The sequence below is a fragment of the Streptomyces sp. NPDC086147 genome (genome assembly GCF_040702165.1).
Lineage (GTDB): Bacteria > Actinomycetota > Actinomycetes > Streptomycetales > Streptomycetaceae > Streptomyces.
Genome location: NZ_JBFBJO010000001.1, coordinates 55,874 through 504,544, shown reverse-complemented (window position 1 = coordinate 504,544; position 448,671 = coordinate 55,874). Strand labels below are relative to the sequence as shown.

Below are 448,671 nucleotides of genomic sequence, written 5' to 3'. Positions count from 1 at the left end.
GGCCGACGTGCCCGAGCGGGTCTCCGGCGACGAGCCGCTGCTCGCGGCCCGTGTCCACCGGCCCTCCGACCTGATGCGGCTGCTCGGCGGCCTGCTCGCGATCGCGCTCGTCCTCGCCGTGGCGGCGTTCGCCCACGCCACCACCTCGGGCCTGGAGAAGGACATCAACGAGGGTGCCGTCGGCGCCCCGGACGTCTTCGTCAAGATCGCCGGTCTCGTCTCCTCCATCGCCGTCCTCCTCGTGCCCGTCGCCTTCGCCATCGAGCGGCTGATCAAACGCGACGGCCTGCGGATCGCGGACGGCGTCCTCGCCGCCGTCCTCGCGCACGGCGTCACGCTCGCCACCGACCTCTGGGTCGCCGAGGCCGCGCCCGGCACGATCCGGGACGCCCTGACCCAGCCGCAGTCCGGGGGCGGTCTGACCGACCCGGTGCACAACTACCTCGCCCCCGTGATCGCGTACATGACCGCCGTCGGGATGGCCCGCAGACCCCGCTGGCGGGTGGCGCTGTGGGCGGTGCTGCTGCTCGACGCGTTCACGATGCTGGTGGCCGGGTACACCACGGCGCTCTCGATCGTCCTGACCGTCCTCATCGGCTGGACGGTGGCGTACGGCACGCTGTACGCGGTGGGCTCCCCGAACGTGCGGCCCACCGGGCAGACCCTGCTCGCCGGACTGCGCCGGGTCGGCTTCCGGCCGGTGACGGCGCTGCGCGCGGAGGGCGTGCCCGACTCCGTCGACAGCGGGGACCGGGGCCGCCGGTACATCGTGACCCTGGAGGACGGGCCGCCGCTCGACGTCACCGTGGTCGACCGGGAGCAGCAGGCGCACGGCTTCTTCTACCGCGCGTGGCGGCGGATCAGCCTGCGGACGATCACCACCCGTCGCTCCATCGTCTCGCTGCGCCAGGCCCTGGAGCAGGAGGCGCTCCTCGCGTACGCGGCGATCGCGGCCGGGGCGAACGCGCCGAAGCTGATCGCCACCTCGGAGCTCGGCCCGGACGCCGTGATGCTCGTGTACGAGCACATCGGCGGCCGCAGTCTGGACGCGCTGGACGACCACGAGATCACCGACGAGCTGGTCCGCAGCGCCTGGCGGCAGGTGAAGGCGCTCCAGTCGCGGCGGATCGCGCACCGCAGGCTCACCGGGGACGCCATTCTGGTGGATCGTTCCGGCAGGGTGGTCCTCACCGATCTGCGGGGCGGCGAGATCGCGGCCGGCGACCTGGTCCTGCGGATGGACGTCGCGCAGCTCCTCACCACCCTCGGCCTGCGGGTCGGGGCCGAGCGGGCGGTCGCCGCGGCCGTCGAGGTGCTCGGCCCGGACACCGTCGCGAACTGTCTGCCGCTGCTCCAGCCGATCGCGCTGAGCCGCTCCACGCGCGCGACGCTGCGGAAGCTGGCGCGGGAGCGGTCGGCACGGGAGCGGGAGGCCGTCCTCGAAGCCTCCCAGGCGGCCAAGCGCGAGCGGGAGCTCGCCAAGGCGGAAGCCGCCGGCACCGCCGCGGACCACGCGGCCGTACCGGCCGGGGCCGGCAGTACCAGAGCCGGGACGAAGGCCGTCGCCAAGGCCGGGAACAAGGCGGAGAAGGCCGAGAAGAAGGCGGACAAGAAGGCCGAGAAGCGGGCCCTGGACACGGCGCTCGACGAGGCCCGCGAGGAGGACCTGCTCGCCCAGATCCGGCAGCAGGTGCTGCTGATCCGCCCGCAGGCCCCGGTGGAGCCGGTGCGCCTGGAGCGGATCAAGCCCCGGACCCTGGTCAGTCTGATCGCGGGCGCGGTCGCCGCGTACTTCCTGCTCTCGCAGATCGCCAGCACCCCGCTGTCGACGATCAGCGAGGCGGACTGGCGGTGGGTGGCGGCGGCGGTGCTGTTCTCGGCGCTGAGCTACGTCGCGGCGGCGATGAGCCTGCTGGGCTTCGTGCCCGAACGGGTCGGGTTCTGGCGGACGGTGGTGGCCCAGGTCGCCGGCTCGTTCGTGAAGATCGTCGCCCCGGCGGCGGTCGGCGGCGTCGCCCTGAACACCCGCTTCCTCCAGCGGTCGGGGGTCCGGCCGGGGCTCGCGGTGGCCAGCGTCGGCGCCTCGCAGCTCTTCGGGCTCGGGGCGCACATCCTGCTGCTGCTCTCCTTCGGCTATCTGACGGGGACGGAGAAGTCGCAGTCCTTCACCCCGTCGAGGACGGTGATCGCCGGGCTGCTCACGGTCGCGGTGCTCGTCCTGGTGGTGACGGCGATCCCCTTCATGCGCAAGTTCGTGTCGACCCGGCTGCGCTCGCTCTTCGCGGGTGTGGTGCCGCGCATGCTGGACGTGCTCCAGCGGCCGGTGAAGCTGCTGACCGGCATCGGCGGGATGCTGCTGCTCACGGGCGCGTTCGTGCTCTGCCTGGACGCCTCGATCCGGGCCTTCGGCCACGACAGCCAGTCGATCAGCTACGCGAGCGTGGCCGTCGTCTTCCTCGCGGGCAACGCGCTCGGCTCGGCGGCGCCGACGCCGGGCGGTGTCGGCGCGGTCGAGGGCGCGCTCACCTTCGGCCTGGTGGCGGTGGGCCTCCCGCTGGAGGTCGCGACCCCTGCGGTGCTCCTCTACCGCCTCCTCACCCTGTGGCTGCCGGTCCTGCCGGGCTGGCTCTGCTTCAACTGGCTGACGAAGCGCGAGGCGCTGTGAGCGTCGGAGGGAAGCACCGGACACCGTGACGTGAGGGTCCGCCCAGGCCACCCGACACGCCCGGGCCACCCGCTTGGCCCGCTTCCCGCGCGAACGCGCGGGCGACGGCCCACCATGGATCCATGCCGACCTCCGCAGCCCGCCGCGCCGCCCTGCTCGCCGTCACCGCCGTGCTGCTCGCCGCCGGGTGCTCGGACGGCGGGGACGACGCCACGGAGCCGCCGAAGGAGTCGGGCCCCAGCGGCCGCCCGGCGCTGACCGCGCAGAAGCTGTCCTGGGCGCCCTGTCCTCCGCCGTCCGCGGCCGAGGGCGGCGGGCCCGCGCCGTCCGCGCTCCCCGGCGGCGGCTCCTGGGAGTGCTCCTTCCTCCAGGCCCCGCTCGACTGGTCGAAGCCGGAAGGCGAGACCATCGAGCTGGCCCTCATCCGGGCCCGCGCCCGGGACGCCTCCCGCCGGATCGGCTCGCTCGTCTTCAACTTCGGCGGCCCCGGCGGCTCCGGCGTCACCGGCCTGCCCAGCTTCGCCGAGGACTACGAGACCCTGCGCGGCCGCTACGACCTGGTCTCCTTCGACCCGCGCGGGGTGGGCCGCAGCGACCCCGTCGAGTGCCTCGGTGACAAGGAGCTCGACGCGTACTACGCCCTCGACTTCACGCCCGACGACGCGGCCGAGGAGCGGACGCTGTCCGACGCGCAGAAGAGGTACGCGGCCGGCTGCGAGAAGGACTCCGGGCCCTCGCTGCCGCACGTCGGCACCGAGAACGCCGCCCGGGACATGGACCTGATGCGCCAGGTACTCGGCGACGAGAAGCTGCACTACTTCGGCATCTCGTACGGCACGGAACTCGGCGGCGTCTACGCCCACCTCTTCCCGAAGAACGTCGGCCGGGCCGTCTTCGACGCCGTCGTCGACCCGGAGGCGGGCGTCGAGGACGGCGCCCTCGGCCAGGCGAAGGGCTTCCAGCTCGCCCTGGACAACTTCGCCCAGGACTGCGTGGACCGGGGCGACGAGTGCACGCTGCCCGGCTCCGGCGTCGCCGAGATCGAGACCTTCATCACCGACCTCCTGGCCTCCCTCGACAAGAAGCCGATCGCCGGCATCGGGGACCGCGAGCTGACCCAGACGCAGGCCACCAACGGCATCGCGCAGGCCCTGTACTCGAAGGAGTTCTGGACCTATCTGGAGCAGGGACTCGACGCGGCCGACGGCGGCGACGGGGCGCTGCTGCTCTCGCTCTCCGACTCGATGAACGGGCGCAGCCAGAACGGCTCGTACAGCAACATCCAGGCCGCCAACGCCGCCATCAACTGCGTGGACTTCAAGGAGCGCTACACCCTCGGCCAGGCGAAGGAGCGGCTCGGCGAGTTCCGCGAGGCCTCCCCGGTCTTCGGCGACTTCATGGGCTGGTCGCTCGCGGGCTGCTCGCAGTGGCCGGTGCCGGGGACCTGGGAGCACCCGGACGTCTCGGCACCCGGCTCGGCGCCGATCCTGGTGGTCGGCAACACCGGCGACCCGGCCACGCCGTACGAGGGCGCCCGGGCCATGGTGAACGCGCTCGGCAAGGGCGTCGGCGTGGAGCTGACGTACGAGGGCGAGGGGCACGGCGCCTACAACGGCGGCAGCGCGTGCGTGAAGAAGGCGGTGGACGCGTACCTGCTCGACGGGAAGGTGCCGAAGTCCGGGACCGTCTGCAAGTAGGGCGGGCGCGGAGAAGCCCACCGGCCGATCCCCCGAACGCTTCGGAAAAGATCACGAAAAGCGAAAAGAAAAAACGAAATGCCAGCCGGTCGGAAACCATCAAGGTTTCCGACCGGCCGGCATTCCGGGGAAATGCGGGCCTCTGCCCTCGGGTCAGATCCGCGGACCGTGGCCGTGGTAGTAACCGCCGACCTCGTCGTGGTAGTCCCGGTTGCCGAGGTGCTTCTCCTTGTCGAACTCGGGGGAGCTCTTGATCTCGTCCTTGGTGCGGGCGATGTGCACGGTCTCGTTGGCCGTGTCGACGTGCTTCACGGTGCCCGCCGGCAGCAGGACCTCCTTGCCGAAGATCCAGACGCCGGTGTCGACCACGATGTACTGCGAGTCGACGTCGTTGGAGTGCTTGTCGACCTTCCCGATGTGGCCGTCGGTCGCCTCGACGCGGTAGCCCGTGATGTCCGTCCCGGCGTCGTAACCGGAGGCGGATCCGTAGTTCCACACGTTGTTTTCGGGGGTGGTCACGAGAATCCTCCTGGAGCGAATACGATTTCCGGTGGTCATCGGGTGCGGTTGTCCGACCGGCCCTGCACTCCGTCTCTCTCGGATCCTCCGCTTCAAACCCGCGAATTTCCGCGACGCCGGAAAAACGAAGGCCGGGGGCCGTCGACCACAGGGTTTTCTGTGGTCGACGGCCCCCGGCCTCTGCCGCCTCCGGGCGTGCGCGTCTCCTAGTAGACCGGCTTCTCGGGCTCGATCTGGTGGACCCAGCCGATCACGCCACCGCCGACGTGCACCGCGTCCGCGAAGCCCGCGGACTTGAGCACGGCGAGGACCTCCGCACTGCGGACACCCGTCTTGCAGTGCAGGACGATCCGCTTGTCCTGCGGGAGGTCCTGGAGGGCGGTGCCCATCAGGAACTCGTTCTTGGGGATCAGACGGGCGCCGGGGATCGAGACGATCTCGTACTCGTTCGGCTCGCGGACGTCGATGATGTCGATGTTCTCGCCGTCGTCGATCCACTCCTTGAGCTGCTTGGGAGTGATCGTCGCGCCGGCCGCCGCCTCCTGGGCCTCCTCGGACACGACGCCGCAGAAGGCCTCGTAGTCGATGAGCTCGGTGACGGTCGGGTTCTCGCCGCAGACCGCGCAGTTCGGGTCCTTGCGGACCTTGACCTGGCGGTACTGCATCTCCAGGGCGTCGTAGATCATCAGGCGGCCGACCAGCGGGTCGCCCACGCCGGCCAGGACCTTGATGGCCTCGGTGACCTGGATGGAGCCGATGGACGCGCAGAGCACGCCCAGGACGCCGCCCTCGGCGCAGGACGGGACCATGCCCGGCGGCGGGGGCTCCGGGTAGAGGCAGCGGTAGCAGGGGCCGTACTCGGACCAGAAGACCGAGGCCTGGCCGTCGAAGCGGTAGATCGAGCCCCACACGTACGGCTTGTTCAGCAGCACGCAGGCGTCGTTCACCAGGTAGCGGGTGGCGAAGTTGTCCGTGCCGTCGACGATCAGGTCGTACTGGCCGAAGATCTCCAGGACGTTGTCGGCCTCAAGCCGCTCCTCGTGGAGGACCACGTTCACGTACGGGTTGATGCCGAGCACACTGTCCCGCGCCGACGCGGCCTTGGAGCGGCCGATGTCGGCCTGGCTGTGGATGATCTGGCGCTGGAGGTTCGACTCGTCGACCTCGTCGAACTCCACGATGCCGAGCGTGCCCACGCCGGCGGCGGCCAGGTACATCAGCGCCGGCGAGCCGAGGCCGCCGGCGCCGACGCACAGCACCTTGGCGTTCTTCAGCCGCTTCTGCCCGTCCATCCCGACGTCCGGGATGATCAGGTGGCGGGAGTACCTGCGGACCTCGTCTACGGTGAGCTCGGCGGCCGGCTCGACCAGGGGTGGCAGCGACACGGGGACTCCGGTGGTCGGTATGTCAGTACGGTTGTTCTCCCCGTAACACTGCCACGCCCCTTCTCATTCCGAGACACCCGGTCCGATCCGCGAGACGATTTCGTCCCAGTAGCCGGGCAGCGAGTGGAATGGATCGATTTGTCCCGAGCGGCCCGGACGGTCGGTGAAGAAGATCGTCCCGGCGCCCTGCCAGCAGGCGATCCGCAGGGCCTCGTCGAGGTGGGTGCGGGGGACGCCGTGCACCAGGTGGACGAACTTCGTCTCCGTGTACTCGGCGGTCCACTCGGCCACCTGCGACCAGCGGTAGTCCGTCCAGGCGCCGGAGAAGGTCACCAACTGGTCGGCGGCCTCGGCGTACCCGGGGTGGGGATGGGTGCCGTGGCCGAGGACCAGGTGGGCCTCGCCGCCGAGGACGGTCTCCAGGGTGGCGCAGACCCGCCGCACCCCGGCCAGGTCGGCCCGGTCGGCGGGGCAGCGGTCCAGGTAGTAGCCGTCCACCTTGTACCAGTCGAGGAAGCGGTGGGCGTCCGAGACGAGCTCCCCGAAGGGCCGGGAGCCGTAAGCGGCGTCCAGGTGCCCGAGGACCCTGACCCCGGCGTTCCGGAGCCTCCCGGCCGCCTCCAGGCAGTGCGGGTCGGGGCGGCTGCCCGGCCCGTCCGCGACGTTGAGCACGGCCCAGTGCAGGGGCGTGCCGGGACGGGTCAGCTCGGCCCACTCGACGGGGGCGAGCAGCGGGTGGGCGTAGCCGGGGACGCCCACCCCCAGGGCCTGGACCGCTCCGGTGGCCGTGGTCGTCAGATGCGACACGCCGCCTCCATCCAGATGTCGGCGAGCGACTCCTCCAGGTTGATCCGGGGCCGCCAGCCGAGCCGGTCGCGGGCGGTGCGCACGTCGGCCTGCTGCCAGGGCCCGCAGCCGTCGGGGTACGGGTAGGGGGCGGAGGCCAGTTGGTCGGCGATGGTCCCCTCGCTGCGGGGGGCGCCGATCATCGGGCGCTGCGGGATGCCGTGCGGGACGTCCAGCTCGTTGAGGTTGCCGGAGTAGCCGGCGACCCGGGCCAGGACGGCGGCGGCGTCGCGGAGCCGGACCGCGCGGCCGGTGCCGATGTTGACGACGCCCTGGGCGGCGGAGAGCGAGGCCGCGTGGACGGCCCGGGCCACGTCCCGCACGTCCACGAAGTCCCGCTGCACGCCGAGGCCGCTGAGCTTGAGTTCGCCGTCCCCGGCCTGCATCGCCCGGCGCATCGCCTCGGCGAGGCGGCCGAGCGGGGAGCCGGCGGGGGTGCCGGGGCCCACGGGCGAGAAGACCCGCAGGACGACGGCGTCGAGGCCCGAGCCGAGGACGAGTTCGGTCGCGGCCAGCTTGGACACGCCGTACGGGCCGCCGGGGCGGGGCACGGCGTCCTCGGCGGTGGAGGAGCCGGGCTGGCTCGGCCCGTACTCCGAGGCGCAGCCGACCTGGACGAGCCGGGCGCCGCAGCCGCTGCGGCGCAGGGCCTCGCAGACGGTGGCGACGGCGACGGTGTTGTGCCGGGTCAGGTCGCGGGCGCCGCCGCGGGTGGCGCCGGCGCAGTTGACGACGACTCCGGGATGGACGGCGTCGAGGAAGCGGGTGAGCGCGCCGGGGCTGCCGGACGCGAGGTCGAACCGTACGTCGGCGTCGTCGCCCCGGCCCAGGGCGGTGAGGTGGACGGCCGGGTCGGCGAGCAGCCGGTCGGCGACGAAGCGGCCGATGAAGCCGTTGGCTCCGAGCAGTAGCACCCTCATCGCGCGGCCCCTTCGTGCCGACCGGCCGTTCCTCGGGATTGCGGGGTCATGTTCTTCGTTCTCCTTGCGGGGTGGTGTGGGAGGGGGGCGGAGCACGCCCGCGGCGTCGGCTCCGCGGGTGTGCGGGGGTTCACGGGGCGGCGTGGGCCGAGGCCCGGGCGAGGGAGCCGGTCGCGTGGGCCAGGAGGCCGAGCGCGGCGGCGCCGCAGACGAGGGTGGGGACGGCCCCGGGACCCCAGGCGTCGGTGAGGGCGCGCACCGGGACGGCGAGCGCGTCGAAGCCGGGGACGGGGAGGCGGGAGGAGAGGACGCTCGCGAGGGCGAGCGCCTCGGCGGCGCAGGCCGCGGCGAGGGCGGCCGAGGCCGTCCCGGGGTGGCCGTGCGCGGTGAGGAGCCGGGCGAGCAGCAGGAGCGCGCCGAGGGCGAGGGCTCCCGGGCCGGCCCCGGTGGGGACGAGGAGGGCGGCGAGGGCGAGGAGTTGGAGGGTCACGGTGCCGAGGAACAGCGGCCGGACGGCGGCGGCGAAGTCGGCGAGGCCCCGGCTGTCGGCGATCCGGCGGCGGGCCCGGACGGCGAAGAGGTGGGCGCACCAGGCGGCGGGGGCGACGGCGAGGGCGAGGCCGAGGAGGGGGCCGGGGGTGAGGTCCCAGGTCCCGTCGGGGCCGCCGGTGAGCACCTCCGCGAGGAGTCCGTCGCCGCCGGCCGCGTACGCCAGGAGCCAGAGGGTCCAGAGGCGGGCGGCGGGCGCGGTCCGGCCGCCGGGCGCGCGGAAGGGGCCGCGCCGGACGGCGAGGAACAGCGCCCCGGCGAGCCCGAGGGCCCCGGCGGCGCCGACGGCGGTGCGCACGGGCCCGTGGGCGAGGGCGAGTCCGAGCCCGGCGAGCGCGGCGACGGCGCCGGGCGCGAGCACGGCGAGCGCCCAGGGGGCGACGGGTTCGGGCCGGACCTCGGCGGCCCTCGCCTCCTCCCGTCGGCGCGGCACGCGCGCGTACAGCTCCTCGGCGAGCGAGAACACGTCCCGGTGCCGGTACCGCGCGGCGGTCCGGTCGGTGAACCCCCGCGCTTCGAGCCCGGCGGCCACCTCAAGGGCGTCGACGGCCCGCTCGCACAGCTCCCGGTGCCGGTGCAGAAGCACTTTGACGGGGTCCGCGGTGCCGTGGCGGGGCCGGGGGGCGGGAATCGCCGTGACCGTGGAGGGCGGGGCGGACGGGGCCCGGGCCGGTTCGGGTTCGGCGGTGGGCTGCGGGGCGGGGGTGACCTGGACGGGTGCGGACGGGTCCTGGACGGGTTCGGGTTCGGGTTCGGCGGTGGGCTGCGGGGCCGCAGGTCTGTACGCGGTCGGATCCTGGGCGGACTCGGCTTCGGCGGTCGGCCGCGGGGCCGCAGGTCCGGACGCGGACAGGTCCTGGACGGACTCGGGTTCGGCGGTCGGCCGCGCGGCCGTACGGCCCTCCGAAGGCGAAGGCGCCGTGTCGGGTGCGTGCCGGTGCGGCGACGGCTCGGCCTCCGCCTCGTGCTCCGGTCCGTTCCCGGTCCCGGTCCCGGGCTCGTCCTCCCGGGCCGGCGGCGGTTCGGTGGAGTGCCCCTCCTGGGATGCGGGGGCGGTCGGGTGGGGCCGCGGGGACGTCGCCGTGGCCGCCCCCGGGGCCTGGACTATCGCGGACGGGGAGTCCTCGACGGTGCCCGCCGTGAGGGCGGGGGTGCCGAGGAGGGCCTCGGAGCGGGCGTCCCAGGCTCCGGGGCTCGTCGGGGCGGCGGCGCCGCGCATGGGGTCGTCTCCTTCAGGCATCGGTGGCTCCGGAGCCCGCGGTCACGGCGCCGGGGTTCCAGCTCCCCGGCACGTGCGCCTCGGCGGGGTGGGCGAAGAGGGCTCCGTCCCCGGGCCGGTGGCGCACCGGCGCGTGGGAGAGGAGTTCGAGGTAGATGCCGCGGAACGCGGCCAGGTTCTGTTCGACGGTGAAGAGTTCGAGCGCGCGGGCGCGGGCGGCGGCGCCGAGCCGGTGCCGCCGTCCGGGGTCGCGCAGCAGCGCGAGGCACGCGTCGGCGAGCGCCCGGGGGTTGCGCGGGGGCACGACGAGCCCGGTGCCGCCGATGATCTCGACAACCGCGCCGACGTCGGTCGAGACGGTGGCCCGCGCGCAGAACATCGCCTCGACGAGCCCGGCCGGGAAGCCCTCGACGACGCTGGAGAGGACGACGACCGCGCCGGAGGCGTACGTGTCCTCCAGGCCGGGCGCCTCCGGGCCGCCGAGCTCCTCGAAGGAGACGGGGTTCTCGCCGACGGCGTGCGCCCCGGCGGCCTCGTCGGGGAAGAGCTGCGCCGCGAGGGCCCGGCACTGGGCGAGGTACAGATCGGCGCCCGGGTCCCGCACGGGGACGGTGACGATCCGCAGCCGGGCGTCGGTCTGCCGGGCCCTGACCTCGGCGAAGGCGTGCAGCAGGGCGACGAGGTCCTTGGCGGGTTCGGCGCGGCCGACCCAGACCAGGGTGGCGGGGTCGCCGCTCTCCTCGTCCTCGCCGACCCCGTCGAAGCGGTCGGCGGCCATGCCGGGGTGGACGGTGCGGATGCGGTCCCGGTCGGCGCCGCACTTCTCCTGCCAGCGGCGGGTGTGGGCGTTGCCGGGGGTGAGCAGGGCGGCCTGCCGGTAGACCTCGGCGGCGAGCCGTCCGTGGAGGGCGGCGAGCAGGGTGCGCAGGGGCGCGGAGCGGTCGGCGCCGGCGGCCGAGAGGTAGTGGGCGCGGAGCGGGACGCCGTACTCGGTGACGAGCAGCGGGGTCCCGAAGAAGCGCTTGGCCAGGAGTCCCGGGAGGGCGGTGGTGCCTCCGGCGGCGGCGTGGCAGAGGTCGGCCGCGCCGAGGGCGTCCTCCTCGTACCAGTCGAGGGAGAGGGGGCGCAGGGCCTCCTCCAGGTGCTCGGCGAAGGCGAGGTGGTCGGGGAGTCCGGCGGCGGCCGCGCCCCGGCGTGCGCCGGGCGCGCGGCAGGCGGCTTCGAGGGCGCGGACGGCGTCGTCGGAGCGGAGCGCGCCGGGCAGTCCGCCGCGCTCGCGGGCGAGTTCGGCGAGCGCGTAGAGCCCTTCGGCGAAGGGGGACGCGCCGTCGGCGGTGTCCTCCTCCGCGCAGAGGCCGGTGGCGAAGCGCTCGTACGCCTCGGTGAAGCGGCGGCGGTCGCGGCGGCCGTGGGCGCGGCGGGCGGCGCGTTCGAGGAGGTTCCCGGGGTCGGCCGCGCGGACGGTCCGGGCGTTGGGGGGGAGCGGCAGGGAGGCGCCGGTGGCGGGCGGGCGGGCGACGGCGTACAGGTCGAAGCGGTGCTGCCCGAGACCGCGCACGAGCCGCTCGCACCAGACTCCGGATTCACCGACGGCGTACGGGTAGCCACCCTCCGTGAGCAGTCCGATCCGCACGAGCGCACCCCCGATCTCCCTTGACGGCGGCCACCGTTGGTCCGGTGACTCGCAGCGGGAAGAACGTAAACAAAGAAGTCGGTGGTGCGACGGACGGTTGTCCGTCGCACCACCGGAAGGGGTGAATGCTCGTAACTTTCCCACCCCGGTCGCGTTCCGTCGCGGTAAGCGGCGGGACCGTCACGGAGGGTCAGGCGACGGCCAGCTCCTCGTCCCGCTCCGCGCGCTGTTCCCGGCGCCGCTCCCGGCGGGCCGCCGCGAGGGCCGGGTCCGGCGAGGGGACGGCGGCGAGCAGTTGCCGGGTGTACGGGTCGCGGGGCGTCCCGTACACCTCCTCGACCGTGCCCTGCTCGACGATCCGGCCGCCGCGCATGACGGCGACCCGGTCGCTGACGCGGCGGACGACCGCGAGGTCGTGGGCGATGAAGACGAGGCCGAGGCCCAGTTCGGCCTGGAGCGCGGCGAGCAGCTCGACGACCTGGGTCTGGGTGGTGACGTCGAGCGCGGAGACGGGTTCGTCGCAGACGATCAGACGGGGCTCGGCGGCGAGCGCGCGGGCGATGCCGACGCGCTGGCGCTGGCCGCCGCTGAACTCGTGCGGATAGGCCCCGTGGCGGTCGGGGTCGAGCCCCACCCGGTCGAGCAGCTCCCGCACCCGGTCCCGGATCCGCTTCTCGTCGCGCTCCCCCGCCACCCGCAGCGGGTCGGCGATCGACTCGCCCACGGAGCGGCGCGGGTTGAGGGAGGCGACGGGGTCCTGGAAGACCATCTGGAGCTCGCGCCGGTACGGGCGCAGGTCCCGCTCGGACAGGGCGCCGATCTCCGCGTCCCGGTAGCGGAGCCGGCCGCCGGTCGGGTCGAGGAGCCGCACCAGCATGCGGCCGAGGGTGGTCTTGCCGCTGCCGGACTCCCCGACGACGCCGAGGGTCTCGCCGGCGCGGACGGTGAGGGAGACGTCGTCGACGGCGGTCACGGCCCGCTTGCCGCGCCCGAACTCCCTCCGCAGCCCGACCGCTTCGAGCAGCACGTCCCCTTCCTCCGAAGGGGCCCGGACCGGCCCGTCGAGCCGGGGCACGGCGGAGAGCAGCGCGCGCGTGTACGGCTCCGAGGGCGCGCCCAGGACGCCGGCGACGGGGCCGCGCTCGACCTCGCGCCCGTCGCGCATGACGAGCACCTCGTCGACGCTCTCGGCGGCCACGCCCACGTCGTGGGTGACGAGGAGCAGCGCGGTGCCGGTCTCGCGGCGCAGCTCGTGCAGCAGGTCGAGGATCTGGGCCTGCACGGTGACGTCGAGGGCGGTGGTCGGCTCGTCGGCGACGAGGAGCCGGGGCTCGCAGGCGAGGGCCATCGCGATGAGGGCGCGCTGCCGCATGCCGCCGCTGAACTCGTGCGGGCGGGAGCGGGAGCGGCGGGCCGCGTCGGGGATGCCGACCCGGTCGAGGACGTCGACGGCCCGGGCGCGGGCGGCCTTCCGCGAGCCCCCGGCGTGGATCCGGTACACCTCGGCGATCTGGTCGCCGACGGCGTAGTAGGGGTCGAGGGAGGACAGCGGGTCCTGGAAGACCATGGCGGCGACGCCGCCGCGCAGCCGCCGCAGGTCGGCGGGGCCGGCGGTGGCGACGTCGATGCCGCCGACGCGCACGGAGCCGGTGACCTTCGCGCCGGTCCCCCGGTGGAGGCCGAGGAGGGCGCCGGCGACGGTGGACTTGCCGCTGCCGGACTCCCCGACGAGGGCGAGCGCGCGGCCCTCGGCGAGGGTGAGGGAGAGCCCGTCGACGGCCCGTACGGAGCCGTCCGCGCGGTCGAACGAGACGGACAGGTCCCGCACGTCGACCAGGGGGGCCGGGGTCTCGGACGCGGTCACGTCAGGACCACCCTTCGGTCGGCGGCCGCGTACAGCAGGTCCGCGAGGACGTTGGCGAGGACGACGGCCGTGCCCATCACCATGACCACGCCGACCACCACGGGCAGGTCGATCTGGCGGACCCCGTCGATGAGGGTCTTGCCGAGGCCGGGGATGCCGAAGAGGGACTCGGTGAGCACGGCCCCGCCGAACATCGAGCCGAGGTCGACGGCGCTGATCGCGATCACCGGCGGGACGGCGCCGCGCAGGGCGTGCCGGGTGACGACGGACCGCTCCCCCACCCCGTACGCGCGGAAGGTCCGGATGTGGTCCTCGGCGAGCGTCTCCAGGGTGGAACTGCGGGTGAGGCGGGCGTACTTGGCGGATTCGAAGAAGCCGAGGGTGATCCAGGGCAGCAGCATGTTCCAGGCCCACTGCTCGGGGTCCTCGCCCAGCGGCACGTAGCTGGGGAAGGGCAGCCACTGGAGGTAGGCGCAGACGGCCATGAGGAGGAGCAGGCCCAGGATGAAGACGGGGGTGCCGGTGCCGGCGAGGGTGACCACGGTGAGGACGCGCTCGGTGATCCCGCCCCGGCGCAGCGCCGAGAGCAGTCCGGTGCCGACGCCGACGAGGAGCCAGACGACCATGGCGCCGAGGGCCAGGGAGGCGGTGGCGGGCAGGCGCTCCAGGACGAGCTGGGTGACCTGCTGGTCGCTCTGGTACGACAGGCCGAGGCAGGGCGCGTCGCAGTGCACGACGGAGGTTCCCGTGGAGTAGTCGCGGCCGGTGAACACGCCCTGGAGGAAGTGCAGGTACTGCGCGAACACGCTCTGGTTCAGGCCGAGTTGCTCGCGGACCTGGGCGATCTGCTGGGGGTTGCAGCGCTCGCCGCAGGCCAGCCGGGCGGGGTCGCCGGGGGCCAGGTAGAAGAGGCCGTACACGAGGACCGAGAGCGCCAGGAGGACGAGCGCGGCACCCGCGAGCCGCTTGAGGACGAAGCGGGTCATCGGGAGGACTCCTTACGGGTGCCCACGCGCAGCCGGCTCGTCTCGCGCGGGTCGAGGGCCGTGCGGACCGCGTCGCCGAGGACGGTGAAGGCGAGCACGGTGGCGAAGAGCAGTCCGGCGGGGAGCAGGACGTACGCCGGGTCGGCGCGGAACCAGGTCTGCGCGCTCGACAGCATCTGCCCCCAGGACGGGGTGGGCGGGGTGACGCCGACGCCGAGGAAGGAGAGGGACGCCTCGACGACGATGTTGGTGGGGACGAGGATCGCCGCGTAGGTGATGACGGGGGCGGCGAGGGCGGGCAGCAGCTCGCGGCGGGCGGTCCGCCACCGTCCGGAGCCGGCGAGGCGGGAGGCGGCGACGAAGTCGAGGCTCTTGAGGGTGAGCGTCTGGGCGCGCACGATCCGGGAGGTGCCGGCCCAGCCGAGGAACCCGATGACGAGGATCAGGAGCAGCGGCCGGGGGAAGTCGCGGGGGACGACGGCGGTCAGCGCGATGGCGAGCACCAGCATCGGCAGGGCGACGAGGACGTCGGTGGCACGGCCGAGGACGGTGTCGACCCAGCGGTTGCCCAGTCCGGCGGCGAGGCCGACGAGGACGCCGAGGAGGATCTGGACGGCGGTGGCGCCGATGCCGACGAGCAGCGAGATCCGGGCGCCGTACAGGAGCCGGACGAACAGGTCGCGGCCGGTGCCCGGTTCGACCCCGAGCCAGTGGTCGGCGCTCGCACCGCCGAAGGAGCCGTACGGGACGCCGCCGCGCGCCGAGTCGACGAGGTCGTCGTGGTACGCGTACGCGTCCTGGCCCTCCAGGGCGGCGAGCAGCGGCGCGGCGAGGGCGAGGAGGACGAGCAGGAGCAGGACGGCGAGGGAGGCGAGGGCGGCCGGGCGGGTGCGCAGCCGTCGCCACACCTGCCGGGCGGCGCCCGTGGCGGGGATCCCCGCCACGGGCGCCGGCGTGTCGGTCAGGATGGTCACTTGACCGCGACCTGCGAGACGTCGAGGACGCCGGTCCAGTCGCTGATGACGACGTTCTTGACGTCCTTGCCGACGAGCCGCTTGTAGACCGGGTGGAAGAGCGGCACGTCGAGCGCCTGCTCGCCGATCTTCTTGTCGAGGGCGCCCCAGCGCGCGGCGGCGGCCTTGAGGTCGGTCAGCTTGTTGATCTCGTCGATCTCCTTGTTGACCGCCGGGTCGTTCAGCTGCGCGTGGTTGTAGTTGGAGCCGTTGGTGACGATCTGGCGTCCGTCGAAGATCGGCGCGAGGAACGGGCCGCCGGCCGGCCAGTCGGCGCCCCAGCGGGAGAGGAAGAAGCCGGGGGCGTCCTTGACGCTCCAGCGCTTCTCGTTGAAGGAGTTGGGCTCCTGGCCGTCGAGCTTGACGGTGATGCCCGCCTTGCCGAGGGCCTCCTGGACGGCGGTGGCGATCTCGGGGCTGGTGGCCCGGTTCTGGGCGGTGGAGTGCAGCAGGGTGACGGTCAGCCCGTTCGGGAAGCCGGCCTCCTTCAGGAGCTCCTTGGCCTTCTCCGGGTCGCCGGTCTTGCCGGCCGGGAAGTGGTCGTACGGCGTGAAGCCGAAGGCCTTCTGCTCGGGCAGGAAGGTGGTGGCGGGCTCGGCGAGCGAGGAGCCGCCGGCGGCGTTGACGACGCTGGTGCGGTTGACCGCGTACGAGACGGCCTGGCGGACCTTGGGGTTGTCGAAGGGCTTCACCTTCGGGTTGAAGGCGATGTAGTTGGTGAAGCCGAAGTGGCCGGTGCCGACGCGGGCGGCGAGCGCCTTGTCGGAGCCGACCTGGGCGAGTTCGGCGGGGCCCAGGTTGGTGTCGGTGGTGACGGCGGCGGCGTCGGCGCCGGAGGAGGTGGCGAGGCGCTGGTTGATGACGGCCTCGTCGAGCCCGGACCGGACGTCGATCTTGTCGGGGTAGGCCTTGCGCTCCTCGTCCGTCTTGGGGTCCCAGTGCTCGTTGCGCTCCAGGACGAGGCGCTCGCCGTCGTTCTCGTTGCTGACGACCTTGTACGGGCCGGAGGAGACGGGGTGCTCCTCGTACTTGGCGCCCTTGTCCTTGGCCTTGGGCACGGGGGCGAACTGCGTCTGGGTGGCGACGAAGGGGAACTCGCCCTCGGGCTTCTTCAGCTTGAAGACGATGGTCTTCGGGTCGGGGGTGACGATGGAGGCGAGGCCCTTGGTGTCCTTGTAGGGGCCCTGGTAGGTGTCGCCGCCGACCAGCCAGTCGCGCAGGTAGGGAGCGCCGCCGGAGAGCTCGGCGGCGAAGGAGCGCTCGATGCCGTACTTGACGTCGGCGCTGGTGATGGGCGTGCCGTCCTCGAACTTCAGCCCGTCCTTGAGGGTGTACGTCCACTCGGTGGCGTCCTTGTTGGGGCGCCCGATGTCGGTGGCGAGGTCGGGGACGACCTGGGTGCCGGCGGCGCCGGCCTCGCGGTTGCGGGTGGTGAGCGTGCGGAAGACGAGCGAGGGGACGTTGCCGCCGCCGGAGGTGTAGAGGCGGGCGGGGTCGAAGTCGGTCTGGGCCTCGGCGTTCAGGACGGTGAGGGTGCCGCCCTTCCGCGGGGCGGCCGAGCCCTTGCCGGAGGTGCCGCTCTTGGCGCCGGCGTCCTCGGGTCCCGCGCAGGCGGTGGCGCCCGAGGCCAGGACGACACTGACGGCGGCCGCTGCCACGCGGCGGGAAATGACGGACGGTTGACGCATCGGAGAAGGCCTCTCGGAGAACTGCGGCGGAAGGTGCGGAAGTTCCACGCGGGCAGCGGCGAGCGGCGGTGTTGCCAGGGAGTCGCCGGGCGTTCCCTACGCACGAGGGAGACACACGGAGGAGCCGCGCCCACGGGGAGAAGGACCCGGGCGCGGAAGGGCGTCGGCAGGTGCGGGAAACGCGAAGGGCCGACGTGCGCTCGGGCAGTGGTCAGCGACAGAGGACGTCGGACACGGCATGCCCGGACACGCCGATGAGCGCCAGCTCTATGGCGGCGCGCTCGGTGACGGCGTGACGGTGCGACATGCCGAGAAATATGGACGAACGCGCGAACGATGTCAACGCGCTACGAGTGATTTTTGAGACAAGCGTCTCGGCATGCGATCGACCACGGGGCGGCCTCCGGCCGGGCGCGAAGTGGCCGCCGACCGGAGTGTGACCTCAACTTCCCGGATGCACCCAGGGGTTGGGGCGGCACCGGACGCCGTCGAGGTCCAGGGACTTCGTCTGCTGCTGCATCACGGGGGCGAGCGCACCGGGGGTCCGGCAGTTCACGTGGTTGTGCCCGAGCCGGTGGCCCACCTCGTGGTTGATGAGCATCTGGCGGTAGGCGTACATGGCCTTGGGGCCGAAGGTGTCGGCGCCCCGGGCCCAGCGGAACGCGTTGATCATCACGCGTTCCGTGGAGGCGGAGTCGCAGGAGACGTTGTCGACCGTCGTGTCGAGCCCGGACTTCCGGCACCAGACGCCGGTGGTGCCGGGGCTGGCGAGCGTGATGACGAACTGCGCCTCCCCTTCGGAGATCCGCTCGAAGGTCATCGCGCCGTCGCCCGCCCAGCTGCGCGGGTCGTTGAGGGTCTTCTGCACGGCGTCGGCGAAGAGCTTCGGGTCGAGCCCGAGCCCCTTCTCGACGTCGACGCGGTAGCGGATGAGCCTGCCCTTGCCCGGCGCCTTCTGGAAGCCCTGGACGGCCTCGAAGGCGCCGGACCCCTTCAGCCCGGGGTCGATCGGGAACTGATGGGTCATCAACTGCTCGTACGTGGGCGCCGGGGGCTTCAGGAGTGCCGGCGGCGCCGGGTGCGTCGGGGTGATCCGGTCGTCGGAGCGGGAGGCGGAGGAGTCGTCCGCGGCCCGCTCGGCCGGTTCCCCGGCGGCGCGGGGGGCCGCCTCGGACGCCTCCTTGTCGGCGACCTGTCCGGCGACGACGACGGCGAGGACGGTGGCGACGGCCGCCGCCCCGACCCCGGCGAAGGTGCGGCCGAGCCCGCCCCGCGCGGCCGGCGCCTCGGCGTCGGACTCGTCCTCCTGGCGGGGCGCGGGGACGAACGGCCCCTGCTCCTCGGCCTGTTCGGGCTCGGCGACCGGGGGCCGGCCGCGCCGCCCACCGTAGGGCGCGGGGCGCGCGCCGCCCTCGTCGTGCTGCGGGTGCCCGCCCCGCGCGGCGGCCGCCCGGTGGACGGGAACGCCGTGCGCGGGGGTGCCGGGGACGCCGTACGCCGGGACGCCGTGCGCCGGAGTGCCGTACACCGGGGTGCCGTGGGCGGGCGTCCCGTGCCCCTGTCCGTCACGCGCCGGAGCGCCGTGGACCGGGACGCCGTGCGCCGGAGTGCCGTACATCGGGGTGCCGTACATCGGGGTGCCGTACATCGGGGTGCCGTGCGCGGGCGTCCCGTACGCCGGGGCGCCCTGCGCGGGCGATCCGTACGGCGGCCGGCCGTACGCCTGCGTCCCGCCGGGCCGTGTGCCCGCCGGGTCCTGGCCGCCGTCGGCCGTGGTCGTGGCCGCGGCCCTGCGGCGGCGGCCCGTGCCGGGGGCCGGGCCCGCGGCCGCGGCCGGTTCCGGTCCGGTCCGTTGCTGCCCGGCGGCGGGCGCCGGTGCGGGCGCGGCGCCCTTGCGACTGTGTCGTCCCACGCCCCGTATCAGCTCCCGCCGTGATCGGCGATCAGTTCCCGGGCGGCCTGGGCGACCGTCTCGGGGTACTCCATCATCGCCACGTGCCCCGCGTCGGGCAGGGTCAGCAGGCGCGAGCCGCGGAAGGCGGTGGCCGCCCTCCGGGCCATCCGGAACGAGACGAGCCGGTCGCGCCCGCCGTAGACGAGCAGCGTCGGGGCGAGGACCCGTTCGGCCTGCCGCCACAGACCGTGCTGCCCGCCGAGGGTGTACGCGTCGACGATGCCGCGCGAGGAGCGGGCCATCGCGTCCCAGAAGTACGGGAGCTCCAGGCGCCGCTCCATCTCCTCGACCGCGTGCAGGAAGCCCTCGTCGGTCACCTGGCCCGGATCGCCGTAACAGAGCGCCATGACCCCGCGGACCCGCTGCTCGGCCGTCCAGTCCCTGGTGAGCCGGGCGAAGAAGGAGGAGACGCCGGGCAGCGCGAGCAGCGCGGTGGGCCAGGCGGTGCGCTGCGCGCGCAGCTCGGGCAGGGCCGGCGAGACCAGGGTGAGGGTACGGACCAGGTCGGGCCGGACGGCGGCGACGCGGGTGGCGACGGCGCCGCCCAGCGAGTTGCCGAAGAGGTGGACCGGTCCGCGTCCCTCGGAGTCGAGGAACCTGATGACGGCGCGGGCGTGCCCGGTGACCGAGTAGTCGCCGTCCTCGGGCGGCGGGGAGACGCCGAAGCCGGGCAGGTCGACCGCCTCGCCGTCGACGACGTCCGCGAGCAGCGGCATCAGGGCGGACCAGTTCTGCGAGGAGCCGCCGAGGCCGTGGACGTACAGCGCGGGCGGCAGTCCGGGCCGGGTGCCCGGCCGGGAGCGCACGGTCAGGCTGAGGCCGGGCAGGGTGACGGTGCGGAGCTCCTCGCCGTCGGCGACCCGTACGGCGCGGGTCCGCGACGCGGGTGGTGCGGCGGCGGTCCGGGTTTCCGGCAGCTCGGTCGAGGACATGGCCGCAATATTACGAGACGATCACGCGCGCCCGTGTGTGGGTGCGGTCACAAGTCCGTGTGCGGCGCGACACGTGTGCTCCTAGGCTCGAAGGGAAGGCGCCGGGGAAAGGACCGCGACCCGCGCACCGGAGGGAGCCGCATGACTGTCGATCCGACCGAGCCGGACACGTTCGCCGAGGAGGAGGTCGTCGAGCTGGACGAGGAGACGCCCGAGGCGGACGCCGCCGAGCAGCACACCGAGCTCCGGCCGCGCCGGGACGAACCGCTGACCCGCGTCGAGCGCGAGTCGGCGAACGAGGCCGACGCGTCCGAGCAGGCCCGCGTCGTCGAACTGGACGAGGACGACTACCGCTGAACGCCCGGAGGAGGGCGGGGAAAGCCCGGGGGAACGGGGGCGAACGCCCGGGAGGACGGGGGAGCGGCCGCCGCCGGGCCGCGCCCGCCGCCGATTCGTCCGGTTCAATATTGAACCGGCTGTCGACCCCGGTGTCCGGTCCGTGAAATTCTGCGTCCGCACCGCGCACAGCCGGGTTACCCAAAAGTACGATGGCGGCGCGTCGCTACAGCGCGCATGGATCGAATCTTGGGAGGCCGCGTGAGCGCCATCGAGCAGACAGAGGCAGCACGCCCTCGGGGCACGCGCCTGCCGCGACGTGCCCGACGGAACCAGCTGCTCGGCGCGGCCCAGGAGGTCTTCGTCGCCCAGGGGTACCACTCCGCCGCCATGGACGACATCGCCGAGCGGGCGGGCGTCAGCAAGCCGGTGCTCTACCAGCACTTCCCGGGGAAGCTGGAGCTCTACCTGGCCCTCCTGGACCAGCACTGCGAGGCCCTCCTGCTGGCGGTCCGCACCGCCCTGGCCTCCACCTCGGACAACAAGCTCCGGGTCGCCGCGACCATGGACGCGTACTTCGCCTACGTCGAGGACGAGGGCGGCGCGTTCCGGCTGGTCTTCGAGTCCGACCTGACCAACGAGCCGGCCGTGCGCGAGCGCGTGGACCGGGTCAGCCTCCAGTGCGCCGAGGCGATCTCGCAGGTGATCGCCGAGGACACCGGCCTGTCCAAGGACGAGTCGATGCTCCTCGCCGTGGGCCTCGGCGGCGTCTCCCAGGTGGTCGCCCGCTACTGGCTGTCGAGCGAGTCCCCCATCCCGCGCGACAAGGCGGTGGAACTGCTCACCTCGCTCGCCTGGCGGGGCATCGCGGGCTTCCCGCTGCACCCGGTCGACGGCCAGCTGAGCGCCGAGGGCCACTGACCCGCGCCTCCCCCGCGCGTGTTCGCTCCTGGCGTGCGGCGAGCGCACCGTGCGCGTCCCCTCACCGGGCTAATGTGTGCAGCGTACGGCGCGGATGAATCGCGCAACGCTGACCGTTCGGAGGGACATAGCCGTGGAGGTCAAGATCGGCGTGCAGCACGCGCCCCGGGAGATCGTTCTGGAGAGCGGGCAGTCCGCCGAGGAGGTCGAGCGCGCGGTTGCCGACGCGCTGGCCGGCAAGGCGCAGCTGCTCAGCCTCTCGGACGAGAAGGGCCGCAAGGTCCTCATTCCGGCCGACAGGATCGCGTACGTGGAGCTCGGCGAGCCCGCCGTCCGCCGCGTGGGTTTCGGCACGCTCTGAGCCCGGGATCCACGGGAAGGGCCCGGCAGACCGTCTTCGGTCTGCCGGGCCCTTCCCGTGTCCGCGAGTCGTCCGTACGTCATCCGTACGCCGTCCGTACGTCCACGTCGGGCGGTACGGAGGGTTGCGCGCCGGACGCCACGGGTAGGTAGGACCTCGACCGCACCACCCGCCCCGCACCCCTCGCGAGGTGATCCCCCGATGTTCCTGGAAGCCCTCGGCTCCGCCCTGCTCGGCCTCGTTCTGGCCTGGGCCGCCGCGCACCGGCTGCCCGACCGTCTGCCCGGCCGGGGGCCCGTCCTCGTCACCGGCGCGCTCGGCGGGGTGTTCGGCGCGCTCGTCACCCACGGGGCACTCGGCCCCGGCCATCCCTTCGCCACCCTGGCGGGCGCCGTGGCGGTGGCGGCGGTCCTGCTCTCGCTCCTGGTCCGCCCGGCCTCGCGCCGCCGGCTGCGCCGGTCGGCGACCGTCTGACGGCCGCCGTCCCGCTTCCCCGTGCGTCCTAGGCGGCGAGGCCGAGGGCGGCCATGCGCTTGGTGTGCGCCTCGGTGATCCGGGAGAACATCCGGCCGACCTCCGCGAGGTCGAAGCCGTCCGCGACGCCGCCGACCAGCATGGTGGAGAGCGCGTCCCGCTCGGCGACCACGCGCTGGGCCTGGGAGAGCGCCTCGCCCATCAGGCGGCGCGCCCAGAGCGCGAGCCGGCCGCCGACGCGCGGGTCGGCGTCGATCGCGGCGCGGACCTTCTCCACGGCGAAGTTGCCGTGGCCGGTGTCGTCGAGCACGGAGAGCACCAGGGCACGGGTGTCGGAGTCGAGCCGGGCCGCGACCTCCCGGTAGAAGTCGCTGGCGATCGAGTCGCCCACGTACGCCTTGACCAGGCCCTCCAGCCAGTCCGACGGCGCGGTCTGGCGGTGGAAGTCGTCGAGCGCCTTCGCGAAGGGCTCCATGGCCTCTGTCGGCTCCGCGTCGACGGCCGCGAGGCGGCCCCGGAGCTGCTCGAAGTGGTGGAACTCGGCCGAGGCCATCTTCGCCAGCTCCGCCTTGTCCGCGAGGGTCGGCGCCAGCTTGGCGTCCTCGGCGAGCCGCTCGAAGGCCGCCAGCTCTCCGTAGGCGAGGGCGCCGAGGAGGTCGATCACGGCGGCGCGGTACTGCGGCTCGGCGGATGCCGTCGCCCAGTCCTTGGCGGCGATCCCGGTGGGTGTGGCGTTGTCAGGCGTCTCCATGCAGCGCACAATAGCCCGCCCGCGCGGCCCGGGAAGGCCCTGGTCAGTCAGTGTGACCGTGCCCTCATCACGTTTTCCCCCGACACACATGCGCGATTCCGGGGTACAGTGGTAAGGCGCCTGCTGAGTATGCGGACATGCTTTCGCACGTTCGGACGTATCCGGTGGGCCGACGCATGAATGAGGATGCCCGGTCGGTGGCCCGATCGGCTCCGGCCCGACAGCCCTTCCGGCGGACCCGCGGAAGGGTCACCCTCAGCGGTACGACGCTCGAGCGACGGCAGTGGTCCCGTGCCACCCGGCAGCGGTCTTCACGATCGCGCCGACAGTGATCCGGCACGGTACGACCCCCTTCGTTCGCCTCGCGCCGCGTCTCACAGAAGAGGCAGCACCCTGACTACGACTTTCCGAGACCTCGGAATCCTTCCCGAGACGGCCGAAGCCCTTGAGGCGGTCGGCATCGTCAACCCCTTCCCCATCCAGGAGATGACCCTTCCGGTCGCCCTCACCGGCACTGACGTCATCGGCCAGGCCAAGACCGGCACGGGCAAGACCCTCGGCTTCGGCCTGCCGATCCTGGAGCGCGTGACCGTCCCCATGGACGTCGAGGCCGGCCGGGCGAAGCCCGAGCAGCTGACCGACGCCCCGCAGGCGCTCGTCGTCGTGCCCACCCGCGAGCTGTGCCAGCAGGTCACCAACGACCTGCTGACCGCCGGCAAGGTGCGCAACGTGCGCGTGCTCGCCATCTACGGCGGCCGGGCGTACGAGCCGCAGGTCGAGGCGCTGCAGAAGGGCGTCGATGTGGTCGTCGGCACCCCCGGCCGCCTGCTCGACCTGGCCGGCCAGCGCAAGCTCGACCTCTCCCACGTCAAGGTCCTCGTCCTGGACGAGGCCGACGAGATGCTCGACCTGGGCTTCCTGCCCGACGTCGAGAAGATCATGAACATGCTTCCGGCGAAGCGCCAGACCATGCTGTTCTCGGCCACCATGCCGGGCGCGGTCATCGGTCTCGCCCGCCGCTACATGTCGCAGCCGACGCACATCCGCGCCACCTCGCCCGACGGCGAGGGCGTGACCGTCGCCAACATCAAGCAGCACGTCTTCCGCGCGCACTCGATGGACAAGCCGGAGATGGTCTCCCGCATCCTGCAGGCCAACGGCCGCGGGCTCGCGATGATCTTCTGCCGCACCAAGCGCACGGCGGCCGACATCGCCGAGCAGCTGGAGCGCCGCGGCTTCGCCTCGGGCGCCGTCCACGGCGACCTCGGCCAGGGCGCCCGCGAGCAGGCGCTGCGCGCCTTCCGCAACGGCAAGGTCGACGTGCTCGTCTGCACCGACGTCGCCGCGCGCGGCATCGACGTCGAGGGCGTCACCCACGTCATCAACTACCAGTCGCCGGAGGACGAGAAGACGTTCCTCCACCGCGTGGGCCGCACCGGCCGCGCGGGCGCCAAGGGCACGGCGGTGACCCTGGTCGACTGGGACGACATCCCTCGCTGGCAGCTGATCAACAAGGCGCTCGGCCTGGACTTCCACGAGCCGGTCGAGACCTACTCCAGCTCCCCGCACCTGTACGAGGAGCTGGACATCCCGGCGGGCACCAAGGGCATCCTGCCCCGCGCCGAGCGGACCCGCGCGGGTCTGGGCGCGGAGGAGCTGGAGGACCTGGGCGAGCCCGGCGGACGCCGCGGCCGCGGCCCGAAGGCGGCGGAGAGGACCGAGGAGCGCCCGGAGCGCACCCGGACCCCGCGCCAGCGCCGGCGCACCCGCGGCGGCGGCGACGCCGTCGACGCCCCGGCGCAGGACCGCGCCGTCCAGGCCGACCGGACCGCTCCGGCCGCCGCGCCGGCGGGCGACGAGGCGGGGACCGAGTCCGGTCCGCGCACCCCGCGCCGCCGCCGTCGCACCCGGGTCGGCGTCCAGGGCGCCGCGCCGGTCGCGCAGGCGGCCCCGGCGGCCCAGGCCGCTCCGGTCGCCGTCGCCGAGGCGCCGAAGACCGAGGCCCCGGCCCCGGTGGTCACCGAGGCTCCGAAGACCGTCGAGGCCCCGAAGGCCGAGGCCGTGAAGGTCGAGGAGCGGAAGGCCGAGGAGCCGAAGGCCCCCCGTCGCCGCGCCCGTGCCGCCCGCCCGGAGACCGCCCAGGCCTCCCAGGCCGCTCCGGCGGTCCGTACCCCCGCGGCCCCCGCCGTCCAGGAGTCCGCTCCGGCCCCGCGCCGCCGCCGGGCCCGGGTGCGCCCGGTCGAGGAGACCGTCTTCTTCCAGACGCCCGAGACCGCCGCCGCCGCCCTGCGGGCGCAGTCGGCCGTCGAGGCCCCGAGGGCCGTCGAGGCCCCGAGGGCCGTCGAGGCCCCGGCCGCCGTCGAGGTGCTGAAGGCCGAGGAGCCGAAGAAGGCCCCGCGCCGCCGTACGGCCGCCAGGACGGTCGAGGCCGTCGAGACGCCCGTCAAGGACGTCGAGGCACCCGCCAAGACCGTCGAGCCCGTCGCCGCTCCGGTGGCCGGGCCCGTCGCCGCCGAGGCCCCGGCCGAGGTTCCGGCCCCGCGCCGTCGCCGTACGGCCCGCAGGCCCGCCGGTTCGCCGGTGACCGCCGAGGTCCCGGCCGCCGAGCCGGTGGCCGAGCCGGTCGTGACTCCGGTCGTCGAGGAGGCGCCCGCGCCGCGCCGTCGTCGTGCCGCCACCCGGGCCGCCGGTTCTCCGGTGTCCGCCGAAGCCGCCGCGATCATCGTCGTACCGGCCGCGGCGCCGGCGCCGGTGGTCGAGGAGGCTCCCGCGAAGGCCGCCCCGCGCCGCCGCACCACCAAGAAGGCGGTGGCGGCCGAGGCCCCCGCGGCCGAGCAGGTCGCCGAGCAGGCCGCCGCTCCGGTGGTCGAGGAGGCCCCCAAGAAGGCCGCCCCGCGCCGCCGCACCACCAAGAAGGCGGTGGCCGAGGCCGCCGTCGCCGAGGCCGCTCCGGCGGTCGAGGCCCCGGCCGCCGAGGAGGCCCCGAAGGCTCCCCGTCGCCGCGCGGCCAAGAAGGCGGTCGCCGCCGAGGCGCCCGACGCCTCCGAGCCGCAGGCGCCGAAGGCTCCGGCCCGTCGCCGTACGGTGAAGAAGGCCGTCGCGGAGCCGGCCGCCGAGGCCGCCGCCGAGGCCGAGGAGCCGAAGAAGGCGGCCCCGCGCCGCCGCACCACCAAGAAGACGGCGGCCCCGGCCGAGAGCTGAGGCCCGGGTCCGTCCCGTACCACCGCCGCGGCCCGTCCCCTTCCCGGGGGCGGGCCGCGGCGGCGTTCCCGGGCCGCGCCGTCCCGCCGACCGGGGATTACAGTCCGGGTATGAGTAAGCCCAGGTCCCTGGTACTGCCGCCGCGCGCCCGCGTCCGCCGTCTCGACACCGCGCGCGGGCCGTTCGCCGTGCTCGACGCGGAGCCCGGCGGGGAGCGGCGGGGAACGGTGCTGCTGCTGCCCGGGTACACCGGCAGCAAGGAGGACTTCCTGGCCCTCCTCGGACCGCTGACCGACGCCGGCTACCGGGCCGTGGCCGTGGACGGGCGCGGGCAGAACGACAGCCCGGGCCCGCGGGGCCGGGCCGCCTACCGCCGCCGGGCGCTCGCGCTCGACGCGGTGGCGCAGGCCGCGGCGCTCGGGGACGGCCCCGTGCACCTGGTGGGGCACTCGTTCGGCGGTCTGGTGGCCCGCGCGGCGGTGGCGGTCGCGCCGGGCGCCTTCCGCTCGCTCACCCTGCTCTCCTCGGGTGTCGGCCGGGTCTCCCGGCCGCAGCGGATCCGGGTGCGGGCGCTGCGGGCCGGACTCGCGCTGCTGTCGAAGGAGCGGGTGTGGCGGACGATGTGCTGGCTGGACAGCCGGGGCGAGGAGCCGGACACGTCCGACGTGCCGGGGCTCGCGGACTTCCTGCTCCGCCGCTGGTCGCGCACCCGGATCGCCCAGCTCAGGGGCGCCGGGCGGCTGCTGCTCGACCGCCGGGACGGTACGGAGGAGCTGCTCGTGCTGCGGACGCCGCTGCACTTCGCGTACGGGACGGACGAGATGGTCTGGTCGACGGCCGACCTCGCGGCGGCGGCGGCCCGGACCGGCGCGCACCACACGGTCCTCGCGGGCGCGGGCCACTCCCCCAACGTGTCGCACCCCGAGGAGCTGACCGCCCGCCTCCTCGGCTTCTGGGAGCGGGCGGCGGCGCCCGCGAGGCTCAGTACTGCGCCTTGAGGTGCTGCCAGAAGCCGTCCCGCAGGGAGCGCCGGAGCGCGGCGTGGCCGCGCAGGGAGCGGCTCAGCAGGCGTTCCGCCTCGACGAGGAGGTCCTGGTCGACCGGTCCGGGCAGGTAGGGCGCGCCCGGCAGGAGCTCGGCGAGCCGGTCCCGGCCGCGCTCGGCGATCCAGGTGGCCGCGATCCGCGCGCCGACGAGGCGCACCTCCTCGCGGGAGGGCGGCGGCTCGCCCTCGCTCTCGTACGTGGTGACGGGGCGGCGGGTGACGTACGGGCGGCAGAAGTCCAGGTCGAAGGTGCGCTGGCTGTCGACCTCCCAGAGGAGGGCCTCGGCCTGGTTGCGGCCCTCGGCGGCCTCGATGCCCCAGAGGTGCACGCGGGCGCCGTAGCCCTGGGCGGCCTCGACGGCCGAGACGAGGTCCTCGTCGCCGCCGACGAGGGCGGCGTCGCTGATGGCGCGGTGGCGGGCGAGGGACTCCAGGTCCGTGCGGATGAGGGAGTCGACGCCCTTCTGCTGGTTGTTGGCGTTGAGGTTGCCGAGGCGGACCTTGACGTCGGGCAGCTCGGCGATGGCCTGCTGCTCGGGGGTGTGGATGCGGCGGCGGGCGCCGTCGTACCAGTAGACGCGCAGGAGCCGGCTGTCCGCGAAGATCGTGCGGGCCTTGTCGATGAAGGCGTCGATGAGCCCTTCCGCGTCGAGGTCGAAGGAGCGCCGGTCCTCGGTGCCGACGACCAGCAACCCGGCCGCAGCATGGACGTAACCCGCGTCGACGAAGATGGCGTGGGTGGAAGGGGTCTTGGCGACCTCGGCCAGCATTCGCCGGAGGAGCTCGTTGGTGCGCTCCAGGCGTGCGTCGAGCGCGCGGAGGCGGATGTCGGTCTCGGTGGCCCGTGGGGTGTCTGCGTCGTTCATACGCGGCTCATTGTCCGCCGACGTCCGGCCGGCCGCCACACCCCCTTACTCGTCAGTATTTAGTCATCCGAAAATTTTCCTTAGCGTAAGGAATGTTTGCAGGATGCACGTCGTTGTACAGGGACGTAACGCAGTTCTCCACCAGGAGGATCAACTCAGACGAAGGGAGAAGCCCGTGCGCTTCGAAATCCTGCGACTCGACGACGTCGACGGCACGCCCGTCGACCGGACGGTCGTGGACGCCGCCTCCGTCAACCGGATCGTGCAGCAGGCCGCCTCGATCGGCCAGCGCATCTGGATCCGCCCCGCCGAGACCTCGGCCTCGTAACAGGCCCGGTCCACACCACGCACCGCGCCCCCGCACGGACTTCGCAGAAGCGGAATCCGTACGGGGGCGCAGTGGTGTCCGGGGCCGCCCCGGGAGGGGTCAGGAGCCCCGGATCACCTGGGTGACGCCGTTGATGATCTGCTGCACCGCGATGGCGGAGAGCATCATGCCGGCGAGCCGGGTCACCAGGACCACGCCGCCGTCCTTGATGATCCGGATGATCACCAGCGAGTACCGCATGGTCAGCCAGAGGACGACGTGCATGGCGGCGATGGCGGCCCAGACGGAGACCTGCGCGGCCGCGCTGTCGGCGTGCTGCACGGCGAGGATGACCGAGACGATCGCGCCGGGCCCGGCGAGCAGCGGCATGCCGAGCGGGACCAGGGCGACGTTGACGTCCTTGGTCTGCTTGGGCTCGTCGGTCTTGCCGGTGAGCAGGTCGAGCGCGATGAGCAGCAGGAGCAGTCCGCCCGCGATCATCAGGGCGGGGACGGAGACGTGCAGGTACGCCAGGATCTGCTGGCCCAGGATGCCGAAGACGGTGATGACGCCGAAGGCGACGGCGACGGCCTGCCAGGCCATGCGGCGCTGCACCTTGGCGGCGCGGCCGGAGGTGAGGGCGAGGAAGATCGGCGTGATCCCGGGGGGATCCATGATCACGAAGAGGGTCAGGAACAGCGAGCCGAAGACGGCGACGTCGAACACGGTGGGGTGCCTTGCGGGAGAGGTGGAACGGCGGGGTGTGGCCCGCGGGCTGCGGAATGCGGGATTCCGCCGCCGGGGCAGGGGGTGTGCCGCCCCGCGCGCGGCGCGCGGCCGTGCGGGGGTGGACCGGGAAGGGGGAGGCCCGGGGACGGATCCGCGCGGGCGCGCGTCGGCGCGCGGGGCGGGCCGACGGGGCGGGCGGGTTCCGTGGAAGGTACGGCCCGGAGGGGCCGGGGGCCTAGGCGGTGACGGGTCCGCCGGCACCGGGGACCGGGAAGGCCCCCGCCGCGCGGCGGGTGATCTCGCCGTAGATCTCGGGGTCGGTGGTGTACTCGCCGAGCCGGCAGGTCTTGCGGCTGCCGTGGTAGTCGCTGGAGCCCGTGGTCAGCAGACCCAGCTCCTTCGCGAGCCCGCGCAGCCGCGCCCGCGTCGCCTCGTCGTGGTCCATGTGGTCGACCTCGACGCCGTCGAGACCGGCCTCGGCGAGCCGGGCGATCGAGGCCTCCGGGAGCACCCGGCCGCGCTTGACGGCGAGGGGGTGCGCGAAGACGGTGACGCCGCCGGCCGCCTTGACGAGGCGGATCGCCTCGACCGGGTCCAGCTCGTGCTTGCCGACGTACGCCCGGCCGCCGTCGGCGAGCCACTCGGGCGTGAAGGCGGCGGACACGTCCGGTACGACCCCGAGCTCGACGAGCGCCTCGGCGACGTGCGGGCGGCCCACGGAGCCGTCGCCGGCGATCCGGGCGACCCGCTCCCAGGTGACGGGGACGCCGAGGTCCCGGAGCTTGCCGACCATCGCGCGGGCGCGGGGCACGCGGTCGTCGCGGACGAGTTCACGCTGGGCGAGGAGCGCTGGCTCCTCGGGGTCGAAGAGGTACGCGAGCAGGTGCAGGCCGATCCCGTCGACCCGGCAGGACAGCTCGGCCCCGGTGACCAGGGTCAGCCCCTCGGGCAGCGCGGCGATCGCCTCGGCGTGGCCGCGGGTGGTGTCGTGGTCCGTGAGGGCGACGACGTCGAGCCCGGCGGCGGCCGCGTTCCGGACGAGTTCGGCCGGGGAGTCCGTGCCGTCGGAGGCCGTGGAGTGGGTGTGCAGGTCGATGCGCACGACGCGGTACTCCGGGGGCTCGGGACGGACGAGGGACGCTCCAGCATAACGGGCGAATCGAACACGCCCGTACGGAAGGAACGCCGGGCCCCGGGGCGGGGCGGGGTCGGAGGCGGGCGCGGCCCGGACGGCGATCCGCCGGAGAGGCACGGGCCCGGCGGGACGTCGGCGCGACGACCTCGCCCCGGCGGCACCTCGGCCCGGTAGCGCCTCGGCGCAGTAAAGCCCCGGCCCGGCGGGCCTCAAGCCCGGGATCCTCAAGTCCGGGGCCTCCAGTCCGGCGGCGGTCTCAGCCCAGCAGTCTCGGCGTGAGCGCCCCGCACGGCAGCAGTTCGACCTCGGCACCGGCGTCGCGCAGGTCCGTGAGGACCAGCTCGTCGTACATCAGGAGGCCGGACTGCTCGGGCCAGACGATCGCCCACAGCCACAGGCCGCGCGCCTCGCCCGCGAAGACCGCGCGGTCGTGCGGGGTGCCGTTGACGTGCCAGAGCGGGGTGGGACGCCCGGCGGCGAGCACCTTCGTCTGGGGCGGCTTCTCGATGGCCATGCCGGCACCGGGGTCGAGCCCGTCGATGCCGGCGTACCGGGCACCGAGGCCGACGCCGAGCTCCTCGGCGATCAGGAGCAGCTCCCCGATCCCGCCGAGCGGGCCGGGGCCCGAGCAGGCGACGGCGGTCGCGCGTCCGCCGCTGCGGTCGTCGCCCGCGTACGCGACTCCCGTGAAGAGCCAGCCGACGGGCAGGGGCCACGGCATCCACACGGGCACCTGGGAGCGGTGCACCACGACGCCGAGGGCCTCGACGCTGGGCGGGACGACGGGCTGGAGCGGGTGCACCGAGCCGTGCACGTCACACTGCCAGGAGTCGGCGAAGAGGCCGGGCGCTCTGACCCGGCCACCGCACTTCGGGCAACTGGGTTCGCCCCTCATAGGGCTCAACGGTCCTACCCCTTCCGTCCCGCGTCAAGGACGACCCCGAACGATCACCCGTCCGACACGGGCCGCCCACTCGCACATCCCTTCCGCTATACCCGCACATCACCCCCTCGTATAGATGCCATCTACACCTATACGGCCGTACGGCCCGGCGGACACCCCCGGCTCCCCCGTCGACCGCCAACCGGCGGACGAGGACCCGGGGTTGCCGCGCGCGGGGCTTCCTCAGTCCAGCTCCACGGACCTGCGCAGGGGGTCGCGGAGGTCCGTCCCCCGCGCCAGCCAGCGCTCCTCCAGGGCCTGCGCCCCGTGCACCCGCTTCCACGCCGCTTCGTTCGAGGTCATCGGCAGCAGCGGCAGGAACCGCACCGGCTCCATCGGCTCATTCAGCTCCAGGTCCTCCACCAGCCCGCCCGACTCCGCGACCAGCACCGAGCTGAAGGGGGCGCCCGGCCAGAGCGGGTCGCCCACGTCGAGCGAGGCGCCCGGGGCCACGATCACGCCCTCGACCTGCGGGGTGGCGGCGAGCACGGCGAGCGGGCGCAGCACCTTGTCGGTGTCGGCGAGGCCGGCCCGCACGGTGAGGACGAGCTCCGCGCGCGGCCCCCGCACCGGATCGGCGAGCGCGGCGGTCGGATCGGCCATCGGCTGCGCGGACATCCCGAGGGTCGCGTACCGCACGAGATCGCCGTCGACGAAACGGAGCACCTCGATCCGGTCCGTGCCGAGAAACGTCACCGCGGCGCGCGCGTCCGGTTCCCCGAGGGCCGTTCGCAACCGGGCCTCGACCAGAGCAAGAACTTCTCCCATGGCTTGAGCATAAAGCGCGTATGGAACGGGCAAAGTAAGGGATTGACCCTCTGCCGGCTGATAGTCTTGGCCGCTGGCCGGGAGCATTCGATCCCCGACCACTCGTCACACGTCATCCCTCACGGGGGACCGGCCGGAGGAGGTGGGGCTGCGATGGACCGAAGTCGGTCGGGCAGTACCAGCGGCTCTTCCGCCCCGCACCCGAGCCCGGTGCGCTTTTTCTCCCGTTGATTCCGGGTACGCGATCCCCGGTCCGTGCGACTCCCCCGATCCGCACGGACCGCGCGACCCGTTCTCCGGCATCCCGCACGACGGAAGAGCACTTCGCCCTCGCCTGTCTGTAGCGAATGTCTGTAGCGAACGCCGTCACCGCGATCCCCCGGTGCCGCCCGCTTTGTGGACGACGTAGCTCCACGTCCCCATTCCGGGCTGTGCCACGCTCGCCGACGGCCTCTCCGTGAAGGAGCATGCCCATGTCGATGATCCGTGACCTGCGCGCCGCCGTCCGTCCGAGCCTGCGGCACCCCCTGCGCAAGACCCCCACCACGTACACCGCGTACGACCCCACCCGCGACCACTCGGCGTCCACCGCCGTCGTCGACTGCGCCGTCTACCGCGACGGGCGCCGGGTCGAGGACGACGAGTGCCTCACCCCGCGCGGCGCGATGCGGCGCGTGCGGGACAAGGGCGGCTTCGCCTGGATCGGTCTGCACGAGCCGACCGAGGCCGAATTCGCCGGTATCGCCGCCGAGTTCGGGCTGCACCCGCTCGCCGTCGAGGACGCCGTCCACGCCCACCAGCGGCCCAAGCTGGAGCGGTACGACGACACCCTCTTCACCGTCTTCAAGACGATCCACTACGTCGAGCACACCGAGCTCACCGCGACCAGCGAGGTCGTCGAGACCGGCGAGGTCATGTGCTTCACCGGCCCCGACTTCGTCATCACCGTCCGGCACGGCGGCCAGGGCTCCCTGCGCAACCTCCGCCACCGCCTCCAGGGCGAGCCCGAGCTCCTCTCCAAGGGCCCCTCGGCCGTCCTGCACGCCATCGCGGACCACGTCGTCGACGGCTACATCGCGGTCGCCGACGCCGTCGAGCTGGACATCGACCAGCTGGAGATCGACGTCTTCTCGCCGGCCGCGAAGGGCTCCACGCGCGGTACGGACACGGGCCGGATCTACCAGCTCAAGCGCGAGGTCCTGGAGTTCAAGCGGGCCGTCTCGCCGCTGCTCCGCCCGATGCAGCTGCTCAGCGAGCGGCCGATGCGGCTGGTGGACCCGGACATCCAGAAGTACTTCCGGGACGTCGCGGACCACCTCGCCCGCGTCCAGGAGCAGGTCGTCGGCTTCGACGAGCTGCTCAACTCGATCCTCCAGGCCAACCTGGCGCAGGCGACCGTCGCGCAGAACGAGGACATGCGCAAGATCACCTCGTGGGCGGCGATCGTCGCCGTCCCCACGGCGGTCTGCGGGGTGTACGGCATGAACTTCGACCACATGCCGGAGCTGCACTGGAGGTACGGCTATCCGATGGTGCTCACCGGCATCGTCGTGGTCTGCCTCACCATCCACCGCACCCTCAAGCGCAACGGCTGGCTGTAGGGCCCGTCCGGATCGATAGGCTGCGGCCATGACCGATCAGTCGCTCGGGCCCGCCCTCGTCGAGGAGGCCACCAAGAAGTCCGGCCTGGTGTGGGTGCGCGGCACCGGGCCCGCCCGCGCGCTCTGGCACGTCTGGCACGACGGCGCCGCGTTCGTCGTCGGCGACGGCCCCGGCGAGCAGCCGCTGCCGGGCCTGGTGGACGGCGGGACGGCCGAGGTGACCGTGCGCAGCAAGGACAAGGGCGGCCGGATCGTCGCCTGGACGGCCGCCGTGCGCGAACTCGCCGCCGGTACGGAGGAGTGGGACGCGGCCGTCGCGGAGCTGAAGGGCAAGCGGCTCAACGCGCCCGACGGCGAGGCGATGCCGGACCGCTGGGCGCGCGAGTGCCGGGTGGTGCGGCTCGACCCGCGCGAGGTCGCCGCCCGACTGCCGGACGGCTCCCTGGCGGCCGTACCGCTGCCCACGGCGGCCACGACCCGCCGTCCCGCGCCGGCCGCGCTCCCGCGCCTGCTCCTGAAGCGCCGCAAGCGCCGCTGAGGGGCCGGCCGCCCCTCAGGTGCGGGGCAGCTGCTTCCCGTAGTCCACGATCTCGTCCTTCGTGGGCTCGGCGAGCGGGAAGTCCTTGTTCCAGTCGGAGAGCATCACGACGCCCCCGCCGCCGCCGCGCGCGAACTGCACGGGGTACGGGGAGCCGTCCAGGGACACGTCGAGGACGCCGCCCTCGCCGTCCGCGCCGCCCTTGACCTTGATCGTGCGGACCGCGCCGATCCGCGTGCGGTCGCCCTTGACCTTCTCGCCGTGCAGCCCGATGAGGCCGTCGAGCAGCGGCTTCATGTCGGTGAAGCCGCGGAGCTGCCTGTACGAGGGGTCGTCCTGCGGCACCTTCACGTACTTGCCGTCGAGCTTCTCGGCGGCCTCGACGTCCTCCTTCGTCGGCTCGGCCCCGTCCTTGTCGTGGGACCAGAAGCCGACGTCGGCCTTCAGGTAGAGCGCGTCCCCGACCCGCATCAGCTCGAAGGTGCTGTTCTTCGTCGTCACCGAGCCGGTGGCGCCGTCCTGCTTGAGGCGCATGTTCAGCTTGACCGCGCCGCCCTTGCTGACCAGGGTGCCGGCCAGGCGCACCGCCTTCGCCCCGTCCGCCACCGTCCGCGCCTCGCGCTCGATCTCGGGGGCGGCGAGCCTCCCGACCCCGTTGGTCCCCTCGTCCGGGTCGGCGGCGCAGGCCGTGAGCCCCACCGTCAGTCCGGCGCAGAGCGCCAGGGGCACGACGGCCCCGCGGATACGCGATGCCGGGGTGCGGACGGTCATCTGCGCTGCCTCTCGTGATCGTGCGGGCGTACGGGCGCCGGGCCCCGGCCGGGCGGAGGGGCAGGGTCCGGTGTCCGTACCGGTACCGGGGGTTCCGGCTCCGGTACCGGGGTAACAGCAGACCGCAGCGTACCCGGGCCGGCCGGCGGCCCCCGCAGGCAGCCGTACGGAGGCACTGCCGGGGCGGCGCGTACCGGCACGGGCTAGCCTGAACCGGTAGCGCTCCGCGATCACCGGCGGGGCGCCGCGAGGACTCGAATCGTGCGACACCCAGGAGGCGCGTGGCATGGCGGCAGGCGCCCCCCGGATCTTCGTCTCCCACCTGGCGGGGGTCCCCGTCTTCGACCCCGTCGGCGACCAGGTCGGCCGGGTCAGCGACCTGGTGGCCATGCTCCGGGTCGGCCGCCGCCCGCCGCGTCTGCTCGGCATGGTCGTGGAGGTGCTCAGCCGCCGCCGGGTCTTCGTGCCCATGACCCGGATCACCGGCGTCGAGTCCGGGCAGGTCATCACCACCGGCGTGGTCAACATGCGCCGCTTCGAGCAGCGCCCCACCGAGCGGCTCGTCCTCGGCGAGCTCCTCGACCGGCGGGTGCGGCTCGTGGAGGGCGACGGGCGGGAGGGCGAGGAGGTCACCGTCCTCGACATCGCCATCCAGCAGCTGCCCGCCCGCCGCGAATGGGAGATCGACAAGGTCTTCGTCCGCAAGGGCAAGGGCGGGGCGCTGCGCCGCAAGGGCGAGACGCTGACCGTCGAGTGGTCGGCCGTCACCGGCTTCTCCCTGGAGGAGCACGGCCAGGGCGCCGAGAGCCTGCTCGCCACCTTCGAGAAGCTGCGCCCGGCCGATCTGGCCAACGCCCTGCACCACCTCTCCCCCAAGCGGCGCGCCGAGGTGGCCGCGGCCCTCGACGACGACCGGCTCGCGGACGTCCTCGAAGAGCTCCCCGAGGACGACCAGATCGAGATCCTCGGCAAGCTGAAGGAGGAGCGCGCGGCCGACGTCCTGGAGGCGATGGACCCGGACGACGCGGCCGACCTGCTGTCCGAGCTGCCCGAGGAGGACCAGGAGCGGCTGCTGACCCTGATGCAGCCGGACGACGCGGCGGACGTGCGCCGCCTCCTGGCGTACGAGGAGCGCACGGCGGGCGGTCTGATGACGACGGAGCCGATCGTGCTGCGGCCGGACGCGACCGTCGCGGACGCGCTCGCCCGGGTCCGCCAGCAGGACCTGTCCCCGGCGCTGGCCGCGCAGGTGTACGTCTGCCGGCCGCCGGACGAGACGCCGACCGGGAAGTACCTGGGCACGGTGCACTTCCAGCGGCTCCTGCGGGACCCGCCGTTCACGCTGGTCAGCTCGATCGTGGACAGCGACCTGCCGCCGCTCGGCCCGGACACCCCGCTGCCGGCCGTCACCAGCTACCTCGCCGCGTACAACATGGTGGCCGCGCCCGTCGTGGACGAGAGCGGCTCCCTGCTCGGCGCGGTGACCGTCGACGACGTGCTGGACCACCTGCTGCCGGACGACTGGCGCGAGACCGAGTTCCACGAGGAGGAGGGGGCGGGGCATGGCCGCTGAACGCACGCAGGACCGGGAGCGCGAGCGGGAGCGGGCCGTGCCCCGGATCCGGCTCGACCTGCCGAGGGAGCGGCGGGCCAGACTGCTGCCGGAGTACGACCCCGAGGCCTTCGGGCGGATGTCGGAGCGGATCGCCCGCTTCCTGGGGACCGGGAGGTTCCTGGTCTGGATGACGCTGACGATCGTCGTCTGGGTGCTGTGGAACATCTTCGCGCCGGGACCGCTGAAGTTCGACGAGTACCCGTTCATCTTCCTGACGCTCGCCCTGTCCCTCCAGGCCTCGTACGCGGCGCCGCTGATCCTGCTCGCCCAGAACCGGCAGGACGACCGGGACCGGGTCAACCTCGAACAGGACCGGAAGCAGAACGAGCGGTCGATCGCGGACACCGAGTACCTGACGCGGGAGATCGCGGCGCTGCGGATGGGTCTGGGCGAGGTCGCCACGCGCGACTGGATCCGCTCCGAGCTCCAGGACCTCCTCAAGGAGATGGAGGAGCGCCGGGATCTATTCCCGTCCGGCGACACCCGGGGAAGTGACGTACCCGACCGTTGACAGCCTTTCATGGGCCGGTGCTCCGCGCCGTACCATCGTCGGTATGGCTACGGAAGACGCGGTGCTCGCGGCACTGGCGACGGTGAACGACCCTGAGATCAACAAGCCGATCACTGAGCTCGGCATGGTCAAGTCGGTGGAGATCGAACCGGACGGCAGGGTCGCCGTCACGGTCTACCTGACGGTCTCCGGCTGCCCGATGCGCGACACCATCACCCAGCGGGTGACCGAGGCCGTCTCCCGGGTCGAGGGCGTCACCGCCGTCGACGTCTCGCTGGACGTGATGAGCGACGAGCAGCGCAAGGAGCTGGCGGCCGCGCTGCGCGGCACGACCGCCGAGCGCGAGGTGCCGTTCGCCAAGCCCGGCTCGCTGACCCGGGTCTACGCGGTCGCCTCCGGCAAGGGTGGCGTCGGCAAGTCCTCCGTCACCGTGAACCTGGCCGCGGCGATGGCCGCGGACGGCCTCAAGGTCGGCGTCGTCGACGCCGACATCTACGGCCACAGCGTGCCCCGGATGCTGGGCGCGGACGGCCTTCCGACCCAGGTCGAGAACATGATCATGCCGCCGTCGGCGAACGGCGTGAAGGTCATCTCCATCGGCATGTTCACCCCGGGCAACGCGCCGGTCGTGTGGCGCGGCCCGATGCTGCACCGTGCGCTCCAGCAGTTCCTCGCGGACGTGTACTGGGGCGACCTGGACGTCCTCCTCCTCGACCTGCCCCCGGGCACCGGCGACATCGCGATCTCGATCGCGCAGCTCGTGCCGAACGCGGAGATCCTGGTCGTCACGACCCCGCAGCAGGCGGCGGCCGAGGTCGCCGAGCGGGCCGGCTCGATCGCCGTCCAGACCCACCAGAAGATCGTCGGCGTCGTGGAGAACATGGCGGGCCTGCCGTGTCCGCACTGCGACGAGATGGTGGACGTGTTCGGCACCGGCGGCGGCCAGAAGGTCGCGGACGGCCTGACGCAGACCACCGGCGCGACGGTCCCGGTCCTCGGCTCGATTCCGATCGACCTGCGGCTGCGCGAGGGCGGCGACGACGGCAGGCCGGTCGTCCTGTCCGACCCGGACTCCCCCGCCGGCGCGGCGCTCCGCGCCATCGCGGGCAAGCTGGGCGGCCGTCAGCGCGGCCTGTCGGGCATGAGCCTGGGCATCACGCCGCGGAACAAGTTCTGAGTCACGGCGCACGCCGAAGGGGCGCCCCCGTGCGGGGGCGCCCCTTCGGCGTTCTCGCTCCTACGCGTACGCGTCGAAGTCCTTGATCTGCGAGAACCCGAGCCCGTACGCGCTCATCCCCCGCCCGTACGCCCCCAGGTGCACGCCCGCCGCCGAACCGGCCAGGACCCAGCCGAACTCGGTCTCGCGGTAGTGGAACGGCACCGGCACCCCGTCCACCGGCAGCGAGAGCGTCGTCCAGGCGGGCCCGTCGAGGTCGTCGGCGAGCTCGAAGGCCGTCTCGGTCTGCTGGTCCAGCCAGTTGTCGCGCGTCATGTGGTCGAGCGAGGCAGGCCAGGTGTGGACGAGCAGTCCTGAGCCGGCCAGCCAGGCGGCGGAGGAGACGGTGGTGGCGTCGAGGACGCCCGTCCCGTCGCCGGTCCGCCGTACGGGGCTCGCCGCGACCGTCACGACGACGGTGAAACGCTCCTTCTCCGCACCGCTCGCGTCGGACTTTATCGACGGCGCGTCACCGTGCCCGATCGATCCGTGCTGCACGCTGCCGTCCGCCGCCGTGCCGACCTGCATCAGCCGACGCGGCCCGGTGAAGGCCTCGTCGAGGCCGTACCAGGCGAAGGGCGCCCGCAGGAAGCCCTCGTCGGTCCGCCGGGCCACGGGTGTGCCCTCCACCCGGCTCGTGGTCTCCATCTCGGCCGCCTCCTCGTTCCGTCAACAGAGCGAGGATAGCCACCGGGACGCGCCGGATCGGTGACAGCCCGTCGTCAGGTCGCGTCGGAGTCGTACGGGGGGCGCCCGCCGGCGTCCGGCTCGTCCCGCTTCTTGAGGAGGTCAGAGGTGCCCGTCGGGGAGCCGTCGGCCGAGGCCCCGGTGGTCGCCGAGCCGTTGACGGCGGGCAGGGTCTCGCGGCCGTGCACCGCGTCGGCGACCTCGTTCATCTCCCTCTTGAGGTCGAAGGTGCTGCGCAACTCGTCGAGCTCCCGGAGGTCCTCGTTGCCCTCCAGCTGCTTGCGGAGGAACGTCTTGGGGTTGAGGTCCTCGAACTCGAAGTCCTTGAACTCCGGGCCCAGCTCGCTGCGGATGTCGTTCTTCGCGCTGTCGGAGAACTCGCGGATCTTCCGGACGAAGCGCGAGACGTCCTGGATCACCTTCGGGAGCTTGTCCGGCCCGAAGACGAGCACGGCGAGGACCACGAGCGTCACCAGCTCGAGAGCGCCTATGTCGCTGAACACCTTGTAGCTCCTTCACGCCGGTCCAGGGCCCGGTCCACGGTACCCGCCGAAACAGCCGGGCGGGTACCTCGCGATGTCCGCCGCATGGCGCTCAGGTGCCCTGCGAGGAGCCGAGCGTCAACGTCTTTGTCAGCTCTTTGCCGTCGCGGTTCAGGGTGAGCTCCAGACGGTCGCCGGGGCGGTGGGCGCGGATCTTCACGATGAGCTCCTCGCCGTTGTGCACCCGCTGGCCGTCGACCTTGGTGATGACGTCGCCGGGCCGGAGCCCCGCCTCGGCGGCCGGGCCGCCGGGCGTGACGGAGGCGGTGCCGTCCTTGCCCTTCTCGCCGACGCGGGCGCCGTCGCCGTCGTACTGCATGTCGAGGCTCACCCCGATGACCGGGTGGGCGGCCTTGCCGGTCTTGATGAGCTCCTCGGCGACCCGCTTGCCCTGGTTGATCGGTATGGCGAAGCCGAGGCCGATGGAGCCGGGCTGGCTCGTACCGCCGCCCTCGCCGTCGCCGCCGGAGCCGCCGGCCGCGCGGATCGCGCTGTTGATGCCGATGACCCGGGCCTTGGAGTCGAGGAGGGGGCCGCCGGAGTTGCCGGGGTTGATGGGGGCGTCGGTCTGGAGCGCGTCGACGTAGCTGATGTCGCTGCCGTCGCCCTTCTCGCCGCCGGCGGTGATCGGGCGCTCCTTGGCGCTGATGATGCCGGAGGTGACGGTGTTGGAGAGGTCGAAGGGGGCGCCGATGGCGACGACCGGGTCGCCGACGCGGACGCTGTCGGAGTTGCCGAGCGGCAGGGGCTTGAGGCCCGAGACGCCGGTGACCTGGACGACGGCCAGGTCGTAGCCGGTGTCCTTGCCGACGAGCTTGGCGCGGGCGGTCTCTCCGGTGGAGAAGGTCACCGAGATGTCGGCGGAGGACCGGGCCCCGTCCACGACGTGGTTGTTGGTGAGGATGTGGCCCCTGGTGTCCAGCACGAAGCCGGTGCCGGTACCGGACGAACCGCCGCCCTTGACGTGCAGGGTGACCACGCCGGGCAGGGCGCTGGCGGCGATCCCCGCCACGCTGTCGGGGGCGCGGCCGGTGTCCTCGGCGGCGGCCTGGGGCAGCTCGACGGTGCTGATCCCGCCGTTCCGCTCGACGTACGCGCCGATCCCGCCGCCGATGACGCCGGTGATCAGCGCGAAGACCAGCGCCCCCGCGACGGCGAGCCCCTTCCGGGACCTCTTCGCGGGCGCGGCCGGCAGCGCGGGACCGCCGACGCCCCAGGGGTCGTACTGGCCCCAGGGCGCGGGCCCCTGCGGGTGCGGCTGCGGCGGTACGGGGGGCACGGGGCCGCCCTGCGGGTGGGGCGGCGCGGGGGTCGGGGGCCGCTGCACGGGCGGCGCGGGCGCCCACGGCCCGGGCTCGCCGTAGGGCGGCGTCCGGTACTCGTCGGGAGTGTGCAGGGGCTGCGCCTGCGTCTGCGGCGCGGAGGCGGGTGCGGGCGCCGGGTCCTGCGCGGGGACCGATTCCCGGTCCCCGGGCTCGCCCTTGGTCAGGACGACGGAGGGCGCGGGCTCCGGGGTGCCGGTCCCGGCGGGCGCGGAGTCCTGGGGAGCGGGCCCGGTGGGCCCGGAACCGTCGGCAGCGGGACCGGAAGCGCCGGAGACGGGCTCGGCGGCCCGGGGGCCGGTCCCTGCGGGCTCGGAACCGTCGACGGCGGTTCCGGCGGGCTCGACGCCCGGGGAGTCGGTCCCGGCGGGCTCGGCGGCCCGTGCGGGGGCCTGCGGCTCCGCCGCCGGTGCCTGGTCCAGCGGCTCCGCGGCCGGGGCCTCGTCCCGTCGGGCGGCGGCGTCGGCCGGGGCCGTCGTCGGCGGTTCCGGGGCCGTGGACGGGCGCGGCGCGGGCAGGGGGAAGTCGCCGTCGCCGTCACCGGACGGAGGCTGCGCGGGTATCCGCGCAGCCTCCGGCGTGCTCGAAGGACGGCTCCACCAGTTCGGCTTCCCGTTGTTCATGCTCTCCCCGCAACCGCTGACCCGTCCGTGCCCCTGGGGCGGACGCCACTGTCCCTGGATTCAACCAGGTCGCGGGTCAACGGGGGGAGCCGAGCGACGTGGTCGTCGGGCTCGGCCCCGGACCGGGCCCGGGACCGAAGGCCGGCGGGAGGGCCGGACCCGCCGCCCGGACGAACGGCGAGAGGGGGAGTAGGGACCGGGAGGGCGGGTACGAGAGGCCCACGGCGACCCGGGGCGAGACGAAGGAGTGCCCCGCCATCAGCGGGACCACGGCCACGACCGGCCCCCGGGGAACCGCCGCCGGGGTGACCGCGGAGAGCGGTTCGGCGGCGACGGCCTGCGCGCCCGTGCGCTCGCCGGAGCGCGTGCCGCGCCCCGGCGACGTACCGGTGCCGGTGCCGCCGCCCGCGGCGGTGGTGCGGAGCGGGGTGACGGCGCTGCCCGTGCCCTGGCCGCGCCCGCCGGCGTTGACCGAGGCGTCCAGCGGCAGGGAGCCGCCGAGGGCGATGGCCGCGAACGAGACGGCGCTGGCCGCCGCGAAGGCGAAGCGCCGGCCGCGTCCGCCGGAGCCCGCCGGACGGTCACCGACCTCGTGTATGCGGAAGCCCGTGGCGGGCCGTCCCGGGTGCGGGGTGACGACCGCCGCCGTGGCGAAGCCGTCCGACTTCACCCCGCGGGTGCCCAGGAGTTCTTCGAGAGGGCTCTTCGGCCCTCCCCGGCTCCCGAGGCCTCCGGACCCTTCCGGGCCCCCGGGATCTCCCGACGGGTCGCCCGGTCCTCCGGGAAGGCCCTGGAGCCGTGCGAGGAAGCCCTCGGAGGGCGGTGGGGGCGCGGCGGAGGCGAAGACGCTCTTGAGGGTGCGCTGCGCGTCGGCCTCGGCCTTGCAGCGGGCGCAGGTCGCGAGGTGGGCGAGGACCCGCTCGCGGGCGTCGTGGCCCAGCTCGCCGTCGACGAGCGCGGCGAGCCGGTCCCCGAGGTGGTGCTCCGCGGGGGTCGGTGACGTGGGGAGTGTGCCGCTCACGCTGTGCCCGCCTCCCATCCGACGGAGGCGAGCGCACGCTCCGCCCGGGCCTCGGGCGAGCGGTGCTTGAGCGCCTTGCGGAGGTGGGAGCGTCCGCGGTGGATCCGGCTGCGGACGGTGCCGAGCTTCACGCCGAGGGTCGCGGCGATCTCCTCGTACGACAGCCCCTCGATGTCGCAGAGGACGACGGCCGCGCGGAACTCGGGCGCGAGGGTGTCGAGGGCCTGCTGCACGTCGGCGTCGAAGTGGGTGTCGTTGAAGGCCTGCTGCGGCGAGGGCTCGCGGCTGGGCAGCCGCTCGGCGGCGTCGTCGGCGAGCGCGTCGAAGCGGATGCGCTGCTTGCGGCGGACCATGTCGAGGAAGAGGTTGGTGGTGATGCGGTGGAGCCAGCCCTCGAAGGTGCCCGGGGTGTACGTCGACAGCGAGCGGAAGACGCGGACGAAGACCTCCTGGGTCAGGTCCTCGGCGTCGTGCTGGTTGCCCGTGAGGCGGTAGGCGAGGCGGTAGACCCGGCCACTGTGCGTGCTGACGATCTCCTCCCACGTGGGAGGCGTCCACGCCTGCGATTCCGCGTCCGATGCGAAGGTCGCGGTGGTGGGTGCGGAGTCGGCGGTGCGGGAACGGTCAGCGGTGTCGGTCACGGATTTCGGCTCACCCGCCGACCCGAGAAGGCGCCGGATCACGCCCCTCCGGTCCACAGGCGCAGCCGCACCTCCCCTGTCGGCTCTGGTGGTGTCCAGTGGAGCCCCTACCATAGCCACCTCGCCCGTTAGTTCCGGATAAGAATCTTTACGCGAATTTGGAACCGGCTCGCCCGGCTGCCTCCGTCGCGTCCCTCCCCTGGTGAACGCCCGGTCCCATCTGCGGGTTCCCGTCGGCAGCGGATACAGTCACCGTTGCGTCAACTACGGGGACAGGAGAGGGCCATTACCGCCAACCGGCAGACGAGCTGGGCGTTCGCCGACGCCTTTGTCGCCGAGGACGAAGCACTGCGCTGGGCCCGTGAGCGGGCCCACGAGGCAGGGCTCCCCCCGGTGTCGCCGGGCACCGGCGGGGCGCTGCGCCTGCTCGCCGCGACGGCGGACGCCAAGGCGGTGGCGGAAATCGGCACCGGTACGGGCGTGTCGGGCATCTACCTGCTGCTCGGGATGCGGCCGGACGGGGTCCTGACGACGGTGGACCTCCAGCCGGAGCGGCAGCAGCTCGCCAAGACGGCCTTCCGGGCGGCGGGCTTCGCGGGCAACCGGGCCCGGTTCATCCCCGGCCGCGCCCTGGACGTGCTGCCCCGGCTCGCGGACGGCGGGTACGACCTCGTGTTCTGCGACGGCGACCGCCTTGAGTACCTCGACTACCTCGCTGAATCGTTGCGCCTGCTGCGACCTGGAGGTCTGGTCTGCTTCGAGGGCGTCTTCGCGGACGGGCGGACGATCGACTCGTCGGCGCAGCCGGCGGAGGTCCAGCGGGTCCGCGAGCTGCTGCGGGCGGTGCGGGAGAGCCAGGACCTGGTGCCCTCGCTGCTGCCGGTGGGCGACGGCCTGCTGTGCGCGGTGCGCCGCGGCTGACCGGCGCCCCTGAGAGCCCCGTACGCGTCCACCGGCCGGCACCTCTCGGAGCCGTACGCGTCCGCCGACCGGGCGCGCTCCGGAGCCGTACGCGTCCGCCGACCGGGCGCGCTCCGGAGCCGTACGCCCTCCGGAGACACCGCTGCCCCGGTACGGCGGGCCGTACCGGGGCAGCGGTGGAAATCGGGGAGAGAGGGTCAGCCCACGACCTTCTTGAGGGCGTCGCCCAGCGCCTCGGCCTCGTCGGGGGTCAGCTCGACGACGAGCCGACCGCCGCCTTCGAGCGGAACGCGCATGACGATGCCCCGCCCCTCCTTGGTCACCTCGAGCGGGCCGTCACCCGTCCGCGGCTTCATGGCCGCCATGCTTGTTCCCCTTCCTGAAACCAGCCCATCGACAACCGGGCAGCTCCTTGGTGTGGAGCACGCGTGACCGGCTTCGAACACATTGCTTCCAGGTCATTATCCCGCATGGCAGGACCCGATGACCAACATCGAATGGCATCGCTTGCGCAACGCGCTCTCTCATAACCCCACATTTCGGCGCTCGGCCTGCGATACTTCGCCGCCCGGCGTCCGCCCGGCCGCCCCGGTTCTTTGACGCAGCTCACATGTGCGGCGGTGTCGATCTCCGCCATGCTGTGCTGGTCAACCACGCGACGAGGCGGAGGAAACCCATGGCGGACACGGTGCTGTACGAGGTGAGCGACGGGCTCGCGACCATCACGCTCAACCGGCCCGAGGCCATGAACGCGATGAACGTCGCGACGAAGGTCGCCCTCCGGGACGCGGCGGAGACGGCCGCGTCGGACCCCGCCGTACGGGCGGTGCTGCTCACGGCGGCCGGGGACCGGGCGTTCTGTGTCGGGCAGGACCTGAAGGAGCACGTCGGACTGCTCCTGGCGGACCAGGAGTCCGGCACGCGCGAGACCATGAACACGGTCCGCGACCACTACAACCCGATCGTCCGGGCGATCGCCGGCATGCGGAAGCCGGTGGTGGCGGGCGTGAACGGCGTCGCGGCGGGGGCCGGCTTCGGCTTCGCGCTCGCGGCGGACTACCGGGTGGTCGCGGAGACGGCCTCCTTCAACACCTCCTTCGCGGGCGTGGCGCTCACCGCCGACTCGGGCGTGTCCTGGACGCTGCCGCGCCTGATCGGCGCGAGCCGCGCCTCCGACCTGCTGCTCTTCCCGCGCTCGATCGGCGCCCAGGAGGCGTACGAGCTCGGCATCGCGAACCGGCTGGTCCCGGCCGCCGACCTCGCCGCCGAGGCCGCGAAGGTGGCCCGCGCCCTCGCGGACGGCCCGACGGTGGCGTACGCGGCCCTGAAGGAGTCCCTGGCGTACGGCGCCGACCACTCGCTCTCCGAGGCCCTGGACAAGGAGGAGGAGCTCCAGACCCTGGCGGGCGCGTCGGAGGACCACACCATCGCGGTCCGCGCCTTCATCGCCAAGGAGAAGCCGCGGTACCTGGGGCGCTAGGAAGCGTCCTCCGGGGCGGCGGCGAGGGCGCCGCCCCGGGCCGCGCAGTCCGCGAGGTGGTCGTCGACCAGGCCGCAGGCCTGCATCAGGGCGTAGGCCGTGGTGGGGCCGACGAAGCGGACGCCGCGCTTCTTGAGGGCCTTGGAGAGGGCCGTGGACTCGTCGGTGACCGCCGGGACGTCGGCGAGCGTGCGCGGGGCCGGGCGGTTCTCCGGGTCGGGTGCGTGGGACCAGATCAGGGCGTCGAGCTCGCCCGGCTCCCAGCCGGCGAGCAGCTTCGCGTTGGCGAGGGTGGCGTCGATCTTGGCCCGGTTGCGGATGATGCCCGCGTCCAGGAGGAGCCGCTCGCGGTCCGCTTCGCCGAAGGCGGCGACGGCGGCGATGCCGAAGTCCGCGAAGGCACGCCGGAAGCCCTCGCGGCGGCGCAGGATCGTGATCCAGGACAGGCCCGACTGGAAGGCCTCCAGGGAGAGCCGCTCGAAGAGGGCGTCGTCGCCGCGGACCGGGCGGCCCCACTCCTCGTCGTGGTACGCCACGTAGTCCTCGGCCGACAGGCCCCACGGGCAGCGCGCGAGGCCGTCCGGTCCGGTGAGCGCGCCGGCGGCCGTCACGGGCGCTCGCCCTCCGCGCCGCCGGAACCGGTGCCGGTGCCGAAGTCGGAGCCGGGGCCACCGCCGGAGCCGCCGTCCGGGCCCGCCAGCGCCTCCTCCAGTTCCGCGATCCGGGCGTCCCGCTCGGCGAGTTCGGCGCCGAGGCGGACCAGGACGTCGTCCACGTCCGCCATCCGGTAGCCCCGGGCGGCGACGGGGAGGCGGAGCGCCTCGACGTCGGCGCGGTCGACCGGCCGGGCGAGCGGCAGGGGGTCGACGAGCTGCTCGGGCGCCACCTCGGGCAGCACCTCGCTGTCGCCGCCGCCGACCACGGCCAGGGTCACCGCGGCCACGACCACGACCATCGTGATGAGCAGAAACCAGAACACTGCGCGCCTCTCCCCGGAGTGGAAACCGTCCGGTGCCGATCGTGCCATGCGTCACCGACGGTTAGGGTCGCAGGCGAACGGACGCGAGGGAGGACAAAAGGGATGCTGCGCTTGGGACGGCGTGAATTCGGGCCGCACGAACCGGTGGTCATGGCCATCGTGAACCGGACCCCGGACTCCTTCTACGACCGGGGCGCGACCTTCCTGGACGAGCCGGCGCTCGCCCGGGTCGAGCGGGCCGTGGCCGAGGGGGCGGCGATCGTCGACATCGGCGGGGTGAAGGCGGGCCCCGGCGAGGAGGTGACGGCCGAGGAGGAGGCGCGGCGCACGGTCGGCTTCGTCGCCGAGGTCCGCAGGCGCCACCCGGACGTGGTGATCAGCGTGGACACCTGGCGGGCGGACGTCGGCGAGGCGGTCTGCGAGGCCGGCGCGGACGTGCTGAACGACGCGTGGGGCGGGGTCGATCCCCGGCTCGCGGAGGTGGCGGCGAAGTACGGGGCGGGGCTCGTCTGCACGCACGCGGGCGGCGCGGAGCCGCGGACCCGGCCGCACCGGGTCGCGTACGAGGACGTGATGGCCGACGTCCTGCGGGTGACCGTGGGCCTCGCGGAGCGGGCGGCGGCGCTGGGGGTGCGCCGGGACGGGATCATGATCGACCCCGGGCACGACTTCGGGAAGAACACCCGGCACAGCCTGGAGGCGACCCGGCGGCTCGGTGAGATGGCGGAGACGGGCTGGCCGGTGCTGGTGTCCCTGTCGAACAAGGACTTCGTGGGCGAGACCCTCGACCGCCCGGTGCAGGAGCGGCTGCTCGGCACCCTGGCGACGACGGCGGTGTCCGCGTGGCTGGGGGCGCGGGTGTACCGGGTGCACGAGGTCGCGGAGACGAAGCAGGTCCTGGACATGGTGGCGTCCATCGCGGGCCACCGGCCGCCGGCCGTGGCGCGGCGCGGACTGGCGTAGGACGGCGAAGGGGGGCGCCGCGGTGCGGCGCCCCCCGGAAGCGGACCGGTCCTACTTGCCGGTCTCCTTGCTCACCAGCGCCACCGCCTCCTCCACGTCGTCCGTGACGTGGAAGAGCAGCAGGTCCTGCTCCGCGGCCTTGCCGCCCGCGACGACCGAGTCGCGCAGCCAGTCGACGAGGCCCTTCCAGTACTCCGTCCCGAAGAGGACGATCGGGAAGCGGGTGACCTTGCGGGTCTGCACCAGGGTGAGCGCCTCGAAGAGCTCGTCCAGGGTGCCGAGGCCGCCGGGCAGGACGACGAAGCCCTGCGCGTACTTCACGAACATCGTCTTGCGGACGAAGAAGTACCGGAAGTTCACGCCGATGTCGACGTGCGGGTTGAGCCCCTGCTCGAAGGGAAGCTCGATGCCGAGGCCGACCGAGACGCCGTCGGCCTCCCTGGCCCCCTTGTTGGCCGCCTCCATGGCGCCGGGGCCGCCGCCCGTGATGACCGCGAAGCCGGCCTCGACGAGCGCCCGGCCGATCCGTACGCCCGCCTCGTACTCGGGCGAGTCCGGCTTCGTGCGGGCCGAGCCGAAGACGCTGATCGCGCTCGGCAGTTCGGCGAGGGCCCCGAAGCCCTCGACGAACTCGGACTGGATGCGCATGACCCGCCAGGGGTCGGTGTGCACCCACTCCGAGTCGCCCTCGGTGTCGAGCAGCCGCTGGTCCGTCGTGCCCGGCTGGACCTGGTCCCTGCGCCTGAGCACCGGCCCCAGCCGCTGCTCCTCGGGCTTCGCCACTCCCTCGGGAATGCCCATGGCCTGCTCCCTCCGCCGATCGGCGGTCCGCCGTGGACCGCCAACTGATCTTCTGGTCCGGTCAGGGTAGGACGACACAGGTGACGAAACGCGAAATTACGGAAGTCAGGCAGTCAGCCAGTCGCGGAGCCGTGCCTCGCAGTGGTGGATCCGCTCGACGACGACGTGCTCGTCGCGCTTGTGCGCGTACATCGGATCGCCCGGTCCGTAGTTGACGGCGGGGACGCCCAGGGCGCTGAAGCGGGAGACGTCGGTCCAGCCGAACTTGGGGTGCGCGCTGCCGCCGACGGCCTTCATGAAGGCCTCCGCGGCGGGGTGGGAGAGGCCGGGCAGGGCGCCGGGGCTCTCGTCGTCGACGACGAGGTCGGCGATGTCGCAGTCGGCGAAGACCTCGCGGACGTGGGCCAGGGCCTCGGCCGGGGAGCGGTCGGGGGCGTACCGGTAGTTCACGGTGACGGTGCAGGCGTCGGGGATGACGTTGGTGGCGACGCCGCCCTCGATCGCGACGGCGTTGAGGCCCTCGTGGTACTCCAGGCCGTCGATGACCGGCTTGCGCGGCTCGTACGCGGCGAGGCGGGCGAGGATCGGGGCGGCGGCGTGGACGGCGTTGGAGCCCATCCAGGAGCGGGCGGAGTGGGCGCGCTCGCCGGCGGTGTGCAGGACGACGCGCAGGGTGCCCTGGCAGCCGCCCTCGACCTGGCCGTCGGAGGGTTCGAGGAGGACCGCGAAGTCGCCCTCCAGCCACTCGGGGTGCGCGGCGGCGATCTTCCCGAGGCCGTTGAGGTCGGCGGCGACCTCCTCGTTGTCGTAGAAGACGAAGGTGAGGTCGCGGTTGGGCTCGGGGACGGTGGCGGCGATCCGGAGCTGGACGGCGACGCCGGACTTCATGTCGGAGGTGCCGCAGCCCCACAGGACGCCGTCCTCGTCGAGCCGGGAGGGCACGTTGTCCGCGATCGGCACGGTGTCGACGTGGCCGGCGAGGACGACCCGCTCGCCGCGGCCGAGCGTCGTGCGGGCGACGACGTTGTTGCCGTACCGGTCGACGGTGAGGTGCGGCAGGGCGCGCAGGGCCCGCTCGATCGCGTCCACGAGGGGCCGCTCGGTCCCGCTGACGGACGGGCGGTCGACGAGGGCGGCGGTGAGGGCGGCCCCGTCCAGCGACAGGTCGAGGGGGGCGTCGGGCGGGGTGATGTCAGCCATATGCCGACCCTAACCCGGCCTCCAGTACGGTGGGCCCCGTGTCCGAGCCCATCCGCCCCGCCCGCCGCGGCCGCCTCGCCCGTTCCGCGGCCGCCCTCGCCGCGCTCCTCGGCCTTGCGTCGTACGTCGGCCTCCACCAGATGACGGGCAGCAAGGGCACCCCGCGGTGCAGCGTGGGCAGCGGCGACCACCGCTACGAGTTCACTCCGGAGCAGGCGTCCAACGCGGCGACGGTCTCGGCCGTGGGCACCACCCGGGGGCTGCCGGAGCGGGCGGTGACGATCGCGCTCGCGACGGCGCTCCAGGAGTCGGCGCTGCGGAACATCGACCACGGCGACCGGGACTCGCTCGGCCTCTTCCAGCAGCGTCCGTCGATGGGCTGGGGGACGCCGGAGCAGATCATGGACCCGGTCTACTCGGCGGGGAAGTTCTACGCGGGCCTGGAGAAGGTCCCGGGGTACTCGCGGCTGCCGCTGACGGTGGCGGCGCAGAAGGTGCAGAAGAGCGGCTTCCCGCAGGCGTACGCGAAGCACGAGCCGGACGCCGCGCTGCTCGCCGCCGCCCTGACGGGCCGGACGCCGGCCGGGCTCTCCTGCACGGCGAACCCGGAGGAGGGCCGGCCGGGCGATCCGCAGCGGGTGCGCACGGAGCTGATACGGGCCTTCGGCCAGAAGGCGGCCCCGACGGCGGTGACCGGCGGCCCGAGCGCGGGCCGGTCGGCGGCGGAGCCGCCGGTCCTCGTGGTGCCGGTGCGGCCGGTGGCGGGCGCCGGGGCCGGCGCGGACGAGCGGCGCGGCTGGGAGCTGGCGCAGTGGGCGGTGGCCCGGGCGGGGTCGCTGCGGATCACGGAGGTCTCCTACCGGGACCGCGTCTGGCGCGCGGGCGAGGCCCTGGGGGGCTGGTCGAAGCCCTCGGACGGTCCGGCGGCGGGCGGCGGATCCGTCCGCATCCGGCTGGCGCGGTAGCCGGAACGCCCCGCACGCCCGTTCCCTCCCTCACCCGCCGGTGGCACGGCGCGGGTTCGGGACGCGGTGAATTCGAGGTGCCTCGGGAGCGGTTTTCCCGGGTGGTGCGACCGACCCCCAATTCGCTTGCGAGGCAAGGGAAGTGACGGTTCGGCAGGCACCCGCGCAATGACGCGTTCGTCCATTTTCCTCCCCGCCCGACAATACGACGCATTGCCAATTCTTTACCTTCGACCGCCGCAACCTCTCCCGCCCCGGAGCCGGTTGTCACTGCGTCAGAACGCACACGTCGCACCTCGCCGAAGGAGCACCATGTCCCTCCCCCTGACCCGCCGGATCGCCCGCGCCGCCCTCATCGTCGCGGCCGGAGCAGCCCCCGTGGTCGGTGCGGCCGGCTCCGCGAGCGCCCTCGACCACGGCCTCACGCCGACCGGCGCCCTGGGCGGCCTGTCCGCCCTGGACGTCTCCGACACGGGCGACACCGTCGACGGCGCCTCGCGGTCCACCGCCGGCGTCGTCGGCCAGGCCGGCGAGGCCGCCGCCCCGGTCGCCCAGAAGGTCGCCGGCGACGCCGCCGGCACCACCGCAGGCCAGGTCGTCGGCAAGACCGCCGGCGCGGCCGCCGAGAGCGCCGAGGGCCCGACCGGCGGCGCCCTGGGCGGCGGCCTCGGCGGCCTGCCGACCGGCCAGATGCTGGGCGGCCTGCCCCTGGGCGGCTGACCTCCGCGCGGAACGCCGGAAGGGCCCGGGGAGCATCGCGCTCCCCGGGCCCTTCCGTGTGCGCCGGGCCTTCCCCGTCGGTCGGGTCCCCGCCTGCGCCCGGGGGTCAGCCCAGACGCTTGACGGCCGCCTCGACCCGCTCGTCCGTCGCCGTGAACGCCACCCGCACGAACCGCTCCCCGGCCTCGCCGTAGAAGTCGCCGGGCGCCACCAGGACGCCCCTCTCCGCCAGGTACGCCACGGTCTCCCAGCACGGCTCGTCCCGGGTCGCCCACAGGTACAGGCTCGCCTCGCTGTGCTCGATCCGGAAGCCGTGCGCCTCCAGGGCCGCCCGCAGCGCCGCCCGCCGGGCCGCGTACCGCCCGCGCTGCTCGGCCACGTGCGCGTCGTCGCCGAGCGCCGCGACCGTCGCCGCCTGCACCGGGGCCGCGGTCATCATGCCGCCGTGCTTGCGGATCAGGAGCAGCTCGCCGAGCACGGCCGGGTCGCCCGCGACGAACGCCGCCCGGTAACCGGCCAGGTTGGAGCGCTTGGAGAGCGAGTGGACGGCGACGATCCCCTCGTACGAACCGCCGTTGACGTCCGGGTGCAGCACGGAGACCGGGTCGGCCTCCCAGCCCAGCTCCAGGTAGCACTCGTCCGAGAAGACCAGCACGCCGTGCTCGCGCGCCCAGGCCACGATCCGGGTCAGCTCCTCCTTCGGGAGGACCTTCCCGGTCGGGTTGGACGGGGAGTTGAGCCAGAGCAGCCGGACCGCGGCCGGGTCGAGGTCGGCGACCGGGTCGTCGTACACCACGGGCGTCGCGCCGCAGAGCCGCGCGCCGACCTCGTACGTCGGGTACGCGAGCCGCGGGTAGGCGACCGCGTCCCCGGGGCCGAGCCCGAGCTGCGTCGGCAGCCAGGCCACCAGCTCCTTGGAGCCGACCACCGGGAGCACGTTCTCGTGGGCGAAGCCGACCGCGCCGAGGCGCCGCTCGCACCAGCCGGTGAGCGCGTCCCGCAGCGCCGGCGTCCCCCACACCGTCGGATAGCCCGGCGAGTCCGCCGCCGCCACCAGGGCCTCCTGGATCAGCGCGGGAACCGGGTCGACGGGCGTGCCGACGGACAGGTCCACGATCCCGTCCGGGTGCGCCAGGGCCGTCTTCTTGTACGGCTCCAGCTTGTCCCACGGGAAGACGGGGAGGCGCGAGGAGACTGCGCTCACGGGGTGGCTCACTTCCTCGTACGGACCCGTGCGGACCCGTACGGTCTGGCGGTCTGGCGGTCTCGGGAAACGCGTCGGCCCCGCACGGCGTTCGACGCCGTACGGGACCGGATGCGGTGGATCAGCCGTTCTGCGGCGGCAGGGCGGCGACGAAGGGGTGGTCGCGCTCGATCTCGCCGAGCTTGGAGGCACCACCGGGCGAACCGAGCTCGTCGAAGAACTCGACGTTCGCCTTGTAGTAGTCCTTCCACTCCTCCGGGGTGTCGTCCTCGTAGAAGATCGCCTCGACCGGGCAGACCGGCTCACAGGCCCCGCAGTCGACGCATTCGTCCGGGTGGATGTACAAGGACCGCTTGCCCTCGTAGATGCAGTCGACGGGGCACTCCTCGATGCACGCCTTGTCCTTGACGTCGACACAAGGCTGCGCGATGACGTAGGTCACGCTGTCGTTCCTCCTCGATAGGGCTGGTCTGCGCGGGAGCGCGGCGTCGTCGATGCCCGCACCTAGTATCTCCGTTCTCGGGGGCGATCCGAACAGGAGGGGTGGAGAAGCAGTGGAATTCACCGGCGGTGGACGCCTTGAGATCCGTGTCACCAGCGCTGACGTGGGAAAACGTGTCTCCGTTCGGTGCGTGACCGACTCGGGCGAGGCGGGCGGCATGTTCACCGACACGGTCGGAGTTCTCACATCATGGGACGAGGGCGTGCTGCTGATCACACGAAGGAGCGGCGAGGCCGTCCGGATCGCGGAATCCTCCCTGGTCGCGGGGAAGGTCGTGCCCGCCGCCCCGGCCCGCCGGCGGGGTCCGTCGGCCACCTTCGCGGAGCTGGCGCGGGCCACCGCGCGCGCGTGGGAGCCGGTCGAGAGCGAGGCGCTGGGGGGCTGGACGCTGCGGGCCTCGTTCCAGGAGGTGCCGCCCGAAGGGCGTCCTGGAGGGGCGGTGGTCGGGCGACGGGTGGGATTCACCCGGCGGGCCAACTCCGTGCTCCCCCTGGGTGATCCGGGCCTCCCGGTCGCCGAGGCGCTGACGTACGTACGGGAGTGGTACGCGGACCGGAAGCTGCCCCCGTACGTCCAGGCCGCGACCGGCGCCGAGGGCACCCAGGAGCTGCTCTGCGCCGAGCTCGAACGGCTCGGCTGGCGGCGCGAGGTGTCCGCCGAGGTGCGGATCGGGGCGCTCGCCCCGATCGGGGACCTGGACGCCGACGTCTCCGCCGTCCGCCTCTCCCGCTCCGTCGAGGAGGCGTGGCTGCGCCGCTACCAGCGCTCGGGAGAACCGGGTCCGGCGGTGCGGACGGTCCTCGCCTCCGGCCCGAGCGTGTGGTTCGCGACCGTGGCGGGCAGGGACGGGGTACCGGCGGCCATCGGCCGCTGCGTCGTCGACGGGCGCTGGGCCGGCTTCATGGCCGTCGAGGTCGACCCGGAGCTGCGGCGCCGGGGCCTGGCCACGTCCGTGATGACCGCGCTCGCCCGCCGGGCCCTCGACGAGGGCGCGTCGGCGGCCTGGCTCCAGGTGGAGGCGGACAACGACGGCGCGCGGGCGCTGTACGACGGGATGGGCTTCGCGCCCCACCACCACTACCACCACTACCGATGGGCGGAGGCGTGACGGAGGAAGACCCCCACGGCGATCCGGCCGGCGATCCGGAGGGCGAGCCCCCCGGACCGCCCGACTGGCGGCGGGAGTTCGCGGAGGAGGCGCGGGCCGAGCGGCCCGACCTCGCGCGGCTCTGTCTGCTCATCGGGGCGGTGGCCGACCCCTCCGTCACCCGGCACGACCTCGACGGGGCCGAGATCGAGCTCGACCGGCTCGCCGGGCTCGTCCCGTACGCGACCCGCGTCACCGGCGACTGGGCCGCCGCGCTCGCCGCGCTCCTCGGGCGCCGCGAGGGGTTCGAGGGCGTGCCCGCCGACTACCAGCGCCTGGAGTCCTCGCTGCTCCACGAGGTGCTCCGGCGCCGCCGGGGGCTGCCGATCCTGCTCTCGGTCGTCTGGATGGAGGTCGCCCGCCGGGCCGGGGCGCCCGTGTACGGGCTGGGACTGCCCGGCCACTTCGTCGTCGGCTTCGGCGACCCGGCCGACCTGTGCCTCGCGGACCCGTTCGCGGGCGGGCGCGCCATGACGGGCACGGACGCCGAGCTCCTGGTGACGAGCGCGACCGGCGAGGCGCTCGACCGCTCGATGCTCCGGCCGGCCGAACCCGGCGCGATCGTGCTGCGCGTCCTCAACAACATCCGCGCCTGGGCGGCCCCCCGCCCCGAGCGGTCCGGCGTCGCCCTGTGGGCGGTGGAGCTGGCCCTGCTCCTCCCCTCGCACCCGGCGAGGCTGCGCTACGAGCGCGCCGAGCTGCTCGTGCGGCGCGGGGACTTCCTGACGGGCGCGGTGGAGATGGAGGCGTACGCGCGGGTGATGGACGCGGTGGACCCGGAGGCGGCCACCACGATCCGGCGCCGGGCCCTGGCGGCGCGGGCCCGCCTGAACTAGGGCGGATCGGAGCCCAGATCCGCCGGACGCCCCCTGGGACCTGTGCGTCCGTAGAACAGCGGTGGCGGCGGTGCCGCGCCCGAGCGCCGCACCGCCGCCACCGTCCTCGCGTTCGGACGTCCGGGCCGTCAGCCCTCGCCGGACAGGTCGATCGTCTTCGTGCGCTCCGCGGGCGTCTTGCCCATCAGCGCGTCGCGCATCGCGAACGCCACGTCGTCGACGGAGAGCTCGTGCTTGGCGCCGTCGCCCTTGGTGATCATGACGCCCTTGAAGGCACCGTCCAGGAGCCGCTCGATCGCCTTCTTGTCGTAGACCTCGACCAGGCGGCCGTTCACGGGCTTCATGGAGAGGATCTGCGGCAGCGACCGCGCCGGGCCGAACTGGATCTCCTTGCCGCCCGCCCTGATCGTGATCCGGTCGGACATCGCGGGCTCCGCGAACTCCTTCATCGCCCGGTCCAGCTCGGCCTTGGTGACCGTCGGCTGGCGGGACGTGACGGGCAGCTCGACCACCTTGGCCTGCCCCGTCTCGACCTGGGCGCGGAAGGCGTCGCGGACCGAGTAGATCGAGCGCCGGACGTCCAGGCCCTTGCCGGGCTTGCCCTCGACCGCGGTCACCTTGTTCGGCGCGAAGAGGATCGTGCCCTCGGTGGCGGAGCCGGAGGCGCCCGCGAGGTCGGTCAGGGCGACGGCGAGCTTCTCCTCGTCGACCGGGAAGACCGGCTTGGCGACCCGCTCGCCGCCGAAGAGGGAGCCGATGACCGACACCGGGTTGTAGTCGCTGCCGGCGGCGGCGCGGACGGTCTCCTGGCTGTCGAGGGACAGGCCCGCCTTCTCCGGGGGCAGCGGGACCTTCTTGCCGCCGACGGAGAGCTGGAGCGGGGCGTGGGCGCGCTTGCCGAGCTTCGCCTCCAGCTTGTCGACGGCCTCCTCCTTCGTGCCGCCGCCGATGTCCACGCCGAGCACCGTGGTGCCCTTGGGGACGTCGGAGTGGTTGAGGAGCAGTCCCGCGCCGTAGGCGACGCCGAGGAGGCCGACGACTCCGGCGCCGAGGAGGACCAGCTTGGAGCGGCCCTTCTTCGCGGGGGCCTGGCGCGCGGCCGGGGCGGGGGCCGGCCGCTCCTCGGTGCGCGGGCCGGGGTTCGGGCGGGCCGTCGCCGGCGGGACCACGGGGATGCCGCTGGTGAGCGTGTCGCCGGAGACGTGGTGGCCGCCCTCGGCCGCCGGGCCGCCCTGGCGGGGGCCGCGGCCGGGGGCCGGTGCGGGCTGCTGGGCCCTCAGGACCGTGGTGTCGTCGGACATGCGCGGGGCGCCGCCGGGGAACGGGGAGCCCGCGCCCGGACCGCCTGCGGGCGGACGACCCTGGCCCTGACCGCCCTGGCCCTGGCCCTGCCCGGCCATCGGACCCTGGCCGCCCTGGCCGTTCTGTGCCCGGAAGGGGCCCCCGCCGCCGGGGCCGGCGAACGAGGCGGTGCCGGTGACCGGGCCGGTGGTCGGACCGGACGGGGCCGCCGGACCGCCGTGGACGGGCGTGCCGCCCGCCGGGGTGCCGTCGTACGGGGGCGTGCCGCCGGCGGAGGCCCCGTCGTACGCCGGGGTGCCGCCGGCCGGAGTGCCGTCGTACGTCGGCGTGCCGCCCGCGGGCGTCCCCTCGTACATCGGCGTGCCGCCCGCCGGGGTGCCGGTCTCGTACAGCGGGTTGCCCGGGGCGGCGCCGGCCGGGGCGACCGGGCGGCTCGACGGGGTGCCGCCGACCGCCGGGACGCCCGAGGTCGCGGAGCCCGCGAAGCCCGTGCCCGGGGCGTCCGGGCCGGGTGCCGTGCGCTTCGGGCCCGGAGCGGGCGCGGGGGACGGCGCCGGGGCCGGGGCGGGCGCCGCGGACTTGCGCGGCGCGAACCAGTCGCTCGTCTCCTCGGCCTTCGGCGGCTCCGGGGCCGCCACCGGCTCGGGCGCGGGCTCCGCGGCGGGCGCGGGCTCCGGCTCGGCCTCCGGGGCGGACGGCTCGTTGACCGTCTTGCGGACCACGACCGGCGGGATCGGACGCGAACCCGGGATGTTGATCCGGATCCGGGTCGTCAGCGTCGTCTCGGTCTTGGGCTCCTCCGGCGGTGCGGACGCGGCCGCGGTCTCCTCGGACGCGTCCTGCGAGGGGTGGAGCGACGGATACTGGCGGGAACCGTACGGCGGGGTGCCCGAGGGGTATGCGGCTCCACCGCGCCCCTGGGCGCCGGAGGACGAACTGTCAGTCTCTCGACCAGTTTCACGACTCAAAGCAGGATCTCCCGGTTGGCTCCACCGCCCGCTCTTGCTGATGCTCGTGTGACCCGGGCGGTTCGGCGGCGCGCACCACCATACTGGCCGCCGCCGCCCCGCACCCGACCCCCGGACCCCCGACGAAGAGCAATCCGGACGAAGTCGGGACGTCTCCGACCTCAAGTCCCCCTGTTCACCGGGCCGGTCGCGGCAGCCGGGACAGCGTGGCGCACATCACAGCGACACCCATGCCCCCGAAGAGGAACAGCAGCTCGCCGACGCCCCCGCCGAACACCCCGTCGCCCTCGGGGCGTCCGAAGCTGAGCAGGACGACGGAGAGGAGCCAGCCGACGCCCGGCGCGACCACGCCGACCTGGGTGCCGGTGGCGCGCAGCCCGCCGTAGAAGAGGCCCGCCGTGGCGAGGAGCGCGAGGAGCAGGCCGGCGGGGAGCCAGGCGGCCTGGACGAGGGTCCCGGCGGTCCCGACGAGGGCGCCGAGGACGAACAGGAGGGCGTACCAGGCGTACCGGGCGCCGCGCGGGACGGGGCGGCCGTCGGACCCGGGGCCGGACCGCGCCGGGCCGGACGGCGGGGGACCGCCCGGGGAGGCCGCCCGCCCGCGCGGCGGGTTCGGGGAGTTCGGGGAGGAGGCGGCGGGGGTCACGCGGTCACCCCCGCGAAGAGGTCCGTCTCGCGCTCGCCCCCGGGGGCGCCGTGGACGCCCCGGACCAGCTCGTAGTACTCGGTGGTGAGGATCGGCTGCCCGAGGTCGTTGGAGAGGGCGAAGAAGGGCCCGTCGACGGCGACCTGGGTGGCGTGCGCGGCCATCGCGGCGCTCTTGCGGGCCGCCTGCTCCGGGGTCGCGGCGATCTCGGCGGTGATCCGGTCCTCGTCGACGACGCCGGGGACGTCGTCGACCTCCGCGACCGCCGGGAAGGCGGAGCCCTCGGCGCGCAGCCGGGCGAAGCCGGCCTCGGCGGCGGGGCGCGGGACGCGGTTCCAGTAGACCTTGGCGATCGCGTGGGCCGGGCCGAGGTCGGGGCGGAAGGCCGGGTCGGCGGCCAGTTCGGCGGCGCGGGTGGCGACCCGGTGGGCCTGGATGTGGTCGGGGTGGCCGTAGCCGCCGTCGGGGTCGTAGGTGACGAGGACCTGCGGGCGGGTCTCGCGGATCACCTCGACGAGGTGCGGGGCGGCGTCGTCGACGGGCGTGCTCCAGAAGGCGCCGTCCCGCCCGTTCTGCTCGGCGCCCATCATCCCCGAGTCGCGGAAGCGCCCCGGGCCGCCGAGGAAGCGGTGGTCGGTGACGCCCAGTTCGGCCATCGCGGCGGCGAGTTCGCCGACGCGGTGCGGGCCGAGCAGGTCCTCCCGGTCCGGCGCCAGGTGGGCGAGGCCGGGCGGGATGACCTCGCCCTCCTCGCCGAGCGTGCAGGTGACGAGGGTGACGAGGGCGCCCTCGGCCGCGTACCTGGCCATGGTGACGCCGTTGTTGATCGACTCGTCGTCCGGGTGCGCGTGCACCAGCAGCAGACGGCGGGCGGGGAGATCGGACATGCCCCCACCCTACGAGACCCCGCACGGCCGGACCGGGAGGAGACCCCGGGTGCGGGGGCTCAGAACTTGAGACCGCCGATCATGCCCGCCACGTTGGTCGTGAGGGTGCTGATGGAAGGGGCGATGGACGAGCTCGCCAGGTAGAAGCCCAGGAGCGCACAGATCGCCGCATGTCCGGCCTTCAACCCGGATTTCCGGATCAGAAGGAAGACGACGATCGCCAGCAGCACCACCACGGAGATCGAGAGTGCCACGGCGGTTCACCTCCACACTTCTCGGTAGGACTTCTTCGGTCGGTTTGCTCTGAGCGGTTCCGGCAAGGAGCAGAACGCATGTGCCAGACGGATGCATACCCACCCAGCGCTACGGATCATAACTATCCGTGCCATCGCATCGATCGGCGGACGGAGGCACGAGGGGGGCGCACAGCGCTAGTTTCGGCCTCATGACCTTGTCTCGACAGCAGCCCGCCACACCCCCGGCCGGGCTCTCCTTCCCCCGTCAGCACGCCCGGACCCAGCGGTTCGCCCTGGGGGTCCCGCGCGGTTTCTCGGTCTCCCCGGACGGGGAGCGGGTGGTGTTCGTCAGATCCGTCTCCGGCACGGACCGTTCGCACCGGCTCTGGGTGCTGGACCTGCCGCCGGGCGGCGGTCCGGCGGAGCGGGTGGCGGCCGATCCGGAGGTGCTGCTCGCGGGCGCGGAGGAGGAGTTGTCCCCGCAGGAGCGGGCGCGCCGGGAGCGGAGCCGGGAGGGCTCGGCCGGGATCGTGGCGTACGCGGTGGACGGAGCCGTGGAGTTGGCGGCGTTCGCGCTGTCCGGGCGGCTGTTCGCGGCGGAGCTGCGGACGGGCACGGCGCGGGAGCTGCCGGTGCCGGGACCGGTGATCGACCCGCGTCCCTCGCCGGACGGGCGGTTCGTGGCGTACGTGGCGGAGGGCGCGCTGCGGGTGGTGGGCGCGGACGGCTCGGGCGACCGGGCGCTGGCCGTTCCGGAGGACCCGGACGTCTCCTACGGATTGGCCGAATTCATCGCCTCGGAGGAGATGGGGCGGTATCGCGGCCACTGGTGGTCCCCGGACTCGGACCGGCTGCTCGTGGCGCGGGTGGACGACCGGGCGGTGCGGACCTGGTGGATCGCGGACCCGGCGCACCCGGAACGGGAGCCGCAGCGGGTGGGGTACCCGGCGGCGGGCACGGACAACGCGGAGGTGCGGCTGTTCGTCCTGGGCCTCGACGGGTCGCGCACGGAGGTGGAGTGGGACCGGGAGCGGTACCCGTACCTGGCGCGGGTGCACTGGTCGGCGGCCGGGGCGCCGCTGCTGCTCGTCCAGACCCGGGAGCAGCGGGAGCAGGCGCACCTGGCGGTGGATCCGGCGACCGGGGCGGTCTCGACCGTGCTCGTGGAGGAGGACCCGGCGTGGCTGGAGCTCCTTCCGGGGGTGCCGGCGTGGAGCGCGGACGGACGGCTCGTGCGGATCGCTGACGTCGCGGACGGGGGCGCGGACGTGGACACGGGCGACGGCGGGGCGCGGGTCCTGGCCGTCGGGGACCGGGCCCTGACCGACGGGCGGCTGCACGTCCGGGCGGTGCTCGACGTCGGTCCGGACGACGTCCTCGTGGCGGCGTCGGCGGGCGCGGGCGCCGCGGCGCCGGAGACCGGTGAGGTCCACGTCTACCGGGTGACGGAGGAGGGCGCCGAGCGGGTCTCCGAGGGCGCCGGCGCGCACGGAGCGGTGCGTACGGGGGCGGTGACCGTCCTGGTGTCGGCGCGGCCCGGGGAGCCGGGGAGCACGGCGCTGGTGCTGCGGGACGGCGAGCGGGTCGCGACGGTCGCCTCGCACGCGCAGCGTCCGGTGATCTCCGCCCGGGTGCGGCTCACGGAGGCCGGGGCGCGGCGGATCCCGTGCGCGGTGCTGCTGCCCTCGGGGTACGAGGAGGGCGACGGGCCGCTGCCGGTCCTGATGGATCCGTACGGCGGCCCGCACGGGCAGCGGGTGGTGGCCGCGCACAACCCGCACCTGACGTCCCAGTGGTTCGCCGACCAGGGCTTCGCCGTGGTCGTGGCGGACGGGCGCGGCACGCCGGGCCGCTCCCCCGCCTGGGAGAAGGCGATCCTGCGCGATCTGACGCCGACGCTCGACGACCAGGTGGAGGCGCTGCACGCGCTCGCCGGGCGCTTCCCGCTGGACCTGGGGCGGGTGGCGGTCCGGGGCTGGTCGTACGGCGGCTATCTGGCGGCGCGGGCGGTGCTCCGGCGGCCGGACGTCTTCCACGCGGCCGTCGTCGGGGCGCCGGTGACGGACTGGCGGCTCTACGACACCCACTACACGGAGCGGTACCTCGGGACCCCGCAGGACGACCCGGAGGTGTACGCGGCGCAGTCGCTGCTCACCGACGACGGGCTGTCGTCGCCGGAGGTGCCGGTGCGGCCGATGCTGGTCGTGCACGGGCTCGCGGACGACAACGTGGTGGTGGGGCACGCGCTGCGGCTCTCCTCCGCGCTGCTCGCGGCGGGCCGGCCGCACGAGGTGCTGCCGCTGTCGGGCGTCACGCACATGACGCCGCAGGAGCAGGTGGCGGAGAACCTGCTCCTGCTCCAGGTGGACTTCCTGAAGCGGTCCCTCGGCCTCGACCGGGGCTGAGCCCGGATCACCAGCCGGGCGGCCGGGGGTGCGGCGGGGGCGGCGGCAGCGCCCCCGCCGGCGGGTACGGGCCGGGTGCGGGGGCGGGGGCGCCGCGCCCGGCCAGGAGGGCGAGGACGGCGGCGCCCACGAGGAGCCCGAGGACGGAGGTGAGGACGGCCGCCCGGTGCGCGGCGGGCAGGTCCGCGAGGTGGGCGAGCATCCCGTACCGGACGGTCACGGCGGTCCCGGCGAGGCCGTCGGCGGCAAGCAGCGCCCCGGCGAGCAGCCCGAAGGCGCGGCTGTGGCGGGCCCGCGCGAGGGCGGAGACGGCGGCCGTGGCGCACAGCGCGACGAGGACCGCCGACAGCCAGCCGGGCGGGGGCGCGAGGGCCGCCTTGACGACGGACCGGCCGCCGGTGAACCGGTCGACGGTGACCTCCAGGGGCAGTTCGGCGAACCGGTACAGCTCCCAGCCGGCCGTGGTGACGGCGGCGACGGCGAGGAGGATCCCGGCGGCGACGGCGGGGCCGGTGCGGGGGCGGCCGGGGAGCGGCTCGTACGGGACGTCCGCCGGGCGGCGGCCGACGGCGGCGACGAGGACGAGGCCGGCGGCGAGGGCCAGTTCGAGGAGGGCGGTGACGAGGGCCCCGCCGCCGGGCGCCCAGAGGCCGGGCAGGCGCAGGGCGCCGGTGACGGCGCCGGTCGCGGCGAGCGCGGAGGCGGCGTGCCGCGAGCGGAGGGCGGCGACGGCGGCGGCCGCGGAGGCGACGAGGAGCACCGGGTCGAGCAGCGAGGTGGCGGCCCGCCCCCGGGCGAGGAAGAACAGGTCCCCGGCCCAGTACCAGGCGAGGTCGGCGGGCGAGCCGAGTGCGGCGAGGTCCTTGAGGACCCACACGGTGGTGACGAGGACGAGCGCGCCGCAGAGCGCGGCGCCGGTGAGTCGTGCCGGTCGTGTCACAGTCACGGCATCGATACTCACGGTCGCGAACGGCCGAAACAAGCGGTTCCGGATATCCGGAGCGGCGGGGGCGGCCGGCCGGAGCGCCTGGTGCGCTCCGGCCGGCCCACGGCACCCGCACGGCCGTACGGTGTGCAGCCTGGCGTGTCCGTATATCGGAGCCGAGTCGGGCGGGTTGCCCCGGTGTTAAGGAGTGTCGGGGGGCGGGTCCGTCCCCGGCGCCCCGTCCTCCGTACCGAAGAGGTGGCTGCCGCCCGGGGGCGGGGTGCCGGGCCTCTTCTCCAGGTCAGGGGCGCCGCCCTCCGGCTTCTCCGGGTCCGGAACACCGCCCTTCTCCAGGACCGCCCTGTGCTCCTCCGCGACCACGTGCTTCTCCTCCGCGAAGTGGCAGGCGGAGTCGTGGCGGGCCGGGCTGTCGGTGAGCCGGAAGACGGCCGGGACCGCCAGGAGGGGGACCTCCTCGGCGCAGCGCTCCCGCGCCTTCCAGCAGCGGGTGCGGAAGCGGCAGCCGGAGGGGATGTTGGCCGGGGAGGGCACGTCCCCGGTGAGGATGATCCGCTCGCGGTGGGCGCGCGCCTCGGGGTCGGGGACGGGGACGGCGGAGAGCAGCGCCTGCGTGTAGGGGTGGGTGGGGTGGTCGTAGATCTGCGCGTCGGTGCCGATCTCGACGATCCGGCCGAGGTACATGACGCCGACCCGGTCGGAGATGTGCCGCACGATCGACAGGTCGTGGGCGATGAAGACGTACGACAGGGAGAACTCGGACTGGAGCTGTTCCAGGAGGTTGACGACCTGGGCCTGGACGGAGACGTCGAGGGCCGAGACCGGTTCGTCGGCGACGATGACCTCGGGCTGGAGGGCGAGGCCGCGGGCGATGCCGATGCGCTGGCGCTGGCCGCCGGAGAACTGGTGCGGGTAGCGGTTGATGTACTCGGGGTTGAGGCCGACGACGTCCAGGAGGTCCTGGACCTTGCGGCGCCGGTCGCCCTTGGGCGCGACCTCGGGGTGGATCTCGTACGGCTCGCCGATGATGTCGCCGACGGTCATGCGCGGGTTGAGCGAGGTGTACGGGTCCTGGAAGACCATCTGGATGTTGCGCCGGACCGCCTTCAGGGCGCGGGCGGAGAGCTTGGTGATGTCCTCGCCCTTGTAGCGGATGGTGCCGGAGGTGGGCCGTTCCAGGTTGACCAGCATCTTCGCGACGGTCGACTTGCCGCAGCCGGACTCGCCGACGATGCCGAGGGTCTCGCCGGCGACGAGGTCGAAGTCGACGCCGTCGACGGCCCTGACGGCGCCGACCTGCTTCTTGAAGAGGATGCCCTGCGTCAGCGGGTAGTGCTTGTGGAGGTCCCGGACTTCGAGAATCGCCTCGGCCGTCTCAGCCATGGAGGCACTCCTTCCAGAAGTGGCAGGCGCTGGCGCGCGGCACCGGGGAGTCGGTCACCTCGTACAGCGGGGGCTCGTCGGTCCGGCAGACGTCCTGGGCCATCGGGCAGCGCGGGTTGAAGGCGCAGCCGGGCGGGATGTGCAGCAGGTTGGGCGGCAGGCCCTTGATCGCGTAGAGGTCCTGGCCCTTCTGGTCCAGGCGCGGGATCGATTCGAGGAGGCCCTTGGTGTAGGGGTGGGCGGGGGCCTTGTAGATCTCGTGGACGGGGGCCCGCTCGACGATCCGGCCGGCGTACATCACGGCGATCTTGTCGGCCACGTCGGCGACGACGCCGAGGTCGTGGGTGATGAGGATGAGGCCCATGTTGAGCTCGCGCTGGAGCTCGGCGAGGAGGTCCATGACCTGGGCCTGGACGGTGACGTCGAGGGCGGTGGTGGGCTCGTCGGCGATGATCAGCTCGGGTTCGAGGGCGAGCGCCATGGCGATCATGATGCGCTGGCGCATGCCGCCGGAGAACTGGTGCGGGTACTGGCCGACGCGTTCCTTGGCGGCGGGGATGCGGACCCGGTCCATCAGCTCGACGGCCTTGGCCCTGGAGTCCTTCCGCGACATGCCCTTGTGGACCTGGAACATCTCGCCGAGCTGGTCGCCGACGCTGAGGACGGGGTTGAGGGAGGACAGCGCGTCCTGGAAGACCATGGCCATCTTGGCGCCCCGAATCTTGCGCCGCTCGTCCTCCTTGAGCTTCAGGAGGTCCTGGCCCTGGAAGAGGATCTCGCCCCGGGTGATCCTCCCCGGGGGGATGTCGAGGATGCCCATGACGGCCTGGGCGGTGACGGACTTGCCGGAGCCGGACTCGCCGAGGACGGCGAGGGTCTCTCCCGCGTCGACGGAGTAGTCGACGCCGTTGACCGCCTTGGCCACCCCGTCCCGGGTGTGGAACTCCACGTGCAGGTCGCGCACTTCGAGCAGCATGGATCCCTACCTCAGCTTGGGGTCGAGGGCGTCGCGGACGGCGTCGCCGAGCATGATGAAGGCGAGCACCGTGACGGCCAGCGCGCCGGCCGGCCAGAGCAGCATGTGCGGGGCGTTGCGGATGTACGGCGAGGCCGCGGAGATGTCGATGCCCCAGGAGACGGTCGGGGGCTTGAGGCCGACGCCGAGGAAGGAGAGCGTGGCCTCCAGGGAGATGTACGTGCCGAGGGCGATGGTGGCGACGACGATCACGGGGGCGACGGCGTTGGGCGTGATGTGCCGCAGCAGCATCCGGGAGTTGGAGGCGCCGAGCGCGCGGGCCGCCTGGACGTAGTCGTTCTGCTTGGCGGTGATGACGGAGCCGCGGGCGATGCGGGAGATCTGCGGCCAGCCGAGCAGCACCATGAAGCCGATGACGGGCCAGACGGTGTTGTTGCTGACGACGGAGAGCAGGACCAGACCGCCGAGGACGACGGGGATGGCGAAGAAGATGTCGGTGATCCGGGAGAGGAAGCCGTCCCAGGCGCCGCCGTAGAAGCCGGCGAGGCCGCCGAGGACCGAGCCGAGGAGGGTCACGCCGAGGGTGGAGAGGACGCCGACCTCGATGGAGGCCCTGGCTCCGTAGACCGTGCGGGTGTAGACGTCGCAGCCCTGGCCGTTGAAGCCGAAGGGGTGGCCGGGCTGGGAGCCCTCCTGGGCCTTGGAGAGGTCGCAGTCCAGCGGGTTGCCACTGGCGATGAGCTGCGGCCAGATCGCGATGACCACCAGGAAGAGGATGACCAGGCCGGAGATGATGAAGACCGGGTTCCGGCGCAGGTCGTGCCAGGCGTCGGACCAGAGGGAGCGGGCCTTCTTCTCGGGCCCGGTGCCGTCGGGGCCGCCGGGGACCTTTTCCAGGGTCTCGGCCTCGGACATCGCGAGGTCGGTGGCGCCCCCGGCCCCGGTCGAGGCGATGGCCGACCCTTCGTCGTGGTGCTCGGGCATCTCAGGCATAGCGGATCCTCGGGTCAAGGACGGCGTACAGGAGGTCGACGAGCAGGTTGGCCACCAGGAAGACCAGGACGAGGACGGTGACGAAGCCGACCACGGTCTGGGTGTTCTGGCGGAGGATGCCCTGGTAGAGCTGGTAGCCGACTCCGTGGATGTTGAAGATCCGCTCGGTGACGATGGCGCCGCCCATGAGCGCGCCGATGTCGGTGCCGATGAAGGTGACCACGGGGATGAGGCTGTTGCGCAGCAGGTGCCGGGTGATGACCCTGCGGCGGGGCAGTCCCTTGGCGACGGCGGTGCGGACGTAGTCGGCGCGCTTGTTCTCGGCGATCGAGGTCCGGGTGAGCCGGGTGACATAGGCGAGCGACACGGAGGCGAGGACCAGGCCGGGGACGATCAGTTCGTCGAAGGTGGCGGCGGAGGAGACCGAGGGGTCGATCCACTTCCACTTGACGCCGAGGAGGAGCTGGACGAGCAGGCCGGTGACGAAGGTCGGGACGGAGATGACGACCAGGGTGAGCAGCAGCACGGTGGTGTCGACGGGGTGGCCGCGCTTGAGACCGGTGAGGACGCCGAGGCTGATGCCGATGACGATCTCGAAGAGGATCGCGACGATGGTGAGCCGGATGGTGACCGGGAAGGCGTTGGCCATCAGCTCGGTGACCTCCTGGCCGTTGAAGGCCGTGCCGAAGTCGCCGGTGAAGACGTTGCCCATGTAGGTCAGGTATTGCTGCCAGACCGGCTTGTCGAGGCCGAACTCCTTCTTGAGCTGGGCGGCGGTCGCCGGGTCGCACTGGCGGTCGCCGCACAGTCCGGCGACGGGGTCGCCCATCACGTTCACCATCAGGAAGATCAGCAGCGTGGCGCCGAAGAAGACCGGGATCATCTGCAGCAGTCGCCGGATCACGTATCGACCCATGAGGGACTCCGGGGGTTGGCTCCGGGAAGGGGGTTCGGCTCCGGGAAGGGGGTTCGGCTCCGGGAAGGGTCCGAGGACGGCGTACGGCCCGGCGCGGGGGTCCGCGGGCCGGGCCGTGCGCCGTCGGCCTGCTACGGCGTCAGTTCACCTTGATCTGGTCGTAGACCGGGACGCTGAAGGGGTTCAGGGTCACGTTGCTCACGCGCTCCGAGTAGCCGGCGCTGCCGTTCTGGTACCAGAGCGGGATGGCGCCCATGTCGTCGCGGAGGACCTCCTCGGCCTGCTGGAAGATCCCGACGGCCTTGGCGGTGTCGGCCTCGGCGTTGGCCTGGTTCACCAGCTTGTCGAACTCGGGGTTCGTCCACTTGCCGTCGTTGGACGAGGCGTTGGTGTAGTACAGCGGCTGGAGGAAGTTCTGGATGAGCGGGTAGTCCATCTGCCAGCCGGCGCGGAACGGGCCGGTGAGCTTCTGCGTGGTGACCTGGTTGCGGTAGTCGGCGAAGGTGCCGACGGGGTTGCCGACGCAGGCGCGGTCGTTGCCGAGGGCACGGTTGATGGAGTTGCAGACCGCGTCCACCCACTCCTTGTGGCTGCCGGTGTCGGCGTTGTACGAGATCTTCATGGTGCCGCCGGGGATGCCGCCGCCCTCGGCGACCAGCTTCTTCGCCTCGGCGGCGTCGTACTTGCAGAGGTCGCCGCAGACGTCCTTGAAGCCGCCGTCCTCGCCGAGGACGGGCGAGGTCCAGTCGACGGCGGGGGTGCGGGTCTTCTGGAAGATCGTCTCGGTGATCTGGTTCCGGTCGATCGCCCGTGACAGGCCCTGGCGCAGCTTCGCCTGGTTCGGCTTGTTCCAGTTCGGGTCGTAGAACGGGAAGGAGAGGGTCTGGATGATGCCGGCGGGCACGTTGAGGTACCGGTCGCCGAGGTCGGCCTCGACGTTCTTGAGCTGGGCGGCGGGGACGTCGTCGACGAGGTCGAGGTTGCCGGCGATCAGGTCGGTGTAGGCGGTGTTGTTGTCGGTGTAGACCTTGAGGGTCACGCCGCCGTTCTGCGCCTTGTCGGTGCCGGGGTAGGCGTCCCACTTCTTCAGGACCATCTGGGACCCCTTGGAGTAGGAGTCGATGGTGTACGGGCCGTTGCCGACGGGCTTCGAGAGCCAGCCGGCGCGGTCGCTGAAGAAGGACTGGGGCAGCGGGGCGAAGGCCGCGTAGCCGAGGGTGACCGGCCAGGTGGAGAACTTCTGGGTGAGCTTGACCGTGAAGGTGCGGTCGCCGGTGACCTTGAGGCCGGACATGGTCTGGGCGGTGGGCTGGCCCTTCTCGGGGTGGACCTGGTCGTAGCCCTCGATCTGGCCGAAGAAGTAGGCGTTCTTCTGGTTGTTCTTCAGGTTGGCGCCGTAGTTCCAGGCGTCGACGAAGGACTTGGCGGTGACCTTCTCGCCGTTGGAGAAGGTCCAGCCGTCCTTGACGGTGATGGTGAAGTTGGTGGAGTCGGTGGTGTCGATCTTCTCGGCGAGCATGTCCTTGGCCTCGCCGGTCTTGGGGTCGTACTGCTTGAGCCCCCGGAAGATCATCGACAGGACCTTGCCGCCTTGGACCTCGTTGGTGTTGGCCGGCTCCAGCGGGTTCTGCGGGTCGCCCCACGAGGAGGACACGACGCCGTCCGCTCCTCCGCCGCTGTCCCCGCCGCCGCAGGCGGTCGCCGCGAGGGCGACGGCGGTGGCCAGAGCGGCCCACTTGGCGTGCGTGGCTCCGCGCATGGAGTGCCTCCCGTATGTGCCGATTCACACTGAGAGCCCCAATATCACCCCGTATCAGTGCCCATGCATGTTGTCGGCGCCCATCAGTGCGACGGCGGGGGCGCACGGAAAACGGCTGGCTCCTGGCGCCGTGGGGCGCCGGGAGCCGGCCGTGCGGAACCGCGCGGGGTGTCAGTGCACCGGGACGACCTGCTTCTCCTCGGCGAAGTGGCACGCCGAGAAGTGGGCGGCCGGGGTGTCCTGGCCCTTGAAGACGGAGGGCACCGCGAGGAGCGGGACCTCCTGGGCGCAGCGCTCCTGCGCCTTCCAGCAGCGGGTGCGGAAGCTGCAGCCCGACGGCGGGTTCGCCGGCGACGGGACGTCACCGGTGAGGATGATCCGCTCGCGGTGCGCGCGGGCCTCCGGGTCCGGCACCGGTACCGCGGAGAGCAGCGCCTGCGTGTACGGGTGCGTCGGGTGCTCGTAGATCTCGGTGTCCGTACCGATCTCGGCCATCTTGCCGAGGTACATGACGCCGACGCGGTCCGAGATGTGCCGGACGATCGACAGGTCGTGCGCGATGAAGAGGTAGGAGAGGTTGAACTCGTCCTGGAGCTTCTCCATCAGGTTGATGACCTGGGCCTGGACGGAGACGTCCAGGGCCGAGACCGGCTCGTCGCAGATGATGATCTCGGGGTTGAGCGCGAGACCGCGGGCGATGCCGATGCGCTGGCGCTGACCGCCGGAGAACTGGTGCGGGTACCGGTTGATGTACTCCGGGTTCAGGCCGACGACGTCCAGGAGCTCCTGCACCTTGCGGCGCCGGTCGCCCTTCGGGGCCACCTCGGGGTGGATGTCGAAGGGCTCGCCGATGATGTCGCCGACCGTCATGCGCGGGTTGAGCGAGGTGTACGGGTCCTGGAACACCATCTGGATGTTGCGCCGGACCGCCTTCAGGGCGCGCCCGGACAGCTTGGTGATGTCCTGGCCCTTGTAGAAGACCTCGCCCGCAGTGGCCCGCTCCAGGTTCATCAGGAGCTTGGCGACCGTGGACTTGCCACAGCCGGACTCGCCCACGATGCCGAGGGTCTCGCCCTGGTAGAGGTCGAAGGAGACCCCGTCCACGGCCTTGACCGCGCCGACCTGCTTCTTGAAGAGGATGCCCTGCGTCAGCGGGAAGTGCTTCTTCAGTCCGCGCACCTGGAGGATCGGCTCGCCACGGACCAGGGGGGCCTCGATGGCGGCGACCAGGGCCTCTTCGTTGGCGGCGGCCACGGCCTCGTCGTTCTTGCCGATGTCAGCCATGGATCGTCTCCTTCCAGAAGTGGCAGGCGCTCTTGCGGCCCGGAAGGTCCGTGCCGTCCTGCTCGGTGACCGGCACCAGGGCCGGGATCTCCGTGCGGCAGATGTCCTCGGCCTTGGGGCAGCGCGGGTTGAAGGCGCAGCCGGTGGGCACGCGGAGCAGGTTGGGCGGCAGGCCCTTGATCGCGTAGAGCTCCTGGCCCTTCTGGTCCAGGCGCGGGATCGAGTCCAGCAGACCGCGGGTGTACGGGTGGGCCGGGCGCTTGTACAGCTCGTGCACGGGCGCCTGCTCGACGATCCGGCCGGCGTACATCACGGCGATCTTGTCCGCGACGTCGGCGACGACGCCGAGGTCGTGGGTGATCAGGATCAGGCCCATGTTGTATTCCTGCTGGAGCTCCGCGAGGAGGTCCATGACCTGGGCCTGGACGGTCACGTCGAGAGCCGTGGTGGGCTCGTCGGCGATGATCAGGTCCGGCTCCAGGGCCAGCGCCATGGCGATCATGATGCGCTGGCGCATGCCGCCGGAGAACTGGTGGGGGTAGTCGGTGACCCGGGCCTTGGCGGCCGGGATCTTGACCTTGTCCATCAGCTCGATGGCCTTGGTCCTGGCGTCCTTCTTGGACAGGCCCTGGTGGACCCGGAACATCTCGCCGAGCTGGTAGCCGACGTTGAGGACCGGGTTCAGGGAGGACAGCGCGTCCTGGAAGATCATCGCGATCTTGCGGCCGCGGATCTTCCGGCGCTCCTCCTCGGACATCTTCAGCATGTCCTGGCCGCGGAACAGGATCTCGCCCTGCGGGATCTTGCCGGGCGGCATGTCGAGGATGCCCATGATGGCCTGGGCGGTGACGGACTTGCCGGAGCCGGACTCGCCGAGGACGGCGAGGGTCTCGCCGGCGTTCACCGAGTAGTTGACGCCGTTGACCGCCTTGGCCACACCGTCACGGGTGTGGAACTCCACGTGCAGGTCGCGGACTTCGAGCAGCGGGCCGGTGCCGGACCCGTCGCGCGGCGCGGGGAAGGCCGCGGTCTTGTCGATGATGCTCATCTTTTACGCCCTCCTCAGCGCAGCTTGGGGTCGAGGGCGTTGCGGACGGCTTCGCCGAGCATGATGAACGCCAGAACGGTGAGGCTCAGCATGATCGACGGGTACAGCAGGATGTGCTGCGACGTACGGATCGCCTGAACACCCGCGGAGATGTCGACACCCCACGAGACGGTCGGGGCGGCGAGGCCGAGCCCCAGGTAGGACAGGGTCGCCTCGGCGGAGATGTAGCCGCCGAGGGCGATGGTGGCGACGACGATCACCGGGGCCATGGCGTTCGGCAGGATGTGCCGGAAGAGGATCCGGTTGGTGCCGGCGCCCAGCGCCTTGGCGGCGTGGACGTAGTCGGCCTGCTTGACCGTGATCACGGCGCCGCGCATGACGCGGGCCATCTGCGTCCAGCCGAGGAAGGCGAGGGCGAAGACGACGACCCAGACGGTGCGCTCGACGAAGGCCTGGAGGACGACCATCGCGCCGAGCAGGAAGGGGATGCCGAAGAAGACGTCGGTGAGGCGGGAGAGGACCGCGTCCACCCAGCCGCCGAAGTAACCGGCGATCATGCCCATGGCGCCGCCGACCACGGTGACGATCAGGGTGACGCAGACGCCGACGATGATCGAGGCGCGGGTGCCGTAGATCAGGCGGGCGTAGACCGAGCGGCCCTGGATGTCGTAGCCGAGCCAGCCGGGCGAGCCGATGTCGCCGAGCTCGGGCTTGCCGACGTAGTGCTTGACGAGGTCACCGGCCGTGGGCGAGGCACTGGTGAACAGCCCCGGGAACACCGCGATGAGCAGCAGGAAGAAGATCAGCACCGACGACACGATGAAGTACGGGTTGCGGCGCAGGTCGCGCCACGCGTCGCCCCAGAGCGAGCGGGGCTTCTCCGCCTTGGGCGGCTGGGGGGCGGACGCCTCCACCGGAGGGGTGGTGACGGCGTCCACCGACGCGGCGGCCGCGGTCTTGGTCACGTCAGGCATACCGGATCCTCGGGTCCAGGACCGCGTACAGCAGGTCGATGAGCAGGCTGGTGATGAGGTAGACGACCACCAGGACGGTGACGAGACCGACGAGGGTGCTGCCCTCGCGGCGGCTGATCGACTCGTAGATCAGACCACCGACACCCTTGACGTTGAAGATGCCTTCGGTGACGACCGCGCCGCCCATCAGGGCGCCGATGTCGGTGCCGAGGAAGGTGACGACGGGGATCATCGAGTTGCGCATGAGGTGGACGCCGATGATGCGGCGCTTCGGCAGGCCCTTGGCGACGGCCGTGCGCATGTAGTCGGCGCGCAGGTTCTCCGCCATGGAGGTGCGGGTGAGCCGCGCCACATAGGCGAGGGAGAGACCACCGAGGACGATGGCGGGGGCGATCATCTCGGACAGCAGCTGGTCGTTGCTGACGTTCGGCTCGATCCAGCCGAGCTGGAACGCGAAGACCATCTTGATGATGAAGCCGAGCACGAAGACCGGGATCGAGATGATCAGCAGGGTGAAGATCAGGATCGCGTTGTCGGCCATGCGACCGGCGCGGAGGCCGGCGATGATGCCGAGGCCGAGGCCGAACACGAGCTCGAAGGCGAAGGCGAGGGCCGCCAGCTGGATCGTGACGGGGAACGCGTCGCCCAGCACTTCGGTCACAGGCCGGTCGTTGCGGATCTGCGTACCGAAGTCGAAGTGGAAGAGGATTCCACTGATGTAGTCCCAGTACTGCTTCAGGATGTGCTGGTCGAGACCGAGCTTGTGTCTGATCTCCGCGATGGTCGCGGGGGACGCCCCCTTGTCTCCGAACAGACCGGCCACGGGGTCACCGGGCAGGCTGTAGACCATGAGGAAGATCAGCAGGGTTGTCCCGAAGAAAACCGGGATCATCTGGAGCAGTCGTCGTGCGACATAGCGCCCCATCATGCCTCCGTTGAGATGTGACGGCCGCAGCCGAGGGCCCCTCCACGACGGCGCACTGCCCGGATTCGGGCAGCACGGTGCCGTGGAAGGGCCCCCCAGCCGCTGCGTAAGGCGCCGAGACGGGACTGACGATCCGTCAGTCCCGTGACGGCTTGCGGACTACGCTTTCAGGTTTACTTGTGGACCTCGACGCCGGTCAGGATCGGGTCGCCGTCCTGACCGTAAGCCACGCCCGAAACCTTCTCGGAGTAGCCCGCGTTGACCTTGTAGTACCAGAGCGGGATGGACGGCATGTAGTTGACCAGGTCCTTCTCGATGGCCTGGAACTCCTTGACCGACTCGTCCAGCGTGGGAGCGGAGTCCGCCTTCGCGATCTTGGCGTCCAGCTCCTTGTTGGAGAAGCCACCCTGGTTGCCCGCCGCACCCGTACGGAACAGGTCCGAGATGAAGTTGGCGTTCACCGGGTAGTCGAGCACCCAACCGGAGCGGTAGAACGACTTGACCTGCTTGTTCTTCCGGGCCTGGAGGTCGGCCTGGAAGTCCGGCTTGCCGTCACCGGTGCACGCGACGCCCGTGGACTGGGTGATGGAGTTGCAGACCGCGTCCACCCACTCCTTGTGCCCGCCGTCGGCGTTGAACTGGATGGAGATCTTGTTGCCGGGGACGCCGCCGCCGGCCTTGATGAGCTCCTTGGCCTTGGCCGGGTCGAACTTGGTGACGTCGACCGCGTTCGGCTGGTACCCGAGCACACCCTTGGCGACCCAGCCGGAGGCGGGCTCGCGGGTGCCCTGGAGCACCGTCTTGGTGATGGTGGCGCGGTCGATGGCCATCGAGATGCCCTGGATGACCTTGGGGTCGACCTGCTTGGGCTTGCTCCACTGGTCGGCGTAGAAGGCCACGGCGACGGTCTGGATCGCGGAGTACGCCTGGTCGACGGCGCGGTCGCCGAGGTCCTGGCGGTAGACCGGGAGGTCCTTCGGGGCGAGCTGACGCAGGACGTCGACGTTGCCCGACTTCAGGTCCTCGTAGGCGGCCTCGAGGGTGGTGTAGTTCTTGAAGACCACACCGCCGTTCTTCGCCTTGTTCGGGCCCTTGTAGTCGTCGTAACGGACGATCTCGATCTGCTTCTTGTGGTCCCAGCTCTTGAACTTGTAGGGACCGTTGCCGATCGGCTTCTGGCCGGCGGCCTTGGTGTCCTTGTAGAACGCCTCGGGCAGCGGGGCGAAGACGATGTAGGCGAGCTTGTGGCCGAAGTACGGGACGGCCTTCGACAGCTCGATGGTGAAGCTGTTCTCGTCGACGACCTTCAGACCGTCCAGCTTGTCGGCGGTGGGCTGCGCGCCCTCCTCGGACGGGCTGAGCTTCTCGAAGCCCTTGATGTCGGCGAACCACGAGTTGAGACCCATGGCGTTCTTGACGTTGGCGTTCCAGTTCCACGCGTCCACGTAGGACTTGGCGGTGACCGGGGTGCCGTCGTGGAAGGTCCAGCCCGGCTTGAGCTTGACGGTCCACGTCTTCGAGTCCGTCGTGGTGACCGACTCGGCGTTGATCATCTCCAGCGAACCGTCGGCCTTGTAGTCGACCAGGGTCGAGAACAGGCCGGCCATGACGGCGGAGCCGTTGGACTCCATCGTGTCGCCGGTGTACAGGGGCTTCTCGGGCTCACCGAGCTCGATGGAGAAGATTCCGTTCGGGTCAACAGCGCCCTTGGCGTCGCTGCCGCCGTCGCTCTTCCCCCCGCCACAGGCGGTCGCAGCAAGGGCGACGATGATCGCGCCCGTTACCCACTTGGCGCTCTTGGCACCGCGCATGGGTTCCTCCTCATGAGTCCACTTTGTCACTACAAGAGGGGCACTCCGAGTTTCGCCGACACCCCTGACGGCTATGCACTCAAGTGCCCCGAGTGTGCTCGTGAGTCGGCACTCCCCACAGTGCGTGACCCATTGACCCGAGCTCAATGGAGCCAACTATTAAGTACGTCCGGGCCGTAAACCACACTTAAGTGGTCTCGTTTTGACAACATCACCACCCCCCGAGGTACCGAAATCCGGACAAAGTGAGTCCAGACAGACACCCCCGAAACGGACTGTTAATACACGTTCCGGAGAGCGATGACCGGTATCCGGACACCGGATCTCTGAATTCGACTTGACGGCGGGTGCGGGATCGATCCCCTTCCCCGGCCTCGCGAAGGCCCCCGGGACGACCCTCGCGACGACCTCCGCGACGACCTCCGCGACGACCTCCGTGACGGATCCTCGCAGGTGGCCCCGGTGACGCCGCCGGGGCGCCTCCGCCCGGCACGGGGGCACGACTGAGCCCCGCCGGAACCGGCGGGGCTCAGGTCACGCGGTCGGGACCGGTCGAACCGGTTCCGGATCAGCCGTTCTTGGCGCGGGAGGACGCGCGGCCGCGCGCGTTCTGGTCCAGGATCACCTTGCGGATGCGCACGGCCTCCGGGGTGACCTCGACGCACTCGTCGTCGCGGCAGAACTCCAGGGACTGCTCCAGGGAGAGCTTGCGCGGCGGGACGATCGCCTCGAAGGAGTCGGCCGAGGAGGAGCGCATGTTGGTGAGCTTCTTCTCCTTGGTGATGTTCACGTCCATGTCGTCGGAGCGCGAGTTCTCGCCGACGATCATGCCCTCGTACACCTCGGTGCCGGGGTCGGTGAACAGGACGCCGCGCTCCTGGAGGTTGGTCATCGCGAAGGCGGTGACGGCACCGGCGCGGTCGGCGACGAGCGAACCGTTGTTACGGGTCGTCAGGGTGCCGAACCACGGCTCGTGGCCCTCGTGGATCGAGTGGGCGATGCCCGTGCCGCGGGTGTTGGTGAGGAACTCCGTACGGAAGCCGATGAGGCCGCGAGACGGGACGACGAACTCCATGCGGACCCAGCCCGAGCCGTGGTTCGACATGTTGTCCATGCGGCCCTTGCGGACGCCCATGAGCTGCGTGACCGCGCCCATGTGCTCCTCGGGGACGTCGACCGTGAGGCGCTCGACGGGCTCGTGGACCTTGCCGTCGACGAGCTTGGTGACGACCTGCGGCTTGCCGATGGTCAGCTCGAAGCCCTCGCGACGCATCTGCTCGACCAGGATGGCGAGCGCGAGCTCACCGCGGCCCTGGACCTCCCAGGCGTCCGGGCGCTCGGTGTCGAGGACGCGGAGCGAGACGTTGCCGATGAGCTCGCGGTCCAGACGGTCCTTGACCTGGCGGGCGGTGACCTTGCGCTGCTTGACCGCGGACTTGGCGTCCGCGCCCTTGCCCGTGCCGCCGCGGCCGACGAGCGGCGAGGTGTTGGTGCCGATGGTCATGGAGATGGCCGGCTGGTCGACCGTGATCAGCGGCAGCGCGATCGGGTTCTCCGGGTCGGCCAGGGTCTCGCCGATCATGATGTCGGGGATGCCGGCGACGGCGCAGATGTCACCGGGGCCGGCGACCTCGGCCGGCTTGCGGGTGAGCGCCTCGGTCATCATCAGCTCGGTGATGCGGACGTTGGAGATCGTGCCGTCCCGCTTGATCCACGCGACCGTCTGGCCCTTGCGCAGCTCGCCCTGCTCGACGCGGAGCAGCGCGATGCGGCCGAGGAAGTTGTCGGCGTCCAGGTTGGTGACGTGGGCCTGGAGCGGGGCCTCCTCGTCGTACACCGGGGCCGGGACGTGCTCCAGGATGGCGGAGAAGAACGGCTCCAGGTTGTCGCTGTCCGCGGGGACCGTGCCGTTCTCCGGCTTGGTCAGCGAGGCGACGCCGTCACGGCCGCAGGCGTAGACGATCGGGAACTCGATCTGGTCCTCGTCCGCGTCCAGGTCCAGGAACAGGTCGTAGGTCTCGTTGACGACCTCGTCGATCCGGGAGTCCGGGCGGTCCGTCTTGTTGATGCAGAGGATGACGGGCTTGCGCTGCTGGAGCGCCTTGCGCAGCACGAAGCGGGTCTGCGGGAGCGGACCCTCGGAGGCGTCCACGAGGAGGACGACCGCGTCCACCATCGACAGACCGCGCTCGACCTCGCCGCCGAAGTCGGCGTGGCCGGGGGTGTCGATGATGTTGATCGTGATCGGGGCCCCGCCGTCCTTGGGGTGGTACTTCACCGCCGTGTTCTTGGCGAGGATCGTGATGCCCTTCTCACGTTCCAGGTCGTTCGAGTCCATCATGCGGTCGTCGAGCTGCTGGTGGGCGGCGAAGGCACCGGCCTGCTTGAGCATGGCGTCGACGATGGTCGTCTTGCCGTGGTCGACGTGGGCGACGATGGCGACGTTGCGGATGTCGTGGCGCGTGGGCATGGGTGGCTTGCGCTTCTCTCGGATCGTGGGAATCGGCGTCAGTTCCTCTTACGCCCGCCGGGCGGACGCGCCACGGCTATGTCCCATGGTACGGGGCCGCCGTGCAAGAGGCTTCCCCGCCCGGGTTCCGAGAGGGTCTACTGGGAGGTTTCAAGGGTGTGGGGGAGGTCGTGCGGCCGGGTCAAGGGGCCGTCGCGATCCTGCCCGCCGGAGAGGCCGGCGGGCAAGGAAGTTGAGCTGGTTCTGAGGTTGTGACCTGCGGTTTCAGTGCTTTCAGTGCTTTCAGTGGGTTCGTGCCTCGGTTTTACCGGTTCCGCTCGGGTCCCTTGGGGGTCTCGCCCTTCCTGAAACCGATGTCCTGGTAGCGGGGGGCGGCGAAGCCCCAGGCCCCCGCGTTCACCAGGTCGGCCCTGGCGGCGACGAGCTGCGGGCGCTGGTAGAGGGGGATGGAGCCGGCCGCGGCCCAGATCCGGGCGTCGGCCTGGCGGACGAGTTCGAGGGCCTCCTCCTCGTCGAGCGTGCCCGCCGCCTGGTCGAAGAGCTGGTCGATGCGGTCGGTGCCGACCCGGGAGTAGTTCTGCTCGACCATGAGCGAGCCGTCCGAGGCGGGCTCGGGCTTGGCGAAGATCGGCCGGGCGTCGGTCGCGGGGAAGGCGGAGGCGGGCCAGGAGTAGAGGGCCAGGTCGTAGTCGCCCGAGGCGATGTGGTCCTTGAAGAAGCTCTCGTCGGAGACCTTGGTGACCTCGGTGCGGATCCCGACCGCGTCGAGCATCCGGACGATCCGGTCCCCCACCGTCCGCAGCGGCTCGGAGCCCGGTCCGGACGGCAGGACGAAGCGGAGGCTGAGCGCCTTGCCGTCCTTGCCGAGGGCCTGCTTGGCCGGGGGGACGGCGGCGGGCGCGGCGGTGCCGCGCGGGGCGTAGGCCCCGGGCATCCCCCGGTCGGGCTTGGCGGCCTGCGGGGCGTCGGCCCGGGCGGCGGCGCCCGTACCGGCGTCGAGGGCCCCGGGCCGGGCTTCGAGCGCCTCGGGCCGGGTGTCGAGGGCTTCGGCCCGGGCCCGGAGCGCGGCGCCCTGCCGGGCGGCGGCGGGGGCCGGGGCGAGGACGCGGGCGGCGCTCTCGGGGCCGGCGACGGGGGCGGGGACGGCCCGGCGCTCGCCCGGCTTGTCGTCGCCGACGATGTAGAGGCCCTCGTCCGAGGGGGCGTCCCCGGAGGCGTCGTCGCTCTTCTTCTTGGCGTCGGCGGTGGCGGTGGCGGTGCTCTTCGCGGGCTTCCCGGACTCGACGGCGGCCTTCTCGGCCTCTCCCGCCTTCTTCTCCGCCTTCTCGGCCTCTTCGGCCTTCGTCCCCGCCGTCCCCGCCTCGCTGCCCGCCTTCGTGCCGGCGGGCCGCTCGGCGCCGCCGGGGACCCAGCCGGCGTCGGCGAGGAGCGCCCGCGCCTCCTGGGTGTCCTGGCCGCCGAGGGCGTCGCTGCCGTCCTTGTACGCCGCCTGGCCGGCGAGGGCCAGGTGGCTGCCGGGGGGCTTCGCCGGGAGGCCGAGGGGCTTGAGCACGGATTCGGCCAGCTCCTGGCGGTCGATGGCGCGGGCCACCGCGCGCCGCACCCGCTCGTCGGAGAGCGGCCCGGACTCGCCGTTCAGCGCGAGCTGGGTGTAGGCGGGCTCCAGGGACTTGCGGACGGCGTACTTGGCCAGGGTGTCCTGCGCGCTCGCGTACCGGGCGACCGCCTGCCGGTTCTCCTCGCGGGCGGCCCGGACCTCCTCGGCCTTCTCCTCGTCGGAGCCGTGGGCGAGGGCCCAGGACTTCAGGGCCTTGGAGGGGGTGATGCCGGAGCCGGGGCCGTGGGCGAGGGCGGCCTGCGCGCCGTTCCGTCCGGCGCGGGCGTCCTTGAGCGCCAGGGAGATCCGCTCGGCCGTGGAGCGGTCGATCTCGGCCAGGTCGAGGGTGCCGGCGGCGAGGGCGTCCGTCCGGTCGGCGCGGGGGACGGGCTTGAGGACGACGGTGTCGAGCTTGGCGGCCTGCCCCCACCAGCGGGGGTTGCGGGTGAGGGTGACGTCGCCGCTCTCGCCGTCGACCGACTTCAGCAGGAACGGTCCGGCGGTGGCCTTGAGGGCGGTGCGGGCGCCGTCGTTGAAGGAGTCCGGGGACCCCATCACCTGCTTCGGGTAGAGGGGGGTGAAGAGGGCCTGCCAGTCGGCGTAGGGCTTGGCGAAGGTGACCCGCACCTCCAGGTCGTTCTTGCCTCGCTCGATCTTCTCGATCCGCTCGTAGCCGGAGTTCCGGGCGGTCCAGTACGCGGTGTCGCGGCCGCTCAGGGCGCGCCACTGGGCGACGAAGTCGGGGGCGCCGATCTCGCGTCCGTCGCTCCACACGGCCTGCTGGTTGAGCTTGTAGAGGACGACCTGCTTGGGCTCGGTCTCGACGACCTGCGCGGACTCCAGGTAGTCGGGGTTCCGCTGCGGCCGGCCCCGCCGGTCGAGGGTGTAGAGGGCGGGGAGCACGGCTCCGGCGATGCGGGAGGTGGTGGCGTCGGCGTCGGCCTGGAAGGCGTTGAGGGTGGTGGGCGCCGCGTCGACGGCCCAGCGCAGGGTGCCGCCGTCGGCGACCCGGTCGCGCGGGGCGGGCGCGTTGTCCTGGGCCGCGAGCGGGGCGGCGTCGGTCTCGTCGTCGTCCGCGATGCATCCGGCGAGGACGGTGACGGCGAGGACGGCACTGGTGAGGGTGGCGACGGTGCGGAGCGTCCGGGAGCGGGGGCTGGGGCATGTCCGTGTCCCGCCGTGAGGGGTGCCGATCTGGGACATGTCTTGTACCCCTTCGTCCAGATTCATTCCATTTGGAGATGATCACATCTCCCGCTCATCCACTGAAAAGGAGGAAGAAGATCCGGCCATGACGACACGGCGACATGGCCGGAAAATGCCACTCGGGCGGCCCAACCCACGGCCCGGGAGCGCACGGGACCGGTCGCGGGCGGACATACCCGGACATAGCCTCGCGTGTGTGACGCGAACAGCCACCCGAGCCCTTCTCGCGGTACTGGTGGCGGCGTGGTGGCTCGTCGTCCCCGCCGTGCACGGTGCCCGCGCCGACGACCCCGTCGTCCTGTCCCGGGACGGACAGATCACCGACCGGGTGGGCGCGCTGCGCGACCGCCGCGCCTCCGTGGAACAGGCCCTGGACCGGCTCTACGAGCAGGAGCGCGTCCAGCTCTTCGTCGTCTACGTACGGGACTTCTCCGGGCGTCCGGGCCAGGACTGGGCCGACGCCACCGCCGAGCGCAACGGGCTCGGCGCCGACGACCTGCTGCTCGCCGTCGCCACCCACGACCGGCGGTACGGCTACTCGGCCGACCCCGGCTCCGGCCTCACCCGGGCGCGGCTCGACGAGGTCGCGCGGACCGCGATCGAACCGGCGCTGCGGCAGAACGACTGGGCGGGCGCCGCCATCGGCGCGGCGGACGGCTACGGCGCCGTCCTCGCGGGCCGGCCCGTCACCGCTCCCCCGATCACCCCCGGGCCCGCCGACCCGGGCCACGCGGCCGACGACGGCCCCTCCGCCGCCGACCTGGTCCTGCCCCTGGTGCTCGTCGGCGGCGCCGGGGCGGTGGCGGTGGCGGCCTACGCGTACGCCAAGCGGCGCCGGCGGACCGGGACCCGCACCACGCCCGCGAACGGGCAGGGCTGGGGGCCGCCGGAGGAGCCCGCGCCGCCGACCCCGGAGGAGCTGGACGGGGAGGCCCGCCGGACCCTGGTCGCCACCGACGACGCCGTCCGCACCAGCCAGGAGGAGCTGGGCTTCGCGTCGGCCCAGTTCGGCGAGGAGGCGGTGCGGCCCTTCACCGAGTCCGTCGCCTTCGCCCAGGAGCAGCTGACGGCGTCGTTCCGGCTGCGGCAGAAGCTCGACGACGCCTTCCCCGAGGACGACGCGACCCGCCGGAGCATGCTGGAGGAGATCCTGCGCCGCTGCGCGGAGGCGAACGCCCGGCTGGACGCCGAGGCCGAGTCCTTCGACCGGCTCCGCGCCCTGGAGCGGACCGCCCCCGAGGCACTGGACTCCGTCGAGGCCGCGCTCCGGGAGCAGACGGCCCGGATGGGCACGGCCGAGGCGGCGCTGACCGCCATGCGCGAGCGGTACGCGGAGACGGCGGCCTCGCCGGTCGCCGGTGACGTCGAGCAGGCCAGGGACCGGCTGGTCTTCGCGACGACGCACGTCGACGGGGCCCGGGAGCGGATCGGCGCCGGTGACAACGGCGGGGCCGCCGTGCACGTCCGGGCCGCCGAGGGGGCCGTGGACCAGGCGGCGCGGCTGATCGAGGCGGTGGACCGGCGGGCGCAGGAGCTGGCCGAGGCCGTGGGCCGGCTGCCGGGGGTGCTCGCGGAGACGGACGCGGACCTCGCGGACGCCCGCGGCCTGCTGAAGGGGACCGCCGCCGGGGTGTCCACGGCCGACCTCCAGGGCCGGATCGCCCGCGCCGAGGCGGTGGTGGCCGAGGTGCGGCGGAACGCGGAGGCCGGGCGGTACGACCCGATCGGCGCCCTGCGCCGGGTCGAGGAGGCCGACGCGGCCCTCGACGAGGCCCTGGAGGGGGCCAGGGAGCGCGAATCGGGCGCCCGGCGCGCCCGCGCGCTGCTCGACCAGGCGATGCTGACGGCCCGTTCGGCGATCGGGGCGGCCTCCGACTACGTCGCCACCCACCGGGGCGCGGTGGGCAGCGAGGCCCGTACGCGCCTGGCGGAGGCCGGGCGCCGCTGGGAGGAGGCGCAGGCGCTCGCGGCGGACGACGACCCGCAGGCCGCCCTCGCGGAGGCCCGGCAGGCGGACGCGCTCGCCCGGCGGGCGCAGGACCTCGCCGAGCGGGACGTCCGCGCCTACGGCGACCCGAACGGCCCGGGCGGGGTGCCGGGGGTGGCGGGGAACACCGGCGGCGGGCTCGGCGGCGCGGTGCTCGGCGGCATCATCCTCGGCGGCCTGTTCGGCGGGGGACGCGGGGGCGGGGGCTTCGGCGCGGGTGGCGGCGGTTTCGGGGGCGGAGGCTTCGGCGGCGGGCCCGGCAGCTTCGGCGGCAGCGGCACGCGCGGCCGGCTGGGCGGCGGCGGGCGCTTCTGACCCCGGGCCTCCCCCGACCCCCCTCTTCCCCACACCCCTCTCAAGGAGAAGCCCCATGAGCAAGCAGACCGTCCTCGGCCGGGTCACCCAGCTGGCGAAGGCCAACATCAACGCCCTGCTGGACCAGGCGGAGGACCCGCGGAAGATGCTGGACCAGCTGATCCGCGACTACGCGAACAACATCGCGGACGCGGAGGAGGCGGTGGCCGCGACCATCGGCAACCTCCGGCTGATGGAGCAGGACCACCAGGAGGACGTGGACGCGGCGAAGGAGTGGGGCGGCAAGGCGCTCGCCGCCAGCCGGAAGGCCGACGAGCTGCGGAGCGGCGGGCAGACGGCGGAGGCGGACCGCTTCGACAACCTGGCGAAGGTGGCGCTCGGCCGCCAGCTCCAGTCGGAGAAGGAGGCGCGGACGGCGGAGCCGACGATCGCCGCGCAGACCGAGGTGGTCGCGAAGCTCAGGACCGGTCTCGACCGGATGCGGGCCAAGCTCGCCGAGCTCCGGGCCAAGCGGGACGAGCTGGTGGCCCGCGCGAAGTCGGCGCAGGCGCAGAACACGATGGTGGACGCCGTGAAGAACGTCGACGTGCTCGACCCGACCAGCGAGCTGAGCCGCTTCGAGGACAAGGTGCGCCGGGAGGAGGCGCGGGCCCTCGGCAAGCAGGAGCTGGCGGCCTCCTCCCTGGACGCGCAGTTCGAGCAGCTGGACGCGCTCGGGGACGACGCCGAGATCGAGGCCCGGCTGGCCGCGCTCAAGGACTGACCCGGCGGCCCCGCGCACCCGCACGACTCACGCCCGCACGACTCGTACCCGTACGCCTCACACGCGTACGGCTCACCCCCGTACCCCTCAGAACATGCTGAGCAGCTGCTCCACCGTGGGTTCCGCCGCCTCCCCGCCCTCCGGCAGGGCCAGTTCGAACCAGACGGTCTTGCCGCGCGGGGTGCGGCGCGAGCCCCAGGAGGAGCTGAGCAGCCCGACGAGCTGGAGGCCCCGGCCGCCCTCGTCGGTGTCCTTGGCCCGGCGGCGGCGCGGCTGGACCAGGCCCGCGTCCCAGACCTCGCAGACGAGGGTGCGGTCGCGCAGCAGGCGCAGCCGGATCTCCCCCTCGCCGTAGCGCAGGGCGTTGGTGACGAGTTCGCTGACGAGGAGTTCGACGGTGTCGACGAGCGGTTCGAGGTCCCAGGCGGCGAGCTGGGCACGGGCGAGCTCGCGGGCCCGGCCGACCGAGCGGGGCTCCCTGGGCAGCCGCCAGTCGCCGACGGCCTCGGCGGGCAGTCCCTGGATCCTGGCCATGAGGAGGGCGATGTCGTCCTCGCCGTGCCCGGTGTTCAGGCTGGTGAGGACCCGGTCGCAGACGTCCTCCAGGGGACGGGACGGATCGGTGAGGGCGCGCCGGAAGGCGCTGAGGCCCTCATCCAGCGGATGGTCGCGGGACTCGACGAGGCCGTCGGTGTAGAGGGCCAGGAGGGCGCCCTCGGGGATCTCGACCTCGACCTCCTCGAAGGGCTCGCCGCCGACCCCGAGCGGCATCCCGGGGGGCACGTCGAGCAGCCGGGCCTCCTCGCCGGGTTCGACGAGCACCGGCGGGAGGTGGCCGGCGTTGGCGAAGGTGCAGCGGCGGGTGACCGGGTCGTAGACGGCGTAGACGCAGGTGGCGAGGTAGACCTCGGCGAGCTCGGGGCCGCGGTTCTTGTGCGCGCGGGACTGCTGGGTGCCGATGGGGGCGCCGAGGCCGCGGGCGATCTCGTCGAGGTGGGAGAGGACCTCGGCCGGTTCCAGGTCGAGCTGGGCGAGGGTGCGCACGGCGGTGCGCAGTTCGCCCATGGCGACGGCGGCGCGCAGGCCGCGGCCCATGACGTCCCCGATGACGAGGGCGGTGCGGTGGCCGGGGAGTTCGATGACGTCGAACCAGTCGCCGCCGACCTCGGTGGCGTCGGTGCCGGGGAGGTAGCGGCAGGCGATGTCGAGGCCCGCGGCCTCGGGGTCGCCGGGCGGGAGCAGGCTGCGCTGGAGGATCAGGGCCCGCTCGTGCTCGCGGCGGTAGAGGCGGGCGTTGTCGATGCAGACGGCGGCCCGGGCGGCGAGTTCGACGGCGAGGGCCCGGTCGCGCTCCCCGAAGGGTTCGCTGCCCTTGGCGCGGGAGAACTGGACGAGGCCGACGACGGTGTCGTGGGCGGTCATGGGGACGACCAGGGTGGACCGGGCGAGGTCGCCGTCCTCGCCCTGCACGGTGCGGATCCGGCCGGTGCGGAGGGCTCCGGCGTACGGGGAGTTGAAGGGGTAGCGGTGGACGGCGCCGACCTCGACGGGCGCGGTGCCCGGACAGTCGGCGTCCGGGGCGTGTTCCCCGCCGGTTCTGCGGGGGGTGTCGGAGACGGCGCTGGCGAAGGCGACCCGGCGCAGTTCGGCGCTGCCGGCCCCGTAGCCGACGTCGTGGGAGCTGCCCCAGCGGCCCGGCGGCGCCTCGTCGCCGGTCAGCAGGCCCTGGTAGAGGTCGACGGAGGCGAGGTCGCAGAAGCCGGGGACGGCGACGTCGAGGAGCTCGCGGGCGGTGGCCTCCAGGTCGAGGGAGTTGCCGATGCGGGCGCCGGCCTGGTTGAGGAGGGCGAGGTTGCGGCGGGCGCTGGCGGCCTCCCTGGCCGCGTTGTGGCGGCGGGTGACGTCGATGCCGAGGCCCGCGACGCCGATCGGGCGGCCGGAGCCGCTGTGCACGCGGTAGAGGTTGATGGACCAGTGACGGCGGTCCCTGGCGCCGGGGGCGGCACCGACGATCCTCAGGTCGGTGACGGACTCGCCGGTCTCCAGGACCTTCCGGAGGGCGGTGGTCATCCGCTCGGCCTCGGGCCGGCCCAGGTAGTCGTGGACGGTGCGGCCGCGGTGGTCGTCGGCGTCGCCGCCGAAGACGGTGGCGAAGCGCCGGTTGGCCCGCCGCACGGTGAGGTCGGTGTCGAAGAGGAGGAAGCCGAAGGGGGATTGGCCGAATATCGCCTGGGAGGCGGCGAGGTCGGTCTCGATGCGGCGGAGGGCGCGCACGTCGACGACGATGCACAGCGCGGCGCGTTCCCCGGTCTCGGTCTCGGTCGGCATGACGTACATCTCGGCCACGCCGTGCGGCTGTTCCTCGCCGGGCATGCGGAACGGGACGAGGCCCGTCCACTCCTTGCCGTCGAGGATCTCCTTGACCCTCCGGTGGCCGCGCTCGCGCAGGTCGGCGGGGACGAAGACCTCTACGGGGTCCTTGCCCCTGGCCTCCTCCGCGCTGACTCCGAAGAGGTCCACGGCCCTTCGGCTCCACTGCTCGACCAGGCCGTCGGGCCCGATCGAGAAGGAGGCCACCCGGATGTAGTCGTAGAGGGAGCCGGGCGGGCTGCTCTGCCACACGACGCCGCCGCTCGCCGTCCCAGGTATCTCGCTCACGCGACCGTCCCCTCCAGCTCACCGCACCGGACCGGCCATGCCCGCAGTATTCATTACGGCAGGCCCGGACGGCACGACGTTCACGATCACAGGGTGGTCTCGTTCGTTCCGTGCCGAGTACCGGTGATCGTCGTCCCACCCTCTTTACTCACCAGGGAGAGCCAGCTCGAACCATACGGTTTTGCCGACGCCCCCCATGCGGATCCCCCAGCGGCGGGCGGTGCAGGCCACGAGACCGAGGCCGCGGCCCCCCTCGTCGTCGGGTCCGGGGGCCTTCGCGGTCGGCGGATCCGGAAGCGGATCGGAGACCTCCACGAGCAGGGCCGTCGTGTGCGCCGGGTCGGCGGTGTCGGAGCGGACGCGGACCAGGCGGACCCCGATGGGGCCCGAGGCGTACCGCAGGGAGTTGGTCACCAGCTCGCTGACCAGCAGGACGGTCACGTCGCCGAGGGGGCCGTCGAGCTCCCAGGAGCGCAGGGTCTCGCGCACCGCGTGGCGGGCCGTGCGCACGGCGTTCGCCTCGGCCGGGAAGTTCCACTCGGCGCGGTCGCCGTCGGTGTAGATCACACCCGATCACTTCCCCAGCCGTGCGTCAGCAGGAAGGCCCACGTCCCCTTGCGAGGTACCAATGAGGACATACCCACCATTCGGGGCAAGTTATCCCACTGGGGGCGGTCACCGGCGCACGGTGGCACGAACGGCGTAGGGAGCCGGCCGCGCGCCCCGCCGGAGGGCGCACCGGGAGCCCCGTCGCTTCACGGGCCCCAGCGCTCCGGGAGCCTCAGCGCCGCCTCCGCCACGGCGGGCCGGTCCTGGTCGAGCCAGTCGACCGAGTCGACCTCCGGCCGGGCCAGCCAGCGCAGTTCGTCGTGGTCCTCCAGGGGGCGCGGTTCGCCGGAGAGCAGCCGGGCGGTCCACACCCGCAGGACGTAACCGGGCTTCAGCGGCCATTCGCCGGGGATGCGCTCCCCCGGTTCGACCTCCACGCCGAGCTCCTCCCGGAGCTCCCTGACCAGGGCCTCCTCCGGACTCTCGCCCGGTTCGAGCTTGCCGCCGGGCAGTTCCCAGCGGCCGGCGAGGTCGGCGGGGGCGCTGCGCCGCGCGGCGAGCAGGCGCCCCCGGTCGTACAGGGCGCCCGCGACGACGACCACGGGGCCTGCGTCGCGGTGGGTCTCGGTGGTGCGTTCCGTCATGGGCGCGAGCGTATCCGGGACCCGGGGACGGGGGTCCGCAGCCGGCTCAGAGGGCGGGACTGCCGATGCGCTCGACCCAGTAGAGCTGCTTGTGGCCCCGGGCGTCGAGGCCGTCCGCGACCTTCTGCGCCTCGGCCTCGGTCGCGTACCGCCCCACCCGGTAGCGGTTGCCGTTGTCGTCCTGCCGAATGACGAGCCAGGGGAGGACAGGGCCGCTGTCGGTCATCGGGCTCCTCCTGCCGCCGGTCCGGTTGTCGTCGTGGATCTCCGGGAAACCGCAATCCGCATATGCCGGAGCTTACGCCTGACCTTCACACAGCGGATACGGGTTTACACAAAGAGGCACGGTTCGGCCGGTTACCGATGGAAGGCGGCCGAAGTCAGGCCCCGGGAAACGGGGGCCGCGCGACCCGACGCCTCGTCACACCACGCCACACCACACCCGCACCGACCGGCCACGGGTGACGCACATGGGTGGCCGACATGCGCGACGGGCACGGACGGCGAGAGGCCCGCCGTCCGGTCCCACCCCGCGTCACCTCACCGGCAGGTGGTACGCGATCCGGTAGCGGTCGGCCGGGACCACCACGTCGGCGGTCTCGACGGCCCGGCCCGAGGCGTAGTAGGTCCGCTCCACCACCATCACCACGTGGCCGGGGACCCCGCCGAGCGTCAGGAGCTCCTCGGCGAGGCCGGGGCGGGCACCGACCTGCTCCACCACGTTGTCCACGACGACGTCGATGGCGGCCATCCGCTCGACGACCCCGCAGCCGCCCAGAGGGCCCTCCTCAGGCAGCATGACCGGGGTCCGGCCGGTGACGGCGAGGGGCTCCCAGGAGGTGGAGACCATCATGGGCTCGCCGCCGTCCCGGTACACGTACCGCGTGCGCATCACCCGCTCCCCCGGCTCGATGCCGAGCCGCCCGGCCACCTCCGGGCTCGCGGGCTCCTGCCCGCTGCTCGACTCCCAGGTGCCGCGGGCCCCTTCGGCCGCCTGCTCCTGCCGGAAGGGGCTGGCCCCGGCGGACGGGCGGTAGCCGGAGCGGGCGATCCGGCGCGGCACCGGGCGCTCCCGGACGTACGTCCCGGAGCCCGAGCGGCCCTCCACGAGCCCCTCGGCCATCAGTACCTTGCGGGCCTCCAGTGCGACGGTGTCCGACACCCCGTACTCCTCGCGGATGCGTGCCTGCGAGGGGAGACGGGTATGGGGCGGAAGCGAGCCGTTGGCGATCTTCTCCCGCAGATCGCTAGCCACGCGCAGGTAGGCGGGCTGCTCACCGAACGTCACTGGACACTCCCCTCAGGTTGACTTTCAGCTACAGCGTGACAACCGTGGGTCGCGGGCCGCAAGCATGGGCCAGAGTTTCACTCGAAGTGATGAAGCCCCGGCCGTACACCTTGATTACCCGAGGTCACCACTCGACGGATGCGTGCGCATCTCTTGACCCGTATTGGTACAGACCAATAACTTCCTCCCTGCGCCCCTCGCGCATCAGCCCTCCGCACGCCCGTCCCCGCACCCTCCACCCGCACGCGCTCCACCCGCACGCTCCATCCCGCCTCGCACAGGAACGAGCCCATGCGTCCCAGAGCCATGTCCAAGCTGACCTTCGGTGCGGCCACCGCCGTCACCCTCGGCCTCCTCGCCACCCTGGCCCCCGCCGCCGACGCGCACCAGGCCCCGCACGGGTCCGCCCACGAGCCCGCCCACGGGCAGGCCCTGAAGCGGATCGGCTACTTCACCCAATGGGGCATCTACGGAAGGAACTTCCAGGTCAAGGACCTGGAGACGAGCGGCACGGCCGCCAAGCTCAGCCACATCAACTACGCCTTCGGCGTGATCGGCCCGGACGGGAAGTGCCTCATGGGCAACGCCCCCGGCTCCGACCCGTGGGCCGACTACGTGCGCCCCGTCGACGCCGCGAACTCCGTGGACGGCGTCGGCGACACCGCCGACCAGCGCCTGGCCGGGAACTTCAACGAGCTGCGCGAGCTGAAGGCGAAGCACCCCGGGCTCAAGGTCATGATCTCGCTGGGCGGCTGGAGCGGCTCCGCGCACTTCTCCGACGCGGTGCGCACGGACGCCGGCCGCAAGGCCCTCGTGGCCTCCTGCATCGACACGTACGTCAAGGGGAACCTGCCCGTCGACGGCGCCCGCGGCGGCGCCGGGGCGGCCGCCGGGATCTTCGACGGCATCGACCTCGACTGGGAGTGGCCGGGCTCGGACGGCGCCCCGGGGAACGTGATCCGCCCCGAGGACAAGCCCAACTTCACCAAGCTCGTACGGGAGTTCCGCGTCCAGCTCGACGCCTACGGGCGCTCCCTGAAGAAGCGGAAGCACTACGAGCTGAGCGCGTACGTGCCCACCGCCCCCGCCAAGATCGACGCGGGCTTCGAGGTCGCGAAGATCATGCGGGACTTCGACTTCGTGAACCTCCAGGGCTACGACTTCCACGTCTCCGGCGAGCCGAAGACCGGCCAGCAGTCCGCGCTGTACGCGAAGGACGACTTCAGCGTCGACCAGACGGTCAAGGCCTGGCTGCGGCGCGGCGCCCCCGCCCGCAAGCTCGTGGTCGGCATGCCCTTCTACGGGCAGGGCTGGACCGGGGTCACCGGCGGCGGCAACGGCCTCGGCAAGCCCGCGGCCGGCCCCGCCCCCGCCACCTGGACGGCGGGCTCCGAGGACTACAAGTTCCTGAAGCGGCTGGCGGAGTCGGGGACGTACAAGCTCCACCGGGGCGAGCGGAACGGGCACGCCTGGCTCTTCGACGGCACCACCCTGTGGACCTACGACGACCCCACCGTGCTGCGCACCAAGGCCGCCTACGTCCGGCAGAACGGGCTCGCCGGCGCGATGGTCTGGTCCCTCGACGGGGACACCCCGGACGGCGAGCTGATCACCGCCATCGACCGGGGCCTGAACCGGCGCTGACCCCCGCTCCCGTGTCCGGCCGCCGGGCGGCGGCCGGACACGGGAGGGCGGGCGGCGCCTCAGGCCGAGGTGCCCACGCCCTCCGGCGGGGCGTCCGTCAGCCCGAGCGCGCCCCGCGCCTTCGCCCCGTCGGGCAGGACCTCGTAGGCCGTCTCGTACACCTCCCAGTACGCGTCGGAGTCGGCCGCCGTCGCCAGCGCGCGCCACTGCTTCGAGGCCGCGGCGAGGTCCTTCCGGAGCGCGGCGACCGGCTCCGTGGAGGCGCCGGGCCAGTAGTGTTTCCCGAGGCTCCCGTGCGCGCCGTCGATCGCCGCCAGGACCTCGCCGGCCCAGGCCTTGTTGGCCGCGAGGGCCTCTTCGGGGTCCTCCTCCGGCTCCCGGTAGAGGGCCGCCTCGATCGGGTTCACGGACTTCAGGAAGTGCGTCTGGTCGCCGCTCAGGGTGGTGGCGTCGGAGCGCACCGAGCCGCTGAACCGCTTCTTCTCGGCGGCGAGCGCGCAGATCACGGTCCGGTCGCCGAGCTTCCAGCTCTGGCTGCTGGGCAGGTAGTAGAAGAGCCAGACGTCCTCGGGGACCGCCCAGGTGTCCATCGCGTACGCGAGGTTGACCGTCTCGCAGCGCTTCTCCGCGATCGCGTCGATCGCGTCCTCGCCGGGCCACGTGGTGAAGCCCGTGACCTTGAAGCCGCCGGTGACCTCGCCGTCGTGCGGGCTCGCGCAGTCGACGACGGTGACCTCCGTCGCGTACTCCGCCGACTTGCTGCGGTCGTCGAAGCACTGGCCGGTGCGCAGCGAGAACGGGGACTTCGAGCGGGAGGCCTCGTCGACGCCCTCCTTGAAGCCGTTCCACGCCGAGGAGAAGCCGCCGGTCACAAGTCCGATCACGAGGAGCAGGCAGCTGACGGCGGAGAACACCATGCCCGTGATCGCGAGCGGCCTGCCCGCCTGGTCCTTCTTCCTGATCTGCGGGAGGGCGACGAGGCCCAGGATCAGGCCGAGGGGCGGGAGGCAGCAGACGATGCCGGAGACGAGGGAGGCGACGGCGAGTCCGTTGGTGGACCGCGCGGGCCGCCCGTAGGGACCGGGGCCGCCGGGCGGGCCGTAGGGGCCGGCCGCGTAGGGCATTCCCGGGGAGGTGTACGGCCCCGGGGCGGTCCACCCCTGCGGCTGCGGGCCCCCGGGGGGCGGCGTGGGCGGCGGGGCCGGCTGGGTCGGGTCCACGGGTGGGTGCTCCTGCGGGGCGGTGGTGCGAACAGGCGAACGAGCGCGCATCGTACGCGGTCGGACGGCGCGCCGTCGCGCGCGTTCTCGTCGCGGAGCCGCACGCGCGCGGGGCGGAGTCGTGTGTGTGCGTACGCCGGAGAGGAGGGCCGCCGCACGGCCGGAGGGGCGGCCGCCCGCAGGCGACCGCCCCTCGTCGTTCAGGGCTCGCGGAGCCCGGGTGCCCGGGTCAGAACTGCAGGCCCCAGGAGTCGATCTTGCCGGTGTCGTAGGTCGCGTTGTCCGTGACCCGCAGCTTCCAGGTGCCGTTGGCGACCTCCGAGGAGGCGTTCACGGTGTACGTGGTGTTGATGTTGTCCGTGCTGCCGCCGGTGCCGAAGGCCTTCAGCGTGTACGCCGAGCCGTCGGGGGCGATCAGCTGGACCTGGAGGTCGCCGATGTAGGTGTGGACGATGTTCACCGGCACCTTGAGGGCGGCGGGGGCGTTGCCGGTGACGCCGGTGACGGCGATCGGGGACTCGACGGTCGCGTTGTCGGCGACGGCGTAGTCCGTAGCGTTCTCGAAGTTCTTGCCGGGCGGCGGGGTGGTGCCGCCGTCACCGACGTACAGGAGCCGGTTCGGGGAGCCGGAGCCCGGGTTGGTGACGACGTTCGGGGTGGCGGCGGTCGTCAGGGCCGTGGAGACCTGGGCCGGGGTGGCCGTCGGGTTGGCGGCGAGGTAGAGCGCGGCGGCGCCGGCGACGTGCGGGGTCGCCATCGACGTGCCGGAGATGGTGTTGGTGGCCGAGTCGCTGGTGTTCCAGGACGAGGTGATGGAGGAGCCCGGCGCGAAGATGTCCAGGATCGAGCCGTAGTTGGAGTAGCTGGCGCGGGCGTCGGTGTTCGTCGTGGCGCCGACCGTGATGGCCTCCGCGACGCGCGCCGGCGAGTAGTTGGAGGCGTTGGCGCCGTCGTTGCCCGCCGCGACCGCGTAGGTGACGCCGGAGGCGATCGACCTGCGGACGGCCTCGTCGAGGACGCTGTCGACGCCGCCGCCGAGGCTCATGTTGGCGACGGCCGGCTTGACGGCGTTCTGCGTCACCCAGTCGATGCCGGCGACGACCTGGGCGGTGGTGCCGGAGCCCTGGTTGTTGAGGACGCGGACGCCGACGATCTTCGCCTTCTTGGCGACGCCGTACGAGGTGCCCGCGACGGTGCCGGCCACGTGGGTGCCGTGGCCGTGGCCGTCCTGGGACACGTTGTCGTTGTCGACGGCGTCGAAGCCGTTGAAGGCGCGGCCGCCGAAGTCGCCGTGGCTGATGCGGACACCGGTGTCGATGACGTACGCCGTGACGCCCTGGCCCGCCGCGTCCGGGTAGGTGTAGCTCTGGTTCAGCGGGAGGGCCTTCTGGTCGATCCGGTCGAGGCCCCAGGACGGCGGGGAGGGCTGCGTCGCGTCGATGGTGAAGACGCGGTCCTGGACGACCGACTTGACGGCCGGGTCCGCCGCGAGCTTCTTCGCCTGCGCCTCGGAGAGCTCGATCGCGTAGCCGTTGACCGCCGAGGTGTACGTGCGCTTGATCTTCGCGCCGAACCTGGCGGGGATCGCGCGGCCCTTCGCGGTCTCCGCCGGGGCGGACTCGTCGAGGGTGACGATGTAGCTGCCCGGGACGGTGTCCGCGGCTCCGGCGTTCTCGATGACGCCTTCCGGGGCGGCCGGGGCGGCGGTGGCCGGGAGGGCGGAGAGCGAGCCGAGGCCCAGTGCGGCGGCCACGACGGCGGCGGCGGCGATTCTGCGACGCGAGTCACGCATCACTGACATGTGAGGGGTCCTCCTCATTGGTGGTGCGCTGCTGTGGGGGTACGACAGGGACATGACAAGAAGACATGAGGTGTCCGCGCCGTTTCGCATGTCCGGCTGTCGAGCGAAAGGTTGGCGGATCCATAGGAATCGCACAAGGGTGCTCGGCGCCCCGTAACGTCCGCGCCACACGGCTGCCATCCTGGGTCCCATGACCGCCTACACGTGCCCCCGGTGCCTCGTTTCCTCGCCCGTGTCCGCGCTCACCTGGCGTTGTCCGAAGTGCCGCGGCCCGTGGGACCTCGACTTCGCGAGCACACCGGTCTCCCTCCCGTCACTCGCGTCACGTGTGAATTCATTGTGGCGTTACGCGGAGGCGCTGCCTCCGATGCCGTGCGCGCCCGAGGTGACCCTCGGGGAGGGCCGGACGCCCCTCGTCCCGCTCAAGGAGTCGGCCTCGGGATCGGTTTCGGCCAAGCTCGACTTCCTCATGCCGACCCTGTCGTTCAAGGACCGGGGCGCGGTGGTGCTCGCCGCGCACGCCCTGCGCCTGGCGCGCGCCGGCGGCCTCGACCGGGTCGTGGCCGACAGCAGCGGGAACGCGGGCACGGCCGCCGCCGCGTACTGCGCGCGGGCCGGACTCGACTGCCGCGTGTACGTCCCCGGGGGCACCTCCCCGAAGAAGCTGGAGCAGATCCGGGCGCACGGCGCCGAGGTGGTCGAGGTGCCCGGCGACCGCGAGGCCACGGCCCGCGCGGCCCGGGAGGCCGCCGACGAGCCCGGCACCTTCTACGCCTCCCACGTGTACAACCCGTACTTCACCCAGGGCACCAAGACCTATGTGTACGAGCTGTGGGAGGAGCTCGGCGGGCGGCTGCCCGACACGATCGTCGTCCCCGTCGGCAACGGCACCCTGCTCCTCGGCGCCGCCCTCGCCCTCGACGAGCTGCACCGCCACGGGCTCGTGGACACCCGGCCCGCGCTCGTCGCCGTGCAGGCGGAGGCCGTGTCCCCGCTGGCCGAGGCGTTCCACGCGGGCGCGGACGACATCGCCGGGCCCGCCGCGGTCCGTCCCACCCTCGCCGAGGGCATCGCGATCCCGGCGCCGCCCCGGGCCCGGCAGATCCTGCGGGCGGTACGGGCGACGGGCGGCACGTTCCTGACGGTGCCGGAGGAACGGATCCGCGCCGCCCAGCGGGACCTGGCGCGGCGCGGTCTCTTCGTGGAGGCCACCGGCACGGCCTGCTGGGCGGCGGTGGACGCGGCCCCGCCGCGCCCCGGCCTCACGGTGGTGCCGCTGTGCGGGGCGGGGGCGAAGACGGGCCTGGCGCCCTGAGGGAGCCCCTGACCCGTGACGGCCCCGACCGCCCCGTACCGGTCGGAACTCGTACCGATCAGAACTCGTCGGCGCCGTTGCGCAGTTCGTACGTCCAGTAGCCCGTCTTCGCGGCGGCCTCGTCGACCGCGAGGCCGCCGGCCGGGGCCTTGACCACGACGCTGCCCTCGGCCGGGCCGTCGGAGGCGAAGAGGTTCACGGTGAACTCCTTCACCACCTTGTTGTCCTCGTGGACGCCGCCGAGGGAGATCCGCACGTTGGCGTACGCGGACTCGCCGTTCTTCACCACGACCGGAGCGGCAGGCCTGCTCTTCGCCACGGCCGGGATGTCCTTGGCCGTCTGGATCGGGCCGAAGGCGAGCAGCGGGTGCTTCAGCAGGGTGCAGGCGCGGCCGGAGACGTTGGTGGCGGTGAGGACGACGTGCTCGGTCGGCACCTCGTCCGCCTTCTCCGCCGTCACCTCGACGTCGCCGTAGGCGCAGGCCGGGGCCTTGGCGGCGGTCTTGCCGCCGGTGGTGGAGCCGGTGGACGCGGCGGAGGCGGTCGTGCCCTTGCCGCCGCCCGTGGAGCCACCGGCCGTGGCGCCGCCGGTCGCGGAACCGCCGGCGGTGGCGCCGCCGGTCGTGGCGGTCGAGCCGCCGGCGGAGCCCGAGCCGCTTTCGGCGGGGGTCGTGCCGTCGCCCGTGCCGGCGGCGGCCTGCGGGGCGGAGCTCGCGCTCCCGGCGTCCTTGGCCCCGGTGTCGGAGCCGCCGCAGGCGGTCAGGCCCAGCGACAGGGCGGCGATGGCGGCGGCGGCCAGGACGGTGCTCTTGCGGTGGTGGCGCACGGTGGTTCTCCCCCGGGAAGCGGTCGGTCGGCGCGCGTGCGGTACCCGCGCGCCGGTGCACCCTTTCGGTGCGTACGCACCGGTTCGTCGATCGGTGCTGTATCCAGCTTTCCGTCCCGTACTGCCGTCCCGCTTACGTGCCGCTAACGATCGGCTGACAGGCGCGAAAGGCGGGCGGCGGCGCGCGCCGATCCCTCGGGGAAGCCGGCCTTCTCGGAGGCCACGATCGCGCGTTCCAGCTGGTCGGTGGCTTCTTCGAGGCGTCCGATCCCGGCCAGCGCCTCGCCCCGGACGATCTGGAGCTGGGCCCGCACGACCACCGCGTCGGGGGCGGCGAGTTCCTCCGCGCGCAGGGTGTGCGCGAGCGCCGCCTCGTACTCCTGCGCCTTCAGGCAGTGGCCCGCCAGGTGCTGGAGGGTGAGGACCTGGGTGGAGGGGTGGTTGGTGCGGTCGGCGAGCGAGACCGCGTGCAGCATGAGCAGGCCGGCCCGCTCGTGCTTCCCGACGGCGTCCAGGACGGCGGCGTGGTTGACGTGGGCGATGGCCTCGCTGACCGCGTCGCCCGCGCGGGCGGCCAGACCGGGCGCCTTCTCCAGGTGGACGAGCGCCTCGGCGTTCCGGCCCTCCGCGTGCAGGATCCAGCCGAGCAGCGCCCTGGTGCGGGACTGCGCGTCGGCGTCGCCGACCCGCTCGGCGGAGGCGAGCCCGGCCTCCAGGAGCGGGGTCCAGCCGTCCCCGATCCGCATGAGCATCAGCGGCCACTGGACCAGGGCGAGCCGCCAGGCCCGGTCGTGCAGGCCGAGGGCGGCCGCGGCGGTGACCGCGCCCTCCAGGGCGGCGCGCTCGGCCACGTACCAGTCGAGGGCCGCCGTGCGGTCCTCGAACTCCCGCGTGGCGGCGGGGCGGCGGGCGTCGGCGGGCAGCGCGTAGCAGGGCTGGGAGCCCGGCTCGGCGGCGGCGTCGGCCGCGAGCCCGGTGTAGAGGTAGTGGTCGAGGAGGCGGGGCAGCCCCTCGGGGTCGGCCCGCGGGGCGAGGTGGCGGGCGTAGAGGCGGACGAGGTCGTGCGGGGTCCAGCGGCCGGGGACGGCCTCGGTGAGCAGGTGCGCGGCGGCGAGCCGGTCCAGGTCGGCGGAGGCCTGCGCGGGCGAGGTCCCGGCGAGCGCGCCCGCCGCGAACCGGTCCAGGTCGGCGCCGGTGTGCAGGCCGAGCGCGCGGAACGTGCGGGCGGCGGAGTCGGGCAGCTGCTGCACGGTGAGGCGAAGGGCGGCGGAGACGCCCCGGTCCTCGACGTCGAGGAGGGTCAGCCTGCCCTGCTCGTCGGCGAGCTCGCCGACCATCGCGCCGAGGGTCCAGGCCGGCCGCTCGGCGAGCCGGGCCGCCGTCACCCGCAGCGCGAGCGGCAGCCCGTCGCAGAGTCCGGCGAGCCGCGCCGCGGCGGCGGGCTCGGCCGCGATCCGGTCCTCGCCGAGGACGGTGGCGAGCAGGGCGGCGGCGTCGGCCTCCGGCAGGTGGCCGAGCGGCACCGGCCGGGCGGCGTCGGAGGCGATCAGACCGCCGAGCCGGTCGCGGCTGGTGACCAGGGTCGCGCAGTGGTCGCCGCCGGGCAGCAGCGGTCTGACCTGCCCGGAGGAGCGGGCGTTGTCGAGGACGACGAGCAGCCTGCGCTCGGCGGTGAGGGAACGGAAGAGGGCGCCCCGCGCCTCGACGCTCTCCGGGATCCGCCGGTCCGGGACGCCGAGCGCGAGCAGGAACTCGCGCAGGACGGCGGCGGTCTCGGGCGCGGGGGTCTCGCTGAAGCCCTTCAGGTCGGCGAAGAGCCGCCCGTCGGGGAAGCCGGCGCGCCGCTCGTACGCCCAGTGGACGGCGAAGGCGGTCTTGCCGACGCCCGCCGGCCCGGTGACGAGGCAGACGGGCCCGTCCCCGCCCCGGACCGCCCGGTCGAGCGCGGCCAGCTCGGCGCCGCGTCCGGTGAAGCCGCGCGGCGGCCGGGGCAGGCCCTCGGGGGCCGGGACCTCGGCGGGCGGGGCGACGGGGCGGGCCGCGGGGGCGGGCTCCGCGGCGCGCAGCAGCGTCGCGTACGCCTCGCTCAGCGTCTCGCCGGGGTCGACGCCCAGCTCCTCGGCGAGCAGCCGCCGGGTCCGGTGGTACCAGTCGATCGCGTCGGACTGGCGGCCGGAACGGCCGAGGGCCAGCATCAGGGCGGCCGCGAGGGACTCGCGCAGGGGGTGGGCGACGGCCTCGGTCCGCAGCACGGCGGCGGCCCTGGCGTGCTCGCCGAGCTGCCCGTACGCCTGCGCCAGCGCCTCCACGGAGGCGAGCCGCAGCTCTTCGAGACCGGTGGCGGCGGCCTCCAGGGGCCGGCTGTGGACGGTGCCGGTGAGCGCGGGGCCCTGCCAGTACGACAGTGCCTCCCGCAGCATCCGGACCGCGTCGGCGGGCTGCCGCTGCACCCCGGCGAGCCCCACCAGCTCCTCGAACCGGTGCACGTCCACCAGCGACTCCGGCATCCGCAGCACGTACGCGGAGCCCTGGGTGGCGAGCTCGACCCCGTACGCCTCGGCCCCGTGCTCGGCGAGGAGGGCCCGCAGCCGCGAGACGTGCCCCTGGAGCACGGTCCTGGCGTGGGTGGGCGGCTCCTCCTCCCAGAGGGCGTCGGTCAACTGTCCTACGTTCACCGCGCTGTTGGGGCGCAGCAGGAGCATGGCGAGAAGGCTGGACCGCTTGGCGGGTCCCAGGGCGACGTCGCCCTCCTCCGTCACCATCGCAACGGAGCCGAGCAGCCGGAACTCCACCTTCACACCTCCGCGATCACGCACCCCCGTCTTCCCCGGCAGTCGAGGATACGTGGGGGAAGAGGGTCGTCCGCGACGCGGAGTTGCCCCGTACCGCCCGCGTCGGCCGAATCCGGACGTGGTGTTTCCCACAGGGGCGCACGGTGGTCCGGCCGGTGATCGCGGGGGTGGGCGGGGGGGGGTACGGACCCCGGGTCCGGAGGGCCGCGCCTCGGACGTACCCGTTCCCGACGGCGCGCCGGCCGAGCTGGAAGCGGCTGCGGGCGTCCGGCTTCTCCATGAGTTCCGAGATCAGGTGCCGCTCGCCGCGCGGGGAGATGCCCGGGCGGCGGGCAGCGGCCCCGTCCGTGTGGCCACGGGCCAGGAGGCGCAGCAGTTTCGCGGGACTGCGAGCCGGGGTCCTCCGGGCCGCGCCGGGGGGCAGTGCCTCCTCCCCCCCGCCCCCCCCGGCCGGCGTCGGAACCCGGCTTCACGCGGCCCGGAACGCCCGTCACCGCTCGCCGGGTGTCACGAAGGTGCATGGCACGGGTGTGCCGGGAGGCGCCGTCGCGCCCCCCGGCCTCTGCCCGTACCCGTGCCTCAGACGGCCGACGGCGGTCGACCGTCGGCCGTCACTCGCCCAGGAGCCTGGCGGTGCGGGCGTCGAGTTCCTCCCGGACCGTGCGGGCGTGCTCGGCCCGCGCCTTGTAGCGGGCGTGGCCCAGCCGGGCCTTGTCCTCCTCGGCGCGCACCTCGGCCGCGTAGCGCCGGACCTCGTGGTCGATGGAGGCGACCTGGCGCTGCACGTCCTGGTCCTCCAGGTGGATGCGCTGGTTGGCCTCGCGCCGTTCGCCGAGCCTGCGGTCGTACTCGGACGGGCCGCTCATCAGCTTGGCGAGGACCGGCATGGCGTCGACCAGGAGCAGCACGGCGTGCAGCAGGAACATCACGAAGAGCGCGAACCCGTCGGACCAGGCCACCGCGGACAGCGCGTCGGCGCGCAGGAGCAGTCCGTCGTGCTGCTGGGACGCCTGCCGCTCGGCGACCTTCGCGTCGATCGCCTTCTTGACGTCGGCGCGGTAGTCGGTGCCGGTGGCGACCAGTTGCCCGGACAGGACGTCGCCCTTGGCGACGAGCTCGGCCCGCTTCGCCTCGTACTCGGTGATCTTGCCCGCCCGCCGGTACGCGGTGGTGTCGGCGCGGGCGCGCTCGCAGGTCTCGGTGGTGTCCCGGCCGTTGCCGCGCCGGATCCACCGCTCCTCGGCGCACTCGTAGCGTTCCGTGGTCAGCTTCTTGTCGAGGGCGTCGTTGTACGTCTTGATCTGCCCGTCGAGGCGGGCGACGGCGGCGGTGTTGTCGGCGATGTCCGCCCTGATCGAGGCCGGCGCGCCCTTCACCGTGAGGTGGAACCCGCCGCACTCCGCGCGGTTCGTCGTGTCCTTGCCGTCCGGGGGGTTGCAGGCGGTGAGGCCTCCCCGGAAGTCGGCGAGGTCCCGCTCCCTGCCGATCGCCATCTCCTGGCGTATCTCCCGGTCGAAGACCTGGAACAGCAGCGGTTCGGCGATGGTGAGCCCGAGCACCACGGAGAGGAACAGGCGCGGCACCAGCATGCGGACCGCCCGTCCGCCGGTGTAGCCGTGGGTGCTGGAGACCAGCCAGCTGTCCAGGGCGAGGACGATCCACGCCCAGACGACGCCGACGAGGATCGCCACCACGGCCGGCGTGCCCTCCCGGATCGTGCCGATCGCCATGGCCATGGAGGCCCCGCCGAGCAGCGCGGTGTTGAGGACGATGGCGCCGTACCAGGTGTAGCGGGCGCGCTCGGCGCTCTCGCGGTCGAGGATCTCCTCGCGTATGCCGATCAGCCGGCGCAGGAACACGGCGGGGCCGCGGCCGGCAGGCCGGCCGCCCCGGGGACGGCGGGCGGGACCGGTCTCGGCCGCCCACGCGTCGTAGTCCTCCTCGGGCGGGCGTACGGGGGTGTCAGCGGCCACGCTCCTCCCTCCCCGCTTCACCGAGGTCGTCGTCGGCCGTCAGGAGGCGGGCGGAGCCGTCGGCTTCGTCGGGACCGGCACCCCGGCCCCGGTCGTACTCCCGCTCCCCGTCGTACCCCCGGCCCCGGTCGCGCTCCCCTTCGGCCGCGGCACGGCCGGCGCGGTCGTAGCCGTCGCGGCGCCGCTCCTCGTACCGACCGCCCCGGTACCGCTCGTCGTCGTACCGACCGCCCTCGTACCGCTCCTCGTCGTACGGGTCGTCACGGCGTCCGTCGCGCGGGGCGGCGTCCTCCCGGCCGGATCCCCCCTTCCTCCCCCGCTCCTCCTCCTTCTCCCGCTCCTTCCACTCCTCCTTCCCGTACGGCTCGCCGTCGCCCTCCCCCAGCTGCGGCGGCGCGGCGGCCGCGGCCACCTGCCCGGCGTCGGGGCGCGGCTCCTCGTCGATGAGGCCCTGGCCGGAGCTGAGGCGCTCGACGAAGGCGCGGGCGTCGATCGGCGCGTTGTCGAGGAGGCCGCGGTTGATCATCTGCCGGCCCAGCTCCTGGTTGATGCCGGCGCGCCGCTCGGCCTGGTGACGCCGCTCGGCGCGCTCGGCCAGCACGTCCTCGCGCCGCTCGGCGCGCTGCCGCCGCCTGTCCTCGCGGTCCTCGGCCCGGCGCTCGCGCTGCTCCTCCCGGGCGGCGTCGAGCTCGGCGCGCCGGTCCTGGCGGTCGACCTCCCGGTGCCGGTCGTCCCGGTCCAGGCTGTAGCGGAGGTCCTCCTGTTCGGCGCGGCGGCGCCGGTCGGCGTACTCCCAGTGGCGCTCCTCGTCCTCGCGCTGCCGGTCGCGCCGTGCCCGGTCGGCCTCGCGCTGCCGGTCGGCCAGCTCCGAGTAGGAGATCTCCCCCCTGCTCCGGGCGAGGACGTCGGCGTTGTCCGCGTCGGTGCCGAAGTCGTCGAGGTCCTTGATCGCCTCGACGCGGGAGAACTCGTTCTCCCTGCGCTTGAGCTTGTGGCTGTAGTGCTGGTCCTCGGCGTCGGTCCGCTGGGCGTACGTCCGCTTCAGGTCCTCGATCTCCTGCCGGTACCGCACCTCCATGGCCTCGCGCTCGTGCTCCATCAGCTCCCGCTCGCGGCGCACCGCCTCCTTCACGCGGTCCTGCTCGGCCTCGCGCCGCTCCTCGTCGGCGAGGCGCTGCTGGGCGGCGAACTCCTCAGGGGTGAGGACCGTCAGGTACGGGTCGCCGACGGCGAGCCCGGCGATCCTCGGCGGTTCCATCTCCAGGTAGGCGGTCAGCCGGGCGGTGAGCCGCCGGGACACCTCCTTGCCGCGTCCGAGCGGCCACTCCTGGGTGACGTCGGTGAGTCCGGGCAGCGCCCGGAGGTAGCCGAGGAGCCGGGACTCCACGTCGGTGACGCCCTCGCGGACGACGGCCACGGGATCGGTGACGGTGCAGTGGAAGGCGACCTGGACGGTGAAGCCGTCGGTCTCGGCGGACGGCACCTCGGTGCCGACGGTGACGGGCACGGCGGTGCGGCAGTCGACGACCGTGACCGAGCCGGCGCTCAGGACCGCCTCGTCCTCGGGTCCGCGGACGCCGTGGTCCGTGAGGTACTGGTCGCCGGTGCGGTAGACGAGCACCTGGTGGGCGGCGACGCGGGGCAGCTCGTCGTGGGAACGGGCCGGCCGGTTCCAGAAGTGGCGTCCGGTGCGGGGCGCGGGGGCGAGCACGCGTTCCTCGACCAGCGGATAGGTCCTGTGGATCGTGGTCATCGTGGGTGGCTGTCCTTCACACTGTTCAGGGCGCCGAGCAGGACCGCGACGTGCTCGGGTCGCGCGGCGCGGGCGTGACGGGAAACCGCGAGTTGACCCAGCTCACTAGCTAACAAGGGGAGTTCAACCGGCGGAAGCGCGGCGGCGAGGGCACGACCGAGTCGTGTGGCCACCGCGGTGGGGTCGGAGGCCACGGCGGGCAGGGCGCCGACCGTGGCGAGCAGGGCGGAGAGGGCGCTCCGGCGCAGCGGCCGGTAGCGGAGGGCGGCCGCCCACAGTTCGGCGACGACCTCGGTCTCCTCGGGCCGGTCGGCGACGTAGCGGGCGACGGCGGGGCGGCCCGAGAGCCGCTCGGTGGCGCCGAAGACGTACAGGACGGTTTCGAGGGCGAGCAGGCCCGTCGCCGAGTAGGCGGCGGCCCGGGTGCGCTGCTCCTTCCTGATCCGGTGCGCCAGGGCGTCGAGCACGATGCCGGCGTCCTCCTGACAGTCGACGAGCGTCAGGAAGAGCTGCGCCCACGCCCGCAGTCCGGACGCGCGCTCCTCGTGCTTGTCGAGCACGCCGCTGCGGAGCACCGCCCAGAGCCACTTCACCGCGTCGGTGGGGAAGGTGGCGCCGAGCTGGCCGCCGAAGGCCACGAGCGCGGTGCCCCGCAGGGTGGGATGGGTGGACTGCGCCCAGGTGCGGACCAGGGTGAGCGCCGCGGCCGCCTGCGTCTCGTCCAGGCACATGTACCACAGCACGTACGCCGCGATGGTCTGTCCGGTCCGGCCGCTCCTCCCGCGCGCCCACGGGTCGAGGTAGCTCTGCACGACCTCGTCGAAGGCGGTGTGGCCGAGCAGCGTGAGCCCGGAGGCGATGGAGTGCTGGAGGACGGGGTCGGGGTCGGCGCCGACGACCACGTCCAGCCACTGCCGGACCGCGTCCCAGTACTCGATGGGGTGGTCGCGCCACAGCTCCTGGAGCACCCAGCGGCGCAGCTCGACGTCGGCGAAGACCATGACCTCCCGGGTGGTCGCCCCGTAGACCTGCATCTCGGTGGTGATCAGGGGGTTGCGGGCGAGCGAGCGGCGCCGGTCCGCCGGCCGGGCGCGCCGGGCCGGCCGCCGGTCCCGCCCGTCGGGGGCGGCGGACCGCTCGGCGGTGTCGGGGGCGGCGGGGCCGGAGGACGCCGGCCCGTCCTCCGGTGTGAAGTACACCGGTTCGAGGAGCCGTTCCAGGGTGTCCTGGAGCGACTCGAAGGCGCGCCGTCCGACGCCGGGGGCGAAGGCGAGGGTGGTGACTTCGGCGATCTCCCGCAGGCTCCGCCCCTCGTCGGCGCCGAACCACTCGTGGACCGCCTGCGGCGCGGCGCCGCTGTGCTCCTTCCACACCTGGTCGGGGTCGGCGCCCGCCGCGATCCGCTGCGCCGCCTCGGCGACGACCGCGATCGGACAGCGGGGCGGGATGCCGGCGACGGCCCGCTCCACGCTCTCCCGGGGGGCACGGGCCTGGACCAGCCGGGCCCGTACCACCTTGTCGAGGGCCGGGGGCCGCCACGGCAGGTGGCGCACCGCCTCCGGGGCGCGCCCGGACACGGCGTGCACGGTGGTGATCACCAGGTGGGCGCGGTGGCTGCGCAGTTGGTCGCGGACCCGGCGCCAGGAGAAGTCCGCGGACGGCTCGGCGGCGTCTCCCGCGGTGCCGGCGGCCCCGGTGCGGTCGAGGACGACGTACCCGACGCCCGCCTCGAAGGTGCGCTCCGCGAGCTGGTCGAGGCCGATGTCGGGCGAGAGCACCACGTAGTCGGCGGAGGGCCCGACCGTCTCGCGGAGCAGGGCGACCGCGCCGGAGCGCTTGCCCGTGCCCCGGGGCCCGGTCAGCACGACGACGCCGGTACGGGACAGCTCGCGGGCCGCGCCGTCGAAGCAGTCGGGGCGGATGTACGAGCGCAGCAGCGCGTCGACCTCGTCGCCGTCGAGGAGACCGGTGGCCCGGGCCCGCCCGGACCGCTCGGTGGCGGTGGCGATGCCGAAGTGGGCGCGCCCGTGGTACTGGGGGCCGTAGAAGTTGTTGTAGACGCGGTAGTCGCCGTCGGAGGGGGACGGAGGCGCGGAGGCCTCGGGGCCCGGGCGGGGGCCGTCGTCCTCGCCCGCCGGCTGCCGGATCCCGTCGGCCATGTCCTCTCCTCCCTCCCCGCTCCCGTGCCCCTCCGCCGGCCGGTCCGTGGACCTCACGCGCGCACCCCCGTCCCCTCGCCCACACGGATCACTTGGAGATGCCGAAGACGACGTTCCCGTTGATGACGGTTCCGTACAAATGGGTGGAGACGGAATCGCCTCCGCTCCTGACGGGCTCGGCCTGCGGCGCGGGCGCGGTCTGCGCGGCGGGCTCGGCCGCCGACGCGGCGGATTCGGCTGCGCGCGCGGCGGGTTCGGCCGTCTGCGCGGCGGGACCGGCTGCCTGCGCGGCGGGCCCGCCGGAGCCCGGAACGGGCCCGTGACCGGCACCGGCCCCAGCACTGGCACCGACACCGGCCCCGGAACCGACACCCGGCTCCGGATTCCCCAGGTCCAGCGCGTGGACGTCGTACCCGGGCACCCACAGCCAGGCCCGGCCCCGGTACTCCTTCTTCTCGACGACGACCTCGCGGAACTCCTCCGGCCGGAAGTTGGTGTACCCCTGGGCGACGAGCTCCGTGAAGACCGGCGCGGTCAGCGCGACGGCGAGCGCGGCGTCGGGGGCCGCGGCGAGGGCCCGGCGCAGCGGGTCGCTCTCCAGGATGCGGGAGATCTCGACGGGACCCGGGCCCGCGAACCCGCTGGGGGCCTCGGAGGCCGGACCGAAGTGCACGGCGGCGCGCAGCGCGAGCCGCGCGCCGGGCACCCGGTCGCGGTTGTGGGCGCGCAACCCGGCGTCCAGCCGGCGCATGAACGGCTCGACGAGCGCCTGTTCGTCGGAACCGGTCGGCAGCACGGCGAACTCGGAGTCCCCGGCGGCCTGCCGCACCCAGGAGGCGCGGTCGAGCCCCGCCGCCTCGGCAGCCTCGGAGAGGAGCCGGGGCAGTGCCGTCTGGATCCCGCGCTGTCGCGCGGTGTCCACGCTGCCGTATCCCCGCGCGTCGACGGCCAGCAGGAGCCGCCTGTCGAACACGCCCATCGCACCTACGGACATCCCGTCCTCCTCGTCCGTCACATCGGGAGGGACAGCATGCCGTACCACCAACTCACTTGCGAAAAAGAAGAGTTGCGCGGTGTGAGATGGCACGGCATGCCGCTCCCGGACCGCTGCCCACCCCCGTGGAGCACCGGTCGCCCTGCCAGTCGTACACCCGGGCGGGGGACCGCACCCCGTGGAAGTACGGGATCTCGCCGAGTGGCCCGATCCCGTAGAAGTGCCTGGTCCGTCCGGCGCGGCGGCGGCTCAATGGAAGTCCGTTCGAGCCGCCTGGAGGTCCCGTGACATCCGCCCCGACCGCCGAGACCGCGCCGACACCCGCACCCTCCGGGACCGCACCGGCATCCGCTCCCTCCGAGACGGCGACGACACCCGCCCCCTCGGAGACCGCACCGGCGCCCGTTCCCACCGAGGGCGCGCCCGCGCGCGCCCCGCGCACGATGCTGCCCGTCCTGCAGGCGGCGCACCAGCACGCCGACACCAAGGCCGGCATCCTCTCCGCCGCGCAGGCGGCCCTGGTGGGAACGGCGGGCGCGTGGAGCGAGGCGGCGCTCGACGGCTGGCGGCGCGGCGGCCCGCTCGGCTGGACGGCGGGGGCGCTGCTCGTCCTCTTCGCCTGCGGCCTCTTCGGCGGCGCGGTCTCGCTCGCCCTGGCGCTCCGGCCGCGCGTCTGGCGGCCCACCGGCCCCAACGGCTACAGCTTCGTCTCGCTGGCCGCGGCCTCGGACCCGCCACAGCCGGGAACCACCCCCACGCCCACCCCGTCCGACGAGGACGAGCGGCAGTTGCGCGCGATGGTCCACTTCCTTTCCGAGGTGGCGCTGCGGAAGTACCGCTGCGTGACGGCGGCCGTGGTCTGCACCGCGGTGATGGGAACCGCCGCGGGGCTCTGCCTGCTGCTACGGCCGCTCTTCGGCTGATCCGCGGGGCCGGCGCGGGGCGGGCGGCACCACGGGCTCGGCGAGTTCGGCGACGCGGGCGAGCCGGGCGAGGTCGTGGACGGTGGTCGTGCGGTATCCGGTACTGAGCAGCCCCTCGTCCCGCAGGTCGCGCAGCCCCTTGTGGACGGTGGTCTCGGCGGCGCCGGTGAGGGCGGCGAGTTCGGGCTGGGTGAGCTGGAAGCCGATCACGTGGCCGCCGCCCGACCGGGGACGGCCGTACGCGACGGCCAGTTCCACCAGCAGCCGGGCGAGACGCACCTTGACCGTGTAGCCCCGGAAATCGAGCCGCCGCCGATTGGCCCAGCGCAGCCGGTCGGCCACGATCCGGGTCAGCGCCATGGCCACCTCGGGCCGCCGCATCATGAGCCCGCGCAGGGCGTCGGGCCCGATCACCCTCGCCCGCAGCGGCCCGCAGGCCACCACTCCGGCCGACCGCGGCGCCCCGTCGAGCGCCGCCATCTCCCCCACGCTGTCACCGCCGACCCGGACGGCGAGCAGCGACTCCTGCCCGTTCTCCACGGTCGCGGTGACCTTGGCGAACCCGCTGAGGATCACGTACAGATGCCGGTCCGTGGCGCCCTCGGTAAGCAGCACGCCACCGGATCCGAACGTCAACTCCGACCCCAGCCGGAGCAGTTCGGCCCGCGCGGGAGCGGGCAGCACCCCGAGCAGACTCCGGTCCGGCCATCCCCACTCCCCGCCCGGCTCCACACCCACGCCTCCGCTCTCCACCCGCCCAGGCTAGATCCTCCCCCCACGAATGCACCCGCCCGTACGGAACCGGCACCCTCGCCGGAACCGCGGCCACGCACGACACGGACCGCGAGAAACCCGGCGGCCGCCCACGGGCCTCTCGCGGACCGGCCGACAACGCCGGGGCGGAGAAATCCATGGCACCCCGGCGAGCCCTGCGACGAGACTGCGCGGGTGAGCGATTCCCACCCCTGCCCGTGCTGCGGGCACCGCGTGCTGGGCGCGATGCCCGGCTCGGACGAGATCTGCCCCCGTCTGCTTCTGGGAGGACGACGGGGTCCAGTTCCGCCGGCCGGCCATGGCGGGCGGGGCGAACAAGGTCTCGCTGATCGAGGCCCAGCGCAACTACCAGGACTTCGGCGCCTGCGACGAACGAGGCCTTCGGCACGTCCGCCCTCCGACCGAGGACGAACCGCTCGACCCCGCCTGGCGCCCCATCGACCTGGCACGGGATTCCTTCGAGGACTGGGCAGCCGAGGAGCGCGCCCCGTGGCCCGAGGACCTCTCGGTGCTCTGCTGGTGGCTGCCCGCTTTCTGGCGCCGGGCCCACTCATGACCACCCGCATCGAGAGACTCGTCAAGCAACTCGACGACTCGACCGGCCCGTCCTACGACGCCCGCGCGGCACTGATCGACATCGGCCCCGACGCCGTCCCCGCCCTCGTCGACGCACTGCCCTCCCTCGGCGGCTTCGGGCAGCTGACCGCACGTACGGCGTCCCCAATACCGACCCGGACCGGGAAATCGACTGGACCTCGCCCTGGGAGCACCTGGTCGAAGAGTCCCGCACCCGGCCCCTACTGAAAGCCTCCGAAGCGCCCGCCGACGACAGCATCTTCGTCGCCCCGAGCCGGATAAACCGCACCGACCCGCAGCCGGAAAGGTGACCGGTATCGTTCCGGCCCCCGAGGAGACCGGCTACGGCTACGCAATCGAACGCTGTGACTTCGTGAACGGCCGGGCCCGTCCGCGATTCCGTCATTCTCGATCACTCTGTCCCGATCACGGTCGATCCCGGTCACTCTGAGGAACGGGTGGGGAACAACGGAGAACTGAAGAGGCAACGGGCAACACCGCCGAACCCCGATTCTCCAGGCGCGCATCGTGTCAGACTCGCTTTCGGACGCGAAGAGAGACGACGCCGTTACAGAAGGTGTTCTTCGTCAGGATTCGTGTCGCCCGGTGGCCGTCTGACGACGGCTCCCGTGAGGGCGGACAGCTCTTGCGATCACTATTCACGGGGAGGTTGACGATGAGCACAATCTTACGTTTTGGTCCGGAACTTCGCCGGTTAAGAGTAGAAGTGGGGCTTACTCTGACCGAGTTCTCCGCAGCGCTCAACTACGACAAGGGGCACCTCAGCAAGGTCGAGCGCGGAGAGCGTTCCGCGTCCCCCGAACTGGCCCGGCGGTGCGATGCCTTCCTCGGCGCGGACGGCGAGTTGCAGCGCCTGGTCACCCGCCCAGAAGCGGACTCGAACTCGAGCACCGTCGAATCCCCCACCGGTCCGAGCCGCTGGCGCGTCGGGCGCCGGGCGGTCCTCTCGGCGGGCACGGGAGCGCTGATCGACCTCGGCCTGAAACTCGGCGGTCAGGCGTTGCCCTCCGCCGACGATCCCCTTCTGGCCTCCTACCGCATGCAGTTCGACCAGCTGAGGAAGCTCGGTCAGTCCACCGCCCCCAAGATCCTGCTGCCCCTGCTGGAGACTCAGACCCGCATGATCGCCGGGCTGGCCTCCGACGCCCGGTCCGCTTCCCGAGCCCCCACGCTTCTGCTCGCCTCGCGGTTCGCGGAGTTCACCGGCTGGATGGCCCAAGAAGCCGGGGACAGCGACGCGGCACTCGGCTGGACTGGCGAGGCTGCCGAGTTGGCGCGCGCCGGAGGTGATCCGTACCTGGGTTCCTACGCACTGGTAAGGCGCGCCCTGGTCACCATGTACGGCGGGGACGCGGCCGGCACCGTCGCCCTGGCCCGCCGCGCCCAGAACAGCGAGCTCCCATCGCGCATCCGGGGACTCGCAGCCCAGCGGGAGGCCCAGGGGCACGCGCTCGTCGGCAACGAAGTCGACTGCCTCCGCAGCCTCGACAGGGCACGGGAACTACTCGCCGGCGACGACGCTCGCAACGGCGCCGAGCCTGTGATCGGCACCACCCATGTGAACGATCCGGCGGCGATGTCGACCGGCTGGTGCCTGTACGACCTCGGCCGGCCCAAGGCCGCCGCCGAGGTACTCGACCGGGAGTGCAGCCGCCTCCCGGCGCACGCGCTGCGTACCCGCGCCCGGTACGGCTTCCGCCGGTCGTTGGCCCATGCCGCCTCCGGGGATCTCCTGGGGGTGATGCCGGCCGTACCCTCGGCGACGGTGAACAGCGACGTCCGGCGTCTCGCACGGGAACTCGCCCGGTTCCGGAGCAGCCGGGCCGTACGCGATCTGCAACCGGCGCTGGCACGGGTACTCGCCCCCGCGCACGGCTGACACAGGCCCCGCGGCAGACACCGGCTCGAGCCGCCCGACCCTCCGGATCCCACGATCTCCGGCAGGACCCTCTATTCCGCGCCTGACGCGTCGCATCGCCCCCCGGCTTCTTCGGGATGCCCGCGACCAGTGACGCACCAGGCGGCGTCCTTCGCTCCACGCGTCCTGCCGTGGATGCGCCATGCCGTCACACGGTCGGGACCTCACGGCCCGGGCGGACTGGAGACCCGGTCCACAGCCCAATGCCCGTTCACCCCCCGTTCTTCTCTCACGAAGGGAACCTTCATGCCCGACGTCTTCGTCAACTACCGCACAGGTGATGAGGAATCCGCAGCGACCATGATCGCCCGGGAACTCGCCCGGCGGTTCGGCGACGAGCGGATCTTCTTCGCCAGCAACTCGATCGAGCCCGGACGCCGTTTCCCGGTGGAACTGGTCAGGGCGGTGGAGGAGTGCGAGGCCCTCCTCGCCGTGATCGGCCCGCGTTGGGCGGAGGTCCGGGGGGCCGACGGTCGCCCCGCCCTCGAAGCCGAGCAGGACTGGACCCGCCACGAGATCCAGACCGCGCTCGACCGCGGGGTCCTGGTGATCCCCGTGCTCGTCGGAAAGGCGACGAGGATCGACCGCTCCGCCCTCCCGGAGGATCTGCTGGAACTGGCGGACTGCCAGTACAGGCGGTTCGATCACCGCAACGCCGAGTCGGACCTGACGGCGCTCGGCGACACCCTCTCCCGGCTCCTGCCCGAGCTGGGCGAGGCGGACCGGAGCGCCCGTGCGGTACGAGAGCCGACGGAGGCGAAGTCCCGCGAGAAGTCGGCCCGCGACACCGGGCACGCCAGGATGCGGACGCGCGACGTCGAGCAGCGCGTGCGCGGCGGCATCGGAAATCTCAACGGAGACCTGTCCGGCACCTTCGTGAACGAGCCGCAGGGGCCGGTGAACACCGGCCGGGGCCATCAGTACAACGCGCCGCACTTCGAGGGCGACAACACCGGGGTCCAGTTCACGGCGGGCGACAACAGCGGTACGGTCCACCAGCGCTTCGAGCGCGAGCGCCAGCACTCGGACGACGGACGATGACCGAGCAGGACCGCGTCACCGTCAATGATCCGCGCGGCCCGGTGAACAACGGAGAAGGACACCAATACGTCTTCTACGGCGCTGGCGTGGACTGGATGATCCGCAAAGGGGTCGAGTCCCTCCGGATCGCCCACGAGGACCGGGTGCGCCTGGCGGACCGGTTCGTTCCGCCGGTGGGCTACCGCGTTGCCGCTGACCGCCTGGAGAAACCCGGGTCGGTGGTGCTGCTGACAGGGCCGCCCGGCAGCGGTCGCCGCGCTGCGGCGATCATGCTGCTGCACGGGTTCGAGGAGGACGGGGGCATCGATCAAGAGGGGGCCCGGTTCGAGGAGCTTCCCGCCATAGCCGAGGACGAAAGCCTGTTAGCCCCCGGTGAGGGGGACCGCTTCCTCCTCGACCTCTCCGGGATCGCCGACGAGGAGACGTACCGCAAGGCCCAGCGCCGCCTGGCCGTGCGCCGGTCACAGGTCCAGGAGGCAGGGGCCCACATGGTCGTCATCCTGCCGTCGGTCATGGAACATGCTCATGCACCGGACTTCGAACCGCACACGGTGAAGCTGGAGCGCCCCCGAGGCGTCGCCGTCATCACCCGGTACCTCCGCATGGACCGGATGCCCTTTAGCCCCGCCGACCTGGCAAGCGCCGACTTCCAGCACCTGTGCGACCGCTCCCCCATGCGGGAACTGGCACGGCTCGCGGGCCTGGTGAGGGCTGCTCGCGACAGCGGTCGGTTCGGCGCCGACTTCGCGGGATGGCTCGACCAGGCGATGCATGCGGTGACCGACCGTGCCGGTGAGGTGGGCCTACAGGTGGCCGCGGTTCGCACCGTGCCCGAGCGGGCCCTGCTGCTCGCGACGGCAATGTTCGAGGAGGCCCACGCCGACATCGTCTACGAGGCGTGGCACGGCCTGATGAAGACGGTGGGGTACGAGGAGGAGGCGACGACCGAACTCGCGCGGACTGATTTCGGAGAGCGGTTGACGGGGCTCGGGATCGAGCGGGATCCGGACGGACGGCTCCGCTTCGAACGGCTCGCCTACGCCGACGCGGTACGGACGTACTTCTGGGCGAACTTCCCCGGGGTGCGCGACGACCTCAGAAACTGGATCGGTCGCGCCGCCGGGCTGCGTGGTCTGACCACCGACGACCGGGTGAACGTCGTCGTCCACTTCGGTGAACGAGCCCTGGCCGTCGGACGACCCGACCATCTCTTCGCCCTCGTGGTGCGCTGGGCAGACCGCGCGACCGGAACGCCCTGTGATCCGAGAGCCGTGGCAGCCCTCGAACTCGGTCTCGGCCACGAGAGGTTCGGCGGGTGGTTCCGCAAGCGGATGTATGAGTACGTCGTGAAGCCCGGCTCCTTGTCGAACGGTCTCGTCCGTGTCCTGACCGTCGCCTGCTTCCAGAGCCTCGCCGCGACGCACCCGGATCAGGCAGTGGTACGGCTCCACTACCTCGCAGTACGGAAAGGAAAGGAGGCACGCGAGGCCCGGGAGGCGCTTCTCGACCTCGTCGGCCGCGACCGTCGACTCTACCGACTGCTGATCGACCGCTTGCGGGACCGGGCGCATCGAGATCCGCACGGAGCAGATCCCCATCTTCAGCTTCTCACAGAGTTGTTGAGGAGTGACCGAGCGCCGGACCCACCACACTGGCCGGACCTGTTCCTGGGCTGGAAGACGGTGTTCTCCCAGCCTGCGACGGAGCTCTGGGGTCCGCTGGTGAGCAGTTGGCTGAACGCCGTGGCGGGCGACAGCACACGGAAGATGGCGCTGGACGTGATGGTCGGGGCGACGTGCGGCCGCGCGGCCGCTCTCCACCGCCTCTACGCCATCGCCTGCGTCTGGGCGGGCTCCACGCACCACCCATCCCGGGCAGCGGTCGCCGTCCTCTTCTGGCAGTACATCGACCACGTGCAGTACGGACGTCCAGAGCGTGCTGACACCGAACCACGGACCATGGAAGAGGCATGATGAGACACCGTTTTCCCAGCTTGCTGTTCATCGCTCTCTGCGGCCTCGCACCGGCCGTGCTCGGAAACCTCCTGCACTGGTCGGCATGGTTGTGGGGCTTCATGTCCACGGTCACGGCCTCGGGTTCCCTGCTGCTCGCGATGACGGTGCTCAGCGGTGATCGCGCGCCAGCCGACCCGTACCAGTCTGGGGAACCCGAGCCTCCCGCGGCACCGGCGGAGCAGCCGTACCAGGAGACACGGGTGATCGACGCAGCGCTGCCGAGCGCGACGGAAGGCTACGACTTCCTCTTCTCCGCCACCGTGTGGTGGAAGCCCCTCCCTGACCACACCGGCCGGTCCGACGACGCGTCCCCGGCCCTCGCCGCGTCCTCGATCCTCAGCCGGGCCCGGGAGGTCGTCCGCCACGAGGAACCCGGCCGGACGAGCTTCGCGCAATACCTCCTGGAAGGAGAGTTGGGCATCCTGCTGCCGGACCGGAACGAACGGGTGAAGGCGCTGGCGATCGATGTGACACTCGCCCTCGCCCCCGCCGACCGCGAGCGCCTGCGGAAGCTGAACGACCTTCGCAAGGACGAGGAGGTCTGGGAGTACGAGCGCCGGCACGAGCGCAATAAGCGGCGCTACCTCGGCGACGACGTACTCAAGAGTGCAGGCAGCGCGGTGGTGTGGTGGCTGGCCCGCCACGAGGACGAGATCGAGAAGGCGGTCCACATGATCGGCCCGCTCGCCCAGATCGCGGCGGCGGCCAACGACGAGGAGGTTCCCGAGCTCTTCCGCCATCTGCTCGTTCCGCCCGTGGACATGCGGAGCGAGGCGACCGTCGGAGGACCCCTGCGGGACGAGGACGGTCCCGGAGGGCAGATGCTCGACCGCGAGGAGGAAGTGGGGGTACCGGATCGGCTGCGTCTGTTGCTGACAGCCGCGGGCCTGAAGCCGGACATGGACGGGTACACGGTGTTGGTGCACCGTGTGATGCGGTTCCTGAAAGCGGAGGGGCTGGACGAGGCCGCCCAGGAGATCAGCCGGGCCTTTGGCCTGGCACCTGACGAGGGCCCAGAGGACGGACCTTCGGAAGAGGGGAACAGCACGGGGCCCTGGCCGCCCCGCTCCCCAGCACCGGATGGCCCGCCGTTCACCGGCACGACCGCGGACCCGGATGCCGACGCGGGCATGTTCACGTCCTGGACGGCGGAGACCAGCGCAAACGAACGGAACCGGGACCAGTGGGAGACGGGCGAGTACGACATGGCGTCCGCACATCTCTGGGACCCCTCGCACAGCCCACACCGGCCCGCCGAACCCAGCCCACGGAACGAGGAAGACGTGGCCGGGAACTGATCCGGTAGACGGTCGGTTCTCCGAGGTTCCCCTTCGCCGCCCACCGCAGCAAGGGGAGCCCTTTCCCGTCCTGAGACAGTTGCCGTTCCGTTCCAATGAGCATGCGGCCGAAAGCAGAGAAGATTCACCCGACCCGCTGCCGTTCCCACGCTGCGAGGTTCACGGCGATACCGCCGCGAAGATCAACACCATTGCGATCCGGACGACCGAGCGACTCATGGGCAGATGCCGGGCAGTTTGCCCGTAGCGAATCGACAAGTCGCCGGAACTCCACTCGCCCCTTGGCCCGGGCCGTACGCGCTACCGTGAGGCCATAACCGGACTGCCCGACTGGACGCGCCCGCCGCGCGCGGAAGGCTGGTTCGCGGAGGACCTCGACCACCTCCCCGAGGCACCTCGTCATACCGAGCTGATCGACGGAACCCTCGTCTTCATGATGTCGCCCCAGAGGTGGTGACACGGCCACCTCGTCACCGTGCTCACCGTCGCACTCATGGAGCAGGTGCCTGCCGACACCAGAGTCGGCCGCGAGAGGACCATCAAACTCGACCCACGCAACCGCCCCGAACCCGACCTGCTGGTGACGACGGCCGATTTCGACGGCGACCGCACCTGGTTCGCACCGGAGGACGTCCAGCTCGTCATCTAGGTCGTCTCCCCCGAGTCCGCCCATCGCGATCGCACAGTGAAACTCCGCAAGTACGCGGAGGCCGGCATCCCGCACTACTGGTGCATCGAGGACAAGGCTGGGGCACCCGTCGTCCACGTCTACGAACTCAACGGCCCCACCGGCGTGCACGCGCCCGCCAAGATCTTCCGGGGCACCCTCCAACGCCCGGTGCCCTTCGAGATCAGTCTGGATCTCGACAAGCTCATGCCGCCCCGAAGCGGCTGAAAAGTCAGCACGGACATATATAGAGGGTCGGCCTCGTCAGAGACTGACCCTTTCTGAACCGCATGACTGACGAAACTGCCCGACATGCGGTGACGGAACGCCTACACGTTGAACCGGAACGTCAGCCATGACGCTCCGAACTGCGGAAACGCCCCTTCCGGAGATCACATCCAGCACAGCTCCAGCACGGTAGCGGTCTACTCGGCACCTCCGAGCGACCGTGAGCCGTTGTGTACACATGAGACACTCGGTACACTTGGGCTCATGACGCAGCCACTGCCCATAGAGTCCATCCGTGATGTCCGGGCACATCTGGCCGAGGTTGTGGAGCGGGCCGACCGGGACGACGTACCCACCGTGATCACCCGGCGCGGCAAGCAGGTCGCCGCCGTGGTGTCCATCGAGGTGCTGCGCAAGTACCAGGAATGGGAAGAGCGCGAGATCAACCGGATCATCGACGAGCGCATGGCCAACCCGGCCCCCGGCATCCCGATCGAGGACATCATGAGGGAGACGCTGGCGCGCAGTGAGTGAGTACCGCACCGTCTTCCGGCCCGAGGCGCAGGCCGAGCTCCGCAAGGTCCCGCGAGACATGGCCCTCCGCATTCTGGCCAAGCTGACCGAGCTGGAGACCGACCCGCTGGGGTTCAACACCACCGCCCTCGTCTCCCGACCCGACCGCCGCCGTCTACGGGTAGGCGACTACCGCGTGGTCTACACGATCGACAACGGCGAGCTGGTGGTGTGGGTCATCCACATCGGGCATCGCTCCACCGTCTACGACAGCTGAACGGTCCTGACGAGGCCAGGTCGGAATATCCAGCACGGGATCGACGAAGGGGCCGGGCTGTCGAGAGCCCGGCCCCTTCTGATCTGCTTGTTTGCCGCATCAGCGACGTGGTGTCATTTCATCCGCTCAGACGTTGAAGCGGAACTCCACCACGTCCCCGTCCTGCATCACGTACTCCTTGCCCTCCATCCGCGCCTTGCCCGCCGCGCGGGCGTCGGCGACCGAGCCCGTTTCGACGAGGTCGGTGAAGGAGATGACCTCGGCCTTGATGAAGCCCTTCTGGAAGTCCGTGTGGATGACGCCGGCCGCCTCGGGGGCCGTCGCGCCCTTCTTGATCGTCCAGGCGCGGGACTCCTTGGGGCCGGCCGTCAGGTAGGTCTGGAGGCCGAGGGTGTCGAAGCCGACGCGGGCGAGGGTGGCGAGGCCGGGCTCCTCGGCGCCGACGGACTGGAGGAGCTCCATGGCGTCCTCCTCGTCGAGCTCGGCGAGGTCCTGCTCCAGCTTGGCGTTCAGGAAGATCGCCTCCGCCGGGGCCACCAGGGCGCTCTGCTCGGCCTTGAAGGCGTCGTCCGTCAGCTCGTCCTCGTCCACGTTGAAGACGTAGAGGAACGGCTTGGTGGTGAGCAGGTGCAGGTCGTGGAGGAGCTCCGCCTTCTCCGAGCCCTGCACGATGCCCTGCGAGAAGAGGGTGTCGCCCTTCTCCAGGATCGCCTGGGCGGCCTCGACCGCGGCGACCTTGGGCGCCGTGTCCTTCTTGATCCGCATCTCCTTCTGGAGGCGCGGCAGGACCTTCTCGATCGTCTGGAGGTCCGCGAGGATCAGCTCCGTGTTGATCGTCTCGATGTCGTCCTTCGGCGAGACCTTGCCGTCGACGTGCACGACGTTCTCGTCCTTGAAGGCGCGGATGACCTGGCAGATCGCGTCCGACTCGCGGATGTTCGCCAGGAACTTGTTGCCCAGGCCCTCGCCCTCGCTCGCGCCGCGCACGATGCCCGCGATGTCGACGAAGTCGACCGTCGCCGGGAGGACGCGCTGCGAGCTGAAGATCTCCGCCAGCTTGGTCAGGCGGGCGTCGGGGACGCCGACGACGCCGACGTTGGGCTCGATCGTGGCGAACGGGTAGTTGGCCGCCAGCACGTCGTTCTTGGTCAGGGCGTTGAACAGGGTCGACTTGCCGACATTCGGCAGACCGACGATTCCGATCGTGAGCGACACGGTGGCGACTTCCTGAAGTGTGGATGGTGGGCCGATCCCCCAGTTTACGGGCGGGCCGAACCGGCCAGTGACGCCGACCTTCGGTCGATCTCGGGGGCAAGGTCACCCAAAGGGCGTGTCCCGGACCCGGTTCCCGCCCCCTCCCGACCTACGTTGGTCGGGTGGAGCAGCACAGGACAAGTCAGCCCCAGGGGCGCCGACGGCCGAAATCGTCCGGTTCGCCGGCCGCCGCCCCGCCCCCCGCCGCGCCCTCCGGCCCGCTCGTGGAGGGTGCCGCCGTGTACCGCGTGACCGGCAGAACCAGGCGGGCCCCCGGCGGCGCCCGTGTCGAGCGGGCCGCGACGGCGGGCACTCCCGGCCGTGCCCCGGGCCGCGGCGCGGGGCCCGCCCCCGGCAGGCGGCCCGGCGGCCCGGCCGGCGGCCGGCCCGTGCCCCCCGTCGTCCTCGCCCTGCGGCGGCTGCCCGCGCCCCGTCTCACCGGGCTCGGCGCCGGGCTCTTCGCCTCCGCCGTCATGCTGGTGTTCGGCTTCCTCGACCTGCTGCTCCTCGACGGCTCCCCCGTCGCCTACGGGCTGCTGTTCCTGCCGGTCAGCGCCCTGACCGCGCTCTGGGTCCGTACCGCCGACCTGGTCACCGCCCCCATCGCCGTCCCCATCGCCTTCGCCGTCGGCGTCCTCCCCATCGCGGGCGGCACCGGCGGCCTCGGCGGCCAGGCCATGGCCGTCGTCACCGCCCTCGCCGTGCACGCCGGGTGGCTGTACGGCGGGACCCTGGTCGCCGGTCTCATCGCCAGCGTCCGGAAGGTGCGGGACATGGGGCGGCGGCAGCAGCGGACCCGGACCGCCACCGGGACCTCCGGGGGCGTCGGAACCACCGGAGCCGCGGACCCCGTCGCGAAGGCAGCCAAGACCGCCAAGGCCACGAAGGCCGCCAAGGCCCGGTGAACCACCGGGCCCCGGAGCCCTTCGCTACTTCCCGCCCGCCGCCATCGCCGCGCCCACGATCCCCGCGTTGTTCTGGAGCTCCGCCGGGACGATCTCCGCGCGGATGCCCTCGATCAGCGGCAGGAACCTGTCCGCCTTGCGGCTGACGCCGCCGCCGATGATGAAGAGCTCCGGCGAGAACAGCATCTCCACGTGCGCGAGGTACTTCTGCACCCGCTTGGTCGCCCAGTGCTCCCAGCTCAGGTCCTCGTCCTCCTTGGCCTTCGTCGAGGCCCGCTTCTCCGCGTCGTGGCCCTTGAGCTCCAGGTGTCCCAGCTCCGTGTTCGGGACGAGCCGGCCGTCGACGAAGAGGGCCGAGCCGATGCCCGTGCCGAGGGTCAGCATGATCACCGTGCCCTTGCGGCCCCGGCCCGCGCCGAAGGTCATCTCCGCGATCCCGGCCGCGTCCGCGTCGTTCAGGACGGTCACGGGGAGGCCCCCGACGCGTTCGCCGATGAGCGCGCCCGCGTCGACGTCGATCCAGGACTTGTCGACGTTCGCGGCCGTACGGATCGTGGAGCCCGTCACCACGCCGGGGAAGGTCAGCCCCACCGGTCCCGTCCAGCCGAAGTGCGCCACCACCTCCGCGACGCAGCCCGCCACACCGTCGGGTGTGGCGGGCTGCGGGGTCAGTACCTTGTGGCGCTCCTCGGTGAGCGCGCCTCGCTCCAGGTCCACGGGAGCGCCCTTGATGCCCGAGCCGCCGATGTCCACTCCGAAGACGTTCATGGACCCACCGTAAGGGACCGTGAGGGCGTAGGGGGCGGGGCGCCTCGACACCGGCCGGCTCTTACCGCCGAGCCGCCCGGCCCACCGCCCGCCGCCTCCTACTCGGCCGCGCCGAGCCTCTCGGCCACGGCCCGCAGGTCCTTGTCGCGGAGCTCCTTGGGGAGCGAGAAGGTCAGGGACTCGTCGGCCGTCTTGACGATCTCGACGTCCGCGTAGCCCCGCTCGGCCAGCCACTCCAGGACCTCCTGCACCAAGACGTCCGGGACGGAGGCGCCGGAGGAGAGGCCGACGCTGGTCACGCCCTCCAGCCAGGCCTCGTCGATCTCGCTCGCGAAGTCGACGAGGTACGCGGCGGGCACGCCGGCCTGCTTGGCGACCTCGACCATGCGGATCGAGTTGGAGGAGTTCTTCGAGCCGACGACGATCACCAGGTCGGCCTGGCCGGCCAGCTCCTTGATCGCGGTCTGGCGGTTCTGCGTGGCGTAGCAGATGTCGTCCGACGGCGGGGAGATGAGCTGCGGGAACTTCTCCTTCAGCGCGTCGACCGTCTCCATCGTCTCGTCGACCGACAGCGTGGTCTGGGAGAGCCAGACGACCCGGGAGGGGTCGCGGACCTCGATCTTGGCGACGTCCTCGGGGCCGTCGACCAGCTGGATGTGGTCCGGGGCCTCGCCGGAGGTGCCGATGACCTCCTCGTGGCCCTCGTGGCCGATGAGGAGGATGTCGAAGTCCTCCTTGGCGAAGCGCACGGCCTCCTTGTGCACCTTGGTGACCAGCGGGCAGGTGGCGTCGATGGTCGCGAGCCGGCCCTGCCGGGCCTCCTCGTGGACGGCCGGGGCGACGCCGTGCGCGGAGAACATCACGATGTTGCCCGGCGGCACCTCGGTCGCCTGGTCGACGAAGATCGCGCCCTTCCGCTCCAGGGTCTGGACGACGTACTTGTTGTGGACGATCTCGTGCCGGACGTAGATCGGGGCCCCGTACTGCTCCAGGGCCTTCTCCACCGCGATCACGGCACGGTCCACGCCCGCGCAGTAGCCGCGGGGAGCGGCGAGCAGGACACGCTTCGGGCGGTTCGTCGCGGGGGCGGAATCGGGCGTCGGCGCGGGCGTTGCAGTCATGCGTCCCATCGTAAGGCCGCCCCCGCGTGCGCCCGCGTCGCCGTGTCCCACCGGGAACCCCCGCGCCCCCGTGCGCCCGCGTCGGCGGGCCCCACCGGGAAACGCCTCGCCCGCGTGGCGGCACGCGGACGGGCCCGCACCGCCACCGCCGCGTCGCTCAGCGATTCGTCCGCCCTCGTGGCAGAAACTGAGCCCATGGCCGAGGAATCGCAGGTGGCGGCGGGCGGGAACGGCGACGGTGGCGGCGGTACGGACCACACGGGGCTCCGACGGAACCTCGGGTTCCGCGACCTGGTCGTCTACGGGCTGCTCTTCATCGCGCCCATGGCGCCGGTCGGCGTCTTCGGGACGCTCGACGCCAAGTCGCACGGCGCGGTCGCCCTGGTGTACGTGGTGGCGACGGTCGCCATGGCGTTCACGGCGTTCAGCTACGCCCAGATGGTGCGGGTCGCCCCGCAGGCCGGTTCCGTCTTCACGTACGCGCGCAAGGGCCTCGGGGAGGGGCCGGGCTTCGTCGCCGGGTGGATGGCGATGCTCGACTACCTCCTGATCCCGGCCGTCGCCTACCTCTTCGCGGGCATCGCCATGGAGGCGCTCGTCCCGGCGGTCGACCGGTGGGTGTGGACCGGGATCGCCGTGGTCCTCACCACCCTGCTCAACCTGTGGGGCGTCCGGGCGGCGGCCCGCGTCGGCTTCGCGGTGCTCGCCATGGAGATCGTCGTCCTCCTCGTCTTCGTCGCCTCGGCCGTGGTGGTGCTCGTACGGGACGGGGCGCAACGCGACTGGTGGTCGCCGCTGACCGGCGACGCGTCGTTCTCGCTCGCGGCGGTGATCGGCGCGGTCTCGGTCGCCGTCCTCTCCTACCTGGGCTTCGACGCGATCGCCTCCTTCGCGGAGGAGGTCACCGGCGGCTCGGCGAAGGTGGCGCGGGCGCTGCTGTTCTGCCTGGCGCTCGCGGGCGTGCTCTTCGTGGCGCAGACCTGGCTGGTGGCGCTGCTCGAACCCGTCTCCTCGGCCGAGCTCGCCGCCGACCCCGGCAGGCAGGGCTCCGCCTTCTACGACGCCGTGGACACCTCGGTCGGCGACTGGCTGCACGACCTGGTGGCCGCCTCCAAGGCGATCGGCGCGGCCTTCGCGGCGCTCGCGGGGCAGGCGGCCGGCGGGCGGCTGCTCTTCGCGATGGGCCGCGACCGGCGGCTGCCGCACCTGCTGGCCCGTACGGACGGGGGCGTGCCGCGCGTGGCGCTGCTGGTGTCCGCCACGGTGACGATGGTCGCGGCGGTGTGGGCGGCGCGGCGGGACGACGGCCTCGACCACCTGGTGTCGGTCGTCGACGTCGGCGCGCTCACCGCCTTCGTACTGCTGCACGCGAGCGTGGTGGGCTGGTTCGCCGTACGGAGGGCGGAGGGGCCGCCGCACGTGCTGAAGCACGTGGTGGCGCCGGTCGTCGGCGCCGCGATCCTGGTCGCGGTGATCGTCGAGGCCTCGGCGGAGGCCCAGGTGGTGGGCGTGGTCTGGCTCGGCATCGGCCTGGTGGTGCTGGCGGTCCAGGGGACCCGGCGGGCGCCGGGGAGGTGACGGCGCCGGAAGGGCCACCCCGCCGTCCCGACACCGCCGTCCCAACAGCGCCGCCCTGACGCCGCCGCCCCGACGCCACCATCCCGACGCCACCGCCCTGACGTTGTCCTACCGCGCCGTTACGCTCGGTCCATGGCTCTGACTACCTCCGCCGAAACGCCGCTCCCCGTCGGTGAGGTCTCCCGGCTGATCGGGGGCTGGATCGACCGGCTCGGGGCGATCTGGGTCGAGGGGCAGATCACGCAGCTGTCGCGGCGCCCCGGTGCCGGGGTCGTCTTCCTGACGCTGCGGGACCCCTCGTACGACGTCTCCGTCGGCGTCACCTGCTACCGGCAGGTCTTCGACGCGGTCGCGGACGTCGTGTCGGAGGGGGCCAGGGTCGTCGTGCACGCCAAGCCCGAGTGGTACGCGCCGCGCGGGCAGCTCTCGCTGCGGGCCGCCGAGATCAAGCCGGTCGGGATCGGGGAGCTGCTCGCCCGGCTCGAACAGCTGAAGCGGACCCTGGCCGCCGAGGGGCTGTTCGCGCTCGACCGGAAGAAGCCGCTGCCGTTCCTGCCGCGCCGGATCGGCCTCGTCTGCGGCCGCGCGTCGGCGGCGGAGCGGGACGTCCTGGAGAACGCGCGCCGCCGCTGGCCCGCCGTCGCCTTCGAGGTGCGCAACGTCGCGGTGCAGGGCGTGAAGGCCGTCCCGCAGGTCGTCCAGGCGGTCCGGGAGCTCGACGCGGACGAGGACGTGGACGTGATCGTCGTGGCCCGGGGCGGCGGCAGCGTCGAGGACCTGCTGCCGTTCTCGGACGAGCAGCTCGTCCGGGCCGTGGCCGACTGCCGCACGCCGGTGGTCTCCGCGATCGGGCACGAGCCGGACTCCCCGCTGCTCGACCTGGTGGCCGACCTGCGCGCCTCGACGCCGACGGACGCGGCCAAGAAGGTCGTCCCGGACGTCGGCGAGGAGCTCGACCGGGTGCGCGGCCTCAGGGACCGGGCGCTGCGGACCGTGCAGGGGCTCCTGGACCGGGAGGAGCGCGGGCTGGCGCACGCGCTCGCGCGGCCCGTCATGGAGCAGCCGCTGCGGATGGTCGAGGTGCGCGAGGACGAGGTGTCCGCGCTGCTCGCCCGGAGTCGGCGGGTCCTCGGCCACCTCCTCGACCGGGCCGACTCGGAGCTCTCGCACACACGGGCGCGGGTCCACGCGCTCTCCCCCGCCGCGACCCTGGAGCGGGGGTACGCGGTGCTCCAGCGGGCGGACGGCACGGTGGTCCGCTCCCCCGGCGAGGTCGCCGGGGACGAGGAACTGCGGGCCCGGGTCGCGGAGGGCGAGTTCGCGGTGCGGCGCGTGGCCGACCCGGGCTGAGCGGCCCGAGGACATCACGACCTCATGGCCCAGTGACTTCACGGCCTCATGGCCTCATGGCAGATCACCACATCGACGGAAGGACGGACATGGCAGCGGGCACGGGCACGGATACGAGTACGGACGGAACCGCCCTCGGGTACGAGCAGGCGCGGGACGAGCTGATCGAGGTCGTCCGGCGGCTCGAAGCGGGCGGGACCACTCTGGAGGACTCCCTCGCGCTCTGGGAGCGCGGCGAGGAGCTGGCGAAGGTCTGCCGGCTCCGTCTGGAGGGCGCCCGGGCCCGCCTGGACGCCGCACTGGCGGCGGACGGGGACGGGGACGGGGCGGGAGAGGGCGGGGGCGACGGGGAGTGACGCGCCGGGGCGTCCCCGGCCCGGCGTAGACTCATGAGTGAACCGGATCACTATCCGGATGAGATAGTTGAACTTTCACCAATCACGGGCGTACTGTCGAGGGCATCGCTTGAACTTTGTACGAGCGACCCCCACCTTGTGCAGTTTGTGCAGTCCGGAAGGTACGCAGCATGTCTCTCGCCCTTGACCCCGCCGCCCAGGACCTCCTCTTCCGCGAGGCCCGCACCGCCAACACGTTCACCGACGAGCCGGTGACCAACGAGCAGGTCCAGGCGATATACGACCTGGTGAAGTACGGCCCCACCGCCTTCAACCAGACCCCGCTGCGCATCACCCTGGTCCGCTCCCCCGAGGCCCGCGAGCGCCTGGTCCAGCACATGGCGGAGGGCAACCGGCCCAAGACCGCCGCCGCCCCGCTCGTCGCGATCCTCTCCGCCGACAACGAGTTCCACGAGGACCTGCCGGCGCTGCTCCCGCACTTCCCGCAGGCCAAGGACATGTTCTTCGGCGAGCGCCCGGTCCGCGAGCAGTCCGCCCTGCTGAACGCCGCCCTCCAGGCCGCGTACTTCATCGTCGGCGTCCGCGCCGCCGGCCTGGCCGCCGGTCCGATGACCGGCCTGGACTTCGCCGGCGTCCAGAAGGAGTTCCTCGACGCCGACCACACCCCGCTGATGGTCGTCAACATCGGCCGGCCGGGCGAGGACGCCTGGTTCCCGCGCTCCCCGCGCCTCTCCTTCGACGAGGTCGTCACCACCGTCTGAGACCGGTGACCGGCCGCGCGACGGCCGGCCCCGGGCACGGAAAGGGCCCCGCACTCCACGAGTGCGGGGCCCTCCCCGTACGACCGCGTCCGTCAGACCTTCTGCGCCCGCAGCGAGCCCGCCATCTCGGTCAGCCGCTCGAAGGACGCCGTGCCGGTCACCACCGTCGTCGCGCCGCCCTCCGTCCGTACGAGCGCGTCGTACTTCGGGCCCTCCCAGCGCTGCCAGACCTGGCCGGCCACCGTCTCGGTCCTCCCGGTGTCCTTCGCGCCCTGGCTCACCTTGGGCGCGAACGTGCGCGCCTCCGCCGTCGACTGGTGGATCGCCACGTACTGGGTGTCCGGCGAGAGGAAGCCGAGCTGCCAGGCGTCGGAGTTCTCGCGCTTGTACGAGACGACCGTCGCCTTCCAGCCGTCGCCGAGGCCCTGGGGGGCCAGCACCGGGTACGGCGCCGCCCGCTGGGCCGTCAGGAGCTCGACCCGGTAGTCCTTCGCCTTCACCGGGTCCGCGTGCTCGTCGTGCGGGATGAAGAGATACATCACGCCCGCGGCGACCATGATCACACCGAGGGACTGGAACATCCCGCGTACCGTCTGCCTGCCTCGCATACCTGCCACGCCCCCCATGGTCGCATCACGGTCCCGCGCTCATACGTGGGCCCCTCTGCTCAATTTGTCGACCTGACGATAGAGTCGCAGCACCCTCGTATTCTCCGGCCGTCGCCGTACAGATTTCCGGCCGTCGCCGTACAGAAAGGTGCGCAACGATGACCGAGCACACCCTCCCGCCCGAACTGGAGGTCTCGCCCGAGGCCCCCGACCGCAACCTCGCCCTCGAACTGGTGCGCGTCACCGAGGCCGCCGCCATGGCCGCCGGACGCTGGGTCGGCCGGGGCGACAAGATCGGCGCGGACGGCGCGGCGGTCAACGCCATGCGGACCCTGATCTCCACCGTCTCGATGGACGGCGTCGTCGTCATCGGCGAGGGAGAGAAGGACGAAGCGCCGATGCTCTTCAACGGCGAGCGGGTCGGCGACGGCACCGGCGCCGAGGTCGACATCGCGGTCGACCCGATCGACGGCACCACGCTCAACGCCAAGGGCATGCCGAACGCGATCGCCGTCCTGGCCGCCGCCGACCGCGGCACCATGTTCGACCCGTCCGCGGTCTTCTACATGGACAAGCTGGTCACCGGCCCGGAGGCCGCCGACTTCGTCGACATCGACGCCCCCGTCTCGGTCAACATCCGCCGGGTCGCCAAGGCGAAGAACTCCTCGCCCGAGGACATCACGGTCGTCATCCTGGACCGCCCCCGCCACGAGGGCATCGTCAAGGAGATCCGCGAGACCGGGGCCCGGATCAAGTTCATCTCGGACGGCGACGTCGCCGGTTCGATCATGGCCGTCCGCGAGGGCACCGGCGTCGACATGCTCATGGGCATCGGCGGCACCCCCGAGGGCATCATCTCCGCCTGCGCCATCAAGTGCCTCGGCGGTGTGATCCAGGGCAAGCTGTGGCCGAAGGACGACGCCGAGCGGCAGAAGGCGCTCGACGCGGGCCACGACCTGGACCGGGTGCTCTCCACGGACGACCTGGTCAGCGGCGACAACGTCTTCTTCGTCGCGACCGGCATCACGGACGGCGAGCTGCTGCGCGGGGTGCGGTACCGCGCCGAGACGGCGACCACGCAGTCCCTCGTGATGCGCTCGAAGTCCGGCACGATCCGCCAGATCGACTCCACGCACCGGCTCTCGAAGCTGCGCGCGTACAGCAAGATCGACTTCGACCGCGCCAAGTAGGTCCCGGGCGGGCACCCGCCCGCCGGACGACACGGAGAAGGGCGCCCCCATGTGCGGTGGGGGCGCCCTTCTGTGTACGTACGGATCGACGCAGGTCCCGCGTCCGGTCCCGGCGTCCGGGCTCCGCGCCTCCGTCAGCCCGCCTGGGCGATCCGCTCCGTCGCGGCGGCCTTCCTCAGCTCCACCTCGCGCCGCCGGCGCCGGGCGAGGACGACGCGGCGCTCCGCCGCCGTGAGCCCGCCCCACACCCCGTACGGCTCGGGCTGGAGCAGCGCGTGCTCGCGGCACTCGACCATCACCGGACACCGCGCGCAGACCCGCTTGGCGGCCTCCTCGCGGGCGAGCCGCGCGGCCGTCGGCTCCTTGGAGGGAGCGAAGAAGAGTCCTGCCTCGTCACGGCGGCACACCGCCTCCGCGTGCCACGGGCCGCCCTCGTCCTCGCGGGCCGGGGTGCGGGCGGGAGGAACGGCGACGGCCTGGAGGGGCTGATGCGGCAGTTGCAGCACGGTCTACTCCTGACGACTGACGACGGCTTCGCGAGCGAGAGGCGATGCCACGAGCCTTACCCGCTGTGCGCGCGCCTATGCACTGGGTGCCGCGCCGTTCCGCACTGCGGATGCCCGACGGCGGATTCCGGTCGCCCGCCGGGGCGGCCGGCCGCGCGCGGGCCCGTCGTCAGTGGCCGAGGTGCTTGCGCATCCTGCCCTGGAGGTCCGTGATCCACTTGCCGCGCTTGGGCCGCGCCTCGACGTTCCCGAAGACCGAGTAGCCGTTGATGACGACGACCGGGGCCTGCGGGTCGACGCCCTCCAGGGTCACGACCTCGAAGTTGCCGAAGATCCCGCTGCCGTTGCCGCGCAGGCTGATGTTCTCCGGGACCCGCACCTCGACGTTGCCGAAGATGGAGGTGGCGTTGATCGTGGTCAGGCGCTGGGCGAAGATCGCCTCGGTCAGGTCGATCTCGATGTTCCCGAAGAACGCGAAGGCGTTCGTCCGGCGGCTGACCCGCCAGCGGCCCTTGCGGGTGGTGCTGGAGAAGATCGCCACCAGGTTGTCCGGGGTCCCCTCCTGGTCGTCGGGGCCGTAGGAGTAGGCCGGCTCGGGCTCCGGCCGGGAGGTCCGGGCGGCCGGCAGGTCGCGGACGATCGGCTCCAGCTCGCCGACCGTCTTGGCCCGGTAGACCGCGTCGATCCGGTCGGAGTGCTCCTCGGCGTCGAGCCGCCCCTCGGCCAGGGCGTCCCCGAGGATGTCGGCGATCCGGTCCCGGTCCGCGTCCGAGGCCCGCAGCGCGCCCCGCGGATCGGCGAAGGCGGGCTCCGCGGGGGCGGTCTCGGCGGGGGCGGCCGACCGCTGCGGCTGCGGCTGCTTCTCGGGTTCGGGCTGCTTTTCGAGGTCCACGGAGCCAGCCTAGCGAAACGCGATAGATCGCGACCAGGGGGCGGGGCCGGTACCTGTGGACGGGGCCGGATCCGGTCGGCCCGTACCAAGTGAGCCTTACCTCACAGGATCGGCGGAACGGGGGCGTTCTACGCTGGAGGGCGCGTTGCCAACGGAGGCGGCGCCGTCGCCCGCCGAGTGAGGAATGACCGCCGTCATGCCAGAGTTTTCGTACTCCGATCTGCTCCCCCTGGGAGAGGACACCACGCCCTACCGCCTGGTGACCGCCGAAGGCGTCTCGACCTTCGAGGCCGACGGGCGTACGTTCCTCAAGGTCGAGCCGGAGGCGCTGCGGCGGCTGGCCGCCGAGGCGATCCACGACATCCAGCACTTCCTGCGCCCGGCCCACCTGGCCCAGCTGCGCCGGATCATCGACGACCCGGAGGCCTCGGGCAACGACAAGTTCGTCGCGCTCGACCTCCTCAAGAACGCGAACATCGCCGCCGCCGGCGTCCTCCCGATGTGCCAGGACACCGGCACCGCGATCGTCATGGGCAAGCGCGGCCAGAACGTGCTGACCTCCGGCCGCGACGAGGAGGCCCTGTCCAAGGGCGTCTACGACGCGTACACCAAGCTCAACCTGCGGTACTCGCAGATGGCCCCGGTCACCATGTGGGAGGAGAAGAACACCGGCTCGAACCTGCCCGCGCAGATCGAGCTGTACGCGACCGACGGCGGCGCGTACAAGTTCCTCTTCATGGCCAAGGGCGGCGGCTCCGCCAACAAGTCCTTCCTCTACCAGGAGACCAAGGCGGTCCTGAACGAGGCCTCCATGATGAAGTTCCTGGAGGAGAAGATCCGTTCGCTCGGCACGGCCGCCTGCCCGCCGTACCACCTGGCGATCGTCGTCGGCGGCACCAGCGCCGAGTTCGCCCTGAAGACCGCGAAGTACGCCTCCGCGCACTACCTGGACGAGCTGCCCACCGAGGGCTCGGCCGAGACCGGCCACGGCTTCCGCGACAAGGAGCTGGAGGAGAAGGTCTTCGAGCTGACGCAGAGGATCGGCATCGGCGCGCAGTTCGGCGGCAAGTACTTCTGCCACGACGTGCGCGTGGTGCGCCTGCCGCGCCACGGCGCCTCGCTGCCCGTCGCCATCGCCGTCTCCTGCTCGGCCGACCGCCAGGCCGTCGCGAAGATCACCGCCGAGGGCGTCTTCCTGGAGCAGCTGGAGACGGACCCGGCGCGCTTCCTGCCGGAGACCACCGACGAGCACCTCGACGAGGCCTCCGACGTGGTGCGGATCGACCTCAACCAGCCGATGGACGAGATCCTCGCCGAGCTGACCAAGTACCCGGTCAAGACCCGCCTCTCGCTGACCGGCCCGCTGGTCGTGGCGCGCGACATCGCGCACGCCAAGATCAAGGAGCGCCTGGACGCGGGCGAGGAGATGCCGCAGTACCTGAAGGACCACCCGGTGTACTACGCGGGCCCGGCGAAGACCCCCGAGGGCTATGCCTCCGGCTCCTTCGGCCCGACGACGGCCGGCCGCATGGACTCGTACGTGGAGCAGTTCCAGGCGGCGGGCGGCTCGAAGGTCATGCTGGCCAAGGGCAACCGCTCGAAGCAGGTCACGGACGCGTGCGGCGGCCACGGCGGCTTCTACCTCGGCTCGATCGGCGGCCCGGCGGCGCGCCTCGCGCAGGACTGCATCAAGAAGGTCGAGGTCGTCGAGTACGAGGAGCTCGGCATGGAGGCGGTCTGGAAGATCGAGGTCGAGGACTTCCCGGCGTTCATCGTGGTGGACGACAAGGGCAACGACTTCTTCCAGAACCCGGCCCCGGAGCCGACGTTCACGCACATCCCGGTGCGGGGCCCCGGCCTGGCCTGACCCTTCGTCACCCCGCCGACGCCCCCGGTCCCTTCGGACCGGGGGCGTCGGCGTGTCCGGACGCCGTCGGGCCAGAAAGTCGCTACCGACCGGTAGTCCTCCCGTCGCCTACCCGTCAGTATGGGGCGCGAGCATGACAAGCACTGAGCAGCACCCACCGATCAGTCCGCATTGGTCGACCTCTCGGGAGCCCCCATGCCCTCCACCCCCCTCCGCGGGCGCGCCGCCGCCGGATCCGCCGCCGCCCTCGCCCTCTCCGCGTTCCTCGTCGTCGGGCCCGCGCCCAGCGCGTCCGCCGCCACCGCCTCCGCCCCGAACGACCACCTGGTGTCGACCGCCGCCATCGCCGGCATCGACTACGCCACCTGGCGCCGCGACGTGGCGGCCGTCGTCGCCGAGGCGCGCCCGTACGTCGAGGAGCGCGCCAAGGACGCCGGACGCGAGAAGCAGGCCCTGGTCCTCGACATCGACAACAGCTCCCTGGAGACGGACTTCCACCCGTTCTGGGAGCTGCCCACCCCGGCCATCGCCGACGTCCGCGCCCTCGTCCGGGACGCCCACGCGCGCGGGGTGGCCGTCTTCTTCGTCACCGCGCGGCCCGGGATCATCCACTCGCTCACCGACTGGAACCTGAGGAAGGCCGGCTACCCGGTCGACGGCCTGTACGTGCGCTCGCTGCCCGACCTGTTCGCCGAGGTCAGCGCGTACAAGACCGAGAAGCGCGCGGAGATCGAGGCCAAGGGCTACACGATCATCGCGAACATCGGGAACAACACCACCGACCTGGTCGGCGGCCACGCCGAGCGCACCTTCAAGCTGCCGGACTACGGCGGCAAGCTCTCCTGACGTCCTCCCGGGGTCCGGGGGCGGTTACGCTGCCGATCATGAGACTTCCGATACGGCTCCTGGTCCCCGTCGTCCTCGTGGCGGGGCCGCTGCTGACCGGCTGCGGCGGCTCCGAGCCGCGCCCCGAGGCCGTCCCGGGGGCGCCGGCACCGACCGCGAAGCCGTCGGACGCCACGCCCTCGGAGGCCGCGACCCCGGCCGTGCCCGCCGCCGCGGCCTCCCTCGGCGGGCCGGGGACGGCCTGCCCGCTGCCGGTCTCCTTCTCCCTGGCGAAGGACTGGAAGCCGAAGGCGGTCGAGCTCCCCAAGGACCCGGACCTGGCGGACCTGGCGCGCCAGGGGCCGGCCGTCATGCGCTGCGAGATCGACGCCAAGCCGGCCGGGCACATCGGCTTCCTGCGGGTGTGGACGGTGGAGAAGGGCTCCGCGCAGCCGTCCGCGCGGGCCGCGCTCGAAGCCTTCGTGAAGGGGGACGAGAGCAGCTCGGCCGTCTCCTACCGGGAGAGCGGGGCGGGCGGGCTGCCCGTCGTCGAGGCGACGTACACGGTGCGGAGCGAGCTCTTCGACGAGGACAAGGAGGAGCGCGCCTTCGCCGTCGCCACCCCGCGGGGGGTGGTCGTCGTCGATCTCGGCGGGTCGGACACCGAGGAGCACCGCGCGATGCTCCCGGCGTACGAGCTGGCCCGTACGAGCCTGAAGCTCGGCTGAGCCGTGACCGCGGCCCCCGTCCCTCGCCGGACGGGGGCCGCGGCGTTTCCGGCCGGGTGCGGGCTACGCGAACTTCTGCTGCGCGGAGCCGTCGCAGGCCCGGAGCCTGATCTGCTCCTTCGCCGCGCCCTGGGTGAGGCACATGCCGGTCGCGGCGGCGGGCCGGAGGGTGGCGCCGTCGCGGACGAACCTCTGGTTGGCGCCGCCGTGGCAGTTCCAGAGGATCAGGCCCGTGCCGGCGCGGTACTGGAGGTCGGGCACGTCCACGCAGCGGTCCTGGGTGAGGCCGGTGTGGACGGTCTGCCGGGCGGAGTCGTACCACCAGGTCTGGTTGCGGCCGTCGTGGCAGTCCCAGCCGAGGACCCGGGTGCCGTTGGCGCTGGCGGCCGCGTCGACGTCCAGGCAGTTGCCGGTCGCCTGGTTCTTCAGCGGACGGTAGGCGTCGTCCCAGGCGAGCGGGAAGAGGGCGGGCTTCCCGGTGGAGTTCACGTCGGCGCAGCTCGCCTCGCGCAGGCCCGAGGCGTAGAGCTGGGTGAGGCAGGACGCGAAGGCGGCGTGCCCGCGCGCGTTGGGGTGGAAGGACTGCCGGACCGAGTTCTCGTCCGGGAGGCCGGGCTTGGAGAGGTCGATGTAGAGGCCCCGGGCCCAGGGCTCCTCCGTGCAGACCTCGTGGCCGTGGAAGAGGCGGGAGTTGTCGAGGTAGGTGGCGCCGGTGGACGCGGCGGCCTTCCGCATGCCGCGCTCGAAGGCGGGGACGGCGGTGTTGCGGCCCCAGACGGTGTCGGAGTCGTAGCCCATGCCGCCGCAGACCAGCTTGCCGGGGAAGTTCGGGTTGTCGCGGAAGTCGGGGCCGATCGGGCTCGGGTAGCCCATGAGGACGAGCTTGTAGTCGCCGTCGGCGTATCCGGCGTCGCGCATGACGCCCTTGAGGTCGCGGACGGTCTGCTCGACCTTGGGGACGAGTCCGTCGACGCGGGCCTGCCAGCCGGGGGCGTACTTGGGCTCGCAGGCGCCCTGGCTCAGCAGGTAGCGGGTGACGCAGTCGGTCATGACCGGGCCGAACTGGAGGTCGTCGTTGGCCCCGGCGACGAGCAGGACCATCTTGATGCGGGTGTTGCGGGCCTTGATGGCGAGGCTGTCGCTCTGGACGAGTTCGTCGGCGTACTGCTTGGAGCCGCCGACCTTGATGTTTCCGGTGTACGCGCCGGAGCAGGACACGTTGAACGTGAGGTCCGCGGGGATGCCGGTGCGGTGGACGGCGGCCTCGGGCGAACGGTGGCACCAGTTGGCGGGACCGTTGGTGGGGGGTTCGTAGGTGCCGACGCCCTCGCCGGAGATCTCGCTGTCGCCGAGCGAGATCAGTCCGCTCTTCCGCTGGTCGAGCGGGCGCTCCTCGGGGCTTCCGTAGATCTTGGTCGCCTCGGCCGCCCGGATGGTCTCCAGGGCGGGGGGCAGGGGTACGGAGGTGGCGGCGGCCCTCGTGCCCGTGGCCGCGGCCGTGTCGGCCGCGCCGGCGGGAGCGGTGGCCGCGATCATCGTTCCGAGGACCGCGGCGGCCGTGGCGACGGCGGCGACGGGTCGGCGGAATCTGTACCTGGTGCGCGTCATTGCGCCTCCTGGAAGTGGGGTTACCCACGGTTTTTACTGGCCGGTACGCGCCTTGGGAATACATCGAACAAGACAAGTGCTCAACTTTTGCGGGAGGTTGGAGAAGATGAACGACAGCGAGCAGGCCGGGGACTTCCGGATCGAGCACGACTCCATGGGCGAGGTGCGGGTCCCCGCGCACGCCAAGTGGCGGGCCCAGACCCAGCGGGCGGTGGAGAACTTCCCCGTCTCGGGCCAGCGCCTGGAGCGCGCCCACATCGAGGCCCTGGCCCGGATCAAGGCCGCCGCCGCCACGGTCAACGCCGGGCTCGGGGTGATCGACGAGGACCGCGCGGAGGCGATCGCCTCGGCGGCGGCGGAGGTCGCGGAGGGGCGCTGGGACGCGCACTTCCCCGTGGACGTCTTCCAGACCGGCTCGGGCACCTCGTCCAACATGAACACCAACGAGGTGATCGCCACCCTCGCCACCGAGCGGCTGCCCGAGGGCCGGGAGGTGCACCCCAACGACCACGTGAACGCCTCGCAGTCGTCCAACGACGTCTTCCCGTCCTCCATCCACATCGCGGCGACCGGCGCCGTGACCCGCGACCTGATCCCCGCCCTGGAGCACCTGGCCGCCGCCCTGGAACGAAAATCGGCCGAATTCGCGAAGGTCGTGAAGTCCGGCCGCACGCACCTGATGGACGCCACCCCGGTCACCCTGGGCCAGGAGTTCGGCGGCTACGCGGCGCAGGTCGGGTACGGGATCGAGCGGCTGCGGGCCGCGCTCCCCCGGCTCGCCGAACTCCCCCTCGGCGGCACGGCGGTGGGCACCGGCATCAACACCCCGGCCGGCTTCTCGGCGGCCGTCATCGCGGAGGTCGCCCGGACGACCGGACTGCCGCTGACCGAGGCCCGCGACCACTTCGAGGCGCAGGGCGCCCGCGACGGCCTGGTGGAGACGTCGGGGCAGCTCAGGACCATCGCCGTCTCCCTCACCAAGATCGCCAACGATCTGCGCTGGATGGCGAGCGGGCCGCGCACGGGCCTCGCCGAGATCAACCTGCCCGACCTCCAGCCCGGCTCCTCGATCATGCCGGGCAAGGTGAACCCGGTGATCCCCGAGGCGGTCCTGATGGTCGCCGCGCAGGTGACCGGAAACGACACCACGGTGGCGGTGGCGGGCGCGGCCGGCAACTTCGAGCTCAACGTGATGCTGCCGGTGATGGCCAAGAACCTGCTGGAATCCGTACGGCTTCTGGCCAACGCCTCCCGGCTGCTCGCGGACCGCACGGTCGACGGGATCACGGCCAACGCCGAGCGCGCCCGCGAGTACGCCGAGTCCTCGCCGTCCGTGGTCACCCCGCTGAACAAGTACATCGGCTACGAGGAGGCGGCCAAGGTCGCCAAGAAGTCCCTCGCGGAGCGGAAGACCATCCGCGAGGTGGTCCTGGAGTCCGGCTACGTCGAGCGGGGCGACCTCACGGTGGAACAGCTGGACGAGGCGCTGGACGTGCTGCGGATGACGCACCCGTAGAGAGGGGGGAGGGGGCCGTCCGGCCCGCCGACGGCCCCGTACACCCCGCGCGCCGGCTCTTCCGTGACCCGCGTCGCAGCACGGGTGGGAGCGCGCCCCTAAGATCTGCGCATGACAGGATCGGACGCCTCTCAGCACTGGGCGCCGGGGGACCACGTCCTCTGGCGCTACCGCGGCAACGGCACCGGGGCCGTGCACATCTGCCGGCCGGTGACGGTCGTCCAGGACACGCCCGAGCTGCTCGCGGTCTGGATGGCGCCCGGCACCGAGTGCGTCCGGCCCGTGCTCGCCGACGGCACCTCCGTCCACGACGAGCCGCTCGCCACCCGCTACACCGCTCCCCGCACCACCGAGCGGGCCCGCTGGGCCGGCAGCGGGGTGCTGAAGCTGGCGCGGCCCGGCGAGCCGTGGTCGGTGTGGCTGTTCTGGGAGCGCGGCTGGCGCTTCCGGAGCTGGTACGTGAACCTGGAGGAGCCGCGGACCCGCTGGTCCGGCGGCGTCGACTCCGAGGACCACTTCCTCGACATCTCCGTCTACCCGGACCGCAGCTGGCTGTGGCGGGACGAGGACGAGTTCGCGCAGGCCCAGCGGTCCGGCCTGATGGGCCCGGAGCAGGCCGCGGAGGTGCGGGCCGCCGGGCGGCTCGCGGTGGAGCGGATCCGGGCGTGGGGAGCGCCGTTCGCGGACGGCTGGGAGCACTGGCGGCCGGATCCGGCCTGGCGCGTTCCGGAACTGCCGGCGGACTGGGATCGCACCCCGGCGCACACCGGGCCGTGAGACCCTTGATGCGCCCCAGGGGTTCAAACGTAGGATCGTCCTCCGCACGTCGGAGACGGACCGCACGGCACGTCGGACCTACCGAACAGTACGTCAGCGACCGAACAGCACACTGGACCTGACCGACAGTCACCCACGAGGGGGAGAGCAGTGCCGGACGTCTGCCCGGGTGTTCCGACCCCCGTCGCCGCCGCGCCCCGCGGAGCGTCCGCATCCGCCGCACACGAGGGGTTTATCCCCGCCGAAGGCGCGGCATCGGCGAGAAGAGCGAGTGCATCGCACCACCGGCCCGGACGGACGGAATCCCACGCGTGACGGAGCATCCCACCTCCCACGAAGGCCGGCGGCCCCTGGCCGCCCGGCCGCAGGAACGTGCGCGCCCCCGCCAGGAGGCGGCGGCCGGCCTGCCCGACGTGCCCGCGCAGCCGGGCGGATCATCGGTCCCCGGTACGGAGTCCCCGGCGGCGCCCGGCGCGCCCGCGGCGCCCCTCGGGGCCGGTGTCCCGGGCGGCTCCGCCGCCGTGGCCGTCGCCGTCTCCCCGCAGCCGTCCGGCGGCGGCGGGACCGCCTCGGCGCGGCGGGAGGGCGAGCGGCTGCGGTTCGTCGGGGCGGCGACCCGCCGCATCGCCCGCGGCATCGACCTGGACGAGATCGTGCTCGGCCTGTGCCGGGCGACCGTGCCCACGTTCTCCGACGAGATCCTGGTCTACCTGCGCGATCCGCTGCCGGTGGGCGACGAGCGCCCGGTGGCGCCGTTCGTGCTGCGGCTGCGCCGGACGGACCGGCTGCGGTTAACGGACCCGGAGTCCGAGGAGCTCGTCCTCGTGCCCGATCCGGATCCGACCCCCGCGGCCGAACTCTGCGAGGTGCGGTCCGGAGGAGCCCTCGCCGAGGTGCTGCGCGGGGTGCGGCCGGTCTTCGGCGACTCCGCCGCCGCCCGGGAGGCCCTGTCCGAGCTGCTCGGCACCGACCATCCGCTGCCCGGCGGGCTGCGGGCGATACTGGCTCCGCTGCGCGGCCGGCGCCGGGTGATCGGCGCGGCCGTGTTCCTGCGCCGTCCGGAGCGGGCCGGCTTCGAGCCGAACGACCTGTTGGTGGCGGCCCAGCTGGCCACCCACACGGCGCTCGGCATCGACAAGGCGGTCCTGTACGGCCGGGAGGCGTACATCGCGGACGAGCTCCAGCGGACGATGCTGCCGGACTCGCTGCCGCAGCCGACCGGGGTCAGGCTGGCCTCGCGCTATCTGCCGGCGGCCGAGACGGCCCGGGTGGGCGGCGACTGGTACGACGCGATCCCGCTGCCCGGCAGCAGGGTCGCCCTGGTCGTGGGCGACGTCATGGGCCACTCCATGACGTCGGCGGCGATCATGGGCCAGCTGCGCACCACCGCGCAGACCCTGGCCGGGCTCGACCTGCCGCCGCAGGAGGTGCTGCACCACCTGGACGAGCAGGCGCAGCGGCTCGGCGAGAACCGGATGGCCACCTGCATGTACGCGGTGTACGACCCGGTCTCGCACCGGATCACGGTGGCGAACGCCGGCCATCCGCCGCCGATACTGCTCCATCTGGGCGGGCGCGCGGAGGTGCTGCGGGTGCCGCCGGGCGCGCCGATCGGAGTGGGCGGGGTGGACTTCGAGGCGGTCGAGCTGGACGCCCCGGCCGGTGCCACGCTGCTGCTGTACACCGACGGTCTGGTGGAGTCCCGGCTGCGGGACGTGTGGACGGGGATCGAGCAGCTGCGGGAGCGCCTGGCGGCGACCGCGCAGCTGACCGGGCCCGACCACTCGCCGCCCCTGGAGGCGCTCTGCGACGACGTCCTCGACATGCTGGGTCCGGGCGACCGGGACGACGACATCGCGCTGCTCGCGGCCCGGTTCGACGGGATCGCGCCGAGCGACGTGGCGTACTGGTTCCTGGATCCGGAGGACGCGGCCCCGGGCCGTGCCCGGCGGCTCGCCCGGCGGGCGCTGGCCCGCTGGGACCTGGAGGAGCTGACGGACTCGGTGGAGCTGCTGATCAGCGAGGTCGTGACGAACGCCGTGCGGTACGCGGAGCGGCCCGTGACCCTGCGGCTGCTCCGTACGGACGTGCTGCGCTGCGAGGTCGGCGACGACTCCCCGCAGCTGCCCCGGCAGCGGCGGGCGCGGGACACGGACGAGGGCGGGCGCGGCCTGTTCCTGGTGAACCGGCTGGCCCGGCGCTGGGGGGCGACCCGGCTCTCGGGCGGCAAGGTGGTCTGGTTCGAGCTGGCGACCCGTACCTGAGCGGGATCGTCCCCGGACGGCCGGAAGGCCGGACCCCCCGGGGGGGTCCGGCCTTCCGTGCGTCTCCGTACGGCTGCCTCGTTATCGCGGCGCCGTCGGGCGGACGGGCCTGCCGGTCGTGTCGCCGCCCGGGTCGGGGCCGGTGCCGCCGCCGTCGGGCGGTTCGACGGAGGGCGGCGGGGACGGCTCGCCGGTCGTCGGCTCGTCGGTGGGCGTCGGCGGGGTGGTGGCCGGGTCGCTCGTGCGGGTCGGCGGGGTGGTGGCGGGTTCGGTCGCGGGCGGGGTCGTGGTGCCCGGGGAGGCCGTGGTCGGCTCGTCCGTCGGCTCCTCGGGGCCCTCGGTGGTCGCGCCGGGGTCGGGCTCGACGGCGTCCGTGCCGTCGGTCTCCAGGTCGAACCGGGCGTCGGAGCCGCCGTTCAGGGCGCGCGTCGTGTAGTCGCCCCAGATCTGCGCGGGCTTGCCGCCGCCGTTGGCGCGGCCCCGGTTGATGGTGTTGGTCAGGGTGACCTGGTTGCCCTTGGCGTCCTCGCCGAAGAGGCCGACGGCGGTGACGAGTTCGGGGGTGTAGCCGACGAACCAGGCGGAGCGGTTGTTCTCGGAGGTGCCGGTCTTGCCGGCGGCCGCGTAGTCCCCGGCGGCGAGGGTCCCGGAGCCGCTGCGCACGACGCCGGTCATGGCCTTGGTGGCGGTGTCGGCGGCCTCGCGGGTGATGACCTGGTCGCCGATCGCGTCCGCGGCCCGGACCGTGCGGTCCCGGTGCGCGGCGGACTTCACCAGGGTCGGGGTGACCCGCTTGCCGTGGTTGCCGAGGGTGGCGTAGACGCCGGCCATGTCCAGGGTCGAGGCGTTCATGACGCCGAGGGAGATGGCGGGGGCCTCGGGGAAGTCCCTGCCGTCCTTCATGCCGAGGGCGAGGGCGGTCTTCTTCACCTTGGCGGGGCCGACGTCGACGATCATCTGGGCGTAGACCGAGTTGATCGAGCTGTTGGTGGCCTTCTGGACGGTGACGGGGCCGTAGCTGCGGTTGCTCTCGTTCTCCGGATCGAAGGGGATGTCGCTGCCCACGACGGGGCGCTTGCTGGTGCCGTCGTAGATCGTGCCGAGGCCGATGTGGCGCCCGTCCTGGGTCTTCGAGTGGTTCTCGATCGCGGAGGCGAGGACGATCGGCTTGAAGGTGGAGGCGGGCTGGTAGTCGCGGCGGGTGGCGTTGGAGATCCAGTGCTCGGTGGCGCCGACGCCGCCGTACATGGCGACGACCGCGCCGGTCTTCGGGTCGACGGAGGTGGCGCCGGCCTGGACGACGGCGTGCTTCTCGTTCCCCTTGCGGTCGAGCCTGGACTCCAGCCGCCTGTCGACCGCCTTGACGAGGTCCTTCTGCTTCTTCTCGTCGATGTTGAGGGTGAACGTCCAGCCGCCGGCCTTGATGTCCTCCTCGCTGACGCCCCGGCGCATCAGCTCCTGGTTGGCGGCCTCGACGAGGTAGCCGGTCTGGCCCTCCATGCCGGGGAGCGGCTTGGGCTTCTGCGGCACGGGGAACTTCATTCCGGCGCGCTCGGAGGCCGACAGCCAGTTCTGCTCGACCATGTTGTCGAGGACGTAGTTCCAGCGCTGCTCGACGAGCTTGCGGCCGGTGGCGTTCGCGGAGGTCCAGTCGTACTGGTTGGGAGCCTGGAGCAGGGCGGCGAGGTAGGCGCCCTGGGCGGTGGTGAGCCGGGAGGCGTCGACGCCGTAGTACGAGCGGGCGGCGGCCTGGACGCCGTAGGCGCTGCGCCCGTAGTAGCTGGTGTTCATGTACCCGGCGAGGATCTCGCTCTTGCCCATGTTCTGGTCGACCTTGAGGGCGATGACCATTTCCTTGAGCTTGCGGGTCGCCGTCTGGTCCTGGCTCAGGTAGTAGTTCTTGACGTACTGCTGGGTGATGGTCGAGCCGCCCTGCTTGCCCTTGCCCGTGATGGTGGACCAGGCGGCGCGGGTGGTGCCCTTGATGTCGACGCCGTTGTCCTTGTAGAAGGTCTTGTTCTCGGCGGCGACGAACGCCTGCTGGACCTGCTCGGGGATCTTGTCGAGGTCGACGATCTCGCGGTTGATCTCGCCGGTGCGGGCGAGGATCTTGCCGTTGGAGTACTTGTAGATGTTGCTCTGCATCGTCGCCTCGGCGTTGGCCGTCGGCACCGGGACCAGGAGGTAGACGACGTACAGGGCGCCCATGCCGAGCAGGCAGCACACCAAGAAGGTGCCCAGGAGCTTCTTCCAGGAGAAGAGGCGGCGTATGCCGCTCTTCCTCGCCTTGCCCGTCTCAGGTCGGCCCATCTGTCCTGTCGCTCCGCTCGTCGTGTGTCCCGGCGCTCCGGCGCGTGTCCGCGCGGGCCGGATCAGCTCAGCAAGCTAACACCGGCAGGACGGACATAGGAGACCGATCACGTCTTTTCAGGACGTGAGAATCAGCACCCACGCCCAGAGGAACCGACGCCCCTACGCGTCGAACGGTTGCGTGAAGGGTGGATTCCGCTTGCGCCGACCCCTTGTCCGGCGCCCGCCCCGCGCCCGCCCGACACCTGCCCCGACCGCTATACATCGCAGGTATACACACCATGTACAGTGACCGGCATGTCCATCGGTCACACCCTCCTCGGGCTCCTGGAGTCCGGCCCGCGCCACGGCTACGACCTCAAGCGCGCCTTCGACGACAGATTCGGCCACGACCGGCCGCTCCACTACGGCCAGGTCTACTCGACCATGTCCCGGCTCCTGAAGAACGGCCTCGTGGTCGTCGACGGCGTCGAGGCGGGCGGCGGCCCCGAGCGGAAGCGGTACGCCGTCACCGAGGCGGGCATCACCGATGTCGCCCAGTGGCTCGCCACCCCCGAGAAGCCGGAGCCGTACCTCCAGTCCACCCTCTACACCAAGGTGGTCCTGGCCCTGCTGACCGGTCGCGGGGCCGAGGGGATCCTCGACGCCCAGCGCTCCGAGCACCTGCGCCTGATGCGCGAGCTCACCCGGCGCAAGAAGGACGGCGACCTGGCCGACCAGCTCATCTGCGACCACGCCCTCTTCCACCTGGAGGCGGACCTGCGCTGGCTGGAACTGACCGCCGCCCGGCTCGACCGCCTCGCCGAGGAGGTCCGCCGATGACCCCGCGCCTCCCGGGACACGACGGAAGAAGGGCCCGCCGATGACCTCCGTACCGCTTCTCAGGGCCGCCGGCCTCGACAAGGCCTACGGGCCGACCCCGGCGCTCGCGGGCGCCGACTTCTCGCTGCGGGCCGGCGAGGTCGTCGCCGTCATGGGCCCCTCCGGCTCGGGCAAGTCCACCCTGCTGCACTGCCTGGCCGGGATCGTCCGCCCCGACGCCGGCACCATCACCTACGACGGGCGGGACCTCACCGCGCTCTCCGACCGCGAGCGCAGCTCCCTGCGCCGCACCGACTTCGGCTTCGTCTTCCAGTTCGGCCAGCTCGTCCCCGAGCTGACCTGCGCGGAGAACGTGGCCCTCCCGCTCCGCCTCGACGGCGAGAAGCGGAAGGCCGCCGAGGCAAGGGCCGTCGAGTGGCTCGCCCGCCTGGAGGTCGACACGGTCGCGGCCAAGCGCCCCGGCGAGATATCCGGCGGCCAGGGCCAGCGCGTCGCCGTCGCCCGCGCGCTCGTCACCGCGCCCCGGGTGATCTTCGCCGACGAGCCGACCGGCGCCCTCGACTCCCTCAACGGCGAACGGGTCATGAGCCTGCTCACCGAGGCCTCCCGGGACACCGGCGCCGCCGTCGTCCTCGTCACCCACGAGGCCAGGGTCGCCGCCTACTCGGACCGCGAGATCGTGGTCCGCGACGGGCGCGTGCGGGACGCGGAGTGGGTGGCATGAGGCTCCGCGTCTGGGCCCGCGACCTGGCCCTCGGCGCCCGGTTCGCCGTCACCGGCGGCCGCCCCGGCCTGCTGCGCACCCTGCTGACCGCGACCGGCGTCGGCTTCGGGGTGGCGATGCTGCTGCTCGCCGCCTCGCTGCCGAACATGCTCTTCCAGCGGGAGGTGCGGGAGGCGGTCCGCGCCGTCGACGGGAGCCGGGAGGTCACCGCCCCCGGGCCCGACACCTTTCTCCACCTCACCCGTGCCACCACCTACCGGGACGACGTCGTCTCGGGGCTGCTGCTGCGCGCCGAGGGCGACGCGCCCCCGGTCCCCCCGGGCGCGACCGCGTTCCCCCGGGTCGGCGAGATGCTGGTCTCCCCCGCGCTCCGCGACCTGCTCGACTCCCCCGAGGGCGCCCTGCTCAAGGAACGGCTCCCCTACGAGGCGGTCGGGACCCTCGGCAAGGACGGGCTCATCGGCCCGGCCGACCTGCGGTACGTCGCCCACGCCGGCTTCCTGGACACCGACAACTTCGACGGGCGCGGCCAGCGCTTCGGCTGGTCGGTGCCCGAAGAGCCGATGAACGCCTTCATGGTCCTGCTCGTGGTCGTCGCCTGCGTCGTCCTGCTGCTGCCGGTGCTCGTCTTCATCGCGACCGCCGTCCGCTTCGGCGGCGAGCAGCGCGACCGGCGGCTCGCGGCGCTCCGGCTGGTCGGCGCGGACGTCCCCACGACCCGGCGGATCGCGGCAGGCGAGTCCCTCGCGGGCGCGCTCCTCGGCCTCCTGGCCGGCGCCGGACTCTTCGCGGCGGCCCGGCAGTTCGCCGGCTCCTTCACCATCTGGGACGCCAACGCCTTCCCCTCCGACGTCGTGCCGATGCCCGCGCTCGCCGCCCTCGCCCTCGTGACCGTCCCGGTCGCCTCGGTCGTGGTCACCCTCGTCGCGCTGCGCGGGGTGGCGATCGAGCCGCTCGGCGTCGTCCGGGCCGCCGCGCCGCGCCGCCGCCGGCTGTGGTGGCGGCTGCTGCTCCTGGCGGCAGGCGCCGCCCTGCTCGCGCCGCTCATGGGCCGGGTCTCGGTGACCGAGACCAGCATCGACACCGTGCCCGTCGTGGCCGGGACCGTCCTCTTCCTCATCGGTCTGACCACCCTCCTGCCGTGGCTGGTCGAGGCCGGGGTGAAGCGGCTGCACGCGGGCCCGGTGGCCTGGCAGCTCGCCGTCCGCAGGCTCCAGTTGAGCAGCGGCACGGCGGCCCGCGCGGTCAGCGGCATCGTCGTCGCGGCCACCGGCGCCATCGCGCTCCAGATGCTCTTCCAGGCGATGGAGAACGACTTCACGCTGCCGACCGGCGAGGACTCGTCCCGCAGCCGGATCGCCGTCGGTTTCCAGGGCAGGACCGCCGCCGAGGCCCGCGACATCACCGCCCGCTTCGCCCGGACCGAGGGCGTCGCCGGGACGCTGTCGGTCATCGAGTCGAACGCGTGGCGGCCCGGCCCCCTGGAGAAGGACAGGGACTTCGCCCCGTCGGCCTCGATCAGGGTCGGCGACTGCGCCTCCCTGCGGGAGTTCGCCGCCCTGCCCTCCTGCCGGGACGGCGACGTCTTCGTCGCCCTCGCGCACGGCGCGCAGGGCGCCCCGGACGACGCGCGGATCACCGCGGTCGCGCGGCCGGGCGCCACGGTCGTCCTGCGCGACCCGCACCCGCCGCGGGACGGGCCGCAGCGGCCCGCGAACGGCCCGCTGCCGCAGTGGCGGATCCCCGCGGGCGCGAAGGTCGTGGACTCCCGCCCCGATCCGACGGGCATGTACCGGTACGGCGTCCTCGTCACCCCGTCGGCGATCGACTCGGCCCGGCTCGACGCGCCCTACGCGCAGAGCATGATCCGGCTCGACCCGGCGGTGCCCGACGCCGCCGAGCACGCGCGGAACACGGCGGCGGCGATCGACCCGACCGTCTGGGTGAAGGACCTGAAGGAGACCGAGCGCGACGCGGCCTTCTCCAGCGTCCGCACCGGCATCCTCGTCGGCTCCACCCTGACGATGCTCCTGGTGGCGGCCTCGCTCCTGGTCACCACCCTGGAGCAGCTCAGGGACCGCAAGCGGCTGCTCTCCTCGCTCGTCGCCTTCGGCACCCGGCGCTCCACCCTGGGCTTGTCGGTGCTGTGGCAGACGGCGGTGCCGATCGTCCTCGGCCTGGCCCTCGCCGTGGCCGGCGGGCTCGGCCTCGGGGTCGTCCTGCTGGGGATGGGCGGGCAAGAGGTCCACGACTGGTGGGTGTTCCTGCCCGTGGTCGGCATCGGCGCCGCCCTGATCGCGCTGGTGACGCTCCTGAGCATGCCGGTCCTGTGGCGGCTGATGCGCGCGGACGGGCTGCGCACGGAGTAACCCGTCGAGCGCATGTATGGATACGGGCGGCGGTTCCTGGTGCCGGGGGGCTTCGGGAACCGCCGCGCCGGGGTTTCAGGACCCGCCGCCCACCACCCGTACCGGCAGTCCCCTCATCGCCCCCCGCAGCGCCTCCGCCAGTTCCTGGAACTCGGCCTGCCGGGCCGCGCCCGTCCGCATCGCGAGGGCGATCCGGCGCGAGGGGGCCGGTTCGGCGAAGAGCCCCGTCCACAGGGCGGTGTTGCGGGCGGTCTCGACCGTGACGGCGGTGCGCGGCAGCAGGGTCACACCGAGCCCGCCGGCGACGAGCTGGACCAGGGTGGCGAGGCCGGCCGCCGTGGTGGTGACCTCGGCGCCGTCCGAGCGCCCGGCCTCGCGGCAGATGTCGAGGGCCTGGTCGCGCAGGCAGTGCCCCTCGTCCAGGAGCAGCAGCCGCAGCTCCCTCAGGGCCTCGCGCGGGATGTCGTCCCGTCCGGCCAGCGGATGCCCGGCCGGGGTGACCAGGACGAAGTCCTCGTCGAAGAGGGGAAGTTCGGTGACGCCGGGCACCCCGAGCGGTACGGCGAGGAGGAGCAGGTCGAGCCGTCCGGCCGCGAGCCCCTCCAGGAGCGAGGAGGTCTGCTCCTCGTGGACCTGGAGGTCGAGCTCCGGGTAGCGCCGGTGGACCAGGCGCAGGACGGTGGGCAGCAGATAGGGGGCGACGGTCGGGATCACGCCGAGCCGCAGCGCCCCGGTGAACGGGGCGCGGGCCGCCTCCGCCTCCTCCATCAGCCCGGCCACCGCGTCGAGCACCGTCCGCGCCCGCACCGCGAGCCGCTCCCCGGCGGGCGAGAGCAGCACCTTCCGCGTCGTACGCTCAAGGAGCTGGACACCGAGTGCCTCTTCGAGTGCCGAAACCGCGCCCGAGAGCGCGGGCTGGCTCATGCCGATGGCCGCCGCCGCGTCGCGGAAGTGCAGATGCTCGGCGACCGCCGCGAACGCTCTGAGCTGGGAGAGGCTGGGCTGCTTGGCGCGGTGCGGGCCGTGCGGGGGGCTGTACGGGGATGCCACTGATAACCACCTTCGATCAACCCGACCCACTCTAGCTATTTCACTGATCAATGCACTCCGTGCCATGCTGTCGATCCGTCCAACCCCCATGGAAGCCCCTCAAAAGGGGCGCTTCCCTGCTGCAAGGAGAGCGCGTGCTCACTGTCGGTGACCAGTTCCCCACCTACGACCTGACCGCCTGCGTGTCGCTGGAGAGCGGCAAGGAGTTCGAGCAGATCGACCACAAGTCCTACGAGGGCAAGTGGCGCGTGGTGTTCTTCTGGCCGAAGGACTTCACCTTCGTCTGCCCGACCGAGATCGCCGCGTTCGGCAAGCTGAACGACGAGTTCGCGGACCGCGACGCCCAGATCCTCGGCGTCTCCGGCGACTCCGAGTTCGTGCACCACGCCTGGCGCAAGGACCACGAGGACCTGCGCGACCTGCCCTTCCCGATGCTCGCGGACTCCAAGCACGACCTGATGCGGGACTGCGGCGTCGAGGGCGAGGACGGCTTCGCCCAGCGCGCCGTCTTCATCGTGGACCCGAACAACGAGATCCAGTTCACCATGGTGACCGCCGGCTCCGTCGGCCGTAACCCCAAGGAGGTCCTGCGGGTCCTGGACGCCCTGCAGACCGACGAGCTGTGCCCGTGCAACTGGTCCAAGGGCGAGACCACGCTCGACCCGGTCAAGCTCCTCTCGGGCGAGTGATCCGCCATGGCTCTCGATGAACTCAAGGCCGCCATACCGGACTTCGCCAAGGACCTGAAGCTCAACCTGGGCTCGGTCATCGGCAACAGCGACCTCCCGCAGCAGCAGCTGTGGGGCACCGTCCTCGCCTGCGCGATCGCCTCGCGCTCGCCGAAGGTGCTCAAGGAGCTGGAGCCGGAGGCCCGGGAGAACCTGAAGCCCGAGGCGTACCAGGCCGCCAAGTCCGCCGCCGCGATCATGGCGATGAACAACGTCTTCTACCGGACCCGGCACCTCCTGTCGGACCCCGAGTACGGGACGCTGCGCGCCGGTCTGCGGATGAACGTCATCGGCAACCCGGGCGTGGAGAAGGTCGACTTCGAGCTGTGGTCGCTGGCCGTCTCCGCGATCAACGGCTGCGGCCAGTGCCTGGACTCGCACGAGCAGGTCCTGCGCCAGGCCGGTCTCGACCGCGCCACCATCCAGGAGGCCGTGAAGATCGCCGCCGTGATCCAGGCGGTCGGCGTCACCCTCGACGCGGAAGCGGTCCTGGCCGAGCAGGCCTGACCGTACGCGTGAGAAGGGCCCCGGGGCTTTCCGCCCCGGGGCCCTTCCGTCACTTCCTGAGCTCGGCCATCAGGGCCAGCACGTCCTGGGTCATCGGGACCTCGATCCCGGAGAGGTCGATCGGGTCGGTCTCCTGGATCACGTCGCCGTTCGCGTCGGTGGAGTACTGCCGGTAGAGGCTCAGCTCGATCTCGACCTGGCCGTCGAGCACCTTGAGCTCGCCGCCCTCGCCCCCGCGCTCGTCGAAGAGCGCCTTCTCGCCGACCCCGTCGATCGGGGTGCCGAGTTCGTGGTACTTCCCCCACGCCCCGAACTCGGGCCCCGGGTCGGTCACCTTGTGCAGGGTGTACGAGACGTTGGCCTGGTAGCCCGTCTCCGGCGAGCCGAAGACCAGCGAGCAGGAGCGGTGGTGCACGGCCGGTTCGTCCATCACCGGCCCGTCCCCGGTCCCGTTCCGCTTGCCCAGGGCCCCGGTGAGCGCCTCCAGCTTCGCCTCGGCGCAGAGGTCGCCCGCCTCCTTGTATCCGCCGAGGTCCGGGCCCGAGGGCTTGCGCACCTCGTACGCGTAGAGCCCGCCGCCCCAGACCGCCGAGGCCACGACCGCGCCGCCGAGCGCCCACAGCCAGGGGCGGCGGGCGCTCGGCGGGCGGGGCGGCCGGGGCGGTGGCGCCTCGGTGAGCACCTCGGGTCTCTCGAAGCCCCCGCCGCCCACCAGCTCCGGTTCCGATATCACGTGCTCTCCCCCTTGCCCTGCTTGTCCCGCACCGAGCCGGGGGCCGGCGTCGGGGCCACTTCGTACGCGGTCGCCCCGCGCGGCTCCGGCGTGCTGCGCAGGGCCTGCTCGGTGGTGTACGCGCGCAGGTAGCCGACCGCCGTGTTGGTGACGGCGACCAGCGGGACGGCGGCGACGGCGCCGCCGATGCCGGCGGTCAGGCCGCCGGCGGCGACCGCGAGGACGACGGCGAGCGGGTGGACCCGCACCGCGCGGCCGAGGATGAACGGCTGGAGGACGTGGCCCTCGATCTGCTGCACGGCGAGGACGACGACGAGCACCATGAGGGCGGTGAACACGCCGTTGGTGACGAGGGCGACGACGACCGCGAGGGCGCCGGAGACGACGGCGCCGACCAGCGGGATGAAGGCGAAGAGGAAGATGAAGACGGCGAGCGGCACGGCCATCGGCACGTCGAGGAAGTAGAGGCCGATGCCGATGAAGACGGCGTCGATGAGGGCGACGAGGACCGTGCCCCGCACATAGGCGGTGAGGGTGCGCCAGGCGCGCGGCCCGGCGCCCGCGACGCCCGGGCGGGCCTGGGCGGGCACCAGCTTCAGCGTCCACTCCCAGACCTTCTTGCCGTCGTACAGCAGGAAGAGCGTCGAGAACATGGCGAGGAGGATGCCGGTCATCGTCTCGACGACGACCGTGACGCCCTGGAGGCCGACCTGGGTGATCTGCTCGGCGTTGGTGCCGACGGAGTCGCTGAGGTTCTTGGCGATGCCGTTGATCTGCTGCTCGGTCACGTGGAAGGGGCTGTTGAGGAGCCAGCGCTTGAGCTCCTCGATGCCGTCCTTGACCTGGCCGGAGAGGTTGTCGATGTTGTCCATCACCTGCCAGACCACGAACCAGCCGACCAGGCCCATCACGACGAAGCCGGTGACGGCGGTGACGGCGGTGGCGAGTCCGCGCGGCAGGCCCCTGCGGCGCAGCATGGCCACGGTGGGCTGGAGCAGGGCGGTGACGAGGAGCGCGGCGACGAACGCGAGGACGACCAGCTGTACGGAGCTGATCACCTTCATCAGGACCCAGACGGTCCCGGCGAAGACGAGCAGGCGCCAGCTCGCCTCGGCGGCCACGCGCATGCCCCAGGGGATGGCGGCGGCGGGGTCGGGGCGGGCGGCGACGGCCGGCGCGTACGAGGGGGGCGCGGGGACGGAGAGACCGGCTCCGCCCTCCGCGGCGCCGTCCTCCTGCTCCGGGAGGGGCGCGGCGGTGTCCGGGTCGGCCCCGGGCCGCGCGGGGACGGTGGCGGCCGCGCGGGGGCGGTCGGCGGGTCTCCCGTACGGCGCGTCGAGTTCGTCGTCCCGCTCCGCCTCGGCCCTGCGCTCGTCGAGCCGTCGGCCCACCCGGCTCAGGCCCTCGCCCAGCCGGTTCAGCCACCCTGGCACTCTCGACATGTTCTTACCTCTTCCCCCGCCCGCTCTTCCCGGTCCTCCCCGGGTGCCCGTGGATCCCCGAACCTACACGCCCACATGCGGAAAGCCCCTCACCGTAGGACGGTGAGGGGCTTCCCGGGGTTGAGACGCCGGTACTAGTACCAGTGGTTGTTCTGCCAGAAGGCCCAGGCGCCGCACGGGCTGCCGTAGCGGTCGTTCATGTAGTTCAGGCCCCACTTGATCTGGGTGGCGGGGTTGGTCCGCCAGTCGGCCCCGGCCGAGTTCATCTTGGTGCCCGGCAGGGCCTGGACGAGACCGTAGGCGCCCGAGGAGGGGTTGACCGCGCGGTAGTTCCAGGTGGACTCGTGGTTCACGATGGTGCTGAAGCACTGGAACTGCGAGGCCGGCACGATCTGGCGGGCGATCGCCTTGACCTCGGCGACGGTGTAGGAGCCCTGGACGGCGAAGGTCGAGGCGTCGCGGACCGCGGAACGGCTGGCGCGCTCGGCCTCCTCCTCCTTCTTCTTGCGCTCCTTCTCGGCCTTGGCCTCGGCCTCGGCCTTGACGGCCGCTTCCTTCTTGGCCTCGGCGTCCTTGGCGGCGCGCACGCGGGCCGCTTCCTCCGCAGACTTCTTCACGGCGGAGTCGGCGGCGGCGGCCTGGACGGAGGCCTGCTCCGCGAGGGAGGAGACCTGTACCTGCGCCTGCTCGCCCGCGGGGATGTCCGCGAGCAGCGTGGTATCGGCGGCGGTGGCCTCGAAGTTGTCGTCGGCGGGCTGCGCGGCGTTGCCCGAGGCGACGCCGACGACGGCGCCGACGGTGGTGACCGCAGTGGCCGAAGCCACCGCGAATCCCCGGACCGAGATCCGGCTCACACGGTTTCCTTCCAGCATCGCCCGCACAGGTGACCACACGGGCGAAATCTTGCCCCTGACACTGGTCTCCGAGGTACGGGGTCACAGGAGACGCGGGCCCGTGGTGCTGTGGGCGGCATACGGCGGACGGCTGTTGAGTTGTGCGGTGCGCTCCCCGGAGGGTGCACGGGTGCCGTATGCGGGGCCTGACGGAAGCAAGACTCTGCCGGACGGTGATGCCGCAAGGCAATTCTGTGTTGCGTGTGAAAGCTCACATCGCGAAAGGGGCAGGTGTTTTGGCGTATGTGGCGGACACGGCGACGCCGCCCGGCTAAGCTCCTGCGCTTCGCCGGGCGGCGTCAACTTCCGTACCGATACAGAAAGGTACGAAACGGTCAGATCTGAACGTCCTCCAGCATCTCCGTCACCAGCGCGGCGATCTGGGAGCGCTCGGAGCGGGTGAGCGTGACGTGGGCGAAGAGCGGATGCCCCTTCAGTTTCTCGATGACGGCGACGACTCCGTCGTACCGGCCCACCCGGAGGTTGTCGCGCTGGGCGACGTCATGGGTGAGCACGACCCGCGAATTCGCCCCGATCCTGGACAGAACGGTCAGCAGGACGTTCCGCTCCAGGGACTGGGCCTCGTCCACGATGACGAAGGCGTCGTGGAGGGAGCGGCCCCGGATGTGGGTGAGCGGCAGGACCTCCAGCATCCCCCGGCCGAGCACCTCCTCGACGACCTCGCGGCTCGCGACCGAGGACAGCGTGTCGAAGACGGCCTGCGCCCACGGGCTCATCTTCTCGGCCTCGCTGCCCGGCAGGTAGCCGAGCTCCTGGCCGCCGACCGCGTACAGCGGACGGAACACCATCACCTTCTGGTGCTGACGGCGCTCCAGGACCGCCTCCAGGCCCGCGCAGAGCGCGAGCGCGGACTTGCCGGTGCCGGCCCGGCCGCCCATGGAGATGATGCCGACGTCCGGGTCGAGGAGCAGATCGAGCGCGATCCGCTGCTCGGCGCTGCGGCCGCGGAGCCCGAAGGCCTCCCGGTCGCCCCTGACGAGCCGTACGTTCCCCTCGGCGGTGACCCGGCCGAGCGCCTTGCCGCGCTCGGACTGGAGCACCAGGCCCGTGTGGACCGGGAGCTCGGCGGCCTCCGGCACGTACAGCGTCTCCTGGTCGTAGAGCAGGTCCACCTGGTCGGCGGAGAGTCCGAGCTCGGACATCCCGGTCCAGCCGTTGGCGTCCGTGATGGCGAGCTCGGCCCGGTACTCCTCGGCGAGGAGTCCGACCGAGGAGGCCTTGATGCGCAGCGGCAGGTCCTTGGAGACGACCGTGACGTCGTACCCCTCGGCCTGGAGGTTGCGCGCGACCGCGAGGATCCGTGAGTCGTTGTCCCCCAACCGGTAGCCGGCGGGCAGGACGCCGGGGTCGGAATGGTTGAGTTCGACACGCAGGGTGCCGCCCAGGTCCCCGATGGGGAGCGGGGCGTCGAGGCGTCCGTACCGGACCCGGAAGTCGTCGAGCAGGCGCAGGGCCTGCCGGGCGAAGTAGCCGAGCTCCGGATGGTGCCGCTTGGCCTCCAGCTCCGTGACCACGACGATCGGGAGCACGACTTCGTGCTCCTCGAAGCGGGACACGGCGTTGGGGTCGGCCAGCAGGACGCTGGTGTCGAGAACATAGGTGCGCCGGTCGGAAAGGCGGCGCTTCGTGCTGGTCACCACGGAAGGACAGACCCCCTCTGAAGACCCCTGTGAGGTCGGGGCGCGACGGAACCGGTGTCGCTGCGGGATGGGACCGGGTGCGGGCCGCGATGCGCGGGCCGGACCACGGCCCTCCACGTCTCCCGTGCGTGTCCCGCACGGTCGTCCTGGTGCAAGGGGCCTCCCGGGTGGCGGTCTCCGTGCCGCTCACTTCACCAGGGATATGCCCTCGAACGAGCTCTGCCATGCCATGGCATATGACGACGTGTTCGTGAACACGAGGTGATCGGTTCCGACCGGGGTGGCGGGTGGTGCGTCAGGTCCCGTAGCGCCGGTGCCGGGCGGCGTAGTCGCGCAGCGCCCGGAGGAAGTCGACCTTGCGGAAGGCCGGCCAGTGGACCTCGCAGAAGTAGTACTCCGAGTGGGCGCTCTGCCAGAGCATGAACCCGGAGAGCCGCTGCTCGCCGCTGGTGCGGATCACCAGGTCCGGGTCGGGCTGGCCGCGCGTGTAGAGGTGCTCGGAGATGTGCTCGACGTCGACGATCTCGGCGAGCTCCTCGAAGCTCGTGCCGCGCTCGGCGTGCTCCAGGAGCAGCGAGCGGACCGCGTCGGCGATCTCCTGGCGGCCGCCGTAGCCCACGGCGACGTTCACGAGTATCCCCGTGTTGTCCCGGGTGGCCTCCTGGGCCTCCTTCAGGACGGACTGGGTGCGGGCGGGCAGCAGGTCCATCGTGCCGACGTGGTGGACCCGCCAGCGTCCGTCGGCGGCCAGCGCGCGCACGGCGTTCTCGATGATGCCGAGCAGCGGGACGAGCTGCTCCTCCGGCCGGCTCAGGTTGTCCGTGGAGAGCATCCAGAGCGTGACGACCTCGACGTCGGTCTCGGCGCACCAGCCGAGCAGCTCCTGGATCTTGTCCGCGCCGGCCTTGTGTCCCTGCTCGGGGGTCCCGCCGGACGCCTTGGCCCAGCGCCGGTTCCCGTCGAGGATGACCCCGATGTGCTTGGGCACCTGGGCGTGGTCGAGACGGCCCTCCACCCGGCGTGCGTAGAGCCCGTACACCAGGTCGCGCAGGTTCACCGTTCTTTACCCCTCTGTGCAGCGACGGACCCCAGGCATCGGCGGTCCGCAGGCGGCCACACTACTGCGCGGGGGCCGCGGGCTCCCAGCCCGGGACGGTCACAAGTCCGTGATAAGCAGAGATACGTGACTGATTCCTCCCCGTACCGCGCTTCCGCGGACCGCTACGACACCATGGAGTACCGCCGCACGGGCCGCAGCGGCCTCAAGCTCCCGGCGGTCTCGCTCGGCCTCTGGCACAACTTCGGCGACGACCGCGCGCTCGACTCGCAGCGCGCGATCCTGCGCCGCGCCTTCGACCTGGGCGTCACCCACTTCGACCTGGCGAACAACTACGGGCCGCCGCCCGGCTCGGCCGAGCTGAACTTCGGCAAGATCTTCGCCCAGGACTTCGCCCCGTACCGGGACGAACTGGTCGTCTCGACCAAGGCCGGCTATCTGATGCACCCCGGCCCGTACGGCGAGTGGGGCTCCCGCAAGTACCTGCTGTCCTCGCTCGACGCCTCCCTGGACCGGATGGGCCTCGACTACGTCGACATCTTCTACTCGCACCGCTTCGACCCGGAGACCCCGCTGGAGGAGACGATGGGGGCCCTGGCCTCCGCCGTCCAGCAGGGCAAGGCGCTGTACGTCGGCGTCTCCTCCTACACCGCCGAGCAGACCGCCGAGGCCGCGCGGATCCTGAGGGAGATGGGCGTCCCGGCCCTCATCCACCAGCCCTCGTACTCGATGATCAACCGCTGGACCGAGGAGGACGGCCTCCTCGACACCCTGGAGGCGGCCGGCATGGGCTGCATCTCCTTCGTGCCGCTGGCGCAGGGGCTGCTGACCAACAAGTACCTGAAGGGCATCCCGGAGGGCTCGCGGGCCACCCAGGGCAAGTCCCTCGACCCGAACCTGCTCTCCGACGAGGTGCTGCGGCGCCTGCGCGGCCTCGCGGACATCGCGGAGCGGCGCGGCCAGTCCCTGGCGCAGCTCGCGCTGTCGTGGGTGCTGCGGGACCCGCGGATGACCTCGGCGCTGATCGGCGCGTCCAGCGTCGCCCAGCTGGAGGAGAACGTGGCCGCGCTCGCCGGCGCTCCCCTGACGGACGAGGAGCTGACGGAGATCGACTCGTTCGCGGTCGACACGGCGGGCACGAACATCTGGGCCGGCCGGGGCTGACGCCCCGGGCTCTCCCCCGGAAAGAAAAAACGGGCCGGTCCGTGGGGGGGATACGGACCGGCCCGAGGGGGGGTTTCCACCATAACCCTTCGATAGTCGTCCCGCGCGCCACGTGCGCCCGAAGTCCCGCCCGGAATCCCCCGGAACCCGGGCGGGACAAGGGATGTGGGGCCTCGTGGCGGGTTTACGCCCCGGCGTGGCGGCGGGGTTCCGTCCCTCCCAAGGGGGACCGCGCGACGTTGACGCGGAGGTCTCCGGCGAGCCGTCAGGGGACGGCGGTGAACGCGCCGAGGAGGAGGCCGAGCAGGCCGCCCGCGAGCATGAAGGGCCCGAAGGGGATCGCCGAGGAGCGGTCGGCCCGCCGCAGCAGGACCAGGCCGAGGCCGTACACCGCGCCGAGCAGGAAGCCGGCGAACGCCCCGGCGAAGAGGACCCCCCAGCCGTACCAGCCCAGGGCCGCGCCCAGCGGGAGCGCCAGCTTCACGTCGCCGAAGCCGAGGCCGCTCGGGTTGACCAGGAAGAGCACCAGGTAGCCGCCGCCGAGGGCGAGCGCGCCGAGCAGCGCGTGGAGCCAGGAACCGGCGTCGTACGGCAGGAGCTCGGCGGCTCCGAGGAGCGGCGGCAGGGCGGCGGCGAGCGGCAGGGTCAGTCCGTCCGGCAGCCGGTGGACGCGGGCGTCGACGCAGCCGAGGAGGACGGCGAAGGGCGCGGCGAGCAGCCAGACCGCCAGCTCGGGCCGGGGCGTACCGGTGACGGCGGCGAGCGCGGCGCAGACCAGGACGGTGAGCAGCGGGGCGGCGACCGGGGCGGCGGTCGCGCAGTCCCCCCGGCCGGGCCCGCCGAGCCAGCCCCGCGCGGGCCCCACGAGCACGTGCCCGGCGGGGCAGCGGTCCCGCCACGGCTCCTCCGGTGCCACGGCGAGCCGGTGGGCGGCACGCGGGACGAGCAGCCCGGCGGCGGCGCCCCACAGGGCGGCGACGGCGATCAACAGCGAGACGTCCACGGGCAGACCCTAGGCAGCCGAGGGGGCTACGGTCTGGCGCATGGGGAAATGGAAGGACGGGACGGGGACGTTGGCGGCGTCCGGAGACTCGGCGGTCCCCCTGGAGGTGGCGGCGTCGTACCGGGCGCGGCGGCGGGGGCTGCTCGGGCGGGACGGGATCGCGGGGGCGCTGCTGATCGTCCGGACGAACAGCGTGCACACCTTCGGCATGCGGTTCGCGATCGACGTGGCGTACCTGGACCGCTCCTTCCGGGTCCTCTCCGTGGTCACGATGCGCCCGGGCCGGCTGGGCATGCTCCGGCCGCGCGGCCGGCACGTCCTGGAGGCGGAGGCGGGCGCGATGGCGGGGTGGGGGGTGCGGCGGGGGGCACGCGTGCGCGTGGATCTTCCTGAGGGCCCGACCCGGGGAGGTCCTACGGAGGGCCCGACCCGAGGAGGGTGAAGGCGCCGTACGCGGCGGAGGCGAGGGCGAGGGCGGCGAGGACCGGGGCGGCGGTGCGGGTCCTGAGCCGCGCCAGGGCCGCGGCGGGCGGGAGCAGCAGTCCGAACGCGGGCATCATCAGGCGCGGCCGGGAGCCGAAGTAGGCCGCGCCGACGAGGGAGACCAGGACGACGCCGATCGTGTACACGAGCAGGGGCAGCGGCTGCCGCTGCCGTACGCAGAGGACGACGAGCCAGGCGAGCAGGGCGAGGGCGGCGGTCAGGCCGAGGGCGGCGGGCCAGGGCAGGCCGGCGATGAACCGGGCGAGCGCGAGGCCGCCGTCGATGGAGTTGCCCCAGGCGGCCTGGACCTCGAAGTAGGCGGTGGGGCTGTCCTCCCGTACGCCGACGTACACGACGTACCCGAGCCAGCCCAGGGGGGCGATCAGCACGCCGGCCACCGTGCGGGCGGGCAGGCGCCGGTCCCGTACGAGGGCGGCGAGGGCGGTGATCCCGAGCGCGGCGATCAGGGCGGCGGCCGTCGGCCGGGTGAGCCCGGCGGCGGCGCAGAGGAGGCCCGCGAGGATCCAGCGGTCGCGCAGGACCGCGTACAGGGACCAGGCGGCGAGGGCGGTGAAGAGGGTCTCCGTGTACGCCATGGACTGGACGAACGCGGTCGGGTACACGCCCCACAGGACGGCGAGCAGGACCCCGGTCCTCGGCCCGAAGGCGTGGGCGCCGCACTTGTGGATGCCCCCGGCGGCGACGAGCCCGGCGGCCCAGGAGACGAGGAGCCCGGCGGTGGCGGCGTCGAGGGGCGACACGGCGGACAGGCCGCGCTCCAGGGCCGGGAGGAGCGGGAAGAAGGCCAGGTCGGAGTGGACGTCCCCGTCGGGGAGGACGGTCTCGTACCCGTAACCGTGCTCGGCGATCCGCACGTACCAGACGGAGTCCCAGCGGCCCTTGAGCCGGTGCAGCCCGTCCTCGCCGGTCGCGGCGGCGGCGATCGCGAGGACGGCGAGACCGATCACGCGGGTGGCGGCGTAGCCGCCGAGGGCGAGGAGGAGGGGGCGGAAGGGACGGCGGGGGCCGTCGGGACGGGGCGGGGGCATGGGTTCGATTATCGATTCCGGGCGGCGGAGGCGGGGCGGCGGGGGCGACGCCCCGTCCCGGGCGGGCTCAGTCGAGGAGGCGGGGCCGACGCCCCGTCCCGGGCGGGCTCAGACGAGGAGACGGGGCCGACGCTCCGCCCCGGCCGGGCTCAGACGAGGAGACGGGGCCGACGCTCCGCCCCGGCCGGGCTCAGACGAGGAGGCGGGCCACGACGACGAGGGCCACCAGCGCGGCCAGCGCGACGGCGGCGATCAGCCGGACGCGGTTCCCGGAGGGCCACGCGGCGACGTGCGGCCCGTCGTGCCCGGGGACGACGAAGAACACCCGGTGGGGGTCCGAGGCGAGGGTGACGCGTGCCAGGGACAGATGGCGCAGGGTGACCCGGCGGGCCACCTCGCCCTCGTGCCGGACGAGTCACGGCTCCAGGGTCCCGGCCACTTCCCCGTCGGTGTCGCGCGCCAGGACGGACCGCGCGCCGACCACGCGGACGTCGGTCCAGGCCCCGTGGTCGCGGGCGCTCTTCCACGCCCCGTACGGCAGGTCGGGGGAGGCGATCCTGACCTTCACGTCGAGCGGGCTCCTGGTGACGACGCCCTCGGTCCACGTCACGGTCCGCGCGGTGCCCCCGCAGCGCCGATGGGGGACGGTGCCCGTCCGGTCGCAGTCGGAGCAGGCGCGGGAGCCCGAACCGCCGCACCGGGCGCAGGTGGTCCTGCCGCGTCCGCCGCAGTCGGCGCACGCCGAGTTCGCGGTGCCGCACCGGCCGCACCTGACGCGGCCCACCCGTCCCTGCTGCCCCGCGTCCGGCCGGCCGTACGTCGGACGGCTGCGGCGACCGGTGCCGTCGCACCACAGGCAGCTCGCCACCCCCTGGCACCCGCCGCAGGCCTCGGCCGGGACGCACGGCAGCTCACCGCTGCCCTTGCAACGGTCGCAGGCCACCAGGCCATTGCCGCAGTCGCAGGGCCGGTCGTCCACCGAACCGCGCCGCACCAGTCTCAGCGTCGTCTCGACGGCGGGGTCCTCGGGGGGGCGGTATGCGGTACGAGTCGAGGGCGGAGCCGTACACGGGCCGGTCCGACAGGTCGACGAAGCCCTGGTGGAACCGCTCCTCCTCCGCGCGGGTCTCCAGGGAGCGCAGGACCCGCCCCTCGATCAGGAGGTGCCGGGTGACGACCGCCTCCCCGGGGGAGAACGGGCCGGTCCCGCCGCGCTCCTCGACACGGCGCCGCACGGCCGCCAGGACGTCCTCGTCGCTCAGCACGCTCGCGCCACCCCCGGTCCGCGCCGGAGCGCGTCAGCCTCGGCGTGTCCGCGAAACGATATCCAAGTACCCCTGGGGGATGGCGAGTTAAATAAGGCGGGAGGTGGCGGAGGGGACGGCGGAGGGGAAGGCGGAGGCCCCGGCGGAGGCTCCGGTGAGGGGATCAGCCGAACGGTCTCATACGGGCGAACCTGCCGGCCATGACGGGGCCGAGCCGGTGGACGAGGGCGTGTCCGGGCTCGTGCGGGGAGGGCAGGTCGCCCAGGAAGGAGGTGACGATGACCTCGTCGACGCCGAGGACGCCGCGACAGCTCTCCTCCTCAAGGAAGGCGAGCGTGCGGCGCCAGTCGGGCGCGGCCGGGTCCTCGCCGAGGAAGGAGCGGACGGTGTCCTGGACGACGTCCCAGAAGAACACGTGCGGAAGCACGCCGCCCTGGTGGAGGACATGGGTCTCGTAGGCCTCGCGGAACTCGGGAATCCGGGTGACCAGGTCACTGACCAACTGCACACTCGGCGTCACGCTCGGCGTCGTCGTCATCCGTCCAGGATGCTCCCGCCCGGCGACCGCGTCCCGCCGCTTTTGCGCTTTCCTGGGAACGTCTTTCGCGGGGTTTTTCCCCGGGGGCGCGAAGTGTCCCCCTTCCGTGGAGCGTCGGCCGTATGTGCGAGTTGGCGGTACGCGGCGGCCCTCGACGAGGGTGGGGGCAGGGCGCTGTCCACCAGCAGCCGAGAGGAAAAGGTTTTCCCGGCATCCATGGGGCCCCCACGCCTCCGAGCAACCACCGGCAGCCGGGCCCCGGTTCGCCCACGGTCCGTTCCCGCCGCCTCCTCGGCGGCTGCCCCGAGGGCGGGGCTGGTTCGCCCGCGCCGACCGGCACCTCGGAGACGCCTTCCCAGGTCTCCTCGGACGGGCCGGCCTCGACGCCCGAGGAGTCCGGGAAGTCGTCGGCCGACGACGGCTCCGCGCCTCACTCCGCGTCCTCGAACGCGGCGCCCGCGGGACGGCGGCTGCGAGCCCGACCCGGCTGTCGCTCAGGGAGTGGCGGCGGGCGGTGTGGTGCGCGGGAAGGAGATCTCGACCCGGCGGTTCTTCTTGCGGCCCTCTTCGGTGGCGTTGTCGGCGATCGGGTAGTCCTCGCTGTAGCCGCGGATGTCGAAGGTGGTCCCGGGGCCCAGGCTCCGGGCGAGCACCTGCTGCACGGCCACGGCGCGCTGCTTCGAGAGCTTCAGGCCGTGCTCGTACGTCCCGAGGTTGTCGGTGAACCCGAAGACCCGGACCCGCCCGGATCCCTGCTTGTCGATCTCGGCGGCGATCGCGGCGATCCGGCTCGTGGCGGCGGCCCCGAGCTTGGCGCTGTCCTTCGGGAACAGCACCTCGGCCTGGAGCGCGAACGTCACGTCCACGTTGGTGTCCTGCCGGCGCTGCGCGCCGCCCTCCTCCTCGACGATCTGCTTGATGTCGAGGACCTTCGGGGCAGCGAGGACGGCTCCGTCGGGCAGCATCAGACCCGGCGCGCTCTCGTCGATGACGGGCACGGGGGACGCGGTGCCGGCGGAGCCGGGCGGGTCGTCGGCGTGGGCGAGCGGCACGGAGACGGGCCACAGGACCACGGAGACGAGGGCGATTGCGGCGAGGCGGCAGGGTGTCGTCGTCATGGCGTCGCCTCAGGAGAGTTTGAGGGTGGCGGGTTCGAAAGTGGGGAGTTGGAAGGAGACTTCGGTGGTGGAGGTGGGGGGGGCGGGGAACTGGAGGAAGACGGCGGCTGCCTCCCCTGCGGAGAGGATGCTGAGTGCAGAGGTTGTCAACGGTCGACCGTCCGTGTCACGCAGAACGTAGTACCTCTTCTTGCCGACGGAGTCGACGAGCGTGGCGCCGCCCAAAGAGTTGCCGTGCTTCACCACTTCGGTCTCATCCCCACTTGCCTGGGCGGGAATGATGCTGGAAGAGTCTGACGTATTTTTCAACTGCCCTTTGATGGTGAGGAAGCCACCCAAGTCCCGCTCTGCCGAGGTAAGCGTAAGCTCCAGCCCCTTCTGGCCTTTGAGGACGGCCAGCTCTTCCACCGGCTGCTCGGCGCCCGGTTGCTCTTTGCTCGACTGAGACGTTTGAGGGGAAGTGGCGGTCGCGGCAGGCTTGTCCGCCTTCGGCTTCTCATCAGCTCCGCAGCCGACCGCGAGGAGAGCCACCGACGCGACCACGAGGGAAGTCAGCCCTCTTCGCGTATAACGAACATTCATGAAGCGTGCTTCCTTTACTCGTCGTCACCAGACAGTCGAACAGTGAAAAGGTGGGCGACACTGGGCAGCTCGGGATCTTCGGGATCAATATCCCAAACCTCGCCGTCACAAGTAAGCCCAGTGATCGGCTCCGGTTCCGGTTCCTCCTCCGGCCCCGTCGGCTCGGGGCCAGGCTCGGTTTCCTCCGGTGTCGGCACTTCCGGTGCTTCGAAGCTGCACTTCGGCTCGATTACGGCTTTCGCAGAAGCGGTAGCACTCTGCGCTTCCGCATCCGTCGTCGTTACTGTGACGCTGAATCCCTCATGCTCCCCGGACAGGCGCGCACAACCACCACCCGAAATTCTCGCGCCGTTTCTAGCAGCGAAGATGGCCGCCTGCTGGCATGCGGAGGGGGTAGTGAAGCCCTCCCCCCCAAGGAACCCGTCCCACTGCGCAGGGTCGAGGATCACGTCGAGCCACCCTTCGCGCAGCTGGTCCCGTGCGTCCTGGGCGGCTGCAAGCGCCGCTGCGTCCGCAGCAGTCTGAGCGCTATTGCGAGTGGCGGCGGCCTGCCCGAACGCAAAGTAGACGAAGGATAAGAACAGGAGGCCCGCTATGACGGCAATGTAAGCGGGGAATGCCTGACCGACATCGTCACGCGACCGAAGCGCAGCTACTTCCCACCGGTCAGATCGGCGATCTTCTGCGTGATGGCATTCTTGATCGACTGCCCGATGTCCGTCCCGGTGATCGCCACCACAATCGCCACCACCACCACAATGATCCCCAGATACTCCACCGCCGTCTGCCCCCGGTCCCCCGTCCTGGGCTTCGTGCGAGTGGTCAGTTCGACCCTGGCCTTGGTCAGGGCCTTCAGCATCGCGTCGTTCATCGTGGTCCCCTCCGCGTTCGGACGCCTGCGCTCCGGAACGGTATGCCCGTGGAGCCGTCGGTGCACAGGGTCCCCGGGCCCATTCGTCAGGTCGGGTCATGGGAGGGACCTCGTGCCCCGCCAGGAGGTTATGGCCTCGGCGCCGGTGCGGGTGTGGAGTTCGGCGAAGATTCGGTTGAATCGGTCGAGGTGATTCTTGACCGGTTTCCCCGCGGCCAAGCATGTCGCGGCGATCCGCTGCCCGTCGAGACCCGTGCTCCTCAGGTCCATCGCCCCCCGCCTCCCCTCGCTCTCAGTCCGCACTGTGGCACACTCCGTTGCATCCGCGAAGCCTTTTGGGGGAACAGATCTTCGGACGCACCCCCGGCTCACTCGCCCGTCACCGAGCCGAAGTCCGTTCCCGTGCCCAGGAACAGGCCCGCGCCGAGGAGGATCATCGTCGCCGGGACCATCAGGGTCGTGATCACCATCGTCGCCTTCGGGACCGCCTTCGCCGCCTTGCGGCGGGCGTTCTGCGCGTCCGTGCGCCGCATGTCGTTCGCGATCTGGATCAGGGTGTCGACGATCGGGGCGCCCAGCTCCTCGCCCTGCTGGAGCGCCGTCACGAACTGCGCCACCTGTTCCGAGTCGTTGCGGCGGCGCAGTTCGTCGAAGGCCTGGCGGCGGCTGACGCCCATGTCCATCTGCCGCAGGGTGATGCGGAGTTCGTCCGACCACGGGCCCTCGTACTTCTCCGCGACCCGTTCGAGCGCCTGGCGGAAGCCGAGGCCCGCCGAGACGACGACGGCGAGGACGTCCAGGAAGTCCGGCAGCGTGCGCTCGATCTGGTCCTTGCGGATGCGGACCGCCGACCAGATCCCCACCTCCGTCCAGAACGCCCCGAAGGCCAGCAGGAGCAGTGCCGTGAGGTACGAGCCCTTCGACAGCATCAGGAGGGCGCCCAGGGCCCCCAGGAAGCCGTACACCGCCCGGCGGGCGCCGTAACGGTCGATCGTCAGGCCGCCCGGGTTCCCCGCCAGGTCGATGCGGCGGCGCACCGCGCTGACCCGCTTCGGTCCCATCAGGCGCAGGACGGACGGCGACCAGCGCATGCCCAGGCGGTCGACCGCCGAGTCGACCGCGCCGGTACGGGTCGCGCCGACCTCCAGGGCGAGCCGGAGGTCGTCGGGGAGCTTGGCGTCGGCCCGGTAGAGGCGGACGCCATAACAGGCACCGGCGACCGCCAGGCCGGCCAGGAGGGCGAGGAGGAGTTCCACGGCGGTCCGTCCCTACACGTCGATCTTCGAGAAGCGGCGGATGATGACGAAGCCGACCGCGTACAGGGCGAACGCGGCGATCACCGCGAACTGCCCGAGGCCCGAATCCGTCATCCGGTCGAGGGCTCCCGGCTGCATGTTGTCGATGAGGAGCAGCGAGCCGACGCCGATGACGGGGACCGAGTACGCCGTCATGCTCACCTGTGAGAGCTGGGTGCGGACCTCGCGCCGGGTCTCCTTGCGCTCCTCCAGGGTCTCGGTGAGGTTCCGCAGGGAGGAGACGACGGTGCCGCCGGCCCGGTTGGCGAGGACGAGCGTGGTGACGAGCACGACGAGTTCGCGGGAGGGGAGCCGTTCGGCGAGTTCGCCGAGCGCGTCGTCGAGGGAGGTGCCGACGGACAACTGCTGCGCCACCTTCTCCAGCTCGTCGCCGGCCGGGGCCTCCAGCTCGTCGGCGGCCAGGCTGAGGGCCATCCGGAGGGCGAGGCCCGCCTGGGTGGCGTTGGCCAGGATGCGGGAGAGCTCGGGGAGCTGGTTGATGAACTTCTCGATGCGCTTCTGCCGCTGCCAGTTGAGGTAGCCGAGGGCCACCCAGATGCCGAGGAATCCGCAGATCGGGCCGAAGAAGGGGGACAGGAGCGCCTGGCCCCCGGCCCAGAGGACCGCCACGGTCGCCGTGAGGGCGACGGTGAACTCGCCGGGCGTGACGTCCAGGCCGGTGGCCGCGATCCGCCGCTCCAGCCTCCGGCCGAGGGCGGTCCCACGCACCCTCCGGTCGACGCCCCTGAAGTGGCGCCTGCGGCGGCCGGCGGTCTCGGGCGCGGCCGTCTCGTCGAGGCGGGCGACGAGGGCCGCGTGCCGGCGGGCCCCGCTCGCGTACAGCTGGACGCCGGTCACGCCCAGGACGCAGCAGAGCAGCGCGACGCCGATCGTCAGCCAGAAGGGGTCGGTCGTCATTCCGCCTCCCGGACGGACGTGTGCCCGCCGTATCCGTCGGTCTTCATTCCGCCTCCCGGACGGCCAGGTGCGCGTCGGTCGCCGCCACGCCGAAGGCCTGCGGGAGGGGCTGCCCGGCCAGGTAGAGTCGTTCGGCGACCCGGCGCGGCAGCGGGTGGTACGTGAACCGCCCGTACACCCGTCCGTCGGCGGCGAGCGGCTGGGCGTGGAAGCGGCAGACCGTGGCGAGCAGGAAGCGTTCGCGGCCGTGCGAGGCGAGGACGGCGATCTCGGTGATCCGGCGGGTGCCGTCCGGGTGCCGGGTGAGCTGTACGAGGACGTCGACCGCGCTGTTGATCTGGTCGCGCAGGGCCTCGAACGGCACCTTCACCTCCGACATGGAGGCGAGGGTCTGGAGCCGCATCAGGGCGTCCTCCGCGGAATTGGCGTGCACGGTGGCGAGGGAGCCGTCGTGGCCGGTGGACATGGCCTGGAGCATGTCGAGGGTCTCGCCGCCGCGGACCTCTCCGACGATGATGCGGTCGGGGCGCATGCGCAGGGAGTTGCGTACGAGGTCGCGGATGGAGATGGCCCCCCGGCCCTCGATGTTGGGCGGCCGGGCCTCCAGGCGGATGACGTGGGACTGCTGGAGCTGGAGCTCGGCCGAGTCCTCGATGGTGATGATCCGCTCGCCGTCCGGGACGAGCCCGGAGAGGGCGTTGAGGAGGGTGGTCTTCCCGGTGCCGGTGGCGCCGGAGACGATCAGGTTGAACTTGGCCTGCACGAGCCCCGAGAGCAGGAGCAGCATCTGCTCGTCGAGGGAGCCGAGGCCGATCATCTCGTGGAGGGTGTACGCGCGCGGGAAGCGGCGGATGGTGAGGGTCGCGCCGGTGAGGGACAGCGGCGGGATGATGACGTTGACGCGCTCGCCGGAGGGCAGACGGGCGTCGACCATCGGGTTCGACTCGTCCACGCGGCGGTTGACGGTCGAGACGATCCGCTCGATCGTCTGCATGAGCTGGTCGTGGGAGGCGAAGCGGAGCGGCAGGAGTTCCACGCGGCCGTTGCGCTCGATGAAGATCTGGTCGGGGCCGTTCACCATGATCTCGGTGATGGAGGCGTCTTCGAGGAGCGGTTCGAGGACGCCGAGGCCGAGGGCCTCGTCGACGACCCGGCGGATCAGGCGGGCGCGCTCGGCGGTGGAGAGGACCGGACCCTCGCGGCTGATGATGTGCCCGAGGACGCGCTCCAGACGGGCGCGCCGCTCGGCGGCGGCGAGCGCGGACATCTCCGTGAGGTCGATCTCCTCCAGGAGCTTGGCGCGGAAGGCGGCGACGAGGTGCCCGTCCTCACGGGCAGCCGCCGCGCCGCTCTCCTCGGGGGCGTTGATCCGGGAGCGCAGGCTCACGGCAGGTCCTCCTCGTCGGGCATCGGCATGGTGGCGGTCTTCTTCACGGAGCCGAGCCCCTCCCAGAAGGGGACGACGGAGGGGATCTCGACGGTGACGGTGTAGGTGGCCTCCCCGCTCCCCCCGCCCCGGGAGACGGAGGAGCGGCTCGCGATCCAGCCGCTCACGGCGGCGCCGGCGGCCGCTTCCGGGCTCGGCGCCTCCTCGTCGTCGCTGCTCGCCGCCCGGGCCGCCGCCCGCGCCGCCGTGCCCGCCTGCTGGGCGGCGTACGCGGCGATGCCGAGCTGGAGGCCGGCGAGGCCGACGAGGAGCAGGATCGGGAGGAACCCGAGGTACTCGACGGCCGCCTGGCCCCGGTCGCGGGCCCGTCCGGGCCGTGGTCGTTCGCCCGTGTCGCGGGCCCGTCCGGGCCGTGGTCGTTCGCCCGTGTCGCGGGTCCGTCCGGGCCGCTGCTGTTCGTTCATGGCGTGGCCCCCTCCCAGATCGCGCCCGCCTTGCCCTCCACCGTGAACAGCCCTCCCACGCCCGGGACCAGGACGGGAACCTCGATCCTGACCACCACGGTCACCATGCCTCCGGAAGGGGATCCGCAGTCCGGGCTCGCGCCGGCCGCCCACGCCCCGTCCAGGTGCCGCATCACGGCCTCCTCGCAGTCGCCGCCCACGGCCGCCGCCCGCGCCCCCTCGTCCGCCGCGTTCCCCGCCAGGCTGTACGTGTACCCCACCAGGACGACCTGCCAGAGCAGGGCGAGGGTGAGCAGGATCAGCGGCACCATGCCGAGGAACTCGACCGCCACCTGCCCCTCGTCGTCGCCCCCGTGGCCGCGCATCGGTCAGCGGCCCCCGGTGCGGCGGCGCAGGCCGAGGGAGCCGCGGTCGCCGCCGGAGCGGGCGAGCTGCTTGCCGGGCTGTCCCGCGGCCCGGTCCGCCCGGACGAGGCCCAGTTCGCCCGCGAGGGACCAGAGCGCCTGCTTGACCGTCGACCTGGCGTCGAGCTCGTGGAGGCGGCCGGCGTCGACGACGGCCTGGAGCTCCTTGAAGTGCGCGGGGACGGAGACGCCGGCGACGCGGGTCCCGGTGATCTTCTGGACGAGCGGCGGCTGGATCTCGCTGGAGCGGTGCTGCCGGTTGACGAGGGTGACGGTCTCCTCGGCCTTGCGGACCTGGAGCCGTTCCCACATGCGTACGGTCCGTTTGGCGGCCCGGACCGCGACCACGTCGGGGGTGGTGACGAGGAGGGCGGTGTCGGCCATCTCGATCACGGCGGCGTTGGCGCCGTCGAGCCGGGAGCCGCAGTCGACGACGACGACCTCGTGGCGGCCGCGCAGGGCGCTGACGGCCTGGCGGGCGGCGCGGTCGGTGACCTCCTCGCCGCGTTCGCCCTCGGCCGGGGAGAGGAGCAGGGAGAGGCCGGTCTCGTGGACGTAGACGGCGTCCTGGAGGACGCGGGGCGAGATGTCGGTGATGGCGGCGAGGTCGGCGACGGAGCGCCGGAACTGGACGTCGAGGTACGAGGCGACGTCGCCGCTCTGGAGGTCCATGTCGACGAGGGCGACGCTCCGGCCCGAGGCGCGGGCGGCGAGGGCGAGGTGGACGGCGGTGACGGTGGTGCCGACGCCGCCCTTGGCGCCGCTGACGGTGACGACGGTGCCGCCGGGTCCGGTGACCTGGTCGGGCCCGGTGCCGAGGTGGCGGCGGACCCCGGCGGACCACTGGGCGGCGGCCTGGACGCGGCTGGCCAGCTCCTCGTACCCCAGGGGCAGGGTGACGAGGCCGCGGGCGCCGGAGTCCATGGCGGCGGAGAACAGCACGGGGCTGGCGTCGGCGGTGATGAGGACGACGCCGACGGCGGGGAAGCGGAGGGCGACCTCGCGGACGAGTTCGAGCGCGGGGACGGGCCCGATCCGCTCGTGGACGAGGACGACCTCGGGGAGCTCGTCGAGGGAGGCGGCGGCGAGGCGGGCGAGGGTGTCGACGAGCTGGGTGGAGTCGGCGACCGGCGGGGCGGGTTCGGCGTCGGGCAGCTGGCTGAGCAGCGTGGTGACGGACCGGGCCGCGTCGGGGTCGCCGACGGCCGGCAGGATCCTCGTGGTCATACCGGCCTCACTTGTCCTTGTCGAGCGTGTAGGTGCGGTCGCGCTGGTCGACGGGGGCGCCGCCCGTGGAGGGGGCGACGAGGGCGAGGCGTACGTGCTCGGCGAAGGACTCGGCGTACGCGACGCGCTGGGTGTCGAGGGTGGAGAGCGCGAAGGTGATGGGGACGGTGGAGGTGGCCCGGTCGGCGCGGTCGGAGCGCTCGGAGGCCGGGGTGAGCTTGCCGACGTCGAGGACGCGGGCGCCGGAGACGATCATCCGGGACTGGTCGGGGTCGCCCTTCTTCTCACCGTCGAAGGTGGCGTAGATGTTGACGGTGGCACCGGCCGTGATCTTGCCCGCGACGCCGGTGCCGGCGTCGATCATGATGGCGATCTCCTGCTGGCCCGGCTGGAGCGCGGGCCGGTCGACGATCATGTCCTCCTGGAGGAGGGAGCCCTTCTTCAGTTCGGTGACGGCGATCTTGCCCCGGATCAGCGCGAGGTCGGTGACCGCGGTCCCGGAGAGCCAGCGCTTCGGCATCGTGATCTTCTCGAACTGGCTCGTCTTCAGCGGCTCGTAGGGCCTCACGTTCTCCGTGATCCGGTACGCGGTGGTCTCCGGGCCGACCTTGGAGTTCACGTCGCTGATGACGGCGAGCACGCCGGCGAAGGCGCCGAGGGCGCACAGGACGGAGAGCAGCAGCAGGATCACGCCGCGGCGCTGGCGGGAGTTCATGGCCGTACTACCTCGATCGGAGACGTGGGTCCGGACGGACGGAGACGGTGGGCTGGCGGGTGCGGGCGTACGAGGACGGGCCGGTGTACGGGGGCGGGGGCCGGGGCACGGTTCATGGCAGGGCGCGGGGGGTGTGCGCGCCGGGTCCGAGGGCCCGGGTGGGGTGCGGGACGGCGGGCCTCAGGGCGCGGGGGTCCGCGGAGGTGTCCCCGGAAGCCAGGGCGTGCCGCGGATCGGCGGTGCGGGGATCGACGGCGCGGGAGGCGGCGGTGCGGGGATCGGCGCCCTGCGCGCCCGTGTACGCGCCCGCGTAGGTGCCGCCGCCCGGTTCCGGCACCGTCAGGGGCGCCGCGCAGAAGCCGCAGCGGTCGCCGATCAGGTCCATGCCGCACCAGTGGCAGGTCTCGCGCCGTACGGAGGCGACGAGTTGGTGGAGGACGGCCGGGTCGGGGAGGTACGCGGCGAACTCGACGAGTTTCCCGGTGCCCCACCAGCCGGGCGAGGCGGCGGGCAGCGGGGTCTCCTGGACGGGGCCGGGGATCCGCCAGCGCGGCACGAGGGTGGTGGCGAGCCAGTCGGTCTGGAGCTGGCCGCGGGCGAGGAGGAGTTCGGTGGCGAACTCGGGGCCCGCGAGGGGCTCCTCCGCCTTGCCTCTGCCGCCGACGCGCACCATCTGCGGGGTGGGTCCGGCGAGGACGGCGAAGTGGGCGCCGGGCAGCCAGCTCTTGAGGTGGGAGCCGAGGCCGACGGGGACGCGGTCGAGCCGGGAGACGGAGCCGAGGACGGCACCCGCGTAGATGTAGTGGGCGAGCAGCCGGGCGGCGGAGGCGAGGACTCCGGGGCTGAAGTCGAAGGCGGCCAGCTGGCAGAGCTGGCGGACGAGGACGGCCGCGCCGAGCGGCGGCAGGTCGGTCCTGACCAGGGCGATCCGGTCGCTCTCCAGGAGGGAGCGGACGGCGTGGAGGCGGTTCTCGACGGCGGCCGGGACGGAGGTGGGGCAGACGACGACCACGTGTCCGTACCGGGCGAGGAGCTGTTGCAGGTCCGCGACCGAGGCGTCCAGCGGGCGCCCTTCGGGGGGCGGGAGCACGGCGGCGCGCGGGGTTCCGGGGTCGGTCGGCGGCAGCACCAGGTCGCCACTGGTGACCGCGATCGCTGTCGGCACGTCGGACCCCCCGTCCCCTCCGGCCCCCGGAGTCACGGGGGTCACGGTTCACTTACCGCGTTCACGACGTCACACCGGGGTGCGGCCGTCTCTGCACCTTATCCGCGTGCCCCGGGGTGGTGAACACACAATCCGCCAAGCTCCCTCCATTTATTCGGCTCCGGGCCCCGGGTCCGGTGGCGGACCCGGTTCCGGACCCGGGAGCGGGCCCGGAACCTGCCCCGATCCCGCCGGAGCGCGTTCCGGAGCACATCCCGGAGTGCGCCCGGGAAGCCGGGCCCGCGGTCCTTTCCGGCCCCGATTCCCCGCTCCCCCCGAACACCGTTTGCCGCCAGAGGTCTTGACAATGCGATTGGTCTGGACCAACTTGTTCGCACAACGGTGGCCACCGTCCCGACCCGTACCCCTCGTACCGCCTCGTACCCCCGTACGAACCCCCTCCGTACGACGACGTACGGCACCTCCACATCCCCAACTCCCCACGGAGGATGCACGTGGACCGCACCACCACCCGCCCGCGCGGCCGCAGATGGCTCGGCGGAGCCCTCGCGCTCGCCGTCGGCTCCGGGCTCGTCCTCGTCGGCGGAGCCGGCACCGCCCAGGCGGCGGACGTCAACGTCGCCAAGAACGCGGGCTTCGAGAACGGCCTCGCCAACTGGGCCTGTTCCGCCGGGAGCGGCGCCGCCGTCTCCTCGCCGGTCCGCACCGGCGCCGGCGCCCTCCGGGCCGCCCCGGCCGGTCTCGACAACGCCAAGTGCGTGCAGACCGTGACCGTGAAGCCCAACTCGACGTACACGCTGAGCGCCTGGGTCCAGGGCGGCTACGCCTACCTCGGCGCGAGCGGCACCGGCACCGGCACCGGCTCGGTCTCCACCTGGACGCCGGACTCCCCGTCCTGGAAGCAGCTCACCACCACCTTCACCACGGGCGCCTCCACCACCTCGGTCGAGATCTACACCCACGGCTGGTACGGCACCTCCCCCTACCTCGTCGACGACGTGAGCGTCTTCGGGCCCGACGGGGGCGGCGTCCCGGACCCCGACCCGGTCGTCCCGACCACCCCGGCCGGCCTCGCGGCGGGCACCGTCACCTCCTCCTCCGTGAGCCTGAGCTGGGGCGCGGTCTCCGGCGCGACGGCCTACAAGGTGTACCGGGACGGCACCGGCCCGCAGACCGTGAGCGGCACCTCCGCCACGATCACCGGGCTCACCGCCGACACCGCGTACCAGTTCCAGGTCTCCGCGACGAACGCCGCGGGCGAGTCCGCGAAGTCCGCCGCCGTGACGGCGCGCACCGCCAAGAACCAGACCGGCCCCGGCCCGGCCGTGCCCAAGCACGCCGTGACCGGCTACTGGCAGAACTTCGACAACGGCGCGGCCAAGCAGAAGCTGCGGGACGTGCAGGCGGCGTACGACATCATCGCCGTCTCCTTCGCCGACTCGACGACGACGCCCGGCCAGATCGTCTTCAACCTCGACCCGGCCGTCGGCTACGCCTCGGTCGCCGACTTCAAGGCGGACGTGGCGGCCAAGAAGGCGGCCGGCAAGTCCGTGATCATCTCCGTCGGCGGCGAGAAGGGCAACGTCACGATCAACAGTGACGCGAGCGCCACCGCCTTCGCGAACAGCACGTACGCCCTGATGCAGGAGTACGGCTTCAACGGCGTCGACATCGACCTCGAACACGGCATCAACTCCACGTACCTCACCAAGGCGCTGCGCCAGCTCTCCGCGAAGGCGGGTTCGGGCCTGGTCCTGACGATGGCCCCGCAGACCATCGACATGCAGTCCACGGGCACGGAGTACTTCAAGACCGCGCTCGCCGTGAAGGACATCCTCACGGTGATCAACACCCAGTACTACAACAGCGGTTCGATGCTGGGCTGCGACGGCAAGGTCTACAGCCAGGGCTCGGTGGACTTCCTCACCGCGCTCGCCTGCATCCAGATCCAGGGCGGTCTCGACCCGTCCCAGGTCGGCCTGGGCGTCCCCGCCTCCACCCGGGGCGCGGGCAGCGGCTACGTCTCCCCGCAGGTCGTGAACAACGCGCTCGACTGCCTGACCAAGCTCACCAACTGCGGAAACTTCAAGCCGGCCCAGGCCTGGCCGTCCCTGCGCGGCGCCATGACCTGGTCCACCAACTGGGACGCGACGGCCGGCAACGCCTGGTCGAACGCGGTCGGCCCGCACGTGCACGGCCTCCCGTAACGGGATCCTTCCCCGTCCCCGTACGGCCTCCGCAGCGCCGCCGCTCCCCCGGCGGCGCTGTGTCGTTCCCGGGGCCCGGCGGCCGGGCCGCTCAGCGGCGGGGCAGGAACGTGGCCAGGACCGGGTCGAGCCGGGCCACCCACTCCTCGACCCGGGCGGCGCGACGGCCGTCGAGCTCGCAGGTGTAGGCGCCGCCCTCGTGGAGCGAGACCACGACGCGCAGCCCCCGGCCGCGGCGGGTGCGCAGCAGGTCCACGCCCGAGATCTCCGCCCAGCCGAAGTCGATCTCCTCGCCGTAGAGCTGGAGGTGCACGCCGGAGCCGTCGACGACGATCCCGGACACCCGGTCGGCGGCCACGAACTCCGGAACGAAGCCGGGCGGTACGGCTCCCGGCCGTACGGCTCCGGGCGGCGCGGCGGGCGGCGGCGGTACGGCGAAGGCGTCCGGGGGCCCGAAGCCGGGACCCGGCGGCGTCGCGTACCCCTGTCCGTACCCCGGGGGCCCGTAGGCGGGCGCCGTCGGGAGGCCGGAGGGCGGTACGGAGGGTGGTGCGGGGGACGGCGGGGAGCCGTAGGGGTGGGCGGGCGCGGGCACGACCACCGTGGCGGGCGGGCGTTCCCCCTCCCCCGGCGTTCCCTCCCCCGGCGTCCCCTCCCCCAGCGCGTCCAGGATCTCGTCCGGCGTGGGCCGTTCGGCCGGGTCCTTGGCGAGGCAACGGGCCACCAGGGCGCGCAGCGGCTCCGGGACGGAGCCCAGGTCGGGGGCCTCGTGGACCGAGCGGTACATGAGGCCCATCGGGGTGCCGTCCCCGAAGGGGCGGCCACCGGCGGCGGCGACGAGGACGGCGCCGAGGGCGAAGACGTCGGCGGCGCCCGTCACCTCCTCGCCGAGGGCCTGTTCGGGGGCGAGGTAGCCGGGGGTGCCGAAGGCGGACCCGGTGGCGGTGAGGCGGGTCGACTCCAGGGCGCGGGCGATCCCGAAGTCGAGGACGCGGGGTCCGTCGGGGGCCATGACGATGTTGCCGGGCTTGAGGTCGCGGTGGACGAGTCCGCAGGCGTGGATGGCCTCCAGGGCCTCCGCGAGCGCGGCGCCGAGCGCGCGCAGCCGCGGCTCGTCCATGGGGCCCTCGGCGGTGACGAGTCCGGCGAGGGTGGGGCCGGGGACGTAGGCGGTGGCGAGCCAGGGGGCCTCGGCGTCGGGGTCGGCGTCGACGACCTGCGCGGTGTGGAAGCCGCCGACCCGGCGGGCCGCGGCGACCTCGGCGCGGAAGCGTGCGCGGAAGGAGGGATCGGAGGCGAGTTCCGGCCGCGCCACTTTGACGGCGACGGCGCGTCCGCCGCGCGATCGGGCAAGGTAGACGGTGCCCATGCCGCCTTCGCCCAGCTTGTGCTCGATGACGTATCTGCCGATGAGGGTCCCCACGCGGGACAGTATGGCCGAAGTCCCTACCTTGACCGGTCCATGACATAACCTCACCATGTCCGGAACACCCCGCACGACCCGAACGATCCGCAGGGCCCGGCTCCACCCCCGTATCCCCCGATCCGCTTTGTCGTTGTCGCACCCCCCACACTCCCCACCCAGGAGACAGCATGCGACGTTCCCTCCGCGCCAGGAGGCCCGGCAGGAGGTCCGCCACCCTCGCGGCCCTCGTGTCACTCGCCCTCGTGGCCCCCCTCTCCGCGCTCGCGACGCCCGCCGGGGCCGACCCGGCGCCGACCGCCGCCCGTTCCTCCGCGGACGGGGAGGTGGTCCGGCAGTACGAGGTCGCCGGCCCCGCCACCCCGGCCGCCCGCACCGCGCTCGCCGCCACCGGGGTCTCGATCGACGAGGTCGACGCCCGGGCGGTCGTGGTCAGCGCGAACACCGAGCAGCTCGGGCGCCTGAAGGCCCTGGGCTACAAGCCGGTGGCCCTGCCCGCGCCGCCGGACCGCGGCGAGGCGGGCCGGTCGGCCCTGGGGCCGCTGGACTTCCCGTCGGCGGACTCCCGCTACCACAACTACGCCGAGGCGAACGCGGAGATCAACCAGCGGCTCGCCCAGTACCCCTCGATCATGAGCCGGCGGGTGATCGGCAAGTCGTACGAGGGCCGGGACATCGTCGCGATCAAGATCAGCGACAACGTGGCCGTCGACGAGAACGAGCCCGAGGTCCTCTTCACCCACCACCAGCACGCCCGCGAGCACCTCACCGTCGAGATGGCGCTCTACCTGCTGCGCGAACTCGGCGCGGGCTACGGCACGGACAGCAGGATCACCAACGCGGTGAACGGGCGCGAGATCTGGATCGTGCCGGACCTCAACCCGGACGGCGGCGAGTACGACATCGCGTCCGGCTCCTACCGGAGCTGGCGCAAGAACCGGCAGCCCAACTCCGGTTCCTCGTACGTCGGCACGGACACGAACCGGAACTGGAACTACAAGTGGGGCTGCTGCGGCGGCTCCTCCGGCACCAAGAGCTCCGAGACCTACCGGGGCACGGCCCCCGAGTCCGCCCCCGAGGTGAAGGTCGTCGCCGACTTCGTCCGCTCCCGGGTGGTCGGCGGGAAGCAGCAGATCAAGGCGTCGATCGACTTCCACACGTACAGCGAACTGGTCCTCTGGCCGTTCGGCTGGACCACCGCCGACACCGCCCCGGGCATGACCCAGGACGACCGGAACGCCTTCGCGGCGGTGGGCGGGAAGATGGCCGCGAGCAACGGCTACACGCCCGAGCAGTCCAGCGACCTGTACGTCACGGACGGCTCGATCGACGACTACCTGTGGGGCACGCAGAAGATCTTCGCGTACACCTTTGAGATGTACCCGACCTCCTCCTGGAACGGCGGCTTCTACCCGCCCGACGAGGTCATCGAACGCGAAACCGCCCGCAACCGGGACGCGGTGCTCCAACTCCTGGAGAACGCGGACTGCATGTACCGCTCGATCGGCAAGCAGGGGCAGTACTGCGCGGCCTGATCCGGCGGACGGACCGGGGCCGCCGGGGGAACTCCCCCGGCGGCCCCGGCGTTCGTTGCTCGGCCCGTACGCCAACTCCCTTCCCCCGCATATCGATCGACCACGGGGCAGGGGCGCCGGCGGGCTGTAGATTCCCTGCCATGGCCAAGAGCAGAGCGAGTGAGAACCCGGAGTCGCGTTTCTCCGCCGTGCTGGCGAGCGTGGCGAACCTTCCGGGCGTACGCATCGACAGGGAGGCGTACCTCCGGAGCGCCCTGGCCCGGCACTGCTCCGAGGACGAGATACGCAGGGCGATCGAGGACTCCCCCGCGGCGGCGGGCATCCCCCTCGACGTCCTGGACAAGGCGGCCGACGCCTCCATCACCTACGAGACCAGCAAGGCCGGGGCGCTCTCCGCGGCCGCGGGGATGCCCGGCATCTTCGCCCTCCCCGTCACCGTCCCCACCGACATGGCCCAGTACATGAGCCACATGCTGCGCATCGCGCAGAAGCTGGCCTACCTGTACAGCTGGCCCGATCTGCTCTCCACCGACACCGACGATCTCGACGACGCCACCAAGGGGGTCCTCACGCTCTTCGTCGGCGTCATGTTCGGCACCCAGTCGGCGAACAGCGCCGTGGGGCAGGTCTCGAACATGATGGCGAAGCAGGTCGCGAAGAAACTGCCCCAGAAAGCGCTCACCCAGGGCGTCGTGTACCCGATCGTGAAGAAGGTCGCGGCCTATCTCGGTGTCGAGATGACGAAGCAGACCTTCGCGAAGACCGTCTCCAAGGCCATCCCCGTCGTCGGGGCCGTCGTCTCCGGCGGGCTCACCCTCGCGACCTCCCGCCCCATGGCGAAGAGGCTGAAGAAGCACCTCTCCGGCCTGGAGCTGGCGAACCCGGCGCGCCGCGCCGCGGACGGAAACGTCGTGGACGGGGAGGTCGTGGACGTCGTGGACGGGGAGGTCGTGGGCGAGGACGTCCACGGCTCCGCCGCAGGGCGCGCCGAGCCCTCTCCGGCCTGACGCCCCGGCACCCGGGACGACCCGCTCCCGGGTGCCGGACCGTGTCCCTCAGCCAAGCACCGCCAGCGCGTCGATCTCGATGAGGAGGCCGGGCGGGAGGCCGACGTAGACGGTGGTGCGGGCGGAGGCGGGGGCCTTGAGGCCCTGCTCCTCGAAGTACTGGTCGTAGATCTCGTTCATCTCGGCGAAGTGGTCCACGTCCGTCAGGTAGACGCGCGTCATCATCACGTCGTCCCAGGTCGCGCCGCCCTCCTCCAGGATCGCCTTGACGTTCGCGAAGGTCTGGAGGGTCTGCTCGCGCAGGGTCGGGCCCGCGACCGCGGGGGCCCGGCCCTCGACGGCGGGCAGGAAGCCGACCTGGCCCGCCACCTGGAGGATGTTGCCCTTCTTCACGCCGTGCGAGAACTTCGCGGGCGGGGTGGTGTGGGTCGCCGGGGTCAGGGCGGTCTTCTCGGTCGGCTGGTCGCTCATGCGGTGTCCTTGGTCGGTGCGGTGCCGGAGTACTCCCGGCTGATGGCGTCCGCGGTGCGGCGCACCTGCGGGAGGAGGGTGAGGAGTTCCTCGGCCGTGACGACCACGTTGGGCGCCGAGACCGACATGGCGGCGACGACCCGCCCGTCGGCGCCGCGCACCGGGGCCCCGACGCAGTTGATGGACTCCTCGTGGCCGCCGAGGTCGGTGGCCCACCCCTGCTCGCGCACGGTCGCCAGCTCCTTGAGGAAGGCGGCGGCGTTCGGCGTCGAACGGGGCGTGTACGGGGGGTAGTCGAGCTTCGCGGCGACCGCGCGCCGCTCGGCCTCGGGCAGGTCGGCGAGGAGCAGCTTGGCCACGGCGGCGACCGTGATCGCGACGGGCCTGCCGATCCGCGAGTACATGCGGACCGGGTAGCGGCTCTCGACCTTGTCGATGTAGAGGACCTCTCCCTCCTCGTACACCGCGAGGTGGACCGTGTGTCCGATCCGCTCGTTGAGCGCGGTGAGGTAGGGGTGGGCGATCTCCCGGACGTCGAGGTTCTCGACGGCCTCCTGCGCGAGCGCGAAGAGCCGGGCGCCGAGGCGGTAGCGCTGGTCCTGCTGGCGGTGGACGAGACCGTGTTCGTGGAGGGTGCGCAGCAGCCGCAGGGCCGTGGACTTGTGGACGCCGAGGCTCTCGGCGACCTGTCCGAGGTCGGCGGGCCCCCGCGCGAGCAGCGGCAGGATGCTGAGCGCCCGGTCGACGGTCTGGCTCATGGCGTGCGTACCTCCTGGTCGTCCCCCGTGCGGCCGGGGCCTTCCGGGCCCTCGCCCGTCCGCCCGGGGTCCTTCTCGTCGGCCTCCGTCCAGCCGGGGCCGAGGTGAAGTGTCCCCCAGGCCGCGTCGTCGAGCGCGGCCAGGCGGTCGACGCGGTCGCGGCGGGGCGGGACGGCCAGGTCGCCGGGGACCGTGAGGGCGGCGGCGGCCATCAGGTGCCCGTGCCGGAGCCGGGTCCGCAGGTCGAGGCCGCGGAGGGTCGCGGAGAGGAAGCCGGCGGCGAAGGCGTCCCCGGCGCCGATCGGGGAGACGACGTCGACGCGGGGGGCCGGGACGAGGACGTCGTTCCCGTTCCCCGTACGGGCCTCCCGGTCGACCGCCACGGCCCCCGTCCCGCCCAGCTTGACCACGACCGTCCCCGGTTCGGGCAGGGCCTCGAAGACCGCCCGCGCGTCCTCCAGCCCCCACAGCCGCTCCGCCTCGTCCGCGCCGACGAAGACGACGTCGGCGCGGCGGGCCAGGCCGAGGAGCACGCCGGGGGCGTCGCCGTCGCGCCACAGGGCCGGCCGGTGGTTGACGTCGAAGGAGACCAGCGGCCGGCCGGGGCGCGGAGCGGTGAGCTCCCGCACCAGGGCCAGGCAGTCGCCGGAGAGGGCGGCGGTGATGCCGGTGAGGTGCAGGATCCGGGCGCCGGCGACGCTCTCGTACGGGACGGTGGCCGGCGACATGGCCGAGGCGGCGGAACCGGCCCGGTAGTAGACGACCTCGTGGGCGTCGGTGGCCCGGTCCTCGTCCGTGCGGAAGTAGATCCCGGTCGGCCGGTGCGGGTCGCGGCCGACGGCGGTGACGTCGACGCCGTGACCGCCGACGACCTCGACCAGGTGGTCCCCGAAGCCGTCGCCGCCGACGCGGCCGACCCACTTGGCGCGGTGTCCGGCGGCGGCCAGGGCACAGGCGACGTTGGTCTCGGCGCCGCCGATCGCGCGGGCGAAGGAGGGGACGTCCGCGAGGCGGCCCGGCCGGGAGGGGAGGAAGGTGACCATGGACTCGCCGAGGCAGACGACGTCCACGGGGTCCACGGGGTCCACGGGGTCCACGGCGCGGACGACGTCCGGGATCGCGTCCGGGATCGCGTGTCCGCTCACTCTCGTGCTCCCTGCGACTCCCACGGGTCCATTGACCCGGCCTTGGCCCGGATGTTAGACAGCCGTGAGCAAGATGCGCAATGAGCGTTGCACTGAATGCAACACCGCGAGGAGGAGCCCATGGCAGGCCCGGCGAACGAGACGCCCGCGCAGGAGGACGTACGGAAGGGGCACGAGGTCCCCGACCTCTCCGCCGAACGCGTCGACCACCGCTTCAAGGCCCTCCCCCCGGACGCCGGGGGCCTGACCGTCGGCGAGCTCTCCGCTCAGCGCCGCGACCTCTTCACCGGCGGCTACACCACCCCCGTCCTCGCCCTCTCCGCCGAGTCCGTCGCGCACAACCTGCGCCTCCTGGAGACGTACGCCGAGCGCCACGGCCTCGCCTTCGCCCCGCACGGCAAGACCTCCATGGCCCCGCAGCTCTTCGACCGGCAGCTGGCGCACGGCGCCTGGGGCATCACCGCCGCCGTGCCCCACCAGGCCCGCGTCTACCGCGCCCACGGCATCGCCCGGATCTTCCTCGCCAACGAGGTGGTCGACCCCGCCGCCCTGCGCTGGCTCGCCGCCGAGCTGGACGCCGACCCGGACTTCCGCCTCGTCTGCTACGTCGACTCCGTGCGCGGCGTCGAGCTGATGGACGAGGCCCTGCGCGCCGCCGGGGCGGTCCGGCCGGTGGACGTCGTCGTGGAGCTGGGCGCGGGCGAGGGGGCCCGTACCGGCGTCCGTACGGAGGCCGGGTGCGCCGCCGTCGCGGACGCGGTCGCCGCCACCGCCACCCTGCGGCTCGTCGGCGTCGCCGGGTACGAGGGCGAGGTCCCGGGGGCCGACCCCGAGCGGGTGCGCGCCTGGCTGCTGCGGCTCACCGGCCTCGCCGCCGCCTTCGACGCGGAGGGCCGCTTCGACGCCGGGATCGGCGAGATCGTGGTGAGCGCGGGCGGCAGCGCCTGGTTCGACACGGTCGCGGAGGTCTTCGCGGAGATCCCCGCGCTCTCCCTCCCGGTCCTGAAGCTGCTGCGCTCCGGCGCGTACGTCTCGCACGACGACGGCCGCTACCGGGACGTCACCCCCTTCAACCGGGTGCCCGAGGAGGGCGCGCTCCGCCCGGCCTTCCGGCTCTGGTCGCAGGTCGTCTCCCGGCCCACCGGCGAGCAGGCCTTCACCAACGCGGGCAAGCGGGACGCCGCCCACGACCTGGACCTCCCGGAGGCGCAGGTGGTCCGCGACGCCCGCACGGGTGAGATCCGGGCCGCCGAGGGCATCACCGTGACGGGCCTCTCCGACCAGCACGCCTGGCTGCGCACGGAGCCGGGCGCGGACCTGGAGGTCGGGGACTGGGTGGGGATGGGCCTCTCCCACCCGTGCACGTCGTTCGACAAGTGGCAGCTCATCCCGCTGGTCGAGGCCGACGGCACGGTGGTCGGCCACATCCGTACGTTCTTCTAGGCACCGGGGAGCCGGAACAGTGCTGGAACTCGTCATCCGCGACGCCGAGGTCGTCGACGGCGGCGGCGGCCCCTCCTACCGGGCCGACGTCGGCGTCGAGGGCGGCAGGATCACCACGATCGTCCAGGAGGCCGCGGCGGCCGGCTGCCAGCGGCCCACCGGCCGCCGGGTCCTGGACGCCGAGGGCCTCGTCCTCTCCCCCGGCTTCGTCGACATGCACGCCCACAGCGACCTCGCGCTCCTGCGCGACCCGGACCACTCCGCGAAGGCCGCGCAGGGCGTGACCCTGGAGGTCCTGGGCCAGGACGGACTGTCGTACGCGCCGGTGGACGGCCGCACGCGCGCGGAGGTGCGGCGGGCGATCACCGGCTGGAACGGCGACGGCTCCGACGTGGACATGGACTGGCGGACGGTCGGCGAGTACCTCGACCGGCTCGACGGCGCGCACGGCGGCCGGGGCATCGCCGTCAACGCCGCCTACCTCGTCCCGCAGGGGACGGTCCGGGCCCTCGCCGTCGGCTGGGAGGACCGCCCGGCGACGGAGGCCGAGCTCGACCGGATGCGGCGGCTCGTCGCCGAGGGCCTGGAGCAGGGCGCGGTGGGCATGTCCTCCGGCCTGACCTACACCCCCGGGATGTACGCGCCGGACGCCGAGCTGACCGAGCTGTGCCGGGTCGTCGCGGAGTACGGCGGCTACTACTGCCCGCACCACCGCTCGTACGGGGCCGGGGCCCTCGACGCGTACGCGGAGATGGTCGCCCTGACCCGCGCGGCCGGGTGCGCCCTGCACCTGGCCCACGCCACCATGAACTTCGGCGTGAACGAGGGCCGGGCCCCGGAGCTGCTCGCCCTCCTGGACGCGGCCCTGGACGCCGGCGCGGACATCAGCCTCGACACCTACCCGTACACCCCCGGCTGCACGACCCTGGTGGCCCTGCTGCCGAGCTGGGCGAGCGAGGGCGGCCCGGAGGCGGTGCTCGCGCGGCTCCGGGACGACGCGACGGCCGAGCGGATCCGGCACCACCTGGAGGAGACCGGCTCGGACGGCTGCCACGGCGTCCCCGTCGACTGGGACACGGTCGAGGTCTCGGGGGTGACCGGACCGGCGCTCGCGGGGTTCGTCGGCCGCCGCGTCGACGGCTGGGCCACGGCCCGCCGGCTCCTGGTCGAGGACCGGCTCGGCACCACGATCCTCCAGCACGTCGGGCACGAGGAGAACGTCCGGACGATCATGTGCCACCGGGTGCACACCGGCGGTTCGGACGGCATCCTCCAGGGCCTCAAGCCGCACCCGCGCGCGTACGGCACGTTCCCGGAGTACCTGGGGCGGTACGCGCGCGACCTGGGCGTCCTCTCCCTGGAGGAGTGCGTCGCCCATCTGACCTCCCGCCCGGCCGCCCGCCTCCGCCTCCCCGACCGGGGCCTGGTCCGCGAGGGGTACGTGGCCGACCTGGTCCTCTTCGACCCGGCGACGGTCGCCTCCGGCGCGACGTACGAGAACCCCAGGACCCTCCCGACCGGCATCCCGCACGTGCTGGTCGGGGGGAGGTTCGTGATCGAGGACGGGAAGCGGACGGACGTGCTCGCGGGCCGCGCGGTCAGGAGGACGCCGGTCTCCCGGTAGAACCGGCGCGCACGGGTCCGGCGTCCTCCGCGGCGCCGGCCCGCCACGGCTCCCGCCGCGCCCACAGCAGCCCGAGCGCGGCCACGACCGCCGCCGCCGCGAACCCGTACCACGGCGTCCGTCCCGACGGCGCCGTCTCGTACACGAGGGCCGCCGAGAGCACCGCGAGAACCTGCCCCGCCCGGCCGTACCACGCCACCGACGCGACGACGGCCGTCCCCCACAGCAGGTACCAGGGCTGGACCATCGGCGAGAGCGCGACGAGGGCCACCAGGGAGAGGCCGAGGCCGAGGACCGGGTCGAGGAGCTCCCGCCACGAGCGCCACGCGAGGACCGCGATCAGGACGAGCGCGGCGGCGAGGCCCAGCTTCTGCACGAGGTCCTTGACCGGGTCGGGGTCGTCCGCGAGGAGCAGCCCGAGCCCGAGCCCGAGGTCGCTGGTGACGGACAGGGCGGTGTGGATGGTCCCGGCGACGCTCTGCGTCCGCAGCCATCCGAACCCGGTCCCGGCGAGCAGCGTCGCCCCGGCCGCCACGGCCCCCGCGACGGCCCCGGGCAGGACGAGGCCCTTCGCCAGGCCCCGGGCGCCGCCCCCGTCCCGGCGGGCGACCATCACCCCGATGAAGAGCAGGGCGACCGCCGCCGGGGACTTCACCATCACGGCGAGGCCGACGAGGACGCTGCCGAGCACCCACCGGCCCCGCGTCGCGAGCAGGACGCCGCCGAGGACGAGGGCGGCCATCAGGCCGTCGTTGTGCGTGCCGCCGACGACGTGGATGAGGAAGAGCGGGTTGAGGACGGCCAGCCACAGCGCGCCCGCCCGGCCGCCGGGCCCGCCGCCGAGCCCCCGTACGGCCCACACGGCGAGCGCGAGCGCGCCGAGGGCGATCAGGCGCATGCCGAGGACGGCGGGCACGACCGCGCCGCCGGTGAGCTTCACGACCGCCGCCGCGAGGAGCAGGAAGGCGGGCCCGTACGGGGCGGGGGTGTCGGTCCAGTGCCCGCCGACGCTCGCCGCCGCCTCGGCGCCGAGGTCGCCGGGGCCGAGGACGGAGGGCCCGGCGCCGTACACGTCGTGCCCTTCGAGGACCATCGCGCCCTGGGCGACGTAGCTGTAGACGTCCGCGCTGTACAGCGGCGGGGCGAGGAGCAGCGGCACGGTCCAGCAGACGAGTGTGCCGAGGACCCCGCCCCGTACCGCCTCCCCGTTTCCGGCGGACGCCCCGTCCCGTACGGCCTTCCCGTTCCCGCCCGGCGCCCCGCCCCGCGCCTCCCGGCCCAGCAGCACCCCGTACCGCCACCACGCCGCGACGAGCAGGGTCAGGCCGAGGTACGCGAGGAGGGCGCCGGCGACGGCGGGCGCCGGGCCGTGCCGCTCCCACAGGCCCCAGCCGCCGCGCACCGGCAGCGTCCCGGCGAACCATCCGCCCACGGCGACGGCGAGCGACCCGCCCGCACCCAGCCACCGGCATCCGGAGGCACTGAAAACCCACATGGCGTGCCAACCTATCCGGCCCCGTCGCACGGCGGCGTCCCCGGCCCCCGGCCCGCCGCCCTCCCCGACGTGGCCCAAAACACGGAGCGTCCCGGCCGCCCCGGCCGTAAGCTCTCGTCATGCAGGTGATCCAGTCCACGAAGCTCGCCAACGTCTGTTACGAAATCCGGGGTCCGGTGCTCGAAGAGGCGATGCGGCTCGAAGCCGCGGGTCATCGCATCCTCAAGCTCAACACGGGCAACCCTGCGGCCTTCGGCTTCGAGTGCCCGCCCGCCATCCTGGAAGACGTGCTGCGCAACCTGGCCGACGCGCACGGCTACGGGGACGCGAAGGGGCTGCTCTCGGCCCGCCGGGCGGTGATGAGCCACTACGAGACCAAGGGCATCCCGCTCTCCGTCGAGGACATCTACCTCGGCAACGGCGTCTCCGAGCTGATCCAGATGGCGATGCAGGCGCTCCTCGACGACGGCGACGAGGTCCTCGTCCCGGCCCCGGACTACCCGCTGTGGACGGCCTCGGTGTCGCTCGCGGGCGGCACGGCCGTGCACTACCGCTGCGACGAGCAGGCCGACTGGATGCCTGACCTCGCGGACATCGAGCGGAAGATCACCGACCGCACCAAGGCGATCGTGATCATCAACCCGAACAACCCGACGGGCGCCGTCTACGACGACGAGATGCTCCGCTCCCTGACGGAGATCGCCCGCCGGCACGGCCTGGTCGTCTGCTCGGACGAGATCTACGACAAGATCCTCTACGACGGCACCACGCACACCCCGACCGCCGCCATCGCCCCCGACCTGCTCTGCCTCACCTTCAACGGGATGAGCAAGAACTACCGGGTGGCCGGCTTCCGCTCCGGCTGGCTCGCGGTCTGCGGCCCGAAGCACCACGCGTCCTCGTACATCGAGGGCCTGACGATCCTCGCCAACATGCGCCTGTGCGCGAACATGCCGGCGCAGCACGCGGTGGCCGCCGCCCTCCAGGGCCGGCAGTCGATAGAGGACCTCGTCCTGCCGGGCGGGCGGCTCCTGGAGCAGCGGGACACGGCGTACGAGCTGCTCACGCAGATCCCGGGCGTGACGTGCGTGAAGCCGAAGGGGGCGCTGTACCTCTTCCCGCGGCTCGATCCGAACGTCTACAAGATCAAGGACGACCGGCAGATGGTCCTGGACCTGCTGCGGGCCGAGAAGATCATGGTGGTGCACGGGACGGGCTTCAACTGGCACGAGCCGGACCACTTCCGGATCGTGACGCTCCCGGCGGCGGCGGACCTGGCGGACGCGGTGACGCGGATCGGGCGGTTCCTGGACGGCTACAGCCAGCCGTGACCTCCCCACCATCGGACACGACTCAACTTTAGACTCGATCTAAGCTAGGATGGCTCCAGAGCACCTCAGGAGGCCGTCCCATGTACGAACCGATCCGCACCAAGTCGGTCCACCGGATGGCCGACGACGACCACGACGCGTATCCGCACCGTTCCCGCGAGGAGGAGCTGGACATCCAGCTCGCCGGACACCTCGCGGCCCTGCTCGCCGTCACCGACGAGCTGGGCGACACGGAGGCCGGCGAGCTCATCGCCCGGCAGGTGGCGCGGCTGCGCGGCGCACCGCCCGCGCGGCACGCCGCCCTGAGCGGCGCGTCCGCGCGGGAGCTGCACGGAAAGGCGCACGCCCTCGCGGGCCGTGCCCTGGTCGTCGCCGCCTCCCGGGCCGACACGGCCGTCGCGATCCTCGCCGCCGGGCGGATGGACGCGCACACCGCGGCACTGGCCGGGGAACCCACCCTGGTCGCCGCCCCCTGACGGCCCCGGTCCGCGCGGCACGAACCGCGCGGACCGGGCGCCAACCACTCCCCTTCCGGGCGGGGGTGCGCGGTAGCGACCCCTCCGGTTCGGTACCGGGATCGCCCCTTCACCCCCCGTCCACCCGGCCCGCCCCGGAACGTGGGTTTCCGCGAGCACGCTTCCCGTGTGAGACGCATCCTGGGAATCGTCCTCGCCGTCCTGCTCCTCGGCGGCGTGGCCGCCGTCCTCGTGACGGGCGGCGACGAGGACACGGGCACGGCGACGAAGACCGTGCGGGGAGTCATCGGATCGGAGAAGGCCGAGTTCTTCGCCGATCCGCAGGTGGTGAAGGCCCTGGCCGCCAAGGGCCTCACCGTGGGCACCCAGACCTCCGGGTCCTGGGACATGGGCGAACTTCCCTTCGAGGGCTACGACTTCGCCTTCCCGGCCTCGAAGGCCCCGGCCGACGGCCTCCGCGCCAAGGCCGCCGAGCGGACGAAGGACAGGGCGGCCACCGCGCCGCTGCGGCCCTTCTACTCGCCGCTCGTCGTCGTCGCCCACAGCGCCGCCGCCCGGATCCTCGCCGGCAACGGCCTGGCGACCCTCGGCCCGCGCGGCACGAGCGGCACCCTGAAGATGGACGCCTACCTGGCGGCGGCCCGCGCCGACCGCACCTGGCAGCAGCTCAAGGGGGCCGAGGGCCACGCCGAACTGCGCGGCACCCTCTTCATCACCTCCACCGACCCGGTCGCCTCCAGCTCCGGGGCCCTCTACCTCGCCGCCGCGAGCTACGTCGCCGACGGCGGGCGGGTCGCGGGCGACAAGGCCGCCGTCGCCCGCACGGCCCCGCTCCTGCGCAAGCTGATCCAGGTCCAGGGCGCCCAGCAGGCCGGCTCCGACGCCCCCTTCCGCGACTTCGTCAGCGGCGTCGGCAACCCGCTGGTCCTGGTGTACGAGTCCCAGGTCGCCGCGCAGCTCCTGGCCGGCCGGCCCATGGGCGACCTCGTCGTCCTCTACCCGGACACCACGGTCAGCAGCGACCACACCCTCGTACCGCTCACCGAGAACGGCCGGGCGCTCGGCGAGCTCCTCTCCACCGACCCCGAGCTGCGCCGGCTCGCGGTCCGCCACGGCTTCCGGCCGCAGGGCGCGGCGGGCGAGTTCACCGCCGCGACCGACGGCCACACCGCCTACCTCAACCAGACGCTGAGCGGAGTCCGCCAGGCGCCCGTGCCCACCGGCGAGGTGCTGCACGAGATGGCGCTGCGGGCCCGCGACCAGGGGGACACCGCATGACGACACCGCGAGACCCGAGGACCGCCGCCCCGAGAGGGACGACGGGCCCGGGACACACCACGGCCCCGGCCCCGCCCGGGCAGGACGTCCCGCTCGTCCTCACCCCGCCCGCCCCCGTGCCGCCGATCCGCGCCGCGCAGGCCTCCGGCCTGGTGCCGCTCGGCGAGGCGGCCCGTACGGAGATGGCCCGCCGGGCCGCCGAGTACATCGGTTCGATCGAGGGACTCGACCCGCGCTCCCCCGAGTTCGCGGGCCGCGTCGGCGAGGTCGCGGCGCTCGGCGCGGGCGAGATGCGCTCGGCCGCCCAGCAGTCGAACCGCATGCTGGACCGCACGGTCCGCTCCCTCGGCGCCGGAGCCCCCGGCGGCGACCCGCGGGCCCGGGTCGGCGCCTCCCTCGTCGAACTCCGGCGCACCGTCGAGGACCTGGGCCCCCGCGACACCCCCGCCAAGGGCTTCAAGGGGTTCCTGGCGAAGCTCCCGGGCGGCAACCGGCTGCGCGACCACGTCGCCGCGTACGCCTCCTCGCAGACCACCCTGAACCGGATCGTCGGCGCGCTGCGCGGCGGCCAGGACGAACTGCGCCGGGACAACGCCGCGCTGGAGACCGAGCGGACCCGGCTGTGGGAGACCATGAGCAGGCTCCAGGAGTACGCGGTGCTCACCGAGGCCCTCGACGCGGCCGTGGAGGAGCGGATCGCCGGCACCCCCGACCCGGCCCGGGCGGACGCCCTCCGCGCCGACCTGCTCTTCCCGGTCCGGCAGAAGCACCAGGACGTCCTGACCCAGCTCGCCGTCTGCGCCCAGGGCTATCTGGCGATGGACGTGGTCCGCCGGAACAACGACGAGCTGATCAAGGGCGTGGAGCGGGCGGCGACGACGACCCTGTCGGCGCTGCGGATCGCGGTGATGCTCGCCTCCGCCCTGGAGAACCAGCGGAAGGTCACCGAGCAGGTGGACGCGCTGCGTTCCACCACCGAGGACCTGATCCGGGGCAACGCCGGGATGCTGGCGACCCAGGCCGGCGAGATCCAGCGGATCGCGGCGGACCCGGCGGTCGGCGCGGAGACCCTCCGGACCGCCTTCCAGCAGATCTACCGGACGCTCGACACCATCGACGCGTACAAGGCGCGGGCGACGGAGTCGATGGCGGCGACGGTCCAGTCCCTGACGGCCGAACTCCAGGAGGCGAGCGCCCATCTGGAACGCGGGCGGCGCGCGCACGCGCCGGAGGGCGGGGCCCTCTCATGACCGGCCTCATGACCGACGCCTCCCGCACGCCCCGCAGCCGCCCCCGTCCCCGGGCCCGCTCCCGCTTCCCGAGGCGTACGTTCGCCGCCCTCGCCCTCGCCCTGCTCGTCACCGCCACCGGCGGCTCCTGCGGGCCCGGCGACCGGTCCGCGAAGGACGACGGGAGCACGGCGTTCGAGCCCGGCACCCTCCGCGTCCTCGCCTCCTCCGAGCTGGCCGACATGGCCCCGGTCCTCGAAGAGGCCCGGAAGGCGACCGGGATCACCGTCCGCCCCACCCACGCCGGCACCCTCGACGCCGTCGAGCGGATCGCGTCCGGCGAGGCGGAGAAGGACTTCGACGCGGTCTGGCTCTCCTCCAACGACTACCTGCGGCTCCGCCCCGACACCGCGAGGAGGATCACCGGCGAGACCCCGGTCATGACCTCCCCGGTGGCGCTCGGGGTGCGGCCCGCCGCCCTCTCCCGGCTCGGCGGGGACCCGGCGAAGGTGACCTGGTCGCAGCTGCACCGGGCCGTCGCCGACGGGAGGCTGACGTACGGCATGACGGACCCCAAGCGCTCGAACTCCGGTCTCTCCGCGCTCGTCTCGGTCGCCTCCGGGCTCTCCGGCGCCCAGTCGGCGCTGACCGGGGAGGACGTGCGCCGGGCCACGCCGAAGCTCAAGGAGTTCTTCACCGGGCAGAAGCTGACCTCGGGCTCCTCCGGCTGGCTGGCCACCGCCTACGGGCGCCGTCCCGACGTGGACGCGCTCGTCAACTACGAGTCGGTGCTGCTCTCCTCGTTCCCGGCCGGGGAGCTGACCGTGATCCGGCCGTCCGACGGCGTCGTCACCGCCGACTACCCGTTCACCCTGCTCGCCTCCGCACGGCCTGAGGCGAAGGAGGCGGCCGGGCGGCTCACCGCGTACCTGCGCACCCCGGACGTCCAGCGGCGGATCACGGAGACGACCCTGCGCCGCCCGGTCGTCGCCGGGGTCGCCCCGGCGCCCGCGCTCGCCCGCGACCAGCGCCGCGAACTCCCCTTCCCCGGCAGCCGGTCCGTCGCGGACGGGCTGCTCGACGCGTACGACAACACCCTGCGCAGGCCCTCCCGCACGGTCTACGTGCTCGACACCTCGGGCTCCATGCGGGGCGAACGGCTCGACCGGCTCAAGGCGGCCCTCACCGAGCTGACCGGGGACTTCCGGGACCGCGAGGAGGTCACCCTGATGCCGTTCGGCTCCTCGGTGAAGCGGGCGGAGGTGCGGACGCACACGGTCGACCCGGCATCCCCGAAGGCGGCGCTGGACGCGATCAGGGCCGGGGCGGCGGGCCTCTCGGCCTCCGGCGGCACGGCGGTCTACTCCAGCCTCCAGGAGGCGTACCGCTCCCTCGGGAGGTCGCCGGGCGACGTCTTCACCTCGGTGGTCCTGATGACGGACGGCGAGAACACCGACGGCGACACGGCCGACGGCTTCGCCGCCTTCCACCGCTCCCTCCCGGCGGAGCAGCGGCGCACCCCGGTCTTCCCGATCCTCTTCGGGGACTCCGACCGGGCCGAGCTGGAGGGGATCGCGGAGCTGACCGGCGGGAAGCTCTTCGACGCCACCGGGGGCTCCCTGGACGGCGCCTTCGAGGAGATCCGTGGCTATCAGTGAGCGGCTGCTGCGGTACGCGGAGTCCCGCAAGAACCTGGCGGGCTGCCTCGGCGGCCTGGCCGGCGTGGGGATCGCCCTCACCGGCGCGGCGGGCGGCCTCTGGCCGCTGGTGGTCGCGGGCCTGTACGGGGCGGGGGCGCTGATCGCCCCGCCCGAGCGGCCGGACGCGCCGGACTTCGAGGACGGGGGCGAGCGGCTCGAATCGCTGCGGGCGGACTTCGCGACCCTGCGGGCGTACCTCGCGGAGGCGGACCTGCCGGCCGTCGCCCGCGAGCGGCTCGCCGAGCTGGACGCGCTGCTCGAAGCGCTCCTGGAGCCGGGCTGGGTGAGCGACCCGGACCATCTGCGCGTACTGGCCCGCGCGGTCCGCCAGGACGTGCCGGAGGCGGTCGACACCTTCGTACGGACCCGGTGGTGGTCGCGCGTGGCGCCGGGCACGGAGCCGCCGGAGCGGCACCTGGAGCGCCAGCTGGCCGCGCTGCGCGAGGAGGCGGCCGGGATCGCCGCCGCGCTCCACGAGGCGGAGGAGATCCGGCAGCGGACGCACACCCGCTATCTGGAGGACCGGGGGCGCGGCTGACCGGGCGCATGCGCCGGCCCCCGGAGCCTGAGGGGGCGCCGGGGGCCGGGCGGATCGTGGTGGGCCGTCGTGACCCCACTGGTCAGGGCGGAATTTCGGGGCAACCCACCACGAGTTCGGGGTGCGGGATCAGCCGAGGCGCTCCACGAGCGCGCGGTACTCGTCCCACAGCTCCTTCGGCGTGTGGTCGCCGAAGGTGTTGAGGTGGTCGGGGACGAGGGCGGCCTCCTCGCGCCACACGTCACGGTCGACCTTGAGGAGGAACTCCAGGTCCTCGGCCGGCAGGTCCAGGCCGTCGGTGTCGAGGGACTCCGCGGTCGGCAGGATGCCGATCGGGGTCTCGACGCCCTCCGCCTTGCCGTCGAGGCGCTCGACGATCCACTTGAGGACGCGGCTGTTCTCGCCGAAGCCGGGCCAGACGAACTTGCCGGCGTCGTTCTTGCGGAACCAGTTCACGTAGTAGATCTTCGGCAGCTTCGCCGCGTCCGCGTCGGCGCCGACCTTGACCCAGTGGGCCATGTAGTCGCCCATGTTGTAGCCGCAGAAGGGCAGCATGGCGAAGGGGTCGCGGCGCAGCTCGCCGACCTTGCCCTCGGCGGCGGCGGTCTTCTCGGAGGCGACGTTGGCACCGAGGAAGACGCCGTGGTTCCAGTCGAAGGACTCGGTGACCAGCGGGACGGCGGAGGCGCGGCGGCCGCCGAAGAGGATGGCCGAGATCGGCACGCCCTTCGGGTCCTCCCACTCCGGCGCGATGGTCGGGCACTGTCCGGCGGGGACGGTGAAGCGGGCGTTGGGGTGGGCGGCGGGCGTCTCGGACGCGGGCGTCCAGTCGTTGCCCTTCCAGTCCGTGAGGTGGGCCGGGGCCTCCTCGGTCATGCCCTCCCACCACACGTCGCCGTCGTCGGTGAGGGCGACGTTGGTGAAGACGGAGTTGCCCCAGAGGGTCTTCATGGCGTTGGCGTTGGTGTGCTCGCCGGTGCCGGGCGCGACGCCGAAGAAGCCGGCCTCGGGGTTGATCGCGTACAGGCGACCGTCCTCGCCGAAGCGCATCCAGGCGATGTCGTCGCCGATGGTCTCGACGGTCCAGCCGGAGATCGTGGGCTCCAGCATGGCCAGGTTGGTCTTGCCGCAGGCGGAGGGGAAGGCGGCGGCGACGTACTTCGAGCCGCCCTGCGGCGGGGTGAGCTTGAGGATCAGCATGTGCTCGGCGAGCCAGCCCTCGTCGCGGGCCATGACGGAGGCGATGCGGAGCGCGTAGCACTTCTTGCCGAGCAGGGCGTTGCCGCCGTAGCCGGAGCCGTACGACCAGATCTCGCGGGTCTCGGGGAAGTGCGAGATGTACTTGGTGGAGTTGCAGGGCCACGGCACGTCCTGCTCGCCCTCTGCGAGAGGGGCGCCGAGGGTGTGGACGGCCTTGACGAAGAAGCCGTCGGTGCCGAGCTCGTCGAGGACGGCCTGTCCCATGCGGGTCATGGTGCGCATGGAGACGGCGACGTACGCGGAGTCGGTGATCTCGACGCCGATGGCGGAGAGCGGGGAGCCGACGGGGCCCATGCAGAAGGGCACGACGTACATGGTGCGGCCGCGCATCGAGCCGCGGAAGATGCCGTCCTCGCCCGCGAAGACGTCCTTCATCTCCGCCGGGGCCTTCCAGTGGTTGGTCGGGCCCGCGTCCTCCTCCTTCTCGGAGCAGATGAAGGTGCGGTCCTCGACGCGTGCCACGTCGGAGGGGTCGGAGGCGGCGTAGTAGGAGTTCGGGCGCTTGACCGGGTCGAGCTTCTCGAAGGTCCCCTTGGCGACGAGCTCCTCGCACAGGCGCTCGTACTCGGCCTCGGAACCGTCGCACCAGACGATGCTGTCCGGCTGGGTGATCTCGGCGATCTCGTTCACCCAGGAGACGAGCTCCTGGTGCTGGGTGGGGACGGTGGTGGGAGCCGCGTTGTCGCGCGCCACGATTGCTCCTTTTGAGGGGTTTTTTAGATGTTTGCCCCGTGGGGGCCGCGACCCGGATGCTTCGTAGCTTGCTCATCCGGTGCCGACCGCACTCATTTGATCATCCGATGGAACTGCCCATATGTCCAGAGGGCCGCACATGTGAGCATCGCCACTCATATTCGGGACCTACGGGCCCGTAGGTACGATTCCGTGCATGACTGCAGCTACCCCGGAAGTGACCCCGGACGACCCTTCCCCGGTGCTCCCGCTGAAGCCCATGCTGAGAGGCTGGCTGCACGCGGGCATGTTCCCCGCCGTGATCGTCGCGGGCCTGGTCCTGGTCGCCCTCTCGGACTCCCCCCGCGCCCGCGTCGCCTGCGGGATCTACGTCCTCACCGCGTGCCTGCTCTTCGGCGTCAGCGCGCTCTACCACCGCGGCACCTGGGGCCCGCGCGGCGAGGCCGTGCTCCGGCGCCTCGACCACGCCAACATCTTCCTGATCATCGCGGGCACCTACACCCCGCTCACCCTGCTCCTGCTCCCCGACTCCACGTCGAAGCCGCTGCTGTGGGCGGTCTGGGCGGCGGCCGTCGCCGGCATCGCCTTCCGCGTCTTCTGGGTCGGCGCGCCCCGCTGGCTCTACACGCCCTGCTACATCGCGATGGGCTGGGCCGCGGTCTTCTTCCTGCCCGACTTCCTGCGCACGGGCGGCATCGCCGTCCTCGTCCTGGTCGTCGTCGGCGGTCTGCTCTACAGCGCGGGCGGGATCATCTACGGCATCAAGCGCCCCAACCCGTCGCCGCGTTGGTTCGGCTTCCACGAGGTCTTCCACACGCTGACCCTCGCGGCCTTCATCGTCCACTACGTCGGCATCTCGCTGGTCGCGTACCAACACGCCTGACCTGCGAGAATGGTGGCATGGCCGCCGACGTCCCCGCCCGCCCGAGTCTCCGCGAACGCAAGAAGGCGAAGACCCGCGCGGCGATCCGGAGGGCCGCCTACCGGCTCGCCGCCGAGCACGGCTGGGAGGCCGCCACCACCGAGCGGATCGCGGCGGCGGCCGAGGTCTCCCCCTCGACCGTCGCCCGCTACTTCCCGGTCCGCGAGGACATCCTGCTCACCGGCGAGGACGACGCCCTCCTCGAAGCCCGGCTGCGCGCCCGCCCCGCCGGCGAGGACCCCCTGGAGTCCCTGCGCGCGGTCCTCCTCGAAGCGGTCCGCACCGCCCTCGCCGAGGAGCCCGAGGAGACCCGGCTGCGCGCCCGCCTCATGGTCGAGATCCCCGCCGTGCGCGCCCGCCTCACCGAGACCACCGCCGAGACCGGCCGCCGCCTCGCCCGCGCCCTCGCCAACCGCACCGGCCGCGCCCCCGACGCCCTGGAGGTCCGCGTCTTCACCGCGGCCGTCCTCGGCGCCCTCCGCGAGACCACCGTCCACTGGGCCGAACACGGCCGCACCGACGACCTCGTGACCCTCCTCGGCCGCACCCTCGACACCCTCAGGGGCGGCCCGGCGCTCCCCTGACCCCGCTCACACCGGCAGGTCGCCCTCCCCGCCCGTCACCTCGCGCGCGATACGGCTCCACTCGTCCCGCCCGCCGGGCAGCGGCCAGGCCCAGGTGGGCCGCGTCCCCGTGCGCAGCTCCGCGAGACGGCGGGCCAGCGCGGGCCCCGCGATCTCCGCGCCGTCGGGAACGACGTCGCCGTGCCGGGCGCGGAGCCCCGCGAAACGGGCCAGCTCCGCCTCGTAGTCCCGCGCCGCCCGCTCCGTCCCCGCCGCCACCTCGTCTCCGGACGCGGTGCGGTCCAGGTACAGCAGCGGGGGCGCGACCGACTCGGCGATCGCGGCGGCCAGCCGGGCGTGGCCGTCCAGGACCACGTGGCAGTCCAGACCGCTGACCCACCACAGCAGGACGGGCGGAAGGATCCCGTCACGGGCCTGCTTGCGGTACGCCTTGACCCGCGCGTCGCCGTGGTCCGGCATCGGCCGCAGCGGCAGGACCTCCCACGCCCCGTGGTGGACGAACCAGTCGAGGTACCCGTCGGGATGGCCCTCGACGAGCGTCTCGCCCCAGTACGCGGAGGGCGGCAGGTTCAGGTGGTTCCAGAACGCCGGGCCCTCGTACGAGAGCAGCCACCGCCCGTCGTGCAGCGGCCCGTCCGGCGCCTCCGCCAGGTGCTCCGCGAAGCGGTGCGCCCAGCGGTCCGGCCGCCCGGCCGCCTCCCGCGCGGCCGCGGCCCGCAGCGGCGGGACGACGGAGCGGTAGGCGTCGGTGCGCCGGAACACGACCCCGCAGTGGTCGTCGTCGACGGCGGCGAGGAGCACCGGCCGCCCCTCCTGCGCGAGCAACAGCCGCCCCTCGGCGGCGAACGGGCACAGTCCGGGCCGGCCGCGGGACTCCACCTCCAGGGACAGCCCCGCCCGGCCGCCGTCCTCCCCGAGGACATCGGTGCGTCGCATGCCGAGAACCCTAGGGCGTGTGTCGAAAGTCCCGCCTGCCCGGCGGCGCCCGGCACGCACGCCCTAGAGCCCGCCCGGCGCTCCCAGCACCTCCCTGACCACCCGCGCCGACTCCGGATTGTCCGCGCACTCCCACACCCCGTGCGGGCAGTAGTCCGTCACCGTCTGGTAGACCGGCCGGTGCACGGCGAACCAGTCGAGCATCCCCCGGACGTACGCCGGGTTGTCGCCGTTGCGGAAGAGGCCCCACTCCGGGTACGAGACGGGCTTTCCGTGCTCCTCCGCGAACCGGACGTGGTGGGCGAGGCCGTACTCCTCGTTCACCTGGCCCTCGAAGGAGAGCCCCTCGGGCTGGTCGTAGGCGTCCATGCCGATGATGTCGACGACGTCGTCCCCGGGGTAGCAGAGCGGCCACGGCACGGCGTCGCGCCCCCGGCTCGGCGTGAAGTCGAAGCGGAACCGCTGCCCCGGCACCGCCCGCAGCACCTCCACCGTCCGCCGCCAGTGCGCCTTCCACGCCTCCGGGTCGGGACCGCAGCGGTGGCTGTACGTGGTGCCGTTCATCTCCCAGCCCAGGACCAGGACCGCGTCCCCGAGCCGGTGCTCCACCAGCCGCTCCCCCAGGGCCCGGAAGTGCCCGTCGAACGCGCCCGCCGCGCCCCGCCGCAGACCCTCCCGCACCTCGGCGTCGGACAGGCCCTCCTCGCTGCGGTCGAGCAGCGGCACGTTGAGCACGAAGAGCCGCCCGGGCCGCTGCTCCTTCCAGCGCGCCCACGGCCCGAAGAGCGCCGGATGCCCCTCGATGTTGGACCAGCGGTCCCCCGGCAGATACGTGTGCCCGACGGTCAGCGCCGTGCCGCCGAGCCACTCCCGCACCTGGGCGATCCGGCGCACCCCGGCCTCGTCGGAGCCGGTGAAGAACCCCGAGGGCACCCCCTGCGGCGGCCGTTCCCCGGCGGGCCGGCCGTCGGGCGCGAGCCGGTCGTGCGACAGGAGGAGGACGAGAACGGCCGCGAGCAGCACGATCGGTGCGGCTCGCGGCCGGAAGGACGTCGAGGAGGGGCGGTTCACGTCAGCTCGTCCAGAAGTCCCACCACCGGGTCAGGATCAGCATCCCGACGATCCCGATGTGCAGGAGGGGCGGCGCGAGGGCGAACTCGCCGAAGAAGGTCCGCGCCCCCGCCGGCGCGGGCAGCACCCCGGTCCGGACGTTGTGCGCGGTGACGGACCAGAACATCAGGATCGTCGCGGTCCAGGCCAGGCAGCACCACAGGCAGAGCGCGTTGATCTCGTACAGCGACTGGTGCATCAGCCAGGTGCAGAAGCCGACCCCGAACAGCGTCCCGGCGTTGAGGCCGAGCCAGAACCAGCCCCGGTAGCGGGCCCCGGCGAGCAGCCCGGCGCCGATCGCGACGACGACGGCGTACGTGACGAGCCCGAGCATCGGGTTGGGGAACCCGAACACCGCCGCCTGCTCGCTCTTCATGACGCTGCCGCAGGAGACCACCGGGTTGAGGCTGCACCCCGGGGTGAAGCCGGGGTCCTCCAGGAGCCTGAACTTGTCGAGCGTGATCACCCAGCCGGCCAGGGCGCCCGCCGCGCCGGTGACCACCAGGAGCCAGGCGAGGCCCCGGCCCGCCCCGACCGGACCGCCGTCCTCCCGGACGTCCTCCCGCCGCCGCTGGCCCGGCATTCCGCCCCGTACGTCCACCGTCGCCATGGCGCGACCCCTCTTCCCGGTTCTTCCCGCTCTTCCGTCCGGCCCGTTCAGCCCTGGAGGCGGCGGGCCGGCAGCAGGACGTGGGCGCTCTCCGCGAGCATCTCCTCGTCCGACACGAAGGCCCGCAGCCGCGCCTCGTCGACGGGCCGGCCGGGGACCGCCTCGGGCCAGGGCCGCACCGAGCAGATCAGATAGGCCTTGCCGCTCTCCCGGGCGGCCGTCTGCCACTCGTCGGGCACCGGGCACTGCACCTTCAGGAAGGGCAGGCTGAGCACGGCCGAGCCGCCCTCGACGAGCAGCGAGGCGTTGATCCCGGTGTCCTTCTCCAGGTCGAAGAGGCGGTCGCCGACCGAGAGGCCCATGGCCTCCAGGGCCGCCCGCATCGCCTGCTGACCGGCCTCCGGGCCGTCCCGGCCGTCGCCGAGCGAGTACGCCATGAGGAACGGCGTGCCCGCCGACTCGGCGGAGGGCTCGCTGGACCACGGGATCACCGTGAGGGTTCCCAGCGGGGAGGCGCTGCGCGCCGAGGACACGACGTTGGAAGTGGTCATGAATCGGATGCTAGTGCTCCAACCGCCCTTTCCCCGCGCCCCTTTCACCCGAACGGCCGACATTCACGCCGCTGGCATTTCCGCCGCAACGAACCCGGGGTTTCATCGTTGTGCCCTGAAGGCTCCCCCTCGCCGCGGCGGGGGGCCTCCGGCCGACCGACTGGAGACCACCGATGACCGTCCCGCGCCGCGTCGCACTGCGGTCCCTCTTCGCCCTGGCCGTCACCGCCTTCACCGGCGGCGCCCTCGGCCGCGTCGCGCTCCGCGCCCCGGACGGAGGGCCGGGCGCCCCGCGCGCCGACGATCCGCACGCCTTCGACGAGATGTACGGGGGCCGCCGCATCCTGGGCCTCTCCGGCCCCGGCGGCGAGCCGACGGCCTTCGTCGACGGCCGGCCGCTGCACCTGATGCGCTGTGCCGACGGCGGCTACGTCACTCCGATCGACCACTACGAGTCATGCCCGACGCCGCTGGCGGCGGTCCGCGCGGCCGTGGACGAGCTGGGCACCGCCCCGCTCTCCCCTCTCGCGGGCGCCCACGGCGTCCCCACGGGCCCTACGGGAGGGAGCCCGCGTGGTGTACACGCGTAAGAACCAGCGCGACCTGACCGGCGCCGAGCGCCGCAGGTTCGTCGCCGCCGTCCTGGAGCTCAAGCGCGCCGGGACGTACGACCGCTTCGTCCGCACCCACATCGACCACTACGTGGCCGACGGGGAGGGCAGGCTGCGGGTCGCGCACATGACGCCGAGCTTCCTGCCGTGGCACCGGAAGTACCTCCTCGAATTCGAGACGGCGCTGCGCCGGATCGACCCCGCGGTGAGCGTCCCGTACTGGGACTGGACCCGGGACAACAGCCCGGCCTCGTCGATCTGGGGCGAGGACTTCATGGGCGGCAACGGGCGCCGGTCCGATCTCCAGGTGATGACCGGCCCGTTCGCGCACTCCTCCGGCCGCTGGAACATCACCCAGTCGATGACCGAGGGCCGCTTCCTGACCAGGGACTTCGGACGTCCCCGCGACCCGATCGCGCTCCCCACCCAGGCCCAGCTGGAGGAGGTGATGCGGGAACGGGTGTACGACGCGACGCCCTGGAACTCGACGAGCCCCTCCGGCTTCCGCAACCGCCTGGAGGGCTGGGCGCCGGGGCAGGGCAACGACCGGTTCCGGATCCACAACCGGGTGCACCGCTGGGTCGGCGGGCTGATGCTCGGCGGCGGCTCCGTGAACGACCCGGTCTTCTGGCTGCACCACGCCTTCGTGGACCTGGTCTGGTCGCGCTGGCAGCAGCGGAACCCCGGGGCCGCCTACCTCCCGGCGGAGCCGCCGCCGCTGGGCGACGGGCAGTACCGCAAGGTGGTCGCCCGGCACCAGCCGATGGCGCCGTGGGGGGTGACCCCGGCCTCGATGTTCGACCACAGCCGGATCTACCGGTACGCCTGAGCCGCCGCGCACGGGCCCGTACGCGCGTGTCCCCCCGGCCTCGTCGGGCCGGGGGGACACGGGTGGGGAGCGGGGGGATCAGCCGCCGTAGCCGCCGTCGTCCTCGCGGTCCTCGTCGGCGTCGGCGTTGATGCAGGTGTTGCCGAAGGCCGGGTTCAGCAGGCCGATGACGTTGACGGTGTTGCCGCAGAGGTTGACCGGGACGTGGACCGGGACCTGCAGGACGTTGCCGGAGGCGACACCGGGCGAGTGGGCGGCGACGGCCTCGGCGCCCGAGTCGGCGACGGCCAGGCCGGCTCCGCTGAGGGCAACGGCACCCGTGCCGGCGATGACAGCGGCAGCCTTCGCGATGCGAGACATCAAGAACTCCTTGGACGGGGAAAGCGACCGCAGGAATCACGGTCGTCATACCGGTTCAACGCCGGCTGGAGGTGCGGGTCACGGCCATTGGGCCGAACGAGAAGAAGGAAAAAGGAAAAAATGGCCCGCGGACCGGAATTCCGTCCGCCGTCGGATACGACGGGACGGGCCCGGTCCGCGGGCCTCGGCCATGCGACAAGCCTTCTCCTGCAACGACCGACGGCCCGCCGGGGTGACGGGTGGCGGACGACGGGATGACGGGCGGCGGGCGAAGGGCGGGGGTGAGGAGAAGAATCGTCCCTTCACCCGCTCCGGCGGCCGGTCGCGCGCTCCGGTCAGTGCCCTTCGGGCGCCAGGCCGAGCCGGGAGTCCAGGGCGCCGCTCAGCGTCGGGGCGAGCAGGCCGACGCGCGGCAGGACGAGGTCCGGCAGTCCGTCGAGGCCGTTGCCGCGGGGCGCCTCCACCGGGTTGCCGACGGTGGCGCCCGGCGTGGCCGCCGCCATCTCCGAGTGCGGGGTGGTGAGGAGGGCGTGGCCGGGCTCGCTGCCGCGCAGGAGCTCGGGCAGCGGGGCGTCCACCACGGTCTTCGGCAGGGTGCCGGCCAGCGGCACGGCGGGCAGGGTGACGCCGGGCAGCGTGCCGGTGCCCTCCTGGAAGCCGGTGGGGGCGCCGGGCACCGGGACGGGGACGCCGGTGGCCACCGTGGGAGCGTCCATGGGGAGGACGGGCTCAAGGCCTTCGAGCGGGACGATCACCGGCGCCTCGACGGCGGAGGCCGGTGCGGCCAGGGCGGCGGAGGCGAGTGCGGTCATGAGGAGACCCATGCCGGCGTGGGAGCGCGGATTCATGCTCTGCCAACGAGGCCCGCGGGAGAACGTGGCGGGTTTCCCCCGGGTGCGGCAACGCGCGGGGCCCTCACCGGTGAAGGTGAGGGCCCCGGTTGACGCGGTGTCCGTACGGAGGGTCAGTGACGGCGCGCGAACCGTCGTCCGGCACGGGCGTAGACCACGGCACCGCCGATGACGAGCGCGGCGCTGACCGCGGCCGCCCCCATGAGCGCGGGCTCGCTACCGGTCTCGGGGAGCTGCGGTGGAGTGGTGGGGGGCTTCGTCGGCGGCGTCGTGGGAGGCGTCGCCGGCGGGGTGGTCGTCGGCGGAGTCGTCGGCGGGGTGGTGGGAGGCGTCGTCGGAGGCTTCGTCGGCGGAGTGGTCGGAGGCTTCGTCGGCGGAGTGGTCGGAGGCTTGGTCGGCGGGGTCGTCGGCGGCGTGGTGGGAGGCGTCGTCGGCGGCTTCGTCGGAGGGGTGGTGGGCGGAGTGGTCGGCGGCGTCGTGGGAGGCGTCGTCGGCGGAGTGGTGGGGGGTGTGGTGGGCGGCGTCGTGGGAGGCGTCGTCGGCGGAGTGGTGGGGGGTGTGGTGGGCGGCGTCGTGGGGGGTGTCGTCGGCGGCGTGGTCGGCGGGGTGGTGGGAGGCGTCGTCGGCGGGGTCGTGGGAGGTGTCGTCGGCGGGGTGGTCGGCGGGTGCGAGGGCTCCTCGCCGTAACCGCCCTCGTCCTCGCCGTAACCGCCGTCGTCGTCCCCGCCGTAACCGCCGTCGTCCTGGCCTCCCGCGTGACCGCAGAGGTGCCCGACGGCCGCCGCCGCGGCGGCCCCCTTCTCCGCGATCCGGCCGCAGACGTCCGCCGTCAGGGGAGCCTGGACGTGGCCGGCCGCACCCGGGCCCGGTCCTTCGCCCGCGCCCGGGTGGGAGCTCGCGGCAAGGGCGAATCCGCCGCTCAGCGACAGGATTCCGGTCGCTGCCGCCGCGGTGAGTACTTTCCTGCTGATGATGGACCGCATACCGCTCTTCCTCTGAGAAAAGGAGAGGCCGACGAAACTCCCCCTCGCTCCGACCGGCCTGGTACCCACCGACGTGCGCGTGGGACTGGCGAGAGAGTAGGAGCCGGAGCGGGGCATGGAGCGTGGACCACACGGCAGATCATCTGAAAATCATTCGATCAGCCGACCGTGGGGAACGGGGCGCGAAGGCCTCGGGGAATGCCCCTGGGGGACACCCGTACCGACGGGGTATCAGCCGCCCAGCGGAAGGCCGCCGGCGAGCGGGAGGCCGCCGAGCAGCGAGCCGCCCTTGGTGGCCTCGTTGAGCTGGGACGCCGTGTCCGTGACGGTCTTCACCGGGGAGCCCTCCGTGGTGCTGCTCAGCACGTCGGTCTTCAGGCCGTTGGCGGCGATCGCCTCCAGGCCGCCGTTCAGGCTGGTGGGGGTGAGCGCCTCCGTGGCCATGGCGGGCGCGGCGGCACCCAGCGCCATCAGCGAACCGGCGACGACCGCGGCGACCTTGGTGGGCTTCATGGGGTGAATCCTTCCTCTGACTTTCACGTCACTTCTCGTACGGACTTCTCGGGCGAATCCCGTACGTCGTTCTGCTTCTGTAACGAGAAGTGCGCTTCCCGGAAACTCCGGCGGGAGGGATTTCTCGACACTGCACCCGATCGATGAGACCGGTGCTATTTGCCGACCGCACACGCGTTCCCCCGCTCCGCGGGTCGGCCGACCATCACCCGGAGGGGCCTGCGGCCATAGCCCTCCGCAGTCGGAGAACTACTGAGCGCCACGCATCCGTTCGGGTGAATCCGCCCTCCCGCCCTGTCCCGCAGAGGGGCGTGCGCCGTTGCACCGGGCGGCGCGCACCCGTGCGCCGGAGCGGGTTCAGACCCCGCGACGACATGGAAAAGCCGGTGCGCCCGTCCCTGGCGGGAGCGGGCGCACCGACCTCGAAAGGACCGATCGGGCGTGCCGGATCAGACGTTGGCGCAGGTGTTGCCGAAGGCGGGGTTCAGCAGACCGATGACGTTCACGGTGTTGCCGCAGACGTTGACCGGGATGTGGACCGGGATCTGCGCGATGTTGCCGGAGAGGACGCCGGGGGAGTGCACGGCCGCGGCCTCGGCTCCGGCGTCGGCGACGGCGGCACCCGCGGTACCGGCGACGGCGGCGGCGGCACCCATGGTCAGGACAACGGCCTTGGCGATACGGGACATGGAGAGGTACTCCTCGATCGAATTCATACGGCTCGGACTGCGCGGACCGGCGGGCCCGACTCCTTCAACAACGCCTCCGATTTCCATCGGTTGCGCTCCCGAACGGGTGACTCGCGACCGGCCTTTGGGCCGAAAGGGGGGCACGGGAGCGTCCGGGCGCGAAAAGGCGCAACACGCACAACGACGAACGGGCCACATGGATACGGGAGTTAGGGTTGCCGTGCATCTAATGCCCGATATCGCCCCGCTTCGGGGTTATAACTTTCCCGAACGTTGCTTCCGGGCCTGCCGCGCGTTCATTCATTTCGTGCGGACCACACCTTCCCCCCTCCCGGCCTTCGCGGGTCTTCCCTTCCTCCTCTCGTCAAAGCGGAGAACCTGTATGCGGAATTCAGCGGTTCCCGCCGTGCCCCGCGGCACGGCGGCCGCCCGGGCGGACGTGCGGCGCTGACGTGCTGTCACCACACGACACGGACCCGGAGTCCGTCACCGTCCTGCACGCGGTCCAGCCCGGCGACGGCGGGGTCGCCCGCGTCGTCGTCGACCTCGTCCGCGCCCAGCGCGCCGCCGGCCTGCGGGTCGCGGTCGCCTGCCCGCCCGGCACCGTCCTCTCCGCCGCCGTCCGCGCCGAGGGCGCGGAGGTCCACGACTGGCGGGCCGGCCGCGACCCGGGGCCCGCGCTCGTCCGCGAGACCGCGTCCCTGGCCCGCCTCGTCCGGGCGGTCGGGCCCGACCTCGTCCACGCGCACAGCGCCAAGGCCGGGCTGTGCGCCCGGCTCGTCCTGCGGGGCCGGATCCCGACCGTGTACCAGCCGCACGCCTGGTCGTTCGAGGCGGTCCGGGGGACGACCGCCGCGCTGGCCCGGCGCTGGGAGCGGTTCGGCACCCGCTGGACGGACCGGATCCTCTGCGTGAGCGAGGCCGAGCGCCGCACCGGCGAGGCGGCCGGGATCGAGGCGGACTGGTCGGTCGTCCACAACGGCGTGGACACGGCCCGGTTCGCGAACGACGGCCCGCCCCGCAACCCGGCCCCCACGGTCGTCTGCGTGGGCCGGCTCTGCCGCCAGAAGGGACAGGACGTGCTGCTCGCCGCCTGGCCCGCCGTCCTCGCGGAGGTGCCCGCGGCCCGGCTCGTCCTGGTCGGCGACGGCCCGGACGCGGAGGGGCTGCGGGCCGCCGCCGGCCCCTCGGTGCGGTTCGCCGGGGCCGTCGGGGACACCGCCCCCTGGTACCGGGCCGCCGACGTGGTCGTCCTGCCGTCCCGCTGGGAGGGCATGGCGCTCGCGCCCCTGGAGGCCATGGCGAGCGGCCGGCCCGTCGTCGTCAGCGACGTGGACGGGGCCCGGGAGAGCCTGCCGCCCGCCCACGAACCCCTGTGCCTGGTCCCGCCCGAGGACCCGGCCGCACTCGCCGCCGCTCTCGGCCGCCTCCTCGGCAGGCCGGAGCTGCGGCACCGCCTGGGCCGGGAGGCCCACGAGCACGTACGCAGCAGTTTCGATGTCCGGCGCACCGGCGCGGCCGTCGCGGACGTCTACCGCGAACTGGCCGGAGTGCGGGGGGCCGAGCACAGAGAGCCGATCGCACAGTGACCACGGAAAGCACCAGCGTCCCCTCCTCGCCGGGCCCCTGGCCCGCGGCGGGCCAGGCCTTCGGCCTCACCTCCCTCGCGCCGCCCCGCGGCGCCCCCGGCCGCCTCCCGGTGCCGCGCCACCGCCGCCCCGGCGCCCGGACCCGCCGGCGGGCCGGCGCGGCGCCGCTCGTGGCGGTCGACGGCCTGGCCGTCGTCGCGGCCGCCTCGGTCCTGAGCGCGGCGCACCACGACGTCCGGCTCGTCCTGCCGGTCCTGGCGCTCGTCCTGCTCCTCGACGGGCACGCCGGGCTCCACCGGCCCGCCGCGCACGTCCGGGCCCTGGACGAGCTGCCCGCGCTCGCCTCCCGCGCCGGGGTCGCCTGGTGCCTGGCGGCGGCGGGCGTCGCCGCGTACTCCCCGCACCTGGCGATCGGACCGCTGCGGCTCTGCGCCGCGTACGCCGTCCACGTCCTCCTCGTCTGCGCGCTCCGCGCCCTCGTCATCGGCCGGCGGCGCCGGGCCGCGAAGGCGCACCCCCGGTCGGCGCTGGTCGTCGGCGGGACGGGGGACGCGCGCCGGTTCGCGGCGGCGGCCGTCCAGCATCCCGAGTACGGGGTGCTGCCGGTCGGGATCGTCGGCGTGCCCGAGCAGGGCGGTGCCCCCCGGGCGGCCGGCGAGGCCGGGCTCCCGGTGCTCACCACGACCGAGGAGATCCACCGGGCCGTCATCCAGAACACCGTGCGCGACGCGGTGTTCCTCGACGACGACCCGGGCCTGATGACGCTCTTCCAGCAGTACGGCTGCACCACCTGGCGGGTCGGCGGCCGGCACCAGGACGGGCCGATGGGCGAGCACATGTGGGGGCACGCCTGGCACCGGATCGTCCCGCTGGACGAGCGGCGCGGCCTGACCGCCAAGCGCGCCCTGGACATCGCCCTCGCCGCCCCCGCGCTGGTGCTCGCGCTGCCCGTGCTGCTGCTCTGCGCGCTCGCCGTGCGCCTCTCGGACGGGCCCGGGATCCTGTTCCGGCAGGAGCGGGTGGGCCAGTACGGGCGCCACTTCACGCTGCTCAAGTTCCGTACGCTCCGGCCCTCGGACGACACCGAGTCGGCGACCCGCTGGAACGTGGCGGGCGACCGGCGGATGAGCGCGGCCGGGAGCCTCCTGCGGAAGACCTCGCTGGACGAGCTGCCGCAGCTCTGGAACGTGCTGCGCGGGGACATGAGCCTGGTCGGGCCCCGGCCGGAACGCCCGTACTTCGTCGCCCAGTTCAGCAAGATCCACGCCGGTTACGCGGCCCGTCACCGGATGCCGGTGGGGCTCACCGGGCTCGCGCAGGTGCACGGGCTGCGCGGCGACACCTCGATCGAGGACCGCTGCCGCTTCGACAACCACTACATCGACCACTGGTCGCTGTGGCAGGACGTCTGCATCCTGCTGCGCACGGCCACCGAGCTCGTCCGACCCACGGGGAGCTGAGGATGGCCACGGCCGCGACACTGCCCGTGGTCGGCCCGGCGGCGCGGGACCGGCTCCGCAGGGCCGGGACGCTCTCCCCGGTCCTCGCCGTGATCGCGCTGCTGCTCGTCCCGGGCGGCGGCGGCGCGCAGGGCGGCACCGGCGGGACGGGCACGGTCGCGGACGCGGCCTCCGGGCTCCTCGTGCTGGTCTGCCTGGTGCGGGTGGCGCGCGGCGGGGCCCGGCCGCTGACCCGTACGGCGGCCGTCGTCCTCGGTCTGCCGGTCCTCGGGATCTGTCTGGCCGCGATCACCTCGAACGACCCGGCGTCGAGCCTGCCGGGCGTCGCCCGCTACGTGCAGGTCTTCGTCCTGGTCCCGGCGGCCGTGCTCCTGACGGTCCGCGACCGGCGGGACTTCGCCGTGGTCGCCTGGGCGCTCGTCGGGCTCGCGCTGCTCCAGGGCGCGGTGGGCGTCGGCCAGTACCTGACCGGTACGGGCGCCTCGTACCAGGGCGAGGACGTCCGGGCCGTCGGGACGTTCGGCGCCACCGACGTGATGGGCATGGCGACCGTCGTCTCGTACGGGCTCGTCGTCGTCACCGGGATCGCGCTCGGCAGCGGTCCGGGACGGGCCCGGACGGCGGCCCTGGTCTGCGCGGGGCTGCTGTTCCTCCCGCTGGTCCTCTCCTTCAGCCGGGGCGCGTGGATCGCGACCGTGGTCGCCTGCGCGCTCCAGCTGCTCCTGGCGGGGCCGCGCCGGGCGGTGCGGGTCGGGCTCGCGGCGGGGGCGCTCGGCGTGGTCCTCGTCGGCGGCCTCGGGATCGGCTCCGACCTGGTGGAGGAACGGGTCGCCAGCATCACGCGGGTGACGGCGGCGCCGGACCAGTCGGTGACGGACCGGTACACGATGTGGGCGGCGGCCGGGGAGATGTGGCGCGCGGAGCCGCTCACCGGCGTCGGTCTGAAGGGCTTCCCGCAGTACCGCGACGCGCACGCCTCGGTCGCGCTGTCCTCGGGCAGCGACACGGCGGGCGCGGGCGCGGCCTTCCGGCGGCAGCCGCTGCTCTCCCCGCACAACATGTACCTGCTCGTCCTGAGCGAGCAGGGGCTCGTGGGGCTGCTCGCCCTGGCCGGGAGCTGGACGGCGCTCCTCGTCGCAGCGCTGCGGCGGCGCGGCGGCCCCGGGTCCGGCGCCGGCGCGGACTGCGCGCTCGTCGCCACGGGCCTGCTCGTCTGGCAGCTCACCGACTTCTTCTACGCGGACATCGGCGGCCCCTCGACGGTCCTGATGTCGGTCGTGCTCGGCCTGGCGGCCTGGTGGTCGCTGGTGGGGGCGAGACGTGCGTGACCCGTGGGCCGGGGAACCGGAACCCACGGACGCGGGATGGCCGGGGCCTGCGGGGCACGGGGGTGCCGGGCCCGTGGACCCGCCGCGGCCCGACGGCCGCCTCACGGCGCCCCGGCAGCCCCACGGCGCCCCGCCGGCCGACCCCTGGTCGACCCCGCCCCTGAGCCCCACGGACTCCCCGTGGGCCCCGGGGGCCGTCGTGCTGCCGGGGGCGGGCGGGCGTCCCCATGGCACCCCGCCGGGGGGCGGTCTCGCCGGGGCCCGCCGCGTCGCCGTACGCGGACGGCCCGTGGGCACGCAGGGGCCCGGAGCCGGGAACGGAAGCGGTACGGCGGCCGGGCCCCGAATCGACACCGCCACCGACGCCGGGGCCGGGGCGGGCACCGCGACCGGAGCCGAACCGGCCGCCGGAGCCGCGACCACGACCACGCCGCCGATGTCGCCAACGGCGACGACGCCGACAACCCCCCGCACCGGCCGACGCGCCCACGCACGCACGCGCGTGAGGAGGCGCGCGCGGGCGAAGGGAGGCGGCGGCAGACCCCAGGGCCGCGGGTTCCTGGCGAAGGCGGCGGCCGTGACCGCCGGGCTCACCGCCGTCGGGGCGGTGCTCGGGCTCGTACGGGACCAGATCCTGGCCGGGTACTTCGGGGCCGGGGCCGCGACCGACGCGTTCCTGGTGGCGTGGACCGTGCCCGAGTTCGCCTCGACGCTGCTCATCGAGGACGCGATGGCCCTGATCCTGGTGCCCGCGTTCTCCCGCGCCCTGGCCCGGCGCGGCGACGGGGCGTTCGAAGGCGCGCTCGACGACCCGGTGCGCGCGCTCGTGCGCGGGACGCTCCCCCGGCTCACCCTCACCGCCGTCCTCGCCGCCGCCGTCCTCGTCGTCGCCGCCCCGCTGCTCGTCAAGGCCCTCGCCCCCGGCCTGCCCGATCCGGCGCTCGCGGTCGACTGCACGCGCCTCACCGCGACCTGCGTGCTCTCCTTCGCCCTGGTCGGCTACTGCTCGGCCGCGCTGCGCGCGCACGGCCGCTTCCTGCCGCCGGCCATGATCTACGCGGCGTACAACGTGGGGATCATCGGCACGATCCTGGTCCTGCGCGATCCCTGGGGGGTGCGGTCGGCCGCCGCCGGGGTCGCGGTCGGCGGGGTCCTGATGGTCCTGGTCCAGGCGCCCTCCCTCGTACGGGAGCTGCGCTCCGGACCCGTACCCCCGCCGGCGCGGGCGTCCGCGCCCCGGGGCGGGCAGGACGGGCGGATCCTGGTGCTCGGCCTGATCGCCCCGGTCGTCGCGTTCTCGCTGTGCCGCCAGTCCCAGACGCTGATCGAGCGGTTCCTCGCCTCGCCGCTGCCCGCCGGGGCCATCTCGCACCTGAACTACGCGCAGAAGGTCGCGCAGTTGCCGATGATCCTCTCCCTGATGCTGTGCACGGTCAGCTTCCCGGTGGTCGCCCGCGCCCTCGCGGCGGGCGACGAGGAGACCGCCCGCCACCGGGTCGAGCGGGACCTGCTGCTCGCCGCCGTCGTGGTGCTCGTCGGCGCCGCGACGGTGATCGCCGCCGCCCCCAGGATCGTGGAACTCCTCTTCGAAAGGGGCGAGTTCGGCGGCTCCGACACCACCGCGACCGCCGCCGTCATGCGGGTGTACGCCCTCGGCCTGCTGGGCCAGACGATGGTCGGCGCCCTGGTCCGCTGCTACTTCTCCGCCGCCCGCCCGCTCTGGTACCCGGCCGCCGCCATGGGCGCGGGGCTCGTCACGACCGGCGTCGCGGGCGTGCCCGGCGCCCAGCACTGGGGCGCGGTCGGCATCGCCGCCGCCAACGCCCTCGGGATCACCCTGACCGCCGTCCTGCTCCTGCGGGGCGCGCACCGCCAGTCCGTCCCGGTCCGGGCCGGCCGGCTCGGCGCGGGCCTGCTCCGGCTCGCCGCCGCCGGCGCGGGCGCCACCGGGGCCGGCTGGGCCTGCTCGGTCGCGATCGGCCCCGCCGTCCCCGCCGTCGCCGTCGCCGCCCTCGTCGCCGCCGGCGTCTTCCTGCTCTTCCTCGCCTGCGCCCCCGAGGCGTCCGGCCTTCCGTCCCTGCCCCGCTCCGCCTACCGGAGGACCCCCCATGCCCGCCGTCACCGCGCTGAGCCGTCTGCTGCCGAAGCCGCCCCTGGGAAGGAGCCTCCCCCCGCGGGGCGGGTCGCCCCTGTGGGGAAGGCCTCCCCTGTGGGTGGCGATGTACCACTCGATCACGGACACCGCCGATGATCCGTACCGGGTGACCGTCTCCCCGGCGCGCTTCGCCCGGCAGCTGCGCTGGCTCGGCGACCGGGGGCTGCGCGGGGTGTCGGTGCGGGAGCTGCTGGCCGCCACCGCCCAGGGGCGCGCCAAGGGCCTGGTGGGCCTGACCTTCGACGACGGCTACGCGGACTTCGTCGACGCGGCGCTGCCGCTGCTCCGCCGGCACGGCTTCACCGCCACGGTGTACGTCCTGCCGGGCCGGCTCGGCGGCGAGAACGGCTGGGACGCGGCCGGTCCGCGCAAGCGGCTGCTCTCCGGGGAGGAGATCCGGCGTATCTCCGGCGCCGGGATGGAGATCGGCTCGCACGGGCTGACGCACGTGGCGCTGCCCGAGGCCGACGAGCGGACGCTCACCGCCGAGACCCGGCGCAGCCGCGAGCTCCTGGAGGAGATGACGGGCCGCCCGGTGGAGGGCTTCTGCTACCCGTACGGGCGGGTCGACCCGCGCGCGATCCGCGCCGTGCGCCGGGCCGGCTACCGCTACGCCTGCGCGATCGACCCGGGGCCGTACACCGGCGCGTACGCCCTGCCCCGCGTCCACATCGGCGAGAACGACACCGCCTGGCGGCTCACCGCCAAGCGCGTGCTGCACCCGCTGCGCCGCCGCCACCCGGCCGACCTGGCGGTCCCCGCCGCGCACGCCCCGGCCGTGGTCGGTGCGCGATGAGGGTCCTGCACGTCATCACCGGCCTCGGCATCGGCGGCGCCGAGCAGCAGCTGCGGCTGCTGCTGCGCCACCTCCCCGTCCAGAGCCGGGTGGTGACGCTCACCAACCCGGGCGCGGTCGCCGCCGGCATCGAGGCGGACGGCACCCCCGTCACCCACCTCGGCATGACCGGCAACCGCGACCTCGGGGCGCTCCCCCGGCTCGCCCGGATCGTCCGGCAGGGCCGCTACGACCTCGTGCACACGCACCTGTACCGGGCGTGCGTGTACGGCAGGACGGCGGCCCGGATCGCCGGGGTGCGCCGGATCGTGGCCACCGAGCACTCCCTCGGCGAGCACCAGATCGAGGGCCGGCCGCTGTCGGCGGGCACCCGCGCCCTCTACCTGGCGTCCGAGCGGCTCGGCACCTCCACGGTCGCCGTCTCGCCCAGCGTGGCCCGCCGGCTCACGGACTGGGGGGTGCCCGAGGAGCGCGTCCGGGTGGTGCCGAACGGCATCGAGACCGGCCGGTTCGCCTTCGACCTGGACGCCCGCCGCCGGACCCGGGCGGCGCTCGGCCTCCCCGAGGACGCGTACGTCGTCGGCGGGGTCGGGCGGCTGGCCCCCGGGAAGCGGTTCGACCTGCTCGTACGGGCGGTGGCGGCGGTCCCGGAGGCCCGGCTGCTGCTCGTCGGGGAGGGCGGCGAGCGGGAGGAGCTGCTGCGGCTCGCCCGCGGGCTCGGGGCGGCCGAACGGGTACTGCTCACCGGGGCCTGCGAGGATCCGCCGCCCGCCGGGTCGACCCGGCCCTCGCTGCCCGGACTCCTCGCCGCGATGGACGCGTTCGTGTCCGCCTCCCCCGACGAGGCCTTCGGGCTCGCGGTCGTCGAGGCGCTCGCGGCGGGCCTGCCCGTCCTGTACGCGGCCTGCCCGGCGGTCGAGGACCTGCCGGCGGACGCGGCCCCGGGCGCGCGCCGGACCGGCTGCTCCGCGGCCGAACTGACCGCCGCCCTCCGCGAGCTCGCGGAGGCCCGGCCCGCCCGGCTCCCGGTGCCGGAGGCCGTCCGCCACTACGACATCGCGCGCAGCGCCCGGCAGCTGATGTCCCTCTACGACCAGGCCGCCGCGGCACACCGTCGCCCGTGAAGCACCAGCAAGCATCCGTGAAGTGAGAGAAGCCCGACCCATGAAGACCACCACAGCCTCCCGCGCCTTCCCGCCCGCCGGGCTCCGCCTCCCCGGCCGCTGGGCGGTGCTGCCCGCCGCCGTCCTCGCCGGGGCCGTGCTCGGCGGCGGCTACGGAGCCCTGAAGACGCCGGAGTACGCGGCGACCAGCTACGTCATCGTCGTACCGGGCGAGAAGTCCGACCCGGCGGGGGCGCTCGGCTTCGCCCAGGCGTACGGGCGGGTCGCCACCGACATCGCGGTGACCGGCGACGCCCAGGTGTGGGCCGGTGTGACGGCCGCGACGCTGCGGAAGCAGGTGACGGCGGAGACCTCCCCGGACGCCCCGATGATCTCGATCACCGCGCGGGCCGCCCAGCCCGCGAAGGCCGTGTCCATGGCCGACGGGGTGGCCCGGGCGCTCATCCTCGACAGCTCGCACGTGGCGTCCAGCACCGGCGTGAAGGTCGTGCAGTTCTCCCGCGCCACGAAGCCCGTCGACCCGGTCTCCCCGTCCGCGTCGCTCTCCGCGCTCGTCGGCGGCTGCGCGGGCGGCCTCCTCGGCGGTCTGGGCCTCCTCGTCCGCCCGAAGCGGGCCGCCGCGCGCGGCGAGTCCCGCCACTCCCGCCGGGCCGGGGCCCCGGTGCCCGCCCCGGCGGCCGGCACGCACCAGCCGGAGACGGTGTGACCACGGGCGCCCCGCGGACGGAGGTCTGCCGTGACGAGGAGGGGTTCGGGCGGCTCGCGGCCGAGTGGACGGCGCTGTACGGCCGCTGCTCCTCCGCCACCCCCTTCCAGTCCCACTCCTGGCTGCACTCCTGGTGGCTCTCGTACGGGCGGCCCGGCGCGCTGCGGGTGGTGCTCGTACGGCGCGGGGACGGCGCACTGGTCGCCGCCGCACCCCTGATGCGGGCCCGGGGCCCGCTGCCCGTCCTCACCCCGCTCGGCGGCTCGATCACCGACTTCACGGACGTGCTCCTCGACGACGACTGCCCGGAGGCGGCGCCCGCCCTGGCCCGGGCCCTCGCGCGGGCGGCCCGGGGCGCGGTGGTCGACCTGCGGGAGGTCCGGCCGGGCGCGGCCGGCGAACGGGTCTTCGCCCACTGGCGGGGGCCGCGCCGGCGGCTGCCCGACTCGCTGTGCCTGGAGCTGCCCGCCGTCCCGATGGAGGGCCTGCTCGAACGGATCCCCTCCGGGAAGGCCCAGCGGGTGCGCGCCAAGCTGCGGAAGCTGGACGCGCTCGGCATCGACGCGCGCGTGGTGACCGGCGAGGAGGTCCCGGCCGCCCTGGACCGGCTCCTGACGCTCCACCGGCTCCAGTGGCAGGGCCGGGGCGTCACCGCCGAGCACACCAGCGAGCGCTTCGCCCAGCACCTGAACCGGGCCGTGCGGCCCATGGTGGAGCGCGGGGACGCGATGGTCACCGAGTTCCGGCTCGCCGGGGACGTGGTCGCCGCCGACCTGACGCTGATGTCGCCGCGGCTGGCCGGCGGCTATCTGTACGGAGCCGATCCGGCGCTGCGGGCCCGCAAGGTCGACGTGGCGACGATGCTGCTGCGGCACGGGGCCCGGGAGACCAGTGCGGGCGGACGGGCCACGCTGAGCATGCTGCGGGGCAGCGAGTCGTACAAGCACCACTGGCGCCCGGAACCCGTCCGCAACCGCCGCCTGCTCCTCGCCGGGCCCGGTACGGCCCCGCTGCTCTGGCTCCGCGCGGGCGCGGCCGACGCGCGGCGCTGGGCGGCCCGCCAGGCACGGGAACGCGCCTGGGCGGGGCGGGCGCTCGACCGGGTCAAGGGTCGCCCGCCCCGCGACGGCGGTTGAGTCCCGCCCCGGTCAGAAGGGCCAGACGCCCTTGAGCGCCTCCTTCCAGTCGAGATCGGCCTCGCCCTTCCAGGAGTCCTTCGACATGCAGACGGGCCCGCCGATCCAGCTCTCGATCCAGGAGCCGAGGTTAACGGGCCAGCAGTTCGGCTGGGGCACGGGCGTGGGAAGGGGCACGGGCACCGGCGCGGGCTTCGGCTCGGGCTGCGTGGGGGTGGGGGTCGGCGTGGGGGTGGGGGTAGGTGTGGGCGTCGGTGTCGTCGGCGCGGGCTTCGGCTCGGGCTGCGTGGGTGTCGGCGTGGGCGTGGGTGTGGGAGTCGGCCTGGGTGCCGGCGTCGTCTGCGTCGGCGCGGGCTTCGGCTCGGACTGCGTCGGCGCGGGTGTGGGCGTCGGGGTAGGCGTCGGCGCGGGGGTCGTCTGCGTCGGCGCGGGCTTCGGCTCGGACTGTGTGGGAGTCGGCGTAGGCGTCGGTGCGGGTTCCGACGTCGGAGTCGGAGTCGGAGTCGGCGTCGACTCGGGCTTGGGTTCCGGCGCGGGCTGCGTCGGAGTCGGCGTGGGAGTGGGCGTCGGGGTGGGAGTCGGCGTCGGCTCGGGCGTCGGGAGCTCCGGCTCCTTCCCGTACAGCATCTGACGGAACACCAGCGACGACCGCGGGTTGTCGTCGCACTGCCAGACGCCGTGCGGGCAGTAGTCGGTGATCGTGTGGTAGAGCGGCTTGTGCTGCTCCATCCATTCGAGCATGCGCCGCATGTATTCCGGGTTGTCGCCGTTCCGGAAGAGGCCCCATTCCGGATAGGAGATCAGTTTTCCGTGCTCGGCCGCGAAATCGATCTGCTTCCGCAGACCGTACGGCTCGTTGACGTGTTCGTCGAAACTGCTCCCCGGCGGCTGGTCGTACGAATCCATGCCGATGATGTCGACGACGTCGTCGCCCGGGTAACACTCGGTCCACGGAACGGCGTCGCGGCCGCGGCTCGGGTTGAAGTCGAAGCGGAACTTCTGGCCGGGGACGGACCGCATCGCGGCGACGATGCGGTTCCAGTACGCCTTCCACGCCTCGGGGTCGGGGCCGCACCGGTGGGTGTAGGTGATGCCGTTCATCTCCCAGCCGAGGACGACGACGGTGTCGTTCGCCCTCAGCTCGACGAGGCGCCGGGCGAGGGTCCTGAAGTGGTGGTCGTAGTGCCCGGCCGCGCCGAGCCGGAGCAGTCGGCGGACCTCGGCGTCGGGGACGCGGGCCTCGTTGCGCTCCAGCATGGGGACGTTGAGGACGAAGAGGCGGTCGGCCTTCTCGTTGCGCCAGTTCGCCCAGGCGTCGAGGAAGCCGGGGGGTGCCTCGATGTTCTTCCAGAGGTCGCCGGGCAGGTAGGTGTGGCCGACGCGGAGTTCGCGGCCGCCGAGCCAGCGTTCGAGTTCGCCGATGCGGGTGACCCCGTACGCGCCCGAGGAGAGGAAGGCCCCCATGGCGCCGGCGACCGAAGGACCGGGGTCCCGCGCCTCGCGCGTCTTCCCCGCCTCCCGTCCGTCCACGGGTTCCGCGGCGTGGGCGGAGGGCGACAGCGCGAGGGAGCCCGAGGCGAGGAGACCGGCGGCGAACACCCCCAGCCACGCTCTCGAACTTCTCCGGCTTGCAGCTTTCATGGCCGCTCCTCCGCGTCGCGCAGTAGGTGACTGATCGTCAATCAGATGTTCCGAAAGTATTCCTAATAAGCCGTCCGTGAACTCGGCTTTCCTTCGCTCGCTAGTCCATTAGAGGATTTGATCGCCCGGTTGGTGCACCGAGACGAAGGGCATGCCGTGCCGAGTTTTGACACCCGCGTCCCGGCCGTCCTCGTACGGCTCGACCGGAACCCCTTTCACCACGGCACGCTCGGGGCGGTCCGCTCACTGGGCCGGGCGGGAATTCCGGTCCACGCCGTCGTCGAATCGCGGACGAGTCCGGTGGCCCGTTCCCGTCACCTCCGGTCGGCCCGCCCCGGCCCCGGGGCCGCCTCCTCCGCCGAGCTGGCCGCCTTCCTCCGCCGGGTCGGGGACGAGGTGTCCGAAGGGGCGTCGGCCCCCCTGCTCGCCGTCCCGCTGGACGACGTCACCGCGCTCGCCCTGGCCCGCCGCCGCACCGAGCTCGCCCCGCGCTTCCTGCTGCCCGAGCAGACCGAGGCGCAGCTGCTGCGGGTCGCCGACAAGGCGGCGCTCGCCGAGACCTGCGCGTCCCTGGGCCTGCCCCACCCCCGTACCGCGCTCCCCGCCGACGCCGACGAGGCCGCTGCCATGGCCTGGGCGCTGGGCCTCCCGGTGGTCGCCAAGTGGAGCCGGCCCTGGCTGCTGCCGGTCGGCGCGGGGCTGCGCAGCACGTCGATCGCGCGCTCGCTCGCCGAGGTCCGGGAGCTGTACGCCCGCGCCCCGGAGGCCGGCAGCCGGCTCCTCCTCCAGGAGCTCCTCCCCGAGGGCCGCGACCTGGACTGGTTCTTCCAGGGGTACGTGGACTCCGCCGGCCGCTGCACGACCGGGGCGACCGGGCGCAAGGAGCGCGCCTGGCCCACCGGGGCCGGGCTGACCGCCGCGGGCCGCTGGACCGTGAACCCGGCGGTGGAGCGGACGGCGCGGACCCTGCTCGACGCGCTCGGCTACCGGGGCGTGTGCGACCTGGACTTCCGGCTGGACCGGACGACCGGCGCGTACCACCTGCTCGACTTCAACCCCCGGCCCGGCGCGCAGTTCCGGCTCTTCACCGACCAGGACGGCCTGGACGCGGTCCGGGCGCTCCACCTGGACCTCACCGGGCGCCCCGTCCCCCCGCCCTCCCCCGCGTACGGGCGCCGGTTCGTGGCCGAGAACTACGCGCTGCTCTCGCTGCTCGCCGTCCCGCGCCGGCGGTACGCGGCCGAGACCGGCGGGGTGCGGCGGCCGACCGAGTGGGCGTGGTGGGCGGCCGACGACCCGCTGCCCGCGCTCGCCATGGGCCGCGCCTGGCTCGCGCACCTGCTGCGCAAGGCCCTGGCGGCGCTGCGCCGGCGCCGGGCGCCCGGCGGGCCGCGCCCGGCCGCCGACGTGCCCCCGGCGCCCCGCACCGCCCCGGAGGACGCGCCCGACCGGCTCAGCCCCCGTTGACCGCGGCCGCGGCACGACGAGGGCCGGCCCCGGGGAGCGAGTGCTCCCCGGGGCCGGCCCCGTGCCTGTCCGCGTACCGCGTCGGGTCAGTCGTTGGCGCAGACGTTGCCGAGGGCCGGGTTCAGCAGCGCGATGATGTTCACGGTGTTGCCGCAGACGTTGACCGGGATGTGGACCGGGACCTGGATGACGTTGCCGGACAGGACGCCGGGCGAGCCGACGGCCGCACCGTCCGCGTCGGCGTCCGCGAAGGCGGGCGACGCCACACCCATGGCCAGGACGATACCGGCGACGACGGCCGCAGCCTTCTTACAGTTCATTTCGTCTGGATCCTTTCCTCGGCGGAAGAATTCTCACGGATCTCGTGATGCCCGGGGAAGGGATTTCCCCGGCCTCCGCAGTACACAACACAACGAACATCCCGCACGAAGGAAACCGGAATAACTCCGGAGGCGTTCGTTTCACCCCATTGCCCGCACGGAACCGCCCGCACGGAACAATGCCGGTGCTCGCACGGAACAGGGCCGGAGGAGAACGTCGCCGTTCTCCTCCGGCCCTGCCGTACGCGCCGCGGGTCAGCCGTTGGCGACACCGTTCCCGGAGAGGACCGGAATGTCCTCCAGGATGTGCGACAGCGGCTCGTCGCCCTTGGCCTGGGTGGAGTTGTCCGCGCACTGCTGGTTCTGCGGGGAGGACAGCACGTTGACGTCCTGGACGGTGATCGGGACGACGCCTACGAGGGAGCCGAGGTTGCCCTTGACCGGAACACCGAGGCAGAGCTTGTTCAGCGAGCCCTGGACCAGCGTCATCTGCGGGCTCAAGTCGCCCGCGGTCTCCGAGTTGCCGTACGCCTGGGTGGCGCCGTTGCCGCTGAGCGAGGTGGTACCGCCGTCGTCGGCGATCGCCAGCGCCGGGGAGGCCGCCGCGGCAGAAGCGCCGACGACGGAGGCCGCAACAGCCGCAGCCGCCACAATCTTCTTGATCACGGTGATTCCGTTCCTGTTCCCACCAATCGACCTGATTGATGCGCCCGGCTCAACTGCCTCCGGAGGGTTTGGTTCCGGCGCTTCACCCTTTCGAAGGGACACTCGTTTCGCGCTGCCGCGCGCGCTCCGCCAAGAGGGTGACACGACGGAACCCCCGCGTCCGGACCCCTGTTGATCAGGTCGCTCCCTGCACGGAGCAGGTTCTAGAAGGGAACTCCCGTGATCAAGAAGGTTATGGCCACCGCGGCCGCGGCCGTCTCCATCGTCGGCGCCTCCGCCGCCGTGGCCTCCCCGGCGCTCGCCATCAGCAACGACGGCGGCACCACCTCGTTCAGCGGCAACGGCGCCGCCCAGGCGTACGGCAACTCCGCCACGTACGGCAACATGAGCCCCCAGATGGCTCTGATCCAGGGCTCGCTCAACAAGCCCTGCATCGGCCTGCCGGCCAAGCTCAACGCCGGTTCGCTGATCGGCCTCGTCCCGATCACCGTCCAGGACATCAACGTCCTGTCCTCCCCGCAGAACCAGCAGTGCGTCGAGAACTCCACCCAGGCCAAGGGCGACGAGCCGCTGTCGCACATCCTGGAGGACATCCCGATCCTGTCGGGCAACGGCGTCGGCAACAACTGACGTCCCCACCCGGACGCGACGCCGTTCACACGTCACGTTCCCGCGTCAGGGGCCGCCCTCCGGGGCGGCCCCTTTCGTCGTGCCGTACGTTCCCGCCGTCCCGCGCGGCTCCTCAGCGCGGCCAGACCGGGGCCGCCATCAGCCGCTCCCACTCCCGGTCCGGCACCCCCGGCACCGCGCGGCCCGCCTGCGTCCACTGCGTCACCAGGGCGGAATAGACCGGGAACGGAGTGCGGTCGGCGGGGGTCGGGTCGCTCACGTACCGGCTCTTCGGAATGAAGGCCATCCGTTCCCATTTCCCGGGCTCCGGCGCCATCTTCGCTCCTTCCGCTGGGATTCCCGCATCATTACACAATGGGCGCGGGAGAGTGATTCACCCTCTCCACGCCGCGTCGCGCACCTCTGTGCGAACGGCTCGAAATACGGTGCGGGACAGGGTATTTCGCTCATCTGCCCGTAGTCCGTCCGGTGGACTTCCCGGAACCTTCGGCATTCCCGCCGGTTGATCAGTACGGCTCGGCAATCGGCGAGCCAGTATCCGAAAGGCCTGAACTGATGAAGAAGCTGTTCGCTACGGCTGCTGTGGCCGCGACGGTCCTCGGCGCGACGGCGACGGGCGCCGGGCAGGCGCTCGCGATCGCCGACGACGGCGGCACCACCTCGCTCAGCGGCAACGGCGCCACCCAGGCGTACGGCAACTCCGCCACGTACGGCAACATGAGCCCCCAGCTCGCGCTGGTCCAGGGCTCGCTGAACAAGCCCTGCGTCGGCCTGCCGGCCAAGGTCAACGCCGGTTCGCTGATCGGCCTCGTCCCGATCACGGTCCAGGACATCAACGTCCTGTCCTCCCCGCAGAACCAGCAGTGCGTCGAGAACTCGACCCAGGCCAAGGGCGACGAGCCGCTGTCGCACATCCTCAGCGACATCCCGGTCCTGTCGGGCAACGGCGCCGGCAACAGCTGAGCGACCAGCCCCGGTTCCGGCGCGGCCCCGCCGCCCCTCTTCGGAGGGGCGGCGGGGCCGTCGCCGTTCCGGGCCCTGCTCAGAGCTTCCGGCGCAGCGCCTCCGGGTCGGTGACCGGCGCGTCGCAGGTGAAGCGGCGGCAGACGTACGCGGCGGGTCCTCCGGCCACCAGCGGCCGGCCCTCCAGGAGCGGGAACTCCTCGCCGCCGGGGGCGCCGGCGGCGAGGACCGCGCCGGGGGCGGTGGCCAGGAGCGCGGTACGGCGCAGCTCACGGAACGCCTCGTCGCCGGGGTCGCCCACGACGGCGACCTCCCGGGGGCCGTCGAGGAGGGCCTCGGCGACGGCCAGGCCCCAGCCGATGAAGCGGGGCGCGCGGGGGCCGAGGGCCTTGACGACGCCGAGGGCCCCTTCGGCGGCGGCCCGGTGGGCCTCGGAGCCGGTGTGGGCCGCGTACGAGAGCAGGGCCCCAGCGGCGGCGGTCCAGCCGGACGGGGTGGCGTTGTCGGTGGGGTCCTGGGGGCGCCGGATGAGGGTCTCGGCGTCGTGGGCCGTGTCGTACAGCGCGCCGCCCTCGGCGGTGAAGCGGTCGAGGACGAGGTCGAGGAGGAAGCCGGCGAACTCCAGCCAGGCGCCCTCGCCGGTGACGGCCGCGAGGGCGAGGAAGCCCTCGGCCACGTCGGCGTAGTCCTCCAGGACGCCCGCGTTGGTGCCCGCCCGGCCGTCCTTGGACGTACGGGTGAGGCGGGCGCCCTCGTCCATGTGGACCCGGACGAGCAGGTCGGCGGCCTCGGTGGCGCGCTCGACCAGGTCGGGGCGGTCGAAGAGGGCGCCGGTCTCGGCGAGCGCGGCGATCGCGAGGCCGTTCCAGGCGGCGACCACCTTGTCGTCCCGGCCCGGACGCGGGCGCTCGTCGCGGGCGGCGCGGAGCCGGTCCGCGATCGACGCGATCCGCTCGGCGTCGGCCACGCCCGCGTCCTGCGGGAGCTGGAGGACGGAGCTGCCCTCCTCGAAGGTGCCGTCCTCGGTGACGCCGTAGTGGGCGGCGGCGACGGCGGCGTCCTCGGGGCCGAGCACCTCGGCGAGCCGCTCGGGCGTCCACACGTAGTAGGCGCCTTCGACGTGCTTGCCGGTGCCGTCGTCGGAGTCGGCGTCGAGCGCGGAGGCGAAACCGCCCTCGGGCGTGCGGAGTTCGCGTACCAGGAAGTCGGCGGTCTCCAGGGCGACCCGGCGGGCCAGGTCGCTGCCGGTGGCCTTCCAGAGGTGCGCGTACACCCGGCAGAGCAGGGCGTTGTCGTACAGCATCTTCTCGAAGTGCGGGACCGTCCAGGTGCGGTCGACGGCGTAGCGGGCGAAGCCGCCGCCGAGCTGGTCGTAGATGCCGCCGCGGGCCATGGCCTCGCAGGTGTCGGAGGCCATCTGGAGGGCCCCCTCGGAGCCCGTGCGGGCGTGGTGGCGGAGCAGGAACTCCAGGACCATGGACGGCGGGAACTTGGGGGCGCCGCCGAAGCCGCCGCGGGTGGCGTCGTACTCGCGGGTGAGGCCGAGGAGGGCCTGCGCGAGGTCCTCCTCGCCGGGAACGCCGTCGCCGCCGTACGCGAGGGAGCGGCCAGCGAGCTCCTTCACGATCCGCTCCGCGACCTCGTCCACCTCCCCGCGCCGCCCGGCCCACGCGTCCCGGACACCCGTCAGGACCTCGCCGAAGGAGGGCATGCCGTGACGGGGCTCGGGCGGGAAGTACGTGCCGAAGTAGAAGGGCGCGGCGTCCGGCGTGAGGAACACGGTCATCGGCCAGCCGCCCTGCCCGGTGGCGGCCTGGACCGCCTCCATGTAGACGGCGTCGACGTCGGGCCGCTCCTCGCGGTCGACCTTGACGGCGACGAAGCCGTCGTTGATCAGCGCGGCGGTGGCGTCGTCCTCGAAGGACTCGTGGGCCATGACGTGGCACCAGTGGCAGGCGCTGTAGCCGACGCTCAGGAGGACGGGCACGTCGCGCCGCCGCGCCTCCTCGAAGGCCTCCGGTCCCCAGGGCCACCAGTCGACCGGGTTGTCAGCGTGCTGCAGCAGATACGGGGAGGTCACACCAGCCAGCCGGTTCATGCGATCCAGCCTCTCACAACGCCTGGCACGGCCGGCGAAACCCTCACGAGCCCGTCTCGCTTGGCCGAATTGCCCTTGCGAGCCATCACGTGGCGGGCGGCTCCGTCCCGCTCCGAGTCGGGCGGCCCGACGCCTCGGAACAGTAGGCTGGGCGCAGCGCCGGACCTGCCGAGGCCTCTCGAAGGAGGTAGACCATGAGCGCCGAGATGGTGGCGCCCGCGTGGATGCATTCGCAGATCAGCGCGGAGCAGTACGACTCCTGGTCCGAGGAGCAGTGCGCCGGCATCGAGATCGTGGACGGGATGGTCGTCGTGAGCCCGAGCGCCTCCAAGCGCCACAACCGGCTGGCCCGCGTCCTGGCCAACGCCCTGGATGCCGCCGCGGGCCCCGACTGGAACGCGGACACGGACTTCGACGTCCGCCTGCAGGACGTTCCGCTCACCAACCGCCGTCCGGACGTCATCGTCTACCGGGCGGAGACGATCGACGTCACGCCCACCCGCCCCGAGCACGTGCTCCTGGTCGTCGAGGTCGTGTCGCCCGGCTCGGAGACCACGGACCGGATCGTGAAGGTCGACCAGTACGCCAAGGCCGGCATCCCCTTCTACTGGCGGGTCGAGCAGGCTGCCACCGGGGTCCCGATCGTCTACACCTACGTTCTCGATCCCGCTACCGAGGCTTACCGGGACGGCGAGATGTTCACCGGCGCGGTGAAGGCCACCGTTCCTTTCTCCGTCGCGGTCGATCTCGGGGTCTTGTAGGGAACGTTGTTCCATTTTGCCGTTGATGCCACTACCTCGGCAGCCGCGGCTGGAACCACGACGCTGCAGGCAAGTACGGGCTGATGCGCTCGGCCACCGGTTGACCGTCCATGCGGACATCGCCGTCAGCGGCGAGCCAGAAGGGCACAAGGAGGCAAGGCCGATCTTCACCGAGTCGGGCGTAGAAGCTTCGTGTGGTGATCCCGACCGCGCGGGACGACGGAGGGGCACCCCGCACGGCCGTCTCGGTTCAGACAGGGCCCAGGTAGCTGGTGATCACCATGCCATTGACGACAGGTTGATCCATCCGAGCGCTGCTGGTGATCACGCACAGTACGGCTTGGCTGCCTGTGTCATCGCCCGCATACGGACCTGTATCGGTGCCTCAGATCAACCAAGGAAGACAGGTCCCCATCGGATGCGCCAGCGGGAACCACTGGCTGCAACGGACCGAAGGGGTTGTTGTTCCCCTCGCCGATGCACATCCACACGACCTGAGGCACAGTCAGCCGGATGGTAGATCAGGACGGTGCGATGGCGGCGACGCGGGCTGCGAGGCCGGAAGGACAGTCGGCGTGCTCCTGCCGGACGCCTTCAAGCGCACCCGGAGCTGCATTCCGTGTGCGTCCCCCGTTCGCCCGGCTCGGACACACCTGCGGCTTCCTGGTCCTCACAGGCGGCTCGACCGCGGGAAAGACCTGCTGCGCCTTCGAAGTCATGTGGGCCGACTGACCGGGTGCCGGGTGTGGACGCCCCCTCACACCGCCGACCTGCGGCCTGTCGCGGGCCTCTCTGTGCGAACAGGGCGGCTGAGGTGAGGCGGGTTGGTCAGCCCCGGCTAGGTGATCGCCCGAGAAGGGCGGCCTCCCTCCGGGGACACGCTCGAAGTGCCGAAAGCCTTCACCGCCCCAAGCCCCTCCCGCTGTAATAGATACTGTCTTACACTAGAGACATGAAGACGACCCGAGCCGGGACCACCGAGAACATCTCTGTCTCCATGCCCTCCGATCTGGTCAGTGAGCTCCGCTCAAGGGCCGGACGCCGAGGCGTGTCCAGCTACATCACCGAAGCCGTCAGGCATCAGCTCGCCATGGACGGGCTCGCCGAGATCGTGGCGGCTCACGAGGAGGAGCACGGCGCGCTCACGGAGCAGGAGGTCGAGGCCGCCCGACGCGAGTTGTTCGGAGACGAGAACGCCGAGCGGGGCGCTGCGTGAAGGAGCAGCCGGCCCGCTCGCTGGTACTGGACTCCGAGGCGCTCTCCCTGCTCCTGCGCGACGACCGCAAGATGGCGGCTCGCGTCGAGGCATCCCGGCAGGTCGGAGTTCCCGTCCTCGTGTCTGCGCTGACCATCGTCGAAGCCGTGCACGGGAAGACCGATCTGGCGCGCTTGAAGTGGGTGCTCTCCCGGCTGCGGGTGGAACCAGTCAGCCAAGAGGACTCCCTAACCGCAGTGCAGCTGCTTCAGGACGCAGGCGGGCTGCACGGGCACAAGTACGCGATCGATGCCCTCGTCGCCGCGCTCGCGCTCCGCGTCCCGGCTCCCGTGATCGTCCTGACCTCCGACCGCGACGACTGGTCGAAGCTCTGCGGAAGCCGCGTGATCATCAGAGAGGTGTGAGTTCCGCCGGCTATTGGGCTCGCGAGTCCGTTGCCACCAGTGGCACGCCGAGTAGCCGAGCGACAGCAGGGCGGGCCTGCCACGGCGACGTGCCTCCTCGAAGGCCTCCAGGCCCCAGGACCACCAGTCGACCGGATCCCCGGGGTGCTGAGGCAGATACGGCGGGGGTACACCGGGCCAACCAGTTCATACAAGCGGCGTCGCACGTGGGTCCGCCGAGTTCACGAACCGGTTCGGGGCCGGACCCGGCTCGCGTCCTCGAAGGTGAGTCGGAGGGTGGGGTGGCCGGGGGCCTCGTCGGGTGTGCCCGGGGGGAGGACCGGGGCCAGGGCGTGGAACACCGCCTCCAGGTGCGGCCGGTCGTAGTCGGCGAGGGTCTCGGTGGACTGGAGCAGCAGGCCGCCGGCGCGCAGTTCGCGTACCGCGTGGAAGGCGCCGGTGGCCTCCAGTGCGGTCGGGCCGCCGAGTCGGGCGGCCAGTTCGGCGGGGACGCCGGTGACCCACGAATAGCCGCGCAGCAGGGTCCGGGATTCGTGCAGCGACCGGCGGTGGGGGCGCTTCAGGACCGCCTCCAGGTCGGTGGTCTCCTGGAAGTCGAGGTGGCCGATCCGCGCGAAGGCGGGGTCCGCCCCGTCCAGGGCGGTGGCGAGGAAGTCGACCAGGTGCGCGCACCAGGCGGCGTCGGCGATGCGCTCGGCGCCCCGCACCTGGGCCGACAGTTCGGTGTGGCTGCCGCCGCGGCCCGTTCGCGTACCGCCGATCCGGCCGTGGTCGTCGACCCCGACTCCACCGGGGGACGGCTCGTGGAAGCCCGCCGCGGCGTAGAACGGTGAAGGGCGCAGTGCGTCGGCCAGTTCCGTCCAGTGGGCGCGCACGTCGCGTACGCGGACCTCACGGTCACCGTCGATCGACTCCGTGACCAGGGCCCAGGATTCGGACAACTCCCTTTCCCCCGTGGCGAAGAGGAGGTCGGTCGCGGTGCGGAACCAGTGGACGAGGAGGTCGCCGCGGGGCGCGGCCGCCCGGTCGTCGAGCGTGGCCCGGAGGGTGACGTCCGTACAAAGGGCCTCGTCGTCCATCGGCGCGTCCCTTTTCTCGTCGTACCGGGAGGATGTGGCGTCGGCTCGAACCTACCGGGGCGATCGGTCGCCGTGGGCGTCGGCTCCTCCCTCGCGCCGGAGTGCGTCGCGCAGGAGACTGGGGCCGTCTCGTCGGGTACGTGCGGAGGGGGAACGCGGATGAGGGAGAGTCACCGGGCCGAGGTCGAGCGGCTGTTGGAGCGGATCGTGGCGGAGGAGGTGCGCGGCGGGGGCCGGGACGCCGGGGCGCTGCTCGCTCGGGGGCGGTCCGAGCTGGACGTGATGGCCGCGGGGGCGAGCGGGGAGTACGCGGAGTTCCTGCGGGCCGTGGAGTCGGCGGAAGGCAGGAAGGGCGGCGGGTCCCGGGGCGGTGGGGCCGTGCTGGTCGCCGGGGTCGCGGCCGTTGCCGCGGTCGGGGCCGATCTGGCCCTCGGCACGTCGGCGGGGACCGCGCTCGGCGCGGGCGCCGCGGTGGCGGTGGCCGGGGCGGCGGCGACCGTGCTGAGGGCGACGTCCGGGTCCCGGGCCGAGGCCCCCGGGGGCGTCGAGGAGGCGCGGGCGCGGTGGTTGGCGGCGCTGGAGAGTCGTGGGGTGCGGCCGTTCCTGGAACGGGAGCCGGCCGCGGCCGCCCCCGCCCCCGCCGTACGGTCGTTGCGGGGTGTCGACCGGAGTGCCGCGGCCCGGAGCCGTACCGTCCTGGAGCGGTCCTTCGGGCAGTTGCCCGAGCCTGCCGGGGTGTTCGCGGGGCGGCGGGAGGAGCTGGAGCGGATCGCCGGGTGGGTGCGGGAGGGCAGGGCCTCGGTGGAGACCCGGCCGACCGTGGTGCTGCTGCACGGCGCGCCGGGGTCGGGGCGCACCGCGCTCGCGGTCGGGGCCGCGCACGCGCTGCGCGAGCGGTTCCGCGGGGCGTGCGTGGTGGACCTGCGGGGGAACGCCACGGCCGTGCCGGGTACGGCGGCCGAGGGGCCGGTCGCGACCCGGGAGGCACTGCTGCACCTGCTGAACCGGCTCGGCGCCCCGCGCGAGCGGCTGCTCTTCCGGGAGGGCGCCTCGGTGGAGCAGCAGGTGCGGCGGCTCACGGAGTCGTACCACCGGCAGCTCGCCGGGACGCCGGTGGTGGTGGTCCTGGACGACGCCGTGGACGCGGCCCAGGTGCGGGCCCTGCTGCCCGGGCGTTCGGAGAGCCTGGTCCTGGTGACCTGCCGGGAGCCGCTGGACCTCGGTCCGGACGTGCCGGCCGCCGTGCACGCCCTTGAGGTGGCGGCGCTCGGCGCGGCCGGGGCGGAGGAGCTGCTGCGGGCGGCGGGCGGCCCCGGGCCGTACGACGCGGAGGCCGCCGAACGGATCCGGGAGCTGTGCGGCGGGCTCCCGCTGGCGCTGCGGGCGGCGGGCTCCCTCCTCGGGCGGCGGTCCGCCGTCGAGGTGGCGGAACTGCTCGGCCAGCCGGAGCGGGGCACGGACCCCGTCGGGCGCGCCCTGCACGCGCGGTACTCCGCCGACCTCGACGACGACTCCCGGCGGCTCCTGCGGCGGCTCGCGCTCGCCGGGCGGGCCTCGCTCGGCGCGGCGGCGGCCGGGGCACTGCTCGGCACGGACGGCGCCGAGGGAGCGCGGCTGCTGCGCGGTCTCGCCGACGCCGGGCTCCTGGACCACGTGCGCGGGGAGCGGTACCGGCTGCACGACGCGGTGCGCGGCTTCGCGGCCGCCCGGCTCCTCGACGAGGAGGACGCGGCGGAGGCCGCGTCGGCCCAGGAGCGTCTGATCCGCAACTACGCGGAGCTGGCGGACGCGGTGATCCGGATGGTCGACGGCAAGATGTCGACCCGCGCCGACCGGTTCGGCGGGCACGGCTTCGGCTCCCTGGAGGCGGCCCTGAACTGGCTCGACGAGGAGACCAGCTTCATCACGGCGGCGCTGCGGCACAGCCGGGGCGTCGACCAGCGGACCGTCCTCGACCTGCTCGGCGCGCTCTGCGACTACTGCCTGCTGCGCGGCGACCTCTACCGGCTCGGGGAGATCGACGAGCTGGCCGCGTCGGTCGGGCAGGGGCCGCTGTCGCGCTCGGTGCGGTGGCGGACCGGCATCGCGGCCCGGCAGATCGGCGAGCTGGACAAGGCGCGCACGACCCTGACCTCGGTCGTCTCCTCGTACCGGGAGGACCGCCGGGACCCGGAGGCAGCCCTCGCGCTCTGCTCGCTCGGGATCACCCTGCACCACCAGGGGAAGCTGGCGGAGGCGGCGGAGCGGCTGCGGGAGGCGCTCGCGCTCCAGGAGCCGGAGGCGCTCGCCGCCGACCGGGGCTGGACGCTGCACGCGCTCGCGGCCGTGGAGCGGGACCGGGGGCGGCTCGCGGAGGCGACGGCGCTGCTCGACCTGTCCCTCGCGCTGCACCGGGAGCACGAGTCCCCGCACGGCGAGGCGTGGGCGCACTTCCAGCGCGGCCAGGTGCTGCTGCTGCGCGGTGACGTGCCGGGCGCCGAGGCCGAGCTGCGGTCCGCGCTCGACGGGTACGGGCGGATCCACGACGGGCGCGGCGAGGCCTGGGCGCTGACCCAGCTCGCGCGGGCCCGGCTCGCCGCCGGGGACGCCGAGCCGGCCGTGGAGGGGCTGCGCGGCGCGCTGGCCCGGCACCGGGAGCAGGAGGACGCGCGGGGCGAGGCGTGGACGCTGTACCACCTGGGGCACGCCCTGGAGGAGCGCGGCGACCGCGACGAGGCGGTGCGGGAGCTGGGGCGGGCGCGGACGCTGTTCTCCCGGATGCGGGACGTGTACGGGCTCGCCTGCGCCCGGCACCACTCGGGCCGGGTCACCCGCGACCAGGCGGCCGCCCGCACGGGGGGCCTGCGGAACTCGGGCTTCGCCCGTCAGCTGCTGGTGGACGCGCGGGCGGACTTCCACCGGATCGGGGTGGCCCACGGGGAGGCCTGGACCTGTCTGGAGCTGGCGGTCGTCGACGCGGGCAACGCGCGCGTGCCGCAGGCGCTGGGCCTGTGCGACGAGGCGCGGGCCCTGTTCGCCTCGTACGGCGATCCGCGCGGCGCGGACTGGGCCCGCTTCCTGCGCTGCACCCTGCTCCCGCACGCGGCCCCGGGCTCCCCGGAGCCGGGGACGGCGACGGCCCGCGAGGAGCTGGCGGCCCTGGTCGCGGACCGGCACCCGGCGCGCGACCCGCGCCTGGACGACTGCGCCGAGGCGTACGGGGCGGTCCTGGCGCGTGGCGTGGACGCGGGGACGCCGTGGCAGGCCTGGGACCTGGGCCTGGTCCCGAACCGACGGGCGCGGGACGTACTGGGGGTGCCGGGGGCGTAGGTCCTGCGGCGGGAGCGTCGGGCCTCCGGCCGGAGCGTCGGGCCTGCGGCGGGGGCGGGGACGTCAGGGCGCGGGCGCCCGTCCCCCGCGGACCGGCCGTCCCCCCGCGCGTCTGAACGCGCGGACGCCCTCCGGGCCGTACCGCGGCGGTACGGCCCGGAGGGCGAGGGTGCGCGCCGGTTACTTCTTGGGCGTCTCCGCCGGGGCCGCCGGCGTGGCCGCCGGGTCCGGGGCCTCCTCGAAGGAGACCCGGCCCATGTGGCGGTTCATCGACTTCATCAGCATCCAGACCGCCAGGGCCAGGACCGCGAAGACGACGAAGCCGAGGACGCCGGGGGTCACCTTGTTCTTGTCCAGCTCTTCGGCGGCGAAGGGGACAAGCTGGGTCAGTGCCAGGTGTGCGCTCATGTCAGGCATTGTCGCGGATGCCCGCGAAGAGATCTTCCTCGGGGAGGGAGGTCGGCACCAGCGCCTTGCTGAGCTCGTACTCCTCCGTCGGCCAGACCTTCCTCTGGATCTCCATGGGGACGCGGAACCAGCCGCCGTCGGGGTCGATCTGGGTGGCGTGGGCGATCAGCGCCCGGTCCCGGACCTCGAAGAAGTCGGCGCAGGGCACGAAGGTGGTCAGGGTCCGCTCCTTGCGCTCGAACTCCTTCCAGCGCTCCAGCCACTCCCCGTACGGGGACTCCAGGCCCTGGTCGAGGAGCGCCTGGTGCAGGGCCTCGGTGCGGGGCCGGTTGAAGCCCTGGTTGTAGTAGAGCTTCAGGGGCTGCCAGACCGGGCCGAACTCGTCCTCGGGGAACGCCTCGGGGTCGCCCGCGCCGTCGAACGCCACCATCGTGATCTTGTGGGTCATGATGTGGTCGGGGTGCGGGTAGCCGCCGTTCTCGTCGTAGGTCGTGACGACCTGGGGACGGAAGGAGCGGATGCTGCGGACCAGCCGGCCGGCCGCCTCATCGACGTCCTGGAGGGCGAAGCAGCCCTCGGGGAGCGGGGGCAGCGGGTCGCCCTCGGGCAGGCCCGAGTCGACGAAGCCCAGCCACTCCTGGGAGACGCCGAGGATCTCGCGGGCCTCGTCCATCTCCTTGCGGCGCACCTCGTGGATGTTCTCCTCGATGTAGGGGTCGCCCTGGAGCTTGGGGTTGAGGACCGAGCCGCGCTCGCCGCCCGTGCACGTCACCACCAGGACGTCCACCCCCTCGGACACGTACTTGGCCATCGTGGCCGCACCCTTGCTCGACTCGTCGTCGGGGTGGGCGTGCACGGCCATCAGTCGCAGCTGGTCAGTCAAGACTCGATCCTCAGTGATTGGTCGCGGAGGGAGGTCTCTATAGTGACGGAATCGGGGGGCCGAAAATTCCGCCACCCCCGGCTTCGAGAGGATCGATCATGAGCGCGGTGCGAGAGCAGCCGCCCGAGGGGCGCTACGGACGCTCCGCGGACGAGCGGGCCGACCGCACGCTCAAGGTCGTCGGGTCGGTGCTCGGAGTCCTCTTCCTCGGCCTGCTCGGCTGGTTCGGCTGGTACTACGTCGTCGACAGCAGGATCAGCGCCGAGATGATCAAGTTCGACGTGGTGAGCGCCACCGAGGTCCAGGTGCACCTGGAGGTCCGCAAGGACGAGGGCGTCGAGGGCGTCTGCACCCTGCGCTCGCGCTCCGAGGACGGGACCGAGGTGGCCCGCAAGGACGTGCGGATCGACGATCCCGCCGCCCGGGTCGACCAGGTCTTCTCCCTCCGCACCACCGCGCACGCGACGAGCGCCGAACTGATCGGGTGTACGGCCCGGTAGCGGTGGGTAGGGAGCCGGTGACGAGTCCCGGCGGGTCACCACCGTGACCTGGGGTGACGCCATTCCGTGGTTTATGTCCTCCCGCTTTTCGCCACTGATTGTTAGGCTCGTGGTTTCGCCCACCCGGGACAGCACAGCATTCCCGTGTAGGGCGATGCTTTGTATTCCCAGTACCTACGAGGAGCACCTGTGACCCAGACCAGCGACAACGTCACCTGGCTCACCCAGGAGGCGTACAACAAGCTCAAGGACGAGCTTGAGTACCTGTCTGGTCCCGCGCGTACCGAGATCGCCGCCAAGATCGCCGCCGCGCGCGAAGAGGGCGACCTGCGCGAGAACGGCGGGTACCACGCGGCCAAGGAGGAGCAGGGCAAGCAGGAGCTCCGGGTCCGTCAGCTCACCCAGCTGCTCCAGCACGCCAAGGTGGGCGAGGCCCCGGCGGACGACGGCGTCGTCGAGCCCGGCATGGTCGTCACGATCGCCTTCGACGGCGACGAGGACGACACCCTGACCTTCCTCCTCGCCTCCCGCGAGTACGCGAGCGGTGACATCGAGACCTACTCGCCGCAGTCCCCGCTGGGCGTCGGCGTCAACGGCAAGAAGGCCGGCGACGACGCCGAGTACGAGCTGCCGAACGGCAAGAAGGCCTCGGTGAAGATCCTCAGCGCGAAGCCGTACACCGGCTGAGGCTCCCGCCTCACGATCGACCGAGGGCCGGACCCCCATGGGGTCCGGCCCTCAGTGGTACGCCTCGGCCGTGCGTTTCACCCGTACACGCGTGCGCGTGGTGACGCCGTGCCGGGGGTCAGGACGCCGCCGAGCGGTACTTGCGGACCGCGAGGGTCCGGAAGAGGGCGACGATCAGGACCGACCAGATGATCGAGGCCCAGACCGGGTGCTGCATCGGCCAGGCGTCGGAGGTCGAGACGCCGGGGTTGCCGAACAGCTCCCGGCACGCCTGCACGGTGGCGCTGAAGGGGTTCCACTCGGCGATGTGCCGCAGCCAGGGCGTCATCTGGTCCGAGTCCACGAACGCGTTCGAGATGAACGTGACCGGGAAGAGCCAGATGATGCCGCCCGAGGTGGCGGCCTCCGGGGTGCGGACGGAGAGGCCGATCAGGGCCCCGATCCAGGTGAAGGCGTAGCCGAGGAGCAGCAGCAGGACGAAGCCGGCCAGGACCCTTCCGGCGTTGGTCGGCTCGGCGGAGCCGGTGCGCCAGCCCACCAGGAGCGCGACGATCGCGAGGACGAGCAGCGTGACCGACGTCTGCGCGAGGTCGGCGACGGTGCGGCCGGTGAGGACCGCGCCCCGCGCCATCGGCAGCGAGCGGAAGCGGTCGATGATCCCCTTCTGCATGTCGTCGGCGATGCCGGCCGCCGATCCCGCCGTGGCGAAGGTGACGGTCTGCGCGAAGATGCCCGCCATCAGGAAGTCGCGGTAGACGTCGGGGTCGAGGGTGCCGCCGATCGCCATCGAGCCGCCGAAGACGTACGTGAAGAGCACCACGAACATCACCGGCTGGATGACCCCGAAGAGGATCATCTCGGGGATCCGGGTCATCCGGATGAGGTTGCGCTTGGCGACGACGAGGGAGTCGCCGAGGGACTGGGCGATGCCCCCGCGCGGCCGGGGGGCACGGGCCGGGGCCTCGGTGGTCACGGTGCTCACTTCGCCTCCTCCTTCACGTCCGTGGCGGTCATGGTGCTCACTTCGCCCCCTCCTTCGCGTCCTCGGCGGTCTCCGCGTCCTTCGCGGCCTTTCCGCGGTGCCTGCGGCTCCGGCCGCCCTGCTCGTCCGGGGCGTCGCCCTCCTCCTCTTCCTGCTCGGCCGCGTGGCCGGTCAGGGAGATGAAGACGTCGTCGAGGGTCGGGCGGCGCAGGCCGATGTCGTCGATCTCGACGCCGACGGCGTCCAGGTCGCGGATGACCTCGGCGAGCAGCTTGGCGCCGCCGGTGACGGGGACGGTGAGCATGCGGGTGTGCTCCTCGACGGAGACCTCGGCACGGCCCGGGCCGGGGCCACCGATGCCGCCGGCACCGCCCGCGACGCCGTAGCGGCCGAGGACCTCCCGGGCACCGGCGAGCATCCCCCGCTCCCGGACGACGACCTCGACGCGCTCGCCGCCCGTCTGCGCCTTGAGCTGGTCGGAGGTGCCGCGCGCGATGACCCGGCCGTGGTCGACCACGCAGATGTCGTGGGCGAGGTGGTCGGCCTCCTCCAGGTACTGGGTGGTGAGGAGCAGGGTCGTACCGCCGGCGACCAGCTCCTTGATGACCTCCCAGAGCTCCTGCCGGTTGCGCGGGTCGAGGCCGGTGGTCGGCTCGTCCATGAACATGACCGGCGGGGAGACCACGAGCGCGGCCGCGAGGTCGAGCCGGCGCCGCATGCCGCCCGAGTACGTCTTGGCGGGGCGGTCGGCGGCCTCGGCGAGGTGGAACCGTTCGAGCAGCTCGCCCGCCCGCGCCTTCGCCGCCCTCGCCTTCATCTGGTAGAGCTGTCCGACCATCTGGAGGTTCTCGCGGCCGGTGAGGTACTCGTCGACGGCCGCGAACTGGCCGGAGAGGCCGATTGAGCGGCGCACCTCGTTGGGGTGTTCGAGGACGTCGATCCCGGCGACCACGGCCCGCCCGCTGTCGGGCCGCAGGAGGGTCGTCAGGACGCGCACGGCGGTGGTCTTCCCCGCGCCGTTCGGACCGAGCAGGCCCAGGACGGTGCCCTCGGGCACGTCGAGGTCCACCCCGTCCAGAGCTCGTACGTCACCGAAGGTCTTCACCAGACCCTCGGCGTAGATCGCGCCTGGCATGTGGGTACTCCCCATGGATCGGGACTTTTTCCCACCGATCCTAGGTTTGGGGGACGGCCCGCGCCCACCGAATAAGTGATCTGCGCCACAAGCCGAGGTCAGGGGCGCGCGGGGGTCGGCCGAGGGCCGTGCACCCGACGCACGGAGGGCGGCCGAGGACCGTGCACCCGACGTACGGAGGGCGGCCGAGGACCGTGCACCCGACCTACGGGGGTCAGCCGAGGACCGTGTACCCGGCGTCCCGCAGCGCCTCCGTCACCTGCCGGCAGTGCTCCGGGCCCTTCGTCTCCAGGTGCAGCTCGACCTCCGCCTCCGTCAGGCCGAGCCTCGGGTCGGTCCGTACGTGGCTGACGTCCAGGACGTTGGCGTCGACCACCGTCAGGGCCGCGAGGAGCGACGCCAGGACCCCCGGCCGGTCCGTCACGCGCAGCCGCAGGCTCAGGTAGCGGCCCCCGGCGGCCATGCCGTGCCGCAGCACGCGCTGGAGGAGGAGCGGGTCGACGTTGCCGCCGGAGAGGACCGCGACCACCGGGCCCCGGAAGGACCCCGGGTCGGCGAGCAGGGCCGCGACCGGGCTGGCGCCCGCCGGTTCCACGACCAGCTTGGCGCGCTCCAGGCAGAGCAGCAGGGCGGAGGAGAGCGCGTCCTCGGAGACCGTGCGGACCTCGTCCACGTACTCCCTGATCAGGTCGAACGGCACGTCGCCGGGCCGGCCCACCTTGATGCCGTCGGCCATCGTCACCGGCGACTCGACGACCACCGGGTGCCCGGCAGCCAGCGAGGGCGGATAGGCGGCGGCGCCCTCCGCCTGCACCCCGATCACCTTTACGTCCGGGCGCAGCGACTTCACCGCGAGCCCGATGCCGGCCGCGAGACCGCCGCCGCCGACGCCGACCACGATCGTACGGACCTCGGGGCACTGCTCCAGGATCTCCAGGCCGACCGTGCCCTGCCCGACGATGACGTCGGGGTGGTCGAAGGGGTGGATGAGGACGGCGCCGGTCTCCCGCGCGTACTCCTCCGCCGCCGCGAGCGTCTCGTCCACGACCTGCCCCTGGAGACGGACCTCGGCGCCGTAGTCCCGGGTCGCCGCGACCTTCGGCAGCGGGGCGCCGACCGGCATGAAGACGGTGGCGCGCACCCCGAGCAGCCGCGAGGCGAGCGCGACGCCCTGCGCGTGGTTGCCGGCGGAGGCGGCGACGACCCCGGCGGCCTTCTCCTCGGGCCGCAGCCCGGCGATCCGCACGTACGCCCCGCGCAGTTTGAAGGAGCCGGTCCGCTGGAGGTTCTCGCACTTGAGGTGCACCGGCGCCCCCACCAGGGAGGACAGGTGCCGGCTGCCCTCCATCGCCGTCACGCGGGCCACCCCGGACAGCATCTTCTGCGCCCCGCGCACGTCGTCGAGCATCAGCCGGTGCAAGGGGCGTGGTGTACGGAAGCTCATGACAGCAAGTCTCGCAGCTCACGGCCCTGGTGACCGCCCGGACGGCAGGCGTCCGAACGGGTTTGGACGGGCCCGGTACGGACCCCGTCGGGTCCGCGTACTCTGTCCCCCACCGTCCGACCGCTCCCGCACGAGAGAGACCCACAGCCATGCCCCCGTCCCAGGACATGACGACCGCTCTCGACCCCGGTCTCCTCGACGCCCTCCAGCACCAGGTGGCCGTCTTCGCCCGCCGGGCCGAGCAGACCCGCCTCGGCGGCACCGGCCAGCTCCGCAACTCCATGGACCGGGCCGCGTACCTGCTCCTCAACCGGCTCGACCAGGAAGGCCCGATGGGCGTCAAGGCGCTCGCGGCGGGCATGGGGATCGACTCCTCGACGGTCACCCGCCAGGTCGCCCCGCTCGTGGACACCGGCCTGGTGAAGCGCACCTCGCACCCCGAGGACGGGCGGGCGGTCGTCCTCCAGCTCTCGCAGCGCGGGCTCGCGCGCCTGGAGGAGGTCCGCGCCTCGCGCCGCCGGCTGATGGCCGAGGTCACGGAGGGCTGGACACCGGACGAGCGCGAGGTCTTCTGCACCCTGCTCACCCGCTTCAACACCGCCCTGTCCGCACGCCAGTCGGCGCACACCGGGCACCTCCCGGCCGAGCCGGAGGCCACGGGCGGAAGCGAGTCCGCTCCGGCCTCTTGACCCCGTCCCCGCGCTGTCGTCGGATGAGGGGGTGCGAGAGCGGCGGAACGGCCGGGACGTCCGACGCGCCTCCCGCGCCCGGGAGTTCGACGCGTTCGCGGCCGGGGCGGCGGGGCGGCTGCTGCACGTCGCGACCCTGCTGACGGCCGAGACCCGCGCCCGGAACCCGTACGCCCGCGCCCTCCTGACGCACGTCCTCGCGCACACGTACGCGGTGTGGGACCGGCTGCGCGACGACGACCCGTACGCCTGCGCGCGCGACGAGCTCGTGCTCCGCTTCGCGCGCGTCCCCCGCCGCCGTCGCGGCGGCCACGGCGGCGTCCTCGCCCCGCTGAGCCCCCGGGAACGGGTCGTCGTCGTGCTGCGCCTGTACGAGGGGATCGCGGAGGAGCAGGTCGCGGCGCTGCTCGGGGTCTCCGAGGCGCGGATCCTGGCCGTCTGCGCCCGGGCGGTCGCCGTGCTGCGGGACACCCGGTGAACCGGGAGGAGGCGGTCCGGCGGCTCCTCGACACCCCGCACCCGCCGGTCCCCCGCGACCTCGCGCCCCGGGCGGCGGCCCTCGGCGCGCGCCGGCTGCGCCGGGCCCGGCGGACCCGGCGGCTGCTGTGGACCCTGACCGCGCTCGCCCTCCTGGCGTTCGTGGTGTGGGCGTCGGCGGCCCGCCCGTGGGAACCCCCGCCGGCCGGGACGACGCCGCCGCTCGAAGCCTGGTGAGAACGGTCCCAGGGCGTGTCCGGCGGATCATGGCCGGGGCCGCGACGCCCGGCACGGCACCTCGCCGCGTTGCCGAAACGTCCCGACAGCTCCGCTGTCGAGCCGCTCCGGCGCCTTGCGAGGCACCGCACCGGACACCGCGGCCTACCCGACCCCGATCCGCCGGACACGCCCTAGGCTGGAGGGGAACGGCACGCACACGGGTGCCGAGGAGGCTGTCATGACCAGGAAAGTCGCCGACTGCCGCAGGACGCCGAGCGTCATGGGCTGCACCCTCACCATCGTCGGTGAGGAGGAGGAAGTGGTACGGGCCGCCGCCGAGCACGCGGTCTCCGTCCACGGCCACGAGGACACCCCCGAGCTGCGGGCCATGGTCCGCGCGGACCTGGAGGACGAGAAGGTCCCGGCCTGAGGGCGTACGGGAGCACAGCGCCACACGGAAACACGGAGACGGCCGGGCGCGACCCCATGGGGCCCGCGCCCGGCCGTCGTACGTCCGCCGCCGGATCTAGCCCAGCGCCTGCCGCAGGTCGGCGAGCAGGTCGTCGGCGTTCTCGATGCCCACCGAGAGGCGGACGAGGTCGGCCGGGACCTCCAGGGCGGAGCCCGCGACGCTCGCGTGGGTCATCCGGCCCGGGTGCTCGATGAGGGACTCGACGCCGCCCAGGGACTCGCCGAGGGTGAAGAGCTTGGCGCGGTTGCAGACCTCTACGGCCGCCTCCTCGCCGCCCTCCACGCGGAAGGAGATCATGCCGCCGAAGGACCGCATCTGCTTGGCGGCGATCTCGTGGCCCGGGTGCTCGGGGAGGCCCGGGTAGAGGACCTGGGTCACCTTCGGGTGCTGGACCAGCATCTCGACGATCTTCTCGGCGTTCTCGCTGTGCCGGTCCATGCGCACGGCGAGGGTCTTGATGCCGCGCAGCACGATCCACGAGTCGAACGGGCCGGCGACCGCGCCCATCGCGTTCTGGTGGTACGCCAGCTCCTCGCCGAGGGCCGCGTCGGCCGTCACCAGGGCGCCGCCGACGACGTCCGAGTGGCCGCCCATGTACTTGGTGAGCGAGTGCACGACGACGTCCGCGCCGAGCGCCAGCGGCTGCTGGAGGTAGGGCGAGGCGAAGGTGTTGTCGACGACGAGCTTCACGCCGGCCTGGCGGGCGACGCCCGCGACGGCCTCGATGTCGGTGATGCCGAGGAGCGGGTTCGAGGGGGTCTCGACCCAGATCAGCTTCGTACGGTCGTTGATCGCGTCCCGCACGGCGGCGACGTCGGAGGTGTCCGCGACCGAGAAGTCCACGCCCCAGCGCTGCACGACCTTGGCGAAGAGCCGGAAGGTGCCGCCGTAGGCGTCGTTCGGGATGACGACGTGGTCGCCGGGGACCAGCAGGGCGCGCAGCAGGCAGTCCTCGGCGGCGAGGCCGGAGGCGAAGGCGAGGCCGCGCCGGCCGCCCTCCAGGGCCGCCAGGTTCTCCTCCAGGGCGGTGCGGGTCGGGTTGGCGCTGCGGCTGTACTCGTAACCGCCGCGCAGCCCGCCCACGCCGTCCTGCTTGTACGTGGAGACCTGGTAGATGGGCGGGACGACCGCGCCGGTCAGCGGGTCGGCGGTGTTGCCCGCGTGGATCGCGCGGGTCTCGAAGCTCTGGTGGATGTGCTGGTCGCTCATGCTCAGGAGCGTAGTGCCGCCGGGCCCCCGCCGCCGCGTTCGTCTCACGGCCTGTCCTGGACAATGGACACATGGAGATTCTCTGGTTCCTCATCGCGCTCGGGCTGCTGTTCGGCGTCCTCGGCCCCTACGTGCTGCGCCGCCGGAGCGGTGGCATCCGGCTGGCCGTGCCGGGCTCGCCCGACGCGGCGGATCCGGAGGCGTACGGGTTCGTGCCGCAGGAGGACCAGGACGTGCGGCTGCCGGGGGCGGACGAGGACCTGCTCGACGTGCTGAACGTCGTGCAGGCCACCCAGGACTGGAAGGCGGCCTCGCAGCTGCTCGCCGGCACCGGCAAGGACGGCGAGCTGCGCTGGCAGCGCGTGCAGGCGTTCGCGGGCGCGGCCTGCCTGGAGCTCGGGGAGAGGCCGGGCGTCGGCGGGGCGTGGCTGCGGGCCTGGCGGGCGGACGCGCCGAAGGACGCGGGCGGGGCGGCGGTGCACGCCGAGTTCCTGGTGCAGCAGGCGTGGCGCTCCTCGGCGGCCGGGAGCGACGACTTCCGGATCATCCTGGAGGAGGCGCTGAAGGTCACCGAGGAGGCGGCGCTGCTCGCCCCGGGCGACCCCGTCCCGTACATCACGCGGCTGGCCGTGGCGCGCGGTCTCGGTTACGAGCACGAGCGGTTCGACCAGGTGTGGGCGAAGGTGATCGACCGGGCGCCGCAGCACATGGGGGCGCACCTGGCGGCGCTGCACTACTGGTGCGAGAAGTGGCACGGTTCGCGCGAGGAGGCCGACCACTTCGCGACGACGGCGGCGGCGCGCGCCCCGCGCGGCTCGCTGCTCGCCGCGCTGCCGCTGTTCGCGGTGTACGAGCACGTGCCGGACGTGGTGCTCGTGCAGGACTTCTTCCGTACGCAGGTGGTGTCGAAGGCGGTGGAGGGCGCGCTGTACGCGGTGCACTCGGCCCGCCCCGACGACCCGATGCTGGCGCACGTGCGCCATCTGCTGGTGTGGTTCCTGGTGCGGGACGAACGCTGGGCGGAGGCCATGCACCAGTTCGTGAAGGTGGACGGGCACGTGGGCGCGGTGCCGTGGACGCTGGGCGCGGACCCGGCGGCGGAGTACACGGTCTTCCGGAACCTGGCGGTGGCGGGGTACGAGGCGAACGGCGGCAGCCCGCTGACGCTGCCGCGCTGAGGGAATCCCGGCGCTCCCGCGCTTGTTGTGCGGACTGCCGACGACCGTCGAGGAGAGATGCAGCATGTTCCTGTCCCGCACCCCCGTCCTCCCCACCCCCGAGCAGGCCCTGCCGGGCCGCGCCGAGCCGGAGTTCTCCGTGCCCGGGCGCCACACGGTCCTCGGCAACCCGCTCGTCGGCCCGTACCCGGAGGGTCTGGAGGTCGCCGACTTCGCCCTGGGCTGTTTCTGGGGCGCCGAGCGCAAGTTCTGGCAGACCGAGGGCGTCTGGACGACCCTCGTCGGCTACCAGGGCGGCTTCACGCGGAACCCGACCTACGAGGAGGTCTGCTCGGGCCTGACCGGCCACACGGAGATCGTCCGGGTGGTCTTCGACCCGTCGAAGGTCTCGTACGAGTCCCTCCTGAAGCTGTTCTGGGAGTCCCACGACCCGACGCAGGGCTTCCGCCAGGGCAACGACGTGGGCACCCAGTACCGCTCGGCGGTCTACACCCACTCCCCCGCCCAGGCCGCCGCGGCCGAGGCCTCCCGCGAGGCCTACCAGAAGGTCCTGACGGGCTCGGGCTACGGCGAGATCACCACCCACGTCCTGCCGGCCGCCGACCGCCCGTTCTACCCGGCGGAGGCGTACCACCAGCAGTACCTGGACAAGAACCCGGCGGGCTACTGCGGCATCGGCGGCACGGGGGTCTCGTGCCCGATCGGGGTGGCGAAGGCGGAGTAGTGGCCCTGTCAGTGGCCCTTGCCGTCCGCCCCGGTCACCCCGCCGCCGCCTCCCTCAGCGCCGCCGCCGTCGTCGCCGGGTCGTATCCCTCCGGGACCCCGTCGATCAGGAGGACGTCGCCGGTCATGTGGCGGGTGCGGAGGGGGATCAGGGCCCGGTAGGGGGCGGAGGCGTACCAGGCTCGGGCGTTCTCGTAGGTCGGGAAGGCGATGATCACGAGGGCGCCGGGCCAGGTGCCTTCCGGGACCTCGCGGGCGGGGGCGCCGTGGACGAGGAAGCGGCCTCCGTAGGGGTCCAGGGTGGCCTGGACGCGCTCCATGTACGTGAAGACCTCCTCGTCGAGGACGGGCTTCGGGTGCAGGTTTCCGAGTGCGTATGCGGTCATGGGGACAGCGTGCCGGGGCATGCCGTACGGGTCGATTACTCCCGACGTCATGCCCCGGCACGCTGTCCGGACCCGTCAGATGGTCGACGTGTCGATCACGAAGCGGTAGCGGACGTCGCTCGCGATCACCCGCTCGTACGCCTCGTTGATCCGGTCCGCCGCGATCACCTCGATCTCCGCCCCCAGGCCGTGCGCGGCGCAGAAGTCGAGCATCTCCTGCGTCTCGGCGATGGAGCCGATCATCGAGCCGGCGAGGGTCTTGCGGCCGCCGATCAGGGAGAACAGGCTGACCCGGACCGGCTCCTCGGGGGCGCCCACGTTCACCAGGGCGCCGTCCGTGCGCACCAGGCCCAGGTAGGCGTCGAAGTCCAGCGGTGCCGAGACGGTGGAGATCACCAGGTCGAAGGTGCCGGCGAGCGCGGTGAAGGTCTCCGGGTCGCTCGTCGCGTGGTAGTGGTCGGCGCCCAGCCTCAGGGCGTCCTCCCGCTTCTTCTCGGACTGGCTGAGGACCGTCACCTCGGCGCCGAGCGCGTGCGCGATCCTGACGCCCATGTGGCCGAGCCCGCCGAGGCCGACGATCGCGACCTTCTTGCCGGGGCCGGCCTGCCAGTGGGCGAGCGGCGAGTAGAGGGTGATGCCGGCGCAGAGCAGCGGGGCGGCCTCGTCGAGGCCGATGCCCTCGGGGATGCGCAGGGTGTAGTTCTCGTCGACGACGATGTGGGTGGAGTAGCCGCCGTAGGTCGGCTCGCCGTTCTTGTCGCGGGCGTTGTACGTGCCCGTGCCGCCCTCGACGCAGTACTGCTCCAGGCCCTGGCGGCAGTACTCGCACGTGCGGCAGGAGTCCACGAAGCAGCCGACGCCGACCCGGTCGCCGACCTCGAACCTCGTCACGCCGGAGCCGGTCGCGGCGACCACGCCGGCGATCTCGTGGCCGGGGACCATCGGGTAGATGCCCTCGCCCCAGCCGTCGCGCGCCTGGTGGATGTCGGAGTGGCAGATGCCGGCGTACTTGATCTCGATGAGGACGTCGTGTTCGCCGACCGGCCGGCGCGGCACAGTGGTGCGGGCGAGGGGGGCGTGGGCGGCGGGCGCGGCGTAGGCGGGGACGGTGGTCACGTTCGTGGTCATGGCCCCGAGCCTGCCCGGGAACAGCGGCTTCACCCAGCCACCTGTCCTGCCTACGACCGGTGTGCCTACTACTGCCAGGGACAGGAACGCGCGTCCGCCGGCGCGGACCGGCGGCGATAATGGGCCGGGTGGACCCCAGTGCCGAACTCAGTGAATTCCTGCGCTCCCGCAGGGCCCGGCTGAAGCCCCAGGACGTGGGACTGCCCGAGTTCGGGCGGCACCGGCGGGTGCCGGGGCTGCGCCGGGAGGAGCTGGCGCAGCTGGCCGGGGTCTCGGTGGCGTACTACACCCGGCTCGAACAGGGCAACGGCCGGAACGTGTCCATGGAGGTCCTGGACGCGATCGCGCGGGCGCTGCGCCTGAGCGACACCGAGCGGGCGCATCTGACGCACCTGGCGAAGCCGACGGTGAAGAAGCGGCAGCGGGCGGCGATCTCCCGCCCCCAGCAGGTGCGGCCGGGCATCGCGCACCTGCTCGACTCGATGGACGGGGTGCCCGCCGTCGTCCTGGGGCGCCGCCTCGACCTGCTCGCCTGGAACCGGATGGCGCGGGCGCTGCTCGGCGACTTCACCACCTGGGAGCCGCACGAGCGGAACATGGCCCGGATGGTCTTCCTCGATCCGAACGCGCGCTCGCTCTACCTCGACTGGGAGTGCAAGGCGACCGAGGTGGTGAGCGTGCTGCGACTGTACGCGGGGTGCTACCCGGACGATCCGAAGCTGCTCGCGCTGGTGGGCGAGCTGTCGGTGCGCAGCGAGGAGTTCCGCTCGCTGTGGGCGGCGCACACGGTGGCGGACAAGGGCCACGGCACGAAGCGGATGCGGCACCCGCTGGTGGGCGAGATGGAGCTGTCGTACGAGACGCTGAAGGTGTCCGGCGCCGATCCGGACCTGGTGCTCGTGACGTACCACGCGGAGCCGGGCACGCCCTCGGCGGACGCGCTGCGGCTGCTCGCGCAGTGGGGCGTGGACGAGGCCGTGGACGCGCGGTAGGCGGGCGGGAAGAGCGCGAAGGGCCCCCTCCCGGTGGAGGGGGCCCTTTCTACGTGCGTGCGGGAGTGCGGGAGGCGCGGGGGCGGGTTCAGGCCGCCGAGCCGGCCTTCCAGTCCGACCAGCTCATGTTCCAGCCGTTGAGGCCGTTGCTGGGGGCGATCGTCTTGTCCTTGGAGTTCTTGACGATCACGACGTCGCCGACGAGCGAGTGGTCGTAGAACCAGGCGGCCATCTGGTTGGGGTCGCCGGCGCCCTTGACGTCGTTGAGGCCCACGCAGCCGTGGCTGGTGTTGGAGGAGCCGAAGATCGAGTCCGGGCCCCAGTAGTTGCCGTGGATGAAGGTGCCCGAGCTGGACAGGCGCATGGCGTGCGGCACGTCCTTGATGTCGTACTCGCCCTTGCCGTCGTCGTCGGTGAAGCCGACGGTGGCGCCGTTCATCCGGGTCTCCTTGAACTTCTCGGAGATCACCATCTGACCGTTGTAGGTCGGGTTCTCCGGGGAGCCGGCGGAGATCGGGATGGTCTTGACCGTCTTGCCGTCCTGCTTGACCGTCATGGTCTTGGTGGCGACGTCGACGGTGGAGACCTGGTTGCGGCCGATCTTGAAGGTGACGGTCTTCTGCTGGACGCCGTAGACGCCGTCGGCGCCCTCGACGCCGTCGAGGTTCAGCTTCAGCGTGACGGTCGAGCCCTCGGTCCAGTACGCGTCGGGGCGGAAGTCGAGGCGCTGGGGGCTGAACCAGTGGCCGACGACCTCCTGGCCGGAGCTGGAGCTGACGGTGACGGCGCTCTGGACGGCTTTCTTGTCGGTGATCGCCTTGTTGAAGTTGATCGAGACCGGCATGCCGACGCCGACGGTCGAGCCGTCCTCGGGCGTGAAGTTGCCGATGAAGCTGTTGGCCTGCGAGACGGTGGTGAACGAGGAGTTCTCGTGGGCCTCCAGGCCGGCCGCGTCCGCGGCGGTGGCGGTGATCTTGTAGACCGTGGCGCGCTTGAGCGCGACGGTCGGCTTCCAGCTGAGGCCGTCGGCCGCTATCTCGCCCTTGACCGCCGTGCCCTCGGCGGAGGTCATGACGACCTCGGTGAGCTTGCCGTCGGCGACGGTGACCTTGGCGTCGTTGTTGATGGAGGCGTCCTGGGCGCCGTTCTTCGGCGAGATGGTGATCCGGGCCTTGGAGGTCTTCTGCGCCGCCGCCTCGTCGACCTGCTCCTGGGACTGCGGGGTCGCGGTTCCGGAGGCGCCGCTGCCGCCCTTGTCGCCGTCGTCGCACGCCGAGAGCACCAACACACCGCTGAGCAGGGCAGCCGCGGCCGCCAGGCTCCTGCGGCGCTTGCCGTCCGTCATCACACGCTCCTCCATCGTCGCCGATTCCCTGTGCACGCTTGCTTCCCTACCCATGACAACGCGTTCGGTTCGGGAACCGAACGATTTGTGGGGAACACCACTGATCGACACGCGCCGGCGGAGCGTCCGGTTCCCGTCGCGCGCCCGGTGTCGCGGGAGGGCCCCGGAACGGTGTCCCGGGGCCCGCGAGCAGGCAGGACACCGGCCCTACGGCTGGTCGTCGTCGTCTTCCTCCGCCCCATCCTCCTCCCCGAGGTCCCATTCCAGCGCATCGGGGTCGTAGTCGATCTCCTCGCTGCTCCAGGAGGCCTGGACCATCTCGATGCCGGGGACGTCGCGGATCAGGTCGAAGGGTTCGACGAGGTAGGCGAGGGCCTCGGCGCCGTCCTCGCGCGCGGCGGCGCGGGCGTGCTCCCGCTCCTCCTCGGGCATGAACTCGTCGGCGTCGATCCGGGCCTCGGCGGCCTCGGCCAGTTCGGCCGGTCCGTCGATCTCCAGGACCACATCGACGCGAAGGCGTACATAGCGCGTGGTGTCAGAAGTGCTCATGGTTCGGAGCGTAGGGGTCCGAGGGGCCTCGGCTTTCCCGCGACCCGCTGTGTTCATTAGCATCAACACGCCGCCCTGTTCGTGGTTTCCGCAAGGAGGATCGAAATCTCCGTGTCCGCCGCCCGACGTCTCCTGCTGACCGCCGCCGTCGCGGGAACGCTGCTGTGCGCCCTGTGGTTCGTACCGTCCGCGAACGCCGTGGACCAGGGCGGAGTACGGGTCGGGGTGCCCGCGAACGGCCCCGCCGCGAACGACGGGCGCCTCGCGGAGACCGGCGGCCGGGACACCGTGCCGTACGTGCTCGGCGGGACGGCGTTCCTGGCGGTCGGCGCGAGTTTCGTGGTGCTCGCGATGCGCCGCCGGGGCCGGGCCTCCTGAACCGCTTTCCCCCGCCGCGCACTTACGCGTGAGGGCCCGCCCCCGCCGGGATGCTCCGGCCGGGGCGGGCCCTCACCCGTGCTCCAACGTCCTTACGCCAGCGGACCGGTGACGGGCTCCACGGCGGCGACGACCCCGCCCTCGCGCACGAAGGCGTCGGCGGCGGCCAGGTCGGGGGCGAGGAACCGGTCCGGGCCGGGGCCCTGGACGCCGGCCGCGCGCAGGGCGGTGATGACGGCCCGTGAGGCGGGGGCCGGGGTGAGGCCCGTGCGGAGCTCGACGCCCCGGGTGGCGGCGTACAGCTCGACGGCGATGATCCGGGTGAGGTTGCCGATCGCGGTGCGCAGCTTGCGGGCGGCGGACCAGCCCATGGAGACGTGGTCCTCCTGCATCGCGGAGGACGGGATGGAGTCGGCGGAGGCCGGGACGGCGAGCCGCTTCATCTCGCTGACCAGGGCGGCCTGCGTGTACTGGGCGATCATCAGGCCCGAGTCGACGCCGGCGTCCTCGGCGAGGAAGGGCGGCAGGCCGTGCGAGCGGTTCTTGTCGAGGAGCCGGTCGGTGCGGCGCTCGGCGATGGAGCCGAGGTCGGCGGCGGCGATCGCGAGGAAGTCGAGGACGTACGCGACGGGGGCGCCGTGGAAGTTGCCGTTGGAGCGGACCTCGCCGTTCGACAGGACCACCGGGTTGTCGACGGCGGCGGCGAGCTCGCGCTCGGCGACGAGGCGGGCGTGGGCCAGGGTGTCGCGGCCGGCGCCGGCGACCTGCGGGGCGCAGCGGACCGAGTAGGCGTCCTGGACGCGGGGGGCCTCGCCGGCCTGGAAGTGGCCGGTGAGGCCGGAGCCCTTGAGCACGGCCAGCATGTTGGCGGCGGAGGCGGCCTGGCCGGGGTGGGGGCGGATGGCGTGCAGCTCGGGTTCGAGGACCTTCTCGGTGCCGAGGAGGGCTTCGAGGGAGAGGGCGGCGGTGACGTCGGCCGACTTGTAGAGGGTGTCGAGGTCGGCGAGGGCCATGACCAGCATGCCGAGCATGCCGTCGGTGCCGTTGAGGAGGGCGAGGCCCTCCTTCTCCTTGAGCTCGACGGGCGCGATGCCGTGCTCCGCGAGCAGTTCGCCGGCGGGGCGGACCCGCCCGTCGGGGCCCTCGGCGTCGCCCTCGCCCATGAGCGCCAGGGCGCAGTGGGAGAGCGGGGCGAGGTCGCCGGAGCAGCCGAGGGAGCCGTACTCGTGCACGACCGGGGTGATGCCGGCGTTGAGGACGTCGGCCATGGTGCGGGCGACCTCGGGGCGGACGCCGGTGTGGCCGGAGGCAACGGTCTTCAGGCGCAGGAACATCAGGGCGCGCACGACCTCGCGCTCCACGCGGGGGCCCATGCCGGCGGCGTGCGAGCGCACGATGTTGCGCTGGAGCTGCGCGCGGAGCTCGTGGCTGATGTGCCGGGTGGCGAGGGCGCCGAAGCCGGTGGAGACCCCGTAGACGGGCTCGGGCTTGGCGGCGAGCGCGTCGATGACCTCCCGGGCGGCGGCGAGGGCCTGCACGGCCTCGGTCGACAGCTCGACGCGGGCGCCGTGGCGGGCGACGTCGACGACGTCCTGCGGGGTCGTGCCGGACGTGCCGAGGACGACTGTCTGCATATCCATATTCAGCACCCTACGGATTGAAGACCGACCTGTCACTAGGGGATTTCGTCACCGGCCCTGCGGGGGGTTGTCCCTTACCGGGCCGGTGCCGTTCCCGCCGCCGGGGGAGCCCGTCGCGAGGGCGGTCAGGAGGGAGACCACGGAGGTCGCCGCGAGGCTGCCCAGCAGGACCATGCCGACCCCGATCACGAAGAGGCCGCTGCCGTCGTCCGACCAGTCGTGGAAGGCGGCGGCGGTCAGGCCGGCCGTGGTGCCGAGGACGGCGCCCGGGGCCTGCCGCCGGGCCGCCGCCCAGCACACCGGCACCAGGAGGGTCAGCACCAGGCCCGCCACCTGCCAGACCTCGTACGGGCCGCTCACCGATCCGTCGGGGTGCTCGTCGCGGTGCTGGTCCCAGCCCAGCCAGGCGGCCCAGGCGCCGGCGGCGAGGAGGGCCGTCAGGAGGAGGGCGGCGAGCGCCCGCTGCGTGTTCCGCCCCGTGTTCTGTCCCGCGTTCTGTTCCATGCGCCGAGTCTCGCCCCGCGCCCCGGGGCCGGGGCAGCGCGCGCGTACTCACTTCCGGTGAGTACCCGGACCCCGGCCTCACCGGTCCGCCGACGGGGGCTCCTCGGGCCGGAGGGCCGTCCCGGTCGGCCCCTCGGGCCGGAGGGCCGTCTCCGTCGGCTCCTCGCCCGGCGGCTCCACGGGCCAGGCCGCGGACCCGGGGCGCTCCGGAACCGGATCCGGGCCCAGGTCCGTATCCGTATCCGGATCCGCATCCGGCGGTCCGGGTGCCGCCGTCCCCGGCTCCGGCAGCTCCACCGTCGGCGCGTCGCGGAAGCGGCGGCGGTCGCGGGCGCCGGGCGGCGCGTCCGCGAGGCGCACGACCGTGCCGTCGCGCCCCGCCACCACGGGCTTCGCCGAGCGGCCCGCCTTGGCCTGGTACTGGGCGGCGTCCGCGAGGCGGAAGAGGCGGCGGGCCGACTTGAGGGGCCCGATGGGGTCGCCCGTGGAGGCCACTCCGCAGGCCACGCCCTCGCCCAGCTCCAGCTCCGCCGCCCGTACGCACAGCTCCTCGGCGACCGCGACCACCTCGTCCGCCGTCGGGCCGACCGTCAGGAGGCAGAACTCGTCGCCGCCGAGGCGGGCCGCGAGGGCGCCGGGGAGTCGGGCGCCGCAGCGGGAGAGGACGGAGCCGAAGCGTTCGAGGAGGCGGTCGCCGACCGCGTGGCCGTGGGTGTCGTTGACCCGCTTGAGGCCGTTGAGGTCGCAGACCACCAGGCTCACCACGGAGCCGTCCGTCCGGTAGCGCTCGATGGCCTCGTCCAGACGGGTGTCGACGGCCCGCCGGTTGGCCAGGCCCGTCAGGGGGTCGGTGAAGGCCAGCTTGCGGACCTCCTCCAGGCGCTCGGCCTGGGCGATGCCCGCCGCGACGACCGCGGCGAGGACGGTCGCGAAGCCCGCGTCCGCGTTGGTGAAAGGTTTCTGCCGGGGCGGCCTGGCCACGTACAGCTCGCCCCAGGCCCGCCCGTGGAGCACGATCGGGGCGACCACGCAGCAGCCGCGCCCGCGCCGCCGCAGACCGGTCACCCGGCCGGTCGGGACGGGGTCGGCGGCGGTCTCCACCCAGGCGTCCGGCTCGCCGCCGCCCGCCCAGCGCTCGTGCAGGAACTCGGTGATCTCGGGGAACTGGTGCACCGGGTACGTCTCCGCGTCCGGAAACTCCTCCTCCCCCACGGCCCGCTCCCCGGCGTTCACCAGGACCTTGAGCCGTCCGTGGTCGCGCTGCCAGACGGAGAGGGCGGCGAAGCTCCCGTCGAGCCCGTCGCGGGCCCCGAGCGCGGCCGCCCGCCAGAACTCCCGTGGAGTGTGCGCCGCCGCCATCGCCTGCGCCAGCGCCACTACGGCCCGCAACCGCCCGTCCTCACCCATTCCTCCAGCTTAGGGAGGTTTGATCCGTTTTCCCCTTCGGGGCGTCACGGAAAGTCACCCGCCGGACGAATCGGTGCGGGCGGACCGGTGCCGGGCGAACCGGTCGGGTCACTCGCCCGGCCACTCCGGCTTCCGCTTCTCGTTGAAGGCCGCCACGCCCTCGGCCCGGTCGCCCGAGAAGGCCACCGAGCGCCACGCCGCGTCCTCGACCTCCAGGCCGGCCCGCAGGTCCAGGCCCTGGCCGAGCCGCATGGCCTTCTTCGCGGCGCGCAGGCCCACCGGGGAGTTGACCGCGATCCGCCCGGCCAGCTCCAGGGCGCCCGCGCGCGCGTCCTCCGCCAGGAGGTCCACGAGGCCGAGCTCGCGGGCCTCGGCCGCCTCCACCCGGCGGGCCGTGAAGACCAGCTCGGCGGCGCGGGCCGCGCCCACCCGGCGCGGGAGCAGCTGCGTACCGCCGCCGCCGGGGATGACGCCCACGGAGACCTCGGGCAGGCCCACGACGGCGGTCGCGTCGGCCACGATCACGTCGCAGGCGAGCGCCAGCTCGAAGCCGCCGCCGAGGGCGAAGCCGTGCACGGCGGCGACGGTCGGCATGGGCAGTTCCAGGACGCCGGTGTAGGCGGCGCGGGCGGTCGGGCGCTGGCGGACCAGTTCGGCGTCGGTGAAGGAGTTGCGCTCCTTGAGGTCGGCGCCGACGCAGAAGGCGCGGTCGTTCGAGGAGGTGAGGACGGTGACGCGGACGGCCGCGTCGGCGGCGAGCGCGTCGCAGGCGGCCGCGAGGGAGCGGGCCATCTCGGAGGAGACCGCGTTCATCGCCTTGGGCCGGTCGAGGACCAGCTCCGCGACGTGCCCCTCCCGCCGGACCACCACGAACTCACCGAAACGCTGCTCGGACATGACCGCACACCCTCCCACCAGCCGGCTCCGCCCGTTAACGGCTGTTAACCGGCGTTCACGGGGAGATCCTAAGTGGGACGGCGGCCCAGGAGCCAGGGTTCGATGACGCCGAGGCCCCGGACCGGCCGCTGCCACATCGGCTGGAGCGCGAAGCGGTACGCGGCGGGCGTGCGGCCCTCCTTCTCGGCGCGGGCCGCCTCCTCGGCCGCCTCCGCCTCCGAGACGGGCGCCTCGCCGGTCCTGGTCAGCTCCTTCGCGAAGGCGCTGTCGACCAGGACGGCGTCCTTCGGGGCTATCGAGGTGAGCCGGCTGGCGAGGTTCACGGTGGTGCCGAAGACGTCGCCCATCCGGGTCGTCACGGTGCCGAAGGCGATGCCGACGCGCAGCGCGGGCATCGTGTCGTCGTGGCCGAGGGTCTCGATCAGCCGGAGCGCGATCTCGGCGGCGATGCCGGCGTCGTCCGCCGCGTAGAGCACCTCGTCGCCGAGGGTCTTGATGAGCCGGCCGCCGTGCGCGGCGACGAGGTCGGCGCAGGTCGTCTCGAAGGCCTCGACCAGCTCGCCGAGCTCCTCCTCCTCCAGACGGCGGGTGAGCCGGGTGAAGCCGACGAGGTCCGCGAAGCCGACGGCGAGCCGCCGGTCCACCATCTCCTCGTCGTCGGCGGCCTGCACGACCCGGCCGGTGGCGGCGGCGAGCTGCCGGCGCCACACGTAGATCAGGAACTCCTCCAGCTCGGGCAGGAGCAGCTCGACCAGGGGGTACGTGACCTCGGTGCGGGTCATGCCGGGCTCGGGCGGCTCGGTGAGGCCCTCCAGGAAGGAGTCGATCTGCCACTCGGCGAGCCGGGCGGTGGTCTGTCCGGTGGAACGGGCCACCTGCACGGCCATCGGCTCGCTGAGCAGCCCGGCCTCGACGAGGCCCGCGAGTCGCCGCAGGGCGAGCACGTCGGCCTCGGTGAGGGCCTTGGCCTGCCCGATGTCGGCGAAGCCCATGGCGCGCCAGAAGCGGGAGGCCAGCTCCATGGAGACGCCGGCGGTCCGGGCGGCCTGGAAGGGGGTGTAGCGGCGGTCCGCGCCGAGGATGAGCTGTTCGAGGCGGATGGCGAGGGGGTCGTCGCTCGGTTCGGCCGTGTGGTCGACCTCGTGATGGGGGGTGGGGTACGCGGGAGGCCCGGGCGTTCCGCCCGTGTTCTCGTCGTCGACGGTCACCGGCCGCCTCCTGCCCGTTCCCTGCCCACTTGCCCTGCCGATCTGTCGCCTGGATCGCGCTCCACGATACGACAGGTGTGGAATGGCTCACGCCCCGACGGCGAGCCGTTCCGTCCCTCGGACGGGGTCCGGACCCCGTACGGCCGGGCCCGGACCCTTCTCCGGCCGGGCCCGGCCCGTTCCGGAACCGCCCCTGCCGCCCCGGCGGGGCCGTCAGACGTCCGGCGTCCGTACGTGGACGATGTCGCCCGCGCCCACCGCCTCCGTGCCGCCGCCCTCCGTGGCCACCACCAGGCGCCCGTCGCCGTCCAGGGCGATCGCCTCGCCCTCCAGGGTGCGCTCGCCGGGCAGCTCGGCCCTGATCCGGCGCCCGAGGGTCGCGCAGCCGGCCGCGTAGGCCTCCTGGAGCCCGGAGGCCTCGGGGTCGCCGCCGGCCCGCGTCCACTCGCCGTACCACTGGGCGAGGGAGCGCAGGACGGCCCGCAGGAGGGTGTCGCGGTCGGTGGAGACCGCGTCGGCGAGGAGGAGGGACCCGGCGCCGGGGACGGGGAGTTCGTCCTCGCGGAGGGTGACGTTGAGGCCGAGGCCGACGACGACGCCGTCCGGGCCGGCCCGCTCGGCGAGGATGCCGCCGGTCTTGCGTTCCTCGCCCCGGACGGAAACCAGGAGGTCGTTGGGCCATTTGAGGGACATGTCGACGCCGGCGGCCTTCGCGAGGCCGGTCGCCGCCGCCACGCCGGTGAGCAGCGGGAGCCAGCCCCAGCGGTGGGCGGGCACGTCCGGCTTGAGCAGCACGGAGACGAAGATCCCGGAGCGGGCGGGGGCGGTCCAGGTGCGGTCGAGGCGGCCCCGGCCCGAGGTCTGCTCCTCGGCGACGAGCACCGCGCCCTCGGGCAGGTCGGCGGCCCGGGCGGCGAGGTCGGTGTTGGTGGATCCCGTGGTGGGGACCACGTCGAACGAGGTCCACAGTCCGTCGGGGAGGACGAGCGCGCGGCGCAGCGCGGTCTCGTTGAGCGGGGGACGGTCGAGGTCGGACCAGCGTCCGCCGGAGCCTTGTGAGGACGTCATGCAAGCCAGAGTAGGTGTGGCAAAGACCGCAGTGCCGAACCGTATCGGCGTGGATACGCTACGGGTCAGTAGGGCAGCAGTAGCCCATTCGCAGTCAACGAACCCCCCGTGACCAGGCAGGGAGCCGCATCCCGATGTCCGAGCCGGCAGAGCAGTACGAGATCGACATTCACACGACCGCGGGCAAGATCGCGGACCTCAAGCGCCGTATCGACGAGGCCACCCACGCCGGCTCGGAGCGTGCGGTGGAGAAGCAGCACGCGAAGGGGAAGCTGACCGCGCGCGAGCGGATCGCCCTCCTCCTCGACGAGGGGTCCTTCGTCGAGCTGGACGAGTTCGCCCGGCACCGCTCCACCAACTTCGGCCTGGAGAAGAACCGTCCCTACGGCGACGGCGTCGTCACCGGCTACGGCACGGTCGACGGGCGCCCGGTGGCGGTGTTCTCGCAGGACTTCACCGTCTTCGGCGGGGCGCTCGGCGAGACGTACGGCCAGAAGATCATCAAGGTGATGGACTTCGCGCTGAAGACCGGCTGCCCGGTCGTCGGCATCAACGACTCCGGCGGCGCCCGCATCCAGGAGGGCGTGAGCGCGCTCGGCATGTACGGCGAGATCTTCCGCCGCAACACCCACGCCTCCGGCGTGATCCCGCAGATCTCGCTGGTCGTCGGCCCGTGCGCGGGCGGCGCGGTGTACTCGCCCGCGATCACCGACTTCACGGTGATGGTGGACCAGACCTCGCACATGTTCATCACGGGTCCCGACGTCATCAAGACGGTGACCGGCGAGGACGTGGGCTTCGAGGAGCTGGGCGGCGCCCGGACGCACAACGCGACCTCGGGCGTGGCGCACCACATGGCGGGGGACGAGAAGGACGCCATCGAGTACGTGAAGTCCCTGCTCTCCTACCTCCCTTCGAACAACCTGTCGGAGCCGCCGGCCTTCCCGGAGACCGCGGACACCGAGGTGTCGGACGAGGACCGCGAGCTGGACGCGCTGATCCCGGACTCGGCGAACCAGCCGTACGACATGCACAAGGTCATCGAGCACGTCCTGGACGACGGCGAGTTCCTGGAGACGCAGGCGCTCTTCGCGCCGAACATCCTGACCGGCTTCGGCCGCGTCGAGGGCTTCCCGGTCGGCGTGGTCGCCAACCAGCCGATGCAGTTCGCCGGCTGCCTGGACATCGACGCCTCCGAGAAGGCCGCGCGCTTCGTGCGCACCTGCGACGCCTTCAACATCCCGGTCCTGACCTTCGTGGACGTGCCGGGCTTCCTGCCGGGCGTGGACCAGGAGTACGGCGGCATCATCCGGCGCGGCGCGAAGCTGATCTACGCGTACGCGGAGGCCACGGTCCCGCTGATCACGGTCATCACCCGCAAGGCCTTCGGCGGCGCGTACGACGTCATGGGCTCCAAGCACCTGGGCGCGGACCTGAACCTGGCGTGGCCGACGGCGCAGATCGCGGTCATGGGCGCGCAGGGCGCGGTCAACATCCTGCACCGCAGGACGATCGCGGAGGCCGAGGACGTGGAGGGCACCCGGGCGCGGCTGATCCAGGAGTACGAGGACGCCCTGCTCAACCCGTACACGGCGGCCGAGCGCGGGTACATCGACGGCGTGGTCCTGCCGTCCGACACGCGCCCGCAGATCGTCAAGGGCCTGCGTCAGCTCCGTACGAAGCGGGAATCCCTGCCTCCGAAGAAGCACGGCAACATCCCGCTGTAGCAGCCCCTCCGGACCTCCAAGGAGCCGACATGATCAAGGTCGTACGAGGAAACCCGACTCCGGAGGAGTTGGCCGCCGCACTGGCGGTGGTCCAGGCCCGGGCCGCGGCCACGGCGGCGGCGTCCGCCGGGGACGGCGGCCCGGCGGTACCGGAGGGGTGGTCGGACCCCTCCCGTATCGCGCGGGCCGTACGGCAGCGCCCGGGCCCGCGGGCCTGGGCGAGGTCGTACTGGCCCGCGTAGGAGAGTCAGGGCCGGAGGGCCGGGTCCCGTGTGCGGGGGGCCCGGCCCTCCGCGCGCGTGCGTCCGGTCTCGCAGCCCCGGTCTCCGGCTTTCCGGCTCTCCGGTCCCTGCCCCGCCCCGACCCCCGTCCCGGTCTCCGGACAGTCCTCCCGCACCGGCGCGGTTGAGTATCCGTACTCAGGCGCCGCGGCCCTTCCGGCCGCAGGATCGGAGGCATGCTGTGGTCCGACCCGAAGAACCAGCCGCCCAAGTTCATGCGCGAGACGCAGGCGATGCTCCGCCGCGCGGGCGTGCTCCTCGCCCTCGCGATGGTGGTGGCGATGTTCGCGGTCGGCGTGCGCTGAGCCACGCGCGCGCGTACCCCGGCGGTCCGGTGGGTCCGGGCCCTCCGCACTGGCTACGCTGCCCCCATGACTGCTGATCCGCGCCGTGTCGTGCTCGCCTCCGCCTCCCCCGCCCGGCTCGGTCTGCTGCGGCAGGCCGGACTCGCTCCCGAGGTGATCGTGAGCGGCGTCGACGAGGACAAGGTCCACGCCCCGACCCCGGCCGAGCTCGCGCTCGCCCTCGCGGAGGCGAAGGCCGCCCACGTGGCCGCCCGGCCGGAGGTGTCCGGCGCGCTCGTCATCGGCTGCGACTCGGTCCTGGAGCTGGACGGGAAGGCGCTGGGCAAGCCGGCCGACGCCGAGGAGGCCGTCGCCCGCTGGAAGGCGATGCGGGGCAGGGTCGGCATCCTCCAGACGGGCCACTGCGTGTACGACACGGCCGCCAAGCGCTACGAGTCCGCGACCGCCTCCACCGTGGTCCGCTTCGGCGAGCCGACGGACGAGGAGGTGGCGGCGTACGTGGCGAGCGGCGAACCGCTGCACGTGGCGGGCGCGTTCACCCTGGACGGGCGCTCGGCGCCGTTCATCGACGGCATCGACGGCGACCCGGGCAACGTGATCGGCCTGTCCCTGCCGCTGCTGCGCCGGCTGCTGCGCAAGCTGGGCGTCGAGATCACCGACCTCTGGGCCTGAGGGCCCGACACGCCCTAGGCGGGCGCCGGGGCCTCCTCCGCGACCGGCGCCCCGGGCTCCTTCCCGTACGCCACCAGGGTGAGGACGATCAGGCCCAGAACGACCGTCAGGAAGGCGAAGGCCTCCCAGCCGAGGAGACCGACGGAGACCGCGCCGAGGACGCCGTGGACGATCGCGCAGCCGATGAGCAGGCCCCGGCCGAGGCGGCCCGGGCGGCGGTCGCGGAGGCCCGCGAGGAGGGCGACGAGGGCGCAGAGGACGAGGGCGGCCCCGGAGACGATGCCGAGGGCCCAGGTGCCGGTGACCATCGCGTCGGGGTCCATGCCGTCGAGGGACATCGACTGGGCCTCCACGAAGCGCGCCATGACGGCGTTGACGGCGACGATGCCGGGTGCCTCCAGGAGGAGCACCACGGCCGTCGCGAGAGCTATCGGTCTGCGGGCCACCTCGGCCACCCCCTGGATTCGCCTGTTACCGACAGTACGATCGACAGCGGGAAGGCTACTGGCCGGTAAACCCCTGGACAAGGGTTCGCACACGCCGGGCCACGACCGGAGGCCGGGCAAAGAAACGCCGGAGCGTTCGTAGAGACCCGACAAAGAAACCCGAACGGCCACTGGCCACGTGAACAGAGACCTGCGCCACACCTCGGAGCTACTGTGCCGTAAAGGAACCCTGCGTACCGTGGTGCGACAAGGGAAATCACGATCCGAGCAGGCCCGGGGTCACCCTCCGTGTGGGAAAGCTCACCACTGGGGACGGGTCGAAAGGCCGTGTCGGCAGTCCCTAAACTCAGCTTGTTTCAAGGAGGGAGCCATCGTGCGCAAGGTGCTCATCGCCAACCGTGGCGAAATCGCTGTCCGTGTGGCCCGGGCGTGCCGGGACGCCGGCATCGGCAGCGTGGCCGTGTACGCCGAACCGGACCGGGACGCTCTGCACGTCCGTGCGGCCGACGAGGCGTTCGCCCTGGGCGGTGACACTCCGGCCACCAGCTACCTGGACATCGCCAAGGTCCTCCAGGCCGCGAAGGACTCCGGCGCGGACGCGGTCCACCCGGGCTACGGCTTCCTCTCGGAGAACGCCGAGTTCGCGCAGGCGGTCCTGGACGCGGACCTGATCTGGATCGGCCCGCCGCCGCAGGCGATCCGGGACCTGGGCGACAAGGTGGCGGCGCGTCACATCGCGCAGCGCGCCGGCGCCCCGCTGGTCGCCGGCACGCCCGACCCGGTCTCGGGCGCGGAGGAGGTCGTGGCCTTCGCGAAGGAGCACGGCCTGCCGATCGCGATCAAGGCCGCCTTCGGCGGCGGCGGCCGCGGCCTGAAGGTCGCCCGCACGCTCGAAGAGGTGCCGGAGCTGTACGACTCCGCCGTCCGCGAGGCCGTGGCGGCCTTCGGCCGGGGCGAGTGCTTCGTGGAGCGCTACCTGGACAAGCCGCGCCACGTGGAGACGCAGTGCCTGGCCGACACCCACGGCAACGTGGTCGTGGTCTCCACCCGTGACTGCTCGCTCCAGCGCCGCCACCAGAAGCTGGTGGAGGAGGCCCCCGCGCCGTTCCTGACGGAGGAGCAGAACAAGCAGCTCTACACCGCGTCGAAGGCGATCCTGAAGGAGGCCGGCTACGTCGGCGCCGGCACGGTCGAGTTCCTCGTGGGCCTGGACGGCACGATCTCCTTCCTGGAGGTCAACACCCGCCTCCAGGTCGAGCACCCGGTGACCGAGGAGGTCACGGGCATCGACCTGGTCCGCGAGATGTTCCGGATCGCCGACGGCGAGGAGCTCGGCTACGGCGACCCGGAGATCCGCGGTCACTCCTTCGAGTTCCGCATCAACGGCGAGGACCCGGGCCGCAACTTCCTCCCGGCCCCCGGCACCGTCACCCTCTTCCAGCCCCCGACCGGCCCCGGCGTGCGTCTGGACGCGGGCGTGGAGTCCGGCTCGGTCATCGGCCCGGCCTGGGACTCGCTGCTGGCCAAGCTGGTCATCACCGGCGCCACCCGCGAGCAGGCCCTCCAGCGCGCCTCGCGCGCCCTGGCGGAGTTCAAGGTCGAGGGCATGGCCACCGCCATCCCGTTCCACCGCGCGGTCGTGGTCGACCCGGCGTTCACCGCGGACCCGTTCCGGGTCCACACCCGGTGGATCGAGACGGAGTTCGTCAACGAGATCAAGCCCTTCGCCCCGGCCGGCGCGGACGCCGACGAGGACGAGTCGGGCCGCGAGACGATCGTCGTCGAGGTCGGCGGCAAGCGCCTGGAGGTCTCGCTGCCGTCGTCGCTGGGCATGTCCCTGGCCCGCACCGGTCTGGCGGCCGGCGCGAAGCCCAAGCGCCGCGCGGCGAAGAAGTCCGGCCCGGCGGCCTCGGGCGACACCCTCGCCTCCCCGATGCAGGGCACGATCGTGAAGGTCGCGGTCGAGGAGGGCCAAGAGGTCAAGGAGGGCGACCTGATCGTCGTCCTGGAGGCCATGAAGATGGAGCAGCCGCTCAACGCGCACCGCTCCGGCACCGTCAAGGGCCTCAACGCCGAGGTCGGCGCCTCGGTCACCTCCGGCGCCTCCATCTGCGACATCAAGGACTGACGCCGCACCCAGTACGGTACGGAGGGCCCGCAGGCAGCCGCCTGCGGGCCCTTCGCCGAGTGGAGGGCCTCCGTCACCCATGCGCGCCGACGCACGCCGCAACCACGAACGCCTGCTCGCCGAGGCCCGCGCCGCCTTCGCCGGCCGGGGCGCCGACGCGCCCCTGGAGGAGATCGCGCGCCGCGCGGGCGTGGGCATCGGCACCCTCTACCGCCACTTCCCCACCCGCGCCGACCTGTTGAACGGCGTCTTCCAGGAGGCCCTGGCGGAACTCCTCGACCGCTCGCGCGCGCTGGCGGACGCCGACGAGCCGTGCCGGGCGCTCGTGGAGTGGCTGCGGGCCCTGGTCGCCCACGCGGGCGAGTACCGGGGCCTCGCGCACGCGCTGATGTCCGCCTCGTACGACCGGAGTTCGGCGCTCTCCGGGTGCAGCGACCCGCTGCGCGCGGCGGGCGAGCGGCTGCTCGTCCGGGCCCGGGAGGCGGGCCGGGTGCGGGCCGACGTGTCGATCGGCGATCTGATGCAGCTCACCAACGCGATCGCGCTGACGGCGGAACAGTGCCCGGAGGACCGGGAGTTGGCGGACCGCCTGCTGGAGCTGACGCTGCGGGGCATCGAGGCCTGAGGCACGCGCGCGCGTACGCGTACGGAGACACGCGCGGTTCCGGGCCGCGTACGGCTGCGGGGTGCGTACGTCTCCGAGCCGCGTACGGCTCCGGGCGCGGGACCCCCGGGGGAGGGTCCCTCGGCGTACGGCTGCGGCTTACGGCCCCTCGGCCCTCAGCGGCGGCGCAGGTCCGCGACCCGGGCCGTGCGCTCCAGCGTCTCCGCGGCAAGGCCGCCGCCCGGGCCCCGGAACTGGCCCGCCGCCATCCGGCCGCGCTGGACCGGGAGGGGCACGTCACGGCGGGGCCGGGCGCCCGGGGGGAGCTGGTCACCTCCGGCGGAGCCGGCGCCGCCCGTGCCCGCGACGGCGATCTGCACGCCCTGGTCCGCGAGGGCCTGGAGCTCGGTGGCGGCCCGCTCGTCGTGGGCCGGGGGCTCGTCGGTGACCAGACGGGTGATCACGTCCGTGGGCACCGTCTGGAACATGGTGTCGGAGCCCAGCTTGGTGTGGTCGGCGAGGACCACGACCTCGGCCGCCGCCTGGACCAGCGCCCGGTCCACGCTCGCGGAGAGCATGTTGGAGGTGGACAGGCCGCGCTCGGCGGTCAGGCCGCTCCCGGAGAGGAAGGCCCGGGAGACCCGCAGCCCCTGGAGCGACTGCTCGGCCCCGCTGCCCACGAGCGCGTAGTTGGAGCCGCGCAGGGTGCCGCCGGTCATGACGACCTCGACCCGGTTGGCGTGGGCGAGGGCCTGGGCGACGAGCAGGGAGTTGGTGACCACGGTCAGGCCGGGCACGCGGGCGAGCCGGCGGGCCAGCTCCTGCGTGGTCGTCCCGGCGCCGACGACGATGGCCTCGCCCTCTTCGACGAGGCTCGCCGCGACGTCGGCGATGGCCGTCTTCTCCGCGGTCGCGAGATGGGATTTCTGCGGGAAGCCGGATTCTCGCGTGAATCCGCCCGGCAACACCGCACCGCCGTGGCGGCGGTCGAGGAGTCCTTCTGCCTCCAGGGCCCGTACGTCCCTCCGTACGGTCACCTCCGAGGTCTGGACGACGCGGGCGAGCTCACGGAGCGACACGGCTCCGTTGGCGCGCACCATTTCGAGGATCAACTGGCGACGTTCTGCAGCGAACACGAAACTGACAGTAACGTGGCCGCGCGATGCTTTTCAGCAGTATGCGGCGAATTGCAGAAGTTGCGCACGGACGGGGCCCCCAAGTGGTATGGGAGGCCCCGTCATTGATCGTTCTATGCCCCGGCTTGCCGGGGGTTGTCCGAGTCGGCGAACCGTTCCCGCAGGCGGGAGCCGGGCCGGACGCGGCGACTAGGCGTCGCCCGCCGACTTTCGGGTCTGCAACTGCCGTGCCACTTCCGCGATCGAGCCCGACAGGGAGGGGTACACGGTGAAAGCATTTGCGATCTGTTCGACGGTCAGATTGTTGTCGACCGCGATCGAGATCGGATGGATCAGTTCGCTCGCGCGCGGGGCGACGACGCAGCCGCCGACCACGATGCCGGTGCCCGGACGGCAGAAGATCTTGACGAAGCCGTCCCGGATGCCCTGCATCTTCGCGCGCGGGTTGCGCAGCAGCGGCAGCTTGACGACCTTGGCGTCGATCTTGCCCGCGTCCACGTCGGCCTGGGTGTAGCCGACGGTGGCGATCTCGGGGTCGGTGAAGACGTTCGAGGAGACCGTCTTCAGGTTGAGCGGGGTCACCGCGTCGCCCAGGAAGTGGTACATCGCGATCCGGCCCTGCATGGCGGCGACCGAGGCGAGCGCGAAGACGCCCGTGACGTCGCCGGCCGCGTAGACGCCGGGGGCGGAGGTGCGGGAGACCCGGTCGGTCCAGATGTGCCCGGAGTCCTTGAGGCGCACGCCCGCCTCCTCCAGGCCCATGCCGGCCGAGTTCGGGATCGCGCCGACGGCCATCAGGCAGTGGGTGCCGGAGATGACCCGGCCGTCCGCGAGGGTGACCTCGACCCGGTCGCCGACCCGCTTGGCGGACTGGGCGCGGGAGCGGGCCATGACGTTCATGCCGCGGCGCCGGAAGACGTCCTCCAGGACGGCGGCGGCGTCCGGGTCCTCGCCGGGCAGGACGCGGTCGCGGCTGGAGACCAGGGTGACCCGGGAGCCGAGCGCCTGGTAGGCGCCGGCGAACTCGGCGCCGGTGACGCCGGAGCCGACCACGATGAGCTCCTCGGGGAGCTCCTTGAGGTCGTAGACCTGGGTCCAGTTCAGGATGCGCTCGCCGTCGGGCGCGGCGTCGGGCACCTCGCGCGGGTGGCCGCCGGTCGCGATCAGCACGGCGTCCGCGGTCAGCGTCTCCTCGGTGCCGTCGGCGGCGGTCACGACCACCTGGCGGGAGCCGTCCATCGCCTGCCGGCCGGAGAGCCGGCCGCGGCCGCGCAGCACGCGGGCGCCCGCGCGGGTGACCGAGGCGGTGATGTCGTGGGACTGGGCGAGCGCGAGGCGCTTCACCCGCCGGTTGACCTTGCCGAGGTCGACGCCCACGACCCGGGCGGCCTGGTCGATGTGCGGGGTGTCGTCCGCGACGATGATGCCCAGCTCCTCGTACGAGGAGTCGAAGGTGGTCATCACCTCGGCGGTGGCGATCAGGGTCTTGGAGGGGACGCAGTCGGTCAGGACGGACGCGCCGCCGAGGCCGTCGGTGTCGACGACGGTCACCTCCGCGCCGAGTTGGGCGCCCACCAGGGCCGCCTCGTATCCGCCGGGTCCGCCGCCGATGATCACGATCCGGGTCACTGGGATCTACGCCTCGCGCTCTCGTTCTGCCGGGGGGTCCCCCCGCTGGGGTGCAGTGCGTACGCCATTGTCCCGCACGCTTCAAGTGCGTGCCCCATTGTCCCGCACGTCAGGCGCGGCCACGCGGCGGGGCCTCCGAAGGGGTCCGGCGGCGCTTCCGGAAGGCGGGCCGTCCCTCCGCACCCTCCCGTACCCTCGGTCCCATGTCCCTCTACGCCGCTTTCGCCGGCAACCTGGACGCGCGGCTGATGAGCCGCCGCGCACCGCACTCCCCGCTGCGCGGGACCGGCTGGCTGAACGGCTGGCGGCTCACCTTCGGCGGGGAGCAGATGGGGTGGGAGGGAGCCCTCGCCACCATCGTGGAGGCCCCCCGCTCCCAGGTCTTCGTGGCCCTGTACGACATCGCGCCGATGGACGAGGACTCCATGGACCGCTGGGAGGGCGTGGGCCTCGACGTCTACCGGCGCATGCGGGTGCGGGCGCACACCCTGGACGGCGAGGAACCCGCCTGGGTGTACGTGCTCAACGGATACGAGGGCGGGCTCCCGTCGGCCCGCTACCTGGGCGAGATCGCGGACGCGGCCGAGTCGGCGGGCGCGCCGCACGACTACGTGATGGAGCTGCGCAAGCGCCCCTGCTGAGCCGTCCCCCGGGCCGCCGGCCGCCCGTCGTCGGACCGGCACGCTCCGGTTTTCGTCGGAAACGACAAGACAACGATCGCATGTCCGTCAGCACCGTCATCTACGCGCGTAGGGATTCTCCGGCTACGCTTCTTCGGGTATCAAATCGTCCGGGGCCCGCCTCGGACTCCCCTCCCCGAGGCGAGAGAAGTCAGTGAACGCAACTGCCACCCCGTACGAGGCCGCCGAGGCCGCTGCCGCACGCCTTCGCGAGCTGACCGGAGTCGAGAGCCACGACGTCGCCCTGGTCATGGGCTCGGGCTGGGCGCCCGCCGTCGACGCCCTCGGCGCCCCCGAGGCCGAGTTCCCGGTGACCGAGCTCCCCGGCTTCCCGCCGCCGGTCGTCGAGGGCCACGGCGGCAAGATCCGCTCGTACAAGATCGGCGAGAAGCGCGCCCTGGTCTTCCTGGGCCGCACCCACTTCTACGAGGGCCGGGGCGTCGCCTCCGTCGCCCACGGCGTGCGCACCGCCGTCGCCGCCGGCTGCAAGACCGTCGTCCTGACCAACGGCTGCGGCGGTCTGCGCGAGGGCATGCGCCCCGGCCAGCCGGTCCTGATCAGCGACCACATCAACCTGACGGCGGCCTCGCCGATCGTCGGCGCGAACTTCGTGGACCTCACCGACCTGTACTCGCCGCGGCTGCGCGCGCTGTGCAAGGAGGTCGACGAGACCCTCGAAGAGGGCGTCTACGTGCAGTTCCCCGGCCCGCACTACGAAACCCCGGCCGAGATCAACATGGTCCGCGTCATGGGCGGCGACCTCGTCGGCATGTCCACCGTCCTGGAGGCCATCGCGGCCCGCGAGGCCGGCGCCGAGGTCCTGGGCATCTCGCTCGTCACCAACCTGGCGGCGGGGCTCTCGGGCGAGCCGCTGAACCACGAGGAGGTCCTCCAGGCGGGGCGGGACTCGGCGGCGCGGATGGGCGAACTGCTGACGCGGGTCCTGGACCGGATCTAGCCCTTTTTCGCGTCCCTCGCACCGTTCGGCCCCTGGGGGCCGAACGGGCTTCGGGACGCTGTGGCGGCCTCCGACCGCCGATTCGGCGAGGGCGGGCTGCGCGGGACCTCTCCCCCACCCTGCCCCTTCCCGAAACCGGGGGCGAGCCCCCGGACCCCGTACGGCCTTCGGCCGTGTCCTCAAACGCCGGACGGGCTGGAGTTCAGCCCCGCCGGCGTTTGAGGCGCGGGGTCCGGGGCGGAGCCCCGGTTACGGGAAGGGGCGGGGTGGGGAAAGGCTCCGCGCAGCGGCACGCACGCACCCGCCCACCCACCGGCACCCACCAACACCCGCCCCACCACTCCCGGCACCAGGCCCCCCCGCCCCGCAAAAGGCCCCGCACCTCCGAAAGGCACACCGTGACGCAGGACGACGACCTCCTCACCCGGGCCCAGGCATGGCTCGACGAGGACCCCGACCAGGAGACCCGCGAGGAACTCGCGCGGCTCATCGAGGCCGGTGCGGCCGGTACGACGGACGAGCTCGCCGTCCGGTTCGCCGGCACGCTCCAGTTCGGCACGGCCGGGCTCCGGGGCGAGCTGGGCGCGGGACCCATGCGGATGAACCGCTCGGTGGTCATCCGCGCCGCCGCCGGCCTCGCCGCGTACCTGAGGGCGAAGGGGCAGGACGGCGGCCTCGTCGTCATCGGCTACGACGCCCGCCACAAGTCCGCCGACTTCGCCCGCGACACCGCCGCCGTGATGACCGGCGCCGGGCTGCGCGCCGCGCTGCTCCCCCGCCCGCTGCCGACGCCCGTCCTCGCGTACGCCATAAGACATCTGGGCGCCGTCGCCGGCGTCGAGGTGACCGCGAGCCACAACCCGCCGCGCGACAACGGCTACAAGGTCTACCTGGGCGACGGCTCGCAGATCGTGCCGCCCGCCGACGCGGAGATCGCCGCCGAGATCGCCGCCGTCCGCTCGCTGCACGACGTGCCGCGTCCGGAGGACGGCTGGGAGACCCTCGGCGACGAGGTGCTCGACGCCTACCTGGAGCGTACGGACGCGGTCCTGACCCCCGGCTCCCCCCGTACCGCGCGGACCGTCTACACGGCCATGCACGGCGTCGGCAAGGACGTCCTGACGGCCGCGTTCGCGCGCGCCGGCTTCCCGCCGCCCGCCCTGGTGGCCGAGCAGGCCGACCCGGACCCGGACTTCCCGACGGTCGCCTTCCCGAACCCGGAGGAGCCGGGCGCGATGGACCTCGCCTTCGAGGCGGCCCGCGCCGTGGCCCCGGACCTGGTGATCGCCAACGACCCGGACGCCGACCGCTGCGCGGTGGCCGTGCCGGACCCGGACGCCGAGGGCGGCTGGCGGATGCTCCGGGGCGACGAGGTCGGCGCGCTGCTCGCCGCGCACCTGGTGCGCAGGGGCGTCACCGGCGTCTTCGCCGAGTCGATCGTCTCGTCCTCGCTGCTCGGCCGGATCGCGGAGGCCGCGGGCGTCGGGTACGAGGAGACGCTGACCGGCTTCAAGTGGATCGCCCGCGTCGAGGGCCTGCGGTACGGCTACGAGGAGGCGCTCGGCTACTGCGTCGACCCGGAGGGCGTCCGCGACAAGGACGGCGTCACGGCCGCGCTGCTCGTCACCGAGCTGGCCTCGGTGCTCAAGGAGGAGGGCCGGTCCCTGACCGACCTCCTGGACGACCTGGCGGTGGAGCACGGGCTGCACGCCACGGACCAGCTGTCGGTGCGGGTCGAGGACCTGGGGATCATCGCGAACGCGATGGCCGCGCTGCGCGAGCGCCCGCCGGTCTCCCTGGCCGGTCTGACGGTGGTCTCGGCCGAGGACCTGACCAAGGGCACGGAGGCGCTGCCGCCCACGGACGGGCTGCGCTACCACCTGGAGGGCGACTACCGGGCCCGGGTGATCGTGCGCCCCAGCGGCACCGAGCCCAAGCTCAAGTGCTACCTGGAGGTCGTGGTCCCGGTGGCCGGCGCGGACGCGCTGCCGGCGGCCCGCGCCACGGCGGCGGAGCTGCTCGGCGCGCTCAAGCGGGACCTGTCGGCGGCCGCGGGACTGTAGGCCCCCGGTACATGCGTCGGGGCCGGTACGGAAGCGGATTCCGTACCGGCCCCGACGCGTGTCCGGGAGGGCGGGCGCTCAGCCCGTCGCGCCCAGGATCACCAGGAGCAGCAGCCCGGCGACGGCGGGCGCGATGATCTCGTACGCCCAGCGCACCTGCGGCTCGCCCTGCGCCTCCGGGCTCCCGCCGTGCCGCTCGGCGAGCTCGCGCAGGTCGGCGACGGTCTGGTCGGTGGGCGCGGTGCGCGCGGCGTTCTGCCGTACGTCGGCGGTGACGGAGGTACGGCCGTGGGGGTCGTCCTGGGAGGCGCGGGCGGCCCGGCGGGCGGCCTTCTTGCGCTGGCGCAGCGAGACGGGGACGGCCCAGAGCTGGTACTTCTCGCCCTCCTGGGTGAAGACCTCGCTGGAGTAGCCGGCGCGGACGTCGGCGACGGAGGCCCAGGGCAGCGTGATCGACCGGAACGGGTTGCGGACCCGGAGCCGGCGGTCGTCGGCGTACACGGCGGGCCGGATCGTGAAGGCGACGATCAGCGGCACGGCCAGGACGAGGCCCGCGAGCGCGAGCCAGGGGGCCCGGCCCTCGCCGCGGACCATCGCGTCACCGGCGAACACGGCCGTGAGCGCGAGCAGGAACACGCCGCTCGCGATCCCGAGGGGCGACCGGAAGGCCCGGTCGGCGTAGGGCTGCTCAGGGGTCGACCCGGGGCTGGGCTCGCGGCTCGGCTCGGGGGTCGGCTCGGGGGTCGTCATGCCGCGATTCTGCCTCAGCGGGCGGACGGGGGCTCGGGCGGCCCGCACGGGCAGGGGCCGACCGCGGGGAACGGCGACCACCGGAGCGGCACCACCGGAACGACGACCGCCGACCGACTCGCCGCCACGGGCGACGGGACGCGGTTCGGACCGGGTGCGGCTGATCGGACGCGGCCCGGGCCGGGCGCGGACGACCAGGCGCGGTTCGGGCCGGGCGCGGGCGACCGCTCCCGCAGGTCCGTCTGTGACCTCGGGCTCCATGACCCCCCGCCCCCTGTACAGGTCGCTACGCGCGTAGATATGCTCGACTGGTGACCATGCCCACCACTGCATCCGCAGCACCCGCATTCGCCGACGTGACCACGTCCGACAGTGCGCTGCGCCGCTTCCTCCACGGGCTGCCCGGCGTCGACGCCGTCGGCCTGGAGGCGCGCGCCGCGTCCCTCGGCACCCGCTCGATCAAGACCACGGCCAAGGCGTACGCCATCGACCTGGCCATCTCCATGATCGACCTGACGACGCTCGAAGGCGCGGACACCCCGGGCAAGGTCCGGGCGCTCGCCGCCAAGGCCGTCAACCCCGATCCGACCGACCGCACGACCCCGACGACCGCCGCCGTCTGCGTCTACCCCGACATGGTGGCCACCGCCAAGGCCGTCCTCGCGGGCTCCGGCGTCAAGGTCGCCTCGGTCGCCACTGCCTTCCCGGCCGGCCGCGCCGCGCTCCCCGTGAAGCTCGCCGACACCGCCGACGCCATCGCCGCCGGGGCCGACGAGATCGACATGGTCATCGACCGCGGCGCCTTCCTCGCCGGTCGCTACCTGGAGGTCTTCGAGCAGATCGCCGCGATCAGGGCGGAGTGCGGCGACCGCGCCCGCCTCAAGGTGATCTTCGAGACCGGCGAGCTGTCCACGTACGACAACATCCGCCGCGCCTCCTGGCTCGGCATGATGGCCGGCGCGGACTTCATCAAGACCTCGACCGGCAAGGTCGCGGTCAACGCCACCCCGGCCAACACGCTCCTCATGCTGGAGGCCGTGCGCGACTTCCGCGCGCAGACCGGCGTGCAGATCGGCGTGAAGCCGGCCGGCGGCATCCGCAACACCAAGGAGGCGATCAAGTTCCTGGTGCTCGTCAACGAGACCGTGGGCGAGGACTGGCTGGACAACCACTGGTTCCGCTTCGGCGCCTCCAGCCTGCTCAACGACCTCCTGATGCAGCGCCAGAAGCTGGCGACCGGCCGCTACTCCGGCCCCGACTACGTGACGGTGGACTGATCACCATGGCATCCGCATTCGAGTACGCGCCGGCGCCCGAGTCCCGGTCCGTCGTCGACATCGCCCCCTCCTACGGCCTGTTCATCGACGGCGAGTTCGTCGAGGCGGCCGACGGCAAGGTCTTCAAGACCGTCTCCCCCTCCACCGAGGAGGTCCTGTCCGAGGTCGCCCGCGCGGGCGCCGAGGACGTCGACCGCGCGGTCAAGGCCGCCCGCAGGGCCTTCGAGAAGTGGTCCGCGCTGCCCGGCTCCGAGCGCGCCAAGTACCTCTTCCGGATCGCCCGGATCATCCAGGAGCGCAGCCGCGAGCTGGCCGTCCTGGAGACCCTGGACAACGGCAAGCCGATCAAGGAGACCCGCGACGCGGACCTCCCGCTGGTCGCCGCGCACTTCTTCTACTACGCGGGCTGGGCCGACAAGCTCGACCACGCGGGCTACGGCGCGGACCCGAGGCCGCTGGGCGTGGCCGGCCAGGTCATCCCGTGGAACTTCCCGCTGCTCATGCTGGCGTGGAAGATCGCCCCGGCGCTCGCGACCGGCAACACGGTCGTCCTGAAGCCGGCCGAGACGACCCCGCTCTCCGCCCTGTTCTTCGCGGACGTCTGCCGCCAGGCGGGGCTGCCGAAGGGCGTCGTCAACATCCTTCCCGGGTACGGGGACGCCGGCGCCGCGCTCGTCGAGCACCCCGACGTGAACAAGGTCGCCTTCACCGGCTCGACCGCCGTCGGCAAGGCCATCGCGCGCTCCGTCGCGGGCACGGACAAGAAGGTCACCCTGGAGCTGGGCGGCAAGGGCGCCAACATCGTCTTCGACGACGCCCCGATCGACCAGGCCGTCGAGGGCATCGTCAACGGCATCTTCTTCAACCAGGGCCAGGTCTGCTGCGCGGGCTCGCGCCTCCTGGTCCAGGAGTCGATCCAGGACGAGCTGCTCGACAGCCTCAAGCGCCGCCTGAGCACCCTCCGCCTCGGCGACCCGCTGGACAAGAACACCGACATCGGCGCCATCAACTCCTCCGAGCAGCTGGCCCGCATCACCACCCTGGTCGAGCAGGGCGAGGCGGAGGGCGCCGAGCGCTGGACCGCCGCCTGCGAGATCCCGTCCGCCGGCTACTGGTTCGCCCCGACGCTCTTCACGAACGTCACGCAGGCGCACACCGTCGCCCGCGACGAGATCTTCGGCCCGGTCCTGTCGGTGCTGTCCTTCCGCACGCCCGACGAGGCCGTGGCGAAGGCCAACAACAGCCAGTACGGCCTGTCGGCGGGCATCTGGACGGAGAAGGGCTCCCGCATCCTCGCGGTGGCGAACAAGCTCCGGGCCGGAGTCGTCTGGGCCAACACGTTCAACAAGTTCGACCCGACCTCGCCCTTCGGCGGCTACAAGGAGTCGGGCTTCGGCCGCGAGGGCGGCCGTCACGGTCTGGAGGCCTACCTCGATGTCTGACGTGAACCGTCTGAGCGTCTTCAAGACCTACAAGCTGTACGTGGGCGGGAAGTTCCCGCGGTCCGAGAGCGGGCGGGTGTACGAGGTGACCGACCCCAAGGGCAAGTGGCTGGCGAACGCCCCGCTCTCCTCCCGCAAGGATGCCCGTGACGCGGTCGTCGCCGCCCGCAAGGCCTTCGGCGGCTGGGCGGGCGCGACCGCGTACAACCGCGGCCAGATCCTCTACCGCGTCGCCGAGATGCTGGAGGGCCGCAAGGGCCAGTTCGTGCACGAGGTCGCGGACGCCGAGGGCCTGTCCAAGAACAAGGCGGCTGCGGTCGTCGAGGCCGCGATCGACCGCTGGGTCTGGTACGCGGGCTGGACCGACAAGATCGCCCAGGTCGTGGGCGGCGCCAACCCGGTCGCGGGCCCGTACTTCAACCTCTCCACCCCCGAGCCGACCGGTGTCGTCACGGTCCTGGCCCCGCAGGACTCGTCCTTCCTCGGTCTGGTCTCGGTGATCGCCCCGGTGATCGCGACGGGCAACACGGCCGTGGTGGTCGCGAGCGAGAGGTACCCGCTGCCCGCGCTCTCCCTGGGCGAGGTGCTCGCCACCTCCGACCTGCCGGGCGGCGTGGTCAACATCCTCTCCGGCAAGGCCTCCGAGATGGGCCCGCACCTCGCGGCCCACCAGGACGTCAACGCGATCGACCTGACGGGCGCGTCCGACGACGACCTCGCCCGCGAGCTTGAGATCGCGGCGGCGGACAACCTGAAGCGTGTGCTGCGCCGCCGCACCGAGGACTTCGCGGAGTCCCCGGGCACGGACCGCATGACCGCGTTCCTGGAGACGAAGACGGTCTGGCACCCGACGGGCAGCCTGGGCGCCTCCGGCTCCTCGTACTAGAAGACGCGTACGGCAAGGGCCCCCGGGACGACCCCGGGGGCCCTTCCGCACGTCCGCGTTACGGGAGCAGCCCCTGCGACAGCGGTCCGACCACCGGCAGGTCCGCCACGGCCCCGCCCTTGGTGAGGTGGTCGGTGACCAGGTTCGTGCCGACCGGCTTGAAGTCGGCGACCTGGGTGCCGAGTCCGTTGTCGAGGGGGTCGACGCCGGTGTTGGCCAGCGGGTCGAGCTGGAGCCGGGTCAGCGGGCCCAGGGCGTGGCCGACCCCGCTGAGCGCACCCGCGCCGGCCGCCGCCGTGTCCGTCTGCGTCAGGGAGCCGACCGGCAGCGGCAGCGGGGCGGCGGCCTGGGCCCCGGCCCCCGCGCCGACCAGCGCGGCGCCCGCCGCCGTGACGGTGAGTCCGGCCTTGAGCAGGGCGCTGCGACGGGAGGTGCTGGGGGCTGCGTGACGCGCCATGGCGTTCCTTCCAGGGGGTGTTCGGGCGGACACCGACAGTAGTGGAGGTGTGACGCCCGATACCAACGCCCTCCCTGAGGGTCCCCTGCACGGGGGAATGCCTCACACTGGTGTTCCGTGAGTTCCCAACCGATCCCGACCCGGGTCGTCCTGCTGACGGGCCCCTCCGGCTCCGGCAAGTCGTCCCTCGCCGCCGTCACCGGCCTCCCGGTCCTGCGCCTCGACGACTTCTACAAGGAGCACGACGACCCGTCGCTCCCGCTCGTCGACGGCAGTCCGGACATCGACTGGGACTCGCCGCAGTCCTGGGACGCGGACGCCGCCGTCTCCGCCGTCGTCGCGCTGTGCCGTACGGGGCGGACCGACGTCCCCGTGTACGACCTCGCCACCAGCTCCCGGACGGGCCGGGAGGGGCTGGACATCGGGCGGACCCCGCTGTTCGTGGCGGAGGGGATCTTCGCGGCGGAGATCGTGGCCCGCTGCCGCGACCTCGGCGTCCTGGCCGATGCGATCTGTCTGCGCGGCCGTCCCTCGACGACGTTCCGCCGCCGTCTGGCCCGGGACCTCAGGGAGGGCCGCAAGTCGGTGCCGTTCCTGCTGCGCCGGGGCTGGCGCCTGATGCGGGCCGAGCGCGCGATCGTGGCCCGCCAGGCGGAGCTGGGCGCCCACCCCTGTGCCAAGCCGGAGGCCCTGGGCCGGCTGGCCGCCGCCGCGGCGGGCCGTCACCGCACCCCGGCCACCCGCCCGTAGGGGCTTTCCCCCGACACGCAAGAAGCGGACCGTACGAGACCCCCGGGCCCGTACGATCCGCTTCTTCCTTTTCCCCCGTACCCCCGTACGGTCCCCCCACGTTCCCCCGTGGTCCCCCGCGAGCCCCGTTTCCCCCGTGGGCTCCCGGGGGTCTTTCCCCCCAGCCTTCAGGCCACCAGCTCGCCGAAGGACTCCTCCTCGTCACGGCCGAAGCTCAGCACCTCGTCCTCGCGCAGTCGCCGCAGCGAGCGCCAGATGCTCGACTTCACCGTGCCGACACTGATGTCCAGGATCTCCGCGATCTCCGGATCGGTCCGGCCCTCGTAGTACCGGAGCACCAGCATCGTGCGCTGGAGCTCGGGCAGCCGGGCCAGCGCCTGCCACAGGACCGCGCGCAGCTCCGTGCCCCGCATCGCGTCCGTCTCGCCGACCGTCTCCGGCAGCTCCTCGGTGGGGTACTCGTTGAGCTTGCGGCGGCGCCAGGCGCTGATGTGCAGATTGGTCATGGTCCGGCGGAGGTACCCGCCGACCGCGGCCTTGTCGCTGATCCGGTCCCAGGCGCGGTACGTGGAGAACAGCGCGCTCTGGAGCAGGTCCTCGGCCTCGAAACGGTCACCGGTGAGGTGGTAGGCGGTGGCGTACAGGGAGGCCCGACGCTCCTGGACGTAGGCCGTGAACTCGGCCTCCGAACAGCTGGGGCGTTCCCCCGTGGCCTCCCCGTACACCGCTCCCCCGTCAGCGACGGCCACCATGTACGGCGCCTTGCGCTGACGTCCGACGCTGCGAACGCACCCCCGTCCTCCCCCAAGCTCTCGGCTTCGCTCGAGCAGGGAGGTACCCCCGGTCACCGCGCCGGACTTCTCCGTGCTCCGCACGACGTCGTGGAGACGCGTGACAACTGCGCTTGAGCTGGTGCTGTGCAGTGCGTTCATCTCGCGCCCCCCGTCGGCTGGAGTGTGTTTCGGTCCGTGTGCCAAGAAGCTTGCCCGGGGGACTTCATGGCGTTGTCCGCCGACTGTCACAGGCGTGTCACAGGGGCCGTCGAGGAAGCGTGGCGGCGGGCATCACCTTGACGGTCGAACTCGGAGGGCCGAATGAGACAGAATGCTGTCGTGCCTTTTCTGTTGCTGATCGAGGACGACGACGCCATCCGCACGGCCCTCGAACTGTCCCTGTCCCGGCAGGGCCACCGGGTGGCCACCGCCGCCACGGGCGAGGACGGTCTCCAGCTGCTGCGCGAGCAGCGGCCGGATCTGGTCGTGCTCGACGTCATGCTGCCCGGCATCGACGGCTTCGAGGTCTGCCGGCGGATCCGCCGGACCGATCAGCTGCCGATCATCCTGCTGACCGCGCGCAGCGACGACATCGACGTGGTCGTGGGCCTGGAGTCCGGGGCCGACGACTACGTCGTCAAGCCCGTGCAGGGCCGGGTGCTGGACGCCCGCATCCGGGCCGTGCTGCGGCGCGGGGAGCGGGAGTCGACGGACTCGGCGACGTACGGCTCGCTGGTCATCGACCGGTCGGCGATGACGGTCACCAAGAACGGCGAGGACCTCCAGCTCACCCCGACCGAGCTGCGGCTGCTCCTGGAGCTGAGCCGGCGGCCCGGACAGGCGCTGTCCCGGCAGCAGTTGCTGCGGCTCGTGTGGGAGCACGACTACCTGGGCGACTCGCGGCTCGTCGACGCCTGTGTGCAGCGGCTGCGCGCCAAGGTGGAGGACGTGCCGTCCTCGCCGACCCTGATCCGCACCGTGCGCGGCGTCGGCTACCGGCTGGACGTCCCTGCGTGAGCCGAGGGATCCTCGCGCGGCTGCGCCTCTCCAGCCTGCGCCTGCGGCTCGTCGTCGTCTTCGCCCTGGTCGCGCTCACCGCGGCCGTCGCCGCCTCCGGCATCGCGTACTGGCTCAACCGCGAGGCGGTGCTCACCCGCACCCAGGACGGGGCGCTCAACGACTTCCGGCAGGAGATGCAGAACCGGGTGGCGACGCTGCCGCTGCGGCCCGGCCAGGAGGACCTGCGGCGGACCGCCGAGCAGATGGCGAGCGGCAGCGCCGGCTACCAGGTGCTGCTGCTCGGCGAGCGGGACGAGGGCAAGCCGATCGTGGGCGCCTCGGACCCGGACGACTTCACCCTGGCCGACGTGCCGCGTCCGCTGCGCGACGCCGTGGACACCCGGCGGCCGGTGACGGACGCCAACCCGTACCCGTACCACCTGTTCTGGCAGCGGACGGAGCGGAATGGGACGCCGTACCTGGTCGGCGGAGTGCGGATCGACGGCGGCGGTCCGGCCGGCTACATGTTCAAGTCGCTGGCGGCGGAGAAGGCCGACCTGAACTCGCTGGCCTGGTCGCTCGGGATCGCCACCGCGCTCGCGGTGGCCGGTTCGGTGCTGCTCGCGCAGGTCGCGGCGACGACCGTGCTGCGTCCGGTGCACCGGCTCGGGGAGGCGGCCCGGCAGCTCGGCGAGGGCAAGCTGGACACCCGGCTGCGGGTGACCGGCGCGGACGAACTGGCCGATCTGACCCGTACGTTCAACGGGGCGGCCGAGTCGTTGCAGAAGAAGGTCGCGGACATGAGCGCGCGGGAGGAGTCCAGCCGCCGCTTCGTGGCCGACATGTCGCACGAGCTGCGGACCCCGCTGACCGCGCTGACGGCCGTCACGGAGGTCCTGGAGGACGAGCAGGACTCCCTGGACCCGATGATCGCGCCGGCGGTGGCGCTCGTGGTGAGCGAGACCCGGCGGCTGAACGACCTGGTGGAGAACCTGATGGAGGTGACCCGCTTCGACGCGGGCACCGCGCGGCTCGTCCTCGACGAGGTGGACATCGCCGACCAGATCACCGCGTGCGTGGACGCGCGCGCGTGGCTGGACGCGGTGGACCTGGACGCCGAGCGCGGGATCGTGGTGCCGCTCGATCCGCGCCGGCTCGACGTGATCCTGGCGAACCTGATCGGGAACGCGCTCAAGCACGGCGGTTCGCCGGTGCGGGTGTCGGTGCGCACGGAGGACGGGGAGCTGGTCATCGCGGTCCGCGACCACGGCCCCGGCATCCCCGAGGAGGTGCTGCCGCACGTCTTCGACCGCTTCTACAAGGCCAGCGCGTCCCGGCCGCGCTCCGACGGCAGCGGTCTCGGCCTGTCGATCGCCATGGAGAACGCACTGATCCACGGCGGTTCGATCACGGCCTCGAACTCGGTGGGCGGGGACGGGGAGGTCGACGGCGCGGTGTTCGTGCTGCGGCTGCCCCTGGACGCCTCCGGGATCACCAGCGAGGTGCGGACCCGCAGCGGTCGGGGAGAGGTGGAGGAAGCGTGAGGCACCGTACCCTCGGGCGCGCGGCCGGTGCGCTCGCGCTCGCCGCCCTGGTCGCCGGATGCGGGATCAGGACGACGTCGGTCCCGGTGGACGCGGGCGCGGCCCCGTCCCGGGTGCCGTGCAGGACGGCCGAGGACGGCGCCTCGGGGACCTCGGTCCCGGGCGTGCCGGTCCGGGTGTTCCTGGTCTGCGGCTCGCAGCTGGAGTCGGTGGACCGCCGGTCGCCGCTGCCGGAGGGGAAGGCGGACGCCGATCCGGTGCGGACGGCCCGGCTGCTGCTCGCGCAGCTCCTCGCGGCGCCGTCGGAGGACGAGCGGCGGGCCGGGTTCACGACCGCGGTGCGCGGTCCGCTGACGGTGGGCGGCGGGTACCGGGGCGACCCGGTGGGCACGCTGCGGCTGAGCCGGCAGCCGGAGGACCTGGCGCCGGTCGCGCTGTCGCAGCTCGTCTGCTCCTTCGGGGAGAGCTCGGCGGGCGCGGGCGACCGCACGGTCCTGCTCGGCGGCCCCGGTCCGTACGCGCCGAAGCGCTACCGCTGCACGGCGGAGCTGCGCGAGCGCCCGGAGTCCGTCCCGCCGACGGCCCCGCCGGCGACCGCGACGGCCTCGCCCTCGGGGCCGGTCCCGGGGTCGCCCCCCGCGGCCCCGACCGGCTGAGTCGCCCCGCGGCGGAACCGATTCCGCTCCCGGGCACGTCTTGGGGGGCGTGCAGCGTCAAGGTTCGGGCGGCAGTGCCGCCGTGGTCGTCCGCGCGACGGGGTTCGTCCTCCTCCTCGCGCATCTGCTGCTCGTCGCCTGGGTCAGCCTGCGCCCACGGGACGTGGCCTGGGTGACCGCGCCGAACACGATCCCCCTGGACGGCCTCCGGGCCGATCTCGCGCTGGGCTCCGCCGAGGCGGCCCGGCTGATCGGCGAGGGCCTGCTGCTGCTCGCCCCGCTGGGGGTGCTGCTCCCGATGGCCGACGGGCGGCTCGACGTGCCCGGCTGGGCCTCCCTGGTCCGGACGGCGGCCGCCGGGGCCCTGGTGTCGCTCGCGGTGGAGCTGTTGCAGACCGCGGTGCCGGGGCAGGTCGTGGACGTGGACTCGGTCCTCCTGAACACGGCGGGCGTGGTGCTCGCGCACCTCCTCCTCGTGCCGGCCGGGCGGACCTGGCTGCGCCGCAGGTCGGGGGCGGGCCGGCCGGGGTCCTCCGGAGGGACGGGCCGGGGCCGGGGTTCCGCCCTGCTGCGGAACGAGGGTTCTCAGGGTGCGACCCCGACGATTTCCAGGGTCCCGATCGCCCGGTAGACCGACGTTTCGTCCCCCTTCACGACGGCAGTATGGAGTCATCGGGAGCCCGGAGGAGCGGCTCCCGGACCGACCTTGAAGGAGCCCACCATGGCCGCACTCATCCGCCCCCGTGACGGACGCGTGATCGGCGGTGTGTGCGCGGCGCTCGCCCGGCGCTTCGGCACCTCCGCGACGACGATGCGTCTGATCTTCCTGGTGTCCTGCCTGCTGCCGGGCCCGCAGTTCCTGCTCTACGCGGCGCTGTGGCTGCTGCTGCCGTCGGAGCGGAAGACGGCGAGCACGGCCTGGTAGGGCCGCCGACACGCGCCGAAGGGGCGCGCGCCCGGGATGGTTCCGGGTGCGCGCCCCTTCGGCGTGCGTACGGGGTCGTACGGCGTGTGCGTACGGGGCCTCGCGGGCCGGGTCAGCCGAGCGGCAGGCCGTTCAGGGGGAGGCCGTTCAGCGGCAGGCCGCCGAGGAGGCCGCCGACCGGGGCGGCACCGAGGGCGCCGGTGGCGGAGGCGAGCGGGAGGTTCTGGGTGGCCTGGCCGGCGGCGGCCGGGAGGGTCCGGGTGACCTGGTCCAGGCCTTGGCCGAGGGCGCCCTGCCCGGCGCCGAGGGACTCGGCGGCACCGTCGGGGAGCTCGGTGAGGCCGTCGCCCAGCGGCACGGTCTGGGTCACCAGGCCGAGCGCGTCGGGGGCGGCGGGCGCGACCGGGGCGGCGGAGGCCGTGCCGGCGGCGGCAGCGGCGAAAGCGGCACCGAGGGCGACGACACCGAGCTTCTTGGCGGACTGCTTCATCTGGGAATCTTCCTTGGGGGAATCCGGGGGCTTCGGGAAAGCCGTGCGGGGAAATCCGGGGAACGGGGAATGCAGAGCGGCTCCGCAACCTAACCAGCGGTGGACCCCGCCGCAAACACCGGAAAGCGGCCGGGTGTCGTGCCTCCCCGGCCGCCTCCGTCCCTCCACGAGGGTTCCGTTCAGCCCTCCGTACCAGAAGATCCGCTGGTCGCGGCGGTCTGCTGGAACAGCCATTCGGACCGGAGCTCGGCGTATCCGGGCTTGATGACCTCATTGATCATGGCGAGTCGTTCATCGAAAGGAATGAACGCTGATTTCATCGCATTGACCGTGAACCACTGCATGTCGTCGAGCGTGTAATCGAATGCCTCGGTCAGCAGCTCGAATTCCCGGCTCATGCTGGTGCCGCTCATGAGGCGGTTGTCGGTGTTGACCGTGGCGCGGAAGTGCAGGGTGCGGAGCAGCCCGATGGGGTGCTCGCCGATCGAGGCGGCGGCGCCGGTCTGGAGGTTGGAGGAGGGGCACATCTCCAGGGGGATCCGCTTGTCGCGGACGTAGGCGGCGAGCCGCCCCAGCTTCACCGAGCCGTCGTCCGCGACCTCGATGTCGTCGATGATCCGGACGCCGTGGCCGAGGCGGTCGGCGCCGCACCACTGGAGCGCCTGCCAGATGGAGGGCAGCCCGAAGGCCTCGCCGGCGTGGATCGTGAAGTGGTTGTTCTCCCGCTTGAGGTACTCGAAGGCGTCGAGGTGGCGGGTGGGCGGGTAGCCGGCCTCGGCGCCCGCGATGTCGAAGCCGACGACGCCGGAGTCGCGGTAGGCGTTGGCGAGTTCGGCGATCTCCAGGGAGCGGGCGGCGTGCCGCATGGCGGTGAGCAGGGCGCCGACCCGGATGCGGTGGCCGTTCGCCCTGGCCAGCCGCTCGCCCTCGCGGAAGCCCGCGTTGACGGCCTCGACGACCTCTTCGAGGGTGAGGCCGCCCTCCAGGTGCTGTTCGGGGGCGTAGCGGACCTCCGCGTACACGACGCCGTCCTCGGCGAGGTCGACGGCGCACTCGGCGGCGACGCGGAAGAGGGCCTCCCGGGTCTGCATGACGGCGCAGGTGTGCGCGAAGGTCTCCAGGTACCGCTCCAGGGACCCGGAGTCGGCGGCCTCCCGGAACCAGACGCCGAGCTTGTCGGGTTCGGTCTCGGGAAGGTCCTCGTAGCCCTGCTCGCGGGCGAGTTCGATGATCGTGCCGGGGCGCAGCCCGCCGTCGAGGTGGTCGTGGAGCAGCACCTTCGGGGCGCGGCGGATCTGGTCCGCGGTGGGGACGCTGTGGGTCTGGCTCGTCATTGCCGCACTCTAGCCCCTACGCGCGTAGAGCGCCCCTCGTGGCGCCCGACTTCCCGTGCGTCCGCGGTGACACCCCCTCGGGCTCGAACGGGCTTGCCGGGCACGACCGTTCGAGGCGGACGCGGCGATACGCAACAGTGACCGTGCGTACGGCTGGCGTACACCTCCGATTCTGAGACTGTTCTGCCATGGCGCACTTCGCACTCGTGGGGCCGCCCGACGCACGGAGACCCCGGCTCGGACGGTCCGTCGCAGGTTCCGGCACGTCGGCGGTGGGCGGCGTGGTGCTGCTGCTCCCGGACGGCGAGCCGTCGTCGAGGCGGCGGGCCTCCGCGCGGGCCCACGCGGCGATGGTCCCGCTCGGGCGCGCCCTGGTGCGGGCGGGCCGGACCGAGGGGCTCGTCGCGCACGTGGTGCGCTACCGGGCGCGCGGCTGGAACGGCGCGGACGCGGACCTCGCGGCGGACGCCTCCTGGGCGGTCGCGGAGGCGGTACGGCGCTACGGCGACGTCCCGGTCTGCCTGGCCGGGCACGGGCTCGGCGGGCGGGCCGCGCTGCGGGCGGCCGGGGAGGAGGCGGTCGGCGCGGTCCTGGCGCTCGCCCCCTGGCTGCCGGAGGACGACGTGGCGGCCGAGCCGGAGCCGGTGCGGCAGCTCGTGGGGCGCCGGGTGCTGCTCGTGCACGGCACGAACGACGCCCGTACGGACCCGGAGCTGTCGTTCCGCTTCGCCCAGCGGGCGAAGAAGGCGAACCGGGAGACCTGCCGCTTCGAGGTGCACTCGGACGGGCACGGGCTGCGCCAGTACGCGGACGAGGTCCGGGCCCTGGCCGCCGACTTCGTCCTCGGCGCCCTCTTCTCCCGGCCGGTCGCCCGCCCGCTGACCGACGCCTTCGCCGCGCCCCCGCCGCTCGGCCTGCGGATGCCGCTGGCGGCGGGGTTCGGGGGCGCGCGGCGGAAGTGACGGCCTCACTCCGCCGGTGAGGGCTCCTTCGGGAGGAGGTGGCCGCGCCGGCCCAGGAGGAACTTCTTGAAGGCGGCCACCGGGGCCGTGTCCGGGTGGCCGTCGAGCCAGGCGACGCCGATCTCGCGGACCGCGCGCGGGGCGGTGACGGTCAGTTCGACGACGCCGGGCCGGGGAACGGCAGGCGGGGGCAGCAGGGCGACGCCGAGGCCGGCGGCGACCAGGCCGCGCAGGGTCTCGGCCTCCTCGCCCTCGAAGGCCACCCGGGGCTTGAACCCGGCCTCCGCGCACAGGTCGTCGGTGATCCGGCGCAGCCCGTACCCCGGTTCCAGGGTCACGAAGGTCTCGTCGGCGGCCTCCGCGAGGCGCACCCGCTTGCGGCCCGCGAGCCGGTGGTCGTCCGGGACGACGAGCCGCAGCCGCTGCTCGTCGAGGCGCCGGGCCACCAGGTCGGGCGCGTCCGGCACCGGTGAGGTCAGGCAGAGGTCGAGGTCGCCGGCCCGCAGCCGTTCGATCATCGCCTCGCCGTAGTTCTGGACCAGGGTGAAGCGGACCCGGGGGTGGTCGACCCGGAAGGCGCGGATGAGCCCGGGGACGGTCTCGGAGCCCATGGTGTGCAGGAACCCGAAGGCGACCCGTCCGGCGGCCGGGTCGGCGTCGGCGCGTACGGTGTCGGCGGCCCGCTCCACCTCGGCGAGGGCCCGCTCGGCGGCGGTGAGGAAGCGGCGGCCGGCCGGGGTGAGGGAGACCGTGCGGCCCCGGCGGGCGAAGAGGGCGACGCCGAGGTCCTGTTCGAGCCGGACCATCGCCCGGGAGAGCGTGGACTGCGGGACGCCCATCTCGGCCGCGGCCCGGGTCACGTGCTCGTGCCGGGCGACGGCGGCGAAGTAGGCGAGCCGGGGCGCGAGCAGCGGTCCCATGTCTTCTTCGTTACTGTTCGGTGACAGCCGGGGCTGTGACCTGTACTCATGCGCCATGGGAACGATTACAGCAGTTCCGTGCATTGGACGCATGAAAGCCGCCGTCCTACGTTCGTGGCATGCCTTCCGCCAGTACCAAGGCGGCCGCCACCCTCGCGTCCGCCGACACCCGTCTCTCCCCCGGTGCCCCCGGCTACCGCCGCATGAGCCTCGCGCTCTTCGCCGCCGGGCTCGCCGCCTTCACCCTCCTCTACTCCACGCAGGCCCTCCTGCCGGCGATCTCCGCCGACTTCGGTGCCACCGCCTCCGCCGCCTCGTGGACGGTCTCCGCCGCGACCGGCGCCCTGGCCCTGTGCGTCCTGCCGCTCAGCGCCCTCTCGGAGCGCTTCGGCCGGCGCACGCTGATGACCGTCTCCCTCTCGGTCGCGGTCGCCCTGGCACTCCTGGTGCCGCTCGCCCCGAACCTGGAGTCCCTGGTCGTGCTGCGCGCGCTCCAGGGCGCGGCGCTCGCCGGGCTCCCGGCCTCCGCGATGGCGTACCTGGCCGAGGAGGTGCGGCCCAAGGCGCTGATCGGCGCGATCGGCCTCTTCGTGGCGGGCAACTCCATCGGCGGGATGAGCGGCCGGATCGTGTCCGGCTGGGTCGCCCAGCTGTGGGGCTGGCGCGCCGGCCTGGCCGCCGTGGGCCTGCTCTCCCTGGCGTGCGCGCTCGCCTTCCGGGCGCTGCTGCCGAAGGCCCGGCACTTCACCCCGGGCACGCTCCACCCGAAGGCGCTGGCGCGCACCGTCCGCACGCACCTGTCCGACCCCCTGCTGATGCGGCTCTACGCGATCGGCGCCCTGTTCATGACGGTCTTCGGCGCGGTGTACACCGTGATCGGCTACCGCCTGGTCGAGGCCCCGTTCTCGCTGCCGCAGGGCGTGATCGGCTCGATCTTCCTGGTGTACCTGGTCGGCACGGTCTCCTCGGCCGCCGCCGGGAAGCTGGTCGGACGGCTCGGCCGGCGCGGGGCGCTCTACCTGGCGGTCTCCACCACGGCCGCGGGCCTGCTGCTCTCGCTCTCCGACGCGCTCCCCGCCGTCCTGGCGGGCCTGGTCCTGATCACGGCCGGCTTCTTCGCGGGCCACGCGGTCGCGTCCTCCTCGGTGAGCCGCACGGCGAGGACGGGCCGGGCGCAGGCCTCGGCGCTGTACCAGTCGGCGTACTACCTGGGCTCCAGCGCGGGCGGCACGCTCGGCGCGGTCGCCTTCCACGCGGGCGGCTGGGCGGGCACGGTCCTGATCGGCCTGGTCGCGGTCCTCGGCGTCGTCTCGATCACCCTGTACGGCACACACAGCGCGCGCGTGGAGGCGCGGCGGATCCGTCCGGCGACCGCCTGACGGCCCGTCCTCCCGGTCGCGCACTTCCCGGGACGGCCCGCAACCGCCAGACTCCCCCGTACGTCTTCGGGGACAGGACTCCAGGGGGTGCAGAGGACATGAGGGAAGTCATACGCCGAACGGGCCGGAGGGCGGCCGTCACGGCCGGTCTGACGGCGATGGTGGTGCCGCTGACGATCGCGCTGGGCACGGGCACGGCGGAGGCCGCGTCCTGCAACGTGACGACCGGCCCGTACCAGAAGCAGGTGGAGAAGTTCCTGGGCCGGCCGGTCGACGGGCGCCAGTCGGCCGCCGACTGCTCGGCCATCCAGGCCTTCCAGAAGAAGCACGGGATCACGCCGACCGCCGGGTACGCCGGGGAGATCACCTGGCGCACCATGAACACGATGCTCCAGCAGAGGGCGGCCGGGAAGAACCCGAACAAGGACCGCGCGTGTCCGACGAACAAGGGCCGGATCGCCTGCGTGGACCTGACGCGGCAGCTGAGCTGGATCCAGGACGGCGCCACGCTGAAGTACGGGCCGGTGCCGGTCCGCACGGGCAAGGACGGGACCGAGACCCGCACCGGCGCGAAGAAGATCTACTGGCGGAACATCAACCACTGGTCGACGCTCTACGACGTCGCCATGCCGTACGCGCAGTTCTTCGACGGGGGCCAGGCCTTCCACTCGACCACCAAGTCGATGTGGAACCCGCCGGGCTCGGGCGGCTGCGTGAACATGACGCCGGCCGACGCGAAGGCGTACTGGAACCTGCTGCGCAACGGCGACGACGTCCACGTCTACGGGCGCAAGCCGGGAACCTGACCCCGGCTGTCAGTGCGCTGCGGTAGCTTCGCTCCCATCGGCACCGGACGGGTGCCGATGAGGGTGAGCGGGGTGTGGACCGATGAGCGACACCGTGGTCGCGACGACCGAGGAACTCGACAAGTACCGCCGTGAGCTGACCGGTTACTGCTACCGGATGCTCGGTTCCTCCTTCGAGGCGGAGGACGCGGTGCAGGACACGATGGTGCGGGCCTGGAAGGCGCTCGACTCCTTCGAGGGCCGCTCCTCGCTGCGGTCCTGGCTGTACCGGATCGCGACCAACGTCTGCCTGGACGCGCTGAACGCGGGGAACAAGCGGGCGCGGCCGATGGACCTGACCTCCCCGACTCCGGTGGAGCGGGCGCAGCTCGTGAAGCAGCCCGAGATCACCTGGCTGGAGCCGGTGCCGGACGGACGGGTGCTGCCCTCGGTGGCGGACCCGGCGGAGGCGGCCGTCTCCCGGGAGACCGTGCGGCTCGCGTTCGTGGCCGCGCTCCAGCACCTGCCGCCCAAGCAGCGGGCGGTCCTCATCCTGCGCGAGGTGCTCGCGTGGCGGGCGAGCGAGGTCGCCGAGCTGCTCGACACCTCCGTGGCCTCGGTGAACAGCGCGCTCCAGCGGGCCCGCGTGACCCTGGCCGAGCAGGCCCCGGCCGCCTCCGACCCGGCGGACCCGCTGGACGAGGAGCAGAAGGCGCTCCTGGAGCGGTACGTGGCGGCCTTCGAGGGCTACGACATGAAGGCGCTGACCGCGCTCCTCCACGAGGACGCGACGATGTCCATGCCGCCGTACGACCTGTGGCTCCGGGGGCACGAGAACATCGTGGGCTGGATGCTGGGCGTCGGCGAGGTCTGCGCGGGCTCGAAGCTGGTGCCGACCGTGGCGAACGGCTCCCCGGCGTTCGCGCAGTACCACCCGGACCCGGCGGGCGGTTTCAGCCCGTGGGCGCTGATCGTCCTGGAGCTGCGGGAGGGCATGGTGGCGGGGATGGACTTCTTCCTGGACACCGAGCGCTGGTTCCCGCTCTTCGACCTGCCGGCGAGGCTAGAGGCCTAGCGTTTCGTCGAGTCCGGTCAGCCGGAGCAAGGCCCGCAGGTCCGGGCCCGCTCCGTGGAGCCGGAGGCGGTGACCGTGCCGGGTCGCCGTGAGCTTCAGCCGGGCGAGGGCGTCGACGGCGGCGAGCCCGGCGGGCGCGAGCGCGCCGGCCTCGCAGACGACCTCGGCGGGCGGGGCGGCGGCGAGCTCCGCGCAGAGCCGCTCGACCTCCTCCGGCCCCGGCCGGGCGCTCAGGGTCACGACGAGGGGCCGGCTGGTGCCCGGCTGGCTGGTGTCCACGTCCGGTGAGACCGGAGCGGGGGCGGGAACTCATCGGAGGGCCCGCTGACTAGGCTCTCGCCCATGACTCTCGAACCCGTCGAACTGGTGATCTTCGACTGTGACGGCGTGCTGGTGGACAGCGAGCGGATCTACTGCCGGGTGGACCGGGAGGTGTTCGCCGGCCTCGGGGCGGAGTTCACCGAGGCGGAGATCGTCGAGCGGTTCGTGGGCTCCTCCCACGAGGTCCTGACGGCGATCCTGGAGGAGCGCATCGGCCGCCCCCTGGAGCCGGGCTGGCACGAGCCCTTCCGGCAGCGGTACGAGGACGCGCTCGACGCCGAGCTGACCGCCGTCGAGGGCGTCGCCGACGTCCTGGACGCGCTGTCCGTCCCGTACTGCCTGGCCTCCAACGGCAGCCACCCCACGATCCGGCGGAACCTCGGCCGCACCGGGCTCCTGGAGCGCTTCGAGGACCGGATCTTCAGCGCCCGCGACGTCGCCCGGGGCAAGCCCGCCCCGGACCTCTTCCTGCACGCCGCCGCCGCGATGGGCGTCCCGCCCGCGCGGTGCGCGGTCGTGGAGGACAGCCCGTACGGCGTCGAGGCGGCCCGCGCCGCCGGCATGCGCGCCTTCGGCTACTGCGGCGGCCTGACCCGCGCGGACCGCCTGACGGGCCCGGGGACGGTGGTCTTCGAGGACATGCGGACGCTGCCGGGGCTGCTGTCGGGCACGCCCTAGGTCCGGCCCTGGTGCGCCGGGCGGGGCCGGTGGGATCCACCGGCCCCGCCCCCGGACGCGTACGCCTCAGGCGATGCGGTCCAGGACGATCGGGGAGGCCGTGAAGGACGTGCCCGCCGGGGCGATGTCCCAGGTGTTCTCCAGGGAGCCCAGGGCGTAGTCGAACTTCTCCGGGGTGTCCGTGTGGAGGGTCAGGAGGGGCTGGCCCGCCGTGACCGTGTCGCCGGGCTTGGCGTGGAGCTCGACGCCCGCGCCCGCCTGCACCGGGTCCTCCTTGCGGGCGCGGCCCGCGCCCAGGCGCCAGGCGGCGATGCCGATGTCGTAGGCGTCCAGGCGGGTCAGGACGCCGGAGGACGGGGCCGTCACGACGTGCCGCTCGCGGGCGACCGGGAGGGTCGCGTCCGGGTCTCCGCCCTGGGCCGCGATCATCCGGCGCCAGACGTCCATCGCGGAGCCGTCGGCGAGGGCCTTCGCCGGGTCGGCGTCCTTGACGCCGGCCGCGTCGAGCATCTCCCGGGCGAGCGCGATCGTCAGCTCGACGACGTCCGCCGGGCCGCCGCCCGCGAGGACCTCGACCGACTCGCGGACCTCCAGGGCGTTGCCGGCGGTCAGGCCGAGCGGGGTCGACATGTCGGTGAGGAGCGCGACCGTCCTCACGCCGCTGTCGGTGCCGAGCTGGACCATGGTGGAGGCCAGCTCGCGGGCGTCCTCGATGTTCTTCATGAAGGCGCCGGTGCCGACCTTGACGTCCAGGACGAGCGAGCCCGTGCCCTCGGCGATCTTCTTGGACATGATGGACGAGGCGATCAGGGGGATCGCCTCGACCGTGCCCGTCACGTCGCGGAGCGCGTACAGCTTCTTGTCCGCCGGGGCCAGGCCGTCGCCCGCCGCGCAGATGACCGCGCCGGTGGTGTCGAGGACGTGCAGCATCTCCTCGTTGGAGAGCAGCGCGCGCCAGCCGGGGACGGACTCCAGCTTGTCGAGGGTGCCGCCGGTGTGACCGAGGCCGCGGCCGGAGAGCTGCGGCACGGCCGCGCCGCAGGCGGCGACGAGCGGGGCGAGCGGGAGGGTGATCTTGTCACCGACGCCGCCGGTGGAGTGCTTGTCGGCGGTGGGACGGGAGAGCGAGGAGAAGTCCATGCGCTCGCCGGAGGCGATCATGGCCGCGGTCCAGCGGGCGATCTCGTCGCGGTTCATGCCGTTGAGCAGGATCGCCATGGCCAGGGCGGACATCTGCTCGTCGGCGACCGCGCCGCGGGTGTACGCGTCGATGACCCAGTCGATCTGCTCGGGGCTCAGCTCGCCCTTGTCCCGCTTGGTCCGGATGACGGAGATGACGTCCATGGGGTGATGCCTCTTTCTACGCGCATAGAGGGGGAAAGGAGGAGCGGCCCTTCCCATCGTGCCGGAAGGGCCGCTCCGAAGTGCTACCGCGACAGGTGGTCCGGGCCGAAGGCCTGCGGAAGCATCTCGGCCAGGGGCAGGAGCCCGGCCGGGGTCTCCAGGACGAGGCCGGGGCCCCCGAACTCGAACAGGAGCTGCCGACAGCGCCCGCAGGGGACCAGGGGCTCGCCCCGGCCGTCCACGCAGACGAAGTGGGTCAGCCGGCCGCCGCCGGTCGCCTGGAGCTGCGAGACGAGCCCGCACTCGGCGCACAGGGCGAGGCCGTAGGAGGCGTTCTCCACGTTGCAGCCGGAGACCGTCCGCCCGTCGTCCACGAGGGCCGCCGCGCCGACCGGGAAGCCCGAGTACGGGGCGTACGCGCGGGACATCGCCTCGCGGGCCGCGACCCGCAGGGCCTCCCAGTCGGACTCGGAGAGCTTCGCGGTCACTTGCCCTGGCCCTTCCGGTAGGGCAGTCCGTCCGCCTTCGGCATCCTCAGGCGCTGCGCCGACAGGGCGAGCACGAGCAGGGTGGTGACGTACGGAGCGGCGTCGACGAACTGGCTCGGGACCTCGTCGGTCAGCGCGTACCAGAGGAAGAACCCGGCGGCGAAGACGGCGGAGACCACTCCGACCACGTACTTCTTCTTGTAGAGCTGCCAGAGGGCGGCGATCACCAGGAGCAGCGCGACCAGGAGCAGCAGCGCGTGGACGTTCTCGGCGCCGCCGCGCAGCTTGAGGCTGTCGGTGAAGCCGAAGAGGCCGGCGCCGAGCGCCATGCCGCCGGGCATCCAGTTGCCGAAGATCATCGCGGCGAGACCGATGTAGCCGCGGCCGCCGGTCTGGCCCTCCTGGTAGATGCCGGTGGCGACGATCGCGAGGAAGGCGCCGCCAAGGCCGGCGAGGGCGCCGGAGACGGTGACGGCGATGTACTTGTACTTGTAGACGTTGACGCCCAGGGACTCGGCGGCGACCGGGTTCTCGCCGCAGGAGCGCAGCCGCAGGCCGAAGGCCGTGCGCCACAGGATCCACCAGGTGGCCGGGATCAGCAGGATCGCGACGACGGTGAGCAGCGACAGGTTGGTGACCAGGCCGCCGAGGATGCCGGCGAGGTCGGAGACCAGGAACCAGTGCTTGGCCTGGAGGTCCTGCAACCAGTCGGAGAGTCCTGGAATCGTGATCTTGGTGATCGCCTCGATGCGGGGGGACTGCTTGGAGGAGCCGCCCGGGGCCTCGGCGAACGTGAAGTTCGACAGGTACTGGGTGAAGCCGACCGCGAGGATGTTGATCGCCACACCGGAGACGATGTGGTTCACGTTGAACGTGACGGTGATGACGGCGTGGAGCAGACCGCCGATCGCGCCGCCGATGAGGCCGAAGAGGACGCCGGTCCAGGGACCCCACTGGTAGCCGGCCCAGGCGCCGAACCAGGTGCCGAGGACCATCATGCCTTCGAGACCGATGTTGACGACGCCCGCGCGCTCGGCCCACAGGCCGCCGAGGCCGGCGAGGCCGATCGGGACGGCGAGCTGGAGCGCGCCGGAGACCTGGCCCACGGAGGTGAGGTCGTTGGCCCCGGAGACGACCCGGACCAGGGAGAAGAGCACGAGGCCGGCCGCGACGATCAGCATGATCCACGGCAGGGTGAGCTTGCGGCGTCCGCCGCCCTTGGGCGCGGCGCTCGGCTTGGTGGCAGCGGCGGTGCTCATGCCGAGACCTCCTTGTCGGTCTTGAGGGCGCCGCCGGCGGCGAGTTCCTCGCCGACCTTCTGCTGCTGGCGGCGGAGGCCGTAACGGCGGACGAGCTCGTAGGAGACGACCACGGCGATCACGATGATGCCCTGCATGATCTTGGTGATCTCCTTCGGGTAACCGAAGGTGTCGAGCGACGAGGACGCCTTGTCGAGGAAGGCGAAGAGGAGGGCGGCGAAGAGGATGCCGACCGGGTGGTTGCGGCCGAGCAGCGCGATGGTGATGGCGGTGAAGCCGACGCCGACCGGGAAGTCGAGGCTGTACGTGTGGGACTCGCCGAGCAGCGTCGGCATGCCGGAGAGGCCGGCGAGCGCGCCCGAGAGCAGCATCGAGGTGAGGATCATCTTCTTGGCGTCGACGCCGCTGGCCTGGGCGGCGGACTCGCTGGCGCCGGTGGCGCGCAGGTCGAAGCCGAACCGGGTGCGGTTGAGGACGAACCAGTAGACGACGCCGAGGGCGAGCGCGACGAAGGTGAAGCCGTAGACGACGCCGACGCCCTGGCCCAGGTCGATGCCGGGGAACCAGCCGGACTCGGCGATCTCACCGGTGGTGAGGTTGTTGGAGCCGGCGGGCTGGACGCCGAAGTTCTTCGGCAGGATCAGCCAGGCCACCAGGGAGGTCGCGATGGCGTTGAGCATGATCGTCGAGACGACCTCGGAGACTCCGCGGGTCGTCTTGAGGATGCCGGCGATGCCGGACCAGAAGGCGCCGGTCAGCATGGCGACGAGCACGATGAGCAGGATGTGCAGCGGGCCCGGCAGCTCGACGGAGGCGCCCACGAGGGCGGAGACCATCGCGGCGAGCCGGTACTGGCCGTCGACGCCGATGTTGAAGAGGTTCATCCGGAAGCCGACCGCCACGGCGAGGGCCGCGAGGTAGTAGATCCCGGTCTGGTTGACGATCAGGACCTGGATGTCGGAGTACCCGGCGTTCTCGATCATGATCCGGATCGGCTCGATCGGGTCGAGTCCGGTCGCGAGCAGCACCAGCACGGTGAGCACGAACGAGGAGACCAGCGCGAGCACCGGTCCCGCCGCGCCCAGGATCAGCCGGTCCTTGTCGAATTTCATCATCGGGCGTCACCGTCTTCGGACTGCTCTTCGGTGCCTTCGAGGTGGCCGGAGGCCGCGCCGGTCATGGCGGAGCCCAGCTCCTCGGGCGTGATGGTGGCGGGGTCGGCGTCGGCGACCAGCTTGCCGCGGTACATGACCCGGAGGGTGTCGGAGAGGCCGATCAGCTCGTCGAGGTCGGCGGAGATCAGCAGCACCGCCAGGCCCTCGCGGCGGGCGTCCCGGATCGCGTCCCAGATCTGCGCCTGCGCGCCGACGTCCACACCGCGGGTGGGGTGGGCGGCGATCAGGAACTTGGGGGCGTGGCTCATCTCGCGGCCGACGATCAGCTTCTGCTGGTTGCCGCCGGAGAGGGAGGCCGCGGTGACGTCGATGCCGGGGGTGCGCACGTCGTACTCGCGGACGATCCGCTCGGTGTCCTGGCGGGCGGCCTTCGGGTCGAGGATGCCGCGCTTGGAGTTGGGGGCCTCGGTGACGTGGCCGAGGATGCGGTTCTCCCAGAGGGGGGCCTCCAGGAGCAGGCCGTGGCGGTGCCGGTCCTCGGGGATGTAGCCGATGCCGCCCTCGCGGCGCTTGCGCACGGAGACCTTGGAGATGTCCTGCCCGTCGAGGGTGATCACGCCGGAGTCCGGGGTGGCCATGCCCATGAGGGCCTCGATGAGCTCGGTCTGGCCGTTGCCCTCGACACCGGCGATGCCCAGGATCTCGCCCTTGTGGATGGTGAGGGAGACGTCGTCGAGGAGCCTGCGGCCCTCGGCGCTCTCCTCCAGGACCGTGGTGGCCCGGGACGGGTCCGGCGGGGCCGCGCTGGTCAGCGGGGCGGCGGCGACGGCTCCGGCCTCGGACAGGACCAGGTTGCGGACCTGGAGCATCGGCACGTCGGTGACGGTCGACTCGCGGGTCTCCGGGGAGGGCAGCTCGCTGCCGACCATCAGCTCGGCGAGCTGCTTGGTGGTGGCGGTCCTCGGGTCGGCGGTGCCGACCGTGGTGCCCCGGCGGATGACGGTGATGTCGTCGGCGACCTTCAGGACCTCGCCCAGCTTGTGCGAGATGAAGATGACGGTCAGGCCCTCGGACTTGAGCTCGCGCAGGTTGTCGAAGAGCGCGTCGACCTCCTGCGGGACGAGGACGGCGGTCGGCTCGTCGAGGATGAGGATCCGGGCGCCGCGGTAGAGGACCTTGAGGATCTCCACGCGCTGGCGGTCGGCGACGCCGAGGTCCTCGACGAGGGCGTCCGGGCGGACCCCGAGGCCGTACTGGTCGGAGATCTCCCAGATCTTCCTCCGGGCCTTGGCGCCGATGCCGTAGAGCTTCTCGCCGCCGAGGACGACGTTCTCCAGGACGGTGAGGTTGTCCGCGAGCATGAAGTGCTGGTGCACCATGCCGATGCCGCGCGCGATGGCGTCACCGGGGCTGGAGAAGGTGACCTGCTCGCCGTCGACGGCGATGGTGCCCTCGTCCGGCTTCTGCATGCCGTAGAGGATCTTCATGAGGGTCGACTTGCCGGCGCCGTTCTCGCCGATGAGGGCGTGCACGGTGCCCTTGCGGACCGTGATGGCGATGTCCTTGTTGGCGACGACGCCGGGGAATCGCTTGGTGATGCCGTGCAGTTCTACGGCAGGGGGGCTGGACGCGTTGATGACGCACTCTCCTTGGCCGGAAGGAGTGGGAGCGGGAGGGCAGGGCGGGGCGAAGCTATCGTGCCAGGGAGACATCTACACGCGTAGCACTGCCGAAAAATGAAAATCCGTACGGGAACGGGGCCCGGCTCCGGTGGGGGTCCCACCGTCGCCGGGCCCTGTGGTCGTTGACCTGCGGTTCCTTACGGAGCGGTCTTGACCGTGATCTTGCCGTCGACGATGTTCTTCTTCGCCTCGTTCACGGCGGCGATGACGTCGGTCATCTTCTTGTACTCCGGGTTGGAGTCGGACAGGCCGACGCCGTCCTGGGCCAGGCCGTAGCGGATCTCGCCGCTCTGCGGCTTGCCGTCCTTGACCGACTTGATCAGGTTGAAGACGGAGTCCGAGACGTCCTTGGTGACCGAGGTCAGGATGTGCTCCTTGTAGGAGGCCAGACCCGCCTGGTTGTACTGGTCGGAGTCGACGCCGATGGCCCACTTGTCCGCGGCGGCGGCGGCCTCGATCGAGCCCGAGCCGGCCAGACCGGCGGCGGCGTAGATCACGTCGGCGCCCTTGTCGAGCTGGCCCTGCGCGGCGGCCTTGCCGAGGTCGGGCTTGGAGAAGCCGTCGAAGTTCGGCGGCTGGGTCAGGTACTGGACGAGCACCTTCGCCTTGGGGTTGGTGTCCTTGACGCCCTGCTCGAAGCCCGCCTGGAACTTCTTGATCAGCGGGACCTCGACGCCGCCGATGAAGCCGACCGTGCCGGTCTTCGACGTCTTGGCGGCGGCGACGCCGGCCAGGTAGGAGCCCTGCTCCTCGTTGAAGACGAGGTTGGCGATGTTCGGGGCGGTCACCGAGGTGTCGTCGATGAGGCCGAAGGTGGTCTTCGGGTAGGCCTTGGCGACCTTGGCGATCGCCGGGGCGTAGGCGAAGCCGACACCGATGACCGGGTTGTTGCCGGCGCGGGCGAGGGCGGTGAGGCGCTGCACCTTGTCGGCGTCGCCCTCACCCTCCGAGGGCTCGGCCTCGGTGCCCTTGACACCGAGCTCGTCCTCGGCCTTCTTCAGACCGGCGTAGGCCGCGTCGTTGAAGGACTGGTCGCCGCGGCCGCCGATGTCGTACGCGATGGCGGCCGTGATGTTCTTCGAGTCCGACGCGGTGCTGGAACCGGTGTCCGTCGAGGACTTGCCACACGCGGTGGCGGAGAGGGCGAGCGCCGCGGAGGCGATGCCCACGGTCGTGATCCTGGTGATCCGGCGCAAGAGGAGGGTCCCTTCAAGACTGACCGAAAGCGCCTCTTCCGGCGCTGGTTTCGCGGCGATCGTAACGCGCGTAGATGTCAGTTAAAGACCCGTTCATGAGTCGTTATCGGATCGTCGCGAACCGGCCGTGCGGGGCGACCGAGGGCGTTCGGCCCGGTACCGCCGGTTATACCGGCGGGGGCGCCCGGTGCGGCGGGGGGCGTGCGGGGGACACGCCGGGCGCTGGGCCGTCCGGGGGGAACGGGTGGGCCGGACGGATGAGGGGTCCGTCCGGCCGGAAAGCATCGCTCGCGCGTACGGCCCGGCCGACGGGCCCCGGCCCGCTCGCGGCCCTGCCCGTGGGCCTCGGACCGTGCGGGCCGGGGGCCGTGCGGGCCGCGCCCATGCGGTCCGGACCCGTGTGGCCCAGACCCGTGCGGCCCGGGCCCGTGCGGCCCGGGCCCGTGCGGCCCGGGCCCGTGCGGCCCGGGCCCGTGCGGTCCGGGCCCGTGCGGTCCGGGCCCGGGGTCAGGACTCCCGCGGCGCGTTCGTGAGGAGGGCCGCCGCCGTGAAGAGTTCCACGGCCGCCTCGATGGCGCTCTCGTCCACGTCGAAGTCGCCGGCGTGCAGGTCGCGGACGCGGGTGTCGCCGGGGACGCGGACGCCCAGGCGGGCCATGGCGCCGGGGACGTGCTCCAGGTACCAGGAGAAGTCCTCGCCGCCGAGGCTCTGCTCGGTGTCCTCGATCGCGTGCACCCCGCGCCGGGCGGTCATGGCGTCGCGGAGCAGTTCGGCCACGGCCGCGTCGTTGACGACCGGGGGGACGCCCCGGACGTAGGTGACGGTCGACTTGGCCCGGTGCAGGGCCGCGATCTCGTCGATCGCCGCGTGCACCAGGTCGGGCGCGTCGCGCCAGGCCGGCAGGTCGAGGCAGCGGACGGTGCCGGAGAGCTCGGCGTGCTGCGGGATGACGTTGGGGGCGTGGCCGGCCTCGATGCGGCCCCAGGTGACCGAGAGGCCCGAGCGGGCGTCGACGCGGCGGGCCAGGACGGCGGGCACGTCGGTGGCGACGCGGGCGGCGGCGGTGACCAGGTCGGTGGTGAGGTGCGGCCGGGCGGTGTGGCCGCCGGGGCCGTCGAGGGTGACCTCCAGCCGGTCGCAGGCGGAGGTGATGGGGCCGGCGCGCAGGCCGATCTTGCCCGCGTCGACCCTCGGGTCGCAGTGGACGGCGATGATCCGTCCGACGCCGTTCAGGGCGCCGGCCTCGACGACGTCGACGGCACCGCCGGGCAGGACCTCCTCGGCGGGCTGGAAGATCAGCCGCACGGCGTTGGGCAGGAGCCCCTGCCGGTCGAGCTCGGCGAGGACCAGTCCCGCGCCGAGGACGGAGGTCGTGTGGACGTCGTGTCCGCACGCGTGGGCGCGGTTGGCCACGGTGGAGCGGTAGGCGACGGTCTTGACGTCCGGGATGGGGAGCGCGTCGAGGTCGGCGCGGATCGCCAGCATGGGCCGGCCGGGGTCCGGCGTGCCGATGTCACAGATGAGTCCGGTGCCGGCCGGAAGGACCTCCGGCGCGAGTCCGGCCGCCTCCAGGCGGGCCTTGAGCGCGGCGGTCGTACGGAACTCCTGCTTCCCGAGCTCGGGGTGCATGTGCAGGTCCCTGCGGAACATGATCAGTTCGTCGCGCAGGGTTGCGGGCAGCTTTCCGGGCAGAGTGGCGGAGCCTGGCTCACGGGACTTCAACTGGTTCACCTTTTGAAGGGTAGGCCTTCGGGGCGGTCAACTGCCCGTTGATCACGAAAAGTTCAACCCGTTAGGGGAAAGAACCTCGATTTTCCGGGCTTAGTGACCATCCCGTGTGGGTATCCTCACCCGATTGCCCCGCACGGGCGGCGGGAAACATCATCCGAACTCCAGCCGGTCGACGCCGGGGGTCCCGCGCGTGGTGAGCCGGTCGACCTCGTGGGCCGCCGTGCCCGTCACCCCGGACAGGAAGCCCTGCGCGCGCGGCGAGGCGGTCGCCCGCAGCCACTCGGGCGCGATCTCGCAGACGGCGACCCGCACGCCCGTGCCGGCCAGGGCCAGCGGCAGGGTGTGCACGACCGTGGACGGGAAGCTGACGATCGTGCGGCCGACCGGGCCGCGCCGGGCGACCAGTTCCAGGGGCAGCTCGGGCCGGACCACCTGGAGGCCCGTCTCGACGGCTATCCGGTGCAGCTTCTCGGCGCCCTCCCTGCGGTGCGCGAAGTAGCGGGTGGCGCCGTGCGTACGGGCGAGTTCGCCCACCACGCGCGCGTAGTGGTCGGCGTCGACCACCCCGGTCTCCACCAGCGAGGTGCCGACCAGGTCCGCGCCGCCGGTGAGCAGCGGCGGGCCGAAGCGGGCGCGGGTCCAGGCGTAGGAGTTCTCCGTGACCTCGACGCCCTCCGGGGCCTCGACCGGCAGCGAGGTGAAGACCTCGACGGTGCGGCCCCGGGCCGGGGCGAGCCGGCGCCGGGCCAGGGTGGTCACGGGGGCGAGGACCAGCTCGCGCGGGCCCAGGCTCCCTTTGCGGTGCCAGCGGACCAGGCGCTCGCCGCGGCCGAGCTGGGCGGCGAACTCCATGGTCGCGGTGCCGTCGTCGACCACGGTCAGGTGCCGGGGGCCGAAGAGGGTCAGGAGGAGCTGGACGTACCGGGAGAACGGGTCCCCGATGATCACCCGCTCGGCCGAGCGCAGCGGTCCGGCGAGCCGCCGCAGGGTGCGGACGAGGGCGCCCCGGCCGCCGCGGGCCTCCTGCCAGTGGACGGTGAGGCCCTCGTCGCGGGCCAGCTGGGCCATCCGGCGCAGCTGGCCCCGCGACATGGGGTCGGTCGGCGAGAGGACGACGACCGTGAGGGGGGCTGGCGCGGGCGCCTCGGTGGTGGGTGCCACGGTGGCGGAGGCCTCCGTGCCGGGGGTCGGGGCCGGGGCCCGGGTGTGCGCCCACTCCAGGACGTTGAGGAGCTGGACCGGGCTCTCGACGAACGCCAGCTGCCCGGTCATGAGGCGACGGCGCCCTGGACCCGGCGGAGCTTCTTCATCGGGCCGAGCTCCGACTCGTACACCTTCTTGACCCCGTCGCCGAGGGCCGCCTCGATGGTGCGGATGTCGCGGACCAGGCGCTGAAGGCCCTGGGGCTCGACGGAGGCGGCCTGGTCGGAGCCCCACATGGCGCGGTCGAGGGTGATGTGGCGCTCGACGAAGACGGCGCCGAGGGCGACGGCGGCCAGGGTGGTCTGGAGGCCGGTCTCGTGGCCGGAGTAGCCGATCGGGACGTTCGGGTACTCCTCCCGGAGCGTCTGGATGACGCGCAGGTTCAGCTCCTCGGCCTTGGCCGGGTAGGTGGAGGTGGCGTGGCAGAGCAGGATGTTGTCGCTGCCCAGGACCTCGACGGCGTGCCGGATCTGCTTCGGCGTCGACATGCCGGTGGAGAGGATGACGGTGCGGCCGGTGGCGCGCAGCGCGCGGAGCAGCTCGTCGTCGGTGAGGGAGGCGGAGGCGACCTTGTGGGCGGGGACGTCGAACTTCTCCAGGAAGGCGACGGCCTCGGTGTCCCACGGGGAGGCGAACCAGTCGATGCCGCGCTTCTCGCAGTGCTCGGCGATGGCCCGGTACTCGTCCTCGCCGAACTCCACGCGGTGGCGGTAGTCGATGTAGGTCATGCGGCCCCAGGGGGTGTCCCGCTCGATGTCCCACTGGTCGCGCGGGGTGCAGATCTCGGGGGTGCGCTTCTGGAACTTGACCGCGTCGCAGCCGGCCTCGGCGGCGACGTCGATCAGGGCGAGGGCGTTGTCGAGCTCGCCGTTGTGGTTGATGCCGATCTCGCCGGTGACGTAGACGGGCTGCCCGGGGCCGGCGGTCTTGGCGCCGAGGGTGCGGAGACGGGTGCTCATGGTGCGGGTCCTTAGGGTTCGGTGGTGGTGCGTGCGGGGGTCGTCCGTGCGGCGGTGGCACGTGCGGGGGCGTCGAGTTCGGGTCCGAGGAGCCAGGCGGCGATCTCGCGGACCGCTCCGGCGCCGCCCGGGGTGACGGTGACCGCGCGGGCGGCGGCCCGTACGGAGTCGTGGGCGCTGCTCACCGCGACGGGCCAGCCGACGAGGTGGAAGCAGGGCAGGTCGTTGACGTCGTTGCCGGCGTAGAGGACGCGCTGCGGGTCGATGCCCTCGGCCTCGCACCACTCCTTGAGGGCCCGGTCCTTGCGGTCGATGCCGTGCAGGACGGGGATGCGGAGCTTGCGGGCGCGGGCGGCGACGACGGCGTTCTGTTCGGTGGAGAGGATGAGGACGGGGAGGCCGGCGCGGCGCAGGGCGGCGATGCCGAGGCCGTCGCCGCGGTGCGCGGAGACGAACTCGCGCCCCTCGGCGTCGAGGTGGACCCGGTCGTCGGTCTGGGTGCCGTCGAAGTCCAGGACCACCGCGTCCACGTCGGCGAGGCCGGGGGTGGCGGGTGCGTCCAGGAGCGGGGCGAGGGCCTTGGCGCGGGCCAGGTCGTGCGGGTCGTCGATCTCCAGGACCCGGGCGGGGTCGGTGGCGACGAGCGCGGTGCGGCCGAAGAAGCGGTGCCGGTGGGTGCGGAAGCCGGGCGCGGCCATGGCGTAGACGGCGCCGGTCTCCAGGTACTCGGGCTCCCGGTCCTGGCGGCGGGGGCGGTGCGCCCTGTCGTGGTTGACGCCCTCGGCGCCCTCCGCCGTCTCGCGCCAGAGGAAGCCGTGCGACGGGGCGGCCGTGAAGGCCGTGTCGGCGGCGCCGGAGAGGATCCGGCCGGCGGTCTCGGCGACCTCGGCGGAGGTGAGGAAGGGGCTGGTGCACTGGACGAGGAGGACCACGTCGGCGGCGCGGCCGTGGGTGGCCTCGAAGGCGTCCATGGCGTGCAGGACGGCGGCCTCGCTGGTGGCGGTGTCGCCCGCGAGGTCGGCGGGGCGGTGCACGGCCTCGGCGCCGGCCGTGCGGGCCGCCGCCGCGATGGCGGGGTCGTCGGTGGAGACCACGACGTGGGTGACGGGGCGGGCGCCGAGGCAGGCGTGCACGGCGCGGCCGACCAGCGGGACGCCGGCCACCGGGGCGAGGTTCTTGGCGGGCACGCCCTTGGAGCCGCCCCGGGCGGGGATCACGGCGAGCACGACGGGCGCGGGGACGGCGGTCCCTGGCGCGGAGGTGGCGGTTCCGGGCGCGGTGGTCCCGGGCCCGGGGGCGGCGGTCCCGGGCGCGGTGGTCCCGCGGGCTGGTGCGGCGGTCATCAGAGTTCTCCCAGGCGGCGGATGACGGGGGCGACGCGCTGCACGCCGTGGCGGTACGCGCCCCGCGCGGCCTCCCGGACGACCCGGCGGAGCCCGCTCTCGCGGGGCTCCGGCGCCGTGACGTCCAGGCGGTGGCGGGCGAGGATCCCGGGCAGGTAGCCGGGGGCCGTCTCCGCGGTGTAGTAGGGGCTGATCGGGGGGAGTCCGGGCCGTGCCAGGAGGGCGTCGACCCGGTCGCGGGCCGCGTCGAAGGCCTCCCCGTACGAGCCGTCGGAGGCGACTCCCTGGCGGGCGAGCCAGCTCTCGTCGGGCGTCGGCGCGCCCCCCTCGTCGAGCCGGTCGAAGGAGGTCAGCAGGCCGGAGCCGACGAAGTGGTGGTTGCCGAGCGCCTCGCGGACCCCGAGGTCGGTGAGGATCGCGGTGGGGATCCGCCGGTGCAGGGCTTCGAGGGCGGCCGTCGAGGAGACGGTGACCAGGAGGTCGGTGCGGTCCAGGACCTCGCCCATGTGCCCGTACACGAGCCGGAAGTTGTCCGGCGGGTCGAGCTCGCGGACCAGCTTCTGGAACGGGAACTCCTCCAGGTGCGTGGTGTGTTCGCCCGGCTTGGAGCGGAGCTTGAGGAGCACCTCGCGGCCCGGGTGGAGCCGGGCGTGCCCGATCAGCCGCCGCAGCACGTAGGCGCGTTCGGCGCGGGTGACGGGCACGGAGGGCTGCGCGGCGAAGACCAGGGTGTCGCGGCCGGCGACGGGGGCGTACGGGGCGCCGCCGAGGAAGGGCAGCGCCGCCTCCACGACCGACCCGGCGCCCGCGCCCACCCCTTCGTACACGGCGCGGAAGCGCTCGGCGTCGTGGCGGGAGTTGGCGAGGACGACGTCGGCGCCGTGGCGCAGCAGGAGGCCGTCGGTCAGCTTCTCGTAGACGACGCCGACGTAGCCGGTGACGATCACGGGCCGCCGCTCCAGGTCCAGGTCGGCCAGGCCCTGGAGGACGGCCCGGACGGTGCCGCCGACGAGGGCGAGGACGAGCACGTCGTACCCCTCGCCGCGCGCCTCCGCGTCCCGTACGGCGCGCAGGAACTCCGCGCCCGTCACCTCGCGGGGGACGTCCGAGGACACCCCGGTCTCGGCGAGCTGGCGGGCGGTGGGGGTGGCGCGTCCGCGCAGGACGAAGCCGGTGGGTTCGGCGGCCGTCGCCGTGATGCGGCGCGCGGTGAGGGCGCCCCATTTCCACCGGGTGTCGGAGTCGGCGAGTACGGCGGTCCGTATCGCTTCTCGGGTACGTGATGGCACGTCGAGGACGCTAGAAGGGCATTCCGCTTTCCGGCCCAACTGAGCCACAACAACCGGTGAACAGAGCCTCTCCGCACGCTGAAGCGGGTCGGCATCCGGACGCCCGGGGCCGGATTTCCCCCTTTCCGTAAAGGCGGTTAATCGGCCCGCCGCTTGGTGTTCACCGGACATCCTCCCGGCGGTCGGGGGGAATGCCGGGCCGGCGCCTAGCGTCGGCCGCGTGGTCAAGCTCTCCGTCGTCGTGCCGTTCTTCAACGTGCAGACATACGCCCCCGACACCCTCACGAGCCTGCGGGCCAACGCCCGGGAGGACTTCGAGTTCCTGCTCGTCGACGACTGCTCGTCGGACGGGACCCCGGAGCTCCTCGAACGGGCCGCGCGCGAGATCCCGGGCGCCGTCCTGCTCCGGCACGCGCGCAACGAGGGCCTCGCCACGGCCCGGAACACCGGGCTCGACGCCGCCCGCGGCGAGTACGTCGCCTTCCTCGACGGCGACGACTGGCTCGCCCCCGGTCACTACTCCCGCCTCGTCGCCGCCGCCGAGGAGCTGGGCTGCGACTTCCTGCGCACCGACCACGTCTCGGTGACCGGCCGCGAGCGCGGGGTGCGCCGGGCGCCGGTGCCCCGGCGCGGCGAGGTGCTGAACCCGAGGGACGCGATCCTGCCGTCGCACCGGACGACCTCCGTCGACTACCCGTACGCCTGGGCCGGGATCTACCACCGGCGGCTCCTCGACCGGGGTCTGCTGCACTTCACGCACGGGCTGCGGACGGCCGAGGACCGGCCGTGGATCTGGCGGCTGCACCGCGAGGCGGAATCGTTCGCGGCCATCGGCGGACTCGGCGTCTTCTACCGGCGCGGAGTGGCGACCTCCCTCACCCAGATCGGCGACGTCCGGCAATTGGATTTCATCCGCGCTTTCGACCAGGTGGTCGAGGAGACGGCGCGGGACCGGGACGCGGAACTCCTCCTCCCGAAAGCCGTGCGCACCTATTGCGCGGTGATCTCCCACCACGTCGGTTCGATCGGAAGGTTCGAGCCGGACGTGGCGCGGCAATTGCGGGCGATGAGCGCGGGGGCGCTGCGACGAATGCCGCAGGACGTCCTCGACGAGGCCCTGGCCGCGATGGGCGGGGACCGCGCGGCGCTGCTGCGCAGGCTGCGCAGGCGCAGGCCGGCGCCGCCGCCGTCGCCGACACCGGCGGGCCCGGGCGCGAACCAGAACCCGAACCCGAAGCCGGAGGTGGCCGCGTGAGCACCCGTACGCGCCCCCGCCGCACCACCCAGATCTTCTGCGCCTCCACCCTCTACGGAGCCGTGACGATCGCCGCCGCGCTCGACAGCGGCCGCTTCGGTCCCGCCGACCGCCGGATCCTCCTGGTCACCGACAACGCGCCCGTGCCGGAGACGACGCCCTCCCTCGACGAGGCCGAGGGCTTCGCGCGGCTGCGCGGCCGCTTCGACTCCGTCCTCTCCTGGAACGAGGTGATCTCCCCGCTCCACCCGGGCGGCTGGACCCCGCGCGCGAGCGACCTCCCGCTCCTCCAGCGCCATCTGCGCAGGCTCTGGGAGCTCGGCGACGACCGGGTCGAACTGGCCCTGGAGTCGATCCAGGTGACGCCCGCGCTCGCGATCGCCCAGCTCCTCCCCGAGGCGTCGATCACGGTGTACGCGGACGGGCTGATGAGCTACGGGCCGACCCGCAACAAGATCGACCCGCTGATCGGCGGGCGCGTGTCCCGGCTGCTCCACCTGGACCTGGTGCCCGGCCTCGCGCCGCTGCTCCTCGGGGAGTTCGGGGCGGTGCCGGAGGCCGTACCGGTCGAGGCGTTCACGAAGTGCGTCGAGGAGCTGGCGGGCCCGTCCTCCCCGGGGCCGGCCCCGGCGGAGGGCCCGGCGCTGCTCCTGGGCCAGTACCTGGCGGCCCTGAACCTGCTGACCGCCGCCGAGGAGGAGGAGCTGCACCTGCGGATGGTGCGGGGCGCGGTCGCCCGGGGCCACCGGCGGCTCGTCTTCAAGCCGCACCCGACGGCCCCGGACGCCTGGTCGCGGAAGCTGGTGCGGGCTGCGGAGGAGCTGGGCGCGGAGCTGACGGTCGAGGACCGGCCGGTCCTGGCGGAGGTGCTCTACCGCGAGCTGCGGCCCGCCCTCGTCGTCGGCTGCTTCTCGACGGCGCTGCTCACCGCGCACACCTTCTACGGCCTGCCGGTCGCCCGGGTCGGCACCCGGCCCCTCCTGGAGCGGCTGACCCCGTTCCAGAACAGCAACCGGATCCCGCTCACGGTCGTGGACGCGGTCGTCCCGCCCCTCGACGGACCGGAGGGCGACGGACCCGGGATCGGTACGGAGGAGCTGAACGACCTGGTCGCGGCGGTCGGCTTCGCGATGCAGCCGAAGATCCGGCCGGAGCTGCGGACGGCGGCGGTACGGCACCTGTCGGGGCCGGTCGCCGAGCGCACCCGGCACCACTTCACCCGCCGCCGCCTCACCGCCCTGGGCCTCCCCGGCGGCCTGCCCCTCCCCCGGCACCCGCAGGTCCGCCGGCTGGCCCGGCGGGCGCTGCGGCTGCGCAGGGCGCTGAAGAGATAGCCACCGCGGGGCGCCGGAGCCCGGGACCCGTGCGGGGGTCCCGGGCCCGGCGCGGGTGCAGGGCCGTACGTCCTGCGGCCCGCGCTCAGGCGCGGACGACCGGCTCCTGGAGTTCGGTCACCCACCGCGCCCGGTCCTCCGGGCACTCCAGGTACAGCTCGCGGGCGTACCCGGCGGAGGCGTACCCGTGGACGTCGATCCAGGTGGCCAGGGTCTGCGCGGTCGGCAGCAGGTCGTCCATCGAACCGTGGTGGACGACGGTCGCCGCCTCCTCGATGCCGGGCAGGACGTGCACGAGGACGCCCTCCGCCTCCGTACCCTCCGGGACGGTCGTGCCCGCGTGGACGACGACCGAGCCGTCGCCGCGGCCCGCGTCCTCGTAGTACGCGACGCCCGGGCCGAAGCCGGTGACGCCCGCGCCTTCGAGCCGGCCGCACAGCTCGTCGTACAGCGGGCCGATGACGGGGCCGATGTCCTGCGGGCCGAAGCTCGCGGCGACCGCGCTCAGTTCGGCGATCCGGACGGCGGGGATCTTCTTGAGGACGACTTCCTGGGTGGACATGTGTCCCTCGCTCTCGATGGCTCGGAGCCGCGCGCCGACCCGGTCGAGCCGGGTCCGCGCCTCCGCCAGGGCCGTCTCCAGCTCGGCCTGGCGCAGGCGCAGCATGCCCCGCAGCTCGTGCGCGTCGATCCGCTCCTCCAGAACGGCCCCCACCTGTTCGAGGGTGAAGCCGAGGTCCTTGAGCGCGATGACGCGGTTGAGCCGGGCGAGCTGGTCCGCCGCGTAGAAGCGGTAGCCCGTGTGCGGGTCGACCCGGGCCGGGCGCAGCAGTCCGACGGCGTCGTAGTGACGCAGCATCCGGACCGACACCCGCCCGTGCCGGGCGAAGTCTCCGATGGTGAACATGACGCCCCCTACGGAACGGCCTCACACGGTGTGAGGGTCAAGCCGCGGCCGTGGGAGGGGTCAGGCGGCGCTGGTCAGCGAGAGCTTCGCGGCGAAGCCGAGGAAGAGTGCGCCGGCCGCCGAGGTCGCGCCGGCGGAGAGGCGCCGGCGGCGGCGGAAGGCGGCGGAGAGGCGGGTGCCGCTGAAGATGAGGGTCGTGAGGTAGAGGAAGCTGCCGAGCTGGAGCAGGGAGCCGAGGACCAGGAAGGAGAGCGCCGGGTAGGCGTAGCCGGGGTCCACGAACTGCACGAAGAAGGAGATCAGGAAGAGGATCGCCTTCGGGTTGAAGAGGCTGATGATCAGCGCGCGCCGGTACGGGTGCTCGGCGGGGGCCGCCGGGGCGCCCTCCGGCTCCTCCTCGGGCGCCTCGCCGCGCGAACGCCACATCGACCACGCGGCCCGCAGCATCCCGTACGCCATCCAGGCCAGGTATCCGGCGCCCGCGTACTTCACGATCATGAAGAGGACCGGCGTGGTCTGGAGGAGGGAGGCCGCGCCGAGGGCGGCCAGGGTCATGAGGACCGCGTCGCCGGTGAAGACGCCGGCGACGGCCTTGTAGCCGGTCCGGGTGCCCTTGCGGGCGGCGACGGACAGGACGTAGAGCGAGTTCGGTCCGGGCAGGAGGATGATGAGGACGAGCCCGGCGAGGTAGGTCGGCAGATCGGTGACACCCAGCATGGCCGGAGTGTCGCACGCGCGTACGGCGTTCCGCCCCCGTGTTTCGCATCACGGAAGATCGGGACGCCCCGCCCGGGAGGCGGACGCCGCTCCCCGGCGGAAGGGGGGTTCATGACTTCGTGATGTCCGGAGGGGCCTTTTTCGGCCGTGGTGCGCAACCACTCGCGTGCGGGAAGCATCCCACTACGTACATACGAGTTTCCCGGGGGGCAACGATGAAGCGGTCTTCGGCCGTCGTGCGCAGAGTGGTGCTGGCAGCGGTCTCGGTGGCGCTCGCCGCGGGCTGTACGGCCCAGGCGGCCGGTCCGGGGAGCGGGTCCGCGGCCCCCTCGGGCAGCGCCTCGGCGGAGCCGTCGGGGTCGGCGTCCGGGTCGGCGACGCCGTCCGCGTCGCCGACGGCGTCGGAGTCGGAGTCCGCCACTCCCGAGGCCTCTCCCACGGCCGACGGCAAGGCGCCGTCCTCCTCCGCCACCTTCCCCACGGCGGACCCCTCTGACTCCGCCTCCGCCGGGACGCCGGGCTCCCCGGTCCTCATGAAGGACGGGGACGAGAACGAGCAGGTCCGCGAGCTCCAGGCGCGGCTGCGGCAGCTCAAGCACTTCGACCGCGCCCCCACCGGCTTCTACGGGTCGATGACGGCGCGCTCGGTGAAGTCCTTCCAGAAGAGGCAGGGGCTGGCCGGCACCGGCTCGGTCGACGAGACCACCTGGCAGCGACTGCTCGGCGCCAGCCGGAAGCCGACCGCCGATGAGCTGAAGCCGTCGACCACCAACGCGCTCGACACCCCGGCACCGGCGTGCATGACCGGCCGGGTGCTCTGCATCAGCAAGGAGAGCAGGACCCTCGCCTGGATGATCGACGGCAAGGTCGTCTCGTCGATGGACGTCCGCTTCGGCTCGGAGAACACCCCGACCCGCGAGGGCACGTTCAGCGTGGGCTGGAAGGCCCGCGAGTGGACGTCGACGATCTACCACACGCCCATGCCGTACGCGATGTTCTTCAGCGGCGGCCAGGCCGTGCACTACTCGTCGGACTTCGCGGCCCGCGGGTACGCCGGAGCCTCGCACGGCTGCGTCAACGTCCGGGACCGGGCCAAGCTCTCGGCCCTCTTCGACCAGGTGAAGGTCGGGGACAAGGTCGTCGTCCACTGGTAGGCCCGCGAGGGAGGAGAGGGCGCGGGTGGGACCGGGGGAACGTGCCCCACCCGCGCCGGGTGCGCAGAGCCGCAGGTACGGGGGGAACCCCGGCTCGTCGCGCGGCCGATGACCAGTCGGCATTACGTACTGCGCCGACGGTCCCGAAAGTGTTACACCGCGAGCCGGAGGCGCGTCGTCGCGCCCGTCTCCGGGGCCGTCGCGGGGGCCGTCGCCGTCGAGTGCCGGGCGTCGCCCCGGCCGTCCCCGCCCCCGCCCCAGTGGCTCCCGTTCTCGCCGCCCCGGGGGCCGTCGCCCTTCGAGCCGTCCTTCGAGCCGTCCCCGGAGGTGTTCCCGGGTGCGCCGACGGCGCCGGAGAGGACGCGGTCGCAGTAGCGGCGCAGGGTCTCGCCGTTGCGCAGGGCCTCCGCGAGCCGGCGGCGGCCGCCGTCGTCGAGCTTTCCCGAGCGGTACGCCCGGCAGGCCTCGACGGCCTTCTGCCGGAGGTCCTTCGCGGCGTTCCCGCTCCCGTTCCCGTCCCGGTCCCGGCCGCGCGTGGGGTCCGGGTCCGGGGTCCTGTCGGTGCCCGCCGTGCCGCGGCCGGGCTCCGGGACGTCCCGCTTCGGCCGGTCCGCGCCGTCGCCCTCCGGACGGCCGCCGTCCGGGGCGGTGGTGTCCGGACCCGCGGCGTCCGGGCCCGTGGCGTCCGGGGCCGGGGAGGCCGTGCCGGCGGAGGGGGACGCGCCGGGCGTGCGGTCGTCGCCGGACGGCGGAGGTCCGGGTATCCCGGAGTCCTCGCGTATCCCGCCGGGCTCCGGCGAGACGAGCGGCCGCGCGGTCTCCCCGGCGGAGACGGAACTCGCGGGCGCGGGGCCCACCAGCGGGAGGACGCCGGTGCTCGCGGCGACGGCGACCCCGCCGACGGCGACGGCGGCGACCGCGGCGGCGAGGCCGTAGCGCGCGGAGCGGCCCCAGCGGCGCGGGGGCGCGGCGACGCGCGCGAGCCGTACCCGGCCCAGATCGGCGGTGTTCCCCTGCGTGGCAGGGGCAGGGGCAGGAACAGCGGCGGCGCGGGCCGCCGTGGCCTCGCGGAAGGCGGCGAGGGCCGCGGCCTCTCCCGGCAGTTCGCCCCCGGCGACCGGGGTGCGGACCGCGTCGAGGGCCTCCGCGAGGCGCCCGGCCCGCGGGCGCGCGAGGTCGTCGGCGGGGCCGACGGGGTCGACGGGCTCGCCCCGGAGCAGTCGCTCCGCGGCCTCCTCGTCGAGCCACTGGTACCGCTCGTCGGCCATCACATGTCCTTCTGCGTACGCGGACGCGATTGCGTCACACCGCCGGGCGCCACCGCTCCCGGTGTCCGGCCGCGCTGCGGAGGCACGCCGTCCAGGGGGACGACGGTCCCGTCGGCGCCGTCCGGGGCGGCCTCGACCCCGAGGAGTTCGGCGAGCCTCTTGAGGCCGCGGTGCGCGGCGGTGCGCACGGCGCCGGGACGCTTCCCGAGGGTGTCGGCGGCGCTCTTGGCGTCCAGGCCGACGACGACGCGCAGCACGACGGCCTCGGCCTGGTCCTGCGGGAGCTGGGCGATCAGGTCCATGGTGTGGCCGGTGGCCAGGGCCTCCAGGGCCTCGCCCGCGGTGTCGGACTCGGCGGGCTTGTCGGTGAGCTCGGTCTCGTCGGCGCCGACGACGGGCCGCCGGCCGCGCATCCGTATGTGGTCGAGGGCGCGGTTGCGGGCGATCCGGGCGGCCCAGCCGCGGAAGCGGTCCGCGTCGCCGCCGAAGCGGTCGAGGTCGCGCGCGATCTGGAGCCAGGCCTCGGAGGCCACGTCCTCCGCGTCGGTGTCGCCGACCAGTGTGCGTATGTAGCCGAGCAGCCTGGGGTGCACGGCGCGATACACAGCACGGAAGGCGTCCTCGTCCCCGTGCTGTGCGGCGAGCACCGCGGCCGTCAGCTCCGCGTCGTCCCCCAGCACTCCCCAAACCCTGTTCGTCGGTCGCGTCGTCTCGTCGCGGCTGGTCACCGCCGCCACGCCGTCCAACACACCAGCACGCTACGTGGTGCTCCGGCACCTCGTCCACGCGGTGCCCGCCCCTTGTACAACTTGCAACCTTCCGGTGTCCGGAAGCGGTGTGACAGAAAGCGCACTCCCGGCGCTGAAAGGAGTACGGAGCCGTGCTGCGGCTCCGTGGAGGACGACCGGGGCCTCTCCTGTGGGGGGTGGCGGCCCCGGTCGTCTCTCCTTTTCCTCCGCGCTTCCCTCTCCCTTTCCCTCTTTTCCGGCCTCCGGTCTCCGGACCGCCGGGGGCGCGGCACGCCTCCGCGCATGTCAACCGAAGGTTGACACCCCCCGGGTGTCAACCTAGGGTTGCCTCATGACGAATCCAGTCGTTCCGACCGTTCCCGTCCGTCTCGACGAACTCATCGAAGCCATCAAGAAGGTCCACCCGAACGCCCTGGAGCAGCTCTCCGGCGCGGTCATGGCGGCGGACCACCTCGGCGACGTCGCCGACCACCTCATCGGTCACTTCGTGGACCAGGCCCGGCGCTCCGGCGCCTCCTGGACCGACATCGGCCGCAGCATGGGCGTCACCCGCCAGGCGGCGCAGAAGCGGTTCGTGCCGAAGGACCCCGACGCCGAGAAGATGGACCCGAACGCCGGGTTCGGCCGCTTCACGCCTCGCGCGCGGAACGTGGTCATGGCCTCCCAGAACGAGGCGACGGCCGTCGGCAACGCCGAGATCACCCCCTCCCACCTGGTGCTCGGCCTGCTCGCCGAGCCCGAGGGGCTCGCGGCGCACTGGATCGCCTCGCGGGGCGTGACCTTCGACCGGGTGCGCGAGGCGGCGGCGGCGGCCCTGCCGCCGGCCGTCGACGAGCCGCCCGCGCTCGTGCCGTACGACGCGGCGGCGAAGAAGGTCCTGGAGCTGACGTTCCGCGAGGCCCTGCGCCTCGGGCACTCCTACGTCGGCACCGAGCACGTCCTGCTCGCGCTCCTGGAGCACGAGGACGGGGAGGGCGTGCTGAGCGGGCTCGGCCTCGACAAGGCGACGGCGGAACGGGAGATCTCCGAGGCGGTCGCGTCGATCGCGATCCAGGCGCCGGAGGCGGAGACGGAGGCCTGACCGCCCCCTCAGGCCGTGGTGCGCGCCCGGCGCGAGACGACCGCGCGCAGCACCCGGCCGCCCTCGACGGAGAGCTCGCGGGCCCGGCGCAGTCCGGTCGGGCCGTGGGCGGCCGATTCGAGGACGGCCCGCTGACGGCGGAGCTCCCCGGCGAGCAGCGGGCCCGCGCCGTCGGCGTCCCCGGCGCGGCAGCGCTCGACGAGGCCCTCGTCGGCGCCGGCCGCGTCGTACCGCCCGTGCAGGGCGAGGGCGGTGCCGGAGCAGACGCCGGCCCAGGCGCGCAGGGACTCCGGCGACCAGGCGTCGGGCGCGGAGGCCAGCATGCCGCGCACGGACTCCGCCGCGTCCCCGCCGCCCTCGGCGTCCAGCTCGGCGCGGGCCTTGGCGACGGCCTCGCCCCACGCGTCGCCGTCGGCGCGCGCGACGGCCGCCCAGGCGGGCCGCAGGACATCGCCCCGGTCGGCGGCGAGCAGCGGGAGGCAGCGGTCGAGACAGGCAAGGCCGGCCGCGGCCAGTCCCCGCTCGTCGGCCCCGTCGATCAGCTCCCGCAGGCTCCGGTCGTTCTCCGGCTTCCCCGACGCCATGGACGCCTCCTCGCCACCCGATGCGGACGCGGCGCTTCCCCTTACGTGGCGGGGGGTCGCCTTTTCGTCACTGTGTGGCCGGAATCATGCCAGCGAGGTCGGCTCGTTGCATAGGGGTACGAGACGATCACAGCCCGAGGGCCTTCTCGTTGAACACCTCGACCGGGCACGTGGCCCGGGTGGCCCGCGCGCCGTCCCGGATCCGGCCGTCACTGGTCACCAGCGGAACGTCGTACCCCTCCGCGAGCGCCACGTACAGGGCGTCGTAGGCGCCGAGGTTGACATACAGCTCGCGCACCCGGGGCAGTAGCGGGAGGTGCTCCGACCTGCGCAGCGGCAGCTCCGCGAAGGCCGCGCAGGCGTCGTCCAGCTCGCGGTCGGTCAGCTTTCCGCCCCGGTGCCGGCCCAGCAGGGCCGAGGTCACCTCGATGTCGACGAGGTGCGGGGCGAGCAGCCGCTCCCCCTTCACCCGCTCCCGCACCGCCGTGCCGACCGGGCCCGCGTCGGCCAGCAGCATGACGAGCGCGCCCGCGTCCACGACGATCACTCGCGTCGCCTTCCCCGGTCGATCCCGTCGAGCACGTCGTCCGTCGACAGCCGGGCCGTGACCCGCTCCTGGATGCGGGCGACCACGTCGTCGAGCGAGGGGGTGGCGGCCTCCTGCTCCAGCAGGGTGCGGGCGTACGCCTGGAGGGACTGCCGGTTGCGGGCGGCCCTTATCTTCAGCTCGGTCAGCGCTTCCTCGGACAGGTCCCGTACGTAGAGAGTGGCCATGCTAGCACTCTAGTCGCACTGCTGGCAGATTGATAGCAACCGCTCACCGCACCTGTTCCGCGAGCGCCCGGAACTGGTCCCACGTCGCCGTCGGCTTCGCCGGGTTCCAGACCTTCTGGGAGAGCGCCGCGAGGGGGAGGCGGATGCCCGCCGCCACCTGGGCCGGGGTCTGGGAGTTCGCCAGGTCGCACCAGACCGCGAAGCGGGCGCCGAGGATCTGGGCGTCGTACTCGGCCGGGACGGGGGCGGTGCCGCGCACGACGAGCGGGGTCCACTGCTCGTAGATCCGGCGGCCGGTGGGGTACGCGAAGTCGTTGGGCTCGCCGAGGACGTAGTAGAGGTACTCGTCGTTGAGGTTGACCATCTTCCGGCCCTGGCTCAGGTACGAGACGGGCGGCCGGGCGCCGATCTCCTTGCCCGTCCAGTACTCGACCTCCAGGTCCTTCGCCGCGTTCACGACCCCGCCCGTGAAGAAGCCGTCGTTCCAGGCCTTGAGGGTCTTGCCGGTGGGGCGGACGACGGCGGCGCGGTCGTTGAGCCAGCCGGTGGCCAGGTCCTGGACGCGGGCGGAGGGCCCGTACTTCGCCCTCGCCGCCCGCGCCAGCTCCGGGTAGGTGGCCTCGGGGTCCTTCGCCATGAGGGCCACGTACTCGTCGGCGCCGAGGTGCCAGTACGCGCCGGGGAAGAGCCGGGAGTACTCGCGCAGCAGGTCGTCAACGATCTTCGCCGAGTCCGGATTCGCGATGTCGACGGCGCCGCGCGGGGTCCGGCCGGCCGCGCTGCGGAGCTGGAGGTCCGGGTGGGCGGCGATGACGGCGCCGAGGTGTCCCGGGGAGTCGATCTCGGGGACGACGGTGACGTGCCGCTCGGCGGCGAGGGCGAGGATCCGCCGCACCTCCGCCTTGGTGAGGTGCTGGGCGGAGACCACCTCGGGGTGACTCTCGGACTCGATCCGGAAGCCCTGGTCGTCGGAGAAGTGCAGTCCGAGCTGGTTGAGCTTGAGGTCGCCCATCTCCCGGATGCGATCCTCGATCCAGGCGGCCGTGAAGTGCTTGCGGGCGGTGTCCACGTTCAGACCGCGCTGCGGCTTGGCCGGCCGGTCGTTCACCGTCCCCTCGGGCATCGCGCCGGTCGCCTTCACCGACTGCTTGAGGGTGCGGGTGCCGTAGAAGACGCCGGCCTCGTCGGGCCCGCTGATCCGCACCCGGTCGCCTCGGACGACGAGGGTGTACGACTCGGGGGCTCCCGTCCCGCCCAGGGCCAGCTCGACGTCCCCGGGTCCGGCGGCGACGGCGCCCCGGTACGGGATGCCCAGCTCGCCCGCTATCAGCTTCCCCTCGTCGGCGAGGCCGCCGCTGTTCGCGGCGATGACGACCCCGCCGGCGGGCGCCGGCTTCCAGCCGGGGCCGCGGGCGGCCTCGTGGGCGCGGACGGCCGGAACCGTGCGGGGCGCGCTGGAGAGCGGGTACGTACGGGTCGGCGTCGGGGTCGGCGAGGGCGGCGCGCTCGTGGGCGCGGCAGCCGTGGCCGAGCCGGGGGACGGAGCGGAGGCCGGACCCGAGCCGGAGCCGCCGGAACAGGCCGCCACGGTGGCCAGTGCCACCGAGGTCGCCAGGAGTGCGGGGCCCCGCCGGGACCCTCGTATGGAGTACCGCATCAATCGGAATCCTCCCCTACGGATGACGGTCCGGCCAATCGGGCGACGCGGTGGACGGCCGAAACGGAACCCTCGCATCCGTCGCGGCGGGAACGCCGGAACCCCCATCGCCGTCAAGAAGGACGACGGTCGAGAAGAACGACGGCCGAGAAGTGACGGCGGCCGAGAAGGACGACGGCGGGGACGATCGACACCCCGCCTTCACCCGCGGTCGGGCGACCGGAACCCCGGAGTCCATCAGATGTTCCGAAACTCTCCCTTCCGGGTGAAAATCGCGCACCCGTCGGACACTTCCCCCGTCCCGTCGATAACGTTCCGTCACGCCCACCCCATCCGTCCCGGAGTAACCGGAGCCCACGCTGACCAGCGACACCCACGTCCCCTGCCGGAAACCGGGCTCCACGGACGCATCCGCCATACCCGGCCCGCCCCCCGCGCCGCGCCGCGCCGGCGGCCCCGTCGGCGGTCTCGTCGGCTTCAACGCGGCGCCCCCCGCCGAGGCCGTGGCCCTGCTGCTCTCCTGCTGCCACAGCCTCCGCTGGGCCGAACGGGTGGCGGCCCACCGCCCCTATCCCACGGTGGACGCGCTGCTCGCCGCCGCCGACGAGGCCGGGTACGACCTGTCCCGCGCCGATCTCGACGGGGCCCTGGCCGCCGAGTCCTCCGCGCTGCCGCACCCCGGCGCCCCGCCGGCCGCCCGCACCGCGCTGCGGGCCGCGCACGCGGCGTACGAGAGCAGCTTCGGACACGCGTTCGTGATCAGCCTCGACGGAGTGCGGCCCGGGGAACGGCTCGACCAGGTCCTGGCCGGAATCCGGTCACGTCTCGGCAACGAACCGGAGGAGGAGCGGGTGATCGCGGCCGAGGAACTGCGCCGGCTCGCCCGCGCCCGGCTGGCCTTCCGGCTGGCCGAGGGGCTCACACCCCGGCGCTCCGAGGCGTGATTCCGTCCGCAATGCGGTGATTCCGTCCTGTGCGATAGCCCGTCCGTGCCTGTTTGATCACACCTATGGACCCCGCGCGAGCGAACCGACAACTCGTCGCTACGATGACCGGGGCCGGTGGACCGTACCCGGCCGGGCCAGACCGACAGAGAAGCCGGCCGGCCCTGATCCCCGCTCCCGGAGGGTTTTTCCGTGCCGGCTGGAACGCTGTACCGCGGCCGGGAAGGAATGTGGAGCTGGGTGGCTCATCGAGTCACCGGCGTCCTCATCTTCTTCTTCCTGTTCGTACACGTCCTTGACACCTCTCTCGTCCGCGTCTCCCCCGAGGCCTACGACGAGGTCGTCGCGACCTACAAGACGCCGATCGTCGCTCTGCTCGAGTACGGCCTGGTCGCCGCCATCCTCTTCCACGCGCTGAACGGCCTCCGGGTCATCGCCGTGGACTTCTGGTCCAAGGGCCCGCGCTACCAGAAGCAGATGCTCTGGACCGTCGTGGGCATCTGGGTCGTGCTGATGGCGGGCTCGCTGTACCCCATCCTCGGGCACGCCGTACGTGAACTGTTCGGGAGCTGACGCCAGACATGTCGACTGACACCACCTCCGCGATCGGCCCCGTCGAGGGCGGCCACCACTACGACGTGGAGAACCCCGCGCCGTACATCGAGCCCCCCCGCAAGCGCACCGGCAAGACCCCGCGCGCGACCCGCGGCAACTTCGAGATGGCCGCGTGGCTCTTCATGCGCCTCTCCGGCGTCGTCCTCGTCGTCCTGGTCATCGGCCACCTGCTGATCCAGCTCTTCCTGGACGGCGGCGTCTCCAAGATCGGCTTCGCCTTCGTGGCCGGCCGCTGGGCGTCCCCGTTCTGGCAGGTCTGGGACCTGCTGATGCTCTGGCTGGCCATGCTGCACGGCGCCAACGGCCTCCGTACGGTCATCAACGACTACGCGGAGCGGACCAACACGCGCCTGTGGCTCAAGGGCCTGCTGTACACCGCCACGGTGTTCACCATCCTTCTGGGCACGCTGGTGATCTTCACCTTCGACCCGAACATCCGCTAGGCACGGGGCTGAGGTAATCCACTCATGAAGATCCACAAGTACGACACCGTCATCGTCGGCGCCGGCGGCGCCGGCATGCGCGCCGCCATCGAGGCGACGAAGCGCAGCCGCACCGCCGTGCTCACGAAGCTCTACCCCACCCGCTCCCACACGGGCGCCGCGCAGGGCGGCATGGCCGCCGCGCTCGCCAACGTGGAGGAGGACAACTGGGAGTGGCACACCTTCGACACGGTCAAGGGCGGTGACTACCTGGTCGACCAGGACGCCGCCGAGATCCTGGCGAAGGAGGCCATCGACGCCGTCCTCGACCTGGAGAAGATGGGCCTGCCGTTCAACCGCACCCCGAACGGCACCATCGACCAGCGCCGCTTCGGCGGCCACTCCCGCAACCACGGCGAGGCCCCGGTCCGCCGGTCCTGCTACGCCGCGGACCGCACCGGCCACATGATCCTCCAGACGCTGTACCAGAACTGCGTCAAGGAGGGCGTGGAGTTCTTCAACGAGTTCTACGTCCTGGACCAGCTGATCACCGAGGTCGACGGCGTGAAGCACTCCGCCGGCGTCGTCGCCTACGAGCTGGCCACCGGCGAGATCCACATCTTCCAGGCCAAGGCCGTGATCTACGCGTCCGGCGGCACCGGCAAGTTCTTCAAGGTGACCTCCAACGCGCACACCCTGACCGGTGACGGCCAGGCCGCCTGCTACCGCCGCGGCCTGCCCCTGGAGGACATGGAGTTCTTCCAGTTCCACCCGACGGGCATCTGGCGCATGGGCATCCTGCTCACGGAGGGCGCCCGCGGCGAGGGCGGCATCCTGCGCAACAAGGACGGCGAGCGCTTCATGGAGAAGTACGCGCCGGTCATGAAGGACCTCGCGTCCCGTGACGTCGTCTCCCGCTCCATCTACACGGAGATCCGCGAGGGCCGCGGCTGCGGTCCCGAGGGCGACCACGTCTACCTGGACCTGACGCACCTCCCGCCGGAGCAGCTGGACGCCAAGCTGCCGGACATCACCGAGTTCGCCCGTACGTACCTCGGCATCGAGCCGTACACGGACCCGATCCCGATCCAGCCCACCGCGCACTACGCCATGGGCGGCATCCCGACCAACGTCGAGGGTGAGGTCCTCTCGGACAACACCACCGTCGTCCCGGGCCTGTACGCGGCCGGCGAGGTCGCCTGCGTGTCGGTGCACGGCGCCAACCGCCTCGGCACCAACTCGCTGCTCGACATCAACGTCTTCGGCAAGCGGTCCGGCATCGCCGCGGCCGAGTACTCCGCCAAGGCCGACTACGTCGAGCTGCCGGAGAACCCCGAGGCCCTCGTCGTCGCGCAGATCGAGAAGCTGCGCAACTCCACGGGCAGCGAGCGGGTCGCCGACCTGCGCCGCGAGCTCCAGGAGACGATGGACGCCAACGTGATGGTGTTCCGCACGGAGCAGACCATCAAGACGGCCGTCGAGAAGATCGCCGAGCTGCGCGAGCGCTACGAGAACGTGTCCATCCAGGACAAGGGCAAGCGCTTCAACACGGACCTCCTGGAGGCCATCGAGCTGGGCAACCTGCTCGAACTGGCCGAGGTCATGGCCGTTTCGGCCCTGGCGCGCAAGGAGTCCCGCGGCGGTCACTACCGCGAGGACTACCCGAACCGCGACGACGTCAACTTCATGCGTCACACGATGGCGTACCGCGAGGTCGGCAAGGACGGCTCCGAGACCGTGCGTCTCGACTACAAGCCGGTCGTCACGACCCGCTACCAGCCGATGGAGCGTAAGTACTGATGGCTACCCCCGTACTGGACAAGGTCGAGAAGGACTCGGCCGCCTCGCCGTACATCACGGTCACGATGCGGATCCGCCGCTTCAACCCCGAGATCTCGGACGCGGCGGTCTGGGAGGACTTCCAGATCGAGATCGACCCCAAGGAGCGCGTGCTCGACGCCCTCCACAAGATCAAGTGGGACGTCGACGGCACGCTGACCTTCCGCCGGTCGTGCGCGCACGGCATCTGCGGCTCGGACGCGATGCGGATCAACGGCAAGAACAGGCTCGCCTGCAAGACGCTGATCAAGGACATCAACCCCGAGAAGCCGATCACGGTCGAGGCCATCAAGGGCCTGACGGTCCTCAAGGACCTGGTCGTGGACATGGAGCCGTTCTTCCAGGCGTACCGGGACGTCATGCCGTTCCTGGTCACCAAGGGGAACGAGCCGACCCGCGAGCGCCTGCAGTCCGCCGAGGACCGCGAGCGCTTCGACGACACCACCAAGTGCATCCTGTGCGCCGCGTGCACGTCGTCCTGCCCGGTCTTCTGGAACGACGGCCAGTACTTCGGTCCGGCCGCGATCGTCAACGCGCACCGCTTCATCTTCGACTCGCGCGACGAGGCGGGTGAGCAGCGCCTGGAGATCCTGAACGACAAGGACGGCGTGTGGCGCTGCCGCACGACGTTCAACTGCACGGACGCCTGCCCGCGCGGCATCGAGGTCACCAAGGCGATCCAGGAAGTGAAGCGCGCGCTGATCACGCGTCGTTTCTGAATCGCGGTCACGACGGGAAAGCCCGCTTCTGTACGCTCGGCGTGCGGGGGCGGGCTTTCCCGTCCGCACGCGCCGGTGTGTCGTTGTGGAGAGCGGGGACTGATGAGCGAGCCGAACCCTTACGCGGACGGCGAGTACAAGTGGGGGCCGGGGCAGCCGCCGGGGCAGGGCGGCGCGCCCGGGACGCCCGGGTACGGCTACCCGCAGGGCGCGACCCCGGCGTACGGCTACCCGCAGGCCCCGGCGTACCAGCCGACGCTGGCCGACGGCGTGCCCCTGGCGCCCGCGCCGCAGCAGTTCCCGCCCGCGCCGCTCGGGGCCGCGCCGATGCTCGCGATCGGTGACATCACGGTCGTCGGCGATCAGATCGTCACACCGGCCGGGCCGATGCCCCTGAAGGGCGCGGTGTGGAACGCGATGGACCTGTCGCGGACCGAGGAGAAGATCCCGACGGTCGCGATCGTGCTCGCGATCGTCTTCACGCTGCTGTGCCTGGTGGGCCTGCTGTTCCTCCTGATGAAGGAGAAGAAGACCACGGGCTTCATCCAGGTCACCGTGACCAGCGGGGGCCGCCACCACGCCACGATGATCCCGGCGACGGGCCCGGACACCCTCCACTGGGTGATGGGCCAGGTCAACTTCGCGCGCTCGCTGAGCGTCTGACGGGGCCTCCCGGAAGCGCCTAGCCGTGCCAGGAGCCGGGGGCGTCCCCCGCCTCCGCGGCGACCATCACCCTGCGCAGCATGTCGTTGAGCAGGGTGCGCTCCTCGGGGTCGAGGACGCCGAGGAGCCGGTACTCCTCGTGGCCGAGGACGTCCATCGCGCCGAGCCAGGTCTCGCGGCCGGAGGCGGTGAGCTCGACGACGACCCGGCGCCGGTCGGTGGTCGACTGGGTGCGCCGGACGAAGCCGCGCTTCTCCAGGGCGTCGAGGCGGCCCGAGACGGAGGCGGGGGCCAGGTCCAGGTCCTGCGCGAGTTCGGAGGGGGCGGCGCTGCCGCCGCGCCCGGCCAGCTTGTGGAGCGTGTCGAACTCGTGGCGCTCCAGGTCGAAGTCGACGAGCGACTGCTCCCTGACCCGGCGCAGATGGACCGAGAGCTTCTTCATCCGGGTGACCGCGCCCTCGACGACGGGGTCGAGGCCGGGCAGGACGGGCTGCCAGCGGGCGACGTGCCCGTCGGTCCAGTCGCGCCGTTCCGGGGGGACGGGGAGCGCGGGGGTGGGGTCCATGGGGCGATCGTACGTCGGAACGGGCGCGTGCCACCCTCCAGATAGTTCGGTGCCGAATATTTCGTTGACGAATCATTCGGCACCGAAATACTCTTCGGATCATGCCCGTCGCCCCCGCCGCCACGGCGCCCGCACCCGTCCCCCACCCCCTGCGCACCCGCTCCTTCCGCCTCCTCTTCACCGGCCGCGCCCTCTCCCTCCTCGGCGACGCCGCCATCCCGGCCGCCCTCGCCCTCGCCGTCCTGGAGGCCACCGGCTCCACCTCGGCGCTCGCCCTGGTCCTCGGCTGCGCGATGGTCCCCAAGCTGCTCCTGCTGCCGCTGGGCGGGGTCGTCGGCGACCGCTTCGACGCGCGGACGGTCGCGCTCACCACCGATCTCGTCCGCTGCGCCACCCAGCTCCTCGTCGGCCTCCAGCTCCTCGGCGGCTCCCCCAGCCTCGCCGTGCTCGCGGTCGCGGAGGCGTGCGGCGGGGCCGCCGGGGCCTTCGCCATGCCGACCGGCGCGCCGCTGGTGAAGGGCACGGTGGAGGCCGGGGCGCTGCACCGCGCCAACGCGGCGATGGGGGTGGCCCAGAGCGCGACCCGCCTCGCGGGCCCGGCGCTCGCGGGCACGCTGGTCCTCACGGTGGGCGCCGGCTGGGCGTTCGTCCTGGACGCGGCGACCTTCGGCCTCAGCGCCCTGCTCCTGACCGCCGTCCGGGTGAAGCGGGTGCCGATCCCCCGCCGTTCGCTCCGCGCCGACCTCGTCGAGGGCTGGCGGGAGGTCCGTTCCCGCGACTGGTACTGGACCAGCCTGGTCGGCCACAGCGCCTGGAACGGCGCCGCCGCCGTCCTGATGACCCTCGGGCCCGCCGTCGCCGTGCAGCGGCTCGGCGGCGGCACCACCTGGGTGGTCCTCCTCCAGGTCGGCGCCGTCGGCTTCCTCCTCGGGGCGCTGCTCGCGGACCGCGCCCGCCCCCGGCGCCCGGTCCTGACCGCGAACCTCGGACTCGCCACGTACGCGCTGCCGCTGGTCCTGCTCGCCGTCGCCGCGCCCGCGCCGGTGACGATCGCGGCCTACGGGCTCGCGCAGGCGGGCCTCGGTTTCCTGTCGCCGGTCTGGCAGACCGCCGTCCAGCGCGCGGTGCCCGCCCACGCGCTCGCCCGCGTCACCTCGTACGACTGGCTGCTCTCGCTGGCCGCGATGCCCCTCGGCTACGCCCTGGCCCCGCTCGCCGCGGCGGCCTGGGGCCCCGAAGTGCCCCTGCTCGCCGCGGCGGCGGTGGTGGGCGGCTGCTGCCTGGGGACGGCACTGGTGCCGGGCGTACGGAGGTTCACCTAGGGGGTGTACAGGTCGCGGTGTCCGGTGCCGGGCGCCGCGAGCCCGGCCTGATCGGCGAGACACCCCCTAGGGGCCGTCAAGACGCGGTCGGCGTCAACGCCTCCGCCAGGAAGTCCACGAGGAGGCGGGCGGTCTCCTCCGGGCGCTCCAGGGCGGGGAGGTGGCCGGCCCAGTCGAGGTCGACGCGGCGGGCGGCGGGCAGGAGGCGGGCCAGCTCGTCGGCGACCGCCCGGAAGTCGGGGAGGTCGTGGGCGCCGACGGCCACCAGGGCGGGGGCCCGGACGCCGGCGATCTCCTCCCGGGTCACCCCGGGGTCGACCGGTTCGTACTCCTCGGGGGCGGCGAGCTGCACCTCGAAGGCGTGGCGCTGCGCCTCGCGGACGAGCGCGCGGGCCTCCTCCCCGGCCTCGGGGCCAAGCCAGGTGTCGACGTTGAGCTCGACGGCGGCGGCGAGGTCGTCCGCGTCGAGGAGCGCGTCCTCGCGGTCGCCCCAGGCCGCCAGCTCCGCGCTCGGCTCCATGCCGGGCATGCCGGAGCCGAGCAGGGCGAGGGCCGCGACCCGCCCGGGGTGGCGGGCGGCGAACTGCAGGGCGACCTCGCCGCCGAAGGAGGAGCCGACGACGGCGACGCGGTCGGCGCCGAGGCGGTCGATCAGGTCGCGGACGTCCTCCGCGTGGGTGTGCGGGGCGTCGACCGGGGTCTCGCCGAAGCCGCGCAGGTCGCAGCGGACGACACGGTGCCCCGCATCGGCGAGCGCGGAGAACTGCGCGTCCCACATCCGGCGGTCGCAGACCCCGGAGTGCAGCAGGACGACGGTCGAGGGGCCGGTTCCGGCCAGGTCATGAGAGAGCGTCACCCCTGGACCCTAGGGGCCCGGAGCGGGGGTCGCCACCGCTTTCCCCTCGCGACTTGAACACGTTCAAGATGAGGTCTACAGTCATGACCGCCAGCTTTTGAACGCGTTCAAGGGAGGGTGGGGCATGGACCTCACTGTCGTCGCGTACATCGTCTACCTGCTGATCAGCGTGGCCCTCACCATCTGGGTCGCCCGCACCCTCAGCCGCAACGGAAGGATCTTCCTGGCCGACGTCCTGCACGGGAACGAGAAGCTCGCGGAGGCCGTCAACCACCTCCTGGTGGTCGGCTTCTACCTCGTCAACTTCGGCTTCGTCGCCCTCTACCTGAGCCAGGACGACGCCGTCCTCGACGCCCGGGCGCTCTTCGAGGCCCTCTCCGTCAAGCTCGGGGTCGTGCTGCTCGTCCTCGGCGTGATGCACCTCGCGAACGTGTACGTGCTCAACAAGATCCGCCGGCGCGGGGTCATGGAGCGCGAGCAGGTGCCGCCGGTCGGTCCGCAGGGCTGGACCGCGCCCCACAAGGCCGGCCCCTGGGCCCCGCCCGCGCCGCAGGGCTGAACCGCCGTGCCGACCGCACCCGGACAGGGCGCCCCCGCACCGGCGGCGCCCGCCCCGCGAACGCCCGTGAAGCGCCTGACCGTGCTGTACGACGCCGACTGCCCGCTCTGCGTGCACCTGCGGCACTGGCTGCTGCGGCAGCGGCAGCTCGTCCCGCTCGACCTGGTGCCGGCCGGGTCCCAGGAGGCCCGGCGCCGGTTCCCGGACCTCGACCACGCCGCCACCCTGCGGGAGATCACGGTGATCGGGGACCGGGGCCAGGTCTACCGGGAGACCGCCGCCTGGATCGTCTGCCTCTGGGCGCTGGCCGAACACCGGCCCCGGGCCCACTGGCTGGCCACCCCCGCCGGGCAGCCCTTCGCCCGGATGACCGTCCTGGCCGCCGCGAAGTGGCGCGAGGCACTCAAGGGCCCCGGGTGGGAATCCGGGCAGGGACCCGCCGGCGGCCCGGGTCCGGAGGCCTGCGGGGACGGGCACTGCGAAGTGCCCGGTCCGCCCCGTTAGGCTCGGCCCCGTGAAGGACGTGAAGGAAGAGAAGAAGGCCCCCAAGAGCGAGCAGACCCGCACGCTCATCCTCGAAACCGCGCTCCGGCTGTTCAAGGAGCGCGGTTACGACAAGACGACGATGCGGGCCGTCGCCCAGGAGGCCGGGGTCTCCGTCGGCAACGCGTACTACTACTTCTCGTCCAAGGAGCACCTGGTCCAGGGCTTCTACGACCGGATCGCCGAGGAGCACCAGGCGGCCGTCGAGCCCATCCTGACCGGGAGCGAGAAGGACCTGACGGCCCGGATCCGGGGGGTCTACCTCGGCTGGCTGGACATCGCGGAGCCGTACCACGAGTTCGCCGCCCAGTTCTTCAAGAACGCCGCCGACCCGGACAGCCCGCTCAGCCCGTTCTCGCCCGAGTCGGAGGGGCCGCGCGAGGCCGCGATCGAGGTGCACCGGCGGGTCATCTCCGGGGCCTCGGTGAAGGTCGACCCGGAACTGGCCGAGGCGCTGCCGCAGCTCCTGTGGCTCCAGCAGATGGGCCTGGTGCTCTTCTGGGTGTACGACCGGTCGGAGGGCGCCGCCAACAGCCGGCGGCTCGTGGAGCGGCTCGCCCCCGTCACCGCCCGCGCGATCTCCCTCTCCCGCTTCCGGATCCTGCGCCCGCTGGTCAAGGAGACCCACGAGCTGCTCGCCGACTTCATGCCGACGGCGGCCGGGATGGCGGCCTCGGGCAAGCCGAAGCGGGCGGGCGCGAAGCAGTAGGGGACGCGGCGGGGCCGTACTCGTGTGAGTACGGCCCCGTGACGCGTCACCGCCGTACCGCTAGATCCAGCTCAGTTCCCACAGCCGCCAGATGCCGGTGCCGTCCGTCAGGTACTGGGAGCCGGCGACCGCCTCCGTGGAGAGGACGTAGTCCTTCTTCTGCCACAGCGGCACGAGCGGGACGTCGGTGGCGACCTCGCTCTGGATCGCCTTGAAGTCGCCCGTCGTCCGGGAGCGGTCGCTGTGCTGCTGCGTCGAGGCGATCAGGGAGTCGATCCGCTTGTTGGAGAACCCGTTGTGCAGGGTGTTCCCGGTGCCGACGAGCGGTGCGGTGAAGCTGTCGGAGTCGGGGAAGTCGGGGAGCCAGCCGACGGTGTACGCGTCGAAGGCGCCCTGCGCGTACTGCTTCTGGAAGTCCTCCCAGAGGACCTCGACGGTCTCGACCGAGAAGAGGCCGGTCTCCTCCAGCTGCCGCTTGATCTCCTTGGTCTCGGCGGCGTAGGTGTCGTCCTTGCGGAAGCCGAAGGTGAACTTCACCGGGGTCTTGATCCCGGCGGTCCTCAGGATCTGCTTCGCCTTCTTCCCGCTCGGCTCCGGGTAGACGTCGTAGAACGCGGTGCTGTGGCCGACGAAGCCCTGCGGGATGAGGGAGTACAGCGGCTCGACCGTGCCCTTGTAGGCGCCGGTGGTGATCGCCGGGCGGTCGAGGACCGCCGCGACGGCCTGCCGCACGGCCTTCTCCGCCATGGGCGTGCCGGGCCGGACGTTGAAGTTGATGTTGCGGATCTCGGCGCTCTCCGCCTCGGTGACCCGGGTGCCGTCCGCGGTCTCCAGGGTGGAGACGAAGTCCGGCGGGAGCTGCCGGTGCGTCACCTGGACGTTCTTCGCCTTCCAGGCCTCGGCCAGTTCCTCGGACTTGGCGTAGTACTTCACGAGGACCGGGCGGCCGGCCTTGGTGACGGCGCCCTTGTAGTTCGGGTTGGGCTCCAGGAGGGCGGACTCGCCGGGCTTGTACTCCTTGAGGACGTACGGCCCCGAGCCGTCGACCGCCTCGTCGGGGCGCAGCTTCTTCTCCGGGTAGCGCTCGCGGTCCACGATCGACCCGGCGCCGGTGGCCAGCTTCAGCGGGAACGTGACGTCCTTGGCGCTGAGGTGGAACGTGACGGTGCGGCCCTCGGAGTCGACGCTCTTCAGGGTCGGGAAGAGCGGCTGCGGACCGACGTCCGTCTTCATGCCCAGCATCCGCTCGAAGGAGTACTCGACGTCCCCGGCGGTCACCTTGCGCCCGTTGGAGAAGGTGAGGTCGTCGCGGAGCGTGCACCGGTACGTGGTGAGCCCGGTGCCCGCGAACGCGCAGCTCTCGGCGGCGTCCGGGACCGGCTCGGTGAAGCCCGGCTTGAACGTGAGCAGCGACTGGTAGACGTTGCTGTAGATCGCCCAGGATCCGGCGTCGTAGGCGCCTGCCGGGTCGAGGGAGGTGATCTCGTCGGTGGTGCCGACGGCGATCGGATCCGTCCGGGCGCCGTCGGAGGGCAGGAGTTGCCAGCCCCCCACTCCGGCCGCCACCAGTACTCCACAAGTGATGAGGATCCGCAGACGGACCGTCGACCGCATTGCCGTGCTTCCTTTTTTTGGTGCCACCCCAGGCGCGGCGCCCCCCGGAACCACCGCGATGGCGCCATCCCATCACACGGCCTTCACAAGCGGAAGAGAAAACTTTCACACCACAGGTATATGTCCGGGATATGAGAATTTAAGTCGATGAGCAGCACGTATCACTCTCGGTGCGGGGAGTGACGGGTCCCTTTCAGGCCTGTTTCGAGGCGAGTTCGACGACGGTGATGTCGGAGGGGGCGCCGACCCGGACCGGGGGTCCCCAGGCACCCGCGCCCCGCGAGACGTAGAGCTGGGTGTCGCCGTACCGTTCGAGCCCGGCGACGGTCGGGTTGGCCAGGTCGGCGAGGAGGTTGCCGGGCCAGAGCTGGCCGCCGTGGGTGTGGCCGGAGAGCTGGAGGTCGACGCCGTGGCGCACGGCGTCGTGGACGACGATCGGCTGGTGCGCGAGGAGGACGGCGGCGCGGGCCCGGTCGCGGTCGCCGAGGGCGCGCACGAAGTCGGGGCCCCGGCCCTCGCTCTCGCCCGCGACGTCGTCGACGCCCGCGAGGTCGAAGCCGGCCGCGATCTCCAGGCGCTCGTTGCGCAGCGGGCGCAGGCCGAGCTCGCGCACGTGGTCGACCCAGGCGTCGGCGCCCGAGAAGTACTCGTGGTTGCCGGTCACGAAGAAGGAGCCGTGCCGGGCGCGGAGCCGGGCGAGCGGCTCGGCGGCGGGGCCGAGGTTCTCGACGGTGCCGTCGACGAGGTCGCCGACGACCGCGATCAGGTCGGGCTGGGTGGAGTTGATCGTGTCCACGATGCGCTGGGTGTGGGCGCGGCCCAGGATCGGACCCAGGTGGATATCGGACACGACGGCGATCCGGTAGCCGTGCGCGGCGCGCGGGATCTTGGCGAGCGGCACGGTGACCCGCTTGACGCGGGGCCCGCGCAGCACGCCGTACGTGCCGTACCCGACGGTCCCGAGCGCGACGGCGGCGGCGGTGCCGCCGACGACCCGGGAGACGAAGAGACGGCGGGAGGGGTCGGCGGGGTCGGTGGCGGGGCCGGCGGGAGTGCCCGGCTCCGCCGGGCCGGTGGGGCCGGCGGGGGCGGGATCCGGGGCGGCCTCCGCGGCCGGTACCGGTACGGGTACGGGCTCGGGGACCGCGGCGGCGGGCTCGCGGCGGGCGAGCCGGGCGCGCAGGAGCGGGCGGACGGCCTCGCCCACCACCAGGGCCAGGACCAGGTACAGGAGGACGGCGAGCCACATCTGCCCCGGCCAGGCGATCACCTGCTGGAGCCGGAAGGGCACGCCCGCCCGGGCGGAGACCAGGGCCGCGACCGAGAGCAGCGGCAGGACCACGACGGCGGCCGTGCCCAGCCGGCGCGGCAGACCGCCGGGCGCCGTCACGTCACGGACGAGCCGCCGCCACACGTACCAGTGGACACCACCGAGCAGCGCGAGGACCACGACCAGGACCAGCAGGAAGACGACCACGCCCCGGAACTCCTTCTTCTTCTAGGCGTCCGTGCGACGCGCGGCGCGCACCCCGCGCAACCCGAGGACGCCGATCACCGTCCCCAGGACAAAGGACGTGACGGCAAGCAGCAGATGAACCCAGAAGTAGGCCGTCGGGTCGCCCGCGTCGTCGAAGGCGAGGCCGCTCCCGTCGTTCCAGAGGTTTTTAATGAAGGTGACCCAGATGAACCAACTCCACACCCCGAACGCGAGCAGGAACCAGGAGACGCGACGGCTGAGCTTCATGGCCCCAGTATCACCGTCGGCCCTCCGACGGCCGCGTCCGGGTGGACGGGTGGGCTCGAATGGCCTTCCGGGGTTCGTATCTCTGTTCCGTACCTGTACGTTCACGAGCGTGTCTGCTTCGAAGAAGACCGCTTGGGCGGTCGCCGCTGCTGTGTTCCTTCCGCTCGTCCTCGCCGTGCCCGCGGCCCATGCCGACGGGAAGGACGAGAAGGTCGAGCAGGCCGTCCAGGACACGCAGCCCAAGCCGCCCGCCGCCATGTCCACGGTCGGCGGCGCCCTGCTCGGCAGGCCCGGTACGCAGGTGCGGCTCGGGGCCGGGGCGCCCGTGCTGCCGAAGGAGCTGTCGGGCCGGTCCTGGATCGTCGCGGACGCGGAGAACGGGCAGGTCCTCGCCGCGCACAACGCGCACTGGCCGCTCGCCCCCGCCTCCACCCTGAAGATGCTCTTCGCGGACACCCTGCTGCCGAAGTTCCCCAAGACGCAGAACCACCTGGTCACCAGCCAGGACCTGGTGGGCATGGGCGAGGGCTCCAGCCTGGTCGGCGTCAAGGAGAAGCAGACCTACAGCGTCCACGACCTGTGGCTCGGCGTCTTCCTGCGCTCCGGCAACGACGCCGTGCACGTCCTGACCAACATGAACCACGGCCTCCAGCAGACCGTGAAGGACATGAACGACCAGGCGGTCGAGCTCCAGGCGCTCGACACCAAGGTGGTCTCCCCGGACGGCTACGACGCCCCGGGCCAGGTCTCCTCCGCGTACGACCTCACCCTCATCGCCCGCAGCGGCATGACCAAGCCGGACTTCCGCGAGTACGCTGCCACCTCCCGCGCCGCCTTCCCCGGCATACAGAAGCCCGGTGAGAAGAAGCGCGAGACCTTCGAGATCCAGAACACCAACCGGCTGCTCACGGGCGACTTCGGCGTCCCGCCGTACCAGGGCGTCGCCGGGGTCAAGAACGGCAACACCACACACGCGGGCGCGACCTTCACCGGGGTCGCGGAGCGGAACGGCCGGGTCCTGCTCGTCACCGTGATGAACCCCTCCTCCAAGGAGCAGCACGCGGTCTACCGCGAGACCGCCCGGCTGTTCGACTGGGGCTTCGCCGCCCTCGGCAAGGTGCAGCCGGTGGGCGAGCTGGTGCCGCCGCTCTCGGCCCGTACGAAGTCGCCCGGGCCCGACGGCACGGCGCAGCCCGCGCCCGGCGAGAACGCCCCGGCACAGCCCGTCCAGGCGGTCGCGGCCGGGAGGGCCGGCGGGGTCGGGACCGCGCTGGCCGTGGCGGGCGGGGTCCTCGCCCTCCTCGCGGGCGCCGCGTTCCTCGTCAACCGCCGCTGGCCGACGGCCGTGTCGGCGGCACGTCGCGGCGACCGGGAGCAGGGCCCTGATCAGGGCCAGGGCCAGGAGTCGGGTCAGGACCAGGACCGGAGCCAGGACTCGGACTCGGGTCGGGAGAAGGAGCAGGGGCAGGGGCCTGGTCCCGCGAAGGAGACGGGGGAGAAGACGGAGGCGGGGAAGTAGCCCCGTCCTGATCCGCGGCCTTCTCCTTCCGGGACGAGGCCGCCGCCGTCCACGCCGCGCAGAACAGCAGCAGCTTCGCGGTGAGGTTGATCCAGAGGAGCAGGGCGACGGGGACGCCGAACGCCCCGTACATCGACTTCGCCGCGACCCCCCTCATGTAGCCGCCGAGCAGCAGCTTGAGGAGTTCGAAGCCGACCGCGCCCATCAGCGAGGCCACCACCAGGTCGCGGCGGGGCGGCTCGACGCCGGGCAGCAGGGACAGGACGTACAGCAGGATCAGGAAGTCGGCGACGACGCCGACCAGGACGGCGGCGGTCTGGAGCAGGACGCCGCCCGCCCCGCCCTCGGAGACGCCGACCTGTTCGGCGCTCCAGCCGACGGCGGTGGAGCCGAGCCAGGAGGCGGCGAGCGAGCCGAGGGCGACGCCGCCGAGGCCGATGAGGATCAGCGCGTCCTTGCCCTTGAGCAGGACCGGGTTGCCCTCGATGTCGTCGAGGCCCCACACCGCGCGCAGGCACTCCCGCATGGAGCCGATCCAGCTGATGCCGGTGAAGAGGAGCAGGGCGCCGGCGACGATTCCGACGGTGCCGGCATTGTCGACGAGTCCGCCGATGTTGAGCTGGTCGGAGATGCCGGGGACCTGCTCGCCGATCTTGTCCTCGATCCGGTCGAGCTGCTCATCGCTGAGGAGCGCGGCGCCGACCGCGGCGGCGACGGTGATGAGCGGGAAGAGGGCGAGGAAGGAGAGGAAGGTGATCGCCGCGGCGAGCCGGGTCCAGTGGGCCCGGTCGAGGGTCTCGTACGCGCGCCAGGCGTGGGTGCGCATGAGTCGGGTGACCCAGGGGCCGATGACGGGGAGCTTGGTCAGCCAGTCCATGTCGTGCGTGTACCCCTCGATGCGTGCGCTGCGCGGGTGACCGGAGTACGAGAATCCCCCTGTCGGGCCCTCTCGTGCGCGATCGACATGCGCGGGTGGCGCGGGGTCGGGTGCCGGGGTTCTCCTCCTACCCTCCCTCCATCCGATCATCACCCTTTTCGGCGAACCGCCAGACAGCGGGGCGCAATACCGGCATAAGCGGCATGGCCGCCTATACGGTCGGCTCCATGGCTGTCGAGACCCGCGTCCCGGACGACGACTGCGAAGCCCTCACCGGCTGGGGCCGCACCGCCCCCACCCTCGCGCGCGTGTACCGGCCCCGCAGCCCGGCCGAGGCGGCCGCCGCCCTCCGCGCTCCCGGCGCCCGGGGCGCCGTCGCCCGCGGTCTCGGGCGCGCCCACGGCGACGCCGCCCAGAACGCCGGCGGCACCGTCCTCGACATGACCGGCCTCGACCGGATCCGCGCCGTCGACGCGCGCGCGGGGCTGGTCGACTGCGAGGCGGGCGTCAGTCTGCACGGGCTGATGGAGGTCCTGCTGCCGCTCGGCCGGTTCGTCCCGGTCGTGCCCGCCACCCGGTACGTGACGGTCGGCGGCGCGGTCGCGGGCGACGTCCACGGCGGGAACCAGCACGCCGTCGGCTCCTTCGGCCGACACGTGGTCTCGCTCGAACTCCTCACCCCCGACGGGGAGACCAGGACCGTGCGGCCCGGCACCGCGCTCTTCGACGCCACCACCGGCGGCATGGGCCTGACCGGCGTGGTCCTCTCCGCCGTCCTGCGGCTGCCGGCCGTCGAGACCTCCCTGATGCGCGTGGACACCGGGCGGGCCCGCGACCTCGACGAGCTCCTCGCCCTGCTCGCCGGGGGCGGCCACCCGTACCACCACGCCACCGCCCGGATCGATCTGCGCGCCCGGGGCGCCGCCACCGGCCGGGCCGTCCTCACGCGCGGCGACCCCGCCCCGTACGACGCGCTGCCCCGCCGCCATCCGGCCCGCCGCGCGCCGCTCGCCTTCCGGCCCGTCCGGCTGCCCGCCCCGCCGCGCGTGCCCGGCGGGCTGCTCGGCCGCACCTCCGCGGGGCTCTTCGGCGAGCTCTGGTACCGGGCGTCGCCCCGCGCGGCCACCGGCCGGCTCCGGCCGCTGTCCGGCTTCTTCCACCCCCTCGACGCCGTCCCGCACTGGAACCGGCTGTACGGGCCCGGGGGCTCCGTCCCGTACCGGTTCGTCCTCCCGCACGGGCGGGAGGAGGTGCTCCGGGGGATCGTGCGGCGGATCGCGGAGCGGCGCTGGCCCGTGCTGCCCGGCGTCCTCCAGCGGTTCGGTCCGGGCGGTCCCGGGCCGCTCTCCTTCGCCCTGCCCGGCTGGTCCCTGGCCCTCGGCCTGCCGACCGGGCTCCCCGGGCTCGGCGCCTTCCTCGACGCGCTCGACGAGGAGGTCGCGGCGGCGGGCGGCCGGGTGCACCTGGCCGGGGACTCGCGGGTGCGGCCGGAGGCGCTGGCCGCGATGTATCCGCGGCTCGACGAGTTCCGGGCGCTGCGGGCCGCGCTCGACCCCCGGTCCGTCCTCGTCTCGGACCTCTCCCGCCGTCTCGGTCTCCAGTAGCTTCAGGAGTTGCCATGAAGGACGCCTTCGGCGCACCGCAGTCCCTGCTCGTCCTCGGCGGCACCTCGGCGATCGGGCTCGCCACCGCCCGCCGGATGATCGCCCGGCGCGCCCGCACGGTCCACCTGGCGGGCCGCCCCTCCCCCGCCCTCGACGCCGCCGCCGCGTCGCTGCGGGCGCTGGGCGCCGAGGTGCGGACGGTCCCGTTCGACGCGCTCGACCCCGGATCGCACGAGGAGCGGCTCGGCCCGGTCTTCGCGGAGGGCGACGTCGACACGGTGCTGCTGGCCTTCGGGGTGCCGGGCGACCAGGCGCGCGACGAGTCCGACCCGGTCGCCGCCGCCCGGGTCGCCGGGACCAACTACACCGGCGCCGTCTCGGCGGGCCTGGTGTGTGCGGGCGCGCTCCAGGCGCAGGGGCACGGCTCGCTCGTGGTGCTCTCCTCGGTGGCGGCCGAGCGGGCCCGCCGCGCCGACTTCATCTACGGCTCGTCGAAGGCGGGGCTCGACGTCTTCGCCCAGGGACTCGGGGACGCGCTGTACGGGACCGGGGTGCACGTGATGGTGGTGCGGCCCGGCTTCGTGCGCTCGCGGGCGACGGCGGGGCGCCCGGAGGAGCCGTTCGCGACCACCCCGGAGGAGGTCGCGGGCGCGATCGAGCGGGGGCTGCGGCGGCGCTCGGAGACGGTGTGGGTGCCGGGGGCGCTGCGGATGGTGACGGCGGCGGTGCGGCACGTGCCGAGGCCGCTGTACCGGCGGCTGCCGGTGTGAGCCCTCCGGCGGCCCCTCAGGGGCCCGGCGTCGTCGTCGGGGTGTCGACCGGGCTGCCGCCCTGGGCCGGGACGGCGCGGGTCGGGTGGCCGCTGCCGAACTCGTAGTCGCACAGCTTGCGCCACACCTGGTCCGCGCCCTGCTCGTACAGCGCGAAGGAGCGGCAGGTCCAGGCCGCCTCGTAGCCGGCGAGCTCCTCGAACGCCCGGTCCATCCCCTCCTCGGAGATGCCGTGCGCCACGGTGACGTGCGGGTGGTACGGGAACTGGAGCTCGCGCACGAGCGGCCCGGCCTCGTCCCTGATCCGCTGCTGGAGCCGGTCGCAGGGGGCGACGCCCTCCGCCAGCTTGACGTAGACCACCGGGGAGAGCGGCCGGAAGGTGCCGGTGCCCTTCAGGCGCACCGGGAAGGGCTGGTACCCGGTGGCCACGCGCGCGAGGTGGGCCTCGATCTCCGGCAGCAGCTCCCGGGGCACCTCGGTCGGCGGGACGAGGGTGACGTGGGTGGGGATGCCGTGCGCGGCCCGGTCCCCGAAGCCGGCGCGCCGCTCCTGGAGCAGGCTGCCGTAGGGCTCCGGGACCGCGATCGAAACGCCGAGCGTTACGGTCCCCACGTCGTTCTCCTCCGTCGTCTCGGTGCGTCTCGGTGCCGTCGCGCGTGCGGGTGGGCGTACGGGTGGTGCAGCCGCCAGTGTGCGGCCTGCACCACCCTCGTGGCCAGGGTCCCAGGACTCAGTGCTTGGCGGGCAGGAGACCCATCCGCTCGTACGTCTGTGCCAGGGTCTCGGCGGCGACCGCGCGGGCCTTCTCCGCGCCCTTGGCCAGGACGGAGTCCAACGTCTCCGGGTCGTCCAGGTATTCCTGGGTGCGGGTCCGGAACGGCGTGACGAAGTCCACCATCACCTCGGCGAGGTCCGTCTTGAGCGCGCCGTACATCTTGCCCTCGTAGTCCCTCTCCAGGTCGGGGACGCTCTTCCCGGTGAGGGTGGAGAGGATGCCGAGGAGGTTGGAGACGCCGGCCTTGTTCTCCGGGTCGAAGCGGATCACCGTGTCGGTGTCGGTGACGGCGCTCTTGACCTTCTTCGCGGTGACCTTGGGGTCGTCCAGGAGGTTGATGAGGCCCTTCGGCGTGGAGGCCGACTTGCTCATCTTGATCGACGGGTCCTGGAGGTCGTAGATCTTCCCCGTCTCCTTCAGGATGTGCGGCGAGGGGATCGTGAAGGTCTCGCCGAAGCGCCCGTTGAACCGCTCCGCGAGGTCGCGGGTCAGCTCGATGTGCTGGCGCTGGTCCTCACCGACCGGGACCTCGTTCGCCTGGTAGAGCAGGATGTCCGCGACCTGGAGGATCGGGTACGTGAAGAGGCCGACGGTGGCGCGGTCGGCGCCCTGCTTGGCGGACTTGTCCTTGAACTGGGTCATGCGGGAGGCCTCGCCGAAGCCGGTGAGGCAGTTCATGACCCAGCCGAGCTGGGCGTGCTCGGGGACGTGGCTCTGGACGAAGAGGGTGCAGCGCTCCGGGTCGAGGCCGGCGGCGAGGAGCTGGGCGGCGGCGAGCCGGGTGTTGGCGCGCAGCTCGGCCGGGTCCTGCGGGACCGTGATCGCGTGCAGGTCCACGACCATGTAGAAGGCGTCGTGCGTCTCCTGGAGGGCGACCCACTGACGGACGGCGCCGAGGTAGTTGCCGAGGTGGAACGAGCCGGCGGTGGGCTGGATTCCGGAGAGCACACGGGGACTGTCAAAGGCCATGCACATCATTCTCTCAGGTGCGGGACGGGTCCCCGCCCGACCGGTGCGACGGGCGCCGCCCGGCCGGTGGGGCGGGTCCCGTCCGGCCGGTGCGGCGGGCCCCCGCCGGCCGGTGTGTCAGGTCCCGCCGGTCGGTGTGTCAGGGGTACGCGCGCGGGGGCGCGGCTCCGGTCGCGGCGGCCGTGGTCCGTGGCGGATGAGACCAGGAACACAGTGCGCGCGACGGTCCGCGCCCCCTCTCCGGCGGTCGCCGGATCGGACGGGCGGGCCCGGGGCGGGAAAGGCTGCCGTCAGACCGGCGGGCCCGGGGCGAGGAACGCGGCCGTCAGACCGGCAGGCCCGGGGCCGGGAAGGCGGCCATCAGGCCGGCGACCTCGGCGCGGATCGCGGCAAGGGCGTCCTCGTCGCCCCGGCCGGCGGCCGTGACGCCGCGGTCGATCCAGTCCGCGACCGACGCCATGTGCTCGGTGCCGAGGCCGCGGGAGGTGAGGGCGGGGGTGCCGATGCGGATGCCGGAGGGGTCGAAGGGCTTCCGGGGGTCGAAGGGGACGGTGTTGTGGTTGACGACGATCCCGGCCCGGTCGAGGGCCTTGGCGGCGATCTTGCCGGGGACCTGCCGGGAGGTGAGGTCCATGAGGATCAGGTGGTTGTCGGTGCCGCCGGAGACCAGGTCGAAGCCGCGGGCGAGGAGCGCCTCGGCGAGGGCCTTCGCGTTGGCGACGACGGCGTGGGCGTAGGTGCGGAAGGAGGGCTGGGCGGCCTCGCGCAGGGCGACGGCGATGGCGGCGGTGGTCTGGTTGTGCGGGCCGCCCTGGAGGCCGGGGAAGACGGCCCGGTCGAGGGCCCTGGCGTGCTCCTCGCGGGCCATGAGCATGGCGCCGCGCGGGCCGCGCAGGGTCTTGTGGGTGGTTGTGGAGATCACGTCCACGTGGCCGGCCGGGGAGGGGTGGGCGCCGCCCGCGATCAGGCCCGCGATGTGGGCGACGTCGGCGACGAGGACGGCGCCGGCCTCGCGGGCGATCTCGCCGAAGGCGGCGAAGTCGATGGTGCGGGGCAGGGCGGTGCCGCCGCAGAAGATGACCTTCGGGCGCTCCTCGAGGGCGAGTTCGCGGACCTCGTCGAGGTCGACGCGGCCGGTGTCCGCGCGCACGCCGTACTGGACGCCCCGGAACCACGAGCCGGTGGCGGAGACGCCCCAGCCGTGGGTGAGGTGGCCGCCCATGGGCAGGGCCATGCCCATGACGGTGTCGCCGGGCTCGGCGAAGGCGAGGTAGACGGCGAGGTTGGCCGGGGAGCCGGAGTAGGGCTGGACGTTGGCGTGGTCGACGCCGAAGAGGGCCTTGGCGCGCTCGACGGCGAGGGCCTCGACCCGGTCGATGTTCTGCTGGCCCTCGTAGTAGCGGCGGCCGGGGTAGCCCTCGCTGTACTTGTTCTGGAGGACGGTGCCGGAGGCTTCGAGGACGGCGGCGGAGACGTAGTTCTCGCTGGGGATGAGGCGCAGGGTGTCGGCCTGGAGCCGCTCCTCGGCGCCGACGAGGGCGGCGAGTTCGGGGTCGGCGGCGGCGAGGGCGGGGTGGGCGGTGGTGGTCGTTCCAACGGCGGTGGTGGTCACGGTGGTGTCCTCCGGGCGTGGGCGGGGTCCCGGGGCACTGCGTGAGGCGCGGCGCCACGCGGGACTTCGGTCCCGGGACGCCCAGGCGGGCGGCGCCTCGTGTGGTCTGCCGCGCACGGCTCCCCCGGGGTCGCTTCCCCGTACGCCAGTCGCCGTGCGTGCCGTCAGCGTAGCGGTCCGGCCGTGTCGGAGGTTTCCCCGTCCGGTATGCGAGCGACGATAGGAAAAGGGGGCACATCCACCCCGGGCCGCAGGACGAACGGAGATCCCGTGTCGAGGACAGAAGACGCGATCGCTTCCGCGGAGGCGCACAGCGCCCACAACTACCACCCCCTTCCGGTCGTCGTCGCCTCGGCGGACGGCGCCTGGATGACCGACGTCGAGGGGCGCCGGTACCTCGATCTGCTCGCCGGGTACTCGGCGCTCAACTTCGGCCACGGCAACCGGCGTCTGATCGACGCGGCGAAGGCCCAGCTGGAGCGGGTGACGCTGACCTCGCGGGCCTTCCACCACGACCGGTTCGCCGACTTCTGCGCGCGGCTCGCGGAGCTGTGCGGCAAGGAGGCGGTGCTGCCGATGAACACGGGGGCGGAGGCGGTGGAGACGGCCGTGAAGACGGCCCGGAAGTGGGGGTACGAGGTGAAGGGCGTGCCGGACGGGCACGCGAAGATCGTGGTGGCGGCGAACAACTTCCACGGCCGGACGACGACGGTCGTGAGCTTCTCCACGGACCACGAGGCGCGGGACCGCTTCGGGCCGTACACGCCGGGGTTCGAGATCGTGCCGTACGGGGACCTGACGGCCCTGGAGGCGGCGGTCACGGAGAACACGGTGGCGGTGCTCCTGGAGCCGATCCAGGGCGAGGCGGGGGTCCTGGTGCCGCCGGCCGGCTATCTGCCGGGGGTGCGGGAGCTGACCCGGCGGCGGAACGTGCTGTTCGTGGCGGACGAGATCCAGTCGGGGCTCGGGCGCACGGGGAAGACGTTCGCGTGCGACCACGAGGGCGTGGTGCCGGACGTGTACCTGCTCGGGAAGGCGCTGGGCGGCGGGGTGGTGCCGGTGTCGGCGGTGGTGGCCGACCGGGACGTGCTCGGGGTCTTCCGGCCGGGCGAGCACGGGTCGACCTTCGGCGGGAACCCGCTGGCCTGCGCGGTGGCCCTGGAGGTGGTCGCGATGCTGCGGACGGGCGAGTACCAGGAGCGGGCGGCGGAGCTGGGCGACCACCTCCACGCGGAGCTGGGGCTCCTGGTGGGCGGCGGCGCGGTGGAGGCGGTGCGGGGGCGCGGGCTGTGGGCGGGCGTGGACATCGTCCCGTCGAAGGGCACGGGCCGGGAGATCTCGGAGCGGCTGCTCGACCGGGGGGTCCTGGTGAAGGACACCCACGGCTCGACGATCCGCATCGCCCCGCCGCTGGTCATCTCGAAGGAGGACCTGGACTGGGGGCTGGAGCAGTTGCGGGGGGTGCTGGCGGGCTGAGGGGGCGTCCGGTTCCGGGACGGGGCGACGAGGCGCACACAGGGACGCCGCGTCCCGGCGGCCGGTCTCCGCAAACCGCTCACAGCGCTTTCATACCGACGGTAGCATTGGCAGCATGAGCGGTAGCAAGAAGTACTCGATCAGTCTGCCCGAGGAACTCGCCGAGACCGTGCGCGCCCAGGTCGGACCGGGCGGCTTCTCCGCGTACGTCGCGGAGGCCTTGGAGCAACGCCTGGCGATGGAGCGGCTGCGTGAGATCGTCACCGACTTCGAGACCGACCACGATCCGCTGACCCGCGCCGAGGTCGAGGCCGCCCGGGCCGCTCTGCGCCACGACGCGGCCCAGGACGGGCCGGCGGGCGGGGTCGCCGCCTGATGCCCGGCACCCTGCTCCTGGACGGCGAAGGCCTTTCCAAGCTGTACCTCAAGGACCGCGCGGTCCTCGCCTTCGTCCAGGCCGCCACGGAGGAGGGCGTGCGCGTCGCCACCACGGTGATGACACGCCTGGAGGCCGACCACGACCGCGTCCATCCGGCCCGGGTCCAATGGGTCCTGTCGCGGATCGACGTCCACCCCGTCACCAGGGAGGTCTCGGACGAGGCGGCCCGCCTCCTCCGCGAACACCGGCTGCACGGTCACAAGTACGCGATCGACGCCGTTCTCGCCGCCGTCGCCCGCGCCGCCCGGGCTCCCGTCACCGTGCTGACGTCCGATCCCGAGGACCTGACGCTGCTGTGCGGACCGGCGGTCCGGATCCTCAAGGCATGACCGCCGCAGAAACATCCACGGTCACGGGTTCACGTGCCGTCAGAGGATCACGTGCGGGAGGAAGCGGGCGTACTCGTCGGTGACGGGCCCCGCCGACTCCCGGATGCCGAGGCCCGCCGCCTCGCCCTCGACGACCCACGCGCCGAGGACCACCCGGTTGCCGTCGAAGTCGGGCAGCGGGGCGAGTCCCTGGTAGCAGGAGGGCTCCCCGTCCCGTACGAAGGGCTCCGTACCGGCCTCGTGCAGGGTGACGCCCTCGCCCTCGCGGCCGAGCAGCGGTTTGGCGGCCCAGCCGGTGGTGGTGGCGAGTTCGCGCGGTCCGTCGAGGTAGGCGGGCAGCAGGTTGGGGTGGCCCGGGTACAGCTCCCACAGGATCGCGAGCAGCGCCTTGTTGGAGAGCAGCATCTTCCAGGCGGGCTCGATCCAGCAGGTGGAGCCGGTGCCGCCGCCGTTGTCGAGGGTGTCCAGGACGTGCGGGCCGAAGCGGTCGGTGGTCAGCCACTCCCACGGGTAGAGCTTGAAGCAGCTGCGGAGGAAGCGGAGCCGGTCGTCGACGAAGCGGCCCGAGAGCCGGTCCCAGCCGATCTGCTCGACGGAGAGCGCCTCGGTCTCCAGGCCGGCCTGCTGGGCGGTCTCGCGCAGGTACGCGACCGTCATCAGGTCCTCGCCGAGCTCGTCGCCCTCCGAGTGGACGAAGTGCACGGGGCCGGGCGGCAGCAGGTGGGCCTGCCGCTTCCAGGCGTCGACGAGCCGCTCGTGGAGGGAGTTCCACTGGTCGGCGCCGGGGAACCGCTCCTCCATCCAGAACCACTGGGCGCTCGCGGCCTCCACGAGGGAGGTCGGGGTGTCGGCGTTGTACTCCAGCATCCTGGCCGGCCCGGTGCCGTCGTAGCGGAAGTCGAACCGGCCGTAGATCGAGGGGAGTTCGTCGCGCCGCCGCCAGGACTCGGCGATGAGTCCGGCCAGCCGGGGATCGGTGACGCCGAGCTCCGCGAAACGTTCCTTATCGACGATGTGCGCGGCCGCCGCGAGGGACATCTCGTGCAGCTCCTCGACGACCTCCTCCAGCGCCTCGACCTCGGGCAGGGAGAAGGAGTAGTACGCGCTCTCGTCCCAGTACGGGCGCAGCGAACCGTCCGGGTAGCGGGTCAGGGGGTAGACGACCCCCTGCGCCTCGACCGTCCGCTGCCAGTCCGGGCGGGGTTCGATGGTGTGGCGTTCCATGCCCCGGCCGCCTCAGCCGCCGCCGGTGCGGGAGCAGCCGAAGCCGCCGCTGTCGACGGCGGTCTTGTCGAAGCTGCCGCCGCTGACCTTCTGGTCGCTGACGGAGCCGCCGTAGTAGTAGGAGCCGCGGGGAGTGGTGCCGGTGCCACTGCTGCTGCCACCGCTCCCGCCGCCGTCGCACTCGTAGCGGGGCAGCTGCTCCCGGGTCAGCCGGTCCACGCACCGCTTGTCCGGTTCGGAACCACAGGCCGTGATCGTCATCGCCAGCAGGCCCATCCCGCCGAGCACCACCGTGCTCGACCTCAGCCTCCGCATGTCTGTCACCCTCCCCCTTCGCGGTCGCGATCCTCACGGCCGCGCCGCTCACGGTCACACATGCCGCGACCACCAGTCCAGTCCGGTTCTTTCCGCCCGCAGGACCTAGAGTCGTTTCGTGCTTCTCGGGATGATTTGTGCGTTTGCTTCAGCCATCTGCTACGGCACGGCCTCCGTCCTCCAGGCGGTGGCGGCCCGTGCCGCGGAGCCGGGCTCGGGCAGCGGGGTCGATGTGGCGCTGATGTGGCGGGCGGTGCGGCAGTGGCGATATCTCGCCGGTCTCTGCCTCGACGGGCTGGGGTTCGTCCTCCAGGTCGTGGCCCTGCGGACGCTGCCCATCTACGTGGTGGGCGCGGCCCTCGCGGCGAGCCTGGCGGTGACGGCGGTCGTCGCCTCGCGGGTGCTCCGGGTGCGGCTGAGCCGGGTGGAGCGGACGGCCGTGGCCGTGGTCTGCGCGGGGCTCGCGATGCTGGCCCTCGCCTCGGGCCGGGAGGGCCACCGGGCGGGCCCGGAGGCCCTGGACTGGGCGCTCCTGGCCGTCGTGGCCGGGATCCTGCTGCTCGGCGCGGCGGCCGGCCGGCTGCCGGACCGCCCGCGCGCGCTCGTCCTCGGCCTGGGATCGGGGTTCGGCTTCGGGGTGGTGGAGGTGGCGGTCCGCCTGATCGACGGCTTCGACCTTGCGAACCCGGCCCTGTACGCCCTCCTGGCGGGCGGCGGGGCGGCGTTCCTGCTCCTGACCTCGGCGCTCCAGCGGGGCTCGGTGACGACGGCGACGGCGGGCATGGTGCTCGGCGAGACGATCGGCCCCGCGGTGGTCGGCGTGGCCTGGCTCGGCGACACGACCCGCACCGGCCTCGGCTGGCTCGCGGTCACCGGCTTCGCGGTGGCGGTGGCGGGCTCCCTGACCCTGGCGCGGTTCGGGGAGGCGCCGGAGCCGGGGGCGGGGGCAGAGGCGGGGCGTGTGGGCGGGCGCGGGTAGGGAGGGAGCAGCCGCGTGCCAGGGTCCGGGCCCGGCGGAGACCGGGCGCTCGCACCAGCCCGGACAGGGAGCGGCCGCGTGCGATGATCCGGCCGTGCTGGAGCGGATCGAAGCGGTGGACTGGGGCGCGGTACCGGGCCCTCCCGGGTGGTACGAGCCGGAGCGCGTCGCCCCCGGCCTGCGGGTCCTCTCCGGGGCGTCGAACCTGGTGCGCGCGGCGGAGGCCGGGTCGCTGCTCGGCTGTGGCGGGATCGTCCACGACCACAGCGGCTCGGTGTTCCCGGCGGCCGCGATCGCCGCTCCGCTGCTCCTGGACATCGCCCGGCGGGGCCACCCGGCGGCGAGGGACACCGCGCTCGTCCTGCTCGACGAGGCCCTGTGGTTCCCACCGCACGCCGGGTACGAGCGGGTGACGGAGCCCGATGGCACCGAGGCCCCCCTCTGCTGTGCCCTCGCCCACCACCTGCGCGCCCACGCCGACTTCCTCACCGGCCTGGGCGGGACGGGCAGGTCGCTGCTGGCCGACGCGGCCGCGCACTGGCGCTTCGAGATCCGCGAGTGCGCCGCCGACGGTGACGACACGGCGGCCTTCGGCACCCTGACCGGCCGCTTCCCGGAGGGCGCGCGATCGGCGGAGCTGCACCACGGCGGGAACGCCACCGCACTGAACGGCCTCACCCTGGAGTACCCGCCCGAGGACGACTCCCCCGAGGCGTGCCTGCGGATACCCGACCGACATCCGGACGAACTGCCGCCGGGGGCGGTCCTGCTGCCGGCGCGTTGCAGGGACCGGGAGCGCTGAGGGGGGTACGCGGGACTGCGGCCCTATGGGGACGCGGGAGCACCCGTGTCCGCGACCGAACCACCGTGCCACAGCGTCCTGTTACGCATCCGCGCGACCTTCCGCAGGCTCATGCTCGCCGAGCACACGCCCTTCATGACCTTGCGATCCCGGGCAGACGGCCGCTCACCACCTCTCGGCGAGTACGGCGTCGCTACGCGGACCGCACTTCGGACATCAGCAGGCGCAGGGTCAGCGAGTGCTTCTCCGGGGGCAGGGCGTCGAGCGCCGCGCGGGCGTACGCGACTCCGCCGGCCCGGTCGCCGGAGCGGGCGATCATCAGCCCCCGGTGCATTTCGAGGTGGGTGGCGAACCTCGGAAGGGACTCGGGCAGTTCCCGGCGGGCGGCTTCCTGCGCGCCGACGGCCGTGCCCTCGTCTCCGAGGCGCGCCGCGAGGAGGGACATGAAGACGTTCATGCGCCACCACGGCACCGCGTAGTCCGAGGTCTCCTCGTACGACCCCGCGGAGTCGAAGATGCGCCGCCCCTGGTCCATGAGGTGTCGAGCCGTGTCCCGGTCTCCGCGGAGAGCCGCCGCGTGCGCCTTGCCCATGGTCGCGTTCAGGAGCCCGAGGGAGGGTTTGTCGCTGATCCCCATGGCCTGATCGGCGAACAGGTCCGCCATCCCGAGGGACGCCCCCTCGTATCCGAGCGCGATCGCGGCGCGCCCCCGCACCCACACCCGGGCCTGGTCGTCGCCCGACCGGTCGGCGGCCTCTGCCGCAAGCCGGTACCAGTTGACCGCGCGGCTGCCGTCGGCACCTGGAAACGTCTTCGCGTACAACGTCATCAGCCTGGCTCCGACCGACCAGAGTCGCGGATGCTCGAGTTGCTGCTGCACGACGACGAGCTCGCCGGACACGCGACGCTGGATGTCCGCCGCACCCAGGCTCATGTACTCGGTGCCGTACGTGGCGAGCTTCTGCTCCCAGTCGTCGATCGTCGGTCCACCGTGCAGCCGGGCCCCGAAACCGGCCGCCAGCAGGTCCGACGCCACGATCGGGGCTATGGCCGTGGCAGCCACGTCCGACAGGAAGGTACGACGCTTCATCTCACCCTCAAGGACAGCCAGGGGTACGTCCAGAACCGCGGACAGACATCGAAGGTAGAACCCGCCCGGCCTCACCTTCGAACGCTCCCACCGACTGACGTACTCCCGATCGACATTCGTCCGGAACGCTTCGTTGATCTGCTGCGCGAGCCGCCCCTGAGACCATCCTCGGGCTGTGCGCAGGTCTCGGATCAAGGGCCCAACGCTCATGTGGACATCTTGCCCCTACTTTCGCCCCGGAGGTGTGAACAGTCCGTGTCCGGGGCCGACTTGCCCCTAGGAATGCCCCTAGTCACTCTGCGTGCAAAACGAGACGCTCTGTGTCATCACGACGACGTGAGGGACGGTGAGACGTGTCGGACGACCAGTGGAAGCCGACCGCGAAGTGCTATGCGGTCGATACCGGTTCGAGCCCACCCCGGCTCGGCCGGGTGACGCGCCACTCCGAGGGGAACGTGTACCTCCACCCTCCGGGCGGCGGCGCCGAGTGGGCCGCGTCGCCCGAGCAGGTGCGCCGGCCCACCGAAGCCGAATGGGCGCGCATCCGTCTCATGACCACTCCCGTACGGGTGGTGGGGGCGTGACCGGAGGACAGGGCCTTCTCGGCGCGGTGCCGCTCATGCTCTCGGCGGACCACGAGTTACGCCCGCGCCCCGAACCGGCCCCCGGATGCACCCCGTGCGCGTACTTGGCGAGCTGGTTCGACCACTACATGCGCAGAGGTCCGCAGCACGACGAGTCCGCCGCCGTGGACTGCGCGGTGGAGATCCGGAACCATCCGCACGACCCGCCGAAGATGACCATGAAGGGGTCCGCCCCGGCCGGTGGAAGAAGTCGGGGTGCGGCGCCGTGAGCCGGGTCTTCGCTCTGGTCGACTGGACCCTGCGGCCCGACCGGGAAGACGACGCCCCGCCGACCACGCACCGGTTCCGGTGCCTGACGCTCCACGACGACGACACCGAGTGCGGCGCCGAGAGCGAGCCGGTCACCGACCCCGGGGAAGCGCAGGCGTGGCCGTTCGAGCATCTGCGCGGGCATCCCGAGCACACCAGTTACGCCGAGATCGTCGAGCGCCCTTGGGTGATGTGGCGGGGTTCTCGAGCGTGACCGTCCGCAGAACCGTGGGGTTGCAACCGCCGTGGGCGCACTCCCGGTGCGTCCCGGCCCAGAGAAAGGCGCATTCATGAAAAGAGTTGTCGCCCGGCTGTGGCGGCTCATCCGAGGCCCCCTGCAATGGCGTGTCCTGTGGTTCGTCCACGCGAAGTTCATGGTGGGCGTCACGGGGGTCGTCCGTGACGACGAGGGCCGAGTCCTCCTCCTCAAGCACCGGATGTGGCCTCCGGAGCGTCCGTGGGGACTGCCCACCGGCTACGCGGTCAAGGGCGAGGAGTTCCCGCGGACCGTGGTGCGGGAGGTCAAGGAGGAGACCGGGCTCGACGTCGAGCCCGGTCGCCTGGTGCACGTGAAGAGCGGTTACCGACTCCGCGTGGAAGTCGCCTACGAGGCGATCCTCGTCGGAGGCGACCTGGTCATCGACGGTTTCGAGATCTTGGAGGCGCAGTGGTTCGACCCGGACTCGCTGCCGCGGGGGACGCAGGAAGCCCACCGGCAGCTCATCGAGGGGAACTCCCCCTCGTAGCTCCCCTGGCACCCAACGAAAGCGTCGTCGGCGCGCGAGCACTCGACGCACTGGCCGCACTGCGCGCCGACTCGTCCGAACTCACGGCGGGGCATCCCGCCCACACCTTCCGGCCGGCCCCTGAGCGCCTGGCCCGGTGGCAGGACTCGGGCGTCGACACGTCGCCGTTCCACAACGGTTTCCACGCGGCATGGAACCGCTACGCCGAACTCGACCTGATCCGTGAGCGCCGTCGCCCTCGCCATGCTCGGTGTCCTGCCGTTGCGGACGGTGGACCGACGTCCCCGTGGAGGTGGGGTACCACGAGCATCGGAGCGGGCAGGGAGTCACGGTGTACGCCTGCCCCGAGCAGGCCGCGGCCGTGGTCCCCCAGGTCTGCGCCCGGAGAGCCGGTGCAGGGGCCCAGACCTCCAGCAGGTGCCGAGGGCCCCGCCCGGCCGCCCACCAGGCGCCCGCCGGTCCTCAGGACGGCAGTACCCGGCACAACGCCTCCAGCGCGCCCGGCCACGCGCTGTCCGACGGGGTGGCGTAGCCGACGACGAGGCCTGCCGGGGGTGGGGGTGCGGTGGGGCGGCGGTAGGGGGAGAGGCCCTCGACCGCGAGGCCGTGGCGGGCGGCGGTGCGCAGGGTCGTCTCCTCGGTGCCGGGCGGGAGGGTCAGGACGGCGTGCAGGCCGGCCGCGATGCCGCCGACCCGGGTGGCCGGCGCGTACGCGGCCACCGCCGCCACGAGCTGGTCGCGGCGGCGCCGGTAGCGCAGCCGCATCGCCCGTACGTGCCGGTCGTACGCCCCCGAGCCCAGGAACTCCGCGAACGCGAGCTGGTCCGGCGCGCTCGGCGCCCCGTGCACGGACCCCCTCGCCACCACCCCGTCCACCAGCTCCTCCGGCAGGACCATCCACGCCAGGCGCAGGCCGGGCGCGAGGGACTTGCTCGCGGTGCCGAGGTACACGACCCGCTCGGGGTCGAGGCCCTGGAGGGCCCCCACGGACTTCCCGTCGTAGCGGAACTCCCCGTCGTAGTCGTCCTCCAGGACGACACCGCCCGAGGCCCGCGCCCAGTCGACGACCGCCGTCCGCCGGTCCGGGGGCAGCGCACCGCCCAGCGGGAACTGGTGCGCCGCCGTCATGAGGGCCGCCCCGCAGTCCGCGAGGTCCCCCAGCGCGCCGACGTCCGTGCCCCGCCCGTCGGTGGGGAGGACCGGAGTGCCCAGGCCCGCCCCCGCCAGGATGCCCGCGTGGAGTTCCAGGCCGTACGGCTCCACGGCCGCGTCCCGTACGCCGCGCTCCCGCAGCGCCCGGGCGAGCAGCGTCAGCCCGTGCGCGAACCCGGCGCAGACCACGATCCGTTCGGGCCGGGCGTGCACGCCCCGCGCGCGGGCCAGGTACTCGGCGAGCGCGGCGCGCAGTTCGGCCCGGCCGCGCGGGTCCCCGTACCCGAAGGCCTCGTCGGGCGCGGCGGTGAGCGCCCGCCGGTACGCCCGGAGCCAGTGGGCGCGGGGGAACGACGCCAGGTCGGGGGCGCCCGTCACGAGGTTGTACGAGGGAGCGGCCGGGACGGGGAGGGAGGCGAGGGGGCGGTGCGGTCGGTCCCCGGGGTCCGCGCGGCGGGCCACCCGGGTGCCCGAGCCCTGCCGGGCGGTCAGCCAGCCCTCGGCGACCAGCTCGGCGTACGCGTCCGCGACCGTGTTGCGGGCCGTGCCGAGGTCGGCGGCGAGCGAGCGGGAGGACGGCAGCCGGGTCCCCGCCGCCAGGCGCCCGCCGCGCACCGCCTCCCGCAGGGCCTCCACGAGGCCCGCGCGCAGCCGCGTCCCCCGGAGCTCCAGGTGGAGGTCGGATCCGAGGACGGGCCGGTCGTCCGTCCGGAGCTCCGGGGCGTTCACCTCGTCGGGGTCCTTCGGGTCGTTCGCCTCGTTCCTCACGGGGAGGGACCCTATCCCCTCCCCCGATAATGACTTGAGGCGATCACGGCGGTGGGGATGATGGGCCGATGGACGTTCCCCTCCCGATCGACCTGGACGCATGGCCGCGCCGGCAGCACTTCGAGCACTACCGCCGGGCCGTCCCGTGCACGTACGCGATGACGGTGGAGCTCGACGTCACCGCGTTCGCCGCCGCGCTGCGCCGGTCCCCGCGCAAGACCTACCTCGCGCAGGTCTGGGCGCTCTCCACCGTCGTCAACCGCCACGACGAGTTCAGGATGTGCCTCACCGCGTCGGGCGAGCCGGCCGTCTGGCCCGTCGTGCACCCGGCCTTCACGGTCCTCAACCCGGAGCGCGAGACGTTCGCGTGCGTGTGGACGCCCCACGACCCCGACTTCGGCGCGTTCCACGACGCGGCCGCGCCCCTGCTCGCGGAGCACGCCCGCGCCACCGACTTCTTCCCGCAGGGGCCGCCGCCGCCCAACGCGTTCGACGTGTCGAGCCTGCCGTGGACGTCCTTCACCGGGTTCAACCTGAACATCGGCGGCTGGGACCACCTCGCGCCGATCTTCACGCTCGGCCGGTACGCCGAGCGGGAGGGCCGGGTCCTGCTGCCCCTCGCCCTCCAGGTGCACCACGCCGCCGCGGACGGGTTCCACTCGGCGCGGCTCGTCGAGGAGCTCCGGGCCCTCCTCGCCGATCCTTCCTGGGTCGAGGAGGGGACGGGGCGCTGAGCGCCGGGCCGGGGGTCAGTACGGGCCGGGCTCGAAGAACTCCAGGGCCACCCGGAGCACTTCGCGCTGCTTCGGCCAGTCCTCCTCCGGGCCCGCCGCCAGGATCGCGTAGTGGTTGCCGTCCGCCGCCGTGAACGCCCGGTCGACCACCTTGCGGCGGCCCCCCTCGCGGTCGTACGCGTACACCAGCTCGACGGCGTCGTCCGGGGCGTCCGGTTCGCCGGCGACCCGTCCGAGGCTGATCTCCTCGTACCCGGGCTTGGTGGCCTTCCCGTCCTGCGAGGTGCCGCGCAGGGCCTCGTACGGCGTCAGGCCCGTCTCGGTGACCACGAAGACCTGGAGGAGGCTCCGGCCGTCCGGCGCGTTGTAGAAGACGCCCTGGTCGTTCTCGGTGCGGTGCCAGTCCTCGGGTATCGCGAGCGTGAAGCTCTTGAGGTCCTTCACCGTCCGGTAGCCGGGCGGGGGCGTGCCGTCCGTGGGGGTGCCGGAGGAGCTCGGCGTCCCGGAGGGCGTCTCCGTCGTCTCCGTCGTCTCCTCCGGGGCCGGGGCCGACACCGAACCCGGCGGACCCGCCGCCGGGTCCTTCTGCCCGTCCCCGCCCCAGAGCAGCCAGCCGCCGGCGGAGCCCGCCGCCAGGACGGCCACGGCCACCCCGGCCGCGACCGCCGTCCGCCGGGAGGAGCGGGGCGGGGGCGGGGGCGGCGCGTACTGCCATTCGCCCGTCTCCGGTACGTACCGGGGCCCGTGCTCCGGCGCGTACCCCGGTCCGTGCGCGGGTGCGAACGGCGCGGGCGGCGCGGACGGCGGCGGAGGCGGCGGCAGCGGGGGGAGGAGCGGGCCGCTGCCGCCGGCGGGTCCGGTGCCGGGGGCGGGCCCGGCGGCCGGGGCGCCCGTCTCCCAGCTCTGCGTCTCGTCGTTCCAGCGGGCCCCGCCGCCCCCGTACCCGCTCATCTCATCCTCCGAGGAGGGCGCCGACGGCCTGCCCCACGGCCACGCCCGAGGCGAGGATGCCGGTCACGGCGCCGGCGTCCGTGAGGGCGCGGCGGAGGCGGGCGAGGCGGCCGGCGTCCGCGCGGCCGGTGCCCTCGATCTCGTCCTCGGCGTCGGAGAGTTCGGCGTCCAGGGCGGTCGTCTGCTCGGAGGCGACGACGCCTCCCAGGTCGCCGCGCAGACGGCGGATCGCCTGGAGCAGCTCCTCCTGGAGGGGATCGCGGGACGGCTGGGCGCCGTGCACGGTGTGGGTGACGGTGTTGTGGTCGCCGATGGTGACGTTGCCGCCGGTGTTGGAGACCTGGATGCCGTCGCGGCGCGAGGTGTTGTCGGTGTCAGCCACGGTTGCCTCCGGGCGTCGAGGTGGTGAAGGTCTTGTTGGTGACGGTGTTGTTGTTGCCGAGGGTGACGTTGCCCCTGGTGTTCTCGATGAAGGTGCCGCCCTCGGCGACGTGGACGATCTTCTGCTCGAACTCGGCGGTCTCGTAGCCGGCTTCGCGGAGCGCGACCGTCACGCCGTTCGCGACCCGGTCCTGGACGCTCTTCAGATAGCGGCTGACGTCCATCTCCTGGAACAGCGAGGCGTCGTCGTCGGAGCCGAGCTCGCGGACCGAGGCCTCGGGGCCCTCGGGCAGGGCGTGGGCGTGGCCCGCGGTGAGCAGCCGCCAGGCGTGGCCGAGCGAGCGCCAGAGGGTGACGACGGCCTGCCCGGCGGAGCGCGGGGTCTGGCCGAGGGCCCAGACGGCCTTGCCGAAGTGGTGGTTGTGCCGGTAGCGGTGGGCGATCCGGTCGGCGTACCGGTAGAGCGGCTTCACCGGCCGCAGGACGTGCGGGGCGACCTCCAGCATCAGCATGCCGCCCTGCGTGTGGACGCGGACGAAGACGGTGGTGACGATCTCCTCGCCCCAGCCGCCGACCCGGATGCGGAGGAAGTGGCGGCGGGTCTCGCCGCCCTCCTCGATGGAGCCCGAGCGGTGCGCCTCGAATCCCTCCGGGGTGTACGGGGCGGCGGTGCGGGCCGGGAGGCCGTCGACGGGCAGGAAGACGACCTCGTCGATCTCCAGGTCGCGCAGCCGGTCCCGTACGGCCGCCTGGATCTGCGGCGAGCCGTGCGGGGAGGGCACGCGCAGCGCCTCCACGAGCGGGACGACGTGCCGCATGATGGCGCTGTTGTCGAGCGGTTCGGGCGCCCTGCCGTCGAGGTTCTCGCGGGGGCGCAGCTCGATGGAGAGCGACCAGGGCTCGTACGGTTCGCCTGCGCCGCAGAACGGGTCGTCGGCGCCGTACATGATCAGCCGCGCGTGCTGCTCGATCCGGATGCGGTCGCGCAGCCGGCGGGAGCGGGCGCCCTCGGCCTGCTCGGCCGGGTCGGCGCGCTGGTCGGGAAAGCGCTCCTTGGAGAGCTCCTGGGTGAGCGCGCGGGCGAACTGGCCGCGCTGGACGGCCACCGCCCAGGCGACGAGCAGCGGCACGGCGACGGTGATCCACGCCTCCAGCCTGCCGACGCCCCACACCTCCTCGGCGGCCAGCTGCGACAGGGCGCCGAGGAACTCGCCCGCCTCGGAGAGGTCGCCGAGGATCTCCCAGCGCTCCTCCTCGTCGCCGACGGCGAGGAAGAGGAGGAACAGCGCGCCCTGGAGGAGCATGAGCCGCCCGTACCAGCGCAGGAGGAAGGCGGGCACGAGGCGGTAGACCGGGGTGGCGGCGGTGGCGGCCCGGCCGCGGACCCAGCGGGCGATCCCGAGCATCAGGAAGGGCACGACGAGGAGGAGCACGAGCCCCTTGGTGAGCGGGAACGCGATGATCCAGAGCGCCAGGATGCCCGCGGCCCAGCCGAGTTCGACGCGGCGGGCGCGCAGCGCGTGGGCGAGGACGCGGCTCGCGTCGTAGCCGAGGGAGGGTGCGGCGAAGCGCTCCTCGTGGACGTAGAGCTGGTCGATGACCGCGTCGCGGAAGCCGTCGTCGAGGTACGCGCCGGCGCAGAGCAGCCGGGTCGCCTCGCTGGTGGCCGGGTGGATGCCGGGCGGCGGGGCGGTGCCGTGGGGCGGGGTGCCGGACGGCGGGACGCCGGGTGGCTGTCCGGGCTGCTGGGGTACGAACGACTGCGCCAAGGCTCCCCCGATGGTGTGCAACTGCCTTCCGCTCCCGTGAAGTGGACCGGGAGCCGGTGGCACAGCATAGGGGAGGCAGGGGCGGCCTGTCGGGGGAAAGATCGGGGGAGAACCGGGGCGGGGACCCTGCGGGAAGACCGGCGCCCCCGGTCCGTACGGTCGGTCGTACGGGCCGGGGGCGCCGGAAGTGCGCGAGGAACGGGCTCAGATGAGGCCGAGCTCGCGGACCGCGTCGCGCTCCTCGGCGAGCTCCTGCACGGAGGCGTCGATGCGGGCGCGGGAGAAGTCGTTGATCTCCAGGCCCTGGACGATCTCGTACCTGCCGTCCTTGGTGGTGACGGGGAAGGAGGAGATGAGGCCCTCGGGGACGCCGTAGGAGCCGTCCGACGGGATGCCCATGGAGGTCCAGTCGCCCTCGGCGGTGCCGTTGACCCAGGTGTGGACGTGGTCGATGGCGGCGTTCGCGGCGGAGGCGGCGGAGGACGCGCCACGGGCCTCGATGATGGCGGCGCCGCGCTTGGCGACGGTCGGGATGAAGGTGTCGGCCAGCCACGCCTGGTCGGCGACGACCTCGGCGGCGTTCTTGCCGGCGATCTCCGCGTGGAAGATGTCCGGGTACTGGGTCGCGGAGTGGTTGCCCCAGATGGTGAGGCGCTTGATGTCCTCGACGGACGCGCCGGTCTTCTGCGCCAGCTGCGACAGCGCGCGGTTGTGGTCCAGGCGGGTCATCGCGGTGAAGCGCTCGGCCGGGACGTCCGGGGCGGCGGCCTGGGCGATCAGGGCGTTGGTGTTGGCCGGGTTGCCGACGACGAGGACCTTGATGTCGTCCGCGGCGTGGTCGTTGATGGCCTTGCCCTGCGGCTTGAAGATGCCGCCGTTGGCCGCGAGCAGGTCGCCGCGCTCCATGCCCTTGGTGCGGGGGCGGGCGCCGACGAGCAGCGCGACGTTGGCGCCCTCGAAGCCCTGGTTCGGGTCGTCGAAGATGTCGATGCCCTTGAGCAGCGGGAACGCGCAGTCGTCGAGCTCCATGGCGGTGCCCTCGGCGGCCTTGACGCCCTGCGGGATCTCGAGGAGGCGCAGCTTGACCGGCACGTCCGCGCCGAGCAGGTGGCCGGAGGCGATGCGGAAGAGCAGCGCGTAGCCGATCTGGCCGGCCGCGCCGGTCACGGTGACATTCACGGGAGTGCGGGTCATGGCGATCTCCGTAAGACAGCTGGCGGTGGGGGTCCCTGCCCCTGGTGCGGGATAGCCCTCTTGATCGATCGGTGTCTCGACGTGAAGAGATATCCAGCGGTCAGGCTATCCGACCCGGGCCCTCCTGAATCCCCACCCCCTTGTGGTCCGGCTCACTGCCACCCGTCCGCGCGGGCCCTCCTACAGGCCCGCCGTACAGGCCCCGGCGCCGTCCGCGAGGGTGCCGCAGGCGCGCGCGGCCGTCCCCGGGACGAGGGCGAGCATCAGGGTGTACGCGTCGGTCCCGGTCGCCGCCGTGTCGGCGTCCTCGGGGACGGTGGCGCGTTCGGTCGCGCCCGCGACCTCGACGGAGACGGTGTCGCCGGGGGCGGCGCCGGTGATCCGGGCCCAGGAGGCCGAACAGGCGGCGCTGTGGCGGACCTCGACGCCGGCGGCGCCCACGCGGGCGCGTGCGACGGTGACGGCGAGGGGCCCGCCGCACCCCATGGCCTCGGGGTCCCGCCCGGCGCAGTCGGCCCTGGAGCATTTCACCCCCGCGGGGAGGGCGGTACGGGGCGGGGGGCTGGGAGTGGGGGTGGTGGGCGGTGCGGTCGCACGCCCGTCGGCGGTCCCGTCCGGCGCGTCGCCGCCGCCCAGGTCGACGAGGAGCAGGGCGGCGGTGACGACGAGCAGGGCGCCGAGGATCCCGGCGGCGTGGAGGAGGACGGTGGCGCGGCGGGTGCGGGTGCCGTGCCCGGGGGGAGGCGGGGGCACGGGGGCCGGGACGTGGGTTTCGTCCTCGGGGGCCGGGACGCGGTGCTCGCCCTCGGGGACCGGGCTGCGGTGCTCGCCCTCGGGGGCCGCGACGCGGTGCTCGCCCTCGGGGACCGGGCTGCGGTGCTCGCCCTCGGGGGCCGCCGACCGGGGCGCGGGGGCCGGGACTTCGGAAGCGCCACCGCCGGAAGCACCACTGCCGGAACCTCCGCCCCGTACCACCCCGTGCCGCCCCCGCGTCCGTTCCCACCGGATCGTGAGGTCGGACGGGTCCGCGCCGGTCGCCTCCGCGAGGGCGAGCACCGCGCCGCGCGGCAGCGGGCGGCGGGCACCCAAGTACGCGTCTCACAAGGCCCGTTCACGGCCGGTGCGTTCGGCGACGGCCGTCACGCCGAGGCCGCTGCGGTCGATCAGCCGGCGGATACGCTCGGTGAACGCGCGGACCTCCGGGTCGAGTTCGTCAGGAAGCGTCTTCCAGCCAGGCATGCGCGGCCCCCCTCGCCCCTGCTCCCGTCCGCCACGTCGAAGGATGGCAGTTCCGGGGGCGGCGCGTCCCCGCGAAGGGGAAGAGGTGGCGGAATGGTCACTTCCGTGCCACAGCGCGCCGACGGGCCTTGAACCGGCGTTGGTACGTACATGACCCTTGATCGCGACGGCGCCCGCCCTCCCACGGGGGAGAGGGCGGGCGCCGCGCTCGTCGACGGACGGGGCCGGACGGGGCCGGTTCCTACGTCACCGTCAGGTGGAGCACGTCCTCCAGGAACGGGATCCGCAGCCAGGGACCGGGCTGCACCATGAGCGCGAGCAGCACGATCAGGGCGCCCATCACCCCGTACGTGATCATGTCCGTGAAGCGGGACCGGACCGCCAGCATGCCCACGGACGGCACCGTCCGCCGCATCACGGCGCCGAGCAGGAGCGCGGTCCCGACCAGGATCGTCCCCACCCGGAAGGAGTGCGGGAACACGTCCGCGGCCACCACGAGCAGTCCGGCCCCGGCGACGGAGAGGACCGTGAGCAGCGGCCACTGGCGCGCGGGCGCCGGGGCGGCGCCGGGCGCGGCCCGTCCGCCGCCTTCGGGACGCGCGGTGTCGGTGGTGACGGTGGGCGGCCGCCTGCGCGGTCCGCGTCGCATCCGGAGGCTCCCCGAGATCACGTCAGAGCGCCGCGGCCGCGCGCTCGGCGGCCTCGACGACGTTGACGAGGAGCTGGGCGCGGGTCATCGGGCCCACGCCGCCCGGGTTCGGGGAGATCCAGGCGGCGACCTCGGCGACGCCCGGGTGCACGTCGCCGACGATCTTCCCCTCGGCGTTGCGCGAGACGCCGACGTCGAGGACGGCCGCGCCCGGCTTGATGTCCTCGGGCTTGATCAGGTGCGGGACGCCGGCCGCCGCGACGACGATGTCGGCGCCCCGCAGGTGCGCCGCGAGGTCCCGGGTGCCGGTGTGGCACTGGGTCACGGTCGCGTTCTCGGAGCGGCGGGTGAGCAGCAGCGGCATCGAACGCCCGATGGTGACGCCGCGCCCGACGACCACGACCTCGGCGCCGTTGATCTCCACGCCGTGGCGGCGCAGCAGGGTGATGACGCCGTTGGGCGTGCAGGGCAGCGGGGCGGGCTCGTTGAGCACCAGGCGGCCGAGGTTGGTCGGGTGCAGCCCGTCCGCGTCCTTCTCCGGGTCCATCAGCTCCAGGACGCGGTTCTCGTCGATGCCCTTGGGCAGCGGGAGCTGCACGATGTAGCCGGTGCAGGCGGGGTCCTCGTTGAGCTCCCGCACGACCGCCTCGATCTCCTCCTGCGTGGCGGTGCCCGGCAGCGTGCGCTGGATGGAGGCGATGCCGACCTCCGCGCAGTCGCGGTGCTTTCCGGCCACGTACTTCTGGCTGGCCGGGTCGTCGCCGACGAGGACGGTGCCGAGTCCGGGCGTGACGCCCTTCTCCCTGAGGGCCGCCACACGGACGGTCAGATCGGACTTGATCGCGGCTGCGGTGGCCTTGCCATCGAGAATCTGGGCGCTCATGGAGCCATCTTCCCGGATGCCCCCCGCCTTCTTCCAATTCGCCCGTACGGAGGGGGCCCGGAGCCGGAACGGAAGGTTGCACTTGCACAACTCCGTCCCGTATCGACTGGACAAGAAGTCGACGGTACGACGACGATGATCCGCGCAGTACCGCGGAAAGTGCCGGGGGGAAATCCGCTCACATGCCATGAAGCTCCTCCGCGCGGGCCGCGTCGTCCCCGCACAGAGAAATTCACGGAGGAATCCCGCGATGAGCTTCGGCGACCCGAACAACCCCTACGGCCAGCCCCAGGGACAGGGTCAGCAGCAGCCCGGTTACGGCTACCCGCAGGGCCAGCAGCCCGGTTACGGCTACCCGCAGCAGGCCCCGCAGGGCGTGCCGCAGCAGGGCTACGGCTACCCCGCCGCCCCGCCGGTCTCGCCGTACGCCGGCGGCGGCTACCCGGGCTCGGGCGGTTACGGAAACGTTCCCCCGCTGGCGCACTGGGGCTGGCGAGTCCTCTCCCGGCTGATCGACAGCGCCATCATGCTGGTGCCGTACTACATCCTCGTCGGCGTCGGCGCCGCGTTGGGCAGCAACAGCAGCAGCAACGGCGAGAGCGGCCTCGCGGTGGTCCTCAGCCTGGTGGGCCTCGTCTACCTGATCTTCATGTTCTTCTTCCAGGTCTACAAGGAGGGCGCGACGGGCCAGACGATCGGCAAGAGGATCGTCGGCACCCGGACGCTGCGGGAGTCGGACGGGCGCCCGCTCGGCTTCGGCATGTCCTTCGTGCGCCAGCTCGCGCACTTCCTCGACGGCATCGCCTGCTACATCGGCTACCTCTGGCCGATCTGGGACTCGAAGAAGCAGACCTTCTCCGACAAGGTGTGCAGCACGCTGGTCGTCAAGGAGAACGGCTGACACCGCGTCCGCTCCGTTCCACGCGGGAGGCCCCGGGCATCGGTCGATGCCCGGGGCCTCCCCGTTGTCCCGCGCCCGCCGTGCGGGGTCAGCGCCGCTTCAGGACCGCGAACCCGTCCGAGCGGTGGGTGAGGTCGTAGCGGGCCCGGGGATGCAGTTGCGAAGCCAGCAGCTCCGGGTCCGAGGCCTGCTGCGACCAGCCGCGCAGGTCGTAGACCAGGTAGTCGGGGTCGACCTCCTGGGAGGTCCCGGCCCAGTAGACCCGGTGGTCCGCCGTGAGGTGGGCGAGGAGCGAGACGTCCGTCTCCACGCTCGCCCCCTCCGGCACCGCCGCCAGCGCCTCCCGCGCCTGCGCGACCCGCGCGTCCGCCCGGTACGTCTCCGGCTTCAGGAGCTCGCGCAGCGGCAGGTTCGCGGCGAGGACGAGCGCGACCGCCGTCGCCACCGGGACGACGACCCTCCCGTACGAGACGAGCCAGGCGCGCGGCGAGGTGCGGACCGCGCGGACACCGTCCACCAGGGCCAGGAAGAGGACCGGCATGAGGATCGCGCTGTAGTGCCAGTGCATGCCCCAGTGGTTGGGGTCCTGGGAGAGGAAGCGCCAGCCCAGGGTCGGCAGGACGAGCAGCACCAGCGGGGAGCGCAGGGCGAGGAAGCCGGTGATCGCGAGCAGGTAGAGGACCATCTCCCAGCGCTCGCCCGAGGCGAGGGCGTCCCCGACGACCTGCCCGAAGGAGGTGTCGGCCCCCTCGCCCGTCTTCTCGATCTTGGACCAGTAGTCGTACTGGCCGAGGCTGCTCGCCGCCGGTATCAGGACCAGGACCGTGAGGGCGAAGGCGGCGACGCCGAAGGCGGCCAGGGCGGCGCCGAGCCGTCTGCTCCCCTTGAGGAAGACGACCGCGCCGACCATGGTGACGGTGAGCCCCATGTCCTCCTTGACCAGGACCAGCGGGACCGCCCAGGAGGCGGCCAGGGACCAGCGGCCGAGGATCAGGGCCCGGCAGGTCAGGGCGAGCAGCGGGACGGCGAAGGCGATCTCGTGGAAGTCGGACCTCACCGCCTCTTGGAGCCCCCAGGAGAGCCCGTACGCGAGCGTGAGCCCGATGCCGGCGGCCCGGCTGCCGAGCACCTCCTGCGCGGTGCGGCCGACGACCACGGCCGAGGCGGCGAAGAGCGCGGCCTGCGCGAAGAGCAGGGCGACCGGCGAGGGCCAGATCCAGTACAGCGGCGCGAGCAGGGCGGTGACCGGGCTGAAGTGGTCCCCGAGGATCGGGAAGCCGGGCCCCTTGATGTCCACGATCGGTGCCCGGAACTCGGCGTACGCGCGGACGGACTGCCCGAAGATCCCGAGGTCCCAGGAGGGGGTCCGGAAGTGCGCGTACTGCACCCAGGAGTAGAGGAAGTAGAGGCCGCAGAGGACGGCCGCGAGGACCAGGTACGGGCGGAGGGGGGCGGGTGAGAGGCCCGTCGGCGTCCCGGTGCCGGCCGCGTCGGGGGCGTCGGGGGCGTCCGGTGCTTGCGGGGTGTTCGGGGCTTCCGGGGCGCTCGCCTGAGCGGGAATGCCGACGGCGGGGGCGCCGGCGGCGGGGACGCCCGCGACGGCCTCCTCGGGGGACTTGTTCCCTACGTCCAACATCACGCCCTCATCACCGGCGGTCGACAGAAGAGCAATCCATTAGAACAGAGACCGCCCGATCGGCTGATCCGCCGGCGTGACGCGGACGGCCCGCCACCCCGGGGAGGGACGGCGGGCCGTTCGCGTCGCGCGGATCCGCGTCAGTGGAAGAAGTGGCGGGTGCCCGTGAGGTACATCGTCACGCCGGCCTTGGCCGCCGCCTCGACGACCAGCTCGTCGCGCATCGAGCCGCCGGGCTGCACGACCGCCTTCACGCCGGCCGCGGTGAGGACCTCCAGGCCGTCGGGGAAGGGGAAGAAGGCGTCGGAGGCGGCGTACGAGCCGCGCGCCCGCTCCTCGCCCGCCCGCTCGACGGCCAGCTTCGCGGAGTCGACGCGGTTGACCTGGCCCATGCCGACGCCGACCGAGGCGCCGTCCTTGGCGAGCAGGATCGCGTTGGACTTGACCGCGCGGCAGGCCTTCCAGGCGAAGGACAGCTCGGCCAGCTCCTCGGCGGAGAGGGCCTCGCCGGTCGCCAGGGTCCAGTTCGCCGGGTCGTCGCCGTCGGCCTGGAGGCGGTCGGTGACCTGGAGGAGGGCGCCGCCGTCGATCGCCTTGACCTCGGCCGGGTTGGCCGGGGCGCCCTCGGTGCGCAGCACGCGGATGTTCTTCTTCCTGGCCAGGACCTCGACCGCGCCGTCCTCGTAGGCCGGGGCGACGATGACCTCGGTGAAGATCTCCGCGACCTGCTCGGCCAGCTCGACCGTCACCGGGCGGTTGACGGCGATGACGCCGCCGAACGCGGACGCCGGGTCGCAGGCGTGCGCCTTGCGGTGGGCCTCGGCGACGTCGGCGCCGATCGCGATGCCGCACGGGTTGCCGTGCTTGATGATCGCGACGCAGGGCTCGTCGTGGTCGTACGCGGCCCGGCGCGCGGCGTCGGTGTCCGTGTAGTTGTTGTACGACATCTCCTTGCCGTGGAACTGCTCGGCCTCGGCGAGGCCGCCCGTCCCGTCGACGTAGAGCGCGGCGCCCTGGTGCGGGTTCTCGCCGTACCGCAGGACGTTCTTCCGCTCATACGTGGTGCCCAGGAAGTCCGGGAAGCCGCTGTCGTCGGCCGCCGCGTAGTCGTCGGCGAACCAGGAGGCGACGGCCACGTCGTACGCGGCGGTGTGCCGGAAGGCCTCGCCCGCGAGCCGCTTGCGGGCGGTCAGGTCGAAGCCGCCGGACCGGACGGCGGCGAGCACGTCGCCGTACCGCTCGGGGCTGGTGACGATCGCCACGGACGGGTGGTTCTTCGCGGCGGCGCGGACCATGGAAGGGCCGCCGATGTCGATCTGCTCGACGCACTCGTCCGGGGTGGCGCCGGAGGCGACCGTCTCGCGGAACGGGTAGAGGTTCACGACGACCAGGTCGAACGGCTCCACGCCGAGCTCGGCGAGCTGCTCGCGGTGCGACTCCAGGCGCAGGTCGGCGAGGATGCCGGCGTGCACGCGCGGGTGGAGGGTCTTGACGCGCCCGTCCAGGCACTCGGGGAAGCCGGTCAGCTCCTCGACCTTGGTGACGGGAACGCCCGCCGCGGCGATCTTCCCGGCCGTGGAGCCGGTGGAGACGAGCTCGACACCGGCCTCGTGCAGGCCGCGGGCCAGCTCTTCGAGCCCCGTCTTGTCGTAGACGCTGACCAGCGCGCGGCGGATGGGCTTAACGGTGTCCGTGTTCACCGACATGAACCTTTCGTCCCTCAATGCGGTAGCCGTGCCGGGCGAGACGCCCCACGACGTCGACGAGCAGCGAGCGCTCGACTTCCTTGATGCGCTCATGCAGAGCGGCTTCATCGTCCGTCTCCCGCACCTCGACCACGCCCTGGGCGATGATCGGGCCGGTGTCGACGCCGTCGTCGACGAAGTGGACGGTGCACCCGGTGACCTTCGCGCCGTAGGCGAGGGCGTCGCGCACCCCGTGGGCACCGGGAAAACTGGGGAGCAGGGCCGGGTGGGTGTTGACGACCCGGCCGTCGAAGCGGGCGAGGAACTCCTTGCCGACGATCTTCATGAACCCGGCCGAGACGACGAGGTCCGGCTCGTACGCGGCGGTGGCCTCCGTCAGGGCGCGGTCCCACTCCTCGCGGCTCGCGTGGTCCTTCACCCGGCACACGAAGGTCGGGAGCCCGGCGCGCTCGGCGCGCTCCAGACCGGCGATCCCGTCGCGGTCGGCGCCGACCGCGACGACCTCCGCGCCGTACCCCTCGGGGTCGGCGGCGATGCCGTCGAGGAGGGCCTGAAGGTTGGTACCGGAACCGGAGACCAGGACGACGAGGCGGGCGGCAGCCACTGGGTCACTCTTTCCGTGGTGTTTGTGCGGTCGTACGAACGAATCGTGCCGCTCGATACGGGGAACCCTACGAATGGCTCGACCGTCAGCAACGATACCGGCACACCGGACGGCCCCCACGGGACGGGGGCGGAGCAGAGCGGTAGCGTCAGGGTCCGAGACCGGGCCGGGTCGGGGGACCGGGCAGCATACGGACAGCACGAGTCAGCAGCGGAGACCACGGGTGCGGCCGTGGTCGAGACGACAGAGGGAAGACGTTCAGCAGATGCCGGAACGCCAGTCCACGGACGACAACAACCCGTTCGCGCCGCCGCCCGAGGGGCGGCCGGATCAGCCGTGGCAGCCGCGGCGGCCGGAGGGCCCGGACGACGACGCGTCCGGGACCCCGGACCCGTCGGGCCCGTCCGACGGCCGCTGGAGCCCGCGCCAGCCGGGCCCCTCCCAGGACGGCTTCGGGCGCGGACCCGAGCGCCAGGGCGGTCAGGGGGGCCAGGGCGGTCCCGGGCAGGGCGGCTCCGGGCGCGGCCCGGGGCTCCGCTGGGACCCGACGGACCCGGCGCAGCGGCGGGCGCGGTACGCGATCCTCGCCGGCATGTGGGGCCTCTTCTTCGCCCTCTTCGAGATCCCGGAACTCGCGCTGCTGCTCGGCGCCCTCGGTCTCTACTGGGCGATCAGCTCGCTGCGGACCAGGCCGAAGCAGGGCGAGGAGCGGGCGGCGGACGGGGCCGGCGGGACCGGCGGGGTGTCGCCGACGTCACAGCCGGCGTCCCAGCCCTCGGGACGGACCCCGGCCCAGGGCGCCTCCCCGGTGGCCGCCCCGGTGCGGGCGATGCGGACGGCCGCGATCAGCGGTCTGGTCGCGTCGGGCATGGCCCTGGCGCTCGTGGCGGGCGGCTTCACCATGCAGATCGTCTACCGCGACTTCTACGAGTGCCGCGACGACGCCCTCACCCAGGCGGGCCGGCTCTCCTGCAACGACCTCCTGCCGAAGCCGCTGCGGGCGACGTTCGGGGTGCGGGAGTAGGCGGGGCCTACGCGCCGGGGGCCTTGGACTCCTCGGAGCGATCGGCGCCCTCGGAGCCCTCGACGCCGGGAGCCGGGTCCGGTTTCGGATCCGGTTTCGGGTCCGGTTTCGGGTCCGGTTTGGGGTCCGGTTTCGGGTCCGGTTTCGGGTCCGACCGAGGCTTCGGTTTCGGGTCCGGGGAGGGTTCCCAGGCCGCCGGGAGGAAGTCGTACGGCTCGTAGCCGGTGTCGCCGAGGGGGTCGCCGTACGGGCCGGAGTAGGAGCGTCCGTACGGATCGCCGTACGAGCCGCCGTCCGGGCCCGGGGTTCCGGGGGCCGTTCCGGGCCGCCGGAGGAGGCCCCGGACCCGGCTGAAGGCCAGGGCCGGGCGCCGCGTCCACGTCCACGTCCGGGAGGGCTTCCGGTCGGCGGCGGCCTCGGCCTCGTCCGTCGCCCTCACGGAAGCCGGGGCCGGAATCGGGGTCGGCACCGGCGCCGGTACGCGCTTCGGGCGCAGGGCGCGGCGGCCCCAGGCCCGTGCCCCCAGGGCCGCCGGAACGCCCACGCAGGTCCCCCACAGCATCGCCGCCGCACCCGTCTGCCACCACACCGGGCCGAACGCGGACAGCCGGCCGGAGCCCAGCGGGCCGCCCGCCGCTCCCGCGAGGGCGGCGACGGCCGCCGCGCACGCCCCGGCCGCGCCCAGCGCCGTCAGCACCGTCTCCCGGGCCGTCCAGGTCCGCGCCGAGCGGCCCACCCGGTGTCCCAGGAGCAGGGCCGCGACCAGCGGGACCGCCGCGACCGACCAGTGGAGCCAGGTGCCGCGCCCCTCGGCGGGCACCGCGGCCAGGAGCGGGAAGGGCGGCACGGCCGGGTCCCCGGCGAGGCCCAGCGGGGTCGCGAGGGCGCCCGTACCGAGGGCGAAGCCGGGCCCGAGGCCGTACGCGGCCCCCCACACGGCCGCGTTCGGCAGCAGCGCCAGGACGAGGAGCAGGACCACGGCCCGCCCCGACCACTCCCCCGCGAGGCCCAGGAAGACGGTTTCCGCCCGGCCCGCGCGCCAGGTCAGCGAGGTCGCCGCGGCCGCAGCGCCGCCGACGAGCAGCGTCACGAGCCCGAGCCCCGCCGCGCGCGGCAGGACAGCCCACCGCTGCCCGGGGAACGGGCGGCCGAGCGCCGTCCAGACCCCCGCGGCCGCCGCGCCGGTGACGACGGCGGGCGGCCAGAGCCCGGCCGTGACCAGTTCGGCGGGGAACGGGCCGCTCTCGCTGTAGAGCACGACCACCGCCGCGACCAGGAGGTATCCCCCGGCCACCGAGGTGATCGCGCCGCTCGGGGAGGGGCGCGGCCGGTCCCGGCGGCCGGGGCCCGGGTCGAGGGCGTCGCGGGCGGCCCGGTGGACGAGCCAGACGGGCAGGGCGGTCAGGAGGAGCGGGACGACGCCGAGGGGCGCGGGCACGCCGGAGAGGGTGTCCGTGCGGATCAGGTCCACGCCGTGGGCGAGCAGCCAGAGCCCGGCGGCGGCGTGGAGGACGTCGTTCGGGCCGCCGTCGGGGAACGGGGAGCTGATCCAGGCCGCGATCACCAGGACCGCGAGGGCGCCGAGGCCGAGGCCGGCGGCGACCCCGCCCCGGACGCAGGCGGCGGCGAGCGCGGCGGAACGGCCGCCCTGGACCAGGGGATGCTCGGTCACGTGGGTCACGGGGCCATGCTCCCAACGACACGCGCTTTCGCCGCGTAACAGGCAAACATCCGTTGTGTCGCTCAAGATACGTTTATGTACTTTTCCGCCCAGAGAAGCTCTGCGGGAGGTCGACGCCCATGAGCCGGAGCACCGCGGATTCCACCCCCTCCGTCACCCTGCCGACCCCCGAGGAGCGGCGCAGGTTGCGCGAGGCCCTCGCCCTGAGCGAGGAGCAGGTCGCCGAGGCCATGGGCGTCACGAAAGCCACGGTCAAGGCGTGGGAGGCCGGGCGCTCGGCGCCCCGGGGCCGCAAGCGCGAGGCGTACGCGAGACTGCTCGGCGCGTGCGGGCCCGAGGGCCCGCAGCCGTCCCCGGACCCCGCCGGGCGAGCGGAGGCGGTTTCCGGGTCCGCCCTCACTCCTTCGGCCCCCTCCTCCCCGGTTTCCTCCCGGCCGCCCGCCACTCCGGCCGGCGACGGGGTCTCCATGCCGGCGGAACGCCTGAAACCGGAGGCGCCCGAGCCGGGAGCGCCGGAGACGCCGGAGAAGCCCCAGGCGGTGGAGAAGCCCGAGGCGGCGGAGAAGTCCGAGGTGGTGGGGCCGGCCGCACCGACGGAACCGGCCGCGCCCGTCGAGGCTCCCGCCGGGTCCGGCGGACTCACCCCCGAGGAGGCGTTCGACGCGCTCTACGCGCACGCCGCGCCCGGCCTGGTCCACCAGACGTATCTGCTCACCGGGCGCCGGGCGCTCTCCCGGGAGGCCGTCGAGCGCGCCTTCCAGCAGGCGTGGCAGCGCTGGCCCGAGGTCGCGGTCGACGCGGACCCGGTGGGCTGGGTGCGGGCGACGGCGTACGAGTACGCCCTCTCCCCCTGGCACCGGCTGCGCCGCGCCCACAAGCACCCCGACGCCGCACCGGCCGAGGCGGGCCGGCGGGGGCAGGAGCTGCTCTCCGCACTGCTCGAACTGCCGCCGCCGTACCGCCGGACCGTGCTGCTCTACGACGGTCTCGGCCTCGACCTGCCGGACACGGCGGCCGAGACGGAGGCGAGCACCCCCGCCGCCGCCAACCGGCTGCTGCACGCGCGCACGGTCCTCGGCCGGAAGGACCCCGAGCTCGCCGAGCCCGAGGAGCTGCACCGGCGGCTGAACGCGCTGGCCGCGGAGGAGCCCGCGGCGGCGCTTCCGGCGGCCCGCGCGGTCCGGACCGGCAGCGAGCACCGGACCAGGACCTGGACGCGGGCGGTGGTCGGCGTGACGGCGGTCCTCATCGCGATGACCGGCTTCACGGCGGTGACCGCGCCGACCCGGTACGTCCCGGTGAACGCGCCCGGCGAGACCGTCAACGGCGTGCCGGTGCGCGGCGGCCCGGAAAAGCTCAGGCCCGAGGACGTGGAGCTCCGCGACCGGCTGCGCTCCGAGCCGAACCCGGGCCCCGAACGGCTACTCCCGGTGGCCGGATAGCCGCCCCCGCTCCGTACGCGCATGGATCCGTACGCGAGTGGGCCCCGCCCCCGCCCGGTCTCCCGGGAGGGGCGGGGCCCACTCGCTGTGCGGTTGCGGCGGCGTCAGCCCGCGAGGATCGCGCGCGCCAGCTTGGCCGTCTCGGTCGGGGTCTTGCCGACCTTGACGCCCGCGGCCTCCAGGGCCTCCTTCTTCGCCTGGGCGGTGCCGGAGGAGCCGGAGACGATGGCGCCGGCGTGGCCCATGGTCTTGCCCTCGGGCGCGGTGAAGCCCGCGACGTAGCCGACGACCGGCTTGGTCACGTTGGCCTTGATGAAGTCGGCCGCACGCTCCTCGGCGTCGCCGCCGATCTCGCCGATCATGACGATCAGGTCGGTCTCCGGGTCGGCCTCGAAGGCCGCCAGGGCGTCGATGTGCGTGGTGCCGATGACCGGGTCGCCACCAATGCCGACGGCGGACGAGAAGCCGATGTCACGGAGCTCGTACATCATCTGGTACGTCAGCGTGCCGGACTTCGAGACCAGGCCGATGCGGCCCGGCTTCGTGATGTCGCCCGGGATGATGCCGGCGTTGGACTGGCCCGGGGTGATGAGACCGGGGCAGTTCGGGCCGATGATGCGGGTCTTGTTGCCCTTCGCCTGCGCGTACGCCCAGAAGGCGGCGGAGTCGTGGACGGCGATGCCCTCGGTGATGACGACCGCGAGGGGGATCTCGGCGTCGATGGCCTCGACGACGGCGGCCTTCGCGAACGCCGGCGGGACGAAGAGGACCGAGACGTCGGCGCCGGTCTCCTTCATCGCCTCGGCGACGGAGCCGAAGACCGGGACCTCGGTGCCGTCGAAGTCGACGGTCGTGCCGGCCTTGCGCGGGTTCACGCCGCCGACGATGTTGGTGCCGTCGCCCAGCATGAGCCTGGTGTGCTTCATGCCCGTGGCACCGGTCATGCCCTGGACGATGACCTTGCTGTCCTTGGTCAGGAAGATAGCCATGGTGTTCTGACCTCGTCCCTTACTTCGCAGCCGCGAGCTCGGCGGCCTTGTCGGCCGCGCCGTCCATGGTGTCCACGCGCTGCACGAGCGGGTGGTTCGCGTCCGACAGGATCTTGCGACCCAGCTCCGCGTTGTTGCCGTCGAGGCGCACGACCAGCGGCTTGGTGACCTCTTCGCCCTTGGAGGCGAGGAGCTCCAGGGCCTGGACGATGCCGTTGGCGACCTCGTCACAGGCGGTGATGCCACCGAAGACGTTGACGAACACGGACTTGACGTCCGGGTCGCCCAGGATGATCTCCAGGCCGTTCGCCATGACCTCGGCGGAGGCGCCGCCGCCGATGTCGAGGAAGTTGGCCGGCTTCACGCCGCCGTGGTTCTCACCGGCGTACGCGACGACGTCCAGGGTCGACATGACCAGACCGGCACCGTTGCCGATGATGCCGACCTCGCCCTCGAGCTTGACGTAGTTGAGGTTCTTGGCCTTGGCGGCAGCCTCGAGCGGGTTGGCTGCGGCCTTGTCCTCGAGAGCCTCGTGGTCGGGCTGGCGGAAGTCGGCGTTCTCGTCGAGGGACACCTTGCCGTCCAGGGCGAGGATGCGGCCGTCCTTGGTCTTCACCAGCGGGTTGACCTCGACGAGGAGCGCGTCCTCGGCGACGAAGGTCTTCCACAGGGTCACCAGGGCCTCGGCGACGCCCTCGGCCACGTCGGCCGGGAACTTCGCGAGGGCCACGATCTCGCGGGCCTTCTCGATGCTCACGCCGTCGACGGCGTTGACCGGGACCTTCGCGAGGGCCTCGGGGGTCTTCTCCGCGACCTCCTCGATGTCCATGCCGCCCTGCACCGACGCCATCGCGAGGAAGGTGCGGTTGGTGCGGTCGAGGAGGTACGAGACGTAGTACTCCGCCTCGATCTCCGGGGACAGCTCGGCGATCATCACCTTGTGGACCGTGTGGCCCTTGATGTCCATCCCGAGGATGTCCGTCGCGCGGGCGACGGCCTCGTCCGGGTTCGCCGCCAGCTTCACGCCGCCGGCCTTGCCGCGGCCGCCGACCTTCACCTGCGCCTTGACGACCGACTTGCCGCCAAGACGCTCGGTGGCCTCGCGCGCCGCCTCAGGCGTGTCGATGACTTCACCGGCCAGCACCGGTACACCGTGCTTGGCGAAGAGGTCCCTCGCCTGGTACTCGAACAGGTCCACGCGCGTCCGTCCCTTTTCTGATGATCGCGGTTCGTTGTCTGCGTGGGCGTGCCGCGGAGGGCAACGTGACTGCTCTGTCACAAGGGAGGCGTACACGGTGTCCGTGGACGCGGCATGTCCGTCTCGCAGGTTATCGCCGTGTGCCGTGGGTCCCTAAATCGCAGATCACAGGAGAGCGGTGATACGGGTCACAGCGCGTGAGGGCGGCGGGACGGTGCGCGGAGGTCGCGGGAGGGCCGGCCGCGGCGGTCGTGGCAGGCGGGGCCCGGGATCCGGGCGGCTCACGGCGCGCGGAGCGGCGGAGTGAGGGGCCTCCGGGGGCCGCTGTGATATGGGACTCAGTCGCTCTCCGTCCACCCGTGCGAGTGGTCCGCGACGACGGATTCCGCACCCCGGGACGTGCTCCGGGATCAGCCTGCGGGTATCGGCAGGGGCCGCTTCTCCAGGGCGGCGGCCATGATCTCCGGGAACAGGTCGGGGGTGCAGGCGAAGGCAGGGACGCCGAGCGCGGCGAGGGCCGCCGCGTGGTCGCGGTCGTAGGCGGGGGTGCCCTCGTCGGAGAGTGCGAGCAGGACCACGACCTGGGTGCCGGCGGCCTTCATCGCCGCGACCCGCTTCACCGTCCCGTCGCGGACGCCGCCCTCGTACAGGTCGCTGATCAGGACGACGACGGTGTCGGCGGGGCGGGTGATGCCCGCCTGGCAGTGGGCGAGGGCGCGGTCGATGTCGGTGCCGCCGCCGAGCCGGGTGCCGAAGAGGACGTCGACGGGGTCGTCGAGCCGGTCGGTCAGGTCGACGACGGCGGTGTCGAAGACGAGCAGCCGGGTGGCGATCGTCCGCAGGGAGGCGAGGACCGCGGCGAAGACGGCGGCGTGGACGACGGAGGCCGCCATGGAGCCGGACTGGTCGACGCAGAGCACGACCTCCTTGCGCACCGCCCGGGAGGCGCGCCCGTGGCCGACGAGCCGCTCGGGGACGACCGTGCGGTGCTCGGGCAGGTAGTTCTTGAGGTTGGCGCGGATCGTGCGGTCCCAGTCGATGTCCCCGTGGCGGGGCCTGCTGGTCCTGGCGGAGCGGTCGAGCGCGCCGGTGAGGGTGGCGCGGGTACGGGCGGCGAGGCGCTCCTCCAGGTCGGCGACGACCTTGCGCACGACGGCGCGGGCGGTCTCCCGGGTGGTCTCGGGCATGGCCTCGCGGAGGGAGAGGAGGGTGCCGACGAGGTGCACGTCGGGCTCGGCGGCCGCCAGCATCTCCGGCTCCAGGAGGAGGGCGGCGAGGCCGAGCCGGTCGATCGCGTCGCGCTGCATGACCTGGACGACGGGGGCGGGGAAGTACGTGCGGATGTCGCCGAGCCAGCGGGCGACGGAGGGCGCGGAGGCGCCGAGCCCGGCCGTACGGCCCCGCCCGGTGCCGTCGCCGTCGCGGTCGTCCGGGTTCCGGCCGTAGAGGGCGGTGAGGGCTCCGTCCACGGCGGCGTCGGTCCCGGCGAGCGCGCGCCCGGTGCCGTCGGCGTCGCCCCCGCCGAGGACGAGCCGCCAGCGGCGCAGCCGCTCGTCGGCGGGGAGGGCGGGGGACGTGGGGGCGGAGGACCTGGGGGCGGGTGTGCTCGGGTCGCCGGTCGTACGGGTCGCGGGGGCAGCGGAGGTCATGGGAGTGGTGGGAGTCATGGGGTTCACGCGGGGGCCTCCGTGCCGAGGACGAGGTGGAGGAGGGGGAGGACGGCGTCCGCGCGCTCCCGGTCGGGGGCGGGGGCGAAGCCGGGCGCGCCGGGCGCGGAGGCGCCGGGGCCGCCGGTCCCGGGGCCCCGGGCGGCCAGCTCGCCCAGGGTGCGGCGCACGCCCGGCTCGTACGCCGAGAAGGTGCGGCGCAGCAGGGGCAGGACGTCGGTGAACGCCTCGGCCGGTACGGAGGTGAGCCAGGCGTCGACGAGGCCGCGGAGGCGCTCGTCGTGGACGAGGAGCAGTCCTCCGCCGGAGGCGGCGCCGGCGAAGCCCTCGATCCAGGCGGCGGCGTCGGGCGGCGGGGTGCCGGGCGAGAGGGCGCGGCCCATGAGGAGGGCGGCCCCGTCGTCGGTGGTCCGTCCCTCGTCGAGCAGGAGCCGGGCGGCCCGGCCCCGGAGGAGGCCGGGCACCCGGTCGTGCGCGGCGAGCCGGTGCAGGACGCCGGTCCAGCGCTCGCGCGTCCCCGCGGCGTCGGGCAGCAGGCCGAGGGCCCGGTGGACCTCGTCGATCCGCTCCCGCAGGGGCGCGGCGGCGTCGGGGGCGAGTCCGGCGCAGGCGGGCGGCAGGCCGACGCAGATCCGCTCGGCGAGCCCGGTGGCCACCTCGCCGAGGGCGGCGGTGTCGGTGCCCCGGACGTCGCCGTAGCGCAGGGCGCGGGCGAGGGCCGGGAGGGCCCGGGCGAGGTGGACGACGTCGGTGTCGAGCGCGGCCCGGTCCGCGAGGGCCCGCATGACGGCGGGGAGCGCGTCGGCGAGCCCGGCGAGGAGGCAGTCCTCGGCGAGGGCGGTGACGTCGGCGAGGGTGGTGACGGTACGGGCCCGGGCCTCGGCCCGGGCGGTGGCGGCGGTCGCGACGGTGGTGCCCCAGACGCCGGCCTCGGCGACCCGGACGTGCAGCTCGGGCTCCCAGCGCAGCCGCCAGGTCTCGCGGAAGGTGCCGGTGCCGGTCCGGCCGGGGGCCGGCTCGCCCCAGGGGACGCCCAGGAGCCGCAGCCGGTGCAGCAGGCGGCTGCGGTCGCCGTCCGTCTCCTTGCGCAGGTCGAGCGCGAGCTCGCGCTCCTCCGCCTCGGGCTTGAGGCGGAGGGAGCGCTGTCGCCGGGTCAGGTCGCGCTGGAGGGGGACGGCGGGAGCGCCGTCGGGCACCTCGCCGAGGACGTCCCCGACGACGAGGCGGTCCCGGACGAGGGCGAGCGGCACGTCGGAACCCTCGCAGAGGACGGCGCGGACGGCGTCGGTCGTCTCGTCGAGGCCGGGGCCCGGGCGGCCGCGCAGGGCGGCGAGGGCCTCCGCGAGCCGGACGGCCTCGATGACGTGGGCGGAGGAGACGGGGTGGTCCTCGGCCCTGAGGAGCCCGGCGACCCGGGTCATCCAGCGCTCGACGGGCCGGTCGGGTGCGGTGAAGAGGTGCCCGTACCAGCCGGGGGCCTCGATGCCGGCGCCGTAGCCGGAGCGGCGGGCGAGCCTGCGGTGGGTCCAGGGGACCCAGGTCGTCCCGGTCCGCACCTTGGGCAGGCCCTTGAGGAGGGCCCGGTCGGCGGCGACGGTGGTGCGCAGGGCGAGGGCGGGGACGTGCCAGGCGCCGCAGACGACGGCGACGGAGTCCCCGAACTCCTTCCTCGCCTCACGGAGCCGGAGCCGCATGTGCGCCTCGCGGACCAGGTCGCGGGGGTGGCCGCCGTGCCCGTACGCCTCGCGCAGGGCGCCCATGGCCTCGGCGAGGGCCCGGAACGGTGCGGCGGGGTCGCCGTCGCCGCGCAGCTCGACGACGTCCTCCCACCAGCGCTCGGCGTCCTCGTACCCGGCGGCCCCGGCCAGTTCCGCGACGGGGTCGATCCGCACCCCGTCCCCGGCGACCTCCTCGCTCTCGTCCCAGGTGGGGTCGGCGGCGAGGGTGTGGGCGGCGGGCAGGTCGACGAACCGGACGGCGGCGCCCCGGTCCAGGGCCCAGCGGAGCGCGACCCACTCGGGCGAGAACTCGGCCATCGGCCAGAACGCGGCCCGCCCGGGGTCGTCCACCGCGTGGGCGAGCAGGGCGACGGGCGGCCGCATGCCCGGGTCCCCCGCGAGCTCCACCAGCGCGTCGGCCTCGGCGGGCCCCTCGATCAGCACCGCGGCGGGCCGCTCGGCGTCGAGCACGGCCCGCACCCCCCGCGCCGAGCCGGGCCCGTGGTGCCGCACGCCGAGCAGTAAGGGCCCGCCCGGGGACGCACGCGGGACGAGGCCCCGGCGCGGGGCTGCGACGGCGGGCGAATCGGCGGGGGTGGACGGTGTCGTGGGCGTGGGCGGTGTCGTGGAGGTGGACGACGTCGTGGCGGTGGATGCTGTTGCGGCGCTGGACATCGTCGTGGCGGTGGCCGTCGTGACGGCAGCGGGTGGCGTCGCGGCGGCGGGCGGAGTCACGGCGGCGGACGTCCTCATGCGCTCACCTCGCGGCAGGCGCGGTAGAAGTCCTTCCAGCCGTCCCGCTCCCGGACGACCGTCTCCAGGTACTCCTGCCAGACGACCCGGTCGGCCGCCGGGTCGCGGACGACGGCGCCGAGGAGGCCGGCGGCGACGTCCGCGGGGCGCAGGACGCCGTCGCCGAAGTGGGCGGCGAGGGCGAGGCCGCCCGTGACGACGGAGATGGCCTCGGCCGTGGAGAGCGTCCCCGAGGGGGACTTGACCTTCGTGCGCCCGTCGGTGGTGACACCGTCCCGCAGTTCGCGGAAGACGGTGACGACCCGGCGGATCTCGGCCGCCCCGTCCGGCGGGACCGGCAGCTCCAGGGAGCGTCCGAGCTGCTCGACGCGCCGGGCGACGATGTCGACCTCGTCCTCGGGGGTCGCGGGCAGCGGCAGCACGACCGTGTTGAAGCGGCGGCGCAGCGCGCCGGAGAGCTCGTTGACGCCCCGGTCGCGGTCGTTGGCCGTGGCGATGAGGTTGAAGCCGGGGACGGCCTGCACCTCCTCGCCCAGTTCGGGGACGGGCAGGGTCTTCTCGGACAGGATCGTGATGAGGGTGTCCTGCACGTCGGCGGGGATGCGGGTGAGCTCCTCGACGCGGGCCGTCGCGCCCCGGGACATGGCCCGCATGACGGGACTCGGCACAAGCGCGTCCCGGTCGGGACCGTGGGCGAGGAGCCGGGCGTAGTTCCAGCCGTACCGGATCGCCTCCTCCGGGGTGCCGGCGGTGCCCTGGACGAGGAGGGTGGAGTCGCCGCTGACGGCGGCGGCCAGGTGCTCGGAGACCCAGGTCTTGGCGGTGCCGGGGACGCCGAGGAGGAGCAGCGCCCGGTCGGTGGCGAGGGTGGTGACGGCGACTTCCACGATGCGGCGCGGGCCGACGTACTTGGGCGTGATCACGGTCCCGTCGGGGAGCGTGCCGCCGAGGAGGTAGGTGGCGACGGCCCGGGGCGAGAGGCGCCAGCGGGCGGGCCGGGGCCGGTCGTCGGCCGCGGCGAGCGCCGCGAGTTCGGCGGCGAAGGCGTGCTCGGCGTGCGGCCGCAGGACCTCGGTGGAGGTCTGCGGGAGGCCCGGTGCGGTGTCCGTCTCGGCACCGTCACCGGGCTTCGCGATGGTTTCGGGCACGGGCATGGATCCCCCTCCAGATCGTTCGACCTGCTGTGCGATCCACCGTGCACCATGGCACTGACAATCCGATGTCGGCGCTGGTCGGGGGCGGTTGGAGGGGTCCGCCTCGCCGATGGAGGGGCCCGCCCCCGCCGGGGATCAGCCGACGACCGGGGAGACGGCGACGCAGCCGCCGGCCATCGCCTGCTCGGCCTTGGCCTCCTTGATGACCTTGCCGTTGTAGGTGATCTTGCAGGTGAGGTCGGAGGGGCTGAGCGAGACCGGCATGACGGCCGGCGGCATGATCCCCTTCAGCGTCACCGTCTTCTTCCACGGGGCGGCGGGCTTCTTCTCCGACTCGATCTTCGGCTCCAGGGCGGTGCCGCCGCCGGCGTGGTAGTCGATGGACTCGATCGCGCTGCCGGTGACCTCGTACGTGACCTCGTAGGTCTCGTTCACGGACTTGTCGGCCTGCTCGGCGGCCTTCTCGGCGGCCTCCGAACAGGCGCCGAGGCCGAGGGCGAGACCGGTGACGGCGAGGGCCGAGACGGCGGTGCGGACGGTACGGGCGGTGCGCTTCATGAAGGTCCCCCTGGTGTGTGGAGTCGATCGTGGATCCCGCGCAGAGAATCGTAAAGGGAGGGTAAAGTCAAATCCTCCGGGTTCGCCCCGCCACTCCCGCACCGGCACTTCCCGGCCCCCTCCCGAACTCCCCTCAACTCCCCTGCTGCACAACGAACTCGCAGGTCATGGGCGTTGTCAGTGGCGCCCTCTACCGTCGTGGTCATGAAGGGCATGGGGGTGCGTTCGACGATCGGGCCGGTGCCGGCACCGGCTCCTGACGGGGCTTCGCGCAGCACGGGGAGCGGGGACGAGAACGGGGACGGGGGCGGGAGCAGAAGCGGGCACGGCGACGCGGTCGGGGGCGCGGCCGGTCCCGGGGCGGTCGGTCCCGGGGCGGTCGGTCCCGGGGCGGTCGGGGAGGTGGCCGATCCCGAGGCGGCCCGTCGCAGGGCCGAGCGGCGGGCGGCCCGGATCACCTCGGGCGCGCGGGAGTTGGAGCAGCGGCTCACCGACCTGCTGCGCGGCGGTCTGGCGGCGGCCGGGCAGTCCGGATACGGCCTGTGGGAGGAGACGGCGGCCCGCATGGTCGACGCCCAGGCGCCCGGCCTCGCGGGCCGCGTGCGGGAGCTGGGGGCGATACCGGGATCGGGGCCCGGCTGGCCCGTGCGGCTCCTGGAGGAGTGCGCGCTGACCCACCTCCTCGACCGGGCCTGGCTGACCGCCGACCGGCTGCCCGTGCCCTTCGCGACGACCGTACGGACCCGGGTCGGCCTCCCGTCCCCGGTCGCCGGGACCCCGGTCCGCGACCACTGGCTCGTCCTCGCGCAGTACGACACGGGCGACGCGCGGCTGACCACCCGGCGCGTCTGGCTGTACGGGACGGCCGGCGGGCGCACGGCGCTCGTGCTCTCGTACGGGGCGGCGGGCCGGGTGCCCCGGCTGTCCCTTCCCGTGGGCATGGTGCTCGACGGCGAGCTGACCCCGCACGCCGGTTCCGGGCAGCTGCGGGCGGAGCCGGGCGAGCACTTCGCCCCGGTCGCCGGCCCTGCGGCCCCGCCGCCGGGCGGCCCGGTCGGCGCGGCCCTGGACGCGTACGGGAGCGCGCTGCGCGAGGACCCGTGGCTGGACGCGTGGCCGGTGACGCTGCGCGACGTCGTACCGGCGCGGGCGGAGTACGGCTGGCAGCTCGCCGACGCGGGCGGCCACGAGGCGCTGCCCCTGACGCCCGACGCCCAGTCCCGCCCGGGGCTGTGGCGGCTCGTCGCCCTGTCCGGCGGGGCCCCGGTGACCGTCTTCGGGGAGTGCGGGCACCGGGGGTTCACCCCGCTCGCCGCCTGGTCGCCGGAGGCCCCGGCCGAGACGGTCCCGCTCGTATGACCCCATGACTCCGTACGCGCCCGCCCGCCGCCGTCGGCACCGCCGACCACCAGTCACCGAGGAACCGCCCGACGCCCGACGCCCAGCGTCCGGCACCCGATGACCACCGATCGCCGATCACGACCACCGACCGGAGGAGCCCGATGGACACCACCACGACCACGCCCGCTCCGGATCCCGCCTCCGACCGCCTCTGGGAGGAGCTCGTCACCTCGGCGCTGCTCGGGACGGACCGACGGACACCCACCGGGCTCGCGCGCACGGTGCGCCGCGATGTGACGGATGGTGACGTGACGGGTGGTGACGTGACGGATGGTGACGTGACGGATGGCAAGGCGCTGGACGATGACATGAGGGGCGGTGACGCGGCGGGCGCGCTGCTCGACGCCGCCGCGCTGCACACCGTACGGCGCAGGGCCGGGCTGCGGCCCGGGCCCGCCGTGCCCCCGCCGGAGCCCGCCCCCGAGGACCCGCGCGCGCCACTGCCCGAGGCGGCCCGGCGGCGCCTCGACCAACTGCTCGCCGGCCGGACAACGCCCGCGCCCGCCGGGCGGCGCGGAACCGCGCCCGACCTCGCCGAGTTGCTCCCCCAGTGGCTGGCCCTCGCCGAAGAGCACGGGTACAAGGCGCCGTCCGCCACCCTGCCCGCGCTCCTCGACGCGGCCCGGGCCCGCACCGATCTGCGCCCTCCGGCCCTGCGGTTCGCGGGGCCGCGCGGGCTGTGGCTGGCCCGGCTCAACCCCGAGTGGCGGTTCGCCCTCCGCGGCACGGGGGCGGCCGGCTCCCTCCCGTCCCTCCGGGACGCGGAGGGGGTGCGGGCCCTGTGGGACGAGGGCCTGTTCGCCGAGCGGGTCGCCCTGCTCGCCGCCGTACGGGACGACGATCCGGCCGCCGGTCTCGCCCTCCTCGCCTCCACCTGGGCCACCGAGCGGGCGGAGGACCGGCTGATGTTCCTCGACTCGCTGCGGGCCGGACTCTCCGACGCGGACGAGGAGTTCCTGGAGGCGGCCCTCGGCGACCGCGGCCGGAACGTCCGCGCGACCGCCGCCGAACTCCTCTCCGCCCTGCCGTCCTCCGCCCTCGCGGGCCGGATGGCGGCCCGGGCCCTGACCTGCGTCGGCTTCGACCGGACGGCCGACGTACCGACGATCGGCGTCGAGGCGCCGCACGAGTGCGACGCGGCGATGCGGCGGGACGGCGTCGTGGCGGTCCCTCCGGCGGGCCGGGGCGAGCGCTCCTGGTGGCTGGCCCGGATCGTGGAGTCCGCGCCGCTCTCCTGCTGGCCGGCCAGGTTCGGGGGGCGCGGCCCGGAGGAGATCGTGGCCCTGCCGGTCGCCGACGGGTGGCGGGACGAGCTGCACGCCGCCTGGTGCCGGGCGGCCGTGCGGCAGCGGGACGCGGCCTGGTCGCGGGCGCTGCTCGGTTCGCCCGCGGTCCCGCCCGCGACGGGGCCCGGCACCTCGTCGCTCGCCGAGCGGGCCCGGCTCCTGTCGATGCTGTCCCCGGAGGAACGGGCGCTCTGGGTCGCCCGGTTCGTCGCGGCCCACGGCCTGTCGGAGGCGTTCCAGCTCCTCGGGGTCTGCGCCGTGCCGTGGGCGGAGCCGCTCGGCGAAGCGGTGATCGACGCGCTGGACACCGCGCGGGAGGCGGGGGGTTACCCGTGGAGCTTCAGCGGGGTGATGGGCCTCGCGGAGCGCTGCCTCGCCCCGGAGGCGGCCCGGCGCCTCGAACCCCTGGCGGCCCGTCCGGACGAGGCGGAGGACGTCGTCCCCGGCGCGGGCGGCTACTGGTCGGAGGCCTTCCAGCGCCTGGTCTCCACGCTCCGCCTGCGCGCGTCGATCCGCGCCGAGCTCGTACCGCCCGCTTGAGGGCGCACGGACGGCGAAGGGCCCTCCCGGGGGGGGAGGGCCCTGGACGATGAGGGGCGGAACGCTTCGCGGCCCTTGCGCCATGCGGCCCGCGCACTGAGCCGGCCGTGCACCACTCGGCCCGCGCGCCATACGGCCCGAGCACTACCCGGCCCGCGCGCCACTCGGCCCGTCCGCCATGCGGCCCGAGCGCTACGCGACCACCCGGACGTTCGCGTTCACCCAGTCGACGATGGACGTCGTGGTCGCACCCGGCGTGAAGATCTCCGCCACGCCCTTCTCCTTCAGCGGCGCGATGTCCGCCTCCGGGATGATGCCGCCGCCGAAGACCTTGATGTCCTCCGCGTCGCGGTCCTTGAGGAGCTCCAGGACCTTCACGAAGAGCGTGTTGTGCGCGCCCGAGAGGATGGAGAGGCCGATCGCGTCGGCGTCCTCCTGGATCGCCGTGTCGACGATCTGCTCGGGCGTCTGGTGGAGTCCGGTGTAGATGACCTCCATGCCGGCGTCCCGGAGCGCTCGCGCGATCACCTTGGCCCCGCGATCGTGGCCGTCGAGACCCGGCTTGGCCACCACCACGCGGATCGGACCGGTCACACCCATCACTGCCTCCACATGCGACCCCCGCGCTTCTTTGCCGGGGAGGTGAACGAACGTTATCCCCAGCATCCCGCAAGCGGCTGTTTCGCGGCAGCGAGCGAGGGGGAAATCACACGTGGGACATGTTCGCTCCGCACCGTCCCCGCTTCAGGGCCCTCCTCCTGGGCCCGTCAGCCGCAGCGGGACCGGTCGCGAAGGGAGCCGCGACGAGGTCGCCGCGCCTCCGTGCCGCCGTCCGTGCGGCGCGGGGGCGCGGCGCACCGGCCACGCCGTCCGGCCCCGCATGCCGTTCGGGAGGCCGGCCATGGAGTTCGCCAAGGTCACCACCCTGATGAAGGCCACCGCGCTGGAGCTGGCGATCCTCACCGGCCATCTCGTCCTCTACCCGACCGGGATCGTGGCCGAGCGCCTCGCGCCCGCCCCGTCCGACGTGCCGCCCGAGGGGCCCGCCCGGGGCAGGCGCCCCGTCCTGCTCCTGCACGGCTTCGTGGACAACCGCTCCGTCTTCGTCCTGCTGCGCCGCTCCCTCGCCCGGCACGGCCGTGACGGGATCGAGTCGCTCAACTACTCTCCGCTCACCTGCGACCTGCGGGCCGCCGCCGAGCTGCTCGGCCGCCGGGTGGACGAGATCCGCGCCCGTACGGGACACGCCGAGGTCGACATCGTCGGACACAGCCTCGGCGGGCTGATCGCGCGTTATTACGTGCAGTGCCTCGGGGGTGACGCGCGGGTGCGGACCCTGGTCACGCTCGGCACCCCGCACACGGGCACGACCATGGCCCGGCTCGCCGCCGCCCATCCGCTGGTGCGGCAGATGCGGCCCGGTTCCGAGGTGCTGCGGGAGCTGGCCGGCCCCGCGCCCGGCTGCCGGACCAGGTTCGTGAGCTTCTGGAGCGACCTCGACCAGGTGATGGTGCCGGTGGAGACCGCCCGCCTCGACCACCCGGACCTGGTGGTGCACAACGTGCGGGTCAGCGGGGTCGGCCACCTCGCGCTGCCCGTGCACCCGACGGTGGCCACCGGGGTCCGCGAGGCGCTCGACGCCGACGACGGGCCCGGGCTCCCGGCCGGACGGGGAGAGGAACCGGACGCGTCCTCCGTAGCCTGACGGGCGTGTCCTCCCATCGCCTGACGGACGTGTCCCCCATCGCCCGACCTGACCCCCGGCCGCCCCGTCGACGCCCTGCGATCGTCCGATCACACGACATCACCGTCGTCAACACATATGCCGTCCGACCACGCGACACCCCTGTTCGAATGTTTCTCGAACACAAGGCCAAAGGTGTCTCCGCGAGCTGGTGAAACGCGACCGATTGCCCGTTTCCTACGGCTGCAAACCCCGCCGAAGATTGTCCGCCGCGCATACCGCCGGGTACAGTCGCGCCACTGCTTACCCCCGGGACACCCCTCGTCGGGCCCGCCCCGGACTGGTCCTGCTGCCGAGGCGAGAGAGACGTTGGTGAACGACCAGCACCCCCACGCCGGGTACGTCGGAGACGACGCCCACACCACTGGCAGTTTCGCCGCAGACCCGCTGTTCGGCACGTACCCCGCCGGTCAGGCCGACCACAGCGGCCAGTGGGACCTCGGTCAGTACGGCAGCACCGGAACCCCCGGCACCGCCGGGCAGTACGACACGACCGGCCAGTGGGACGCCTCGGGGCAGTGGAACGTCGGAACCCCCGCCTACGGGACCCCCGTCCACGAGACCAGCGGTTCCTACGAGACCATCGGTTCCTACGAGGCGACCGGCGCCTACCCGACGACCGGCTCCTACGAGACCGGCGCGGCGCAGTACGACGCGACGGGCCAGTACGGCACGACCGGCCCGTACGGGGCGAGCGACCCGTACGACACGACCGGCCAGTGGGACGCCTCCGCCTGGACCGAGGCCCAGCACACCGGCCAGTACGAGACCGCCCACTCCGGCGCGTACGCCGCCCAGGGCACGTACGGCTACGAGGCCTACGACACCAGCGGCCAGTGGGCCGCCCCCGCCTTCGCGACCGAGACCGGCGCCTACGACGCGACCGCGTGGAACCACGCCGCTCCGGAGCCCGAGCCGGTCGTGCCCCACCAGTACACCCCGCAGTCCGAGCAACTCCCCGAGCACACGGCCGAGTTCTCCTACGACTACGCGCCCGAGGCGGAGACCGGCGGTGCCGAGGACTCCGAGGACGCCGAACTCCTCGAAGACGCCGAGGCCGCCGAAGACGGCGAGACCTCGTACGAGGCCGCCTACGGGACCGACGAGGAACCCCACGACGAGCCCCGCGACGAGCCCGCCGTCGAGGTCCGTACCGACGCTCCCGCCACCGGCCGCCCCGTACGCCGTTCCTCCGGCGGCGGTCGCGGCCGGCGTCGTACTCCCGCCAAGCGGTCCGCGCTGCTGACCGTCGCCGTCCCCTCCGCCTGCGTCATGGGGGTCGCCGGCATCGCCGCCGCGTCCGTCGGCGGGCTCCCGGGCGCCGGCGCCGGGGGCGAGAAGAAGGACAGCCCGACCGCGCTCGCCGCCGCCCCGGACGCCGTCAAGCCGGTCGCCGCGAACAACGCCTTCAACACCCAGCTCGACGCCCTCGCCACCGACGCCCGTGACTTCGGCAGCCGCGCCAGCCGCGCCCAGGAGCGCATCGACCTCAAGGTCCGCCAGGAGGCCGAGAAGAAGAAGCGCGAGGAGGAGGCGATCCGCAAGGAGGCGATGCGCCCCAAGTTCGCGCTGCCGGTGAAGCTCCACCGGCTCAGCGCGCGCTTCGGCCAGTCGGGCGTCAACTGGATGTCCGTGCACACCGGCATCGACTTCCCCGTGTTCAACGGCACGCCCGTGATGGCCGCGACGGACGGCACCGTCCGCACCCAGCTGAACAGCGCGTACGGCAACATGGTGATCGTGACCGCCCCGGACGGCACCGAGACCTGGTACTGCCACCTCAGCAGCGCCAAGATCCGCTCCGGTTCCGTGAAGGCCGGCGAGGTCATCGCGTACTCGGGCGACTCCGGCAACTCCACCGGCCCGCACCTCCACTTCGAGGTCCGGCCGGGCGGCGGCTACGCGATCGACCCGCTGGCGTGGCTGCGCAGCCACGGCCTGGACCCGACCAGCTGATCTCCTTCGTACGGATTCGTACGGATTCGTACGGAAAGGGCCCCGACCGAAGCCGGGGCCCTTTCCGCGTCCGCGTACCCGCTACAGCTTCTCGACCGGCGCGTACCGCAGCAGCAGCCGCTTCGGCTTGTCGTCGCCGAAGTCGATCGTCGCCTGGGCGTCGGCGCCCGTGCCGGTCACCGCCGTGACCGTGCCGAGGCCGAACTGGTCGTGCGTGACACGGTCGCCCACCTGGAGCGAGATCACCGGCTTCTCGCCGGCCCGCCGCGTGGCGAAGCCCGAGGGGCCGGAGCGCGCGCGGGAGGAGGAGAGCGAGGAGGTGATGCCCGAGGTCGGCCCGGCGGGCTTCGCCATCGGACCGGTCCGCTTCCACTCCAGGTGCGTGGGCGGGATCTCCTCCAGGAAGCGCGAGGCCGGGTTGTACGAGGGCTGGCCCCAGGCGCTGCGCATCGCCGAGCGGGTGAGGTAGAGCCGCTCACGCGCGCGCGTGATGCCCACGTACGCGAGGCGGCGCTCCTCCTCCAGCTCCTTCGTCTGGCCGAGGGCGCGCATGTGCGGGAAGACGCCGTCCTCCATGCCCGTCAGGAACACCACCGGGAATTCGAGGCCCTTGGCGGTGTGCAGCGTCATGAGGGTGATGACGCCCCGGCCCTCCTCGTCCTCGTCGGGGATCTGGTCGGAGTCGGCGACGAGGGCGACCTTCTCCAGGAACTCGGCGAGGGTCGCGGGCTCCTCGCCCCGCTCCTGCTCGAACTCCAGGGCGACGGCGGCGAGTTCCTGGAGGTTCTCGATCCGGGTCTCGTCCTGCGGGTCGGTCGAGGCCTGGAGCTCGGCCAGGTAGCCGGTCCGCTCCAGGACGGCCTCCAGGACGACGGCGGGTCCGGCGCCGGACTCGACGACGGTGCGCAGCTCGTCCATGAGCGCGTTGAAGCGCTTGACGGCGTTCGCGGAGCGCGCGGCCATGCCGTACGCCTCGTCGACCCTCTTGAGGGCCTGCGGGAAGGTGATCTTCTCGCGGAGCGAGAGGGCGTCGATCATCGCCTCGGCGCGCTCGCCGATGCCCCGCTTGGGGACGTTGAGGATGCGGCGCAGCGGGACGTTGTCCTCGGGATTGGCGAGGACGCGCAGGTACGCGAGGACGTCCCGGACCTCCTTGCGCTCGTAGAAGCGCACGCCGCCGACGACCTTGTAGGGCAGGCCGACGCGGATGAAGATCTCCTCGAAGACGCGGGACTGGGCGTTGGTCCGGTAGAAGACGGCGACGTCCCCGGCCTTGGCCTCGCCCGCGTCCGTGAGCCGGTCGATCTCGTCGGCGACGAACTGCGCCTCGTCGTGCTCGGTGTCCGCGACGTAGCCGGTGATCCGCGCGCCCTCGCCCGCGTTGGTCCACAGGTTCTTGGGGCGGCGGGACTCGTTGCGCTCGATGACGGCGTTGGCGGCCGAGAGGATCGTCTGCGTGGAGCGGTAGTTCTGCTCCAGGAGGATCGTGGTCGCGTCCGGGTAGTCCTCCTCGAACTGGAGGATGTTGCGGATGGTGGCGCCCCGGAAGGCGTAGATCGACTGGTCGGCGTCGCCCACCACGCACAGCTCGGCCGGGCCGAGGTCCTCGTAGCCGGTGCCGACCAGCTCGCGCACCAGGGTGTACTGGGCGTGGTTGGTGTCCTGGTACTCGTCGACGAGGACGTGGCGGAAGCGGCGGCGGTAGTGCTCGGCGACGTCGGGGAACGCCTGGAGCAGGTGGACCGTCGTCATGATGATGTCGTCGAAGTCCAGGGCGTTGGCCTCGCGCAGCCGCGCCTGGTACATCCGGTACGCCTCGGCGAGCGTCTTCTCGAAGCCGTCCTGCGCCTGGTCGGCGAAGCTCTCCTCGTCGATCAGCTCGTTCTTGAGGTTCGAGATCTTGGCGCTGAACGACTTCGGCGGGAACTTCTTCGGGTCGAGGTCCAGGTCGCGGCAGACCAGCGCCATCAGGCGCTTGGAGTCGGCGGCGTCGTAGATCGAGAAGGAGGAGGTGAAGCCGAGCCTCTTCGACTCGCGGCGCAGGATCCGGACGCACGCGCTGTGGAAGGTCATGACCCACATGGCGTTGGCGCGCGGGCCGACGAGCTGCTCGACGCGCTCCTTCATCTCGCCGGCGGCCTTGTTGGTGAAGGTGATCGCCAGGATCTGGCCGGGGTGGACGTGCCGCGTGCCCAGGAGGTGGGCGATGCGGTGGGTGAGCACCCGGGTCTTGCCGGAGCCGGCGCCGGCGACGATGAGCAGCGGGGTGTCGGTGTGCACGACGGCGGCGCGCTGCTGCTCGTTCAGCCCCTCCAGGAGGGCGGCGGGGTCCACGACGGGGCGCGGGGCGCCGTCGCGGTAGTACGCGTCCCGGGGCGGGGGCGCGTCGAAGTGCTCCCCGAAGAGGTCGTGCGGGACCTCCTCCGGCGCCGGGGAGCCGTGCTCGTCGTCCTCGGGCTGGGGCGGGGGCTCCTCCGAGGAGTGGTTCTGGAGACCGGCCAGGAAGCTGTCGTCAAAGAGGCTGCTCATCGCCTCACGAGTCTAGGACGCCTCGCAGACATCCGGGTCCGTCTTAGGAGGGCGGTAGGTGCGGCCGGGGTGCGGAACGGGTCACATCCCGGGGCTGCGGACCGGGCCGGGGCGGCTCGGGTCCGGTCCGGGGACTCAGTTCCAGAGGGTCGCGATGAAGATGTTCGCCGTGGTCAGGCCGCCGACGGCGGCGAAGAGGCCCTTGTCGACCTTCTCGTCGTCCCGCTTGACGTAGACGAGGCCGAGGATCACGACGAGGATCGCCAGCTTGACGCCGATCTTGAGGTTGTTCACGGTCTGGTCGTCGGCCTGGTTCAGGCCGACGAGCGCGACGCCCGTGACCAGCATGGTCAACGCGCCGTGCAGCATCGCGGGGCTGAAGCGGGCCGTACCGGCGCCCATCGCCTTCATCTGGGTGAGGAAGCCGCCGAGGAGGGAGGCGATACCGATGATGTGCAGGGCGACGAAGACATTGATGAGTACGTCCATGGGGCGGAGCCTAACCGGGCCTCCGTGCCCCCCTTCCGAGCGGGTCCCGCCCCGTACCGCCCCTTCGATCACTCGCCCGTCCGTACACCGATACGTTCGTACGCCCGCCGGAAGGGCCGCACTCCGTCACCCGGCGAAAGAGTTCGGTCCCTCCCCCGTCAACTGGCGCCAATAGCGGTCATCCCGTCATCCGGGCGTGACCCCGGGCCTAGCGTCCTCCACCAGGTGACCGGCTCCCCACCACCGCCGGCAGGTCGGCGGTCGTCGGTCACCCCCGCCGAGAAAACCGGCGGCGGCCCGTCCCCCTGTGCGGACCGCCGCCGGCCCGGCGCACACCGTCCCCCAGGGAAGAGGATGTGAACCGCCCTCGTGGCAGCGCACCGAAAGTCCACCCAGTCCCTCCTCGGCGGTCAGGCGGTCCGCACCGCCGCCACCCTCGCCCTCGCCTCGGCGGCGACGGCGATGCTCTTCGAAGGGTCCGGACACGCGGACCCCCGGCCCACCACCGCCCAGGTCAGGGCGCAGGTCGACCGGCTCTACGAGGAGGCCGAGGTCGCGACCGAGCGGTACAACGGGGCGAAGGAGAAGGCGGACGCGGCGCGCGGCGCCTTCGACCGGCTGCGCGACGAGGCCGCCCGCAGGACCCAGCGCCTCAACGACGCGCGGGAAGCCCTCGGGGCCGTGGCCGCCGCCCAGTACCGCTCCGGAGGGCTCGACCCGGCGCTGCGGCTCGCCCTCACCTCCGACCCGGACCAGTACCTGGCGCGGGCCGCGTTCGCCGAGAAGGCCGGTGACCGGCAGGCCGCCGCGATCCGGACCGTACGGCGCGAACTCGGCGCGATCGGGCAGCTGCGCGGCGAGTCGGCGGACCGGCTGGCCGTCCTGCGCGGGCACGAGGCCGAGCTGCGGCGGCAGAAGGCGACCGTCCTCGGCAGACTGGAGGCGGCCAGGACCCTGCTCGCCCGGCTGACCACCGAGGAACGGGCCCGGTACGAGGCCGCCACCGCCGCCCGGAACACCTCCGGCCCCTCGGCGCGGGCGGCCGGAGCGAACCCGGCCGGCACCTCGGCCCCCGCGCGGGCCGACCGCTCCTCCGGCAGCGCGCGCGGACCGGTGGGCGCCCCGAACTCCCGGGCCGCCCAGGCCATCTCCTTCGCCCGCGCCCAGCTCGGCAAGCCGTACGTGTGGGGGGCGACGGGCCCGTCCGGGTACGACTGCTCGGGCCTCACCCAGGCGGCCTGGCGCGCGGCCGGCGTCTCCCTGCCCCGCACGACGTACACCCAGATCAACGCCGGCAAGCGGGTCTCCCGCTCCCAGCTCGCCCCCGGTGACCTGGTCTTCTTCTACTCCGGGATCAGCCACGTCGGGCTCTACATCGGCGGCGGCCGGATGATCCACGCCCCCCGCCCGGGCGCCCCGATCCGGGTCGCCCCGATCGACGAGATGCCCTTCGCCGGAGCCACCCGCGTGAGCTGACGGCCCCGTCCCCGGCCCTGACTCCGGCGCGGGGGCCGGTCCCGACGCGGGGCCACGGGTGGTGAGCCAGGGATCGTGGACCGGGGACGGGGGACGTCGCCGCAGACCTCAGACCGGGCCGGGGATCAGACCAAGCGGCGGGCGGTGGCCCAGCGCGTCAGCTCGTGGCGGTTGGAGAGCTGGAGCTTCCGCAGGACCGCCGAGACGTGCGACTCGACCGTCTTCACCGAGATGTAGAGCTGCTTGGCGATCTCCTTGTACGCGTAGCCGCGGGCGATCAGCCGCAGCACCTCCCGCTCCCGCTGGGTGAGCCGGTCCAGGTCCTCGTCCACCGGGGGCGCGTCCGTCGAGGCGAAGGCGTCCAGGACGAAGCCGGCGAGCCGGGGGGAGAAGACGGCGTCCCCCTCCTGGACCCGGAAGATCGAGTCGACCAGGTCGGTGCCGGTGATCGTCTTGGTGACGTAGCCGCGGGCCCCGCCCCGGATCACCCCGATCACGTCCTCGGCCGCGTCCGACACCGAAAGGGCCAGGAAGCGGACCGGGTCCTCGGGCGCGCCGAGCAGGCTCGCGCAGCGCCGCAGCACCTCGACCCCGCCGCCGCCCGGGAGGTGCACGTCGAGCAGGACGACCTCGGGGCGGGTCGCGGTGATGACCGTGACCGCCTGGTCGACGTCGGCGGCCTCGCCGACCACCTCGACGCCGGTGACCTCGGTCCGGCCGATCTCGGCCTGCACCCCGGTGCGGAACATGCGGTGGTCGTCGACGAGCACCACCCGCACCCGGCGTCCGGCACCCGGCGCCGCCCCCGCGTCCGCCCCGCTCCCGGTCGCTGCCCCGGTCTCGTCGCTCATCCGTCCGCCCTCTCCATCTCGAGCTCCACTTCGGTGCCGCCGCCCTGGGGTGACCGCAGCCGGGCCGTACCGCCGTTGCGCTGCATCCGGCCGATGATCGATTCTCGTACGCCCATCCGGTCCTCCGGCACGTCGTCCAGATCGAAGCCCGGCCCCCGGTCCCGCACCGAGACGAAGACCGTGCGGCCGTCCACCTCCGCGAACACCTGCACCGCCCCTCCCTCGCCACCGTACTTGGCCGCGTTGACCATCGCCTCGCGCGCGGCCTGTATCTGCGCGACCAGTCCCTCGTCGAGGGGGCAGTCGCCGACGACGACCACCTCCAGCGGGACGCCGTGCTTGTCCTCGACCTCGGCCGCCGCCCTCTTCACCGCCTCCGCGAGGGTCTCGGGCTCCTCGTCCCTGCCGGTGCCCTCCGGCTTGTAGAGCCAGTTCCGCAACTCCCGCTCCTGGGCGCGGGCGAGCCGGCGCACCTCGCCCGGGTCGTCGGCGTTGCGCTGGATCAGGGTGAGGGTGTGCAGCACCGAGTCGTGGACGTGGGCCGCGACCTCGGCGCGCTCCTGGGCGCGGATGCGCATGGTCCGCTCTTCCGTGAGGTCCTGCGACATGCGGACCAGCCAGGGGCCGGCGAGCAGCACGATGCCGGTGAGGACGGCGACGGCGGCGGTGAGGGCCGTGCCGAGCTGGGCGACGGAGCCGCGGACCACCACGAAGACCGCGAGGCCCGTGCCGACCAGGGCGACGCCGACGAGGCCGCGGGCGAGCTGGAACGCGCGTCTGTGCCGGCCGGGGTCGGTCCAGCTGGCCCGGCGGGCGTTGTCCGCCTGGCGCCAGAAGACGGCGACGCCTATGCCGGTGAGGATGGCGGGCCAGACGTACCGTCCCGTCTCGGCGTCGAAGCTGGCGTTCCCGGCGACGACCGCGAGGCTCACGGCGAGCGCGGCCAGGGCGAAGACCTGGCCCCGGTCGGGCTTGCGCAGCCTTCGGCGCCCGTCCGGGGTGGTCTCGAAGACGGGGCGCGGCGCGGTCCGTCCGCCGACGCCGAGCGGGACGACGATCCAGAAGACCGCGTAGAGCACGGCCCCGAGGCCGTCCGCCATGGCGAGGACCGCGAACGCCGTGCGCACCCAGACGACCGGCAGTCCGAGGTGTCCCGCGAGACCGCGTGCGACACCGCCGAGCCACCGCCCGTCGGCGCTTCGATAGAGCCTGCGCAGGGGCGGTTCGTCGGTCTCGGTGACACGAGCGGATGCGGACATGCAGCGATCGTCACACGTCCGGCGCGCCCGGGACATCAGGGTCGGCCCTGAGATCTCCCCTGGTACGGCCTCGGGGAGGAGGGCCCTCCGAATATCAGGGTCGGGCCAGGGTCGTCCCCGGTGCCGCCCGGCGTCACGGGCCTTCACCATGGAGGCATGACGAGTTCGACGCCTTCGCAGCACGAGGCCCCGCCGCCGGCGGAGGGCGCTTCCGCCGCGTCCGCCGCGCCCCTGCGGCGCTCACGCGGAAGCAAGGTCGTGGGCGGTGTCTGCGGCGGTCTCGGCCGGTACTTCGACCTCGACCCGGTGGTCTTCCGCGTCGCGATCGGCGTGCTGGCGGTGACGGGCGGCTTCGGGCTGATCTTCTACGGCTTCGCGTGGCTGCTGATCCCGCTCGCGGGCGAGGAGGACAACGAGGGGCGCAGGCTGCTGACCGGCCGCGTCTCCGGTTCCTCCCTCGCGGCCCTGCTGATGGCGCTGATCGGCTGCGGGGTCTTCCTGTCGATGCTGCGCAGCGGATCGATGCTGGGCTCCTCGCTGCTGGTGGCGTTCGTGGCGTGCGGGGCGGCGGTCTGGTCGCGGCGGAGGCAGACGGGCGCGGCCGAGACCGAGGGCAGGACGGACACGGCGGCGGCGCTCGCGGTCGCCGAGGCCCCGCCCGAGACGAAGGCCCCGCCGCTGATCGAGTACACCTCCTGGTGGAAGGACCCGATAGTCAAGGACGGATCGACAGGCAGGGTGGCCGTCGGCTACCTCTGGGGTCCGCACGGCGTGGTGGACAAGGAGGGCAAGGTCAACGGCGAGGTGCCGAAGCCCGGCAGCCAGTGGGGGCCCCCGGTCCCGGCGCCCGGCCGTCCGACGCCCTCCGTCCGGAAGAGTCCGCTCTCCATCAGCGGCCTCGTCTTCCTGCTCGCGATGGTGGCGGCCGGCCTCGGCACGGGCCTGACCTGGGAGACCGAGCCGCTCGGCACCAGTCTGCAGATCGGTCTGACCGCCGCCCTCGCGGTGTTCGGCCTGGGGTTGGTCGTCAGCAGTTTCCTCGGACGGACCGGGTTCGGCACGGTCTTCATGACCGTGCTCACGGCGGGCGTGCTCGCCGTGGCCACGGCGCTGCCCGACCGGATCACCACGGACTGGGTCCGCGAGACCTGGGCGCCCGCGTCGGTCGCCGCCGTGCAGCCGCACTACGCGCTGGGCAGCGGGGTCGGCACGCTCGATCTGTCCCGCCTCCCGCTCCCCGCCGGCACGACGGTCACCACCCGTGCCGAGGTGGGTGCCGGACAGCTTGAGGTGATCGTCCCGAAGGACGCGGTCGTGAAGGTGGACGCCAAGGTGTCGCTGGGCGACCTGCGACTGCCGGGGCAGCCGCCCGGCGACATCGACATCGCGCCGGACCGCAGGGAGACCCACACGCTCGCACCGCCGGCCGGGACCGTCCCGGCGGGCACCCTGGACCTCTCCCTGGAGGTCGCGCTCGGACAGGTGGAGGTCATCCGTGCTGCTTCATGAGTTCCGCCCCGGCCGGCTCGTCGTCGGCCTCACCGCCCTCGCCGTGGCGGCCCTGTACGCGGGCGACGCGGTCGGGGCCTGGGCGGCCGCCTGGTACGCGGTGGTGCCCGTCCTCTGCGGCGGCCTGGCCGCGGCCGCGGTCGCGACCTGGGTCTCCTATCGAATACGGCGCCGTTCGGCGAGGAGCCGGTCCAGCGAGAGCACCGAGGCCCCGGCGAGCAGCAGCGGCAGCCAGGCCATCAGGTAGACGAGGTCGTTGCCGAGGTAGTACGGCGACACCTGCCAGCTCACGGTCAGCCAGAGGCTCAGCGAGATCAGCGCTCCTCCGAGCGCCGCCACCCGGGCGAAGAGGCCGAAGAGGGTCCCGAGTCCGACGGCGAGCTCGCCGAAGGCGATGGCGTACCCGAAGCCGGCGGGGTTCTTGAGGGCGAGGTCGACGAGGGCGGGGATGGCGGAGACGTCCCGGACGCCGCGCATCGTCTCCCCGAGGGACCCGCTGCCGGTGTCGGCGAAGAAGGCGGAGTCGGTGAGCTTGTCGAGCCCGGCGTAGACGAACGTGATCCCGAGGAAGATCCGCAGGGGAAGGAGGGCATAGCGCGAGGCGAGGGCCTTCCAGGCACCGGTTCCGTCGGCCTCACCGCCGGGACCACCGTGACCACGACCGAAGCCGTCACCATGGCCGAAGCCGCCGTCACGGCCGGGCCCACCGTCATCGCTGCCGGGACCACCGTCGCCACGACCGAAGCCACCGCCGCCGCCAGGACCACCGCCGCTACCGCCGCCGGGATCACCGTCGCCGCCACCGGCCCCGCCCGGAGTGCTGTCGTCGCTCCGGCCCGTCCGGTCCGTCTGTCCCGTCATCGTCGGTCACCTCTCACGCCCCGTACGGCTGCTCGCTGAACGATTCTCCTCCGAGCGGCGGCCCGGAGGCGCGGGGAAGGGGCCGGACGGTCAGTCCACGACGTCGATCGTGACCCGGTTGGTCTCCACGCCCGCCGCCGTCACGACCGAGACCTCTGCCCGGCCCGGCTCCACGTCCGCCGGGAGGGGGGCGGTCAGGGAGGTGTCGATGGGGTTGGCGAAGCCGCCCGGGACCGGGATCAGGGGGACGTGGGCGTGGACGGGGCCGATGCGGACGACGAGGCGGGTCAGCGGATCGGGGGCGCCCGCGCCCGGCGGGACGAAGCCTCGGCCGCGGATCTCGATGTCGTCGCCCGTGCGGATCGGGGCGTCGAGGTCGCCCGCCTCACGGGACCGGACCACGGAGTGGATCGTGGGGCGGACGCCCTCCGTGCACTTCGCGGCTAGGGCCTGTCGGGCGAGACGCCGAGAAGGAGCACGAGGGACCAGGGGACCTCGGGGAGGCGGACGGGGTCGCGGGCGAGGCCGACGGCCGCGAGGAGGAGGACGGTGCCGGAGACCAGGAGGTACTGGACGTCGGCGAGGCAGGCCCGGCCGCTGTCGTCGCAGAGCAGGTCGGCGGCGCGCGGGCGGTCGGCGCGCACCTTCTGGAGGCGGCCCGCCGCGATCCCGGTGGTGACGACGAGGCGGGCGGTGACGGTGACGGCCGCCACCAGGGCCAGGGCGGTGAGCAGGCCGGCGGCCCGGACCAGGTCGAGCCGGGCGGGCCCGGCCGCCCGGCCGTGCGCGGTGACCGCGCAGGCGGACTGGGCGAGTTCGTCGGAGACCCACTGGCGGGCGGCGACCGGGGAGTGGGCGACGGCGGCGAGGACGCCGTGGCCGGCGGCGAGCTCGTCGCGCTGGGCGAGGAAGGCGTCGACCGATCCGCCCGCAGTGGGCGCAGGCCGTCGCGTGCTCGCCGTGCTGTCTCGCCTCTTGAACCGCCACGGTGCCCACTTCCGCGCTCGCTCCACGGCACGTACCGACGCGTTCCGGCGCGTTCCGGTGTGGCGGGAGGACCAACTTGCCGCTGGTTCCGCGGAATTGCGCCGTACCGAGGGAGCCCGGGAGCGCTGCGCGCATCACGCCCAGGAGTGATTGTCGCGTCGTCGGATTGACGTACAGAAGGGTGAAGCGATGGTGTTACGACAGGAGTTCGGGCCCTACTCGGCCGATCACGCGCCGGAGCGGCCGGTCGCCGGGGCACCCACGAACAGGGGTGGCGGGAACGACGAAGCCGCCGACCCGGTCGTCCGGGGCGGCGGCCTCCTCACGCGCACAGGGGAGCGGTCACTCCCACTCGATGGTGCCCGGCGGCTTGCTGGTGACGTCGAGGACGACGCGGTTGACGTCGGCGACCTCGTTGGTGATGCGGGTCGAGATCTTGGCGAGCACCTCGTAGGGCAGGCGCGACCAGTCGGCCGTCATGGCGTCCTCGGAGGAGACGGGACGCAGCACGATCGGGTGGCCGTAGGTGCGGCCGTCGCCCTGGACGCCCACGGAGCGCACGTCGGCGAGCAGGACGACCGGGCACTGCCAGATGTCGCGGTCGAGACCGGCGGCGGTCAGCTCCTCGCGGGCGATGGCGTCGGCCTCGCGCAGCAGGTCCAGGCGTTCCTTGGTGACCTCGCCGACGATGCGGATGCCGAGGCCGGGGCCGGGGAAGGGCTGGCGCTGGACGATCTCCTCGGGCAGGCCGAGTTCCTGGCCGACCATGCGGACCTCGTCCTTGAAGAGCTGGCGGAGCGGCTCGACGAGTTCGAACTCGATGTCGTCGGGCAGGCCGCCGACGTTGTGGTGGGACTTGATGTTGGCGGTGCCGGTGCCGCCGCCGGACTCGACGATGTCCGGGTAGAGCGTGCCCTGGACGAGGAACGCGACCTCGGGGCCCTCCTCCTGGAGGATCTCCAGCTGCGCCTGCTCGAATACGCGGATGAACTCGCGGCCGATGATCTTCCGCTTGGTCTCCGGGTCGGAGACGCCGGCGAGGGCGGTGAGGAACCGCTCCTGCGCGTCGACGACCTTGAGGTTGACGCCGGTGGAGGCGACGAAGTCCTTCTCGACCTGCTCGGTCTCGCCCTTGCGCATGAGGCCGTGGTCGACGTACACGCAGGTGAGCTGCGAGCCGATCGCCCTCTGCACGAGCGCGGCGGCCACGGCGGAGTCGACGCCGCCGGAGAGGCCGCAGACGGCGCGCTTGTCGCCGACCTGGGCGCGGATGGCCGCGACCTGCTCCTCGATCACGTTGCCGGTGGTCCAGCTCGGCTCGATGCCGGCGCCCCGGTAGAGGAAGTGCTCCAGGATCTGCTGGCCGTGCGTGGAGTGCAGCACCTCGGGGTGGTACTGGACGCCGTAGAGCTTCTTCGCGTCGTTCTCGAAGGCGGCGACCGGCACGACGTCCGTGGAGGCGGTGACGGTGAAGCCCTCGGGGGCGGCGGAGCAGGCGTCGCCGTGCGACATCCACACCGACTGCTCGACCGGGGTGCCCTCGAAGAGGGTGGAGCCGGCCTTGGAGACGTGCAGCGGGGTGCGGCCGTACTCACGGGCGCCGGTGTTGTCGACGGTGCCGCCGAGGGTCGTCGCCATGAGCTGGAAGCCGTAGCACATGCCGAAGACGGGGACGCCCGCCTCGAAGAGCGCGCGGTCGAGGCGGGGGGCGTTCTCCGCGTACACGGAGGACGGGCCGCCGGAGAGGATGATCGCCTTCGGGTTCCTGGCCAGCATCTCGGCCACCGGCATGGTGGACGGGACGATCTCGCTGTAGACCCGGGCCTCACGGACGCGGCGGGCGATGAGCTGGGCGTACTGGGCGCCGAAGTCGACAACGAGGACTACGTCCGGGTTGGTGACGTCGGGCGCGGCAGCGGGGGTCGCTGATGACACTACGGCGGCCTTCCGGCGGTAGGAGGGGGTCCCTCGAAAGGGGTGCTATTTGTCGATTCTACCGGCGCGCCGGTCGGACTTTTCGTCTCACCATCCGAACCCGGTTTGGCCCCGGGCCCGAGGCGGGGTCCATACTGTCGCCATGCGCAAGCACCCGACCTTCGTCTTTACCTATGGCAACCGGCCCACCGGCTGCCATGGTCGTGCTGCTTGAGCAACTGACAAGCGACTTCCCAGGCGCCCCGGGCCGACAAGGCCCGGGGCGCTCTGTCATTCCCGGGCCGGACCGTCTCGGGGGCGTCCGACACCCCAGGAGCCCCACCATGACGACGCACACCGCCACCACCGAGAAGACCGGCGCCCGCACCGACGAGGCGGCGGCGCTGATCGGCGACTCGCGCGAGCGCATCGACGCGCTCGACGACCGGATCATCGGTCTCATCCAGGAACGGATGGCCGTCTCGGCCGTCATCCAGGAGGCGCGCATCTCCTCCGGCGGCCGCCGGGTGAACCTGAACCGCGAGATGGAGGTCCTCGGCCACTACAGGGACGCCCTCGGCAAGCCGGGCACGGCGCTCGCGATGACGATGCTGGAGCTGTGCCGGGGACGCATCTGAACCGCGCCGGGACGTACCTGAACTGCACCGGGGACATATCCGAGCCGCGCCGGGGACGCATCCGAGTGGGTGCCCGCACCCGCGTTCGGACCCGCTCTCACCCGTACGGCGCGTGACCGGCCCCGCTCCGGCTTCGTTGGTCCGGTTGTCCGTGCCAGCCAGGGGCGGGCCCGAAGAAAACCACGCGTGGCTTCGCTGGGGCGTGTGGCGTACCTCTCCGGTACGTCGTGGGACCTCGCACCAGCGCACGTGACCGGGCAGCAGGGGACAGCGGTCCGGTCACCCAGAAAGGGCGGTCGGTCCCGGGGACGCCCGGGGCCGACCGCAACCGGCTCATCCGGCCGCGCTCCCGCGGCCCCGGCACCGTCGCGAAGACCCGTGAAGACCCCGTCCCCCGGTTCCCCCCACTCCGTTCCCCCCTCCCCAGCGGCGCACCCCCGGCGCCGTTCCGTTCGACACCGCCGCTTCCCCGGCACCGGTGCCGACCCCCGAGGGCCCCGTACCGCGACCGGAATCGCGGCACGGGGCCCTCGTGCGTACACCCGTCCCCTCCATGACGTGACGCGCGTCACACGAAGTTCCCGTGCAACCGCTACAACCAATCGCGGGGATCGCGGGTCAACCATGCAGCACCACAAAAAGCCGGAAGGGCGCTGCATTCGGAGGGGGATGCAGCGCCCTTTCCGTCGTCCCGGTCCGTGTCCGGGTCAGGCCCGGTCCGTGTCCGGGTCACGCCCGGCCCGCGTCCGGGTCACTCCTGCTTCGACGGGACCTCCAGCGGGACCTCCGGCGTGGTCCTCGACGGGATCTTCGGCATCCCCAGGAACGGCAGGCGCAGCGCGCCGAAGGCCTCGGCCGGGACCGCGGGGGACTTCGGCTCGACCGCCGCGAGCCGTACGTACCCCTCCCCCTGCTCCGGGCGCGTGTCCTCCTCGCCCTTGTTCGGCCAGAAGGACATGGCCCGCTCCGCCTGGGCGGTGATCGTCAGGGACGGGTTCACGCCGAGGTTGGCGGAGACGGCCGCCCCGTCGACGACGGAGATCCCCGGGTGGCCGAAGAGCCGGTGGTACGGGTCGATGACGCCGGACCCGGAGTCCGCGCCGATCGGGCAGCCGCCCAGGAAGTGGGCGGTGAGCGGGGTGCCCATCAGCTCGCCGACGTTGGAGCCGGCGAAGCCGTTGATCTCCTCGGCGAGGAGGGAGGCGGCCCGGGTGGCCGCCGGGATCTGGACCGGGTTCGGGGCGCCGTGGCCCTGGCGGGCCGTGAGCAGGCCCTTTCCGAGGCCGCCGGGCTTGCGGTAGGTCGTCAGGGAGTTGTCGAGGGACTGCATGACCAGGCCGATGATGGTCCGCTCCGACCACTTCCGGTTGGAGAGCGAGCGGGCGGCGAGCGTGGGGTGCCGGAGCATGTTGAGGACCCAGTTGCGCACCCGGTGGGCGCCGTAGGGCACCTGGAGGACGGTGAGGCTGCCCATCGAGTTGGAGCCCCTGCCGTACCGGACCGGCTCGATGTGGGTGTTCTCGTCGGGGTGGACGGAGGAGGTGATGGCGACGCCCCGGGTGAAGTCGGCCTTCTGGCTGCCGTGCTTCCTCCGGTAGCGGCGGTCGGTGGTCTGCGCGCCGACCAGGCCCTCGGAGTTGGTGCGGGTCAGCTCGCCGAGCCGGTCGGAGATCCGGGGCAGCAGACCGGTGTCCTTCATCCGGTGGAGCAGGGTCTGCGTGCCGTACGTGCCGGCCGCGATCACCACGCGGCGGGCGGTGAACGTGCGGCCCTTCCCCTTCTTCCGGTTGTCGGTGGGCAGGGTCTTCACGGCGAAGCCGCCGCGCGAGTCCTCGGTGACGGTGACGACGGTCGTCATCGGGTGGACGGTCGCGCCCGCCTTCTCGGCGAGGTGGAGGTAGTTCTCGTTGAGGGTGTTCTTGGCGCCGTGCCGGCAGCCGGTCATGCACTCGCCGCACTCGGCGCAGGCGCGCCGGGAGGGGCCCGCCCCGCCGAAGTACGGGTCGGGGACCTCGCCGCCCGGCTTGGTCCGCGCCTTGCCGTCGGCGTCCTCGCCGTCCCCGAAGAAGACGCCGACCGGCGCCATGTGGAAGGTGTCGCCGATGCCCATCGCCTCGGCGGCCGACTTCAGGTGCACGTCGGAGGGGGTCATCGTCGGGTTGAGCCGGACGCCCAGCATCCGCTTGGCCTGGTCGTAGTACGGCCGCAGCTCGTCCTCCCAGTCCGTGATGTCCTTCCACTGCGGGTCGTCGAAGAACGCCTTGAGCGGTACGTAGAGGGTGTTGGCGTAGTTGAGGGAGCCGCCGCCCACGCCGGCGCCCGCGAGCACCATGACGTTGCCGAGCAGGTGGATGCGCTGGAGCCCGTAGAGGCCGAGGGCGGGGGCCCACAGGAAGTTCTTCAGGTCCCAGGAGTTCTTCGGCAGGGTCTCGCGGGTGAAGCGGCGCCCGGCCTCCAGGACGCCGACCCGGTAGCCCTTCTCGGTGAGGCGGAGGGCCGTGACCGAACCGCCGAAGCCGGAGCCGACGACGAGGACGTCGTAGTCGTACGCGCCGTCCTCCGCCTGCTCCTGATTTTGGGTAGGGGGTACCGCGGTCATGGCTCTCCTCGTACGGAGTACGGAAAGGGGTGGAGGGGGAGGGGCGCGGGCCCCCGCCGCGAGCGGGGGCCCGGCGGCCTCAGCGCAGGCGCAGGGCCTTCATCGCCTTCAGGGACAGGCTCATGAACGCCGCGTACTTCTCGTCGTCCATCCCGAAGGAGGGCGCGAGCGGGATCAGCCGCTGCTGGGCGACGGTCTGGGCCTCGGTGTACTTGAGGATGCCCTCGGAGCCGTGGCGGCGGCCGAGCCCGGAGTCCTTCATGCCGCCCATCGGGGACTGCACGCTGCCGTACGCGGGCGCGTACCCCTCGTTGATGTTGACGGTGCCGGTGCGCAGCCGGGCCGCGACGGCGTGGCCGCGCCGCGAGTCCTTCGTCCAGACAGAGGAGTTGAGGCCGTACGGGGTGGCGTTGGCGAGCTCGACGACCTCGTCCTCGTCCGTGAAGCGGTAGACGGAGACGACCGGGCCGAAGGTCTCCTCGTTGCAGACGGCCATCGGGGCCTCGACGCCGTCGAGGATGGTCGGCTCGTAGAAGAGGGGGCCGACGTCGGGGCGGGCGACGCCGCCCGCGACCAGCTTGGCGCCCTTGGCGACGGCCTCCTCGACGTGCTGCTTGACGGTCTCCAGCTGCCGCTCGCCGACGAGGGAGCCCATGTCGGCCCCGTACGCGAGGGAGGTGCCGAGCCGCATCGCCTTGGTGCGGGCGGCGAACCGGGCGACGAAGTCGTCGGCGACGGACTCGTGCACGTACAGGCGCTCGATGGAGATGCAGAGCTGGCCTGCGGAGGAGAAGCAGGCGCGGACGGCGCCGGCGGCGGCCTTCTCGACGTCGGCGTCCTCCAGGACGAGCATGGCGTTCTTGCCGCCGAGTTCGAGGGAGACGCCGACGAGGCGGGCGGCGGCGCCCTGCGCGACCTCGCGGCCGGTGCGGGTGGAGCCGGTGAAGGAGACGTAGTCGGCGTGCCGGACGACCTCGGGGCCGACGACCGGGCCCTCGCCGAGGACGACCTGGAAGACCTCGGCGGGAAGACCGGCCTCGAGGAGCAGGTCACGGGCCCACAGGGCGGTGAGCGCGGTCTCGGTGTCGGGCTTCATGACGACGGCGTTGCCCGAGACGAAGGCGGGCAGCGCGTCGCCGACGGAGAGTTCGAGCGGGTAGTTCCAGGGCGCGATCTGGCCGACGACCCCGCGCGGCTGGCGCAGTTCGGTGACCTTGGTGAGGGTCGGCACGACGCCGGTGTGGTGGCGGGGGCGCAGGTAGGAGGGGGCCTTGCGGCCGTAGTGGCGGGCGGCGACGGCGACCGCCAGGACCTCCTCGTGGGCGTGCAGGCGCGCCTTGCCCGTCTCCAGCTGGATGAGGTCGAGGACCTCGGCCTGCCGTTCGAGGACCAGGTCGTGGAAGCGGAGGAGCACGGCGGCGCGGGCCCGTACCGGCGTCGCGGCCCAGACCGGCTGGGCGGCGCGGGCGCGGGCGAAGGCCTCGGCGACGTCCTCGGGGGTGGACTCGGGCAGGTCCGCCAGCTTCTCCCCGGTGAAGGGGGTGTGGTTGGCGGTCCGGCCGGAGCCGACCACGCCGCGGGAGAACCGGGCGACCAGGTCGGGCGTCACGACGTCGGCGGCGGTCCGGACGCCGGCGGGCGCGGGCGCGACCGGGTTGGTCGCCCCGGCGGGGGCGGCGGGCGCGGTGCGGGCGGTGGCGTCGGGAGCCGAAGGGGCGGCGGGGGCCTGCGAGTCCGTCATGAGGGCGAGCGTAAGCCGCCGTCCGCCCTTTGGGTACCCGTCGGTAACGCGTTTTCACCAGGGGTGCACATCGCGCCAGCGATCACTGGCACATAAGCCCTGATCAGCGGCTTACGGCTGCCGGGGGCCGGTCGCGGAGATTTTTCCGCCCTTTACCCGCCCGCCTGCTCCCCTCCCTGCTCCCCCGCTTCCCGCCAGTGCCGCAGGACGATGTCGAACTGCTCCCGGGTGGTCTCCCAGCTCGACTCCGGCGAGGACATGTAGAGGGCGTACTCGGTGCCGTCGTCGCCGTAGTACATCTGGTCGATCGCGCGCCGGGGCCCCGGGAAGGTCTTCCTCTCCGTCCAGGTGAACTCCCACAGGCAGGAGAGCGTCTGATCGCGGTAGGTGGTCGGGAGGAGCTTGATCCGGGCGTAGTCCATCCGCTTCGCCAGCACGCGCTCCAGGTCGAGCGCGTGCATGTACGGGTTCTCGAAGTCGGGGCTGCGGTCGATGCTGATCCGGATGCGGTGGTTGCCGTTGTCCGGGGTGTAGTCGATCTGGTCGCCCTCCGTCTGGCGCTTCCAGCCGTCCGGGACGAGGAGGCTGAAGCCCTCCGGGTCGTCGACGCGGTGCCAGCCGGCCGGGATCCCGGCCTTGCCGGCCTTCCCGTCGCCCCCGGCCGAGGGGGTCGGGGCCGTGGCGCTGGTCGTCCCCCTCGTGGCGCCGGTGTCGCGGTCGCCGCCCGCGTAGTTCATGGCGGCGAAGACGGCGCCGCCCGCGACGAGTCCGGCGAGCAGGGCCGCGAGGACGACGGTGCGCCGGCGGCCCCGGCCGGACGGCGGACGGGCGGGACCCGGCACCAGAGTGGAGGACGACGGGGAGACCAGGGGCGGCCGGGACCGCGAGGCCTGCGGGAGGCTCTGGGGCGGCTGGGGCCACGGGGCGGTGGAGCCGCGCGGGGCGGCCCCGGCGGTCCCCGGCTCGGGCAGGTGCCGCGTCCGGTCCGGCCGGTCGGCCGGGTGCGGCGGATGCGGCTGAGGTGCTCGGTGCGCCTGATGCACCTGGTCCGACCGGTCCGCCGTGCCCGCCTCGCCGGCCCGCGCGTTCGGGTCGCCCGCTTCCTCCGCCGGGTCCGGGTCCCCCCTGGTCACCCGCTGGGTCGGTACGTACGCCTGCGCCGACGCCGACGCGCGCCCCTCCATCGCCTCCAGGAGCATCCGCCCGACCTCGTCCGCGCGCGGCCGCCGCTCCGGGTCCTTGCGCAGCAGGGCCACGATGACGGGGGCCAGCGCCCCGGCCTTCTCCGGGTGCGGCGGCTCCTCGGTCACCACGGCCTGCATGGTGCTGATCGGGGAGGTGCGGCGGAACGGCGAGGTGCCCTCCACCGCCGTGTAGAGCGTGGCCCCGAGCGACCAGAGGTCGGAGGCGGGGCCCGGATCGCCGCCCTTCACCCGCTCGGGCGCCAGATAGTCGATGGAGCCGACGATCTCACCGGTCCGGGTGATCGTCGAGTCCCCCTCGATCGCCGCGATCCCGAAGTCGGTGATGAGGACGCGCCCGTCGCGCGCGAGCAGGATGTTGCCCGGCTTGACGTCCCGGTGCAGCACTCCGGCCGCATGCGCGGCGCGCAGCGCGCCGAGGACGTGCAGCCCGATCCTGGCCGCCTCGCGCGGCTCGATGCTGCCCGACTCCTTGGCGGCGTCGGCGAGCGAGGGCCCGTCGACGTACTGCATGACGATCCACGGGCGGTCGTCGTGTTCGAGCACGTCGTGGACGGTCACCACACCCGGATGCGTGATCCGCGCGGCCGCCCGCGCCTCCTTCTGCGTACGGGCGTGCAGCACGAGCCGGTCGGCCTCGGCGACGAACCGGCCCGCCGTCAGCTCCTTGACCGCCACCACGCGGTGCAGCACCTCGTCGTGCGCGCGCCAGACCTTGCCCATGCCGCCGCGGCCGATGGACTCGCCCAGCCGGTAGCGTCCGGCGAGCAGCAGCCCCGCCCCTGTGCCCTGTGAATGTTCCACTTGCCCCCGCCCGTTCCTTCTGACGCCAGGTTACGGAGGGGGGCACGGACCGCGAAACCTCGGGGCGGTCATAGGAACAGCACTGTGACCGGGGGCCGGTGGACCGGTCCGGGTTCAGCGGCCCGGGCGGAACGCCTTCGTGGCCTCGTCGTAGATCTCGGAGACCTTGTCCCGCTCGGTGTACGGGCCGATGACCTGGACGACGTGGTAGCGGCCGCCGTCGATCAGGGCGAGGTTGCGGACGAACACCTCGCGTCCCGTGCCGTCCAGCCACCAGTAACTGCCCGTGGCCGTCACCGTGCTGCCGATGTCGACCCGGAGCGTCCGCTCCGCGCCCGACCAGCTGGACACCCGCCACGGCTCCAGCTCGCGCTCCCTGGCGTTCTGGTACACCAGCGGGTCGGAGCCGTTGTCCTTCACGCTGTCCCGGCCGGGGACCACGATCATCGTGAAGTCGCCGCCCGTGTAGCGCACTTGCCCGGAGTCGTTGACCGGGGTGCGCCGCCAGCCGTCCGGCACCCCGATCCGGAACCCCTCCGGGTCCTGGCGCAGGGCGTACCCGGCGGCGAGCGCGGGGGCCGACGGGTCCGCCGGGGGCCGGGTCGCGGCCGGTGGGGTGGTCGCGGAGGGGCCGGCCGTGGAAGGGGTGCGGCCGGTCGGCTCCGGAGTGCCGCCGCCCGTGCCCGGCGCGGTGGTGCCGGGGGTCGGACCGCCCGTGGGCCTGCCCTGCCCGGCGGGCGCCTCCCCCTCGCGGGGCATGAAGAGCACGGCGTACGCGACGGCCCCCGCGAGCAGGAGGAAGATCAGGATCAGGAGCGTGCGCCCCAGGGCGCGCGGGGAGCCCGAGGAGCCGGAAGGGGCGCGCGAGGACCGGGGCGCGCGCGGGGCGCGCTGCGGAAGCTCCTCGTGGTACCCGGCGTCGGCCTCCTCCCGGAAATCGTCCCGTACGCGCGCGTGCTCGCGCTCTGCTCCGTACCCGGCCGCCGCGCGCGGGTCCTTGCCGCGCTTGTGACGGCGGCGGCCCGCGCCCTCCCCCCTGCGCCGCCGCCGCACCAGCTCGCCGCGCCGGCGCACGATCGGCAGCCGGGTCTCGTCGAAGGACGGCAGCGGTACGACGCCGACACCGGCGTCCGGCTCCGGCGCCGAGCGGACGAGGGAGCGCAGCCAGCCGCGCAGCTCCTCGAAGTCGGGCCGCTCGGTCGGGTCCTGACGGAGCAGCGACTCCACGACCGGGCGCAGGGGCCCGCTCTCCTCGGCGAAGGCGGGCGGCTCGGCGCAGACGAGCTGGACCAGCTCGACCGCGCTGTCCTCCGGGTAGGGGGCGTGGCCCTGGACGGCCCGGTAGAGGAGCGCGCCGAGCGCCCACAGGTCGGTGGCCGGGCCGATGGGCGCCGCGAGGCGCCAGTTCTCGTGGACGGGACCGGCCTGCTCGGGCGCCCAGCGCTCGGTGACGGCGCCGACGACCGCGATCCGGGTCTGGCGGGCCCGCTCCGCGGCGAGGCGCGTGGTCGGGCCCCCGTACGACTCGGCAGGGACCGCCGCCTCCCCCTGCCGGGGCTCCGGGACACCGGCGGGGACCGGGAGGCGGTCGGGGTCCGGGGTCGCCGCCCGGTATCCGGCGGGCAGCGCCGGGCGCCCCGAACCGGGCAGCACCGAACCGCCCCCGGCCGGTATCGGCCCGGAGCCGTCGCGCGCGGCGTGCGGGCCGTCGCTCCAGCTTCCGGTCAGCATCGCGCGCGGCGGCGGACCGTTCGGGGAACCGCCGTTGTACGGCTCGTCGCCGTCGTCCTCGTCGTCCTCGTCGTCCGCCACCCGCGCCCACCACTGCGGCTCGGGCGAACCGGCCGCCGGGGCCGTCGGCGGCGGTGGAGGCGGTGGGGGCGGGCCCTGCGGCTCCGGGGGCGCGGGACGCTGCACGGGCAGCGCTCCCGTCTCACCGAGCCGGGCGGCGGCCCGCGCGCCGGCCCGGTAGGCGGCGATGGCACCGGCCCGCGCGGCCCGTACGTCGGCGGTCGGCGGCGTGGCGGGGGGCCGCGGGCCGGCGGGGGGTGGCGCCGACTTCCCGTAGGGGTCGACGCCGTAGGCGTCGGGGCCGGGCCTCTCGTCCGGCCCCGGTTCGTCCGGTCCGTCGTCCGGTGCGTCATCGCCCTGCCCGGCCCTCTCGGGGGCCTCCAGCGCGTACGGCTCGGGACGGTGCGGCTCGGAAGGGTGCTGCCCGGGCCGGTGCTCCTCGGAGCCGTACGTCTCGGGCTCGTACGTATCGGGGCCGTACTCCCCCGACCCGTAAGCCCCTGATCCGTACGCTCCGGACCCGTACGGGGCGGGGCCGTACTCCTCGGCGGACGCGGGTCCTTCGGGCCCGTACGTCTCCGGCTCGTACGGCTCGGGCGCGTACACATCCGGCGCGTACGTCTCCGGCGCGTACGTGCCCGGCGTGTACGTCTCAAGGGCGTACGCACCGGTCCCGTGCGTCCCGTCCTCGTACACCTCGGCTTCGTCCGTCTCCGGCTCGTACGTCCCGTCCCCGTGCGCCCCGGATCCGTACGCCCCGTCCCCGTACACCTCCGACTCGTACGTCTCGTACGTCTCGGCCTCGTACACCCCCGGTTCGTACGTCTCCGGAGCGGTCTCCTCCGTCTCGTGCGACGGGGACGGTCCCGGGTGCGCGAACTCGTCGGGCAGGTCCTGTTCCGGTACCGGCGCGTAGCCGCACAGGGCCTCCTCGGCGGCGCCGACCGCGAGACCCGAGAGGACCACCCGGCCGTCGTCGCAGACGAGGACGGTCCGGGAGGTGATGTTCCGGTGCACCCAGCCGTGGGCGTGGAGCGCGCGCAGGGCGGTGAGGACGTCGGCGCCGATCTCGGCCGCCCGGTACGGATTGAGCGGCCGTTCGGCGAGGAGCGCGGCCAGTGGACGGGCCGGTACGCGTTCGCTGACTATCCACAGCGAACCGGCCTCCGCGAAGACGTCGAAGACCTGGTCCAGTAAGGGGTGGTCGGGGATCTGCGCGGCGGCCTGGGCCGCCTCGATCGCCCGGCGCACGACGGGTTCGGCGGGCCGGCGGGTGGCCCGCCCGGCGCCGCCGTGGAGGCCGGCGGGACCGCCGGGGCCGCCGGGACCGGCGCCGTCGAGCACCTCGGCGTCGACGAACTCCGGCAGCGGGACCTGACGGACCAGCACCTCCTGGCCGCTGTACGTGTCGAAGGCCCGCGTCTCCGTCAGGTCGTGTCCGTCCCCGGACCCGCCCTCCGGCGGCAGCGGCAGGCGGTAGCGGTCCGCGAGCACCCTTCCCGCGTAGTCGTGCACGACGCCTCCCCACGCCCGCGCTGTCCCCCGTGGACCCGCGGATACCCCGGAACGTGCGGGATCACGCGAGTCCGTCGGGTCCGGTCGGTCCGGTCCGGGGCCGTGCGGTCAACGGCTCTGTTCGATTGCGTACGACACCCGGTTCCCCACGATACGGGGCACCGGTCAGTCCTTGGGGCTGAACGTGGCGAACGCCGTCTCCCGCAGGGTCCGGCACTCCTCGCCGTTCCACTCGTCCGCCTTGCAGCTGACCATGATGGAGTAGCCCCGCGCGGAGTCCGCCTTGAAGCCGCGGTTGAGCACGTGGACGCGCACGCCCTTCTGGGTGCGCTCGAACTCCCAGTCGGCGACGGTCGGGTAGCCCTTGTACGAGACGGGCCGTATGCCGAGGTGCTTGTAGTCCTTGCTGGTGGCGGCCACGCCGACCTTGGCCAGCTCCCAGGCGCTCGCGGCGTTGTCCTTCGGGCTGTCGTTGTAGTCGACCTGCACGCGCGGGAAGCCGCCGTTCTCGCTGAAGATCCCGCCGAGGGAGTACCCCGGGATCGTGCTCAGTTTGAACTTCGACGGCATCGCCATGGAGAAGTGGAAGCGGTCGCTGGTGACGAGGGCGTATCCGGCGGGCAGTCGGGTGCCGGTGCCGCCGGGCTCGCCGGACGGCGTGGCGCCGTTCCCGCCGTCGGTCGTGCCCGTCGAACCGGGCGCGCCCGTCGCGCCGTCCGTGCCCGCCGAGCCGTTGTCGCCGGGCTGCGCGCCGCCCTGCTGACCCGGGTCGGTCGGGTTCTGGCCCTTGCCGCCGTCGGAGCCGCCCGAACCGTCGGAGCCCTCGCCGCCCGCGGAGGCGCCGGCCGAGGCCGTGGTGCCCTCCTTGCCCTTGCCCTGGTTGCCCTCGTCCCCTCCGCCGCCGAGGGAGACCGCCAGGATCGTCCCGAGCAGGGCGACGACCACGACCGCGGCGATGATGACGAGGGTGCGGCGCGACACGACGTCGGTCAGCGGCGCGCGGGCCGGGGTCTGCCTGCCGCCGCCCTGGACCGGCGCGGTCCTCGGCCTCGGCTCGGCCTTCACGGAGGCCGCCGCGTTGCGCACGGACTTCAGGGCGCCCCGCACCCGGTCCGCGGCCTCGTCGGGGGCTCCGGTCCGGGCGGACGCCGGAGCCGCCGGCGCCTGCTCGGGGCTCGGCGGCAGCGGTACGACCCTGGTGACCTCGGGGGAGGGCGCGGGCGCCGCCTCCGGGGCGTCGAGCACGGCCCGCAGCAGGACCCGGGCGCCGGCGTCGTCGAGGCGCTGCGCCGGGTCCTTGGCGAGGAGGCCGTAGATGACCTTCTCCAGGTCGGGGCCCGCGTTCTTCGGCGGGTCGACGGGCTCGGTCATCACCGCCGTGAGGGTGGCGATGGCGGAGCCCTTGTCGTACGGCGGGCTGCCCTCGACCGCCGCGTAGATGAGGCCGCCGAGCGACCACATGTCGGCGGCCGGGCCGGGCTTGTGGCCGCGGGCGCGCTCCGGCGAGATGTACGAGGGGGCGCCGACGAGCATGCCGGTGGAGGTGATCGAGGGGTCGCCCTCCACCTGGGCGATGCCGAAGTCGGTGAGGACGACCCGGCCGTCCTCGGCGATCAGCACGTTGGACGGCTTCACGTCGCGGTGCAGGATGCCCTCGCGGTGGGCCGAGCGCAGCACGTCGAGGATGGCGAGGCCGACCTCGGCGGCGCGCCGGGGCGTGAGCGTGCCGTCCTCGCGCACGGCGTCCGCGAGGGACTTGCCCTCGATGAGCTCCATGACGATCCACGGGCGGTCGTCCTCGTCGACGACGTCGTAGACGGTGACGGCGCCGTTGTTGCGGATCCGGGCGATGGCCTTCGCCTCGCGCAGGGTCCGGGTGATGAGGCGGCGCTTCTCGTCCTCGTCGATGCTGGTGGGGAAGCGGAGTTCCTTGACGGCGACGGTGCGGCCCAGGGTCTCGTCGACGGCGCGCCACACGGTGCCCATGCCGCCGCGGCCGAGGACCGCGCCGAGCCGGTAGCGCCCGGCGAGCAGCCTTCCTTCGCCGACGGGGGCCTTGCGGAGCCTGTCGCCGCCGCGCGCCGCGCCGGTCGCGGCCGTCCCGCGACCGCTTCCGCCGTCGCCGTCCCCGGCGCCGAACCCGGCCCGTCCGGTCGACGGCTCGGTCCCCCGCAGCCGTCCGGCCGCGCCGGCACCGTCGTCAACCGCTCCGGAACCCGTCGCGCCGTCAGACCGCGGATCCCCGTGGCCCTTCACGACCGAAACGCCCGAGCCGCCCGAAGCGGACTTCCCGCCCGCACCACGCGAACCCGACGCACCGCTCGAACCCGGCGCGTCACCCGAACCGGACTCGCCGCCCGAACCGGACTCCGCGTCCACGGCCGGCCCGGCGTCCGAAGCCGAACCGCCGTCCGCGGCCGGCCCGGCACCGGCATCCGGGGCGGCCCCGCCGCCCGGTCCCGGCTCCGCACCGTCCTCCGGGGGCTGCGCACCCCGTCCGACCTGCGCGTCCTTCGCGTCCCGCTCCGGCTCACGCGCGGCCGGGACCGTTCCTCGGTCGCCGTCGGTCGCGGCCCCCGCGGCGGCGTCCCGCCCGGGGTCCTTCGCCGTGTCCCGCGACTGCTCCGCCTCCGACATGCGTCCCCTCTGCGATCCCTGGTCTTCGCCGCGTCTGCCGCTTCCCGCGTGATGCGTTAACCCGCCCTGGAAGAGAGCCCATTGTCCCTCACCTCGGGACCGGTGGCGCCCCCGGGTCCGTACTCCGGGATGACGACGCCGCCGCACCCCTCCGAGGTTCCCGCCGGTATGCGGACGACCCGGACGCCCCGGAGGACCGGACGTTCCGTCAGTTGTCCACAGCCGTACGGGGACCGGCGCGCGAGCGCGGTCAGATGGGCACGATGTCGGGCGCCCCCAGCCGCGCCGCGTCCGCCGTCAGGTCGTCGGGCTGGCGCTGCGACTCGCGCTCGGCCTCCACCCGCTTCTCGTAGTGCTCGACCTCCTTGTCGATCTGGCGGGCGTCCCAGCCGAGGACCGGGGCCATCAGCTCCGCGCACTCGCGGGCGCTGCGCGTGCCCCGGTCGAAGGTCTCGATGGAGATCCGGGTCCGCCGGGTGAGGACGTCGTCGAGGTGGCGCGCGCCCTCGTGCGAGGCGGCGTAGACGATCTCGGCGCGCAGGTAGTCGTCGGCCGCCGGGAGGGGTTCGCCGAGCCGGGGGTCCTCGGCGATCAGGTCGAGGAGCTGCTGCGTCAGGGAGCCGTACCGGTTGAGGAGGTGCTCGACCCGCACGACGTGCAGTCCGTGCCGGGCGGCGATCCCGGCCCGCGCGTTCCACAGGGCCCGGTAGCCCTCGGCCCCGAGGAGCGGGGTGTCCTCGGTGACGCAGGGGGCGACGCGCTGGTCGAGGCCGTGGACCGCCTCGTCGACGGCGTCCTTCGCCATCACGCGGTACGTCGTGTACTTGCCGCCGGCCACCACGACCAGGCCGGGGAGCGGGTGGGCGACGGTGTGTTCGCGCGAGAGCTTACTGGTGGCCTCCGACTCGCCGGCGAGCAGGGGCCGCAGGCCCGCGTAGACACCCTCGACGTCGTCGCGGGTGAGCGGGGTGGCGAGCACGGTGTTGACGTGCTCCAGGAGGTAGTCGATGTCGGCGCTGGAGGCGGCCGGGTGGGCCTTGTCGAGGTCCCAGTCGGTGTCGGTGGTGCCGACGATCCAGTGGCGTCCCCAGGGGATCACGAAGAGGACCGACTTCTCGGTGCGCAGGATGAGCCCGGTGGTGGAGTGGATGCGGTCCTTGGGCACGACGAGGTGGATGCCCTTGGAGGCGCGGACGTGGAACTGGCCGCGCTCCCCGATGAGGGCCTGGGTGTCGTCGGTCCACACCCCGGTGGCGTTGACGACCTGCTTGGCCCGGATCTCGTACTCGGCCCCGGCCTCGACGTCCCGGACGCGCGCGCCGACGACCCGCTCGCCCTCGCGCAGGAAGCCGACGACGCGGGCGCGGCTCGCGGCGTGCGCGCCGTAGGAGGCGGCCGTGCGCACGAGGGTGGTGACGAAGCGGGCGTCGTCCATCTGGGCGTCGTAGTACTGGAGGGCGCCGACGAGGGCGTCCTTCTTGAGGCAGGGGGCGACGCGCAGGGCGCCCTGCCGGGAGAGGTGCCGGTGGGCGGGGAGGCCCCGGCCGTGTCCGGAGGAGAGCGACATCGCGTCGTACAGCGCGACGCCCGATCCGGCGTAGAACCGCTCCCAGCCCTTGTGCTGGAGGGGGTACAGGAAGGGGACCGGCTTCACCAGGTGGGGGGCGAGCCGCTCCAGGAGGAGTCCGCGCTCCTTGAGCGCCTCCCGCACCAGGGCGAAGTCCAGCATCTCCAGGTAGCGCAGGCCGCCGTGGATGAGCTTGCTGGACCGGCTGGAGGTGCCCGAGGCCCAGTCGCGGGCCTCGATGATGCCGGTGGAGAGCCCTCTCGTGACGGCGTCGAGGGCCGTTCCCGCGCCGACCACTCCGGCGCCGACGACCAGCACGTCCAGCTCGCGCTCGGCCATGGCGGCGAGCGCCTCGACGCGCTCGGCCGGTCCCAGTGTCGCTGTCCTCACGTGTGCCGCCTCCCGTCGTCCCCCGTCCGTCCCGCGCACGGGCCTCTCCGCACGCGGCTTCCCGCGTCCGGCTCCCGTACACGGCCCTTCCCGCGAGCGGGTGCGCCACCCGTCCCGAACGGATGCGCGCCCGTCCCGTGAACGGGCGCACGGCCCTTCCCGCGAGCGAGCCGGGACCGTGCGGTCCGGCTCACAGCTCGATTCTGTCCCGCCGGGGCGACTTCAGCCACCGCCTCGTCACCGGCCTGTGGACAACACTCGGTGACCTGCGGCCCCGTAATGCGACATATCGGTCATATTTACGCCTAGTCTGACATTGCGCGCGACCCGTTTCGCCCACCGGACTTGCGCGCCGCGCCCCCTACGGCTACTGGGAAGGACGGCCCACCCCCCATGCCCGCTGATCTCGCCGTCATCGGCCTCGGCCACCACGGACTCCCCCTCGCCCGTGCCGCCACCGCCGCGGGCATCGACACCATCGGCTACGACACCGACCCGCGGCCCGCCGCCGAACTCGCCGCGGGCCGCTCACCGGCCGACGGCCCCCTCACCGTCCCGGAGGTCCGCCGGATGCTCGCGGGGGGCTTCCGCCCGACCCACGACCCCGCCGAACTGGGCCGGGTCCGCACCGCCGCCCTCTGCCCCCCGACCCCCCTCGGCCCCGACCGGACCCTCGACCTCACCGCCGTCACCGACGCCGCCCGCGCGCTCGCCGGCCGGCTGCGCCCGCACACCACCGTCGTCCTGGAGTCGCCCGTCCCGCCGGGCACCACCGAGGGCCTGCTCCGCGACGTCCTCGAAACGGGCTCCGGACTGCGCGCGGGACGCGACTTCCACCTCGCGTACTCCCCCGGCCGGCTCGACCCCGGCAGCCGTACCCACGGCTACGCCGGCACCCCCAAGGTCATCGGCGGCCTCACCCCCGCCTGCACGGAGTCCGCCGCCGCCTTCTACGGACGCCTCACCGACAAGGTGGTACGCGCGCGTGGACCCCGCGAGGCCGAGACGGTCAAGCTCCTGGAGACCAACTTCCGGCACGTCAACATCGCCCTCGTCAACGAGATGTCGGTCCTCTGCCACGAACTCGGCGTCGACCTCTGGGACGTCATCCGCTGCGCCGAGACCAAGCCCTTCGGCTTCCAGGCCTTCCGCCCGGGACCCGGCGTCGGCGGCCACGGCGTCCCCGTCGACACCGTCGGCGCCCACCGTCCGCTCCGCCTGGTCGAACTCGCGGGCCAGGTCAACGAGCGCATGCCGGCGTACGTCGTGCGACGCGCCGCCGCCCTCCTCAACGAGCACGGGAAGTCGGCGCGGGGGGCCAGGATCCTGCTGCTCGGCATCACGTACAAGCCCGACCTGCCCGACCGGCAGGGCTCGCCCGCCGACGAGATCGCCCGCCGCCTGATGGACCTGGGCGCGGCCGTCAGCTACCACGACCCGTACGTCCCCGACTGGCGCGTCCGCGAACTCCCCGTCCCCCGCCCGGACTCCCTCTACGAGGCCGCCGCCCACGCCGACCTGACGGTCCTGCTCCAGCACCACCGCACCTACGACCTCCAGGGCCTCTCGGTGAAGGCGCAGCTCCTCCTCGACACCCGCGGCGCCACCCCGGCGGGCGCGGCCCACCGCCTCTGAGCGGACACGCGGAAGGGCCCCGCACCGGTCGGTGCGGGGCCCTCCTGCGGACCGGGAACGGTCAGCGCTTGTGCTGCGCGTCCGCGACCGTGACCTCGACGCGCTGGAACTCCTTGAGCTCGCTGTAGCCCGTGGTGGCCATCGCGCGGCGCAGGGCGCCGAAGAAGTTCATCGAGCCGTCCGGGGTGTGCGACGGGCCCGCGAGGATCTCCTCGGTGGTGCCGACGATGCCCAGGTCGACCAGCTTGCCGCGCGGCACGTCCTCGTGGACGGCCTCCATGCCCCAGTGGTGGCCCTTGCCGGGCGCGTCCGTGGCACGGGCCAGCGGGGAGCCGATCATGACCGCGTCGGCGCCGCAGGCGATCGCCTTCGGCAGGTCGCCGGACCAGCCCACGCCGCCGTCGGCGATCACGTGCACGTACCGGCCGCCGGACTCGTCCATGTAGTCGCGGCGCGCCGCGGCCACGTCCGCGACAGCGGTCGCCATCGGGACCTGGATGCCCAGGACGTTGCGGGTGGTGTGCGCGGCGCCGCCGCCGAAGCCGACCAGGACGCCCGCGGCGCCGGTGCGCATCAGGTGCAGGGCCGCGGTGTACGTGGCGCAGCCGCCGACGATGACCGGGACGTCCAGCTCGTAGATGAACTGCTTCAGGTTCAGCGGCTCGGCCGCGCCCGAGACGTGCTCGGCGGAGACCGTCGTGCCGCGGATGACGAAGAGGTCCACCCCGGCGTCGACGACGGCCTTGGAGAACTGCGCGGTGCGCTGCGGGGAGAGCGCGGCGGCGGTGACGACGCCGGCGTCGCGCACCTCCTTGATGCGCTTCCCGATCAGCTCCTCCCGGATGGGAGCGGAGTAGATCTCCTGGAGGCGACGGGTCGCGGCGGCCTCGTCCAGCTCCGCGATCTCGTCCAGGAGCGGCTGCGGGTCCTCGTACCGGGTCCACAGGCCTTCGAGGTTCAGGACGCCCAGGCCGCCCATCTCGCCGATCCGGATGGCGGTCTGCGGCGAGACGACCGAGTCCATGGGAGCGGCCAGGAACGGCAGCTCGAACCGGTAGGCGTCGATCTGCCAGGCGATCGAGACCTCCTTCGGGTCCCGGGTGCGCCGGCTGGGCACGACGGCGATGTCGTCGAACGCGTACGCCCTGCGGCCGCGCTTGCCGCGCCCGATCTCGATCTCAGTCACGATGTGTGGCCTTTCCCTCTATGTCTGCGCCTACCAGTATCCCCGACACACGTGGGAGGGGCGGTTCCGGCCACATCCCGGAACCGCCCCTCACCCGCGTGCGCGTTACTTCCTGCTGTAGTTCGGCGCCTCGACCGTCATCTGGATGTCGTGCGGGTGGCTCTCCTTGAGGCCCGCCGCGGTGATCCGCACGAAGCGGCCCTTGGACTCCATCTCCGCGACGGTGGCCGCGCCCACGTAGCCCATGGTCTGGCGGAGGCCGCCGACGAGCTGGTGCAGGACGTTGGAGAGCGGGCCCCGGTAGGGCACCTGGCCCTCGACGCCCTCGGGGACGAGCTTGTCGTCGGAGGAGACCTCGGCCTGGAAGTAGCGGTCCTTGGAGTAGGACCGGCCCTGGCCGCGGGACTGCATGGCGCCGAGCGAGCCCATGCCGCGGTACGACTTGAACTGCTTGCCGTTGATGAAGAGCAGCTCGCCGGGCGACTCCTCGCAGCCGGCGAGGAGGCTGCCGAGCATCACGGTGTCGGCGCCGGCGGCGAGCGCCTTGCCGATGTCGCCGGAGTACTGCAGGCCGCCGTCGCCGATCAGCGGGACGCCGGCGGCGCGGGCCGCGAGGGAGGCCTCGTAGATGGCGGTGACCTGCGGGACGCCGATGCCGGCGACCACGCGGGTGGTGCAGATGGAGCCGGGGCCCACGCCGACCTTGATGCCGTCGACGCCGGCGTCGATCAGCGCCTGCGCGCCGTCGCGGGTGGCGACGTTTCCGCCGATCACGTCGACGTCCACGCTCGACTTGATCTTCGCCATCCAGCTCAGGGCGTTGCTGTTGTGGCCGTGCGAGGTGTCGACGACCAGGAAGTCCACGCCGGCGGCGGCGAGCGCCTGGGCGCGCTCCAGGGCCTCGGGGCTGGCGCCCACGGCGGCGCCGACGAGCAGGCGGCCCTCGGAGTCCTTGGCGGCGTTCGGGTACTTCTCCGCCTTGACGAAGTCCTTGACGGTGATGAGGCCCTTGAGGACGCCCTCGTCGTCGACCAGCGGAAGCTTCTCGATCTTGTGGCGGCGCAGCAGCTCCATGGCGTCGACGCCGGAGATGCCGACCTTGCCGGTGACCAGCGGCATCGGCGTCATGACCTCGCGGACCTGGCGCTCGCGGTCGCTCTCGAAGGCCATGTCGCGGTTGGTCACGATGCCGAGCAGCTTGCCGGCGGGGGTGGTGACCGGGACGCCGCTGATGCGGAACTTGGCGCAGAGCGCGTCCGCCTCGGCGAGCGTCGCCTCCGGGTGCACCGTGATGGGGTCGGTGACCATGCCGGACTCGGAGCGCTTGACCAGGTCGACCTGGTTGACCTGGTCCTCGACGGACAGGTTGCGGTGGAGCACGCCGACGCCGCCCAGGCGGGCCATCGCGATGGCCATCCGGGACTCGGTCACCTTGTCCATCGCCGCCGAGAGCAGCGGGATGTTGACGCGGACGTTGCGCGAGATGCGGGACGAGGTGTCGACCGCGTTGGGGAGGACCTCGGAGGCTCCCGGCAGCAGCAGCACGTCGTCGTAGGTCAGCCCGAGTGTCGCGAATTTACCGGGCACTCCGTCGACGTTGGCAGTCATGACACCTTCCCAAATGGCCTTGATCGGTGCGGGATGTCCATGCTAACGGGCCCGAGCGGTGTCTCATTCCACGATCAAGATCAGCGGGCGGCTTTGGACGTTCGCACGTGGACGAAAGGGATGACGGAACCCGGCGGGGCTTACCGCCCGGCCAGGGCCGCCGAAGGCCTCGGGGTCACTGCTCGGCCAGCGCGCGGAGCCGGCTGAGGGCTCGGTGCTGGGCGACCCGGACGGCGCCGGGGGACATGCCGAGCATCTGCCCGGTCTCCTCGGCGGTGAGCCCGACGGCGACCCGCAGCACGAGCAGTTCGCGCTGGTTCTCCGGGAGGTTGGCGAGCAGCTTCTTGGCCCACTCGGCGTCGTCGCTGAGCAGCGCCCGCTCCTCGGGTCCGAGGGAGTCGTCGGGCCGCTCGGGCATCTCGTCGGAGGGCACGGCCGTGGACCCGGGGTGCCGCATGGCGGCCCGCTGGAGGTCGGCGACCTTGTGTCCGGCGATGGCGAAGACGAAGGCCTCGAAGGGCCTGCCGGTGTCCTTGTAGCGCGGCAGCGCCATCAGGACGGCGACGCAGACCTCCTGGGCGAGGTCCTCGACGAAGTGCCGGGCGTCGCCGGGCAGCCGGTTGAGGCGGGTGCGGCAGTACCGCAGGGCGAGCGGGTGCACGCGCGCGAGGAGGTCGTGCGTGGCCTGCGCGTCGCCGTCGACCGCGCGGCGGACGAGCGCGCCGATCTCCCCCCGCCCGGAAGGCACGGGGGACACCGCGGTCTCGTCGTCGCGCATCGCTCCATGGTGCCCCGACGCTTCCGCGTCCGTGGCACCGCGTCCGTAGTTGTGCACCGAAGCGTTATGAGCAGGTGCGCCGGAACCCATCTCCCGCGCCCTCCCCTCCCGCTCGATCGACTCGTCCCCGAGGAACTCCACATCTCAAGGATGCGTCATCCGGCGGGGAAGTGACACAAGCCCACCCCGTCCACCCCGCGAAGGACACGGACGGGGACGGGGATGCGGCAGGTGACCTGCGACGTCAGCGGACCAGGCCCCAGCGGAAACCGAGCGCGACGGCGTGGGCGCGGTCCGAGGCGCCCAGCTTCTTGAAGAGGCGCCGGGCGTGGGTCTTGACCGTGTCCTCGGAGAGGAAGAGCTCGCGCCCGATCTCGGCGTTGGACCGGCCGTGGCTCATGCCTTCGAGGACCTGGATCTCGCGCGCGGTGAGGGTGGGCGCGGCGCCCATCTCGGCCGAGCGGAGGCGGCGCGGGGCGAGCCGCCAGGTCGGGTCGGCGAGCGCCTGGGTGACCGTGGCCCGCAGCTCGGCGCGCGAGGCGTCCTTGTGCAGATAGCCACGGGCACCCGCGGCGACCGCGAGCGCGACGCCGTCGAGGTCCTCGGCGACCGTGAGCATGATGATGCGGGCGCCGGGGTCCGCCGAGAGCAGCCGGCGGACGGTTTCCACGCCGCCCAGACCGGGCATGCGCACGTCCATCAGAATCAGGTCCGAGCGGTCCGCGCCCCAGCGGCGGAGGACTTCCTCGCCGTTGGCCGCGGTGGTCACGCGCTCGACGCCGGGCACGGTCGCGACCGCGCGGCGGAGCGCCTCTCGGGCAAGCGGGGAGTCGTCGCAGACGAGGACGGATGTCATGCCTGACCTCCGCGGCTCTCGCAGCTGTTGCGCGTCACCTTGAGCCTCCAGGGCTGTACGTATCGTCACCTGTGCGGTTGACGCTCTCGGACACCTGCCCGAGCGCTTGTTCCTCCAACCGCCTCCGCACTCTCAACGACGGTCACCCGAAAGAGTTACGGGTCGGACGGCAGGCTTCGGAACTCTACGTGAGGGGCCGTGCGCGGAGAAGAGCGACGCGGCCCTTCCGTCCGGAGATCAAAAGGTATGCCCCATTTAGCGGGATTTCTTCCCTTTTCGAGGTGTCTGTGGCTAGATTCGCAATGAGTCATATTTACATCTACTTAGACAGTAGGTGTAACGACCCGAGCTGTCGGGGACCGGAAGGAGCCCCGGCCGTCAGCCATCAACCCGCCCACCTATCCGTTCGACACGGTTTCAAGGGGACAAGCGCAATGGCAGATTTCTCCCGCCTTCCCGGACCCAACGCCGATCTGTGGGACTGGCAACTGCTCGCGGCCTGCCGCGGGGTCGACAGCTCCCTGTTCTTCCACCCCGAGGGAGAGCGCGGCGCGGCACGGAGTGCGCGTGAGAACTCGGCGAAAGAGGTCTGCATGCGGTGCCCGGTGCGCGCGGAGTGCGCGGCACACGCACTCGCCGTGCGGGAGCCCTACGGCGTCTGGGGCGGCCTCACCGAGGACGAACGCGAAGAGCTCATGGGACGCGCCCGCAACCGTCTGATCACGACGGCGCCCACGGCCTCGACGGCCGCGCCGGCGTCCATGTGAAGGAACGTTTCTCCGGTTAGTTTCCCGCAGCCCCGAACGGCTTCGGGGTCCTGAGGCCCCGAGCGGCTCCGGGGTCCGACGAGAACCGAGATCCGAGAGCCAGGAACCGAGAACAGCGACGCCCACCGCGCCCACGCGCGTGAGGACACCGAACGGGTGCCTACGCGCGCGTGGCGGCGCGTGCCAGCTCGTCCAGCGTGGCGGCGACCGCCGGGACCTGCGCCAGGTCCGGCAGGGTCAGGGCCACGATCTCCCGCTCCACGGCGGGCTCCACGGTCACGGTCCGCGCCCCCTTGGGCCGTACGGACTCGATGGCGAGGGCCGGCAGGACGGCCACGCCCAGACCCGCCCCCACCAGGCCCACCACGGCCGGGTAGTCGTCGGTCGCGAAGTCGATGCGGGGCGTGAAGCCCGCCTCCTCGCAGACGTCCACGAGCTGGCGGCGGCAGCGCGGGCAGCCCGCGATCCAGGACTCGTCCGCCAGCTCCGCGATGCCGACCGCACCGGCCCCGGCGAGCCGGTGCCCCTCCGGGACCAGGCCCACGAGCCGGTCGGCGAGCAGCGGCCGGACGACCAGGTCGTCCCACTCGGCCCGCCCCGCCCCGTACCGGAAGGCGAGGGCGATGTCGCAGTCGCCCTCGCGGAGCATCTCGATCGAGCGGGGCGGTTCCGCCTCGACCAGGGAGACCCGGGTGCCGGGGTGCGCGGCCCGCAGGGCGGCCAGGGCGGTGGGGACGAGGGTGGAGCTGCCGCTCGGGAAGGAGACCAGGCGGACCCGGCCGGCGCGGAGCCCGGCGATCGCGGCGACCTCCTCCTCGGCGGCGGTGAGCCCGGCGAGGATGCCGGAGGCGTGGCGCACCAGGACCTCGCCCGCCTGGGTGAGGCGCATCTCGCGGCCCGTGCGGATCAGCAGCGGCGTGCCGGCGGAGGCTTCGAGCGCCTTCATCTGCTGGCTGACGGCGGGCTGGGTGCAGCCGAGTTCGCGCGCGGCGGCCGAGAAGGAGCCGGTGGCGGCGACGGCGCGCAGGACGCGGAGGTGGCGGGCCTCGATCATGGATCCAGCATAAGCGATTCTTGGGAAAGAGTTCGAATACCGCTTAACAGCTTTGAGAGAGACGCCCGTAAAGTGCCCACATGACCTTGCTGAGTGTGAATGTGGGCCGCGCCCGGGCCGTGGACTACACCGAGGCCTCCTCCGGCCTCACGGCCATCGACAAGCGCCCCGTCGAGGGGGCCGTGCGGATCGAGGCGCCGGGGCCGCTCGGCGTCGGGCGGAGCGGGCTGGCCGGGGACGACGTCTGCGACCTGCGCTTCCACGGCGGCGCCGACCGGGCCGCGTACGCCTTCGCCCGCGAGGACATGGACCTGTGGGAGCGGGAGCTGGGCCGCGAGCTCGCCAACGGCTCCTTCGGCGAGAACCTCACCACCCGGGGCCTGGACGTCAACAACGCCCTGATCGGGGAGCGGTGGCGGATCGGCGACGAGGTGGTCCTGGAGGTGACCGGCGGCCGCATCCCGTGCCGTACGTTCGCGGGCTTCCTGGGCGAGAAGGGCTGGGTCAAGCGGTTCACGCGGTCGGAGGCGGGACCGGGCGCGCTGCTGCGGGTGATCGTGCCGGGCGAGGTGCGCGCGGGCGATCCGATCACCGTCGTGCACCGGCCCGGCCACGAGGTCACCGTCGCGCTGCTGCACCGGGCCGCGACCGTCGAGCGGTCCCTGCTGCCCGGCACGCTGGCCGCCGCCGCGTGGATGGAGTCGGGCCTGCTCGACCTGGCCCGCCAGTACACGGAGAAGTACGCCGGGAAGCAGGCGGAGAAGTCCGCGGACAGGCACGCGGAGGAGTGCGCCGGGGCATAGCGCCGGTCCCCCGGCCCGGCCGGGGCACTAACGTGCCCGTATGACGACTGCACTGATTACGGGGGCCACCGCGGGCATCGGGGCCGCCTTCGCCCGGAGGCTCGCGGCCGACGGCCACGACGTCGTGCTCGTGGCCCGGGACGTGAAGCGGCTCAGGGAGCAGGCGACCGAGCTCCACGACCGGCACGGGGTGGAGGCCGAGGTGCTCGCGGCGGACCTCGCCGAGGAGAAGGGGATCGCCGCCGTCGAGGCGCGGCTCTCGGACCCGAGGCGGCCGGTGGACCTGCTCGTGAACAACGCCGGCTTCGGCAACAAGGGCCGCTTCCTCGAAGTCTCCATGGCCGACGAGCTGAAGATGCTCACGGTGCACTGCGAGGCCGTGCTGCGGCTGACCTCGGCCGCCGCCGCCTCGATGAAGGGGCGGCGCCGGGGCGGGGTGGTGAACGTGGCCTCGGTGGCGGCCTTCGTGCCCCGGGGCACGTACGGCGCGTCGAAGGCGTGGGTCGTGCAGTTCACCCAGGGCGCGGCGCGGGACCTGGCGGGCACCGGGGTGCGGCTGATGGCGCTCTGCCCCGGCTTCGTGCGGACCGAGTTCCACGAGCGGGCCGGGATGGGCACGGACAACATCCCGGGCTGGATGTGGCTCGACGCGGACAAGCTGGTGGCGTCGGCCCTGTCCGACCTGGACCGGGGGAAGACGCTGTCGGTCCCGGACCCCCGCTACAAGGCCCTGATGGGCGTGGTGAAGCTGGCGCCGCGCGGTCTGCTCGGCGGGGTCTCCTCCCGGGCGGGACGGAAGTACGGCCCGAAGTAGGCCGCGCGGGCCCGTTCACCGCAGGGTGTCGAGGTCCAGGTCCGCGGTGGTGCCGTCCTCCCAGGTCACGTGGAGGGCGTGGCCGTCGACCCGCACGCGCGCGAGGGCGGCGCCGGGGGCCGGGCCGGGCTCCGCGGTGAGCGAGGCGAGGGACGCGAAGAGGGCGGCCGGGCCGCGCGTGGTGCCGTACAGGGCGAGGACGCGGCCGCCCGGCCCCTGAAGGGTCTCCCCCACGGGGAGTACGGCGGCCGGGTCCTCCGGCGGGTACCCGTGGACCGGGTCGAGCCGGGCGTGCGGCCCGTCGGGCGTGGTGGCCCAGCCGGTCTGCCGTACGGGCGTCCCCTCCGGGGCGCCGAGGACGAGGTGGGCGCGGAGTTCGGCGGCGCCGTGGGCGAGGGTCGCGGAGAGGATCCGGACGCCGGGGCGCGGGACGTGCAGGGAGGCGGCCCAGCCGGGACCGGTTCCGGCGGGGGCGGCGGGCCCCCGGGTGGTGGCCCGGCCCCCGGCGTCGAGCAGCGCGAAGTGGTTGTCGGCCGGGGCGGACCCGGTGGTGGGCCCCGTACGGGTCGAGTAGGCCTGGCGGGCGTAGCCGGGGTCGTCCTCGCCGCCCTCGCGGCTGTGCACGTGGTTGCTGCCGTGGTTGTGGAGGCGTACGAGCCCGTCGGCGGCGGTGGTCTGGACGAGCAGCCCGGCGGGGGCGAAGGCGCGGACGGTGTCGGCGCGTTCGGCGGGCAGGGGTTCCTCGGGGTCGGTCCAGGCCGGATGCCCGGCGGGCAGGAGGAGGCCGAGGAAGCCCTTGGACGCCCAGTAGGGGGAGCCCGGACCCGAGTACTCCTGGACGAGCTGCGGGTACGGGCCGTGCCAGCCGAGGGTGAGGAGCCCGCGCCCGTCGGTGGCGCCCCGGTCGAGGAAGTACCGCAGGGTCCCGGAGGCGAGGCGGCGGGTGGCGCCGGGGGTCAGCGGGGTGTGACCGGTGAGGGCGCCGAGCCAGGGGGCGGCGGCCGCGGCGAAGCGGTAGATCAGGGAGCGCCCGTAGGGGACGGGGGCGCCGTTCGCGTCGAAGAGGTGGACGTGGTCGTCCAGGTGGGCGCGGAGCCGGGGCCCGTACCGGTCGAGGAGGGCGCGGTCGCCGGACAGGTGGGCGTGGAGCACGGGGTAGAAGTGCAGGGCCCAGGCGTTGTAGTGGTCGAAGGCGCGGTTGTCGCCGTCGCTGTACCAGCCGTCGCCGAGGTACCAGTCCTCGACGCGGGCGAGGGAGCGGTCGATCGTGGCGGCGGCGCGGTCGGTCTCGATCCCGGCGTCCCGGAGGAATCCGGCGACGGTGAGGCCGAAGAGCCACCAGTTGTTGTCGACCGGGGACGGGCCGAGGGCGGGCAGCAGCCACTCCACGACCCGGGCGCGGACGCGGTCGTCGAGCCGGTCCCAGAGCCAGGGGCGGGTGAGGCGCAGGCCGAGGGCGACGGAGGCGGACTCGACGACCGCCTGGCGGGTGCCGGCCATGAGGGGCCAGGACTCGGCGTCCTCCCGGCCCGGCTCCTCCGTCCCGGCGGCGAGCCCCCGGACGTACCGGTCGAGGTGGCCGTGGGGGTCCTCGCCGTGCGCGCCCGCGACGCGGAGGGCGGCGAGGAGGAAGGTGCGGGCCCAGCCCTCCAGACCGTCGGAACGGGGGCCCGACCAGCTTGGGCGGGGCCCGGGGAGGTCGATCAGTCCGTGCCGGGGCGAGGCGAAGGGGCGCACGTCGAAGAGGAGCCGGTCGGCGGCGGCCTCCCAGTGGGGCCGGGTCCAGCCGGTGTACGGGCTGAGCGCGCGGTCTTCGGGGGGCGCGGGCATGAGTGCTCCCTCGGGGCGTGTCCGGCGGATCATGACCGGGGCCGCGACGCCCGGCACGGCACCTCGCCGCGTTGCCGAAACGTCCCGAGGGCCCCGTGGCGGCTCCGCGTCCGATGACGTCCGTGTCGTCGGGAATCCTGGACAGGCTCCGATCGAACGTCAAGACTTCGCGAGCGAATGATCGAAACTCCCTCCGTTCGATCATTCTGAACTAGACTCGGAGGACCACCACCACCGCGAGGGGGAACCGCGCCGTGCGCGAGAGTGCTGCCGAACGACACGACCGACTGCTGGCCCTGGTGCGCGAGCGCGGCACCGCCCGCGTCGCCGAGCTCGCCGAGCGGCTCGGGGTCTCCCCCGTCACCGCCCGCCGGGACGTCGAGCTCCTGGCCGGCCGGGGCCTGCTCGACCGGGTGCACGGCCAGGTGTCCTGGCCGGAGCGGCAGGGCGCGCCGGGGGCCGGACGGCCCGGCGAGGGCCTGGTCCTCGGGCTGCTCGTGCCCTCCGCCACGTACTACTTCGCCGAGGTCATCCGGGGGGCGCACGAGGCGGCGGCCCGTGCCGGGGCCCGGCTCGTGCTGCGTGTGTCGGACTACCGCCCGGAGGAGGACCGCGCCCGCGTGGAGGGGCTGCTCGCGGCGGGCGCCGAGGGCGTCCTGGTCGCGCCCGGCTGGCGGGGCCCCGAGGACCGGTCCGCGTACGGGGACTGGCCGGCCGAGCTGCCCGTGCCGGCCGTGCTCCTGGAGCGGCGCGCCGAGCCCGGCAGCCCGCTCGACGGCCTGGACCGGGTCGCCTCCGACCACGCCCACGGCGTCCTGCTCGCCCTGCGCCACCTGCTCTCCCTGGGCCACGCGACGCCGCTGCTCGTCGCCCGCCGGGACTCCCCGACGGCGCTCGCGGTGCGCGCCGGGTACGCCGAGGCGCTGGGCACGCTGGGCCTGGCGGAGCCGCGGCCGGTCATCGACTCCGTACCGGCGGAAGCGGATCCGGAGGGGTTCGAGCGGGCGGTGCGGGCGCTGCACGAGGCCGTCGGCTCCGGTCTGGCGAGCGCGGCCCTGGTCCACAACGACGTGGACGCCATCGAGATCGCGCGGCGCCTGGCCGAACTGGGCGTCAGGGTGCCGCGGGACCTGGCCCTGATCGCGTACGACGACGAGGTCGCCGCGCTCGCCGACATCCCGCTGACGGCGGTCGCCCCGCCCAAGCGGCAGGTGGGGCGGCACGCGACGGAGCTGCTTGTGGAGCGGCTGACCGAGGCCTCCGGGGAAGGCCCCGGAGAGGCGGAGACGGCGGCGCGGCGCCATCTGAGCCTGCTGCCGTGGCTCCGGGTGCGGTCCTCGTGCGGGGCCCCGGCGCCGGCCTCCCGTCCGTGAGGAACTCCCACCCGTAAAGGACTCCCGTACGCAAGGAACTCCCGCCCGTAGGGGACTCCCGTCCGTAAGGGACCGCGCTGATCGATCTGTTCTTTTTTCGATCAATCAATCTTTCGCTCTTGACTTCGGTCATGAACGGTCACAGGATCACGGCCACAACCTCCCAGCCGTCCCGCCCCCAGGAGCCGTGCCGTGACCCCCTTCCGGAGCAGAACGACCCGCGTCATAGCCGGCACCGCCACCGCCCTCGCCGTCCTCACGGCCTGCGGCGGCGGCGGTGACGACACCGCGAACAAGCCGAACGGGCCCGTGACCCTCACCTTCTGGGGCTGGGCCAAGGGCACCAAGGACGTCGTGGACGCCTTCAACGCCTCCCACACCGACGTCAAGGTGACGTTCGAGGAGATCCCCTCCGGCACCGCCGGCGGCTACGCCAAGATCTCCAACGCCGTGAAGGCGGGCAACGCCCCCGACCTCGTCTCCATCGAGTACTCCTCGCTCCCCGAGTTCGTGAGCTCCGGCGCCCTCCAGGACATCGGCGGCGAGTTCACCGAGGCCGACCGGGCGAAGCTGCTCCCGCAGAGCGTCGAGCTCACCACCCTCGGCGGCAGGAGCTGGGCCGTCCCCTTCGACGCCTCCCCGCAGGCCTTCTTCTACCGCAAGGACCTCTTCGAGAAGTACAAGATCCAGGTACCCGCCACCTGGGACGACTTCGAGAAGGCCGCCGAGCAGGTCAAGAAGGCCGACGCCAAGGCCCGCATCGCCACCTTCTTCCCGGACGACCCGACCACCTTCGAGGCCATGGCCTGGCAGGCCGGCGCCCAGTGGTTCAAGGCCGGGGACGACACCTGGAAGGTGAACACCACCGACCCGGCCACCACCAAGGTCACCGCCTACTGGCAGGGGCTCCTGGACGCCGGACTCGTCCACAGGAACGCCTCGTTCTCCCCCGAGTGGGTCGGCTCCCTCAAGAACGGCACCACCCTCGGCTACCTCGGCGCCTCCTGGGGCGCGGGCGTCCTCAAGGGCACCCTGCCCGAGCAGAGCGGCAAGTGGGCCGTCGCCCCGATCCCCAGCTGGGACGGCAAGCCCGCCAGCGGCATGCTCGGCGGCACCTCCTTCGCCGTGACCAAGGACAGCAAGCAGAAGGCCGCGGCCGTCGCCTTCGCCGAGTGGATGTCCACCACCGAGGAGGGCGTGAAGGCCCGCATCGCCTCCGGCACCTCCTCCGCCTTCCCCGCCGCCGCGGCCCTGCGCCCGGTCGCCAAGAAGGCCTTCGACGCCGGCTACTACGGCGGCCAGGACATCTACGCCCTCTTCGAGACCGCCGGCGCCTCCATCAACCCGAACTGGGCCTGGGGCCCCACCACCGGCACCACCAACACCACGATCAAGGACCGGTTCGGCGCGGTCGCCCCGGGCGGCCCGACCCTCGCCGACGCCGTGAGGGCCGGCCACGACGCCACCGTCGCCGAACTCACCAAGCGCGGCCTGAAGGTCGAGGGCTGATCCGCGTGAAGGCCCGCACCCGCGCCGCCGCGATCCTGCTGACTCCCTTCTTCCTGCTGTTCACCGCGGTGATGGTGGTGCCGATCGGCTACGCGGTCTGGCTCAGCCTCTTCACCGAGAAGCAGTCCGGACTGGGCTTCGGCGGCGCCGAGACCGTCTTCACCGGCCTCGACAACTACACGGCGGCGCTGGGTGACCAGGCCTTCCGCGAGGGCTTCGGCGTCCTGCTCGGCTACTGCCTGCTCTACATCCCGCTGCTGCTCGCCGGGGCCCTCGGCCTCGCCCTGCTGCTCGACTCGGCGCTCGCCCGCGCCCGCCGCTTCTTCCAGCTCGCGCTGTTCCTGCCGCACGCCGTGCCCGGCATCATCGCCGCCCTGATCTGGGTCTACCTCTACACGCCCCAGCTCAGCCCGGTCGTGAAGGCCATGGAGGCGGGAGGGCTCGGCTTCGACTTCTTCTCCCCCGAGGGCGCCCTGCCCTCCGTCGTGAACATCGCCCTGTGGGAGTGGCTCGGCTACAACATGGTGATCTTCTACGCGGCCCTCCAGGCCATCGACCGCTCCGTCCTCGAAGCGGCCACCGTCGACGGGGCGGGGGCCTGGCGCATCGCCTTCTCCGTCAAGGTCCCGCTGGTCAGGGCCTCGCTCGCGATGGTCGGCCTCTTCACGGTCATCGGCTCCCTCCAGCTCTTCACCGAACCTCTCATCCTCAGCAAGGGCACCGGCTCCGCCGTCACCTCCACCTGGACGCCCAACATGTACGCCTACACCGCGGCCTTCGACCGCAACGACTACGGGCTCGCCGCGGCGGCCTCCGTGCTCCTCGCCCTGACGGCCGCGCTGCTCTCCTTCGCGGTGACGCGCCTGACCGGCCGCCGGACGGCACGGAAGGAGCGCACCGCATGAGCGCCGTCCGTACGGGAAGGCCCCGCTCCGCCGGCCGATGGCTCTCGCAGGGCGCGGTCAACGGCGCCCTCGTCCTCGCCACCGTCTACATGCTCTTCCCGCTCGTCTGGCTGCTGACCGCCGCCACCAAGGACGCCGGCGGCCTGCTGGCCGGGAACGCCTTCTCCTTCGAGGGCTTCGACCTCGGCGGCAACCTCTCCCGGCTCGCCGAGTACAACGACGGCATCTACTTCCACTGGTACCTGAACAGCCTCCTCTATGCCGGACTCGGCGCCCTCGCCTGCTCGTTCGTCAGCGTCGCCGCCGGTTACGCCTTCCACGTCTACGACTTCCGGGGCAAGGAGAAGCTCTTCGGCCTCGTCCTGCTGGGCGTGCTCGTCCCCACCACCGCGCTCGCCCTGCCGATGTACCTCCTGGCCAGCGAGATCGGGATCGTCAACACCTACGGGGCCGTCCTGCTCCCCGTCCTCGTCAACCCCTTCGGCGTCTACCTCTCCCGGGTCTTCTGCGCCGGCTACGTCCCCGACGAGGCCCTGGAGGCCGCCCGCATCGACGGGGCGGGCGAACTGCGCGTCTTCTGGTCGATCGGCCTGCGCATGGTCATGCCCGGCTTCGTGACGGTCTTCCTCTTCCAGTTCACCGCCGTCTGGAACAACTTCTTCCTCCCCCTGGTGATGCTGTCCGACCAGAAGCTGTACCCGCTGAGCCTCGGCCTGTACGCGTGGAACAGCAACGCCCACGCCGAACCCGACTACTACCCCCTCGTCGTCACCGGCTCCCTGCTCGCCGTCATCCCCCTCGTCATCGCCTTCGTCTCCCTCCAGCGCCACTGGAAGGCCGGTCTGACGGCCGGCAGCGTCAAGTGAGGAAGGCCTGCTCCCACCATGCACCCCACCACTGACAACCGCCCCGCCCTGCTCCTCGCGATGGGCCCGGGCGTCGACGACCGCCTGTTCACCGAGGCGCACCGCGCCCGCCTCGCGGCCCTGACCCGCACCGATCCGCGCCTGGTCGCCCACGACCTGACGGCCCCGGACGCGCGGACGGCCGCCGCCCTCGCGGAGGCCGAACTCCTCCTGACCTGCTGGGGCGCGACCCCGCTCACCGCCGAGGTCCTGGACCGGGCGCCCCGGCTGCGGGCGGTCGTCCACGCGGCCGGCTCGGTCAAGCACCACGTCACCGACGCCTGCTGGGAACGGGGCCTGCGGGTCACGTCGGCCGCCGCCGCCAACGCGCTGCCGGTCGCCGAGTACACGCTCGCCGCGATCCTCTTCGCCGGGAAGCGGGTCCTGCGCTCGGCTCAGCGGTACGCCGAACTGCGCACCGACCACGCCTGGCTGGAGGAGTCCACCGGCTGGGGCAACCACCGCCGCACGGTCGGCATCGTCGGCGCCTCCCGCATCGGCCGGAGGGTGATCGACCTCCTGGCCCCCTTCGACTTCGAGATCCTCCTGTACGACCCGTACGTCGAGACCCCGCCCCCGGGCACGGAACTGGTGGGCCTGGACGAACTCTGCGCCCGCAGCACGGTCGTCTCGGTCCACGCGCCGCAACTCCCTTCCACGTACCGCATGATCGGCGCGGCGCAGCTCGCGGCGATGCCGGACGGAACGACCCTGATCAACACGTCCCGGGGCTCCCTGGTGGACGAGCCCTCCCTCCTCCCCCACCTCCTGACGGGCCGCCTCCACGCGATCCTCGACGTCACGGACCCGGAACTCCCGCCCCCGGGCTCCCCCCTGTACACCCTCCCGAACGTCCTCCTCACCCCGCACGTGGCGGGCTCGCTCGGCAACGAGCTGCACCGGATGGCGGAGCAGGCGGTGGGGGAGGTGGAGCGTTACGTACGGGGGGAGGCGTTCGCGGAGGAGGTGCGGGCGTCGGACCTGACACGGTCGGCGTGACCACCGGGCCTCCGCTCAGACGTCCAGCGCCCGGTGCAGCCGGTCGGCCTCGGCCAGGACGAGCGGCAGGGCGCCGGGCTCGTACCGGAGGACGGCGGGCAGCGCCTCGTACCAGGGGCCGGTGTGGAGGGCGAGGGCGGTGAGTTCGCGGGCGCGGGCGGGATCGGGATGGGCGAGGGCGAGGTCCACGTAGGCACGGGCCCGGGCGAGACCGCGCCGTACGAGCGCGCCGAGCAGGACCTCGGCCCGTTCGTGCTGCCCGGCCCGGGCCAGCGCCGTGGCGAGGTCGAACTGCGGGTCGAAGGTGTCCCGGGAATCCGGTCCCGGCGTCCGTACCAGGTCCATCGCCTCGTCGTACCGCCCCGCCGCGACGAACGCCCGCGCCACGTAGGACACGTCCCGCCGTCCGTCGAGACGGCCCAGGTACAGGACCGCCTCGTCCAGCAGTTCGGCGGCCTCCGCCGTCCGCCCCAGGGCCACCTGTGCCCGGACGACGGCGGGCAGCGGGGCCGCCGTGTACGACAGGGCGCCCCGGGCCGCGGCCACGGCGCGGACGAGTTCCCCGGACGCCTCCTCGCCCCGCCCCTCCTCGTGGAGAGCGCGGGCACGGGCCGCGCGCCGCTCGATCTCCACGAGCGCGACCCCCGTCTCGGGAGCGGGCAGACGGCGGCGCGCCACGCCTCCGTCCAGCGACAGCCGCATGCAGCCGTTCGGTTCGGCCGGGCGCTCGAACTCCTCCAGGAGCGCTTCCGGACCCCGTGCGCGCCGGGCGCGGGCGACGAGCCCGAGCAGGTACTCCCGCTGGTTGGAACGCGCCGCCCGCGCCCGCTGTCCGGCCTCGTCGAAACGGCCCGTGGCCAGCAGGGCGCGGACGACCGCGAGCAGTTTCGGCTCCCGGTCCGTACCCGCTTCCAGGCCCTCCGTCAGCGCCCGGGCCCGGTCAGCGTGGCCGGCGAGGGCCAGTGCCTCCGCCACGGCGGCCAGGCCCGGGGCGATCTCCTCGTGCCGGGGCACACGGCTCGCCGCCTCGGCACGGTCGAGGAGACCGGCGGCCCGTGCCCGGTGTCCGGCAGCGGCCAGGGCGCGGACGAGGCGGACCCGCAGTCCGAGGCCGCGCGGATCGGCGGCTTCGGTCTCCCCCGACACCAGTGCCTCGGCCTCCTCCACGCGCCCCGCGCGGACGAGGGCGGCGATCACCGCACGTACCGCGCGGGGGCGGCTGAAGGGGTCGTCCAACTCGGCCAGTACGGGACCGATCCGCTCCGTGGCGCCGTCCTCCGCCCAGGCCTCGATCAGCGCCACGCGCGCGTGGTTCCGGTCGTTCGCCGAGGCGAGCCGGCGGAACTCCGCCTCCGCCCGGTGGAGGTCGCCCTCCCGCGCCAGGCCCCGGACCAGGGCGAGGCGCATGCCGCCGACGTGGTACGCCTCGTGCCAGGACCTGATCAGGGCCTCGGCGCGGTCCACCGCCCCGGCCGCCACGAGGGCGTCGACCACCTCGGCGACGAGATCGTCCTCGTGGACCCGGACCTCCCCGGCGAGTGCGGCGAGCCCTTCGGCGATCAGCCGGTCCGCCTCCTCCCCGCGCGTTCCGGCGGCGGCCCGCACCAGCCCGAGCGCCCGTCCAAGGCCGCTCGCGGAACGGGCCAGAGCCAGTGCCTCGGCCCTCCGCCCGGCCCCGGAGAGGACACCACAGACGACACCGAGTCCCCTGACCGCCGTCCGCCGCTCCGTCTCGGCGCCCAGTGCGTCCAGCGCACGCCGGAACTCGCCCGCCCGGCACCAGAACGCGACCAGATCCAGCAGGGGATCACCGCGCAGCACCTCCCCCTGCGCGTACGCGATCCGTTCCGCACGGTCCGACTCCCCGACCGCGAGCCAGGCGTCCCCGACGGACCGGAGCGCGAAAGCGCGCCCGACGGTGTCGTGGAACGCGAGGGCCAGACCGTCGGCCTCGTCGAGCAGGCCGCGCGCCCCTTCCCCGTCTCCCCCCGCGTGCAGGAGCCGGGCGATCTCGCACAGCGCCGGTACGCGGCTCGCCGGTTCGAGTCCCCGCGCGAGGGCCAGCCCCCGGCCCGCTTCTCCCAACTCCACCCAAGCCGCGGGCAACTCGGCCGGCACCTGGCCGTTGCGGTCCCGCAGCGCCGCCCGCCGCAGGGCGAGCCGCAGCAGACCGACGACCAGGCCGGGCCGGTCCCCCCGCGCGAGCAGCGCCTCGCCCGCCGTCGCGATCTCCCCGAGCGCCGCCCCGTCACCGCCCGTCGCCGCGAGCATCCGGTCCTGTCGTACGGAGTCGAGGGCGCACCCGGCCATCGCGTCCGGGTCGCCGGCAGCCCGCAGCATCGGGAACCAGCCGTGCAGCAGGTAGTCGGGGGTGCCGTCCGGCCAGCCCCGGGCGCGCCACTCCCCCGCCCAGTCGTCCAGCGCGCCCCGCCACCGGCCGAGTTCACGCACGCCCAGCATCTCCCGCGCCTGGACCACCAGTTCCTCGTGCGCCAGCAGATACGCCTCCCCCCGCAGCGCGAACGTCCGCCCCGGGCCCGTCCGCAGCACGTCCCGGACCCGGTAGGGGACCTCGTCCGTCAGTTCCGCCAGGTCGTCCGCCGTCAGGCCGCCGCCCGCCGCCGTGAGCAGGCCGAGGAGTTCGTACGGGAGGCCGCCGCCCGCCACGAAGTGCTTCAGTTCCCGTTCCGCCTCCGACCGGATCGCGCGGGCCTTCGGGGAGGAGGTCAGGAGCCGGACGATCGACGGGTTCCTGAGCGGGTGGTCCTCGGGGACGTCCGCCGGGAGGGGCGGGTTGAGGCGGCCGGAGACGACGACCGGGAGGTCGCGGACGCCGTACGGGAGGAGGGCGGCGATCGAGCGGGCTTCCGGGCCCGTCGTCACGCCCCGGTCCTCGTCCAGGCCGTCCACGAGGAGCACCAGGCGCTCGCCGCGCGCCGCGCAGGCCTCGGCCGCGGAGGCGTACAGGCGCAGCAGGTGGGCCTCGCGGGTCGCGGCGGTCAGCAGGGCCGGGAGGCCCTCGCCCGCCAGTTCCGCGAGCTGCTCCAGGACCACGTCCACGTACGCGACCACGTCGTTCTGCGCGCCGAGCCGGGCCGTGACGAAGAAGGGGACGATCCGCACGCCCGGGGGCGGGGCGAGCGCGAACGAGGCCATCAGCGCCGTCTTGCCCGCCCACGCGTCCGCCCGCCACCACCGGTACCCGGTCCCCGTGCGGCAGAAATCCGCCAGTTCCGCCAGCTCCTCCTGCCGGCCGACGAGTTCCGGCGGGGCGATCCGGCGGACCTGCTCCCGGTACGCCGAGCGGACCACCGCGCCCGTGCCGAGCACAACATCGTTGCCGTCGCCTATGACGACGACGCCCGCCTCGTTGTCGACGTCGATCCCCCGCTCCATGGCCCCCATGCTGCCAGGGCGCCCGGCGCTTCCCGAACCTAAGATGGAAACGTCCCTGCCGCCCCGGGAGGCGTCATGAGCTTCGTACAGATCATCGACTGCAGGACGAGCCGCTTCGACGAGATGAACCGGCTCATGGACCGGTGGGCCGAGCAGACCAAGGGGAAGCGGACGGCCACCCACAGCGTCCTCGGGAAGGACCGGTCCGACGGGTCCCACTTCGTGGAGATCGTCGAGTTCCCCTCGTACGACGTGGCGATGCGGAACTCCCACCTCCCCGAGACCGACCGGCTCTTCCACGAGATGGTCGCGCTCTGCGACGGGATGCCGACCTTCACGGACCTGGACGTCGTGCGGGACGAGCAGATGTACAAGGCCGCCGCGCGCCGGTTCCTGGAGCTGATCGGCACGCCGGGGGAGCTTCCGCCGCTGGACGAGGTGATCGCCGAGGGGTGCCACAGCCACGACCCCTCCGACGTGCAGGACTCCCTCGGCATGGACGCGATCCGGCGCGGGATCGGGATGTGGCGGCAGGGGTTCGACTTCACCTTCACCCCCGAGGACCAGATCGCCGAGGGCGACCGCGTCTGCACCCGCTGGACCTGCGACGCCACCCACACCGGCGACTTCATGGGCCTCCAGCCCACCGGCATCGACGTCCGGATGACCGGGATGCTGATCCAGCGGTTCCGGGAGGACGGCAAGGTCGTCGAGGACTGGTGGCAGTACGACATGCTCGGGCTGATGGAGCGGCTCGGAGCGGTGGAGGAGTGAAAAGCACCGAGGCCCGGTGCCCCCGCGACGGGGGCACCGGGCCTCGGTGTTCGGCTACTGGCCTCAGTGCGAGTGGCCGTGGCCGCCGTGGCCGTGGTCCGCCGGCTCCTCTTCCTTCTTCTCCACCACGAGGGTCTCGGTGGTGAGGAGGAGGGAGGCGATCGAGGCGGCGTTCTCCAGGGCGGAGCGCGTCACCTTCACCGGGTCGATGACGCCGGCCTTGACCAGGTCGCCGTACTCGCCGGTCGCGGCGTTGAAGCCCTGGCCCTTGTCGAGCTCCGCCACCTTCGAGGTGATGACGTAGCCCTCCAGGCCGGCGTTCTCGGCGATCCAGCGCAGCGGCTCGACGGCGGCGCGGCGGACGACCGCGACACCCGTGGCCTCGTCGCCGGTCTTGTCGAGGTTGCCCTCCAGGACCTTGACGGCGTGGACGAGCGCGGAGCCGCCACCGGAGACGATGCCCTCCTCGACCGCGGCGCGGGTCGCGGAGATGGCGTCCTCCAGACGGTGCTTCTTCTCCTTCAGCTCCACCTCGGTGGCGGCGCCGACCTTGATCACGCACACGCCGCCGGCCAGCTTCGCGAGGCGCTCCTGGAGCTTCTCGCGGTCCCAGTCGGAGTCCGTGGACTCGATCTCGGCCTTGATCTGGTTGACGCGGCCCTGCACCTCGGACGAGTCGCCGCCACCGTCGACGATGGTGGTGTCGTCCTTGGTGATGGTGACGCGGCGGGCGGTGCCGAGCACGTCCAGGCCGGCCTGGTCGAGCTTGAGGCCGACCTCCTCGGCGATGACGGTGGCACCGGTGAGGGTGGCGATGTCGCCGAGCATGGCCTTGCGACGGTCGCCGAAGCCGGGGGCCTTGACGGCCACGGCGTTGAACGTGCCGCGGATCTTGTTCACGACCAGGGTCGACAGGGCCTCGCCCTCGACGTCCTCGGCGATGATCAGGAGCGGCTTGCCGGCGCCGGCCTGGATGACCTTCTCCAGGATGGGCAGCAGGTCCTGGATCGAGGAGATCTTGCCCTGGTTGATCAGGATGTACGGGTCGTCGAGGACGGCCTCCATGCGCTCCTGGTCGGTCACCATGTACGGGGACAGGTAGCCCTTGTCGAAGGCCATGCCCTCGGTGAAGTCGAGCTCCAGGCCGAAGGTGTTGGACTCCTCGACGGTGATGACGCCGTCCTTGCCGACCTTGTCCATCGCCTCGGCGATGAGCTCGCCGACCTGCTGGTCCTGCGCGGAGAGCGCGGCGACGGCGGCGATGTCGGACTTGTCCTCGATCGGGCGCGCGGTGGCGAGGAGCTCCTCGGACACGGCCTTGACGGCGGCGTCGATGCCCTTCTTCAGGGCGGCCGGGGAGGCGCCGGCTGCGACGTTGCGCAGACCCTCGCGGACCAGGGCCTGGGCGAGCACGGTGGCGGTGGTGGTGCCGTCACCCGCGATGTCGTTGGTCTTGGTCGCCACCTCCTTCACCAGCTGGGCGCCGAGGTTCTCGTACGGGTCCTCGATCTCGACCTCGCGGGCGATCGTGACACCGTCGTTGGTGATGGTGGGGGCGCCGAACTTCTTGTCGATGACGACGTTGCGGCCCTTGGGGCCGATCGTCACCTTCACCGTGTCGGCAAGCTTGTTGACGCCGCGCTCAAGGGCGCGACGGGCGTCCTCGTCGAACTTCAGGATCTTCGCCATGGGAGCGGTTCAGCCCTCTCGGAATTCTGGTGGAACGAACGGCGCCCCGGGGCGCCCAGGAATGGGGCCTCGGGGCGCAGCTCAAAGCCTTCTGGCCTGGGGTGACTTACTTCTCGACGATCGCGAGCACGTCGCGGGCCGAGAGGACGAGGTACTCCTCGCCGTTGTACTTCACCTCGGTGCCGCCGTACTTGCTGTAGAGCACGACGTCGCCGGTCTTGACGTCGAGCGGCAGGCGCTCGCCGTTCTCGAAGCGGCCCGGGCCCACGGCCAGGACGACGCCCTCCTGGGGCTTCTCCTTGGCGGTGTCCGGGATGACCAGGCCAGAGGCGGTGGTCTGCTCGGCGTCGAGCGGCTGGACCACGATGCGGTCCTCGAGCGGCTTGATGGCAACCTTGGAGCTGGTGGTCGTCACGATCCGACCTCCCCCTTCGGAGATCACGGGGTTGACTGTCTGAGGTGGCGAACCAGGTGGATCCGTCGTCGCGGGTGCCGGACCTGCCCGTCGCTGTGTTGGCACTCTCCGGTGGGGAGTGCCAGAGCCGAGACTATGACCGCGATTAGCACTCGGTCAAGCGGAGTGCCAATTCATCGCTCCGTGGCGTGACCGGGGGCACGGTCGTACGGGGTTCCGGGGCCTTCCGGCAGCGTCTCCCCTCCCGGTCCGCAGTCCGTACGCCCGCCCGTTCGACCGGCTTTCCCTCCACCACGGCCCGTCCGACCCTCACCCGCTCCCCCGGCGGCGCCGGCGCCCGGGGCGCCACCCCCTCCGCCGCCCTCCGGCCGAGCCGTTCGATCGAGTCGACCGGGTCGGCCGAGGAGGCGCAGCCGGTGAGGGCCGGGAGGACGAGCAGCGTTCCGGTCAGGGCCAGGGCGGCGGCCCGCCGCCGCCCGCGCCTCCCGGGTCTCACACGTAGTCCTCTAGCTTCGCGACCGCGTAGCCCTTGGCCGTGATCACGTTCATCACGCGGCGGACCATGTCGGCCATGCTGCCCTTCCAGTCCCCCTCGCCCCGGAAGTGGGTGAGGACGATGTCGCCGGGGTGCAGGTCCCGGTCCCACTCGCGCCACTCCATGCGGTCGGGGAAGGCCTCGGCGGCCCACAGCGGGACGGCCTTGACGCCGCAGGACTTGGCCGCGCGCAGGGTGTCGTCGTTGTAGTTGCCGTACGGCGGGCGGAAGAGTTCGGGCCGCTTGCCGTACTTCTTCTCGATGACGTCCTGCATGCCGCAGATCTCGCGCTTCTGCCGGCTGTACGAGAGTCCGGGCAGGTAGCGGTGGTTCAGGGTGTGGTTGTGGAGGGCGACCCCGCCCTTCTGCGACTTCTGCATCCGGGAGAAGTAGGCGTAGTCGTCGCTGACGACGTAGTCGCTGAGGAAGGCGCTGTACGGGATCTTCAGCTCCTCCATCATCCGCAGCAGCTCGGGGTCCTTCTCCGAGCCGTCGTCGATCGTCAGGAAGACGACCTTCTCCTTGGTCGGCACGGTGGTGAAGACGGGCGGCATGCCCTCGCTCTTGGTCTCGAAGCCCTTGCGGGTGGTGATCCTCGGCTTCACGGCGGGCGGGGCCGGCGCTTCGAGCGGGGGCTCGGCGAGGCCCCACTTCTTGGCGGCGAGCGCGCGGGCGGCCTTCCGGAGGCGCAGCTCCTCGGCCTTCCGGACCTGCGGTTCGGGCGCGGCGGCGCCCTGCTTCGGGGCCTGCTGGCCGGAGGCGGGGGAAGGCGGTGCGGCGCGGTCCGGGCCGGCGCCGGAGCAGGCCACGGCGGTGGAGGCGAGGGCGGCGACGACGAGCGCCGCCCCGGACGTCCGACGGGAGCGGTGCACGCCTTTTCTCATCTTCTGTTCCTTTTGTCGTACAAGCTGCATGGCGCCGCATCCTGTCAGCGCGGCGGCTCCTTCCGGCCGCGACACCGCCGTACCCGGCCCACCGTCCCCCGGCCGGCCCACAGCTCCCCGGGGGGCCGGGACAGGGGCCAGGGCCGGGGGGCCGGGACAGGGGCCAGAATGGGACGGGTGACCGACCTCGCCTCCTTCGCCGCCCTGCTCGCCCCCGAGGGGCAGACGCTCCTCGCCGCCCTGCGCGACTACGACCCCGCCCGGGAGCTGGCGGTCGCCTCCCGGCTGCGCCGCGACCATCCCGCCGAGCTGGTCACGGCGGCGCTCGGCCAGGCGCGGCTGCGGCAGCGGGCGGTGGCGAAGTTCGGCGCGGAGGACGCGTACCGGATGTACTTCACGCCGAACGGCGTCGAGCAGTCGACCCGGGCCTCGGTCGGCGCGTACCGGGCCGGCCGGATGAAGGCGCTGGGCGTCGGCGGCGTGGCGGACCTGTGCTCCGGGATCGGCGGCGACGCGATCGCCCTGGCCCGCGCCGGGATCTCCGTCCTCGCCGTCGACCGCGACCCGCTGACCGCCGAGACGGTCCGCGCCAACGCCGAGGCGCTCGGCCTGTCCGGCCTGATCGAGGTGCGGTGCGCGGACGTGACGGAGATCGACACGAGCCCTTACGACGCGGTCTTCGTCGACCCCGCCCGGCGCGGCGGCCGGGGCAGGATCTTCGACCCGGAGGCGTACTCCCCGCCGCTGTCCTGGGCGGTCGAGGCGGCCCGGAAGGCCCCGCACGCGGCCCTGAAGGTGGCGCCGGGCATTCCGCACGAGGCCGTACCGGCGGAGGCCGAGGCCGAGTGGATCTCGGACGGCGGGGACGTGAAGGAGGCCGTGCTGTGGTTCGGTACGGAGCCGGGCGCGCGCCGGGCCACGCTGCTGCCCTCCGGCGCGACCCTCGCCGGGCGCGGGCTGCCCGACCCGGCGGTCCGGCCGGTCGGGCGCTACCTGTACGAGCCGGACGGCGCGGTGATCCGCGCGCACCTGGTGGCGGAGGCTGCCGAGGAGCTGGACGGCGGTCTGATCGACGAGACGATCGCGTACGTGACCTCGGACGTGCTGGTCCCCACCCCGTACGCCGCCGCGTACGAGATCACCGACGAACTCCCCTTCAACCTGAAGAGGTTGAAGGCGCTGCTGCGGGAGCGGGAGGTCGGCACCCTGACCGTGAAGAAGCGGGGCTCGGCGGTCGAGCCGGAGGAGATCCGGCGCAAGGTGAAGCCGAAGGGGCCGAACGCGGCGACGGTGCTGCTCACCCGGGTCGCGGGGGCTCCGACGATGCTGATCGGACAGCCGGTCCGGGCGGCCGGGGGCGCGTGAGCGCACGTCTCCGCGAGGGCTCCCCCGGTGCGGCTCAGAGGCTGTCGAACGGAGGGATGATCCGTACGACCACGATCAGCCGGGCCCTCGGTGCCGCGAGGAAGTAGAACCACCCGCCGGCCGCGTCCATGCGCCGCAGCCCGCCCGGCTTCGGCCCTTCGCCCAGATCACCGACGTCCACGCCCATCTCGGCGAGGTCCACCAGCTGGGACGTCAGGCGTTCGACCTCCGCGACCACCGGTGCCGGAACGCCTCCCGCGACGTGCGCGGCGTCGGGGTCGTACTCCCAGCGCCAGCGCTCACTCACCGCCGGTCCCCGACAGCGCGTCCCGGGCGTCGTCGAGCAGGCGGCCCATCCGGGACGCGGCCTCCCTCACCCGGTCCGCGTCGCCGGTCGCGGCGACGGCTTCGAGTTCCCGGAACCGCGCCGCCAACCGCGGCTGGCGCTGGATGTGGACGTAGACGGCCCAGTGCGCGGTGAAACGGCGCAGCGGCGCGAGATCCGACCCGAGACGGGCCTGGTCGGCCGCCTGGTCCAGCTCGCGGGTGAAGGCGGGCAGGGACGCCGGGGCGATCTGCGCCACCGCCTGCCGCAGGGCCGTGACGGTCGACGGAGGCTGCGGGATCAGCGGCTGGTCTGGGGCAGCGGCGGTCATGCGTTCTCCCATGCCCGGGATGGTGAACCGTACGGCAAGCCTAGGGCCTGTCCGACCCTGATCCGCCGGACAGACCCTAGCGAGCGGAAACCCGAAGCCGTCATCCGATCCGGTGTCCTCAGACGTAGTCCTCCAGCCGCGCCACCGTGAAGCCCTGCTCCTGGATGCGGCGGAGCATCGTGGCCGTCATCTCGGTCATCGTGCGGCCCTTGAGCTCGGACGGGCCGCGGAAGTGGGCGAGGACGATGTCGCCGGGGTGGAGCTTCCGGTCGCCGCGCTGGTACTGCATGTTCTGGATCTGCATGGACTCGCGCCACAGCACGATCGCGTCCACCCCACAGGTCCCGGCCGCCGTGCGCGTGGCCTCGTTCCAGTTGCCGTACGGCGGGCGGAAGAGGCGCGGGGCCGTGCCGTACCGCTGCTTCAGCCTCTCCTGCTGGCCGCAGATCTCCCGGCGCTGGGCCTCCGGGGAGAGGGTGCGCAGATTGGGGTGGGTGAGGGTGTGGTTGGCGACGCCGTGGCCCTGGGCGACGAGCGGGGAGAAGTAGGCGTAGTCGGTGCGGATGGCGGAGTCGGTCAGGAACATGGTGAAGGGGACCTTGAGCTCCTTCATCATCGTGACGAACTCGGGGTCCTTCTCCGCCCCGTCGTCGATCGTGAGGAAGACGATCTTCTCGTCGGTGGGGACGTCGCTGATCACCGGCACCGGCTCCCCCGCCTTGCGGACCACCGGCTTCACCGCCGGCGGCGCGGGCGGGGCCGCGAAGGGCTTCAGCCCCCACTTGCGGTACGCGGCGGCCTCCGCCGGAGCGCCCGGCGCCCCGGTCCCGGCGGTGGGCCGGGGCGCGGACGACGTCGGCGGGGCCGGGGCGGGCACGGGGGCGGCGGCGGGGCGCTCCGCCGTGCAGCCGGTCACCAGGAGGGCCGCGGCGGTCAGCGCCGCCCGGAGCACGATCGTCTTCTTCACGCGCCGGGAGATGCCCGCACGCCTCGAAAGGTTGCCCGACGGCCGCACGTGTGACCGATCGGACATCCGTCCGTACGGCTACTCGACCGCTTCGAACCGCCAGCGGTGGACCGGCCGGGTGATCAGCTCCGCGTCCGGCTCGGGCAGCTCGGGCAGCTCCGCGTCGAACGTCTCCGCCTCCCACCAGGTGAGGACGAGGACCCGGTCCTGGGGCGCGCGGAAGACCTCTCGGCGCACGGGCTCGTACGCGAGGACCCGGGACCGCTCCCGGGCCCACTCCAGGAGCTCGGGCCCCCGCCCCTGCGCGGCCCGCGCCTCCCACATGAGGGTGAGCCTCACGAGTACAGGTTCTCCTTGCTGACCTCGTGCACGTGATCGTGATCGTGGTCGTGCGCGTGGGCGCCCGGCACGTGCGGGTCCGTCACCGGCAGCGAGGAGTCCGCCGACAGCTCCAGGTCGGAGGCGGCCCGGCCCCGGGAGACCATCTCGGAGCCGAGGGCCGCGACCATCGCGCCGTTGTCCGTGCACAGGCCCGGCCGGGGCACCCGCAGCCGGATCCCGGCGCGCTCGCAGCGCTCCTGGGCGAGGGCGCGCAGCCGCGAGTTCGCGGCCACGCCGCCGCCGATCATCAGGTGGTCGACGCCCTCGTCCTTGCAGGCCCGGACGGCCTTGCGGGTGAGCACGTCCACGACCGCCTCCTGGAAGGACGCGGCCACGTCCCGCACCGGCACCTCCTCGCCGGCCGCCCGCTTCGCCTCGATCCAGCGGGCCACGGCGGTCTTGAGCCCGGAGAAGGAGAAGTCGTACGCCGGGTCCTTGGCGCCGCTCAGACCGCGCGGGAAGTTGATCGCCTTCGGGTCGCCCTCCCTGGCGAGCCGGTCGATGACCGGTCCGCCGGGGAAGCCGAGGTCGAGCACGCGGGCGATCTTGTCGAAGGCCTCGCCGGCCGCGTCGTCGATGGTGGCGCCCATCGGCCGCACGTCGGAGGTGATGTCGGTGGAGAGCAGCAGCGAGGAGTGCCCGCCGGAGACCAGGAGGGCCATCGTCGGCTCGGGCAGCCGGCCGTGCTCCAGCTGGTCGACGCAGATGTGCGAGGCCAGGTGGTTGACGCCGTAGAGCGGCTTGCCGAGGGCGTAGGCGTACGCCTTGGCCGCCGAGACGCCGACGAGCAGCGCCCCCGCGAGGCCGGGCCCGGCGGTGACGGCGATGCCGTCGAGGTCCTTCGCGGAGATCCCGGCGGTCTTCAGGGCGCGCTCGATCGTCGGGACCATCGCCTCCAGGTGCGCGCGGGAGGCGATCTCGGGCACGACGCCGCCGAAGCGGGCGTGGGTGTCGACGCTGGAGGCGATCGCGTCCGCGAGGAGGGTGGTCCCGTGGACGACGCCGACGCCGGTCTCGTCGCAGGAGGTCTCGATGCCGAGCACCAGGGGTTCGTCAGCAGCCATCAGATATCGGTTCCGGTTCCTTGGACGGTCAGTCGCATCACGAGCGCGTCGACGTTTCCGGGCTGGTAGTAGCCGCGCCGGAAACCGATGGGCTCGAAGCCGAAGCGCTCGTAGAGCTTCTGGGCCCGGGTGTTGTCCACGCGCACTTCGAGCAGGACCTCGTCGCACTCGAAGGCGGTGGCGTGCTGGAGCAGGTCGGTGAGGAGCCGGGCGCCGAGCCCGGTGCCCCACTGGTCGCGGGAGACGGCGATGGTCTGCACGTCGCCGAGGCCGCCGGCGGCGGCGAGCCCGGCGTACCCGACGACCCGGCCGCCGGGGTCCTCCGCGACGACGTACCGGCGGGTGGCGCCCGGCCCCCGGGAGTGCGCGAGCTCGGACCAGAACATCCCGGCCGACCAGGCGTCCTCGGGGAACAGCTCGTCCTCCAGGGCGAGCACCGGTGCGATGTCCCACCAGCGCATCTCGCGCAGTTCCGCGCCGCCGGTCACTTGGGCGTGACCACCTTGTAGTTCTTCGGCACCTGGGCGTCGGGGCGGCGCAGGTACATCGGCAGCGGGTCGAGGAAGCCCTCGGCGTCCCCGGCCCTCAGCTTCTCCGCCGCGAGGGCGGCGAGCGCGGCGGCCGACTGGTGCTCGGGGTCGCGGGCGTCGGGGAAGGCCTCGGGGTAGAGACGGGCGCCCGCGCCGACGACCGGGAGCCCGGCGAGGGCTTCGGCGATGTCGGCGGGCCGGTCGACGGCCGCGTCGGTCACGCGGGTGCGGGAGTCGTCGTACCGCGCCCAGTAGACCTCCTTGCGGCGCGCGTCCGTGGCGACGGCGAAGGGCTCGTCGATCCCGGAGGCGTACGCGAGGCCGTCGAGGGTGCACAGGCCGTGCACGGGCACGCCGAGCGCGGACGAGAAGGCCGCGGCCGTGACGAGGCCGACGCGCAGACCGGTGTACGGGCCGGGGCCGACGCCGACGACGACGCCGGTGACCGCGTCGAGCTTCAGTCCGGCCTCGGCGAGGACCCGGTCGACGGCGGGCAGCAGCAGCTCCCCGTGGCGGCGGGCGTCGACCCGGGTCGACGAGGCGACGACGGCCTCGCCGTCGTGGAGGGCGACGGTGACGGCGGGGGTGGCGGTATCCATGGCGAGCAACAGCACGCGAACAGCCTACGGCTCCCGGGCACGCTGCCCCGACCCCCGGGGCGGCGGCTGCTACCGTCACCCTTCGACACATTCGTACGAGAGGTGGGCACGGTGGCACGGAGCAGCTCGGGATTCGTGGCCGGGCTCACGGCCGCGGCGGTCGCCACGGTCTGTTTCCTCGCCTACCAGGCCTCCGCGAACGTCCCCGCGGACCTCTCGGCCAAGCCGAAGGCCCCGAGCACGGCGGCCCCCTCGACCTCCCCGAGCGGCGGCCCGAAGCAGCCGGAGCGCGACCCCCTCGCCGTCCCCGCGGCCTCGGGCACCGGGGAGCGGGTCGTGTACGGCCTCGCCGACCGCCGGGTGTGGCTGGTGAGCGGCGGCGGCAAGGCCACCCGCACGTTCACGGTGATGCCGAGCACGGTGTCCCCGCCGCCGGGCGCGTACGCGGTGACCTCGCGGTCGGGCACGGTGCGCGGCTCGGACGGGGTGCGGATCGAGCACGTGGTGCGGTTCGCGACGGCCCAGGACGTGGCGGTCGGCTTCAGCGCGGCGGTGGACGGCTCGATGCCGGAGCCGGACCCGGCGAAGAAGACCGGCGGCATCCGCATGAAGCGGGCCGACGGGGACGCGCTGTGGACGTTCGCGGTGATCGGCACGAAGGTCGTCGTCGTCCCCTGAGCCGCGGCCGCACGGCCCGGACCCGCCTTGCGGATCCGGCCCCAGGGCCCACCCGACCCTGATCCGCCGGACAGGCCTAGGCGGCCTCGTCCTCCTCGGTCCGCCCGTACGCGTCGTATCCGGCGTCCCGCTCCCGCGCGTCGTCCTCGGGCCGTGGTCTCGGCGGGGTCGAGAGGGCGCGGGCGGCCACGCAGGACGCCAGCAGCTCACTCATCGTGACGTGCTCCCGACCGGGTTCCGCGCGCTCCGGCGTCGCCATGCCTGCCTCCCGTAGGTTAGGTACACCTAACCAGCTCGTGCGTCCATGGGAACACGGCGCACACGACGCACGCAACATGGTGCCGACAGCTTGTCGGAACCTACGTGGGGAGCGGGACGGGGAGGGTCAGAGCGCGCCCAGCTCCTCCCCCGCCCACCGCTCCCCGACGCCGCGCAGCAGGACCGTGCGCCGGTCGTCGTCGGTGTCGCCGGTGACGCGGTGGATCAGGACGTGCAGCCGGTCGTCGGTCAGCTCCTCGACCTTGCCGTCGCCCCACTCCACGACCACCACGGACTCGGGCAGCGAGACGTCCAGATCGAGGTCCTCCATCTCGTCGAGCCCGCCGCCGAGGCGGTACGCGTCGACGTGGACCAGGGCCGGGCCGCCGACCAGGGACGGGTGGACGCGGGCGATGACGAAGGTCGGGGAGGTGACGGCGCCGCGCACCCCGAGCCCCTCGCCGAGGCCGCGGGTGAGGGTGGTCTTCCCGGCGCCGAGCTCGCCGGTGAGCATGACGAGGTCGCCGGGGCGGAGCACTCCGGCGAGCCGGCGGCCCAGCTCCTGCATCCGCTCCGGGGAGTCCACGGAGAGGGTGGCCTCGGAGACGGGAGTGGCGTCGGCGGGTGCGGAGGGTACGGGCGGGTGCGCTGCTTCCATACCGCCAATCTAGCTTTTTCCGGGCTCCGTCCTCGCCGTCGTCGGCTCCGGCACGGCCCCGGCCCGTACGAGCAGGTCGGCGAGGCGGTCGGTGACGGCCTCCGGGTGCTCCAGCATCACCAGGTGGCCGCCGTCCGGGACGATCACCAGCTCGGCGCCGGGCAGGAGGGCGGCGATGGCCTCGGTGTGGGAGCTGGGGGTGACGAGGTCGCGGTCCCCGGCGAGCGCGAGCACCGGCAGGCCGCGGAGGGCGGGCAGGGCGGCGGACTTGTCGTGCTCCGCGAAGGCCGGGTAGAAGGCGGCGACGACGTCGATGGGGGTGGACTCGATCATCCGCTCGGCGAAGCGGGCGACCGCCGGGTCCACGTCCTTCGAGGCGAACGAGTACTTCTTGACGAGCCCGGCGAAGAGGTCGGCCGTCGCCCGGCGGCCGCGCTCGACCAGCTCCGCCTGGGCGCCGAGGGTCCGCAGGACGCCCGGCAGGATCCGCCGGACGGCGTTGACGCCCATGACGGGCAGCCCGTACGTCACCTCGTTCAGCTTTCCGGCGGAGGTGCCGACGAAGGCGACGCCGACGACGCGGTCGCGCATCAGCTCCGGGTACTGCTCGGCGAACGCCATCACCGTCATGCCGCCCATGGAGTGCCCGACGAGGACGAGGGGGCCCTCGGGGGCGGCGACGTCGACGACGGCCTTGAGGTCGCGGCCGAGCTGGTCGATGGAGACGGGGACGGCGCCGGATCCGGCCTGGGCGACGCCCTGCCCCGACCGCCCGTGGCTGCGCTGGTCCCAGTGGACGGTGCGCACGAGACCGCGCAGGGCGGCCCGCTGGAAGTGCCAGGAGTCCTGGTTGAGGCAGTAGCCGTGGCTGAAGACGACGGTGACGGGGACGGGTCTGCGGCGCCCGAAGAGGCGCCGGAGCCGGGCGGGGGCCTCGGCGCCGTCACCGTCACCGACCTCGTCGACCTCGTAGTAGAGGACGGTCCCGTCGTCGGCGAGGGCGCGGCCGGGGGTGCCGCGGAGCCCGCCGTAGGGTCCGGCGGCGTCCAGGGCGAGCCGCGCCTTCTGGCGTACGGAACGGCCGACGGTGAGCCGTTCGACGGCGACCCCGGCGGCGGCTCCGGCCGCCAGGACGCCTATCGCGGCGCCGGCGAAACCGGCGCGGCGCCAGGTGCCGCCACTACTGGACTCCCCCACGGCATTTCCTCCTCATTCGCCCGGGTAGACGCGCGGGACGCGCGCCCCGATCCGGGTGACGATCTCGTACGCGATGGTGTCGGCGGCCACCGCCCAGTCCTCGGCGGTCGGTTCGCCCCGGTCGCCGGGGCCGAAGAGCACGGCCTCGGTGCCGGGCTCGGGGGTCTCCCCGCCGAGGTCGAGCACGAACTGGTCCATGGCGACGCGGCCGGCGACCGTGCGGACGGTGTCCCCGACGAGGACGGGGCCGCGGCCGGAGGCGTGCCGGGGGACGCCGTCGGCGTACCCGAGGGGCACGAGTCCGAGGGTGGTCTCGCCGTCGGTGACGTAGTGGTGCCCGTAGCTGACGCCGTGTCCGGCCGGGACCTGCTTGACGAGCGCGACGCTCGCCTTGAGCGACATGACGGGCCGCAGGCCGAGTTCGGCGGAGGTGCCGAGCTCGGGGCTGGGCGAGATGCCGTAGACGGCGATGCCGGGCCGGACGAGGTCGAAGTGGGCCTCGGGGAGGGTGAGGGTGGCCGGCGAGTTGGCGATGTGCCGGACCTCGGGCTCGACGCCGGCCTTCTCGGCGTAGTCGAGCATCGAGCGGAAGACGTCGAGCTGGGCGGCGATGGAGGGGTGGTGGGGCTCGTCGGCGCAGGCGAGGTGCGACCAGAGCCCGGTGACCTTGAGCAGCCCCTCGGCCTCGGCCTTCAGCGCCTCCCCGACGAGCTCGGGCCAGTCGGCGGGCTGGCAGCCGTTGCGGCCGAGGCCGGTGTCGGCCTTGAGCTGCACGCGGGCGCTCTTCCCGGTGGCCCGGGCCGCCGCGACGACCTCCCGCAGGGCCCACATCCCGCTGACGGACATGTCGAGCCCGGCCTCGATGCCCCGGTCCCACGGGTCGCCGGGGGTCCAGAGCCAGCACATGACGGGAACGTCCGTGATCCCGGCGGCCCGCAGCGCGAGCGCCTCGTGCGGGGTGGCCGTGCCGAGCCAGTCCGCCCCCGCCTCCAGGGCGGCGCGGGCACAGCGCACGGCGCCGTGTCCGTACGCGTCGGCCTTGACCACGGCCATGATCCGGACGTGGGGGGCGACGCGGGCGCGCAGCGTGCGGACGTTCGCACGCAGCGCGCCGAGGTCGATCTCGGCGCGGGCTCTGCGGGGCGGCGGTGTCTCAGTCATCGCGCCCAGTCTCTCAGGTGCGCCCCCCGGCACCGCTTTCCCGGGCTGTAGCGCCGATCACCCTTATGAGCGACACCCCGGGAACCCCTCTCGTCCCGGGCCGTCCTACGACGGGTTCCGCACGTCCTCCCACGCCCCCCGCAACGCCCCCGCCACCTCCGTCGCCGTCACCGGGGCCGTCCCCGACGAGGCGCGGCGGGCGGCGAGTCCGTGGAGGTAGGCCGCGCAGGAGGCCGCGTCGACGGGCGGCAGGCCCGCCGCGAGCAGCGAGCCCGCCAGGCCGGAGAGGACGTCGCCGCTCCCGGCGGTGGCGAGCCAGGACGTCCCGGTCGGGTTCACCCGTACGGGACCGGCGTCCCCGCACACCAGCGTCGTGGAGCCCTTGAGGAGGACCGTCGCGCCGAAGCGGTCGGCCAGCTCCCGGACCGCCGCGAGCCGCCCCGCCTCGACCTCGCCCCGGGGGACGGAGAGCAGCGCCGCCGCCTCGCCCGCGTGCGGGGTGAGGAGGGTGGGCGCGCTCCGGCCCCGTACGACCGCCGGTTCGAGCCCCCGCAGCCCGTCCGCGTCGACCAGGACCGGCACGTCCGAGGCGAGGGTGTCCGCGACCGCCTCCCGCGCCCCGGGCGCGTCCCCGAGCCCCGGACCGACGACCCACGCCTGGACCCGCCCGGCCTTCTGCGGCGGCCAGGGGTGCACCAGGGTCTCGGGGTGCGCGGCGAGCACCGCGTCCCCGCCGGCCCCGACGTACCGCACGGCCCCCGCCCCGCCCCGCAGCGCCCCGGTCACGGCGAGGACGGCGGCGCCGGGGTAGCGGGTGGAGCCGGCGACGACGCCGACGACCCCGCGCCGGTACTTGTCGCTCTCGGCGCCCGGCACCGGCAGCAGCCGCGCCACGTCCTCGTGCTGGAGCGCCTCCAGGTCCGGCACCCCCGGCAGGACCGCGCCGAGCCCGATGTCCACGAGCCGCAGCGCGCCCGCGTACGCGTGCGCCGGGTCGACGAGCAGTCCCGGCTTGTACGTCCCGAAGGTGACCGTGACGTCGGCCCGCAGCGCCTCCCCGGCGACCTCCCCGGTGTCGGCGTCGACGCCGCTGGGCAGGTCGACGGCGACGACGACGGCGTCGGAGCCGCGCGCGGCCCGGGCGACGGGGACGGCGTCGGGCCGCAGCCCGCCGCGCCCGCCGATGCCGGTGATCCCGTCGAGGACGAGGTCGGCGCCGGCCAGCGGCTCGAACGGGTCGTCCGCGATCCGCCCGCCCGCCGCCCGGAGCGCCGCGAGCCCGCCCTCGTGGGCGCGCGCGCCGAGCAGCACGGCGGTCACGCCCGCGCCGCGCCGGGCGAGCCGGGCCCCGGCGTACAGCGCGTCGCCGCCGTTGTCGCCGCTCCCGACGAGGAGGACGACCCGGGACCCGTACACCCGTCCCTTCCCGAGCAACGAGCAGCAGGCGGCGGCGAGTCCGGCGGCGGCCCTGCCCATGAGGGCGCCCTCCGGGAGGCGGGCCATGAGGGCGGCCTCGGCGGCCCGGACGGTCTCCACGCGGTAAGCGGTACGCATGTCCAGCAGTCTGCCGCAGGCGGCGGAGGGCCGCCCGGAGAAGGTTGACACCACCGGTAATTCAACTTAGCTTAGGCTTACCTAAGTAGGTCGGATGGCGTCACACCACTCCGCACGCGCGCGGTACACACATTCCGTCGCCGGCCCTGGCAGCCGCGCGCGCCACACGTCCCGGGACCCGGCCGTTTCCGAACGGCCGGGCCCCGGGGCGTACCGCTCACCCCTCCGCGATCACCACCGCCGACGCCACCCCCGCGTCGTGGCTCAGCGACACGTGCCAGTGCCGCACGCCCAGCTCCACCGCCCGGGCCTCCACCGATCCCCGCACCCGCAGGCGCGGTCGCCCGGTCTCCTCGACGTACACCTCGGCGTCCGTCCAGAGCAGTCCGGCCGGCGCGCCGAGCGCCTTCGCCAGGGCCTCCTTCGCGGCGAACCGCACGGCGAGCGAGGCGACCCCGCGCCGCTCGCCGCTCGGGAGCAGCAGCTCGTCCTCGACGAAGAGCCGGTCGAGCAGCCCCGGCGTCCGTTCGATCGACGCGGCGAACCGGTCGATCTCCGCCACGTCGATCCCCACCCCGATGATCATGTCCCGCTCACTCCCCTGTTCCCCTCACTCCGCGGTCACCGGCTCACTCCACGGTCACCGACTTGGCCAGATTGCGCGGCTGGTCGACCTCGTTGCCCCGCGCGGTGGCGAGCTCGCAGGCGAAGACCTGGAGCGGCACCGTGGAGACCAGCGGCTGGAGCAGCGTAGGCGTGGCGGGGATCCGGACGAGGTGGTCGGCGTACGGGACGACCGTCTCGTCCCCCTCCTCCGCGATCACGATCGTGCGGGCGCCGCGCGCCCTGATCTCCTGGATGTTGGAGACGATCTTGTCGTGGAGGACGGAGCGGCCCTCCGGCGAGGGCACCACGACCACGACCGGCAGGTCCTCCTCGATGAGGGCGATCGGCCCGTGCTTGAGCTCCCCGGCGGCGAAGCCCTCGGCGTGCATGTACGCCAGCTCCTTGAGCTTCAGGGCGCCCTCCAGGGCCACCGGGTAGCCGACGTGGCGGCCGAGGAAGAGAACGGTGTCCTTGTGGGCGAGGGAGCGGGCGAGGGCCCGCACCGGCTCCATGGTCTCCAGGACGCGCTCGACCTCGTCGCCGATGCGGGCGAGTTCGCGCACGACGGCGAGGACCTCGTCGCCCCACTGGGTGCCGCGGACCCGGCCGAGGTGGAGCGCGAGCAGGTAGCAGGCGACGAGCTGGGTCAGGAAGGCCTTGGTGGAGGCGACGGCGACCTCGGGACCGGCGTGCGTGTAGAGCACGGCGTCGGACTCGCGCGGGATGGTGGAGCCGTTGGTGTTGCAGACGGCGAGCACCTTCGCGCCCTGCTCGCGCGCGTGCCGCAGCGCCATCAGGGTGTCCATGGTCTCGCCGGACTGGGAGATCGCGATCACCAGGGTGCGCGGGCCGAGGATCGGGTCCCGGTAGCGGAACTCGCTGGCGAGCTCGACCTCGCAGGGGATGCGGGTCCAGTGCTCGATGGCGTACTTGGCGATGAGCCCGGCGTGGAAGGCGGTGCCGCACGCGACGACGACGATCTTGTCGGCCTCGCGGAGCACGGCGTCGGGGATGCGCACCTCGTCGAGGGTGAGCCGCCCGGAGGCGTCGATCCGGCCGAGGAGCGTGTCGGCGACGGCCTTGGGCTGCTCGGCGATCTCCTTGAGCATGAAGTGGTCGTAGCCGCCCTTCTCGGCGGCGGAGGCGTCCCAGTCGACGTGGTAGGCCCGCACGTCGGCGGGCGCGCCGTGGAAGTCGGTGACGGTGACGCCCTCCCGGGTCAGCTCGACGACCTGGTCCTGGCCCAGCTCGATCGCGGAGCGGGTGTGGGCGATGAAGGCGGAGACGTCGGAGGCGAGGAAGTTCTCGCCCTCGCCGACGCCGACGACGAGCGGGGAGTTGCGGCGGGCGCCGACGACGGCGTCCGGCTGGTCGGCGTGCACCGCGACCAGGGTGAACGCCCCGTCGAGCCGCCGGCACACCAGCCGCATGGACTCGGCCAGGTCCCCGGTGGAGGAGAACTCCTCGGCGAGCAGGTGCGCGACGACCTCGGTGTCCGTCTCGGACGCCAGGTCGTGGCCGCGCCCGGCCAGCTCCTCGCGCAGGGCGGCGAAGTTCTCGATGATGCCGTTGTGGACGACGGCGGCCCGCCCGGCGTTGTCCAGGTGCGGGTGCGCATTGGCGTCGGTCGGGCCGCCGTGGGTGGCCCAGCGGGTGTGCCCGATCCCCACGGAGCCGCCGGGCAGCGGCCGTTCGGCCAGCTCCTTGTCCAGGTTGACGAGCTTGCCCGCCCGCTTCGCCGCGGCGAGCCCCCCGTCGGAGAGCACCGCGACACCGGCCGAGTCGTAGCCCCGGTATTCGAGCCGCTTGAGACCCGCGACCACCACATCAAGCGCCGACTGCCCGCCGACGTATCCCACGATTCCGCACATGTCGGAAGAGTACGGCGGAAGGCACCCCGCCGGACGGAGCCGACACGGACTCGGTCCGGCGGGGCGGAGCGCGCGAAGGGCCGCACCCCCGGGCGGGGTGCGGCCCTCGGCCGGTTCACCGTGACGGCCGACCCGCGCGCCGGCGACGGCCTGCGGGAACCCCCCGCGTCAGCCCAGCTTGGCGACCTGCGCGTCGATGACGGCCTGCGGGAACCCCTTGATCCCGCCGGGGGCGAAGCTGACGGACGAGAAGGACGCGAGCGTGTTGCCCTTGCGGAGGACGACGAGCTTGCTGACGAGCGGCTCGCCCTCCATGTCGCTGGTGAGGGTGAAGGAGGCCGCCTCCTCACCGGCGGTGAAGCTCTCCGGGACGACCTTGAGGACCTTGGTCTTCTCCCCCTTGTGGGACACCGTGAAGCCGCCGGTGCAGTCGGCGCCCGCCTTCTTCACCGAGGCGAGGGCCTCCTGGGCGCCCTGCCCGTCGTACGAGCCGAGCGTCAGCGCGGTGATCTCGACGCCGAACGCGTCGCGGATCGCGTCCTCCGGCGCGGCCGTGGCGTCCTTCTTCGGCTCCGCCATGATCTGGCGCTCGGCCGACACGGCGGGCGAGCCGGGCGAGATGAAGGACATCGCGTGGGCGACCGGGGCGCACTCCGGCTTGACGGTGGCGACCTCGGACGCCGGCACGACGTCCCCGGCCTTGGTCTTCTGGACCTGGTAGCCCTTGAGGTCGGCCTTCTCGACGATCAGCTTCTCCAGCTCGGCGTCCGAGAGCGCCTTGGCGGCGGGGGCCTCGGACGTGGCGGAGGCGCTCGGCGCCGCCGAGCCCTTGCCGGCGTCCTTGCCCTTGTCGCCGCTCTCCCCGCCGCCACAGGCGGTGACGAGCAGGGCGAGCGAGACGGCGGTCGTGGCGACGGCGGCGGTGCGGATGGACGTACGCATGCGTGGTGACTCTCTGCTTCTCTTCGTGCCGCCCCGGGGCGGCTCCCCCCGCGTGCGATCAGGAGCCCACGCGGCCTCCGAATGATCGCGCAGGAGGACGGTTCCGACCAACCCCTTTCCCGCGTGACCGACCCCACCACCCACGCCCGTCCCCGACCCCCGACAATGGCGGTGTGATCACTTCGCCGCCACGAAGCGCCCACGGGGACGGCCCCGGGGGCGGGCCCCAGGGCCCCCGCCACGGAAACGGACACCGCCGTCCGTCCGAGGCGACCCCGTACGTCGACCTCACCCGGGCCGAGTGGAGCGCCCTGCGCGACAAGACGCCGCTGCCCCTCACCGCCGAGGAGGTCGAGCGGCTCCGCGGCTTCGGGGACGTCATCGACCTCGACGAGGTGCGGGACGTCTACCTGCCGCTGTCCCGGCTCCTCAACCTGTACGTGCAGGCCACCAGCGGTCTGCGCGGCGCCCTGAACACCTTCCTCGGCGAGAGCGCCGAGCAGCGCGGCACCCCCTTCGTCATAGGGGTCGCCGGTTCGGTCGCCGTCGGCAAGTCCACCGTCTCCCGCCTCCTCCAGGCCCTGCTCGCCCGCTGGCCGGAGCACCCGCGCGTGGAGCTGGTGACCACGGACGCCTTCCTCTACCCGATGGAGGAGCTGAAGGCGCGCGGCCTGATGTCCCGCAAGGGCTTCCCCGAGTCGTACGACCGCCGGGCCCTGACCCGGTTCGTCGCGGACATCAAGGCGGGCAAGGACGAGGTCACCGCCCCGGTCTACTCGCACCTGATCTACGACCGGGTGCCCGACGAGCGGCTCGTCGTGCGCCGCCCGGACATCCTGATCGTGGAGGGCCTGAACGTCCTCCAGCCGGCCCTGCCCGGCAAGGACGGCCGGACCCGCGTCGGCCTCGCCGACTACTTCGACTTCTCGGTGTACGTGGACGCGCGGGCGGAGGACATCGAGCGCTGGTACCTGAACCGCTTCCGCAAGCTGCGCGACACCGCGTTCCAGGACCCCTCCTCGTACTTCCGGCGCTACACCCAGGTCTCCGAGGACGAGGCCTTCGACTACGCCCGCACCATGTGGCGGACCGTCAACAAGGTGAACCTCCTGGAGAACGTGGCGCCCACCCGCGGCCGGGCCACCCTCGTGGTCCGCAAGGGCCCCGACCACAAGGTGCAGAAGCTGAGCCTCCGTAAGCTCTGAGGATGCTGCACCTCCGGATGATTGTCCCGCACGAGACCACCCCGGCCGTGACCGAGCTCATCGAGTCGACGGTGGGCACCACGCACCTGGTGGTGATCCCCGGCGCGGCCCGGATCCCCGCCGGGGACGTCGTGCTGTGCGACGTGGCGCGCGAGGCGGGCGACGAGCTCCTCAAGGGCCTGCGCGGGCTGCGGATCGACCAGGTCGGTTCGATCGCCGTCGACGACATCGGCCTCTCCCTCTCCGAGCGGGCGGTCACCGCCGAGAAGGAGGCCCCGGGCGAGCCCGCCGACGCGGTGATCTGGGAGCAGCTGACGGGCGCGACGCACGAGGAGTCGACGCTCTCGGTCACGTACGTCGCGTTCATGGTCCTGGCGACGATGATCGCGGCCTGCGGCGTCGTCCTGGACAACGCGGTCCTCATCGTCGGCGCCATGGCCGTCGGCCCCGAGTTCGGCCCGCTCGCCGGCGTCTGTACGGCGGCGGTGCGGCGCGCGCCGAGGCTGGCCGCGCGCTCGCTGATCGCGCTGCTCGTCGGCTTCGCGGTGGCGATCGCGCTGACGACGCTGTTCAGCCTGGGGATGGACGCGCTCGACCTGTTCAGCCGGACCCAGCTGGACGCGGAGCGGCCCAACACCCACTTCATCTGGCAGCCGGACCCGTTCTCCTTCGTCGTGGCGCTGCTCGCGGGCGCGGCGGGCGTGCTCTCGCTGACCTCGGCGAAGTCCGGGGCCCTGGTGGGCGTGGCGATCTCGGTGACGACGGTCCCGGCGGGCGCGAACGCGGCGGTGGCGCTCGCCTACGGCGACCTGGGCCAGATGTGGGGCTCGGTCGAACAGCTGCTGCTCAACCTGTTCGGGATCATGCTGGCCGGGGTGCTGACGCTGTACGGACAGAAGCTGCTCTGGCGCACCCAGCGCGGCCGCTGGCGCCGCAGGCCGGGCGTCCGGAAGCGCGGATGAGAACGGCCCCGCCGCACCGGAGTCCGGTGCGGCGGGGCCGTTCCCGCATGACGGTGCCTCAGGAAGGCTAGCCCAGGACGGACTTCACGACGTCCGCGAGGCGCTGCGCGACCGACCGGGCCTGCTCGATGTCGGCGGCCTCGACCATGACGCGGACCAGCGGCTCGGTGCCCGAGGAGCGGAGCAGCACCCGGCCGGTGGAACCGAGCTCGCGCTCCGCCTCGGTGACGGCGGCGGCCAGGTCGGCGGAGGTGGCCACGCGCGACTTGTCGACGTCCTTCACGTTGATGAGGATCTGCGGCAGCCGCTCCATCACGCCGGCGAGGTCCGCGAGCGACTTGCCGGTGGCGGCGACCCGGGCGGCCAGCATGAGGCCGGTGAGGGTGCCGTCGCCGGTGGTGGCGTGGTCGAGCACGATGACGTGGCCCGACTGCTCGCCGCCGAGCGCGTAGCCGTGCTCCTTCATGGACTCCAGGACGTAGCGGTCGCCGACCGCCGTCTGGACCAGGCTCAGGCCCTCGCGCTCCATGGCCAGCTTGAAGCCCAGGTTGGACATGACGGTCGCGACGACCGTGTCGCCGCGCAGGGTGCCGGCCTCGCGCATGGCGAGGGCGAGCACGGCGAGGATCTGGTCGCCGTCGACCTCCTCGCCCGCCGCGTCCACGGCGAGGCAGCGGTCGGCGTCGCCGTCGTGCGCGATGCCCAGGTCGGCGCCGTGCTCGACGACGGCGGCCCGGAGCAGGCCGAGGTGGGTGGAGCCGCAGCCCTCGTTGATGTTGAGGCCGTCCGGCCGCGCGCCGATGGTGATCACCTCGGCGCCGGCCCGGGCGAAGGCCTCGGGCGAGACGCGGGAGGCGGCGCCGTGGGCCTCGTCCAGGACGACCTTCAGGCCGTCGAGGCGGTTGGGGAGGACCGCGATGAGGTGGGCGACGTACGTGTCGAAGCCCTCGTCGTAGTCGCGGACGCGGCCAACGCCGGCACCGGTCGGGCGGTCCCAGGGGGCGCCCGTGCGGTGCTCCTCGTACACGGCTTCGATCTTGTCCTCCAGTTCGTCGGCGAGCTTGTGGCCGCCGCGCGCGAAGAACTTGATGCCGTTGTCGGGCATGGCGTTGTGGCTCGCGGAGAGCATCACGCCGAGGTCGGCGCCGAGGACGCCGGTGAGGTGGGCCACGGCCGGGGTGGGCAGGACGCCGACGCGCAGCACGTCGACACCGGCGCTGGCGAGGCCGGCCACCACGGCGGCCTCCAGGAACTCTCCGGACGCGCGGGGGTCGCGCCCGACCACCGCGATCGGCCGGTGCCCTTCGAAGGTGCCCGCCTCGGCGAGCACGTGCGCCGCCGCGACGGACAGGCCGAGCGCCAGCTCCGCCGTCAGGTCCGCGTTGGCGACGCCGCGTACGCCGTCCGTGCCGAAGAGTCGTCCCACTGCTGTCCTCCGAAAATACGTGCCCGGGCGCCCATGAAAGAGAGGCCTGTGAAGAGGCTTGTGAAAGGAGCGTACGAAAAACCGTACGCCCCGACGGCACGGGCAGTGCCGCCGGGGCGTACGGAAAGCAGACCGAGCAGGCGATTAACGCTTGCTGTACTGCGGGGCCTTGCGGGCCTTCTTGAGACCGGCCTTCTTGCGCTCGACCGCACGGTCGTCGCGGGAGAGGAAGCCGGCCTTCTTCAGCGCCGGGCGGTTGTTCTCGACGTCCGCCTCGTTCAGCGCACGGGCCACGCCGAGGCGCAGGGCGCCGGCCTGACCGGAGACACCGCCACCCGCGATGCGGGCGATGACGTCGTAGCGGTTGTCGAGCTCGAGCACCTTGAAGGGCTCGTTGACTTCCTGCTGGTGCACCTTGTTGGGGAAGTAGTCCTCAAGGGTGCGACCGTTGATCTTCCACTTGCCGGTGCCCGGAACGATCCGGACGCGGGCGATGGCGTTCTTGCGACGGCCCAGGCCGGCGGCCGGCTGCGGGTCGCCGAAGCGGGACGCGAGCGACTCGGAGGTGTACTCACCCTCGACGAGCTCGGTCTCGGTGGTGTACTCCTCGACGCCCTCGAACTCGTCGACGGGGGTCTCGGGGGTGGTCTCGGCCACGATGCTCCTCAGATTTCTTTCGTTCTTAGGGGGTGTGGCCGGAACTACTGCGCGACCTGGGTGATCTCGAACGGGACCGGCTGCTGAGCAGCGTGCGGGTGGTTCTCGCCCGCGTAGACCTTCAGCTTCGAGAGCATCTGACGGCCCAGGGTGTTCTTGGGGATCATGCCCTTGATGGCCTTCTCGACGGCCTTCTCGGGGTTCTTGGCCAGCAGCTCGTCGTAGCGGACGGAGCGCAGACCGCCCGGGAAGCCGGAGTGGCGGTACGCCAGCTTCTGGGTCTTCTTGTTGCCGGACAGGTGGACCTTGTCGGCGTTGATGATGATGACGAAGTCGCCCATGTCCATGTGGGGGGCGTACACCGGCTTGTGCTTGCCTCGCAGGAGGTTCGCGGCCGTGGTCGCCAGACGGCCCAGGACGATGTCCTGCGCGTCGATGATGTGCCACTGGCGAGTGACATCGCCGGGCTTGGGGCTGTACGTACGCACTTCGTAGCCTTCGCTTCTTCAGTGGATGGAGTCCAGACACACCTGAAGCGATCATGCAGCTGGGGCCTGCACTGCCGGGACACCGCCCGTATGCGAGCCACTGGTAACTGCTCCAGGGAACCTGCGCGGGGCCCTTCGCGTGAGAACGACGAGGCCACTGCGCATAACAAACCGCAACAGTACCCGGGCCACCCCGGACGGGTCAAAACGCGCGACCCCACCGCGCCCGGCGCGGCCCCACCCCGCCCGGCACACGCCCCCGGCGCGCCCCTACCGCGCCCGCTCGACCCGCCGCTCGTCCCAGACCGGCTCGCTCGTCTCCCGCACGACCCCGTCCGAGCCGAAGACCAGGTACCGGTCGAAGCTCTTCGCGAACCAGCGGTCGTGCGTGACGGCCAGCACCGTCCCCTCGTACGACTCCAGGCCGTCCTGGAGCGCCTCGGCCGACTCCAGGTCCAGGTTGTCCGTCGGCTCGTCGAGCAGCAGCGCCGTCGTGCCCGCCAGTTCGAGCAGCAGGATCTGGAAGCGGGCCTGCTGGCCGCCCGAGAGCTTGTCGAAGGGCTGGTCGCCCTGGCGCTCCAGCTCGTACCGGCGCAGCACGGACATCGCCCCGCCCCGGTCCTTGGAGTGCTCGGTCCACAGGATGTCGACGAGCGGGCGCCCGGCCAGCTCCGGGTGGGCGTGGGTCTGCGCGAAGTGGCCGGGCACGACCCGGGCGCCCAGCTTCCACGTCCCGGTGTGCGCGACCGAACCGTCCCCGGCGAGCAGCCGCAGGAAGTGCGACTTGCCGGAGCCGTTCGAGCCGAGGACGGCGACCCGCTCCCCGTAGAAGACCTCCAGGGAGAACGGCTTCATCAGCCCGGTCAGTTCGAGGTTCTCGCAGGTCACGGCCCGCACCCCGGTCCGTCCGCCGCGCAGCCGCATCCGGATGTCCTGCTCGCGCGGCGGCTCCGGCGGCGGCCCGGCCTCCTCGAACTTCCTCAGCCGGGTCTGCGCCGCCGCGTACCGCGAGGCCATCTCGTGGCTGACCGCGGCCGCCTGCCGCAGGTTCACCACGAGCTTCTTGAGCTGGGCGTGCTTCTCCTCCCAGCGCCGCTTCAGCTCCTCGAAGCGGGCGAACCGCTCCCGCCGCGCCTCGTGGAAGGTGTCGAAGCCGCCGCCGTGCACCCACACGTCCGAACCGGCCGGTCCGGGCTCGACCGCGACGATCTTCTGCGCGGCCCGGGACAGCAGCTCCCGGTCGTGGGAGATGAAGAGCACGGTCTTGCGGGTTTCCCGCAGCCGCTCCTCCAGCCACCGCTTGCCGGGCACGTCGAGGTAGTTGTCCGGCTCGTCCAGGAGCAGCACCTCGTCGGGGCCGCGCAGCAGCGCTTCGAGCACAAGGCGCTTCTGCTCGCCGCCGGAGAGCGTCCGGGCCTCCCGGAACTGCGCCTTCTCGTACGGGACGCCGAGCGCGGCCGTGGTGCAGATGTCCCAGACGGTCTCCGCCTCGTAGCCCTGCACCTCGGCCCAGTCGGAGAGCGCCTGCGCGTACGTCATCTGCGCGGCCTCGTCGTCGACGGTCATGATCAGGTGCTCGGCCTCGTCGACCGCCTTCGCGGCCTCCCGGATCCGGGGCTGCGCGACCGAGACGAGCAGGTCGCGGACGGTCGAGCCGTCCCGTACGGAGCCGACGAACTGCGGCATCACGCCGAGGCCGCCGCTGACGGTGACGGAGCCGCCGTGCGGCTTGAGCTCCCCGGCGATCATTCGGAGCAGGGTCGTCTTCCCGGCGCCGTTGGCCCCGACGAGGGCGACGACGGCCCCCTCCCCGACCCGGAAGGAGGCGTCCCCGAGCAGGACCCTCCCGTCGGGAAGGTAGTACTCCAGATGTGCGGCCTCGACGTGTCCCATGAGGTGCATTGTCACCGCCCGCGCCGCCCGGACCCAACCGGTTTAGGATGCGCGGCATGAGCTTTGGGGGACCGCAGTGGCCGCAGGAGCCGCGGCAGCAGGGGCAGCAGGGGTACGGGCAGCAGCCCGGCGGCCACGGACAGCAGGGCCAGGGACAGGGACAGGGGCAGGGGTACGGGCAGGGGGCGGGCGGCTACGGATACCCCGGCCCGTACTCCGGCTCCGGCTCCGGCCCCCGGGGCGGCGGCGCTCCGGCCCCCTTCCCGGGCGCACCGGCCCCGGCCCCCGACCCCTTCCCCGGCGCCCGGGGCGGCGGCTCCACCCCCGACTGGAGCGCCCTGGCCGACGCCTCGGCCTCCCGCAACCGCCGCAGGCGCCGGCTGATGATCGGCGGCGGCGTCCTGGCCACCCTGCTCGTCGGCGCGATCGTCGCCACCGCCGTGGTGGCCACCGGCAAGAAGGACGACACCGCGAAGAACGGCGGCGGGACCCCCACCGGCGCGGTCTCCCCCACCGAGGCCCCCTCCCCCGAGCCGACCTTCTCCTCGGTGGCGCCGCCGCCCCCGCCGAACCCGAAGGACTACATCTCGGATCCGAAGAAGGACAAGGCCCCGCTCACCGCCGAGGGCCTCTTCCCGGGCACGAAGCTGACCATGAGCGGACGTCCGTACAAGAAGGGCGCGACCTCCGCCACGACGAACTGCGCGGCCGTCACCCAGGGCGGCCTCGGCACGGTCCTGAAGAAGAACGGCTGCCAACGAATGCTGCGGGCCACCTACGTGCGGGACGGCGTGGCGGTCACCGTCGGCGTCGCCGTCTTCCCCTCCGAGGCCGCGGCCCTCAAGGCGAAGGAGCAGGCCGTCGGCGGCATCGCGCCCCTGGTCGGCGCGGGCGTGGGCGACTTCTGCCACGCCACGGTCTGTCTGCGCCGCTCTAACTCGATCGGCCGGTACGCGTACTTCACCCAGGCCGGCTTCACCAATGGCAAGAAGGTCACCACGTCCGACCAGGGCGTCTTCCGGTCCAGCGACGACCTGGGCACCTTCGCCTTCAACCAGATCTACGCCCGCGGCAAGTCCCAGGCCTCAGCAGCAGCCGGCGCTCCTGGGCAGTGACCGCTTGTTGCGCGCCTCCCGGTTGCGGGCGGCGAGCAGCTCGTCGGCCGGGTAGCCGACCTCTTCGAGGGTGAGGCCGTGCGGCCGTACGACGTGCACGGCCGAGTCCCGGACGCCGGCCGCGAGCACCTTGCCCGGCCAGTCCACCGGCCGGTGCCCGTCGCCGACGAAGAGCAGCGCGCCGACGAGCGAGCGGACCATGTTGTGGCAGAAGGCGTCCGCCTTCACGGTCGCTTCGAGGACGCCGCCGGGCCGCCGCTCCCAGCGCAGCTCCTGGAGGGTGCGGATGGTGGTGGCGCCCTCGCGCCGCTTGCAGTACGCGGCGAAGTCGTGCTCGCCGACGAGCGCGGCGGCGGCCTCGTTCATGGCGTCCATGTCGAGGGCCCAGTCGTGCCAGAGCACGTGTCCGCGCAGCAGCGGGTCGACCCCGCCGGGGTTGTCGGTGACGCGGTAGGCGTAGCGGCGCCAGATCGCGGAGAAGCGGGCGTTGAAGCCACTGGGGGCCTCGGTCAGGGACCAGACCCGCACGTCGTGCGCGAGGCGCCCGGCGAGCCGCCTCAGCAGCTTGTCGCGGTGCTCCTGCCACAGCTCCACGGGCAGGTCGACGTGGGCGACCTGGCCGCGCGCGTGCACGCCGGCGTCGGTCCGCCCGGCGACGGTCAGCTCGTACGTCTCCTGGGACCGGGTCACGGTCCGCAGGGCGTCCTCGATGTCCCCCTGGACGGTCCGCCGCCCGTGGGCCTGCTTGGCCCAGCCGGAGAAGTCCTTGCCGTCGTACGAAAGGTCCAGCCGGACCCGTACGAAACCGTCCTGCACGTCGTCGCTCACGCGGAGATCCTCTCAAAACACGGGAACGGGCCCGCACCCACGAGGGGTGCGGGCCCGCACACGAAACAGCCGGAAAGACGCTTACGCGTCCTTCGACTCCTCCGCCGGAGCCTCGTCGGCCTTGGTCTCCTCGGCCTTGGGGGCCTCGTCGGCCTCCTTGACGGCGCGCTTGGTGGCGGCCTCGGCCTCGGCGACGGTCGCCTTCTTGGCGATCTCGCCCTCGACCAGCTCGATCACGGCCATCGGGGCGTTGTCGCCACGACGGTTGCCGATCTTGGTGATGCGGGTGTAGCCACCCGGACGCTCCGAGTAACGCGGGGCGATCTCGGTGAAGAGGGTGTGGACGATCCCCTTGTCGGTGATCGACTGCAGCACCAGGCGACGGTTGTGGATGTCGCCCTTCTTCGCCTTGGTGATCAGGCGCTCGGCGACCGGACGCAGGCGGCGGGCCTTGGCCTCGGTCGTGGTGATGCGGCCGTGCTCGAAGAGCGACTTCGCCAGGTTGGCGAGGAGCAGCTTCTCGTGCGCGGCGGAACCGCCGAGGCGGGCACCCTTCGCGGGACGCGGCATGGTGTTTCTCCTTGTGATCTGCACCGGCCGTATGAGGTACCGATGTCAGTGTCCGAGCGGGCGGTCACCCGTCGGAGATCCGGAAGGCCTCGAAGAGGCGCCCGGAAGGGGCGCGGGGAACTGCGCGATCAAGCACAGCTCACCCGCACCCGGGTACGGACCGTGAGGCCCGAGTTCTCAGTACTGCTCGGTCTCCACGAAGCCCGCATCCGCATCGTCGTCCGCGCCGAACGCGTCCGCCGCGGCGGTCGGGTCGAATCCGGGCGGCGAGTCCTTCAGCGCGAGGCCCATACCGGCCAGCTTCGCCTTGACCTCGTCGATCGACTTCGCACCGAAGTTGCGGATGTCGAGCAGGTCTGCCTCGGAACGCGCCACGAGCTCACCCACGGAGTGGATGCCCTCGCGCTTGAGGCAGTTGTAGGAGCGGACGGTGAGCTCCAGCTCCTCGATCGGCAGCGCCAGGTCGGCGGCCAGGGCGGCGTCCGTCGGGGACGGGCCCATGTCGATGCCCTCGGCGTCGATGTTGAGCTCGCGCGCCAGACCGAACAGCTCGACCAGGGTCTTGCCGGCGGACGCCATGGCGTCGCGCGGGCGCATGGCCTGCTTGGTCTCGACGTCGACGATCAGCTTGTCGAAGTCGGTGCGCTGCTCGACACGGGTCGCCTCGACCTTGTACGTGACCTTGAGCACCGGCGAGTAGATGGAGTCGACCGGGATGCGGCCGATCTCCTGGCCGACCTGCTTGTTCTGCACGGCGGAGACGTAGCCGCGGCCGCGCTCGACGGTCAGCTCCATCTCCAGCTTGCCCTTGGCGTTCAGGGTCGCCAGGACGAGGTCGGGGTTGTGCACCTCGACACCGGCCGGGGGCGCGATGTCGGCGGCGGTGACCAGACCCGGGCCCTGCTTGCGCAGGTACATCACGACCGGCTCGTCGTGCTCCGAGGAGACGACCAGCTGCTTGATGTTCAGGATGAGGTCGGTGACGTCCTCCTTGACGCCCGGCACGGTGGTGAACTCGTGCAGGACCCCGTCGACGCGGATGCTGGTGACGGCGGCACCCGGGATCGAGGAGAGGAGGGTACGGCGGAGGGAGTTGCCGAGGGTGTAGCCGAAGCCCGGCTCCAGCGGCTCGATCACGAACCGGGAGCGGAACTCGTCGACGACCTCTTCGGTCAGCGACGGACGCTGAGCGATAAGCATGTTGTGTCCTTCAGTCGTGGACGCCCACTATTTGACGTCCGACTTGTCCTGCAAGGGTACGGGCGGCACGGCCCCGAAGAGCCGTACCGCCCGAAGTCCTGAACAAGCAGCCGTGCGTCAGACGCGGCGGCGCTTGGGGGGACGGCAGCCGTTGTGCGGCGTGGGGGTGACGTCCTGGATCGAGCCGACCTCGAGGCCGGTGGCCTGGAGGGAGCGGATCGCGGTCTCACGGCCGGAGCCGGGACCCTTGACGAAGACGTCGACCTTGCGCATGCCGTGCTCCTGCGCGCGGCGGGCGGCCGACTCGGCGGCCATCTGCGCGGCGAAGGGGGTGGACTTGCGCGAGCCCTTGAAGCCGACGTGGCCGGCGGAGGCCCAGGAGATCACGTTGCCCGAGGGGTCCGTGATCGAGACGATCGTGTTGTTGAACGTGCTCTTGATGTGCGCGTGGCCGTGAGCGACGTTCTTCTTTTCCTTGCGGCGCACCTTCTTGGCAGCGCCCTGACGACCCTTGGGGGGCATCTATAACTCCTACGGGAGGTGGTCGGTCCTACAGCGAAGACCGCTTGGTCAAGCGTCCGCTGAGGACTACTTCTTGCCCGGCTTCTTCTTGCCGGCGATGGCGCGACGCGGGCCCTTGCGGGTACGGGCGTTCGTGCTGGTGCGCTGACCGCGGACGGGCAGGCCACGACGGTGGCGGAGGCCCTGGTAGCAGCCGATCTCGACCTTGCGGCGGATGTCGGCGGCGATCTCACGGCGGAGGTCACCCTCGGTACGGAGGTTGGCGTCCACGTACTCGCGGATCTTGACGAGGTCTTCCTCGGCGAGGTCGCGGACACGGGTGGACGGGTTCACGCCGGTCGCGGCGAGAATCTCCTCGGACCGGGTGCGCCCGATACCGAAGACGTAGGTGAGTGCGACCACCACACGCTTTTCGCGCGGGATGTCAACACCGGAAACGCGTGCCATTCAATGGCTCCTGTGTTCTCGGGGGTCTGCTGCAGAACCGTTCCCGGCTGCCGTATGAGGTACAGGTCGGGTCCCCGGCCCCCGCCGGAGGTGCCGTCAACCGTGTGAACACGGCCCGACGGGCTCTGCGTATGTACGTGTTGCTATGCGTCGCGCGAAGAGCTGCGAGATGCAGGTCGGTCGGCGTGCGTCAGCCCTGGCGCTGCTTGTGGCGCAGGTTGTCGCAGATGACCATGACCCGGCCGTGACGGCGGATCACCTTGCACTTGTCGCAGATCTTCTTGACGCTCGGCTTGACCTTCATGGGTGTGAGGTTCTCCGGGTCAGTGCCACCACCCGCGCGCGGAGGCGGGGTGCGGGCAAGATCTACTTGTAGCGGTAGACGATCCGGCCACGCGTCAGGTCGTACGGAGAGAGCTCCACGACGACCCGGTCGTCCGGGAGGATTCGGATGTAGTGCATCCGCATCTTGCCGGAGATGTGCGCGAGGACCTTGTGACCGTTCTGGAGTTCCACCTTGAACATGGCGTTCGGGAGGGACTCGATCACGGTGCCCTCGATCTCGATGGCACCTTGCTTCTTGGCCACGCTTCGCCTTTCGAATCGGCTACCTTGATCGACTTTCGCCGCCCGGTGCGGACACACGGGTACACGAGAGCCGACGCATCAGTCTACGTCAGGCGCAAGCAAAAGACGAATCGGGAAGTCTGCCCACCCGAAATGATCCTTATGCAAAGCACCTCGCCGTAGAAAATCCGTACTTACGCCAACGGATCCGGGGCCGCCACGACGCCCAGCTCCGCGAGCTTCGCCTTCCCCCCGTCGACCGCCGTCAGGACCAGCGGGCCCTCCTCCGTCACGGCCACGCTGTGCTCCCAGTGGGAGGACCAGGTGCCGTCCGTGGTGATGACCGTCCAGTCGTCCTCCAGGACCTCCGTGCGGGGGGTGCCCAGGGAGACCATCGGCTCGATCGCCAGGCAGAGGCCGGGGACCAGCTTCGGGCCCTTGCCGCGCTTGCGGGAGACGTAGTTCAGGAGGTGCGGGTCCATGTGCATCTCGGTGCCGATGCCGTGGCCGCCGTAGTCCTCGATGATCCCGTACCGGCCGAGGCTGTGGTCGCCGACCGCCGGCCGCGGCTGCCGCTTGATGTAGGTCTCGATCGCCTTCGAGACGTCGACCAGGCGGTTGCCGGTCTTCATGGCCGCGATGCCGGCCCACATCGACTCCTCGGTCACCCGGGAGAGCTCGACCAGCTCGGGCGCGTGGCCGGTGCCCACGAAGGCCGTGTAGGCCGCGTCGCCGTGCCAGCCGTCCACGATCGCGCCGCAGTCGATCGAGATGATGTCGCCGTCCTTGAGGACGGTCTTGTCGTCGGGGATGCCGTGGACGACGACCTCGTTCACCGAGGTGCAGATCGTCGCGGGGAACCCGCCGTACCCGAGGAAGTTCGACTTCGCCCCGTGGTCGGCGATGACCTTGCGCGCGACCTCGTCCAGGTCCCGGGTCGTGGCGCCCGGCACGGCCGCCTCGCGGGTCGCCGCGTGGATGGCGGCGACGACCAGCCCCGCCTCGCGCATCTTCGCGATCTGCTCGGGGGTCTTGATCTGCACCATCGTGGCCGGGGCCTTTCCACTGGGTAAAAGGGGGACGGAACAACGATACGGCCGCGGCGCCCCCGAGGGGCACCGCGGCCGTGTCGAACGAACCGGGGTTACTTCTTGAGCGCGTCCATCGCCTTGGCGGTGACCTCGTCCACCTTGCCGAGCGCCGAGATCGTCACGACCAGGTTCTGCGCCCGGTAGTAGTCGATGATCGGCTCGGTCTGCGTGTGGTAGACCTCCAGGCGCCGGCGGACGGTCCCCTCGGAGTCGTCGTCGCGCTGGTAGAGCTCGCCGCCGCAGACGTCGCAGACGCCCTCGGTCTTCGGCGCGTTGTACGTCACGTGGAAGACGTGCGCGCTGTCCTTGCGGCAGATGCGGCGGCCCGCGATCCGCTTCACGACCTCGTCCTCGGGGACCTCCAGGTCCAGGACCGCGTCGAGCTCCATGCCCTCGGCCTTCAGGACGGCGTCCAGCGCCTCGGCCTGAGCGACGTTCCGGGGGAACCCGTCGAGCAGGAAGCCGTTGACGGCGTCCGGCTGCTCCATGCGGTCCTTGGCCATCCCGATGGTCACCTCGTCGGGCACCAGGTCACCGGCGTCCATGAACGCCTTGGCCTTGAGGCCCAGCTCCGTGCCCTGAGAGATGTTGGCGCGGAACAGATCACCCGTGGAGATGTGCGGGATGTCCAGGTTCTTGGCAAGGAACGCGGCCTGCGTGCCCTTGCCCGCACCGGGCGGTCCGACGAGGACGATTCGCATCAGCGGAGGAACCCTTCGTAATTGCGCTGCTGGAGCTGGCTCTCGATCTGCTTCACGGTCTCCAGCCCCACACCCACGATGATCAGGATGCTCGTCCCGCCGAAGGGGAAGTTGGCATTGGCGCCGCCGAAGCCTGCCAACGCCGTCGTCGGCACGAGAGCGATCAGACCCAAGTACAGCGAGCCCGGCCAAGTGATCCTGTTGAGCACGTAGCTCAGGTACTCGGCAGTAGGTCGACCGGCCCGGATACCCGGGATGAAGCCACCATACTTCTTCATGTTGTCGGCGACTTCCTCGGGGTTGAACGAGATCGCCACGTAGAAGAAGGCGAAGAACACGATCAGGAGGAAGTAGGTGGCGATGTAATAGGGGTGGTCACCCTTGACGAAGTGGGCTTCGATCCAGGTCTTCCAGCCGGAGGTGGAGCTCGAGAACTGCGCCACGAGCGCCGGGATGTAGAGCAGCGACGACGCGAAGATGACAGGAATCACACCTGCCTGGTTCACCTTCAGCGGGATGTACGTGGACGTACCGCCGTAGGAGCGCCGGCCGATCATGCGCTTCGCGTACTGGACCGGGATGCGCCGCTGGGCCTGCTCGACGAAGACCACCAGGCCCACCATCACGAAGCCGATGAGGATGACGACGCCGAACTCGATCCAGCCGTCGGCCAGGGTGCCGCTCTCCTTGATGGCCCACAGGGCGCCCGGGAAGCCGGCGGCGATCGAGATGAACATCAGGATCGACATGCCGTTGCCGATGCCGCGGTCGGTGATCAGCTCACCGAGCCACATGACGGCGGCCGTGCCGGCGGTCATCGTGATGACCATGGTGGCGATGGTGAAGATCGACTGGTCGGGCACGACCTGGTCGGCGACGACGCAGCCGCTGAAGAGCGCGCCGCTCTTGGCGGTCGCGACGAGACCGGTGCCCTGGAGGACGGCGAGGGCGATCGTCAGGTACCGGGTGTACTGCGTGATCTTGGCGGTACCGGACTGACCCTCCTTCTTGAGGGCCTCGAGGCGCGGGATCACGACGGTCAGCAGCTGCAGGATGATGCTCGCCGTGATGTACGGCATGATGCCGAGCGCGAAGATGGTGATCTGCAGCAGTGCCCCGCCACTGAACATGTTGACCAGGCCGAAGAGGCTGTTGTTGCCCTCGCTGGCCTGCTTGACACACTGCTGGACGGCCTCGTAGCTGACGCCGGGGACGGGGATGTGCGCCCCGAGCCGGTACAGCACGATGATGGCGAGCGTGAAGAGCAGCTTCTTGCGCAGGTCGGGCGTCTTGAACGCCCGGGCGAACGCGGTGAGCACGGTGCCTCCTGCGACCCCCGCGTTACGCGCGTGAGGGTGACGGTTTGTATGGGAGCGAGTACAGAACACGGCAGCCGCACGCGAGAAGCGCAGACTGCCGGGGAAGCTATCAGCGGCTACCATACCCGGCCCCACAGTCAGCAGGAAACGTCTCGAGACACGTCGGCCCGGTACCGGTCACGGGCGGCGCCCCGGGTGTCCGGCATCTACTTCCGTGGGGCGTCCGTCCCGGCCGGGAGCCGCGGGGACACGCCCCCCCTCCCCCGGAAGAACGTTCGAGCGGTTCCGGCCCCACCGGCCGGGTCCGCACCGCCCGCGCGGAGCGGGCTGCCGACCGCTCCGCGAGCCGTCTCCGGCGGAGGCGCCGAGGGCCCTCTCCCCGCCCCCGTACGCAAAGAGGCCCGGCCGGCTCCCCGAAGGGAGCCGGCCGGGCTCAGTGCTGTCGAACCGGAGCTCAGACGAGCTCGGTGACCGTGCCGCCGGCGGCGGCGATCTTCTCCTTGGCGGAGCCGGAGACGGCGTCGACCGTCACCTGCAGCGCCACGGAGACCTCGCCCTGGCCCAGGACCTTGACGAGCTGGTTCTTGCGAACGGCACCCTTGGCGACCAGATCGGCCACCGTGACCTCGCCACCCTGCGGGTAGAGCGAGGTGAGCTTGTCCAGGTTCACGACCTGGTACTCGGTGCGGAAGGGGTTCTTGAAGCCCTTGAGCTTCGGCAGACGCATGTGGAGGGGCATCTGCCCACCCTCGAAGCGCTGCGGAACCTGGTAACGGGCCTTCGTGCCCTTGGTACCACGACCGGCCGTCTTACCCTTCGACGCCTCACCACGACCGACACGGGTCTTCGCGGTCTTGGCGCCGGGGGCGGGACGGAGGTTGTGGGCCTTCAGCGGGTTGTTCTCCGCCATGTCAGTCAACCTCCTCGACCGTCACGAGGTGGCGGACGGTGTGCACCATGCCGCGGAACTCGGGGCGGTCCTCCTTGACAACCACGTCGTTGACCCTCTTCAGGCCGAGCGAACGCAGGGTGTCGCGGTGGTTCTGCTTGCTGCCGATGTACGACTTCGTCTGCGTGACCTTGAGGCGAGCCATTACGCACCCGCCCCGGCACGCGCACGGAGCAGAGCCGCGGGAGCGACGTCCTCGAGGGGCAGACCGCGGCGGGCCGCGATCTCCTCGGGACGCTGCAGGCCCTTGAGGGCCTCCACGGTCGCGTGCACGATGTTGATCGCGTTGTCGGAGCCGAGCGACTTCGACAGGATGTCGTGAACGCCGGCGCACTCGAGGACGGCGCGCACCGGGCCACCGGCGATCACACCGGTACCGGGGGAAGCCGGCTTGAGCAGGACGACGCCCGCGGCCTTCTCGCCCTGGATCGGGTGAGGGATGGTGCCCTGGATGCGGGGAACCTTGAAGAAGTTCTTCTTGGCTTCCTCGACGCCCTTGGCGATGGCCGCGGGAACTTCCTTGGCCTTGCCGTAACCGACACCTACGGTGCCGTCACCGTCGCCCACCACGACCAGCGCGGTGAAGCTGAAGCGGCGACCACCCTTGACAACCTTGGCGACGCGGTTGATCGCGACGACGCGCTCAACGTACGCGGTCTTCTCGGCGGCAGCGCCACCGTCGCGGCCCTTCCGGTCCCGCCGCTCGCCGCCACCGGCACCGCTTCCGCGGCGCTGGGGTCCAGCCATTGGATTTACCTCTCTCTGTTACGTCCGTTAGTCCCGGAACCGGGGCTCAGAACTTCAGCCCGGCTTCGCGGGCGGCGTCAGCCAGAGCGGCAATGCGCCCGGCGTACCTGTTGCCACCACGGTCGAACACGACAGCCTCGACGCCGGCGGCCTTGGCGCGCTCGGCGACCAGGGAACCGACCTGCTTGGCCTTCGCGGACTTGTCGCCCTCGCCACCGCGGATCGACGCGTCCAGGGTCGACGCCGACGCAAGGGTGTGACCCTTGAGGTCGTCGATGACCTGAGCGGTGATGCCGCGGTTGGAACGCGTCACGACGAGGCGCGGACGCTCCGCCGTACCCGACACGTTCTTGCGGATGCGGATGTGGCGGCGCTTCTTGGCGGCGCCCTTGTAGGCGTCGCCCTTGGCGATCTTCACACCGTATGCCATGGCTTTACTTACCAGCCTTTCCGACCTTGCGGCGGATGACCTCGCCCGCGTACTTGACGCCCTTGGCCTTGTACGGGTCGGGCTTGCGCAGCTTGCGGATGTTGGCGGCGACCTCGCCGACCTTCTGCTTGTCGATGCCCTCGACCGAGAACTTGGTCGGCGACTCGACCTTGAACGAGATGCCCTCGGGCGCCTCGACCAGGATCGGGTGGCTGTAACCGAGCTGGAACTCCAGGTTGGAGCCCTTCGCGGCGACGCGGTAACCGACACCGCTGATCTCGAGCGCCTTGACGTAACCCTGGGTCACACCGGTGATCATGTTGGCCACCAGCGTGCGGGACAGGCCGTGGAGGGCCTTGTTCTGACGCTCGTCGTTCGGGCGGGTGACGTTGAGAACGCCGTCCTCACCCTTAACGATCTCGATCGGCGCGGCGACGGTGTGGTTCAGGGTGCCCTTGGAACCCTTCACCGTGACCGTGCGGCCCTCGATGGTGACGTCCACGCCGGCGGGAACCTGGATAGGCAGCTTGCCAATACGCGACATTAGCTATTCCTCCGTTCCCGACTACCAGACGTAGGCGAGGACTTCCCCACCTACGCCCTTCTTGCCTGCCTGCTGGCCGGTCAGGAGACCGTGGGACGTGGAGATGATCGCCACGCCCAGGCCGCCGAGAACCTTCGGCAGGTTGGTGGACTTCGCGTAAACCCGGAGACCGGGCTTCGAGATCCGCTTGATGCCCGCGATGGAGCGCTCACGGTTCGGACCGAACTTGAGCTCGAGGACGAGGCTCTTGCCGACCTCGGCGTCCTCGACCTTCCAGCCCGTGATGAAGCCCTCCTGCTGGAGGATTTCCGCGATGTGAGACTTGATCTTGCTGTGCGGCATCGTCACGGTGTCGTGGTATGCCGAGTTCGCGTTACGCAGACGAGTCAGCATGTCCGCGATCGGATCAGTCATGGTCATGAATTGGCCTTCGGCCTCTCTCGCCGGGGTTTCCAGTGCGCCATCCCTCTCCCCACACAGGGGCGGGACGGGTGCGGCGCGGGGACCTACGGCGTAGTAAGTCGTACGGGCGGCGGACGCCCAACCCCACCAGCCTACGGCATGACGGGGGTGGGCCTCCGCCGACCCAATGCTTACCGAGAGACTCCGGTCATCCCAACTAGGGGATTACCAGGAGCTCTTGGTCACGCCCGGCAGCTCGCCACGGTGAGCCATCTCACGGAGGCACACGCGGCACAGGCCGAACTTGCGGTACACGGAGTGGGGACGACCACAGCGCTGGCAGCGCGTGTAGCCGCGCACGCCGAACTTGGGCTTGCGGGCAGCCTTCGCGATGAGAGCCTTCTTCGCCATCTCGCTTACGCCTCCTTGAACGGGAAGCCGAGGTGACGCAGAAGGGCACGGCCCTCGTCGTCGTTGGTCGCCGTGGTCACCACGGTGATGTCCATACCCCGGACACGGTCGATCTTGTCCTGGTCGATCTCGTGGAACATGACCTGCTCCGTGAGACCGAAGGTGTAGTTGCCACGGCCGTCGAACTGCTTGGGGGACAGGCCGCGGAAGTCGCGGATGCGCGGGAGCGCGAGCGACAGGGTGCGGTCCAGGAACTCCCACATGCGGTCGCCACGGAGCGTGACGTGGGCGCCGATCGGCTGGCCCTCGCGGAGCTTGAACTGCGCGATGGACTTGCGGGCCTTCGTGACGGCCGGCTTCTGACCGGTGATCGTCGTGAGGTCGCGGATCGCGCCGTCGATCAGCTTCGAGTCACGGGCGGCGTCGCCGACACCCATGTTGACCACGATCTTCACGAGGCCGGGGATCTGCATGACGTTCTCGTACGAGAACTCGTCGCGCAGCTTGCCCGCGATCTCCTCGCGGTACTTCGTCTTGAGACGCGGAGTGGTGGTAGCCATCAGATGTCCTCACCCGTCCGCTTGGCAACGCGGATCTTGTTGCCCTCGTCGTCGAAGCGGTAACCGACACGCGTGACGACCTTCTTGCCGTCCTTCTCCACGACGAGCTGAACGTTGCTCACGTGGATCGGGGCCTCGGTCGTCACGATGCCGCCGGCCTGCGAGGGGCCGGCCTTGGTGTGCTTCTTGACCCGGTTGACACCCTCGACGAGGACGCGGTTCTCGCGGGGGAAGGCCGTGACGACCTTGCCCTGCTTGCCCTTGTCCTTACCGGTGATGACCTGGACCAGGTCGCCCTTCTTGATCTTCATGCTTACAGCACCTCCGGCGCGAGCGAGATGATCTTCATGAACTTCTTCTCGCGCAGCTCACGGCCGACCGGGCCGAAGATACGGGTGCCACGAGGGTCGCCGTCGTTCTTGAGAATGACAGCGGCGTTCTCGTCGAAGCGGATGTACGAGCCGTCCTGGCGGCGGCGCTCCTTGACGGTGCGAACGATGACCGCCTTGACGACGTCACCCTTCTTCACGTTGCCGCCGGGGATCGCGTCCTTGACGGTGGCGACGATGACGTCACCGATGCCCGCGTAGCGGCGACCCGAGCCACCGAGAACACGGATGCAAAGGATCTCCTTGGCACCAGTGTTGTCGGCGACACGCAGTCGCGACTCCTGCTGGATCACGTCTATCTCCTGATTGTCTGCCGGTTCCCGGCGGAGAAGCGCTGATGATCAGCGCTTCTCCACCGAGCCTGGCGGAACTGACCCGAGGGAAACCCCTCGAGTAATTACTTGGCCTTCTCGAGGATCTCGATGACGCGCCAGTGCTTCGTGG

At 73.0% G+C, this 448,671-nt stretch carries 418 protein-coding genes and 8 pseudogenes (2 of these 426 only partly in view); 171 read left to right on the top strand and 255 right to left on the bottom strand.

Annotated features, from left to right (window positions below; all coding sequences use genetic code 11):
* Together AB0398_RS02425 and AB0398_RS02420 are read left to right on the top strand one after the other, a co-directional pair.
* Positions 1–2,665, top strand: partial view of a lysylphosphatidylglycerol synthase transmembrane domain-containing protein gene (locus tag AB0398_RS02425; RefSeq protein WP_366371700.1) — the 3' portion only. The gene continues 35 nt to the left of window position 1, outside the view; the window shows 2,665 of its 2,700 coding nt (coding positions 36–2,700); the start codon falls outside the window, past its left edge; it ends in the stop codon at positions 2,663–2,665.
* A 122-nt stretch (positions 2,666–2,787) separates the two neighbouring features.
* The gene (locus tag AB0398_RS02420; protein ID WP_366371698.1) at positions 2,788–4,362 is read left to right on the top strand and encodes an alpha/beta hydrolase; all 1,575 of its coding nucleotides are present in this window, start codon (positions 2,788–2,790) and stop codon (positions 4,360–4,362) included.
* 153 nt (positions 4,363–4,515) lie between these two features.
* Here the strand turns inward: AB0398_RS02420 and AB0398_RS02415 are convergent, their stop codons facing one another.
* The 13 genes from AB0398_RS02415 to AB0398_RS02355 all read right to left on the bottom strand — a co-directional run bounded on the left by AB0398_RS02415 (position 4,516) and on the right by AB0398_RS02355 (position 19,870).
* Complete coding sequence (locus tag AB0398_RS02415) at positions 4,516–4,881, bottom strand: PRC-barrel domain-containing protein (protein ID WP_366371696.1); 366 nt, start codon at positions 4,879–4,881, stop codon at positions 4,516–4,518.
* A gap of 206 nt (positions 4,882–5,087) precedes the next feature.
* Positions 5,088–6,266: an adenylyltransferase/sulfurtransferase MoeZ gene (gene moeZ, locus AB0398_RS02410; protein ID WP_356542484.1), complete on the bottom strand. Its 1,179-nt coding sequence runs from the start codon at positions 6,264–6,266 to the stop codon at positions 5,088–5,090.
* Between the two features lie 63 nt (positions 6,267–6,329).
* A complete protein-coding gene (locus AB0398_RS02405) occupies positions 6,330–7,073 on the bottom strand; it encodes a spherulation-specific family 4 protein (protein ID WP_366371694.1) in 744 nt (247 codons plus the stop codon).
* Positions 7,061–8,032: an NAD-dependent epimerase/dehydratase family protein gene (locus tag AB0398_RS02400; RefSeq protein WP_366371692.1), complete on the bottom strand. Its 972-nt coding sequence runs from the start codon at positions 8,030–8,032 to the stop codon at positions 7,061–7,063. Before AB0398_RS02400 ends, AB0398_RS02405 begins: the two co-directional genes overlap by 13 nt.
* A gap of 130 nt (positions 8,033–8,162) precedes the next feature.
* Positions 8,163–9,434 (bottom strand): hypothetical protein, encoded by a 1,272-nt coding sequence (locus AB0398_RS02395; protein WP_366372335.1) that lies wholly within the window; start codon positions 9,432–9,434, stop codon positions 8,163–8,165.
* 379 nt (positions 9,435–9,813) lie between these two features.
* Positions 9,814–11,433: a DUF3492 domain-containing protein gene (locus AB0398_RS02390; protein ID WP_366371691.1), complete on the bottom strand. Its 1,620-nt coding sequence runs from the start codon at positions 11,431–11,433 to the stop codon at positions 9,814–9,816.
* A 190-nt stretch (positions 11,434–11,623) separates the two neighbouring features.
* The gene (locus tag AB0398_RS02385; protein ID WP_366371689.1) at positions 11,624–13,297 is read right to left on the bottom strand and encodes an ABC transporter ATP-binding protein; all 1,674 of its coding nucleotides are present in this window, start codon (positions 13,295–13,297) and stop codon (positions 11,624–11,626) included.
* Positions 13,294–14,283: an ABC transporter permease gene (locus AB0398_RS02380; protein WP_366371687.1), complete on the bottom strand. Its 990-nt coding sequence runs from the start codon at positions 14,281–14,283 to the stop codon at positions 13,294–13,296. The genes AB0398_RS02385 and AB0398_RS02380 overlap by 4 nt, the downstream gene beginning before the upstream one ends.
* Entirely contained in the window at positions 14,280–15,257 is a 978-nt protein-coding gene (locus tag AB0398_RS02375) for an ABC transporter permease (RefSeq protein ID WP_366371686.1), read from the bottom strand. The genes AB0398_RS02380 and AB0398_RS02375 overlap by 4 nt, the downstream gene beginning before the upstream one ends.
* Positions 15,254–16,984 carry an ABC transporter substrate-binding protein gene (locus tag AB0398_RS02370; RefSeq protein WP_366371684.1) on the bottom strand — a complete coding sequence of 577 codons (1,731 nt, stop codon included), beginning with the start codon at positions 16,982–16,984 and terminating at the stop codon, positions 15,254–15,256. Before AB0398_RS02370 ends, AB0398_RS02375 begins: the two co-directional genes overlap by 4 nt.
* Positions 16,985–17,195: 211 nt before the next feature.
* The gene (locus AB0398_RS02365) at positions 17,196–17,291 is read right to left on the bottom strand and encodes an Ms4533A family Cys-rich leader peptide (protein ID WP_324606511.1); all 96 of its coding nucleotides are present in this window, start codon (positions 17,289–17,291) and stop codon (positions 17,196–17,198) included.
* Between the two features lie 135 nt (positions 17,292–17,426).
* The gene (locus AB0398_RS02360) at positions 17,427–18,896 is read right to left on the bottom strand and encodes a DUF3152 domain-containing protein (protein ID WP_366371682.1); all 1,470 of its coding nucleotides are present in this window, start codon (positions 18,894–18,896) and stop codon (positions 17,427–17,429) included.
* An 8-nt stretch (positions 18,897–18,904) separates the two neighbouring features.
* Positions 18,905–19,870, bottom strand: a complete 966-nt coding sequence (locus tag AB0398_RS02355; protein WP_366371681.1) for an alpha/beta hydrolase — start codon at positions 19,868–19,870, stop codon at positions 18,905–18,907.
* A gap of 141 nt (positions 19,871–20,011) precedes the next feature.
* Between AB0398_RS02355 and AB0398_RS02350 the strand changes: the two genes are divergently transcribed.
* The 4 genes from AB0398_RS02350 (at position 20,012) to AB0398_RS02335 (ending at position 21,962) form a co-directional block, all read left to right on the top strand.
* Positions 20,012–20,227, top strand: coding sequence for a hypothetical protein (locus AB0398_RS02350; protein ID WP_366371679.1), 216 nt, complete (start codon positions 20,012–20,014; stop codon positions 20,225–20,227).
* 240 nt (positions 20,228–20,467) lie between these two features.
* Positions 20,468–21,127: a TetR/AcrR family transcriptional regulator gene (locus tag AB0398_RS02345; RefSeq protein ID WP_366371677.1), complete on the top strand. Its 660-nt coding sequence runs from the start codon at positions 20,468–20,470 to the stop codon at positions 21,125–21,127.
* Positions 21,128–21,260: 133 nt separating this feature from the next.
* Complete coding sequence (locus tag AB0398_RS02340; protein ID WP_366371675.1) at positions 21,261–21,488, top strand: DUF3107 domain-containing protein; 228 nt, start codon at positions 21,261–21,263, stop codon at positions 21,486–21,488.
* 201 nt (positions 21,489–21,689) lie between these two features.
* The gene (locus tag AB0398_RS02335) at positions 21,690–21,962 is read left to right on the top strand and encodes a hypothetical protein (protein WP_366371673.1); all 273 of its coding nucleotides are present in this window, start codon (positions 21,690–21,692) and stop codon (positions 21,960–21,962) included.
* Between the two features lie 28 nt (positions 21,963–21,990).
* Here the strand turns inward: AB0398_RS02335 and AB0398_RS02330 are convergent, their stop codons facing one another.
* Positions 21,991–22,713, bottom strand: coding sequence for a ferritin-like fold-containing protein (locus AB0398_RS02330; protein ID WP_125657801.1), 723 nt, complete (start codon positions 22,711–22,713; stop codon positions 21,991–21,993).
* A gap of 486 nt (positions 22,714–23,199) precedes the next feature.
* On the opposite strand from AB0398_RS02330, the gene AB0398_RS02325 reads away from it, so the two are divergent.
* Positions 23,200–25,914, top strand: a complete 2,715-nt coding sequence (locus tag AB0398_RS02325) for a DEAD/DEAH box helicase (protein WP_366371671.1) — start codon at positions 23,200–23,202, stop codon at positions 25,912–25,914.
* Between the two features lie 110 nt (positions 25,915–26,024).
* Positions 26,025–26,912 (top strand): alpha/beta hydrolase, encoded by an 888-nt coding sequence (locus tag AB0398_RS02320; RefSeq protein WP_366371669.1) that lies wholly within the window; start codon positions 26,025–26,027, stop codon positions 26,910–26,912.
* Here the strand turns inward: AB0398_RS02320 and AB0398_RS02315 are convergent.
* Positions 26,896–27,825, bottom strand: coding sequence for an NYN domain-containing protein (locus tag AB0398_RS02315; RefSeq protein WP_366371667.1), 930 nt, complete (start codon positions 27,823–27,825; stop codon positions 26,896–26,898). The genes AB0398_RS02320 and AB0398_RS02315 overlap by 17 nt on opposite strands.
* Before the next feature lie 175 nt (positions 27,826–28,000).
* Between AB0398_RS02315 and AB0398_RS02310 the strand changes: the two genes are divergently transcribed.
* Complete coding sequence (locus tag AB0398_RS02310) at positions 28,001–28,153, top strand: hypothetical protein (RefSeq protein WP_104860408.1); 153 nt, start codon at positions 28,001–28,003, stop codon at positions 28,151–28,153.
* Positions 28,154–28,252: 99 nt separating this feature from the next.
* Here AB0398_RS02310 and AB0398_RS02305 read toward each other — a convergent pair whose 3' ends face one another.
* The 4 genes from AB0398_RS02305 to AB0398_RS02290 form a co-directional block, all read right to left on the bottom strand.
* Positions 28,253–28,858 (bottom strand): MarC family protein, encoded by a 606-nt coding sequence (locus tag AB0398_RS02305; RefSeq protein ID WP_366371665.1) that lies wholly within the window; start codon positions 28,856–28,858, stop codon positions 28,253–28,255.
* A 238-nt stretch (positions 28,859–29,096) separates the two neighbouring features.
* Positions 29,097–29,963 carry a PHP domain-containing protein gene (locus tag AB0398_RS02300; protein ID WP_366371663.1) on the bottom strand — a complete coding sequence of 289 codons (867 nt, stop codon included), beginning with the start codon at positions 29,961–29,963 and terminating at the stop codon, positions 29,097–29,099.
* 289 nt (positions 29,964–30,252) lie between these two features.
* Positions 30,253–30,891 carry a DUF6758 family protein gene (locus AB0398_RS02295; protein ID WP_366371661.1) on the bottom strand — a complete coding sequence of 213 codons (639 nt, stop codon included), beginning with the start codon at positions 30,889–30,891 and terminating at the stop codon, positions 30,253–30,255.
* 231 nt (positions 30,892–31,122) lie between these two features.
* On the bottom strand, positions 31,123–31,707 hold the full coding sequence (locus tag AB0398_RS02290; RefSeq protein ID WP_366371659.1) for a suppressor of fused domain protein: 585 nt from the start codon (positions 31,705–31,707) through the stop codon (positions 31,123–31,125).
* Between the two features lie 473 nt (positions 31,708–32,180).
* Here AB0398_RS02290 and AB0398_RS02285 point away from each other — a divergent pair, with 473 nt between their 5' ends.
* Positions 32,181–33,308 (top strand): magnesium and cobalt transport protein CorA, encoded by a 1,128-nt coding sequence (locus AB0398_RS02285; protein ID WP_366371657.1) that lies wholly within the window; start codon positions 32,181–32,183, stop codon positions 33,306–33,308.
* A 28-nt stretch (positions 33,309–33,336) separates the two neighbouring features.
* Complete coding sequence (locus AB0398_RS02280; RefSeq protein WP_366371656.1) at positions 33,337–33,846, top strand: hypothetical protein; 510 nt, start codon at positions 33,337–33,339, stop codon at positions 33,844–33,846.
* Between the two features lie 15 nt (positions 33,847–33,861).
* Here AB0398_RS02280 and AB0398_RS02275 read toward each other — a convergent pair whose 3' ends face one another.
* Positions 33,862–34,617: a hypothetical protein gene (locus AB0398_RS02275; RefSeq protein WP_366371655.1), complete on the bottom strand. Its 756-nt coding sequence runs from the start codon at positions 34,615–34,617 to the stop codon at positions 33,862–33,864.
* A gap of 286 nt (positions 34,618–34,903) precedes the next feature.
* On the opposite strand from AB0398_RS02275, the gene AB0398_RS02270 reads away from it, so the two are divergent.
* Genes AB0398_RS02270 through AB0398_RS02260 form a run of 3 tightly spaced genes read left to right on the top strand, consistent with a single transcriptional unit; the run spans position 34,904 to position 37,920 of the window.
* The gene (locus AB0398_RS02270) at positions 34,904–36,190 is read left to right on the top strand and encodes a CBS domain-containing protein (RefSeq protein ID WP_366371653.1); all 1,287 of its coding nucleotides are present in this window, start codon (positions 34,904–34,906) and stop codon (positions 36,188–36,190) included.
* Positions 36,180–36,743: a DUF1003 domain-containing protein gene (locus AB0398_RS02265; protein WP_366371651.1), complete on the top strand. Its 564-nt coding sequence runs from the start codon at positions 36,180–36,182 to the stop codon at positions 36,741–36,743. The genes AB0398_RS02270 and AB0398_RS02265 overlap by 11 nt, the downstream gene beginning before the upstream one ends.
* A 43-nt stretch (positions 36,744–36,786) precedes the next feature.
* Complete coding sequence (locus AB0398_RS02260; protein ID WP_366371649.1) at positions 36,787–37,920, top strand: Mrp/NBP35 family ATP-binding protein; 1,134 nt, start codon at positions 36,787–36,789, stop codon at positions 37,918–37,920.
* A 60-nt stretch (positions 37,921–37,980) separates the two neighbouring features.
* Here AB0398_RS02260 and AB0398_RS02255 read toward each other — a convergent pair whose 3' ends face one another.
* From AB0398_RS02255 to sigE, 5 genes are all read right to left on the bottom strand, one after another.
* Positions 37,981–38,607 (bottom strand): hypothetical protein, encoded by a 627-nt coding sequence (locus AB0398_RS02255; protein WP_366371648.1) that lies wholly within the window; start codon positions 38,605–38,607, stop codon positions 37,981–37,983.
* Positions 38,608–38,681: 74 nt separating this feature from the next.
* Positions 38,682–39,149 (bottom strand): sec-independent translocase, encoded by a 468-nt coding sequence (locus tag AB0398_RS02250; protein ID WP_366371646.1) that lies wholly within the window; start codon positions 39,147–39,149, stop codon positions 38,682–38,684.
* A 91-nt stretch (positions 39,150–39,240) separates the two neighbouring features.
* Positions 39,241–41,133 (bottom strand): trypsin-like peptidase domain-containing protein, encoded by a 1,893-nt coding sequence (locus AB0398_RS02245; RefSeq protein WP_366371644.1) that lies wholly within the window; start codon positions 41,131–41,133, stop codon positions 39,241–39,243.
* A 76-nt stretch (positions 41,134–41,209) separates the two neighbouring features.
* The gene (locus AB0398_RS02240) at positions 41,210–42,154 is read right to left on the bottom strand and encodes an anti-sigma factor (RefSeq protein ID WP_366371642.1); all 945 of its coding nucleotides are present in this window, start codon (positions 42,152–42,154) and stop codon (positions 41,210–41,212) included.
* Positions 42,151–42,909: an RNA polymerase sigma factor SigE gene (gene sigE, locus AB0398_RS02235; protein ID WP_366371640.1), complete on the bottom strand. Its 759-nt coding sequence runs from the start codon at positions 42,907–42,909 to the stop codon at positions 42,151–42,153. The genes AB0398_RS02240 and sigE overlap by 4 nt, the downstream gene beginning before the upstream one ends.
* Before the next feature lie 141 nt (positions 42,910–43,050).
* On the opposite strand from sigE, the gene AB0398_RS02230 reads away from it, so the two are divergent.
* The gene (locus AB0398_RS02230; protein ID WP_366371638.1) at positions 43,051–43,716 is read left to right on the top strand and encodes an O-methyltransferase; all 666 of its coding nucleotides are present in this window, start codon (positions 43,051–43,053) and stop codon (positions 43,714–43,716) included.
* Between the two features lie 197 nt (positions 43,717–43,913).
* On the opposite strand, the gene AB0398_RS02225 is transcribed toward AB0398_RS02230, so the two are convergent.
* Complete coding sequence (locus AB0398_RS02225; RefSeq protein ID WP_009997451.1) at positions 43,914–44,081, bottom strand: DUF3117 domain-containing protein; 168 nt, start codon at positions 44,079–44,081, stop codon at positions 43,914–43,916.
* 311 nt (positions 44,082–44,392) lie between these two features.
* Here AB0398_RS02225 and AB0398_RS02220 point away from each other — a divergent pair, with 311 nt between their 5' ends.
* Complete coding sequence (locus AB0398_RS02220; protein WP_366371636.1) at positions 44,393–45,196, top strand: enoyl-CoA hydratase-related protein; 804 nt, start codon at positions 44,393–44,395, stop codon at positions 45,194–45,196.
* Here the strand turns inward: AB0398_RS02220 and AB0398_RS02215 are convergent.
* Together AB0398_RS02215 and AB0398_RS02210 are read right to left on the bottom strand one after the other, a co-directional pair.
* Positions 45,193–45,807: a DNA-3-methyladenine glycosylase I gene (locus AB0398_RS02215; protein WP_366371634.1), complete on the bottom strand. Its 615-nt coding sequence runs from the start codon at positions 45,805–45,807 to the stop codon at positions 45,193–45,195. The genes AB0398_RS02220 and AB0398_RS02215 overlap by 4 nt on opposite strands.
* Positions 45,804–46,223, bottom strand: a complete 420-nt coding sequence (locus AB0398_RS02210) for a hypothetical protein (protein ID WP_366371632.1) — start codon at positions 46,221–46,223, stop codon at positions 45,804–45,806. Before AB0398_RS02210 ends, AB0398_RS02215 begins: the two co-directional genes overlap by 4 nt.
* A 54-nt stretch (positions 46,224–46,277) precedes the next feature.
* Here AB0398_RS02210 and folP point away from each other — a divergent pair, with 54 nt between their 5' ends.
* Entirely contained in the window at positions 46,278–47,138 is an 861-nt protein-coding gene (gene folP, locus AB0398_RS02205) for a dihydropteroate synthase (protein ID WP_366371630.1), read from the top strand.
* A 51-nt stretch (positions 47,139–47,189) separates the two neighbouring features.
* On the opposite strand, the gene AB0398_RS02200 is transcribed toward folP, so the two are convergent.
* Entirely contained in the window at positions 47,190–47,939 is a 750-nt protein-coding gene (locus tag AB0398_RS02200) for a TIGR00730 family Rossman fold protein (RefSeq protein WP_366371628.1), read from the bottom strand.
* A 105-nt stretch (positions 47,940–48,044) separates the two neighbouring features.
* On the bottom strand, positions 48,045–49,139 hold the full coding sequence (gene dapE, locus AB0398_RS02195; RefSeq protein WP_366371626.1) for a succinyl-diaminopimelate desuccinylase: 1,095 nt from the start codon (positions 49,137–49,139) through the stop codon (positions 48,045–48,047).
* Positions 49,140–49,168: 29 nt separating this feature from the next.
* Between dapE and AB0398_RS02190 the strand changes: the two genes are divergently transcribed.
* Both AB0398_RS02190 and AB0398_RS02185 read left to right on the top strand, forming a co-directional pair.
* Positions 49,169–50,104, top strand: a complete 936-nt coding sequence (locus tag AB0398_RS02190) for a hypothetical protein (RefSeq protein WP_366371624.1) — start codon at positions 49,169–49,171, stop codon at positions 50,102–50,104.
* Positions 50,105–50,416: 312 nt separating this feature from the next.
* Positions 50,417–50,824, top strand: a complete 408-nt coding sequence (locus tag AB0398_RS02185; protein WP_366371622.1) for an ATP-binding protein — start codon at positions 50,417–50,419, stop codon at positions 50,822–50,824.
* Positions 50,825–50,930: 106 nt separating this feature from the next.
* On the opposite strand, the gene dapC is transcribed toward AB0398_RS02185, so the two are convergent.
* A complete protein-coding gene (gene dapC, locus AB0398_RS02180) occupies positions 50,931–52,028 on the bottom strand; it encodes a succinyldiaminopimelate transaminase (RefSeq protein ID WP_366371621.1) in 1,098 nt (365 codons plus the stop codon).
* A 121-nt stretch (positions 52,029–52,149) separates the two neighbouring features.
* Entirely contained in the window at positions 52,150–52,470 is a 321-nt protein-coding gene (gene fdxA / locus AB0398_RS02175; RefSeq protein WP_053640884.1) for a ferredoxin, read from the bottom strand.
* 112 nt (positions 52,471–52,582) lie between these two features.
* Here fdxA and AB0398_RS02170 point away from each other — a divergent pair, with 112 nt between their 5' ends.
* Together AB0398_RS02170 and AB0398_RS02165 are read left to right on the top strand one after the other, a co-directional pair.
* Positions 52,583–53,638: a GNAT family N-acetyltransferase gene (locus AB0398_RS02170; protein WP_366371619.1), complete on the top strand. Its 1,056-nt coding sequence runs from the start codon at positions 52,583–52,585 to the stop codon at positions 53,636–53,638.
* Positions 53,635–54,513 (top strand): transglutaminase-like domain-containing protein, encoded by an 879-nt coding sequence (locus AB0398_RS02165; protein WP_366371617.1) that lies wholly within the window; start codon positions 53,635–53,637, stop codon positions 54,511–54,513. Before AB0398_RS02170 ends, AB0398_RS02165 begins: the two co-directional genes overlap by 4 nt.
* 128 nt (positions 54,514–54,641) lie before the next feature.
* Here the strand turns inward: AB0398_RS02165 and AB0398_RS02160 are convergent, their stop codons facing one another.
* The 4 genes from AB0398_RS02160 to AB0398_RS02145 form a co-directional block, all read right to left on the bottom strand.
* On the bottom strand, positions 54,642–56,825 hold the full coding sequence (locus AB0398_RS02160; protein WP_366372334.1) for a hypothetical protein: 2,184 nt from the start codon (positions 56,823–56,825) through the stop codon (positions 54,642–54,644).
* Positions 56,826–56,958: 133 nt separating this feature from the next.
* Positions 56,959–57,429 carry a DUF6113 family protein gene (locus AB0398_RS02155; protein ID WP_366371615.1) on the bottom strand — a complete coding sequence of 157 codons (471 nt, stop codon included), beginning with the start codon at positions 57,427–57,429 and terminating at the stop codon, positions 56,959–56,961.
* Positions 57,426–58,316 carry an N-acetyl-1-D-myo-inositol-2-amino-2-deoxy-alpha-D-glucopyranoside deacetylase gene (gene mshB / locus AB0398_RS02150; RefSeq protein ID WP_366371613.1) on the bottom strand — a complete coding sequence of 297 codons (891 nt, stop codon included), beginning with the start codon at positions 58,314–58,316 and terminating at the stop codon, positions 57,426–57,428. Before mshB ends, AB0398_RS02155 begins: the two co-directional genes overlap by 4 nt.
* Positions 58,317–58,375: 59 nt before the next feature.
* Positions 58,376–58,570, bottom strand: coding sequence for a hypothetical protein (locus tag AB0398_RS02145; RefSeq protein ID WP_053640878.1), 195 nt, complete (start codon positions 58,568–58,570; stop codon positions 58,376–58,378).
* 191 nt (positions 58,571–58,761) lie between these two features.
* Between AB0398_RS02145 and AB0398_RS02140 the strand changes: the two genes are divergently transcribed.
* Positions 58,762–60,957 (top strand): prolyl oligopeptidase family serine peptidase, encoded by a 2,196-nt coding sequence (locus tag AB0398_RS02140; RefSeq protein ID WP_366371611.1) that lies wholly within the window; start codon positions 58,762–58,764, stop codon positions 60,955–60,957.
* Positions 60,958–60,964: 7 nt separating this feature from the next.
* On the opposite strand, the gene AB0398_RS02135 is transcribed toward AB0398_RS02140, so the two are convergent.
* The 13 genes from AB0398_RS02135 to AB0398_RS02075 form a co-directional block, all read right to left on the bottom strand.
* A complete protein-coding gene (locus tag AB0398_RS02135; RefSeq protein ID WP_366371609.1) occupies positions 60,965–61,903 on the bottom strand; it encodes a hypothetical protein in 939 nt (312 codons plus the stop codon).
* A 180-nt stretch (positions 61,904–62,083) separates the two neighbouring features.
* The gene (locus AB0398_RS02130; RefSeq protein WP_366371607.1) at positions 62,084–63,283 is read right to left on the bottom strand and encodes a dipeptide ABC transporter ATP-binding protein; all 1,200 of its coding nucleotides are present in this window, start codon (positions 63,281–63,283) and stop codon (positions 62,084–62,086) included.
* Entirely contained in the window at positions 63,276–64,259 is a 984-nt protein-coding gene (locus AB0398_RS02125; protein WP_366371605.1) for an ABC transporter ATP-binding protein, read from the bottom strand. Before AB0398_RS02125 ends, AB0398_RS02130 begins: the two co-directional genes overlap by 8 nt.
* A 6-nt stretch (positions 64,260–64,265) precedes the next feature.
* The gene (locus AB0398_RS02120) at positions 64,266–65,252 is read right to left on the bottom strand and encodes an ABC transporter permease (protein ID WP_366371603.1); all 987 of its coding nucleotides are present in this window, start codon (positions 65,250–65,252) and stop codon (positions 64,266–64,268) included.
* Positions 65,245–66,168 (bottom strand): ABC transporter permease, encoded by a 924-nt coding sequence (locus AB0398_RS02115; protein WP_366371601.1) that lies wholly within the window; start codon positions 66,166–66,168, stop codon positions 65,245–65,247. Before AB0398_RS02115 ends, AB0398_RS02120 begins: the two co-directional genes overlap by 8 nt.
* A gap of 139 nt (positions 66,169–66,307) precedes the next feature.
* Positions 66,308–67,927 (bottom strand): ABC transporter substrate-binding protein, encoded by a 1,620-nt coding sequence (locus AB0398_RS02110; protein ID WP_366371599.1) that lies wholly within the window; start codon positions 67,925–67,927, stop codon positions 66,308–66,310.
* A 171-nt stretch (positions 67,928–68,098) separates the two neighbouring features.
* On the bottom strand, positions 68,099–69,211 hold the full coding sequence (locus AB0398_RS02105; protein ID WP_366371597.1) for a dipeptide ABC transporter ATP-binding protein: 1,113 nt from the start codon (positions 69,209–69,211) through the stop codon (positions 68,099–68,101).
* On the bottom strand, positions 69,204–70,259 hold the full coding sequence (locus AB0398_RS02100; protein ID WP_366371595.1) for an ABC transporter ATP-binding protein: 1,056 nt from the start codon (positions 70,257–70,259) through the stop codon (positions 69,204–69,206). Before AB0398_RS02100 ends, AB0398_RS02105 begins: the two co-directional genes overlap by 8 nt.
* A gap of 14 nt (positions 70,260–70,273) precedes the next feature.
* Positions 70,274–71,233 (bottom strand): ABC transporter permease, encoded by a 960-nt coding sequence (locus tag AB0398_RS02095; RefSeq protein WP_366371593.1) that lies wholly within the window; start codon positions 71,231–71,233, stop codon positions 70,274–70,276.
* Complete coding sequence (locus AB0398_RS02090) at positions 71,226–72,158, bottom strand: ABC transporter permease (RefSeq protein WP_366372333.1); 933 nt, start codon at positions 72,156–72,158, stop codon at positions 71,226–71,228. Before AB0398_RS02090 ends, AB0398_RS02095 begins: the two co-directional genes overlap by 8 nt.
* A 173-nt stretch (positions 72,159–72,331) precedes the next feature.
* A complete protein-coding gene (locus tag AB0398_RS02085; protein WP_366371592.1) occupies positions 72,332–73,969 on the bottom strand; it encodes an ABC transporter substrate-binding protein in 1,638 nt (545 codons plus the stop codon).
* Positions 73,970–74,537: 568 nt separating this feature from the next.
* A complete protein-coding gene (gene typA / locus AB0398_RS02080; RefSeq protein WP_355967926.1) occupies positions 74,538–76,439 on the bottom strand; it encodes a translational GTPase TypA in 1,902 nt (633 codons plus the stop codon).
* 304 nt (positions 76,440–76,743) lie between these two features.
* Positions 76,744–79,239, bottom strand: coding sequence for an ABC transporter family substrate-binding protein (locus AB0398_RS02075; protein ID WP_366371590.1), 2,496 nt, complete (start codon positions 79,237–79,239; stop codon positions 76,744–76,746).
* A 199-nt stretch (positions 79,240–79,438) separates the two neighbouring features.
* On the opposite strand from AB0398_RS02075, the gene AB0398_RS02070 reads away from it, so the two are divergent.
* Both AB0398_RS02070 and AB0398_RS02065 read left to right on the top strand, forming a co-directional pair.
* Entirely contained in the window at positions 79,439–81,544 is a 2,106-nt protein-coding gene (locus AB0398_RS02070) for a TPM domain-containing protein (RefSeq protein WP_366371588.1), read from the top strand.
* A 55-nt stretch (positions 81,545–81,599) separates the two neighbouring features.
* Positions 81,600–82,307, top strand: a complete 708-nt coding sequence (locus AB0398_RS02065) for a PspA/IM30 family protein (protein ID WP_366371586.1) — start codon at positions 81,600–81,602, stop codon at positions 82,305–82,307.
* Between the two features lie 87 nt (positions 82,308–82,394).
* Here AB0398_RS02065 and AB0398_RS02060 read toward each other — a convergent pair whose 3' ends face one another.
* The 5 genes from AB0398_RS02060 to AB0398_RS02040 form a co-directional block, all read right to left on the bottom strand.
* The gene (locus tag AB0398_RS02060) at positions 82,395–84,965 is read right to left on the bottom strand and encodes a SpoIIE family protein phosphatase (RefSeq protein ID WP_366371584.1); all 2,571 of its coding nucleotides are present in this window, start codon (positions 84,963–84,965) and stop codon (positions 82,395–82,397) included.
* Positions 84,966–85,109: 144 nt separating this feature from the next.
* The gene (locus tag AB0398_RS02055) at positions 85,110–85,532 is read right to left on the bottom strand and encodes an ATP-binding protein (protein ID WP_366371582.1); all 423 of its coding nucleotides are present in this window, start codon (positions 85,530–85,532) and stop codon (positions 85,110–85,112) included.
* Positions 85,533–85,720: 188 nt separating this feature from the next.
* The gene (locus tag AB0398_RS02050) at positions 85,721–86,158 is read right to left on the bottom strand and encodes a (deoxy)nucleoside triphosphate pyrophosphohydrolase (RefSeq protein ID WP_366371580.1); all 438 of its coding nucleotides are present in this window, start codon (positions 86,156–86,158) and stop codon (positions 85,721–85,723) included.
* A gap of 46 nt (positions 86,159–86,204) precedes the next feature.
* On the bottom strand, positions 86,205–86,384 hold the full coding sequence (locus AB0398_RS02045) for an SPOR domain-containing protein (RefSeq protein ID WP_366371578.1): 180 nt from the start codon (positions 86,382–86,384) through the stop codon (positions 86,205–86,207).
* Positions 86,385–86,693: 309 nt separating this feature from the next.
* Positions 86,694–87,446 carry a GntR family transcriptional regulator gene (locus AB0398_RS02040; protein WP_366371577.1) on the bottom strand — a complete coding sequence of 251 codons (753 nt, stop codon included), beginning with the start codon at positions 87,444–87,446 and terminating at the stop codon, positions 86,694–86,696.
* Positions 87,447–87,737: 291 nt separating this feature from the next.
* On the opposite strand from AB0398_RS02040, the gene AB0398_RS02035 reads away from it, so the two are divergent.
* Positions 87,738–89,090, top strand: a complete 1,353-nt coding sequence (locus AB0398_RS02035; RefSeq protein ID WP_366371575.1) for a glycoside hydrolase family 18 protein — start codon at positions 87,738–87,740, stop codon at positions 89,088–89,090.
* Positions 89,091–89,149: 59 nt separating this feature from the next.
* Here the strand turns inward: AB0398_RS02035 and AB0398_RS02030 are convergent, their stop codons facing one another.
* Positions 89,150–90,310, bottom strand: a complete 1,161-nt coding sequence (locus tag AB0398_RS02030) for a DUF4190 domain-containing protein (RefSeq protein ID WP_366371573.1) — start codon at positions 90,308–90,310, stop codon at positions 89,150–89,152.
* 229 nt (positions 90,311–90,539) lie between these two features.
* The gene (locus tag AB0398_RS02025) at positions 90,540–92,111 is read right to left on the bottom strand and encodes a S8 family serine peptidase (protein WP_366371571.1); all 1,572 of its coding nucleotides are present in this window, start codon (positions 92,109–92,111) and stop codon (positions 90,540–90,542) included.
* 190 nt (positions 92,112–92,301) lie between these two features.
* Between AB0398_RS02025 and AB0398_RS02020 the strand changes: the two genes are divergently transcribed.
* Positions 92,302–93,426 carry a pyridoxal-phosphate dependent enzyme gene (locus AB0398_RS02020; RefSeq protein WP_366371569.1) on the top strand — a complete coding sequence of 375 codons (1,125 nt, stop codon included), beginning with the start codon at positions 92,302–92,304 and terminating at the stop codon, positions 93,424–93,426.
* A gap of 58 nt (positions 93,427–93,484) precedes the next feature.
* Here the strand turns inward: AB0398_RS02020 and AB0398_RS02015 are convergent, their stop codons facing one another.
* From AB0398_RS02015 to AB0398_RS01990, 6 genes are all read right to left on the bottom strand, one after another.
* Positions 93,485–94,252: a DUF4232 domain-containing protein gene (locus tag AB0398_RS02015; RefSeq protein WP_366371568.1), complete on the bottom strand. Its 768-nt coding sequence runs from the start codon at positions 94,250–94,252 to the stop codon at positions 93,485–93,487.
* A 143-nt stretch (positions 94,253–94,395) separates the two neighbouring features.
* Entirely contained in the window at positions 94,396–97,044 is a 2,649-nt protein-coding gene (locus AB0398_RS02010) for a BTAD domain-containing putative transcriptional regulator (protein WP_366372332.1), read from the bottom strand.
* Between the two features lie 611 nt (positions 97,045–97,655).
* Complete coding sequence (locus AB0398_RS02005) at positions 97,656–99,017, bottom strand: DUF4407 domain-containing protein (protein WP_366371566.1); 1,362 nt, start codon at positions 99,015–99,017, stop codon at positions 97,656–97,658.
* Positions 99,007–100,770 carry a hypothetical protein gene (locus tag AB0398_RS02000; protein WP_366371564.1) on the bottom strand — a complete coding sequence of 588 codons (1,764 nt, stop codon included), beginning with the start codon at positions 100,768–100,770 and terminating at the stop codon, positions 99,007–99,009. The genes AB0398_RS02005 and AB0398_RS02000 overlap by 11 nt, the downstream gene beginning before the upstream one ends.
* Positions 100,767–102,929: a hypothetical protein gene (locus AB0398_RS01995; protein ID WP_366371563.1), complete on the bottom strand. Its 2,163-nt coding sequence runs from the start codon at positions 102,927–102,929 to the stop codon at positions 100,767–100,769. Before AB0398_RS01995 ends, AB0398_RS02000 begins: the two co-directional genes overlap by 4 nt.
* A gap of 88 nt (positions 102,930–103,017) precedes the next feature.
* On the bottom strand, positions 103,018–103,923 hold the full coding sequence (locus AB0398_RS01990) for a hypothetical protein (RefSeq protein WP_366371561.1): 906 nt from the start codon (positions 103,921–103,923) through the stop codon (positions 103,018–103,020).
* A 284-nt stretch (positions 103,924–104,207) separates the two neighbouring features.
* Between AB0398_RS01990 and AB0398_RS01985 the strand changes: the two genes are divergently transcribed.
* On the top strand, positions 104,208–104,846 hold the full coding sequence (locus AB0398_RS01985) for a Pycsar system effector family protein (RefSeq protein WP_366371559.1): 639 nt from the start codon (positions 104,208–104,210) through the stop codon (positions 104,844–104,846).
* Here the strand turns inward: AB0398_RS01985 and AB0398_RS01980 are convergent.
* A complete protein-coding gene (locus AB0398_RS01980; RefSeq protein WP_366371558.1) occupies positions 104,826–105,584 on the bottom strand; it encodes a Crp/Fnr family transcriptional regulator in 759 nt (252 codons plus the stop codon). The genes AB0398_RS01985 and AB0398_RS01980 overlap by 21 nt on opposite strands.
* Before the next feature lie 334 nt (positions 105,585–105,918).
* Between AB0398_RS01980 and AB0398_RS01975 the strand changes: the two genes are divergently transcribed.
* The 8 genes and pseudogenes from AB0398_RS01975 (at position 105,919) to AB0398_RS01940 (ending at position 114,174) form a co-directional block, all read left to right on the top strand.
* The gene (locus AB0398_RS01975) at positions 105,919–106,176 is read left to right on the top strand and encodes a CPCC family cysteine-rich protein (protein WP_366371556.1); all 258 of its coding nucleotides are present in this window, start codon (positions 105,919–105,921) and stop codon (positions 106,174–106,176) included.
* A gap of 696 nt (positions 106,177–106,872) precedes the next feature.
* Positions 106,873–108,096: a helix-turn-helix transcriptional regulator gene (locus AB0398_RS01970; RefSeq protein WP_366371554.1), complete on the top strand. Its 1,224-nt coding sequence runs from the start codon at positions 106,873–106,875 to the stop codon at positions 108,094–108,096.
* A gap of 285 nt (positions 108,097–108,381) precedes the next feature.
* Positions 108,382–109,176: a toll/interleukin-1 receptor domain-containing protein gene (locus AB0398_RS01965; protein WP_366371552.1), complete on the top strand. Its 795-nt coding sequence runs from the start codon at positions 108,382–108,384 to the stop codon at positions 109,174–109,176.
* Entirely contained in the window at positions 109,173–111,149 is a 1,977-nt protein-coding gene (locus tag AB0398_RS01960) for a hypothetical protein (RefSeq protein ID WP_366371550.1), read from the top strand. Before AB0398_RS01965 ends, AB0398_RS01960 begins: the two co-directional genes overlap by 4 nt.
* A complete protein-coding gene (locus AB0398_RS01955; RefSeq protein WP_366371548.1) occupies positions 111,146–112,489 on the top strand; it encodes a hypothetical protein in 1,344 nt (447 codons plus the stop codon). Before AB0398_RS01960 ends, AB0398_RS01955 begins: the two co-directional genes overlap by 4 nt.
* Positions 112,490–112,802: 313 nt before the next feature.
* Positions 112,803–113,384: pseudogene (locus AB0398_RS01950) on the top strand (Uma2 family endonuclease).
* Between the two features lie 264 nt (positions 113,385–113,648).
* Positions 113,649–113,918, top strand: a complete 270-nt coding sequence (locus AB0398_RS01945; protein WP_100828042.1) for a type II toxin-antitoxin system Phd/YefM family antitoxin — start codon at positions 113,649–113,651, stop codon at positions 113,916–113,918.
* Entirely contained in the window at positions 113,911–114,174 is a 264-nt protein-coding gene (locus tag AB0398_RS01940) for a type II toxin-antitoxin system RelE/ParE family toxin (protein ID WP_366371546.1), read from the top strand. The genes AB0398_RS01945 and AB0398_RS01940 overlap by 8 nt, the downstream gene beginning before the upstream one ends.
* A 126-nt stretch (positions 114,175–114,300) precedes the next feature.
* Here AB0398_RS01940 and ychF read toward each other — a convergent pair whose 3' ends face one another.
* On the bottom strand, positions 114,301–115,389 hold the full coding sequence (ychF, locus tag AB0398_RS01935) for a redox-regulated ATPase YchF (protein ID WP_366371544.1): 1,089 nt from the start codon (positions 115,387–115,389) through the stop codon (positions 114,301–114,303).
* A 428-nt stretch (positions 115,390–115,817) separates the two neighbouring features.
* Between ychF and AB0398_RS01930 the strand changes: the two genes are divergently transcribed.
* Positions 115,818–116,333 carry a DUF6542 domain-containing protein gene (locus tag AB0398_RS01930; RefSeq protein ID WP_366372331.1) on the top strand — a complete coding sequence of 172 codons (516 nt, stop codon included), beginning with the start codon at positions 115,818–115,820 and terminating at the stop codon, positions 116,331–116,333.
* A 24-nt stretch (positions 116,334–116,357) separates the two neighbouring features.
* Here AB0398_RS01930 and ppgK read toward each other — a convergent pair whose 3' ends face one another.
* Complete coding sequence (gene ppgK, locus AB0398_RS01925; protein ID WP_366371543.1) at positions 116,358–117,101, bottom strand: polyphosphate--glucose phosphotransferase; 744 nt, start codon at positions 117,099–117,101, stop codon at positions 116,358–116,360.
* A gap of 98 nt (positions 117,102–117,199) precedes the next feature.
* Positions 117,200–118,231: a 4-hydroxy-3-methylbut-2-enyl diphosphate reductase gene (locus AB0398_RS01920; protein WP_366371541.1), complete on the bottom strand. Its 1,032-nt coding sequence runs from the start codon at positions 118,229–118,231 to the stop codon at positions 117,200–117,202.
* A gap of 186 nt (positions 118,232–118,417) precedes the next feature.
* Between AB0398_RS01920 and AB0398_RS01915 the strand changes: the two genes are divergently transcribed.
* The 4 genes from AB0398_RS01915 to AB0398_RS01900 all read left to right on the top strand — a co-directional run bounded on the left by AB0398_RS01915 (position 118,418) and on the right by AB0398_RS01900 (position 122,267).
* Positions 118,418–119,800 (top strand): APC family permease, encoded by a 1,383-nt coding sequence (locus AB0398_RS01915; RefSeq protein WP_366371539.1) that lies wholly within the window; start codon positions 118,418–118,420, stop codon positions 119,798–119,800.
* A gap of 132 nt (positions 119,801–119,932) precedes the next feature.
* A complete protein-coding gene (gene xseA, locus AB0398_RS01910) occupies positions 119,933–121,150 on the top strand; it encodes an exodeoxyribonuclease VII large subunit (protein ID WP_366371537.1) in 1,218 nt (405 codons plus the stop codon).
* 89 nt (positions 121,151–121,239) lie between these two features.
* Positions 121,240–121,506 (top strand): exodeoxyribonuclease VII small subunit, encoded by a 267-nt coding sequence (locus tag AB0398_RS01905; protein WP_366371535.1) that lies wholly within the window; start codon positions 121,240–121,242, stop codon positions 121,504–121,506.
* Between the two features lie 170 nt (positions 121,507–121,676).
* On the top strand, positions 121,677–122,267 hold the full coding sequence (locus AB0398_RS01900) for a malonic semialdehyde reductase (protein ID WP_366371533.1): 591 nt from the start codon (positions 121,677–121,679) through the stop codon (positions 122,265–122,267).
* 92 nt (positions 122,268–122,359) lie between these two features.
* On the opposite strand, the gene AB0398_RS01895 is transcribed toward AB0398_RS01900, so the two are convergent.
* Positions 122,360–122,893 carry a DUF4245 domain-containing protein gene (locus AB0398_RS01895; protein ID WP_366371532.1) on the bottom strand — a complete coding sequence of 178 codons (534 nt, stop codon included), beginning with the start codon at positions 122,891–122,893 and terminating at the stop codon, positions 122,360–122,362.
* Positions 122,894–123,033: 140 nt separating this feature from the next.
* On the opposite strand from AB0398_RS01895, the gene glpX reads away from it, so the two are divergent.
* Entirely contained in the window at positions 123,034–124,065 is a 1,032-nt protein-coding gene (gene glpX / locus AB0398_RS01890) for a class II fructose-bisphosphatase (protein WP_366371530.1), read from the top strand.
* 134 nt (positions 124,066–124,199) lie between these two features.
* Here glpX and AB0398_RS01885 read toward each other — a convergent pair whose 3' ends face one another.
* Positions 124,200–124,571: a WhiB family transcriptional regulator gene (locus AB0398_RS01885; RefSeq protein ID WP_366371528.1), complete on the bottom strand. Its 372-nt coding sequence runs from the start codon at positions 124,569–124,571 to the stop codon at positions 124,200–124,202.
* A 169-nt stretch (positions 124,572–124,740) separates the two neighbouring features.
* Positions 124,741–125,463, bottom strand: coding sequence for a DUF1707 domain-containing protein (locus AB0398_RS01880; RefSeq protein WP_366371526.1), 723 nt, complete (start codon positions 125,461–125,463; stop codon positions 124,741–124,743).
* Positions 125,464–125,659: 196 nt separating this feature from the next.
* Here AB0398_RS01880 and AB0398_RS01875 point away from each other — a divergent pair, with 196 nt between their 5' ends.
* The 3 genes from AB0398_RS01875 to AB0398_RS01865 all read left to right on the top strand — a co-directional run bounded on the left by AB0398_RS01875 (position 125,660) and on the right by AB0398_RS01865 (position 128,883).
* A complete protein-coding gene (locus tag AB0398_RS01875) occupies positions 125,660–127,330 on the top strand; it encodes a fumarate hydratase (protein WP_366371524.1) in 1,671 nt (556 codons plus the stop codon).
* A gap of 195 nt (positions 127,331–127,525) precedes the next feature.
* Complete coding sequence (locus tag AB0398_RS01870; protein WP_366371523.1) at positions 127,526–128,176, top strand: HAD family acid phosphatase; 651 nt, start codon at positions 127,526–127,528, stop codon at positions 128,174–128,176.
* A gap of 38 nt (positions 128,177–128,214) precedes the next feature.
* Positions 128,215–128,883, top strand: coding sequence for a lipoprotein (locus tag AB0398_RS01865; protein ID WP_366371521.1), 669 nt, complete (start codon positions 128,215–128,217; stop codon positions 128,881–128,883).
* A 63-nt stretch (positions 128,884–128,946) separates the two neighbouring features.
* Here the strand turns inward: AB0398_RS01865 and AB0398_RS01860 are convergent, their stop codons facing one another.
* Entirely contained in the window at positions 128,947–130,491 is a 1,545-nt protein-coding gene (locus AB0398_RS01860; RefSeq protein WP_366371519.1) for a ricin-type beta-trefoil lectin domain protein, read from the bottom strand.
* Between the two features lie 106 nt (positions 130,492–130,597).
* Between AB0398_RS01860 and AB0398_RS01855 the strand changes: the two genes are divergently transcribed.
* The 3 genes from AB0398_RS01855 to AB0398_RS01845 all read left to right on the top strand — a co-directional run bounded on the left by AB0398_RS01855 (position 130,598) and on the right by AB0398_RS01845 (position 135,048).
* Positions 130,598–132,007, top strand: coding sequence for a class II fumarate hydratase (locus tag AB0398_RS01855; protein WP_366371517.1), 1,410 nt, complete (start codon positions 130,598–130,600; stop codon positions 132,005–132,007).
* A 111-nt stretch (positions 132,008–132,118) separates the two neighbouring features.
* Positions 132,119–132,784 (top strand): DUF402 domain-containing protein, encoded by a 666-nt coding sequence (locus AB0398_RS01850; RefSeq protein ID WP_366371515.1) that lies wholly within the window; start codon positions 132,119–132,121, stop codon positions 132,782–132,784.
* Positions 132,785–133,095: 311 nt separating this feature from the next.
* Positions 133,096–135,048: an ATP-binding SpoIIE family protein phosphatase gene (locus AB0398_RS01845; RefSeq protein WP_366371513.1), complete on the top strand. Its 1,953-nt coding sequence runs from the start codon at positions 133,096–133,098 to the stop codon at positions 135,046–135,048.
* 81 nt (positions 135,049–135,129) lie between these two features.
* Here the strand turns inward: AB0398_RS01845 and AB0398_RS01840 are convergent, their stop codons facing one another.
* Positions 135,130–137,358, bottom strand: a complete 2,229-nt coding sequence (locus AB0398_RS01840) for a transglycosylase domain-containing protein (protein WP_366371511.1) — start codon at positions 137,356–137,358, stop codon at positions 135,130–135,132.
* Between the two features lie 297 nt (positions 137,359–137,655).
* On the opposite strand from AB0398_RS01840, the gene AB0398_RS01835 reads away from it, so the two are divergent.
* From AB0398_RS01835 to AB0398_RS01825, 3 genes are read left to right on the top strand one after another with little or no spacing between them, the layout of a single operon-like run.
* The gene (locus AB0398_RS01835; RefSeq protein ID WP_366371509.1) at positions 137,656–138,180 is read left to right on the top strand and encodes a PadR family transcriptional regulator; all 525 of its coding nucleotides are present in this window, start codon (positions 137,656–137,658) and stop codon (positions 138,178–138,180) included.
* 40 nt (positions 138,181–138,220) lie between these two features.
* A complete protein-coding gene (locus AB0398_RS01830; RefSeq protein ID WP_366371507.1) occupies positions 138,221–138,904 on the top strand; it encodes an ABC transporter ATP-binding protein in 684 nt (227 codons plus the stop codon).
* Positions 138,901–141,273, top strand: coding sequence for an FtsX-like permease family protein (locus AB0398_RS01825; RefSeq protein WP_366371505.1), 2,373 nt, complete (start codon positions 138,901–138,903; stop codon positions 141,271–141,273). The genes AB0398_RS01830 and AB0398_RS01825 overlap by 4 nt, the downstream gene beginning before the upstream one ends.
* Before the next feature lie 75 nt (positions 141,274–141,348).
* Here AB0398_RS01825 and AB0398_RS01820 read toward each other — a convergent pair whose 3' ends face one another.
* Positions 141,349–142,323, bottom strand: a complete 975-nt coding sequence (locus AB0398_RS01820) for a LysR substrate-binding domain-containing protein (RefSeq protein WP_366371503.1) — start codon at positions 142,321–142,323, stop codon at positions 141,349–141,351.
* Between the two features lie 134 nt (positions 142,324–142,457).
* On the opposite strand from AB0398_RS01820, the gene AB0398_RS01815 reads away from it, so the two are divergent.
* Both AB0398_RS01815 and AB0398_RS01810 read left to right on the top strand, forming a co-directional pair.
* Positions 142,458–143,012, top strand: coding sequence for a peroxiredoxin (locus AB0398_RS01815; RefSeq protein WP_053645867.1), 555 nt, complete (start codon positions 142,458–142,460; stop codon positions 143,010–143,012).
* A gap of 6 nt (positions 143,013–143,018) precedes the next feature.
* The gene (locus tag AB0398_RS01810) at positions 143,019–143,558 is read left to right on the top strand and encodes an alkyl hydroperoxide reductase (RefSeq protein WP_053645869.1); all 540 of its coding nucleotides are present in this window, start codon (positions 143,019–143,021) and stop codon (positions 143,556–143,558) included.
* Positions 143,559–143,607: 49 nt separating this feature from the next.
* On the opposite strand, the gene AB0398_RS01805 is transcribed toward AB0398_RS01810, so the two are convergent.
* The 5 genes from AB0398_RS01805 to AB0398_RS01785 form a co-directional block, all read right to left on the bottom strand.
* Positions 143,608–144,291, bottom strand: coding sequence for a hypothetical protein (locus tag AB0398_RS01805; RefSeq protein WP_366371501.1), 684 nt, complete (start codon positions 144,289–144,291; stop codon positions 143,608–143,610).
* Complete coding sequence (locus AB0398_RS01800) at positions 144,288–145,733, bottom strand: AI-2E family transporter (protein WP_366371499.1); 1,446 nt, start codon at positions 145,731–145,733, stop codon at positions 144,288–144,290. The genes AB0398_RS01805 and AB0398_RS01800 overlap by 4 nt, the downstream gene beginning before the upstream one ends.
* A gap of 134 nt (positions 145,734–145,867) precedes the next feature.
* On the bottom strand, positions 145,868–146,605 hold the full coding sequence (locus AB0398_RS01795) for a transglycosylase SLT domain-containing protein (RefSeq protein ID WP_366372329.1): 738 nt from the start codon (positions 146,603–146,605) through the stop codon (positions 145,868–145,870).
* 356 nt (positions 146,606–146,961) lie between these two features.
* Positions 146,962–148,287, bottom strand: coding sequence for a PhoH family protein (locus AB0398_RS01790; protein ID WP_366371497.1), 1,326 nt, complete (start codon positions 148,285–148,287; stop codon positions 146,962–146,964).
* Positions 148,288–148,582: 295 nt separating this feature from the next.
* Positions 148,583–149,344: an isoprenyl transferase gene (locus AB0398_RS01785; protein ID WP_366371495.1), complete on the bottom strand. Its 762-nt coding sequence runs from the start codon at positions 149,342–149,344 to the stop codon at positions 148,583–148,585.
* A gap of 126 nt (positions 149,345–149,470) precedes the next feature.
* Here AB0398_RS01785 and mgrA point away from each other — a divergent pair, with 126 nt between their 5' ends.
* Positions 149,471–150,508, top strand: coding sequence for an L-glyceraldehyde 3-phosphate reductase (gene mgrA / locus AB0398_RS01780; protein ID WP_366371493.1), 1,038 nt, complete (start codon positions 149,471–149,473; stop codon positions 150,506–150,508).
* 265 nt (positions 150,509–150,773) lie between these two features.
* Here the strand turns inward: mgrA and AB0398_RS01775 are convergent, their stop codons facing one another.
* Positions 150,774–151,511, bottom strand: coding sequence for an A24 family peptidase (locus AB0398_RS01775; RefSeq protein WP_366371491.1), 738 nt, complete (start codon positions 151,509–151,511; stop codon positions 150,774–150,776).
* Positions 151,512–151,551: 40 nt separating this feature from the next.
* On the opposite strand from AB0398_RS01775, the gene AB0398_RS01770 reads away from it, so the two are divergent.
* Positions 151,552–151,953 carry a DUF192 domain-containing protein gene (locus tag AB0398_RS01770; RefSeq protein WP_366371489.1) on the top strand — a complete coding sequence of 134 codons (402 nt, stop codon included), beginning with the start codon at positions 151,552–151,554 and terminating at the stop codon, positions 151,951–151,953.
* Here AB0398_RS01770 and AB0398_RS01765 read toward each other — a convergent pair.
* From AB0398_RS01765 to AB0398_RS01690, 16 genes and pseudogenes are all read right to left on the bottom strand, one after another.
* Positions 151,925–153,043: a hypothetical protein gene (locus AB0398_RS01765; RefSeq protein ID WP_366371488.1), complete on the bottom strand. Its 1,119-nt coding sequence runs from the start codon at positions 153,041–153,043 to the stop codon at positions 151,925–151,927. The genes AB0398_RS01770 and AB0398_RS01765 overlap by 29 nt on opposite strands.
* Positions 153,044–153,233: 190 nt before the next feature.
* Positions 153,234–153,437, bottom strand: a complete 204-nt coding sequence (locus AB0398_RS01760) for a hypothetical protein (RefSeq protein WP_366371486.1) — start codon at positions 153,435–153,437, stop codon at positions 153,234–153,236.
* Between the two features lie 21 nt (positions 153,438–153,458).
* Positions 153,459–154,037: a hypothetical protein gene (locus AB0398_RS01755; protein WP_366371484.1), complete on the bottom strand. Its 579-nt coding sequence runs from the start codon at positions 154,035–154,037 to the stop codon at positions 153,459–153,461.
* Between the two features lie 434 nt (positions 154,038–154,471).
* Positions 154,472–154,846, bottom strand: a complete 375-nt coding sequence (locus AB0398_RS01750) for a hypothetical protein (RefSeq protein ID WP_366371482.1) — start codon at positions 154,844–154,846, stop codon at positions 154,472–154,474.
* Between the two features lie 494 nt (positions 154,847–155,340).
* The gene (locus AB0398_RS01745; protein ID WP_366371481.1) at positions 155,341–155,964 is read right to left on the bottom strand and encodes an OmpA family protein; all 624 of its coding nucleotides are present in this window, start codon (positions 155,962–155,964) and stop codon (positions 155,341–155,343) included.
* 9 nt (positions 155,965–155,973) lie between these two features.
* On the bottom strand, positions 155,974–156,546 hold the full coding sequence (locus AB0398_RS01740) for a hypothetical protein (RefSeq protein WP_366371479.1): 573 nt from the start codon (positions 156,544–156,546) through the stop codon (positions 155,974–155,976).
* Positions 156,547–156,560: 14 nt separating this feature from the next.
* Positions 156,561–157,160: pseudogene (locus AB0398_RS01735) on the bottom strand (pilus assembly protein TadG-related protein); the annotation flags it as partial.
* Positions 157,161–157,198: 38 nt separating this feature from the next.
* Positions 157,199–157,417: a Flp family type IVb pilin gene (locus AB0398_RS01730; RefSeq protein ID WP_366371477.1), complete on the bottom strand. Its 219-nt coding sequence runs from the start codon at positions 157,415–157,417 to the stop codon at positions 157,199–157,201.
* A 368-nt stretch (positions 157,418–157,785) separates the two neighbouring features.
* Positions 157,786–158,673: a DUF5936 domain-containing protein gene (locus AB0398_RS01725; protein WP_366371475.1), complete on the bottom strand. Its 888-nt coding sequence runs from the start codon at positions 158,671–158,673 to the stop codon at positions 157,786–157,788.
* Between the two features lie 12 nt (positions 158,674–158,685).
* Positions 158,686–159,630 carry a type II secretion system F family protein gene (locus tag AB0398_RS01720; RefSeq protein WP_366371473.1) on the bottom strand — a complete coding sequence of 315 codons (945 nt, stop codon included), beginning with the start codon at positions 159,628–159,630 and terminating at the stop codon, positions 158,686–158,688.
* Positions 159,631–159,673: 43 nt separating this feature from the next.
* Positions 159,674–161,017, bottom strand: a complete 1,344-nt coding sequence (locus tag AB0398_RS01715; protein WP_366371472.1) for a CpaF family protein — start codon at positions 161,015–161,017, stop codon at positions 159,674–159,676.
* Positions 161,014–161,481, bottom strand: coding sequence for a TadE/TadG family type IV pilus assembly protein (locus tag AB0398_RS01710; protein ID WP_366371470.1), 468 nt, complete (start codon positions 161,479–161,481; stop codon positions 161,014–161,016). The genes AB0398_RS01715 and AB0398_RS01710 overlap by 4 nt, the downstream gene beginning before the upstream one ends.
* Positions 161,478–161,846 carry a TadE/TadG family type IV pilus assembly protein gene (locus AB0398_RS01705; protein ID WP_366371468.1) on the bottom strand — a complete coding sequence of 123 codons (369 nt, stop codon included), beginning with the start codon at positions 161,844–161,846 and terminating at the stop codon, positions 161,478–161,480. Before AB0398_RS01705 ends, AB0398_RS01710 begins: the two co-directional genes overlap by 4 nt.
* Positions 161,847–161,849: 3 nt before the next feature.
* Complete coding sequence (locus AB0398_RS01700; RefSeq protein WP_366371466.1) at positions 161,850–163,112, bottom strand: P-loop NTPase; 1,263 nt, start codon at positions 163,110–163,112, stop codon at positions 161,850–161,852.
* 7 nt (positions 163,113–163,119) lie between these two features.
* The gene (cpaB, locus tag AB0398_RS01695; RefSeq protein ID WP_366371464.1) at positions 163,120–163,827 is read right to left on the bottom strand and encodes a Flp pilus assembly protein CpaB; all 708 of its coding nucleotides are present in this window, start codon (positions 163,825–163,827) and stop codon (positions 163,120–163,122) included.
* Between the two features lie 112 nt (positions 163,828–163,939).
* Positions 163,940–164,992, bottom strand: a complete 1,053-nt coding sequence (locus AB0398_RS01690; RefSeq protein WP_366371462.1) for a hypothetical protein — start codon at positions 164,990–164,992, stop codon at positions 163,940–163,942.
* Between the two features lie 494 nt (positions 164,993–165,486).
* Between AB0398_RS01690 and AB0398_RS01685 the strand changes: the two genes are divergently transcribed.
* Entirely contained in the window at positions 165,487–167,199 is a 1,713-nt protein-coding gene (locus tag AB0398_RS01685; protein WP_366371461.1) for a glycosyl hydrolase family 18 protein, read from the top strand.
* A 91-nt stretch (positions 167,200–167,290) separates the two neighbouring features.
* On the opposite strand, the gene AB0398_RS01680 is transcribed toward AB0398_RS01685, so the two are convergent.
* Entirely contained in the window at positions 167,291–168,622 is a 1,332-nt protein-coding gene (locus AB0398_RS01680; protein ID WP_366371459.1) for a serine/threonine-protein kinase, read from the bottom strand.
* Between the two features lie 170 nt (positions 168,623–168,792).
* On the opposite strand from AB0398_RS01680, the gene AB0398_RS01675 reads away from it, so the two are divergent.
* Both AB0398_RS01675 and AB0398_RS01670 read left to right on the top strand, forming a co-directional pair.
* The gene (locus AB0398_RS01675) at positions 168,793–170,157 is read left to right on the top strand and encodes a M14 family zinc carboxypeptidase (RefSeq protein ID WP_366371457.1); all 1,365 of its coding nucleotides are present in this window, start codon (positions 168,793–168,795) and stop codon (positions 170,155–170,157) included.
* 140 nt (positions 170,158–170,297) lie between these two features.
* Positions 170,298–171,164, top strand: a complete 867-nt coding sequence (locus tag AB0398_RS01670) for a hypothetical protein (RefSeq protein WP_366371455.1) — start codon at positions 170,298–170,300, stop codon at positions 171,162–171,164.
* 48 nt (positions 171,165–171,212) lie between these two features.
* Here the strand turns inward: AB0398_RS01670 and AB0398_RS01665 are convergent, their stop codons facing one another.
* The 3 genes from AB0398_RS01665 to AB0398_RS01655 are packed head-to-tail and all read right to left on the bottom strand — an operon-like array spanning position 171,213 to position 173,463.
* Complete coding sequence (locus AB0398_RS01665) at positions 171,213–171,635, bottom strand: RidA family protein (protein WP_366371453.1); 423 nt, start codon at positions 171,633–171,635, stop codon at positions 171,213–171,215.
* Positions 171,632–172,393 carry an IclR family transcriptional regulator gene (locus tag AB0398_RS01660; RefSeq protein ID WP_366371451.1) on the bottom strand — a complete coding sequence of 254 codons (762 nt, stop codon included), beginning with the start codon at positions 172,391–172,393 and terminating at the stop codon, positions 171,632–171,634. The genes AB0398_RS01665 and AB0398_RS01660 overlap by 4 nt, the downstream gene beginning before the upstream one ends.
* Entirely contained in the window at positions 172,390–173,463 is a 1,074-nt protein-coding gene (locus tag AB0398_RS01655) for a sugar kinase (protein WP_366372328.1), read from the bottom strand. The genes AB0398_RS01660 and AB0398_RS01655 overlap by 4 nt, the downstream gene beginning before the upstream one ends.
* Positions 173,464–173,658: 195 nt before the next feature.
* On the opposite strand from AB0398_RS01655, the gene AB0398_RS01650 reads away from it, so the two are divergent.
* Both AB0398_RS01650 and AB0398_RS01645 read left to right on the top strand, forming a co-directional pair.
* On the top strand, positions 173,659–174,981 hold the full coding sequence (locus AB0398_RS01650) for an alanine racemase (RefSeq protein ID WP_366371449.1): 1,323 nt from the start codon (positions 173,659–173,661) through the stop codon (positions 174,979–174,981).
* A gap of 19 nt (positions 174,982–175,000) precedes the next feature.
* Positions 175,001–176,605 (top strand): D-aminoacylase, encoded by a 1,605-nt coding sequence (locus AB0398_RS01645; RefSeq protein ID WP_366371448.1) that lies wholly within the window; start codon positions 175,001–175,003, stop codon positions 176,603–176,605.
* On the opposite strand, the gene mptB is transcribed toward AB0398_RS01645, so the two are convergent.
* Positions 176,580–178,100: a polyprenol phosphomannose-dependent alpha 1,6 mannosyltransferase MptB gene (gene mptB / locus AB0398_RS01640; protein ID WP_366371446.1), complete on the bottom strand. Its 1,521-nt coding sequence runs from the start codon at positions 178,098–178,100 to the stop codon at positions 176,580–176,582. The two genes, AB0398_RS01645 and mptB, sit on opposite strands and share 26 nt — an antisense overlap.
* Positions 178,101–178,219: 119 nt before the next feature.
* Between mptB and AB0398_RS01635 the strand changes: the two genes are divergently transcribed.
* The 6 genes from AB0398_RS01635 (at position 178,220) to AB0398_RS01610 (ending at position 184,652) form a co-directional block, all read left to right on the top strand.
* Positions 178,220–179,431: a pyridoxal phosphate-dependent aminotransferase gene (locus tag AB0398_RS01635; RefSeq protein WP_366371445.1), complete on the top strand. Its 1,212-nt coding sequence runs from the start codon at positions 178,220–178,222 to the stop codon at positions 179,429–179,431.
* 80 nt (positions 179,432–179,511) lie between these two features.
* On the top strand, positions 179,512–179,907 hold the full coding sequence (locus tag AB0398_RS01630) for a hypothetical protein (RefSeq protein ID WP_366371443.1): 396 nt from the start codon (positions 179,512–179,514) through the stop codon (positions 179,905–179,907).
* A 141-nt stretch (positions 179,908–180,048) separates the two neighbouring features.
* The gene (locus AB0398_RS01625) at positions 180,049–181,185 is read left to right on the top strand and encodes a hypothetical protein (RefSeq protein WP_366371441.1); all 1,137 of its coding nucleotides are present in this window, start codon (positions 180,049–180,051) and stop codon (positions 181,183–181,185) included.
* Positions 181,182–182,435 (top strand): toxic anion resistance protein, encoded by a 1,254-nt coding sequence (locus AB0398_RS01620; protein ID WP_366371439.1) that lies wholly within the window; start codon positions 181,182–181,184, stop codon positions 182,433–182,435. The genes AB0398_RS01625 and AB0398_RS01620 overlap by 4 nt, the downstream gene beginning before the upstream one ends.
* 8 nt (positions 182,436–182,443) lie before the next feature.
* Positions 182,444–184,072: a substrate-binding and VWA domain-containing protein gene (locus AB0398_RS01615; protein WP_366371437.1), complete on the top strand. Its 1,629-nt coding sequence runs from the start codon at positions 182,444–182,446 to the stop codon at positions 184,070–184,072.
* Entirely contained in the window at positions 184,059–184,652 is a 594-nt protein-coding gene (locus tag AB0398_RS01610) for a hypothetical protein (RefSeq protein WP_366371435.1), read from the top strand. Before AB0398_RS01615 ends, AB0398_RS01610 begins: the two co-directional genes overlap by 14 nt.
* 129 nt (positions 184,653–184,781) lie before the next feature.
* Here AB0398_RS01610 and AB0398_RS01605 read toward each other — a convergent pair whose 3' ends face one another.
* On the bottom strand, positions 184,782–186,605 hold the full coding sequence (locus tag AB0398_RS01605; protein WP_366371434.1) for a phosphoenolpyruvate carboxykinase (GTP): 1,824 nt from the start codon (positions 186,603–186,605) through the stop codon (positions 184,782–184,784).
* Positions 186,606–186,801: 196 nt separating this feature from the next.
* Here AB0398_RS01605 and AB0398_RS01600 point away from each other — a divergent pair, with 196 nt between their 5' ends.
* Positions 186,802–187,488 carry a hemolysin III family protein gene (locus AB0398_RS01600; RefSeq protein ID WP_366371432.1) on the top strand — a complete coding sequence of 229 codons (687 nt, stop codon included), beginning with the start codon at positions 186,802–186,804 and terminating at the stop codon, positions 187,486–187,488.
* Positions 187,489–187,505: 17 nt separating this feature from the next.
* Positions 187,506–188,111, top strand: coding sequence for a TetR family transcriptional regulator (locus tag AB0398_RS01595; RefSeq protein WP_366371430.1), 606 nt, complete (start codon positions 187,506–187,508; stop codon positions 188,109–188,111).
* A 6-nt stretch (positions 188,112–188,117) separates the two neighbouring features.
* On the opposite strand, the gene AB0398_RS01590 is transcribed toward AB0398_RS01595, so the two are convergent.
* From AB0398_RS01590 to AB0398_RS01575, 4 genes are all read right to left on the bottom strand, one after another.
* Positions 188,118–189,047, bottom strand: a complete 930-nt coding sequence (locus tag AB0398_RS01590; RefSeq protein WP_366371428.1) for a hypothetical protein — start codon at positions 189,045–189,047, stop codon at positions 188,118–188,120.
* A 63-nt stretch (positions 189,048–189,110) separates the two neighbouring features.
* Positions 189,111–190,118 (bottom strand): glycosyl hydrolase, encoded by a 1,008-nt coding sequence (locus AB0398_RS01585; protein WP_366371427.1) that lies wholly within the window; start codon positions 190,116–190,118, stop codon positions 189,111–189,113.
* A gap of 1 nt (position 190,119) precedes the next feature.
* Positions 190,120–190,767 (bottom strand): vitamin K epoxide reductase family protein, encoded by a 648-nt coding sequence (locus AB0398_RS01580; RefSeq protein WP_366371425.1) that lies wholly within the window; start codon positions 190,765–190,767, stop codon positions 190,120–190,122.
* Positions 190,768–190,814: 47 nt separating this feature from the next.
* Positions 190,815–191,318, bottom strand: coding sequence for a DUF5949 family protein (locus AB0398_RS01575; RefSeq protein WP_366371423.1), 504 nt, complete (start codon positions 191,316–191,318; stop codon positions 190,815–190,817).
* Between the two features lie 173 nt (positions 191,319–191,491).
* Between AB0398_RS01575 and AB0398_RS01570 the strand changes: the two genes are divergently transcribed.
* Positions 191,492–191,908: a tyrosinase family oxidase copper chaperone gene (locus AB0398_RS01570; RefSeq protein WP_366371421.1), complete on the top strand. Its 417-nt coding sequence runs from the start codon at positions 191,492–191,494 to the stop codon at positions 191,906–191,908.
* A complete protein-coding gene (locus tag AB0398_RS01565) occupies positions 191,892–192,758 on the top strand; it encodes a tyrosinase family protein (protein ID WP_366371419.1) in 867 nt (288 codons plus the stop codon). The genes AB0398_RS01570 and AB0398_RS01565 overlap by 17 nt, the downstream gene beginning before the upstream one ends.
* A gap of 78 nt (positions 192,759–192,836) precedes the next feature.
* Here AB0398_RS01565 and AB0398_RS01560 read toward each other — a convergent pair whose 3' ends face one another.
* Positions 192,837–193,118, bottom strand: a complete 282-nt coding sequence (locus tag AB0398_RS01560) for a chaplin (protein ID WP_366371417.1) — start codon at positions 193,116–193,118, stop codon at positions 192,837–192,839.
* 335 nt (positions 193,119–193,453) lie between these two features.
* Positions 193,454–193,930, bottom strand: a complete 477-nt coding sequence (locus AB0398_RS01555) for a hypothetical protein (protein ID WP_366371415.1) — start codon at positions 193,928–193,930, stop codon at positions 193,454–193,456.
* A gap of 207 nt (positions 193,931–194,137) precedes the next feature.
* Between AB0398_RS01555 and AB0398_RS01550 the strand changes: the two genes are divergently transcribed.
* Positions 194,138–194,656 (top strand): hypothetical protein, encoded by a 519-nt coding sequence (locus AB0398_RS01550; RefSeq protein WP_366371414.1) that lies wholly within the window; start codon positions 194,138–194,140, stop codon positions 194,654–194,656.
* A gap of 527 nt (positions 194,657–195,183) precedes the next feature.
* On the opposite strand, the gene AB0398_RS01545 is transcribed toward AB0398_RS01550, so the two are convergent.
* Together AB0398_RS01545 and AB0398_RS01540 are read right to left on the bottom strand one after the other, a co-directional pair.
* Positions 195,184–195,465: a hypothetical protein gene (locus tag AB0398_RS01545; protein ID WP_062752491.1), complete on the bottom strand. Its 282-nt coding sequence runs from the start codon at positions 195,463–195,465 to the stop codon at positions 195,184–195,186.
* A 449-nt stretch (positions 195,466–195,914) separates the two neighbouring features.
* Entirely contained in the window at positions 195,915–196,154 is a 240-nt protein-coding gene (locus tag AB0398_RS01540; RefSeq protein WP_366371412.1) for a chaplin, read from the bottom strand.
* A gap of 452 nt (positions 196,155–196,606) precedes the next feature.
* Here AB0398_RS01540 and AB0398_RS01535 point away from each other — a divergent pair, with 452 nt between their 5' ends.
* From AB0398_RS01535 to AB0398_RS01500, 8 genes are all read left to right on the top strand, one after another.
* Positions 196,607–197,743 (top strand): glycosyltransferase, encoded by a 1,137-nt coding sequence (locus AB0398_RS01535; RefSeq protein ID WP_366371410.1) that lies wholly within the window; start codon positions 196,607–196,609, stop codon positions 197,741–197,743.
* Positions 197,740–199,203 carry a sugar transferase gene (locus tag AB0398_RS01530; RefSeq protein ID WP_366371408.1) on the top strand — a complete coding sequence of 488 codons (1,464 nt, stop codon included), beginning with the start codon at positions 197,740–197,742 and terminating at the stop codon, positions 199,201–199,203. Before AB0398_RS01535 ends, AB0398_RS01530 begins: the two co-directional genes overlap by 4 nt.
* A 2-nt stretch (positions 199,204–199,205) precedes the next feature.
* A complete protein-coding gene (locus AB0398_RS01525) occupies positions 199,206–200,531 on the top strand; it encodes an O-antigen ligase family protein (RefSeq protein WP_366371406.1) in 1,326 nt (441 codons plus the stop codon).
* Positions 200,532–200,967: 436 nt separating this feature from the next.
* Positions 200,968–202,782 carry a lipid II flippase MurJ gene (locus AB0398_RS01520; protein WP_366372327.1) on the top strand — a complete coding sequence of 605 codons (1,815 nt, stop codon included), beginning with the start codon at positions 200,968–200,970 and terminating at the stop codon, positions 202,780–202,782.
* A complete protein-coding gene (locus AB0398_RS01515; RefSeq protein WP_366372326.1) occupies positions 202,751–203,482 on the top strand; it encodes a polysaccharide deacetylase family protein in 732 nt (243 codons plus the stop codon). The genes AB0398_RS01520 and AB0398_RS01515 overlap by 32 nt, the downstream gene beginning before the upstream one ends.
* Positions 203,479–204,606, top strand: a complete 1,128-nt coding sequence (locus AB0398_RS01510; RefSeq protein WP_366371404.1) for a glycosyltransferase — start codon at positions 203,479–203,481, stop codon at positions 204,604–204,606. Before AB0398_RS01515 ends, AB0398_RS01510 begins: the two co-directional genes overlap by 4 nt.
* A gap of 40 nt (positions 204,607–204,646) precedes the next feature.
* Positions 204,647–205,312: a lipopolysaccharide biosynthesis protein gene (locus AB0398_RS01505; RefSeq protein ID WP_366371402.1), complete on the top strand. Its 666-nt coding sequence runs from the start codon at positions 204,647–204,649 to the stop codon at positions 205,310–205,312.
* Complete coding sequence (locus AB0398_RS01500) at positions 205,309–206,448, top strand: GNAT family N-acetyltransferase (RefSeq protein WP_366371400.1); 1,140 nt, start codon at positions 205,309–205,311, stop codon at positions 206,446–206,448. The genes AB0398_RS01505 and AB0398_RS01500 overlap by 4 nt, the downstream gene beginning before the upstream one ends.
* A gap of 12 nt (positions 206,449–206,460) precedes the next feature.
* On the opposite strand, the gene AB0398_RS01495 is transcribed toward AB0398_RS01500, so the two are convergent.
* Positions 206,461–208,089 carry a glycosyl hydrolase gene (locus AB0398_RS01495; protein ID WP_366371398.1) on the bottom strand — a complete coding sequence of 543 codons (1,629 nt, stop codon included), beginning with the start codon at positions 208,087–208,089 and terminating at the stop codon, positions 206,461–206,463.
* Between the two features lie 156 nt (positions 208,090–208,245).
* Between AB0398_RS01495 and AB0398_RS01490 the strand changes: the two genes are divergently transcribed.
* Complete coding sequence (locus AB0398_RS01490) at positions 208,246–209,556, top strand: ATP-grasp domain-containing protein (RefSeq protein WP_366371396.1); 1,311 nt, start codon at positions 208,246–208,248, stop codon at positions 209,554–209,556.
* 86 nt (positions 209,557–209,642) lie between these two features.
* On the opposite strand, the gene AB0398_RS01485 is transcribed toward AB0398_RS01490, so the two are convergent.
* Together AB0398_RS01485 and AB0398_RS01480 are read right to left on the bottom strand one after the other, a co-directional pair.
* Complete coding sequence (locus tag AB0398_RS01485) at positions 209,643–209,876, bottom strand: chaplin (protein ID WP_366371394.1); 234 nt, start codon at positions 209,874–209,876, stop codon at positions 209,643–209,645.
* A gap of 255 nt (positions 209,877–210,131) precedes the next feature.
* On the bottom strand, positions 210,132–210,542 hold the full coding sequence (locus tag AB0398_RS01480; protein ID WP_366371392.1) for a rodlin: 411 nt from the start codon (positions 210,540–210,542) through the stop codon (positions 210,132–210,134).
* Between the two features lie 219 nt (positions 210,543–210,761).
* Here AB0398_RS01480 and AB0398_RS01475 point away from each other — a divergent pair, with 219 nt between their 5' ends.
* The gene (locus tag AB0398_RS01475; RefSeq protein ID WP_366371390.1) at positions 210,762–211,172 is read left to right on the top strand and encodes a rodlin; all 411 of its coding nucleotides are present in this window, start codon (positions 210,762–210,764) and stop codon (positions 211,170–211,172) included.
* Between the two features lie 112 nt (positions 211,173–211,284).
* On the opposite strand, the gene AB0398_RS01470 is transcribed toward AB0398_RS01475, so the two are convergent.
* A complete protein-coding gene (locus AB0398_RS01470; protein WP_366371388.1) occupies positions 211,285–211,431 on the bottom strand; it encodes a hypothetical protein in 147 nt (48 codons plus the stop codon).
* 296 nt (positions 211,432–211,727) lie between these two features.
* Here AB0398_RS01470 and AB0398_RS01465 point away from each other — a divergent pair, with 296 nt between their 5' ends.
* On the top strand, positions 211,728–212,135 hold the full coding sequence (locus AB0398_RS01465) for a rodlin (RefSeq protein WP_366371386.1): 408 nt from the start codon (positions 211,728–211,730) through the stop codon (positions 212,133–212,135).
* A 79-nt stretch (positions 212,136–212,214) separates the two neighbouring features.
* On the opposite strand, the gene AB0398_RS01460 is transcribed toward AB0398_RS01465, so the two are convergent.
* Positions 212,215–214,233, bottom strand: a complete 2,019-nt coding sequence (locus tag AB0398_RS01460) for a thioredoxin domain-containing protein (RefSeq protein WP_366371383.1) — start codon at positions 214,231–214,233, stop codon at positions 212,215–212,217.
* A gap of 194 nt (positions 214,234–214,427) precedes the next feature.
* On the opposite strand from AB0398_RS01460, the gene AB0398_RS01455 reads away from it, so the two are divergent.
* The 3 genes from AB0398_RS01455 to AB0398_RS01445 all read left to right on the top strand — a co-directional run bounded on the left by AB0398_RS01455 (position 214,428) and on the right by AB0398_RS01445 (position 216,614).
* On the top strand, positions 214,428–214,994 hold the full coding sequence (locus AB0398_RS01455) for a Uma2 family endonuclease (protein WP_366371381.1): 567 nt from the start codon (positions 214,428–214,430) through the stop codon (positions 214,992–214,994).
* Positions 214,995–215,946: 952 nt separating this feature from the next.
* Positions 215,947–216,210, top strand: coding sequence for a hypothetical protein (locus AB0398_RS01450; RefSeq protein WP_366371379.1), 264 nt, complete (start codon positions 215,947–215,949; stop codon positions 216,208–216,210).
* Positions 216,207–216,614 (top strand): PIN domain-containing protein, encoded by a 408-nt coding sequence (locus AB0398_RS01445; RefSeq protein ID WP_366371377.1) that lies wholly within the window; start codon positions 216,207–216,209, stop codon positions 216,612–216,614. The genes AB0398_RS01450 and AB0398_RS01445 overlap by 4 nt, the downstream gene beginning before the upstream one ends.
* A 42-nt stretch (positions 216,615–216,656) precedes the next feature.
* Here AB0398_RS01445 and AB0398_RS01440 read toward each other — a convergent pair.
* Together AB0398_RS01440 and AB0398_RS01435 are read right to left on the bottom strand one after the other, a co-directional pair.
* Positions 216,657–216,770 (bottom strand): annotated as a pseudogene (locus AB0398_RS01440) (DUF255 domain-containing protein); the annotation flags it as partial.
* Positions 216,771–216,835: 65 nt separating this feature from the next.
* Positions 216,836–217,693 (bottom strand): hypothetical protein, encoded by an 858-nt coding sequence (locus AB0398_RS01435; RefSeq protein WP_366371375.1) that lies wholly within the window; start codon positions 217,691–217,693, stop codon positions 216,836–216,838.
* A 159-nt stretch (positions 217,694–217,852) separates the two neighbouring features.
* Between AB0398_RS01435 and AB0398_RS01430 the strand changes: the two genes are divergently transcribed.
* A complete protein-coding gene (locus AB0398_RS01430; RefSeq protein ID WP_366371373.1) occupies positions 217,853–221,002 on the top strand; it encodes a tetratricopeptide repeat protein in 3,150 nt (1,049 codons plus the stop codon).
* Positions 221,003–221,182: 180 nt separating this feature from the next.
* On the opposite strand, the gene AB0398_RS01425 is transcribed toward AB0398_RS01430, so the two are convergent.
* Together AB0398_RS01425 and mca are read right to left on the bottom strand one after the other, a co-directional pair.
* Positions 221,183–221,419, bottom strand: coding sequence for a hypothetical protein (locus AB0398_RS01425; protein ID WP_366371371.1), 237 nt, complete (start codon positions 221,417–221,419; stop codon positions 221,183–221,185).
* Positions 221,412–222,293, bottom strand: a complete 882-nt coding sequence (gene mca, locus AB0398_RS01420) for a mycothiol conjugate amidase Mca (RefSeq protein ID WP_366371370.1) — start codon at positions 222,291–222,293, stop codon at positions 221,412–221,414. Before mca ends, AB0398_RS01425 begins: the two co-directional genes overlap by 8 nt.
* Before the next feature lie 98 nt (positions 222,294–222,391).
* On the opposite strand from mca, the gene AB0398_RS01415 reads away from it, so the two are divergent.
* Positions 222,392–222,793 (top strand): DUF4307 domain-containing protein, encoded by a 402-nt coding sequence (locus AB0398_RS01415; RefSeq protein ID WP_366371368.1) that lies wholly within the window; start codon positions 222,392–222,394, stop codon positions 222,791–222,793.
* Between the two features lie 189 nt (positions 222,794–222,982).
* Positions 222,983–223,480, top strand: a complete 498-nt coding sequence (greA, locus tag AB0398_RS01410; protein ID WP_366371366.1) for a transcription elongation factor GreA — start codon at positions 222,983–222,985, stop codon at positions 223,478–223,480.
* A 118-nt stretch (positions 223,481–223,598) separates the two neighbouring features.
* Here the strand turns inward: greA and AB0398_RS01405 are convergent, their stop codons facing one another.
* The 3 genes from AB0398_RS01405 to ilvA all read right to left on the bottom strand — a co-directional run bounded on the left by AB0398_RS01405 (position 223,599) and on the right by ilvA (position 227,041).
* Positions 223,599–224,462 (bottom strand): ABC transporter permease, encoded by an 864-nt coding sequence (locus tag AB0398_RS01405; RefSeq protein ID WP_366371364.1) that lies wholly within the window; start codon positions 224,460–224,462, stop codon positions 223,599–223,601.
* A 37-nt stretch (positions 224,463–224,499) separates the two neighbouring features.
* Entirely contained in the window at positions 224,500–225,597 is a 1,098-nt protein-coding gene (locus AB0398_RS01400) for an ATP-binding cassette domain-containing protein (protein WP_366371362.1), read from the bottom strand.
* Between the two features lie 214 nt (positions 225,598–225,811).
* Positions 225,812–227,041, bottom strand: a complete 1,230-nt coding sequence (gene ilvA / locus AB0398_RS01395) for a threonine ammonia-lyase (RefSeq protein ID WP_366371360.1) — start codon at positions 227,039–227,041, stop codon at positions 225,812–225,814.
* A 149-nt stretch (positions 227,042–227,190) separates the two neighbouring features.
* On the opposite strand from ilvA, the gene AB0398_RS01390 reads away from it, so the two are divergent.
* The 4 genes from AB0398_RS01390 to AB0398_RS01375 all read left to right on the top strand — a co-directional run bounded on the left by AB0398_RS01390 (position 227,191) and on the right by AB0398_RS01375 (position 228,856).
* Positions 227,191–227,730 (top strand): MarR family transcriptional regulator, encoded by a 540-nt coding sequence (locus AB0398_RS01390; protein ID WP_366371358.1) that lies wholly within the window; start codon positions 227,191–227,193, stop codon positions 227,728–227,730.
* Positions 227,731–227,761: 31 nt separating this feature from the next.
* Entirely contained in the window at positions 227,762–228,208 is a 447-nt protein-coding gene (locus AB0398_RS01385; RefSeq protein ID WP_366371357.1) for a sigma factor-like helix-turn-helix DNA-binding protein, read from the top strand.
* The gene (locus tag AB0398_RS01380; protein ID WP_366371355.1) at positions 228,205–228,444 is read left to right on the top strand and encodes a hypothetical protein; all 240 of its coding nucleotides are present in this window, start codon (positions 228,205–228,207) and stop codon (positions 228,442–228,444) included. Before AB0398_RS01385 ends, AB0398_RS01380 begins: the two co-directional genes overlap by 4 nt.
* 220 nt (positions 228,445–228,664) lie before the next feature.
* Complete coding sequence (locus AB0398_RS01375; RefSeq protein ID WP_366371353.1) at positions 228,665–228,856, top strand: DUF1059 domain-containing protein; 192 nt, start codon at positions 228,665–228,667, stop codon at positions 228,854–228,856.
* Positions 228,857–228,952: 96 nt separating this feature from the next.
* Here AB0398_RS01375 and AB0398_RS01370 read toward each other — a convergent pair whose 3' ends face one another.
* A complete protein-coding gene (locus AB0398_RS01370; protein WP_366371351.1) occupies positions 228,953–230,107 on the bottom strand; it encodes a cystathionine gamma-synthase in 1,155 nt (384 codons plus the stop codon).
* Positions 230,108–230,178: 71 nt separating this feature from the next.
* Between AB0398_RS01370 and AB0398_RS01365 the strand changes: the two genes are divergently transcribed.
* Together AB0398_RS01365 and msrA are read left to right on the top strand one after the other, a co-directional pair.
* Complete coding sequence (locus AB0398_RS01365; protein ID WP_366371349.1) at positions 230,179–231,285, top strand: hypothetical protein; 1,107 nt, start codon at positions 230,179–230,181, stop codon at positions 231,283–231,285.
* 64 nt (positions 231,286–231,349) lie between these two features.
* Positions 231,350–232,009 carry a peptide-methionine (S)-S-oxide reductase MsrA gene (msrA, locus tag AB0398_RS01360; protein ID WP_366371347.1) on the top strand — a complete coding sequence of 220 codons (660 nt, stop codon included), beginning with the start codon at positions 231,350–231,352 and terminating at the stop codon, positions 232,007–232,009.
* A 34-nt stretch (positions 232,010–232,043) separates the two neighbouring features.
* Here msrA and AB0398_RS01355 read toward each other — a convergent pair whose 3' ends face one another.
* A complete protein-coding gene (locus AB0398_RS01355; protein WP_366371345.1) occupies positions 232,044–232,394 on the bottom strand; it encodes a DUF1330 domain-containing protein in 351 nt (116 codons plus the stop codon).
* A 75-nt stretch (positions 232,395–232,469) separates the two neighbouring features.
* Positions 232,470–233,522 (bottom strand): NAD(P)-dependent alcohol dehydrogenase, encoded by a 1,053-nt coding sequence (locus AB0398_RS01350; RefSeq protein ID WP_366371343.1) that lies wholly within the window; start codon positions 233,520–233,522, stop codon positions 232,470–232,472.
* Between the two features lie 119 nt (positions 233,523–233,641).
* Here AB0398_RS01350 and AB0398_RS01345 point away from each other — a divergent pair, with 119 nt between their 5' ends.
* Entirely contained in the window at positions 233,642–234,514 is an 873-nt protein-coding gene (locus AB0398_RS01345; RefSeq protein ID WP_366371341.1) for a helix-turn-helix transcriptional regulator, read from the top strand.
* Positions 234,515–234,602: 88 nt separating this feature from the next.
* Here AB0398_RS01345 and AB0398_RS01340 read toward each other — a convergent pair whose 3' ends face one another.
* Both AB0398_RS01340 and AB0398_RS01335 read right to left on the bottom strand, forming a co-directional pair.
* On the bottom strand, positions 234,603–235,859 hold the full coding sequence (locus tag AB0398_RS01340; protein ID WP_366371339.1) for an Ig-like domain-containing protein: 1,257 nt from the start codon (positions 235,857–235,859) through the stop codon (positions 234,603–234,605).
* 207 nt (positions 235,860–236,066) lie between these two features.
* Positions 236,067–236,408 (bottom strand): hypothetical protein, encoded by a 342-nt coding sequence (locus tag AB0398_RS01335; RefSeq protein WP_366371337.1) that lies wholly within the window; start codon positions 236,406–236,408, stop codon positions 236,067–236,069.
* A 111-nt stretch (positions 236,409–236,519) separates the two neighbouring features.
* Between AB0398_RS01335 and AB0398_RS01330 the strand changes: the two genes are divergently transcribed.
* Positions 236,520–236,786: a hypothetical protein gene (locus AB0398_RS01330; protein WP_366371335.1), complete on the top strand. Its 267-nt coding sequence runs from the start codon at positions 236,520–236,522 to the stop codon at positions 236,784–236,786.
* Between the two features lie 92 nt (positions 236,787–236,878).
* On the opposite strand, the gene hutH is transcribed toward AB0398_RS01330, so the two are convergent.
* The 6 genes and pseudogenes from hutH to AB0398_RS01300 form a co-directional block, all read right to left on the bottom strand.
* Positions 236,879–238,420: a histidine ammonia-lyase gene (gene hutH, locus AB0398_RS01325; RefSeq protein ID WP_366372325.1), complete on the bottom strand. Its 1,542-nt coding sequence runs from the start codon at positions 238,418–238,420 to the stop codon at positions 236,879–236,881.
* A gap of 54 nt (positions 238,421–238,474) precedes the next feature.
* Positions 238,475–238,930: a hypothetical protein gene (locus AB0398_RS01320; RefSeq protein WP_366371333.1), complete on the bottom strand. Its 456-nt coding sequence runs from the start codon at positions 238,928–238,930 to the stop codon at positions 238,475–238,477.
* Between the two features lie 300 nt (positions 238,931–239,230).
* Positions 239,231–240,337: pseudogene (locus tag AB0398_RS01315) on the bottom strand (GGDEF domain-containing protein); the annotation flags it as partial.
* Positions 240,338–240,445: 108 nt separating this feature from the next.
* Entirely contained in the window at positions 240,446–241,234 is a 789-nt protein-coding gene (locus tag AB0398_RS01310) for an enoyl-CoA hydratase-related protein (RefSeq protein ID WP_366371331.1), read from the bottom strand.
* A 68-nt stretch (positions 241,235–241,302) separates the two neighbouring features.
* On the bottom strand, positions 241,303–242,442 hold the full coding sequence (locus AB0398_RS01305) for an adenylate/guanylate cyclase domain-containing protein (protein WP_366371329.1): 1,140 nt from the start codon (positions 242,440–242,442) through the stop codon (positions 241,303–241,305).
* A 213-nt stretch (positions 242,443–242,655) separates the two neighbouring features.
* Entirely contained in the window at positions 242,656–243,510 is an 855-nt protein-coding gene (locus tag AB0398_RS01300; protein ID WP_366371327.1) for a biotin--[acetyl-CoA-carboxylase] ligase, read from the bottom strand.
* Positions 243,511–243,644: 134 nt separating this feature from the next.
* Between AB0398_RS01300 and AB0398_RS01295 the strand changes: the two genes are divergently transcribed.
* The 4 genes from AB0398_RS01295 to AB0398_RS01280 all read left to right on the top strand — a co-directional run bounded on the left by AB0398_RS01295 (position 243,645) and on the right by AB0398_RS01280 (position 246,495).
* On the top strand, positions 243,645–245,237 hold the full coding sequence (locus tag AB0398_RS01295; RefSeq protein ID WP_366371325.1) for an acyl-CoA carboxylase subunit beta: 1,593 nt from the start codon (positions 243,645–243,647) through the stop codon (positions 245,235–245,237).
* Between the two features lie 29 nt (positions 245,238–245,266).
* A complete protein-coding gene (locus tag AB0398_RS01290) occupies positions 245,267–245,479 on the top strand; it encodes an acyl-CoA carboxylase epsilon subunit (RefSeq protein ID WP_366371323.1) in 213 nt (70 codons plus the stop codon).
* A 215-nt stretch (positions 245,480–245,694) separates the two neighbouring features.
* On the top strand, positions 245,695–245,823 hold the full coding sequence (locus tag AB0398_RS01285) for a hypothetical protein (protein WP_366371321.1): 129 nt from the start codon (positions 245,695–245,697) through the stop codon (positions 245,821–245,823).
* A 66-nt stretch (positions 245,824–245,889) separates the two neighbouring features.
* A complete protein-coding gene (locus AB0398_RS01280) occupies positions 245,890–246,495 on the top strand; it encodes a nucleoside triphosphate pyrophosphatase (RefSeq protein ID WP_366371319.1) in 606 nt (201 codons plus the stop codon).
* Positions 246,496–246,509: 14 nt separating this feature from the next.
* Here the strand turns inward: AB0398_RS01280 and AB0398_RS01275 are convergent, their stop codons facing one another.
* Positions 246,510–246,941 carry a hypothetical protein gene (locus tag AB0398_RS01275; RefSeq protein WP_366371317.1) on the bottom strand — a complete coding sequence of 144 codons (432 nt, stop codon included), beginning with the start codon at positions 246,939–246,941 and terminating at the stop codon, positions 246,510–246,512.
* 373 nt (positions 246,942–247,314) lie between these two features.
* Here AB0398_RS01275 and AB0398_RS01270 point away from each other — a divergent pair, with 373 nt between their 5' ends.
* Together AB0398_RS01270 and AB0398_RS01265 are read left to right on the top strand one after the other, a co-directional pair.
* Positions 247,315–249,069 (top strand): biotin carboxylase N-terminal domain-containing protein, encoded by a 1,755-nt coding sequence (locus AB0398_RS01270; RefSeq protein WP_366371315.1) that lies wholly within the window; start codon positions 247,315–247,317, stop codon positions 249,067–249,069.
* Between the two features lie 79 nt (positions 249,070–249,148).
* Positions 249,149–249,694 carry a helix-turn-helix domain-containing protein gene (locus tag AB0398_RS01265; protein WP_366371313.1) on the top strand — a complete coding sequence of 182 codons (546 nt, stop codon included), beginning with the start codon at positions 249,149–249,151 and terminating at the stop codon, positions 249,692–249,694.
* Positions 249,695–249,849: 155 nt separating this feature from the next.
* Here the strand turns inward: AB0398_RS01265 and AB0398_RS01260 are convergent, their stop codons facing one another.
* Both AB0398_RS01260 and AB0398_RS01255 read right to left on the bottom strand, forming a co-directional pair.
* Positions 249,850–250,809 (bottom strand): DeoR/GlpR family DNA-binding transcription regulator, encoded by a 960-nt coding sequence (locus AB0398_RS01260; protein ID WP_366371311.1) that lies wholly within the window; start codon positions 250,807–250,809, stop codon positions 249,850–249,852.
* Between the two features lie 189 nt (positions 250,810–250,998).
* Positions 250,999–252,438 carry an NAD(P)H-quinone dehydrogenase gene (locus AB0398_RS01255; RefSeq protein ID WP_366371309.1) on the bottom strand — a complete coding sequence of 480 codons (1,440 nt, stop codon included), beginning with the start codon at positions 252,436–252,438 and terminating at the stop codon, positions 250,999–251,001.
* Between the two features lie 203 nt (positions 252,439–252,641).
* Between AB0398_RS01255 and AB0398_RS01250 the strand changes: the two genes are divergently transcribed.
* The 3 genes from AB0398_RS01250 (at position 252,642) to AB0398_RS01240 (ending at position 256,139) form a co-directional block, all read left to right on the top strand.
* Positions 252,642–253,079, top strand: coding sequence for a gamma-glutamylcyclotransferase (locus AB0398_RS01250; RefSeq protein ID WP_366371307.1), 438 nt, complete (start codon positions 252,642–252,644; stop codon positions 253,077–253,079).
* A gap of 193 nt (positions 253,080–253,272) precedes the next feature.
* Entirely contained in the window at positions 253,273–254,076 is an 804-nt protein-coding gene (locus tag AB0398_RS01245) for a purine-nucleoside phosphorylase (protein WP_366371305.1), read from the top strand.
* A gap of 398 nt (positions 254,077–254,474) precedes the next feature.
* Positions 254,475–256,139 (top strand): phospho-sugar mutase, encoded by a 1,665-nt coding sequence (locus AB0398_RS01240; protein WP_366371303.1) that lies wholly within the window; start codon positions 254,475–254,477, stop codon positions 256,137–256,139.
* Between the two features lie 78 nt (positions 256,140–256,217).
* Here the strand turns inward: AB0398_RS01240 and AB0398_RS01235 are convergent, their stop codons facing one another.
* Entirely contained in the window at positions 256,218–256,889 is a 672-nt protein-coding gene (locus AB0398_RS01235; protein WP_366371301.1) for a PH domain-containing protein, read from the bottom strand.
* A gap of 317 nt (positions 256,890–257,206) precedes the next feature.
* On the opposite strand from AB0398_RS01235, the gene deoC reads away from it, so the two are divergent.
* The 3 genes from deoC to AB0398_RS01220 are packed head-to-tail and all read left to right on the top strand — an operon-like array spanning position 257,207 to position 260,494.
* Positions 257,207–258,166 carry a deoxyribose-phosphate aldolase gene (gene deoC / locus AB0398_RS01230; protein ID WP_366371299.1) on the top strand — a complete coding sequence of 320 codons (960 nt, stop codon included), beginning with the start codon at positions 257,207–257,209 and terminating at the stop codon, positions 258,164–258,166.
* Between the two features lie 5 nt (positions 258,167–258,171).
* A complete protein-coding gene (locus tag AB0398_RS01225; RefSeq protein WP_366371297.1) occupies positions 258,172–259,608 on the top strand; it encodes an aldehyde dehydrogenase family protein in 1,437 nt (478 codons plus the stop codon).
* Complete coding sequence (locus tag AB0398_RS01220) at positions 259,601–260,494, top strand: aldehyde dehydrogenase family protein (protein ID WP_366371296.1); 894 nt, start codon at positions 259,601–259,603, stop codon at positions 260,492–260,494. Before AB0398_RS01225 ends, AB0398_RS01220 begins: the two co-directional genes overlap by 8 nt.
* Positions 260,495–260,552: 58 nt before the next feature.
* Here the strand turns inward: AB0398_RS01220 and AB0398_RS01215 are convergent, their stop codons facing one another.
* Positions 260,553–260,951 carry a hypothetical protein gene (locus tag AB0398_RS01215; protein WP_366371294.1) on the bottom strand — a complete coding sequence of 133 codons (399 nt, stop codon included), beginning with the start codon at positions 260,949–260,951 and terminating at the stop codon, positions 260,553–260,555.
* 117 nt (positions 260,952–261,068) lie between these two features.
* Here AB0398_RS01215 and AB0398_RS01210 point away from each other — a divergent pair, with 117 nt between their 5' ends.
* Positions 261,069–261,701, top strand: coding sequence for an ATP-binding protein (locus AB0398_RS01210; protein WP_366371292.1), 633 nt, complete (start codon positions 261,069–261,071; stop codon positions 261,699–261,701).
* Positions 261,702–261,868: 167 nt separating this feature from the next.
* Here the strand turns inward: AB0398_RS01210 and AB0398_RS01205 are convergent, their stop codons facing one another.
* Positions 261,869–262,633 carry a SigE family RNA polymerase sigma factor gene (locus AB0398_RS01205; protein WP_366371290.1) on the bottom strand — a complete coding sequence of 255 codons (765 nt, stop codon included), beginning with the start codon at positions 262,631–262,633 and terminating at the stop codon, positions 261,869–261,871.
* 180 nt (positions 262,634–262,813) lie between these two features.
* Between AB0398_RS01205 and afsQ1 the strand changes: the two genes are divergently transcribed.
* From afsQ1 to AB0398_RS01180, 5 genes are all read left to right on the top strand, one after another.
* The gene (afsQ1, locus tag AB0398_RS01200; RefSeq protein ID WP_017239746.1) at positions 262,814–263,491 is read left to right on the top strand and encodes a two-component system response regulator AfsQ1; all 678 of its coding nucleotides are present in this window, start codon (positions 262,814–262,816) and stop codon (positions 263,489–263,491) included.
* Complete coding sequence (locus AB0398_RS01195) at positions 263,488–265,017, top strand: HAMP domain-containing sensor histidine kinase (protein WP_366371288.1); 1,530 nt, start codon at positions 263,488–263,490, stop codon at positions 265,015–265,017. The genes afsQ1 and AB0398_RS01195 overlap by 4 nt, the downstream gene beginning before the upstream one ends.
* Positions 265,014–265,673, top strand: a complete 660-nt coding sequence (locus AB0398_RS01190; RefSeq protein ID WP_366371286.1) for a hypothetical protein — start codon at positions 265,014–265,016, stop codon at positions 265,671–265,673. The genes AB0398_RS01195 and AB0398_RS01190 overlap by 4 nt, the downstream gene beginning before the upstream one ends.
* A gap of 49 nt (positions 265,674–265,722) precedes the next feature.
* Complete coding sequence (locus tag AB0398_RS01185; RefSeq protein ID WP_366371284.1) at positions 265,723–266,304, top strand: VanZ family protein; 582 nt, start codon at positions 265,723–265,725, stop codon at positions 266,302–266,304.
* 90 nt (positions 266,305–266,394) lie between these two features.
* Complete coding sequence (locus AB0398_RS01180) at positions 266,395–266,598, top strand: PspC domain-containing protein (protein ID WP_366371283.1); 204 nt, start codon at positions 266,395–266,397, stop codon at positions 266,596–266,598.
* A 112-nt stretch (positions 266,599–266,710) separates the two neighbouring features.
* Here the strand turns inward: AB0398_RS01180 and AB0398_RS01175 are convergent, their stop codons facing one another.
* Both AB0398_RS01175 and AB0398_RS01170 read right to left on the bottom strand, forming a co-directional pair.
* Positions 266,711–267,088, bottom strand: coding sequence for a hypothetical protein (locus AB0398_RS01175; protein WP_366371282.1), 378 nt, complete (start codon positions 267,086–267,088; stop codon positions 266,711–266,713).
* Between the two features lie 179 nt (positions 267,089–267,267).
* Positions 267,268–268,422, bottom strand: coding sequence for an adenosine deaminase (locus AB0398_RS01170; RefSeq protein WP_366371280.1), 1,155 nt, complete (start codon positions 268,420–268,422; stop codon positions 267,268–267,270).
* Between the two features lie 188 nt (positions 268,423–268,610).
* On the opposite strand from AB0398_RS01170, the gene AB0398_RS01165 reads away from it, so the two are divergent.
* Positions 268,611–269,384 (top strand): alpha/beta hydrolase, encoded by a 774-nt coding sequence (locus AB0398_RS01165; protein ID WP_366371278.1) that lies wholly within the window; start codon positions 268,611–268,613, stop codon positions 269,382–269,384.
* A 5-nt stretch (positions 269,385–269,389) separates the two neighbouring features.
* On the opposite strand, the gene AB0398_RS01160 is transcribed toward AB0398_RS01165, so the two are convergent.
* Complete coding sequence (locus AB0398_RS01160; RefSeq protein WP_366371277.1) at positions 269,390–270,361, bottom strand: LysR family transcriptional regulator; 972 nt, start codon at positions 270,359–270,361, stop codon at positions 269,390–269,392.
* A gap of 62 nt (positions 270,362–270,423) precedes the next feature.
* Between AB0398_RS01160 and AB0398_RS01155 the strand changes: the two genes are divergently transcribed.
* From AB0398_RS01155 to AB0398_RS01145, 3 genes are all read left to right on the top strand, one after another.
* The gene (locus AB0398_RS01155; protein WP_366371275.1) at positions 270,424–271,683 is read left to right on the top strand and encodes an MFS transporter; all 1,260 of its coding nucleotides are present in this window, start codon (positions 270,424–270,426) and stop codon (positions 271,681–271,683) included.
* A 158-nt stretch (positions 271,684–271,841) separates the two neighbouring features.
* Positions 271,842–272,489 (top strand): L,D-transpeptidase, encoded by a 648-nt coding sequence (locus tag AB0398_RS01150; protein WP_366372324.1) that lies wholly within the window; start codon positions 271,842–271,844, stop codon positions 272,487–272,489.
* 82 nt (positions 272,490–272,571) lie between these two features.
* Positions 272,572–273,543 carry a sigma-70 family RNA polymerase sigma factor gene (locus AB0398_RS01145; protein ID WP_366371273.1) on the top strand — a complete coding sequence of 324 codons (972 nt, stop codon included), beginning with the start codon at positions 272,572–272,574 and terminating at the stop codon, positions 273,541–273,543.
* Here AB0398_RS01145 and AB0398_RS01140 read toward each other — a convergent pair.
* On the bottom strand, positions 273,532–273,822 hold the full coding sequence (locus AB0398_RS01140) for an STAS domain-containing protein (protein WP_366371272.1): 291 nt from the start codon (positions 273,820–273,822) through the stop codon (positions 273,532–273,534). The two genes, AB0398_RS01145 and AB0398_RS01140, sit on opposite strands and share 12 nt — an antisense overlap.
* A gap of 63 nt (positions 273,823–273,885) precedes the next feature.
* On the opposite strand from AB0398_RS01140, the gene AB0398_RS01135 reads away from it, so the two are divergent.
* Entirely contained in the window at positions 273,886–274,542 is a 657-nt protein-coding gene (locus tag AB0398_RS01135; RefSeq protein WP_366371270.1) for an HAD family hydrolase, read from the top strand.
* A 66-nt stretch (positions 274,543–274,608) separates the two neighbouring features.
* Here AB0398_RS01135 and AB0398_RS01130 read toward each other — a convergent pair whose 3' ends face one another.
* The 11 genes from AB0398_RS01130 to AB0398_RS01080 all read right to left on the bottom strand — a co-directional run bounded on the left by AB0398_RS01130 (position 274,609) and on the right by AB0398_RS01080 (position 288,151).
* A complete protein-coding gene (locus AB0398_RS01130; protein ID WP_366371268.1) occupies positions 274,609–275,886 on the bottom strand; it encodes a thymidine phosphorylase in 1,278 nt (425 codons plus the stop codon).
* Between the two features lie 83 nt (positions 275,887–275,969).
* Positions 275,970–276,374 (bottom strand): cytidine deaminase, encoded by a 405-nt coding sequence (locus tag AB0398_RS01125; RefSeq protein WP_366371266.1) that lies wholly within the window; start codon positions 276,372–276,374, stop codon positions 275,970–275,972.
* Positions 276,371–277,633 (bottom strand): ABC transporter permease, encoded by a 1,263-nt coding sequence (locus AB0398_RS01120; protein ID WP_366371265.1) that lies wholly within the window; start codon positions 277,631–277,633, stop codon positions 276,371–276,373. The genes AB0398_RS01125 and AB0398_RS01120 overlap by 4 nt, the downstream gene beginning before the upstream one ends.
* Positions 277,630–278,748 (bottom strand): ABC transporter permease, encoded by a 1,119-nt coding sequence (locus tag AB0398_RS01115; protein WP_366371263.1) that lies wholly within the window; start codon positions 278,746–278,748, stop codon positions 277,630–277,632. Before AB0398_RS01115 ends, AB0398_RS01120 begins: the two co-directional genes overlap by 4 nt.
* Positions 278,745–280,460, bottom strand: coding sequence for an ABC transporter ATP-binding protein (locus AB0398_RS01110; RefSeq protein WP_366371261.1), 1,716 nt, complete (start codon positions 280,458–280,460; stop codon positions 278,745–278,747). The genes AB0398_RS01115 and AB0398_RS01110 overlap by 4 nt, the downstream gene beginning before the upstream one ends.
* Before the next feature lie 107 nt (positions 280,461–280,567).
* The gene (locus tag AB0398_RS01105) at positions 280,568–281,626 is read right to left on the bottom strand and encodes a BMP family ABC transporter substrate-binding protein (protein WP_366371259.1); all 1,059 of its coding nucleotides are present in this window, start codon (positions 281,624–281,626) and stop codon (positions 280,568–280,570) included.
* A gap of 507 nt (positions 281,627–282,133) precedes the next feature.
* Positions 282,134–283,357: an amidohydrolase gene (locus AB0398_RS01100; RefSeq protein ID WP_366371257.1), complete on the bottom strand. Its 1,224-nt coding sequence runs from the start codon at positions 283,355–283,357 to the stop codon at positions 282,134–282,136.
* 150 nt (positions 283,358–283,507) lie between these two features.
* A complete protein-coding gene (locus AB0398_RS01095) occupies positions 283,508–284,629 on the bottom strand; it encodes a hypothetical protein (protein WP_366371255.1) in 1,122 nt (373 codons plus the stop codon).
* Positions 284,626–285,519 carry an N-acetylneuraminate synthase family protein gene (locus AB0398_RS01090; RefSeq protein ID WP_366371253.1) on the bottom strand — a complete coding sequence of 298 codons (894 nt, stop codon included), beginning with the start codon at positions 285,517–285,519 and terminating at the stop codon, positions 284,626–284,628. Before AB0398_RS01090 ends, AB0398_RS01095 begins: the two co-directional genes overlap by 4 nt.
* Positions 285,520–285,530: 11 nt before the next feature.
* Complete coding sequence (locus tag AB0398_RS01085; RefSeq protein WP_366371251.1) at positions 285,531–286,862, bottom strand: acylneuraminate cytidylyltransferase; 1,332 nt, start codon at positions 286,860–286,862, stop codon at positions 285,531–285,533.
* The gene (locus AB0398_RS01080; RefSeq protein WP_366371250.1) at positions 286,862–288,151 is read right to left on the bottom strand and encodes a DUF6716 putative glycosyltransferase; all 1,290 of its coding nucleotides are present in this window, start codon (positions 288,149–288,151) and stop codon (positions 286,862–286,864) included. Before AB0398_RS01080 ends, AB0398_RS01085 begins: the two co-directional genes overlap by 1 nt.
* A 220-nt stretch (positions 288,152–288,371) precedes the next feature.
* Here AB0398_RS01080 and AB0398_RS01075 point away from each other — a divergent pair, with 220 nt between their 5' ends.
* Entirely contained in the window at positions 288,372–289,406 is a 1,035-nt protein-coding gene (locus AB0398_RS01075) for a glycosyltransferase family 2 protein (RefSeq protein ID WP_366371248.1), read from the top strand.
* Positions 289,403–290,740: a polysialyltransferase family glycosyltransferase gene (locus AB0398_RS01070; protein WP_366371246.1), complete on the top strand. Its 1,338-nt coding sequence runs from the start codon at positions 289,403–289,405 to the stop codon at positions 290,738–290,740. Before AB0398_RS01075 ends, AB0398_RS01070 begins: the two co-directional genes overlap by 4 nt.
* A gap of 85 nt (positions 290,741–290,825) precedes the next feature.
* Here the strand turns inward: AB0398_RS01070 and AB0398_RS01065 are convergent, their stop codons facing one another.
* On the bottom strand, positions 290,826–291,647 hold the full coding sequence (locus AB0398_RS01065) for a MerR family transcriptional regulator (protein ID WP_366371244.1): 822 nt from the start codon (positions 291,645–291,647) through the stop codon (positions 290,826–290,828).
* Between the two features lie 60 nt (positions 291,648–291,707).
* The gene (gene leuE / locus AB0398_RS01060) at positions 291,708–292,364 is read right to left on the bottom strand and encodes a leucine efflux protein LeuE (protein ID WP_366371243.1); all 657 of its coding nucleotides are present in this window, start codon (positions 292,362–292,364) and stop codon (positions 291,708–291,710) included.
* 215 nt (positions 292,365–292,579) lie between these two features.
* Between leuE and AB0398_RS01055 the strand changes: the two genes are divergently transcribed.
* Complete coding sequence (locus tag AB0398_RS01055; RefSeq protein WP_366371241.1) at positions 292,580–293,518, top strand: L,D-transpeptidase family protein; 939 nt, start codon at positions 292,580–292,582, stop codon at positions 293,516–293,518.
* Between the two features lie 152 nt (positions 293,519–293,670).
* Here the strand turns inward: AB0398_RS01055 and AB0398_RS01050 are convergent, their stop codons facing one another.
* Both AB0398_RS01050 and AB0398_RS01045 read right to left on the bottom strand, forming a co-directional pair.
* Positions 293,671–294,786: a hypothetical protein gene (locus AB0398_RS01050; RefSeq protein ID WP_366371239.1), complete on the bottom strand. Its 1,116-nt coding sequence runs from the start codon at positions 294,784–294,786 to the stop codon at positions 293,671–293,673.
* The gene (locus tag AB0398_RS01045) at positions 294,786–295,466 is read right to left on the bottom strand and encodes an RNA polymerase sigma factor (RefSeq protein WP_366371237.1); all 681 of its coding nucleotides are present in this window, start codon (positions 295,464–295,466) and stop codon (positions 294,786–294,788) included. Before AB0398_RS01045 ends, AB0398_RS01050 begins: the two co-directional genes overlap by 1 nt.
* Positions 295,467–295,866: 400 nt before the next feature.
* On the opposite strand from AB0398_RS01045, the gene AB0398_RS01040 reads away from it, so the two are divergent.
* On the top strand, positions 295,867–296,616 hold the full coding sequence (locus AB0398_RS01040; protein ID WP_366371235.1) for a Clp protease N-terminal domain-containing protein: 750 nt from the start codon (positions 295,867–295,869) through the stop codon (positions 296,614–296,616).
* Positions 296,617–296,624: 8 nt separating this feature from the next.
* Here the strand turns inward: AB0398_RS01040 and AB0398_RS01035 are convergent, their stop codons facing one another.
* The 4 genes from AB0398_RS01035 to AB0398_RS01020 form a co-directional block, all read right to left on the bottom strand.
* Positions 296,625–297,200, bottom strand: a complete 576-nt coding sequence (locus AB0398_RS01035; protein ID WP_366371234.1) for a hypothetical protein — start codon at positions 297,198–297,200, stop codon at positions 296,625–296,627.
* Between the two features lie 127 nt (positions 297,201–297,327).
* A complete protein-coding gene (locus tag AB0398_RS01030) occupies positions 297,328–297,747 on the bottom strand; it encodes a type II toxin-antitoxin system VapC family toxin (protein ID WP_366371232.1) in 420 nt (139 codons plus the stop codon).
* Positions 297,744–297,974, bottom strand: a complete 231-nt coding sequence (locus tag AB0398_RS01025; protein ID WP_366371230.1) for an antitoxin — start codon at positions 297,972–297,974, stop codon at positions 297,744–297,746. Before AB0398_RS01025 ends, AB0398_RS01030 begins: the two co-directional genes overlap by 4 nt.
* Positions 297,975–298,017: 43 nt before the next feature.
* Positions 298,018–299,631 carry a glycoside hydrolase family 20 protein gene (locus AB0398_RS01020; protein WP_366371228.1) on the bottom strand — a complete coding sequence of 538 codons (1,614 nt, stop codon included), beginning with the start codon at positions 299,629–299,631 and terminating at the stop codon, positions 298,018–298,020.
* A gap of 416 nt (positions 299,632–300,047) precedes the next feature.
* On the opposite strand from AB0398_RS01020, the gene AB0398_RS01015 reads away from it, so the two are divergent.
* From AB0398_RS01015 to AB0398_RS00990, 6 genes are all read left to right on the top strand, one after another.
* On the top strand, positions 300,048–300,575 hold the full coding sequence (locus tag AB0398_RS01015) for a 2-oxo-4-hydroxy-4-carboxy-5-ureidoimidazoline decarboxylase (RefSeq protein ID WP_366372323.1): 528 nt from the start codon (positions 300,048–300,050) through the stop codon (positions 300,573–300,575).
* A 192-nt stretch (positions 300,576–300,767) separates the two neighbouring features.
* The gene (sdhC, locus tag AB0398_RS01010) at positions 300,768–301,148 is read left to right on the top strand and encodes a succinate dehydrogenase, cytochrome b556 subunit (RefSeq protein ID WP_366371226.1); all 381 of its coding nucleotides are present in this window, start codon (positions 300,768–300,770) and stop codon (positions 301,146–301,148) included.
* A gap of 8 nt (positions 301,149–301,156) precedes the next feature.
* Positions 301,157–301,633, top strand: coding sequence for a succinate dehydrogenase hydrophobic membrane anchor subunit (locus tag AB0398_RS01005; RefSeq protein ID WP_366371224.1), 477 nt, complete (start codon positions 301,157–301,159; stop codon positions 301,631–301,633).
* Between the two features lie 24 nt (positions 301,634–301,657).
* Positions 301,658–303,412, top strand: a complete 1,755-nt coding sequence (sdhA, locus tag AB0398_RS01000; RefSeq protein WP_366371222.1) for a succinate dehydrogenase flavoprotein subunit — start codon at positions 301,658–301,660, stop codon at positions 303,410–303,412.
* Positions 303,412–304,170: a succinate dehydrogenase iron-sulfur subunit gene (locus tag AB0398_RS00995; RefSeq protein ID WP_062752578.1), complete on the top strand. Its 759-nt coding sequence runs from the start codon at positions 303,412–303,414 to the stop codon at positions 304,168–304,170. Before sdhA ends, AB0398_RS00995 begins: the two co-directional genes overlap by 1 nt.
* Positions 304,171–304,272: 102 nt before the next feature.
* Positions 304,273–304,833 carry a hypothetical protein gene (locus AB0398_RS00990; RefSeq protein WP_366371217.1) on the top strand — a complete coding sequence of 187 codons (561 nt, stop codon included), beginning with the start codon at positions 304,273–304,275 and terminating at the stop codon, positions 304,831–304,833.
* Between the two features lie 19 nt (positions 304,834–304,852).
* Here the strand turns inward: AB0398_RS00990 and AB0398_RS00985 are convergent, their stop codons facing one another.
* On the bottom strand, positions 304,853–305,398 hold the full coding sequence (locus tag AB0398_RS00985) for a MarR family transcriptional regulator (protein ID WP_366371215.1): 546 nt from the start codon (positions 305,396–305,398) through the stop codon (positions 304,853–304,855).
* A 101-nt stretch (positions 305,399–305,499) separates the two neighbouring features.
* Here AB0398_RS00985 and AB0398_RS00980 point away from each other — a divergent pair, with 101 nt between their 5' ends.
* Positions 305,500–306,720 carry an MFS transporter gene (locus tag AB0398_RS00980; protein WP_366371213.1) on the top strand — a complete coding sequence of 407 codons (1,221 nt, stop codon included), beginning with the start codon at positions 305,500–305,502 and terminating at the stop codon, positions 306,718–306,720.
* A 76-nt stretch (positions 306,721–306,796) separates the two neighbouring features.
* Here AB0398_RS00980 and AB0398_RS00975 read toward each other — a convergent pair whose 3' ends face one another.
* Positions 306,797–307,576, bottom strand: coding sequence for an alpha/beta hydrolase (locus AB0398_RS00975; RefSeq protein ID WP_366371211.1), 780 nt, complete (start codon positions 307,574–307,576; stop codon positions 306,797–306,799).
* A 124-nt stretch (positions 307,577–307,700) separates the two neighbouring features.
* On the opposite strand from AB0398_RS00975, the gene AB0398_RS00970 reads away from it, so the two are divergent.
* The 3 genes from AB0398_RS00970 to AB0398_RS00960 all read left to right on the top strand — a co-directional run bounded on the left by AB0398_RS00970 (position 307,701) and on the right by AB0398_RS00960 (position 309,387).
* Positions 307,701–308,135 (top strand): hypothetical protein, encoded by a 435-nt coding sequence (locus tag AB0398_RS00970; RefSeq protein WP_366371210.1) that lies wholly within the window; start codon positions 307,701–307,703, stop codon positions 308,133–308,135.
* A 66-nt stretch (positions 308,136–308,201) separates the two neighbouring features.
* Positions 308,202–308,639 carry a DCC1-like thiol-disulfide oxidoreductase family protein gene (locus tag AB0398_RS00965; RefSeq protein ID WP_366371208.1) on the top strand — a complete coding sequence of 146 codons (438 nt, stop codon included), beginning with the start codon at positions 308,202–308,204 and terminating at the stop codon, positions 308,637–308,639.
* Positions 308,640–308,649: 10 nt separating this feature from the next.
* Positions 308,650–309,387, top strand: coding sequence for a TetR family transcriptional regulator (locus AB0398_RS00960; protein ID WP_366371206.1), 738 nt, complete (start codon positions 308,650–308,652; stop codon positions 309,385–309,387).
* 60 nt (positions 309,388–309,447) lie between these two features.
* Here AB0398_RS00960 and AB0398_RS00955 read toward each other — a convergent pair whose 3' ends face one another.
* The 3 genes from AB0398_RS00955 to AB0398_RS00945 form a co-directional block, all read right to left on the bottom strand.
* Positions 309,448–311,001, bottom strand: a complete 1,554-nt coding sequence (locus AB0398_RS00955) for an ABC transporter substrate-binding protein (RefSeq protein ID WP_366371204.1) — start codon at positions 310,999–311,001, stop codon at positions 309,448–309,450.
* 193 nt (positions 311,002–311,194) lie between these two features.
* Positions 311,195–312,478 (bottom strand): metallophosphoesterase, encoded by a 1,284-nt coding sequence (locus tag AB0398_RS00950; RefSeq protein ID WP_366371202.1) that lies wholly within the window; start codon positions 312,476–312,478, stop codon positions 311,195–311,197.
* A gap of 21 nt (positions 312,479–312,499) precedes the next feature.
* Positions 312,500–312,745, bottom strand: coding sequence for a hypothetical protein (locus AB0398_RS00945; protein ID WP_366371200.1), 246 nt, complete (start codon positions 312,743–312,745; stop codon positions 312,500–312,502).
* Between the two features lie 109 nt (positions 312,746–312,854).
* On the opposite strand from AB0398_RS00945, the pseudogene AB0398_RS00940 reads away from it, so the two are divergent.
* A pseudogene (locus AB0398_RS00940) lies at positions 312,855–314,084 on the top strand (D-alanyl-D-alanine carboxypeptidase); the annotation flags it as partial.
* On the opposite strand, the gene AB0398_RS00935 reads toward AB0398_RS00940, so the two are convergent.
* Positions 314,068–315,141, bottom strand: a complete 1,074-nt coding sequence (locus AB0398_RS00935; protein WP_366371199.1) for a YihY/virulence factor BrkB family protein — start codon at positions 315,139–315,141, stop codon at positions 314,068–314,070. The pseudogene AB0398_RS00940 and the gene AB0398_RS00935 overlap by 17 nt on opposite strands.
* Before the next feature lie 227 nt (positions 315,142–315,368).
* Between AB0398_RS00935 and AB0398_RS00930 the strand changes: the two genes are divergently transcribed.
* Both AB0398_RS00930 and AB0398_RS00925 read left to right on the top strand, forming a co-directional pair.
* On the top strand, positions 315,369–316,745 hold the full coding sequence (locus tag AB0398_RS00930) for an FAD-binding oxidoreductase (protein WP_366371197.1): 1,377 nt from the start codon (positions 315,369–315,371) through the stop codon (positions 316,743–316,745).
* Positions 316,746–316,759: 14 nt separating this feature from the next.
* A complete protein-coding gene (locus AB0398_RS00925) occupies positions 316,760–317,515 on the top strand; it encodes a decaprenylphospho-beta-D-erythro-pentofuranosid-2-ulose 2-reductase (RefSeq protein ID WP_366371195.1) in 756 nt (251 codons plus the stop codon).
* A 16-nt stretch (positions 317,516–317,531) separates the two neighbouring features.
* Here the strand turns inward: AB0398_RS00925 and AB0398_RS00920 are convergent, their stop codons facing one another.
* The 3 genes from AB0398_RS00920 to glyA form a co-directional block, all read right to left on the bottom strand.
* On the bottom strand, positions 317,532–318,128 hold the full coding sequence (locus AB0398_RS00920; RefSeq protein ID WP_366371193.1) for a 2'-5' RNA ligase family protein: 597 nt from the start codon (positions 318,126–318,128) through the stop codon (positions 317,532–317,534).
* Positions 318,129–318,246: 118 nt separating this feature from the next.
* Positions 318,247–319,260 (bottom strand): tryptophan--tRNA ligase, encoded by a 1,014-nt coding sequence (gene trpS / locus AB0398_RS00915; protein ID WP_366371192.1) that lies wholly within the window; start codon positions 319,258–319,260, stop codon positions 318,247–318,249.
* Positions 319,261–319,585: 325 nt separating this feature from the next.
* On the bottom strand, positions 319,586–320,872 hold the full coding sequence (gene glyA, locus AB0398_RS00910) for a serine hydroxymethyltransferase (protein ID WP_366371190.1): 1,287 nt from the start codon (positions 320,870–320,872) through the stop codon (positions 319,586–319,588).
* 270 nt (positions 320,873–321,142) lie between these two features.
* Between glyA and rocD the strand changes: the two genes are divergently transcribed.
* The 3 genes from rocD to AB0398_RS00895 all read left to right on the top strand — a co-directional run bounded on the left by rocD (position 321,143) and on the right by AB0398_RS00895 (position 323,116).
* Positions 321,143–322,348 carry an ornithine--oxo-acid transaminase gene (gene rocD / locus AB0398_RS00905; protein ID WP_366371188.1) on the top strand — a complete coding sequence of 402 codons (1,206 nt, stop codon included), beginning with the start codon at positions 321,143–321,145 and terminating at the stop codon, positions 322,346–322,348.
* Between the two features lie 115 nt (positions 322,349–322,463).
* The gene (locus AB0398_RS00900) at positions 322,464–322,724 is read left to right on the top strand and encodes a hypothetical protein (RefSeq protein ID WP_366371186.1); all 261 of its coding nucleotides are present in this window, start codon (positions 322,464–322,466) and stop codon (positions 322,722–322,724) included.
* Positions 322,724–323,116 carry a PIN domain-containing protein gene (locus AB0398_RS00895; protein ID WP_366371184.1) on the top strand — a complete coding sequence of 131 codons (393 nt, stop codon included), beginning with the start codon at positions 322,724–322,726 and terminating at the stop codon, positions 323,114–323,116. Before AB0398_RS00900 ends, AB0398_RS00895 begins: the two co-directional genes overlap by 1 nt.
* Positions 323,117–323,155: 39 nt before the next feature.
* Here the strand turns inward: AB0398_RS00895 and AB0398_RS00890 are convergent, their stop codons facing one another.
* Together AB0398_RS00890 and AB0398_RS00885 are read right to left on the bottom strand one after the other, a co-directional pair.
* The gene (locus AB0398_RS00890; protein ID WP_366371182.1) at positions 323,156–324,340 is read right to left on the bottom strand and encodes a glutathionylspermidine synthase family protein; all 1,185 of its coding nucleotides are present in this window, start codon (positions 324,338–324,340) and stop codon (positions 323,156–323,158) included.
* 12 nt (positions 324,341–324,352) lie between these two features.
* The gene (locus tag AB0398_RS00885) at positions 324,353–324,655 is read right to left on the bottom strand and encodes a hypothetical protein (RefSeq protein WP_366371180.1); all 303 of its coding nucleotides are present in this window, start codon (positions 324,653–324,655) and stop codon (positions 324,353–324,355) included.
* Positions 324,656–324,785: 130 nt separating this feature from the next.
* Here AB0398_RS00885 and AB0398_RS00880 point away from each other — a divergent pair, with 130 nt between their 5' ends.
* Together AB0398_RS00880 and AB0398_RS00875 are read left to right on the top strand one after the other, a co-directional pair.
* Entirely contained in the window at positions 324,786–325,634 is an 849-nt protein-coding gene (locus tag AB0398_RS00880; protein ID WP_366372322.1) for a hypothetical protein, read from the top strand.
* 94 nt (positions 325,635–325,728) lie between these two features.
* Positions 325,729–326,436: a hypothetical protein gene (locus AB0398_RS00875; protein WP_366371179.1), complete on the top strand. Its 708-nt coding sequence runs from the start codon at positions 325,729–325,731 to the stop codon at positions 326,434–326,436.
* Between the two features lie 193 nt (positions 326,437–326,629).
* Here AB0398_RS00875 and AB0398_RS00870 read toward each other — a convergent pair whose 3' ends face one another.
* Positions 326,630–327,736, bottom strand: coding sequence for a helix-turn-helix transcriptional regulator (locus AB0398_RS00870; protein ID WP_366371177.1), 1,107 nt, complete (start codon positions 327,734–327,736; stop codon positions 326,630–326,632).
* A 143-nt stretch (positions 327,737–327,879) separates the two neighbouring features.
* On the opposite strand from AB0398_RS00870, the gene AB0398_RS00865 reads away from it, so the two are divergent.
* The 4 genes from AB0398_RS00865 (at position 327,880) to AB0398_RS00850 (ending at position 329,165) form a co-directional block, all read left to right on the top strand.
* Positions 327,880–328,110 carry a hypothetical protein gene (locus AB0398_RS00865; protein WP_366371175.1) on the top strand — a complete coding sequence of 77 codons (231 nt, stop codon included), beginning with the start codon at positions 327,880–327,882 and terminating at the stop codon, positions 328,108–328,110.
* Entirely contained in the window at positions 328,107–328,379 is a 273-nt protein-coding gene (locus AB0398_RS00860) for a hypothetical protein (protein WP_366371173.1), read from the top strand. The genes AB0398_RS00865 and AB0398_RS00860 overlap by 4 nt, the downstream gene beginning before the upstream one ends.
* Positions 328,376–328,633, top strand: a complete 258-nt coding sequence (locus AB0398_RS00855) for a hypothetical protein (protein ID WP_366371172.1) — start codon at positions 328,376–328,378, stop codon at positions 328,631–328,633. Before AB0398_RS00860 ends, AB0398_RS00855 begins: the two co-directional genes overlap by 4 nt.
* A gap of 76 nt (positions 328,634–328,709) precedes the next feature.
* Positions 328,710–329,165, top strand: coding sequence for an NUDIX domain-containing protein (locus AB0398_RS00850; protein ID WP_366371171.1), 456 nt, complete (start codon positions 328,710–328,712; stop codon positions 329,163–329,165).
* Positions 329,166–329,627: 462 nt separating this feature from the next.
* On the opposite strand, the gene AB0398_RS00845 is transcribed toward AB0398_RS00850, so the two are convergent.
* Complete coding sequence (locus AB0398_RS00845) at positions 329,628–331,046, bottom strand: PLP-dependent aminotransferase family protein (RefSeq protein WP_366372321.1); 1,419 nt, start codon at positions 331,044–331,046, stop codon at positions 329,628–329,630.
* A 107-nt stretch (positions 331,047–331,153) separates the two neighbouring features.
* Between AB0398_RS00845 and AB0398_RS00840 the strand changes: the two genes are divergently transcribed.
* Positions 331,154–331,819, top strand: coding sequence for a chloramphenicol acetyltransferase (locus AB0398_RS00840; protein WP_366371168.1), 666 nt, complete (start codon positions 331,154–331,156; stop codon positions 331,817–331,819).
* A gap of 15 nt (positions 331,820–331,834) precedes the next feature.
* Here AB0398_RS00840 and AB0398_RS00835 read toward each other — a convergent pair whose 3' ends face one another.
* From AB0398_RS00835 to AB0398_RS00800, 8 genes and pseudogenes are all read right to left on the bottom strand, one after another.
* A complete protein-coding gene (locus AB0398_RS00835) occupies positions 331,835–332,770 on the bottom strand; it encodes a serine/arginine repetitive matrix protein 2 (RefSeq protein ID WP_366371166.1) in 936 nt (311 codons plus the stop codon).
* Between the two features lies 1 nt (position 332,771).
* Complete coding sequence (locus tag AB0398_RS00830; RefSeq protein WP_366371165.1) at positions 332,772–333,152, bottom strand: hypothetical protein; 381 nt, start codon at positions 333,150–333,152, stop codon at positions 332,772–332,774.
* Positions 333,145–334,920 carry a hypothetical protein gene (locus AB0398_RS00825; RefSeq protein ID WP_366371163.1) on the bottom strand — a complete coding sequence of 592 codons (1,776 nt, stop codon included), beginning with the start codon at positions 334,918–334,920 and terminating at the stop codon, positions 333,145–333,147. Before AB0398_RS00825 ends, AB0398_RS00830 begins: the two co-directional genes overlap by 8 nt.
* Positions 334,921–335,124: 204 nt before the next feature.
* On the bottom strand, positions 335,125–336,114 hold the full coding sequence (locus tag AB0398_RS00820) for a malate dehydrogenase (RefSeq protein ID WP_366371161.1): 990 nt from the start codon (positions 336,112–336,114) through the stop codon (positions 335,125–335,127).
* 180 nt (positions 336,115–336,294) lie between these two features.
* A complete protein-coding gene (locus AB0398_RS00815) occupies positions 336,295–337,203 on the bottom strand; it encodes a DUF2690 domain-containing protein (RefSeq protein WP_366371159.1) in 909 nt (302 codons plus the stop codon).
* Positions 337,204–337,212: 9 nt separating this feature from the next.
* Positions 337,213–337,353: a hypothetical protein gene (locus tag AB0398_RS00810; RefSeq protein ID WP_366371158.1), complete on the bottom strand. Its 141-nt coding sequence runs from the start codon at positions 337,351–337,353 to the stop codon at positions 337,213–337,215.
* Positions 337,354–337,594: 241 nt separating this feature from the next.
* A pseudogene (locus AB0398_RS00805) lies at positions 337,595–337,984 on the bottom strand (DUF3017 domain-containing protein); the annotation flags it as partial.
* 40 nt (positions 337,985–338,024) lie between these two features.
* Complete coding sequence (locus AB0398_RS00800; RefSeq protein ID WP_366371156.1) at positions 338,025–338,885, bottom strand: bifunctional methylenetetrahydrofolate dehydrogenase/methenyltetrahydrofolate cyclohydrolase; 861 nt, start codon at positions 338,883–338,885, stop codon at positions 338,025–338,027.
* Positions 338,886–339,135: 250 nt separating this feature from the next.
* On the opposite strand from AB0398_RS00800, the gene AB0398_RS00795 reads away from it, so the two are divergent.
* The gene (locus tag AB0398_RS00795) at positions 339,136–339,786 is read left to right on the top strand and encodes an RDD family protein (protein WP_366371154.1); all 651 of its coding nucleotides are present in this window, start codon (positions 339,136–339,138) and stop codon (positions 339,784–339,786) included.
* An 88-nt stretch (positions 339,787–339,874) separates the two neighbouring features.
* Here the strand turns inward: AB0398_RS00795 and AB0398_RS00790 are convergent, their stop codons facing one another.
* From AB0398_RS00790 to purN, 3 genes are all read right to left on the bottom strand, one after another.
* On the bottom strand, positions 339,875–341,422 hold the full coding sequence (locus AB0398_RS00790; protein ID WP_366371152.1) for a DUF2079 domain-containing protein: 1,548 nt from the start codon (positions 341,420–341,422) through the stop codon (positions 339,875–339,877).
* A 140-nt stretch (positions 341,423–341,562) separates the two neighbouring features.
* Positions 341,563–343,128: a bifunctional phosphoribosylaminoimidazolecarboxamide formyltransferase/IMP cyclohydrolase gene (gene purH, locus AB0398_RS00785; protein WP_366371150.1), complete on the bottom strand. Its 1,566-nt coding sequence runs from the start codon at positions 343,126–343,128 to the stop codon at positions 341,563–341,565.
* Complete coding sequence (gene purN, locus AB0398_RS00780) at positions 343,103–343,732, bottom strand: phosphoribosylglycinamide formyltransferase (RefSeq protein ID WP_365542447.1); 630 nt, start codon at positions 343,730–343,732, stop codon at positions 343,103–343,105. Before purN ends, purH begins: the two co-directional genes overlap by 26 nt.
* 265 nt (positions 343,733–343,997) lie before the next feature.
* Between purN and AB0398_RS00775 the strand changes: the two genes are divergently transcribed.
* Positions 343,998–344,756, top strand: a complete 759-nt coding sequence (locus AB0398_RS00775) for a hypothetical protein (protein ID WP_366371149.1) — start codon at positions 343,998–344,000, stop codon at positions 344,754–344,756.
* 7 nt (positions 344,757–344,763) lie between these two features.
* Here the strand turns inward: AB0398_RS00775 and AB0398_RS00770 are convergent, their stop codons facing one another.
* Positions 344,764–346,437 (bottom strand): DUF6350 family protein, encoded by a 1,674-nt coding sequence (locus AB0398_RS00770; RefSeq protein WP_366371147.1) that lies wholly within the window; start codon positions 346,435–346,437, stop codon positions 344,764–344,766.
* A gap of 119 nt (positions 346,438–346,556) precedes the next feature.
* On the opposite strand from AB0398_RS00770, the gene AB0398_RS00765 reads away from it, so the two are divergent.
* On the top strand, positions 346,557–347,879 hold the full coding sequence (locus AB0398_RS00765) for a sigma factor-like helix-turn-helix DNA-binding protein (RefSeq protein WP_366371145.1): 1,323 nt from the start codon (positions 346,557–346,559) through the stop codon (positions 347,877–347,879).
* 104 nt (positions 347,880–347,983) lie between these two features.
* On the opposite strand, the gene sucD is transcribed toward AB0398_RS00765, so the two are convergent.
* From sucD to AB0398_RS00735, 6 genes are all read right to left on the bottom strand, one after another.
* Positions 347,984–348,868, bottom strand: coding sequence for a succinate--CoA ligase subunit alpha (sucD, locus tag AB0398_RS00760; protein WP_053641201.1), 885 nt, complete (start codon positions 348,866–348,868; stop codon positions 347,984–347,986).
* A 19-nt stretch (positions 348,869–348,887) separates the two neighbouring features.
* Positions 348,888–350,066 carry an ADP-forming succinate--CoA ligase subunit beta gene (gene sucC / locus AB0398_RS00755; RefSeq protein WP_366371143.1) on the bottom strand — a complete coding sequence of 393 codons (1,179 nt, stop codon included), beginning with the start codon at positions 350,064–350,066 and terminating at the stop codon, positions 348,888–348,890.
* Between the two features lie 410 nt (positions 350,067–350,476).
* A complete protein-coding gene (locus tag AB0398_RS00750) occupies positions 350,477–351,715 on the bottom strand; it encodes a VWA domain-containing protein (RefSeq protein WP_366371141.1) in 1,239 nt (412 codons plus the stop codon).
* Positions 351,716–351,738: 23 nt separating this feature from the next.
* Entirely contained in the window at positions 351,739–354,204 is a 2,466-nt protein-coding gene (locus AB0398_RS00745) for a DUF5682 family protein (RefSeq protein WP_366371139.1), read from the bottom strand.
* Entirely contained in the window at positions 354,201–355,358 is a 1,158-nt protein-coding gene (locus AB0398_RS00740; protein ID WP_366371137.1) for an AAA family ATPase, read from the bottom strand. The genes AB0398_RS00745 and AB0398_RS00740 overlap by 4 nt, the downstream gene beginning before the upstream one ends.
* 135 nt (positions 355,359–355,493) lie before the next feature.
* A complete protein-coding gene (locus tag AB0398_RS00735; protein WP_366371135.1) occupies positions 355,494–355,916 on the bottom strand; it encodes an MmpS family transport accessory protein in 423 nt (140 codons plus the stop codon).
* A 174-nt stretch (positions 355,917–356,090) separates the two neighbouring features.
* Here AB0398_RS00735 and AB0398_RS00730 point away from each other — a divergent pair, with 174 nt between their 5' ends.
* Together AB0398_RS00730 and AB0398_RS00725 are read left to right on the top strand one after the other, a co-directional pair.
* Positions 356,091–357,275, top strand: coding sequence for an SWIM zinc finger family protein (locus tag AB0398_RS00730; protein WP_366371133.1), 1,185 nt, complete (start codon positions 356,091–356,093; stop codon positions 357,273–357,275).
* A 350-nt stretch (positions 357,276–357,625) separates the two neighbouring features.
* On the top strand, positions 357,626–359,143 hold the full coding sequence (locus AB0398_RS00725) for a DUF5691 domain-containing protein (RefSeq protein ID WP_366372320.1): 1,518 nt from the start codon (positions 357,626–357,628) through the stop codon (positions 359,141–359,143).
* Positions 359,144–359,335: 192 nt separating this feature from the next.
* Here AB0398_RS00725 and AB0398_RS00720 read toward each other — a convergent pair whose 3' ends face one another.
* The gene (locus AB0398_RS00720; protein WP_366371131.1) at positions 359,336–359,743 is read right to left on the bottom strand and encodes a cobalamin B12-binding domain-containing protein; all 408 of its coding nucleotides are present in this window, start codon (positions 359,741–359,743) and stop codon (positions 359,336–359,338) included.
* A gap of 301 nt (positions 359,744–360,044) precedes the next feature.
* On the opposite strand from AB0398_RS00720, the gene AB0398_RS00715 reads away from it, so the two are divergent.
* Positions 360,045–360,848, top strand: a complete 804-nt coding sequence (locus AB0398_RS00715) for an alpha/beta fold hydrolase (protein ID WP_366371129.1) — start codon at positions 360,045–360,047, stop codon at positions 360,846–360,848.
* Between the two features lie 351 nt (positions 360,849–361,199).
* Complete coding sequence (locus AB0398_RS00710; RefSeq protein WP_366371127.1) at positions 361,200–362,843, top strand: peptidoglycan DD-metalloendopeptidase family protein; 1,644 nt, start codon at positions 361,200–361,202, stop codon at positions 362,841–362,843.
* A gap of 81 nt (positions 362,844–362,924) precedes the next feature.
* On the opposite strand, the gene pcrA is transcribed toward AB0398_RS00710, so the two are convergent.
* Positions 362,925–365,372 carry a DNA helicase PcrA gene (gene pcrA / locus AB0398_RS00705; RefSeq protein ID WP_366371125.1) on the bottom strand — a complete coding sequence of 816 codons (2,448 nt, stop codon included), beginning with the start codon at positions 365,370–365,372 and terminating at the stop codon, positions 362,925–362,927.
* A gap of 135 nt (positions 365,373–365,507) precedes the next feature.
* On the bottom strand, positions 365,508–365,861 hold the full coding sequence (locus AB0398_RS00700; RefSeq protein ID WP_366371123.1) for a hypothetical protein: 354 nt from the start codon (positions 365,859–365,861) through the stop codon (positions 365,508–365,510).
* 369 nt (positions 365,862–366,230) lie between these two features.
* On the opposite strand from AB0398_RS00700, the gene AB0398_RS00695 reads away from it, so the two are divergent.
* Positions 366,231–367,337, top strand: a complete 1,107-nt coding sequence (locus AB0398_RS00695) for an NlpC/P60 family protein (protein WP_366371121.1) — start codon at positions 366,231–366,233, stop codon at positions 367,335–367,337.
* A gap of 125 nt (positions 367,338–367,462) precedes the next feature.
* Here the strand turns inward: AB0398_RS00695 and AB0398_RS00690 are convergent, their stop codons facing one another.
* Together AB0398_RS00690 and AB0398_RS00685 are read right to left on the bottom strand one after the other, a co-directional pair.
* The gene (locus AB0398_RS00690) at positions 367,463–368,188 is read right to left on the bottom strand and encodes a response regulator transcription factor (RefSeq protein ID WP_366371120.1); all 726 of its coding nucleotides are present in this window, start codon (positions 368,186–368,188) and stop codon (positions 367,463–367,465) included.
* Positions 368,185–369,447, bottom strand: coding sequence for a PspC domain-containing protein (locus tag AB0398_RS00685; RefSeq protein ID WP_366371118.1), 1,263 nt, complete (start codon positions 369,445–369,447; stop codon positions 368,185–368,187). Before AB0398_RS00685 ends, AB0398_RS00690 begins: the two co-directional genes overlap by 4 nt.
* Before the next feature lie 156 nt (positions 369,448–369,603).
* Between AB0398_RS00685 and AB0398_RS00680 the strand changes: the two genes are divergently transcribed.
* Together AB0398_RS00680 and AB0398_RS00675 are read left to right on the top strand one after the other, a co-directional pair.
* Positions 369,604–370,956, top strand: a complete 1,353-nt coding sequence (locus AB0398_RS00680; protein WP_366371116.1) for a PspC domain-containing protein — start codon at positions 369,604–369,606, stop codon at positions 370,954–370,956.
* Complete coding sequence (locus AB0398_RS00675; protein ID WP_366371115.1) at positions 370,943–371,203, top strand: hypothetical protein; 261 nt, start codon at positions 370,943–370,945, stop codon at positions 371,201–371,203. The genes AB0398_RS00680 and AB0398_RS00675 overlap by 14 nt, the downstream gene beginning before the upstream one ends.
* Here AB0398_RS00675 and AB0398_RS00670 read toward each other — a convergent pair.
* The 3 genes and pseudogenes from AB0398_RS00670 to guaA form a co-directional block, all read right to left on the bottom strand.
* Positions 371,113–371,571 (bottom strand): annotated as a pseudogene (locus tag AB0398_RS00670) (DoxX family protein); the annotation flags it as partial. The gene AB0398_RS00675 and the pseudogene AB0398_RS00670 overlap by 91 nt on opposite strands.
* Positions 371,572–371,907: 336 nt before the next feature.
* A pseudogene (locus AB0398_RS00665) lies at positions 371,908–372,740 on the bottom strand (hypothetical protein); the annotation flags it as partial.
* A gap of 406 nt (positions 372,741–373,146) precedes the next feature.
* A complete protein-coding gene (gene guaA, locus AB0398_RS00660) occupies positions 373,147–374,739 on the bottom strand; it encodes a glutamine-hydrolyzing GMP synthase (protein ID WP_366371113.1) in 1,593 nt (530 codons plus the stop codon).
* A gap of 323 nt (positions 374,740–375,062) precedes the next feature.
* Here guaA and AB0398_RS00655 point away from each other — a divergent pair, with 323 nt between their 5' ends.
* Positions 375,063–375,356 (top strand): chorismate mutase, encoded by a 294-nt coding sequence (locus AB0398_RS00655; protein ID WP_366371111.1) that lies wholly within the window; start codon positions 375,063–375,065, stop codon positions 375,354–375,356.
* A 751-nt stretch (positions 375,357–376,107) separates the two neighbouring features.
* Here AB0398_RS00655 and AB0398_RS00650 read toward each other — a convergent pair.
* From AB0398_RS00650 to AB0398_RS00625, 6 genes are all read right to left on the bottom strand, one after another.
* Positions 376,108–377,955, bottom strand: coding sequence for a GMC family oxidoreductase (locus AB0398_RS00650; protein WP_366371109.1), 1,848 nt, complete (start codon positions 377,953–377,955; stop codon positions 376,108–376,110).
* 79 nt (positions 377,956–378,034) lie between these two features.
* Positions 378,035–379,696: a succinic semialdehyde dehydrogenase gene (locus AB0398_RS00645; protein WP_366371107.1), complete on the bottom strand. Its 1,662-nt coding sequence runs from the start codon at positions 379,694–379,696 to the stop codon at positions 378,035–378,037.
* Positions 379,697–379,848: 152 nt separating this feature from the next.
* Positions 379,849–381,702: a protein kinase gene (locus tag AB0398_RS00640; protein ID WP_366371106.1), complete on the bottom strand. Its 1,854-nt coding sequence runs from the start codon at positions 381,700–381,702 to the stop codon at positions 379,849–379,851.
* A 114-nt stretch (positions 381,703–381,816) separates the two neighbouring features.
* The gene (locus AB0398_RS00635) at positions 381,817–385,008 is read right to left on the bottom strand and encodes a protein kinase (protein WP_366371104.1); all 3,192 of its coding nucleotides are present in this window, start codon (positions 385,006–385,008) and stop codon (positions 381,817–381,819) included.
* 165 nt (positions 385,009–385,173) lie between these two features.
* Positions 385,174–387,645: a serine/threonine-protein kinase gene (locus AB0398_RS00630; RefSeq protein ID WP_366371101.1), complete on the bottom strand. Its 2,472-nt coding sequence runs from the start codon at positions 387,643–387,645 to the stop codon at positions 385,174–385,176.
* 250 nt (positions 387,646–387,895) lie between these two features.
* Entirely contained in the window at positions 387,896–389,602 is a 1,707-nt protein-coding gene (locus AB0398_RS00625; RefSeq protein ID WP_366371099.1) for a glycerol-3-phosphate dehydrogenase/oxidase, read from the bottom strand.
* A 393-nt stretch (positions 389,603–389,995) separates the two neighbouring features.
* Between AB0398_RS00625 and AB0398_RS00620 the strand changes: the two genes are divergently transcribed.
* Positions 389,996–391,237: a nucleotide sugar dehydrogenase gene (locus AB0398_RS00620; protein ID WP_366371097.1), complete on the top strand. Its 1,242-nt coding sequence runs from the start codon at positions 389,996–389,998 to the stop codon at positions 391,235–391,237.
* A 61-nt stretch (positions 391,238–391,298) separates the two neighbouring features.
* Here the strand turns inward: AB0398_RS00620 and AB0398_RS00615 are convergent, their stop codons facing one another.
* The 4 genes from AB0398_RS00615 to AB0398_RS00600 form a co-directional block, all read right to left on the bottom strand.
* Entirely contained in the window at positions 391,299–392,423 is a 1,125-nt protein-coding gene (locus AB0398_RS00615) for a GuaB3 family IMP dehydrogenase-related protein (RefSeq protein ID WP_366371095.1), read from the bottom strand.
* A gap of 105 nt (positions 392,424–392,528) precedes the next feature.
* A complete protein-coding gene (guaB, locus tag AB0398_RS00610; protein ID WP_366371093.1) occupies positions 392,529–394,031 on the bottom strand; it encodes an IMP dehydrogenase in 1,503 nt (500 codons plus the stop codon).
* A gap of 175 nt (positions 394,032–394,206) precedes the next feature.
* Positions 394,207–394,809, bottom strand: a complete 603-nt coding sequence (locus tag AB0398_RS00605; protein WP_366371091.1) for a sigma-70 family RNA polymerase sigma factor — start codon at positions 394,807–394,809, stop codon at positions 394,207–394,209.
* A gap of 244 nt (positions 394,810–395,053) precedes the next feature.
* Positions 395,054–395,665, bottom strand: a complete 612-nt coding sequence (locus tag AB0398_RS00600) for a response regulator transcription factor (protein WP_003948568.1) — start codon at positions 395,663–395,665, stop codon at positions 395,054–395,056.
* Between the two features lie 434 nt (positions 395,666–396,099).
* Here AB0398_RS00600 and AB0398_RS00595 point away from each other — a divergent pair, with 434 nt between their 5' ends.
* Positions 396,100–396,432, top strand: coding sequence for a WhiB family transcriptional regulator (locus tag AB0398_RS00595; protein ID WP_366371089.1), 333 nt, complete (start codon positions 396,100–396,102; stop codon positions 396,430–396,432).
* Positions 396,433–396,592: 160 nt separating this feature from the next.
* Here AB0398_RS00595 and AB0398_RS00590 read toward each other — a convergent pair whose 3' ends face one another.
* Positions 396,593–397,486, bottom strand: a complete 894-nt coding sequence (locus tag AB0398_RS00590; protein WP_366371087.1) for a LysR family transcriptional regulator — start codon at positions 397,484–397,486, stop codon at positions 396,593–396,595.
* An 80-nt stretch (positions 397,487–397,566) separates the two neighbouring features.
* Here AB0398_RS00590 and AB0398_RS00585 point away from each other — a divergent pair, with 80 nt between their 5' ends.
* Complete coding sequence (locus AB0398_RS00585) at positions 397,567–398,289, top strand: MOSC domain-containing protein (protein ID WP_366371086.1); 723 nt, start codon at positions 397,567–397,569, stop codon at positions 398,287–398,289.
* 40 nt (positions 398,290–398,329) lie between these two features.
* Complete coding sequence (locus AB0398_RS00580; RefSeq protein ID WP_366371084.1) at positions 398,330–399,103, top strand: SDR family oxidoreductase; 774 nt, start codon at positions 398,330–398,332, stop codon at positions 399,101–399,103.
* 15 nt (positions 399,104–399,118) lie between these two features.
* Here the strand turns inward: AB0398_RS00580 and AB0398_RS00575 are convergent, their stop codons facing one another.
* Positions 399,119–400,933 (bottom strand): DUF2264 domain-containing protein, encoded by a 1,815-nt coding sequence (locus AB0398_RS00575; protein WP_366371082.1) that lies wholly within the window; start codon positions 400,931–400,933, stop codon positions 399,119–399,121.
* 254 nt (positions 400,934–401,187) lie between these two features.
* On the opposite strand from AB0398_RS00575, the gene AB0398_RS00570 reads away from it, so the two are divergent.
* From AB0398_RS00570 to AB0398_RS00550, 5 genes are all read left to right on the top strand, one after another.
* Positions 401,188–402,306 carry a substrate-binding domain-containing protein gene (locus AB0398_RS00570; RefSeq protein WP_366371080.1) on the top strand — a complete coding sequence of 373 codons (1,119 nt, stop codon included), beginning with the start codon at positions 401,188–401,190 and terminating at the stop codon, positions 402,304–402,306.
* A gap of 192 nt (positions 402,307–402,498) precedes the next feature.
* Positions 402,499–403,815 carry a sugar ABC transporter substrate-binding protein gene (locus AB0398_RS00565; RefSeq protein WP_366371078.1) on the top strand — a complete coding sequence of 439 codons (1,317 nt, stop codon included), beginning with the start codon at positions 402,499–402,501 and terminating at the stop codon, positions 403,813–403,815.
* A gap of 5 nt (positions 403,816–403,820) precedes the next feature.
* Positions 403,821–404,720 (top strand): sugar ABC transporter permease, encoded by a 900-nt coding sequence (locus tag AB0398_RS00560; protein ID WP_366371076.1) that lies wholly within the window; start codon positions 403,821–403,823, stop codon positions 404,718–404,720.
* Positions 404,717–405,586: a carbohydrate ABC transporter permease gene (locus AB0398_RS00555; protein ID WP_366371074.1), complete on the top strand. Its 870-nt coding sequence runs from the start codon at positions 404,717–404,719 to the stop codon at positions 405,584–405,586. Before AB0398_RS00560 ends, AB0398_RS00555 begins: the two co-directional genes overlap by 4 nt.
* Before the next feature lie 18 nt (positions 405,587–405,604).
* Complete coding sequence (locus AB0398_RS00550) at positions 405,605–406,624, top strand: hydroxyacid dehydrogenase (protein ID WP_366371072.1); 1,020 nt, start codon at positions 405,605–405,607, stop codon at positions 406,622–406,624.
* Between the two features lie 15 nt (positions 406,625–406,639).
* Here the strand turns inward: AB0398_RS00550 and AB0398_RS00545 are convergent, their stop codons facing one another.
* The gene (locus tag AB0398_RS00545) at positions 406,640–410,020 is read right to left on the bottom strand and encodes a hypothetical protein (protein WP_366371070.1); all 3,381 of its coding nucleotides are present in this window, start codon (positions 410,018–410,020) and stop codon (positions 406,640–406,642) included.
* 75 nt (positions 410,021–410,095) lie between these two features.
* On the opposite strand from AB0398_RS00545, the gene AB0398_RS00540 reads away from it, so the two are divergent.
* Entirely contained in the window at positions 410,096–410,794 is a 699-nt protein-coding gene (locus tag AB0398_RS00540) for an ester cyclase (protein ID WP_366371069.1), read from the top strand.
* A 63-nt stretch (positions 410,795–410,857) separates the two neighbouring features.
* Here the strand turns inward: AB0398_RS00540 and groL are convergent, their stop codons facing one another.
* From groL to AB0398_RS00525, 3 genes are all read right to left on the bottom strand, one after another.
* The gene (groL, locus tag AB0398_RS00535) at positions 410,858–412,483 is read right to left on the bottom strand and encodes a chaperonin GroEL (RefSeq protein ID WP_053646112.1); all 1,626 of its coding nucleotides are present in this window, start codon (positions 412,481–412,483) and stop codon (positions 410,858–410,860) included.
* Between the two features lie 106 nt (positions 412,484–412,589).
* A complete protein-coding gene (gene groES / locus AB0398_RS00530) occupies positions 412,590–412,898 on the bottom strand; it encodes a co-chaperone GroES (RefSeq protein ID WP_015035628.1) in 309 nt (102 codons plus the stop codon).
* 492 nt (positions 412,899–413,390) lie between these two features.
* Entirely contained in the window at positions 413,391–414,317 is a 927-nt protein-coding gene (locus tag AB0398_RS00525; protein WP_366371066.1) for a polysaccharide deacetylase family protein, read from the bottom strand.
* Between the two features lie 168 nt (positions 414,318–414,485).
* Here AB0398_RS00525 and AB0398_RS00520 point away from each other — a divergent pair, with 168 nt between their 5' ends.
* Positions 414,486–415,682, top strand: coding sequence for an SAM-dependent methyltransferase (locus AB0398_RS00520; RefSeq protein ID WP_366371064.1), 1,197 nt, complete (start codon positions 414,486–414,488; stop codon positions 415,680–415,682).
* 34 nt (positions 415,683–415,716) lie between these two features.
* Here AB0398_RS00520 and AB0398_RS00515 read toward each other — a convergent pair whose 3' ends face one another.
* The 7 genes from AB0398_RS00515 to tsaB form a co-directional block, all read right to left on the bottom strand.
* A complete protein-coding gene (locus AB0398_RS00515; protein ID WP_366371062.1) occupies positions 415,717–415,989 on the bottom strand; it encodes a hypothetical protein in 273 nt (90 codons plus the stop codon).
* The gene (locus AB0398_RS00510; RefSeq protein WP_366372319.1) at positions 415,982–416,338 is read right to left on the bottom strand and encodes a DUF6247 family protein; all 357 of its coding nucleotides are present in this window, start codon (positions 416,336–416,338) and stop codon (positions 415,982–415,984) included. Before AB0398_RS00510 ends, AB0398_RS00515 begins: the two co-directional genes overlap by 8 nt.
* Positions 416,339–416,456: 118 nt before the next feature.
* Positions 416,457–417,305, bottom strand: coding sequence for a polysaccharide deacetylase family protein (locus tag AB0398_RS00505; RefSeq protein ID WP_366371061.1), 849 nt, complete (start codon positions 417,303–417,305; stop codon positions 416,457–416,459).
* Between the two features lie 78 nt (positions 417,306–417,383).
* Complete coding sequence (locus AB0398_RS00500; protein WP_183953237.1) at positions 417,384–417,629, bottom strand: hypothetical protein; 246 nt, start codon at positions 417,627–417,629, stop codon at positions 417,384–417,386.
* Positions 417,630–417,640: 11 nt separating this feature from the next.
* Positions 417,641–418,750: a tRNA (adenosine(37)-N6)-threonylcarbamoyltransferase complex transferase subunit TsaD gene (gene tsaD, locus AB0398_RS00495; RefSeq protein WP_366371059.1), complete on the bottom strand. Its 1,110-nt coding sequence runs from the start codon at positions 418,748–418,750 to the stop codon at positions 417,641–417,643.
* A complete protein-coding gene (rimI, locus tag AB0398_RS00490) occupies positions 418,750–419,211 on the bottom strand; it encodes a ribosomal protein S18-alanine N-acetyltransferase (RefSeq protein WP_366372318.1) in 462 nt (153 codons plus the stop codon). Before rimI ends, tsaD begins: the two co-directional genes overlap by 1 nt.
* A 23-nt stretch (positions 419,212–419,234) precedes the next feature.
* Positions 419,235–419,894: a tRNA (adenosine(37)-N6)-threonylcarbamoyltransferase complex dimerization subunit type 1 TsaB gene (tsaB, locus tag AB0398_RS00485; RefSeq protein WP_366371057.1), complete on the bottom strand. Its 660-nt coding sequence runs from the start codon at positions 419,892–419,894 to the stop codon at positions 419,235–419,237.
* Between the two features lie 120 nt (positions 419,895–420,014).
* On the opposite strand from tsaB, the gene AB0398_RS00480 reads away from it, so the two are divergent.
* Positions 420,015–420,557 carry a hypothetical protein gene (locus AB0398_RS00480; RefSeq protein WP_366372317.1) on the top strand — a complete coding sequence of 181 codons (543 nt, stop codon included), beginning with the start codon at positions 420,015–420,017 and terminating at the stop codon, positions 420,555–420,557.
* Between the two features lie 76 nt (positions 420,558–420,633).
* Here the strand turns inward: AB0398_RS00480 and AB0398_RS00475 are convergent, their stop codons facing one another.
* The 8 genes from AB0398_RS00475 to AB0398_RS00440 form a co-directional block, all read right to left on the bottom strand.
* Entirely contained in the window at positions 420,634–420,771 is a 138-nt protein-coding gene (locus AB0398_RS00475; protein WP_366371055.1) for a hypothetical protein, read from the bottom strand.
* Between the two features lie 171 nt (positions 420,772–420,942).
* Entirely contained in the window at positions 420,943–421,473 is a 531-nt protein-coding gene (gene tsaE / locus AB0398_RS00470; RefSeq protein WP_366371053.1) for a tRNA (adenosine(37)-N6)-threonylcarbamoyltransferase complex ATPase subunit type 1 TsaE, read from the bottom strand.
* Between the two features lie 9 nt (positions 421,474–421,482).
* On the bottom strand, positions 421,483–422,670 hold the full coding sequence (locus tag AB0398_RS00465) for an alpha/beta hydrolase (RefSeq protein ID WP_366371051.1): 1,188 nt from the start codon (positions 422,668–422,670) through the stop codon (positions 421,483–421,485).
* Positions 422,671–422,682: 12 nt separating this feature from the next.
* Positions 422,683–423,831, bottom strand: a complete 1,149-nt coding sequence (gene alr, locus AB0398_RS00460) for an alanine racemase (RefSeq protein WP_366371049.1) — start codon at positions 423,829–423,831, stop codon at positions 422,683–422,685.
* A 105-nt stretch (positions 423,832–423,936) separates the two neighbouring features.
* On the bottom strand, positions 423,937–425,385 hold the full coding sequence (locus AB0398_RS00455) for an NAD(P)H-hydrate dehydratase (protein ID WP_366371047.1): 1,449 nt from the start codon (positions 425,383–425,385) through the stop codon (positions 423,937–423,939).
* Positions 425,386–425,602: 217 nt separating this feature from the next.
* Entirely contained in the window at positions 425,603–425,971 is a 369-nt protein-coding gene (locus AB0398_RS00450) for a holo-ACP synthase (protein ID WP_366371046.1), read from the bottom strand.
* Positions 425,972–426,014: 43 nt separating this feature from the next.
* Positions 426,015–427,862 (bottom strand): glutamine--fructose-6-phosphate transaminase (isomerizing), encoded by a 1,848-nt coding sequence (glmS, locus tag AB0398_RS00445; RefSeq protein WP_366371045.1) that lies wholly within the window; start codon positions 427,860–427,862, stop codon positions 426,015–426,017.
* Positions 427,863–428,030: 168 nt separating this feature from the next.
* Entirely contained in the window at positions 428,031–428,804 is a 774-nt protein-coding gene (locus AB0398_RS00440) for a hypothetical protein (protein ID WP_366371043.1), read from the bottom strand.
* Between the two features lie 173 nt (positions 428,805–428,977).
* Here AB0398_RS00440 and coaA point away from each other — a divergent pair, with 173 nt between their 5' ends.
* Both coaA and AB0398_RS00430 read left to right on the top strand, forming a co-directional pair.
* A complete protein-coding gene (gene coaA / locus AB0398_RS00435; protein WP_366371041.1) occupies positions 428,978–430,009 on the top strand; it encodes a type I pantothenate kinase in 1,032 nt (343 codons plus the stop codon).
* Positions 430,010–430,011: 2 nt separating this feature from the next.
* Positions 430,012–430,971 carry a DUF389 domain-containing protein gene (locus tag AB0398_RS00430; RefSeq protein ID WP_366371039.1) on the top strand — a complete coding sequence of 320 codons (960 nt, stop codon included), beginning with the start codon at positions 430,012–430,014 and terminating at the stop codon, positions 430,969–430,971.
* Between the two features lie 67 nt (positions 430,972–431,038).
* Here the strand turns inward: AB0398_RS00430 and glmM are convergent, their stop codons facing one another.
* The 4 genes from glmM to AB0398_RS00410 all read right to left on the bottom strand — a co-directional run bounded on the left by glmM (position 431,039) and on the right by AB0398_RS00410 (position 435,444).
* Complete coding sequence (glmM, locus tag AB0398_RS00425; protein WP_366371037.1) at positions 431,039–432,397, bottom strand: phosphoglucosamine mutase; 1,359 nt, start codon at positions 432,395–432,397, stop codon at positions 431,039–431,041.
* A 144-nt stretch (positions 432,398–432,541) separates the two neighbouring features.
* On the bottom strand, positions 432,542–433,054 hold the full coding sequence (rpsI, locus tag AB0398_RS00420) for a 30S ribosomal protein S9 (RefSeq protein ID WP_015035601.1): 513 nt from the start codon (positions 433,052–433,054) through the stop codon (positions 432,542–432,544).
* A gap of 44 nt (positions 433,055–433,098) precedes the next feature.
* Positions 433,099–433,542 carry a 50S ribosomal protein L13 gene (rplM, locus tag AB0398_RS00415; RefSeq protein ID WP_148005774.1) on the bottom strand — a complete coding sequence of 148 codons (444 nt, stop codon included), beginning with the start codon at positions 433,540–433,542 and terminating at the stop codon, positions 433,099–433,101.
* Positions 433,543–433,812: 270 nt separating this feature from the next.
* On the bottom strand, positions 433,813–435,444 hold the full coding sequence (locus AB0398_RS00410) for an ATP-binding cassette domain-containing protein (protein ID WP_366372316.1): 1,632 nt from the start codon (positions 435,442–435,444) through the stop codon (positions 433,813–433,815).
* A 47-nt stretch (positions 435,445–435,491) separates the two neighbouring features.
* Between AB0398_RS00410 and AB0398_RS00405 the strand changes: the two genes are divergently transcribed.
* Positions 435,492–436,550, top strand: a complete 1,059-nt coding sequence (locus tag AB0398_RS00405; protein ID WP_366371036.1) for a hypothetical protein — start codon at positions 435,492–435,494, stop codon at positions 436,548–436,550.
* On the opposite strand, the gene truA is transcribed toward AB0398_RS00405, so the two are convergent.
* From truA to rpsQ, 21 genes are all read right to left on the bottom strand, one after another.
* Positions 436,521–437,378 carry a tRNA pseudouridine(38-40) synthase TruA gene (gene truA, locus AB0398_RS00400; protein WP_366371034.1) on the bottom strand — a complete coding sequence of 286 codons (858 nt, stop codon included), beginning with the start codon at positions 437,376–437,378 and terminating at the stop codon, positions 436,521–436,523. The two genes, AB0398_RS00405 and truA, sit on opposite strands and share 30 nt — an antisense overlap.
* Positions 437,379–437,459: 81 nt before the next feature.
* Positions 437,460–437,948: a 50S ribosomal protein L17 gene (gene rplQ / locus AB0398_RS00395; protein ID WP_366371033.1), complete on the bottom strand. Its 489-nt coding sequence runs from the start codon at positions 437,946–437,948 to the stop codon at positions 437,460–437,462.
* A gap of 177 nt (positions 437,949–438,125) precedes the next feature.
* Positions 438,126–439,148 carry a DNA-directed RNA polymerase subunit alpha gene (locus tag AB0398_RS00390; RefSeq protein WP_030759338.1) on the bottom strand — a complete coding sequence of 341 codons (1,023 nt, stop codon included), beginning with the start codon at positions 439,146–439,148 and terminating at the stop codon, positions 438,126–438,128.
* Between the two features lie 117 nt (positions 439,149–439,265).
* Positions 439,266–439,670, bottom strand: a complete 405-nt coding sequence (rpsK, locus tag AB0398_RS00385; RefSeq protein WP_003956432.1) for a 30S ribosomal protein S11 — start codon at positions 439,668–439,670, stop codon at positions 439,266–439,268.
* A gap of 66 nt (positions 439,671–439,736) precedes the next feature.
* Complete coding sequence (gene rpsM, locus AB0398_RS00380; RefSeq protein ID WP_030209021.1) at positions 439,737–440,117, bottom strand: 30S ribosomal protein S13; 381 nt, start codon at positions 440,115–440,117, stop codon at positions 439,737–439,739.
* Between the two features lie 190 nt (positions 440,118–440,307).
* Positions 440,308–440,421 carry a 50S ribosomal protein L36 gene (rpmJ, locus tag AB0398_RS00375; protein WP_003956441.1) on the bottom strand — a complete coding sequence of 38 codons (114 nt, stop codon included), beginning with the start codon at positions 440,419–440,421 and terminating at the stop codon, positions 440,308–440,310.
* 62 nt (positions 440,422–440,483) lie between these two features.
* A complete protein-coding gene (infA, locus tag AB0398_RS00370) occupies positions 440,484–440,705 on the bottom strand; it encodes a translation initiation factor IF-1 (RefSeq protein WP_003956442.1) in 222 nt (73 codons plus the stop codon).
* 173 nt (positions 440,706–440,878) lie between these two features.
* Positions 440,879–441,730, bottom strand: a complete 852-nt coding sequence (gene map, locus AB0398_RS00365) for a type I methionyl aminopeptidase (RefSeq protein ID WP_366371032.1) — start codon at positions 441,728–441,730, stop codon at positions 440,879–440,881.
* 98 nt (positions 441,731–441,828) lie between these two features.
* Complete coding sequence (locus AB0398_RS00360) at positions 441,829–442,476, bottom strand: adenylate kinase (protein WP_366371031.1); 648 nt, start codon at positions 442,474–442,476, stop codon at positions 441,829–441,831.
* Positions 442,476–443,795, bottom strand: a complete 1,320-nt coding sequence (gene secY / locus AB0398_RS00355) for a preprotein translocase subunit SecY (protein WP_366371030.1) — start codon at positions 443,793–443,795, stop codon at positions 442,476–442,478. Before secY ends, AB0398_RS00360 begins: the two co-directional genes overlap by 1 nt.
* Positions 443,796–444,249: 454 nt before the next feature.
* Positions 444,250–444,705: a 50S ribosomal protein L15 gene (gene rplO / locus AB0398_RS00350; protein ID WP_053646163.1), complete on the bottom strand. Its 456-nt coding sequence runs from the start codon at positions 444,703–444,705 to the stop codon at positions 444,250–444,252.
* A gap of 1 nt (position 444,706) precedes the next feature.
* Positions 444,707–444,889: a 50S ribosomal protein L30 gene (rpmD, locus tag AB0398_RS00345; RefSeq protein ID WP_056552385.1), complete on the bottom strand. Its 183-nt coding sequence runs from the start codon at positions 444,887–444,889 to the stop codon at positions 444,707–444,709.
* Entirely contained in the window at positions 444,889–445,491 is a 603-nt protein-coding gene (gene rpsE, locus AB0398_RS00340; protein WP_015035588.1) for a 30S ribosomal protein S5, read from the bottom strand. The genes rpmD and rpsE overlap by 1 nt, the downstream gene beginning before the upstream one ends.
* A 46-nt stretch (positions 445,492–445,537) precedes the next feature.
* The gene (gene rplR / locus AB0398_RS00335) at positions 445,538–445,921 is read right to left on the bottom strand and encodes a 50S ribosomal protein L18 (RefSeq protein WP_030209008.1); all 384 of its coding nucleotides are present in this window, start codon (positions 445,919–445,921) and stop codon (positions 445,538–445,540) included.
* A gap of 4 nt (positions 445,922–445,925) precedes the next feature.
* A complete protein-coding gene (gene rplF, locus AB0398_RS00330) occupies positions 445,926–446,465 on the bottom strand; it encodes a 50S ribosomal protein L6 (protein ID WP_053646165.1) in 540 nt (179 codons plus the stop codon).
* A 21-nt stretch (positions 446,466–446,486) separates the two neighbouring features.
* Entirely contained in the window at positions 446,487–446,885 is a 399-nt protein-coding gene (gene rpsH / locus AB0398_RS00325) for a 30S ribosomal protein S8 (RefSeq protein ID WP_366371029.1), read from the bottom strand.
* A 207-nt stretch (positions 446,886–447,092) separates the two neighbouring features.
* On the bottom strand, positions 447,093–447,278 hold the full coding sequence (locus AB0398_RS00320; RefSeq protein WP_003948630.1) for a type Z 30S ribosomal protein S14: 186 nt from the start codon (positions 447,276–447,278) through the stop codon (positions 447,093–447,095).
* 5 nt (positions 447,279–447,283) lie between these two features.
* Positions 447,284–447,841 (bottom strand): 50S ribosomal protein L5, encoded by a 558-nt coding sequence (rplE, locus tag AB0398_RS00315; RefSeq protein ID WP_366372315.1) that lies wholly within the window; start codon positions 447,839–447,841, stop codon positions 447,284–447,286.
* The gene (gene rplX, locus AB0398_RS00310; RefSeq protein WP_030208998.1) at positions 447,838–448,149 is read right to left on the bottom strand and encodes a 50S ribosomal protein L24; all 312 of its coding nucleotides are present in this window, start codon (positions 448,147–448,149) and stop codon (positions 447,838–447,840) included. The genes rplE and rplX overlap by 4 nt, the downstream gene beginning before the upstream one ends.
* Positions 448,150–448,151: 2 nt before the next feature.
* Positions 448,152–448,520: a 50S ribosomal protein L14 gene (gene rplN / locus AB0398_RS00305; RefSeq protein WP_003956455.1), complete on the bottom strand. Its 369-nt coding sequence runs from the start codon at positions 448,518–448,520 to the stop codon at positions 448,152–448,154.
* A 104-nt stretch (positions 448,521–448,624) separates the two neighbouring features.
* Positions 448,625–448,671, bottom strand: the final stretch of a protein-coding gene (gene rpsQ, locus AB0398_RS00300) for a 30S ribosomal protein S17 (RefSeq protein ID WP_366371028.1). Its footprint extends 238 nt past the window's final position; only the last 47 of its 285 coding nucleotides appear in the window; its start codon lies off the right edge, out of view; it ends in the stop codon at positions 448,625–448,627.

What these genes read in the sequence shown, in the direction of transcription:
- AB0398_RS01285 (WP_366371321.1), top strand. Translation starts at nt 245,695, where the DNA reads ATGCTGTGGTCCGACCCGAAGAACCAGCCGCCCAAGTTCATGCGCGAG.
- glpX (WP_366371530.1), top strand. Translation starts at nt 123,034, where the DNA reads ATGACCGAGCACACCCTCCCGCCCGAACTGGAGGTCTCGCCCGAGGCC.
- AB0398_RS02330 (WP_125657801.1), bottom strand. Translation starts at nt 22,713, where the DNA reads ATGGAGACGCCTGACAACGCCACACCCACCGGGATCGCCGCCAAGGAC.
- AB0398_RS01225 (WP_366371297.1), top strand. Translation starts at nt 258,172, where the DNA reads ATGGCATCCGCATTCGAGTACGCGCCGGCGCCCGAGTCCCGGTCCGTC.
- AB0398_RS00840 (WP_366371168.1), top strand. Translation starts at nt 331,154, where the DNA reads ATGGACGTTCCCCTCCCGATCGACCTGGACGCATGGCCGCGCCGGCAG.
- AB0398_RS02270 (WP_366371653.1), top strand. Translation starts at nt 34,904, where the DNA reads ATGGCGGCAGGCGCCCCCCGGATCTTCGTCTCCCACCTGGCGGGGGTC.
- AB0398_RS00575 (WP_366371082.1), bottom strand. Translation starts at nt 400,933, where the DNA reads ATGCCCGCGCCCCCCGAAGACCGCGCGCTCAGCCCGTACACCGGCTGG.
- AB0398_RS01620 (WP_366371439.1), top strand. Translation starts at nt 181,182, where the DNA reads ATGACGACACCGCGAGACCCGAGGACCGCCGCCCCGAGAGGGACGACG.
- AB0398_RS00985 (WP_366371215.1), bottom strand. Translation starts at nt 305,398, where the DNA reads ATGGACCCCACCCCCGCGCTCCCCGTCCCCCCGGAACGGCGCGACTGG.
- AB0398_RS00835 (WP_366371166.1), bottom strand. Translation starts at nt 332,770, where the DNA reads ATGAGCGGGTACGGGGGCGGCGGGGCCCGCTGGAACGACGAGACGCAG.
- AB0398_RS01995 (WP_366371563.1), bottom strand. Translation starts at nt 102,929, where the DNA reads ATGGCCGACGGGATCCGGCAGCCGGCGGGCGAGGACGACGGCCCCCGC.
- AB0398_RS01840 (WP_366371511.1), bottom strand. Translation starts at nt 137,358, where the DNA reads ATGGGCCGACCTGAGACGGGCAAGGCGAGGAAGAGCGGCATACGCCGC.
- AB0398_RS02380 (WP_366371687.1), bottom strand. Translation starts at nt 14,283, where the DNA reads ATGACCCGCTTCGTCCTCAAGCGGCTCGCGGGTGCCGCGCTCGTCCTC.
- AB0398_RS01915 (WP_366371539.1), top strand. Translation starts at nt 118,418, where the DNA reads ATGGCCGAGGAATCGCAGGTGGCGGCGGGCGGGAACGGCGACGGTGGC.
- AB0398_RS02050 (WP_366371580.1), bottom strand. Translation starts at nt 86,158, where the DNA reads ATGACGGAACGCACCACCGAGACCCACCGCGACGCAGGCCCCGTGGTC.
- AB0398_RS00580 (WP_366371084.1), top strand. Translation starts at nt 398,330, where the DNA reads ATGACGACTGCACTGATTACGGGGGCCACCGCGGGCATCGGGGCCGCC.
- AB0398_RS02350 (WP_366371679.1), top strand. Translation starts at nt 20,012, where the DNA reads ATGACTGTCGATCCGACCGAGCCGGACACGTTCGCCGAGGAGGAGGTC.
- AB0398_RS01795 (WP_366372329.1), bottom strand. Translation starts at nt 146,605, where the DNA reads ATGCTGGAAGGAAACCGTGTGAGCCGGATCTCGGTCCGGGGATTCGCG.
- AB0398_RS00935 (WP_366371199.1), bottom strand. Translation starts at nt 315,141, where the DNA reads ATGGACTGGCTGACCAAGCTCCCCGTCATCGGCCCCTGGGTCACCCGA.
- sigE (WP_366371640.1), bottom strand. Translation starts at nt 42,909, where the DNA reads ATGGTAGGGGCTCCACTGGACACCACCAGAGCCGACAGGGGAGGTGCG.
- AB0398_RS01095 (WP_366371255.1), bottom strand. Translation starts at nt 284,629, where the DNA reads ATGACCGGGCAGCTGGCGTTCGTCGAGAGCCCGGTCCAGCTCCTCAAC.
- guaB (WP_366371093.1), bottom strand. Translation starts at nt 394,031, where the DNA reads ATGACTGCCAACGTCGACGGAGTGCCCGGTAAATTCGCGACACTCGGG.
- AB0398_RS01280 (WP_366371319.1), top strand. Translation starts at nt 245,890, where the DNA reads ATGACTGCTGATCCGCGCCGTGTCGTGCTCGCCTCCGCCTCCCCCGCC.
- AB0398_RS01870 (WP_366371523.1), top strand. Translation starts at nt 127,526, where the DNA reads ATGCCCTCCACCCCCCTCCGCGGGCGCGCCGCCGCCGGATCCGCCGCC.
- msrA (WP_366371347.1), top strand. Translation starts at nt 231,350, where the DNA reads ATGTTCCTGTCCCGCACCCCCGTCCTCCCCACCCCCGAGCAGGCCCTG.
- map (WP_366371032.1), bottom strand. Translation starts at nt 441,730, where the DNA reads ATGGTGCAGATCAAGACCCCCGAGCAGATCGCGAAGATGCGCGAGGCG.
- AB0398_RS01900 (WP_366371533.1), top strand. Translation starts at nt 121,677, where the DNA reads ATGTCTCTCGCCCTTGACCCCGCCGCCCAGGACCTCCTCTTCCGCGAG.
- AB0398_RS00980 (WP_366371213.1), top strand. Translation starts at nt 305,500, where the DNA reads ATGCCCGTCGCCCCCGCCGCCACGGCGCCCGCACCCGTCCCCCACCCC.
- AB0398_RS02105 (WP_366371597.1), bottom strand. Translation starts at nt 69,211, where the DNA reads ATGGCTGACATCGGCAAGAACGACGAGGCCGTGGCCGCCGCCAACGAA.
- AB0398_RS01350 (WP_366371343.1), bottom strand. Translation starts at nt 233,522, where the DNA reads ATGACCACGAACGTGACCACCGTCCCCGCCTACGCCGCGCCCGCCGCC.
- AB0398_RS02280 (WP_366371656.1), top strand. Translation starts at nt 33,337, where the DNA reads ATGACCGATCAGTCGCTCGGGCCCGCCCTCGTCGAGGAGGCCACCAAG.
- deoC (WP_366371299.1), top strand. Translation starts at nt 257,207, where the DNA reads ATGCCCACCACTGCATCCGCAGCACCCGCATTCGCCGACGTGACCACG.
- AB0398_RS01310 (WP_366371331.1), bottom strand. Translation starts at nt 241,234, where the DNA reads ATGTCCGAGCAGCGTTTCGGTGAGTTCGTGGTGGTCCGGCGGGAGGGG.
- AB0398_RS00600 (WP_003948568.1), bottom strand. Translation starts at nt 395,665, where the DNA reads ATGACATCCGTCCTCGTCTGCGACGACTCCCCGCTTGCCCGAGAGGCG.
- AB0398_RS00990 (WP_366371217.1), top strand. Translation starts at nt 304,273, where the DNA reads ATGAGCGAGCCGAACCCTTACGCGGACGGCGAGTACAAGTGGGGGCCG.
- AB0398_RS01055 (WP_366371241.1), top strand. Translation starts at nt 292,580, where the DNA reads ATGAAGCGGTCTTCGGCCGTCGTGCGCAGAGTGGTGCTGGCAGCGGTC.
- AB0398_RS01705 (WP_366371468.1), bottom strand. Translation starts at nt 161,846, where the DNA reads ATGCGCGGCCACGGGGGCGACGACGAGGGGCAGGTGGCGGTCGAGTTC.
- AB0398_RS00995 (WP_062752578.1), top strand. Translation starts at nt 303,412, where the DNA reads ATGGCTACCCCCGTACTGGACAAGGTCGAGAAGGACTCGGCCGCCTCG.
- AB0398_RS01340 (WP_366371339.1), bottom strand. Translation starts at nt 235,859, where the DNA reads ATGACGGACGGCAAGCGCCGCAGGAGCCTGGCGGCCGCGGCTGCCCTG.
- AB0398_RS01295 (WP_366371325.1), top strand. Translation starts at nt 243,645, where the DNA reads ATGTCCGAGCCGGCAGAGCAGTACGAGATCGACATTCACACGACCGCG.
- AB0398_RS01130 (WP_366371268.1), bottom strand. Translation starts at nt 275,886, where the DNA reads ATGGACGTCATCTCCGTCATCCGGACCAAGCGGGACAAGGGCGAGCTG.
- mptB (WP_366371446.1), bottom strand. Translation starts at nt 178,100, where the DNA reads ATGTGGGTTTTCAGTGCCTCCGGATGCCGGTGGCTGGGTGCGGGCGGG.
- AB0398_RS00650 (WP_366371109.1), bottom strand. Translation starts at nt 377,955, where the DNA reads ATGACCGCGGTACCCCCTACCCAAAATCAGGAGCAGGCGGAGGACGGC.
- AB0398_RS00685 (WP_366371118.1), bottom strand. Translation starts at nt 369,447, where the DNA reads ATGTCCGCATCCGCTCGTGTCACCGAGACCGACGAACCGCCCCTGCGC.
- AB0398_RS01520 (WP_366372327.1), top strand. Translation starts at nt 200,968, where the DNA reads ATGTCGCCAACGGCGACGACGCCGACAACCCCCCGCACCGGCCGACGC.
- AB0398_RS01615 (WP_366371437.1), top strand. Translation starts at nt 182,444, where the DNA reads ATGACCGACGCCTCCCGCACGCCCCGCAGCCGCCCCCGTCCCCGGGCC.
- rpmD (WP_056552385.1), bottom strand. Translation starts at nt 444,889, where the DNA reads ATGGCTCGCCTCAAGGTCACGCAGACGAAGTCGTACATCGGCAGCAAG.
- ilvA (WP_366371360.1), bottom strand. Translation starts at nt 227,041, where the DNA reads ATGAGCTTCCGTACACCACGCCCCTTGCACCGGCTGATGCTCGACGAC.
- AB0398_RS00745 (WP_366371139.1), bottom strand. Translation starts at nt 354,204, where the DNA reads ATGAGGACGTCCGCCGCCGTGACTCCGCCCGCCGCCGCGACGCCACCC.
- AB0398_RS00715 (WP_366371129.1), top strand. Translation starts at nt 360,045, where the DNA reads ATGGAGTTCGCCAAGGTCACCACCCTGATGAAGGCCACCGCGCTGGAG.
- AB0398_RS01465 (WP_366371386.1), top strand. Translation starts at nt 211,728, where the DNA reads ATGAAGAAGCTGTTCGCTACGGCTGCTGTGGCCGCGACGGTCCTCGGC.
- AB0398_RS01485 (WP_366371394.1), bottom strand. Translation starts at nt 209,876, where the DNA reads ATGAACTGTAAGAAGGCTGCGGCCGTCGTCGCCGGTATCGTCCTGGCC.
- AB0398_RS00655 (WP_366371111.1), top strand. Translation starts at nt 375,063, where the DNA reads ATGACGACGCACACCGCCACCACCGAGAAGACCGGCGCCCGCACCGAC.
- groL (WP_053646112.1), bottom strand. Translation starts at nt 412,483, where the DNA reads ATGGCGAAGATCCTGAAGTTCGACGAGGACGCCCGTCGCGCCCTTGAG.
- AB0398_RS00925 (WP_366371195.1), top strand. Translation starts at nt 316,760, where the DNA reads ATGAAGGACGCCTTCGGCGCACCGCAGTCCCTGCTCGTCCTCGGCGGC.
- folP (WP_366371630.1), top strand. Translation starts at nt 46,278, where the DNA reads ATGCTGCGCTTGGGACGGCGTGAATTCGGGCCGCACGAACCGGTGGTC.
- sdhA (WP_366371222.1), top strand. Translation starts at nt 301,658, where the DNA reads ATGAAGATCCACAAGTACGACACCGTCATCGTCGGCGCCGGCGGCGCC.
- AB0398_RS01550 (WP_366371414.1), top strand. Translation starts at nt 194,138, where the DNA reads ATGACGAGCGCGGCGCTGACCGCGGCCGCCCCCATGAGCGCGGGCTCG.
- AB0398_RS00410 (WP_366372316.1), bottom strand. Translation starts at nt 435,444, where the DNA reads ATGCACCTCATGGGACACGTCGAGGCCGCACATCTGGAGTACTACCTT.
- AB0398_RS01065 (WP_366371244.1), bottom strand. Translation starts at nt 291,647, where the DNA reads ATGTTCACCATCGGAGACTTCGCCCGGCACGGGCGGGTGTCGGTCCGG.
- AB0398_RS01085 (WP_366371251.1), bottom strand. Translation starts at nt 286,862, where the DNA reads ATGACCGCCGCACCAGCCCGCGGGACCACCGCGCCCGGGACCGCCGCC.
- AB0398_RS00740 (WP_366371137.1), bottom strand. Translation starts at nt 355,358, where the DNA reads ATGCCCGTGCCCGAAACCATCGCGAAGCCCGGTGACGGTGCCGAGACG.
- AB0398_RS01730 (WP_366371477.1), bottom strand. Translation starts at nt 157,417, where the DNA reads ATGAACGACGCGATGCTGAAGGCCCTGACCAAGGCCAGGGTCGAACTG.
- leuE (WP_366371243.1), bottom strand. Translation starts at nt 292,364, where the DNA reads ATGCTGGGTGTCACCGATCTGCCGACCTACCTCGCCGGGCTCGTCCTC.
- hutH (WP_366372325.1), bottom strand. Translation starts at nt 238,420, where the DNA reads ATGCAGACAGTCGTCCTCGGCACGTCCGGCACGACCCCGCAGGACGTC.
- AB0398_RS01390 (WP_366371358.1), top strand. Translation starts at nt 227,191, where the DNA reads ATGCCCCCGTCCCAGGACATGACGACCGCTCTCGACCCCGGTCTCCTC.
- AB0398_RS00430 (WP_366371039.1), top strand. Translation starts at nt 430,012, where the DNA reads ATGCTGCACCTCCGGATGATTGTCCCGCACGAGACCACCCCGGCCGTG.
- AB0398_RS02075 (WP_366371590.1), bottom strand. Translation starts at nt 79,239, where the DNA reads ATGTCCCAGATCGGCACCCCTCACGGCGGGACACGGACATGCCCCAGC.
- AB0398_RS00605 (WP_366371091.1), bottom strand. Translation starts at nt 394,809, where the DNA reads ATGCGCGACGACGAGACCGCGGTGTCCCCCGTGCCTTCCGGGCGGGGG.
- AB0398_RS00880 (WP_366372322.1), top strand. Translation starts at nt 324,786, where the DNA reads ATGATTTGTGCGTTTGCTTCAGCCATCTGCTACGGCACGGCCTCCGTC.
- AB0398_RS00320 (WP_003948630.1), bottom strand. Translation starts at nt 447,278, where the DNA reads ATGGCGAAGAAGGCTCTCATCGCGAAGGCTGCCCGCAAGCCCAAGTTC.
- AB0398_RS02200 (WP_366371628.1), bottom strand. Translation starts at nt 47,939, where the DNA reads ATGGGCATTCCCGAGGGAGTGGCGAAGCCCGAGGAGCAGCGGCTGGGG.
- AB0398_RS01525 (WP_366371406.1), top strand. Translation starts at nt 199,206, where the DNA reads ATGGCCACGGCCGCGACACTGCCCGTGGTCGGCCCGGCGGCGCGGGAC.
- AB0398_RS00595 (WP_366371089.1), top strand. Translation starts at nt 396,100, where the DNA reads ATGGCAGATTTCTCCCGCCTTCCCGGACCCAACGCCGATCTGTGGGAC.
- AB0398_RS00690 (WP_366371120.1), bottom strand. Translation starts at nt 368,188, where the DNA reads ATGAGCGACGAGACCGGGGCAGCGACCGGGAGCGGGGCGGACGCGGGG.
- AB0398_RS00630 (WP_366371101.1), bottom strand. Translation starts at nt 387,645, where the DNA reads ATGTCGGAGGCGGAGCAGTCGCGGGACACGGCGAAGGACCCCGGGCGG.
- AB0398_RS02285 (WP_366371657.1), top strand. Translation starts at nt 32,181, where the DNA reads ATGTCGATGATCCGTGACCTGCGCGCCGCCGTCCGTCCGAGCCTGCGG.
- AB0398_RS02110 (WP_366371599.1), bottom strand. Translation starts at nt 67,927, where the DNA reads ATGCGCGGAGCCACGCACGCCAAGTGGGCCGCTCTGGCCACCGCCGTC.
- AB0398_RS02370 (WP_366371684.1), bottom strand. Translation starts at nt 16,984, where the DNA reads ATGCGTCAACCGTCCGTCATTTCCCGCCGCGTGGCAGCGGCCGCCGTC.
- rplF (WP_053646165.1), bottom strand. Translation starts at nt 446,465, where the DNA reads ATGTCGCGTATTGGCAAGCTGCCTATCCAGGTTCCCGCCGGCGTGGAC.
- AB0398_RS01710 (WP_366371470.1), bottom strand. Translation starts at nt 161,481, where the DNA reads ATGAACGAACAGCAGCGGCCCGGACGGACCCGCGACACGGGCGAACGA.
- AB0398_RS01905 (WP_366371535.1), top strand. Translation starts at nt 121,240, where the DNA reads ATGGCAGCGGGCACGGGCACGGATACGAGTACGGACGGAACCGCCCTC.
- AB0398_RS00520 (WP_366371064.1), top strand. Translation starts at nt 414,486, where the DNA reads ATGGGACGGGTGACCGACCTCGCCTCCTTCGCCGCCCTGCTCGCCCCC.
- AB0398_RS01005 (WP_366371224.1), top strand. Translation starts at nt 301,157, where the DNA reads ATGTCGACTGACACCACCTCCGCGATCGGCCCCGTCGAGGGCGGCCAC.
- AB0398_RS01155 (WP_366371275.1), top strand. Translation starts at nt 270,424, where the DNA reads ATGCCTTCCGCCAGTACCAAGGCGGCCGCCACCCTCGCGTCCGCCGAC.
- AB0398_RS02045 (WP_366371578.1), bottom strand. Translation starts at nt 86,384, where the DNA reads ATGACCGACAGCGGCCCTGTCCTCCCCTGGCTCGTCATTCGGCAGGAC.
- AB0398_RS01560 (WP_366371417.1), bottom strand. Translation starts at nt 193,118, where the DNA reads ATGTCTCGCATCGCGAAGGCTGCCGCTGTCATCGCCGGCACGGGTGCC.
- AB0398_RS01265 (WP_366371313.1), top strand. Translation starts at nt 249,149, where the DNA reads ATGCGCGCCGACGCACGCCGCAACCACGAACGCCTGCTCGCCGAGGCC.
- AB0398_RS00810 (WP_366371158.1), bottom strand. Translation starts at nt 337,353, where the DNA reads ATGCCTGGCTGGAAGACGCTTCCTGACGAACTCGACCCGGAGGTCCGC.
- mshB (WP_366371613.1), bottom strand. Translation starts at nt 58,316, where the DNA reads ATGTCCGATCTCCCCGCCCGCCGTCTGCTGCTGGTGCACGCGCACCCG.
- AB0398_RS01850 (WP_366371515.1), top strand. Translation starts at nt 132,119, where the DNA reads ATGACAGGATCGGACGCCTCTCAGCACTGGGCGCCGGGGGACCACGTC.
- AB0398_RS01770 (WP_366371489.1), top strand. Translation starts at nt 151,552, where the DNA reads ATGGGGAAATGGAAGGACGGGACGGGGACGTTGGCGGCGTCCGGAGAC.
- AB0398_RS01355 (WP_366371345.1), bottom strand. Translation starts at nt 232,394, where the DNA reads ATGACCGCATACGCACTCGGAAACCTGCACCCGAAGCCCGTCCTCGAC.
- AB0398_RS01600 (WP_366371432.1), top strand. Translation starts at nt 186,802, where the DNA reads ATGACTGCAGCTACCCCGGAAGTGACCCCGGACGACCCTTCCCCGGTG.
- AB0398_RS00775 (WP_366371149.1), top strand. Translation starts at nt 343,998, where the DNA reads ATGCCGGAACGCCAGTCCACGGACGACAACAACCCGTTCGCGCCGCCG.
- AB0398_RS01990 (WP_366371561.1), bottom strand. Translation starts at nt 103,923, where the DNA reads ATGTCCGTAGGTGCGATGGGCGTGTTCGACAGGCGGCTCCTGCTGGCC.
- alr (WP_366371049.1), bottom strand. Translation starts at nt 423,831, where the DNA reads ATGACTGAGACACCGCCGCCCCGCAGAGCCCGCGCCGAGATCGACCTC.
- AB0398_RS01750 (WP_366371482.1), bottom strand. Translation starts at nt 154,846, where the DNA reads ATGACGACGACGCCGAGCGTGACGCCGAGTGTGCAGTTGGTCAGTGAC.
- typA (WP_355967926.1), bottom strand. Translation starts at nt 76,439, where the DNA reads ATGCCCACGCGCCACGACATCCGCAACGTCGCCATCGTCGCCCACGTC.
- AB0398_RS01375 (WP_366371353.1), top strand. Translation starts at nt 228,665, where the DNA reads ATGACCAGGAAAGTCGCCGACTGCCGCAGGACGCCGAGCGTCATGGGC.
- AB0398_RS01875 (WP_366371524.1), top strand. Translation starts at nt 125,660, where the DNA reads ATGCCAGAGTTTTCGTACTCCGATCTGCTCCCCCTGGGAGAGGACACC.
- AB0398_RS01765 (WP_366371488.1), bottom strand. Translation starts at nt 153,043, where the DNA reads ATGCCCCCGCCCCGTCCCGACGGCCCCCGCCGTCCCTTCCGCCCCCTC.
- AB0398_RS01825 (WP_366371505.1), top strand. Translation starts at nt 138,901, where the DNA reads ATGAGGCTCCGCGTCTGGGCCCGCGACCTGGCCCTCGGCGCCCGGTTC.
- rplX (WP_030208998.1), bottom strand. Translation starts at nt 448,149, where the DNA reads ATGAAGATCAAGAAGGGCGACCTGGTCCAGGTCATCACCGGTAAGGAC.
- AB0398_RS01300 (WP_366371327.1), bottom strand. Translation starts at nt 243,510, where the DNA reads ATGACGTCCTCACAAGGCTCCGGCGGACGCTGGTCCGACCTCGACCGT.
- AB0398_RS01575 (WP_366371423.1), bottom strand. Translation starts at nt 191,318, where the DNA reads ATGACCACTTCCAACGTCGTGTCCTCGGCGCGCAGCGCCTCCCCGCTG.
- AB0398_RS01960 (WP_366371550.1), top strand. Translation starts at nt 109,173, where the DNA reads ATGACCGAGCAGGACCGCGTCACCGTCAATGATCCGCGCGGCCCGGTG.
- AB0398_RS02025 (WP_366371571.1), bottom strand. Translation starts at nt 92,111, where the DNA reads ATGTCAGTGATGCGTGACTCGCGTCGCAGAATCGCCGCCGCCGCCGTC.
- AB0398_RS02295 (WP_366371661.1), bottom strand. Translation starts at nt 30,891, where the DNA reads ATGAGGGGCGAACCCAGTTGCCCGAAGTGCGGTGGCCGGGTCAGAGCG.
- AB0398_RS02000 (WP_366371564.1), bottom strand. Translation starts at nt 100,770, where the DNA reads ATGACCACGATCCACAGGACCTATCCGCTGGTCGAGGAACGCGTGCTC.
- AB0398_RS01800 (WP_366371499.1), bottom strand. Translation starts at nt 145,733, where the DNA reads ATGTCGAGAGTGCCAGGGTGGCTGAACCGGCTGGGCGAGGGCCTGAGC.
- AB0398_RS01345 (WP_366371341.1), top strand. Translation starts at nt 233,642, where the DNA reads ATGGGCCGGGTGGACCCCAGTGCCGAACTCAGTGAATTCCTGCGCTCC.
- AB0398_RS02130 (WP_366371607.1), bottom strand. Translation starts at nt 63,283, where the DNA reads ATGGCTGAGACGGCCGAGGCGATTCTCGAAGTCCGGGACCTCCACAAG.
- AB0398_RS02090 (WP_366372333.1), bottom strand. Translation starts at nt 72,158, where the DNA reads ATGGGGCGCTATGTCGCACGACGACTGCTCCAGATGATCCCGGTTTTC.
- AB0398_RS01220 (WP_366371296.1), top strand. Translation starts at nt 259,601, where the DNA reads ATGTCTGACGTGAACCGTCTGAGCGTCTTCAAGACCTACAAGCTGTAC.
- rpsH (WP_366371029.1), bottom strand. Translation starts at nt 446,885, where the DNA reads ATGACCATGACTGATCCGATCGCGGACATGCTGACTCGTCTGCGTAAC.
- AB0398_RS00870 (WP_366371177.1), bottom strand. Translation starts at nt 327,736, where the DNA reads ATGAGCGTTGGGCCCTTGATCCGAGACCTGCGCACAGCCCGAGGATGG.
- AB0398_RS00525 (WP_366371066.1), bottom strand. Translation starts at nt 414,317, where the DNA reads ATGAGAAAAGGCGTGCACCGCTCCCGTCGGACGTCCGGGGCGGCGCTC.
- AB0398_RS00820 (WP_366371161.1), bottom strand. Translation starts at nt 336,114, where the DNA reads ATGACCCGCACTCCCGTGAATGTCACCGTGACCGGCGCGGCCGGCCAG.
- AB0398_RS02125 (WP_366371605.1), bottom strand. Translation starts at nt 64,259, where the DNA reads ATGCTGCTCGAAGTGCGCGACCTGCACGTGGAGTTCCACACCCGGGAC.
- rpsM (WP_030209021.1), bottom strand. Translation starts at nt 440,117, where the DNA reads ATGGCACGCGTTTCCGGTGTTGACATCCCGCGCGAAAAGCGTGTGGTG.
- AB0398_RS00645 (WP_366371107.1), bottom strand. Translation starts at nt 379,696, where the DNA reads ATGACGGACTCGCAGGCCCCCGCCGCCCCTTCGGCTCCCGACGCCACC.
- AB0398_RS01450 (WP_366371379.1), top strand. Translation starts at nt 215,947, where the DNA reads ATGAAGACGACCCGAGCCGGGACCACCGAGAACATCTCTGTCTCCATG.
- AB0398_RS00555 (WP_366371074.1), top strand. Translation starts at nt 404,717, where the DNA reads ATGAGCGCCGTCCGTACGGGAAGGCCCCGCTCCGCCGGCCGATGGCTC.
- AB0398_RS02260 (WP_366371649.1), top strand. Translation starts at nt 36,787, where the DNA reads ATGGCTACGGAAGACGCGGTGCTCGCGGCACTGGCGACGGTGAACGAC.
- AB0398_RS02085 (WP_366371592.1), bottom strand. Translation starts at nt 73,969, where the DNA reads ATGCGCGGTGCCAAGAGCGCCAAGTGGGTAACGGGCGCGATCATCGTC.
- purH (WP_366371150.1), bottom strand. Translation starts at nt 343,128, where the DNA reads ATGTCGGTGAACACGGACACCGTTAAGCCCATCCGCCGCGCGCTGGTC.
- AB0398_RS02355 (WP_366371681.1), bottom strand. Translation starts at nt 19,870, where the DNA reads ATGTCCTCGACCGAGCTGCCGGAAACCCGGACCGCCGCCGCACCACCC.
- AB0398_RS00680 (WP_366371116.1), top strand. Translation starts at nt 369,604, where the DNA reads ATGACGAGTTCGACGCCTTCGCAGCACGAGGCCCCGCCGCCGGCGGAG.
- AB0398_RS02065 (WP_366371586.1), top strand. Translation starts at nt 81,600, where the DNA reads ATGAGCAAGCAGACCGTCCTCGGCCGGGTCACCCAGCTGGCGAAGGCC.
- AB0398_RS01115 (WP_366371263.1), bottom strand. Translation starts at nt 278,748, where the DNA reads ATGATGAAATTCGACAAGGACCGGCTGATCCTGGGCGCGGCGGGACCG.
- AB0398_RS01215 (WP_366371294.1), bottom strand. Translation starts at nt 260,951, where the DNA reads ATGGCGCGTCACGCAGCCCCCAGCACCTCCCGTCGCAGCGCCCTGCTC.
- AB0398_RS01455 (WP_366371381.1), top strand. Translation starts at nt 214,428, where the DNA reads ATGAGCGCCGAGATGGTGGCGCCCGCGTGGATGCATTCGCAGATCAGC.
- AB0398_RS01650 (WP_366371449.1), top strand. Translation starts at nt 173,659, where the DNA reads ATGGCAGGCCCGGCGAACGAGACGCCCGCGCAGGAGGACGTACGGAAG.
- ppgK (WP_366371543.1), bottom strand. Translation starts at nt 117,101, where the DNA reads ATGAACGTCTTCGGAGTGGACATCGGCGGCTCGGGCATCAAGGGCGCT.
- AB0398_RS01050 (WP_366371239.1), bottom strand. Translation starts at nt 294,786, where the DNA reads ATGGCCGACGAGCGGTACCAGTGGCTCGACGAGGAGGCCGCGGAGCGA.
- AB0398_RS01035 (WP_366371234.1), bottom strand. Translation starts at nt 297,200, where the DNA reads ATGGCGTCGGGGAAGCCGGAGAACGACCGGAGCCTGCGGGAGCTGATC.
- AB0398_RS00475 (WP_366371055.1), bottom strand. Translation starts at nt 420,771, where the DNA reads ATGAGTGAGCTGCTGGCGTCCTGCGTGGCCGCCCGCGCCCTCTCGACC.
- tsaD (WP_366371059.1), bottom strand. Translation starts at nt 418,750, where the DNA reads ATGGCTGCTGACGAACCCCTGGTGCTCGGCATCGAGACCTCCTGCGAC.
- AB0398_RS01855 (WP_366371517.1), top strand. Translation starts at nt 130,598, where the DNA reads ATGAACGACAGCGAGCAGGCCGGGGACTTCCGGATCGAGCACGACTCC.
- AB0398_RS00390 (WP_030759338.1), bottom strand. Translation starts at nt 439,148, where the DNA reads ATGCTTATCGCTCAGCGTCCGTCGCTGACCGAAGAGGTCGTCGACGAG.
- AB0398_RS02335 (WP_366371673.1), top strand. Translation starts at nt 21,690, where the DNA reads ATGTTCCTGGAAGCCCTCGGCTCCGCCCTGCTCGGCCTCGTTCTGGCC.
- AB0398_RS02255 (WP_366371648.1), bottom strand. Translation starts at nt 38,607, where the DNA reads ATGGAGACCACGAGCCGGGTGGAGGGCACACCCGTGGCCCGGCGGACC.
- AB0398_RS01165 (WP_366371278.1), top strand. Translation starts at nt 268,611, where the DNA reads ATGGCGCACTTCGCACTCGTGGGGCCGCCCGACGCACGGAGACCCCGG.
- AB0398_RS00405 (WP_366371036.1), top strand. Translation starts at nt 435,492, where the DNA reads ATGAGCTTTGGGGGACCGCAGTGGCCGCAGGAGCCGCGGCAGCAGGGG.
- AB0398_RS02420 (WP_366371698.1), top strand. Translation starts at nt 2,788, where the DNA reads ATGCCGACCTCCGCAGCCCGCCGCGCCGCCCTGCTCGCCGTCACCGCC.
- AB0398_RS00510 (WP_366372319.1), bottom strand. Translation starts at nt 416,338, where the DNA reads ATGACCGCCGCTGCCCCAGACCAGCCGCTGATCCCGCAGCCTCCGTCG.
- AB0398_RS01460 (WP_366371383.1), bottom strand. Translation starts at nt 214,233, where the DNA reads ATGAACCGGCTGGCTGGTGTGACCTCCCCGTATCTGCTGCAGCACGCT.
- AB0398_RS01955 (WP_366371548.1), top strand. Translation starts at nt 111,146, where the DNA reads ATGATGAGACACCGTTTTCCCAGCTTGCTGTTCATCGCTCTCTGCGGC.
- glmS (WP_366371045.1), bottom strand. Translation starts at nt 427,862, where the DNA reads ATGTGCGGAATCGTGGGATACGTCGGCGGGCAGTCGGCGCTTGATGTG.
- rpsE (WP_015035588.1), bottom strand. Translation starts at nt 445,491, where the DNA reads ATGGCTGGACCCCAGCGCCGCGGAAGCGGTGCCGGTGGCGGCGAGCGG.
- AB0398_RS01745 (WP_366371481.1), bottom strand. Translation starts at nt 155,964, where the DNA reads ATGACGACGACACCCTGCCGCCTCGCCGCAATCGCCCTCGTCTCCGTG.
- AB0398_RS00620 (WP_366371097.1), top strand. Translation starts at nt 389,996, where the DNA reads ATGCCCGCTGATCTCGCCGTCATCGGCCTCGGCCACCACGGACTCCCC.
- AB0398_RS02220 (WP_366371636.1), top strand. Translation starts at nt 44,393, where the DNA reads ATGGCGGACACGGTGCTGTACGAGGTGAGCGACGGGCTCGCGACCATC.
- AB0398_RS01120 (WP_366371265.1), bottom strand. Translation starts at nt 277,633, where the DNA reads ATGAGCACCGCCGCTGCCACCAAGCCGAGCGCCGCGCCCAAGGGCGGC.
- AB0398_RS01510 (WP_366371404.1), top strand. Translation starts at nt 203,479, where the DNA reads ATGAGGGTCCTGCACGTCATCACCGGCCTCGGCATCGGCGGCGCCGAG.
- AB0398_RS00790 (WP_366371152.1), bottom strand. Translation starts at nt 341,422, where the DNA reads ATGTTGGACGTAGGGAACAAGTCCCCCGAGGAGGCCGTCGCGGGCGTC.
- AB0398_RS02325 (WP_366371671.1), top strand. Translation starts at nt 23,200, where the DNA reads ATGACCCTTCCGGTCGCCCTCACCGGCACTGACGTCATCGGCCAGGCC.
- AB0398_RS01150 (WP_366372324.1), top strand. Translation starts at nt 271,842, where the DNA reads ATGGTGGTGCCGCTGACGATCGCGCTGGGCACGGGCACGGCGGAGGCC.
- AB0398_RS01435 (WP_366371375.1), bottom strand. Translation starts at nt 217,693, where the DNA reads ATGGACGACGAGGCCCTTTGTACGGACGTCACCCTCCGGGCCACGCTC.
- AB0398_RS00930 (WP_366371197.1), top strand. Translation starts at nt 315,369, where the DNA reads ATGGCTGTCGAGACCCGCGTCCCGGACGACGACTGCGAAGCCCTCACC.
- AB0398_RS02275 (WP_366371655.1), bottom strand. Translation starts at nt 34,617, where the DNA reads ATGACCGTCCGCACCCCGGCATCGCGTATCCGCGGGGCCGTCGTGCCC.
- AB0398_RS00720 (WP_366371131.1), bottom strand. Translation starts at nt 359,743, where the DNA reads ATGGGTGTGACCGGTCCGATCCGCGTGGTGGTGGCCAAGCCGGGTCTC.
- AB0398_RS02035 (WP_366371575.1), top strand. Translation starts at nt 87,738, where the DNA reads ATGCGTCCCAGAGCCATGTCCAAGCTGACCTTCGGTGCGGCCACCGCC.
- AB0398_RS01670 (WP_366371455.1), top strand. Translation starts at nt 170,298, where the DNA reads ATGGCCAAGAGCAGAGCGAGTGAGAACCCGGAGTCGCGTTTCTCCGCC.
- AB0398_RS00885 (WP_366371180.1), bottom strand. Translation starts at nt 324,655, where the DNA reads ATGCGGAGGCTGAGGTCGAGCACGGTGGTGCTCGGCGGGATGGGCCTG.
- AB0398_RS01965 (WP_366371552.1), top strand. Translation starts at nt 108,382, where the DNA reads ATGCCCGACGTCTTCGTCAACTACCGCACAGGTGATGAGGAATCCGCA.
- AB0398_RS01040 (WP_366371235.1), top strand. Translation starts at nt 295,867, where the DNA reads ATGACGAATCCAGTCGTTCCGACCGTTCCCGTCCGTCTCGACGAACTC.
- AB0398_RS01970 (WP_366371554.1), top strand. Translation starts at nt 106,873, where the DNA reads ATGAGCACAATCTTACGTTTTGGTCCGGAACTTCGCCGGTTAAGAGTA.
- AB0398_RS01135 (WP_366371270.1), top strand. Translation starts at nt 273,886, where the DNA reads ATGACTCTCGAACCCGTCGAACTGGTGATCTTCGACTGTGACGGCGTG.
- rimI (WP_366372318.1), bottom strand. Translation starts at nt 419,211, where the DNA reads ATGCGCTGGTGGGACATCGCACCGGTGCTCGCCCTGGAGGACGAGCTG.
- trpS (WP_366371192.1), bottom strand. Translation starts at nt 319,260, where the DNA reads ATGGCCTTTGACAGTCCCCGTGTGCTCTCCGGAATCCAGCCCACCGCC.
- AB0398_RS01425 (WP_366371371.1), bottom strand. Translation starts at nt 221,419, where the DNA reads ATGCCTGACATGAGCGCACACCTGGCACTGACCCAGCTTGTCCCCTTC.
- AB0398_RS01635 (WP_366371445.1), top strand. Translation starts at nt 178,220, where the DNA reads ATGCAGGTGATCCAGTCCACGAAGCTCGCCAACGTCTGTTACGAAATC.
- AB0398_RS01110 (WP_366371261.1), bottom strand. Translation starts at nt 280,460, where the DNA reads ATGTCTCCCTGGCACGATAGCTTCGCCCCGCCCTGCCCTCCCGCTCCC.
- AB0398_RS00945 (WP_366371200.1), bottom strand. Translation starts at nt 312,745, where the DNA reads ATGAAGCTCAGCCGTCGCGTCTCCTGGTTCCTGCTCGCGTTCGGGGTG.
- AB0398_RS01920 (WP_366371541.1), bottom strand. Translation starts at nt 118,231, where the DNA reads ATGGGACGCATGACTGCAACGCCCGCGCCGACGCCCGATTCCGCCCCC.
- AB0398_RS01400 (WP_366371362.1), bottom strand. Translation starts at nt 225,597, where the DNA reads ATGCCAGGCGCGATCTACGCCGAGGGTCTGGTGAAGACCTTCGGTGAC.
- AB0398_RS01020 (WP_366371228.1), bottom strand. Translation starts at nt 299,631, where the DNA reads ATGCGGTACTCCATACGAGGGTCCCGGCGGGGCCCCGCACTCCTGGCG.
- sucD (WP_053641201.1), bottom strand. Translation starts at nt 348,868, where the DNA reads ATGGCTATCTTCCTGACCAAGGACAGCAAGGTCATCGTCCAGGGCATG.
- AB0398_RS00850 (WP_366371171.1), top strand. Translation starts at nt 328,710, where the DNA reads ATGAAAAGAGTTGTCGCCCGGCTGTGGCGGCTCATCCGAGGCCCCCTG.
- AB0398_RS00795 (WP_366371154.1), top strand. Translation starts at nt 339,136, where the DNA reads ATGAGCTTCGGCGACCCGAACAACCCCTACGGCCAGCCCCAGGGACAG.
- rplO (WP_053646163.1), bottom strand. Translation starts at nt 444,705, where the DNA reads ATGGCGGAGAACAACCCGCTGAAGGCCCACAACCTCCGTCCCGCCCCC.
- AB0398_RS02225 (WP_009997451.1), bottom strand. Translation starts at nt 44,081, where the DNA reads ATGGCGGCCATGAAGCCGCGGACGGGTGACGGCCCGCTCGAGGTGACC.
- rpmJ (WP_003956441.1), bottom strand. Translation starts at nt 440,421, where the DNA reads ATGAAGGTCAAGCCGAGCGTCAAGAAGATCTGCGACAAGTGCAAGGTG.
- AB0398_RS01810 (WP_053645869.1), top strand. Translation starts at nt 143,019, where the DNA reads ATGGCTCTCGATGAACTCAAGGCCGCCATACCGGACTTCGCCAAGGAC.
- AB0398_RS01835 (WP_366371509.1), top strand. Translation starts at nt 137,656, where the DNA reads ATGTCCATCGGTCACACCCTCCTCGGGCTCCTGGAGTCCGGCCCGCGC.
- AB0398_RS02290 (WP_366371659.1), bottom strand. Translation starts at nt 31,707, where the DNA reads ATGGGAGAAGTTCTTGCTCTGGTCGAGGCCCGGTTGCGAACGGCCCTC.
- AB0398_RS01545 (WP_062752491.1), bottom strand. Translation starts at nt 195,465, where the DNA reads ATGAAGCCCACCAAGGTCGCCGCGGTCGTCGCCGGTTCGCTGATGGCG.
- pcrA (WP_366371125.1), bottom strand. Translation starts at nt 365,372, where the DNA reads ATGAGCAGCCTCTTTGACGACAGCTTCCTGGCCGGTCTCCAGAACCAC.
- AB0398_RS00550 (WP_366371072.1), top strand. Translation starts at nt 405,605, where the DNA reads ATGCACCCCACCACTGACAACCGCCCCGCCCTGCTCCTCGCGATGGGC.
- AB0398_RS01675 (WP_366371457.1), top strand. Translation starts at nt 168,793, where the DNA reads ATGCGACGTTCCCTCCGCGCCAGGAGGCCCGGCAGGAGGTCCGCCACC.
- xseA (WP_366371537.1), top strand. Translation starts at nt 119,933, where the DNA reads ATGGCTCTGACTACCTCCGCCGAAACGCCGCTCCCCGTCGGTGAGGTC.
- AB0398_RS00900 (WP_366371186.1), top strand. Translation starts at nt 322,464, where the DNA reads ATGAGCGGTAGCAAGAAGTACTCGATCAGTCTGCCCGAGGAACTCGCC.
- AB0398_RS01700 (WP_366371466.1), bottom strand. Translation starts at nt 163,112, where the DNA reads ATGACCACGAGGATCCTGCCGGCCGTCGGCGACCCCGACGCGGCCCGG.
- AB0398_RS01415 (WP_366371368.1), top strand. Translation starts at nt 222,392, where the DNA reads ATGAGCGCGGTGCGAGAGCAGCCGCCCGAGGGGCGCTACGGACGCTCC.
- AB0398_RS01090 (WP_366371253.1), bottom strand. Translation starts at nt 285,519, where the DNA reads ATGAGCACCCGTCTCCGCACCCTCGGCGCCAAGACCGCCGGCCCCGGG.
- AB0398_RS01250 (WP_366371307.1), top strand. Translation starts at nt 252,642, where the DNA reads ATGTCCCTCTACGCCGCTTTCGCCGGCAACCTGGACGCGCGGCTGATG.
- AB0398_RS02095 (WP_366371593.1), bottom strand. Translation starts at nt 71,233, where the DNA reads ATGCCTGACGTGACCAAGACCGCGGCCGCCGCGTCGGTGGACGCCGTC.
- AB0398_RS02210 (WP_366371632.1), bottom strand. Translation starts at nt 46,223, where the DNA reads ATGGCACGATCGGCACCGGACGGTTTCCACTCCGGGGAGAGGCGCGCA.
- AB0398_RS01515 (WP_366372326.1), top strand. Translation starts at nt 202,751, where the DNA reads ATGTACCACTCGATCACGGACACCGCCGATGATCCGTACCGGGTGACC.
- rplR (WP_030209008.1), bottom strand. Translation starts at nt 445,921, where the DNA reads ATGGCATACGGTGTGAAGATCGCCAAGGGCGACGCCTACAAGGGCGCC.
- AB0398_RS01665 (WP_366371453.1), bottom strand. Translation starts at nt 171,635, where the DNA reads ATGAGCGACCAGCCGACCGAGAAGACCGCCCTGACCCCGGCGACCCAC.
- rplQ (WP_366371033.1), bottom strand. Translation starts at nt 437,948, where the DNA reads ATGCCGCGTCCCGCGAAGGGTGCCCGCCTCGGCGGTTCCGCCGCGCAC.
- AB0398_RS02365 (WP_324606511.1), bottom strand. Translation starts at nt 17,291, where the DNA reads ATGTCGCACCGTCACGCCGTCACCGAGCGCGCCGCCATAGAGCTGGCG.
- AB0398_RS00455 (WP_366371047.1), bottom strand. Translation starts at nt 425,385, where the DNA reads ATGCGTACCGCTTACCGCGTGGAGACCGTCCGGGCCGCCGAGGCCGCC.
- AB0398_RS02400 (WP_366371692.1), bottom strand. Translation starts at nt 8,032, where the DNA reads ATGAGGGTGCTACTGCTCGGAGCCAACGGCTTCATCGGCCGCTTCGTC.
- AB0398_RS01740 (WP_366371479.1), bottom strand. Translation starts at nt 156,546, where the DNA reads ATGAATGTTCGTTATACGCGAAGAGGGCTGACTTCCCTCGTGGTCGCG.
- AB0398_RS00360 (WP_366371031.1), bottom strand. Translation starts at nt 442,476, where the DNA reads ATGCGAATCGTCCTCGTCGGACCGCCCGGTGCGGGCAAGGGCACGCAG.
- AB0398_RS01025 (WP_366371230.1), bottom strand. Translation starts at nt 297,974, where the DNA reads ATGGCCACTCTCTACGTACGGGACCTGTCCGAGGAAGCGCTGACCGAG.
- AB0398_RS01235 (WP_366371301.1), bottom strand. Translation starts at nt 256,889, where the DNA reads ATGACGACCCCCGAGCCGACCCCCGAGCCGAGCCGCGAGCCCAGCCCC.
- AB0398_RS01430 (WP_366371373.1), top strand. Translation starts at nt 217,853, where the DNA reads ATGAGGGAGAGTCACCGGGCCGAGGTCGAGCGGCTGTTGGAGCGGATC.
- AB0398_RS02315 (WP_366371667.1), bottom strand. Translation starts at nt 27,825, where the DNA reads ATGAACGACGCAGACACCCCACGGGCCACCGAGACCGACATCCGCCTC.
- AB0398_RS00540 (WP_366371069.1), top strand. Translation starts at nt 410,096, where the DNA reads ATGAGCTTCGTACAGATCATCGACTGCAGGACGAGCCGCTTCGACGAG.
- AB0398_RS01860 (WP_366371519.1), bottom strand. Translation starts at nt 130,491, where the DNA reads ATGACGCGCACCAGGTACAGATTCCGCCGACCCGTCGCCGCCGTCGCC.
- AB0398_RS01580 (WP_366371425.1), bottom strand. Translation starts at nt 190,767, where the DNA reads ATGGCGACGGTGGACGTACGGGGCGGAATGCCGGGCCAGCGGCGGCGG.
- AB0398_RS01290 (WP_366371323.1), top strand. Translation starts at nt 245,267, where the DNA reads ATGATCAAGGTCGTACGAGGAAACCCGACTCCGGAGGAGTTGGCCGCC.
- AB0398_RS01555 (WP_366371415.1), bottom strand. Translation starts at nt 193,930, where the DNA reads ATGACCGCACTCGCCTCCGCCGCCCTGGCCGCACCGGCCTCCGCCGTC.
- AB0398_RS01160 (WP_366371277.1), bottom strand. Translation starts at nt 270,361, where the DNA reads ATGGCGCATGAGTACAGGTCACAGCCCCGGCTGTCACCGAACAGTAAC.
- AB0398_RS01145 (WP_366371273.1), top strand. Translation starts at nt 272,572, where the DNA reads ATGAGCGACACCGTGGTCGCGACGACCGAGGAACTCGACAAGTACCGC.
- AB0398_RS00450 (WP_366371046.1), bottom strand. Translation starts at nt 425,971, where the DNA reads ATGATCATCGGGGTGGGGATCGACGTGGCGGAGATCGACCGGTTCGCC.
- AB0398_RS01660 (WP_366371451.1), bottom strand. Translation starts at nt 172,393, where the DNA reads ATGAGCCAGACCGTCGACCGGGCGCTCAGCATCCTGCCGCTGCTCGCG.
- AB0398_RS01590 (WP_366371428.1), bottom strand. Translation starts at nt 189,047, where the DNA reads ATGCGACGCACCGATGTCCTCGGGGAGGACGGCGGCCGGGCGGGGCTG.
- AB0398_RS01505 (WP_366371402.1), top strand. Translation starts at nt 204,647, where the DNA reads ATGAAGACCACCACAGCCTCCCGCGCCTTCCCGCCCGCCGGGCTCCGC.
- AB0398_RS00765 (WP_366371145.1), top strand. Translation starts at nt 346,557, where the DNA reads ATGAGCCGGAGCACCGCGGATTCCACCCCCTCCGTCACCCTGCCGACC.
- AB0398_RS00725 (WP_366372320.1), top strand. Translation starts at nt 357,626, where the DNA reads ATGAGGGGCGGTGACGCGGCGGGCGCGCTGCTCGACGCCGCCGCGCTG.
- AB0398_RS00585 (WP_366371086.1), top strand. Translation starts at nt 397,567, where the DNA reads ATGACCTTGCTGAGTGTGAATGTGGGCCGCGCCCGGGCCGTGGACTAC.
- AB0398_RS01720 (WP_366371473.1), bottom strand. Translation starts at nt 159,630, where the DNA reads ATGACGACCGACCCCTTCTGGCTGACGATCGGCGTCGCGCTGCTCTGC.
- AB0398_RS01830 (WP_366371507.1), top strand. Translation starts at nt 138,221, where the DNA reads ATGACCTCCGTACCGCTTCTCAGGGCCGCCGGCCTCGACAAGGCCTAC.
- AB0398_RS01630 (WP_366371443.1), top strand. Translation starts at nt 179,512, where the DNA reads ATGTACGAACCGATCCGCACCAAGTCGGTCCACCGGATGGCCGACGAC.
- AB0398_RS00440 (WP_366371043.1), bottom strand. Translation starts at nt 428,804, where the DNA reads ATGCGTACGTCCATCCGCACCGCCGCCGTCGCCACGACCGCCGTCTCG.
- AB0398_RS02265 (WP_366371651.1), top strand. Translation starts at nt 36,180, where the DNA reads ATGGCCGCTGAACGCACGCAGGACCGGGAGCGCGAGCGGGAGCGGGCC.
- AB0398_RS02020 (WP_366371569.1), top strand. Translation starts at nt 92,302, where the DNA reads ATGACCGCCTACACGTGCCCCCGGTGCCTCGTTTCCTCGCCCGTGTCC.
- rpsK (WP_003956432.1), bottom strand. Translation starts at nt 439,670, where the DNA reads ATGCCCCCCAAGGGTCGTCAGGGCGCTGCCAAGAAGGTGCGCCGCAAG.
- AB0398_RS00500 (WP_183953237.1), bottom strand. Translation starts at nt 417,629, where the DNA reads ATGTGGGAGGCGCGGGCCGCGCAGGGGCGGGGGCCCGAGCTCCTGGAG.
- AB0398_RS02120 (WP_366371603.1), bottom strand. Translation starts at nt 65,252, where the DNA reads ATGCCTGAGATGCCCGAGCACCACGACGAAGGGTCGGCCATCGCCTCG.
- AB0398_RS00590 (WP_366371087.1), bottom strand. Translation starts at nt 397,486, where the DNA reads ATGATCGAGGCCCGCCACCTCCGCGTCCTGCGCGCCGTCGCCGCCACC.
- cpaB (WP_366371464.1), bottom strand. Translation starts at nt 163,827, where the DNA reads ATGAACTCCCGCCAGCGCCGCGGCGTGATCCTGCTGCTGCTCTCCGTC.
- AB0398_RS01175 (WP_366371282.1), bottom strand. Translation starts at nt 267,088, where the DNA reads ATGAAGCAGTCCGCCAAGAAGCTCGGTGTCGTCGCCCTCGGTGCCGCT.
- AB0398_RS01895 (WP_366371532.1), bottom strand. Translation starts at nt 122,893, where the DNA reads ATGGGGGGCGTGGCAGGTATGCGAGGCAGGCAGACGGTACGCGGGATG.
- AB0398_RS02320 (WP_366371669.1), top strand. Translation starts at nt 26,025, where the DNA reads ATGAGTAAGCCCAGGTCCCTGGTACTGCCGCCGCGCGCCCGCGTCCGC.
- AB0398_RS02100 (WP_366371595.1), bottom strand. Translation starts at nt 70,259, where the DNA reads ATGAGCATCATCGACAAGACCGCGGCCTTCCCCGCGCCGCGCGACGGG.
- AB0398_RS01370 (WP_366371351.1), bottom strand. Translation starts at nt 230,107, where the DNA reads ATGAGCGACCAGCACATCCACCAGAGCTTCGAGACCCGCGCGATCCAC.
- AB0398_RS01320 (WP_366371333.1), bottom strand. Translation starts at nt 238,930, where the DNA reads ATGGAACAGAACGCGGGACAGAACACGGGGCGGAACACGCAGCGGGCG.
- AB0398_RS00890 (WP_366371182.1), bottom strand. Translation starts at nt 324,340, where the DNA reads ATGGAACGCCACACCATCGAACCCCGCCCGGACTGGCAGCGGACGGTC.
- dapE (WP_366371626.1), bottom strand. Translation starts at nt 49,139, where the DNA reads ATGGCTGACATCACCCCGCCCGACGCCCCCCTCGACCTGTCGCTGGAC.
- AB0398_RS00955 (WP_366371204.1), bottom strand. Translation starts at nt 311,001, where the DNA reads ATGCGGTCGACGGTCCGTCTGCGGATCCTCATCACTTGTGGAGTACTG.
- AB0398_RS02185 (WP_366371622.1), top strand. Translation starts at nt 50,417, where the DNA reads ATGTCCCTCCCCCTGACCCGCCGGATCGCCCGCGCCGCCCTCATCGTC.
- AB0398_RS02245 (WP_366371644.1), bottom strand. Translation starts at nt 41,133, where the DNA reads ATGAACAACGGGAAGCCGAACTGGTGGAGCCGTCCTTCGAGCACGCCG.
- AB0398_RS01495 (WP_366371398.1), bottom strand. Translation starts at nt 208,089, where the DNA reads ATGAAAGCTGCAAGCCGGAGAAGTTCGAGAGCGTGGCTGGGGGTGTTC.
- AB0398_RS01865 (WP_366371521.1), top strand. Translation starts at nt 128,215, where the DNA reads ATGAGACTTCCGATACGGCTCCTGGTCCCCGTCGTCCTCGTGGCGGGG.
- AB0398_RS00800 (WP_366371156.1), bottom strand. Translation starts at nt 338,885, where the DNA reads ATGAGCGCCCAGATTCTCGATGGCAAGGCCACCGCAGCCGCGATCAAG.
- AB0398_RS01180 (WP_366371283.1), top strand. Translation starts at nt 266,395, where the DNA reads ATGGCCGCACTCATCCGCCCCCGTGACGGACGCGTGATCGGCGGTGTG.
- AB0398_RS01945 (WP_100828042.1), top strand. Translation starts at nt 113,649, where the DNA reads ATGACGCAGCCACTGCCCATAGAGTCCATCCGTGATGTCCGGGCACAT.
- AB0398_RS02115 (WP_366371601.1), bottom strand. Translation starts at nt 66,168, where the DNA reads ATGGGTCGATACGTGATCCGGCGACTGCTGCAGATGATCCCGGTCTTC.
- AB0398_RS00970 (WP_366371210.1), top strand. Translation starts at nt 307,701, where the DNA reads ATGGACCTCACTGTCGTCGCGTACATCGTCTACCTGCTGATCAGCGTG.
- AB0398_RS02140 (WP_366371611.1), top strand. Translation starts at nt 58,762, where the DNA reads ATGACCTTGTCTCGACAGCAGCCCGCCACACCCCCGGCCGGGCTCTCC.
- AB0398_RS00750 (WP_366371141.1), bottom strand. Translation starts at nt 351,715, where the DNA reads ATGACCTCCGCTGCCCCCGCGACCCGTACGACCGGCGACCCGAGCACA.
- AB0398_RS01975 (WP_366371556.1), top strand. Translation starts at nt 105,919, where the DNA reads ATGGCGGGCGGGGCGAACAAGGTCTCGCTGATCGAGGCCCAGCGCAAC.
- AB0398_RS01540 (WP_366371412.1), bottom strand. Translation starts at nt 196,154, where the DNA reads ATGTCCCGTATCGCCAAGGCCGTTGTCCTGACCATGGGTGCCGCCGCC.
- tsaE (WP_366371053.1), bottom strand. Translation starts at nt 421,473, where the DNA reads ATGGAAGCAGCGCACCCGCCCGTACCCTCCGCACCCGCCGACGCCACT.
- AB0398_RS00700 (WP_366371123.1), bottom strand. Translation starts at nt 365,861, where the DNA reads ATGGACGTACTCATCAATGTCTTCGTCGCCCTGCACATCATCGGTATC.
- AB0398_RS01570 (WP_366371421.1), top strand. Translation starts at nt 191,492, where the DNA reads ATGACCGTCCCGCGCCGCGTCGCACTGCGGTCCCTCTTCGCCCTGGCC.
- AB0398_RS01170 (WP_366371280.1), bottom strand. Translation starts at nt 268,422, where the DNA reads ATGACGAGCCAGACCCACAGCGTCCCCACCGCGGACCAGATCCGCCGC.
- AB0398_RS01335 (WP_366371337.1), bottom strand. Translation starts at nt 236,408, where the DNA reads ATGAGCACTTCTGACACCACGCGCTATGTACGCCTTCGCGTCGATGTG.
- AB0398_RS01205 (WP_366371290.1), bottom strand. Translation starts at nt 262,633, where the DNA reads ATGAACGCACTGCACAGCACCAGCTCAAGCGCAGTTGTCACGCGTCTC.
- AB0398_RS01365 (WP_366371349.1), top strand. Translation starts at nt 230,179, where the DNA reads ATGGAGATTCTCTGGTTCCTCATCGCGCTCGGGCTGCTGTTCGGCGTC.
- AB0398_RS01595 (WP_366371430.1), top strand. Translation starts at nt 187,506, where the DNA reads ATGGCCGCCGACGTCCCCGCCCGCCCGAGTCTCCGCGAACGCAAGAAG.
- AB0398_RS00545 (WP_366371070.1), bottom strand. Translation starts at nt 410,020, where the DNA reads ATGGAGCGGGGGATCGACGTCGACAACGAGGCGGGCGTCGTCGTCATA.
- AB0398_RS00895 (WP_366371184.1), top strand. Translation starts at nt 322,724, where the DNA reads ATGCCCGGCACCCTGCTCCTGGACGGCGAAGGCCTTTCCAAGCTGTAC.
- AB0398_RS00735 (WP_366371135.1), bottom strand. Translation starts at nt 355,916, where the DNA reads ATGAAGCGCACCGCCCGTACCGTCCGCACCGCCGTCTCGGCCCTCGCC.